This is a genomic window from Streptomyces incarnatus (assembly GCF_001027185.1).
GTDB classification, from domain to species: domain Bacteria; phylum Actinomycetota; class Actinomycetes; order Streptomycetales; family Streptomycetaceae; genus Streptomyces; species Streptomyces puniciscabiei.
Genome location: NZ_CP011497.1, coordinates 1,021,542 through 1,408,995, shown reverse-complemented (window position 1 = coordinate 1,408,995; position 387,454 = coordinate 1,021,542). Strand labels below are relative to the sequence as shown.

Sequence of the window (387,454 nt, the reverse complement as noted above, 5' to 3'; positions counted from 1 at the left end):
GACGGGACGCGCGGCCGTGTGCTGCGCGGTGGAGTTCGGTCCGGGCGTCAGCCCATGTCGAAGGTGGCCGGGTCGGGACCCAGGCGCCGGTCCTCGTTGAGCGCGCTGATCGCCGCGAGGTCCTCGTCGTCCAGGCTGAAGTCGAAGACCTCGATGTTCTCCCTGATCCGGGACGGCGTCACGGACTTCGGGATCACGATGGTGCCGAGCTGGACGTGCCAGCGCAGCACGACCTGGGCCGGGGTGCGGCCGTGCTTGCGCGCGATGGCGACGATCGCCGGCACCTCCAGCAGGCCCTTGCCCTGGCCGAGCGGCGACCAGGCCTCGGTCGCGATGCCCTGCTCGGCGTGGAACTCGCGGGCGGCGTGCTGCTGCAGGTGCGGGTGCAGCTCGATCTGGTTGACCGCGGGGATGACGGAGGTCTCGGAGAGCAGCCGGTCGAGGTGCTCGGGAAGGAAGTTGGACACGCCGATGGCGCGCACCCGGCCGTCGGCCAGCAGCTTCTCGAACGCCTTGTAGGTGTCGGTGTACGTGCCGCGGGCCGGCAGCGGCCAGTGGATCAGGTACAGGTCGAGGTGGTCGAGGCCCAGCTTCCGCAGCGACGCGTCGAAGGCGCGCAGCGTGGCGTCGTACCCCTGGTCGCTGTTCCAGAGCTTGGTGGTGACGAAGATGTCCTCGCGGGGCAGGCCGGAGGCGGCGATCGCCTTGCCGGTGCCCTCTTCGTTGCCGTAGATGGCCGCGGTGTCGATGCTGCGGTACCCGGCCTCCAGCGCCGTGGCGACGGCCCGCTCGGCCTCGTCGTCCGGCACCTGCCACACGCCGAAGCCCAGCTGGGGCATCTCGACGCCGTTGTTCAGGATGATCGGGGGGACCTTGCTGCTCACGAGCCTCTTGATCCTTCGTTGTCGACAGGGTGGTACTCCCATCGTCAACGATCACATGCCGCCCTGCATTCCTGACGGGGAGATCCGGCTCTACTGACCGGTCAGTCAGTGCCCGGAGTGGAGATTGGCCGGAAACGCATCCGACGTTTTCGGTCCGGACCATTGACCGGAGCTTCGCATCCCGCGACTCTGTATCGCGCCACCGGACGTGTTCCTGAACCCGGTGCATGCATGTGAACGGGTTCTGACCAGGCCCGTCCTTCTTCCGGCTCCCTTCTGAGACTCCCCACCCTCAGGAAAGCGAGTACGCACCCATGAGCGAGAGCCTTCCCCTGGCTGCCCCGACGCATCACTCCGGCCCCCAGACATCGGATGAAAAGGTCTGGAAAAGCCCTGGTTACCACCTCGTGGAGACAGCGCTGGAGGTGACCGCGTACGCGCTCACCGACCGCCGTCCGCCGCAGCAGCCCCCGGCCGCATGACCGCGGCACCACCGGAACCCGACGGCCGCACCGCCTGGCCGGCCGCGGAGTTCACCGGCCGGCTGCGCGCGGTCACCGCGACGCGCTACCACGACCGGCACCCCTTCAACCGGCGGATGCACCGCGGCGAACTGACCCCGGCCGAACTGCGCCGCTGGATCGCCGCCCGCTTCCACTACCAGCGGCACATCCCCGTCAAGGACGCGCTGATCCTCGCGAAGCTCGGCCGGCCCGAGGAGCGCCGCGCCTGGCTGCGCCGCATCCACGACCAGGACGGTACCGACGCCGACTCCCCGGAGGGCGGCGGCATCGAGCGCTGGCTGCGGCTCGGCGAGGCGGCCGGGCTGGCCCGCGAGGAGCTGTGGGACGCCTCCCGGGTGCCGCCCGGGGTGCGCTTCGCGGTGGAGGCGTACGTCACCTTCTGCCGGCGGCGCCCGGTGCTGGACGCCGTCGCGGCCTCCCTGACCGAGCTGTCCGCCCCGGACCTGATGCGGACCCGCATCGCCGCCTTCGAACGCCACTATCCATGGATCGACCCCGCGGGCCTCGCCTACTTCCGCACCCGTGTCACCCAGGGCGCCCGGGACGCCGAGCAGGCCCTCGCCCTGGTCCTCGCCCGGGCCCGCACCCGCGAGGAACAGCAACGCGCCCTGGCCGCACTGGAGTTCAAGTGCGAGGTGCTGTGGACCCTGCTGGACGCGGTGGACCGGAGCGGGACATGACGGCGACGCCGGCACCGCCTGCCCCGTCATGGCGTCCGGCGCTCGCCCGGGGCGTGGTGCTGCGGCACGACCCGGTCCGGGACGCCGACCTGTTGCTGCTGCCGGAGCGGGTGGTGGTGCTCGACGGCAGCGCGGGCGCGGTCCTGAGGCTGTGTGACGGCGTCCGGGACGTGGCAGCCGTCGTCGCCGCCCTGGCCGTGCGCCATCCCACCGCTCCCGTCGCCGCGGAAGTCCCGGAGTTTCTCCGCCGGTTACGGAAGGAGGGCTGGCTGCGATGACCACGCCTCCCGCACCTCCCGGTCCTCCCTGGGCCCTGCTCGCCGAGCTCACCCATGCCTGCCCCCTGCGCTGCGGCTACTGCTCCAACCCCGTCGAACTGGTCGGCCGGTCCGCCGAGTTGTCCACGGATGAGTGGTCGGAGGTCTTCCGGCAGGCGGGCGCGCTCGGCGTGGTCCACACCCATCTGTCCGGTGGCGAGCCGCTGCTGCGGCGTGACCTGCCCGACCTGGTGGCCGCCGCCGACGGCGCGGGCCTGTACACCCAGCTCGTCACCAGCGGGGTGGGCCTCGGCGAGCGGCGGCTGGCCGGACTGACCGGGGCCGGGCTGCGCAGTGTGCAGCTGTCGGTGCAGCACGCGGACCGTGCGGCCGCCGAGCGCATCGCGGGAGCACGGTCGTTCACCGCGAAGGAACGCGCCGCCCGGCTGGTCCGCGAGGCCGGACTGCCCCTCGGGCTGAACGCCGTCCTGCACCGCGGCAACCTGGACGACCTCGACGGTCTGATCCGGCTCGCGCTCGACTGGGGCGCCGACCGGATCGAGCTGGCGCACACCCAGTACCACGGCTGGGCGGCCGTCAACCGCGCCGCGCTGCTGCCCACACCCGCCCAGGTCGAACGCGCCCGTGCCCGGGTGGCACGCTGGCGTGAACGCCTCGGCGGCACACTGGAGTTGGTGTGGGTGGCCCCGGACCTCGTGGACGCCACCGCGAAACCCTGCATGGGCGGCTGGGGCGCCGTCTCGCTCACCGTCGCCCCGGACGGCACGGTGCTGCCCTGCCCCGCGGCCGGCACCCTGCCCGGTCTGGACCCGCCGAACGTGAGACACCGCGAACTGGACTGGATCTGGCGGGAGTCGAGGGCCTTCAATGCCTTCCGGGGCGAGTCCTGGATGCCCGAACCGTGCCGGGGCTGTGCCCTGCGCACGGTCGACCACGGCGGCTGCCGCTGCCAGGCGTACGCCCTGACCGGCGACGCCACCCGCACCGACCCGGCCTGCCGGCACGCCCCGGATCGCGGTCTGGTCGAGGCGGCGGTGCAAGGTGCCGCCGGTGCCGCTGGTCCGTCCGCGTATGTCCATCGAGGGGGAGGCCGTTGAGATGCCGGCGCCTTCGGGCCGCGCCGACCGGTGGTGCTCCTCGTACCGCCCGGCACGCCAGGGGGCGCCCCCTGGCCGAGGTGCCGCCGACTGCGCTCGTCCGTCAGCGTATGCCCATCAAGGGGGAGGCCGTCGACACGCCGGCGCCTGCGGGCCGCCCGTGCCGACCCCGCCCGCCGGCACACCCCCGGACCGCCCTCTCCTCGGCGCGGCGGTGCACAGGGCCGTCGGCGTCGCTCGTCCACCCGCGCACACCCACCGAGAAGGAGGACCATGAGACGCCGACGTCTGCGGGCCGCGCTGACCGCGGCGGCGCTCGCCACCGCCACCCCGGTCGCGCTGACCGCCGCCGTACCCCCGGCGAGCGCCGCCCCCGCACCCTCCGCCCCGGCACACCACCCCGCCGCCGCCCGCGACTGGTCGACGGCCGTCGTGGACTCCACCATGGCGCGCTACACACCGGCGACCATCGGCGGCTGGTCGTATCCCGTGGGCCTGTATCTCTACGGCCAGTACCTCGTCTACCGGCGCACCCACGATCCTCGCCTGCTCGCCTACATCAAGGCCTACGTCGACCGGTTCGTGCGCGGTGACGGCACGATCGGCCAGTCCTTCGACAGCCTCGACAGCATGCAGGCGGGCCGGCTGCTGGTGATCCTGCACCACGAGACCGGCCAGGACCGCTACCGCACGGCGGCACTGAAGATCCGCGACCGCCTGAACAGCTATCCGCGCACCTCCGACGGCGGCTTCTGGCACGCCGACACCGGCAGCCGGGCCCACCAGCTGTGGGCGGACGGCGCGTACATGGTGAACCCGTTCCTCGTCGAGTACGGCAGGGAGTTCGGCGACAGCGCGTACACGAACGACGAGGCCGCCAGGCAGCTGTCCGTCTACGGCGGTCATCTCCAGGTGGCGGACGGCCTGTTGCGGCATGCCTACGACGAGTCGAGGTCGGCGGGCTGGGCCGACCCGGCAACCGGGCTCGCCCCGGAGCACTGGTGCCGTGCCGTGGGCTGGTACGCCATGGCGCTGGTGAACGTCCTCGACGCGATCCCCGCCGACCAGGCCCGGCGCCCGCAACTGCTCGGCATCTTGCGGACGTTGGCCTCGGCGCTGGAGAGGTACCAGGACCCGGCGTCCGGGCGCTGGTTCCAGGTGATGGACAAAGGCTCCCGGCCGGACGACTGGACCGAGACCTCGTGCTCCAGCATGTTCGCCTACGCGCTCTCCCGAGGCGTCCAGCAAGGCTATCTGGACCCGCACTTCAACGCGGTCGCCCGGCGCGGCTACCAGGGCGTACTCGCTCGGCTGTCGGTCGGCGCGGACGGCCGTACGAACCTGGCCGACATCTCGGTCGGCACCAACGTCGGCGACTACGCGTACTACGTCGGCCGCACCCGGGCCACCAACGACTTCCACGGGCTCGGGGCCTTCCTGATCATGAACGAGCAACTGCGGGCTGGTTCAGTGTCATGAGTACGTCCAGAACGCTCGGCGCCTTCGAGACCGTCGAGGCCGACCGCGTGCACTCGCCCCCCGGCCGGCAGGAGCGGACCCACCACGGTCATCGGCAAGTCGATGTCCGGTGCCGGCACCTCCGGATCCCCGCAGGACACCCACCTGCTGCTCACCAACCTTCGCGGCCACCAACTCGCCCAGAGGAGCGGTCCTCGTGAAATCCGCCATCGCCGACCCGAGACGGGCGGCGGCGATCGTCCTGTGCGTCCTCGCCGTCGTCCTCGGCCTCACCCACCCCGCCGCCCTCGCGGCCCCGCACCCCGGCACGCCGCACCCGGCAACCGTGTACGACGTGCGCGCCTACGGCGCCAAGGGCGACGGCTCGGCCAACGACACCCCCGCCATCGACAGGGCCATCACCGCGGCGGGCGCGGCGGGCGGCGGCACCGTCCGCTTCCCGGCCGGCACCTACAAGTCCAGGAACACCATCCACATGAAGAGCCATGTGACGCTCCAGATCGACAAGGGCGCCACCCTCCAGGGCTCCTCCGCCGGCACCTACGACCCGCCCGAGTCCAACCCGAACGACAAGTACCAGGACTACGGGCACAGCCACTTCCACAACGCGATGATCTACGGCGACCGGCTGACCGACATCGGCTTCACCGGCGGCGGGGTCATCGACGGCGGCGGCAACCTGATCACCGGCAACCCGAGGTCCGGCCAGGCCGACAAGATCCTGTCGCTGACGCGCTGCGACGGACTCCGGCTCGGCGACGGTCTCACCCTGCGCCGCGGCGGCCACTTCGCCGCCCTGATCAACGGCTGCACCGACGTCGTCTCCGACCACCTGACCATCGACACCGCCAGCGACCGCGACGGCTGGAACGTCATCTCCACCACCGACGTGACGATCACCAACGCGCACATCGCGGCCAACGACGACGCCCTGGTGTTCAAGAGCGACTACGCCCTCGGCGCCAAGCTCCCCAACGGCCATGTGCGGGTGAGCGATTCGGTGCTGTCGGCACGCTGCTGCAACGCCCTGATGTTCGGCTCCGAGACCTGCGGCGACTTCAGCGACTACCAGTTCGAGAAGATCCGCATCGAGGGCGCCGGCAAGTCCGGGCTCGGCATGGTCTCCATGGACGGCGCGAGGATCTCCGACGTGCACTACCGCGACATCACCATGACGAACGTGCACTCGCCGATCATGGAGAAGACCGGCACGCGCAATCGCTGCGGAAACAGCCCCGGTGTCGGATCGATCAGCGACATCACGTACGACGACATCACGGCCACCGGCAACAGCCCGTCCTTCAGCCCGACCCTGTGGGGCGAGGACGGCCACCGCATCAGCAACGTCACCTTCCACCACGTCGACATCACGGTCCCGGGCGGCAACGGCACCATGTCCACCGCTGTGCCGGCCAACGACCCGAAGGACTACAACCCGAACAGCATCGGGACACGGCCGGCGTACGGCTGGTACCTGCACAATGCCGACGGCATACAGTTCACCGACAGCAGCGTGCGGTATGCCGCCGACGACGGACGGCCCGCCCTCATCGCCAACGCGGCGAGCGGCATCCGGCTGACCCGGTTCACCGCGCAGAAGGGCGGCACCTCACCCCACGACCTCGGCTTCCAGTCCGTCACCGGCTACTGCGTCAGCGACAGCCACGCCACCGACGGCGGCGCCCTGCGCGTGTCGGCGAGCGGCTCCAGCCGGAACTGCGCGGCCCAGGTGCGCCCCAGCGACATCGAGAACCCCCGCCAGGCCTTCCTCCGCGCCTCCGTCGGCGGCCTCTTCCTGCACTGGGGCCTGCGCACCGCCCCCGCCCACACCGACTGCGGCGCCTGGGAGAAGGACGTCACCAGCGGCGGCTGGACGCCGGACTACTGGGTGAACGCGGCGCGGAAGCTGCACGCGCAGTACATCGTGCTGGCCACCTTCCACAGCCGGCTCGGCTACGCCCGCCCCTGGCCGTCGAAGATCCCCGGCTCCTGCTCGACCAGGCGGGACTTCCTCGGCGAACTCATCACCGCCGCCAAGGCCAAGGGCATGAAGGTCATCCTCTACATGACCGACGACCCCCAGTGGCACGACGAGGGCGGCCACGAGTGGCTCGACTCGGCCGCCTACTCCGCCTACAAGGGCAAGAACACCGACCTGACCACCCGTGACGGCTTCGGACAGTTCTCGTACGACAACTTCTTCGAGGTCATGGACCGCTACCCGGACCTCGGCGGCTTCTGGATCGACAACGACAACGCGTACTGGGAGAGCCACAACCTCTACGCGCAGATCTATCAGAAGCGCCCGAACTACACGCTCAGCAACAACAACGAAGACACGCTGATCATGGACATGATCAGCAATGAGCAGAAGACGGGGATGACGCCCGCCTACGACTACCCGCAGGCGATCTACACCGCCCAACCCAGGCTGACCGAGGCCGACTTCAAGCTGCCGTCCACCGGCGCCTGGTGGTACGACGGCTCGAACCCGACCGTCGACAGGATGCTCACCCTCGGCCGGCTGATCACCAACGCCGGGTCCTCGGTGAAGGCGCTCATGGCGGAGACCGCCCAGGTCAACGGGAAGTTCCCCGCGAACCAGGCGGACTTCAACAACTTCGCGAACACCTACCTCGACCGGATCTGGGAGTCCCTGCACGGCACCGAGGGCGGCGGCTACATGTACGGAGGTCTCCAGCCCGGCTTCTGGAACGACGGCGCCCACGGCGTCACCACCATCGCCAAGGACGACCCGAACCGGCAGTACGTCCACGTCCTGACCCCGCCGAGGACCTCGACCCTGCGCCTCCGCGACAACGGCTACCGCATCGCCTCGGTCACCAACCTCCGCACCGGAGCGCCGGTTTCCTGGTCGCAGTCCGGCGGCACCCTCACCCTCACCGGCCTCGGCGACTGGGACCCGTACGACACCGTCTTCAAGGTGATCACCGCGGGCCGCCAGGGCATCGCGAGCGGCGTCGAGGTCACCGCGAGCGCGTCCGCGAGCGGCCACCCCGGCTCCGCCGCGGGCGACGGCGACTACCTCACCTACTGGGACAACGACAAGACGCTCCCGGTGAACCTCACCTTCGACCTCGCAGCGGCGAAGAAGATCCAGTACGTCGGGCTGAACCAGCGCGAGGACTCCGTGGCCTACGCCCGCTCCGCCACCGAGCAGTCCGCACGGATCAAGGACTACAAGGTCTACCTCAGCGACGACGGCAAGAACTGGGGCACCCCCGTCAAGACCGGCCGGCTCCCCAGCGCCCGCGGCATCCAGAGCATCGACCTGACCGCCGCCACGGCCCGCTACGTCCGCCTGGAGATCGACTCCACCTGGGCCGCCTCCACCGACACCACCCGCTACCGGCGGCTGCGGATCGACGAGGCCTGGATCGGCACCTCCAACGCCACCCCCGCCCCGAAGGGACGTCCATGACCCGGCTCAGAACCCTGACCACGGCGGCGGCCGGGCTGCTCGTCGTCGCCGCCGTGCCCCTCGCCGGCGCCGCCCACCCCGCGGCCGCCTCCGACAACGGCCAGTCGATCCGCCCCGCCATGGGGTGGAGCAGCTGGAGCTTCGTACGCCGGCAGCCGACCGAGGCGAAGATCGAGGCACAGGCCGACACGCTGGCGTCGAGCGGCCTGAAGCACCACGGATTCGTCCAGGTCAACCTCGACGACTTCTGGCAGAAATGCGATGCAAACGGTTTCACGGTCGACGCCCACGGCCGCTGGGCCGTGGACGCCGCCAAGTTCCCCCACGGCATCAAGGCCCTCGCCGACCACGTCCACGCCAAGGGCCTGAAGTTCGGCTTCTACGTCACCCCCGGCATCGCGAAGAACGCCGTCCTGAAGAACACCCCGATCGAGGGCACGCCGTACCACGCGAAGGACATCGCGGACACCTCGAAGACGGAGAAGAACTACAACTGCAGGAACATGTACGCCATCGACTACTCACGGCCCGGCGCCCAGGAGTTCGTCGACTCCTGGGCCCGGCAGTTCGCTTCGTGGGGCGTCGACTACCTGAAGATCGACGGCGTGGGCAGCCAGGACGTCCCCGACGTCCAGGCCTGGGACAAGGCCCTGCGGGCCACCGGCCGGCCCATCACCTTCGCCCTCTCCAACAACCTCCCCCTCGACCACGCCAGCACCTGGCGCTCACTCGCGAACAGCTGGCGCACCCAGGGCGACGTCGAGTGCTACTGCGGGCCCGGCCCCGACGGAAGCGGTTACCCGCTCACGAACTGGTCGCACGTCTCCACCCGCTTCGACTCGGCCGCCGCCTGGCAGCCGTACGCGGGGCCCGGCGGCTGGAACGACCTGGACTCCCTGGAGATCGGCAACGGTGACCAGGCGGGACTCACCGCCGACCAGCGCCGCTCCCAGTTCACGCTCTGGTCGATGGCGGCGGCACCGCTGCTGCTGGGTACCGACCTGACCCACCTCGATCCGGTCGACAGGGCGATGCTCACCAACGACCGGCTGATCGGCGTGGACCAGGACGGGGTCGCGGCGAAACGGATCGTGAAGAGCGGCGTCCAGCAGGTCTGGAGCAAGCACGAGAGCAACGGCGACTACGTGGTGGCCCTGTTCAACACCGGAACCTCCGGCAGCGCCACGGTCACCGTGAACTGGTCCCAGGTCGGCTTCACCGGCTCCGGTGACGTCACCGACCTGTGGTCCGGCTCCCACAAGGGCACGGTCACCGGCTCCTACACCGCGACCCTCCGCCCCGGCGAGACCCGGCTCGTCCGGGTCAGGCCCACCGCCTCCACCACGGCGCTCGTGGCGTCCCCCGGCATGGCCGTCGCCCCGTACGAGTACCTGGGCTGGGGCGATCCGCCGGATCCGGCCAAGGTGATGTCGGCGACCGGCGTCACGTGGTTCACCCTCGCCTTCGTCCTGTCCGACGGCACCTGCACCCCCAAGTGGGACGGCAGCCGACCGCTGACCGGCGGCAGCGACCAGTCGGCGGTCGACCGCATACGGTCCGCCGGCGGCGACGTGATCGTCTCCGTCGGCGGCTGGAGCGGCGCCAAGCTGGGGGAGAGGTGTGCCGGCGCGGCCCAGCTGGCGGCCGCGTACCAGAAGGTCGTCAGCGCGTACCGGCTGCGGGCGATCGACATCGACATCGAGAACACCGAGTGGTCGAACGCCACCGTGCGCCAGCGTGTCGTGGACGCCCTGAAGACCCTCAAGGCGAACAATCCCGGCCTGAAGACGGTCATCACCTTCGGCACCACCACGACCGGCCCCGACGCCACCGGCGTCGACATGATCAAGCGCGCGGCCAGGTCCGGCCTGGCGAACGACGTCTGGTGCGTCATGCCGTTCGACTTCGGCGGCGGCACCACCGACATGGGCGCCCTCACCACACAGGCCATGGAAGGCCTCAAGGCCCGGGTCAAGGCGGCCTACGGGTACGACGACGCCACCGCCTACGCCCACATCGGGCTGTCGTCGATGAACGGAAAGACCGACGACTCCGGTGAGCGCGTCCGCGTCGCCGACTTCAAGACCATGCTCGCCTACGCCCGGCAGCACCACATCGCGCGCCTCACCTTCTGGTCCGCCAACCGCGACCGCCCCTGCGGCTCCGGCACCGGCGGCGACTCCTGCAGCGGCGTGCCGCAGCAGCCGTACGACTACCTCAAGGTCTTCACCCAGTACACGGGCTGAGGGAAAACAAGGGAAAACACCCATGCGTCTCAAGAGAGTTCTGCCGTACGGCCTCGCCGCGGCCCTCGCACTGCCGCTCGCCGGGCTGAGCCAGGGCACCGCCGCCGCGGCCACCGACTACCAGGCCGAGGACGCCCTGATCTCCCAGGGCGCCGTCGCCACCAACCACACCGGCTACACGGGCACCGGCTTCGTCGACTACACCAACACCAAGGGCTCCTACGTGGAGTTCACGGTCGGCGCGGCCGCCGCCGGGCCCGCGTCGGTCACCCTGCGGTACGCCAACGGCACCACCGCCGACCGGCCGATGGACCTCTCCGTGAACGGCACGGTCGTCGCGCCCGCCGTCTCCTTCCCCGGCACGGCCGACTGGAACACCTGGGCGGCCAAGAGCGTCACCGTCACCCTCAAGGCCGGCAGCAACAAGATCCGGGCGACGGCCACCACGGCGAACGGCGGCCCCAACCTCGACCGCCTGAGCCTCGGCACGCCGGCCGACACCCAGGCCCCCACCCGCCCCGGGCAGCCTTCCTGCTCGGACATCGGCGAGGACCGCCTGACGCTGTCCTGGGGCGCGTCGACGGACGACGTGGGCGTCGCGGCGTACGACCTCTACGAACACGGCAACAAGACCGGTGAGGCACCGGGCAGCGCGACCTCGAAGACACTGACCGGGCTCGCCCCGAACACCACCTACGACCTCACGGTCATCGCCCGTGACGCGGCGGGCAACACCTCGCCCGCCAGTCCGGTCGTCGACTGCACCACCAGGCCCAGCTCCGACACCACACCGCCGACTGCGCCCGGCACCCTGCACACGGCCGATGTCACCTCGAACACGGTCGACCTCACCTGGGGCGCCTCGAGCGACGACCGCGCGGTCACCGCCTACGACGTGCGCAGCGACACCACCGTCTACAAGACCGTCACCGGCACCTCCACCACGCTCACCGGGCTCGCCTGCGACAGCCCGTACAGCCTGAGCGTCGTCGCCCGTGACGCCGCCGGCAATGTCTCCGCGCCCAGCAACACGGTCACCTTCACCACCAGCGCCTGCGCCACCGACGGCGGTGTCCCGTCCTCCATCGCCACCCTCTCCACCGGCTGGACCATCCCCTGGGGCACCTACTGGATGCCCGACGGCCAGTCCGCCCTGGTCACCGAGCGGGACGCCTTCCGGGTCTGGAAGCTGACCAAGAGCGGCACGAAGACGCAGGTGGGCACGGTGCCCAACGCCGTCACCACCAACGGCGAGGGCGGCCTGCTCGGCGTCGCCGTCGATCCCAAGTGGGAGAGCAACCACTACGTGTACTTCATGCACACCGCCGCCGAGGGCAACCGGGTCGTCCGCATGACCTACGACGGCACGACGCTCAGCGGCTACAAGGTCCTGCTGCAGGGCATCAAGAAGAACCGCTACCACAACGGCGGCCGCCTCGCCTTCGGCCCCGACGGCTACCTGTATGTCTCCACCGGCGAGGCCCAGCAGCCAGACCTCGCGCAGGACAAGAACTCCCTCAACGGCAAGATCCTGCGCATGACCACCGACGGCAAGCCGGCCCCCGGCAACCCCTTCGGCAACTACGTCTACTCCTTGGGCCACCGCAACCCGCAGGGCCTCGCCTTCGACCGCAACGGCAGGCTCTGGGAGGCGGAGTTCGGCAACAGCTCCAAGGACGAGCTCAACCTCATCAAGCCCGGCGCGAACTACGGCTGGCCCACCTGCGAGGGCAGCTGCAACGTCGCCGGCATGACCAACCCCAAGGCCACCTGGAACGTCTCCGAGGCCTCGCCGAGCGGCATCGCCGTCGTCCGCAACGTGATCTACATGGCGTCCCTGCGCGGCGAACGCCTGTGGCGCATCCCCATCAACGGCGACACCGACAGCGTCGGGACACCGAGCGCGTACTACGTCGGCACCTACGGCCGGCTGCGCACCGTGACCAAGGTGCCGGGCGCCGACCAGCTGTGGCTGTCCACGACCAACTGCGACAACAACGGAGGTGCCGCCGCCGGATCCGACAAGATCTTCAAGGTGACGATCAGCTGACGTCCCGTCGACGGGGGCTCAGGTCCGGTAGAGGGCCTCGACCTCGTTGCCGTACGCCTTCTCGATCGCCTTCCGCTTCAGCTTCAACGACGGTGTGAGCAGGCCGTGTTCCTCGGTGAACGGCTGCGCCAGGATGCGGAAGGTACGGATGGACTCGGCCTGGGAGACGAGGGTGTTGGCGGCGACCACCGCCCGCCGCACCTCCGTCTCCAGGTCCGGGTCGCGCACCAGCTCGGCCGGGGTCATCCGCGGCTTCCCGCGCATCTGCAGCCAGTGCTCGACGGCCTCCTGGTCGAGGGTGACCAGGGCGGCGATGTAGGGCCGGTCGTTGCCGACGACGATGCACTGGTTGACCAGCGGATGCTCACGGACCCGCTCCTCCAGCACCCCGGGGGACACGCTCTTGCCGCCGGAGGTCACCAGGATCTCCTTCTTGCGGCCGGTGATGGTCAGATAGCCGTCCTCGTCGAGCGAGCCGAGGTCGCCGGTGGCCAGCCAGCCGTCGTGCAGGGTCTCGTCGGTGGCCTTCGGGTTGTTCAGATAGCCCTGGAAAACGTTTCCGCCGTACAGCCAGATCTCCCCGTCGTCGGCGATGTGCACGGTCACGCCCGGGATGGCCTGGCCGACGGTGCCGTACCGGGTCCGCTCGGGCGGGTTGGCGGTCGCCGCGGCCGTCGACTCGGTCAGGCCGTAGCCCTCGTAGATCTGCACGCCGGCGCCCGCGAAGAACAGGCCCAGCCGACGGTCCATCGCCGACCCGCCGGACATCGCGTTGCGGATCCGGCCGCCCATCGCCGCGCGGACCTTGGAGTACACGAGCTTGTCGAAGAGCTGGTGCTGCATGCGCAGCCCCGCCGACGGGCCGGGCCCGGTGCCCCACGCCTTGGCCTCCACGGCCTCCGCGTACTTCACCGCGATGTCGACGGCCTTCTCGAACGGCCCGGATCTGCCCTCCTTCTCCGCCTTCCGGCGGGCCGCGTTGAACACCTTCTCGAAGATGTACGGCACCGCCAGGATGAAGGTGGGCTTGAACGCCTGCAGGTCGGGCAGCAGCGCGGCGGCGTTCAGCTGCGGCTGGTGCCCGAAGCGGACCCGCCCGCGGATCGCGGCCACCTCCACCATCCGCCCGAAGACATGCGCGAGCGGCAGGAACAGCAGGGTGGAGGCCTCGTCGTCCTTCTTGGTGTGGAACACCGGCTGCCAGCGCTCGATCATCGTGTCCGCCTCGTACATGAAGTTGGCGTGCGAGAGGACACAGCCCTTGGGGCGGCCGGTGGTGCCCGAGGTGTAGATGATCGTGGCGACCGAATCCGGGGTGACCGCCTGCCGGTGCCGGTGCACCAGCTCGTCGTCCAGGTGCGCCCCGGCGTCGTACAGCTCCTGCACACAGCCGGAGTCCAGCTGCCACAGCTGGCGCAGCTGCGGGAGGCGGTCGATGACGGTGGCGATGGTCATCGCGTGGTCCTCGTGCTCCACGATCGCCGCGGACACCTCGGCGTCGTACAGCATCCAGAAGCACTGCTCGGCCGAGGAGGTCGGGTAGACCGGCACCACCTGGGCGCCGATCGACCACAGTGCGAAGTCGAACAGGGTCCACTCGTAACGGGTGCGGGACATGATCGCGACGCGGTCGCCGAAGCGGATGCCGCGCGCGAGCAGGCCCTTGGCGAGGGCCAGGACCTCGTCGCGGAACTCGGCGGAGCTCACCTCGCGCCACTGCCCGGAGCCGTCCTTGCGGCCGAGGGCGACGTGTGTGGGGTCCGTCCGGGCATGCTCGAAGACCGCGTCGGCCAGACCGCCCACCGGCGGTGCCGATGTGAGCGGCGGGTTGGTGAACTCGCGCAATCCTCGCTCCCCGGTCCTCACTGCTTGGTCACGCCCGTGATACGCGGCACAGCGCCGTGAAAGCTACCCCACGCCGTCACCGGGCGGGAGGGGGTCGGAAACCGAGCAAAGCTCACGTTTCCCCCGGGTGGTGGCCGGAAAATGCCCGCACATGGGGAAGGGCCGGACACAATACTGACGGGTCAGTAAGTTTCGGTGCCGTAATCTCCACCGAATCTGTACGCGGCGATTACGGCGCATATCGTACAGACCCCCCATACCCGGCGCGACCCCGGCACGGACCCGGTCCTGCGGACGTACGGCGGCGAGGGCGGCCCCGGAGCATCTCCCGGACCGCCCTCGCCGCCGTACGCCGTGGACAGCCGCGCCCTGGTCGGCCGTCCGCCGTGGTCAGCCGTGCGCCGTGGTCAGTGGTGGGCCGTCGTCAGCCGTCCGCCGTGGTCGGCCGTCCGCCGTGGTCAGTGGTGCGCCGCCACCGCCTTCTCCGCCTCCGCCCCGGACGCCGTCCGCCGCGCGGGCCGGTCCGCCCGCACGAGCAGCAGCACCAGCGCGCCCGCGACCGTGCCCGCGAGCCCCGCCACCACCAGCGCGCCGTTCAGACCGGAGGCGAACGCGGCGCGCAGCGTGTGCTCCGGGAAGCCGCCGCGCAGCGCACCGGCCCCACCGCCGGCCAGCCCGTGGGCCGCGCCGCTCGGCAGCGTGCCGGTCATCCGGGAGGTGAGCACGGTGCCCATGACGGCCACGCCAAGTGCGTACCCGAGCTGCCGGACGGTGTTCACCGCGCCGCCCGCCATCCCGGCCCGCTCCGGCGGCACCGAGGCCAGCGCGGCTCCGGCGACCGTCGGCCCGACGAACCCGGTGCCGACGCCGACCAGCACGAACCCGGGCACCAGCACGGTCCAGGAGGCACCCGCGTCCAGGACGGCCTGGCACAGGTTCCCGGTGCCGATCAGCAGCAGGCCGCCGCCGATGGTGAGCCGCGCCGGCACCCCGTGCAGCAGCCGGCCCACCAGCACGGCGACGAGCATCGCCGCGACCGTCATCGGCAGCAGCGTGAGCCCGCCGCGCACCGGCGACATGCCCAGCAGCGTCTGCATCCAGATCGACAGGTACGGCGTCACCCCGAACGCCACTCCGTTGAACGCGAACGCCCCCAGCATCACCCCGACGAACGCCGGCCGCCGCAGCAGCGACAGGTCCAGCAGCGGATGCGCGGTGCGCCGCTCCACCACCACGAACACCGCCAGCGCCAGCGTCGCGCACCCGAACGCCACGAGCGCCGCCAGCGCCGTCCAGCCGTCCTCGCCGGCCCGCACCACCGCGTACGTCACACCGCCCCCGAAGCCGGCGAACGCGGCCATGCCCGCCCAGTCCACGCGCATCCCCCGAGGCCCCCGCGACTCCGGCACCGCCCGCAGGGTCAGCCACACCTCGACGACGCTGACGGGCAGGTTCACGAAGAAGATCCAGCGCCAGCCGGGACCCTCGGTGAGCAGGCCGCCCAGCACCGGACCGACCGCCGCCGCGCCGCCGCTCACCGCGCCCCACACGCCGAGCGCCGCCGACCGCTGCCTGCCCTGGTAGACCGAGCCCAGCAGCGGCAGCGTCGTCGCGAGCATCGCCGCCGCGCCGATTCCCTGCAGTGCCCGCGCGGCCACCAGCAGCGCCGGGCCCGGCGACAGCCCGCACAGCAGCGAGGCCACCGCGAACAGCACGACACCCGTCACATGCACCCTGCGGCGGCCGAGGATGTCGGCGGCGGCCCCCGCCCCGAGCAGCAGCGCGGCCAGCGCGAGCGCGTACCCGTCCACCACCCACTGCAGATCGCCCAGCGACGCGTGCAGCGAAGCGGCCATGTCCGGCAGCGCCACCACCACGATCGTCACGTCCAGCAGCAACATGAACGTGCCCAGGCACACGGCCGTGAGCGTCCCCCAGCTGCGCATGTCTCTTCCACTTCCCGTCAGTCCGTACGACAGCGTCCGATCGCTCCGTACGATGGCCCCGGCACGGCCGATCGGATGCGTGCGGCGAGCACGTCCGGTGGAATCCGACAGGAGAGCGCATGCTGGAGATGGAATCCGACACCTTCGACCGGCTCGACCTGCAGCTGCTGTCCGCACTGGAGGTGGACGCCCGGGCCTCCTTCAGCCGTATCGCGTCCGTGCTCGGTGTCTCCGACCAGACGATCGCGCGCCGCTACCGGCGCCTGTGCGCGCAAGGGGGCCTGCGGGTGGTCGCCATGCGGGACTCCTACCTGCTCGGCATGGACCAGTGGATGCTGCGGATCCGCTGCGCGCCGGACAGCGCCGCGGCCATCGCCGAGGCCCTCGCCCGGCGCCCCGACACCTACTGGATCGGGCTCGCCTCGGGCGGCACCGAGGTGCTGTGCCTGACCCGGCCGCGCACCCCGGGCGAGCACGAGGAACTGCTGCTGGGCAAGCTGCCGCGCACACCGAGCGTGGTCGAGATCCGCGCCCACCAGCTGCTGCACCGGTTCTACGGCGGTGCCGAGGGCTGGCTCCGCAAGCTCGCCGTCCTCACCGACGAGCAGATCGCCGCCCTGCGCCCCGCCGCCGACCCCACCCCCGGCCCGGCCCGCATCGAACCCGAGGACGAGCCCCTGCTCGCCGTCCTGGAGCGCGACGGCCGGGCCTCCTACCCCGAGCTCCAGCGTGCGACGGGCCGCTCGGAGTCCTCGGTCAAGCGCCGGCTGGCCGCGCTGCGCGCCTCCGGGGCGGTGTACATCGACGTCGAGTACCAGCCGGAGATCCTCGGCCATCCCGTCGTCGCCGCGCTGTGGATCACCGCCACCCCGGCCGCCCTGCACTCCGTCGGTGAGGCTCTGGCGGCGCACGCGGAGACCGCCTGGGTGTCGGCGACGGCCGGACCGTCCAACCTCGTCGTCACCGCGATCGCCCGCAGCACCGCCGGTCTCTACGCCTACCTCAGCGGCCCCCTCGGGCAGCTGGAGGGCGTGCAGCACGTGGAGACCACGCCGTTCCTGCGCCGGGTCAAGCAGCTGACGTACCCGGTGCCCCGCTGACGGCCCGCAACGCCCGGGTGGCGGTCGGCAACGCCTGGGTGGCGGTCCGCAACGCCTGGGTGGCGGTCCGCATCGTCCGGGTGGCGGTCCGCATCGTCCGGGTGACGGGGCGCATCGTCCGGGTGACGGGACGCATCGTCCGGGTGACGCCCCTCAGCCGCCCCGCCGGCGCAGCCGCTCCCCGCCCGCCAGGACGGCCGTGGCCAGCGCGTTCGCCGCCTCCTCCGCCGCGCCCCGGCGGCGGCCGTGGACGAGCACGAAGTCGACCTTGCCAAGGTCGGGCAGCCCGGCACGGTCCGGCAGGCGGAAGAGACCGGGCGGGATCAGACGGCGGGAGTGGGCCATCACCCCGAGCCCGGCGCGGGCCGCCGCGATCAGTCCGTTGAGGCTGCCGCTGGTGCACACGATCCGCCAGGCGCGGCCCTCGCCCTCCAGCGCCCGGAGCGCGCGGGCCCGGGTGATGCCGGGCGGCGGGTACACGATCAGCGGGACGGGCCGGTCCGCGTCCAGCCGCAGCCGCTCGGCGCCGATCCACACCAGATCGTCGCGCCAGACCAGTTCCCCCCGGGGGTCCTCCGGGCGCCGCTTGGCCAGCACCAGGTCCAGCTTCCCGGCGGCCAGCTGCTCGTGCAGGGTGCCGGACAGCTCCACGGTCAGCTCCAGATCGACCTCGGGATGGTCGTAGCGGAAGCCCTCCAGGATCTCCGGCAGCCGGGTGAGCACGAAGTCCTCGGACGCGCCGAACCGCAGCCGGCCGCGCACCCGGGTGCCGGTGAAGAACGCCGTGGCCTGCTCGTGGACCTGCAGGATCCGGCGGGCGAAGCCCAGCATCGCCTCGCCGTCCTCGGTCAGCTCCACCGCATGGGTGTCCCGGGTGAACAGCTGCCGCCCGGTCGCGTCCTCCAGCCGGCGCACGTGCTGGCTCACCGTGGACTGCCGCAGCCCCAGCCGGCGCGCCGCCTGGGTGAAGCTCAGCGTCTGGGACACGGCGAGGAAGGTGCGCAGCTGCGTGGGGTCGTACATGCGAGGCAGCGTAGCCGCCTATCGAGAATCGTGATGACAGTCAGAGTGGTATGCGGGATTCCCGATCGACGGGCTCCGGAGGACGATGGAGGGGGCGCCTACGGGCCCGGATCACGACAGCACCCACCGCAAGACCACACACGCTGCAAGACCACAGCCCCTGCAAGACGACACACACTGCAATCGGAGCACCGTGAAACGCCTGCGCTGGCCGAGTTGGATGCCGGTCGACCCGTACATCGTGCTGCTGATCGGCACGGTGGGCCTCGCGGCCCTGTTCCCGGCCCACGGCACCGCCGCCCACGTCGCCTCCGGCGCCTCCACGGCCGCGATCGCCTTCCTGTTCTTCCTCTACGGCGCCCGGCTCTCCACGCGGGAGGCGCTGGACGGGCTGCGCCACTGGCGGCTCCACGTCACCGTGCTGGTCTGCACGTTCGTGCTCTTCCCGGCGTTCGGGGTGGCGGCGCGCGCTCTGGTGCCGGTGCTGCTGACCCAGCCGCTCTACCAGGGGCTGCTGTTCCTGACGCTCGTGCCGTCCACGATCCAGTCGTCCATCGCGTTCACCTCCATCGCCCGCGGCAACGTACCCGCGGCGATCTGCGCGGGCTCCTTCTCCTCCCTCATCGGCATCGTCGTCACCCCGCTGCTGGCAGCCGGGCTGCTGGGCAACAGCGGCGGGGGGTTCTCCGCCGACTCACTGGTCAAGATCGTGCTCCAGCTGCTGGTGCCGTTCCTCGCCGGGCAGGTGCTGCGGCCGTGGATCGGCCGGTTCGTCGCCCGGCACAAGAAGGTCCTCGGGCTGGTCGACCGGGGTTCGATCCTGCTGGTCGTCTACACCGCCTTCAGCGAGGGCATGGTCCGGGGCATCTGGCACCAGGTCAGCCCGGCCAGGCTCGGCGGGCTGCTCGCCGTCGAGGCCGCCCTGCTCGCCGTGATGCTCGTGCTGACCTGGTACGGCGGCAAGGCGCTCGGCTTCGGCCGGGAGGACCGGATCGCCATCCAGTTCGCGGGCTCGAAGAAGTCCCTGGCCTCCGGGCTGCCCATGGCCGGTGTCCTGTTCGGCGCGCACGCCTCCCTGGCCGTGCTGCCGCTGATGCTCTTCCACCAGATGCAGCTGATGGTGTGCGCGGTCATCGCCAAGCGCCGGGCCCGGGACCCGGAGGAGGCCCCGGGCGCCGGCGGAGGGTCAGCCGCTCACGCGGTCCAGGGGCAGCCACAGGACCGTGTCCTTCGGTGACCTGAGCGCCTTGGGGGCGGCCAGCTCCTCGTCGGTCAGGGCCCGGTCCCAGACGTGCACCTCGTCGATGGCTCCGGTGAAGAAGGCACGGCTGTCCATGCGCTGACCGATGTGCACGCCGAAGGGGGAGTTGCGGCTGACCGAGCCCGGAATGCCGGCGACGGACGACTGCATACCGTCGACGAACAACGACAGCCGCCCGTCGCCCCGGCGCAGCACGAGGTGATGCCACCGGCCGTCGTTGTATGCGGTATCCGTGCGCACGTACGCGGTCTGCGGTACGGCCGCTCCGTCCCGTACCGTGATCAGCCCCTGTATACGGTGGTTCGCCGGCTCCCCGCGCACCCACACCTGCGGCTGGGTGGCGCCGGCCCCGCCCATCCACAGCAGCGGCTGCTCGCCGGTCGTGGCCGTGTACCGGAACCACAGGGACGCCGTGAAGTCCTTCGTCCCCAGCGGCAGCCCCGTGCGGAAGGGCAGGCGTACGGCGTCGTCGGTGCCGTCGAACTCCAGCGCGCCGCCGAAGACGCCGTCCGTCTCCCGCGCGCCGCCGAGCACCACGGCCGGTCGGGCGTGCGGGGCGAGGTCGGCGGTGACCGGGTCGGGGCCGCGGCGCGGGGCGAGCCAGTCCTCGGTGAAGCGGGCGAAGCGGATCTCGTCGCGCGCGTCCACCGCGCCGCCCTCGTAGACCAGGCCGACGGTGTCCGCGTCGGCGCGCACCAGGTCGGAGTAGCCGGACCAGTCCGTGGTGACGACCGTGCCGCGGTCCACGCTGTCCCAGGTGCGGCCGCCGTCGTAGGAGGAGCGGATCATCATGGTGCGCCGCCGGTCGGGGTCGCCGGGGCAGGCCAGCAGCATGCGGTCGCCGAGGCGCAGCAGCGCGCCCTGCACCTGCGGGGCGTACAGGTCGGGCAGGTCGTGGAAGGGCGCGGTGAAGCCGTCGCCGCCGTCGCGGCTGACGGCCTGGGTGCGGTGGCCGAGGTCGGTGCCGTCCTGCTCGCGGGCGCTGACCAGGATCGAGCCGTCGCCGCGCTCGGCGAGGGTCAGTTCGGAGGGCTTCTGCCGGAAGGTGCCGTCGTCGGCGATGGGCCAGGTGTCGGTGGCGCCGATCCGCCAGTGGCCGCCGTGGTCGTCGCTCACGATCAGCGCCGCGTGGTTGGCGGTGACCCGGCCGCCGTCCCAGGTCTCGGTGTTGACGCCGAAGACCAGCCGGCCCGCGTACCGGCCCCTGGTGAGCTGGATGCCGTGCACCGGCCCGGTGGCGTACCAGGAGTTCCAGTCGGCGGGCAGGATCTCCGGGCTCAGATCGCGGGGCACGGACCAGGTGCGGCCGTCGTCGTCGCTGTACTGCAGGTGCGGGGTGCGGTCGCATGGGATCGAGCAACTGGCGCTGTCGGTACGGCCGGTGTTGTACGTCTCCGCGAGCCAGACCCGGCCCGTTTCCCGGTCCACGACCGGCGCCGGGTTGCCGTGCGTGTCACCCGCGCCCTCGTTGACCACCTGCAGCGGTCCCCAGGTGCGGCCGCCGTCGGCGGAGCGCTTGAGCACGATGTCGATGTCGGCGGCGTCCCCGCAGTTGAGGACCCGGCCCTCGGCGAACGCGAGCAGCGTGCCGTCGACGGTCCGCACGATCGCCGGTATGCGGAAGCAGGCGTAGCCGGGGTCCTGGGAGGCCTTGAACAGTATCCGCTGCTCGAACTCGGGCGTGTCCGCGGGCGATCGGGCGTGGGCCGGGTGGGGGGTCGCGAGCGGCACCAGGAGCAGTGCCGCCGTGGTGAGGGCGGTGGCGAGTACGGCTCTGAGCCGGGCGCGTAGACCTGACGGCATGGTGGGACCTTGCCCTTCGTCGGCCGGGACGGACATCTGGACATCCGGACATCCCATGTCCAACGTGCGCACAGTCGACGGTAGTTGGGGCCGGGGCGCCCCACAAGAAGCGTGCGGCACACTCGGCGCGCGAAGGGGCTGGGGCGACGCCGGGATCATCCACGGACCGGCCCTACGGGCGCAGCACCACCTTGCCGAGGTTGGCCCGCCGCTCGATCACCTCGTGTGCCTTCGCCGCCTCCTCCAGGGCGAACTCGGCGTGCACGGCGGGCTTCAGGGTGCCCTCGGCGAACAGGCGCCACAGCTCCTGGCGCCACTGCTCGTACAGCTCCGGCCGGCCGCGGGCGATCAGCGCCATCTGGAAGCCGATCACCGACTTGGCGCCCACCAGCAGGTCGTACGCCTGGATGGTGCCGCCGCCGGAGCTGTAGGCGACGAGGCGGCCGTGCGGGGCCAGGGCGGCGAGAGCGGGGGTGAGCAGGTCACCGCCGACGGCATCCAGTACACAGTCGACGGCATCCCCCCAGTCGTCGTCGCCATACTGAATGCAGTCGTCCGCGCCGAGCGAGCGGACGAACTCCGCCTTCCCCTGGTCGGACACGGCCCCCACCACCCGCCGCGCACCCCGCGCCCGCGCCAGCTGCACGGCCAGGTGCCCGACCCCGCTCGCCGCCGCCGTCACGAGCACCGCCTCGCCCGGCACCGGGCGCGCCGCCTCCAGTGCCCCGAACGCCACCAGGCCGCTGCGCACCAGCGCGATCGCGTCCACGGCATCGGCGCCGTCCGGTATCGGGGAGGCCATGGCCTCCTGCAGCAGGGCGAAGTCGGCGTACCCGTGCCCGAAGCACAGGCCGGTCACCCGCTCGCCCGGCCGGAAACGGGTCACCCCTTCGCCCACCGCCACCACCTCGCCGGCGATCTCACCGCCGAGTGCGATCGGCTCGGCGGCCTCGGTGACCTTGCGGACCACGGGCAGGGTGACCCCGACCGCCGCGCAGCGCACCAGCAGCTCCCCGGGGCCGGGCTCGGGGACGGGCGTCTCCTCCAGGAACAGCGGGCCGCCGGTGGATTCATACCGGACGCGACGCATCGCACACACCTCCAGGGCCGGCGGGACACCGGCGCATCGGTCGTTGGGGACACCCACGAACTCGTTGGGAGTCCCAACGGTAGCGAAGATTCGTTGGGGGGTCCAACGGTTTCTCGGATAGGCTGCCGGCATGGCCGAAGCACCCCTGTCCGCGATCCGCTCCCTGCCCAGCTGGCTCCTCGGCCGGGCCGCCGCCCGGGGCCGTTCCCTGGTCGCCGACGCGCTCGCGGCCGAGGGCCAGAAGATGTGGCACCACGTCGTCCTCTCCGCCGTCCGCGACCTGCAGCCCGTCGCCCAGGCCGACCTCGGCCGCAGTGTGGGCCTGGATCCCAAGGACCTGGTCGGCGTGCTCAACGACCTTCAGTCCGCCGGACACGTCCTGCGCGCCCCCGACCCCAGGGACCGGCGCAAGAACGCCGTGTCCCTCACCGAGGACGGCGCCCGCCTCCTCGCGCGCTGCGAGAAGGCGGCCCGCAAGGCCAACGACGAACTGCTCGCCCCGCTGTCCGCCGCCGAACGCGATCAGTTCATGGGCCTGTTGATCCGGATTTCCGGCACGGACGGCTGACGGCGGCTAACGTTCCGTCATGACCGCAGCTCCCGTCCTCGACCCGCAGCGCACCGCACTGGTCCTCGTCGACCTGATGGAACGCATCGTCGCGCTGCCCCTGGAACCCCGCAAAGGCACCGAAGTGCTGGCCGCGGCCGAAGAGTTGGCCGGTGCCTTCCGCGCCGCCGGGGCGCCCGTCGTCCTCGTCCGGGTCGAACGCCCCTCGGTCGCCGAACAGCCGCCCGGCAGCGGACTCGTGCCCGGCCTGGCCCGGCCCGGCGACCTGGAGGTGGTCAAGCGCACCGTCGGCGCCTTCCAGGGCACCGGCCTGGACGAGCGGCTGCGCGAACGCGGCGTCACCACCCTGGTGTTCGGCGGCATCGCCACCAACCTCGGCGTCGAGTCCACCGCCCGCGCCGCCGCCGACCTCGGCTACGGCCTGGTCTTCGCCGAGGACGCCATGGCCGCCTTCACCGCCGCCGAGCACGAGGCGTCCGTCCGGCTGGACTTCCCGAGGCTGGGCACGGTGACGAGGTCGTCCGACGTGACCTTCGGCTGACAGCACCGTGCCCGGCCCGACCGGGCCCCCGGCCGACGGTGCGAGACCACCAAGGCAGGCTGTCCCTACGTGCCGACCGCGAAGAGAGCCGCAGGGGGCGCGCCGGTGTCGAGGGGCCCGAACGCGAGCAGGCGCGAAGCGTTGAGCACGCTCGGGCCCCTCGACCGGCTGAGGCGCCCCCGGAGGCGAACGAAGCCGAAAAAGGTGCGGCACCTCAGCCCTGGGCGGCCGCCTCGTGCAGGACGATGCGGTCCTCGCCCGCGTACACGTTCATCGAGCTGCCCCGCAGGAAACCCACCAGCGTCAGACCCGTCTCGGCGGCCAGGTCCACCGCCAGCGACGACGGCGCCGACACGGCCGCCAGCACCGGGATACCGGCCATCACGGCCTTCTGCGCCAGCTCGAACGAGGCCCGCCCGGAGACCAGGAGGATCGCCCGCGACAGCGGCAGGCCGCCGTTCCGCAGCGCCCGCCCGACCAGTTTGTCGACCGCGTTGTGCCGGCCCACGTCCTCCCGCACGTCCAGCAGCTCGCCGCCCTCGCTGAACAGCGCCGCCGCGTGCAGGCCCCCGGTCCGGTCGAACACCCGCTGGGCCGCCCGCAGCCGGTCGGGGAGACTCGCCAGCAGCTCGGGGGTGATCCGGACCGGGGGAGTGTCGGCGATCGGGAAGCGCGCGGTCGTGCGCACGGCATCCAGGCTGGCCTTGCCGCACAGGCCGCACGAGGAGGAGGTGTAGACGTTCCGCTCCAGAGTGAAGTCCGGCAGGGCGACCCCCGGCGCGGTCTTCACGTCGACCACGTTGTACGTGTTGGAGCCGTCCGCCGTCGCCCCCGCGCAGTAGACGATGTTCTGCAGATCGTCTGCGGTCGCCAGCACACCCTCGCTGACGAGGAACCCCGCCGCCAGCGCGAAGTCGTCGCCCGGGGTGCGCATGGTGATCGCGAGCGGCTTGCCGTTGAGGCGGATCTCCAGGGGTTCCTCGGCGACGAGTGTGTCCGGCCGGGTGGAGAGCGCCCCGTCCCGGATGCGGAGGACCTTGCGTCGTTCCGTGACTCGTCCCATGTCCTGATCAGCCCCGGTTCTGTACGTGCTGGTGGCCGAAACGGCCCTTGATGCAGAGATTGCCGTGGGTCACCGGGTCGTCGTGCGGCGAGGTGACCTTCACGATCTCATTGTCCTGCACATGGAGCGTGAGGGTGCAGCCCACTCCGCAGTACACGCACGCCGAGCCGGTGAGCGGGGCGTCGTGCTCGACGGCGATCCGCGCGCCGAAACCGCGCCCGGCGACCGAGATGGCGAAGGTGTTCTGCCACTGGTCACCGCAGGCGTCGACGCACTTGTAGCACAGGATGCACTTGCCGTAGTCCCGCACGTACAGCTCGTTGTCGACCCTCGGTTCCTCGGTCAGCCGGGCCACGTCGGGGCCGAAACGGTCCGGCTTCGCGTCGTACTCCCTGATCCACCCGGCCGCCTCCGGTGTGGTCGACAAGTCGACCCACGAGGCCAGCAGCTCCAGGACGATCTTCCGGCTGTGCCGGGCGCGCTCGGTGCCGGTACGGGCCTCCATCCCCGGCTCCGCCCTGCGCGAGCAGGCCGGCACCAGCGTCCGCGAGCCCTCCGGCACCAGGACCGGCTCGCCGTCGATGGTGAACTCCAGCATCCGGCGCGGGATCCCCAGCGGTGTCACGGTCATGCGTGCGCCCCCAGACGGTCGATGGCGGATTCCACGGCGTTCCACGCGGTCTGCCCCAGACCGCAGATCGAGGCGTCCCGCATCGCCCGGCCGACCTCCCGCAGCAGCACTCCGTTCGGTGTGAGGGATACCGCGGAGGTGCCGGGGAGAGGGTCCGACGCGAGCCGCTCGTCGGCTGAACGGCGTCCGGTGTCGCACGAATGCTGTCTCAGGAATGCTGTCGACGAAATATTGTCGACAGCATGGAATGACCCTCGGCAAGGGTTCGCGCGGCGACCGTTGAACGCGTCCCGGATACCGTTCACCGCATACGGTCGACCGCGGCCTTCTCAACTCCCGCTCCCCGCCCTAGCGTCCGCGGGCATGAGCAGCCCCCCTCTCGCACCCCCGGGCTGGAGCCGCTGGCTCGTCCCGCCCGCCGCCCTCTCCGTCCATCTCTCCATCGGACAGGCCTACGCGTGGAGTGTGTTCAAGCCGCCGCTCGAATCCGCGCTCCATCTCGACGGCACGCAGAGCGCGTTGCCGTTCCAGCTGTCGATCGTGATGCTCGGCCTGTCCGCCGCGTTCGGCGGCACCCTCGTCGAACGCAACGGGCCCCGCTGGGCCATGACCGTGGCCCTCGTCTGCTTCTCCTCCGGCTTCCTGATCTCCGCGCTCGGCGCGCAGACGAGGCAGTACTGGCTGATCGTCCTCGGCTACGGCGTCGTCGGCGGGATCGGCCTCGGCATCGGCTACATCTCGCCCGTCTCCACGCTGATCAAGTGGTTCCCGGACCGGCCCGGCATGGCCACCGGCATCGCCATCATGGGCTTCGGCGGCGGCGCGCTGATCGCCTCGCCCTGGTCCGCGCAGATGCTCTCCTCCTTCGGCACCGGCCATTCCGGGATCGCCCTCGCGTTCCTGGTGCACGGGCTGTCGTACGCCGTCTTCATGGCGCTCGGCGTGCTGCTCGTGCGCGTGCCGCGTGCGGACGCTCCCGGGGCGGGCGCGAGCGGGCCGCGTGCCGTCGACGGCGTGCAGGTGTCCGCCCGCAGCGCGGTGCGCACCCCGCAGTTCTGGCTGCTGTGGATCGTGCTGTGCACGAACGTGACCGCCGGCATCGGCATCCTGGAGAAGGCCGCGCCGATGATCACGGACTTCTTCGCGGACAGCTCCGCCCCGGTGTCGTCCTCGGCGGCCGCCGGTTTCGTCGCGCTGCTGTCGGCGGCCAACATGGCCGGCCGGATCGGCTGGTCGTCCGCCTCCGACCGCATCGGCCGCAAGAACGTCTACCGCTGCTACCTCGGCGTCGGCGCGCTGATGTACCTGCTCATCGCACTGTTCGGGGACTCGGCGAAGCCGCTGTTCGTGTTCTGCGCCCTGGTGATCCTCTCCTTCTACGGCGGCGGCTTCGCGACGCTCCCCGCCTATCTGAAGGACCTCTTCGGCACCTACCAGGTCGGCGCCATCCACGGCCGGCTGCTCACGGCCTGGTCCACCGCCGGCGTGCTGGGGCCGCTGATCGTCAACTGGATCGCGGACCGCCAGAAGGAGGCCGGGAAGCACGGCCCGGCGCTGTACGGGCTGTCGTTCGGCATCATGATCGGCCTGCTCGTCGTCGGCTTCGTCGCGGGCGAACTCGTCCGTCCCGTCCACGCCCGCCACCACATCCCCGCCCAGAGGGAGGCCGCCGATGCCCAGCGACAGCAGCCCGCCTAGCCGGCGCGGCCTGATCACCCTCGCCTGGCTGTGGGTGGGGGCGCCCCTCGCCTACGGGGTGTACGAACTCGTGCAGAAGGCGACACAGCTGTTCACCGGCTGACTGCTCGGGCGTCCGAGGGTCTGCGGGAAGCCGACAACTCGGACGCCCGATTCCTGTGGCTTCACCTGCCCTCGTACCCGTGGGTCACTGATCAGACTGGTGGATCCCGCTACCCACGGCCACGAGGGGACTCCCGCCATGAACGGCTCGCGCATCGCCGCCATCGGTCACTACCAGCCCGCCCGGGTGCTCACCAACGAGGACCTGGCCGGGCTGGTCGACACGAGCGACGAGTGGATCCGCAGCCGGGTGGGCATCCGCACCCGGCACATCGCCGGACCCGACGAGCCGGTGGACGAGCTGGCCGCGCACGCCGCCGCCAAGGCCCTCGCCGCCGCCGGCACGGCCCCCGGCGACATCGACCTGGTCCTGGTCGCCACCTCCACGGCGATCAACCGTTCCCCGAACACCGCCGCCCGGGTCGCGGCCCGGCTCGGCATCCCGCAGCCCGCCGCGATGGACGTCAACGTGGTGTGCGCGGGGTTCACCCACGCGCTGGCCACCGCGGACCACACCGTCCGGGCCGGTGCCGCCTCCCGTGCGCTGGTCATCGGCGCCGACAAGATGTCCGACGTCACCGACTGGAGCGACCGCACGACCTGTGTCCTGGTCGGCGACGGCGCCGGGGCCGCCGTCGTCGAGGCCTGCCCGCCGGGTCAGGAGCCGGGGATCGGGCCGGTGCTGTGGGGATCGGTGCCCGAGATGGGGCGCGCCGTGCGGATCGAGGGCACTCCGCCGCGGTTCGCGCAGGAGGGGCAGAGTGTCTACCGCTGGGCCACCACCCAGCTGCCGGCCGTCGCCCGCAGCGCCTGCGAACGGGCCGGCGTGGCCCCCGAGGAGCTCGCCGGGGTCGTGCTGCACCAGGCCAACCTGCGCATCATCGAACCGCTGGCCGAGAAGCTCGGCGCCGTCAACGCCGTGGTCGCCCGCGATGTCACCGAATCCGGCAACACCTCGGCCGCCAGCATCCCGCTCGCCTTCTCCAAGCTGATCGAGCAGGGGGAGCTCCGGGCCGGCGACCCCGTGCTGCTGTTCGGCTTCGGCGGCAACCTGTCGTACGCCGGGCAGGTCGTACGCTGCCCGTGAGGGTCGGGCGAACGGTGAAGTCGGCGTACACAGGCCTGGATTTTGTGCACTGTAGACTGTAGACAAAAGACAATCGATACTGGCGTCCAGCGCCCACGCGCCAGAATCGCCCAGGAGGGGGACCGTGATGTTGTCGACCGGACTGCCGCGCGGGGCCGTGCCCAAGCTGGACCGCCCCGGACCCCTGCGCGACCGCGTCTACGAAGCACTGCTGGAGCTCATCACCACCCGCGCGCTGCAGCCCGGCCAGCATCTGGTCGAGAGTGAGCTCGCCGGACACCTCGGCGTCTCCCGGCAGCCGGTGCGCGAGGCGCTGCAGCGGCTCAACACCGAGGGCTGGGTCGATCTGCGGCCCGCGCAGGGGGCGTTCGTGCACGAGCCGACCGAGGAGGAGGCCGACCAGCTCCTCACCGTCCGCACCCTGCTGGAGGCGGAGGCGGCCCGGCTGGCCGCCCTCGACGCCACCGCCGAGAAGGTCGGTGCGCTGGTGGAACTGTGTGCCGAGGGGGAGAGGGCCGTCGCCGCCGACGACGTGGACCGCGCCGTCGCTCTCAACGCCGCCTTCCACGCCAAGGTCATGGAACTGGCGGGCAACGCGGTCCTCGCCGAACTCGCCGCACAGGTGGACCGCCGGGTCCGCTGGTACTACACGCCGGTGGCCCGGCAGCGCGGGCGGCAGTCGTGGATCGAGCACCGGGAACTGATCGTCGCGATCGCCGATCGCGACGACGAGCGGGCTGCCCACCTGATGCGGATCCACACTGAGCACACCCGCCGCTCCTACCACGAGCGCAACGGGTCCTGATCACCCGGAAGACTCGTCCACCCCGGTGGCGGCCGGCCGGACCGCCGCGCCGGACCGGGCCTCCACTGCCAGCATGCCCACCAACACGGCGACCAGCAGCAGGAGTTCGCCGTAGACCGGCAGGTGGACCCCGACCACGGCGGTGGCCGGGGCGACGGCGGCGCCGGCCGCCCGGAAGCGGACCGGCCGCAGCCGCAGGGCCGCGCGGAAGGCCACGTCGCCCGCGAGAAACAGGGCCACCCCGCCCGCGAGCGCCAACGCCGGTCCAGGCTGCGGGTGTTCGGTCAGATGGCCGAGGGTTTTCTTGATGCCCGCGGCGAGGTAGGCGATGCCGAGCAGCATCGGCAGGAAGGCGTAGTAGTAGGCGTTCATCGCGAGCCGCCAGCGGGCCGGGGCGGGCGTCGCCCGGAACGCGGCCTCGGCCGCCTCCTCGTCCCGCACGAAGTACGTCCACCACAGCGCGACCGACAGGGCCAGCGCGAGGAACGCGCCGCAGAACAGGCCGGGGGTGAGCGGAAGATCACCGATCCCGACACCGATGGAGATCACGGACTCGCCGAAGGCGATGATCAGCAGCAGCCCGTGCCGCTCCACGAAGTGCGCCGGGTCCAGGGCGCCCAGCTGCACCCGCAGGGTCGCCGCGCTGCGTCCGTCCTTACGGCCGGGCCCGTGCTCGGCCACGAGCGGCGTCACGAACTGCAGGGCGATCGCCAGCAGCCAGAGCCCGTCCGCGGCAAGCCCGTGGACGAGCCCGGCGGCGGTCACCGACAGGGCCGCCAGCGCGTTGGTGACGCCGTACCAGATGGAGTCCCAGCCGTGGCTGCGGGTGTATAGGGCGGTGTGCACGACCACCACGAGCAGGAACCCGAGACCGAAGACCACGCCGGTGTCGTCGAAGACCCGGGGGATCGCGAGCGCGCACACCAGGAACGCGGCCATGCCGAGCATGAGCAGCAGCCGCCGGGACGGCCGGTCGGGCGGCACCTGGTTGGTGAGGTAGGCGTAGGCGCCGTACATCCAGAACAGGACAACGAGGATCAGTGCCACCCGGCCTGCCGTGGCGAACGACAGGTCGTGCGCGAGCAGCACGGTCAGCTGGGTGAGCGTGAAGACGAAGACCAGGTCGAAGAAGAGTTCCAGGGTGGTGACCCGGCGCCCCGTCTCCTCGGCCGCCGCCTCCAACTGCGTGCTCTGCATGCGGTGTTCCCCCTCCGGCGATCGCTGTGCAGATCGTAGAGGGGGAACATCCGGCAGACATGCCCAGGACGTCGGCCGCGCGCTCGCCGCCGGTCTCGCGCGGTCGGCCGCGTGCTCGCCGCCGGTCTCGCACGGTCGGCCGCGTGCTCGCCGCCGGTCTCAGGCGCCCGACTGCGTGCGCGCCGCCGCCACGGCCTTCTCGGCCCCGTCCCCGCCCGGCCGGCGCAGCAGCAGCGCGATCGCGGCCGCGACCATCGACACGCCGCCGGCCAGCGCGTAGGCGCCGTTGTAGCCCCAGGCGCCGACCACCATGGAGCCGAGCCGGCCTTCGGTACGCGTGCCCTGCCGGCCGGCACCCCAGCGCTGCACCGCTTACCCGCGTTTCGTGGTGCAGCGCTCCCTGTTCGACGCGTTCCTGGCCGCCTACCTCCCCGCGGTCCGCTCCGTCCGCGTCGGACACCCCCTCGCGGTGGCGGATCCGGCCGACCCGCTCCCCGAGCTGGACTACGGCCCACTGACCCGAGCTGGACTACGGCTCACTGATCAACGCGGCCAAGGCCAAGGAACTCACCGACCAGGTCGCCGAGGCGGTCGACCGGGGCGCCGTACCGCTGTACCGGGGCCGCCCGGACGACACCCGGTTCCTTCCGGGCCACGCCGTCCTCCCCACTGCACCACGCGGAACCCTTCGGGCCCGTCGACACGATCGTCCTGGTCGGCACCGAGGCCGAGCCGCTGGCCGCCATGAACGCGTCATCGGCGGCGCTGGTCGCCACCCTCGCCACGGATGACCGGGTCACCCACGACCGGCTCGCCCCGCAGATCCGCGCCTTCAAGACCGGCCACGGCGTCTCCCGCTCCCGGGGCGACCGCGACGAGCTCTTCGGCGGCTTCGGCGCCTCCTGGCGCGGCGCCTTCGTAGGCGGCGGCCTGCTCGTCCGCGCCGTGACCCGGGGCCCGGGGGAGGAACGGCTGCCCGGGAACTTCCCGGACTACCAGCTCATGCCGTAACCCTCACGTTCTGTACGCAACCTCATCCATTCCGTGCACGCCCCCGGCCCGGGCGGCCCGACCCGTCCCGAGCCGCGCCACGGGACGGATACGCAGGTGAAACGCACTCCGAAACCTTGGTATTGTTGTCCCTGTCGCCACGGGGAACACCCCCGGCAAGGCGGCAGACACCTAGTCCGGGTGGCGGAATGGCAGACGCGCTAGCTTGAGGTGCTAGTGCCCTTTATCGGGCGTGGGGGTTCAAGTCCCCCCTCGGACACAGAGAGACAGTGTTGCCCCACGGAGCCCGGTTTCCGGGCAGGGGCCTTGGTACCCGCTTCCGGCCCCCGGCCGGGGCGGGTTTTTGTCGACAGCGTCGAGCTCAGGCCGGGAAGCCGTAGCCGTAGCCTTGAGCGTCCAGCTGGTTGAGGAGACGGCCGAGCGCCTGCACCGTCTGCGAACGGTCACCTCCGCCGTCGTGCATCAAGATGATCGCGCCGGGTCGCAAGTCCTGGTTGATGTTGCGCAGGATGCCGTCCACACCCGGGCGCCGCCAGTCGTTGGCGTCGTCGCTCCAGCCGAGCGACTGCAGGTGGTTGGCGCCGGCTATCCCCCGGATCGTCGGGCTCCAGTCGCCGCCGGGTGCCCGGTAGTACATCAGCTTCACACCGTGTCCCGCGGCGTTTGTGATCTCGCGCTTGGCGTCGACGATCTCGTGGATGTTGTACTCGACCGACTTGCGGTCCTGCTGCTCGTCATGATGGACCGAGTGGTCGCACAGCCGGTCCCCGTCCGCGACGATCGCCTTGGTCAGGTACGGGTAGTGCTGGGCGAGCGGCCCGATCTCGCAGAAGGTGGCCTTGGCGTGGTGCTGAGCGAGGAGGGCGAGTACCTGCGGGGTCCATCGCGGGTCTGGGCCGTCGTCGAAGGTGAGCGCCACGGACCTGCCGCTGCCCTCCACCCCGTGGCCGACCAGCGCTTCGGAGCCCGCCGGGGCGCTCCGCAGTTGCCCGAAGGTGTTCGCCGAGCCGGATCGCGAAGCGGGCTTGGACGGCACCGCGGGCGAGCCTCCATTGCGGCCGGACTGCGTTGCTCCTGCCGCGCGGCCGGATGCCGACGCGGACGGGGAAGCGTGCGAGGGCGACGGCGTCTGGGACGACGAGTGCGGCCTGGAAGAGGAGAGCGTCGTCGAGGGAGTCACACTGCTGGGCGAGCTCCGGGGTGCGTGCCCGCCTGCGTGCTGCCCACACGCCGTGAGCACGGCTCCCGCGATCGCCGTCGCGAGGACGGTTGCCGTCGCCACTTTGCTTCTGGCCAACGCCACAGATCTACCTCCGTCGGCACCATTCGGTGCTCACATAGGTGCTGGTACTGGTCACGTCGAGGCAGGGCCGAGCGAAGTGCTCCGGTGGTCGGTCAGGCGGCGGGCCCCGACGCCCGGCCGCGGATCCCCGGCTCTCGACGGAGACGGCCATTACATCCGGTTTAGGCCTGTTGGTCCGACCACACTAAGGGAGGCCTTCGCCTTGCTTAACAATTCCAATCTGTGATGAATGTCGCATTAGTTATTTAAATAAAGGGATCCGGGTGGAAAAGGGCTTTCAGTGTCGAATCGGAGTGCGAGAAGTCAGGGCCTTGCAACGGGATGCGGCTGGGGGACGGCGTGGCGGTGTGCGGGAGCCGCGCGTGGTGGGGGGCGTGTGGAGCGTCGTCGTCGCTCCCCGTGGAGGGGAGCTGCGCCTCGGCCCGCGTGGGCCCCGTTGCGGTCAGGTGCGGGACGGTTCACGGATGCCAGCCACGCGCTGGGTCTCGCAGGGGCGAGGGGTGTCGCTCGGCACCATGGCCGCCGAGCCGTCCATGTCCCCGAGCGGCGTGACATATCAGTGAAGTTGCTGGTACGCGTCCGGTACAACCGGCGCGGCACCTGCGGCGTCATGAGTGTCACACGGCCAATGGGCCGCTTTGCGCAGCAGAAGGGCAGTCTCGATGTCATCCCCACTCATGCTCCGGCGAGTATTCCCGGCCACCGCGCTCACATGTGTCATGGCGCTCGCCACCGGCTGCAGCGCAGGCTCGTCCTCCTCCGTTGGCACCGCTGCAGTCACGGCTTCTGGGCCGTCGGCCACCACAGCGCCGGCCGCGACAGCGCCCATCACGACAGCACCGGCCGCGACAGCGTCGGCCACGACGGCGCCGGCCGCGGCCAGCACGGCTCGGTCCGGCAGTACGGTCACCAGCGCCCAGGCGCAGCCGGCCGGGACGACACACAAGCGCACCGCTGCCTGCGCCACCCGTGATCTGAACGCCAGACCAGGTGTCAGCCAAGGCACGGCCGGCAGCGTCTACCAGGTGATCGACTTCACCAACATCTCCCAGACCACCTGCACCCTGTACGGCTATCCGGGGGTGTCGCTCGCCGGCGGCAGCCCCGTGCGTCAGATCGGCCCGGCCGCCACACGGAACACCGCAGCCCCTCGCGCGCTGGTGACGCTGGCACCAGGGGCCACGGGCAATGCGCTGCTGCGGATCACCGACGCCGGTGACTACCCCACGACGCAGTGCCACCCGACGGGCGCGCAGTACCTGCAGGTTTACCCGCCGGGCCAGACGACTCCGATCTACGTCGCCTACGACTCGACGGCCTGCGCCGGGACGGTCGGCCTTCTGAGCATCGGCGCGGTCCAGCCGGGCTCGGGAAGTACGTCGTAGCACGCCGCGGTGTGGCGGCCGTGTCTGTACCGACCCCACCGGCGGCGGTCTCCAGCAGGGCTGCCTCCGCCTCGTGCCGGGTCGTGGCGATCTCGAATCCGAGGCGGGAGAGTTCGTCGAGGCCTGTCTGCGGCGGCAGTTCCGGCCGGCGCCGTGCAGGCCGCTGGGTTCGGAGAATCCGAGGCGGCGGGCGATGACGGCGACCGGCTCTTCGGTGTGGGTGAGCAGCCACTGGGCCTGGAGGACGACGCGTGCGCCGATGACCTGTTTGACGGGCTGTCCGATGGCGGCCAGGCACGCGCGGGTGAGGGTTTTGACCGTGCAGCCCAGACGGTGGGCGTAGTCCTCGGCGCGGCGGGTGGTGACGTACGAGCACTCCAGTTCGGCGTGGAAGCGGGCGTAGATCTCGCATCCCGCGTGCGGATCGCCGTCCGTCCCCGACCGCGGCAGCCGGTCAGGCGCAACAGTACCGTGACGAACAGGAGTTGGAGACCTCCTGCGACATGTGGCCGTCCGGAGCGGGTGAACTCGGCGCCCGGCCCGCTCAGGACGGCGGCGTCGTCGCGGCAGGGGTCCAGGCGCCGGCAGACCTGGCCGTACCACTCGCGCACCAGGCGGTCGACGCTCGCCAGGTGGGGCGGGAAGGCGGGGTGAACAGCAGATGGGTGCCGTTCATGGTGCCGAGGCGGCCGAAGCACCGGACCTGCACGGGTCGGCCCCTGGGCCGCCGCCGTGCCGCTGTCCGTTGTCGTTGACCGCCTCTCGCCCACCGGCGGGGCGGTTGACGCCCCTGCCCGCACCTACCTGCCGCTCCAGGGCCGCTGTGGGGGGCGTCGGCTGTCAGGGGCAGCTGCGTGCGTCGTGCGGCGCGCCGAGCGGAGTTCGGGCAGACATGGAGCAGCCATGAGCCCCGTTCCGCCAGATCAGGGCCTCGGCCGAGGACGGCGCGGCGCGCTCTTCAGGGTGGCTGACCCCACCGGCGCTCCAGACGGGACAGGACCGGGCCGCCGCCGACGCCAAGGACGCCGTCCCTGCCGCCCGAACACCGGACCGCAACGGTTCTCCCGGCCGACGCCCCCATAGGGCGCCGGCCGTCGGCATGCGTGGACACCCGCGGCCGCCGAAGCGGCGCCCGAGGCGGTGGCACCATGTGCCGACCCGGGAACGCTCTTTCGGCAGCCGCTCGTGCGGGACGAGGCACTGGGCGTCCACCGAGGGCCTGGTGACGGCTGAGCCGCTGCATAGCGGCGCTGGAGGGTGTGCGGGCGGCCGGCGGTCAGTCCAGGCTGCTCAGCAGCCTTCGGCCCTCCTCCCGGGCGGCGGCCACCGCCGGTTCCCCGAGCCCGCACAGGCGCAGGCACGACGACGCGATCGCCTCGGTGTCAGCCGCGTCCGGCTCACGGGAGCGCCGTATCTGGATGACGACCTCCACCAGCTGGATCAGCAGTTCACCGAGCCGCTCGGCGGGCAGGGCGCGCGCGACGTCCTCGGTCGCCGCCAGGGCGCCGAGCGTGCCGTAGCTCGACTGCAGACGGCCCCGCTCGGCCCGGAAGGCGTCGAACCGCTCGGCCCGCACCTCCGGCAGCAGATAGAGGGTGCCGATGTTGTACGGAGTGCGGGAGAGGGTGCGTACGTCCATGGCGGCCACGGCGTAGAGTGCGGCGGCCGCATCCGCTTGCTCGGGCACCAGGGCCCGGATCCGGTCCACCATCTGCAGACTGGGCCGCACGGACGTCGCCAGCAGCTCGGCGAGGATCTCCTCCTTGGTGGCGAAGTGGTAGTAGAGCGAGGCCTGCCGGATGCCGACCCGCTCGGCGATCATGCGGGTGCTGGTGCTGGTGATCCCATGGTCGACGAAGAGCGCCCCGGCGGCGTCGAGGATCTGTTCCCGGGCGGAGGTGCCGGGGTCGGACGGCGGCGTGTGCCGGGGCCTGCCTTGACGGGGACGCGTCGTCGTCATGGCCCCATCCTGCCACCAGGTGTCCGCCCCGCTGCCTCCGGTCACGCGGACGCCGTGTACGCCCGCCAGCCGCCGAAGCGGGTGATGTCGGGCGCGCCCTCGACGGCGTACGGCTCGACGAGGAAGCCGCAGACCTGTCGTCCGTCGGCCAGTTCGACGGTGCCGATGGTCATCGGCGCGGGCACGGCGGCGGTCAACGCCCCGAAGCCGGAAGCCGGCAGCCGCCAGATCTCGCCTTCGATGCCCACGCCCACGTCGCCGCCTGACGCCGTGGCGTGACCCGCCTGGGCGCAGGCGTCCCGCCCGCCCTCGGTGACCCGGAGCAGGCCGGGTTTGGGCGGCTCGGTGGCCAGGGCGTACAGCCGGTAGCCGCCCGCGGTGCGGGCCCGGCCGGTCAGGGAGCCGCCTGCCTGCACCAACTGGGCATTGAGGGGCTGACCGGTGAGGTGGGCGCCGACCACGAACAGGTCGAGCCCGGGGTTGGCGAACCGCTCGGCCAGCGCGGCCAGGGCGCGGTCGGAGAAGGCCGGTCCGGTGAACATCACGCCGAACGGCAGGCCGTCCACGAACCCGGCGGGAACGGCGAGCGAGGCGCAGTCCAGCAGGTTGGCGAAGTTGGTGAACCGTCCCAACCGGGCGTTGGCGCCGACCGGGTCGGCCGCCACCTCGTCGAAAGTGGGGTGCCAGGTGGTGGTCGGCGTCAGGAGAGCTGTACAGCCGTCGAGCGCCGCGCGTCCGGCGGCGCCGAGCGCGGCGAGCCTGGCGGCGTCGGCGGCCCAGTCGGCGGCGGTCTTCTCCCGGCCCGCCAGCACGATGGCGGCGACGGTCGGATCGAGGTCCGCCCCGATCAGGTCGCGGTGCTTCTCCAGATGCGCGCCCACGGCGGCGTACCGCTCGGCGACGAACGCGCCGCCGTACAGCAGGTCCGCGGCCTGAAGCAGCGGGGTGATGTCGGTTTCGACGATCTCCGCACCGGTGCTCGCCATGCGGGCGACGGCGGCGTCGAAGGCTGCGCGCCAGCCGTCGGCCATGCCGTTCAGATGCTCACCGGCCGGTACGGCGATCCGCGGGCGCGCGGGGGGCGGCGGAAGCTGGGTGCCGGTGCGGGAGAGCGGATCGGCCGCATCGGGGCCTTCGACGAACTCCGCGGCGGCGCGGGCGAGTTGCAGGTCGCGGGCGAAGACGGTGACGCAGTCGAGGGTGTAGCAGGCGGGGACCACTCCGGTCACGGGCACCAGGCCCTTGGTGGGCTTGACACCGACGATGCCGTTGAGGGCGGCGGGCACCCGCCCGGAGCCGGCCGTGTCGGTGCCGAGCGCGATGTCGGCGATGCCCAGCGCCACCGCGACGGCGGATCCGGAGGACGACCCGCCGGAGATGCGGGCCGCGTCCCAGGCGTTGCGCACCGCGCCGTAGGGGCTGCGGGTGCCGACCAGGCCGGTGGCGAACTGGTCCAGGTTGGTCTTGCCGAGCACCACCGCGCCGGCCGCGCGCAGCCGCGCCACCGCGGGCGCGTCGGACCGCGGTTCGTAGGCGTACGACGGGGCGCCCGCGGTGGTGGGGAGACCGGCCACGTCGATGTTGTCCTTGACAGCCACCACCAGGCCGGCCAGCGGCAGCGCCGGGTCGACACCGGCCGCCTCGGCGAGCACCTCTTCGCGTGGCCTGAGGCTGATCCAGATCTCTGGCCGGCCGACGCCCTCGATGCGCTCGTAGGCGGCCTGGACGCGGGCGGCCGGTGCCATGGCGTTCACGCCCGCACCGCCGCGAGGATCTGGCCGGGGGCGACCTGCTCACCGGGCTTGACGTAGATCTCCAGCAGTGTCCCGGCGGTGGGGGCGTTCACGGTGGACTCCATTTTCATCGCCTCCAGGGAGAGGATCGCATCGCCGCTCGCCACGGTGGCGCCCGGCTCGGCGGCGATCTGCCAGACGGTGGCGGTGTACGGCGCGGTGACCGGGACCGCCCCGTCCGGCAGGGTGACGGCAGCACTGGCGGTCACGGGTTCGGGATCGTCGTCGCGGTCGAATTCGCCGGCGGCTCGCCAGCGTTGCTTCTCGGCCTCGAAGGCGGTGCTCTGCCGCCGGCGGAACGCGGCGATCGAGTCGGCTTCCGCGGCCAGGAAGGCGTTGTACTCGGCGATCGAGAAGGTGCCCTCCTCGGTCGCGAAGTCACCGCGCCCGGCGTCGGTCTCGGCCCGCAGTTCGAGCAGTTCCTCCGCGGTGACGGGATACCACTCGATGCGGTCGAAGAAGCGCAGCGCCCACGGCGAGTCCTGGAACAGGCCGCCCTTGCGGAACCGGTTCCAGATCTGCACGGTGCGGCCGACGAACTGGTAGCCGCCGGGACCTTCCATGCCGTAGACGCACAGGTAGGCGCCGCCGATGCCGACGGAGTTCTCCGCGGTCCAGGTGCGGGCCGGGTTGTACTTGGTGGTCACCAGGCGGTGCCGTGGGTCGAGCGGGGTGGCGACGGGGGCGCCGAGATAGACGTCGCCGAGGCCGAGCACCAGGTAGGAGGCGTCGAAGACGGTGCGGTAGACATCGTCGGCGGTCCGAAGGCCGTTGACCCGGCGGATGAACTCGATGTTCCACGGGCACCACGGGGCGTCGTCGCGCACCCCGGCCATGTACCGCTCGATGGCGAGCCGGGTGGCCGGGTCGTCCCAGCTGAGCGGCAGCCGCACGGTGCGGGAGGGGACCACCAGTTCGTCGCTGGGCGGGACTTCGTCCTCCAGCTCGCGCAGCAGGGCGGTGAGGTCACGGGCCTTCAGCCGGCGGGCGTCGGTGTGGATCTGCAGGGAGCGGATGCCCGGGGTGACGTCGAGGACGCCGTCGGGCGCGTGCGCGGCGAGGGTCTCCTGCAGGGCGTGGACCCGCATCCTCAGGCCGAGGTCGAGGACCATGGGGCCGTACTCGACCAGGACGTTGTCGTCGCCGTCCCGGCGGTAGGTGACGGCGGGGCGGGCATCGGTGGCCTCCAGGCGGCCGAGTACCCCGTCGTCGCCGTCTCCGCCGGTGCCGATCAGCGCGGGGGAGGAACGGCGGGCGTCGAGGGCGGCCGCCTCGGCTTCCCTGACCGGTACGAAGCGGACGGTGTCGCCGGGGCGGAGCTGGCCGAGCTTCCACAGTTCGCCGCTGGCGACCACCGCGGGGCAGACGAACCCGCCGAGGGACGGCCCGTCGGGGCCCAGGATGATCGGCGTGTCGCCGGTGAAGTCGAGGGCACCCACCGCGTACGGCGTGTCGTGGATGTTGGAGGGGTGCAGGCCCGCCTCACCGCCGTCCTGGCGCGCCCACCGCGGCTTGGGCCCGATCAGGCGGACGCCGGTGCGGGCCGAGTTGTGGTGGACCTTGTAGTCCGTGGCGTAGAGGGTGTCGATGTCCTCGCGGGTGAAGAACTCGGGCGCCGCGTGCGGCCCTTCGGTGACACCGATCTGCCAGTGCGAGGTGATCGCCGGCCGGCGCTCGGGCGGGGTGGGGCCGCCGCCGGCGGTCGGCGAAGCTCCGGGCCGCAGTACGTCTCCGGCGCGCAGCGCCCGACCGCCGTGTCCGCCGAAGCCGCCGAGGGTGAACGTCGAGGCATTGCCCAGGTATTCGGGTACGTCGATGCCGCCCCGGACGGCCACATAGGTACGCAGGCCCGGCCCCTGGCAGGCGCCGAGCACCAGGGTGGCGCCGGCTGGGACCGTGACGGGCTCCCACAGGGCTGCCGCGCTGGCGTCGACCGTGACCGGGACGGGAGCGCCGGTGACGGCGACCACGGTGGCGGCCGAGAAGCGCAGGCTCAGCCCGCCCGCGGTGACCTCCAGGCCAGGGGTCTGGGCCGGGTTGCCGACGGCCAGGTTGGCCTCGGCGAAGGAGACGGCGTCGAAGGGGCCGCTCGGCGGCACGCCCACGTGCCAGTAGCCGAGCCGGCCCGGGAGGTCCTGGACGGTGGTCATCGCGCCCGGCACCAGGACGTCGATGCGCGGATCGGGGTCGGCCGTGGTGGCGAGCGTGCTGGTGCTGTGCACGGCCCCGCGCACCTCGCCCCGCGAGGTCAGCTCGCGCAGCAGGCCCAGGTTGGTGACGATGCCGTCGACCCGGCTCGCGGCCAGGGCCTGGCCGAGCACGTCGAACGCGGCCTCCCGGGTGGGGCCTTTCGCGATCACCTTGGCGAGCATGGGGTCGTAGTACGGCGAGACCTCCAGACCGGTTTCGGCAAAGCCGTCGACGCGCACGCCGGGCATGTCGTCGGCGCCCTGGCCGGGGAAGACCGCCCGGGTGATCAGGCCCGAGGACGGCAGCGAGTCCTTGCCGGGGTCCTCGGCGTAGACGCGGGCCTCCACGGCATGCCCGGCGGGCGTCCACTCCCGCTCGAACACCGCGTCCTCGACCCCGCCGTCACGGGCCAGGACGAGCATCAGTTCGACGAGGTCGACGTCGTACGCCTCCTCGGTCACCGGGTGTTCGACCTGGAGACGGGTGTTGACCTCCAGGAAGGCGGCCTCCTCGCGCACGGGGTCGTAGACGAACTCCACGGTCCCCGCGCCCCGGTAGCCGACCGAGGCCAGCAGCCGGCGCGAGCAGTCGTGCAGCAGTGCCCGCACATGAGGAGGCAGGGCCGGGGCCGGGGCCTCCTCGATCACCTTCTGGTTGCGGCGCTGCAACGAGCAGTCCCGGTCGCCGAAGACGGCGATCCGGCCGGTGCCGTCGCCGAAGACCTGCACCTCGACATGGCGGGCGGGGCGCACCAGGCGCTCCAGGAACACCCCTGCGGATCCGAAGTTGGACTCCGCGAGTGCCGCGACGCGCGCGAAGGCCCCGCGTACCTCACCGGCGGTGGCGCAGGCCTGCATGCCGATGCCGCCGCCACCGCCGGTGGCCTTGACCATCACGGGCAGCCCGATGGAGGAGGCCGCGGTGACGGCCTCCTCGGCGCTTGCGAGCAACTCCGTCCCGGCCAGCAGCGGCACTCCGGCGGCCTTGGCCAGGGCGCGCGCGGTGTGCTTCTCACCGAAGGCCGTGATCTGGTCGGCGGTCGGTCCCGCGAAACGCAGACCGGCCTCCTCCACGGCACGGGCGAAGACAGCGTTCTCGGAGAGGAAACCGTAGCCGGGGTGGATGATGCCCGCCCCATGGGCGAGCGCGGCCTCGATGATCACCTCCCCGCGCAGATACGACGCGCGGGCGGGCGCCGGACCGAGGCGGACCGCGTGATCGGCCTCGCGGACGTGCGGGGCGGCCCGGTCGGCGTCGGAGAAGACGGCGACGGTGCCCAGGCCCATCCTCCTGGCGGTGCGGATCACCCGGCGGGCTATCTCACCGCGGTTGGCGACGAGAACGGCGGTGGGGCGGATCACGCGCCCTCCTTCGTGGTGCGAGCGGCTTCCGCGGACCGTGTGTCGACGTCGACCGGTGCCGGATCCACGACGATCATCCGCAGCGGAGTGGGATTGAAGTCGTTGCACGGGTTGTTCATCTGCGGGCAGTTGGACACGATCACCAGCACGTCCGTCTCGGCGCGCACCGCGACCCGGCGGCCCGGCGCCGACATGCCGTCCACGATGCCCAGCGCGCCGTCCGCCTCGACGGGCACGTTCATGAACCAGTTGAGGTTGGAGACGATGTCCCGCACCCCGAGGCCACGCCGCCCGGCCTCGGCGAGGAAGTTCTCACGGCAGCCGTGCTGGAACATCACATGATGGCCGTAGCGAAGGGTGTTGGACTCCTTGCCGCACGCGCCGCCGATGGTGTCCTGGCGGTCCACCTCGTTGGCGACGACGGTCATCAACGGGCGGCCCTCGTTGCTGCGCAGCACGGTGCCGGTGCGCACATAGGCGTTGCCCTGCCAGGCCAGGGTGTCGGGGACGCTGTAGCGCTCCTCGGGGTCGTCGGCGTCGTAGAGCAGGCAGTCGGCCGACTGGTTGCCGCCGACGTCGACGATCGTCAGGACGTGGCCCGTCCGCACCACCGCCGACCAGGGCGCGTTGGGGGCCACCGTCTCGTCCAGGACGATCTCGCCCTCGACCAGGCTCGCACCCCAGTCCAGGGGGGAGCCCTCCGCGTGGACGGCGCTGACCGGGACGGTGGAGGCGACCGTGCCGCCGGCGGCGGTCGGGTGGTTGACGGGCGTGGTTCCGGTCCGTGTGGTCGCCATGTCACAACCCCCGGGCTTCGCAGTAGTCGACGGTGTTGAGGTACGCCCGGTGCAGTTCCGGAGTCGCCGTGAACCGCGGCTCGTCCCGGCCGGTCGGGGCACCGCGCCAGGCGTGCACCCGCAGTGGGCCGACCACATAGCCGGGGCGAGGATCCAGCGGATGGGCGACATCGGCGACCAGCACCAACAGGGGCATCTCCGCGACGAGTTCGACATGCGTGCCCGCCCCCGCGCTGCCCTGCCAGGCCAGGGTGCCGTCCGGCTCGACGCGCACGCCCTGGAAGAAGGAGAGACTGGGTGGCAGGTCGCGCCGGCTCAGACCGTGCTTGGCGGCCGCTTTGAGGAAGAGCCCGCGGCCGGACGGCGACGGCCCCTCGGGGCGGGCGTCACCGTACTTGCGCTCGTTCCAGGCGTCGGTGGTGGTGCCGCAGAAGGCGTCGTGCCGCCCGGAGGAGTCACCGCTGACCACGGCCAGGACCCGGCCGTCGCCGGACAGCAGCGGATGGTCCAGGCCCGGATACGCCTGCCACGGCACCTTCTGGGTGTCGGCGACGTTCAGCCGCTCCACCGGCTCCAGGGCGTTGAAGAGCAGCAGGTGGGCGCAGGCGTCACCGCTCGGGTCGTCGAAGCGCAGCCGCGTACCGCGGGCGAGGATCTTGTGCGTGTAGCCGCCGGGCGCCACCGTCTCCGCCCACACCAGGGCGGCCGCGTCCACACCCGGCGGGCAGTACGGGCTGTCCGACGCCGGAAGGTACGGCATCCACGCGCCGGCCTGCCCGCCCTGGGCGCGGGCGTCGTCGCGGGCGCTTCGGACGCTGTCGGTCAGGTGCAGATCACGGGCGCGGGCGGGAGCCTGCCCGGTCGGGTAGCGGCCGTGCTGCGGTACGGCCGTCGAGCTCTCGGTGGGGGTCATGGAGTGTCCCGTCGTCCCTTCGTCGGTACGTCATCGATGCGTTCCCTCGTGTCACACGGGCGCTCATCAGGCGGGCTCGGCGACGGCCGGCGCGTCCAGGGGCGGCTCGGTGTGCGTGTGCGGTACGTGCCTCAGCTCGATACGGCGGTGCAGCCGGCGGGGGAGGAAGTAACCGGCACCGGCGGCGAGGCTGAGCCCGATGAACAGCGGGGCGCTCCACCGCAGCCACCATGTGCCGCCGGTGAGGTCGTAGATCTCCGCACGGGGCCAGATCAGATTGACCGTCATACCGGCCTGGTAGAGCACGGCGAGCGCGTTGACCGCCACTCCCCACCGGCCCAGTGAGAACAGGGGCCGGCCGGTCTCGTCGACGCCCGCCGGCAGCCCGCCGCTGCCCCTTCGCCGGATCCGGGTGACCAGCAGGGGCACCGTCACGCCCAGATAGGCCAGGTACAGCAGGGCGATGCAGAGGCTGGACAGGGCGGTGAAGACCGCCGCCTGGCGGATGTTGACCACGAGCGCGATCGCGGCGCCGACGCCCACCACCACCGACGTGGTGATCGGCGTACCGGTGCGGGCCGAGACCTTGCCGAGGCGCCGGTGGAAGGGCAGGGCGCCTTCGCGCGCCATGGAGTACATCATCCGCGCCCCGGAGGTCTGCACGGCCAGGGTGCAGGCGAACACAGCGACCGCCACGCAGCACAGCAGCAGGCGGCCCAGAACCCCGCCGAGCCGGTCGGTGAGCACCCAGGACAGACCACCGGCCGCCAGTTTTCCGTCGGTCAGGCTGCGCGCCGCCATCAGCCCCGAAAGGATCAGCAACGCGCCGCCGACACCCGAGGTGATCAGGGCCCGCAGGATGGTCCGGGGAGTGGTCCGGCGCGGGCGGTGGGTCTCCTCCGCCAGCTCGCCCGCCGAGTCGAAGCCGACCATCACGTACGCCGCCATCAGTGAGGACGCGAGGAAGGCCCCGACGTAGCCGCCGTGACCGGCCCAGCCGGTGGGGTGGTCCACCACCTGCGGACTTCGCTCGGGCAGGAAGAACAGGATCAGCACCAGGGCGAGCACGCCGATGATCTCGACCGTGACGCCGAAGCTGGTGGCGGCGGCCATCTGGCGGATGCCCAGGATGTTCACCACCGTGGTGATGACCAGCAGGACGCATCCCAGCAGGACCGCGTTCTGCGCGCCGGTCGGTGAGCCCACCGACGGATCGGCGCCCGGACCGCCGACGATCTGGAACCCCGACCAGATGCCCGGCAGTACCGCCTGTGCCGCGATCGCGGCCGCCGCGACCGTGAGTATCTGCCCGATGATCATGATCCAGCCGACGAACCAGCCCGTCGTGGTGCCGGCCAGCCGGCTCGACCACTGGTAGATCGCCCCGGATATGGGCCAGCGTGCGGCCAGTTCGGCGAAACAGAGTGCGACGAGCAGTTGGCCCGCGAAGACCAGCGGCCAGGTCCAGAAGAACGCCGCGCCGCCGAGACCGAAGCCCAGCCCGAACAGCTGGAAGACGGTGGTGAGGATCGACACGAAGGAGAACCCCGCGGCGAACGACGCGAAGCTGCCTACGCCGCGGTGGAGTTCCTGCTGGTAGCCGAAGAGGTAGTGGCCGGTCGTGGCACCGTCGCCAGGGTCCTGCGCAAGGGGGAGTTCGGGCCGGCTCATCGCCGCACCTCCGATCGGTCGACAGATACCTGTCGCTTGATAGGTATTGCGATCGTCGGCCGGACCGGTCTCACACCCGAGTCCGTGAAGTTAACTTCGTGTATCCGCGAGGCCCGCTTCGGAGATGACTGCGTGCCAGCCCTTGGCGGTGCCCTCACAGCGGCTGCTTCCGCGCGCGAGACGCAGGATCAGACGCGACAGGGCGACGGGTGCACGAGCGATGACAGGTACTCGGGTCAGGCGGTGGTCGTCACGCGGGGAAGAAGACGCGAACGGGCAGCAGCAGCCCGGTGAGCGACAGGACGATGGGCACCACCTGGTGGACATGGTCCTTGCCCGGCGGCAGTCCTCCCGCCAAGTGGGCGGTCCAGAACGCCGGGTAGTACCACTGCGCATACCACGCCCACCGTTCCCCGCGGCGGAACGGTACGAGGGTGATCAGCACACCGAACAGGCCCATACCGGTCGCGGCCACACCGTCGGCCCGCATGAGCGGCCTGTCGCCGGCCCCCGGTGCGACCGCGGCGAAGACACCGAAGACGAGGATGCCGGCACCGACGATGAGCAGGCGGATCCACGCTGCTTTCAGGCGCGCGCTGTTGTGCTGCGCTGCATGAGCGGTTCGTACCCGCTTCCGGCGAAGGAGACGCAGAGCGTCTGCCGTGGCCGAGGGTGCCGGGTCCGCCTCGAGCCACGACGCCCTCGCATGGTTCACCTGCTCGTGCCGGTTGCGGCGCCGATTGCGGCCGCGGTGAACGCCAAGGCCTCCCCATCCGTAGGCCACTGCGGCGGTACGGCGTACAACAGCCGATCGCCAGTTCTTCGATCGCTGCTCGACAAAGGGGTTCCATGAAGCACCGCCGACCGCGCCACCGTCGCAGAGTGATCGCCAGAGCGGTCGGTACGGCCGGTACGCTGGCCATCGCCTTGGGCGCGGGGATGACGCCGGCGATGGCCGCCGGGAAGACGGCCAACAAGCCCTCCGCCACCGGGCTCTCGCCCGATCAGCCCGAGCGGGACGACGCGCCGTGGGCGCCCCAGCACGACGGGGTGCCGCAGCAGCACACGGCCGTCCGTCCGGAGGCCGTCACGCCCCGCGCGGCCACGTCCGCTCTCCAGCTCAGCCTGCCCGCGCCGACCGGACGCCATGGCGTGGGCACGTTCAGCCTGCACCTCGTCGACAAGGCCCGCACGGACCCCTACGTGCCCGGTAACAAGCCGCGTGAGCTGATGGTGTCGTTCTGGTACCCGGCCGCCTCCACCCGCGGCCACTACGAGGCACCGTGGATGCCGTCGGTCTCCGGCGCCCACTTCCTCGCCTCCCAGGGCCTGACGCCACAACAGGTGACGTTGCCGAAGACCGCGGGCCATGTCCTCGCCCCGGTCGACACCAAGCTCGGCAAGCTGCCCGTCCTGCTGTACTCCAGCGGGCTGCACTCGGACCGCGCGAGGGGCACCGTGCTCGCCGAGGACCTCGCCAGCCGCGGCTATCTCGTCGTCACCGTCGACCACACCCACGACGCCAACGAGGTGCAGTTCCCCGACGGACGGGTCGAGGTCAACACCATGCCGGCCGGCGCGCACTCCTCCGACACGCTCAACGTGCGCGCCGCCGACATCCACTTCGTCATCAACCAGCTCGCCACGATCGCCAAGGGCGGCAACCCGGACGTCGACCGCGCCAGGCTCCCCGCCGGGCTGTCGCACTCCGTGGACATGTCCCGCATCGGGATGTTCGGCGCTTCGCTGGGCGGCGCGGCGGTCGACACCGCCATGCAGCTCGACCACCGCATCGCCGCGGGCGTCAATCTGGACGGCCAGTTCTTCGGCCCGGCACCGAGCAAGAACCTGGACCGCCCCTTCATGCTGTTCAGCTCCGGCACCCACAACCGCAACAACGACGGGTCGTGGCGCACGCTGTGGTCCCATCTGAAGGGATACCGGGTCGACATCCAGCTCCACGGCGCGGCGCACGTGTCGTTCGTCGACGACGAGGCGTTGGCGCCGCAGGAGGCGAGCCTGCTCGGACTCACGCCGGCCCAGCTCCAGCAGGTGTACGGCACCATCGACCCCAACCGCGCGATCGAGATCCAGCGCGTCTACCTCGCCGCCTTCTTCGACCAGGAACTGCGCCACCGGCACAGCACCCTGCTCGACGGCCCCGACAGGACATACCCGGAGATCTCCTTCGTCCGCTGACCAGGGCCTCCGGCCGACGCGGCCTCGACCTCGGGTTCCCCAGCACCAGCTGACCGTCTCGCCGAGGCCGCACTGGGCACTTTCCGTGACGCCCGCCTGCGGGTCCGACAGCGCCGGTCAGTTCCGACGGCGCGCCGCCCCTTCGAGCCGTTCGACCAGTTCCGCAGCCATGACCTTGACCATTTCCAGCCCCGTACGCCCCCACGGGTGCGGGCCCTGATCGACTGCGCAGCTCGTGCCGACCACCCACACCGGTGCTGTCTATCAACGGTGCGCCCAGGTAGGAGTGCACGCCGATCGCGTCGACCACGGGGTAGCCGGCGAACCGCCCCGGCGTAGCAGCCACCGGTACGAAGTGCCAGCTGAGCGCGTGGACGAAGGTCGTCTTTCCCACGCCGAACCCGCCGGCGATGAGCACCTTGATTCCCACCGGCAGGACTTGGGCGGGCAGCGGATCACAGTCGTTTGAGGAGGGCAGCGCGTACCGCTTCCAGGAGGTCTCGATCAGGCGTGCGGAGTGGCCCGGGGAAGGCGGGGGCGCATCACCTGCGACCACCGCGCTTCCCTCGGCCGGATCGGACAGCAGCGCCTTGACCACGGCGGCGGGCACCTGCATCCGGGCCGCGACCTCGGCGGCGCTCAGCGGTCCGTCTGGGAGGACCGGCGTCATCGGTTGTCCCACCGGGTGCCGGGGCGGTGTGGCCAGGTGCGGGCGCACGCACTTCACCATCATCCCCATCTCGTAGCCCAGTACCGCTGCGTCCGCCTCGCGTCCGGCCAGCACCGTCAGCACCGCGCCGTGCCCGGCGGCCGAGACGAACAGCAGCGAGGTGCCGAGTTCCGTCACGGTCTGTCGCACGTCGCCGCCGTCATCGAAGTGGCCGGCCCGCGCTGCGCGCCAACGAGTGCAGCCCACTGGCAAGGGCGGCCGCAGGGCTGCCTCCGTCGTGCCGGGCCGCAGCGATCTCGAATCCGAGGCGGGAGAGTTCGTCCGGGCCGGTCTGCGGCGGCAGTTCCGGCTGACCCCGCACAGCCCGCTCCCCAGCACGCAACCGGCGGCACAGCGACCCCAGTTCGGCCCTGCCCTCCGCCGTGGTACGGGTCAGCTCGGCCGGCTCGGTACGGTTCCGGGCGGCCGCGCGGGACAACTCCGCCCAGTGAGCATCGAGTGCCGGCGGCGACCTGCTGCCGGACCGGGCAGGTGTTCGTGCCGAGCCTGGCCGCCTCCCACAGTCGCCTTCTGATCACCGGGTTCGTGCAGCCGGAGTTCGGAGGGCGCGTCCGTATCGGCGACGGGCTGATCACGTCCGGTTTGGTTCGGCTCCAGGGACGAGAATGGCGAACGTGTCGAGCACAAGGGAGCGCCGCGCCGAGCGGCAAGCGTGACTCCACAACCCGTGAGGTGATGGAAGTCGTGTGCATCCACGCGTCCCGCGCACCCCACAGTCGGGCGTCGTGCTACCGCCGAGTGCCGCACCCCGGGCAGAAGGCCGCGCCGTCCGGCACGACGGCGGAGCAGGAGGCGCATGCGGTGGACTGGGCCAGGTGATAGCCGCAGCCGGAACAGAACGCGGCGCCACGGGTCTCGGTGCGGCACTGCGGGCAAACCAGCTGCCGCGGCGTGGTGGGGTCGTACCCCTGCCCGGCCTGTTGACCCACGGCGTACGCCCGCTGCGAGGCCATGTCGTTCAGGCCGCGCTGCTGGGCCGCCATGGCCTCGGCCGCGGTGTCCGGGGCGCAGTTCAGGCACAGGCCCTGCGCCGCGTTCCAGCAGCGTCCGCAGACGTAGTGGGTGCATCGCGCACAGCGGTTGAAGTGCCCTTGCGCATTACCGATCGCCCGCTCGAAAGCCTTGTCGCGGGCGGGCCCCCAGCCGGCGCCCGCGAGTCCGTCGGCCGCGGAGGTGAGCCCGCCGCCGGCCCGGCCCAGCAGGCTCCAGGCCATGTCGACGCCCTTGCCCAGCCAGGTGGCGGCCCGCTCACCGGCGTACGGCTCGAAGGGCGAGCGCCAGGTGTCGTAGCAGCGGGAGCACGAGAACTCGAACTGGAAACCAGCCCCGGTACCGCTGCGCTCGCACAGGTCACGGTAGTTGTTGCTGAAGTAGATTTCGCTGCTCATGTGGTCCCCCCACAGTTCAGGCCATCGGCACACTGCCCTACGACGCTGGCGGAAGGCTACTGGTTCTCGCCATCAGCGAGGCATTCGGCCAACGGCAGGGCCGCCCGCCACAGCTCCTGCGGGTATCAACCGAGCGGGCGGGCGACGAACCCGGTGAAGCTGTGCTGCGAGATGAACAGGTCGATCCCGGCACCCACGAGCGGGAACTTCGTCAGACGGGCTCGGTGCGGACCACCACAGCGTAGGAGCCGAGGCCGAGGACGCGGTCTCCGGAGATGTCGCCGAGGGCTGTGTACAGCGTGCGGATCTGGCCGGTCGACCTGTCGAAGGCGATGTCCTTGACGGTGCCGTGGACGGTGCCGCTTTCGGTCAGGACGCGCTGGCCGAGGGCCTCGTGGTGAGCCGGGAAGGTGCTCTGCTCGGCATCAACGGCGGTGCGGGAGCGCACGATGACCGCGTCCGGTCCCACCCCTTCGATCGCGTTCCAGCCGATGGCCGCGGCGTGCTTCGGTGCTCCGGAGAGGCGCAGGCAGGCGACGCTCCTGGTGTGCGCGTCGATGGTCAGGCCTTCCACCCGCCCAAGTGGTTCGGCCTCTTCGGCGGTGATCACGGGAAGGCCCTGGGCCTGGGTGAACAGCATCATGCCTGGCCTCCTTCTCCGGCGGACGTGCCCGCGTACGTCTCTGCGGCATGCGCGTGGAAGGCCTCGACCTGGGCGCTGAAGCTGGGCAGGTCGGCGGCGACGAAGTGACGGGCGTGGGCGGGGACGACCAGGGCTCGCCCGGAGACGGCCAGTGTCTCTCCTCGCGGGATGTAGGCCTTCCGCTGCTCATGGTCCAGGTTCTCGTTGGCGGCGATCTCGAAGCCGATCACGCGTCCGCTGCGGCCGGCCTCGATCACGACGTCCAGGACCGTGCCGATCTCGGTCCCCTGGTCGGTGAGGACGGGCGCGCCGATGACCTGGCCGTGTCCGGCTTCGTCGGCTCCCGCAGCCATGTCCCGCTTCTCCAGGGCCGTCTCACTGAGGATCATCACAGCGGACGGTCCGATGGCGTGCACTTCGGAGAAGGGCAGGCTCTCCTTGAGGGGGCCGGCCAGCAGTCCGCGGCCGCTCAGGGTGAAGCCGGTGATCCGGCCCGCCCGTGCGTCGAAGACGGTGTCCCTGATCTGGGCGACGGCCTCGCCGCCCAGCGTCACGACCACCCGTTTGGTCAGTTCCGAGGCGAGCATGAGGGTGTTCACCGCGGACCCTCCCGGCCGGCCACATCGCCCGAACGCACCGCGATCACCGTGCCGCTACGGCGTCTGGCCTGAACCGCCAGCGCCGCTGCGGTCAGCACACCCGCCACCGCGATGAGGAAGACCACCCAACTCCACCACTCCATCGCCGACCTCCTCCGTCCACTTCGCCCGGCCGTCGTTCTGTCCGGCGGCCCTGGGCTATCCGCTTGCCCCCGGTAACGGGCTCGCACGCCTTCCGTGGGCGGAGTCGGCGGGCCGGGTCACCCCTGGGAGTGACTCTGGCGGGGCAGGCGCACGACAGTGACGAAGAACTCGTCGATCTGGCGTACGGCGGCGATGAACTGGTCGAGGTCGACGGGCTTGGTGACGTAGGCGTTGGCGTGCAGTTTGTAGCTGCGCAGGATGTCTTCCTCTGCGGAGGATGTCGTCAGGACGACCACCGGGATGTGCGAGAGGTCCTCGTCGGACTTGATGCGTTCGAGGACCTGACGGCCGTCGTACTTGGGCAGGTTGAGGTCGAGAAGGATCAGGTCGGGCCGGGGCGCCTCGCTGTGGGCGCCCCGCCGGTAGAGGAAGTCGAGGGCTTCCTCCCCGTCGCGGACGACGTGCAGGGTGTTGCCGATCTTGTTGTCCTCGAAGGCTTCCCTGGTCATGAGTTCGTCACCGGGGTCGTCCTCGACGAGCAGGACTTCGATCGGCTGCACGGGGGCGGTCATGCGCGGTTTCCTTCCAGGGCGGTGCCTACGGGCATGTCCTCGCTGTCCGGGCCGGCGCCCGAGTCGGAGGGCAGGGTGAAGCAGAAGCGGGTACCGCCGGTGTAGTCGGTGTCGATCCAGATGTGGCCGCCGTGGAACTCCACGATCTTCTTGCAGAGGGCCAGGCCGATCCCGGTGCCCGAATAGGCATCCCGCCCGTGCAACCGCTGGAAGATGACGAACACCTTCTCGGCGAACTCCTCCGGGATACCGATACCGTTGTCGCTCACGCACAGCAGCCATCCCGGCGTGTCCGGGTCCGCGTCGGGGGCCGGCTCGCAGGTGATGCGGACCTCGGGGGCCCGGTCGGGGTGCCGGAACTTGACCGCGTTGCCCAGCAGGTTCTGCCAGAGCATGACCAGCAGGGTGGGATCGCCCATGATCGCGGGCAGCTGTTCGGGTCGTTCGATCCGGGCGCCGGTTTCCTCCACCCCGGCGGCGAGGTTGTCCAGTGCCTTGTCCAGGCTGCGGCCGAGGGGCACCGGGAGGTGGGCGTCGTTGACGCGGCCGACGCGGGAGAAGGTCAGCAGGTCGTTGATGAGGATCTGCATGCGTTTGGCGCCGTCCACGGCGAACGCGATGTACTGCTTTCCGCGGTCGTCCAGCTGGTCCCCGAACCGCTTCTCCAGCAGCTGGCAGAAGGAGGCCACTTTACGCAGCGGCTCCTGCAGGTCGTGGGAGGCGACGTAGGCGAACTGCTCCAGCTCGGCGTTGGACCGGCGCAGTTCCACCGCCTGGTCGTCCAGGTCGGCGGCCTGGCGGGTGAGGACGTCCTGCTGGGCACGGGAGGCGTCCAGCTCGGCCACCAGGCGTTGCCGCATGGCCTCGATGTCACGCCCCATGGCCTGGATGTCGGCGGGTCCGCCGACGCTGATCCGGTGCCCGAATTCCCCCTCGGCGACGCGCCGTGAACCGGTGCGCAGGGTGTCGAGCGGGCGGGCGACGAGGGTGCGCACCAGTACGGCGAGCACGATGCCGGTGAGGAGGAACAGTGCGACCATCCCACCGAGCACCCAGTCCCGTACGGTCCGCACGTGCGCCAGCTCGCTCTGCCCTCGCTCCCGGGCCCGAGCCAGGTGATCGGTCTGCGCGGTGAACAGGGTGCGGATGTGGTCGAAGGCCTTCTTGCCGCGCTCGGTGGCGGCTTGGTCCACCGGGCGGGGCTTACCCGGCGTGACGCCGGCGACCAGAGGTTCCGCGTAGGTGCGGCGCCAGTCGGCCGCCGCGCGCTCGATGGCGTCCAGATCCTCCCGCAGACCGGCCCTGTTGCCGATCAGGGCGTGCAGCCGCCCGGCCGATTCGCGCTCGGCCCGCTTGCCGTCCGTGTACGGCGTGAGGAACTGCGGGTCAGCGGCGATGGCGTAGCCGCGGGCGCCGCTTTCCTGGTTCAGCAACGCGGCCTGGAGCTGGTAGGCCTCGGAGCGGGCCGGCTGTATCTGCTCGATCAGCTCGTCGGAGACGCGCGCGGTACGGGCCAGCAGCTCGGCCCCGACCACCGATCCGGTGATGACGAGTGCGATCATCACCGTGAGGGCCAGGTGGAACCAGCCCTGCACGGTGATCCGGCTACGGCGGTGCGCCTCCGGCGGTTGGGCGACTGCCGTCATGATCCGGGTCCCTCGGTCGAGTCTGGCTGTCGGTCCCACCGCAGGTGCAGCACGGCCACGTCGTCCGTCAGGCCGCCGTAGTCCTCGGCCAGTTCCTCCGCGCTGCGAATGAGCGAGTCGACGAACGCGTCCGGCGGCAGCGCGGCGGCCGAGCGGGCCAGCTCCAGCAGCCCGTCCTCGCCCAGCCGCTGACCGCCCGGGCCGGTCCGCCCCTCGAAGAGTCCGTCGGTGAACAGCACCATGCCCGTCCCGGCGGACAACCGGAGTTCCTGCACCGGCCATGCGGCAAGACCACCCGACACCAGGCCCAACGCCGGCCCGCCCGGCACCTCCACCCATTCCACGCCTCTGCCCTTACGGACCAGCATGCCGGGATGTCCCGCACGCGTCACACGCGCCGAGCGCCGATCCGGCAGCAACTCCATGCTGGTGAGGGTGGCGAAGATCTGCGGCCCGGTGCGTTCGGCGACCAGGATGTCCTGGAGCGTGCTCAGCCGGCGGGCGCCGGTGGAGCCACTGATCACCAGGGTCCGCCAGGCGATACGCAGGCCCACGCCGAGAGCGGCCTCGTCCGGGCCGTGCCCTGACACGTCACCGATCAGGACGTGCACGGTGCCGTCCGGGGTCTGCACCACGTCGTAGAAGTCGCCGCCCAGCAACGCCTGTTCCCTGCCCGGCAGATACCGGGCGACCACGTCCAGACCGTGCTCCTCGCTGACCAGTGGAGTAGGCAGCAGACCGCGTTCGAGGCGCGCGTTCTCCTCGGCCCGCAACTGCCCGGCCTGCAGCGCCGCCGCTGCCTGCTCGGCCTGCTTGCGCTGGATGGCGTACCGCACCGCTCGGCCGAACAGCTCCGGGTCGACCCGCCCCTTGATCAGGTAGTCCTGCGCACCTGCGGCGACCGCCGCCAGACCGGCGCTTTCCTCGGCCAGCCCGGTCAGCACCACCACCGCGACGTCCGCTTCCTGCCGTACGCGGGCCACACCCTCCAGCCCCTGGGAGTCGGGCAGGTGCAGGTCCAGCAGTACACAGTCCGGGGTCGCGGTGGCCAATGCCTCGCAGGCCTCGGTCAGGGAACGCACCCAGGACAGGCGCATCCCCGGAGTGCAGTCGGCGACCAGTTCCTCCACCAGCAGCGCGTCGGCCTCGTCGTCCTCGATCAGGAGGACCGAAGGCTCCTGCTGGGCCCAGACCGCTTTCACGGTGGAGGAGTCAGGAGCCATCCGCACGTCGAACAGCTCATGCTGTGTTGGGAGCATCCGTCCCGCTTCCCCCTCAATCGCCGCCTCGGGTGAGCTCATCGTTGCCGTACAGCAACGAACGAAGAGTACTGGCAGCCTGCTGCTGTGTCCCGCGCAGGACGTGTTGTGGATCAGCCAGATGATGTACAGCCCTCAACTCCGCGAGGAAAGACGCGCTTGCAGGACTGATACGACTCGAGAAGCAAGACGAGCGGGCCCGGTGAGCTGAGACCACGCAATCCTTCTGACGCGTATGCGTCGGGACCGAAACACGACCTGATTGAGCGGCACGTCGGGGGGTATCGGTGGTTCTACCGCGCCGCACCTGGGGAGGTTGTGGCGCGGTCCCTGGCCGGCCTCTGTCCCGTCGTTCCCCCCCCCGTGACGACGGGGCAGAGGCTTTCCGCCGCCGTACGTCAGAGCGGCGCGTCGGAGGTGGGCCGAGCCATCCATGCGTGGCTCGTCAGACGCCTGGGCGTTGCCCCAAGCCGCCGGCAAACGGCAAGCGCTGTCGGTCAGGGGTCGGCGCAACCCCGCACCATCGACCGCAGAAGGGGCCACATGACCGACGTGGCGGTGGCGGACACCGACAGCGGCACATGCCGCGCACCCGAGGCGGCCTCCGTGGGAGCCCGGTGGCGGACCTGGCTTCTGCAGGGCCTGAGCGAGCGGACGGCCCGGCACCCCGGCCCGCACCGTACGCCGCACCCCGAGCACGAGGGGCACCGGTGGTGGCGGGTGATGTGCCTGACCGGAGTCGACTACTTCTCCACGCTCGGCTATCAGCCCGGCATCGCCGCACTCGCGGCCGGCCTGCTGTCTCCTCTCGCCACCCTGGTCCTGGTCGCGCTGACCCTGTGCGGTGCACTGCCGGTCTACCGGCGGGTGGCGCGCGAGAGTCCGCACGGCGAGGGCTCGATCGCCATGCTGGAGCGGCTGCTGCCCTGGTGGCCAGGGAAGATCTTCGTCCTGGTGCTGCTCGCGTTCGCCGCCACCGACTTCATGATCACCATCACGCTGTCGGCCGCGGACGCCGCCGCGCACGTGGTGGAGAACCCGTTCGCCCCGCACTGGCTGCACAGCGCCAACCTCTCGATCACGCTGGTCCTCATCGGCGTACTCGCGGCCGTCTTCCTCAAGGGCTTCCGCGAGGCCATCGGTATCGCCGTGGCCCTGGTGGGCACCTACTTGGCCGTCAATGTCGTCGTGCTCGCCGTCGCCGCATGGCACCTCGTCGCTCATCCGGTACGGATCCGCGACTGGGCGGACGCCATGACGGCCGCGCACAGCTCCCCGTGGGCCATGGCGGGCGTGGCCCTGCTGGTCTTCCCGAAGCTCGCCCTGGGCATGTCCGGCTTCGAGACCGGAGTCGCGGTGATGCCGCAGGTCCAGGGTGATCCGTCGGACACGTATGAGAGGCCCGAGGGTCGTGTCCGTGAGACGCGCCGACTGCTCACCACGGCCGCCGTCACCATGAGCTGCCTGCTCCTGCTGTCCAGTCTGACGACGGCGATCCTCATCCCGCAGGACGCCTTCAAGAGCGGCGGACCGGCCAACGGCCGTGCCCTCGCCTATCTGGCCCACCAGTACCTCGGGGAGGCGGGCGGCACGGCGTACGACGTCTCGACCATCGCCATCCTGTGGTTCGCCGGCGCGTCCGCGCTCGCCGGCCTGCTGAACCTCGTTCCGCGCTACCTCCCGCGCTACGGCATGGCTCCCGAATGGACGCGGGCCGTACGCCCGCTGGTGCTCTTGTTCATGGGGGCGGCCGTCCTCATCACGCTCTGGTTCCATGCGAACGTCGACAAGCAGAGCGGGGCCTACGCCACCGGCATGCTGGTGCTGATGCTGTCGGCGTCCTTCGCCTCCACGGTCGCCGCGCACCGCCGGGGCCGCCGGTGGGCGACCATCGGCTTCGCCGTGATCACCGCCGTTTTCGGCTACACCCTGGTCGCCAACGTGGTCGAACGGCCCGACGGCATCAAGATCGCGGCGATCTTCATCGTGGCGATCCTGGTCACCTCCTTCGGTTCGCGTGTCCACCGGTCGTTCGAACTGCGCGTCACAGACGTCCGTCTGGACGCGGAGGCGATGCGTATCGTCGACCGGGCCGCCGCGGAAGGTCCACTGCAGCTGATCGCCCATGAGCCGCTGGAGCACCACGGACAGCCCTCGGGGTTCACCCCGCAGGTGCTCACCCGAGCCCCCATCAGTGGACCGCCTCTCTTCCTCGAAGTGTCTGTGCGGGATTCGTCGGACTTCACGGCGGATGTCACCGTTCACGGCACCGAGCGGGACGGAGCGGCCTGGCTATCAGTGCAGGGCCCGACGGTCCCCAACACCATCGCGGCCGTCCTGCTGGCGCTGCGGGACCGCACAGAAGACGTTCCGCATGCGTACTTCAGCTGGTCCGAGGGCGGGCCGGTGGGCCGTCTGCTCCGCTTCCTGGTCTTCGGCGACGGAGAGGTGGCGCCGGTCACCCGCGAGGTACTGCGCCGCGCCGAACCGGACCCGGAGCGACGGCCGCGCGTCCACGTGAGCTGAGTTCAACCGTCCTGGTGAGCGCGGAGGACGAGCATGGCACGGGCCTCGACCTCCACCTCACTGCCGGCCTTGATCAGCGGCCGGTACTCGGTGTACGGGATGGCGGTGTCCACCTCCACCGCCCACCACGGACCGAGCCCTTCGGGAACAGTGAAGGCGAGCGCCTGGCTGTGGGCGTTGAAGAGCAGGAGGAACGAGTCGTCCTCCACCCGCAGTCCGCGGAGGTCCGGTTCCGTGATGGCCTTGCCGTTGAGGTGGACCATGAGGGACCTGGCGAAGCCTGTCTCCCAGTCGGTGTCGGTCATCTCGCGCCCGGCAGGCGTGAACCAGGCGATGTCCTTCACCACGCTGCCGGATGCGTGCGTCGCACGTCCCCGGAAGAACCGTCGCCGGCGGAAGACGGGGTGGTCACGCCGCAGGGTGATCAGCTTGCGGGTGAAGTCGAGCAGTTCGCTTCCCTCGATGACGTTGGGCCAGTCGATCCAGGTCAGTTCGTTGTCCTGGCAGTAGGCGTTGTTGTTGCCGCGCTGGGTCCGGCCGAGTTCGTCGCCGTGCAGCAGCATGGGCACGCCCTGGGAGAGCAGCAGGGTGGCGAGGAGGTTGCGCTGCTGCCGGGCGCGCAGGGCCAGCACGCCGCGGTCGTGAGTGGGGCCCTCCGTACCGCAGTTCCAGGACCGGTTGTGACTCTCGCCGTCGCGGTTGTCCTCGCCGTTGGCCTGGTTGTGCTTGTCGTTGTACGAGACCAGGTCGCGCAGGGTGAAGCCGTCGTGCGCGGTGACGAAGTTGATGGAGGCGTAGGGCCGGCGGCCGTCGTTCTGGTACAGGTCGGAGGATCCGGTGAGGCGGGAGGCGAACTCACCCAGAGTGCCGCCCTCGCCGCGCCAGAAGTCGCGAACCGTGTCGCGGTACTTGCCGTTCCACTCGGTCCACAGCGGCGGGAAGTTGCCCACCTGGTAGCCGCCGTCGCCCACGTCCCAGGGCTCGGCGATGAGCTTCACCTGGGAGATGACCGGGTCCTGCTGGACGAGGTCGAAGAACGACGACAGCCGGTCCACCTCGTGGAACTGCCGGGCCAGGGTGGCGGCCAGGTCGAAGCGGAAGCCGTCGACGTGCATCTCGGTCACCCAGTACCGCAGCGAGTCCATGATCAGCTGCAGGGTGTGTGGGTGATTCATCCGCAGGCTGTTGCCGGTGCCGGTGGTGTCCCAGTAGAAGCGGGGGTCCTGATCGGACAGGCGGTAGTAGGCCGCGTTGTCCAGGCCGCGCAGCGACAGCACCGGCCCGAGATGGTTGCCCTCGGCGGTGTGGTTGTAGACGACGTCGAGGATGACCTCGATGCCCGCCTCGTGCAAGGCCTTGACCATCGACCGGAACTCCTGCACCTGCTCGCCCCGCTGCCCGGACGAGCAGTAGGCGTTGTGCGGCGCGAAGAAGCCGATGGTGTTGTACCCCCAGTAGTTCGACAGGCCCTTCTCCGTCAACACGTGGTCGTGGACGAACTGGTGGACCGGCATCAGCTCCACCGCGGTGACGCCCAGCGTGACGAAGTAGTCCACCATGGCCGGGTGCGCGAGCGCCGCGTACGTACCGCGTATCGCCTCCGGTATGGCCGGATGGGTCTTCGTCATCCCCTTCACGTGGGCCTCGTAGATGACCGTCTCGTGATACGGGGTCCGTGGCGGATGATCTCTGCCCCAGTCGAAGAAGGGGTTCACCACTACCGACTTCGGCGCGTACGGGGCGGAGTCCAGGCCGTTTCGTCGGCCGGGGGCATCGAAGTGGTACGGGAAGAGCGCCTCGTTCCACTCGACCTCGCCCTCGATCGCTTTGGCGTACGGATCGAGCAGCAGTTTGTTGTGGTTGCAGCGCGCGCCACGCTGAGGTCGGTACGGTCCGCGCACCCGGAATCCGTAGCGCCGGCCCGGGCCCACGTCGGGCAGATAGATGTGGTGGACGAAGCCATCCACCTCTTTCAGCGTGACACGCTCCTCGATGCCGTCCTCGTCGAAGAGACACAGCTCCACGCGCTCCGCCACTTCGGAGAACACGGCGAAGTTCGTCCCGGCGCCGTCGAAGGTCGCGCCCAACGGGGACATCTGACCAGGCCGCGAGCCCACCTCGGTGCTCTCCTGCCATATACGCATGATCACGCGCCTCCCCAGCAAGGACGGCGGGCAGCCCGCACCCGTCGTTCCCTTTTGCCCGCGTCACGGGCGAGCATGCGCGCGTGCCCGCCCCGCACAGCCGGGGGGATGAAGGAGTGTGAAGTCGCCGCATCTCGTCGGGCCCTACCCGCAGACAGGGCTGACCATGGCGTACGTCCAAGGGGCGCGCATGAGTAGCGGGGCTGGCTTTTCCACGCAAGAGTGGGACCTGCGGGCAGCAGCTGTTTCAGTGCGCTCGGGCTGCTGCCCGCAAACTCTCCGGGGCAGCCCGAGGACAAGAACCATCACAGGGTTGCGGAGCTGGGGCGTAGCGCCGGCCGACGCCGCGCCGGCCGTGCCGTGTGACGGGGCGTGCGCCGATCAGAGCGGCGAACGGCTACGAGGCACCCGTGCCAAGGGGCTCACAACCCCGTACAGCTGGTTGAACGTGTCCCGCAATACCGGGCGGTCCGACGGTGCGGCGGTCATCAGTGTCTGTTCCAGAAGTTGCCGACGGCGCTGACGTGTCGCTTCGAGCACACATGTTCCGGCGCCAGTGACGGAGAACTCGCCGGACGGGAGGCGCCGTACCAGCGTGCGCTGCTCCAGACAGTCGAGCAACCGGGTCGCCCACGAGGCGCTGACGCAGAGGTCTCGGGCAATCCTGTCGGGGGCGTTCGCCTCGCCGCCCAGGGCGAGCAGAACGCGCATCTGCTCCTCGGAAACCGTGGGGGCGACGTCCTCATGGGCCCGCTGCCACAGCTTGATCATCGCTTCGGCGACGTGTTCCGCCGCGGGAGTCGCTTCGGCACGTTCGGGTTCCACTGACATGGCTTCCCCTTTCCTCGATGCCGTCGCGTACGCGCTTACCCGCACGAAGTTCCCTCAGCCCCGCCTATATGTTCGAAAATGCTATGAGCTGGGGCGGAAGATGAATAATATGTAGAATTGGTCGGTCATCTGGGTGATGCAAACCTCGTTTGAGGACCTGTATTTCTCTCATTCCTCGCATTGGCTCCGAGGTGGTCTGCAAGGCCTCGCACGGCATCTTCCGCGGCGTCGTACAGGTCAAGAATCCTATCGACGCCGGTGAGCTTCAGTAGCTGTCGTAGCTGCCCCTGCACGCCGGCCAGCGCCAACCTTGCCCCGGCCTCATGGGCGCGCCGACGGGCCGCCGGAATCGATGAGGTTGAAGAACTCGGTTCGAAACATCTGCCCGGTCAGGCAGTCCATTTCGCCATCGAAGGAAGCGACCAGACAGCGGCCGACATGGGTCCTCGTGACCGAAGGAACACTGGACATTCAGACACCCTCCCCGCCATTCTCCACGGCACGCAGGCCGCGCCCGGGAAGATGCGCTTGCCCTAAATGCCCCTACCCAACCGCTACAGCGCCGATGAGGCTCCGCGGACTTGTGCGGCGCCGCCGGTGTGAGTTGCCAGGCGGCGGGAATTCGGAGGGCAGCGCACCACAGACGTCACCCGACGAGGAGGCCAAAACCATGCTGGCGATAGCTTCTGCGGCCCTGTTCTTCATCGCCTTTTTGATCAACGCAGCAGATATCTCGACCAACCACACCTTCACCTCGACCAACGTCATGCTCCTTGGCCTCACGGTGCTGGCGCTGCACCTCGCAGGTGTTGGAGGCGGCTGGACCGTCCGCAGCCGTAGACGCTGACGACCTCTCAGGGATTTCCGCCTGCCCGCACCTCCCCAAACGACTGCCGGAAGATCGGTGCGGGGGAGCCGGACCACTGCCGGGGAGCCAAGAAGCGGCGGGCACAGGAGGAGAGGACTCGGAAGCATCCCGCCACGACCCGTTGAACGGAGCGGGTCGTGGCTGCGGGCCGGCTTCGCCCAGGGACTCGGCGCGACACTGGCCTGGCTTCTGGTGCACACCGTTCTGCAGATCGGGCAGCTGCTGGTCGCCGTACCGGCCGCGGTCGCCATCGGCATCCTGCTGGACGAATACGTCTTTCCCCGCGCCGACGCGAAGTGACGGCACTGATCCGGGGCTTGCGGCGCGCACGCGGGCTGGCCGGAGGTGATCCAGAACTCGGAATGGTGCGCTGACCTGCGCATATGTCACCTGGGTGATGCCTTCGCTTCTGTCGTCATTGGCTGGGGCTCCTCAGACTCCTCTAGTCGATGCGCTGGTGTGGGGGTGCGACGGCGTAAACGTCGGGAGGTTGCTCTGAGGAGTGTTTGTGTTGACCAGGAGGAGGGTCCACAGTCGAGAGGGGGAGAAAGGAGGGCACCGTGATCGTCCTCGCGATCTTTCTTCTCACCGTCGGGATGATCTTGCTTATCCTCGGTGCGATTGTGATCGCACTCGGTGCTTCTCTGATTGCTGTCGGGTTGCTCTTGATCATCATGGGGATGGCGTTGATCGCAGCCGGTGCGTTCTTGCTGATTCGTAGAGCGTTGAGGCGGCGCTGACGCTACGGATGCGTCTTCATAAGCCACGGTTCGAGCGGCGAACGGGAGTCGCCCGGCACAGGTGGTGGCGACCTGTTGGTACTTCTGGCTGCACACCGTTCTGTTCCGGGCGCTGGAAGTGCTGCTTGATCGGGTAAGCGAACGAGGCTCCTAAGACGATCAGGACGAGGCCACACGTGCGGTACGCAACGTGCTGTCAGTTTTGGGCTCCCACCCTCGTCGGCGACGACCGAACCGAATTGGCAGCGCTGCTGCCGCCGCAGTGCGTCGCGTGGTTGAGCGAATCCGCGCCGGCCAGTGAGCCGTTGACTCCTTCTGGCTTCGTCGAGGCAGTGGCTGAGCGTGACATCGTTGACGAGCTTCAGGCCCGTCGTGCCGTGGCCGCGGTGCTCAGTGCGCTGGCCGACATGGCTGATGAAGCCTTGCTTCGCAGGATTCTGACGCAGCTCCCGCCGGGCCACGCTGCCCTCTTTGGTCGCATGGATCCGGCCTGAGCGGCAAATGGAACAGCCCTGAGCAGCCACGACACCCCTCTGCCAGGCGGGCGCACTCCATGCGCGCGTACCTGGACCGGCCGGGCTTTCAGGACACGGTCAAGAAACTCGGTGGGAACATCGTCCTTGGAATGCCGTTTGGCTTGCTCCTGCCCGTTCTGATTCCGCGTGCCCGAGGGATCGTCCGCGTCGCAGCCGTCACGGCCCTGGTGATGCTGTTCGCGGGTACCTCTTGGGTCCGCTGCCTGCACTACAACAGTAGTGCAGGCAGCAGGGGGTCAGAGCAGCCCGGTGTCGTATCCGCACACCCAGTTGAGTGCCGTGTGGATCCCTCGCAGGTAGTCGCTGCTGCCAGGCGAGCCGCTGGGGTGCTCCAATTGGACTGTCGCGGCGTCCAGTTCGGCCGTGAGCAGCGCCAGGTCCGGCGCGCAAGGAACCCCCCGGGCAGTGACTGGGGAACTCTCGGAACGTCCCAGTGCCCACTCGAATGCCGCCACTTCTCCCGCTTGAAACTGCGGTGAGCCCGCACCATGGCCGTCTGTCAGGTCACCGAGAAGGGTCTCGACGTCGACACGTAGGCGGACGCCCACGTGTGGGGCTTCGCTGTCGCCGTTGTCTTCGCAAGTCATCACGCTCCACGCGTACCAATCCGCTCGCGGCGGAGGTCCGCTCTTCGGGACCGTGGCATGGGGCATCAGGTGAGATCGGAAGTGGTTCATGTTAGTGAGACCCATGGACTGGTGTGCGACGACCGCCGGCGTGCTGTCGCAGCCTTCGCGCTTCGGAAGCTGCCTTCGCCTTGACCGAAGGATGTGCGACTCCCAGAACCGCCGACAGGGGCAGTGCGAGGCTGCGGGCGAGTTCCCTCAGTTCGTCGTCGGTGGGATGGATGGGGCCGTTGGCACCGTCTTCCGCGAACGCTTTGACCCGCGGGGTACGAATACCGGTCTGCTCGGCGATGGCCTGTGCCGTCAAATGGCGGCGGCGCATGGTCTGTTGGATCAGTCGTGCGAGGTTGTCCATCTTCTCTTTCCCTTCCGGTCGACCACGGGAAGGGCTGGCCCACGGAATCGTGCGCCGCGGCCCTGGGCCCCTGTGACATCCCTGGTTCTCTGGGGCGTCCCAGCGTGGCGTGTTCTTCATCTGTAGTTGCGCGCCTACCCTCGGCGACCGGCATGACGCCACGGTCACCCGGACGGCTGTTGTCGATGACTCACGCGACGAGGAGATGTGTCTGGAGCGCCGTAGCACCCGGTTCGTCCTGTCAAAGCACCTGAGGCCGACGAGCGACACATGAGAGGGACCGTCGGGTGGTAAACGCACTTTCATGGCTGGGGCGCCGGGCACGGCCATCCGTACCGCTCCGAGGGCGCTCCCGACGCGCGGACAGTGCGCGAATGAGGGAATGATGACCATGCTGGAGGAGACGTCGGAAACACGAGAAGCACCTTCGATTGTGCATGACGTCTCGATCGCGGCAGCGGTGGGGCGAGGCGCGCTGCCCCGCCGGCTCTGCACCGCGTTCACAGCGGGCATGGGCGCACAGCGGGCGGCTCTGTCGCTGCTGCCCAGCCTGGATCACTGGCAACTGCTGTGTGCCACCGACGAGTCGGCCCTGCTCGGCGAAGCCGTGCAGTTCACGCGCGCTGTTGGTCCGTCGATCAATGCGGCCCTGGAGATGCGGCCAGTCCTCGTATCCGGCCTGCAGAACAGCCATTCCAGTGCTGGCTCGCACCTGGCTGACGAGGTGCCTGATGTCGAGCAGGTGCTGGCGCTACCGCTGAACGAGCGCCGCACGCCGATCGGCGTCATGTCCCTCTACTACACGCGGCCGAAGCAGGTGACGGTTCCGCAGCTCGCCCAGGCGCAACGTGCCGCCGACGTCGCTTTGGACGCGCTGCTGCGCTGGCGACGCGTGCACGCGAGCTCAGGCTGCCGGCGGCCGGTGTGGAAGTCGGATACCCGTGCGGCACGTTGGCACCGCATCCACCGGGCCGCTGGGTGTGTCGCGGCACGCGAAGACTGTTCCACGGCAGAGGCGTTGGCCTGGCTGCAAGCGGTCAGTGCGCGTGATGGACTGTCCCTCCTCGAAGTAGCCGACGGTCTCCTGCAGCCCTCCGCCGACGAAGAACTCGGACTGCGCAGGCAGGGGAGTCGACCCACGGAGACGGAGCGTCGCGCGTAGCAAACCTTGGTGTCACCGGCCGCTGTCCATGGGCGCAGCGAGCGAGCTGCCGGGGATGTCGTCTGATGTCGGTCGGTACACGGTCAGGGCCTCGGCGAGCTTGTCGAGGAGGAGGGCCGGAGGAGCGTCGGCCACCTCGCCGTCGTAGGCCATGCAGGCCTCCTCGGGCAGGCCGGAGATCAGCAGGCGCTTCGGCGTTGCGGCTGCGTAGAACGGTGTCCTTGCCAGTCGGCCGACGCACGCTGCCGCCAGCAGACGGGTGCGGGCGAAGCGGCCGGCGTGGGCGACCCGCACGTCGAGCATGCCGTCGGCCAGGTCGTGGCGCCGGACCGGTGCGATGCCGACGCTGCGGTACAGGCCGTTTCCCGCGAAGAGCAGCCACAGCGACCGGCGGTGTCCGTTCACCTCGACCCGCATGGGAGCGGACTGGCGCAGGATCCGGGCGACCCCGAGGAGGGTGGCCGGTGGTCCGCCGATCCTCGGAGCCCATCGTTCGCGCAGCCGTACCAGTTCCGGGTAGACGCCCATGCTGAAGGTGTTGAGGAAGTAGGCCGGCTCGGTGCCGCCATCCGCTGTGCGCAGAGGTCTGATCCGGCCGACGTCGGTACGGACGGCACTGCCTTGCATCACCGCGGTGCACGCGTCGGCTACTGTGTCGACTCCCAGATCGGCGGCGAAGTGGTTGAACGTGCCGCCGGGGAGCACCATGAGGGGCACGTCGGCCGCGAGCGCGGCGGTCGCGGCTGCGTTGACGGTGCCGTCGCCGCCGCACACTCCCAGGGCGCCGCCCCGGTGTGCAGCCTCCCGGGCCGCCTTCGCCAGTACCTTGGGCAGGGGTCCGGCCTCCTCGTCGTAGAGTACGACCTCGGCCTGCGGCAGCATTGTTCTCAACTGCTTGATGGGGTCGGCAAGTTGAGGTTGGCTGCCGGAAGACGGGTTGACGACGACGACCAGCCCCTCTCCTTCGGGGAGTGCGGGCACGTCCGCTCGTGGCCGGGCCGGCGGCGGCATCTGCGAGCGGGACGGCACCAGGCCGCGCACCGCATAGGCGGCACCCACTCCGAGGGCCGCGCCGGCCAGGACATCGCCGGGATAGTGGACCCCCGTGTAGACGCGGGAGAAGGCTACCGATGCGGCCAGCGGAGCCAAGGCTGCGCCCCAGCGCGGTGACTCCAGGGCGACCCCCGACACGAACGCCGCGGCCGAGGCGGCATGCCCGGAGGGGAAGGAACTGGTGAAGGGCTGGCGGGGCAGGTGCCGGACGACCGGCACGGCGTCCCGTATCGGCCTGGCCCGGCCGACGGAGCGTTTGCCGATGGTGTTCACCGTGACCGAGGCCAGCGCCAGTGATGTCACCCCGCGGACAGCGGCCCGGCGGCCGCGCGCCCCTGCGAGGGCCCACATACCCAGGGCGACGCCGCCCCACAGCAGACCGTGGTTGGCGCTCCGGCTCAGCCTCGGCAGCACCGTTTCGGCTGCGGGCCACTCGCGCGCCGCCACGCTCTGGAACAGCGACTGGTCGGCGGCGCGTAGCAGGTTCCGGATGGGGTGCCGGGCTCGATCACTCATGGACCCCCTTTACCCCGCCGAACGCCTCGCACCCGTTCCGGCTGCTGTTCCCGTCACTCGGCCTCTGCCGACTACGCCGTCCGGCCTCCGGTCCAGTTGCCGCCCCCGGCGGCGCGCAGCCGGGTCGTCCCACGGATCCGGCGCACTGGCCCCCTGGCGTCTCCGATGTGGCCGGGTCGTGGCGTTGCAGGGCCGGGGGCACCGTCACCCGTGCTTGATTCAGGCCTGCTGAACCTTGCAGTCCACTCGTTCGACCGCCGCTCGGTGTACTCGGCGGACACCAGTGACCGGCCGCGCTCGGTGATGCGTGGCGCGACCGGCCTGTCGGTTGGGCTGGCTGAGGTCCTCGCTCGTGCAGACACGAGTCTGTCACTGTGGGGTCAAGTGCGATCGGAGTTTGGCCAGGATGCGCGCGAGGAGGCGAGAGACGTGCATCTGGGAGACACCGAGCTCGTCAGCGATCTCGCGCTGGGTCATCTCGCGGCCGAACCTTATGGCGAGGATCTTCCGATCGCGCTCGGGCAGTGCGGCGATCACCGGCTGCAGAGTGGTCAGCTCCTCGACCAGTTCCAAGTCGTGATCCTCGAAGCCGACATGGTCGGCAAGAGCGTCATCGCGGTCGGTTCCTTCGAAGGGGGCGTCCAGCGAGAGGGTGTTGTAGCTGTTGGCGGCTCCCAGCCCTTCAAGCACTTCTTCGGCGTCCAGATGCAGGTGCGTGGAAAGTTCGGCGACGGTTGGTGGCCGGCCGAGGCACTGCTCCAGGTCCGCGGTCGCCTTGTCCAGCGTCAGGCGCAGCTCCTTCAGCCTGCGCGGAACTCGTAGGGCCCAGGTGGTGTCGCGGAAGAACCGCTTGATCTCGCCGAAGATGGTCGGCAGCGCGAACGTGACGAATTCGACGCCGTGTGAGGGGTCGAACCGGTTGATCGCTTTGATCAGTCCGATCGTGCCCACCTGCAGCACGTCTTCGGCCGACTCGGTGCGTGAGTGGAACTGCCGGGCCGCGAAGTGCACGAGGGCCAGGTTGAGTTCGACCAGCGTGTTGCGGACGTAGGAGTACTCGGCGGTGCCCTCTTCCAGCGCGTCCAAGCGGGCGAACAGGGTCTTGGACAGGACCCGGGCATCGGCCGGTGCGATCGAGCTCAGGTCCGCGGAGGCCAGGTTGTCTGCCGCCGGTGACGGCAGGGCGGTGTCAGGGGCTGTGGCCGGCCCCGGCGTATGTCGGGCCAACGACAGGGCCGTGGAGTGATCGGTCAGCAGACTCGGCATGGCTGTCGCCCTTCATCCAGGTGCCCGTGATCATGTGCGGGGCACGACATGCACGGTCTGTTACCCAAAGCGCCAGAGTGGTACACCCACAGTTACGAAACTCTCTGCCGTAGAGCTCTTCGTGTTCTCCGGATGCACCGACCGTCTCCGGCTCCGCCGGAGCGGGGCCCGGATGGGAGGCGCGGTCGTGCGGAGGGAAGTCATTCGGAGCACTGGCGAGGCGGAGGAGCTGACGGGGGTCTTCGTCTACCGGGGTGAAGGAAGACACGTGGTGGTGGGACGAGATGCACCTCCTTTGCGGCTACCCGCCCGACTCGGTTGAACCGACGAGTGAGCTGCTCCGTGAGCACCAGCACGCCGCCGGCGTGGCCATGCGTATCCTGCGTCGGCAGTCCCAGCACACGAACAGGAGACTGCGGGACGTCGCCAACGCGCTTGTGGCTGCGGCCTCCACGCCGCCGGGCGAGCCGCAGCACGACCTGACGCACAGGATCGGCGTTGTCCTGTACCCCCATAGGGGTTGGCTGAGGCATGTCCCAAGTCGCGCTTCGTGCTGCGAGTACTGGATGAGTCGACCACTCCGGTTCGGAAGGCCAGCAAAGTCCGCATCTGCATGCGCTGGGCGGTGGCGTTTGAGTCGCTTTCCACTCATCGGGCGAACATCCATCAGCCTGTCGCGGGAAGCCGGAAAACGACGAGCAATCCGACGCTGCTGCAGGAGGAAAAGTGATCGTCCCCGGTAGGAGACAAGACACCAGCGCACCCCGGCGCCTGGTACTCCGCAACCGCCCAGACGCTGCCGCGAAGGCACGCCAGGTCTCCCGGTGGTTCGTGCGCCAACTCGCTCCACCGGTCGACGACCGATCCGCGCAGGACGTGGACCTCGTCGTCACGGAACTCGTGACGAACGCGGTGCGGCACGCCCGCGGTACGACCTGCGTGCTGAGTCTCGACGCCCGGCCGGACGCCGTCGAGGTGACCGTCCTCGACTCGGATCCCGAACCGCCTCGCCCTCGGGCACCGGACTTCAGCGGACGCCTGGGTGGATTCGGCTGGCTCATGATCCGTCGTCTGGCCAGAAAGGTCACCGTGGTGCTGGTTCCCAACGGCAAGGCCATCTGTGCCCTGGTCCCCAGATGACGCGCACCACATCCCCGCAGGGGAACGCGCGGCTTCGTCCCTGGTCAGCCCCGTTCGACTCCGTATCCACACACCCAGGTCAGCCCGGCGTGCAGCCCGCGCAGATAGTCGGTGTTTCCGGGCAGGTTCCCCGTGTCCTCCAACTGGACCGTGACCGCGTCCAGCTCGGCGGTCAGCAGCGCGAGGTCAGGTGGACCTGGTACACCCCGACCGGTGACCGGGGAACTGTCGGCCCTCCCCAGGGCCCACTCGTAGGCCACCGCTTCCCCAGCACGGAACTGGGGCGAGGGTGCACCCTGGCCATCCGTCAGGGCGCCGAGGGCGGACAAGACCTCTGAGCGCAGCCGCACGCCCACCGACTCGGCCTCGCCGCCGTCCTTGTCTTCCGTGGTGTTCATTTCCATCCGTTTCACTTCGTGCACGCATCAACTGGGGGTGCCAGGGTTCAGCGGACCCGCGGTGACCGTGGACGTCGGCGGCGGAACCGCGTCGCTCCATAGACGAGGTCCGCCACCAGGACGAGGACACCGATGACCAGAAGGTAGAACAGGCCATGCGCGGCGACTCCGATGATGCCCAGGACGATCGCCACGATGATCAGGAGCAGGAACAGGTTCATCCGTCCTCCCGTGCTTCGCGAGGTCAACGGCGCGCGAGGCGTCGTTCGCCACCGGCCCCCGGGGCGTAGTCCAGCCCGTAGTGCGCGAAGAGTGCGGGCTCCTCGCCGGCGGGCAGTACACCGTCGGTTTCGATCGAAGGTGCCTTCTTGACCAGACCCTTAGGGCTGGTGACTTTCAGATAGCCCGGGCCCACGGTGGCGCCGCCGAGCGGGACGAACACGAGACGGCGCCGGGTAGGCAGTCCCACGGTGACCGCGGCGAACACAGGGTCGTCGTTCGCCGTGTCCACGTACACCGACTCCAGCGTGCCGATCTTGTGACCGCCAGGATCCACCACATCGTGCCCGCGCCACTCCCGAATGTCATCGGCCTCGAACATCACCGGCCTCCTGCGTCTGAGCTCCCTTCCAATCGTGCGCTCGATCCACGGCGACGGCATAGCACATGCACCGGAAGAGTCGGGGCATCAGCAGCTTGGAGGCCACCCTCATGCGGGACGGGCGATCTCACCTGGTCCTGGACCCGTCGCTGAACCTGTCGGGGGTCGGCTTCTGTGACTCCTCCGGGTTGAACGCCCTGGTCCGGCTGTGGCACAGACCCGTGAAGCAGGCGGGAGTCTCACCCTGGCCGCCGTCCCCGCGCCCGTGCTCCGGGTCATCGAGATCACCGGCCTGAGCGAGCTGCTGTCCATCGTGCCCACCACGAGCCACGCCCTCGCCGAGCATGCCCTCATCCAAGAGCAGTGTCAGGTCGTACTCCCAGACGTCCGTGCCGAACACGACGCGCCTCATGGTGAGAACCATGGAGAGGCGCCCGCCTTGTCCTGAAGACTGAGGTGCGGAGCTGCGCGCAGCCCTGGCGGGGCTGTCCTCGGCATGGCGGCTCGTCGGAGCCTCGGGACGTGTTCCGCCCTGCCGGTGGCGCCCGCGGAGGCAGCCACCACAGACGGGCGCCACCGGCTGCGCATCGGGAGCGGCACCGGTGTCGCGAGCTACATCGCCGGCCACCTGTTGTCGGCCCCGGACAGGCGCACCGTCAGGTGAGGGAGAGCATGCCGCCGCGCAGGCGGGTCAGAAGCCGGGAGAGCAGGCGGGAGACGTGCATCTGGGAGATGCCGAGTCGCTTGCCGATCTCGGCCTGCGTCCGCTCCTCGACGAACCGCAGATGAAGGATCAAGCGCTCTCGCTCGCTGAGATCAGCGAGTAGGGGAGCGAGAGAGCGGAAGTCTTCCACGAGTTCCAGGGCCGGATCCTCGAGGCCGATGACTTCGGACAGCGCCGCCTCGTTGTCCTCGTCCGCGGAGCTGAGGGGAGCGTCGAGGGACGCCGACGTGTAGCCGTTCGCGGCGATCTGGGCCTCGACGACCTCCTCCTCGGTGAGGTTCATCAAGGCCGCGAGTTCGGAGACCTTGGGGGAGCGGCCCAGTCGGCTGGCGAGTTCCTCGGTGGCCTTGGAGAGCTCGGCGCGGGCTTCCTGAAGGCGTCGCGGCACGTGTACCGCCCAGGTGGTGTCGCGGAAGAACCGCTTGATCTCCCCGACGATGTACGGCACCGCGAAGCTGGTGAACTGGACCTCGCGCGAGATCTCGAAGCGGTCGATGGCCTTGATCAGGCCGATGGTGCCGACCTGGACGATGTCCTCCATCGACTGGCCGTTGGCGCTGCGGAAGCGGCCGGCCGCGTAGCGCACCAGCGACATGTTCATCTCGATGAGGGTGTTCCGAACGTACTGATACTCCTCCGTGCCCTCTTCGAGCACCGCGAGCTGGTCGAAGAACGCCTTGGACAGTTGCCTGGCATCCTCAGGTGCGACCTTCTGTGGTTCGCTGATCCGGGGCAGCTCCATGTCGGTTTCCGTGGTCGCACTGACGCCTGTCGCCGTCACAAGCCCTCCCTGGTCGTCCCCGGCCCGGCCCGGTCACCCGCCGGCCGCCTTGCTCGGCGCTTACCCCCGATAGCGGAGGGCACACCCGCAGTGACCCGGGACGGAAAAACGGCCACTAGGTGTGACCGTGAGACGCCCAGTCGGCCGGCACGTGGGGCTGCCGAACCCGCCGGGTTCCCACAGGGGAGTGTCGCGCTGCCGTGGCAGGACTGCCTCCGCCTGTGCTGAATCCTTGGGTTCCACCACGGACAGGAAGGTCCGCGTGATCTCGCGTGCGTGTTCCCCATGCCGTGTCCACCAGGGGCTATGAACTTTCGAGGCGTGGCCCACAGGCAAACGGAGGCGGTATCGGGGTATCCGAAGCCAGGTAGCGCCCGAGAGCGTCAGTTGTCATTTGACAATAATGCCCCTAGGGCAAGAAAGTAGCCGTGTCGTGCTGCACGGGGAAGGGTGTGGAATGTTCCGGTGGGCGGAGGCCGCTCCGTGCGCTGGCCACCGACGCCCCGCAGTGTCGGGGAGCCCGGTGGGGCGGCCGCGTCGTCAGGCGGTCCGGTCGTCCGGCTGCTGCGCGCTGTCGTGTATCTGCAGTGCCGCCGCGCGGCAGAACGCCTCGAGTCCTTCCAGCAGCGCCGTTCGCTTGCCGGCGGGCATGAGGGCCAGCACCGTCTGCAGTTCCTGCTCCCTGCGTGCGCGCAGGTCGTCCAGGAAGGCGCGGCCCCGATTGCTGAGGTGCAACCGTACTTCGCGCCGGTTGGCGGCGCTGACCACGCGCTCGACGAGCCCGGCTGCGACCAGGCGGTCGCACAGCCGGCTGGTGGACGGGGGCGTCGAGGCAAGTGCGTCACTGAGCGTGCGCAGGTTGATACCGTCCTGGTGCTCCAGCATGAGCAGCACCCGCATCTGTGACGCGGACGCCGGAGCGGTGGACGCCCGCCCCCACAGGACTTCCAGCAACTCTCCGGCCGTCGCGGTCACACGGGCGACCTCGACGGGTTCCGGGCGGGGGCGGAAAGCAGCCACTGTCACACTCTCGCAGGCACTGGGACGGCCGCCAGCCTACTAGGTGCCCACAGCGGCCAGAGATGGTTTGGACGGCCCGGACAGCTTGGCGCGGCTGAATCGTACGACCTCGTCACGTAGGCGAGGGCGGTTTAAGTGTCCGCTGAAAGATTGGTGTATTTACCATCGTGAACAGATTTGTGACCGCCGAGCGCGCCCTGCGTACGGCGGCACCCCACGAGTTGCTCGACGCCGTCCGTCGTGCGCTGATCGAGCAGTACGCCGCGGAGTCCGTGGAACTGTTCATGGCCGATTACGGCCTGACCGTGCTTCAGCCGGTGTCGGTGCTGCCGCACACCATGGAGCCGGTGTCCGTGCACAACAGCGTTGTGGGCCGGGCTTTCGGTGCTCAGGAGCCGGTCGTTGAGGCCGACGCAGGCCGTTGCGCGCGTGTGCATCTGCCGGTCAGCGTGCGCGGGGACCGGTTGGGCGTCCTGTCTGTGACTCTGCCGGACGACGGCCGGGTGCACGACCTGCTGGGCGAGCTCATGGACATCGCAGAGGTGCTCGGCCACGAGGTGATCGTGGCCGAGAGGGACACCGACATCTATCTGCAGGCGCGGCGCAAGGACCGGCTCACGCTGGCAGCCGAGATGCAGTGGCAGCTCCTGCCCGGACGTTCCTGCTCCCGCCCCGAGTACGAGTTGGGCGCGCAACTGGAGCCGGCGTACGCGATCTTCGGTGACAACTTCGACTGGTCCGCCACGGCCGACCACCTGATGCTGTACGTCACCAACGGCATGGGCGAGGGCATAGAGGCCTCCCTGCTGACGAACCTGGCCATCAACGCCCTGCGCAACGCCCGGCGTGCCGGGATCGCCATCGACGACCAAGCGGCCCTGGCCGACCAGGCGGTCTACGCCCACTACAGTGGCCGCTGCTATCTGTCGGTGCTGATGTTCGACTTCGACCTCGCAACAGGTCATGCCAAGGTCGTGGACGCCGGCTCCCCGCAGATGCTGCGGCTACGGGGTGGCGCGGTCGAACGGGTCACCTTCGAGGCGCAGCTCCCGCTGGGCATGTTCGAAGAGACCGACTATGTGGCCCAGGAGTTCCGGGTCGAGCCCGGAGACCGGCTCGTCTTCGTGAGCGATGGTGTGTACGCGGTCGCCGACCCCAAGGGCGAGGCGTACGGCGACGTCGCGCTGGCCCGGGCGATCCAGGCCACCCGGCTGCTCCCCGCCGCCGAGGTCCCGCGCGCCATCCTGCGCGAGCTGACCGGACACCGAGGCCGGCCCGTTCCCGATGACGACGCCCTCGTGGTCTGCCTCGACTGGCACGGCCGCTGATCAGATCGCGACCCGCCCCCTCGATATGTGTCGATCCCGTGTTGTTTGCGTCACGCGCCCGGCGCTAACGTTTGCCATGAGGCAATAATCGTCTCTTGGTAAGTGTGGCCGCCCGCGGCCGCTGAGCCTGTACAGAGGGGACGATGAGGTGTCGGAGCAAGAGGCGGTCGAATCGACGGCGCGCCAGCTGGGAGCCTTCCTGGAGCGCCGCCGCGAGCAGATCGCTCAGCGCTGGGCCGATGCCCCGCTCTTCCGCGCGGTCTTCACCGTCTCGCGTGACGAGGCCGTGGAGGCGTGCAAGGCCGTCGTGGACGCGCTGTCTGACGTGGCGTCGGCCGGGCGGCTCGAGGACATCGAGGCACCCGGCTTCGACAATGTGCGCGAGCAGTTGGGGCGTATGTCCGGCTCCCGGACCCGCTCCGGATCGAGCCCTGCCCGGATCGCGGACGAAGTCGCCGCCCTGCGTGCCCCGGTCGCCGAGCTGCTGCGGGCCGAATTCCCCGACTCCTCCGCCCCCGAGGCGGCGGAGGGTCTTCTGGCGCTGACCGCTCTGATGGGCACCCTGCGCCTGGTGGTGATGCGGACGGCGCTCAGTGCGGGTGAGGAGCTGATCGCGCGGCAGCGGCAGCAACTGCTCGAAGTGGCCACCCCGGTGATCAACCTGTGGGAGGGCATCGTCGCCGTACCGCTGATCGGCACCCTGGACAGCGCCCGCAGCCAGGTGGTGATGGAATCCTTGCTGGAGGGCATCGTCAACCAGCGCGCCCGTTACGCCATCCTCGACATCACCGGTGTTCCCACGGTCGACTCGCTCGTCGCCCAGCACCTGATGAAGACGGTCGCCGCCGCCCGACTGATGGGCGCCGAGTGCATCGTCTCCGGCATCCGCCCGGCCATCGCGCAGACCATCGTCCAGCTCGGCATCGATCTGGGCTCCGTCCTCACCCGCGCCTCGCTCGCCGACGCCCTTGCCTACGCCCTTGGTCAGCAGGGCATCGAAGTGTCCCCGAGGGCGAGCCTGACGTGACCGGTCGCATCCCGGACCGCGCCACCGCGGTACCGGTCCTGGCACTGGGGGAGACCCTGCTGGTCAGCCTCCAGGGGGAGCTGCACGACAGCCTTGCCGAGCAGCTTCAGCACGACATCGCCCACCGCATCGCCGAAAGCACGGCGAACGGTGTGGTCATCGACATCTCCGGGGTGGAGATCGTCGACTCGTTCCTGGGACGCGTACTCGCCGAGATCGCCGCCGGCGCCAGTCTGCTGGCGGCCCGCACCGTCCTGGCCGGCATGCGACCGGCCGTGGCGATCACGCTGGTCGAGCTGGGCCTCACCCTGCCCGGCCTGGCCACGGCCCTCGATGTCGCACGCGCACTGGAACTGCTCGCGCAGCCGTCTCCATCGAGCGCTTCGGACGAACGCGAGAGGGGCACGTGATGCCGGCATCCGACCCCGCCACGGGCACAGTCCTGCCGATCGGCTCGGACGCGGATCTCGCCTGGGTCCGGCAGCAGGTACGCCAGTCCGCCGCGGAACTCGGCTTCGGCCTGGTGCAGCAGACGAAACTGGTCACCGCGGCCAGCGAACTGGCTCGCAACACTCTGGTCCACGGCGGTGGTGGGCACGTGGAGATCAGTTCCCTGTCCCAGGGCGTGACCCGTGGTCTGCGGCTGTCCTTCGTCGACACCGGACCAGGAATCCGCGACGTCGAACTCGCCATGACCGACGGATACACCACGGGCGGCGGCCTGGGCCTCGGGCTGAGCGGGGCCAAACGCCTCGTCAACGAGTTCGAGATCGACACCGAACCAGGCCGGGGCACCACCGTCACCGTCATCGCCTGGGCGACCGGCGTGCCCACAGCTCGCCTGGGGTTGTCATGACTCGCGTCTGGGACATCCCGGTGCACGACTCCACCCGCGTACGGGACGTCCGGGTGGCGGCCGAGGCGGCCGGCCTCCTCGCCGGCCTCGACCCACATCGCACCGCGGTCGCCGCTCTGGTGGCCACCGAGCTGGCGACCAACCTGCTCAAACACGCAGGCGGCGGTCGCATGGTGATCGGCCTCGTCGACCGTCCGCGGGAGGAGACCCGCAGTGCGGCCGTGCAGCTCACCGCCCTCGACCACGGCCCCGGCATCCACGATGTCAACGCGGCCATGCGTGACGGCTACACCACCAGCGAGGCGTCGCTCGGTGCCGGCCTGAGCACCTGCCTGCGTATATCCAGCGCGTTCGACCTGCACAGCACCCACCGGGGCACCGTCGCGGTGGCGCGTATCGACCAGGAGCCCGGCACCACCCGGTCCGCGAAGGGGAGACAAGGTCCGACCGCGGGTGGGATCAACGTACCGCTCGGCCAGGCCGAGGACTCCGGAGATGCCTGGAGCTGCATCCGCTCACAGGCTCGCCTGACCGTGATGCTCGCCGACGGCCTCGGTCACGGAGCCAAGGCCGCGCACGCGTCCAGCGCGGCCGTCGACGAACTGCGCCGCGCCGCGCACCTGCAACCTGCGGAGATCCTGCGCCAGATGCACTCTGCCCTCCGGCCCACCCGCGGGGCGGCCGTGGCCGTGGCCCAGCTGGACACGGACAGTTCGGAGCTGACCTTCGCCGGAGTCGGCAACATCGGCGCCCGGCTGTACGCCTCAGGTTCATGGGAGCACCTTGTGTCCCACCCCGGCATCGTCGGCGCCCAGTTCCCGGCGACGGTACCCGTACAGCGCCGGTCCTGGCAGCAGGGCAGCCTGCTCGTCCTGCACAGCGACGGACTGCCCAGCCGGTGGGTGCCGCCCGACGATCCCGATCTCCTCACCCATGACCCGGCGGTGGTGGCCGCGACCATCCTGCGCGATGCCAACAGCCCTGCAAGCCCCGTACGCGACGACACCAGTGTGGCCGTTCTGACCTCCGAACCCGCGGACCGGCACCCATGATCCCCGTGGACGCTCGGAAGATCACCACCCCTACGGAAGCCGTACGCGCCCGGACCTTCGCGGCGCGCCTCACGGCCGTCTTGCGCGCTCCCGAGGTCGAGCGGGCCCGTTTCCTCACCGAACTCACGGCGCGGCTTCGCCAGTGCCTTGGCCAGGGTGGTGCAGAACTCACCCTCAGTGTGCGGCGGGTCGGCCCGGATGGCAGCGGGCAGGTCCAGGCCGTCGTACGGCCCACCCCGCCGACGCACGACCGGATGCCGCCATGGCGGCTCGCTCTCACCTGCCCCGGCCCCGTGACAGGGAACCTGCCTCCCTTGGCGGACGTGGACGACGACCCGGCCGAGGCCGTCCTCGCGGCGGACGAGGAGACCGCAGCGGTCCTGAGCCGGCTGGCTGAGACGGAGCGGCTGCTCCGTGTCCACCGTGAGGAGCTGCACCAGACCAACCAGGGCGTGCTGGCCCTGCACGCCGAACTGGACGCCGCCGCGCTCACCCAGCAGAAACTCCTCGAAGCCGAACGAGCCGCGCGCGGCGAGGCGGAGAAGGCGCGGCGCCTGCTGACCTTCCTCGCCGACGCCAGCGCGGCCGTGACCGCGTCCCTCGACCACGAGGACATCCTGCGCCGCCTACCCGAACTGCTCGTCCCCGAGTACGCGAGCCGGGTCGACGTATGGCTTTTCGACGACGAACGGGCAGACAGGAACGGCGCCCACCCAGGTGCCGCGGTCGCCGCCGCCCGCACCGACCGTCCCCAACACGCCGGAGCGGACCGAGACGGACTCGCCTGGATCGACGATCTCCCGCTCTCCAGGACGGAACCCACCGGGCCGGTACTGAGCATCCCGCTCACCGTGCGACGGACCCTGGGCGTGCTGACCCTCACCGCCCCCGGTGACCGCTTCGACGCGGACACCCGCGTCATGCTGCTCGAACTCGCCCGCCGCACCGCCATCGCCCTGGACCACGCGCTGCGCTACGAACAGCACCGGGACACCGCCGAGGCATTGCAACGCGCCCAGCTCACCGACCTGCCCGCCATCGACGGCCTGCACCTGGCCGCCCGCTACCTGCCCGCCACCCGCGGCCTCAACATCGGCGGCGACTGGTACGACGCCTTCTTCCAGCCCGACGGCAGCCTGCTGGCGGTCATAGGAGACGTCACCGGGCACGGTCTGCGCGCCGCCGTCATCATGGGACAGCTCCGCACCGCTCTGCGCGCGTACGCCACCGACAACGACAGCCCCGCCCAGATCCTCACCCGCCTGCACCGCATGCTCCGCCACCAGCAGCCGAACCTGTACGCGACCGCCATGATCGCCCGCTTCCGCCCAGGCGATCCCCAGGTCGTGTGGGCCGCGGCCGGGCACCCGCCGGCCGTGGTCCGCGCGCCCGACGGCAGTGCGCGCGTCCTGGACACCAAACCCGGCGTGATGCTGGGAGTGCCCCTGCCCTTCGAGTACGAGGACCACACGGCCGAACTGCCGGCCGGCTCGACGCTCGTGCTGTACACCGACGGCCTGGTGGAGCGACGCGCCCACGGAATCGACCCAGGAATCGAGCTGCTCAGCCGGACACTGGCCGCCCTGGACGATTCCGATCTGGAAGACCTGGACGCGTGCGCCGAGTCGCTGCTCAAACCGCTGGTGCACGACTCCGAACGCGACGACGACGTCTGCCTCTTGCTGTGCCGCACGACCCAGCCGGTGAGGCCGGACGCGGCTGGTGCCGAATCCCCGGAGCGGGTGACCGTGATCCCCAGCGATCGGGCCGTAACGCGCCTTCAGCGCGATAGCGTGGAGGTCACAAGGGGAGAGGGTGGACGCCGTGAATGCCTCTGAACCGTTCTCGTCCGCGGAGAGCCGACTGCGAGCGGTCCCGCCCCACGCGCTGGTCGCCACCGCCGGGTCTCTTCTGGCCGAGGGCTTCGGCGCTCAGGACGTCACCCTGCTGTTGGCCGACTACGGCCTGACAGTTCTGCAGCCCGTCACGCACCTGCCGCACACCGGCGACCCGGTCTCCGCGCACGACGGCCCGGCCGGCACCGCGTTCACCACTCAGACGCCGGTCGTCGAGGTCATCGCTGACACCACCATGGAACGGGTTTACCTGCCCATCACCGTCCGCGGTGACCGGCTCGGCGTCCTGTCCCTCCGCGTACCCGCTGCCTCCGCAGATCCCGCCACCGTGCTCAGACTCGGCGAGTTCGCCACAGCCCTGGGACACGAGGTCGCCACAGCAGGCCGGGACACCGACCTGTACCTGCAGGCCCGCCGCACCCGCCGTCTCACCCTCGCCGCCGAGATGCAGTGGCAGCTCCTCCCGGGGCGCGGCTGCGCCCGCCGGGAGTACGCCATCGGCGCCCACCTGGAGCCGGCCTACGCCGTCGGTGGCGACAACTTCGACTGGTCGACCAGCGCCGACCACCTCACCCTCACCGTCACCGACGGCATGGGCCAGGGCATCGACGCCTCCCTGCTCACCAACCTCGCCGTCAGCGCCATGCGCAACGCCCGCCGTGCCGGGATCGGGCTCGCCGACCAGGCCGCCCTGGCGGACCAGGCCGTCTACGCCCAGTACGGAGGCAAGGTGTATGCCTCGACGCTGCTGCTCCGCTTCGACCTGGACACCGGAACCGTGCGCGCGGTGGACGCCGGCTCCCCCCAGCTCTACCGCCTGCGCGCCACCGGTATCGATCTGATCGAACTGGAAGCGCAGCTCCCGCTGGGCATGTTCGAGGAGACCCCGTACGAGGAGCAGACCTTCCAGGTGGAGCCCGGGGACCGCCTGGTCGCCATCAGCACCGGTGTGCACGGCACCCGCTCGGCGACCGGAGACCTCTTCGGGGAACGGGCCCTGCGCCAGATCCTGAGCGCGACCCGCCAGACCCCGCCGCACGAGACGGCGCGCGCGGTCGTCGCCGGCCTGATCGAGCACTTCGGCAGCAAGGACCTCACCTCCGACGCAGTCGTCGTCTGCCTCGACTGGGCGGGCAGGCCCATCGACAGCGCACGGCTCACCCCCGAAGGCACCTGACGGACTCCTCTCACCGTGGCTCCGGAGGCTCTCACGAAGGAGGCAGCGGTCCTTTCTGAGCGGCGAAGAAGGCCTTCATCCCGCGACTCAGCGCCGACCGCTCCGCCGGATCCATGGCCGCCAACGCAACCGTCAGAGCCTGGGCCCGTCGCGCTGCCACATCGTCCAGCACACGGCGTCCCTGCGCGGTGAGACTCAGCCGGACCTCACGGCGCTTCTCCGGATGCAGCGCGCGCTCCAGCATCCCCGCAGCCTCCAGCCGGTCACAGAGACGGCTGGCCGTGGGAAGCCCTATGTCCAGCCGCTCGGCCAGCCCGGTGAGATTCAGCCCCGGCGCCGCCTGAAGAGTCAGAAGCGCCCGAAGCTGGTGCGGGGACAGGCGCAGGGCCGCCTCCTGCGCGGCCAGCGACCACAGGTTCGTGAGACTCTCCACGGCATCGGCGATCTCCGACGCGACGGCGTCCGGGCCATCGTCCGGTCCCTCCACACGGTCGCCGCCGGAGTCGTCGAGACGGGTCACGAACACATCGCTTTCAGTGAGATCCGCATGCTGCCGAGACAATCCTCATTCAATCGCTGTACCCGAAGACAAGGGGTGCAAGCAGCTCCTGGGACGACTGAACATCGCCTGGACGCTACCGGTCGCGGGGGCTGAGATCGGGCGCAATGCCCGTACCTGTGTCAAACGAGGCACGGCGAGGCGCACGTCGTCGGCGTGCCCGTTGGGCGGCAACGCCTGCAGAACGGCGTCGCACAGGGAGTCCAGGGAGGGCGCCGGCCGGGCGAGCGCCTCGCGCAGCGCTTTCATGCCCGGGTCGATGTCGCGGTCGCGGGCTTCGATCAGGCCGTCGGTGTACAGCGCGAGCAGTCTGCCTTCCGGCAGGGTGACGTCGGCGGTCACCGCGACCTACCCGGCCGCGCAGGCGGCCATGCTGCCCACCAGGACCTGGCCGCGGATGCCGCCCCCTGCGGCACCATGTACCGCGCGGGTGGCCGGCAGGCGTTGACCGTCCACACCCCCGGCGGACCCGTTGCCTCCATACGCGCCGCTCTCTGTCGGCCCGCGTCCTGGCCGGTTGCCGGCTCGTCCGCGGGGCGGGCGCGTCGGCTGCACGATGATCCGAGCCGAAGGCGGGACACACGCATGGAACGGTCGAGAATCCTGGTCCTGTCCCGGTCCCGCCGGGACGCCGTGGGCAACCTGCTCCGGGACGGTGACACCGTTGGTGGCGAAGGGGCTGGTCCGGTCTGGTGTGTAAGCGAGGACGGAATGGACGTTCTGGGTATCGACGCCTGCGGAAGGCAGGGGTGGGTCGGGATCCGGCTCACGGACGGCGCCTACGCGGGAAGCCTGGTGGGAGGGTCGCTCGACACGCTGGTCGAGCGTGCCGGCGACGTAGCGGCGATCGCCGTGGACATGCCGCTGGGCCTGGTGGAGAAGGGTTGGCGTGCCGCTGATCTCGCGGCCAGGGCTCTGCTGGGGATGCGACGGAGCAGCGTTTTCCTCATCGCGCCGAGGCCGGCATGGCAGGAGCCTGATTATGCGAGGGCCGCACAGCGATGCCAGGAGCTCGCCGGGAGCCGTTTGAGCCGGCAGGCGTGGGCACTGGCACCGAAGCTTCTCGAGGCCCGGGCGTGCTGGCTCGCCGACGAGCGCATCCATGAGGCGCACCCAGAGCTGTCTTTCCATGCTTTGGCCGGCGGGGTGCCACTGACATACGCCAAGAAGACCTGGCGCGGCCAGAACCTGCGCCGCGCCCTGCTGGCCGAGGCCGGAGTCGGGCTCCCGGACGAACTCGGAGAGGCCGACCGCACCCCGACGGACGACGTGCTGGACGCCACCGCCGCCGCTTGGTCGGCGCACCGCATTGCGCTCGGGATCGCAGAGCAGGTTCCCACGGTGCCCGAGTTGGATTCGGAGGGCCGCCGCATCGAGATTCGGTACTGACTTCGCATCAGTAACAGGGTCTTGTGAGGACGCGAGGCGACCATGAAGCCGGACACCTCGCCTGCCTGGTTCGCGGCGTGGCCTGAACTCAGCAGCAAAGCTTCCCTTGTGCCAGCAAGACGCGGAGCGCCCACGGTAGGAGCCGGGCGAGCGCCGCCGACAGCGCGCGATCCGGTCGGTCCGGCTTTGCTGCGGCGATCTGGCGGCGCAGCACCGCGACCTCGTGCCGCAGAGTGAGGATCTCCGCGTTCTGCGCCGCGGTAGATCGGCACAGCAGAGCCAGCCATGCGCAGACCCCGCGTGGCGAGCAGGTAGATCAGCCGAACGAGCACGAAGACTGATCTTGCGCCACCGCTGCCAGGGCTCATGTCTCGAGGCCAGAGGCGGTGAAGCAAATCCGGAGCCCTAGGGGTGTCATTCGTGCCGGTCACTGCGGCGGTCTCCCGGATCGCCCCCACGCACAGACCTGTGGTGTCCGCGGTGCCGCCCTGTCGGTCACCGCGGCGAGTGGTCCAGTTGTCCATGCCGATAATCTTGTGCTCGTTCGGGGGCGGAGCGAGGCCGGCCGGCGGTCTGCGGACCACGGGCACGCGGTGTACGCGTCCGGCGGGCGAGGGGGGATGTTGAGACCGATGGGTGATGACACCACGGGTGGGACGGGCGCCGGGTTGCGCACGGTGGGCCACGGCAGGTACATGCTGCGGCAGCTGTTGGGCCAGGGCGGGATGGCCACCGTCCACCTTGCACACGACTCCGTGCTGGAGCGCCCGGTGGCGGTCAAGACGCTCCACACCGGCCTGGGCGACGAGCCGTCCTTCCGCGAGCGGTTCCGCCGCGAGGCACAGGCGGTGGCGCGGCTGAGCCACACCAACATCGTGGCGGTGTTCGACAGCGGTGAAGACTTCGGTTCGGACACCGGCCCGGTGCCGTACATCGTCATGGAGTACGTCGAGGGCGTGTCGCTGTCCGCACTGCTCCGCGAGGAGATCGACAAGCACGGCGCGATGCCCTGGGACCGTGCGCTGAGGATCACCGCGGATGTGCTCTCGGCGCTGGCCGCCTCCCATGAACAGGGCCTGGTCCACAGGGACATCAAGCCGGGCAATGTGATGGTCACCCCACACGGGGTGGTGAAGGTGATGGACTTCGGCATCGCCCGCGCGCTGCAGTCCGGGGTGACGTCCGTGACGCAGACGGGCATGGTGGTGGGCACGCCCCAGTACCTTTCGCCGGAGCAGGCGCTGGGCAGGAGTATCGATGTCCGAACCGATCTTTACTCGGTGGGCTGCATGCTGTTCGAACTGCTCACCGGGCGGCCGCCGTTCGACGGGGACACGGCCTTCTCCATCGCCTATCAGCACATCCAGGAGCAGCCGCCCGCGCCGTCCAGCATGAACCAGGCGATCAGCCCGGCGGTGGACGCCCTGGTGGCCCGAGCGCTGAGCAAGGACCCGGCGCACCGCTTCCCCACCGCCGAGGCGATGCGGGATGAGGTGGAGCGGGTGCTGTCCGGCGTGCAGGGCGGCGTGAAGTCGCCGCACGGAGCGGTGCCGGGCCCCAGTGGTGTCACACCGGCGAAGCACCCGCGGCGCCGACGTGTCGCCTATGCCGCCGGTGCGGCCGTGGTCTTCGCGGCCGGTGGAACCGCCGCGGCCCAGCTCTTGCCGGGTCACACGGGGCCCGCCAAGGTTTCGCATGGCAAGCCGTCCGAGGAGAGAAGCAGCCGGGCATCCGGAGGCTTCACCGCGGCGTCTCCGTGGCGGCTCGTCGTCAGCGACCAGATCGGGGGCCGGGACAATGGCTGCACCGTTACGCTGACCAACACCGACACCGGTCAGCAGCAGGTTTTTGAGAACTACGGCACCAAGTCGTACCTGGCACACACCTCAGGACCGTTTCGCTGGGCGGCCAACCACCCGGGCTGCCAGGTGGTGCACCGATCCGGAGCGGGGACGGCGGTGCTGCCCGCCACCCGGGAGTACGGCACGGGCGACACCGAAGGCTTCAGGGTGCGGGGGCCGATATCCGTGAGGGTGTTGGACTTCAACGGTGCCGGCGACTGCAGGCTTGATCTACGCGACGCCGCAAACGGAGAGGCCGTCGACCTGGGTACGGTCGCCAAAGGCGGCGGCCCGCTGAAGCTCGACCCGAGCGGACACTCCCAGGTCTACCTCGCTGATCTGCAGTGCAGTGTGAGGGTCACCGCCGCTCGCCGGTGAGAGCTGACAGGAGGCTGACCGGAGGCGGCGCACGGCACAACCGACACACCGTCAGCGTCCTCGATCAGATGACCGGTCTTCGTGTCCATCAGGTGTCCCTTCTGAGAGGGCTGCCACCTTCGCGCAGATAGACGGTGCGCGGGTGGGTGAGGTCGGGATAGAGGGCGGTTTCTTCCTCTTTGAACTCGCAGCGGTAGTAGACGCGGCTGCGGATGGTGACGGGCCGCATCTTGCGCCCGCCCAGGCTGCACCGGACCTGGCCGCGTAGAGAGTAGTGGCGCACGCCCGGCTTGTCGGCGCGCTCCTGCTGCCCCTGTTGCGGGCGCGGTCGGCGGGCCGCACTTGTCCGTCTCCGGCTCGGTGGAGATCAGCTGTCGCAGCCCGGCCCACACGACGGGGAGGCGGAGGCGTCGGTCGGCGGGGTGGGCTGGGTGGTGGGGGTCGGGCTTGCGCCGCTGCCGGCCGGTGGGGTGCTCGGTGACGGGGACGGTGACGAGGACGGGATGCTCGGTGACGTGGACGGGGAGGTGCTGGTCGTGGGAGCGGCGGAGGGAGGCGTCTGGCCGAGGGCCGTCAACACCGCGTCGGTGACCATTCCGTCCGCGTTCGTGGTGAGGACGACGGGGTCGGCGGCGCCGAGCAGATGATCGCAGCCCAGGTTGGTGAACGTCTGGTTGGCTCGTGCCGCGAGGAAACCGAAGAGGTTGGGTGCCGTGGCAGGGTCTGGCGAGGGCGCCTTCTCGAAGAGTGACTTGTCCTTGAAGACCCGCCGGATGCCGGCCGGATCGCGGAAGAGGGTGGTGCAGAAGGCCGCTCCGTCACCGTCGGTGCCGGCACCGACCGCGGGCATGTCGACTCCGCTGCGGTACGCGTTGGTCTTCGCGACGCTGCCACGGCCGTCGACGAGCGTCATCGGGTCGTTCCGCGGGACCAGCGCGATCGGCGCTCTCTGGCGGGCCGCGGCGGACAGTTCGTCCAGCGCGAGGGCGGACGTGGCCCGGCCGTCGCCGGACTGGTCGGGCGCGGTGAAGGGCTTGCAGCCGAGGGCGGGGTCCATGAACTGGGTGAGCAACAGGTTGTCGCTGCCGTTGGCGAGGTCCTTGGGGGCGCGGGTGGTCGCCGACCCGGCCCTGCCGTTGTGCCGGTGGTGTCGGTCACCGCGGTTGGTCAGCCGGGCGGCCTTCCTGAGGGCGGCCCGGCTCGCGGCGTTGTTCTGGGCGATACGGCCGTGCGCGTCGGCGAGGTAGTGGGTCACCACGTTGTCGCTACCGTCCTGGTCCACGACGGAGAAGTCCCGCGTGGTCGGGCAGGGCAGGCCGTCCTTGGCTCTGCCGAGCGCCGGAATCCTGAGGTGCCCCTTGGCGATCTGGGCGTTGGCGGCCCGGAAGAAGGCCGGCGCGTTGCAGTACGCGAACTGCCCGAAGACCGATCCCGGCAGGCCGTTGACGCACTGGCCCCGGGCTGGACCGCCCCGACGGCCGCTTGCCCGCAAGGTCAGCTCGGCGCTGTTGAAACCGAACCAGATACCCACGGTCGAGCCGCGCGGCACCGAGGGCCGGGCGGTGGGCGCGGCCGGTCTCGTGCCCTTGTCGATCACCAACGGGTGGTAGACGGACAGCTTGCCGTTCGGGGTGACGATCGCCGCTTCCACGAACGCCGACTGGTCGGGGTTGGCCTCGTGACAGGGTCCCTGTGCCGGATCGGTCGCGACGAGTCTGTACGGCGTGGCCAGGCCGCGGGCGGTGAGCGGATTGTCCGGCACCAGCAGCGTGCAGTTCGGATCCGGCTTGCGGGCCGCTGCGTCGGGCTGTGCGGAGGCTGCCTGGTTCGTTCGCGGGCGGTGCTGGGCACGGACGTCCGCCGCGAACACCGACCCCGCGACGACGGCGAGAATCACGGGGCCGCCGATGAGCGCGAGTGACATCTTCGACAGCTTCCGGTGCCGGGCGTGCTCCCGCCGCGCGGTACGCGACGACTGTGTCAGGTCCTTGCGGGTCACTTCGGTGCTCCTCACTGTGCGTCCTTCCGTGGGGAGTGGCCCACGGTCGCGCGGGCGCACGACGGTCGTGACAGTGCGGACCCTTCTGGGCGTGGCAGAGGGACAGGCAACCGGATCGCCCCGCCCGAGGGATCCCCTCGCGGTACGTGCCGCGCTCACGGGCGGTTCAACGGCCGCGCCAGTCATTGCCGAACCTTGACGGAGCGGGAGGCGTGATCGATGGTGAGCGCACGCCGACGAGAGGCCGGGCGGATCGCCCCGGGGGCGGACCGCGAACGGGTCACCGGGGGGACTCGCGCAGGGTGCGGCCATCCGCGGCACGCACTCTCTTCCCGCGGTGGCTCAGCGCTCCGCTCCCGCGGTGGCTCAGCGCTCCGCTTGACTTCGAGTGCGCTCCAATCCATAGCGTTCCGGGTATGAGCACTGCACAGCACAAGATCGGATCCGGTTTCGGCGCCACCAGTACCGCCGAGGACGTCCTGCAGGGCATCGACCTGACCGGAAGGCTCGCCCTCGTCACCGGCGGTTACTCGGGGATCGGCCTGGAGACCACCCGGGCGCTCGCCGGGGCCGGGGCCCATGTGGTCGTGCCCGCCCGTCGCCCGGCCACGGCCGAGCAGGCGCTGAGCGCCGTCCCCGGAGTGGAACTGGACGAGTTGGACCTCGGCGACCTGGAGAGTGTGCGCGGCTTCTCCGAGCGGTTCCTCGCCTCCGGACGCGACATCGACATGGTGATCGACAGCGCCGGGATCATGGCGTGCCCGGAGACCCGGGTGGGTCCCGGCTGGGAGGCCCAGTTCGCCACAAACCACCTCGGTCACTTCGCCCTCGTCAACCGTTTGTGGCCGGCGATCGCACCGGGCGGCGCCCGGGTCGTCTCGGTCTCCTCCCGGGGCCACCACTTCTCCGGCATCCGCTGGGACGACATCCACTGGCGGCAGGGCTACGACAAGTGGGAGGCCTATGGCCAGGCCAAGACCGCCAACGTCCTGTTCGCCGTCGAGCTCGACAAGCTGGGCCGCGATGCCGGCGTCAGGGCCTTCGCCCTGCACCCCGGCGGCATCATCACCCCGCTCCAACGGCACCTGCCCAAGGAGGAGATGATCGAGCGCGGCTGGATCGACGAGGACGGCAACGTACTCAACCCCGAGGGATTCAAGACGCCGCCGCAGGGTGCGGCCACCCAGGTGTGGGCGGCGACCTCGCCGCAGCTGGACGGGCTCGGCGGCGTCTATCTGGAGGACTGCGACATCGCCGAGCCCGCGCGGGAGGGCGACGCCGAGCGCCTGGGAGTGAAGGACTGGGCGATCGACCCGGAGCAGGCGGCTCGGCTGTGGGAGCTCTCGGCGGAACTGACGGGCGTCAACGCGTTCGCCGCCTAGAACTCCGGGGACCCCGTGGCAGGTCCGGGGAGCATCGAGTTCTTGGCCTCGCCCGGTCGCCGTGCCGCGACCAACCAGGCTTACGGGCCGGATGAGCAGCATGCCGTCCTGGCCTCCTGGGCGCTGCCCCCGCGCGAGCGGCCGCCGCCGTTCGCCGCGCTGCCGTCGGCCTCCGGAAGTGCGCGCACAGGTTTCCGGCGACTGGGCGAGGGGCGTCACGGCTCGACCAGCAGGGTGATGAGGCGTCACACCTTGCGGCCGCCTTTGCCTGATCGCGGATAATTCTGGATGAGACGGATATGTCGTATAGCCGTAACAGTGCAGGCCGGGCCACCGGGCGGTCGGCCGGCTCATCCGGCCGATCAGCAGGGCGCCCTGGCGTCTTGAGCGGGGATCCACGGGAGGAAGCCCATGACCAGGACGAGAAGCACCGGGATGAAGGCGCGTGGCGGCCGCCTGGCCGTGGCCGGTGCGCTGGGGACGGCATCGTTGGCCCTGGCCGCGGTGCCCGCGTACGCCAAGGGCGACGTGGATGTCACGGCGCCGCGTACGGCGCATGGCGGCCAGACCTTCACGGTCACGGCGCACGGGGACGACGATGCCGTCCGCTACGTGCGGGTGTGCCTGCAGCAGCGGAGCGGCGGGCACGCGTGGCGCCAGGTGGCCTGCGGTGCCGCAGTCCCCAGCGGCACGGAGGCGCGGGCCGCCGCGCACGTGAAGGACGCGGGGCGCGGCCCGGTGGACTTCCGCGCGGCGATGTACGGCCTGACCGGCCCGCGTGATCACCACCCGGTGCGCCGGCGCACGTCCGCCCCGGTGACGGTGCAGGTCCGCTGAGCGGCCAGCGCGGCCGCGAACAGCGGACACCCCCACTGGACATCACAGCGCAGACACCGGTGCCGGCGAAGTCCGTCCCGGGACAACTGGTGTCGCTCGGAGCCGATGCCCTGGGCCCGATCCATCCGATGTCTTCGGTTGTGGTCCGTACCGTCTTGCCGCCGTGCAGGGCGGGTAAACGGGAAGCGGGCGCGTCGGTCACGGATGTGGAGGGACGGGCCCGTGAGTATGTCGGACAAGGCGGAAGAGGACCTCGAACCGGCCGGAGAAAGGACCAAGGAGGCGGGGTGAAGGGGGGCGTGGGCAGTGGGTAGCAGGAGCATCCGTGCCCTGCGCGAGACCGGCGGCCGGATCGGCCGGTGGTGGGCCGCGCTGCGCCGGACCCCTGTGGCGATCTGGAACGACGACGTAACGGACTGGGCCGCCGCTCTGACCTACTACGCGGTCCTGGCCCTGTTCCCCGTGCTGCTGGTGCTCCTCTCGGTGCTGGGGCTCACCGTGCCCACGGCGAAACCGGAAGTGATCGACCGGATCACCCGCGTGGCGCCCGTCGCGTCCCGCGACTTGCTGCGCAGCGCCCTGGAGCAGATGGCCGGCCAGTCCTCGGCAGCCTGGCTGCTGGTCTCCTTCGGCGCGGCCGGGGCCCTGTGGTCGGGCTCCAGCTATCTGAGTGTCTTTCGCCGCGCTCTGCACGCCATGTACCACGTCAGCTCGCACCGGCCGGTGTGGCGGACGGCCCCCCGCATCATCGTCACGGCCATCACGCTGATCGTCCTTCTCCTGACCACGACGCTCGCTCTGCTGCTGAGCGGCAGCCTGGTACGACGTCTGGGCCGAGCACTGGAGATGGGCAGCGTTCCCCGGGCCGCATGGGACACCTTGCGCTGGCCCGTTCTGGCCGTGGTGGCCATCGTCCTGGTCCTCGTGCTCTACCGTTCCGGTCCCGCACCGTCGCGTCCGCTGCGAAAGATGGCGCCGGGCGGGGGACTGGCGATCGTGCTCCTGCTGTCGACCTCCCTCGGATTCACCGTCTACGCCTCCCATGTGAGCACCTACCACCGCCTGTACGGCTCCCTGGCCGGGGTCGTGGTCTTCCTCATCTGGCTGTGGCTGTCCAACCTGGCACTCCTGGCAGGTGCACAGTTCAACGTCGAGCTCGCCCGGCAGGCCGTCGACGCTCCCGCGCGCGGACATCGACAACCCTGACGGCCGGTGACGGCGGGGGCCCGGATCTGCGCACGTTCCCCGGGGTGCCGTCGTCCAGGTGGCCGTTCGAGCGTCCGCCGGAAAAGCTGGACGTAGGGGAAGCGGCCGAGCGGACCGAGGTGATCGCCGATGGCGGACGAGAGTGTGGACTACCCGGGCCTTGTCGTCCCGGCCGGGCATGTCGAGCCGGTGCCGCGGCGCATCCGTGCGCAGGTCGGCGGCCGCTGCGTGTTCGACACCCGGCGCGCGCTGTACGTGTGGGAGTGGCCCGGCTATCCGCAGTACAGCATTCCGCTGCGGGATCTGGCCGAGGGCGTCCTGAGCGACGACGGCCGCACCGGCCGGCTGGGCCCCGGCCCCGCACGGCGGCACTCGCTGCGCGTCGGCTCCGAGGTCCGTGCGGGTGCGGCCTGGGTCTGGGACGAGGGAGCCCCGGAAGCGCTCATCGGCACCGCCCGATTCCGGTGGGACGCGATCGACGCGTGGTACGAAGAGGAAGAGCAGGTCTTCGTGCATCCGAGGAGCCCTTACACCCGGGTGGACGCGCTGCGCTCGTCCAGCAGCGTACGCGTCGAGGTGGACGGCACCGTCCTGGCGGACGCGCCGTCGTCGGTGAAGCTCTTCGAAACCGGCCTGCCGACTCGCTACTACCTGGAGCGGCCCTACGTCGACTGGAGCCTGCTGCGTTCCTCGGACACGGTGACGGCGTGCCCGTACAAGGGCAGGACCAGCGCGTACTGGTCGTTCGTGCGCGGGGCCCGCGTCCATGACGATCTCGCCTGGGCCTACGACTTCCCGACGGTGTCGTGCGCCGCCATCGCGGGGATGGTCGCCTTCTACAACGAGCACGTCGACCTGTACGTGGACGGCGTCCTGCTCCCACGGCCCACCGCCCTCTCGCGCGCTCAGTGGGACAAGCAGCAGCGGGCACGTTCCTGAGCCGCCTCGGCACGCCACGGCGTCGGGGGCGGTCCCGGGCGGACCGCCCCTCTCGGTGTGTCAGAGCCGGTAGAAGTCGGTGTAGTGGTTGGGCGAATACCAGACGGCGCCGGTGTCGGAGTCGACGACGATCCGGTAGGCGTCCCGATGGGCGCCGCAGGCGCGCGGGTAGACGTCGTACTCGTAGAAGGTGTCACCGGACGGCAGTTGCCCGTCGTTGTTGTAGAACTCGCCGCCCGCGTAGCTGCACTCGCCGTCCGGCCAGTCGTACCAGCCCCGAGCGGTCGGGTAGCCGAGGTCGGACCAGGTCGAGTTCGCCGAGGCCGCGTCGGAGCATCCGCCGATGCTGCAGGAGTTGTAGACCGCCGCATTCGCGGCGGGGCCGTTGACGGCGGACACACTGAGTACGGACGCGATGGCGGCGACCAGCACCGCGGACCGCTTGGCCCAGGTCAGCCGGGGACGTCGCAGAGTCAGCAAGGAACCCTCCAAGAGCAGGCAGGCATGGCCATGACACCCTGATCGGCTTGTGTGACCACCGGGTGTATCGCCGGTTGCGGGGGAGGGGCAATCGCCTTTGCCGCAGGTGGCGCCGCCTCGGCCGGCACCGTCGGCGATGCGGTGAGGGTCTTGGCCGCCGCACCCGGCCTCTCACCATGTCCAGCCGTGACCGCCGCTGTTGTGGGACATGGCCAGGACGGCGGTGGTCACGGTGAGGTACCGAGTCGCGCGGCCCGGGCTGAACAGGGCTGCCGTGGCCCAGGCGAGAGCTGTGTACCACGGCATGGACCATGGCGCCGAGAGGATCCAGGCGAAGGCCAGCGCGAACGGCAGGGCACCGACAGCCGGCGTCTGGGCAACGGCAGCGCGGCGGAGCAGCCAGGCCAGGGCGAGCATCACCACCGGCCACAGCACGCTGACCGTCGCAGCGGCCGCGCGAGGGCCCAGGACCGCGGTGCCGAACCGGTCGAACACCGCCCACAGCGAGGGGGTCGAGACCAGTCGGGAGGCCGCGGAGAGCGGGTCCAGCGCGTGGGCGCCGTAGGCTCCGTACAGTGCGACCAGGGTCAGCGCTGCCGCGCATGCCTGCCGGGCGGCCGGCCGCCAGGCGCCCGTACGCAGCAGCGGCCACGCCAGCCCGACACCGAACAGACAGGCACTGATCTTCACGCCGCAGGCGAGACCGACCAGCCCTCCCACGATCAGGTCATGGTGCCACCGGGTCGTCCTGCGGGCGACGTGCAGCGCGCAGACGGCCAGCCCCGCGACGAGGGTGTCCAGGTGCCCGCCCGCGACCAGCACGCCGATCAGCAGCGGGTTGACGGTCCACAGCAGACCCGCGCGGACCGGATCGTCGGCGGTGCGCAGCAACACGTACCCGGTACCCACGAAGACGGCGGCGTTCGCGAGCATCAACGCCCATATCGTCAGCCAGGGCCGCTCCTGCCCGATGAACGCCGCCGCGCCCTGCCACCACGTCGCCACCGGCCCGTACACGGAGGGCGTGCGCTGCCATGCCGCGCTCACCAGGTGGGCGTACGCGCCGCCGAGCCGGGCGGGAGTCGTCACGTACGGGTCACCGCCGAGCTCGGCGATACGGCCGTACGCGGCGTAGCTGGCCGTGTCGGAGGAGCCGACCGGGGTGAGGTTGGCGACGGCCAGCGCGGTCAGGGCGCCGAGCTTGTACAGGAGCCGGGCATCGGGTCTCCACCCCCGCTCATGGGCCTTGAGCATGCCCAGCGCGCCCCAGCAGGACAGCACGACGGCCGTGGTCGTGACCGTCTGGGAGACGGTGCCGGCCATCGCGGGCAGCCGGAGCCAGGTGACCGGTGCCCTCAGCGTGTTGTGGTTGGGCGCGCTCGCGCCGACCAGAGCGAACAGTGCGACACCGGCCCCGGCCATCCACACCGCTGGGCTCGGTGTCCGTCTGTCGACGACCGTCAGCTGGGGCGGGGGAGTTCTCCGTGTCGGCCTCACGAGACGCAAAGCCCACGTGTTGTGGTCGGTCGTCAAGGTCGCTCTCTCGGGTGGTACGTCAGCTCGCGGGGTTGCGTTTCTTCGGGCGGTCCACCTCCGCTGGACCGGTCCTCGCGCCACGTCACCGCCAGACTACCGATGGCCGCAGCGGCTGTTCCCTGGACGCGACCTGGGACGGCTGTATCCGCAGCCCGCCGTCCCCGATCCGGCCGATGGTCAAGACTCCACCATGTGACATCTGCGCCTGAGAGCAGGCGAGTTGTCCGACGTACTGGAGGAGGAAGCAGATGGCGGCTCCCGACGAAGGGCAATTCCGTGATACCGCAACGCATCGTGCTCGGCTCCGTCGCAGGGCTCGCGTCCGCGTTCCTGCTGGCGGCATGCGGCTCTTCGAACCACGACGCCTCGAGCGCGGACTCCGGCACCGCCATGCCCGCCGCCACGGCCGCGTCGGATCCCGCGATCTCCGCATCGGCCACCTCCGCGCCCGCGGACAGCGGCAGTTCCACCGGCGGGCACCTGGCCACGACCACGATGCTGGTGGCCAGGGCGGTGCAGGGGATGGGCAGTGTGGTCACCGACGACAAGGGGATGACGCTCTACCGCTACGACAGGGACCAGGCGAATCCCTCCAAGTGGACGTGTGCCGGTGCGTGTACGAAGACGTGGATGCCCGTCATGGTATCGGGGCCCGTACGGACCTCGGGGGTGGAGAAGAGCCTTCTCGGCACGGTCCACCGCAACGGCATGAAGCAGGTCACCCTCGGCGGCTGGCCGCTGTACCGGTACCTGGGCGACACCAAGGCCGGGCAGATGAACGGCCAGGGCAAGGGCATGCAGTGGTACGCCGTCACCCCGACCGGCCGCAAGTCCGCCATGACGGGCTGAGCGGCGGTCGTGGCGGGCCCGGTCGTCCACCCGTAATGGTGGTCCCCTGCCACCGTAGCGCTCCCGCCGCAACGAGCCGATCGCAGCGCGGCCGCCTGTGACCGGACCCTGGCCACGTGCCCGTACGAGCGGCCTCTTAGTATCAAGTCGCATTCTCCGACGGACGCCGATGCCCGCTTGGCGGTGCCTGCCGGCCAACGCCCCGCACGACACAACGACTCCACCGCACGGCGATGGAGCCGTGCATCGAGGAGGAACGTTCATGCACGCCCGGAGGATCGGCGCGGCCGCCGCGACAGCAGTAGCGCTTCTGGCCGCCCGCGACCTCATCCAGAAGAGGCACGCACTGCTCCGGAACTTCCCGGTGGTCGGGCACGCCCGGTACCTGTTGGAGACGATCGGGCCGGAGCTGCGGCAGTACATCGTGACGTCCAACGAGGAGGAGCGCCCGTTCAGCCGGGACCAGCGCACCTGGATCTACGCGTCGGCGAAGGAGGAGAACAACTACTTCGGATTCGGAACCGACGTCGACGTCGAGCACGTGCAGGGGCACGCCTACCTGAAGCAGCGCACGTTCGCCGGAGCGCTGCCCGACGCGCACGACCCGCAGGCCCCCCTGCCCTCGGCCAAAGTGCTGGGCGGGCCGCGCGGGCGCGCCAAGGCGTTCCGGCCGGCGAGCGTGGTGAACATCTCGGCGATGAGCTTCGGATCGCTCTCCGGCGCGGCCGTCACGGCGCTCAACAAGGGGGCGGCGCTGGCGGGCACGATGCACAACACGGGCGAGGGCGGCCTCTCGCCGTACCACCGCAACGGTGGTGACCTCGTCCTCCAGATCGGTACGGCGTACTTCGGCTGCCGCAACGAGGACGGCAGCTTCAACCTCGCCAAGCTCAAGGACGTGGTCGCCGGCGCCCCGGTCAAGGCGATAGAGATCAAGCTCTCCCAGGGCGCCAAGCCGGGGCTGGGCGGGATGCTGCCGGGCGCGAAGGTGACCGAGGAGATCGCCGGGATCCGTGGCATCCCGGTCGGCAAGGACTGCGCCTCCCCGTCGCGGCACAGCGCGTTCAGTGACGTCGACTCGATGCTCGACTTCGTGGAGTTGCTCGCCACCGAGACCGGTCTGCCCGTCGGGGTCAAGAGCGCGGTGGGAGACATGGGCTTCTGGCAGGAACTGGCCACGCTCATGGCGCGCGGTGACCGTGGTGTCGACTTCGTGACCGTCGACGGCGGCGAGGGCGGCACCGGGGCGGCGCCGCTGATCTTCACCGACTCGGTGTCGCTGCCGTTCCGGATGGGCTTCTCCCGGGTCTACGGCACCTTCGCCGAGCTGGGGCTGACGGACGACCTGACCTTCATCGGCTCCGGCAAGCTCGGCCTGCCCGAGAACGCCATGGTCGCCTTCGCCCTGGGCGCCGACATGATCAACGTGGCCCGTGAGGCGATGCTGTCCATCGGCTGCATCCAGGCGCAGAAGTGCCACACCGACAGGTGCCCCACCGGCATCGCAACCCAGAACCCGTGGCTGGCCCGTGGCATCGACCCGGCCTCGAAGGCCACCCGGGCCGCCGTCTACCTGCGGACCCTGCGCAAGGAGCTGATCAAGGTGTCGGCGGCCGTCGGCGTCGCGCACCCGGCACTCATCACACCCCACGACATCGAGATCATGAACGGCGACTACGAGGCCCGCACCCTGGCCGGCGTCTACGGCTACAAGGATGGCTGGGGCGAGCTCGGCCCGCACCTCGCCGATGAGATCACGGCACTGCTCACCACCGAGCCGGCCGCCGCTCACAAGCCGGCCGTCTGACGCGCCGGCAGCGACGAGCACCGCGCTCAAGGCTCCCTGGGCGCGGAGCACGCGCGTGACTCCGGCCGGTGTCGCCCTCACCCACTGCCCTCACCCACTTTCCCTTGCCCCCTGACCAGTCCGCGCCGAGGCGATCAACATGACTGAAGAAGTGAGATTCAAGAGCGTCGTCGGCCCTGAACTGGCCGGGGCGATCGACCTGCCGGACGGCGAGGTCCGAGGCTGGGGAGTCTTCGTCCACGGATTCACCCTCGGCAAGGACTCGCCGGCCGCGTCGCGGGTCAGCAAGCAGCTGGCGCGCGAGGGGATCGGGATGCTGCGCTACGACAACCTCGGCATCGGAGACTCCGACGGAGACTGGGGGGACGGTTCCTTCACCATCAAGGTCCAGGACACCGTCCGTGCGGCAGCTTTGATGGCGGAGCGGGGAACTCCGGTGGACCTGCTGGTGGGGCACTCGTGGGGAGGCGCAGCCGCCATCGCCGCGGCGTCCGAGGCGACCGGTGTCCGCGCGGTCGCCACGATCGGGGCGCCTGCCGACCCCAGCCACGTCGAGAGACAGTACGACGCGGTCATGGAACGCGTGCTCAGTGAAGGGTCGCACGAGTGGTTCGTCGGCGGCAGGACCCTCGTCCTCAAACGTGCCTTCGTCGACGACGTCCACCAAGCCCGCCTGCGCGACCGGATACGCGAGTTGCGCCTGCCGCTCCTCGTCATGCATTCGCCCACCGACAACACCGTCGACATCGCCAACGCCGGGGAGATCTTCCGCGAGGCACGACACCCGCGAAGCTTCGTCTCGCTCGAAGGAGCGGACCATCTCCTGACCGCACGAGGACAGGCGCAGCGAGCCGCCCACATCATCAGCGCCTGGGCCGACCAGTACATCCACAGGTCACGGCCCGGAGGCAAGGACAGCCGGTGAGAGGGCCGCGTCGCCCGCCGAGGTGATGACCGGGCGGCGGAGGACGGGGCCGGGGACCGGGCGGTAACGGGCGATGGGGCCAGGACCACGCGGTAACGGGCGATGGGGCCGGCGGCTGTCAGACGGCCTTGAGGCGTGCGAGAGTCTGCTCGAGTTCCGTGCGCAGGATGTCTCCGGCGGCTTCCGCGTCGCCGCGTACCACGGCCTCGACCAGTGCCGCGTGCGCGACTTCACCGTGGTGAGGGTCGGCGGTGCGCAGGCCGGCGAGTTTGAGAAGGTCGATCAGGCCCTCCCGCAGAGACGGCAGGAACTCGGTGAACAGGGCTGTCAGCACCGGGTTGTGCGCGGCGGCGACAACGGCGGCGTGCAGGTCGATGTCCGCGTCCACGAACTCGGCGTTGGTGCCGGTGGCGGCCTGGCGGCGCCGTTCCAGCGCGTCGTTGAGGGCGGTGACGTCGTCGGGCGTGCGGCGCCGCGCGGCGAGCTGTGCGGCCTCGACCTCCAGCATGGCGCGGACTTCGTAGACGTCGGTGATGGCGGACTGCCGCAGCCGGGTGGGCCAGTCCTCCTGCGGGGTGGTCGCGGTGACGAACACGCCGGCGCCCTGCCGGGCCTGCACCAGACCCGCGCCGGCGAGGGCGCGCAGGGCTTCGCGGACGGTGGAACGGCCGACGCCGAGCGTTCTGGCGAGGGCGGTTTCGCCCGGGAGCCTGGTACCCACGGCCCAGGTCCCGGAGGCGATCTCCTCGCGGAGGCGCTGGGTGGCCTGGTCGACCAGGGAGTTGGGGCGCAGTGCGTCCAGGGGCATGACGAGTCCGATCACTTATCAGGTTGTCTGAGGAGCTGACGTGTAGTTAGTGTATCTCCCGTGACACTGCGTGGCTTCCTCCTTCTCCTCGGCTGCCGCTGCGGGGCCTGACACGACCGGCACCCCGCAGCGGGGCTCCGGCGTGCGCCGGTCGGCCGAACCGAGGTGAAGGAAGCCCATCGTGACCGTTCCCGACAAGTCCGCGTTCCCCACGCTGCGCACTCCGGCCGGTGAGATCCCGGCAGGCGCCCCGGCGTGGAATCCGCAGCGGCCCAGCAGCATGCCGCACCACCGCTATCGGCCCGCCCACGACCGCGTCGAGGTCCCCCTGACGGACACGGAACGGCAGTGGCCGTCACGCCGGGCCGAGGCGGCGCCGCTGTGGGTGCCGGTCGACCTGCGGGACGGCAACCAGGCACTCCCCGAGCCGATGGACACCGCGCGCAAGCGCCGGATGTTCGACCTGCTGTGCGCGATGGGCTTCAAGGAGGTCGAGGTCGCCTATCCCTCGGCGAGCCGGACGGACTTCGATTTCGTGCGCCACCTGGCCACCAGCGGCGCCGTCGCGGAGGACGTGACCGTCTCGGTCTTCACTCCGGCCCGCCCCGAGCTGATCGACCGCACCATCGACTCCGTGGCCGGGCTGCGCCGGGTCCTGGTGCACATGTACACGCCCTGCGCTCCCACCTGGCGGAACGTGGTGCTGGGCCGCGACCGCGCCGAGCTCAAGAAGCTGATCCTGGACGCTGCGGGGCATCTGATGCGCCGCGCCGAGGAGAAACTGGCGGGAGCCGACGTCAGGTTCGAGTTCTCCCCGGAGGTCTTCAACCTCACCGAGCCGGACTTCGCTCTCGACGTGTGCAACAGCGTCATCGGCCTGTGGGGCGCCTCCCCGGACCGCCCCGTGGTGATCAACCTCCCGGCGACGGTGGAGATCTCCACCCCCAACGTCTACGCGGACCAGATCGAGTACATGGACCGGCATCTGGACCTCCGCGACTCGGTGATCCTCTCCGTCCACCCGCACAACGACCGGGGCACCGGCGTCGCCTGCGCGGAACTGGCTGTGCTGGCCGGCGCCCAGCGTGTGGAAGGCTGTCTGTTCGGCAACGGGGAACGCACCGGGAACGTGGACCTGGTCACGCTGATGCTGAACCTCTACACGCAGGGCGTCAACCCGATGATCGACCTCTCCGACATCGACGCCGTACGCCGGACCGTCGAAGAGTGCATCCGCGTCCCGGTCCACGTGCGCCACCCGTACGCAGGGGACCTGGTGCACACCGCCTTCTCCGGAACCCACCAGGACGCCATCTCCAAGGGACTCGTCCGTCACGCCCAGGACGCCGAAGACCTGGGCCTCCCCGCGTCCGAGGCGCCGTGGAACGTGCCGTACCTGCCGATCGACCCGGCGGACATCGGCCGCACCTACGAGGAAGTGATCCGCGTCAACTCCCAGTCCGGCAAGGGCGGCATCGCGCACCTCCTGCACACCGGCCACGGGCTCGACCTGCCCCCGGCCATGCGACCGGACGTCTACCGCACGGTGCAGCGGGTCACCGACGACACCGGCCGGGAACTGTCCGGCGAGGAACTGTGGAAGCTGTTCCACGCCGCCTACCTCGCACCCGCGGACGACGGGCCCTACCTGCTGGACAGCTGGACCACCCGGCGGAACGGGGCGGAGCACGTGTTCACCACGACGGTCGTCTCCGACGCCGGCCGGACTCCCGTGCGAGGTACCGGGAACGGTCCGCTCGCCGCGCTGACCGACGCCCTGGCGCAGGCCGGTGTCACGGTGGACATCCTCACCTGCAGCGAGCACGCCACCGCCACCGGGCCGGACGCCCCGGCGGCCGCCTACGCCCACTGCCGCACCGCGGGCCAGGACGTGTGGGGCGCGGGCTGGGACACCTCCATCCTGACCGCCTCCGTGCAGGCGGTCATGGCGGCCGTCAACCGCGCTCACGGTGCGGCCCGCGGCTGACACCGGCGTCGTGTGCGCGGACGACGCGGAGGCCGTCCGCGACGGCATCCGGTGCGCCGGCTGGCCATGACCTTCCCCGACCGGCAGGCATACCGTGACTACTGGCGGGATCATCCGGCCTTCTCCGGCTCGTGGTCGCCGTGGGTGGACGCCTACATCCAACGCGACCTCGTCGGCGCGGAACCGCGACTGCGCTCGTCCTGCGTCCGCGACGCTGTGCGCGTCGACGGCACACAGGTACTGTGCGATCCGGAGGTGCTGACCGCGGTACGTCACCTGAAGCTGCCCGCCCGGCTTCTGTGGGCCGACCGGGGCCTGATGGACGAGCCACAGGGACTGTACGACGAGCAGCGGCTGGCCGCCGCCGGCCTCGACCCCGCCCGGCCGGCGACGCACCGGGTGCCCGGCGTCAACCACTACACCGTGCTCGTCGGCGACGACGGCGCGCGCACCGTGGCCGGCCATCTGCTCGACGCGGCGGGCGTGCGCGGTGGCACGGCCGGCACGAGCGGACAGCGCCCGGCGGGGTAGACCACCGGCAAGCACGGGGGTTCCCGTGACGTAGTCGTTCCGGACGCAGGAGAGTGAGCTATGCGTGTTCCGATGACGGTCGCCGACTTTCTCGAGCGGGCCGAGTGGGGTTTCGCCTCCGACACCGGTGTGGTGGACGAGCCGGATCAGCCAGGACCGCCGGTACCGGAGGCGACGTACGGGCGGCTGGCCGAGCGGGTGCGCGCCTGGCAGGCGGGGCTGGATGCGCTGGGCGTGGGTGAGGGTGAGCGGGTGGCGGTGGTCAGCCACAACTCCGCACGGCTGCTGGAGCTGCTGTTCGCGGTGCCGATGAGCGGTCGGATCTGCGTGCCGGTCAACTTCCGCCTGGGGCCCGAGGAGGTCGAGTACGTGGTGCGGCAGAGCGGTTCGTCGGTGCTGCTCGTCGACCCGGAGCTGGACGAGGCGCTGTCCGGGGTCAAGGCGCGTCACCGGTTCGTGCTCGGGGAGCAGACGGAGACCGAGCTGATGCGGTTCGGCGTGGCCCCCCGCCCGTGGTCGGACCCGGACGAGGACGCCACCGCGACGATCAACTACACGTCGGGGACCACCGCCCGCCCGAAGGGGGTGCAGCTGACCCACCGCAACATCTGGGTGAACGGGATGACCTTCGGGCTGCACACCAGGGCGTGGGAGCGCGATGTGTACATGCACACGCTGCCGATGTTCCACTGCAACGGCTGGGGCATGCCCTACGTGATGGCCGGACTGGGCGTGAAGCAGGTGGTGTTGCGCAAGGTCGACGGCGCCGAGATCCTGCGCCGGGTCGACCGGCACGGCGTGACGCTCATGTGCGGTGCGCCGGCGGTGTGGAAGGCGGTGCTGGACGCGGCGGCTTCATGGGAGGGTGAGATCCCCGGCCGTGACCGGGTGCGGATCGTGTGCGCGGGGGCGCCGCCGCCGAGCACGCTGATCCAGCGGGTGGGGGAGGAACTGGGCTGGGAGTTCACGCAGATCTACGGCCTGACCGAGACGTCCCCGCTGCTCACGTTCAATCGGTCCAGGCCGGCGGACGCGGGACTGCCCGCTGAGGAGCGGGCGCGCAAGCTGTCCCGTGCCGGCCTGCCCGCGCTCGGGGTCAGGCTGAAGGTCTCCGGGACCGGCGAGGTCCTGGCCCGGTCGAACGTCGTGCTGGACGGCTACTGGGAGAAGCCGCAGGAGACCGCCGTGGCTCTGGAAGGCGGATGGTTCCACACCGGCGACGGAGGCACGATCGACGAGTCCGACGGTCACCTGACGATCTCCGACCGGAAGAAGGACGTGATCATCACAGGCGGCGAGAACGTGTCGTCCATCGAGGTGGAGGACGCCGTCTTCAGCCACCCGGCGGTCGCCGAGGTCGCCGTCATCGGGGTGCCGGACGAGAAGTGGGGCGAGACGGTCAAGGCCCTCGTGGTGCTCGCCGAGGGAGCCACGGCGACCGAGGCCGACATCATCGCCCACTGCAAGCAGCGCTTGGCGGGCTACAAGGCGCCGACGAGTGTCGAGTTCCGCGATGCCATCCCCCGTACGGCCACCGGCAAGATCCAGAAGTTCAAGCTCCGCCGGCCGTACTGGTCCGGCCTGGACCGGGAGGTCAACTGACCACCACCCTCGGCGGTTCGGCCGAGGACGGGTGCCGACCTCACTCGGATCGGTCCTGCGCCCGGGCATAGACTCGGGCCGCTGTGCCCTCGGGCGGGGCACGAAGCGGGGAGTTGGTGTCCATGGGCGGGGATTGGACGGGGGCGGGGCTGCCCCCGGTGGCAGCCGCGCGCATCGCGGAGGTGCGGGGCAGCGGGACGTGGTCCTCGGCGCTGTCCACCGGTGAGTTCGCCGCGCTGCGCGCCGTGGGGTTCGAGCCGGTGGGCCAGGTCATGGGCTCGGCCGTCTACCACGTGGCGCGCAGCGGCCGGTACTGGGGCTATCACGACTGTCTCTACGGGGGCGTGCGGTTCGCCTTCAGCGGCGCCCCGGCGCCCATAGCGCTCTCCGGACGCGGCGCGCCGTCCGCCGGGCTCGTCGAGGTGCTCGACCGGGCGCGTCGCTCGGCGCTCGACCGGATGACCGCCGAGTGCTCGGCTCTCGGCGGCGACGGCGTCGTCGCGGCGCAGTTGACCGTGGCGCCCTTCGTGGCGCAGCCCCACTGCCTGGAGTTCAAGGTGATCGGAACCGCGGTGCGCGCGGCCGGGACGGTACGGGCCCCACAGCCGTTCACCTGCCACCTCGACGGCCAGGGGTTCGCGAAGCTGGTCACCGCGGGATGGGTCCCGGTGGAACTGCTGTACGGGATGTCCGTAGGCGTACGCCACGACGACTACGGCACCCGGGCACAGACGCGCTCGTGGCGGAACACCGAGGTCGGCGGCTGGACCGAGCTCGTTCAGGCGGTGCGCTCCGACGCCCGTGCGCACCTGTCGGCGCAGACGGGGCGGCGGGGCGGCGACGGCGTGATCCTCTCCGGGGGCCGCCTGCGCGTCTGGGGCGAGTCGTGCATGCGCAGGAGCAACGACGACCAGACGGACCACGTGGCCGAGGCGACGCTGCTCGGTACCACCGTCGCCCGCTTCGCGGCACGAAAGGCGCCGCCCCGCACGCTCACCGTGATGCCGCTCGACCCGGAACGACGCCGGCGGACCATGCGCCGTACCGCCACCGATACGCGATGAGGGGAACCCGTTCATGAACGTCTTCAACCCCGCCGACGGCACTCCCCACGGCATGTCCGCCGCGCAGGGGGTGCCGGCCGACGCGATGCGGCGGCTGGCCGAGCTGCAGCCGGGCAGGCCCGGTTCGATCTTCACCAGCGACCTGTCGGTCAACGAGTTCCTGCTGGTGCGCGAGGCGGGGTTCCGGCCCATCGGCCTCGTCCTGGGCAGCTCGATCTACCACGTGGGCGTCCAGCTGGGCCGCTGGGGCAAGAACCAGGAGCTGACGACGCTCAGCCAGGCGATGTACCACGCCCGTGAGCTGGCGATGACCCGCATGGAGGCGGAGGCGGCCCAGCTGGGCGCGGACGGCATCGTCGGTGTGCGGCTGAGCGTCGAGGCGCGCGAATTCGGCAGCGACATCGCCGAGTTCATCGCGATCGGTACGGCCGTCAAGGCCGATCACCCGGCGCCGGGCGCGGGCGGCGGCAGCTGGCGCAACCTCAAGGGGCAGCCGTTCACCTCGGACCTCAACGGTCAGGACTTCTGGACGCTCATCCGCGCCGGCTACGCCCCCCTGGGCATGGTGATGGGCACCTGCGTCTACCACATAGCGCACCAGAAGATGGGGCAGATGTTCTCCAACATCGGCAAGAACGTGGAGATCGAGCAGTTCACGCAAGCGCTGTACGACGCCCGGGAGCTGGCGATGGCGCGGATGCAGCACGAGGCGGAGGAACTGCGCGCGGAGGGCGTCGTCGGCGTGCAGCTCAATGCGCACAACCACCGCTGGGGCGGTCACACCACGGAGTTCTTCGCGATCGGCACGGCCGTACGGCCGCTGCGCGAGGACCACGTCATCGAGCGCCCGACGATGGTGCTCAGCCTGGACGGCTGAACGCCCGGCCCAGCAGACCCGCAGGAACGGCACACCCACGAGAGGCCCCGCGATGACCTCGCCACACGACCCGGCCCCCTTCGAACCCGCCGGGGAACCGGACTCCATCGACCTGCTGACGGCCGCGCTGCGCAGGGACGCCGCCGACCTGAACGTCTACGCCCAGGTGCTCAGCGGGACACTCGCGGAGGCGCTGCCGCCGGGTGCCGTCGTCATCGAGCGCAGACGGAGCATGGCCGACCGGCTGTCCGGGCGCGACGGCCGCGTCGACCGGGTCGAGGTCCTCCTCGGAGAGCAGCGCCTGGTGCTCGACCTGAGGGGCGGGCAGCCCAAGGGCGAGGTGTGCGAGGAGGTCCGCGGCGTGGTGCTCTCGCGGCGCTCGGTGGCGCTCGACGAGTGGGTGCGGGAGCTCGCGGTCGCGGTCGCGGCCCGTGCACGGTCCGACGCACGGGCGCGGGTGGCACTGGAGCGGCTGGTGCTGGGGGAGTAGCTGGAGCGGCTGGTACCAGGAGGAACCGGCGCGGAACACCGGCACCCGCCTCCGGCCGCCGGAATGCCGCTTCGGCGCCGCGCGGACGTCGACGCCGCCGGGCTCGCTCGTCGACCGCGACGCCGGGATCGAGCGTGCCGTACGGAGCCTGCAGAGGCGATTACGGCGATTCGCGACCGACCGCCCGGAACCGTGATCTTCCAGGCCGCGGACAGTGCCCCATGAATCGGGTGTTTGCGGATGCGTCGGGGAGCGGCCCCTTGTACGTCCACCCCGGCCGGGTATGGTCTGAGACCGGCTCGGCCAGGCGGTCGTGCGCGTTGAACCCCGAGGTTGCGTCAGCCGGTGCGCGAACTCCGCCCATGCGGCTCGGACTTCCGGCTGTCTGCCCGCGGAGGTGGCATGGAGACAGGCTGCTCACCGGGCGAACCGGGAGCCTGCCGGCGGCCACCCGTGACCCTGCCCTTCCGAACTTCCGGCCACGGCACCAGCGCCTGAAGGAGACACAGAGGAACGTGGACGCTCACCTCAACCCGGACGGGCACCCCGGCCGGGACCGGAACACGGAGCCGGATCCCGGGGGAAGGGCCGCCGCGCCCCCGGGAGTGGACACGAGGCCGCCGCAAGCCGGGCAGGCCCGGCAGGACGGCGAAGGGGCGGCCGCAACCGGTACCGAAGTCGCCGGCCTGGTCCAGGGCGGCGACGCCGCTCCGATCCAGCACCAGCGGGTCCACGTACCGGATGCCCGCAGCGTCCGGCCCCCCTCCCGCCCCGGCCGCCCGGGCAGTGACGGCGAGCACCGGCTCCAGGAGCGCATGGGCACCACGGCCCGTGCCGCGAAGTTCTACGACGAGCAGGTGCTCGACCGGCTCAACCCGCGGATGCGGGAGTTCGCGGCGCGGCAGGAGATGTTCTTCCTCGCCACCTCGGACCGTCACGGGGAGTGTGACAACACCTTCCGGGCCGGTCCTCCCGGCTTCGTCCGGGTCTTCGACGACAGGACGCTGGCCTACCCCGAGTACCGCGGCAACGGCGTCCTCGCCAGCCTCGGCAACATCCAGGAGAACCCGCACGTCGGCATTCTCATGATCGACTTCCTCCAGGACCGGATCGGCCTCCACGTCAACGGCCGGGCCCGTGTCCTCTCCGACGAGGAGATGCGCCGGGAACGTCCGGACCTGCCGGTCGAGCCCGTGCCCGGCCGCCGGGCCCGGCTGTGGGTGGAGGTCACTGTGGAGGAGGCGTACATCCACTGCGCCAAGCACATCCCGCATCTGCGGAAGGTGCCGGCACGCGGGGACCGCGCGTGGGGCACGGACGACTCCAAGCGCAAGGGCGGTGATTTCTTCGGCGCGGCGGCCGAGGCGGCCGACCGCGCTCCGGACGAGCGCCCGCGCCGCGATGCCGACGACACCCCGGCGAGGGCATCGGCCCCGCCGCAGGCCGCCCGGCCGGCCGGAAGGGCCTGGTGACCGGAGTCGCCGTACGGATCAGGACCGGGACGCCGGAGAACGAATCCGCTCGGACACCGAGGCGCCCGGGTGGGCAGCGCAAGGGCTGCCCACCCGGGCCGCAGAGTGGCCCTGGGATCAGTCGCCCTCCTCGGCGAGGGCCGCCAGTTCACGATCCACGGCGCGCTGGTGTTCCGCCGCCTCCTCGCGGGCTCTGCGCGGGCTCCAGCGGCCGGCCATGACGAAGATGAACGGCAGGAACAGCACTTGCCCGGCGACACAGATCAGCCACCAGGTGCGCCACTGTCCGGGGCCCTGGGCCGAGGCGCTCTGCACCTGGGATCCGTAGCGCTGCAGCACCGCCAACTGCGGCTGGGCCTTGTGCACGGTCGCCAGACCGGCGGCCCCGACCTCGTGTGCCGCCTGGGCCGCCAGGGCCGGCGGGACCGCGTTCGGTGGGTACGCCTTGAGCTCGGCGAACAGCCGCGGATGCGCGTCGATGATGGCCAGCGCGGGCGCGGCCTGGACGCTCGCGGCCTTCACCTGGGCGCCGTGCTCGACCAGTGGCGTGGCCGACGTCACCACGACCGGGACGAACGCCGTGGAGATCGCCACCACCGCCCGGATGATCCATCCCCATACGGCCAGACCGGTCGCCGTGGCGGCCGGGTTGTGCTTCTCCACGGTCTCGGTGAAGCTCGCCATCCACGGTGCGTAGGTGACGCCGGTGAGCACACCGATGGCGACGAACAGTGCGGCGAAGGTGTAGTAACCGGTGCGCGGCTCCGTGGCGTGCAGGGCGAAGAGCGCGGTGACCGCGATCGAGCCGATGGCTCCGAGGAGCATGAACGGCTTGCGCACCTTCAGCCGGTCGGAGAGCAGCCCCGCCGCCACCAGTGCCAGCGCGTTGGCCGCCCAGTACCAGTTGGCCAGCCCGTTGGTGCGCTGCTCGCTGTAGCCGAAGGTGGCGGCGAAATAGACGACGAAGTTGCCCACAGCGCCGAAGTAGAGCAGGAGGAAGAGGCTGACAGCGGTGGCCGAGCCGACGACGTCCAGCCGCAGCATCTGCCGCCAGTGGCCCGTGGCCGCCGTCGTCGCACGGGTGCCCTTGGCCCGCGCTTCGACGAGAGCACGGTCGCGGAGGCTGACCATGATCTGGTCCCGCAGCCGGGGCGACAGCTCGCGCAGCCCCAGCAGCGCCAGCACGAAGACGGCAAGCCCGGCCCAGCCGGAGTAGCGCAGCTCGTCCTGCCAGCCGGCGAAGGACAGGGTGCTGCTGGTGACGACGGTGACCACCAGGCTCCCGATCACCGGGCCCATGGTCCAGTAGCCCATCGCGGTGGCTCGGCCGAGCTGGGGGGAGAAGTCCCGGATCAGGGCCGGCGTGGCCACCAGCACGATGCCTTCGATGAAGCTGAGGCAGGCGAAGAGCGCCAGGTAGGTGGCCTTGTCCGGGGCGTTGGGCAGGCCGACGAGGCTGAGCAGGGCGGCGATGAGGAGCCCGTAGACCACCATGTTGGCGCGGCCCCAGCGGTCGGCGAGGCCCGCCACGAGCGAGGCGAAGGCGCCGACCGCGTTGCCGATGACGCTGACCCACACGAAGTAGCTGTAGGTCATGTGGAAGTGCGTGATGATCGATGTGGCGACCGCGTACTGCACGTAGAGCGCGTAGTACAGGACCACGGTGGTCAGCACCACGATCGCCAGGTACGCCATCCGGCGTGAGGTGACGGGGTAGTGGTTCAACTCGCGGCGCCACAACAGGGCGGCGCCGTGGGGGGTTTCCGGCGTGCCGGCGCCGGTGTCCGTGCTGGTGCCGGTATCCGTGCTGGTGTCGGCGTCGGCGTCGGCGTCGGTGTCGGTGTCTGTGCTGGTGTCGGCGTCGGTATCGGTGTCGGTGTCCGTGCTGGTGTCGGTGTCGGTCGGTCTGAGATTCGTGTCGTCGGGCGAAGCGGGCACGGCAGTCATGCGGCGGCTCCTGGGTCGGGCCCATGGGCCCGGTGCGGTGGATGCGGACAGTGCACGCCTTGGGGTGCGGCGGCACGAGCACTGTTCGGCCAGTGGGCCGAACCCCGGGGTCTCAGTGTCCGGACGGGGACGATGTGCGCAGAGGCTAGTACCGACCAGTCGGTACGGCCTAGGGGTGTGCGCGGGGATACCGAAACGTGACCTCGCCTGTCGCCGGCCGGTCGCAGCCGGGTTCGGTGAGCGTGCGGAGGCGGTCTTGGACCACGTGGTGCAAGCTTCGAAGAACAGGCGGCACCGCGCCGGTGGGTCGCGGTGCGAGCCGCGATCAACGAGATCATGCTCCGCCCCACGGCCCAGGAACAGTGATCGTCGACCCACTGGGGACGCTCTATGACCGGCCTGACCGTTGTCCTGCTGCTCGTGGTCCTGGCCACCGCGGTGGCGACCGGTGCCCGGCGCTGGAGCCTGCCCGCTCCGTCACTCCTCGTGATCGCCGGTCTGGTCGTGGGTCTGATGCCCTGGGTTCCCGAGGTGCGTCTGCCGCCCCAAGTGATCAACGTGCTGGTGCTGCCTCCACTGCTCTACGCCTCGGCCGGGGAGATCTCCCTCCGCGACCTGCGCACCGTGTGGAGGCCGGTGAGCGGACTGGTCTTCGGTCTGGTCGTCGCCTCGGCCGTCGGCGTCGCGTACGTGGCCGCCGCGCTCACCCCGCTCACCGCCGCGACCGCGCTGATCCTCGGCTCCGTCCTGGCCAGCACCGACCCCGTGGCCGTCACCGCGCTGGGCCGGCGCCTGGCCCTCCCCCCGCGCGTGCAGGCCCTGGTGCAGGCGGAAAGCCTGTTCAACGACGCCACGTCGCTGGTCCTGTACAAGGTCGCCGTGGTCACCGCGGTCACCGGCAGCGCCATCAGCGTGTCCGGGACCGCCCTGCAGTTCCTGGTTCTCGCGGGCGGAGGAGTCCTGGTGGGCGCGGCGGTCGCCGCGGTGGTGACCTTGATCCGCAGACGGACCGACGACCCCATGCTGGAGACCGTCATCGCACTGGTCACTCCCTACGCCTCTTACGTCGTCGCGGAGGAGGCGCACACCTCCGGCGTGACCGCCGTCATCGTGTCCGGGGTCGTCCTCGGCAGCACCGGCCACAAGCTCAGCAATGCCTCCATCCGCCTCCAGGTCCACGCCGTCTACGACACCGTGGCCTTCCTGCTGGAGAGCGTCGTCTTCGCCCTGATCGGCCTCGAGCTTCCGTCGGTCGTCCGCCATCTCGCGCGCGACGAGCACGGCTGGCCGCTGTGGGTGCCGGTGATCGCCTTCACCCTGCTGGCGATCCGGCTGCTGTGGATCTTCCCGCTGTCCGCCCTGATCCATCACCGGCACGGGATGGGCGACAGCCCGCTCTCCTGGCGCGTGCCGGCCGTCCTGTCCTGGGCGGGCACCCGAGGTGTCATGCCACTGGCGGCCGCGCTCTCCATCCCCCTGGTCACCGACACCGGGGCGCCGCTGCCGCACCGGGCACTCATCCTCACGCTCACCACCGGGACCGTCGCGCTCACTCTCGTCTTCCAGGGTTTCACCCTGGCCCCTGTCGTCCGCCGCTCGGGCATCGCTCTGGAACCGGAGCACACCGCTCGTGAGGAGGCGCGGACCCGCCGGCACATCGCCCATGCCGCTCTCGAAGAGCTCAAGCAGATCGGCGACCCGGATGAGCTCGCCGAGCTGGGTGCCGCCGCGCAGGCCGCGCTGAAGCAGGCCCGTCGTCATCTGGAGGCGCGCATCCACCAGGTGGAAGACGCCCACTACAGTGATCCGGACGCCCGTCCCGCCGACGCCTATCGCGAGATCCGCCGGACACTCATCGCCATCGAGGCGGCTGAGCTCCAGCACCTCTACGAAGCGAACAAGATCAGCAACGCCACCCGGCGCCGGATCCAGCACGAACTCGACCTCGAAGAAGCCAGCCTCCGCCCCCGCGACTGACGGAAGTCCGGTTCAGCAGGTGGGAGCGCGGTGACCTTGTGCCGCGCGACCGTGTCGCCGGCCGTCGGTTCACCCCGTGGATGCGGCCGGTGGCTGGATGTAGTCCTCCAGGCGTGCCACGGCGAACCCCTGCTCCTGTATCCGCTTGAGCAGGCTGGCGAACATCTGCGTCATCGTGGTGCCCTTGAGCTCCGAGGGGCCGCGGAAGTGGGCCAGGATGATGTCGCCCGAGTGCAGCTTCCCGCCGGGAACCTGGTACTGGATGTTGCGGCTCTGCATGGACTCCCGCCACCAGACGATCGCCCGGGGGCCGCACTCCGCGACCGCGGTCCTGGTGCCGGTGTTGTACGCGCCGTAGGGCGGGCGGAACAGCAGCGGCGCGGTGCCGTACTCCTTGGTGAGGAGCTTCTGGTCGCCGCACACTTCTGCCTTCTGGCGGGCCGGCGGGAGAGTGCTCATCACGGGGTGGTGCAGGGTGTGGTTCTCGATGTGGTCGCCCAGCGCCTGCAACTGCCGGAAGTAGCCGTAGTCCGACTTGATGGCGTCGTTCATCAGGAACATCGTGATCGGAACCTTCAGGTCCCGCATCATCTCGATGAACCGGGGATCCTTCTCCTGCCCGTCGTCGACGGTGATGAACACGACCTTCTGGGAGGTCGGTATGTGGGTGAGGACCGGAACCGGTCCGGTGGCGGAGAGCTTGACCGGCTTGTCGGCCGGAGGCCGCGGGGCAGCGGGCAGCGGTGTCAGGCCCCACTTGTGCCAGGCCGTGGCGTCGGCGGCGCGCGGCGCGGTCGTGCCGCCCGTCGCGGCGGGCGGCGAGGCGAGAGCGGCTCGACGCGTCCCACTGCCGCCGCTCGCGCTGCAGCCACCTATGGCCAGGGCCGCCACCACGGCCCCCGTCACCGCCGCGCAGAGCGTGCCCCGTTTCATGCGCCGCTTCATCGCGCCGTCCCCCAAAGCTGAAGCATGTGGCTCTTGACCGCTGAAAAGATAACCTGACCATGCGTAAGAGATGGTCATTGACCAGGTGTGATTCCAGTACGTCGGGGGCCTGGTGTCACACCGTGGCAGCGGAAGGCCGGCTTACCGGGCCTGCCTCAGGGGCCGTAGGACTGCCTCGCCGGCGCGCATGAGTGCGGACAGCGGCTGTCCGGCCCAGCCGGTGAGGTCACGCGCGAAGGCGAGGTCCAGTTCGACGGTCACCTTGACGTAGCGGGTATCCAGCCGAGTGACTCGGGTGGGAGCGGAAGCGGGGGCGGCTGTGGTCTCCGGCCGACGTTGCAGTGCGGCCCGATAGGCGTCCTTGCGCTGGTTCATACCCTTTCCTGACGGTTGATGAGCTCCTCGGCGAGGTCCATGTACGCCGTGCCCTTCACCTCGATGGGGCTGCCGAAGGACTGGGAGTACAGGTCGAGCCGCGGGACATGCGTGAGCAACACGTCGAAGCCCCGCTCGGTGAGGGCTTCACGGGCGTCGGCGTCGGGGCCGGTACGCGTGGCCTCGGGACGGTTCGTGCGGTTCAGCAGGACCGCGGCGCGGGCCGGCTGGGAGCGCAGGGACTGCATGTCATCCATCTCGCGGTCGATGGGGGCCATGCGGTCCAGCTCGATCGGGGCCGGGGTCACCGGCACGATCCACTCGCTCGCGTACCGCATGACGCCCCGGGCGATGTGGGCGTGGTCCTCCAACTGGGGGGCGTCGAACACCACTGCCCCTCGGCCGTCGAGGAAGTCGTTCACCCGCCGGTGTACGTCGCCCACGGGAAGGGCCAGCACGGGGAACGGGAAGCCGCCGGCCAGTTCGCTCCAGCGCAGCGCGGAAGAGGCGGGGTCGCAGTCCACCAGCAACGGTGACAGGCCCGCCGCGTGCAGCGCGTGGGCCAGCCAGACGGCGCTGGTCGTCTTTCCCACGCCGGGTTTGAGGTTCACGAACGCGTAGCTGAGCGGCACAGGAGCCGACGCTAACGGCCGAGCGCCGGGGCCTGCCGTCGACGCGGGGCCAGTGTGCACGGTTCACCCTGCGGCACCGGTGAATCATTCCCGCGGGCTAACCGCGGTGTCGCTTCGGGTGGCTCGGCGCGGGTCCCATCGCGGTGAAGCGGTGAGGGCAGGGACGAGGCAAGGGCCGGCCCACGCCGCGGCAGTGCGCGACGCGGGCCGGCCCCTGCCCGCCGACAGCGCCTCCGTCAGAAGGCGCCGGTGCCGTTGGGTGTGCCGAGGCCGGTCGGTCCGTCGTATCCCGGACCCGCGGTGCACAGGTAAGTGCCGCCGCAGGAGCCGTTGCTGCCCGAGGTGACGTCGTTGAGCGCCGACCGGTGGCCGTACGGATACGAGCCGCCCACGACCTGGGCGGTGTTTCCGGCCAGTGCGTAGACGCTCGCGATGATCGGCGAGGAGACGCTGGTGCCGCCGACCTCGACCCATCCGTCGGCACCCTGCGCGAGGCCGAGTTGCAGCTCGGTGTCGCACAGCATTCCGCCGCCGCAGTTGTTGTACGTGTCGTAGACCGCCACCCCGGTGTTGGGGTCGGCGACCGCGGCCACGTCGGCGACGGTGCGCCCGGCGCATCGGGAGTCGTGCTGCCAGGACGGCTTGGCCTCGTACGCCGAGCAGCCGGAGCCCGCGCCGCTCCAGGCGGTCTCGGTCCAGCCGCGCGCGGTGGACGCCTTGCTCAGCGAGGTGCCGCCCACGGCGGTGACGTACGGGGAGGAGGCCGGCCAGGAGACGCCGTAACCGGAGTCACCCGAACTCGCTGTGATCGCGACGCCGGGGTGGTGGAAGTGCGAGTCGAAGGAGGTGATGGTGTTGTCCTCCGTCCCGCCCCAGCTGTTGGACACGGAGACGACGCCCGGTGTGGTGGCGGCCGTGTCCTCGGCCGCCATGAGATCCGGGACGTTCGCCGACTTCGCCTCGACCAGGAGGATGTGGCAGCCGGGGCAGGCGGCCGAGACCATGTCGAGGTCGAGGCTGATCTCCTCGGCCCATCCGTGGTCACCGGACGGCAGCGGCGACGCGTGGCCGCTCTGGTTCACCTTGTGGAAGCAGCCGTTGGCGGTGGTGCACGACGGCAGGCCGTAGGCCCTGCGGTAAGCGGCCAGGTCGGCCTCGGCGTTCGGGTCGTCCATGGCGTCGACGATGGCCACCGTCCGGCCGGATCCCGAGGTGCCGCCCAGTTTGTAGGCGGAGCGCAGATCGGACGGTACGTAGCCCGCTGTGGTCGGGGATCCGCTGGTGAACGGCGACATGCGGCCCGAGGGCGTGCGGTGGGCCTTCAAGGCACCGAAACAGCGGACCTGTCCCGCGTGCGAGGGGTGGGCGCAGCCGAAGCCCGTCGTACCCGCGGAGGTGGTAGCGCGCGGGGCGGACGAGAGAGCGGCGGCCTGTGCACCGGTGGCCAGGTCGGCGGTGAGGGCGGTGACGGCGAGTGTGAGCAGCGCGGTGACGGCGGCCGCCGTCCGCCGCATGCCGCCTCTCGGTTTGTGGCGGTGGATCACCAGGGATCCGGGGGGTATCTCGCTGTGGTGCATCAAGCCTCCGTGCGGTTTGAGGCGATTCGGAAGGGCCGCATGACGAAAAAACAGCCTTGACAAACTGCAGGTCAGATCAGCTGCGGGCCAGGTGGTTTCACCATGCGGCTGCCGTCTTCCGCTGGTCAAGGCCATGCCAATGCAGGTCTTGTGGGGCTGCCGGGGTGAGCGAGTGAACCGCCGGTGGGGCCCGTGTGTCCGCGTGCGCCTCGCCCTGGCCACGAGGGGCGGGCGGGCCCGCCGGACCGGTCGCGGAGCAGCGTGCCGGCGTCACGTGCGCGCCGGAGCCGCCCGGACGGGCGCCTCCCCGGCGCGGTGTCCGGCCGCCGCGGTTCCTCCCCTCCACCGCAGCCGCCCGTTTGCCGCAGAGGCACGTTTGAACACGATCGGGTGACTCTCGCCGATTCGAGACAACCTCACGGATCTTTCACCGGTCACACACGCGCAAGACACAGCGCAACCCCTGGGGGGATCATGAACCAGCAGCAGTACCCGCAGCCCCAGCAGCCCGGTTGGGGCGGCCCGCAGCAGCCGGGTTACGGCACCCCGCCGCAGCAGCCCCAGCCTCCGAAGAAGTCGAAGGCGGGAAGGATCGTCGGCTTCGGCTGTCTCGGCGTCGTAGCCCTGTTCGTCCTGGGCGGCATCATCAGTGCCGCCGGCGGCAGCGGAGACGACTCCGGCAAGTCCGGCAGCGCCGCCGGCTCCAAGCCGTCGGCCACCGCGTCCAAGGCCGGGAAGCCCGCCGCCGACAAGGCCGGTGACAAGCCGAAGACCAGCGCGAAGAAGGAGGACAGCGGCAAGAAGGTCGTCGTCTTCAAGGTGTGGGGCAAGGCGCCCAGCGGCGCGCTCGGTCCGCTGGACATCAGCTACGGCTCGGACACCGACAACCGCCAGGGACACTGGAAGAACGGCGGGTTCACCGCCACGCTGCCCCTCAACAACGACGCCATGTACTACCAGGTCAATGCCCAGCTGCAGGGCTCCGGCGACATCCACTGCTCGGTGACGGTGGACGGCAAGACGAAGCAGGGTCACGCGGCCGGCGGCTACAACATCTGCGACGCGCAGCTGAGCGCGGGCCTGTTCGGCGGCTGGGAAGGCTGACCGGCCCGGCCGGGGCCCCGCCCGCTCGGCGGGGCCTGAGCAACTCCAGCCATGAGGAGGACACCTCCCTCGCACCGCGGCACGCTGCAACTGGCCGCGGAAGAAGCCGAGACCGGCCAGTTCGGCGGCGCGCCCGGCCGGCTCCGGGGGTAACGGGCCGTGCCTCGGGCTTCGGCGCCCGGAGCCGTGAAGCGCCGGTGGAAACCCTGTGGAAGCGGTGTCGGTGGGGCCGCTTATGCTGCACCGGACGATCACGCGGAACCTGGGGAGGGCGCGGCATGTTCGGCAGACTGTTCGGCAGGGGTGGGGAGAGACCGGCGGCGGATCCGCACGCGCTGCCCGCCCCGCGCAGGCCGAAGAACGGGATGTACACGCTGCGCGCGCTCGGAGACGCGCGGGTGCTCGCACTGGTGGAGGCGGCCGGCGCGGGTGACTGGCCGTCGGTCAAGGCGGCGCTGGCCCCCTTCGATCTCGGCCGCGACCACCAGGTCCTCGGTGAACTGGCCGACCTGGACGGTGTGCAGGACTGGATCGGACGGGCCGTCGAGGAGGACAAGGAGCACCGGGCGACGGCCCTGCTGATATCGGGGGCGCGCCACATCCACTGGGGCTGGGAGGCGCGCACCCGCGCGCGTGCCGTGGACGTCACCCCGGAGCAGTGGCGGGTCTTCCACGAGCGGCTCGACATCGCCGAGGAGCAGCTGCTCGAGGCCGCCGAGTTGCGGCCGGAATGGGTCACGCCCTGGCGCCGGCTGCTCACCTCAGGCCGCGGCATGTCGCTGGGCCCCGCGGTCAACGAGACCCGGCGTGACGCCGCCCTGCGCCGCGACCCGCTGGACCTGGAGACCCACATCGAGTGGGTGTCGCAGTTGCAGCCCCGCTGGGGCGGCGAGCCCGGCGAGGCCCTGGCGTTCGCCCGAGAGGCGTTCACCAAGGCGCCCGAGGGTCATCGCCTCGGCTGCGTGATCGCCGTCGCGCACATCGAGGACTGGGTCGAGTCGGACAGCAAGAACTGCCTCATCAAGCCGGAGATCCAGGACGAGTTGCTGGAGGCGGCCGAGCACAGCATCCTCCACCCCGCCTATGTGCGTCGGCCGGGCTGGCAGGAGGACTTCAACATCTTCGCGATGGCCTTGTCCCTGGCCTCCGAGCGCCTCGTGCTGCCGCGCGTCTTCCGCGAACTCCGAGGCGCCTACACCGAGTGGCCCTGGAGGTACATGGCGAAGCCGGAAGAGATGTACGCCCGCGCCCGGCGCAACGCCTGAGCCCGCCATCCCGCCATTCCGTCACCCCGTCCGACGCTCGTCGCTCACCTCACCCCGGACTGCCCGATGACTCTGCCCGAAACCCCGTTGAGCCCGGCCGGCGCCGACCGCACCTTCCAGGTGGATCTGCGCGGCCTTGTCGACCTCCTGTCCCACCACCTCTACTCCAGCCCCCGCGTCTACCTGCGCGAACTCCTGCAGAACGCGGTGGACGCGCTGACCGCACGCCACGGCCACGAACCGGGCGCCCCCGCGGGCGCCTTCGGTATCCGCCTGTACGCCGACGGCTCGGTCGTACGGGTCGAGGACGACGGCGTCGGTCTCACCGAAGCCGATGTCCACACCTTCCTCGCCACGATCGGCCGCAGCAGCAAGCGGGCCGAGCGGATCGCCGAGCAACGCGCCGACTTCATCGGCCAGTTCGGCATCGGTCTGCTCTCCTGCTTCCTGGTGGCGGACGAGATCCATGTCCTGAGCCGTTCCGCGCGCACCCCCGACGCCCCCGTCGTGGAGTGGCGGGGACGCGGTGACGGCAGATACACCGTCCGCACCCTGCCCGCCTCCGCCCGCCCCCGGCCCGGCACCACCGTCACCCTGACCCCGCGCGCCGACGCGGGCGAGTGGACCCGGCCCGCCCAGGTGCACGCGCTGGCCCGCCACTTCGGCTCCCTGCTGCGCCACCCGGTGACCTTCGACGACGGCACAGGCGGCCCGGGCGGCGCAGGCGCGTCCGTCAACCCCGAGCCGGCACCCTGGGCGCGTACGTACCCCACACCGGGAGCACGCGCCCGCGCGCTGGCCGCGTACGGCGAGGACGTCTTCGGGTTCACGCCGCTGGACACCATCGAGCTGGATCTGCCGGCCGTGGGCCTCTAGGGCATCGCGTGCGTGCTGCCCGAGGCGGTGCCGGCCGGCCGCCGCCACGGCCACCGCGTGCACGTCAAGGGCATGCTGCTGTCCGAGCAGGCCGAGGAGATCCTGCCCGAGTGGGCGTTCTTCGTCCGCTGCGTCGTCGACGCCGAGAGCCTGCGCCCGACGGCGTCCCGCGAGTCCCTGTACGAGGACGACACCCTCGCCGCCGTACGCGACGCCCTCGCCGAACGGCTGCGCGCGTGGATCGCCCGGACCGCCGCCAGCGACCCGGACCTGCTCGGCCGCTTCCTCCACGCCCACCACCTGGCCGTGAAGTCGCTCGCGGTGCACGACGACGAGATCCTGCGGATGCTGCTGCCGTGGCTGCCGTTCGAGACCACCGACGGGCACGCCACGCTGGACGAGTTCGCGCGCACCCACCGCACCGTGCTCGTGACCGCCAGCGTGGAGGAGTTCCGGCAGGTCGCGGCGATCGCCTCGGCCGCCGGACTGGGCGTCGTCAACGGCGGCTACACCTACGACCGTGAACTGGTGCACCGGCTGCCCGAGATCAGGCCGGAGGTCAGCGTCGCCGACCTCGACCCGGCCACGCTCACCGCCCACCTCGACCCCGTCGACCGGGAGACGGAACTGGCCGCCGCGGCCTACCTCGCCCTGGCCCGCGACGCCCTCGCCGTCTTCGACTGCGATGTCGCGCTGCGCACCTTCCAGCCCGCCTCCGCCCCCGCCCTGCTCCTCGACAGCCGCGAGGCCCGGCACGAGCGCACCCGGTCCCGGCTCGCCCGCGAGCAGCAGGGCGGCCTGTGGGGCGACATCCTCGGCCACCTGCGCCAGGAGGCCCCGCGGGCCCAGCTGATCCTCAACCAGCTCAACCCGCTGGTCCGCACCGCCGTCGCCATCGACGAACCCGAACTGGCCCGCACCAGCGCCGAAGCCCTCTACGGGCAGGCCGCGATGCTGTCCCGGCGCCCGCTCAGGCCCGCCGAGTCGAGCCTCATCAACCGCTCCTTCCTCGACCTTCTCGCCCACGCCCTGCGCAAGGACAGCTAAGGACCGCCGACGATGCCGACCGCACCCCAGACCACCGACGAGCTGTACCAGGCGCTGCAGGAGAACGACCGGCGCCCCTACGGCCGTACCCGCACCGTCGCGGCCGAGGAACTGGCCGAGGCCGCCGAGCAGTTCGCGGAGCCCGTCCCGCTCGTCCACGCGCTGCTGGCACTCCAGAAGGCGTACAACTACGGCTCCGAACCGAGGAAGTCGCCCGTCGTCTTCGCCCGCCTGCTCACCCTCTTCGACGAGCAGCCCGACCTCTTCGACGAGCGCCTGCGCCACGCGCTGTTCTGGCGGTTCAAGTGGGTGGCCCACGCCCTGCGCCAGCTGCCCGAGATTCCGCTGGCCAGCCTGCGCCAGTGGCTGACGGAGATGCGCGACCGGTACGAGAAGGCCGGCCTCGGTCTCCAGCCCTACTACGGACAGGCCTACCAGCTCGCCGCCCACGTCGGCGAGGACACCGACCTCGCCTACGAGCTGTGGGCGGGACGGACCCGCACCCGGCTCAGCGACTGCGAGGCCTGCGAGATCTGCGAGCGCGCCCTGTACCACCTCACGGCGGGCGACGACGAGCGGGCGCTCGGCACCTGGGAGCCCGTCCTGGCCGGGAAGGAGTCCTGCCAGGAGGAGCCCGCCCGCTCCATCTCCTACGCGCTGCTTCCCCTGCTGCGCACCGGCCGCACCGACCAGGCCCGCGAGCTGCACCTCGTCGGCTACCGCGCCTGCCGCCGCAACCCCTCGATGTCCGGGGAGGTCGGCCGGCACCTGGAGTTCTGCGCGCTGACCGGCAACGAGGCACGCGGCCTGGAACTCCTCGCCGAGAACCGGAACCTGTTCGACGAGGTCGACTCGCCGCTGGACCAGCTCGGCTTCCTCACCGGCGTGGAGGTCCTCCTCCAGCGCGTCGAAACCCTCGGCCACGGCGCCCTGCCCGCCGCCGGATACGCGGGCCGCACCTGGACGGTGGCCGGTCTGCGCGCCGAGGTGCGGGGCCGTGCCGACGACCTCGCCGCCCGCTTCGACGCCCGCAACGGAACCACGGCCGCAACCGACCGGCGCAGGGCCCGCCTCGACCGTGCCCCCCTCCTGGACGGGCTGGAACTGACCCTGCGCACCCGCGGCCTCGACGAGGTGGCCCCGGCCGCCCCGGCCACCGCTCCCGCTCCCCGCGCCGCCACCGCCGTCCCCGAGTCGCTGCCCGAACTCATCCTCCGCGCACGGGAGTTGGACGAGCAGGGACATCCGGACGCGGCGGCCTGCTGGGCCCGGCTGCGTACGCTCGTCGCCGCCCCCGGCTATACCCACCCCGACGACCCGGCCGTGGGACCGCTCGTACGGCTGCGCGCGGACCTGCTCGTCGACGAGGCGAGGCAGGCGGGCGAGAAGGACGAGTCCGGCAGGGCCGCCGTCCTGCACGAGGAGGCCGCGAGCCTGTACGACGAGGCCGGAGCGCCGGGTCACGCGGTGCTCGCCCGCGCCTGCGCCCTGCTCCCCGCGGGCGGGACGCCGGCGGAGGGTGCCGACGGAGCCGAGGCGAAGGCCGACGCACTGACCGCCGCCCACGCGGCCCTCGTCCGTCTGCACGAGGACACGCCCGGCCTCACCCCGTACCTGGAGGCCCGTCTGCTGCGGCTGCGGGCGACGGCGCTCGGCCTGCGTCTGCAGACGTCGGGGAACGAGGAGCACGTCGCGCCGGTCTTCGCCGAGGTGGACCTGCTGCTCGACTTCGCCACCCGGCACGACATCGCCGGACAGGTCTCCGGCGCGCTCATGCTGCGGGCCAGTACCTACGCCCTCTCCGGTGATCTGCCCGCCGCGGTCACGGAGACCGACGCCCTCCTCGACCGGCTGAAGGCGCACGGCCCCGCCTGGCACCTGCCCCGCACGCTCGGGCTGCGCGGCCGGATCCAGTTCGGCCTGCGGGACGCGCGGGCCGCGCACGCGGACCTGACCGAGGGTCTGCGACTGGCCGCCGACTGGCCGGCCGACGCGGTCGACACCGCCCGCCTCCACGGTGACCTGGCCCAGGCCTGCATGCACCTGGGCCGCCCCGACGAGGCACTGCGGCACCTGACGCGCTCCGCGGAGCTGGACCTGCGCCACGGCAGCCGGACCGACGCGTTCTGCACCTACAGCAACGCGGCCCAGCTCAGCCTCGACCTGGGCCGCGTCGAGGACTGCATCGCGCTGCTCGACTCCCTCCTGGCCGAACCGGACGTCGCCGCCGGAGAGCTGGACGACCGGCTCGCCGCGCAGCTCCGGCTGACCCGCGCCCGCGCGCTGCACGCGGGCGAGGACCTCAAGGCCGCCACGGCGGAGTTCGCCGCCCTCGCCGCCGAGTCGGCCGGCTGGGACGACGACCCCGGGAGCCACGCCATGATCGCCGCGGAGACCGCCGTACTCCTCGCCGAGTCCGGCGAGTTCGGCCGGGCCCGCGAGGCGGCCGACCAGGCCCTCGCCGCCCACGCCAAGGCTCCCCGCTACGAGCAGCTCAGCGGTTGCCTGCGCGAACTCGCCCGCCTCCAGGCCCAGCGGCAGGGTCCCGAGGGCCTGGCCGACGCCCTCGGCTTCCTCGCCGACGCGGGCCGGATCGCCGACGAGGCCCGCGCCGCGGGGTACGAGGCCCGGGGCCGCTCCCTGGACAGTGCCCTGGCCTACGAACACGGACGGGTCAACGCCTACGGCCGTGAGTACGAGACCGCCCTGGCCGCCCTGGACGAGGCCCTCACCCTGCTCGGCGAACCGGGACCCGACGAGCACCAGGCCGGCGAGTGGGCCGAGTGCGTCCGTCTCGCGGGCGCCGTGGAGGGCATCTACCTGGAACGCCCCGCTCCCGCCCTCACCCGCCTCGACGCGGCCGTCTCCCGCCTCACCGCCCTGGGTCACACCGAGGAGACCGAGCCCCTGACCTCCCTCGCGGCCCGGCTGCGCGACGAGGGGTGACGGCACCGGTGCCCGGTCCGCCCACAGGGACGGCGGGCCGGGCACGGGGCAGCGGGGGAGTCAGCGCGTTGCCGCGACCGAGGCCGCCGTGAGCCGGTCCACGGCCCTCGCGACTGCCTGAGGACTGGAGATCATCGTCAGGTGCCGGGCACCCGGGATCAGCGTCGGCGGCGGTGCGCCGATGCGCCGGGCGGTCTCCTGCGGTGTCCGCCGGGTGAACACGTCGTCCTCGGCGCCGAACACCACCGACTTGGGCAGGCGCACCCCGGCGAGCCGGGCGACCCGGTCCGCCGGCAGCCCCGGCACCCCGGCGGCCAGCATGCTCCACAGCGCGCTCTCCGCACCCGGCACCCGGAGCGGCCGTCGCCACTGATCCAGACCGGCGGCGTCCAGGCGCGGACAGGCGGGCCCGCACTGTGCGTCGTAGATGCCGCGGATCACCGCGTCGATGCCGAGCCCGAGCCGCAGCAGGCTGGTCCGATACGGGTCAAACAGGACGTACTTGAGGGCCGGCGGCGGCCCGGCGCCCGTGTCGAGGGCGTCACCGTCGAGCAGCATCACGCCCCCGAGCCGGCCAGGGGCCCGCAGGGCGGCCTCGGTGACCACGGCGGCCCCGCTGGAGTGCCCTACCAGCAGCGGGTGCTCGCCCGGACCGCCGAGGTGCATGGCGTCCAGGAAACCCAGGAGCTGCCGGGTGAAATGGTCGACGGTGTACGGGCCGTGGCGCTCGCTGTATCCGTCGCCCGTCAGGTCGAGCGCGTACACCCGGTGGTCGCGGGCGAGCAGCGGGGCGAGGCGCGACCAGGTGTCCACGGATTCGAAGGCGCCGTGCACCAGGACGACCGGTGGGCCCGCCGTACCCCACGTCCGGTAGCGCGTGCGGACGTCGGCGGCCTGCACGTACTTCAGGCCCCGGGGCGGCGCGGCGCGCCCGGCCGTGGCGGCGTTGTAGACGAACGAGGCCGCCGTGACGACCACCAGCACGACGGCACAGCCCAGCGCGGCGCGCCGCAGCCACCGCCGCAGCCGGGAGCGGCGTGGCCGGCGCGCGGGCCCGGCGGGGCGCGACGAGGGAGGGGACGCCGGATGCACCCCCGTGTCCCCGTCACCGTTCCCGGGTTCGGCTCCGGCTCGGCGAAGATCAGCTGTCACAGCCCCCAGCATCGCCCATGGGACACCCTCGGTCATCCTGCGGGGGGGGGAGCCGTCGTGACTACTCCGCCGGGTGTAGGGGAGTGCCGCGCACGTCCGGTCGTTGACATGCTCGGCCGGCACACTGCAGGATCCGGGCTGCAGCAGCGGCCGAGTAGAACTTGCGTGCGGATGATCTGGCGTGGACGAAGAAGGCGGGAGACGGGTGAGGCCGTAGACCCGGTCCGGCGATCCCGGCGTGCGCTCCGTCGCGAGACCGAGCGGATCGTCTCCTCGATGCCGCTGCCGGAGCCGTTCGACCTGGACCAGCTGGTCCGGAACATGGAAGAGGCCCGGGGCCGGCGGATCGTCATGAAGCCCCTGCCGGACCGCATCGCCGGTGTCACCGGCATCTGCGGGCTGTACGTCCGGCACGACACCCGGCCGCTCGATCTGATCTTCCACGTCAGCAGCGGTTCGCCGTGGCACGAGAGGCAGATCAAGCTGCACGAGCTGGTCCACCTGTGGGCCGAGGACTCCACCGGAGTCGTCGGCACCGACGAGCTGCTGACCGGCTTCTCGGCCGAGCGTGCCGAGCAACTGGTGGCCGAGGGACGGGCCTCGGCCCGCCGGCGGTACGAGACCTGGGTCGAACAGCGGGCGGAGGACGCGGCCGCGCTCATCAACCGGATGGCGCGGACCCAGCACGCCATCGACGATCCGGCCACGCGTAGCCTCGCCCAGGACTTCACCTACGGCAGACCCAAGACCTGAAGGACCCGAACATGTCCGACCTCCTGGCCTACCTCATCGCGGGCCTGCTCCTCATACAAGCCGGCCTGAGAGCCAAGTCCGCGGTCAGGGGCCACAAACGGGACCGCTCGCTGTGGGGCGCCTTCGTGGCCTTCGCCGCCGCCTGGCTGAGCCGTACGACCGCCGGACGCGTCGCGCTGGACGGCCTCGGGCTGCCCGACCTGGCCTACTTGGTGAAGCACGTCCTGTCGATCATCGGCATCTGCGTCATCCTCCGCTACGTCACCGCGGTCTACCGCACGGCCGGCCCGGACGGCGAACGGTCCCGTGCCGTACGGCTGTCCGCCACCGTCCACCGCGTCGCCACCCGGGCCTCGGTGGCCACGGTCCTGGTGATGGCGGTCATCTTCTTCTTCCTCCTCGGCAAGCCCGACACCACCACCCCCTACTTCATCGAGCGGTATCGCGGGGAGGCGGCCCTCGCCGTCTACATGAGCCTGTTCTACCTGTACTCCGGCGTCGCGGCCGCGGTGTGCGCGGTCCAGTGGGGGAACGCCGTCAAGGACGCGCCGTTCCGCTCCCTGCGCAACGGCCTGCGGATGATGTCGGCCGCCATGGTGCTCACGACGGTCTACTCGGTGATCCGCACCGCCTTCCTCTTCGTCGTCACCTTCTCCCGGGTCTCGGACGGCACCGAGCAGACCCAGGAGACGGTGACCGACACCCTCCTGTACACGTGCTTCCTGCTCTGGGGCCTGGGCGCCATCGCTCCGGCGACACACGCCGCACGCGAGCGGTACCACGCCCTGCGCGGCCTCGTCGCCCTCCATCCGCTCTGGCGCCCCCTCGCCCTGCGCTTCCCGGACGCCGTCCGGTACCGCCCCAGCACGTCCTTCACCCGCGTCACGGCGAAGGCGGCCCGGCTCGACGCCGTACGCGATCTGCTCCTCAGCCCGGACCCGTCGCTGCCGGCCCGCCTGGACCGGTTCGCCATGGACATCCGCGACGTGGTCTTCCTGCTGAGACGCCACGCGCCCTACGACCTCGCCGAGCGGGCCCTCGCGCGCGCCGGGACCGACCTCAGGCCCGGGCACGCCACCGACGTGCAGGCCGAAGCGCTCTGGATCCGCGCCGCGCTGTCCATGGCCGGCGAGCCCGCGCGGGAGCCGGCCGGCGCGACCGCGCCGTACCCCTTCGATCCCGGCGCCACGCCGGGCGAGGAGGTCACCCACCTGCGGGACCTGGCCTCCGCCTACCGGCTCACCACCGCTGCCGACGCCGAGAACCTTCTCACCCGCCAGACCGCCGACCGCGGTTGACCGACCGACACCGAGAACTCCGAGGTTTTGCACATGACTTCCCCCAACCCCGCCCGCCCCACGATGTCCGCCGCGGCACTCCTGCGGGACGGCGAGGGCCGGTTCCTGATCGTCAAGCCCGGCTACAAGCCGGGCTGGAACCTTCCGGGCGGCGGCGTCGACGAGGGCGAGACACCGGCCCAGGCCGCGCGCCGCGAGCTGCTGGAGGAACTCGGCATCGACCAGGCCATCGGGCAGCTCCTGGTGAGCGCCTTCGTCCAGACGCCGGCCGGTGGCCACATGTACTTCGTCTTCGACGGCGGAGTCCTCGGCGAGGAGCAGCGGGCCGCCATCGTCCTGCAGGAGAGCGAGCTGACCGACTACCGGTTCAGCGCACCGGACGAGATCGGCCCGGACGAGATCCCGCCTGCCGTACGGCCGGTCTGGGAGGCGGCACTGGCCTGCCTCGCGCAGGGAAGCACCGCGTACCGGGAGTTCGCCCGCTAGTTCCTGCGACCGCATGACGAGCGTGTGTGTTCTGCCCGTGGCGAATCTGCGGCGGGCAGACAAACCGCGTCCGGGGGCCTGCCGAGGTCAAGAGTGGAGTCGACGGCATCCCCGCCTCGACAAGGAGACCAGATGACTCCACTCGGCACGCTCCCACCCCGCGCGGAGGAGGGCGACACCCCGCCCAGCCGCTTCGACGACCATCTCGCGGCCCAGCTGCTCGCCCAGCGGATCGTCCTCCTCGGCACCCAGGTCGACGACGTGTCGGCCAACCGGGTGTGCGCACAGCTGCTGTTGCTGTCCGCGGAGGACCCGCGCACCGACATCAGCCTGTACATCAACAGCCCCGGCGGGTCGGTCACCGCGGGTCTGGCCATCTACGACACCATGCGGCTCATCCCGAACGACGTCTCGACGCTGGCCATGGGGTTCGCCGCCAGCATGGGACAGTTCCTGCTCACCGTGGGCGCGCCGGGCAAGCGGTGCGCGCTGCCGAACGCGCGGATCATGATGCACCAGCCCTCGGCGGGCATCGGCGGCACCGCCGCGGACATCGAGATCCAGGCGGAGAACCTGGAGTTCACCAAGAAGGCCATCGAGCGGATCACCGCCGAGCACACCGGTCAGAGCGAGGAGACGATCGCGCGGGACGGCGACCGGGACCGCTGGTTCACGGCCGAGCAGGCCAGGGAGTACGGGATCGTGGACCGGGTGGTGGAGTCGCTCGCCGACATCCGCCCGGCCACCTCGCGCCGACGGATGGGGCTGTGACATGGGGTCGTACACGGTTCCCTACGTGATCGAGCGGACCGCGCAGGGTGAGCGGTCCTACGACGTCTTCAGCCGGCTGCTGAACGAGCGGATCATCTTCCTCGGCACCGAGATCGACGACGGGGTCGCCAATGTGGTCATCGCGCAACTCCTGCATCTGGAGTCGGCGAACCCCGAGCACGAGATCTCGATCTACCTCAACTCGCCCGGTGGGTCGTTCACTTCGCTGATGGCGATCTACGACACCATGACGTTCGTGCAGGCACCGATCTCCACGTTCTGCGTCGGTCAGGCGGCGTCGACGGCGGCGGTCCTGCTGGCCGGCGGAGACCCCGGGCGACGGTTCGTGCTCCAGCACGCGCGGGTGCTGCTCGGCCAGCCGGCCAGCGGCGGCCGGCAGGGGACGGTCTCCGACCTCAGCCTCGCGGCCAAGGAGATGGCCCGCATCCGCTCGCAGGTGGAGGAGGTCCTGTCCCGGCACACGCATCACGACGTGGCGACGCTGCGCGCGGACATGGACCGGGACAAGGTGCTCACCGCCGAGGAGGCCGTCGCCTACGGGCTCGCCGACGAGGTACTGAGCCGACGGCTCGCGTTCGTCTGACTCCGCCTTCGTCCGACTCGCCTTCCAACTCCGCCTTCGGCCGCGAGCCGAAGGCCGGCAGGCCGAAAGCCGGCGGGCCAAAGGCCGGCGGGCCGGCCGGTACGGCGGCGGTGCGCCCCGTCGTACCGGCCTCCGTACCGGTCTTCGTCTCGACCTTCGTAGCGGCCTCGTACCGGCCGTCGGTCCGGGTCAGGCCGCGAGGCAGAGGCCGTCGTACCGTGCCGTGGGCGACGTGCGGCTCCGGCCCACCCGGCTGCGGGCGTTCCGGGCCAGTTCGTGCTGGGCGCGCGTCAGCAGGTCGGCGAGGCCGAGTCCGAGGGCCTGGGCGGCGGCCGCGAGCACCTCGGAGGAGGCCTCCTTGCGTCCGCGCTCCAGCTCCGACAGGTACGGCATCGAGATCCGGGCCGCCTCCGCGACGTCCTTCAGCGTGCGCTCCTGGGCGAGCCGCTCGCGCCGCAGCACATCGCCGACGAGGTCGCGCCACAGGGGTTCCCTCGGTGCGGGAGTCCGTGGGGCTTCCGGCGGTCGCTGCGGGGAGCGGGCCGCCCCACCGGCACCGGGCGGCGCGGTCTGCGGGCGCAGGGGGACGACGCGGGCTTCGTTCGGCGCATGAGTGCTCACCCCTTCAGCCTAGGGATCCCGGGCGCCAGGGGAAGGGAGCGGCGTTCTGCCCTGGGTGAAGCCTAGGCGGGCACGTCGGAGTCGGGGCCGAGGATCTCGGCCATCGTGCTGCTGATGAAGTCGAGGAGTTCGGCGCGCGCGGCGGCGGGGATCTCGTGCTCGCCGCCGCGGGCCGCCTCCACCGTGAAACTGTTCCGGACGGCGCGCGTCGACACCACCAGTCGCTCGATCTGCGGGTCCGGGCTGTGGAAGAACACGGACGGCACATCGAGGGCCAGCGCCAGGGCGTCCAGGATCTCGTCCGAAAGACCGGCGTGCGTCCCCAGCCGCAGCGCTTCGACGAGGGGCTCGGTGAGTACGGGCCGGCCGGCCTTGCGGTTCCCCTCGTCGGCGATCTCGGCGTCCGACGGCAGCGTGCCCTGGAAGACCTCGTCCCGCAGGTGTGCGAGCTTGTGCGCCACCGAGGCCGCCGACAAGCCCGCGGGGGCCTGCACCGGCACGAGGTGACCGAAGCTGCGCTTCTGGGCCGCGAGCAGTTCCGGCACGGAGACGCCGTACGCCTGGGCGAGCGCCTCGTGAAACGCCTCGGGCAGCGGTCGCTTGCCACGCTCGGCAGCGCGGACCGACATCGGTGACCGGGTCTTCGTTACCGCCACGGTGTCGGCCTGCGTCATGCCCGCGTCGCATCGCAGGTCGGCGAGGTTGGGCGGCTCCCGGCGCGGAAACAGGTCGTCGAGGTCCGCATCGAGTGCCGCGGCGATGCCGGGAAGCCGCTCGGGCGGCGGAGTGGCCTGACCGGTCTCCCAGCGCGACACGGCGTTGGTCCCCACCCCCAGGGCCGCACCCAACTCGGACTGGGACTTGCGCAACAGCACACGGCGGTTGCGCAGTTCACGGCCGTCGAAGGTGCGCTCGGGCATGCGGGTACTCCATCAGATGGGCGGTCGAACCCACTCTAGCCACTTGATCAGATCAGCAGAAGAGGATAGTTTCACCTTCTGGTGATCGAGGTGTGGTCGTTGCCGCCGACGGGGGTGGTGGCAACGACCACACCCCACCACTCAGCCCAGCGGCACAGAAGGCGTCGAGCGGGCCACGTACGCCAGTCCGTCGTACTCACGCCCAAGTACGGTTCGAGTCATGGAGAACCGGTACGTCACGCGGGACACGCCGGCACCGAAGGACCGCATGAACTGCGGGCTCGAGCATCTCCCGAGTCCGCCACGTCCAGAAGCCGAGTCCGGCGAGGGCGCCGGCGGCATCACCGGTTCCGTGCAGCACATAGTCGTCGACCGCCTCGGCGGCCGAGGTGCCGGCCTCCATGGCCAGGGCGGTGAACCCCAACTCCTCGACGAGGAAGCGCAGTAACAGGTGTTTGAGCCGGAAGAACTCGGCTGTCCCGTGCGTCGCTTCCCCCATCCCCAGAACACGCACGTCGCCCAGAATCCCGCGCAGTGGCTCCAGATCCCCGTGACCCGGTTCCCGTGCCGCGGGGTGCAGGCCTTTCAGCGGTACGGCGTTGTCCTGCAGCCATCGTCGCACTTCTTCGGACATCATCATGTCCTTCCAGTGTCACCAGCAGGGCAACAGTCTCCGACTCGGCGTGCAACCGGCCCCGGACCAGGTCACGGGTTCTGCGCTCCACGCCCCGCCGTTGTCGGTGCCGGGCGCTACGGTCTGGCCCGTGGACGGAGTACGCGCGGCGCTCGATCATGTGCTGGCCCTCATCGCGGACGCTCCCTGGAGCGCGAGCCTGGCCCTGCGCGGCAGCATGGTCATGCCGGCCTGGGTGGGGGACGCGGCGCGCCAACCCGCCGATCTGGACTGGGTGGTGCTGGAGGACCCCGTCGGGGTCGACGCGCTGGACCCGTATCCGTACGTCGACCGGATCGACGTCGTACAGCAGTGGCCCGAGGCCGCCGACGGCGCGGCGGGGTACGAGATGTGGACGTACGAGGAGTTCGACACCGGCGGGCGGCGCCCGGTGCTCCCGCCCGAAGGGCTGCACTGGCTGCACGAGGAGGACGCGGCGGACACCGGACCCCCGTACGCCGACCTGCTCGAACGCGTGGCCCGGCACCCCGAGGCCGCCCCGGGTCTCTTCCTCGACGCGGAGAACGCGCGCGTTGACGGCACCTGGACCTACGCGGAGTACGACACGCCGGGCGTACGCCTGCTCATTCCCTGGCGCGCGGCCGGCCTGCCGCCCGGCGAGGCGCGCCTGGACTTCGCCCGCGACGAACGGCTGCCCGAACCCCCGGTGTGGACCCTGATACCGCGCGGCGACGGCGGCAGACCGGTCCCGGTGCGCACGGCGAGCCGGGAGCTGTCCCTGGCCTGGAAGCTGCTGTGGCTGCACACCGACAGCCGGGACGGAGGCCGCGCACAGGGCAAGGACCTGTACGACGCGGTCCTCCTCGCCGAGGCCGGGGCGGGGGGCGGGGCCGGGTCCGGGGCCGACGGCACGCTCCCGCTCCCGCCGCGCCTGCTGCGGAAGGTCTTCGAGCGCGCGCCGACCCCCGCACACCCCCACGCCGCCCTCGACCCGGCCGAGGTCCTCCGGTGGGACGTGGACTGGGCCGCGTTCCAGGAGCGGCACCCCGCCGTGCGGGGCACGGCACGGGACTGGCTCCGCCGCCTGGCCGGGGCGCTGGCACCGCTCACCGGGGAGCAGGCCCTGCTCGCGCCTCCGGCGGCAGGCCGCCGCGGCGGAAAATGACGTGCCCCGACCGCCTCCCTCTCGTACCGTCGTCCCGTACCGAGCACCGCCTTCGACCGTACGGCGGTGCCTGTCGTCCGACACAGAGGGGAGCCCGGCCGTGCGCGCACGCACCGCTGTCGTCGCTCCCCGTTCCCGGTACGAGGTGATCCTCGTGTCCCGGTCCGGCCGGTGCCCGCTGCGCGGCCGGCACCGGACGCCCGTGACGCCCCGCTGACCTCGGGCGCACGGGCAATCGCGCTGCCCTTTTCCCCGATTCGGGCCTCAACGTCAGGCCTGATCCCCAGAAAGGCCCTGGGCCGTGCGCACGAACAACGCCACCCTCGCCGCGATCCGCAACCTCGGCATCCTCGCCCACGTCGACGCCGGCAAGACCACCGTCACCGAGCGGATCCTGTATGCGACGGGCACCACCCACAAGCGGGGCGAGGTGCACGACGGCACCACCGTCACCGACTTCGACCCGCAGGAGCGCGACCGCGGCATCACCATCTTCGCCGCCGCCGTCAGCTGCGCCTGGGACGGGCACCGCATCAACCTCATCGACACCCCCGGCCACGTCGACTTCGCCGACGAGGTCGAGCGCTCCCTGCGCGTCCTGGACGGGGCGGTCGCCGTGTTCGACGCCGTCGCCGGGGTCGAGCCGCAGAGCGAGTCGGTGTGGCGGCAGGCGGACCGGCACGGCGTGCCGAGGATCGCCTTCGTCAACAAGATGGACCGGGCGGGCGCCGACCTCGGCCGGGCCGTCGAGTCCATCCGGCAGCGCCTGCATCCCGTGCCGCTCGTCGTCCAGCTCCCCATCGGCGCCGAGGACGGGTTCACGGGTGTCGTGGACCTCGTACGGATGCGCTCGCTGGTCTGGGCCGACGGCGCGGGTACGGCCGTGGAGGGGCCCGTGCCCGAGTCGCTGGGCGAGGAGGCGGTACGGCGCCGGAGGGCGCTGGAGGAGACCGTGGCGGAGCTGCATCCTGCCGCCCTGGAGGAGTTCTGCGAGCGCGGGACACTGTCCGCGGGCACCCTCGCCGCCACCCTGCGGGACCTGACCCGCACCGGGGACGGTGTGGTCGTCCTGTGCGGCTCCGCCTACCGCAACCGCGGCATCGAACCGTTGCTGGACGCGGTGGTCGCCTATCTGCCCTCGCCGCTGGACGTCCCGGCCGTGCGCGGCGCCCACGACGGGACCGAGGAGGAGCGCGCCGCCGACCCCGAAGTGCCGTTCGCGGGGCTGGTGTTCAAGGTGAACGCGAGCAGCACCGGACGGCTGGCCTACGTGCGCGTCTATGCGGGCACCGTCGAGAAGGGAGACACCGTGTGGAACCCGGGCACCGGGCGCACCGAGCGCGTGGCGCGCATCCTGCGGGTCATGGCGGACCGGCACGTACAGCTGGAGCGGGCGGTCGCCGGTGACATCGTCGCGCTCGCCGGTGTGAAGTCGGCGCGGGCCGGCTCCACGCTGTGCGACCCCGGCGCCCCGCTGCTGCTGGAACCGCCGGTGGCCGCCGACCCCGTGGTGTCCGTCGCGGTCGAGGCCCGGCGCGCCACGGACACCGGCCGGCTGGCCACGGCGCTGGCGCGGCTCGCCGAGGAGGACCCCTCCCTGGTGGTGCGCACCGACGCCGAGACCGGGCAGACCGTGCTGTCCGGCATGGGCGAACTCCACCTGGAGGTCGCGGTGGAGAAGATCCGCCGCGACGGGGGACCGGAGGTCACCGTGGGCCGGCCTCGGGTCGCCTACCGCGAGACGGTCGTCGAGGGAGTGACCGGGTTCGTGTTCCGGCACGTCAAACAGGACGGCGGGGCGGGGCAGTTCGCCCATGTCGTGCTCGACGTGGAACCGCTCGGCCCCGAAGTCGGCGTCACCGGCTTCGAGTTCCGCTCCGCCGTGACCGGTGGCGCGGTGCCGCAGGAGTACGTGCGCGCGGTCGAGGCCGGTTGCCGGGACGCGCTCGCCGAGGGCCCGCTGGCAGGGCACCCGGTGACCGGGCTGCGGGTCACGCTCACCGACGGCTCCACCCATGTGAAGGACTCCTCGGACACGGCCTTCCGTGCCGCCGGCCGGCTCGGGCTGCGCGAGGCCCTGCGCGCCTGCGCGACGGCCCTCCTGGAGCCGGTCGCCGAGGTCACGGTCACCGTGCCGGAGGACGCCGTCGGCTCGGTCCTCGGTGACCTGGCGGCCCGGCGCGGCCGGGTCGGCGGCTCCGGGACCCGTGGCGGCGCGGCCGTACTGACCGCGACCGTGCCGCTGGCCGAACTCTTCGGCTACGCGACCCGCTTGCGCAGCCGCACCCAGGGCCGCGGCACCTTCACGACCCGCCCCACCGGCTACGCCCCGGCGCCTCGACCGGTGCCGGTCCGGTAGCGGGGCGGGGCCCGCGCCACCGGCCGACTCGGCGGGTGGCGCGGGCCCCGTGCCCGCGCACCGCCGCCGAGTCGGCCGCGGTGGGGGAGCGGGGGCGTTCGACGGCGGCCGCCGCCCTTGCACCGGCCTGGCCTCCCTCTCGTCCGGCGATCTCCGGCGTTTCTCCGTGCTTTTCCGTCCCGTTCGGCCGCTCACTCCTGCTGGATCTCTTGACGAGCGTTTCATCGGGGGTTTAACTCACGTCGTAAATTAAGCCATGAGGGGCTTGGGGGCCGAACGGGTCGGCGCCGAAGGGATCGGCACGGGTGTCGGCTCCCACGAGCAGCCTCGGGCTTCTCGACTCCCGGAAAGGGACACCAGGAGCCATGCGCAGCATCCGAGCCGCGGCCACAGGCGCCGTCACCCTGTCTCTCGTCCTCGCGGCCACGGCCTGCGGAGGCGGCTCGTCCAGCGGCGGCGGGTCCGACGACTCGCCGAAGACGCTGACGTACTGGGCCTCCAACCAGGGCGCCAGCATCGCCGTCGACAAGCAGGTCCTCCAGCCCGAACTCGACAAGTTCCAGAAGCAGACCGGGATCAAAGTGAAGCTGGAGGTCGTGCCCTGGTCCGACCTGCTCAACCGGATCCTCACCGCGACCACCTCGGGTCAGGGCCCGGACGTGCTGAACATCGGCAACACCTGGAGCGCCTCCCTGCAGGCGACCGGCGCCCTGCTGCCGTGGGACACGGGGAAGTTCGCCGAGATCGGCGGCAAGGACCGGTTCGTCGACTCCGCGCTCGGCTCCACCGGAGCGGCGGGCAAGGACGCGGCCGCGGTCCCGCTGTACTCCATGGCCTACGCCCTCTACTACAACAAGAAGATCTTCGCCGACGCCGGGATATCCAAGCCCCCGGCCACCTGGGACGAGCTGGTCGCCGACGGCAGGAAGATCCAGGCCGAGGGCAAGTCCGCGCTCGGCGCCGAGGGCTCCAACCTCGCCGAGAACATCCACCACGTCTTCGTCTTCGCCAAGCAGCGCGGCGCCGACTTCTTCACCGCCGACGGCAAGCCCGACTTCACCAACCCGAAGGTGGTCGACGCGGTGAAGGCCTATGTCGACCTGATGGCCAAGGACAAGGTCATCCCGGCCGGCGACGCCGAGTACGCGCAGAACCAGTCCGTCAGCGACTTCGCCAAGGGCAAGCAGGCGATGCTGCTGTGGCAGTCCGCCGCGGCGAACCTCAAGTCCCAGGGGATGAGCGAGGACTCCTACGGCATCGCGCCCGTGCCGGTGGTCTCCGGCACCCCCGGCACCGGCACCCAGGTCGACTCGATGGTCGCCGGCATCAACCTCGCCGTCTTCAAGAACACCCACAACCTCGACGGCGCCACGAAGTTCGTGAAGTTCATGACCTCCGACGACGAGCAGAAGATCCTCAACAAGGCCTACAGCTCCATTCCGCCGGTGAAGTCCGCCCAGGCGGACGCCGCGTTCGGCGCCCCCGCCACCGTCGTACTGAAGAACACCCTCGCCACCAGCGCGGCCGCCCTGCCGCAGGTCCCGTCCGAGTCGCAGTTCGAGACGGCGGTCGGTACGGCCGTCAAGGACCTGTTCGCCGACACCGCCGCCGGGCGCGCCGTCACCACCGACACGGTCAAGGCCGCGCTGACCAAGGCCCAGCAGCAGATGCCGGCGGCGTGAGCGCGAAGATGACGACCACCGCCTTCAAGGAGCCGGTGACGCAGGCACCGTCCGGCGCGGCGGCGCGCGAATCCCGCCGCCGCGCCGGACGGCTGCGCCGCGCCTCGCTGCCGTACCTGCTGCTCCTGCCCGCGCTGCTGCTCGAACTCCTCGTCCACCTGGTGCCGATGGTCATCGGCATCGTGATGAGCTTCAAGGAACTCACCCAGTTCTACATCCGCGACTGGGCCGGTGCCCCCTGGTCCGGACTCGGCAACTACAGGATGTCGGTGAACTTCGACGCCCCCGTCGGCGAGGCCCTGCTGCACTCCTTCTTCGTCACCGTCGGCTTCACCCTGCTGTCGGTCGGCCTGTGCTGGCTGATCGGCACCGCCGCCGCGGTCTTCATGCAGGACACCTTCCGCGGCCGCGGCCTGCTGCGGGCCCTGTTCCTGGTGCCGTACGCGCTGCCGGTCTACGCGGCGGTGATCACCTGGGTGTTCATGTTCCAGCACGACAACGGCCTGGTGAACCACGTCCTGCACGACCAACTGCACCTCACCGGCAAGCCCTCCTTCTGGCTCATCGGCGACAACAGCTTCTACGCCCTGCTCACCGTGTCGGTGTGGCGGGGCTGGCCGTTCGCCTTCCTCATCGTGATGGCCGGCCTGCAGAACATCCCGCGGGAGCTGTACGAGGCCGCCGCGCTGGACGGCGCCGGGATGTGGCAGCAGGTCCGACGCATCACCCTGCCGTCCCTGCGCCCGGTCAACCAGGTGCTGGTCCTGGTCCTGTTCCTGTGGACGTTCAACGACTTCAACACGCCGTACGTGCTGTTCGGCAGGTCCGCCCCCGAGGCCGCCGACCTCATCTCCGTCCACATCTACCAGGCGTCCTTCGTCACCTGGAACTTCGGCACCGGCTCCGCCATGTCCGTCCTGCTCCTGCTCTTCCTGCTCGTCGTCACGGGCGGGTACCTGCTGTTCACCTCGTGCGGACGGAGGCCTTCCGCCGATGTCTAGCCAGCCCCTCGCCCGACCGACGCGCAACTCGCCCATGGCGCCGCCGCGTTCCTTCGTGTGGTGCCGTCGGATCTTCCTCACCCTGCTCACCGGCTTCGTGCTGGTCCCGGTGTACGTGATGGTCTCCAGCTCGCTGAAGCCGCTGGCGGACGTCACCGGCAGGTTCCGCTGGCTGCCGAGCGGCCTGACCATCCGCCCGTACATCGACATCTGGTCCACGGTCCCGCTCGCGAAGTACTTCATGAACTCGCTGATCGTGGCGGGCGCGGCGACGGTCTGCTCGGTCGTGATCGCCGTGTTCGCGGCCTACGCCGTCAGCCGCTACGACTTCCGCGGCAAGCGCGTCTTCACCGTCACCGTGCTCTCGACGCAGATGCTGCCCGGCATCCTCTTCCTGCTCCCCCTCTTCCTGATCTACGTCAACATCGGCAACGCCACCGGCATCGCCCTGTTCGGCTCCCGCGGCGGCCTAATCCTGACGTATCTGACCTTCTCCCTCCCCTTCTCGATCTGGATGCTGATCGGGTACTTCGACTCGGTGCCGCGCGACCTGGACGAGGCGGCGCTGGTGGACGGCTGCGGCCCGCTCGGCGCGCTGCTCAGGATCGTCGTACCGGCCGCGGTCCCCGGCATCGTCGCGGTCGCCGTCTACGCCTTCATGACCGCGTGGGGAGAGGTGCTCTTCGCGTCCGTCATGACCAACGACACCACCCGCACCCTCGCCGTCGGCCTCCAGGGCTACTCCACCCTCAACGACGTCTACTGGAACCAGATCATGGCCGCCTCGCTGGTCGTCAGCGTGCCCGTGGTGGCCGGCTTCCTCCTCCTGCAGCGCTATCTCGTCGCCGGTCTGACGGCGGGCGCCGTCAAGTGACCCGAGCGACCCACACCCCTGATCCCGAAGGGACTTCCGTGTCCGAACCCATCGACCTCGCCGCACTCCCGCACGACTTCCTGTGGGGCACGGCCACCGCGGCGTACCAGATCGAGGGGGCCGTCGCCGAGGACGGCCGCACACCCTCGATCTGGGACACCTTCTCGCACACCCCGGGGAAGATCGCGAACGGCGACACCGGCGACGTCGCCTGCGACCACTACCACCGCTGGCGCGAGGACATCGGCCTGATGCGGCAACTCGGCGTCAGCGCCTACCGGTTGTCGGTGGCCTGGCCCCGCGTGCTCCCCGGCGGAACGGGCCCGGTGAACCCCAAGGGCCTCGCGTTCTACGACGCGTTGGTGGACGCCCTGCTGGAGGCGGGCATCACCCCGACCGTCACCCTCTACCACTGGGACCTGCCGCAGGTGCTCCAGGACCGGGGCGGCTGGCCGGAGCGCGACACCGCCTTCGCGCTCGCCGAGTACGCCTCGGCCGTCGCCGCCCGCCTCGGCGACCGCGTCAAGCTCTGGGCGACCCTCAACGAGCCGAGCTGCTCGGCCTGGATCGGCCATCTGGAGGGCACGATGGCCCCCGGCTGGACGGACCTGACGGCGGCCGTACGCGCCTCTGCGCATCTGCTGCTCGGCCACGGCCTCGCCACCCAGGCGATCCGCGCCGCCGCCCCCGGTGCCCAGATCGGCATCGTCAACAACCTCTCCACCGTGCACGCGGCCACCGACCGCCCCGAGGACCTCGCGGCCGCCCGCCGCCACGACGGCCATGTCAACCGCTGGTGGCTCGACCCGGTCCACGGCCGCGGCTTCCCGGCCGACATGATCCAGACATACGGCGTCGAACTCCCCCTGCGAAACGGCGACTTGGCGACGATCGCCACCCCGCTGGACTGGCTGGGCCTCAACTACTACTTCCCGGCGTACGTCGCCGACGCCCCCGACGCCCCGGCGCCGTACGTCCGCGCGGTGCGCCGCGAGGGCGTCCCGCGCACCGGCATGGACTGGGAGATCGACGCCGGCGGCATCGAGACGCTGCTGCTCCGCCTCACCGAGGACTACGGCGCACGGAAGATCTACGTCACCGAGAACGGCTCGGCCTTCCCGGACGTGGTCCGCCCCGGCGGCAGCGTGGACGACCCCGAACGCCAGGCCTACCTGGAACGCCACCTGGCCGCCTGCGCCTCCGCCGCCCGCAAGGGCGCCCCGCTCGCCGGCTACTTCGCCTGGTCCCTGCTGGACAACTTCGAGTGGGCCTACGGCTACGACAAGCGCTTCGGCCTGGTCCACGTCGACTACCGCACCCAGGCACGCACGATCAAGGGCAGCGGACACCGCTACGCGGACATCATCCGCGTCCACCGGGGGCGGGCACGCCGGGCGGCGTGAGCGGGGGCCGGCGGGATCTCCCGGCGTCGGAAGAAACCCCGTCGGGTCATCGGATCAGGCTGCCGTCACACGATCAGGTGATGTACCCGCGGCTGGGCACGCGCGGGAGGAGCGGCTCGTTCGACGAGGTGACGGGGCCTCCAGGGCCTCGGAATCGAAGGAGACGCGCATGGGACTGTCCTTCCGCCGCAACCCGGACGGCACGACGACGGGCCGCAACGACGAAACGGGTTTCACCGTGACCCTCGCCGACGAGGAGGAGGTCCAGCGACGGCTGTACGAGGACGCGGGCTGGGAGTACGCGCCCCCACCGCCTCCCGTCCCTCCCGGGTATCACCGGTTCTTCCTGGTCCACGACGACTTCCCAGGGGTCGGTTTCGACGACGAACGGTACGCGAGTCTGCGGGCGCAGCCGCCCGCGGGCTGCGAACCGGCCGACTGGGATGGCTTCGCGCTGACCTGTGAGCGCTCGGGGGCCACCCTCCTGGACGCGGTCACGAGGACGGTCGCGGAGATCCGTCGGGAGCACGGCCTGGTGATGACCGGCATGGGCATCGAAAAACCCGAGGAGTGGCTCGGCGGCGACAAGAACGGTCACGGGGCGCAGACGGTGGGCCATCTGCTGCTCATGGCCGCTCACCGGGGCTCCCTGCTGGGGTACCGGCGCAAGGATCTGGTCCGTCTTCTCGATGCGACGGGCATGGAGTAGACGGGGCGGGGCGCGCGGTCGGCTCCGGCGCACCCTGCTCGGCAAGGCCGACGGGCCCCTTCACATGCCCGGCGGCTGAACGGGACACCGGAACACCACGTATCACCCGAGCGTGGGAGGATCCCTCACCATGAGCCCATCCCCGGCAGTGAGAGGCCTGCGTGCCGCGGTGTTCGCCGCGGTGTGTGTGCTGCTCGCCGCCGCCGGGCACGGGCTGGCCATGGGTGACATGCCGCCGCTGTGGGCCGACGCGGCCGGTTTCCTGGCCGTGTTCGCGGTCGGCTGGCTGCTCGGCGGCCGGGAGCGGTCGCTGTCCGGCATCGGTGCGGCCATGCTGCTGACCCAGGCCGGACTGCACCTCGGTTTCGACGCCGCCCACCCCGGCGGGGGGCGGGTGGCCATGCCCGGTCACGCCATGGCCGGGATGCACGCCCATGCGACGGCCTTGAGTCACGTGCAGTCGACCGCCCACCCCCAGCTCACAGCCCCCGCCACCGGCGCCCACCTCCTCGCCGCCCTGGCAGCCTCCTGGTGGCTGCGGCGGGGCGAGGCCGCGCTGTGGTCGTTGCTGCGCCGGGCCGCCTCGCTCGTGCCGGGCCTCGTCGCCTGGTGGCGGGGCACCCCGCTGCCCGTCCCCGCCGGTCACGCCCCGCGCGTCCCGGTCGCCCCCGCACCACCCCGCCTGGCCCTGCTGCGGCACGCCGTCAGCAGACGCGGACCTCCGGCTCCGATCCCGTACTCGCGCTGACCCCGAACGACACCTCACCGTACGGAGATCGACTCACTCATGTCCGTCATGACCGCAATGTCCGCATCGCGTATCACCCTGCGCCGCGCCGGAACCGTCACCGCCCTCACCGCCGCCACGGTCCTGCTCGCCGCCGGTGCCGCCTCCGCGCACGTCACCGTCCATCCCGAGAGTTACGCCAAGGGAGCCACCGACGGCGTGCTCACCTTCCGCGTCCCGAACGAGGAGGACAGCGCCTCCACCACCAAGGTGCAGGTCTTCCTGCCCACCGACCATCCCGTGCTCGGCGTGCTCGTGCACCCGCAGGACGGCTGGACCGCCAAGGTCACCACCACCAAGCTCAAGACGCCGGTCAAGACCGACGACGGCACCATCACCGAGGCCGCCTCCGTGATCACCTTCAGCGGCGGGAAGATCGGTGCCGGGCAGTACGAGGACTTCAACGTCGCCTTCGGGCAACTGCCGGACGACACCGGTCAGTTGGTCTTCAAGACGCTGCAGACCTACTCCGACGGCAAGGTCGTGCGCTGGATCGAGGAACCGGCCGGTGGCGACGAGCCGGAGAACCCGGCCCCGGTGCTGAAGCTGACGGCCGGTGACGCGAGTGGCGCCCCCGCGTCCGCCAAAACCGCCACTGCCACCGCCACCACCGGCGCCAAGGCCACCGACGCGAGCGACTCCACCGCCCGCGGGCTCGGCATCGCCGGGCTGGTCGCCGGCGTCCTCGGCCTCGCGGCCGCCGCATTCGCCGTCGTAAGGAGCCGGGGCGCGCGGTCGTAACCACCGGGTACATGAGGAAGGGCCCGGACCGGCATGCGGTCCGGGCCCCTCCCGATGCCAGGGGCCCTTGCTCAGCGCCCCACCAGCTCCAGCACCTTTCCCTCCTCGGCCACCGCCTCCACGCGGATACGGGAGGTGCGCCACAGCCACAGCACGTCGCGGCCGAAGGACCACAGCAGTGAGCCCAGCGCGACGGACACGATCGCGAGGTTCGCCAGGCGGGGGAGGAGCTCGGCGCCGGCCAGGAGCAGGGCGATGCCCTGGACCGCGGCGACGGTCTTGCGGGCGAAGGACGGGGGCAGCGGGGCGTTCAGCCAGGGGGCGACGCGGGCCGCGGCGACGAAGGCGTAGCGCATGCCGCCGATCAGCAGCACCCACGGGCCGAGCTGGGTGGACACGTACACGCTCAGCACCAGGATCAGGAACGCGTCGACCTCCATGTCGAAGCGCGCGCCGAGCGCCGTCGAGGTGCCGGTGCGGCGGGCCACCTTGCCGTCGACGCCGTCCAGGAGCAGGGCGACGGCGGTCAGGCCGACCAGCAGGGTCACCGGCGGCGCGCTCTCGAAGGAGTCCGCGACCAGGGCCGTCACCCCGCCCACCAGGGTCGCCCGGCCGAGCGTGACACGGTTCGCGGGGCCGAAGCTGCGCAGGCTGGCGCGGTGCAGGGCCCGGGACAGGACCGCCCAGGTGGCGAACGCGAACGCCAGGCCCGTCAGCCAGCCGGCCGGCCCCATGCCTATCGCCGTTCCGAGCAGGGCCAGCAGCAGGAGCTGTATGCCCGCTCCCACCGCCGTTTCCTGCTGGGGCCTGGCGTCATACGTGTTGTTCAGGGCCACCGCACACCCTCCGGCCGAGTGACAGAGTCGATCAACGCCGCGTACTGTGCGCGGCCTGTGCACTTCTCGGTACGTGAACAACTTCCCTACTGTTCAGGAGGATGCCGATGAACCGTTCGGCCCGCGCGTTCTGGCTGCGCTCACCCGGCCACGGCGAGCTGCGCGACCTCACCCTCGCGGAGCCCGGCGAGGACGAGGTCGTGGTGCGTGCGCTCTACTCCGGGGTGAGCCGTGGCACGGAGACGCTCGTGTTCCGTGGCGGGGTGCCGGAGAGCCAACACGCCGCGATGCGGGCGCCGTTCCAGGAGGGCGACTTCCCCGGCCCGGTGAAGTACGGCTACCTCAGCGTCGGCGAGGTGGAGGAGGGCCCGGCCGAGCTCATCGGGCGTACGGTCTTCTGCCTGTACCCGCATCAGAGCCGTTACTCCGTTCCGGTGAACGCCGTGACCGTGGTGCCCGAACACGTGCCCGCCGGGCGGGCCGTGCTCGCCGGGACCGTGGAGACCGCCGTGAACGCCCTGTGGGACGCGGCACCGCTGATCGGCGACCGGATCGCGGTGGTCGGCGGCGGCATGGTCGGCTGCTCGGTCGCCGCCCTGCTCGCCCGCTTCCCCGGAGTCCGGCTGCAGCTCGTCGACGCCGACCCGGCCCGCGCGAAGACCGCCGAGGCGCTCGGCGTGGACTTCGCCACGCCCGACAGGGCGCTCGGCGACTGCGACCTCGTCGTGCACGCCAGCGCCACCGAGGCCGGCCTGACCCGCGCCCTGCAACTCCTCGCCCCGGAGGGTACGGTGGTGGAACTGAGCTGGTACGGGGACCGGCGCGTCGCCCTGCCGCTCGGTGAGGCCTTCCACTCCCGCAGGCTCACCGTGCGCAGCAGCCAGGTCGGCACGGTCTCCCCGGCCGCCCGTGCCGGCCGGGACTACGCCGACCGGATGGCGCTCGCCCTCGACCTGCTCGCCGACCCCGCACTCGACGCGCTCATCACCGGGGAGAGCGCCTTCGAGCAACTCCCGGACGTCATGCCCAAGCTCGCCTCGGGCGAGATCCCCGCCCTGTGCCACCGGATCCGGTACGCCGAGACGGGCCTGACCTGAGAAAAGAGTGAGAGCGGGCTGAACGCGGGGAAGCGAAGAGCCGTACTACACGGCATCCCCCGACGGGTAAGGACAGGGGGACCAGACGCGTCGTACCTGGAGGGTCGTCCGTTGTTCAGCATCACCGTCCGCGATCACATCATGATCGCCCACAGCTTCCGCGGCGAGGTGTTCGGGCCCGCGCAGCGACTGCACGGCGCCACGTTCCTCGTGGACGCCACCTTCCGCCGCGAGCAGCTGGACGAGGACAACATCGTGGTCGACATCGGCCTGGCCACGCAGGAACTGCGCCTCATCACCGCCGAGCTGAACTACCGCAACCTGGACGACGAACCCGAGTTCGCGGGCGTCAACACGTCCACCGAGTTCCTCGCCAAGGTCATCGCCGACCGGCTCGCCGAACGCATCCACAAGGGCGCCCTCGGCGAGGGCGCCAAGGGCCTCGCCGGCCTCACCGTCACCCTCCACGAGTCGCACATCGCCTGGGCGAGTTACGAGCGTGGCCTGTGACCGGGGCGACCACGCAGCGGACCCGGCTGCCGTACGTCCCGGCACAGCCCGCCACCTCCGAGAAGCCCGGAATCATCCCCATGTCCCTTCGCACGGTGCACTTCGTCGTGCCGGGCGGCGTCGACGACCCGGCCGCGCCCAGCGGCGGCAACGCCTACGACCGCCGGGTCTGCCTGGACCTGCCCGGTTTCGGCTGGCAGGTCACCCGGCACGGCGCACCCGGCACCTGGCCCCGCCCCGACCGGGCCGCCCGCGACCACCTCGCCCGCACCCTGAGCGACCTGCCGGACGACGCGGTGGTGCTGCTGGACGGGATCGTCGCCTGCGGCGTCCCGGACGTCGTCGCCCCGCACGCCGACCGCCTGCGCCTGGCCGTCCTCGTCCACCTCCCGCTCGGCGACGAGACGGGCCTGGACCCGGCCGTCGCCGCCGACCTCGACGCCCGTGAACGCGCCGTGCTGCGCGCCGCGCCCGCCGTCATCGCCACCAGCGACTGGGCCGTACGGCGGCTCGTCTCCCACCACGGGCTCGCCCCCGACCGGGTGCACGTGGCAGCCCCCGGCGCCGACATCGCGCCCCTCGCGCCCGGCACCGACGGCGTCTCCCGGCTGCTGTGCGTGGCCGCCGTCACCCCGCGCAAGGGCCAGCACCGGCTCGTGGCGGCGCTCGCGGCCGTACGGGACCTGCCGTGGACCTGCGAGCTGGTCGGCGGACTCGGCCACGACCCCGCGTACGTGGCCCACTTGCGGGAGCTGATCGCCCGGTACGGCCTCGGCGACCGGCTGCACCTGACCGGCCCGCGCTCCGGCGCCGACCTCGACGCCACGTACGCGGCCGCCGACCTGATGGTCCTCACCTCCTACGCCGAGACCTACGGCATGGCGGTCACCGAGGCCCTGGCCCGCGGCATCCCGGTCCTCGCCACCGACGTGGGCGGACTGCCGGAGGCGGTCGGCCGCGCCCCCGACGGCGGGGTGCCCGGCATCCTCGTCCCGCCGGAGGACCCCGCCGCGCTCGCCGCCGAACTGCGCGGCTGGTTCGGCGAGCCCGACGTACGCCGCCGGCTCAAGGCCGCCGCGCGCGGCCGCCGCGCCGCGCTCGACGGCTGGGCCACCACCGCCCGCAGCCTGGCCGGAGTCCTCGCACGACTCCCCGAAGCCCCTGGGAGGGCGGCATGACCACGCCGGAGACCACGACGAACGGCATGGCGTCGATCCCGGCCCAGACCGGACGGAGGGCGATGGGTCCGCTGCGGAAGGCCGAGGGCGAGAGGGAGCCGGCACGCGAGGCCGGTGGCGAGAGGGCCGGTGTCCCGGGTGGCGAGGTGATTTCGCAGGCGTCCGGTACGGGGGCGAGCGGTGCCGACGATGACGGGCAGCGCGGCGTGGGCGCCTCGGTCGTCGCCGGGGCCGGGCCCGTCGGCCGTCCCGGTGAGCGGGCCACCGTGCGGCTGCGGCACGACGAACCCGAGGAGGCGCCCCGCTACGCGCCCGAATGGCTCACGTTGCGGGAAGGTGCCGACGCCACCGCCCGCGCGCAGGACCTGCTCGATCCCCTGCGGATCCGGCTGGCGAACCTGCCGGGCCACACCGGCGCGCTCGCCGTGCACGACCTGGGCTGCGGCACCGGCTCGATGGGCCGCTGGCTCGCGCCCCGCCTGGACGGCCCCCAGCACTGGGTCCTGCACGACCGCGACCCCTATCTGCTGCACTTCGCCGCCGTCGGCTCCCCGCGCTCCGCCGCCGACGGCAGCAGCGTCACCGTGGAGACCCGGCGCGGCGACGTCGCCCGGCTGACGCCGGACGCGCTGGCCGGGGCCTCGCTGGTCACCGCCTCCGCGCTGCTCGACGTGCTCACCCGCGAGGAGGTGGTCACCCTCGTCGACGCCTGCGCCGGGGCCGGCTGCCCCGCGCTGCTCACCCTGTCGGTCGCCGGGCGCGTCGAACTCAGCCCCGCCGACCCGCTGGACGCGGAGATCGCCGACGCGTTCAACGCCCATCAGCGGCGCGCCGGGCTGCTCGGCCCGGACGCGGTCACCGTGGCCTGCGAGGCGTTCGCCGCACGCGGAGCCGCCGTACGCGTGCATCCGAGCCCTTGGCGGCTCGGCCCCGCGGAGTCGGCGCTGACCGAGCAGTGGCTGCGCGGCTGGGTGGGCGCGGCCGTGGAACAGCGGCCCGCGCTGCGCGATCGCGCCGAGCGGTATCTGCGGGACCGGCTCGCCGCCTGCGCGGCCGGTGAGCTGCGGGCCGTCGTCCACCACAGCGACCTGCTGGCCCTGCCCCGGCCGACGGGCGGCGCGTCATGAACTCGCGCTCGGCAACGCCCCCCGGCACGGGGCACGCACGCGTGCACGACGGCGGGCCGGCCGACGCGTGCGGGTACGGCGTCGGCACGATGCACGCGCGCGTGGCCGTCGCGGGTAGCGCGCAGACCGCCCGCGGGGCCGGGACCGGGCTTCTGGAACGTCAGCCCCCGCTCCCTGAGCCGCCGCAGCCCTCCGCCCCCCGGCCACCCCGCTTCCGCGCGCTGCGTACGCACTTCGGGACCGTCGCCGGCGCGGTCATCCTCGGGGCGCTGTTGTGGCGGCTGGGTACGGGCGTGCTCGTCGACGGGCTGCGGCGGATCGACACGGCGACGGTGCTGGCGGCGCTCGGCATCGGCGTGCTGACCACCGTGCTCAGCGCCTGGCGCTGGCAGTTGGTGGCCCTGGGCCTCGGCATCCGGCTGCCGCTGCGCCCGGCCGTCGCCGACTACTACCGGGCGCTGTTCCTGAACGCGGCGCTGCCCGGCGGGATCCTGGGCGATGTGCACCGGGCGGTCCGGCACGGGCAGAGCACCGGTGACATGCGGCGCGGGGTGAAGGCCGTCGTCCTGGAACGCGTCGCCGGGCAGCTCGCGCTGGCCGTGCTCGCCGTGGCGGTGCTGCCGACGCTGCCGTCCCCGGTCCGCGCCGAGGCCCGCGACTTCGCCCCGCTGGTGGCCCTCGCGGGGGCCGGCGCGCTCGCCGTCGGCCTCGCCGTGCGCATGAACCGCACGACCTCCCGCCGGGCCGGGGGCCTGCGCGCCGCCCTCGGCGAGGCGCGCCAGGGCCTGTTCTCCCGCCGGGGCGGCCCGGGCATCGCGCTGTCCTCCGCCGTCGTCCTGGCCGGGCACGTGGCGATGTTCGTCGTGGCGGCCCGGGTCGCCGGCTCCGCCGCCTCCGTCGTGGAGCTGGTCCCGCTCGCGGTCCTCGCCCTGGTCGCCATGGGGCTGCCGCTGAACGTCGGCGGCTTCGGGCCCCGCGAGGGCGTCACCGCCTGGGCGTTCGGCGCCGCGGGACTCGGCGCGAGCACCGGGGTCGCCGTCGCCGTCGTGTACGGCGTGCTGAGCTTCGTGGCGAGCCTGCCCGGCGCCGTCGTCCTCATCGCGCGCTGGTACGCCACCCTGCGCACCACGACAGCTCCCCAGGGCACGGACCAGCAGGCCCCCGCCTCGACGGCCCCGGCCCCGGCTCCCGTGCCGGGCGACCCACGGCCCTCACAGCACCCAGGCTCCGCGTCAGCGGACGGGCCCGCGTCCGCGCACGGGCCCACGCGCGCGCATGCCCCCGCGTTCGCGGACGACCCCGCACACGGACAGGACGACACCGCGCCCGCGCCGGACGCCGCGCCCGCGCAGGCCCCAGCGCCCGGACGGGACCACGCGGCCGCCCCGGGCCCGGCGCCCGTCTCGGGCACGGCGCCCGTCTCGGGCACGGCGCCCACCCCCGGCTACCCCCGTCCCGTCGCCGACGTGAGCAGTGCGAAATACGGCTCGAAGGATTCCGCCAGGCTCGCCAGCAGTGCCTTCCCCTTTTCCGCCGACCCGAGGGAAGGACGGCCGATGACGCCCGATTCGGTATAGGCGGACATTCCCACGGTGAGCAGATGACGACGGTCGTCAGCGGTGAAATCGGCGGACTCGTAACCAGGGCGGACGAATTCGGGATGAGCGTGCAGCAGAATCGAGGTCTCGATTTCCCCGGCGTGCATGTCGGTCAGCAGCGAGGTACGCACCCCCGCCCGCTCCCGAGCCGCCTCCCAGTCCTCGGCGGCCGGGAACAGCGCCATCCGCTCACCGCGCGCGGAGGCCTCCTGGACGACGTTGCCCAGAACGTAGTTGCCGCCGTGCCCGTTGACCACGACGAGCGCGTCGACGCCCGAGCGGCGCAGCGACGCGGCGATGTCCGAGACCACCGCATGGAGGGTCACGGCGGAGATGCTGACGGTCCCCGGCCAGTCCGCGTGCTCGTGCGAGCAGGAGACCGTCACCGGAGGAAGGAGGCGCACCGGGTACGCGGCGGCGATCTCCCGCGCCACGGCACAGGCGACGAGCGTGTCGGTCGCCAGCGGAAGGAACGGACCGTGCTGTTCGAAACTGCCCACGGGAAGGACGGCCACCTGTGTTGAAACGCCCGCCCCCCGCGTCCGTACCTCTTCGGTGGTGTCCGCCGGCAGCACGCCGTGCGCCACGCCGTTTGTTCCCCCACCTGCCGCCGCACGCGCGCCCGAACCACTCATCTTTTCACGGCCTTTCGTCTCTGCTTAGGAATCAGATCATGACAGAAAACTCCGGCGTCAACATGGGCGTACTCGGCAAGAAGTCCCCGCGGCGTTCGGGCGCGGAACGCGTCGTGAATGCCCCGCTGCCCACCGTGTACGGGAAATTCCAGGCGATCGGCTACCTGGACCACGACCGCGGTGACGAGCAAGTGGCCCTGGTGTACGGCGAGATCGGCACCGAGAACGTGCTGACGCGGCTGCACTCCGAATGCCTGACCGGGGACGCGTTCGGCTCCCGGCACTGCGAGTGCGGCGACCAGCTGGCGTCCGCGCTGCGTGCCGTCGTCGCCGAAGGCAGCGGCATCGTCGTCTACTTGCGGGGCCACGAGGGCCGCGGCATCGGACTGCTCGCCAAGCTGCGCGCGATGGCGCTGCAGGCGGAGGGACTGGACACGGTGGAGGCGAACCTCGCGCTCGGCCTGCCCGTCGACGCCCGGGACTACGGCGTCGCGGCGGAGATCCTGCACGACCTCGGGGTGCGCTCGGTGCGCCTGATGTCCAACAACCCGCGCAAGCGGGAGGCGCTGGTGCGGCACGGCATCCAGGTCGCCGAGCAGGTGCCGCTGCTCATCGAGCCGTGCGAGAGCAACATCACGTATCTGCGGACCAAGCGGGAGCGGATGGACCACATCCTGCCCCACCTGGACGCCGTCGCCCACGGCTCCTGAAGCCGGCCGTACCGGCGTCCGCCGCCTCCCCCCACGGGCGGCGGGCGCCCTGCCGTCGCGGTCAGTCCGTCAGCGCCTCGTGCACCAGCCGCCGCAGCTCCGGGAAGATCTTCAGCGTCTTCGGGCGAACCTGCGTCATGAACTGGACCGTCAGCTCATGGGCCGGATCGATCCAGAACGCGGTCGTGGCCGCGCCGGTCCAGCCGTACGTGCCGAGGCTGGACGGGGCCAGGGTGCGGGACGGGTCGGTCACCACCGACACGTTGAAGCCGAAGCCGAGCCCGTCGTTGCCGGGCTCCTGGTGGGCGGGGGCGCCGAAGGCGCGCAACACCGCGTTCCCCGGCAGCTGGTTGCGGGTCATCATGCCGACGCCGTCCGCGGACAGCAGCCGTACGCCGTCCAGTTCGCCGCCCCGGCGCAGCATCTCCATGAACCGGTGGAAGTCGTACGCCGAGGAGACCAGGCCGCCGCTGCCGGACAGGAACCTCGGCCGGCCGTGCACCGGCAGCCCCGGCACCGGCTCGATCCCGCCCTCGTCCGTCTCCCCGTACAACTCGGCCAGCCTGCCCGCCTGTTCCGGCGCGATGTGGAACCCGGTGTCGGTCATGCCGAGCGGACGCAGGATCCGCTCGGCGAAGAACGCGTCCAGTGGCCGCCCGGACACCACCTCGACGACCCGGCCCAGCACGTTCGAGGCCACCGAGTAGTTCCACTGCGTGCCCGGGTCGAACTGCAGCGGCATCCGCGCGTACACCTCCACCGTCTCCGGCAGATCGGCGCCCGGCGGAACCGAGTACTCCAGACCGGATGCGCGGTAGAGCGCGTCGACGGGGTGCTGATGGTAGAAACCGAAGGTCAGGCCCGCGGTGTGGGTGAGCAGATGCCGGATCAGGATCGGGCCGGCGGCCGGGCGCGTCCGCAGGTCCGCGCCCGAACCGCCGTCGTACACCCGGGGGTCGGCGAACGCCGGCAGATGACGTGCGAGCGGGTCGTCCAGGGACAGCCCGCCCTCCTCGACCAGCAGCAGTACGGCGATCGCGGTGACCGGCTTGGTCATGGAGTAGATCCGCCACAGCGTGTCCGCCTCGACCGGCAGCCCGGCCGCGACATCCCGCAGGCCGTACGTGGTGAGGTGGGCGACCCGGCCGCCGCGTGACACGGCCACCAGAAAGCCGGGCAGCCGCCCCTCGTCGACGTACCGCGCGATCTGCCGGTCCAGGCGGTCCAGCGCCTTGACGTCCAGCCCCGCCTCGTCCGGGTCGACTTCCTGCCGCAGCCCTGCCATCGCTCTCCTCCGTCGGCTCGTACGCGATGCCCCCGGTCGCCCGCCGGAGGCACCCGGCACTCATGGTCGCCCAGGAACACCACCATGGACCCGTTCATCAGCGGGGTTTGTGAGCGACGCGACGCCACGGACCGTCGGGGGCACCTCGGGGGCGCCGTCGCTCCCGGCCGGCGTGCCGTCGCCGTCGGTCCTCGGCAGCGCGCGGGCCAGCGGCACGCCGAGTGCCGCGACGGCCGCCAGGGCGAGCAGGGCGGTCGCGGTCCCGGCGCCGATGAGCGCGGTCGCCGTGGCCACTCCCAGGGCCGGGCCGATGTTCAGCGCCGTCTGCTGCAGCCCGCCCGCCACTCCGGCCACCGCCACCTCGGCCCGTCGTACGACCACCTGGGTGGCCGCCACCATCACTGTCCCGAAACCCGCGCCCAGCAGGGCGAACGCGCAGCCGAGCGCGGGCGTGGAGCGGGCCCCGGACAGCACGAGGACACCGAGCGCCAGCAGCGCCGTCGCCCCCGTCGTCGTACCGCGGGTCCCGAAGCGGCGCAGCAGCACCGGGCACAGCGCGGCGGACGCCACCACCAGCACCGCGAGCGGCAGACTCCTCAGGGAACCGGCCAAGGGGTCCAGGCCCAGCCGGCGTTGCAGCAGGTAGGTGGCCACGAAGAGGGTGCCGGACAACGCGGCGGACACGACCACCAGCACACCGAGCGCCGCCCCGGCCGCGCGCGAGCCGATGACCGCGGGCGGCAGCAGCGGGCTCGCCGTACGCCGCTCGTGCCGCACGAGGACGGCGGCGGTGACCGCGGCGACGGCGAGTCCCGCCGCGGAGGCGGGGCGCGCGGTCAGCGAGTGCACCAGGCAGGCGAGGGTCACCGCCAGGAGTACGGCACCCGGCACGTCCAGCGGCGTCCGGGAGCCCGCGGGGGGCCGCTGCGGCCGCAGCACCGCCGGCAGGCCGAAGACGAGCGCGGGCAGGACGTTCACGAGGAACACGGCCCGCCAGCCCAGGCCGGTCACCAGTGCCCCGCCCACCAGCGGCCCCGCAGCCGCGGCCAGCCCGATCGCGGCGGTCCGCAGGGCCAGGGGCCGAGCGAGCCGGTCCGGCGGGTACGCGGCCCGCAGCATGCCCAGCGTCGCCGGCTGCAGCAGCGCCCCGAACACCCCCTGCACCGCCCGCAGCCCGATCACCCAGCCGACACCGGGCGCGCCGCAGATTCCCGCCGACGCTGCCCCGAACCCCAGCATGCCGAGCGCGAAGACCCGCTGCTGCCCGTACCGGTCACCGAGCCGCCCCGCGAACACCAGCAGACCGGCCACGGCGACGAGATACGCGGTGCTGGTCCACTGCACCTCGGCGAACGACGCCCCCAACTCCCTTTGCAGACGGGGCTGTGCGACGGTGAGGACCGTGCCGTCCAGCGCGACGGCCACCGCGCCCGCGACACTGCTCGCCAGCGCCCACCGCCGGTTCACCGGCCGCCCTCCGGCCCCAGGTGGGCCAGCAGCACCGCATCGAGCAGGGGCGCGAAGTCCTCGTCGCCGACGGCGAGTTGCAGACTGCGCCAGCGCCACAGCTGGGCGATCCCGTGCAGGTTGGCCCACAGGGCGCCCGTGACCCGCCGGGCGTCGGCCCCGGGCAGGAGCTCGCCGACGAGCCCGGCGAGCACGCGGAACAGGGGAAGGCTCGTCTCCCGCAACCCCAGGTGCCCGCTCTCCAGCAGGTCGTGACGGAACATCAGCTCGTACATGCCGGGGTTGTCGAGCGCGAACTCCAGATACGTCCGCGCCAGCGCCGCCGCCTGCGCACGCGGACCGGCCGGGCCGTGTGCGAGCGTCGCCCGCACCCGCTCGGCCAGGTCGGCGAAGCCCCGGCGGGCGATGGCCGACAGCAGCTCCAGGTGGGTGGGGAAGTAGCGGCGCGGCGCCCCGTGCGAGACGCCGGCCCGCCGGGCGATCTCCCGCAGGGTCAGCGCCTGCAGCCCCTCGGCCTCCAGCAGCTCCACGCCGGCGTCGACCAGACGCTCCCGCAACCCGATCTCGGACTCAGTCATAGACAGTGTCTACCAGGCGGGCGTAGACACTGTCTACGGGGGCGTGCGCAGGGAATGCGGGGCCCGGGCCGCCGAGTTGACGCTGTCATGAGTGAAGACTCCGCCCCCGCCCAGGACGCGCTGCTGGAACTGCTCTCGGAAGGCAACGCCGGCCTGCTGGTCACCCTCAAACGCGACGGCCGCCCCCAGCTGTCCAACGTCAACCACGCCTACTACCCCGACGAGCACGTCATCCGGATCTCCGTCACCGACGACCGCGCCAAGACCCGCAACCTGCGCCGCGACCCCCGCGCCTCCTACCACGTCACCAGCGCCGACCGCTGGGCGTTCACCGTCGCCGAGGGCGATGCCGAACTCTCCCCGGTCGCCCGTGACCCGCACGACGCCACCGTCGAGGAACTGATCCGCCTGTACCGGGACGTCCAGGGCGAGCATCCGGACTGGGACGACTACCGGGCGGCGATGGTCCGCGACCACCGCCTGGTGGTGCGGCTGCACGTCGACCGGGTGTACGGCATCCCGAAGCGCTGACCCGCGGCCGGTTCCCCGTTACGACGCCCCGGCGGTCCGCGTCTCGATCGCTCGCAGTACGGCGACCATGTCCTCGCCGCCGTACCCCTGGGTCACCGTCTCCTCGAACAGGGCGTGGCACACGTCGAGGAGCGGTGAGGCCAGGTGCGCCTTGCGGGCCGCCTCGGCGATGAGCCGGTTGTTCTTCAGCACGTCCAGCGCGGCCGCCTGCACCGAGAAGTCCCGGTCGAACAGCTTCGGCGCCTTCATCCGGGAGACCGCGCTGGCCATCGGTCCCGCGTCGAGGACGTCCAGGAACAGCCGCCGGTCCAGGCCCTGGCGCTCGGCGAAGTGGAAGGCCTCCGTCAGTCCGGTCACCAGGGTGATCAGGAAGAGGTTCACGGCCAGCTTCATCAGCAGCGCGCCGGGCGCCGGACCGCACACGAACGTCTCCCGGCACAACGGCGCGAGCAGCGGCCGTACGGTGTCCACGGCGTCCGGGTCCCCGGCGAGCATCGCCACCAGCCGGCCCTCCTCCGCCGGTACCCGCGATCCGGAGACGGGTGCCTCGACGTACCGTCCGCCGGCGGCACGTACGTCGGCCTCCAGGGCGTGGGAGTACTCGGGGGAGGTGGTGCCCATGTGGACGACGACGCGCCTGGCGACCCGTCCGGCCAGCGCGGGCGTGCCCCGGCCGAGGACGGCGTCCACGGCGGCCTCGTCGGCCAGCATCAGCAGCACCACGTCCGCCGCGGCGAACAGCTCGTCCACGTCCCCGGCGACCGTGGCGCCGGCCGCGCGCAGGGGTGCGGCGCGTTCCGGCGTCCGGTTCCAGACCACGAGGGGAGTACCGGCGGACACCAGGCGCTGTGCCATGGGGCGGCCCATCACTCCGAGACCGATGAAACCGACGTTCACGGGACCGCCCTTCGCTCAGGTCGCCGACTATGACCGCTGTCATAGTAGCGTCGGTTATGACGCCGGTCATAGGGTGGGGAGAGCGAGGACCGGGAGGGCGGCGATGAGCGAGACGAGGCACGGGCCGCGGGAGCGGATGGTCTTCAGCGCGGCCCAGCTCATCCGGCGCGACGGCGTCGCCGCGACCGGCATGCGGGAGGTCGCCGCGCACGCGGGAGCACCGCGCGGCTCGCTCCAGCACTACTTCCCGGGCGGGAAGGAACAGCTGGTCAACGAGGCGGTCGGCTGGGCCGGACGGTATGCCGGCAAGCGGATCGCCCGCTTTCTCGCGGGGCTGAAGGAGCCGACGCCGAGCGGCCTGTTCGCGGCGATGGTCGCGCAGTGGACCGACGAGTACGCGGCGCGCGGCTTCGCCGGGGGCTGTCCGGTCGCCGCGGCCACCATCGACTGCGCCTCGGCCGGCGGCTCGACCCGCGAGGCCGTGGCCGCCGCGTTCACCACCTGGCGGACCCCGCTGGCCGAGGCCCTGACCGGCATGGGTGTCCCCGCGGCACGGGCCGAATCCCTGGCCACCCTGATGATCAGCACCCTGGAGGGCGCGATCCTGATGGCCCGCGCCGAACAGGACGCCCGCCCCCTGACCACGGCGGTACGGGAACTCGGACCCCTGCTCGACGCGGCGGTGGGGCCGGGCGGGTGAGGGGGAGGGGCGGCCCTTCGCACGCGGCCGGTGGGGCGGCCGGCGACGGCCGGTGCGGGGGTGCCGCGGCGCCGCCGCGCGTGCGGGTGTGGGATGCGCCAGGCGGTGGAGGCGGTGCGCGCCGGGTGGTGGAGGCGTTGCGCGCGCCGGGCGGTGGAGGCGTTGCGTCAGGCGGTGGGGGCGGTGCACCAGATGGAGGCGGTGCGCCGGCGCTGGAGGCGGTACGGCCGGCGCAGGGGAGCGGCGATGCTGCCGGTGCCCGGCCCTGCGGTGATCGCGCCGGTGTGGCAGTGCGGCCGGTGCGGAGCACGGCGCCGCGGCCACCGGGATGCAGCGGCTCGCGGGCGGGGGGCGGTGCTTGTCCGGACCCGCCCGCTGCTCTACCCTCCGCGCGTGATCAACGGTGCACACGTGGTGCTCTACAGCCGGGACGCGGAGGCCGACCGGGCCTTCCTGCGGGACACGCTCGGGTGGACGCATGTCGACGCGGGCCACGGATGGCTGATCTTCCAGGCGCCGCCCGCCGAGGTGGCCTGTCACCCCACCGACGGCGAGCCCGCGCACGAGCTGATGCTGATGTGCGACGACCTCGACGCGACGCGGCGCGAACTCGCCGAGCGGGGCGTGGAGTTCACCCGGCCGGTGGAGGAGGCCCGCTGGGGCCGGGTGACCGCCCTGCGCCTGCCGGGCGGCGGCGAACTCGCCCTCTACGAGCCACGGCATCCGAAGCCGTAGGGGAACGGCGCGGACCGTGGGTGCGCGGGGCGGACGGGCCGGGCCGCGCAGGCACGTACGGCCCGCGCGGCCCGGTGAACCCGGCAGCGGCCCCGGGCCGCCAACCGTACGGCCCTAGACCGCCGTGACCCGTTCCGCTCGCTTCGCCCGGCTGTCCGGTCGTTCGCCGAGCAGTTCGGTCGGGACCTGGTGCGTCTCGCGGGCGGTGAGGGCCGCGAGGGCCGGGGGGAGGCACAGCGCGGCCGTGAACAGGGCGACCGACGGCCAGTCGTCACCGCCCGGACCGGCGATCTCGGCGGCGAAGGTGACCGCGAACCCGGCCACCGCGAAGCCGATCTGCGTGCCGACGGCCAGGCCCGACAGCCGCACCCGGGTCGCGAACATCTCGCCGTAGAAGGCGGGCCACACCCCGTTGGCGGCGCTGTAGACGAGACCGAAGGCGACGATTCCGAGGGTCAGGGTCAGCGGGCGGGAGCCCGTGGAGACCGCCCACAGATAGCCGGCCATCGCGGCCGCGCTGCCCACCGCGCCGGTCAGGAACACCGGCCGGCGCCCGATCCGGTCCGAGAGCTTCGCCCACAGCGGGATCGCGGCCAGCGCGAAGAGGTTGGCCAGGGCGCCCACCCACAGCATGAACGTACGGGACATGCCGACCGCGTCACTGGTGGCGTAGGCCAGCGCCCACACCGTGAAGATCGTGCTGACCGAGGCGATGAGCGCGCCCGCGATCACCCGGAGCACGTCCGCCCAGTGCTCGCGCACCAGCACCGCGAGCGGCAGCCGGACCACCCCCTCGGTCGCCGCCTGCTGCGCGAAGGCCGGGGTCTCGCGCAGCCGGCGCCGGATGACGTAACCGGTGACGGCGACCGCCACGCTCAGCCAGAACGGCACCCGCCAGCCCCAGGACAGCAACTGGTGCTCGGGGAGCCGGGACACCGGGATGAAGACGAGGGTGGCGATGAGCTGGCCGCCCTGGGTGCCGCTCAGCGTGAAGCTGGTGAAGAAGCCCCGCCGGTCCGCCGGCGCGTGTTCCAGGCTCATGGAACTCGCGCTCGCCTGCTCGCCGGCCGCCGATATGCCCTGCAGCACACGGCAGAGCACGAGCAGCACCGGGGCGAGCGAGCCGGCCTGGGCGCGGGTGGGCAGACAGCCGATCAGGAAGGTCGACAGGCCCATGAGGATCAGCGTGAACACCATGATCTTCTTGCGGCCGAGCCGGTCGCCGACGTGCCCGAGGACCAGGGCGCCGAGCGGGCGGGCGGCATAGGCGACGCCGAAGGTGGCGAGCGACAGCAGGGTCGCGGTCGCCGGGTCGGAGGAGTCGAAGAACACCTTCGGGAAGATCAGCGCGGCTGCGCTGCCGTAGACGAAGAAGTCGTAGTACTCGAGGGCGCTGCCGATCCAGGCGGCCGTCGCCGCCTTCCAGTGCTGGCCGGGAGGGGCGTCGGCGGCGGACGCGGGGGCGGGGACGGACACGGCGGTGCTCCTTCGGGGGACGCCCACCCTACGGAAGGGCGGCGTGAGCGACGAGGGGAGGGAGCGGGCGAGGGCCGGATCTCGGCCCCGCTAATTAACCCACTGGATAGTTAGTCGTGGTGGGTGGGATGTTCCGCCCGTGTTTCCCCGCTGTCAAGAGTCCGTGCGCCGGTCCGTGCGCGAGCGCGGGCCCGCCGGGGTCAGCCGGCCGCGCGCTCCGCGGTCAGGTAGGCGATCACCATGTCCCCGAGCATGGTCCGGTAGTGCTCCCGCCGGCCGGGGTCCACCAGGTCCCTGCCGAACAGGGCGCCGAAGGTGTGCCGGTTGGCCACCCGGAAGAAGCAGAACGCGCTGATCATCGCGTGCAGGTCGACCGCGTCGACGTCCGCCGTGAACAACCCCGACTCCTGCCCCGCGCCGAGGATCCGGCGGATCACCTCCAGGGCCGGGGAGCCGATCCTCCCGAGCTTCTCGGAGGCCGCGATGTGCTCGGCGCCGTGGATGTTCTCGATGCTGACCAGGCGGATGAAGTCCGGGTGCCGCTCATGGTGGTCGAAGGTCAGCTCGGCCAGGCGGCGGATCGCGGCGACGGGGTCCAGGTGCTCGACGTCCAGCTGCTGCTCGGCCTCGCGGATCACCCCGTACGCCCGCTCCAGCACGGCCGTGAACAGCTGCTCCTTGCCGCCGAAGTAGTAGTAGATCATCCGCTTGGTGGTGCGGGTGCGGGCCGCTATCTCGTCGACCCGGGCTCCGTCGTAGCCCGCCCGCGCGAACTCCTGCGTGGCCACGTCGAGGATCTCGGCCTTGGTGCGGGCCGCGTCGCGCACCCGTCCCCCGGGTCGTACGGGCTCTTCGACGCTGGTCATCGCTGTCCTTCGGGCCGGTGGGCGCCTGGGCGGCGCGCTTGCTGGGTGCGTGCCGGTGATTGTAGAAGCAGGGCCCCGGCGGCCGCCCGGGTCTTCCGCGCGGCACTGGCGGCTGATATAGCTAACGTACTGGTTCGTACATTAGCGCCGCCTCGGGAGGGCCACGTGGCCAAGGACTCGTATCTCGTCGGGCTGATCGGGGCCGGGATCGGCCCCTCGCTCAGCCCCGCCCTGCACCAGCGGGAGGCGGACCGGCAGGGCCTGCGCCACCTCTACCGGCTCCTCGACCTCGACGTCCTCGGCCGGGCGCCGGAGGCCGTCGGCGACCTGGTCCGCGCCGCCCGCGACCTCGGCTACGACGGCCTGAACATCACCCATCCCTGCAAGCAGCTGGTCATCGGCCACCTGGACGCGCTCGACCCGCGGGCCGAGGCGCTCGGCGCGGTCAACACCGTGGTCTTCGACGACGGCCGGGCGGTCGGCCACAACACCGACGTGACCGGATTCGCCGCCTCCTTCGCGCGCGGCCTGCCCGACGCCCCGCTGGAGCGGGTCGTCCAGCTCGGCGCGGGCGGCGCGGGGGCGGCTGTCGCCCATGCCGTGCTCACCCTGGGCGCCGGGCGGGTCACCGTCGTCGACGCGCTGCCCGCGCGGGCCGCCGGCCTCGCCGAGTCCCTGGTACGGCACTTCGGCCCCGGCCGGGCCGCGGCGGCGACCGTGGCCCGGCTTCCGGCGCTGCTCGGCGACGCCGACGGCCGTGGCGGCCTGGTGCATGCCACGCCCACCGGGATGGCCGCGCATCCCGGGCTGCCTCTCCCGGCCGGGCTGCTGCATCCCGGGCTGTGGGTCGCCGAGGTGGTCTACCGGCCGCTTCGGACGGAGCTGCTGCGGGTGGCTCACGCGCGGGGGTGCGCCGTTCTGCCCGGGGGCGGGATGGCCGTGTTCCAGGCCGCCGACGCGTTCCGGTTGTTCACGGGGAGAGAGCCGGACGCCCATCGGATGCTGGCCGACTTCGAGGAGCTGGTGGGCGCCGAGCGCTCGGGGAGTGCGGTCGGATGACGAGGAGTACAGGTATGCACACCTGCATAGCCACCGTCTCCCTGAGCGGCACCCTCACCGAGAAGCTCGCCGCCGCCGCGCGGGCCGGGTTCGGCGGGGTGGAGATCTTCGAGAACGATCTCCTGGCGTGCCCGCTCGCTCCCGAGGAGATCCGCGCGCGCTGTGCCGACCTCGGGCTGAGCATCGATCTGTACCAGCCGATGCGGGACATCGAGGGCGTGCCCGACGAGGTCTTCGCGGGCAATCTGCGGCGCGCCCGGCACAAGTTCCAGCTGATGAACCGGCTCGGCGCCGACACCGTCCTCGTGTGCTCCAGCGTGTCGCCCCACGCCGTGGACGACGACGCCCGAGCGGCCGGTCAGCTGGCCCAACTCGCGGAGCTCGCCGAGGAGTTCGGCATCCGCGTGGCGTACGAGGCGCTCGCCTGGGGGCGGCACGTGAACACCTACCGGCACGCGTGGCGGATCGTCGAGGCCGCCGGCCACCCGGCGCTCGGCGTCTGCCTGGACAGCTTCCACATCCTCTCCCGCGCCTCCGCACCCGAGGACCTCGAGGGAATCGCGGACATCCCCGGCGAGAAGATCTTCTTCCTGCAGCTCGCCGACGCCCCGCTGCTCGCGATGGACGTCCTGCGGTGGAGCCGTCACTACCGCTGCTTCCCCGGACAGGGCGGCTTCGACGTCACCGGGCTGGTGCGGCACGTCCTCGCCACCGGGTACCGCGGGCCGCTGTCCCTGGAGGTCTTCAACGACGTCTTCCGGCAGGCCGACGCCGGCCCCACCGCCGTGGACGCCCACCGCTCCCTGCTGCTCCTGAAGGAGGCCGCCGGCACCGCCGAGCTGCCGCCGCCCGTCGTGCCCACCGGAGTGGCCTTCGCCGAACTCCTCACCCCGGACGCCGAACCCGTCACCGCGCTGCTGACCGCGCTCGGCTTCACCCGCGCCGCCCGGCACCGCGGCAAGCCCGTCGACCTGTGGCAGCGCGGCGAGGCCCGGATCCTGGTCAACACCGCCGCCACCGCCCGCCGTGACGGCCCCCGGCTGGCCGCGATCGGCCTGGAGTCCCCGGACCCCGCCGCTGCCGCCCGCCGCGCCGAAGCCCTGCTCGCCCCCGCCCTGCCCCGCCGCCGCGCCCCCGGGGACGCCCCGCTCGACGCCGTCGCCGCCCCCGACGGCACGGAACTGTTCTTCTGCGCCACCGGCGATCCGGAACTCCCCGACTGGCGGGCCGACTTCACCGGCCTTCCGGTCACCCCGGCGCCCTCCGCGACCCGCAGCGAAGCCACCCGCAGCGAAGCCACCCGCATCGAAGCGACCCGCATCGAAGCGACCCGCATCGAAGCGACCCGCAGCGAGGGCACCCGGATCGAAGCCACCCGCATCGACCACCTCGCCGTCACCCAGCCCTGGCACCACTTCGACGAGGCCACTCTCTTCCACCGCAGCGTCCTCGGCCTCACCGCCCAGGCGAGCGTCGACCTCGCCGACCCCTACGGCCTGATGCGCAGCCGCGCCGTCAGCAACGCCGACGGCAGCGTCCGTATCGCCCTCGGCGTCGGCGCGGCCCCCGCCGACGACACCGCGCACGCGGCACACATCGCGCTGGCCACCGACGACGTGGTGGCCGCGGCCCGCGCCTTCCGCGCCGCGGGCGGCCGGCTGCTGCCGGTGCCGGCCAACTACCACGACGACCTCGCCGCCCGGTACGACCTCGCCGACGACGAGCTGGAGACGTACCGCGACCTCGGCATCCTCTACGACCGGGACGCGGGCGGCGCCTTCCGGCACTGCTACACCGAGACCGTCGGCCGGGTCTTCTTCGAACTCGTCCAGCGCGACCCCGGCTACCGGGGATACGGCGCCGCGAACGCCCCGGTCCGTCTCGCGGCCCAGCACGCCGGACGGCTCTTGCCCTGAACCCACCGGCGTCTTACCGGACCCACCGCACGAGTGAGAGGCCGGTGAGACCTCCATCGGGTTCAGCTGCGGTTCAGGCTCCGTACATGTCAGGCGGCGGATACTCCGCGAGATCCGGCCTGCACGCCGCGCCCGGATCACTGCGTTTCCGGGAGCCCGAAAGGCCGTTCATGCTGACCACCCCCACCCAGTCGGCCGTCCGGGGCGAGGGGCCGCCACCCGCCGCCCCGCCCCGCCCGCGTGCCCGCGCGTACGAGCGTCCGGCGCTGGCGGCGATAGCCGCGCTCGCCGCGCTGCTGTCCCTGTGGGGTCTCGGCCACAGCTCGTACCACGGGTTCTACGCCGCTGCGGTGCGCAGCATGACGGACAGCCCGACCGCCTTCTTCTACGGCTCCTTCGACCCGGGCAACACCCTCACCATCGACAAGCTGCCCGGCTTCCTGTGGCCGCAGGCCCTGTCGGCGCTGGTTTTCGGCTTCCACCCGTGGGCGCTGGTGCTGCCGCAGGCACTCGAGGGCGTGGCCTCGGTGCTTCTGCTCCATGTGCTGGTACGACGCTGGGCGGGCGTGCCCGCCGGGCTGCTGGCGCCCGCCTTCCTGGCCCTCACTCCGGTGACCGTCGGCCTCGGACGGTCCGTCACCGAGGACGCGCCGTTCGTCCTGTTGCTGCTCCTCGCCGCCGAGGCCGTCTGGCGGGCGACCGAGCGGGGCAGGCTCGTCCCCCTGCTGCTCGCCGGGTTCTGGGTGGGCGTGGCCTTCCAGTGCAAGATGCTGGAGGCCTGGGCGGTGCTCCCCGCCTTGGCCGCCGCCTACCTCGTCGGGGCTCCCCGGAGCCTCGGCCGCAGGCTGCGCGATCTCGCGCTCGCCGCCGCGGTGACCTTCGCGGTGTCGGTGTCGTGGATGGCGGTGGCCACCCTCACCCCGGGCTCCGCCCGGCCGTATCTCGACGGCACCACGGACAACTCGGCGTTCGGTCTGGTCGTCGGCTACAACTTCCTCACCCGCTTCCACACGGTCGGTGTCGACGCGGCCGGCACCGGCAGCGTCGCACCCAACGCCAGCCTGCGGGCAGCAGGTTCGGGTCCCGGCATGGGCGACAGCGTGTGGAAGATGTTCAGCCCGGGGCTCGCCACGCAGACCGGGTGGCTCTACCCGCTCGCCGCGCTGGGCCTGGTCGGCGGGGCGGTGGCCCTGTGGCGGCGGCGCGCCGCCCGTACGGACCGCGTGCTCGCGGGCCAGGTGCTGTGGGGGGTGTGGCTGGCGACGTTCTTCCTCGTCTTCAGCTTCGGCAGCGTGACGGGGCACACCTACTACATGGGCGTGGTCGCGGTGCCCCTCGCCGCGTTCGCCGGCACCGGTGTCGCGGCGGCCTGGCGGGCGGCCCTGAGCGGCGGCCGACAGGCCTGGGTACTGCCGGTGGCGCTCGCCGGGAATGCCGCCTGGTGTGTGGCGCTGACCCTGTGGTACCCGCGTTTCCTGCCCTGGTCGGCCCCGGCCGCCGCGATCCTCGCGGTGGCCGGCCTGGCCCTGACCGCGATCCGGCACCGCCCGCGCATGGTCACCGCCGGTCTGGCCGCGGGACTGGCCGCGGTCCTGCTGGTGCCCGCCGCGTGGTCGGCGTCGGCGCTGTCACCGCGCTACAACCAGCCCGGCTCGCTGGGCCGCGTCGGCCCCAGCAGCCATCGCCAGGGCAACCCGCTCGCCCGACTGGCCCCCGCCCAGCGGCACTTGCTCGCCTACCTCACCGCCCACCGCGGCAGCGCCGAGTATCTCGCGGCGATCCCCGGTTGGTGGTCCGCCGCGCCCTACGTCATCTCGGCGAACGCGCACGTCATGCCCATGGGCGGCTTCACCGGACGGGTCCCGTATCCCTCGTCCGCGCGCTTCCACGCCCTGCTCGACTCCGGCCGGCTGCGCTACGTCGTCCTGTCCCGGGGCGACGTCCTGGCCGGGCACCGGGACGGCACCCTCGTCGGCGGGCTCGTACGCTGGACGGCCACCCACTGCGCGCTGGTCCCGCCGGCCGCGTATCACTCCGGCGACCGGTCCCACCGGCTGTACGACTGCGGCCCGGCCCGCCAGGGGTGAACCAGGGCTGTAGGAGGGGCTGTCACGGCTGTCCGACCCGTCTGCGCCCAGGCGCCCTGACGGCCGCCCGCCCGGTCGGCGCGCTGCTGCACTGGACCGCCGCCCACTGCGCGCTCCTCCCGCCGGCCGCCTACGACCCCGCCGACCGGACCGGCTGATGTACCACTGCGGCCCGGCTGACCAGGGCTGAACCGGGGCTGCGGGAAGGCGCTGATGTACCACTGCGGCCCGGCTCACCAGGGGTGAACCGGGCCGCGGCGGACGGGCCGTCAGGCCCGTCTGTTCCACTCGGCGATCACGGGCCGTCCGTGCTCGGTCGAGAGCCGGCTGACCGTGCCGGTGGCCAGCTGGAACAGCCGGCCCTCGGCGGGCGGCAGGCCCAGCCGGCGGGCGGTGAGCACGCGCAGGACGTGCGCGTGGGCGACGAGGATCACGTCCCCCTCCGCCAGGGCCGGGGACACCCGGGCCAGCACGCGGTCGGCGCGGGCCCCGATCTCCTCCGGTGATTCGCCGGGATGCCCCTCGGGGCCGGGCGGCACGCCGTCGGTCCACAGGTCCCAGCCGGGGCGGGTGCGGTGGATGTCGGCGGTGGTGATGCCCTCGTAGCCGCCGTAGTCCCACTCGTGCAGGTCGGGCTCGGGCACGACCCCGACGAGGCCCGCCAGTTCGGCGGTGCGCAGCGCGCGGTCCAGCGGGCTGGCCAGCGCCAGGGCGTAGGTCCGGCCGGTGAGGAGCGGGGCGAGGGACTTGGCCTGTTCCTCGCCGTGCCCGGTCAGGGGCAGGTCGGTGAAGCTGGTGTGCTGTCCCGACCTGCTCCACTCCGTCTCACCGTGGCGGACCAGGAAGAGGTCGCCCACGGCGGCTCAGTCCTTCTTCTCGACCGCGTGGCCGCCGAACTGGTTGCGCAGCGCCGCGATCATCTTCATCTGCGGCGAGTCGTCCTGCCGGGAGGCGAACCGGGCGAAGAGGGAGGCGGTGATCGCCGGGAGCGGTACGGCGTTGTCGATCGCCGCCTCCACCGTCCAGCGGCCCTCGCCGGAGTCCTCCGCGTAGCCGCGCAGCTTCTGGAGGTGCTCGTCCTCGTCCAGGGCGTTGACCGCGAGGTCCAGCAGCCAGGAGCGGATGACGGTGCCCTCCTGCCAGGAGCGGAACACCTCGCGGACGTTCTCCACCGAGTGCACCTTCTCCAGCAGCTCCCAGCCCTCGGCGTAGGCCTGCATCATGGCGTACTCGATGCCGTTGTGGACCATCTTGGAGAAGTGCCCGGCACCGACCCGGCCCGCGTGGACATAGCCGTACGGGCCCTCCGGCTTGAGCGCGTCGAAGATCGGCTGGAGCCGGTCGACGTGCTCCTTGTCGCCGCCGACCATGAGCGCGTAACCGTTCTGCAGGCCCCACACACCGCCGGAGACACCGGCGTCGACGAAGCCGATGCCCTTGATGCCGAGGGCGGCGGCGTGCTTCTCGTCGTCCGTCCAGCGGGAGTTGCCGCCGTCGATCACCGTGTCGCCTGGCTCGAGCAGGTCGCCGAGCTCGTCGACGACGGTCTGCGTGGCGGTGCCGGCCGGGACCATCACCCACACATGGCGGGGCGCGTCCAGCTTCTCGACCAGTTCGGCGAGGGACTTGACGTCGGAGACCTCGGGGTTGCGGTCGTAGCCGATGACGGTGTGGCCGGCGCGGCGGATCCGCTCGCGCATGTTGCCGCCCATCTTGCCGAGACCGATGAGACCGAGCTGCATATCAGTTCACTTCCGATGCGTTCTTGAGGGTGCGGTAGGCGGCGACGAGGGCCGTGGTGGACGGGTCGAGACCGGGGACCTGAGCGCCCTCGGTCAGGGCGGGCTCGACGCGCTTGGCGAGGACCTTGCCCAGCTCCACGCCCCACTGGTCGAAGGAGTCGATGTTCCACACCGCGCCCTGCACGAACACCTTGTGCTCGTAGAGGGCGATCAGCTGGCCGAGCACGGACGGGGTCAGCGAGCCCGCGAGGATCGTGGTGGTGGGGTGGCCGCCGCGGAAGGTGCGGTGCGTGACCTGTTCCTGGGGCACACCCTCCGCGCGGACCTCCTCGGCGCTCTTGCCGAAAGCGAGGGCCTGGGTCTGGGCGAAGAAGTTGGCCATCAGCAGGTCGTGCTGCGCCTTGAGTTCCTCGCTCAGCTCGCCGACGGGCCGGGCGAAGCCGATGAAGTCGGCCGGGACGAGCTTGGTGCCCTGGTGGATCAACTGGTAGTAGGCGTGCTGCCCGTTGGTGCCCGGCGTGCCCCACACCACGGGCCCGGTCTGCCACTCCACCGGCCGGCCGTCCCGCTGCACCGACTTGCCGTTGGACTCCATGTCCAGCTGCTGGAGGTAGGCGGTGAACTTCGACAGGTAGTGGCTGTACGGCAGCACCGCGTGCGACTGGGCGTCGTGGAAGTTGCCGTACCAGATGCCCAGCAGGCCCAGCAGCAAAGGTGCGTTGGCCTCGGCGGGGGCGGTGCGGAAGTGGTCGTCGACCAGCCGGAAGCCGTCGAGCATCTCCCGGAACCGGTCCGGTCCGATCGCGATCATCAGCGACAGGCCGATCGCGGAGTCGTACGAGTAGCGGCCGCCGACCCAGTCCCAGAACTCGAACATGTTGTCCGGGTCGATGCCGAACCCGGTGACCTTCTCCGCGTTCGTGGACAGCGCCACGAAGTGCTTCGCGACCGCCTTCTCGTCGCCGTCGAAGGCCTTGAGCAGCCAGGAACGGGCCGAGGTCGCGTTGGTGATGGTCTCGATCGTGGTGAACGTCTTGGACGCGACGATGAACAGGGTCTCCGCCGGGTCCAGGTCACGGGTGGCCTCGTGCAGGTCGGCGCCGTCCACGTTCGACACGAACCGGAACGTCAGCTCCCGCGCGGTGTAGGGGCGCAGCACCTCGTACGCCATCGCCGGGCCGAGGTCGGAGCCGCCGATGCCGATGTTGACGACGTTCCTGATGCGCCTGCCGGTGTGGCCGGTCCACTCGCCCGAGCGGACCTTGGCGGCGAAGCCGGCCATCTTGTCGAGGACGGCGTGCACCTTCGGGACCACGTTCTCGCCGTCGACCTCGATCACCGCGTCCCGGGGGGCGCGCAGCGCGGTGTGCAGGACCGCACGGTTCTCCGTGACGTTGATCCTCTCGCCGCGGAACATGGCGTCACGCAGCGCGAACACGCCGGTGGCGGTGGCGAGTTCCTGCAGCAGGGCCAGGGTCTCGGCGGTGATCAGATGCTTGCTGTAGTCGATGTACAGGTCGCCGACCCGTACGACGTACCGCTCGGCGCGGCCGGGATCCGCCGCGAACAGCTCGCGCAGGTGCGGCTGCCCCTCGGCGCGGTGGTCGGCGAGAGCCGTCCACTCGGGCCGGTTGGTGAGCTTCACTGACTCGGACTGGGCCATCTCAGGCGTTCTCCTTGGCGGCCTCGCCCTTCAGGGCGATGGCGTACATCTCGTCGGCGTCGAGGCGGCGCAGCTCCTCGGCGATGAGTTCGGAGGTGGGGCGGACCTTCAGGGCCAGGGTGCGCGGCGGCTGGCCGGGCAGGGTCAGCGTGGCGAGGGGGCCCTCGGGGCGGTCGATGCGGATCTCGCCGTTCTGGGTGCCGAGCCGTACGGCGGTGACGACCGGTCCGGCGGTGACCACCCGGTCCACGGTCACCTTCAGGCGGGCCTCCAGCCAGCGGGCCAGCAGTTCGGCGCTGGGGTTGGCCGCCTCGGCCTCGACGGCGGCCGTCGTGATCGGCACCCGGGCCTGGTCCAGCGCGGCGGCCAGCATGGACCGCCACAGGGTGAGCCGGGTCCAGGCGAGGTCGGTGTCACCGGGGGCGTAGTTGCGGGCGCGGGTCTCCAGGACCTCCATCGGCCGCTCGAACGCGTACAGGTCGGTGATCCGCCGCTGCGCGAGCGCGCCGAGCGGGTCCTCGGACGGGGTGTCCGGCGCGTCCACCGGCCACCACACGACGACCGGCGCGTCCGGCAGCAGCAGCGGCAGCACGACCGAGTCGGCGTGGTCGGACACCTCGCCGTAGGTGCGCAGCACGACCGTCTCGCCGGTGCCGGCCTCGGAGCCGACCCGGACCTCGGCGTCGAGCCGGGAGTGGGTGCGGTCGCGCAGGGTGCGCACGTGCCGCTTGATGACGACCAGGGTCCGCATCGGGTGCTCGTGCGAGGCGTCCTCGGCGGCCTTGATCGAGTCGTAGGCGTTCTCCTCGTCCGTGACGATGACCATCGTCAGGACCATGCCCACGGCCGGGGTGCCGATGGCGCGGCGGCCCTGCACCAGCGCCTTGTTGATCTTGCTTGCCGTGGTGTCGGTCAGGTCGATCTTCATGGCCTGCGCCAGCTCCGTCCGTCTCGTGCGAGCATCTCGTCCGCTTCACTCGGTCCCCAGCTGCCCGACGCGTACTGCGCCGGCCTGCCGTGCGCCGCCCAGTACTCCTCGATCGGGTCGAGGATCTTCCAGGACTCTTCCACTTCCTGGTGACGGGGGAACAAATTCGCGTCGCCGAGCAGCACGTCCAGGATGAGCCGCTCGTACGCCTCCGGGCTGGACTCGGTGAAGGACTCGCCGTAGGCGAAGTCCATCGACACGTCCCGGATCTCCATCGAGGTGCCCGGCACCTTGGAGCCGAACCGCACGGTCATGCCCTCGTCCGGCTGGACGCGGATCACGATCGCGTTCTGCCCGAGTTCCTCGGTGGCGGTGGAGTCGAAGGGGGAGTGCGGGGCCCGCTTGAAGACCACCGCGATCTCGGTGACCCGGCGGCCCAGCCGCTTGCCGGTGCGCAGGTAGAAGGGGACGCCCGCCCAGCGGCGGTTGTCGATGCCCAGCTTGATCGCGGCGAAGGTGTCGGTCTTCGACTTCGGGTCGATGCCCTCCTCCTGGAGGTAGCCGACCACCTTCTCGCCGCCCTGCCAGCCGCCCGCGTACTGCGCCCGCACGGTGTGCCTGCCGAGGTCCTCCGGCAGCCGCACCGACTTCAGCACCTTCAGCTTCTCGGTGAGCAGCGCCTCCGCGTCGAACGCGATCGGCTCCTCCATGGCGGTCAGCGCCATCAGCTGCAGCAGGTGGTTCTGGATGACGTCACGGGCGGCGCCGATGCCGTCGTAGTAGCCCGCGCGGCCGCCGATGCCGATGTCCTCGGCCATGGTGATCTGCACGTGGTCGACGTACGACCGGTTCCAGATCGGCTCGTACATCTGGTTGGCGAAGCGCAGCGCCAGGATGTTCTGGACGGTCTCCTTGCCGAGGTAGTGGTCGATGCGGAACACCTGGTCCGGCTCGAACACCTCGTGCACGATCGCGTTCAGCTCGCGGGCGCTGCCCAGGTCGTGGCCGAACGGCTTCTCGATGACCGCGCGCCGCCAGGAGCCCTGGGGCGGGCTCGCCAGGCCGTGCTTCTTCAGCTGCTGCACGACCTTCGGGAAGAACTTCGGCGGCACCGAGAGGTAGAACGCGAAGTTGCCGCCGGTGCCGCGGGAGGCGTCCAGCTCCTCGACGGCGTCCTTCAGCTGCTTGAAGGCGGTGTCGTCGTCGAAGTCGCCGGGGATGAACCGCATGCCCTCGGCGAGCTGCTGCCACACCTCCTCGCGGAACGGGGTGCGGGCGTGCTCCTTCACCGCGTTGTGCACGACCTCCGCGAAGTCCTGGTTCTCCCAGTCCCGGCGGGCGAACCCGACGAGGGAGAAGCCCGGCGGCAGCAGACCGCGGTTGGCGAGGTCGTACACCGCCGGCATCAGCTTCTTGCGGGACAGGTCACCGGTCACCCCGAAGATGACCAGCCCCGACGGGCCCGCGATCCGGGGGAGCCGGCGGTCGCGGGTGTCCCGCAGCGGGTTCTCCCAGCCGGCGGCCGGGCCCACCGGGACCCGCACCGCCTCGGGGGCGGGCGCCTGAGGCGCGGGAGCCTGAGGCGCGGAGGCCTCGGCGGCGGGTGCGTTCTCGGTCATCGGGCGTCAGCTCCCTTGCTCTTCAGGGACGTCGCCACCGCGTCCAGCAGTTCCTGCCAGGCGGCCTCGAACTTGGCGACGCCCTCGTCCTCCAGCCGCTGGACGACCTCGGCGTAGGAGATGCCGAGCCGCTCCACGGCGGCCAGGTCGGCGCGGGCCCGGTCGTAGCCGCCGGTCACCGTGTCGCCGGTGATCTCGCCGTGGTCGGCGACGGCGTTCAGGGTGGCCTCCGGCATGGTGTTGACCGTGCCCGGGGCGACCAGCTCGTCCACGTAGAGGGTGTCCTTGTAGGCCGGGTCCTTCACCCCCGTGGAGGCCCACAGCGGGCGCTGCCTGTTCGCCCCGGCCCCGGCGAGCGACAGCCAGCGCTCGGAGCCGAACACCTCCTCGTACGCCTCGTAGGCGAGCCGGGCGTTGGCGAGGGCCGCGCGGCCCTTGAGCGCGAGGGCCTCGTCGGTGCCGAGGGCGGTCAGCCGCTTGTCGATCTCGGAGTCCACGCGGGAGACGAAGAAGGACGCGACCGAGTGGATCGTGGCGAGGTCGAGGCCCCGCTCGCGGGCCTTCTCCAGGCCGGCCAGGTAGGCGGCCATGACCTCGCGGTAGCGCTCCAGGGAGAAGATCAGGGTCACGTTGACGCTGATACCCAGGCCGATGACCTCGGTGATGGCCGGCAGGCCCGCCCTGGTCGCCGGGATCTTGATCATCACGTTGGGGCGGTTCACCAGCCAGGCCAGCTGCTTGGCCTCGGCGACGGTGGCCTCGGTGTCGTGGGCGAGACGGGGGTCGACCTCGATGGAGACGCGACCGTCCACACCCTGCGATGCGCTGTATACGGAATCCAGGATATCGGCGGCAGCCCGCACGTCGGCGGTCGTCATCATCCGCACCGCCTCGTCCACCGTCACCCCGCGTACGGCGAGGTCGCTCAGCTGCTCCTCGTAGCCCTCGCCGGAGCCGATGGCGGCCTGGAAGATCGAGGGGTTCGTGGTGACACCGACGGCGCTCCCGCTCGCCACGAGCTCGGCGAGGCTGCCCGAGGTGATCCGCTTGCGCGACAGGTCGTCGAGCCAGATCGACACGCCCTCGTCGGCGAGGCGCTTGAGGGCTCCCGGGGTCGCGATTGCTTCGGTCACAGTGATCATCTTTCTTTCGGGGAAGGTGTCGGGCGTGTCGGTGTCAGGCGCGGGCGGCGGCGAGGGACTCGCGGGCCGCCGCGGCGACGTTCTCGGGGGTGAAGCCGAACTCGGCGAACAGGGTCCTGGCATCGGCGGAGGCGCCGAAGTGCTCCAGGGAGACGATGCGTCCCGCGTCGCCCACGTACCGGTACCAGGTCAGGCCGATCCCGGCCTCCACGGCGACCCGGGCCTTCACGGACGGCGGCAGCACCCGCTCGCGGTACGCGCGCGGCTGCTCCTCGAACCACTCCACGGACGGCATCGACACCACCCGCGTGCCGATCCCCTCGGCCTCCAGCCGCTCCCGCGCGGCCACGGCCAGCTGCACCTCGGAGCCCGTCGCGATGATGATCACCTCCGGGACCTCGGTCGAGGACTCGCGCAGCACATAGCCGCCCTTGGCCGCGTCCTCGTTCGGCGCGTACACCGGCACGCCCTGGCGGGTGAGCGCGAGCCCGTGCGGGGCGGGGCTGGTGGCGTGCCTCTTCAGGATCTCGGCCCAGGCGATCGCGGTCTCGTTGGCGTCGGCCGGGCGGACGATGTTCAGGCCGGGGATCGCCCGCAGCGAGGCCAGGTGCTCGACGGGCTGGTGGGTGGGTCCGTCCTCGCCGAGGCCGATGGAGTCGTGCGTCCACACGTACGTCACCGGCAGCTGCATCAGCGCCGACATGCGCACCGCGTTGCGCATGTAGTCGGAGAACACCAGGAAGGTGCCGCCGTAGATGCGGGTGTTGCCGTGCAGGGCGATGCCGTTCATCTCCGCGGCCATGGAGAACTCGCGGATGCCGAAGTGGACGGTACGGCCGTAGGGGTCGGCCTCGGGCAGCGGGTTGCCCTCGGGCAGGAAGGAGCTGGTGCTGTCGATGGTGGTGTTGTTGGACCCGGCGAGGTCGGCGGAGCCGCCCCACAGCTCGGGGATCACGGGGCCGAGCGCCTGCAGCACCTTGCCGGAGGCGGCGCGGGTGGCGACCGGCTTGCCCTCCTCGAAGACGGGGATGCTCTGCTCCCAGCCCTCGGGCAGCTCGCCCTTGCTCACCCGGTCGAACAGCGCGGCGCGCTCCGGCTGGGCGGCACGCCACTCGGCGATCCGCTTGTCCCAGGCGGCGTGCGCCTCGGCGCCGCGGTCCAGGGCGCGCCGGGTGTGCTTCAGCACCTCGTCCCCGACCTGGAAGCTCTCCTCCGGGTCGAAGCCCAGGACGCGCTTGGTGGCGGCGATCTCCTCCGCACCGAGCGCGGAGCCGTGGGAGGCCTCGGTGTTCTGCGCGTTCGGGGCGGGCCAGGCGATGATCGTGCGCATCGCGATGATCGACGGCCGCTCGGTCTCGGCCCGCGCGGCCTGCAGCGCCGCGTACAGGGCGGGGACGTCGATGTCGCCGTCGGCGGTGGGCTCGATGCGCTGGGTGTGCCAGCCGTAGGCCTCGTACCGCTTCAGCACCTCCTCGGAGAAGGCGGTCGCGGTGTCGCCCTCGATGGAGATGTGGTTGTCGTCGTAGAGGAAGACCAGGTTGCCGAGCTTCTGGTGGCCGGCGAGCGAGGACGCCTCGGCGGAGACGCCCTCCTCCAGGTCGCCGTCGGAGACGATCGCCCAGACGGTGTGGTCGAAGGGGGAGGTGCCCGCGGGGGCCTCGGGGTCGAACAGACCGCGCTCGTAGCGGGCCGCCATCGCCATGCCGACCGCGTTGGCGACACCCTGGCCGAGCGGGCCGGTGGTGGTCTCGACGCCGGCGGTGTGGCCGTACTCCGGGTGGCCCGGGGTCTTGGAGCCATGGGTGCGGAACGCCTTCAGGTCGTCCAGCTCCAGCTCGTACCCGGCCAGGAACAGCTGCGTGTAGAGGGTCAGCGAGGTGTGGCCCGGGGAGAGAACGAAGCGGTCACGGCCGGTCCACTCGGGGTCGGCGGGATCGTGACGCATCACCTTCTGAAAGATCGTGTACGCGGCAGGCGCCAGGCTCATCGCCGTGCCCGGGTGGCCGTTGCCCACCTTCTGCACCGCATCGGCCGCCAGAAGACGGGCGGTGTCCACGGCACGCCGGTCGAGGTCGGTCCACTCGAAGCCGTCGGAAGTCTGCGTGGTCATCTTCAAGAAGTCCTCGTTCAGTGCGGGAAAACTGGCCTGACGCGTTCAAACTTAAAAGTCTGACTTTTTCGAGGAAAGGTCGGGGTGTGTCAGCCTGTGGTGAATCTGGGACAGTGATCGCGCGACAGGGACGGCACGAAAAGGACATGACAGGCAGAACGCCCCAAGGTGAGGGGTCACGTGCGGACGGTGACGGCATCAGGACCTTCCCCTTCCCGACCGAGCTGGCCGTCGGCGGCGTCGGCATGCAGATCGGCCCCATGGGGACCGACCACACCTGGCACGCCGACGCCCCCCTGCACCGCGTCCACCGCATCGACTTCCACGTCGTCATGCTGTTCACCGACGGCCCCGTACAGCACATGATCGACTTCACCGAGTACGAGGCCGGCGCCGGCGACCTGCTGTGGATCCGCCCCGGACAGGTCCACCGCTTCTCCCGCGAGGCCGTGTACCGCGGAACCGTCCTGACCATGCAGCCCGGCTTCCTGCCGCGCGCCACCGTCGAGGCCACCGGCCTGTACCGCTACGACCTGCCGCCCCTGCTGCACCCCGACCCGGACCGGCTCACCGCCCTCCAGGCCGCCCTCGACCAGCTGCGCCGCGAGTACGAGGACACCGCGACGCTCCCGCTGAGCCTGCACACGGCCGTCCTGCGCCACACCCTGACCGCGTGCCTGCTGCGCCTCGCGCACCTCGCGGCCAGCTCCGCCGAGGCGGGCCGGCCGCCGGCGGACAGCACCTTCACTCGCTTCCGGGACGCCGTCGAGCAGGGCTTCGCCACCAACCACAGCGTCAGCGCCTACGCCGACGCCCTCGGCTACTCCCGCCGCACCCTCGTGCGCGCCGTCCGCGCCGCCACCGGCGAGACCCCCAAGGGCTTCATCGACAAACGCGTCGTCCTGGAGGCCAAGCGCCTCCTCGCCCACACCGACCTGCCGATCGGCCGCGTCGGCGCGGCCGTGGGCTTCCCCGACGCGGCGAACTTCACCAAGTTCTTCCACCTGCACACCGGGCAGACTCCGGTGGCGTTCCGGGCGGAGCTGCGCTGACGCACGAGTCGTCCGAGAGCTGACCGCCCCGCAGATGACGAGACGGGGGCCGACCCGCGGGTACGGGCCAACCCCCTGTCGCCGACTGATCAGTGCCCGAAGTCGAACCAGTTGACGTTCACGAAGTCGGCCGGCTGGCCGCTGGTGAAGGTCAGGTACACGTCGTGGGTTCCGGTCACCGAGCCGATGTTGGCCGGAACCGTCCGCCAGGACTGCCAGCCCCCGGTGTTGCCGACCGCGAAGCTGCCGATGGGCGGGTTGGAGCGGCTGTCCAGGCGCACCTCCACCAGGCCGCTCACCCCGGACGCGGCACCGCTCGCCACCCGGGCGTAGAACTGGGTGGCCGCTGTGGAGCCGAAGTTCACGCCCTTGTACAGGGCCCAGTCGCCATTGGCGATCCAGCCGATGTCCTGGCCGCCGCCGGTGTCCGTGGTCGTCTCCGTGCTGATGCCGGACTGGCCGTCGTAGGACTCGGCCTGCACGGCGCTGTAGGCGTCGCGGTTGCCGGGCGGCGGGGGAGTGGTGCCGCCGCCGCTGCCGGAGGACTGCAGCACCTGCACGTAGTCGACGACCATCGGGTGGTTGGGATCCGTGGCGGCGGTCGGGCCGCCGCCGAAGGCCGCGGGGAAGCCGCCGCCCATCGCCACGTTCAGGATGACGAAGAAGCCGTGGTTCGTGGCGTTGGCCCAGGTGGTCGCGTCCACCTGGTTCGCCGTGACCGTCTGGTAGGTGACGCCGTCGACGGAGAACCGGATCGCCTCCGGGCTCACCGAGCGGTCCCACTCCATGGTGTAGGTGTGGAAGCCCGACTGGCAGGTGGTGTTCGGACACGCCGTCGAGTTGCCGAGGCCCGTCGTCTCGTTGCACGGGCCGCCCGGGTTGGTGCCGCAGTGCATGGTGGCCCAGGTCTTGTTCAGGCCCTGGACGTTCTCCATGATGTCCAGCTCGCCGACACTGGGCCAGTTCTGGTAGTTGCCGCGGTAGGGCGCGCCCAGCATCCAGAACGCGGGCCAGTAGCCGGCGGCCGCGTCCCCGGTCACATTGGGCATCTGGATCCGGGCCTCCACGCGCAGCTTGCCGCCGGCCGGGGGCTGGAAGTCCGTCCGGGTGGTCTCGATCCGGCCGGAGGTCCAGTTGCCGGAGGCGTCGCGGCGCGGGGTGATGAGCAGGTCGCCGTTGCCGTCGAGAGCCACGTTGTTCGTGCTGGACGTCATCGACTCGACCTCGCCGGTGCCCCAGTTCGCGGCACCGCCCGGGTACGAAGTGCCGGTGTCGTACTGCCAGTTGGCGGTGTTGACGCCGGAGCCCGCCGCGCCGTTGAAGTCGTCCAGGAAGACCTGGCTCCAGCCGGACGGGGGCGTGGGGGCGGTGGCGCCCGCGGGTGCGGTGGCGGCCGTGGCGATCGCCGCCGCCAGGCCTAGCGTGGCGACGGCTGCGACGAGGGCGCGCCGCAGGGGGCGGCGGGGTCTGGGTATGCCGGAGGAATCGCTCATGGGGGCCTCTCGGTACGGGGAGTGTGCGGGGCGTTGTGAGAGCGCTCCCACGCTGACGTGAGAGCGCTCTCAAGGTGCCGCCAATGTGCTCCCCGCCCCTGCGGTCGTCAAGAGATGAAACAAGGAAAGTCCTTGATCCGCAGGGGAGTTCAGGGGGTGAAGCCACCCGTACCCGCTCAGACCCGGCTCAGACCGCGCTGCCCGCCTTCCAGTCGGCATGTCGTCGCCGCGGACGAGGAGGTGGTGTTCGTTCAGTGCGAGTACGAGCTCGCCGGAGGTGACCGGTGCCGGAACAGGGAGGCGATCACCGTCCGCGACGGGCTCATCCGGGAGGTGCGGGTCTTCTTCGGCGGGAGGGTGTGAGCCGGCTCAAGGAGGTCTCCCGTGCTCGCCCTACTGCGGCCGCCAGCCCAGCGCCCGGGAGATTCCCCGGGCCGCCAGCCGTACCGCCGGGGCCAGCGCCGGGACCTGCGCACCCGCCCGGGGCACCACCACCGACACCGCCGCCACCACGTCACCGCCCGGCCCGCGCACCGGCGCCGCCACCGACAGGGCGTCCTCCGTCACCTGACGCTCACTCACCGCCACGCCGGAGCGGCGCACCTCGGCGAGCGTACGGCGCAGCCGCCCCGGATCGGTGATCGTGTACGGGGTGAAGGCGGCCAGCGGCCCGGCGCAGTACTCCTCCTGCAGGTCCGGGCCCGCGTGGGCGAGGAGGGCGAGGCCGACGCCGGTGGCGTGCAGCGGCCAGCGCGCGCCGACCCGGATGTGCACGCCCACCGCCGAACGGCCCGACAGCCACTCGATGTAGACGACCTCGGTGCCGTCCCGCACCGCCAGCTGCACGTTCTCGTGCGTCGCTTCGTACAGGTCCTCCAGGTACGGCAGCGCCAGCTGCCTCAGGCCCAGGCCGCGCGGCGCGAGCGCGGCCACCTCCCACAGCCGCAGCCCCACGTGGTACACCCCGGCCGCGTCCCGCTCCAGCGCGCCCCACGCGGTCAGGGCGCCCGCCAGCCGGTGCGCCGTGGTGAGACTGAGCCCGGCCCGGCGGCTGATGTCCGTCAGGGAGAGGGCGGGATGCTCCTGGTCGAACGCGCCGAGCACGGCCAGCAACCGATCGGCCGCGGACCGCTCACCCACGGACACCTCACCCCTGTCGCCCCTGTCACCCTTCGTCCCGGCGGATCGTAACCGACGCTCGCTCCGCGCTGCTCGACCGGGAATCCGGGGAACGGCATGCGGACGTTGGGTGTACTGCGGCAGGTCGCCGGTGCCCTGCAGGGCCCAGGCGCTGGGGAGGGGGGTGGGCCGGCCGTCGGCGGTGCGGGAACGGGAGAGGCCGACGTCCTCCTGGGCGCTGAGGACGTCACGGCAGTACGCGCCGTGGAAGTCGTCCCCGAAGACGGTGGCCGGCGAGGTGCGCAGACCGAAGCGTGGTCAATAGGCGAGCAGAAGTGAGCATAGAAGTGAGTGAACATGATGAGTAGTGTTCACAGTGTGCTCGCGGAACGACGACACCAACTCATCCTGCGGGCCCTGCGCTCCGCCGGCCCCGCGTCCGTCACCGACCTCTCCGGGCAGCTGGGTGTGAGCCCCGCGACGGTCAGGCGGGACCTGGTCAGGCTGGAGGAGGACGGTCTGCTCACGCGGGTGCACGGCGGTGCGGTCGTCGAGGAGGGCGACCAGCCCTTCGCCGAGGTCGCCGAGGTGCGCGTGGCCGAGAAGGACGCGAGAGCGGCGCGTGCGGCGGCGATGGTGACCGACGGCGCGGCGCCGGCGGTGTGCGCCCGGGCGGGCGGGTGAGGGACACGACGGTCGTGGAGGTGCCCGTGAAGCGGGCCATGATCAAGGGCGGCGACAAGGGAGTCCTGCCGGCCGACTCCGCCAAGTTCCCGGGTACGGGCATGGCGAGGGTCTGCGGCCCCGAGGATCTGGACGTGGTGGTGACGGACGCGCCGGTCGACCCGGTGACCCGCTCCTCGCTCCAGGAAGCGGGCGTCGAGGTGGTCCTGGCGGGAAGGGTTCAGGCGTGAAGCTGACGATTCTGGGCGGCGGCGGGTTCCGGGTGCCGCTGGTGTACGGGGCGTTGCTGGGCGACCGCGGCGAGGGGCGGGTCACCGAGGTCGTGCTGCACGACCTGGACGCCGGCCGGCTGTCCGCGGTGACCCGCGTCCTCGCCGAGCAGGCCGCCGGCGCCGAGGACGCTCCCCGGGTGACCGCCACGACCGGCCTCGACGAGGCGCTGCGCGGCGCCGACTTCGTCTTCTCGGCGATCCGCGTCGGCGGCCTGGAGGGCAGGGCGAACGACGAGCGCGTGGCCCTGGCCGAGGGCGTGCTCGGCCAGGAGACGGTCGGCGCGGGCGGCATCGCCTACGGCCTCAGGACCGTCCCCGTGGCCGTCGACATCGCGCGCCGCGTCGCCCGGCTCGCCCCGGACGCCTGGGTCATCAACTTCACCAACCCGGCCGGTCTCGTCACCGAGGCCATGTCCCGCCACCTCGGCGACCGCGTCATCGGCATCTGCGACTCACCGGTCGGCCTCGGCCGCCGTATCGCCCGGGTGCTCGGCGCCGACCCGAGGGAGGCCTGGATCGACTACGCCGGCCTCAACCACCTCGGCTGGGTCCGCGGCCTGCGCATCGCCGGCCGCGACGAACTCCCGCGCCTGCTCGCCGACCCCGGCCTGCTCGGCTCCTTCGAGGAGGGCAGGCTCTTCGGCGTCGACTGGCTCCAGTCGCTCGGGGCGATCCCGAACGAGTACCTGCACTACTACTACTTCAACCGCGAGGCCGTCCGCGCCTACCAGCAGGCCGAGAAGACCCGCGGTGCCTTCCTGCGCGACCAGCAGGCCCGCTTCTACGAGGAGGCCGTCCGCACCGACGTGTCGGCCCTCGCGGCCTGGGACCGCACCCGGGCCGAGCGCGAGGCGACGTACATGGCGGAGAACCGGGAGACGGCCGGCGCCGGCGAGCGCGAGGCCGACGACCTCTCCGGCGGCTACGAGAAGGTCGCCCTGGCCCTGATGCGGGCCATCGCCCGCGACGAGCGCACGACCCTCATCCTGAACGTCCGCAACCGGCGCACCCTGTCCGTCCTGGACACGGACGCCGTCATCGAGGTGCCCTGCCTGGTCGACGCGGGCGGCGCCCACCCGGTCGCCGTCGATCCGCTGCCCGGCCACGCCACCGGCCTGGTCTGCGCGGTGAAGGCCGTCGAGCGCGAGGTGCTGGCCGCCGCCGAGTCGGGCTCCCGTACGACCGCCGTGAAGGCCTTCGCGCTGCACCCGCTGGTCGACTCCGTGAACGTGGCCCGCCGGCTGGTCGAGGGGTACACCGAGGTCCATCCGGGCCTCGCGTACCTTAGGTGAACGCCCGCCGGAAAGCGCTTGCTGCCCTGCACGCCCACCGCTTGCCCACCTCGCACTGGAGACCCTGATGCACGACGAACGCCGCAGGATCGAGGAGCGCGCCGCGCGTCTCCACCACCAGCGCATCAAGCCCGCGACCTACGCGGCCACCACCCCCCTCGCGGTCGAGGCCTGGCAGGCGCCGGGCGAGCCGGTGCCCTTCGCTCAGGCCGCGGCCGCGCCGTACGAGCCCTTCGCGATGGACACCCCCTGGGGGCCGCCCTGGGGCACGACCTGGTTCCGGATGAGCGGACGGGTGCCCGCGGAGTGGGCCGGCAGGCGCGTCGAGGCGGTCATCGACCTCGGCTTCGTCGGCGACTGGCCCGGCAACCAGGCCGAGGCCCTGGTCCACCTCACCGACGGGACCCCGCTGAAGGCGGTCAACCCGCTCAACCAGTACGTGCCGATCGCCAACCCGGCGGAAGGGGGCGAGGCCGTGCGCTACCTGGTCGAGGCCGCCTCCAACCCGGACATCCTGGCGAACGGCTTCGCGGCGCCGACTCCGCTCGGCGACGTCCTGACCGCCGGCGACAGGCCGCTGTACACCTTCCGGCGCGCCGACCTCGCCGTCCTCGACGAGGAGGTCTGGCACCTCGACCTCGACCTCCAGGTGCTGCGCGAGCTGACGGCGGAACTCGGCGAGCACGAGCCGCGCCGGCACGAGATCCTGCACGCGCTGGACCGCGCCCTCGACCTGCTGGACCTGGACGACGTCCCCGGTTCGGCCCCTGCCGTACGCGAGGCCCTGAAGCCGGTGCTGGCCAAGCCCGCCCACGCCAGCGCGCACATCATCTCCGGCGTCGGCCACGCGCACATCGACTCGGCGTGGCTGTGGCCCATCCGCGAGACCAAGCGCAAGACGTCCCGGACGTTCTCGAACGTGACGTCCCTGGCCGACGAGTACGAGGAGTTCGTCTTCGCGTGCTCGCAGGCCCAGCAGTACGCATGGGTGCACGACACCTACCCGCGAGTGTGGGAGCGGATCAAGAAGTCCGTCGAGAAGGGCCAGTGGGCGCCCGTCGGCGGCATGTGGGTGGAGGCCGACGGCAACCTGCCCGGCGGCGAGGCCGTCGCCCGCCAGCTGATCCACGGCAAGCGGTTCTTCATCGAGCACTTCGGCATCGAGACCAAGGGCGTCTGGCTGCCCGACTCCTTCGGCTACAGCGCCGCCTACCCGCAGCTGGCCAAGCTCGCGGGCAACGACTGGTTCCTCACCCAGAAGATCTCCTGGAACCAGACCAACACCTTCCCCCACCACACCTTCTGGTGGGAGGGCATCGACGGCACGCGCATCTTCACGCACTTCCCGCCGGTCGACACCTACAACGCCCGCTTCAGCGGCGAGGAGATGTCCCGCGCGGTGCGCAACTACGCCGAGAAGGGCGGCGCCACCCGCTCCCTGGCCCCCTTCGGCTGGGGCGACGGCGGGGGCGGCCCCACCCGCGAGATCATGGAGCGGGCAAGGCGGCTGCGGGACCTGGAGGGTTCGCCCAAGGTCGTCATCGAGCACCCCGACGCGTTCTTCGCCAAGGCCCGCGCGGAGTACCCGGACGCCCCGGTGTGGGTCGGCGAGCTGTACCTGGAGCTGCACCGGGCCACGTACACCTCCCAGGCCCGCACCAAGCAGGGCAACCGCCGCTCCGAACACCGCCTGCGCGAGGCCGAGTTGTGGGCGACGACGGCCGCACTGCACGCACCGGGCTACGCCTACCCGTACGACAGGCTCGACCGGCTGTGGAAGACGGTGCTGCTGCACCAGTTCCACGACATCCTGCCGGGCTCCTCGATCGCCTGGGTGCACCGCGAGGCGGAGGCCGAGTACGCCCGGGTCGCGAGGGAGCTGGAGGAGCTGACGGCCGAGGCGGTGGCCGCGCTCGGCGACGGCGGCCCCCGCGTGTTCAACACCAGCCCGTTCGACCGCGCCGAGGTGATCCGCACGGCGGCGGGCGCACCGGCGTACGTGGAGGTCCCCGCGAGCGGCAGCGCGCCCCTGACGGGCGCCGAGCCCCCGCAGCCGGTGACGGTCGACGGGCGGGTCCTGGACAACGGACTGGTCCGCGTGGAGGTCGCCGAGGACGGCACCCTGTCCTCCGTGGCCGACCTGCGCGCCGGCCGCGAAGTCCTCGCCGGCCAGGGCAACCTGCTGCGCCTGCACACCGACCTCCCGAACTACTGGGACGCCTGGGACATCGACAAGCACTACAGGAACCGCTACACGGACCTGCTGGAGGCCTCGGAGATCGAGATCGCCGAGCAGGACCCGCTGCTCGGCTCGATCCGCGTCTCGCGGTCCTTCGGCAAGGGCTCGACGATCACCCAGACCATCACGCTCCGCGCCGGCAGCCCCCGCATCGACTTCGAGACCGACATCGACTGGCACGAGACCGAGAAGATCCTCAAGGCGGGCTTCCCGGTGGACATCCGGGCCCCGCAATCCTCCGCGGAGATCGCCTACGGGCACATCCAGCGCCCGACGCACACCAACACCAGCTGGGAGGCGGCCCGATTCGAGGTCTCCGGTCACCGCTGGGTGCACATCGCCGAGCCCGGCTACGGCGTCGCGGTCCTCAACGACTCCACCTACGGCCACGACGTCTCCCGCACGGTCCGCGAGGACGGGGGTACGACGACCACGGTCCGCCTCAGCCTGGTGCGCGCCCCGCGCATCCCGGACCCCGGGGCCGACCAGGGCCGCCACCGCTTCACCTACTCCCTGCTCCCCGGCGCGAGCATCGAGGACGCCGTCGCCGAGGGCTACGCCCTCAACCTCCCCCTGCGGGTGGCAGATTCGGCGGGCGAGCCCGAGCCGGTCGTCTCCGTGGACGGGGAGGGCGTGACCGTCGAGGCGGTCAAGCTGGCCGACGACGCCTCGGGTGACGTGGTGGTACGGCTGTACGAGTCGCGCGGCGGCCGGGCCCGGGGCGTGCTGCGGACCGGCTTCCCGCTCGCGGGCGCCTCGGTCACCGACCTGCTGGAGCGGCCGCTGCGGGAGGCCGGGGTGGCCGACGGCGGGGTGCCCGTCGAGCTGCGGCCCTTCCAGATCCTGACGCTCCGGCTGCGCAGGAGCTGACCCCGTCCCGCAGCCGCAGGCCGAGCGTCCGGAGGCGCTGGGGGAGTGGATCCGCGGGCACGCGGAGGCGGTGTACGGCACGGTCCGCGGCCTGCCCGCCGGGCGCCACTACGGTCCGAGCACCCTCTCCGCCGACCGCCGCACGCTCCACCTCACCCGCTTGGACGTCCCGCGCGCCGAGAGCGGCGTCCGTGGCCAGGCGACGGCGGTCCGCAGGGTCACGGTGCTCGGCGCCGGCGCCGGCACCGGCACCGAACCGGGCCACCGCGGGCCGGTTCTGATTCCCGGTTCGCCCGTGGGGGTGCCCGGACCGGGCACCCCCACGCGCTCGACCGTACGGATCAGCCGGTGAAGCCGGCCGTGATCGAGGTGAACTGCCAGTTGTTCTGGCTGATGCCGGAGCAGTTGCTCACCACGCCGCCGCCCGCGCACGGCCGGTCCCGGTTGACCGACCAGAAGGCGAGCCGCGCGATGTGGTGCGCGTTCGCCCAGTCGCGGATCTGGGTCCAGATCGCCGGGGTGGTCGTCTCCTGCTGGTCGGACAGCCCGTTCATGCCCGAGATGCCGATGTGGGCGTAGGCGGTCGCGTCGTCCCAGCCGAAGGTCGACTTCAGCTTGTTCTTCAGGCCCTCCGCGGCGTTCACGGTGTTGCCGTACATGTCCGAGCCGCCGCCGAAGTCGAACGGCATGATGGTGAACACGTCGATGTTCGCGCCGAGTGACTGCGCCTGCTCGATCAGCCGGTTGCCGTAGTACGTCGGCCCGGTGGTCGAGGTGCCGAAGGTGACGATGGTCTTCAGGCCGGGGTTGTTCGCCTTGACCGTCTTCAGCGCGGTGAGGATCTTCGCCTGCACGGCCTCGTTCTCGAATTCGTCCGTGTTCTCGATGTCCATGTCGACGGCCTTCAGGCCGTAGGCGTCGATCACCTTCTGGATGGCTCCGGCGAGCGCGGCCGCCGAGGAGCAGTTGGCGCCGAGCTTGCTGCCCTGCCAGCCGCCGAACGACGGCACGATGTCACCGCCGGCGGACCGGACGGCGTTGATCGCGCTCTGGTCGGCACCGCCGGTGAGCGGCCGGCTGCCGTCCCAGGCCGGGGTGCAGCCGCCGGAGTCCAGCACGAACGCCATGGTGAACCACTTGATGCCGGTCGCGCTCATCACCGTCGTCGGGCTCGGCGGATCGCCCCAGCCCTCGTACAGATACGGCGCGGCCTGCTTGAACCCGGTCCCGCCGCCGCTGCCCGCGTCCGTGGTCACGGAGACGGCGTTGGAGGCGCCCGAGACGTTCCCGGCCGCGTCGTGCGCCTTCACCGTGAAGGTGTACGACGTGCTGGGGGACAGCCCGCTGACCGTGGCGGACGTGCCGGAGACGGTCAGCACCTGGTTCGAGCCGCTGTAGATGTCGTAACCGGTCACGCCGACGTTGTCGGTGGCGGCGTTCCACGACAGCGACACGCTCGACGAGGTCCTGCCGGTCGAGGTCAGGCCCGTCGGGGCGGTCGGCGCCTGGGTGTCGCCGCCGCCCCCGCCGCCGCCCGGGCCGTCCAGGCCGATGTCGTCGGCCCAGTAGGTGCCCTGGGCGTACCAGCCGTGGACATAGATGGTGGCGCTGGTCTGCGAGGCACCGGTGGTGAAGGACACGCTCAGGCGGCTGTACGCCGACGGTGACGTCGTCCAGGTCGAGGCGCCGCCGTTCACGCCCAGGTACACGTAACTGCCGCGTACCCAGCCGCTGAGGGTGTACGTCGTGTTCGGCTGGACGGCGACGGTCTGGCTGCACTGCGCGTCGTCGCTGTCGGACACGGCGCCCTGCAGCGCCTTCGAGCCGCTGTGCACGGGGGAGGAGACGACCGAGCCGAGATTGCCGGTGCAGGTCCAGGGGGACAGGCCGCCGGACTCGAAGCCGGGGTTGGTGAGGATGTTGGCCGCCTGGGCGGTACCCGGAAGGGCGATGGCCCCGCCGACCGCCAGGGCGGCGGAACCGAGGAGAGCGAGAAGCCGACGTCTGTGACGTCCGAGTGGATTGCGCACGCGATCTCCCTGTGGGGATGGGGTGTTCGGGAGTGCACGGCTGTGCGGAGGTGCGCCCATGAATTTGGTATGGACCAATCCTGCTGTCAAGGGGGCCCGCGCCCGAAGGGGCGCGGGGCTGTAGTGGATATGCGGCTCCGCCGCGCGGGCGCGAACAACCACGAACAACCCACAGCCGGCGTACGACCTAAAGCGGCAGGACCTCCACCGCCGAAGCCGCCTGCGCAGGCAACGCCGGAAGGGCGATCTCCGCCCCCATCTCCGCCTCCCGCTGCCGGGGAAGCGCCGCGGGGAGAAGAGAGCGCGGGCCCGCGACCACCGTGTAGTCCTGCCCCAGGAACGGCGGCTCGATCACCCCGGGGTCCTCACCGAGAGCCAACTGCACGGCGGCCCAGGGCATGTTCACCCCGCACAGCGACACCTGGTGCAGCCCCCCGGAGGGCCTCGTGTTGACGTCCAGCAGTACCGGCCGGTCGCCGAGCATGCGGAACTGGATGTTGGACAGGTGGTGCAGCCCGAAGCCCTCCGCGATCAGCCGGGCCGGCTCCAGCCATCGCTCGTCCCGGGTGAAGCCCCTCCGGCGGCCGTTCTTGGTGCGGCCCACCGCGAGCCGCAGCCGGCTGTCCGGCCCGGTCAGGCAGTCGACCGACACCTCGGGCTGCTCCAGGCGCGGCATCACCAGCCAGTCCACCGGCTGCCCGGACCGCCGCAGCGCCTCGACGACCAGGTCGAGCTGGACGTACGGGCTCGGGAACCCCTCGAGGTGGCCGAGGGAGAACGGGGCGCGGGTGATCACCCGGAAGCCGACCCCGCCGGCCCCGGCGGCCGGCTTGAAGCACGCCTTGTGCCCGGCCGCCTCCAACTCCTCGACAGCGGCCAGGAGTTCGTCGGCCGTCCGCACCCGCCACCACGGCGGCACCGGGACGCCCACCGAGCGGACCGCCTCGTACGCGGTGGCCTTGTCCTCGAACACGGCCACCGCCTCGGGCGTCGGCGCCAGCAGCGCCGTACCCGCCGCCGCGAACTCCGCGCGGTGCCGCACGATCGCCGCCTGGTGCAGCCGGGGCACGAACACGTCGATGCCGCGCCGGGCGCACTGGTCGAGCGCGTACTCGACATAGGCGGCCGGGGACAGGCCCTCCGGTTCCAGGTCGGCGGTGTCGGCGGCGGCCAGGACGGGGGAGTCGGGGTCCCCGTGCGTGGCATGGATCTCCACCGCGCGATCGCTGGGATTCCTGCGCAGCTGATCCATGAAGAACACGTTCTCCGCGTACGTGCGGTTGAGCCAGACGCGTACGCGAGAGAGCATGCAGGCCGCCTTTCGTGGTTTTCGGGCAGGGCTCAGCGGCCCGTGCCCGGGCAGGAGGAAGGAAGGGACGCCAAACAATCCCTGAGAAAAGGGAGATGTGGGTGTTGGTGTCGGGGCGATCATACGGCTTTCAAAGGCCCGCGCGTGCAACGCGGATGTTACGGATTTCCGGGACTCGTCCAGTAGGCGCGCCGGGGTCCCTCCGATCGGCGCCGGTCCGCCGCGGCCTCCGCGACACGGCGACCGGGGAGCCTCTTGTCCGGGTGTCCGCGCATGTGTTCTCGTGGTTCCGGCGGAGGATGATCGAAAGGGGTGCAGGGTGGAGTCTGCGGCCGGGGCCGGGCAGCTGCTTGCCATCAGCGACCTGCACATCGGCTATCCCGAGAACCGCGCACTGGTCGAGGACATGAGGCCCACCAGTGACGAGGACTGGCTGATCGTCGCCGGTGACATCGCCGAGACGGTGGCCGACATCCGCTGGACCCTGGAGCAGCTCGCGGGCCGCTTCCGCAAGGTGCTGTGGGCCCCCGGCAACCACGAGCTGTGGACCCACCCGAAGGATCCGGTCACCCTGCGCGGCGTCGCCCGCTACGAGTACCTGGTCGAGCTGTGCCGCGAGCTGGGCGTCGTCACCCCCGAGGACCCCTACCCGGTGTGGCACGGCCCCGGCGGCCCGGTCGTCGTCGCCCCGCTGTTCCTGCTGTACGACTACTCCTTCCTGCCGCCCGGCTGCGCCACCAAGGCCGAGGGCCTGGCCTACGCGGAGGGCACCGGCGTGGTCTGCAACGACGAGTACCTGCTGCACCCCGACCCCTATCCGACCCGTGACGCCTGGTGCCGGGCGCGGGTCGCCGAGACCGAGCGCAGGCTTGCCGAACTGCCCGCGGACCTGCCCGTCGTACCGGTCAACCACTATCCGCTGCACCGGCATCCCACCGAGGTGCTGTGGTACCCCGAGTTCGCCATGTGGTGCGGCACCCTGCTGACCGCCGACTGGCACCGCCGGTTCCGCGTCGCGACCATGGTCTACGGCCATCTGCACATCCCGCGCACCACCTGGCACGACGGAGTCCGCTTCGAGGAGGTCTCCGTGGGCTATCCCCGCGAATGGCGCAAGCGGCCGGAGCCGCCGGGAAGACTGCGCCGCATCCTGCCGACGGAGGTCGAAACCGGTGATCGAGGAGCTGCTCCCGGAGTTGGTCGTGGCCGTGGAGGCACACGGTGACGACCCGTTGTGGGACGCACCGCTCTACCCCGGGGAGGAAGCGCTCGTCGCACGTTCCGTGGCCAAACGCCGCCGCGAGTTCACCGCCGCACGCGGCTGCGCCCGGCGTGCCATGGAGAAGCTCGGCGTGCCCGCGCAGCCCATCCTCCGCGCCGAGCGGGGCGCACCGCGCTGGCCGGACGGCCTGATCGGCAGCATGACCCACTGCGACGGCTACTGCGCCGCCGCCCTGGCCCGCGCCGCCGACCTGGCCTCCCTCGGCATCGACGCCGAACCGCACGGACGGCTCCCGGACGGGGTCGGCGCGTCCGTGTTCCTGCCCGCCGAGGCCGAGCGGCTCGACCGGCTCGCCGGGCAGCGCCCTGACGTCCACTGGGACCGGATCCTGTTCAGCGCCAAGGAGTCCGTCTACAAGGCGTGGTTCCCCCTGGTCCGCAGCTGGCTGGACTTCACCGAGGCCGACATCACCCTCGACCCGGGCCCCGGCGGGGAGCCGCACGGCACCCTGCGTGCCCAACTCCTGGTCCCCGGGCCCCGGGTCGGCGGCCGCCGGCTCCAGGTCTTCGACGGCCGGTGGGCCGTACGCGACGGGGTGGTCGCCACCGCCGTGGTCGTCCCGCATCCCTGAACCCCCGGCAGTGGCGCGGCGCGCCCGGCCCGCTCAGGCCGGCGGACACCAGTCGCGCAGCAGCCGGAAGAACTGCTCCTCGTTGCCCGCGAGGCCGGCGCGCGCCAGGGCCTGCTCCGCCTCGGCCAGCACGGCGGGCGGCACCAGGCCGGGCCGGCCGCCGTCCGGTGGCCCGTCGAAGGCGGCGCGCACAGTATGCAGCAGCCGCAGATAGGCCTGTACGGCGGTGCGCTCACGGTCGGTCAGTACGGCGGTGGTGGGCATCGGTCGGCTCTCCCCGAGTAGGCGTCACGGTCGCGCGCCCTGCGGCGCACCTCTCCAGCTTGCCGCCCACCACTGACAACGCCGTTCGGCCGCGTCCCGGTTCGCCCGCTCAGCCGAGGCCGAATCCTTTCGGTGAGGCCTGCAGGGGTGACGATCCGGGACGGCCGCCGACCAGCACACGGCAACCGGCCGCCCGGAACCACTGCACGGCTGAGGGGCCCTGCGCCGTACCGTCTCGGGTCAGCCTTACGCCGGTCAGCCTCACGGCTGGTTCAGCGCACGGCCGATCAGCCATGCGACCGGTTCGGTTTCACGGCCGGTTCAGCCCCGTGGCCGGATCAGCCCTGCGCCCGGTTCAGCCATGCGCCCGGTTCAGCCTCACGGCCGGATCAGCCCACGGCCGAATCAGCCCTGCGCCCGGATCAGCCCTGCGCCCGGATCAGCCCTGCAGCCCGGATCAGCCCTGCAGCCCGGATCAGCCCTGCAGCCCCGGATACCCCAGGGACGCCTCGATGCGCCCGGCCACGTCGTCGCGCTGCACCGGGCCGCGCAGGGCCGAACCGGCCAGCCAGGTACGGCACTTGGTGGCCAGCAGCAGACCGAAGGTCTCGGCGTCCCGCTCCTCGGTGAGGTCGAAGCGGGTCCGGGCCGCGACCCGCTGCACCGTGGCCTGGAGCGCCTCCTGGTCCGTGTCGTCGTGCAGCAGCCGCGTGGCGACCCCGACGCCGCCGACGTGGTGTCCGTGGTGGTCGGCCTGCATGTGCCACAGCTCGTGGCCGAGGATGACCAACTGGTGGTCGGGCGCGGTGCGTTCCTCCACGACGACGAGGTCGCGGTCGGTCAGGTCCAGCCACAGGCCGCTCGCCGTGCCCGGCGGGAAGGCGGCCGCACGGAAGTGCACCGGCCGGCCCCGGCGGCGGCTCATCGCCTCGCACAGCGCGCGGTACAGCTCCCGCGGCGGCGCCGGTGCGGGCAGCGCCAGCCCGCCCACCAGCTCGTTGCACAGCCGGCGCATGTCCCTGCCGATGCCCACAGTCCTCCCCCGGCTCACGACTCGGGCCGTTTGACGCTCTCCAGGAGCATGTCGAGCCACTCCGCGACCTTGTCCCGGTGCTGGTCGGTGGGCAACTGCGCGGCCCGCCAGGCTATTCCGCGCACCCCGTGGTCCTGCAGCAGCCGCTCCAGCGGATCCTCCTCGGCCCCGGCGGCGGCCCGCTCCCGGTCGGCGAGCTTGGTCAGCAGCTCCTGCTCGGTGCGCTGCAGCGCGCCCGCCAGCGCCTCGGGGTCCTCCGCGGTCAGGAAGCCGGCGTGCACCCGGAAGAAGCGCTGCAGCGCGTCGCAGTGCTCCATGGTCGGCCGCCGGTCGCCGTTGATGAGGGCGCCGGCCTGCTGCCGGGACATGCCCGCGCCGTCGGCGATCTCCTGCTGGGTGTACTTGCGGCCGTTGGGTTTCAGCCGAGTGCGCCGCAGCAGGTCCAGGCGCTGCAGAAAGCGTGCCTGGACGTCCGGTTCGCCGGCCGGCCGTCCCGCGAGCAGCGCCCTGACCACCGGCTCCGGGACCCCGCAGGCCACGGAGAGCCGTCCGACGTCGAAGACCTCGGCGTGCGGCACGCCGAGCCGGTCGGCGAGCGCGGTGACGCGGGCGACGACGGCCGGCAGCTGGGCGGTCGCCGTGGCGCCCGGATCCTCGTAGCCATCCGTCACCGACAGAACTCCTACGTCTCTCAAGGGCTTCAGATGCGGCGTGCTTCTCACGGGCGATCGCCGTGAACTTCCCGGAGAGTAGCGGGTGCCTCGAACTCACATCCAGGTGTCGCCACAACTGTGGCGAATTTCAGCCGTCAACGGCCGCAAAATGCCACGATAGTTGACACGGTCTTGTCGCGGGCCGCAGGATCGCAGGGCCGCGTGAAGGCCGCAGAGGCAAGAGGGGTGACCTCCCGATGGCACATCAGGCAGGAGGGCAGCGGCCGGCACCGCGGCCCGTCCCCGACACCCGCGCGACCCAGGCGTACCTGCAGGACTACGCGGCACTGCTGGAGTCCCTCGCCTGCCCGTCCCTGGTCGTCGACCACCGCTGGGACGTGGTCATGGCCAACGGCGCCTTCGAGACACTTTTCCGCGGGGTGCGCCGGCACGCCACGGCCATGCCCGGGGACAACTTCCTGCGGTTCGTCCTGTTCCACCCGGACGCGGCCGACGTCCTCGGCGAGCACGAACCGGACTGGTGCCTGCCGATGCTGGCCCACCTCAGGACCGCCCTGGAGACGTACGGCCACGACCAGGAACTCCAGGCCATCCGCCGGGACATCGCCCAGGACCCGCTCATGGAGGCCGCCTACCGGCAGGGCCTGCCGCACTGGATCCGTGCCGTCGGCGAGAGCGCGACCCGGCTGGACGGCGCCGTCCGCCTGCTGCTCCATCCCGACCCGCGGCGCGGCCCGACCGAGTGCCGCATCGTCGAGGAGACACCGGAGGCCCTGCGCGACCTCGGCTACCGGCGCCTCTCCCTGGTCCTGCGCGAGAACCGCCGGTCCACCACGCCGGTACGCCGTCCGCGCCGCTCGCGCAGCACGGCGAGTCACCTCACGATCGTCCCGTCCCCCGAGAGCTGACCCGGCACCGCCGGCGTTCAGGTCGCCGGCGGCGCCGGGTCGAAGGACGCCGGGGGAGCGTCCCGAAGGGGCGCGAGGAGCCGCGCGACGAGCCACGACGGCGCCCCACCCGCACATCCACAGGCGCTTCGAACTCCAGGGCGTCGTACGCAAGCCGCTTGCAATATTTGCGCTATCCTTGCGCGCATGACTCGACGACTTGCGGAAGTGGCGAAGAAGGTCGGCGTCAGCGAAGCGACCGTCAGCCGGGTGCTCAACGGCAAACCCGGCGTCTCCGAAGCCACCCGGCAGGCGGTGCTGACGGCCCTCGACGTCCTCGGTTACGAGCGCCCCACCCAGTTGCGCGGCGAACGCGCCCGGCTCGTCGGCCTGGTCCTGCCGGAGCTGCAGAACCCCATCTTCCCGGCGTTCGCCGAGGTCATCGGCGGTGCGCTCGCCCAGCTCGGACTCACCCCCGTGCTGTGCACGCAGACCAAGGGCGGTGTCTCGGAGGCGGACTACGTCGACCTGCTGCTGCAGCAGCAGGTCTCCGGCGTCGTCTTCGCCGGCGGCCTGTACGCCCAGGCGGACGCCCCGCACGACCACTACCGGCTGCTCGCCGACCGCAACGTCCCCGTCGTGCTGGTCAACGCGGCCATCGAGCACCTCGGTTTCCCCGGTGTGTCCTGCGACGACGCCGTCGCCGTGGAGCAGGCGTGGCGGCACCTGGCCTCGCTCGGCCACGAGCGCATCGGGCTGGTCCTCGGCCCCGGCGACCACGTGCCCTCGGCGCGCAAGCTGGCCGCCGCGCGGGCGATCGCCGGCGACCTGCCGGAGGAGTTCGTCGCGCGGGCGATCTTCTCCATCGAGGGCGGTCACGCCGCCGCGTCCCGGCTGATCGACCGGGGTGTCACCGGCATCATCTGCGCCAGCGACCCGCTCGCGCTGGGCGCGGTCAGGGCCGCGCGCCGCAAGGGGTACGACGTGCCGGGCCGGATCTCGGTCGTCGGCTACGACGACTCGGCCTTCATGAACTGCACCGAGCCCCCGCTCACCACCGTCCGCCAGCCCATCGAGGCCATGGGCCGCGCGGCCGTGGAGCTGCTGAACGCGCAGATCGGCGGCACCGCCGTACCCGCCGAGGAGCTGCTGTTCGAGCCGGAGCTGGTGGTGCGCGGCTCCACCGCGCAAGCCCCGCGCGCGTGAATGCCTGGCGGTGATCGAGTAGATCCAGCTGGCTGTCAAATAATTACAGAGTTTGCGCGACATCTTGCGGTCAGGTGTCGGCGGTGCTTGAGTGTGCGGCGCCCACCGCTCCTGCCATGAGTGCCATCAGGGGGTCCACCGATGACAAGCACCGGGTTCCGCCGTACCTTCGTCGCGATCGGCGTCTGTTCCTCGCTCGCCCTCGCCGCCACCGCCTGCGGCTCGGGCAGCGGCGACGGCTCGGCCGGCGGCAAGACCCGCATCACCGTCAACTGCGAGCCGCCCCGGAGCGCCAAGGTCGACCGGAGGTTCTTCGAGGACGACCTGGCCTCCTTCGAGAAGCGCAACCCGGACATCGACGTCGTCGCCCACGACGCCTTCCCCTGCCAGGACCCGAAGACCTTCGACGCCAAGCTCGCCGGCGGTCAGATGGAAGACGTCTTCTACACGTACTTCACCGACGCCAGGCACGTCGTGGACATCAACCAGGCGGCCGACCTCACGCCGTACCTGAAGGACCTGAAGTCCTACGACACCATCCAGAAGCAGCTGCGCGACATCTACACCGTGCACGGAAAGGTCTACGGCATACCGCGGACCGGATACAGCATGGGGCTGATCTACAACCGCTCGCTCTTCCGGAAGGCCGGCCTCGACCCCGACAAGCCCCCGACGACGTGGGACGAGGTCCGCGCCGACGCCAAGAAGATCGCCGCCCTCGGAGACGGCACCGTCGGCTACGCCGACTACAGCGCCCAGAACCAGGGCGGCTGGCACTTCACCGCCGAGCTGTACTCACAAGGCGGCGACGTCGTCGGCGCCGACAGCAAGAAGGCCACCATCGACACCCCCGAGGGCCACGCCGTCCTGCAGAACCTGCATGACATGCGGTGGACCGACGACTCCATGGGCAGCAAACAGCTGCTCGTCATCAACGACGTGCAGCAGATGATGGGTTCGGGCCGCCTCGGCATGTATCTCGCCGCCCCCGACAACATCCCCATCCTGGTCAAGGAGAAGGGCGCGAACTACGACGACATCGCCATCGGCCCGATGCCCGGCGGCAAGGCCACGCTCATCGGCGGCGACGGCTACATGTTCAACAAGCACGACACCCCCGCCCGGATCCGGGCCGGCCTGAAGTGGCTGGACCACATGTTCCTGACCCCGGGAACCGGTTTCCTCGGCGACTACGCCCGCGCGAAGAAGAACGACGCCCCCGTCGGACTGCCCGAGCCGCGCCTGTTCACCGGCGCCGCCGACGCCAAGGACCAGCAGGCCAAGAAGGCCAACGCCAACGTCCCGGTGGCGAACTACCAGGCCTTCCTCGACGGCAACCAGCAGCTGCAGATGAAGATCGAGCCGCCGGACGCGCAGCAGATCTACTCCGTCCTCGACTCCACCGTCTCCGCCGTCCTCACCCAGAAGGAGGCCGACATCGACCACCTCCTCAAGGACGCGTCCGGCAAGATCGACGGCATCCTGGCCCGGAGCTGACCGCCATGACGAAGACGGCCGAACGGCGGCCCGTGACGCCTGCCACCGTCCACCCGGTCCCGGCGCCGCCCCCGGTAGGGGGCCGGAGGCGGCGCCGCCTCGCCGACCAGGCCCGCGCCTACGCCTTCCTCCTCGGCGGCCTCGTCTGCTTCGCCCTGTTCTCCTGGTACCCGGCGATCCGCGCGGTCGTCATCGCCTTCCAGAAGTACACGCCCGGCTCGAAGCCGCAGTGGGCCGGCACCGCCAACTTCACCCGGGTCCTGCACGACCCCGAATTCGGCGCGGCCTGGCGCAACACCCTGTGTTTCACCCTGCTCGCCTTGCTGATCGGCTTCGCGATCCCCTTCCTCCTCGCTCTCGTCCTCAACGAACTGTGCCACGCCAAGGCGTTCTTCCGGGTGGTGGTCTATCTGCCGGTGATGATCCCGCCGGTGGTCAGCGCCCTGCTGTGGAAGTGGTTCTACGACCCCGGAGCCGGCCTCGCCAACGAGGCGCTGCGCTTCCTCCACCTGCCGACCTCGAACTGGTCCAACGGCACAGACACGGCACTCGTCTCCCTGGTGATCGTGGCGACGTGGGCCAACATGGGCGGCACCGTCCTCATCTACCTCGCCGCCCTGCAGTCCATCCCGGGCGAGCTGTACGAGGCCGCCGAACTGGACGGCGCGCACCTGCTCCAGCGCGTCCGGCACGTCACGGTCCCGCAGACCCGGTTCGTGATCCTGATGCTGATGCTGCTTCAGATCATCGCCACCATGCAGGTGTTCACCGAGCCGTTCGTCATCACCGGCGGCGGCCCGGAGAACGCCACGGTGACCGTGCTCTACCTGATCTACAAGTACGCCTTCCTCTACAACGACTTCGGCAGCGCCTGCGCCCTCAGCGTCATGCTCCTGGTGCTGCTCGGTGCCTTCTCCGCCGTCTACCTGCGGCTCACCCGCACCGAGGGGGACAGCGCATGAGCACCCGCACCCTGATCTCCCCCGCCACCCTCGCCCGCCCGCGCGGCAAGACCGTCTACTGGACCGTGTTCACGGCCGTCGTCGTCCTCTTCGCGCTCGCCTTCCTCTTCCCGGTCTACTGGATGGTGACCGGCGCGATGAAGTCCCCGGACGAGGTGGCCCGGACCCCGCCGACGATCGTCCCGGAACACTGGCGCCTCGGCGGCTACACCGACGCCTGGGACCTCATGCAGCTGCCACGGCACCTGTGGAACACCGTGGTCCAGGCGGCCGGCGCCTGGGCGTTCCAGCTGGTGTTCTGCACGGCCGCCGCCTACGCCCTGTCCAGGCTGAGGCCCGCCTTCGGCAAGGTGATCCTCGGCGGCATCCTGGCCACCCTCATGGTGCCGGCGCAGGCCCTGGTCGTACCGAAGTACCTGACGGTCGCCGACCTGCCGCTGATCCACACCAGCCTGCTCAACGACCCCCTGGCCATCTGGCTGCCGGCGGTCGCGAACGCTTTCAACCTCTATCTGCTCAAACGGTTCTTCGACCAGTTGCCGCGCGACGTCCTGGAGGCCGCGGAGATCGACGGCGCCGGAAAGCTGCGCATCCTGTGGTCGGTGGTGCTGCCCATGTCCCGGCCGGTGCTCGGCGTGGTGTCGATCTTCGCGCTGGTCGCCGTCTGGCAGGACTTCCTGTGGCCACTGATGGTCTTCTCCGACACCGACAAGCAGCCGATCAGCGTGGCCCTGGTCCAGCTGTCACAGAACCTCCAGCTCACCGTGCTCATCGCCGCGATGGTGATCGCCAGCATCCCGATGGTGGCGCTGTTCCTCGTCTTCCAGCGGCACATCATCGCCGGGATCAGCGCGGGCAGCACCAAGGGCTGACACCGCCGCCTCCTCCACCGACCGGCTACAGAAAGGTCAAGCTCCGTGGGACAGCCCACCCATGCCCCGAAGGACCGCGACTGGTGGCGCTCGGCCGTCATCTACCAGGTCTACGTCCGCAGCTTCGCGGACGGCGACGGCGACGGCACCGGCGACCTCGCGGGCGTCCGCGCCCGGCTGCCGTACCTCGCCGAACTCGGCGTGGACGCCCTGTGGTTCACCCCCTGGTACCTGTCACCGATGAAGGACGGCGGCTACGACGTCGCCGACTACCGGGCCATCGACCCGGCCTTCGGCACCCTCGCCGAGGCGGAGAAACTCATCGCCGAGGCAGCCGGGCTGGGCATCCGGACCATCGTCGACATCGTGCCCAACCATGTCTCCGACCGGCATCCGTGGTTCCGCGCGGCGCTCGCCGCCGGGCCCGGCAGCCCGGAGCGCGAGCTGTTCCACTTCCGGCCGGGGCGCGGCCCGCACGGCGAACTCCCGCCGAACGACTGGCCGTCGCAGTTCGTCGGCTCCACCGAACCGGTGTGGACGCGGCTGCCCGACGGCGACTGGTATCTGCACCTGTTCACGCCCGAGCAGCCGGACCTCAACTGGGCCCACCCGGCGGTGCGTCAGGAGCACGAGGACGTCCTGCGGTTCTGGTTCGAGCGCGGCGTCGCCGGCGTCCGCGTCGACTCCGCCGCCCTGCTCGCCAAGGACCCGGCCCTGCCCGACCTCGCCACCCACCCCGGCCCGCACCCGTTCGTCGACCGCGACGAACTGCACGACATCTACCGCTCCTGGCGGCGCGTGGCCGACGCGTACGACGGCGTCTTCGTCGGCGAGGTCTGGCTCCCCGACGCCGAACGCTTCGCCCGCTACCTGCGCCCCGACGAACTCCACACCGGTTTCAACTTCTCCTTCCTGTCCTGCCCCTGGGACCCCGCCCGGCTGCGGACGGCCATCGACACCACCCTCGCCGAACACGCCCCCGTCGGCGCCCCGGCCACCTGGGTGCTGTGCAACCACGACGTCACCCGCACGGTCACCCGCTACGGCCGCGCGGACACCGGGTTCGACTTCGCCGCCAAGGCCTTCGGCACCCCGACGGACCTCGCGCTCGGCACCCGCAGGGCGCGGGCGGCCGCCCTGCTGTCGCTGGCGTTGCCCGGGTCGGTGTACCTGTACCAGGGGGAGGAGCTGGGGCTGCCGGAGGCCGAGATCCCGGTCGACCGCATACAGGATCCGATGTACTTCCGCTCGAATGGTGTCGACCCCGGGCGGGACGGCTGCCGGGTGCCGTTGCCGTGGGTCGCCGGTATGCCGTATGCGGGATTCGGTTCACAGCAGGAGCCGTGGCTGCCCCAGCCGGTCGACTGGCCATCGTATGCGGTCGACCGTCAACAGCGGAACGCCGACTCCATGCTCTCCCTCTACCGCGAGGCCATCGCCGCCCGCCCGGTCTTCGGCGACGGCCCCCTGACCTGGCTGCCCGCTCCCGACGGCGTCCTCGCTTTCACCCGCGCCGAGGGCATGACCTGCGTGGTCAACCTCGCACCCGCCCCTGCCGAGCTTCCCGAACACTCCCACCTCCTGCTCGCCAGTGGGCCGTTGGACGACACGGGCCGACTGCCGCAGGACACGGCGGCCTGGCTGCGGAGCTGAGCCGCCGACGCACCGCGCCATCCCCGCACCCCACCCCGAAGGGATCAGCACATGCAGAGCGCCATGGACAGATATGTCAGGAGCATGCCAACACTTGCGGCCGCTGTGGCTCTCGCCGCCGGCACGCTCGTCGCCGTCGCGCCCGCAGCCCACGCGGCCGCCGGCGCCACCCTCCCCTTCACCTCGGTCGAAGCCGAGTCGGCGACCACCACCGGCACCAAGATCGGCCCCGACTACACCCAGGGCACCCTCGCCTCGGAGGCATCCGGACGGCAGGCCGTGCGCCTCACCTCCGGACAGCGCGTCGAGTTCACGGCTCCCCGGGCGGCCAACGCCGTGAACGTCTCCTACAGTGTCCCCGACGGCCAGTCCGGCACGCTCAACGTGTACGTCAACGGCGTCAAGCTCGCGAGGACCCTGACCGTCACCTCCAAGTACTCCTACATCGACACCGGCTGGATCCCCGGCGCCAGGACGCACCACTTCTTCGACAACGCCCGGCTGCTGCTGGGCCAGACCGTCCAGCCCGGCGACAAGGTCGCCGTCGAGGCGGCGAACGTCCAGGTCACCGTCGACGTCGCCGACTTCGAACAGGTCGCGGCGCCCGCCTCCCTGCCCGCCGGCTCGGTGTCGGTCGTCGCCAAGGGCGCCGACCCCAGCGGCAACGGCGACTCCACCCAGGCCTTCCGGGACGCCATCGCCGCCGCCCAGGGCGGCACGGTGTGGATCCCGCCCGGCGACTACCGGATCACCTCGTCCCTCAACGGCGTGCAGAACGTGACACTCCAGGGCGCCGGCAGCTGGTACTCGGTGGTGCACACCTCCCGGTTCATCGACCAGTCCAGCTCGCCCGGAAACGTCCACCTCAAGGACTTCGCGGTCATCGGGGAGGTCACCGAGCGCGTCGACTCCAGCCCGGACAACTTCGTCAACGGCTCCCTCGGCCCGGACTCGTCCGTCTCCGGCATGTGGATCCAGCACATGAAGTGCGGCATGTGGCTGATGGGCAACGACGACAACCTGGTGGTGGAGAACAACCGCATCCTCGACACCACCGCCGACGGCATCAACCTCAACGGCACCGCCAAGGGCGTCGTCGTCCGCGACAACTTCCTGCGCAACCAGGGTGACGACTCGCTCGCCATGTGGTCGCTGTACTCACCGGACACCGACTCCAGCTTCGAGAACAACACGGTCTCGCAGCCCAACCTCGCCAACGGCATCGCGATCTACGGCGGTACCGACATCTCCGTGAAGAACAACCTGATCTCCGACACCAACGCCCTCGGCAGCGGCATCGCGATCTCCAATCAGAAGTTCCTGGACCCCTTCTCCCCGCTGGCGGGCACCATCACCGTCGACGGCAACACCCTGGTCCGCACCGGCGCGATGAACCCCAACTGGAACCACCCCATGGGCGCGCTGCGGGTCGACTCCTACGACAGCGCGATCGACGCGACCGTGAACATCACCGACACCACCATCACCGACAGCCCGTACAGCGCCTTCGAGTTCGTCTCCGGCGGCGGCCACGGCTACCCGGTCCGGAACGTCAGCGTGACGGGCGCGACCGTGCGGAACACCGGCACGGTCGTCGTCCAGGCCGAGGCGCAGGGCGCGGCCACCTTCAAGAACGTCACCGCCACCCAGGTGGGAGCCGCCGGCGTCTACAACTGCCCCTACCCGGCGAACTCCGGCTCCTTCACGCTCACCGACGGCGGCGGCAACTCCGGCTGGTCCAGTACCTGGTCGGACTGCTCCACCTGGCCCCAGCCCGGCCAGGGCAACCCGGACCCCGACCCGAACCGCGACCTCGCCAAGGGCCGCCCGGCCACCGCCACCGGCTCCCAGGACGTCTACACGCCCGGCAAGGCGGTCGACGGCGACCCGAACTCCTACTGGGAGTCCACCAACAACGCCTTCCCGCAGTCCTGGACGGTCGACCTCGGTTCGTCCTACGCCGTACGCCGCCTGGTGCTGAAGCTGCCGCCGTCCTCGGCATGGGGCGCCCGCACCCAGACCATCACCGTGCTCGGCAGCACCGACGGCTCGAACTACTCGACCGTCGTGGGCTCCCAGGGCTACCGCTTCGACCCGGCCACCGGCAACACGGCCACCGTCGCCCTGCCGGGCACCACGAACCTGCGGTACCTCCGCCTCACCGTCAGCGCCAACACGGGCTGGCCCGCAGGGCAGTTCGGTGAGGTGGAGGCCTATCTGACGTCCTGACCCGAGGACCGCGTCACAGATCCAGCACCAGACGGGCGCCCCGGCACCGGGAGACGCAGATCATCATCGTGTCACCCGCCGACCGCTCCTCCTCGGCGAGGACCGAGTCCCGGTGGTCCGGGGCGCCCTCCAGCACATCGGTCTCGCAGGTGCCGCACGTCCCCTCCGTGCAGGAGTACAGCACCTCGACCCCGGCGGCGCGCACCGCGTCCAGCACGGACACCGCCGGCGGCACGGTGACGGTACGGCCGCTGCGGGCGAGCACGACCTCGAACTCCTCGTCCTCGCCGGCCTGTCGGTCCTTCGGCTGGAACCGCTCCACCCTCAGCACTCCGGCCGGGCAGCGCTCCTCCACGGCGTCCAGCAACGGCCCGGGGCCGCAGCAGTACACCAGAGTGCCGTCGGGCGGGTCGTCCAGCACCGGGCCCAGGTCGAGCAGGCCGGTCTCGTCCTGCGGGGCGAGGGTGACCCGGCCGCCGTAGCGTGCCAGCTCCCCGGTGAACGCCATCGAGGCCCGGGTGCGGCCGCCGTAGAGCAGACTCCAGTCGGCGCCCGCCCGTTCGGCGGCCGCGAGCATCGGCAGGATCGGGGTGATGCCGATGCCGCCCGCGACGAACCGGTAGCGGGGCGCGGGCTCCAGCCGGAAGTGGTTGCGCGGACCGCGCACCCGTACCTTCCCGCCCTCGCCCACCTGCTCGTGCACATGCGCCGAGCCACCCCGCCCGTCCTGTTCGCGCAGCACCGCGATCCGCCACGCGGTCCGCTCCGCCGGATCGCCGCACAGCGAGTACTGCCGCTCCAGCCCCGGCCCGAGCAGGAGATCCACGTGCGCGCCGGGCTCCCAGGCGGGCAGCTCACCCCCCAGCGGATCGCGCAGCGTCAGCGTCAGCACGCCCTCGGCAACCAACTCTTTTGCCATGACGACGAGTTCGCGTTCGGTCACCGTACGGCCTCTTCGCTGTCGTGTCCTTCGGGATGCGCCAGCATCCACTCCCACATCACCACCGGGTCCTCGGCGGTGTGCTCCGCACCGCAGTAGCAGGTGCCGTGCAGCACATCCGTGCCCGGCAGCCAGTCGATCCGGTAGACCTCGCCGGTGCCGGGGCTCACCGGACCCCCTCGACCGGCTTGTCGCCCTCCTCGACCAGCCGGGCCAGGATGCGGCGCGCGGCCAGCCCGCCGGTGTCGATGTTGATGCTCAGCTCCTGGTAGCCGGTACGTTCGGTGCCGAGGGTGCGCTGCAGCAGGTTGAGCGCGTCCACGTCCTGCATGACGACGGTGTGGTTGTTGCCCCGCAGGAACTCGGTGACCTCGGCGTCCTCGGTCGCCCAGTCCCGGGACACCGCCCAGAAGTCGTACACCCTGCCGTCGGTGGACGGGGTGATGGCGTAGGTGATCTCGGTGTGGAATCCGTGCGGGTCGCTGCCGTCCGGCTCGGGGACGACGCCCACCGGCGCGATCCGGCTGTGCAGCAGGTACAGGCAGGGCGTGTGGTACTCGATGTCCTGCCAGCGGGTGATCCGGCCCTCGATGCCGGTGGAACGGGCGTAGAAGGACGGGCACTCGGCGTCGTCCATGTGCCGGCTGACCCGGACCACACCCGCGCCCTCGTCCACCTCGGTGGTGATGGGCGTCTCGGCGACCTCGGGGGTGCCGATGTAACCGCCGTGCAGATACGTCTCGTGGGACAGGTCGAGGAGGTTGTCGACGAGCAGCCCGTAGTCGGCGTCGATCGGTTCCATGCCGCGTACGGTGGTCCAGCCGGGGGAGTCCAGGTGCCGGGCCCGGGGGATGGCCTGCGGGTCGGCGAGCGCCGGATCGCCGATCCACACCCAGATCAGCGAGTCCTGCTCCACCACCGGGTAGGAGGCGACGCGTGCGGTGCGCGGGATCCGTTTCTGGCCCGGCACGTACACGCAGGCGCCGGTGCGGTCGTAGGTGAAACCGTGGTAACCGCAGACGATCCGGTCGCCGTCCAGGCCGCTGGAGGAGAGCGGGTAGCGGCGGTGGACGCACCGGTCGTGCAGGGCGACCGGGGTGCCGTCCTCCTCGGCGCGGTAGAGGACGAGCGGCTCCCCGAGGATCGTCCGGCCGAGCAGCTCGCGCCCGACCTCCTCGCCGTAGGCGGCGACGTACCACTGGTTCCGCGCGAAAGCGGTCATGTGCGGCATGGCTGCGGCTCCCGTCTGTGGGTGGTGGCCACATCGTCGGGAGGCGCGGCACGGTGCACAATGCCAACTTCCGCCTGACGGAAGCCTGCGTGGAAACGGTGGAGGCACCGCAACGGACCGACGACTTTCACGCAGGCGCCACCAGACCCTTCCCTGACGTTTGCTGCTCTTGGAACACTCGCTGCGCGCAGATTCCGTCATGTCAGCGGCAGCACGTACGTCAGGACGAGAGGACCCTCAGACCCATGGCCGAAGTCAACCGGCGCCGCTTCCTCCAACTCGCGGGCGCCACCACGGCGTTCAGCGCGCTCTCCGGCAGCATCCAGCGCGCCGCCGCCCTGCCCGCGCACCACCGTACCGGGACGGTGAAGGACGTCGAGCACATCGTCGTCCTCATGCAGGAGAACCGATCCTTCGACCATTACTTCGGCACGCTCCGCGGGGTCCGCGGCTTCGGCGACCCCCGCTCCGTGACGCAGAACGGCCGCCCGGTCTGGAAGCAGTCCGACGGCACCAAGGACGTCCTGCCCTTCCACCCGGACGCCGACGACCTGGGTCTCGCCTTCATCCAGGACCTGCCGCACGGCTGGCAGGACACCCACGCCGCCTTCAACGGAGGCAAGTACGACAAATGGGTACCGGCCAAGGGCACCACGACCATGGCGCACCTGACCCGCGAGGACATACCGTTCCACTACGCCCTCGCGGACGCCTTCACCATCTGCGACGCCTACCACTGCTCGTTCATGGGCTCGACCGACCCCAACCGCTACTACATGTGGACGGGTTACGTCGGCAACGACGGCAAGGGCGGCGGTCCGGTCCTCGGCAACGACGAGAAGGGCTACGGCTGGACGACGTACCCCGAGCGCCTGGAGCAGGCCGGGGTCTCCTGGAAGATCTACCAGGACGTCGGCGACGGGCTGGACGCGAGCGGCGGCTGGGGCTGGATCCAGGACGCCTACCGCGGCAACTACGGCGACAACGCCCTGCTCTACTTCAACCAGTACCGGGACGCGAAGCCCGGCGACCCGCTGTACGACAAGGCCCGCACCGGCACCGACGCCCGCAAGGGCGAGGGCTTCTTCGACCAACTGAAGGCCGACGTCAAGGCCGGCAAGCTGCCGCAGGTCTCCTGGATCGTCGCCCCCGAGGCCTTCACCGAGCACCCCAACTGGCCCGCCAACTACGGCGCCTGGTACGTCTCCCAGGTCCTGGACGCCCTCACCTCCAACCCCGAGGTGTGGGGCAAGACCGCGCTGTTCCTCACCTACGACGAGAACGACGGCTTCTTCGACCACGTCATCCCGCCCTTCCCGCCGGCCTCCGGCGACCGGGGCAAGTCGACCGTGGACGCCTCCCTCGACCTGTACAAGGGGGACGCGAGCCATGCCGCCGGGCCGTACGGGCTGGGCCAGCGCGTGCCGATGCTGGTCGTCTCCCCGTGGAGCAAGGGCGGTTACGTCTGCTCCGAGACCTTCGACCACACCTCGATCATCCGGTTCATCGAGCGCCGATTCGGCGTGCACGAGCCGAACATCTCACCCTGGCGCCGCGCCGTCACCGGCGACCTGACCAGCGCCTTCGACTTCTCCCGCAAGGACACCAAGCCGGTCGCGCTGCCGTCCACGGCCGGTTACGAGCCGCCGGACCACAACCGGCACCCCGACTACGTGCCCAAGCCGCCCGCGCACCCCGCCCTGCCCAAGCAGGAGCGCGGCAGCCGGCCCACCCGCCCGCTGAAGTACGCGCCCGTGGTGGACGGTTCCGCGGATCCCGCGGCCGGCACTATCACGCTCACGTTCGCCTCGGGGGCGCACGCGGGCGCGGGCTTCCTCGTCACCTCGGGCAACCGCGCCGACGGCCCGTGGACCTACACCACCCAGGCCGGCAAGTCTCTCTCCGACACCTGGAACTCGGCCTACTCCGGCGGCGTGCACGACCTCGCCGTGCACGGTCCCAACGGCTTCGTGCGCGTCTTCAAGGGCAGGGGCGGGACGGCGGGACCGGAGGCGACCGCGCGGCACGTGGGCGACGACCTGGAACTCACCTTCACCAACAAGGGTTCCGGCACGGTGGGGCTGAAGGTCGTCAACGGCTACGGCGGCGGTCCGGTCACCGTGCCGGTACGGTCCGGCGCGACCGTCAGGCACACCGTCAACCTCACGGCGAGCAGGCGCTGGTACGACGTGACGGTCACCTGCGAGGCCGACCCCGCCTTCGTGCGCGGCTTCGCCGGCCACGTCGAGAACGGCCGCCCCGGCGTCAGCGACCCGGCAATCGCCGGGGAGTGAACGGGCGATGAACACCGCTCCGTGCGGACTGGTCAGGTACCGGTCATATCAGGGTAGTGTGCCCCGGTGACCACGCAATCGAACACTCCGGCAGGCTGGTACCCGGATCCGCACGGAGCGTCGCAGACGCTCCGCTACTGGGACGGCACGCAGTGGACCGAGCACACCAACCCGGCGCAGCAGCCCGCCGGTCAGGTTCCGCAGCAGCAGGCCGCCCCCCAACAGCAGGCCGCCGCCCAGCAGTACGGCGCCCCGCAGGCGCAGGCCGTCGACCCCAAGGTGCAGCGCCAGGTGCAGCAGCAGGCCGGCATCCAGGGCGGCGGCCCCGGCGGCGGCACCCTCTTCACCGAGCCCGTCCTGGTCGTGAACCAGAAGGCCAAGCTGATCGAGGTGACCAACGAGTACAAGGTCATGGATCAGAACGGCCGGGAGATCGGCTCGGTCACCGAGGTCGGGCAGGGAGCGCTGAAGAAGATCCTGCGCTTCGTCTCCAGCCTCGACCAGTTCATGACCCACAAGCTGGAGATCCGCGACGCCTACGGCCAGCCGCAGCTGGTGCTGACCCGGCCGGCGAAGTTCTTCAAGTCCCGGGTCGTCGTGACGCGCCCGGACGGCTCGCCGGTCGGTGAGATCGTCCAGCAGAACATGATCGGGAAGATCAACTTCGCGATGAACGCGGACGGCCGGCAGGTCGGCGCGATCAAGGCGGAGAACTGGCGGGCGTGGGACTTCGCCATCGTCGACCACGCGGACAACGAGGTCGCCCGGATCACCAAGACGTGGGAGGGCCTCGCCAAGACGCTCTTCACCACCGCGGACAACTACGTCCTGCAGATCCACTACCAGCTGCCCGAGCCGCTGCTGAGCCTCGTGGTGGCGACGGCCCTGACCGTCGACACCGCGCTCAAGCAGGACTCGCGGGGCTGGAACTGAACCGGACCCGACGGGGGAGAGCAGGACACGAAGAGCACGGCGACGGCGGCCGGTGCGCGGCGAGCGCGCGCACCGGCCGCCGACGTGTGCCGTCCCTCTGAGGAACCTCAAGTGCTTTGCCATCCGGCGGGCCAGGCGGCCACCATGATCCACATGGCAGTTTTCGCAGGACCGAACAAGAGGCACGACGTCGTACCCGTCATCCGGGACGCGGACCTGGTCGCCGTCGCCCTGCGCGCGGCGCTGGCCGAGGCAACGCCCGAGGAGCGCCCGGGCCTGGAGCGCGCCGCCGCACTCGTCGAGTCGACCGCCGCCGCCACCGAGGGCCAGGTGCGCGCCCGTTGGGTCCGCTCCCGGATGGCCGCCGTCGGCTTCGAGGGGGACATCGCCTCGGTCGCGGCGGTGAAGGCCCTGCGGCAGGCGGAGCCGAGGCTGAGCCTCCTGGCGGCGGTGCAGCTGCAGAAGGAAGCACTGACCCACCCGGAGTGATCCGGCCCGGCACCGCCCGCACCCGTGACTCGTTCCGCGGCGGGCCGGAGCGGGCCGGAGCAGGCGGGGGCAGGCCGGAGCAGGCGGGGGCGGGCCGGAGCAGGCGGGGGCGGGCCGGAGCAGGCGGGGGTCAGAGTGCCGTGAGGTGTTCCGGCTGTTCCGGCTGCCGTGGCACCAGGGCCGGTTCGGCGGTCGCCGTGCCCGGCTCCAGAGCCAGTACCGCGGCCACGGGGTGGTCGTCGTCCCCGGCCGCCGGTTCCGGCGCGACCCGGGTGAGCAGGACCACGCCCCACGAGGCCAGACCCGCCCCGGCGAGAGCCAGCAGGACCCCGGCGGGGCCGCCCTGGAGGCCCTGGCCGAGCAGCGTGAGACCGATCACCGCGGCGGCCACCGGGTTGGCGAGGGTGACCACGGCCAGCGGCGCGCCGAGGCCGCCGCGGTAGGCGGTCTGCGACAGCAGCAGCCCGCCGACGGCGAACGCGGCGACGAGCACCGCGACCACGATGACCTCGGTGCTCAGGGCCGGGCCCGTGCGGTCCGTGGCCGCCACGGTCACCGTCTGGGTCAGCGCCGAGGCGACGCCGGAGGCGAAGCCGGACGCCGTGGCGTGCCGCAGGCCCGGCCGGGCGCCGGGCCAGGAGAGCACGCCGATCGTGGCGGCGGTCGTACCGGCCACCGCCACCGCCTCGGTCAGTGACAGCACCCGCGCGGGCGCCGGCCCGGAGGCGGTGACGAGCAGTGCGGCGAGCCCGAGCAGGGTCAGCGCCGTACCGCGCCACTCCACCGCGCTGACCCGGCGCCCGGCCGCCCGCGCGCCGAGCGGTACGGCCGCGACCAGGGTGAGCGCGCCGAGCGGCTGGACGAGGGTGAGCGGGCCGTACTTGAGGGCGATGACGTGCAGCAGGGCGGCGCCCGCGTTCAGGCCGACCGCCGACCACCAGGCGCCGGTGCCGAGCAGCCGCAGCAGACCGGTGCCGGTGGTGCGCGAGGCGAGGCGTTCCTGGGCGACGGCGGCCAGCGCGTAGGCGACGGCCGAGACCAGGGAGAGGGCGACGGCGATCACGGCGGCGGCGCTCATCGGCCCGCTCCCGCCAGGACGGGCTCGCGCGGCGGCGCCGGCCGGCCGGCGCCGCGTCCGGCCGGGCCGGCCGTCCGGTGCGGCGGACGGATCACCGCGAGGGCGACGCCCAGCATGGCCGTCGCGACGATCGCGTCGAGCCAGTAGTGGTTCGCCGTGCCCACGATCACCAGCAGGGTGATCAGCGGGTGCAGCAGCCACAGCGGGCGCCACCGGGACCGGGTGGCCGCGATCAGGCCGATCGCCACCATCAGCGCCCAGCCGAAGTGCAGCGACGGCATCGCCGCGAACTGGTTGGAGAGGTGGTCGCTGGACGGCGGGCCGTACACGTCCGGGCCGTAGACCCGGGCGGTGTCCACCAGGCCGGTGCCCGTCAGCATCCGCGGCGGGGCCAGCGGGAAGGTGAACGGCAGCACGAGCGCGGCCGTGGTGAGGACCGCGAGGACCCGGCGGGCCCACAGGTAGTGCGCGGGCCGTCTGAGATACAGCCAGACCAGAAAGGCCAGCGTCGCCGGGAAGTGGACGGTGGCGTAGTAGGTGTTCGCGAGGCGGACGAGGGTGTCGCCGTGCAGCAGTGCGGACTGCACGGCGTTCTCGTGGGGGAGATGCACCGCCCGCTCCAGGTCCCAGACGCGGTGGGCGTTGTGCAGGGCGTTCGCGGTGTGCCCGGTGGCCAGCTGCCGGCCGAGCTTGTAGACGAGGAAGAGCCCCGCGACCAGCAGGAGCTCACGTATGAGCGCCGGGCGCGCGGTCGCGTCCGGCGGCTCCGCTGCTGCCTCTGCAGGCTCGGTTCGGGCGTTCATCCCCCGGCCCCCTCGCTGACGGTGGTGCGTGTGGTGGTGCGTACGAGCTCTGCCTCTCGCGGCGGAGCTCATCGATACGCCATCGTACCGATACGCCAGTGTACCGATACGGTCGAGTACCGGTACACTTGCGTATCGCTTGATGTACGACACACTGGGAGACAGGGTCGGGCGCGCCGCTATAGAGATGCTTGAGCGCGGCGCGTACCGCCGGCCCGGCGGAACACGAGAGGGGAAGCACCGCATGACGTCGCAGGCCGCGGACGGACCGGAGACGGTCGTCGCCTCGCGCCGCTCCAAGATCACGCCCGAGCGTGAGCGGGAGTTCTTCGACGCCGTGCTGGACCAGATCCGCGAATGCGGCTACGAGTCCGTCACCATGGAGGGCGTCGCCGCCAGCACCCGGTGCAGCAAGTCCACGCTCTACCGGCAGTGGAAGACCAAGCCGCAGTTCGTCGCGGCCGCGCTGCGGGCCAACCGCCGGGTGCGGTTCTCCGGCATCGACACCGGTTCGCTCGCCGAGGACCTGCGCCAGGCCGCGCGGGCCGCGGGGGACTGGTCGGGCAAGGACACCAAGCTGCTGCAGGCCCTGGGGCCCGCGGTCACCGCCGACCAGGAGCTGGCCCAGGCGCTGCGCGAGGCGCTCGTGTACCCGGAGATCGCCGCGCTGCAGGAGATCCTCGAGCGCGGCGTGGCCCGGGGCGAGGTCCCGGCCGACCACCCGGCGCTGGAGTACGTCCCCGCCATGATCTTCGGCGTGCTGCGCGTCCGGCCGGTGCTCTGCGGCCAGTACGCCGACGGCGACTATCTCAGCCGGTTCGTGGAGGCCACCGTGCTGCCCGCGCTCGGGCTGACCTGAGACCCAGGCCGCCGTTCACGGGATGACTGAACGGTGACCTGCCCGCGCCGCACCGTGGGGACGGGGGCGGCGCGCACCCCCCGGCCGGGTGGGGCTCCTCTTGAGCGGAGGGGTGCCCCACCCGGCCGCATCATGTCCCGGCGGCCGCGGATCCGATCATGTCCCGGCGGCCGCGGATCCGATCATGTTCCGGCGGCCGCGGACCTGTTCATGTTCCGGCGGCCGCGGCCCCGATCATGTCCCGGGGTCGTGGGTCAGACGTCCTGGCCGTTCCCGCTGCCGGACGACACCTTGATCCCCTTGAGGATCTCGTCGATCACCGCCGTGCTCTGCCCGACGTCGATGCCGAAGCGCACCACCACGATCTGCTTGGCGTCGTCGGGCGAGGGGAAGGCGACCGACTCGACATAGCCGTCGGCGCCCTTGCTGGTGACCGCCTTCCAGCGCACCATGTACCCCTTCTGCCCGGCCACCGTCACCGCGCCGGAGCCCAGAGCCTGGTGCGAGGTGATGCTGCCGTAGGTGGTGCCGCCGTAGGACTGCTTGGCGTTGGCCGCGATGTCCGCCTCGGCGACCTTCTGGGCCGTGTCGCCCTGGAGGCGCAACGCCTGGGCCGAAGCCGTGTAGGCGCCGCCCGAGGTGCAGGTCTGGGTGGGGTCTCCCGGGCACTTGTAGGAGTCGTCGGAGGTCACTTCTGCGCCGACGCTGATCGTCTGCCCGGTCCAGCCCTTCGGCACCGGCAGGCTGATGCCGTTGACCGGGTCCGGCACCGTGCCCCCGCCCTTGACCTTGGGTGCCGCGGACGGGTTCGGCGACGGCGAGGCCCCACCGGATCCGCCGGGACCGCCGAAACCGCCGCCCGAACCCCCGGAATCGCCCGAGCCCCCCGAGCCGCCCTGGCCGCCGAAACCACCGCCCGGACCGCCGTTCTGCCCGCCCGGGGCTCCCTGTCGCGACCCGGCCCGGTCGGCGCTGCCGCCGCCCGGGTCCTTGGTCAGGGCCCACACGCCGACCGCGATGCTCGCCAGGACCGCGGTCGCCGCCACGACCGCCACGCCCGTGCGCACCCGGCGCCGGGACGCGGCCGGCGGCGGGGCGAAGTAGCCCGGATACGCCGGATACCCGGGCTGAGCGCCGAAGGCCGGGGGAGCCGCGGGTGCCGCAGGCTGCGCCGGCTGCGGGCCGCCGGCCGGCGGCGGCTGCGTCGGGGGACCCCACGTGGCGGCCGTCCCGGCGGGGCGGGTCTGGCCCGTCCAGGCCGTGCCGTCCCACCAGCGTTCGGTGGGCGGACCGTCGTTCGTCTGCCCGGGGTCGGGGTACCACCCGGGGGGAGTCACCTGCGTCATGACCCCACCGTATGAGGCGACCGTGAAAGTGTGATGAGAGGATCCGCCGCGAATCGACCGGACCGGACATTTCGCAACCGGAATTTTTTCCTCACGCACACGTCCGCTTCCTTCATGCACACGTCCGCTTCCCTCACGCACATGTCGGCTTTCCTCCCGCACACGTCCGCCGGGGGTGACCGTGCCCCGGCGTGAGGGACCCCCGGGGCGGCGCACAGCGGATTCGTACCCCTCGACCCGATCGCCCACCGGCCTCTCCGCATCGCACCGCGCACACTCTCGGTCCGCGTGCGGGCGCACAGATCCCGAACCGGCTTTCCCCGGACGAAGGTTGACGCCCCGTCCGCTGCTGACCGGCTGTTCGGGCCCGGTGTGCGTCGCCTGTCCGCACCCGCTTTCACCCGCCGGGGCAACAGCTGCCCCGACCGGCCACCACACCTCCCGCCGGACGGCTACGCTCGTGGTCTGTACGTCATTCGGGCGACCTGGGGAGGTAACGGGATGACGGAGGGACGGCCGCCGGCGGCCGCCTCGGCTTCCCTGTGGGAGCGGGACGCGGAGATCGCCACCGTCGCACAGGCACTCGACCTCCTGTGCGCCGACCAGTCGTCCGCGGGCAGTCTGCTGGTCCTCCGCGGCGAGGCGGGACTCGGCAAGACCGCGCTGCTGGCCGAGACACGCCGCATCGCCGAGCGCCGGGGCTGCGCGGTGTGGTCCGCGCGCGGCGCGGAGACCCTGAGGTCCGTCCCGTTCAACGTGGTACGGCAGCTGCTCCAGCCCGCCCTGCTGTCCTTACTGCCCGAGGAGGCCCGCGAGTACCTCGGCGACTGGTACGACATCGCCGGACCCGCCCTCGGCATAGCGGATCCGCAGGAGGCCAGCGTCGACCCGCAGTACGTGTGCGACGGACTCGTCGCCGCGGTACGCCGGCTCGCCCGCCGCGAGTGGCCGCTGGTGCTGCTGATCGACGACGCGCACTGGGCGGACCAGGAGACCCTGCGCTGGCTCGCCGCGTTCGCCGAGCGCCTGGACGACCTCTCCGTCCTCGTCGTGGTCGCCCGCCGCCCCGGCGAGGTCAGCGGCGACAGCGCCCGCCACCTCGACGCGGTGGCCGCCGCGGGCCGCCCCGTCACCAGCCTCAGGGCCCTCACCCCGGAGGCCGCCGCCGGACTCACCCGCGCCACCCTCGGCCGGCACGCCGACGACGCGTTCTGCCGCGAGGTCTGGGCCGTCACCGCGGGCAACCCCTACGAGACCGTCGAACTCCTCGCCAAGGTGCAGGACAGCGAAGTGCAGCCGGTCGAGGCCCGGGCCGGCGAACTGCGCGCCCTCAACCGCGCCGCCCGCGGCGGCGGACTGGTCGACCGGCTCAAGGGGCTCGGCCTGGAGGCCACCCAGTTCGCCTGGGCCGCCGCCATCCTCGGCACCGGCATCACCGTCGACATGGTCGCCCGCCTCGCCACGATGGACGAGGCCGTCGCCCGCCACTGCGCCGACCTGCTCTGCACCGCCCGCATCCTCACCGAGCCCGAGCCCGTCGGGACACAGGGCGCCGGCGCCGAACGCGAGGAGGGCGAGCTGGAGTTCGTCCACCCGCTCATCGCCAGCGCCGTCTACCACTCCATCCCCTCCGGGGTGTGCACCGCCATGCACGGCGTCGCCGCCCAGATCATCACCGAGCTGGGACGCGGCGCCGCCCAGGCCGCCCGGCACCTGCTGAAGGTGCACCCGGACGGCGACGAGGAACTCGTGGAGCAGCTGCGCGAGGCCGCCCGCGAACACCTCGCCGTCGGTGCCCCGGACGCGGCCCGCACCTGCCTCGAACGCGCGCTGCGCGAGCCGCCGCTCCCCGAGGTGCACGCCCACGTCCTGTACGAACTGGGCTGCGCCACCCTGCTCACGGCCCCCGCCGTCACCATCGACCACCTCCAGTTCGCGCTCGGCATGCCCGGGCTCGACGGGGAGCGGCGGGTCGACGCGGTGGTCCGGCTCTCCCAGGCGCTGCTGCACAACGACCAGCTGGAGGAGGCCGTCCGCACGGTCGAGGCCGAGGCCGCCCGGCACGAACCCGGGCCCGTGAAGCTGCGGTTGCAGGCCGTGCAGTTCATGTGGGAGGGCATCCACGGCGAGACCGTCTCCCCGGCCCGCTCCCGGCGCCTCGCCGAACTCGCGGCCACCTGCACCGGCCGCGACAACGCCGAACGCGCCCTGCTCATCCTGCGCGGCTTCGACGCCATGACCCACGGCGAGAGCGCCGACGAGGTGCTCGAACTGTGCGACCGCGCCCTCGTCAACGGCCGCCTCGCCCCCGGCCTCGGCTGGACCGACCCCGAGTGGGGCATGGAGCTGCTGATGATGCTCGGCAGCTCCTACGCCTACGCCGACCGGCTCGACCGCGCCGAGAGCCTGTTCGCCGAGGCCCTGCGCGTCTACACCGGCGCCGGCTGGCGCGGCGGCCACCTCTCCCTCGCCAACGCCTTCCTCGGTCTGGCCTACCGCAGGCAGGGCCGGCTGCGCGACGCCGAGTCCACCCTGCGCGAGGCCCTGGTCCTCGCCGAACGCGTCGGCCGCCGCCTGCCGCTGTACTGGTCGGCGACCTGCGGACTGGTCGACACGCTGCTGGCCCGCGGCCGTACCGACGAGGCCTGGTCGATCGCCGAGCAGTACGGCTTCGCGCCGCCCTACCCCTCCACGATCGTGCTGCCGGACATCCGCTGCGTGCGCGGCCGGCTGCTGCTCGCCGTCGGCCGCACCGAGGAGGGCGTCCACGAACTGGAGGCCGCCGAGAAGACCGCCGCCTCGCGCGGCGGCCACAACCCGGTCCTGTCGCCCTGGTCCGTCGACCTCGCCAAGGCCCTCGCCGACCAGGACCCGGCCCGCGCCGCCCAGCTCGCCGCCGACGCCCGCCGGCAGGCCGAGCGCTTCGGCACGGACACCGCCATCGGCGAGGCCCTGCGCTGCGCCGCCGCCCTGGAGACCGGCGGGCGCGCGGTCCAGCTCGCCGCCCAGGCCGTCACCTACCTGGAGGCCTCACCCTGCCAGTACGAACACGCGGCGGCCCGCGTCGAGTACGGCATCGCCGCCCGCTCCGTCACGGAACTGAACCGGGGCCTGGACCTGGCCCGGGCGTGCGGCGCGGAGGGCCTGGTGGCCCAGGCGAGGGAGGTGCTGGAGACGGGGCGGGGGCTGCGGTAGCGCGGTCGGCGGCCTCACACCGTCAGCAACCGCTCCGTGACCGCCGCCGGGCGCCCCCGCACCCGAGGGCCGTACGTCCCCTCGTGCGCCCGGTCCCGCCGCGTGCCGTCGAAGTAGCAACTCCTCTGCGGCCAGGGCCCGTTCGCCCGGCGGCGCCGTCGGCGACCGTCGCTGCCGGCCCCGGCACGGCCCGCTGCCGGCAGGGTGGTGCCGGCGGAGCTACGGCCAGCGGGGTCACCTTTCGTCGCCGGCCTCCTCCGCGAGTACCCGCTGGGCGGTCGCGAACGCGGAGTTGGCGGCCGGCACCCCGCAGTAGACGGCGGTCTGCAGCAGTACCGCGCCGATCTCCTCGGGCGTCAGACCGTTGCGGCGCGCCGCCCGGACGTGCATCGTCAGCTCGTCGTAGTGGCCGTGGGCGACCAGCGCGGTCAGCGTGATCATGCTGCGCTCGCGCCGGGACAACGTCGGATCGGTCCAGATCTCGCCCCAGGCGTAGCGGGAGATGAAGTCCTGGAACCGGGCGGTGAACGGGGTCTGCCGGGCCTGCGCCCGGTCCACGTGGGCGTCGCCCAGCACCTCCCGGCGCACCGCCATCCCGCTGGCCGGCGGCCCGTCCAGCTGGGTGCGCAGCGCGGTCAGCACGGCCCGCGGGCACTGGGCGGGCGCCAGATGGGAGGCGCCGGGCAGCTCCACCAGCGTCGCGGCGGACACCGCGTCGGCGATCTCCCGCAGCTGCGCGGGCCGCGTCGCGGGATCCTGCTTGCCCGCCACCAGCAGCGTCGGTACGGCGATCTCGCCGAGCCGGTCGCGCAGGTCGAACGCGGCGAGCGCGTCGCAGCACGCGGCGTACGCCGCCGGATCGGCCTCCCGGTGGTCCCGCACCAGCCTCGGCACGGTGAAGCCGGGCGTGAACCAGCGCGCGTCGGCGCTCGCCACCAGCCACTCCATGCCCTCGCGGCGCACCCGGTCCGCCCGCTCCCGCCAGGCCGTGCCGTCGCCGAAGCGGGCGGCGGAGCACAGCACGGCGAGGGAGGTCAGCCGGTCGGGATGGTGCACGGCCAGGTGCAGCCCGACCGCGCCACCGAGGGAGACGCCCGCGTAGGCGAACCGGTCGATGCCGAGCGCGTCGGCGAGGGCCAGCACCAGCGCGGCCAGGTCGCCGACGGTCGCGCCCGGCCCGATCAGCTCCGGCGCCGACCCGCCGTGGCCGGGCAGGTCCCAGCGCACCACACGGTGGGCGGCCGACAGCTCGGGCGCGACCGCGTCCCACAGGGCGTACGAGGTGCCCAGCGAGGGTCCGAGCAGCAGGGGCGGCGCGGAAGCCGGGCCTTCTGCCAGGTGGTTGAGGAGTTTCTCGGTCAACGTCGCTCCAGGGCACGGTCGGTGAGCGTTCCGGCGAAGCCGGTGTAGTGGGCGGGTGCGCAGAGGTCGTCCAGGTCGACGTCCTTCAACTCCCCCTGTTCTGCGAGGAGTTCTCGTAGGGAGCGGTCCTCGGTGTGGGCGCGGCGGGCCAGCTCGGTCAGCAGCTCCCTGGCACGCGCCCGGCCGAGGACGGGGGAGAGGGCGGCCGACAGCCGTTCGGAGACGATCAGGCCCTGGGTGAGGCCCAGGTTCCGGCGCATCGCCTCGGGGTGCACGCGCAGCCCCTCGGCCAGTTCGGCCGCGTGGGCGGCCGCGCCGCCCACCAGCCGGAGCAGGTCACGCAGCGGCTCCCACTCGGCATGCCAGGCACCGGCCGGCCGCTCGTCCTCGGCGGTGAGGGAGCCGTACAGCGTGGCCGCGAGCTGCGGGGCACGCCGGGCGGCGGCCAGGAGGAGCGTGGCGCGCACCGGGTTCGCCTTGTGCGGCATGGCCGACGAGCCGCCGCCACCGCCCTCGCTCACCTCGCCGATCTCGGTGCGCGACAGCGTCAGCACGTCCACGGCGAGCTTGCCCAGCGCCCCCGCCGCGAAGGCCAGGCACCCGGCCAGGTCGGCGATCGGCGTGCGCAGCGTGTGCCAGGGCAACTCCGGTTCGGCCAGGCGGACTTCACGGGCGTACGCCGCGATCAGCGCGGTGGGGTCCGTGGCGCCGTACGCCTGGAAGGCCGCCAGGGTGCCGGCCGCGCCCCCGAGTTGGGCGGGCAGCGAGTCCCGTACCCCGATGAGGCGGTCGAGCGCGTCCAGGACCAGTGAGCGCCAGCCGGCCGCCTTCAGCCCGAACGTGGTCGGTACGGCGTGCTGGGTCAGCGTCCGTCCCGGCATCACCGTCTCCCGGTGCCCGGCGGCGAGCCCGGCCAGCGCCCGCTCGGTGCGCCCGAGGTCGGCGAGGACCAGTCCGATGGTGCGCGCGGCGACCAGCATCGTCGCCGTGTCCATGATGTCCTGGCTGGTGGCGCCCCGGTGGACGTAGGGGCCGTACTCCTCGCCGACCGCCCTCGTCAGGTCGGCCACCAGCGGGATGACCGGGTTGCCGCCGTCCCGGGCCCGCGCGGCCAGGTCCCGGATGCCGAACCGCTCGGGGACGGCCGCCTCGGTCACCGCCGTCGCCGCCCCGGCCGGGGCGAGTCCGAGCACGGCCTGCGCCCGGGTCAGCGCGGCCTCGGCGTCCAGCAGCGCCCGCAGATACGCGTGGTCACTGGTCTCGGACGCGGCGCCCGACAGCCCCCACCCGGGTGCGAGCAGGCCGGTGTCGGTGTACGGAGGGGTGGCAGATGTCACTGGTACTCCAGGAAGACCGTCTCGCCTTCGCCCTGAAGGCGGATGTCGAAACGGTAGGTGCCCGGGCCCTCCGCGGCGGCGATCAGCGTGTCGCGCCGGTCGCCCACCCGGGTGAGCAGCGGGTCGGCGGCGAGCGCGGCCTCGTCGTCCGGCAGGTAGCCGCGGGTGAACAGGTGGACGAGCAGGCCGCGCGCGAAGACGCAGACGCTCAGGTACGGCGCGTTCCGGCCGCGTGCGCCGGGCCGCAGCGTACGCGCGTACCAGTGGCCGTTCGCATCGGTCTGGATGCGTCCCCAGCCGGTGAACTCCACGCCGTTGCGGCCCAGGTACCCGCCGGTGGCCGGGTCCCGCCGGATGGAGCCGTCCACCTGCGGCACCGTGCCGTCGGGGCGCGGACCCCACAGCTCGACGAGCGCGTCCGGCAGCGGCTCGCCCGCACCGTCGAGGACGTACCCGTGCACGGTGATGGTGTCCGGGTGGCCGAGCGGGGCGATCTCCTCGCCGCCGCGGAAGGGCAGGGCGTAGCCGTAGAAGGGGCCGACCGTGTGGGACGGGGTGGGCAGCACCTGCTCCGGGCTGCTGGTGTCGGTCTTCGTCATGGCGGTCAGCGTCCTTCCTCGGTCCAGGTGGCGGCCGGGCCGTCCAGCACGATGTCCCAGCGGTAGCCGAGGGAGAACTCCGGCACCGACAGGCTGTGGTCGTAGGTGGCGACCAGCCGCTGCCGGGCCGCGTCGTCCGTCACCGACTGCAGGATCGGGTCGTACGGGAAGAGCGGGTCGTTCGGGAAGTACATCTGCGTCACCAGCCGCTGGGTGAACGCCGCGCCGAACACCGAGAAGTGGATGTGGGCGGGGCGCCAGGCGTTCACGTGGTTGCGCCACGGGTAGGGGCCGGGCTGGATGGTGGTGAAGTGGTAGCGGCCCTCGGCGTCGGTGAGGGTGCGGCCGAAGCCGGTGAAGTTCGGGTCGAGCGGGGCGTCGTGCTGCTCGCGCTGATGGGCGTAGCGGCCGGCCGAGTTGGCCTGCCAGATCTCGATCAGCTGGCCGCGCACCGGGCGCCCGTCGCGGTCCAGCAGCCGCCCGGAGACGGTGATCCGCTCACCGACCGGTTCCCCCCGGTGGTGCCGGGTGAGGTCGTTGTCGATCCCGGTGATGTCGCGCTCCCCGAAGGCGGGCGAGTGCAGCTCCACCAGCTCCGGGTCCTGGGCGGTGTCGATGGCGACCAGGGGCTGCTTCGGGTGCCGGAGCACGGAGGAGCGGTAGGGCGCGTAGTCACGGCGCGGATGGTGCTCGACGGGGGCGCCGTCGGCGACGCGCTTCTCGTACGCGGCGTGCTCGGCGGCGATCTCGAGGTCGATGTCGGCCTGGGTGAGAGTCATGGGACGTCCTAGGGGTCAGCGTTCGAGTACGAGGGCGAGGCCCTGGCCCACGCCGATGCAGAGGGTGGCCACGCCGGTGCCGGAGCCGCGACGGGCGAGCTGGTGGGCGACCGTGCCGGCCAGGCGGGCGCCGGAGGCGCCGAGGGGGTGGCCGAGCGCGATGGCGCCGCCCTGGGGGTTGAGGACCGCAGGGTCGAACCCGGGCCATTCGGCGAGGCAGCCGAGGACCTGGGCGGCGAACGCCTCGTTCAGCTCCAGGACCGACAGGTCGCCGAATGCCTTGCCCGCCTTGGCGAGGGCGCGGTTGACGGCCTCGACGGGGGCGAGTCCGAAGTAGTGCGGGTCGGTCGCGGACACGCCGGTCGCGGAGATCCGGGCGAGCGGTTCGCGGCCGGTGGCCCTCAGGCCCTCCTCGTCGGTGAGGAGGAGGGCGGCGGCGCCGTCGTTCAGCGGGGAGGCGTTGCCCGCCGTGACCGTGCCGTGCTCCGTGCGGAAGGACGGCTTGAGCCTGGCCATCGCGGCGAGGGAGGCGTCCGGCCGTACGCACTCGTCGGCGGCGAAGGACACCGGGTCGCCCTTGCGCTGCGGGACCGGCACGGGCGTCAACTCCGCCTCGAACAGGCCCTGTTCGTAAGCCGCGGCCGCCTTGCGGTGGGAGGCCAGGGCGAACTCGTCCTGCTGCTCGCGGGTGATCTTGTGCTTGTCGGCGATGAGTTCGGCGGACTCGCCGAGGGGGATGGTCCACTGCGGATCCATCTCCGGGTTGACCATGCGCCAGCCGAGTGTCGTGGAGTACAGCTCGGCGTGTCCGGCCGGGAAGGGCCGGTCGGACTTGGGCAGGACGTAGGGGGCGCGGGTCATGGACTCCACGCCGCCCGCGAGGGCGATGTGCGCGTCGCCGACGGCGATGGCGCGGGCCGCCTGGACGACCGCCTCCAGGCCGGAGGCGCACAGCCGGTTGACGGTCACGCCGGGCACGGAGGTGGGCAGTCCGGCGAGGAGTGCGGCCATGCGGGCGACGTTGCGGTTCTCCTCCCCGGCGCCGTTGGCGTTGCCGAAGTAGACGTCCTCGATCCGGGCCGGGTCGAGGGCCGGGGTCCGGGCGAGGAGGGCGCGGATCGCGTGGGCGGCGAGGTCGTCCGGGCGTACGGAGGCCAGGGCGCCGTTGTAGCGGCCGATGGGGGTGCGGACGGCGTCGACGAGGTACACCGTGTTGAGCCTGTTGACGGCGTTCACAGCGGATTCTCCGGGATGGCGAGTTCGGCGTCGGTCCGGGCGACGACGTCGTCAACGGTGACACCGGGCGCGGTCTCCACCAGGGCCAGGCCCCGCTCGGTGACGTCCAGCACCGCGAGGTCGGTGATGACTCGGTTCACACAGGCCTTGCCGGTGAGCGGCAGAGTGCACTCCTTGAGGATCTTCGGGGAGCCGTCCTTGGCGGTGTGGGTCATCACCACGATCACCTGACGGGCGCCGTGCACCAGGTCCATCGCGCCGCCGATCCCGGTGACCAGCTTGCCCGGCACCGCCCAGTTGGCCAGGTCGCCGCCGGCGGAGACCTGCATCGCACCGAGCACGGCCACGTCGATGTGCCCGCCGCGGATCATCGCGAAGGACAGCGCCGAGTCGAAGAAGGAGGCGCCCGGCAGGACCGTCACGGTCTCCTTGCCCGCGTTGATCAGATCCGGGTCGACCTGGTCCTCGGCCGGGTAGGGGCCCGTGCCCAGGATGCCGTTCTCCGACTCCAGGACCACCTCCACACCCGGGGGCAGGTGGTTCGGGATCAGCGTCGGCAGGCCGATGCCGAGGTTGACGTACTGGCCGTCGCGCAGCTCGCGTGCCGCGCGCGCGGCGATCTCCTCGCGTGTCCAGGCCATCAGCTGCTCACCGTCCCTCGTGCCGGAGGCGCGGAAATCGTGCGCCGTTCGATCCGCTTGTCCGCCGCCTGCTCCGGGGTCAGCGCCACCACCCGCTGCACGAACACACCCGGCAGGTGCACCGCGTCCGGGTCGATCTCGCCGGGCTCGACCAGCTCCTCCACCTCGGCGACCGTGACCCTCCCCGCCATGGCCGCGAGGGGGTTGAAGTTGCGGGAGGACCGGTTGAAGACCAGGTTTCCGTGCCGGTCGCCCTTCGCGGCCCTGACCAGCGCGAAGTCGGTGCGGATGGCGCGCTCCAGGACGTACTCCACGCCGTCGAACTCCCGCACCTCCTTCGGCGGCGAGGCCAGCGCGACGCCGCCCTCACGGTCGTAGCGCCACGGCAGCCCGCCCTCGGCCACCTGGGTGCCGACCCCGGCGGGGGTGTAGAAGGCGGGGATGCCGGCGCCGCCCGCGCGCAGCCGCTCGGCCAGCGTGCCCTGCGGGATCAGCTCCAGTTCCAGCTCGCCGCCCAGGTACTGGCGGGCGAACTCCTTGTTGCCGCCGATGTAGGAGCCGGTCACCCGGCTGATCCGCCCCGCGGCCAGCAGTACCGCGAGACCGGACTCCATCGCCCCGCAGTTGTTGGAGACGACCGAGAGGCCGCCGACTCCGCGCTCGTACAACGCCTGGATCAGCACGTTCGGCACACCGCTCAGCCCGAATCCGCCGACCGCGAGGGACGCGCCGTCCGGCACATCGGCCACCGCCTGAAGGGCCGTGGCGACCACCTTGTCCATCCGAGAAGCCTCATCTCTTCGCCATTAATCAGCGCACTGAGTATTTCAGCGAGGTGTTCCACACGCTGCCACCGCAGGCGATGTCCGTCAAGGCATGGACCATTCGCGCCCCCCCATGGGAGACGGCGGGGTCACTCGGCCGGTATCGTTCAGTGCACCAACGAAATGATCAGGGGAGCGCACATGGCCGCGGTGGACCTCACCACCCATCCCGGGCATCTGGCCCGGCGGCTGCAGCAGGCGCACTACCTGCTGTGGAACACGATGGTCTCCGAGGAGATCACCTCGCCGCAGTTCGCGGTCATGAACGCGCTCGTCGCCGAGCCGGGCCTGGACCAGCGGACCGTGGGGGAGCGGGTGGGCCTGGACCGCTCGACCATCGCCGAGGTCATCAGCCGGCTCGGCCGCCGGGGGCTGCTGACCAAGGTGCGCGATCCGGAGGACGGCCGGCGCTTCCTGCTCCGCCTCACCGACGAGGGCCGGCGCGCCCACCGCAAGCTGACCGTGCGCACCGCCCGGATGAACCAGGTCTTCCTGGCGCCGCTGTCCGCCGAGGAACAGACCGTGTTCTTCGACCTGATCCGCCGGGTCGCGGACGCGGCGGAGGGCCTGCGCAACCCGGCCGAACCGCCGGCCTCGCGGGGCTGACCGCGACGGGCGGGGCCGACCGGCACGGACAGGGCTGACCGGGACTGTACGAGGGCTCATGACGCCGCTGCGAACACCACCCACACCTGACCGTCGGCGAAGTTCATCCGGCCGCCGTCCGCCGCGGTGAACGTCGTACCGTCCGTCGCGGCCGGCCGTGACCAGGAGGCGTCGAAGGACCGGCCGTCGCGCAGCACCTGCGCCTTCCCCGAGCCGACCGTCTCGGTGTACGGCGTGTGGTTGCCGAGTACGTCGTGGTAGCGGGAGGTCCGGATCTGCACGTACTGCACCACGACCGTCGCCGGTGCCACCCGCGCGCCGTCCGTCGTCACCGTGGGCGTGCCGTCCATCGCGACCAGCCAGCGGTGCCGCCCGGCGGCCCAGGTGAAGGTGAAGCGGGCGGCCGGGTAGCGGATGGTGCGCGCGGCCGTAGGGGTGCCGCCGGACGGAGCCGGGCCGTAGCCGAAGCCGGTCGTCAGTGCGGCCTTGCCCGGAGCGGACGGCAGCAGCCTGGCGGGGTGCAGATAGAGGTTGTGCGGGGCGGCCTTGGCGGTGCCCCGGTAGTAGGCGGTGGGCGCCCGGTCGGGGGACTCCGCGCGCAGCGGCGACCGGTCGATCAGCGGCAGCAGCTTGTGCTGGGCGCCGGAGAAGGCGAGCGTCGGCCGGTGGAACTGGCGCAGCAGCTCCAGATCCGACTCACGGGCGCTGCGCACAGGCCCGACGGTCTGCGGGAGCCTGGTCGCGTACACCGCCATCAGCCGGCTCAGGCCGCCCTCGACCTGCTCGGCGTACACCACGTCCGCCGCGTCGAGACCGGTCTGCGGACGGGCGGCGGGCACGTTGTCGATCTTCACGGCGAGCGGTGAACCGGCCGCCGTGACCGAGGGCGCCGGGGCGGGCGGTGCCGTGGGCGCCGGGGTGTGCTGCGGTGCGCGGTCGTCGTCCCGGCGGTGGTGGGTGCAGCCGGCCGTGAGGGAGACGGCCAGCGAGACCGCCAGCCCGGTCGCCGTCAGCGTCCCGCGTCGCATGCACGCTCTGTGTCTCAGGCCCACCGTGCCACCCCGTTCGTTTGTCCGATTGTGCGCTCATAGGGTCATCGCTGGCCATACCCGAACGCTTACGGTCATGCGCGCTCCGTGGGCCGTTCGGGCTCCGGAGACGACCCTGACGGGGGGCCGGCCGCACCCCGGGCCTCGGCTCCGGAAAGCGGGTCCGGCACCGCGGCCGGCGAGGCCCGGCGCCAGGGTTCGGTGCTGGTCGGCACGGGTACCCGGGCGCCACCGCGAAACGCCCACGCGACCGAGGGAGGGCGCCCCCATGAAGGCAGTCACCTGGCAGGGCAGGCGGGACGTCCGGGTCGAGGACGTCCCCGACCCGCGGATAGAAGAGCCCACCGACGCCGTCATCCGCATCACGTCCACCGGACTGTGCGGCTCGGACCTGCACCTGTACGAGGTGCTCACCCCGTTCATGACACCGGGCGACATCCTCGGGCACGAGCCGATGGGCATCGTCGAGGAGGTCGGCCCCGGAGTGCCGGACCTCAAGGCCGGGGACCGGGTCGTGGTGCCGTTCCAGATCGCCTGCGGCAACTGCTGGATGTGCCTGACCGGACTGCCCACGCAGTGCGAGACCACCCAGGTCACCGGCGAGGGAATGGGCGCCGCCCTGTTCGGCTACACCCGCCTGTACGGCGCCGTGCCCGGCGCCCAGGCCGAGTACCTGCGGGTGCCGCAGGCGCAGTTCGGGCCGATGAAGGTGCCCGAGGGCCCGCCGGACGACCGCTTCGTCTACCTCTCCGACGTACTGCCCACCGCCTGGCAGGCCGTCGAGTACGCCGGCGTCCCGCCCGGTGGCACCCTCGCCGTCCTGGGCCTCGGTCCGATCGGCGACATGGCCTGCCGCATCGCCAAGGCGCGCGGCGCCGAGCGCGTGTTCGGCATCGACCTGGTGCCGGAACGGCTCGCGCGCGCCGACCGGGACGGCGTGGAGACCTACGACCTCAGGGCCTTCGACGACGAGAAGGCGCTGATCCACGCGATCCACGACGAGACCGGCGGCCGGGGCCCGGACGCCGTGATCGACGCCGTCGGCACCGAGGCCCACGGCAGCGCCGCCGCCAAGCTCGCACAGACGGCCACCGGGCTGCTGCCCCGCAAGATCAGCGCGCCCCTCGCGGAACGCTTCAGCATCGACCGGCTCGGGGCCCTGCACATGGCGATCCACCTGGTACGCCGTGGCGGCACCATCTCACTGAGCGGCGTCTACGGCGGCACCGCCGACCCGATGCCGATGCTCACCCTGTTCGACAAGCAGATCCAGCTGCGCATGGGCCAGGCCAACGTCCGCCGCTGGACCGACGAGATCATGCCCTACCTCACCGACGAGGACCCGCTCGGCGTCGACGACTTCGCCACCCACCGGCTGCCGCTCGACGAGGCACCGCACGCCTACGACATGTTCCAGCACAAGCAGGACGGCGCCATCAAGATCCTCATGCAGCCGTAGCAGGTCCCGGGTTCAGCCCCGGTCCCTCTCACCCAGGATCTCCGCCAGGTCGTAGCGCACCGGTTCCTCCAGCTGGGCGTAGGTGCAGCTCTCCGGTGTGCGGTCCGGGCGCCAGCGGCGGAAGCGGGCGGTGTGCCGGAAACGCTGCCCGTTCTCCATGTGGTCGTAGGCCACCTCGGCGACCCGTTCCGGCCGCAGCGGCACCCAGGACAGGTCCTTCTTGCCGGACCAGCGGCTCGGCGCGCCCGGCAGCCGGGCCGTCTCATGGGCGGCCTCCTCGGACCAGGCCGCCCACGGATGCCCGGCCACGTCGTCCATGCGCAGCGGCCGCAGCTCCTCGACCAGTTCGGCCCGCTTCTTCATGGGGAACGCGGCCGACACCCCCACGTGCTGCAGCTGCCCCCGGTCGTCGTACAGCCCCAGCAGCAGCGAGCCGACCACCGGCCCGCTCTTGTGGAACCGGTACCCGGCGACGACGACGTCCGCCGTCCGTTCGTGCTTGACCTTGAACATGACCCGCTCGTCCTGCCGGTAGCGCAGGTCGAGCGGCTTGGCGACGACTCCGTCGAGGCCGGCGCCCTCGAACTGCTCGAACCACCGCTGGGCCACCTCGATGTCGGTGGTCGCGGGCGCCACATGCACCGGCGGCGTGGCGTCGGCGAGCGCCCGTTCCAGCAGGGCCCTGCGGTCGGTCAGCGGGACGTCGAGCAGGGACTCGTCGTCCAGGGCGAGCAGATCGAAGGCGACGAGGGACGCCGGTGTCCGCTCGGCCAGCATCCGCACCCGGGAGTCGGCCGGGTGGATCCGCTCGGTCAGCGCGTCGAAGTCCAGACGGCCCTCCCGCGCGATCACGATCTCCCCGTCCAGCACGCACCGCTCGGGCACCCGCTCCTTCAGCGCCGCGACCAACTCGGGAAAATACCTGGTCAACGGCTTCCCGGTGCGGCTGCCCAGCTCGACGTCGGCACCGTCCCGGAACACGATGGAACGGAACCCGTCCCACTTCGCCTCGTAGTGCATCCCCGGCGGGATCTTCGCCACCGACTTGGCGAGCATGGGCTTCACGGGCGGCATGACGGGCAGATCCATGCCACCGATTCTGCTCGCATACCTTCCGTGCCGCCCGGTATGCGAGCCGTGCGGGGTGCGCCTACCGTGGCCGCATGGGTGCTGCGGTGGAACTGGAGGTGGACGGCCGGACCGTACGGCTGTCCAGCCCCGACAAGGTCTTCTTCCCGGAGCGGGGCTTCACCAAGCTGGACCTCGCGCGGTACTACATCGCCGTCGGCCCCGGCATCCTGCGCGCCCTGCGCAACCGCCCCACCACCCTGGAGCGGTACCCGGACGGCGTGGGCGGCGAGTGGTTCTTCCAGAAGCGGGCCCCCAAGGGCATGCCCGACTGGATCCCGACCGCCCACATCACCTTCCCCAGCGGCCGCAGCGCCGACGAGATGTGCCCCACCGAGCAGGCCGCCGTCGTCTGGGCCGCCCAGTACGGCACGCTCACCTTCCACCCCTGGCCGGTGCGCGCCACGGACGTCGACCGCCCCGACGAACTCCGCATCGACCTCGACCCGCAGCCCGGCACCGACTACGACGACGCGGTCCGCGCCGCCCACGAACTGCGCGCCGTCCTGGAGGAGTTCGGCGGACTGCGGGGCTGGCCGAAGACCTCCGGCGGCCGGGGCCTGCATGTCTTCGTCCCGATCGAACCGCGCTGGACCTTCACCCAGGTGCGCCGCGCCGCGATCGCCGTCGGCCGGGAGATGGAACGCCGGATGCCCGAGCACGTGACGATCAAGTGGTGGAAGGAGGAGCGGGGCCGCCGTATCTTCCTGGACTACAACCAGACGGCCCGCGACCGCACCATCGCCTCCGCCTACTCCGTCCGCCCCCGCCCGAACGCCACCGTCTCGGCCCCCCTGCGCTGGGAGGAGGTCGGCGTCGCCCACCCGGCCGACTTCGACCTCGCCACCATGCCGGCCCGCTTCGCCGAACTCGGCGACGTCCACGCCGACATGGACGACCACGCCTACTCGCTGGACGCCCTGCTGGAGCTGGCCCGCCGCGACGAGCACGACCACGGTCTGGGTGATCTGCCGTACCCGCCGGAGTACCCGAAGATGCCCGGCGAGCCCAAACGCGTCCAGCCGAGCCGGGCCCGGCGGGAGCAGACGTCCTGAGGACGGCGTGCCACCGGCCGGGCGCCCCCTCAGTACCGCGCTTCCGGCCCCGGCCGGCGAAGACCTGCCCGGGTCGACCGGAGCCGCGCCTGAGGGCGTCGCGCCCGGACCGCGGCGGCTCAACGACCATGGCCCCGCTTCTTCTGCGGGACCGACGGGGTGTCCACCGCGCGGTTATCCTGACCGGCAGCCGCCGATGAGGAGTCCCGAAGTGACCGAGGCAGTGTCGCGTCCCACGCTGGAGGCCGTGGCCGCGCGGGCCGGTGTGTCCCGGGCCACCGTGTCGCGGGTGGTCAACGGCGGCGACGGGGTGCGCGAACCCCTGGCCCGGCGGGTCCGGCAGGCCGTGGCGGAGCTGGGTTACGTCCCCAACCAGGCGGCGCGCAGCCTCGTCACCAAGCGGCACGACGCCGTCGCGGTCGTCATCGCCGAGCCCGAGGCCCGGGTCTTCGCCGACCCCTTCTTCGCGCTGCAGCTGCGCGGCATCAGCAAGGAACTGACCGCGCACGACAACCAGTTGGTGCTGCTGCTCATCGAGGGCCGTGACGACCACGCGCGGGTGGCCCGGTATCTCTCCGGAGGCCATGTCGACGGCGCGCTCGTCTTCTCCCTGCACCTGGACGACCCGCTGCCCGGCCTCATCCAGGACGCCGGCGTGCCCACCGTCTTCGGCGGACGGCCGGGCTGGGGCGACGACGGCCGCGCGGCTAAGGACCCGGGCGTGGTGTACGTCGACTGCGACAACCGGGGCGGGGCACGCGCGGCCGTACGGCATCTGGTGGGCCTCGGCCGCAGGCGCATCGCGCATCTCACCGGTGCCCTGGACCAGACGTCGGCGGTGGACCGGCTCGACGGCTACCGGGACGTCATGGCCGAGGTGCCGGGTGGGAACGATCCCCGGCTGGTGGTGGAGAGCGACTTCACCCCGGCCGGCGGTGAACGGGCCATGCGCGAACTCCTGGACCGCTGCCCGGACGTGGACGCCGTGTTCGCCGCCAACGACCTGACCGCGCTCGGCGCCCTGCGCGTGCTGCGCGCGAGCGGCCGGCGGGTGCCCGAGGACGTGGCCGTGATCGGCTTCGACGACATGCTGCCCGTCACCGAGGAGGCCGATCCGCCGCTGACGACGGTCCGTCAGGACATCGAGCAGATGGGCCGCCTGATGGCCCGCCTGCTGTTGCGGGGTCTGTCCCACGGCCGAGACCGGATGGACGGCCGTGTCCGGGCGGACGGCCGCGACGGGACGGATGTCCGTGACCGGCCGGACGGCCCTGGCCGGTCCGGAACCGCGGTGGACGGTCCGGGCGCCGGCGGAGTGGTCCTCCCGACCACGCTGATACGACGGGCGTCCGCCTAGCCGCCGCGCGAGGCCGCCCAGGCCCGGCCGGCCGACCGGATTCAGCCCTGCGGCGACTCGCTCCTGATCACCGCGAAGCGGGCGCCGTAGGGGTCGGTGAGTCTGGCCATGCGGCCGACGCCCTCCATGGTGGTCGCCGGCACGCGCACCTCACCGCCGAGCCGCCGCGCCTGCTCCACCACCGCGTCGGTGTCCTCGACCTCGAAGTACGGCAGCCAGTACGGGCTGCCCTGGGCCTCGGACGGGTCGTCGGCCAGGGGCACGATCCCGCCGAACATCGCGTCCTCCCCGCCGTCGGCCGGATTGACGCAGGTGTACGTCCCGCCCGGGAAGGGCACGGCGGAGGTCTCGAGGCCCAGCACCTTGTTGTAGAAGGCGGCGGCCGCCGCGATGTCCGGGGTGTACAGCTCGACCCAGCACAGCGAGCCCGGCTCGCTCGCCACGTCGACGCCCTTGGTCCGGCCCGGCTGCCAGATACCGAAGGGCACGCCCGCCTGGTCGGCGAGGACCGCCATGTGTCCCTCGCCCATGACGTCCATCGGCTGGAACAGCACTCTCCCGTGGGCCTGTTCGGCGGCCTTGGCGGTGGCCTGGGCGTCCGCGCTCTGGAAGTACACCGTCCAGGCCGGCGGGCCCTGCCCGGGGCCGGACTGCATGCCGCCCGTGACGGTCCGGCCGCCCAGCTGGAAGAAGCCGTAGCCTCCGGCGTCCGGCCCCGCCGACTGGAACCGCCAGCCGAAGAGACCGCCGTAGAAGGAGGCGGCGCCGTCGATGTCGGGGGTGCTGATGTCGATCCAGTTCGGGGCGCCGTCGACGAAACGGGTGGTGAGCATCTTCGCCCTCCTCGAAAGGGGTCCCGTCCTCTGCACTGCCGAGTCTGGCACCCCCCACCGACAATCGCCGCCGGAGCGCCACGACGCGCCGGACGTACCCCGCTCTCACCCCCCGGTGGCCGGGCACGTTCTCCGGGTTTCCGCCGCGCCCCGCGCGCCGCCGTGCGCCGGCGTGGTCCGGGAGAGCATCATCGGGGCGACCGGCGACCGGCGACCGGCCGGCGTTGACCCGGCGTTGATCGAACGTTTTTCGCCGCGCGGCACGATCCTGGTCATGCCCTTCGAAACGATCACCCCGGCCGACGACACCTGGCAGGCGCAGGCCCTGTGCGCGCAGACCGGGCCGGACTTCTTCTTCCCCGAGCCCGGCAGCTCGGTGCGCGAGGCGAAGCGCATCTGCGCCATGTGCGAGCTGCGCCCGGCCTGCCTCGACTACGCGCTGGCCAACGACGAGCGTTTCGGCGTCTGGGGCGGCCTGTCCGAGAAGGAGCGCCTCGCCCTGCGCCGCACGTCCCACTGACGTCGGGCGCCGGAGTGTGTCGGGGGCCGGAGTACGTTGCGCGCCGGAGTGCGTCAGGCTCCGGCCCGGGACGCCATCCGGGCCTTGCGGGCGGCCAGCCTCTCGTCGAACTTGGTGGCCTCCGCGTTCAGGCCCCCCATGAACAGGCCGAGTTCCTCCTGCGCCTGGCGTCCCTCGGGGCCGAGGCCGTCGATCTCCAAGACCTTCAGGAAGCGCAGCACGGGCTGCAGCACGTCGTCGTGGTGGATGCGCAGGTTGTAGACCTCGCCGATGGCCATCTGCGCGGCCGCCCGCTCGAAGCCGGGGATGCCGTGGCCGGGCATGCGGAAGTTGACCACGACGTCGCGGACCGCCTGCATGGTCAGATCGGGAGCCAGTTCGAAGGCGGCCTTCAGCAGGTTGCGGTAGAAGACCATGTGCAGGTTCTCGTCGGTCGCGATGCGGGCCAGCATGCGGTCGCAGACCGGGTCGCCGGACTGGTGGCCGGTGTTGCGGTGCGAGATCCGGGTGGCCAGTTCCTGGAAGGCGACGTAGGCGACCGAGTGCAGCATCGAGTGCCGGTTGTCGGACTCGAAGCCCTCGCTCATGTGGGCCATGCGGAACTGTTCCAGTTTGTCCGGGTCCACCGCGCGCGAGGTGAGCAGATAGTCGCGCATCACGATGCCGTGCCGGCCCTCCTCGGCCGTCCAGCGGTGCACCCAGGTGCCCCAGGCGCCGTCGCGGCCGAAGAGCGTGGCGATCTCGTGGTGGTAGCTCGGCAGGTTGTCCTCGGTGAGCAGGTTGACGACGAGGGCGATACGGCCGATGTCGGTCACCTTGGACTGGTCCTTGTCCCAGGCCTCCCCGTCCTCGAACTGGCCGGGGAAGTTACGGCCGTCGCTCCAGGGCACGTACTCGTGCGGCATCCAGTCCTTGGCGACCTTCAGATGCCGGTTCAGTTCCGTTTCGACCACTTCCTCCAGGGCGAACAGCAGCCGCGCGTCGGTCCATGCGGTCGGGCTGCCGAGGTGAGGGGAGGTGATCGTCACGGGAACTCCAGGGGGGACGCCGAACAACGGGGGAGAAACGGGGGACGGTCCGGCGAGCGGTGCCGGAACCTACGAGATCGTAGGCTACGAATCCGTAGGTTACGAAGCCGTAGGTTAAGGCTGTCGTAAAGATCGCTGATCAATACGGTCGGGCAACCCCGTCCGACGTGTTGCCGCGTGGCCCCGCCGGCCTCTCCCGGACCCGGCGACGGCCCCGGGAACTGCGGATCCCGGGGCCGTCGCAGTGAGGGGCCCGCCCGTCAGGCGTACAGCTCGCGCAGCCGCACCGAGAGGCACGTCACACAGCCCTCGAGCTTCTCGAACTCGCTGATGTCCACCGTGACCACCTCGTGGCCGAGATCGGTCAGCAGTTCCGCGGTCTTCGGCGCGCTGGCCGCCATCAGCAGCTTGTGCCCGCCGAGCAGCACCACGTGCGCGCCGGACTCCTCCGGCACCGACAGGAAGCCGGGGAACAGCGACGGCCGGTCGACCTTCGGTATGTGCCCGATCACCGTGCCGTCGGGCAGCGCGGTCACCGCGGACTTCAGGTGCAGCACCTTGCTCACGGGAACGGCCACCACGCGCGCGCCCAGCGGCTCGAAGGCGGCCCGCACCTGCTGCACACCGGCGGCGTTGGTGCGTCCGCCGCGGCCGACGTAGACCGTGTCGCCGACCTTCAGGACGTCACCGCCGTCCAGCGTGCCCGGCTCCCATATCCAGTTGACCGAGCAGCCGAGGCGGGCCACCGCCTCCTCCACGCCGACGGTCTCCGCACGGCGGGTCTCCGCGCCGGGCCGGGTGATCAGCGCCACGTTCCGGTACATGACGACGGTGTCCTCGACGAACACCGAGTCCGGGCAGTCGTCCTCCGGTTCGACCTCGATCGTGTCCCAGCCGTGCGTGCGCAGGGCCTCGACGTAGGCCTCCCACTGCTCGACGGCGAGCCCGACATCGACCTTCTCCCGCTCGATGTGCGTCACCAGGCCTTCGGCGAGGCGGGGGCTGGGGCGGCGGACGAGGGCCTTCTTGCTGGGCACGAGGGGCCTTTCGAATCGATGGTGCGGTTTTCCGGTGCCGGTGAGACGGCACCGGTCCGCCATCATGCAATCCGCCCCGGCCACGACAAAACCCCCGGTGTCAGGCTGTGGCCCTCCTGAGACGTCAGGTCCTACGCCGAGGCCTCGATGTCGTCCGGCGAGATCTCCTTCAGCACCCCCTCCTCCATGAGCAGCCAGCGGGTGATACCGATCGACTCGAGGAACGGCAGGTCGTGGCCGGCCACGAGGAGCGCGCCCTGGTACGACTCCAGGGCCGAGGTCAGCTGCCGCACGCTCGCCATGTCGAGGTTGTTGGTCGGCTCGTCGAGCAGCAGCAGCTGGGGTGCCGGCTCGGCGAGCATCAGCGCGGCCAGAGCCGCCCGGAACCGCTCGCCGCCCGACAGGGTGGCCGCCTTCTGGTCGGCCCGCGCACCCCGGAAGAGGAAGCGGGCGAGCCGCGCGCGGACGCGGTTGTCGGTGGCGCCCGGCGCGAACCGGGCCACGTTCTCGGCGACCGTCAGCGCGTCGTCCAGCACGTCCAGCCGCTGGGGCAGGAAGCGCATCGGGACATGCGCCCGCGCCTCGCCGGCCACCGGTGCCAGCTCCCCGGCGACGGTCCGCAGCAGCGTCGTCTTGCCGGCGCCGTTGCGGCCGACCAGCGCGATGCGCTCCGGGCCGCGCACATCGAGAATGCCCTCCACGCGCGCGTGGCAGGCCGTTTCCAGGTTCTCCAGGGTGAGCACCTGCCGGCCGGGCGGTACGGCCGTGTACGGCAGATCGACGCGGATCTCGTCGTCGTCCCGTACCGCATCCACCGCTTCGTCCAGACGCTCCCTGGCCTCGGCGAGCCGCTCCTCGTGCATGATGCGGTGCTTGCCGGCCGACTCCTGGGCGGCGCGTTTGCGAGCGCCCATGACGATCTTCGGCTCGCGCTTGGAGTCCCACATCTTCTGGCCGTACCGCTTGCGGCGGGCCAGCTTGACCTGGGCGTCGGCCAGTTCGCGCTGCTGCTTGCGCACGTCGGCCTCGGCGACGCGCACCATCCGCTCGGCCGCCTCCTGTTCGACGGCCAGCGCCTCCTCGTACGCCGAGAAGTTGCCGCCGTACCAGGTGACCTCCCCGGAGCGCAGGTCCGCGATCTGGTCGACCAGGTCGAGCAGCTCCCGGTCATGGCTGACCACGACCAGCACGCCCGGCCACGCCGAGACGGCCCTGTACAGCCGTCGGCGCGCATACAGGTCGAGGTTGTTGGTGGGCTCGTCCAGCAGCAGGATGTCCGGGCGGCGCAGCAGCAGCGCGGCCAGCCGCAGCAGCACCGACTCGCCACCGGAGACCTCGCCGACCGTGCGGTCGAGGCCGAGGTGGCCGAGACCGAGCTCGCCGAGCGTGACGAGGGCGCGTTCCTCGACGTCCCAGTCGTCGCCGAGCGTCTCGAAGTGCTCCTCGGCGGCGTCGCCGGCCTCGATGGCGTGCAGCGCGGACCGCCGTTCGGCGATGCCGAGGGCCTGGTCGACGCGGAGCGCGGTGTCGAGGGTGACGTTCTGCGGGAGGTAGCCGATCTCGCCGGTCACCCTGACGGTGCCGTCGGCCGGGGTGAGTTCGCCGGCCAGCAGCTTCAACAGGGTTGATTTTCCTGACCCGTTGACACCGACGAGGCCGGTGCGGCCGGGTCCGAAGGCGACGTCGAGGCCGTCGAAGACGGCGGTGCCGTCGGACCAGGCGAAGGACAGGGACGTACAGGTGAGGGAAGATGACATGAGGGCCTCGCGAGGGGTTCGTGCGGTCGGGGGACGCATGTCGAGGCACCGCGAGGCGGGAACCGAAGGGTCGTGGGGCACGAAGAGGCCATGAGAAAGGGCCTGTGCCCGAGGACGGCTCGGACGCCGAGGTCGTACGCCGCGCACACCTCAACCGGGTGCGACGCGATGCCTCAGGACCTCAGACGAGCAACGTCCTTCTCCAATCGACGGCAACAGGACCGATGTACACCCTAGGAGGGGGCCGGAGGGGCGTCAACGCAATTATTGGCGGCCCTCCTCCGCCGAAGAGGCGACCGCGCACTGGACGCCGTGGCCGCATCGCCGCCGACGCGGCCGGCGTGAAGGCCGAGGACGCCCGGCGCGAGGAGAGCGCCGGCCCGCTGCGGCCGGTCGCCGAGCAGGCGGAGCGGATCGCCGCAGCCCGCGCGGCAGCCGGGGAGGCGGGCGTGCGGCTGTTCGTCAGTGAGGGTGTTCCCCGGGGCGCCCTGAGCTGAAGACCCTGCTCCCGCGCCCGGCGAGCGGAACACCTGGCAGCCGCCCACTCGGCTGCACGCGCGCGTGGCCCTCGGGTTCACGCGCGCGGAGCGCTCAGCAGGCGTCCCGCATCAGTTCGGCCAGGTCGTGGTCCAGGTCGAGCTGGAGGTGTTCGAGGCCGACGGGGACGAGCGCGCTGGTCGCCTCCAGGAAGCGCCGGATCTCGCCCGAGCGCACGTGCACGATCGCGGTGCCCTCGGGGGCGTGGAACTCCAGCACGGTGCGGTCGTAGCCGTACGGCCGCACCCGGACGTCCCCGTGCCCCTCGGGCCGCTGCAGCCCGGCCGTGAGCAGTTCGCGGGAGAAGGTCCAGCGCACCTCGACCCCTTCGAGGGTGGCCGGGGCCGGGAAGGCCATGACGACGGCGAACGGATCGCGCCGGTCGTAGCGCAGCGTCGCGGGAATGCTCGGCATGCGCGGTGCGGCGGCGACGAGACGGGCCTCTACGGGCTGCTCGATGACGGTGGACAACGCCTTGCTCCCTCGTGACGGCTGGACTACGCCCGGATGTGCGGCACCCGGCACCGGAAGAGACGACGGATCCGGCCGATCCGTGCACAGGAAGCACGAGTGACCTCGGTCACCGCGTTCATGCACGGGGCGGGCTCGCTCCTTTCCCCCTGCGGCGGAGGGCAGTTGGCCTCTGGACGGCGCCGGGCCGGTGGGCTAGCTTCGCCCGCCATGAGGCGCTTGGGGAGCACGCGACGCAGAGGACGCACGAGCAGGCTGGTGGCGGCGGGGGTGGCGTGCGGGGCGGCGCTGGCCGCGCTGACCGTGCCCACCGCCGCGGCAGGGCCCCTGGGGCAGGGCGGCCCGCACTGGGCGCCGAAGGATCCCGGCACCCCGCAGGTGCGCTTCCGGGGCCTCGCGGCCGTCGACCGGCACACCGCCTGGCTGGCCGGCACCGGCGGCACGGTGCTGCGCACCACGGACGGCGGAGCGAGCTGGCGGAACGTCTCTCCGCCGGGCGCGGCCGGTCTGCAGTTCCGGGACGTCGAGGCGTTCGACGCGCGGCGCGCCGTGGTGCTGGCCATCGGCGAGGGCGAGGCGTCCCGCGTCTACCGCACCGAGGACGGCGGGGCGACCTGGACGGAGTCCTTCCGCAACACCGACCCGAAGGCGTTCTACGACTGCCTGGCCTTCTTCGACCGCCGGCACGGCCTCGCGATGAGCGACCCCGTGGACGGGCGGTTCCGCATCCTGTCCACGAGCGACGGCGGCCGCTCCTGGCGGGTGCTGCCCTCGGCGGGCATGCCGCCCGCCCTCGACGGCGAGGCCGGCTTCGCCGCGAGCGGCCAGTGCCTGGTGACCTCGGGCCCGAGGGACGTCTGGCTGGCCACCGGCGGCGGCGCCCACGCGCGCGTGCTGCACTCCGCCGACCGCGGACTGACCTGGACGGCCGCCGACACACCGGTGCCGGCCGGCGATCCCGCCAAGGGCGTCTTCGCCCTCGCCTTCCGCGACCGCACCCACGGCCTCGCCGTCGGTGGCGACTACCGCCCCGACCAGGCCTCGCCGCAGGCCGCCGCCGTCACCGCCGACGGCGGCCGCACCTGGACCGCGGCACCCACGCCCCCGCCCGCCTACCGCTCCGGGGCCGCCTGGCTGCCGCACAGCCGCACCGCCGCGCTCGCCGTCGGCCCCACGGGCACCGACCTCACCACCGACGCCGGCCGCACCTGGCGCACGATCGACACCGGCTCGTACGACACCGTGGACTGCACGCCCGACCTCAGCTGCTGGGCGGCCGGTGAGCAGGGGAGGGTCGCGCGGCTGGAACGCTGAGGTGAACGCCCGGAACCCGGGTACTCGTTCCCACGAAGAGCGAGAGAAAGGGAGCGATCATGCCCGCCGGTTCCAGCTCCAAGCGCGAGCGCCAGTACGAGCACATCAAGAAGAGCGCGCAGGACCGGGGCGAGAGCACCGGGCGCGCCAAGGAGATCGCCGCGCGGACGGTCAACAAGGAACGCGCCCGCTCCGGCGAGTCCAAGACCGCGAGCCGCAGCTCGACGCAGGACATGTCGTCCGGCAAGCGCGGCGGTCAGCGGTCGGGCAACCGGGCCGGTTCCCAGGGCCCGACCCGCGACCAGCTGTACAACGAGGCGAAGCAGCGCGGCATCGAGGGCCGTTCGCACATGAACAAGGACGAGCTGCAGCGCGCCCTGAACGCCAAGAAGGGCTGACCGCCAAGAAGGTGACGAGCGGCGTGGTCAGGCCAGTGTCTGCCGGTGGCGGGCCAGCTCCGGGGCCGTTTTCGTGGCGATGAACTCCGTGATGCGGTAGGTGCACACCCCGCCGACGGTGAAGGGGTCGCCCGCCACGATCTCCTCGATCCGGGCGCGGTCCCCGGCGACGGCGAGGATCACCCCGCCGTCCCGCGGGTTCTTGCGCCCGGAGGCCAGGAAGAAGCCCTTCTCGTACTGCTCCTCGAGCCATGCCACGTGATCCGGCAGCAGCGCGTCGACGGCGTCGAGGGGTGCGGTGTAGGTCAGCTCCAGTACGAACATGATCGCGACCCTACCCCCCGGCTCCGACAACGGCCCCGGGACCGTACAGTTCAGGTCACCATGACGACCGTAGGCGTACCCGCGGGCTGGCCCGCGACCGAGGAAGAGGCCCGCGCGGTCCAGGACGAACTGCGCGGGCGTGTGGTGCTCGACGAGCGCGGACCCGAGCCGGGCACCGGCCGGGTCACCGGGGTCGACGTCGCCTACGACGACCAGCTCGACCTCGTCGCCGCGGCGGCCGTCGTGCTGGACGCCGCCACCCTGGAGGTGGTGGCCGAGGCGACGGCCGTCGGCCGGGTCTCCTTCGCGTACGTGCCCGGCCTCCTCGCCTTCCGCGAGATACCCGCCGTCCGGGCCGCCCTGGACCGGCTGCCGTGCCCGCCCGGCGTGCTGGTCTGCGACGGCTACGGCCTGGCCCATCCGCGCTGCTTCGGCCTCGCGAGCCACCTCGGCGTACTCACCGGCCTGCCGGCCGTCGGCGTCGCCAAGAACCCGTTCACCTTCAGCTACGACGATCCGGAGCCGGCGCGGGGCGCCTGGGCCCCGCTGCTCGCGCGGGACGAGGAGGTCGGGCGCGCGCTGCGCACCCGGGACGGCGTCAAACCGGTCTTCGTCTCCGTCGGCCACCGGGTGAGCCTGGACAACGCCGTGGCCCACACGCTGGCCCTGACCCCGCGCTACCGGCTGCCGGAGACCACGCGCCGGGCGGACGCCCTGTGCCGCCGGGCACTGCGGGAGGCGGCACGGAGCGTCGCGGGCGGCGTTCAGGAGGCGACGACGCGCCAGGCGCCGACCTCCTGATACGCCGAGTCGTGGACGGCCGAGCCGTCTCCGGGTTCGAGGGCGTAGTGGCGGAGGTGGCCGCCCCAGTAGCGCAGGATGCGTCCCAGCTCACCGGCGCGTTCCTGCGCCGACGCGCCCTCGTCCACGGTTACTTCGAGCACGAACTTCATGCCTCTTGCGCCTCCTCCGGCTCCGCGCCCCGGGCCTCCATCGTGTCATTGAAGAACCTTGTGAGACTTTTGCGGCGATGGCCGCAGGCGGCCAGGGGCGTTGGGTGCGAAAGTCTCAAACGGAGGAGGATGCGCCCGGGGCTGTGGCCGCGACCCGGAAGGTGATCCCCGCGGCGCGCAGGCGCTCGGTCAGGGCGTCGCCCATCGCCTGCGCCGTGGTGACCTGCCCGGCCGTCGGCGGCAGGTCGTCGAAGGCCAGGCTGAGGGCCGCCTCGGCGAACATCTTCGCCGTCTCGTCGTAGCCGGGGTCGCCGCCCGAGACCTCCGTGAACACCCGCCGCCCGCCGCCCTCGCCGACGAAGCGCACCGCGAACCGGCTGCGTGCCCGCCGCTCCGCGCTCGGCCCGTCCCCCGGCTGCAGCCGGCCCGACAACCAGCGCCGTGCGGGCGGCAGTTGGGCGGCCGCCAGCACCGCGCCGACCGCGGCGACCCCGCCGAGGGCGACCGGCAGGCGCCGCACCGCCGCGTAGTGCCGGTAGCGGAAGTCGGGGCCGTACCGGTCGAGCGCCTTCGCCGAGCGGCGCACGATCTGCGGGTCGACGGTCGGCAGCGGCAGCGCCCAGGCACCGACCTCCTTGGCGAACCGGGGCGCGCCCGTCGGCGCCGCGACCCGGCGTCCCATCAGCCTCGGTTCGTGCCGGCCCCGGTCGCGCGCCGCGGCCAGCAGCTGCCGGCCGCGGGCGAACTGGTTGAGCGCCGAGGCCAGGGTGCCGCCGGAGAAGGCCGCGTCGGCGGTCACGTATCCGTCCACGGTCAGCGGTACGCCCTCCGGCAGCTGCCGGACCGTGAAGTACACGCCGAGGTCGTGGGGTACGGAGTCGAAGCCGCACGCGTGCACCAGGCGCGCGCCCGTCTCCCGCGCGCGTGCGTCGTGCCGGACGTACATCAGGTCCACGAACTCCGGCTCGCCGGTCAGGTCCAGGTAGTCGGTCCCGGCGTCCGCGCAGGCGGCGACCAGTTCCTCGCCGTAGAGCACGTACGGCCCGACGGTCGTGGCGACCACGCGCGCGTGCCCGGCGAGGGCGCGCAGGGTCGCGGGTTCGTTCACGTCGGCCCGCAGCACGCCGATGTCCGTGCCGCCGGGCAGCCTCTCGCGCAGCCGCTCCAGCCTGCCCTCGTCGCGGCCGGCCACCGCCCAGCGGAGATCCTTCGGCGCGTGCGCGGCGAGATACTCCGCCGTGAGGGTGCCGACGAAGCCGGTGGCTCCGAAGAGCACGAGGTCGTAGGGACGGTCCGTCCTGTTCAGCCTGCTCATGACACCCCTTCGTCCCGCAGCCCGCGCCGCTGTCGGTGGCTGAGGCTAGCGTGAGGGAAGCGAGCGACGGCGAGCAGCCCGGAGGCAGCGGTGGCCGCGGCCAGGAACAGCCTGACGAAACGGGAGGAAGCGCGCGAGTTCCTCGGTGTGGGTGCCGGCGGTCACCCGCCGGGCCCCGCCCTCGGACTCCGCGGCGAGGCCGTCGGTGCGGACCGAGCCGCAGCCGCCGCTCACTCTCCCGGGTGATGTGTGCGGTGCCGGGCACTTGGCTAAGCGCTTGCTCGTTGGGTCTTGTGTCCGGTGGAACACGTTCTTAGCATCACCGGTGTTACATCAGTTGTGTCACACACGCTTGGGGGCTGGACGCATGACGACGGCACAGACGCCGGCGACGCCGGGCAGCGGTCCGCTCTCCGGCGTGCGCGTGGTCGAACTGGCCGGCATCGGACCCGGCCCGTTCGCCGCCATGCTCCTCGCGGACCTGGGCGCGGACGTGGTCCGGGTCGACCGGCCCGGCGGCCCCGGCCTCGGCATCGACCCCGCGTACGACGTCACCAACCGCAACAAGCGCTCGGTCGTGGTCGACCTGAAGGCGCCGGACGGCCCCGCGCGCGTGCTGGATCTCGCCGAGCGGGCCGACATCCTCATCGAGGGCTACCGCCCGGGTGTCGCCGAGCGCCTCGGCGTCGGCCCCGAGGCCTGCCACGCCCGCAACCCCCGCCTGGTCTACGGCCGCATGACCGGCTGGGGGCAGGACGGCCCCCTTGCCGACCGCGCGGGCCACGACGTGGCCTACATCGCGCTGACCGGCACCCTCGGCATGACCGGCCGCCCGGACGAGCCCCCGGTCTTCCCCGCCAACCTGCTCGGCGACTACGCGGGCGGCTCCCTGTACCTGGTCGTCGGCGTGCTCGCCGCCCTGCACCACGCGCGCGTGACGGGCACCGGACAGGTCGTCGACGCCGCCATCGTGGACGGCACGGCCCACCTCTCGGCGATGATCCACGGCATGCTCGCGGCCGGCGGCTGGCAGGACCGGCGCGGCGCCAACCTCCTCGACGGCGGCTGCCCCTACTACGGCACCTACGAGACGGCCGACGGCAAGTACATGGCGGTCGGCGCCCTGGAGGGGCGGTTCTACGCGGAGTTCCTGCGTCTGCTCGGCCTGGACGACCTGGCACCGGCCCACAAGGACTGGAGCCGCTGGGGCGAGCTGCGCGAGCGCGTCGCCGCCCGCTTCAAGTCCCGCACCCGGGACGAGTGGACGGCCCTCTTCGAGGGAACCGACGCCTGTGTGGCCCCCGTGCTGTCCCTGCGCGAGGCCCCGCACCACCCGCACCTGGCCGCCCGCGGCACCTTCACCGACCACGCCGGCCTCACCCAGCCGGCCCCCGCCCCCCGCTTCTCCGCCACCCCCACGCGCGTCCGTACCGGCCCCGCCCTGCCGGGCGCCGACACCGAGGCGGTGGCGCGGGACTGGGGGATACCCGCACCCGTGAACGACGACCCGGTCACCGACGCCGGCTGACCCGGCCCGGCCCGCTCGGCCCACCCTCCCGAAAGGCACACCAGTGAGCACCGAAGCGTACGTGTACGACGCGATCCGCACCCCGCGCGGCCGCGGCAAGGCGAACGGCGCCCTGCACGGCACGAAGCCCATCGACCTGGTCGTCGGCCTCATCCACGAGATCCGCGACCGCTTCCCCGGCCTCGACCCGGCCGCCGTCGACGACATCGTGCTCGGTGTCGTCGGCCCGGTCGGCGACCAGGGGTCCGACATCGCCCGGATCGCCGCGATCGCCGCCGGACTGCCCGACACGGTCGCCGGCGTGCAGGAGAACCGCTTCTGTGCCTCGGGCCTGGAGGCCGTCAACCTGGCCGCCGCCAAGGTCCGCTCGGGCTGGGAGGACCTGGTCCTCGCGGGCGGTGTGGAGTCCATGTCCCGGGTGCCGATGGCCTCCGACGGCGGCGCCTGGTTCAACGACCCGATGACCAACCTCGCGGTCAACTTCGTCCCGCAGGGCATCGGCGCCGACCTGATCGCCACCGTCGAGGGCTTCTCCCGCCGGGACGTCGACGAGTACGCGGCCCTGTCCCAGGAGCGCGCCACCACCGCCTGGAAGGAGGGCCGCTTCGACCGCTCCGTGGTCCCCGTCAAGGACCGCAGCGGCCTGGTCGTCCTCGACCACGACGAGCACCTGCGCCCCGGCACCACCGCCGACTCCCTCGCGAAGCTCAAGCCGTCGTTCGCGGACATCGGCGAACTCGGCGGCTTCGACGCCGTCGCGCTGCAGAAGTACCACTGGGTCGAGAAGATCGACCACGTCCACCACGCGGGCAACTCCTCCGGCATCGTGGACGGCGCCTCGCTCGTCGCCATCGGCTCCAAGGAGGTCGGCGAGCGCTACGGCCTCACCCCCCGCGCGCGGATCGTCTCCGCCGCCGTCTCCGGCTCCGAGCCCACCATCATGCTCACCGGCCCCGCCCCCGCCACCCGCAAGGCCCTGGCGAAGGCCGGCCTCACCATCGACGACATCGACCTGGTCGAGATCAACGAGGCGTTCGCCGCGGTCGTGCTGCGCTTCGTCCGGGACATGGGCCTGTCCCTGGACAAGGTCAACGTCAACGGCGGCGCCATCGCCCTCGGCCACCCGCTCGGCGCGACCGGCGCGATGATCCTCGGCACCCTCGTGGACGAACTGGAACGCCAGGACAAGCGCTACGGCCTCGCCACCCTGTGCGTCGGCGGCGGCATGGGCATCGCCACCATCGTCGAGCGCATCTGAACTCCCCGCGGAATCACCGGACCTCAACGAAAGACGACTGTCATGACCGAGAGCACCACCATCCGCTGGGAGCAGGACGACACCGGTGTCGTCACCCTCGTCCTGGACGACCCCAACCAGTCCGCGAACACCATGAACCAGGCGTTCCGCGACTCCCTCGCCGCGATCACCGACCGCCTGGAGGCCGAGCGGGACTCCGTCCGCGGCATCATCTTCACCTCCGCCAAGAAGACCTTCTTCGCGGGCGGCGACCTGCGCGACCTGATCCGGGTCACCCCCGAGACCGCCCAGGACCTCTTCGACGGCGGCCTCGCCATCAAGCGCAACCTGCGCCGCATCGAGACCCTCGGCAAGCCCGTCGTCGCCGCCATCAACGGCGCCGCCCTCGGCGGCGGCTTCGAACTGGCCCTCGCCTGCCATCACCGGGTCGCCCTCGACACCTCCGGCACCAAGATCGGCTGCCCCGAGGTCACCCTCGGCCTGCTCCCCGGCGGAGGCGGCGTCGTGCGCACCGTACGGCTGCTGGGCATCGCCGACGCCCTGCTGAAGGTGCTCCTCCAGGGCCAGCAGTACAACGCACGCCGCGCCCAGGAGAACGGCCTCGTCCACGAGGTCGCCGCCACGCCCGAGGAACTGCTCGCCAAGGCCCGCGCCTTCATCGACGCCAACCCCGAGTCGCAGCAGCCCTGGGACAAGCCCGGCTACAAGATCCCCGGCGGTACGCCCGCCAACCCGAAGTTCGCCGCGAACCTGCCCGCCTTCCCGGCCACCCTGCGCAAGCAGACGAACGGCGCCCCCTACCCCGCTCCGCGCAACATCCTCGCCGCGGCCGTCGAGGGCTCCCAGGTCGACTTCGAGACCGCCCAGGTCATCGAGGCCCGCTACTTCGTGGAGCTGGCCGCCGGGCAGACCTCGAAGAACATGATCCAGGCGTTCTTCCTCGACCTCCAGGCCGTCAACTCCGGCGCCAACCGCCCGAAGGGCATCGAGCCCCGCAAGGTCCGCAAGGTCGCCGTCCTCGGCGCCGGCATGATGGGCGCGGGCATCGCGTACTCCTGCGCCCGGGCCGGCATCGACGTCGTCCTGAAGGACGTCTCCCTGGAGGCCGCGGCCAAGGGCAAGGGCTACTCGGAGAAGCTGTGCGCCCAGGCCGTCGCCAAGGGCCGTACCAGCCAGGAGAAGGCGGACGCGCTGCTCGCCCGGATCACGCCCACCGGCGACGCCGCCGACCTCGCGGGCTGTGACGCGGTGATCGAGGCCGTCTTCGAGGACACCGCGCTCAAGCACAAGGTGTTCCAGGAGATCGAGTCCGTCGTCGCGCCCGACGCGCTGCTGTGCTCCAACACCTCCACCCTGCCCATCACCACGCTCGCCGAGGGCGTGCAGCGCCAGGCCGACTTCATCGGGCTGCACTTCTTCTCCCCGGTGGACAAGATGCCGCTGGTGGAGATCATCAAGGGCGCGCGCACCGGGGACGAGGCCCTGGCCCGGGCCTTCGACCTGGTCCGGCAGATCAACAAGACGCCGATCGTCGTCAACGACTCGCGCGGCTTCTTCACCTCCCGCGTGATCGGCCACTTCATCAACGAGGGCGTCGCCATGGTCGGCGAGGGGCTGGAGCCCGCCTCCGTCGAGCAGGCCGCCGCCCAGGCCGGCTACCCGGCCAAGGTGCTCTCCCTCATGGACGAGCTGACCCTCACCCTCCCGCGCAAGATCCGGAACGAGACGAAGCGGGCCGTGGAGGAGGCGGGCGGCACCTGGACGGCGCATCCGGCCGAGGCCGTCATCGACCGCATGGTGGACGAGTTCGGCCGCCCCGGCCGCAGCGGCGGCGCCGGCTTCTACGACTACACCGAGGACGGCAGGCGGGCCGGGCTCTGGCCGGGCCTGCGCGAGCACTTCACCAGGGCCGGGCACCGGATCCCGTTCCGGGACATGCAGGAGCGGATGCTCTTCTCCGAGGCGCTCGACACCGTACGCCTCCTGGAGGAGGGCGTCCTGACCTCGGTGGCCGACGCCAACATCGGCTCGATCCTCGGCATCGGCTTTCCCGGCTGGACCGGCGGCGTCCTGCAGTACATCAACGGCTACGAGGGCGGCCTGCCAGGATTCGTGGCCCGCGCGCGGGAGCTCGCCGAGGCCTACGGCGAGCGCTTCGCCCCGCCCGCGCTGCTCGTCGAGAAGGCGGAGAAGGGGGAGCCGTTCAGCGACTCAGCCCGTTCCTGAGCGGGGCTCGGTCGGTTCCGACCCGGTGACCCACTCGCGCAGCTCTTCCCGCAGCGAGCGCTGGAACGTCGTCAGCAGCGCCTGCACCACCAGCGGGTGCATGTGCGCCGACAGGGACTTCACGTCCCGGGCGTCACGCTCCGCGACCTCGCCGCGCAAGAGCTGGGAGAGCTCGTGGGCCGCGGCGCGCGAGTGCTCGATCAGCACCTTGCGCGCCGCGAGGATCGCCTCCTGCGACAGCGGTACGTCGAGCAGCTGCACCCCGAGCCGCAGCAGCCCGCAGTCGACCCGGACGGTGTCGCCCGCCGCGTCGTCCGCCGCCATGACGACGTTCATCGCCGCCAGCCGCTCCACGTCCTCGTCGGTGAGCGGCCGTCCGGCCCGCCGCTGAAGCTCCTCCCGCGACACCGTGTCGACCGCGTCCGGTGCCCAGGACGCGACGACCGCGCGGTGGATGGCCAGGTCATGGGGGGAGAGGCCGGCGGGCAGCTGCCTGAGGTAGCGCTCGATCGCCGACAGGGTCATGCCCTGCTGCTGCAACTCCTCGATCAGCGCCAGCCGCGCCAGGTGGTCCGGACCGTAGTGCCCCACCCGGCGCGGGCCGATGACCGGCGGCGGCAGCAGACCCTTGCTGCCGTAGAAGCGGACGGTGCGCACCGTGACGCCCGCCCTGGCGGCCAGCTCGTCGATGGTGAGGGGCGTGTCCCCGGCATCGGTCGTCATGTGCAGCAGTATCGCTGTCTCACCGATGCTGTGAAACCCGAGGTGAACGGCGTGTGAACCCTGGGTTGATCATGTGAGAAGTAACGCTGTGTGACATGGGCCACCGCGTAGGAGCGCGTCCTTCTGGGAAGCTGCTGGCTTGGTCTGTGCCGCGACTCAACAGGGTGGTGCGGACCGAGCCCTGCACGTCCCCCGGGCCCACGAGGCCCGGGCGCACCAGGAAGTGAACCACCCGTGAGCAAGGACGCCGTGGAATCGGCACAGGTCGCCGCCCGCACCCATGCGGCCCAGGCGGACCGCACGCCCGCGGACGCGGGCGACGCCGGTTACAGCAAGGACCTCAAGGCCCGCCACGTCAACATGATCGCCATCGGTGGCGCCATCGGCACCGGTCTGCTCCTGGGCGCCGGCGGCCGTCTGCACAACGCGGGCCCGGCGCTCGCCCTGGCCTACCTGGTCTGCGGCGTCTTCGCCTTCTTCGTCGTCCGGGCCCTGGGCGAGCTGGTCCTGTACCGCCCCTCCTCCGGGTCCTTCGTGTCCTACGCCCGCGAGTTCCTCGGCGAGAAGGGCGCCTACGTCGCCGGCTGGATGTACTTCCTGAACTGGTCGACCACGGGCATCGCCGACATCACCGCGATCGCGCTGTACACGCACTACTGGTCCATGTTCACCAGCATCCCCCAGTGGGTGCTGGCCCTGATCGCCCTCGCGGTGGTCCTGGCCGTGAACCTGATCTCGGTGAAGATCTTCGGCGAGATGGAGTTCTGGTTCGCGATCATCAAGGTCGCCACCATCGTCGGCTTCATGCTGATCAGCATTTTCCTGCTCGCCACCCAGCACAAGGTCGGCGGCCACACCCCCGGCCTGAGCGTCATCAGCGACCACGGCGGGCTCTTCCCGCACGGCGCGATGCCGGTCGTCCTGGTCATGCAGGGCGTGATCTTCGCCTACGCCGCCCTGGAGCTGGTCGGTGTCGCCGCCGGCGAGACCGCCGAGCCGGAGAAGGTCGTCCCCCGCGCGGTGAACTCGATCATGTGGCGTGTGGGCCTGTTCTACGTCGGCTCGGTCGTCCTGCTCGCCCTGCTGCTGCCCGGCTCGGTGTACTCCGCCGACGAGAGCCCCTTCGTCACCGTCCTGTCGAAGATCGGCGTCCCCGCGGCCGGTGACGTGATGAACCTGGTGGTCCTCACCGCGGCGATGTCCTCGCTGAACTCCGGCCTGTACTCCACCGGCCGCATCCTGCGCTCCATGGCCATGGCGGGCTCCGCCCCGAAGTTCACCGCGCGCATGAACCGCAACCAGGTGCCCTACGGCGGCATCCTGCTGACCTGCGCCGTCTGCGTGCTCGGCGTCGGCCTGAACTACCTGGTGCCCAGCCAGGCCTTCGAGATCGTGCTGAACGTCGCCTCCCTCGGCATCATCAGCACCTGGGTGATCATCATGATCTGCCACATGGTCTTCGTCCGCCGCGCCCGGGCCGGCCTCGCGACCCGGCCGCACTTCCAGCTGAAGTTCAGCCCGGTCACCGAGATCGCCACGATCGTGTTCCTGCTGGTCTGCCTCGGCATGATGTGGAACGACCCCGACGTCGGCCGGAAGACCATCCTGCTGATCCCGGTGATCGCCGTCATGCTGGTCGCCGGCTGGTTCGGCGTGCGGCGCCGGGTGTCGAAGAACACCGACGACGAGCTCGCCGAGCTCACGAAGTAGCAGCTCAGCGCCACTGTCAGTGGCATCGCCTACGGTGGCGTCATGTCCGAGATCACATATCTCCGGGGTGACGCCACCGTGCCGTCGGTCAAGGGCAACAAGTGGATCGCCCATGTCTGCAACGACCTCGGCGGCTGGGGGAAGGGCTTCGTGCCGGCGCTCTCACGGCGCTGGCCCGAGCCGGAGACGGCGTACCGCGCCTGGCACCGAAACCGCGCGAACAACGACTTCGGGCTGGGCGCGGTCCAGCGCCTTGCGATGTACGGTCAGGTGCGCGCCCTGAAGGGGCGCGGGGAACTGCGCGACCTGCCACGTCAGGCCCGCAGGCTCCCACTGCCCGGAGGACCCGCGGCGAGACGTCCCCGGCCCACCCGGCGGAGCGCGCGGTGACGGTGTACGACCACGGAGAGGGCGGCCGATGAGCTCACACACCCCGGCGACGGACGTCCTGGTGCTGGGCGGAGCCGGCGTGGACACGATCATCCATGTCCCCGAGCTGCCCCTGCCCTACGCCGACAGCTACATGATCGACTCCGGGATCCGCACCCGGGCCGGGCAGACCGGCGACTTCGTCGCGCTGGGCCTCGCCGCACTCGGCCTGCGCACCCACCACCTCGACCTGCTCGGCGCCGACCCCGAGGGCGACCTCGTGCGGGCCCTGCACCGCGAGCACGGCATCGGACTGACCGCACTCCCGCAGCCCGCCGGCACCAAGCGGGCGGTCAACCTCGTCGGCCCCGACGGCCGCCGCCTGTCCCTGTACGACACCAGCCGCGCCCGCCCGGGCGACCGCTTCCCACCCGAGCTGCTGCGCATGCTGGCCGGGGCGAGCCGCCACGTCCACGTGACCATCACCCAGCCCTGCGCCGAGGCCCTGCCGGTGCTGACCGCGACGGGCGTGCCCCTGTCCACGGATCTGCACGACTGGGACGGGGAGAACCCGTACCACGAGCCCTTCGCCCACGCGGCGGACGTCGTCTTCCTGTCGGCATCCGCGCTGACCGACCCCGAGCGCACCATGCGGCGCATCGCCGAGCGGGGCAGGGCCGAGGTGGTCGTCGCCACCGCCGGAGCCGAGGGCGCGTATCTGCTGGCCGACGGCGAGCTGACCCGGGTGCCCGCGGCGTTGCCGCCCGCGCCGGTGGTGGACTCCAACGGCGCGGGCGACGCCTTCGCCGCCGCGTTCCTCTACGGCCGCCTCGCCGGCGAACCGCCCGAGACCTGCGCCCGCTACGGCGCCACGGCGGGCGCCCACGCCTGCACCGTCCCGGCCTCCCGAGCGGAGTCGATGGACCGGGACGAGCTGCTCGAGCGGGCGGCACGAGCGAGACCCTGAACCGGGCCGACGGCGAGACCAAGCCCCCGGACCGGGCTCGGTCAGCGTGCGTGCGTGTCGTGCGTGTCGTGCGTGTCGTGGATGTCGTTCGTCGCCTCGATCTTCTTCCACGACTTCGGCTGGGCCACGGCCCGGTCCGCCTTCGCCAGGGACGCCGCGCGTGCCGCGGGTGCGGCCGGCTTGGACGGCTGGAACAGCCAGGTGTCGAACAGCGAGGCCAGCGGCTTGCCGGACACCTGCTCGGCGTACCTCTGGAAGTCGGCCACCGAGGCGTTGCCGTACGCGTGCTCCTGCGGCCAGCCCTTCAGGATGCGGAAGAACGCGTCGTCACCGATCTCGTTGCGCAGCGCCTGGATGGCGAGCGCGCCACGGTCGTACACGGCGATGTCGAACTGGTCGTCCGGGCCCGGGTCGCCGGGCTTGACCGTCCAGAAGGCGTCGTCGGCCGGATGGGAGGTGTACACGTAGTCGGCGAGTTCCTGCGTGGTGCCCTCGCCCTCGTGCTCCGACCACAGCCACTGCGCGTACCGGGCGAAGCCCTCGTTGATCCAGATGTCCTTCCAGCCCTTCAGCGACACGTCGTCGCCGTACCACTGGTGGGCCAGCTCGTGCACGACCACCGAGGTGTTGGCGCCGTTCGCGAACTGCTTCGGGCTGTAGTAGACGCGGGTCTGGGTCTCCAGCGCGTACCCGGTGGTGGTGTTCGGGACATACCCGCCGGCCGTGCTGAACGGATACGGCCCGAAGTAGCCGCTCAGCCAGTCCACGATCTCCCCGGTGCGCTCCACGCTCGCCCGCGCGGCCCCGTCGTTGTCGCCGAGGTCCTTGCTGTAGGCGTTGACGACCGGCACCCCGCCGTCGGAGGTGCTCGTGGTGATGTCGAACTTTCCGATGGCGAGAGTGGCCAGATACGTCGCCTGCGGCTTGTTCTGCCGCCAGGTGTAGCGCGTCCAGCCCAGCTTCGAACCGGTCGACTGCAGCGTGCCGTTGGAGATGGCCTGGGTGCCGTCCGGCACGGCCACCGACACGTCGTAGGTGGCCTTGTCGCTCGGGTGGTCGTTGCTGGGGAACCACCACCAGGCGGCCTCGGGCTCGTCGGCCGCGACCGCGCCGTCGGGGGTGCGGTGCCAGGCGTTGAAGCCGTAGGCGCTCTTCGTCGACGGCACCCCGCTGTAGCGGACCACCACGGTGATCGGCGTGCCCTTCGGCAGCGGCGTCTTCGGCGTGATGACCAACTCGTGCTGCCCGGAGGTGGAGAACGCGGCCTTCGCGCCGTTGACCCGCACCTCGCTCACGTCCAGCAGGAAGTCCAGGTCGAAGCTGGACAGGTCCTGGGTGGTCCTCGCCAGGATCGTCGCCGTGCCCTGCAACTCGTCCGTCTTCGGCTGGTATTGCAGCCTCAGGTCGTAGTGGGAGACGTCGTAGCCGCCGTTGCCGTAGTACGGGTAGTAGGGGTCGCCGATGCCCGGCGCGCCGGGGGAGAAGCTCGCGGCCGATGCCGGGATCGCCAGCAGGAGGGAGGCCGCCGCGAGTGCGCCCGGCGCGGTGATTCTGCGGTGCACGTCAGCTCCAAGTCGTCGGGACTGCAAGTCCGTTCGGAAATCCGTCGATGAACGCTGTTCGGAGCCTATTCAGTCCCTGTGGCCCCTGACCTGTCCATGGCCCCCGCTGTCACACGATCGCCATTCGGCCGTCACGGGCCCACGGACCGCCCTGAATCGCTCTTCTGTACGGGAGTTCACCGGAGTACCGTCCGCGCATGCCGATTCGCACCCTCATCCGCACGCGCTTCACGATCTGGAGAGCGCTCGCGACCGCGGTCGTCGCCATCCTGACGGCCGCCTTCCTCACCCCGTCCGCCGCACAGGCCGCCACCGGCGAGAGCCGGCCCCCGCGCGAGAGCCGGCCCGTGTACTCCTACGCCCACGCCGTGCGCGAGTCCGTCTGGGTGGACACGGGGCTCGACGAGGACGGCGACGGCCGCACCGACCGTGTCGCCGCCGACATCGTCCGGCCCGCCGAACCCGCCCGCCAGGGCCGCAAGGTGCCCGTCATCATGGACGCCAGCCCCTACTACTCCTGCTGCGGACGCGGCAACGAGAGCCAGGTCAAGACGTACGACCCGCAGGGCCACGTCGTCCAGATGCCGCTCTTCTACGACAACTACTTCGTGCCCCGCGGCTACGCGTTCGTCGGCGTCGACCTCGCCGGCACCAATCGCTCCGACGGCTGCGTCGACGTCGGCGGCCGCTCCGACATCCGGTCCGCGAAGGCCGTCATCGACTGGCTGAACGGCCGCGCCAGGGCGTACACGACCCGGACCGGTACGAAGACCGTCACGGCCACCTGGACCAACGGCCGTACCGGAATGATCGGCAAGAGCTGGGACGCCACGATCGCCAACGGCGTCGCCGCCACCGGCGTCAAGGGCCTCAGGACCATCGTCCCGATCAGCGGCATCTCCTCCTGGTACGACTACTACTTCGCCCAGGGCGCCCCGCTCTACGACGGCGGCCCCGACCAGCTGGCCGGCTACGTCGAGAGCGACGCGGCGCACGCCCACTGCGCGGCCGTCCAGAAGAAACTCGCCGACGGCAGCCCGCGCAGCGGCGACTGGACCCCGCTGTGGACCGAGCGCGACTACGTCAAGGACGCGGCCAAGGTGCGCGCCAGCGTGTTCCTGGTGCACGGCATGCAGGACCTCAACGTCCGCACCAAGCACTTCGGCCAGTGGTGGGACGCGCTGGCCGAGCAGGGGGTGAAGCGCAAGATCTGGCTGTCCCAGACCGGGCACGTCGACCCCTTCGACTACCGGCGCGGCGCCTGGGCGGACACCCTGCACCGCTGGTTCGACCACGAACTCCTCGGCTACGACAACGGCATCGACCGCGAGCCGATGGCCGACATCGAACGCCACCCCGACCAGTGGGTCACCTCCCGCGTCTGGCCCCCGCAGACCACCCGCACCACCGTCCTGCACCCCGCCCCCGGCACCCGGGCCGGAGTCGGCACCCTCGCCCTGCACCCGGCCACCGGCACCGAGACCTTCACCGACGACCCGAAGCTCAGCGAGACCGACTGGGCGGCCCACCTCACCACGCCGACCCCGGAGAAGGCCGGCTTCCTCACCGCCCCGCTCACCCGCGACCTGCGCCTGTCCGGCTCGTCCACGGTGACGGTGACCGCGACACCGACCACCACCTCGGCCCACCTCTCCGCCGTCCTGGTCGACCTCGGCCCGGACACCATCCGCGACTACGCCGACAGCCACGAGGGCATCGCCACCCTCACCAACCGCACGTGCTGGGGCGAGAGCACGGCCGGAGACAGCGCGTGCTTCAAGGAGACCGCGGCCAAGACGGCCAAGGTCGACTACACCGTGTTCAGCCGCGGTTGGGCCGACCTCGGCCACTACGCCTCGCCCGGCAAGGGCGTCCCGCTCACCCCGGGCAAGGCGTACACGATGACCCTGCGTCTGGCGGCGACCGACCATGTCGTCCCCAAGGGACACCGGCTGGCGCTGATCATCGCGGGCACGGACAAGGACCTGATCGATCCGCCGTCCACGCAGCCGACTGTGACGGTCGGTCTGTCCGGTACGACGGCGAGCCTTCCGCTGGTCGGCGGCGCGCCGGAGTTCGCCCGGGCGACGGCCGGCAGCACGGCCGGGACACCCAGGCCGACGGTCCTGAACGGCGTCAGGGCACCGCGCGCGGCTGAGCACATCCCGTCGGACTGACCGAGGGTTCGCCGTGGGGGTGCGTGACCATCGCCGGCTGCGGGTCCGTCGTGGCTGGTCGCGCCCACGCGGCCGAGCCGCACATCGATACGGCCCCGCGCCCCTTACGGGGCGCTGCAGCGCCGGCGCCATCGAGACGCCGCCGCTGCGGGCAGTCGTGCCTCCCCCAGTGCCTTAAGGGCCTGGGGGGACCCCCAGGCGGCACGGGTGGGCGGTGGGGGTCCCCCCGCTCGAGCGAAGCCGAGAGTGGGGGAGGCACCCCGCCGGCGCGGGCAAGCACAAACCACCCGTGCCCAGCCGCCGCGCCGGGTGCCCCTTCAGGCGGCCGGGAACGCCAACCCGGCCGCCTCCCACGCACACCCCCACGCCACCGTCACCCCGGCCCCGCCATGGCCGTAGTTGTGCACCAGTACCCGGCCGCCGGGCAGCGGCTGCCGTTCCAGTCGTACCGCGTGCCGGGCCGGCCGCAGCCCCACCCGGTGGGCCAGCACCCGCGCCTGTGCGATCTCCGGCCGGATCGCCGCGCACCGGGCGACGATCGCCGCGGCGGTGGCCGGGTCCGGCTCCAGGGACCAGTCGTCCTCCTCCGCGGTACCGCCGAGCAGCAGACCACCCGGCTGCGGGATGACGTACGTGGAGGCGGCGGCGGAGTGGCCGACGGAGGTGAACCAGGTCGTGATCCCCGGGTTCGCCACGACCACCAGCTGCCCGCGCACCGGTCGCACGGCCGGGTCCGGTACCAGCGAGCGCGCGCCCAGGCCCGTGCAGTTGACCACGACCTGCGCGGGCACCGAGACCAGGTCGGTCACCTCGCGCGCCTCGATCACGCCGCCCGCCTTCGCGAGCCGCTCCCGCAGCCACGCCAGATGCACCGGCATGTCGATCACCGGCAGCCGTGCCGCGAGACCGTCGGCCACCGCTCGCAGCCCCGCCACCCCGCCCGCCCAGGTGCCCAGTTCGTCCAGCCGGGTCCCCCGGTGTACGCCGTCGACCAGGCGTACGCCCGTCTCGTCCGGCCGGTCCGCCAACTCCTCGTACACGGCGAGCGAGGCGAGCGCCCACGCACCCACCAGCGGCTCGGGTTCAATGCGGTACGGCCACCACAGACCGCCGGCGACGGCCGAGGTCGTACGCTCGGCGGGCTCCCGCGCCCACACCCGTACCCGGCGCCCGGACTCCGCCAGGACCACGGCCGTCGTCAGCCCGGCGATCCCGCTCCCGACCACGATCACTTCGTCACTCGGCTCGCTGTCCACGCCAGGACGATAGGCCCTGTCCGGACGACTGTGTCATGCCGCGCTCACATCCGTGCCGGTGTGGGGATACTCACAGCATGTCTGCCGTATACGCGACCTTCGACCTGGCACCGGCGATCCGCGCCGGCGGCGTGCTCGCCGACGGCGGCTACCAGGTCCACCGCGACTTCGTGGACTTCGTCGTGGACGGCCGTCCGCTGCTGTTCCGGCTGTCCGACCTGGACGCCGTCTCCCCGCTCGCCTCGGACGTCCCGCCCGCCATCTTCACCGCGCAGGTGCGCGCACTGCTCCTGGAGGCCGAACCACCGCTCCCGGACGGCCGGTTCGTCATCTACGGCTGCCCCGAGTGCGCGGACCTGGCCTGCGGGGCGGTCACCGCCGTCATCGAGCGCGACGGCGAGGACTACGTCTGGCGGGACTTCGCCTGGCAGACGGACGAGCGCGCCGACCTGGAGCTGAACGGCTACCACGGCATAGGGCCGTTCCGTTTCCGCGGCGCCGACTACCGCGCCGCACTCGGCGCCCTGATGGACGGCTCCACCGCGCCCCGCCGGCGCGTCCTGCTGATCGGCGCCCGGGTCGCGGTCCTGGCCAAGCTGGCGGCCGCGCTGCGCACCATCGGCATCGGCGCCGACATCACCCAGGACGCCCGGGCCGTCCCGGCCGAGGAACTGCGCGGCTACGGCGCGGTCGCCTTCGGTCGCACGGTCGGCGAGGAGGAACGAGCCGCCGTGGTGGAGGCCTTCGAGCGCGCCGGGGTCGACATCGCCCGCGTGGACGGCCTGGCCCCGATCGTGCCGCTGCTGGTCGCCCAGATCCAGCACGCCCTCGACCGCAGCCCGCTTCCGCAGCGGCGGCTCGTGGGACTGACCGCCGCCGGCAGCACGGCGGAGGTCGAGGTGACCTCGGCGTGCCGGGTACGGCTCACCGCCTACCGTCTCGACCGCCTCTACCGCACCCACGTCCGCGAGGTGTTCGACGGCATCCTGGAGCCCGGCCGGCACCGCGTCCCGCTGGACCCGAAGGCGGTCAAGGGGGAGGCGTACGTCGTCGCCCGCACGACGGGCGGCGTGCTCGCGGCACCGGTCACCGGTGGGCCGTGACCCGCTCCCGCGCCCAGACCCCCTGCTGAGCGGCCTGGGCTGAGGGGCGGGGACGGGCCGCCGGGCAGCGGGGCTGAGACGCGGTGCGGGGGCACCGGCGGAAACCGGCTGAGACGCGGTGCGCAGGCGCCGGTGGCAGGCTGGGCCGGGTCGCGGGCTGCGGGCCACGGACAACGCGGCTGAGACGCGGGCGCCGGGCCCATTAGGATCGGCGTCCTGATGACTGCCACCCTCGTCGCCAAGAACCTCGCCGCCGGGCACGGCGACCGTTCCCTCTTCTCCGGGCTGGACCTCGTCGTCGCGCCCGGCGATGTGATCGGTCTCGTCGGTGCCAACGGCGCGGGCAAGTCCACCCTGCTGAAGCTGCTCGCCGGACTCACCCCGCCCGAACAGGGCGAGCTCAGGCTCTCCCCGCCGGCCGCGACCGTCGGTCATCTCCCGCAGGAGCCGGAGCGCAGGCCGGGGGAGACCGTCCGGGAGTTCCTGGCCCGCCGTACGGGTGTCGCCGAGGCCCAGCGGGTCATGGACGAGGCCACCCAGGCACTCGTGGACGGGGCACCCGGCGCCGATGACGCCTACGCGACCGCCCTGGAGCGCTGGCTGGGCCTGGGCGGTGCCGATCTGGACGAGCGCGCGGAGGACGTCGCCGACTCGCTCGGTCTCGCCGTGGACCTGGACCAGCCGATGACCTCGCTGTCCGGCGGCCAGGCGGCCCGCGCCGGTCTCGCCTCGCTCCTGCTGTCCCGCTACGACGTCTTCCTGCTGGACGAGCCCACCAACGACCTCGACCTCGACGGCCTGGAGCGCCTGGAACGCTTCGTCGGCGGCCTGCGCGCCGGCACGGTCGTCGTCAGCCATGACCGCGAGTTCCTCACCCGCACGGTCACCAAGGTCCTCGAACTCGACCTGGCCCAGCGCCAGATCAACCTCTACGGCGGCGGGTACGAGGCCTACCTGGAGGAACGCGACGTGGCCCGCCGGCACGCGCGTGAGGACTACGAGGAGTACGCCGACAAGAAGGCCGCCCTCCAGGACCGCGCACAGATGCAGCGATCCTGGATGGACAAGGGCGTGAAGAACGCCCGCCGCAAGGCCGGCAACGACAACGACAAGATCGGCCGCAAGTTCCGCAGCGAGGCCAGCGAGAAGCAGGCCGCCAAAGCGCGGCAGACCCAGCGCATGATCGAGCGCCTGGAGGTGGTCGAGGAGCCGCGCAAGGAGTGGGAACTGCGCATGGAGATCGCCGCCGCCCCGCGTTCCGGTGCGGTCGTGGCGACCCTGCGGGACGCCGAGGTGCGGCGCGGCGGCTACACCTTCGGCCCGGTGTCCCTGCAGATCGACTGGGCGGACCGGGTCGCGGTCACCGGGGCCAACGGCGCCGGGAAGTCCACCCTGCTGGGCGCACTGCTCGGCCGTGTCCCGCTCGACTCGGGGCATGCCGCGCTCGGCTCGGGTGTGCTGGTCGGCGAGGTCGACCAGGCCCGGGGGCTCTTCCACGGCCCGGAAACCCTGCTCGACGCGTTCTGCGCGGCCGTCCCCGACACCGAGCCGGTCGAGGTCCGCACCCTGCTCGCCAAGTTCGGCCTGAAGTCCGAGCACGTCGTGCGCCCGGCCGCGACCCTCTCCCCGGGCGAACGCACCCGCGCCGCCCTGGCGTTGCTCCAGGGCCGGGGAGTGAACCTCCTCGTCCTGGACGAGCCGACGAACCACCTCGACCTGCCCGCCATCGAGCAACTGGAGCAGGCCCTCGACTCCTACGAGGGCACCCTGCTCCTGGTCACCCACGACCGCCGGATGCTGGACGCGGTCCGGGTGACCCGGCGGCTGGAGGTGGCGGACGGGAAGGTGACGGAGCGTTAGCTCCAGCGGGCGGCGGCCTCCTTCGCCGCCCGCTCGACCCGGCCCACGTGCTCGGGGTCGTGCGGTGCGACATTGAGCCCGTCCGGCCGCTGGCCCACCGCCCCGTCGATCAACTCCCGCACGACGTCGGCGTGTCCGGCGTGCCGTTGCGTCTCGGCGATCATGTGGGTCAGGATCCGGTGCAGGGTCGTCTCCTTCGGCGCGCCCGGTATCCGGCCGACCGCGTCGAGAGGGAGCGCCGCGATCGTCTCGTCGGAGTGGGCACAGGCCCGTCGGTACAGGCCGACGATGTCCTCGCGGGTCTCGTCGGCCCGCGCCCACAGGTCCGCGTCCGGCTCGGCGTCGCCGGTGATCCACAGGGGCGTACCGGCGAAGGGGCGGTCGAACGCCGTGCCGAAGTACAGCGCCTCCGCGCCGGCCAGGTGCTTGACCAGTCCCAGCAGGTTCGTGCCGGTGGGGGTCAGGGGGCGCCGGATGTCGTACTCCGGCAGGCCGTCCAGCTTCCACAGCAGTACGTCGCGGGCGTCCTGGAGATACACCCGGAGGTCGTCCTTGGGATCGGTCATGGGAGCAAGTCTGCCGGTCCGGTGACCAGCGGTCCGCTGAATTTTCCGCCGGGGGCCGGAGCCGCGTGGCTCCGGCCCCGTGAGGTCACCGTTTCTTCGGATCCAGCAGACCCGCCCGCCGCAGCGCGTCCGCCATCGCGCTGTTGGCCGGGGCCGNCNCCTGGCGGCCGCCCCGGTCGGCGCCGCGGCCCTCGCGCCGGCCCTGGCCGCCGCCCTGCCGCTGCTGGGGCGGCCGCGGGCCGCCACCGCGCTGCTGCCGGCCGCCGCCCTGGGACTGCGGTGCGGCCTCGTCGTCCAGGCGCAGGGTCAGCGCGATCCGCTTGCGCGGGATGTCCACGTCGAGGACCTTCACCTTGACGATGTCACCGGGCTTGGCGACCTCACGCGGGTCCTTGACGAACGTCCTGGACATCGCGGAGACATGGACGAGGCCGTCCTGGTGCACGCCGACGTCCACGAACGCGCCGAACGCGGCCACGTTCGTCACCACCCCCTCCAGGATCATCCCGGGGGACAGGTCGGAGATCTTCTCCACGCCCTCCTTGAACGTGGCCGTCCGGAACGCGGGACGCGGGTCGCGGCCCGGCTTCTCCAGCTCCTTCAGGATGTCCGTCACGGTCGGCAGACCGAACGTGTCGTCCACGAAGTCGGCGGGCCGCAGGGAGCGCAGCACCCCCGTGTTGCCGACGAGGGACGCCACCTCCTGGCCCGTCGTCTTCACCATGCGGCGGACCACCGGGTACGCCTCCGGGTGCACGCTGGAGGCGTCCAGCGGGTCGTCGCCGCGGATGCGCAGGAAGCCCGCGCACTGCTCGTACGCCTTCGGGCCGAGCCGCGCCACCTTCTTCAGCTCCGCACGGGACTTGAAGGGGCCGTTGGCGTCCCGGTGCGCCACGATGTTCTCGGCGAGACCGGAGGAGATGCCCGAGACGCGCGAGAGCAGCGGCACGGACGCGGTGTTGACGTCCACGCCGACGCCGTTCACACAGTCCTCGACCACCGCGTCCAGCGAGCGGGACAGCTTCACCTCGGACAGGTCGTGCTGGTACTGCCCCACGCCGATGGACTTGGGGTCGATCTTCACCAGCTCGGCCAGCGGGTCCTGCAGGCGGCGGGCGATGGAGACCGCGCCGCGCAGCGACACGTCCATGTCCGGCAGTTCCTGCGAGGCGTACTGGGAGGCCGAGTACACCGACGCGCCCGCCTCGGACACCATCACCTTGGTGAGCTTCAACTCCGGGTGCCTGGCGATCAGTTCGCCGGCGAGCTTGTCGGTCTCGCGGGAGGCCGTGCCGTTGCCGATCGCGACCAGCTCGACCGCGTGCTCCCTGGCGAGCCGCGCCAGCTTGGCGATCGCCTCGTCCCACTTGCTCGCGGGGACGTGCGGATAGATCACGTCCGTGGCGACGACCTTGCCGGTCGCGTCGACCACGGCGACCTTCACACCCGTACGGAAACCGGGGTCCAGGCCCAGTGTCGCGCGCGTGCCGGCCGGGGCGGCCAGCAGCAGGTCGCGCAGGTTCGCCGCGAACACGTTGACCGCCTCGTCCTCGGCGGCCGTGCGCAGCCTGAGGCGCAGGTCGATGCCGAGGTGGACGAGGATGCGGGTGCGCCAGGCCCAGCGGACCGTGTCCGTCAGCCACTTGTCGGCGGGGCGGCCCCGGTCGGCGATCCCGAACCGGTTCGCCACGATCCCCTCGTACGACGACGGGCCCTCCGTGGGCTCCTCCGGCTCCAGGACGAGGTCCAGGACCTCCTCCTTCTCGCCGCGCAGCATCGCCAGGATCCGGTGCGAGGGCAGCTCGGTGAACGGCTCGGCGAAGTCGAAGTAGTCGGCGAACTTCGCGCCCGTCTCCTCCTTGCCCTCCCGGACCTTCGCGGCCAGCCGGCCGCGCACCCACATCCGCTCGCGCAGCTCGCCGATCAGGTCGGCGTCCTCCGAGAACCGCTCGGTGAGGATCGCCCGCGCGCCCTCCAGCGCGGCCTGCGGATCGGCGACGCCCTTGTCGGCATCCACGAACGCGGCCGCGGCCGCCAGCGGCTCCACCGCCGGATCGCCCAGCAGGCCCTCCGCCAGCGGCTCCAGACCCGCCTCGCGCGCGATCTGCGCCTTGGTGCGCCGCTTGGGCTTGTAGGGGAGGTAGATGTCCTCCAGCCGGGCCTTGGTCTCGGCGCCCCGGATCCGCGCTTCCAGCTCCTCCGTCAGCTTGCCCTGCTCGCGCACCGAATCCAGGATCGCGGTCCGCCGCTCCTCCAGCTCCCGCAGATAGCGCAGCCGCTCCTCGATCGTGCGCAGCTGCGCGTCGTCGAGCATCTCGGTCGCTTCCTTGCGGTAGCGGGCGATGAAGGGCACCGTCGAACCGCCGTCGAGCAGTTCCACCGCGGCCTTCACCTGCCGCTCCCGTACGCCGAGCTCCTCGGCGATCCTGCCTTCGATGGATCCTGCTTCGATGGACCCGGGTGTCGTCACGATCCCGTACCGCCTTCTCCACTGAGGTTGCGCGGCAATTGTGGCAGGTGACACCGACAACCGGGGATCAGGGCGTCCCCCCGGCGGGCCGCCGGGCCGTTTCTCAGGCACGGCTCCCGCCCGTGCCGGCCGACGCCCCGCACCGAAGGTCCTTCGGCCGACGTGGCTCCGGGTCCCTCACCGGTCCGCCCCCATGCACCGCGATGGCGGAAAAGGTGGGAAACACGTCATTGCGGCCATGCGCGGCGCGGCGAAGAATCGAGGACATGCCGCAGCGAACGCTCCTCTTCGTCCTCTTCGACGGCGTCCAGAGCCTCGACGTCACCGGGCCGCTCGAGGTGTTCGCGGGCGCCGAGAAGCACACGCCGGGCGCGTACCGGGTCCGTACCGCCTCCCTGGACGGCGGCCCGGTGTGCACCTCCAGCGGCCTCACCCTCGTACCGGACCAGGCGCTCACCGCTGCCGCCGACCCGCACACCCTGCTGGTGCCCGGCGGCGAGGGGACGCGCCATGCCGACCCCGAACTGGTCGACTGGCTGCGCGAGCGCGGACCGCGCGTGCCGCGTCTGGTCTCGGTGTGCACCGGCGCCGTCCTGCTCGCCGCCGCCGGTCTCCTCGACGGCCGGCGGGCGACGACCCACTGGGCCTACTGCGACAAGCTCGCCCGCGACCACCCGGCGGTCGCCGTGGATCCGGAGCCCATCTACGTCCGGGACGGTCACGTCGCCACCTCGGCCGGGGTGACCTCCGGCATCGACCTGGCCCTCGCCCTGGTCGAGGAGGACCTGGACCGGGACGTCGCGCTCGCCGTCGCCCGGCACCTCGTGGTCTTCCTGCGCCGGCCCGGCAACCAGGCCCAGTTCAGCGCCCAGCTCGCCGCGCAGACCGCGCGGCGCGACCCGCTGCGCGAGGTCCAGCGCTGGATCACCGAGCACCCGGCGGGCGACCTGACGGTGGACGCGCTCGCCGCCCGCGCCCGGCTCTCACCGCGCCACTTCGCGCGCGCCTTCCGGGAGGAGACCGGCATGACCCCCGGCCGCTACGTCGACCGGGTCCGCCTGGAACACGCCCGCCGCCTGCTGGAGGACACCACCGACAACATCGAGGAGGTCGCCCGCGCCAGCGGCTACGGCACCCCCGAAGCCATGCGCCGCGCCTTCACCAGAACCCTCGGCACGGCCCCGGCCGAGTACCGCCGCCGCTTCCACCCGGCGACGGCCCGCTGAGCCGGCCACCGCCGACGGCCGTGACAGCCGACGGATCACCGGCCGCCGGTGCCCTGACCGTGGTTGCCGACGGATCGCCGGCCGCCGGTGCCTACTGACCGTGGTTGCTGGCGGATCCGGCGGCTGGTGACCTGACCGTGGTTGCCGGCTGATCCGGGCGCTGGTGACCTGGCGGTGAGTGCCGACTGACCCGGCCGCTGGTGCGGCTGATCGCCGTTGCCGGCTGATTCCCGGCCGCCGACGGTCGTGAGCGCTCACGCCCCCCGGCCGCCGGGCCGACTGCCGTGACCGTCCACCAACGCCCGGCCACCGACCGATCGCGCCCCATGTCCGACCAAGGTCCACTCCTGAAGCTCCGCCCCCGCGCTCGCCCACCCGCTTCGCCGCCACGGAGGCTCGCCTCGGCCCTCGCCCGCCAGGGCCCCCATCGACCCCGGATGGTCGGCCCCCGCACCCGCCCCCGGCGCCCGCCGCCGCCCCCACTGAACCCCGTCACCCCTCGTCACGGCCTCCGCCCCGCTGTCGCCCCTGGGACCCACCGGGCGGCGCCGCTTCGATCACCGAAGGGACACACCATGCAGATCGCCATCGTCGTCTACGACCGGTTCACCGCCCTCGACGCCGTCGGCCCGTACGAGATCCTCTCCCGGCTCCCCGGTGCCGAGACCGTGTTCGTCGCCGAGCGCACCGGTCCCGTCCGCACCGACACGGGGGCTCTCGCCGTCACCGCCGACCAGGCCCTCGACGAGGTGCGCGGCCCCGACCTGCTGGTCGTCCCGGGAGGGCCCGGCACCGTCGACCAGCTGAAGAACCCGGCGCTGCTGGACTGGCTGCGCGCGGCCGACGCGACGAGCACCTGGACGACCTCGGTCTGCTCCGGCTCGCTGCTGCTCGCCGCCGCGGGGCTGCTGCGCGACCGCCGCGCGACCAGCCACTGGGCCGCCCTGGACCTGCTGAAGGAGTTCGGCGCCGCACCCACCGGCGACCGGGTCGTCACCGACGGCAAGTACGTCACGGCGGCGGGGGTCTCCGCCGGCATCGACATGGCGCTCACCCTGACCGGCCGGATCGCGGGCGACGAACACGCCCAGGCCGTCCAGCTGCTGACCGAGTACGACCCCCAGCCGCCCTACGACGCCGGTTCCCCGCACAAGGCGCCCGCGCACCTCGTCGAGGAACTGCGCACCGGCGGACGGTTCAGTCTGACGTAGCCACGCTCCACGTGAAGCGCGGCTGCCGGCGCTCCAGGAACGCGGCGACCCCTTCCGCGGTGTCGGGGTTGCCGCGGGCCGCCCGCGCCCAGTGGGCGTCCCGGTCGGTACGGCCGCCCGCGAACTCCTTCGCGGCGGCCTGGGTGAGCTGCGAGCGGGAGACCAGGATCCGGGCCAACTCCGCGACCCGCTTGGACAGTTCGCCCTCCGGCAGCACCTCGTCCACCAGCCCGGCGGCGAGCGCCCGCCCGGTGTCGATCAACTCGGCCGTGAACAGCAGGTACTTGGCGGTGGCCGGCCCCACCAGCGAGAGCAGCCGGCGGGTCGAGGAGGCCGGATACACGATGCCGAGCCGCGCCGGAGTCACCCCGAACAGAGCGCCCTCCTCCGCCAGCCGCAGATCGCAGGCCGCGGCGAGCTGTGCCCCACCGCCCACGCAGTGACCGCGCACGGCGGCCACGGTCGGCTTGGGGAACGCGGCGAGCGCCTCCTCGGCGGCCACGGCGAGTCCCTGTGCCTCCTCGGGAGAGCCCCGGAGGGTGCTGATGTCGGCCCCCGCGCAAAAGGTCCCGCCCTCGCCGGTGAGCACCAGGGCCCGTACGCCGGGATCGCGCGCCAAGTCGTCCAGCAGCGGCGGCAGGGCCCGCCACATCGCGGCGGTCATGGCGTTGCGCTTGGCCGGGTTGCGGATGACGACGGTGGCGACAGCGCCTTCGGTGCGGTGCGACAGCTGGGGCTCCATGCGCGGATCGTATCGGGGGGTCCGAGCGGTACGGAGAGCGCGGGTCGGCAGAGGTGAGGCGTTAAGAAACTCGCGTAAAGGGGACAAAGGGGTGAGAGGGGCAGGGGGTGGCGGACGGCGTGGACCGAGGAGGTCGCGATGGCCAGGGCCGGCACACGCGGCGACAGCGCGACGAAACTCCACCGCGGCTTCAGCTGGCTCGCCGTGCTCGGGGTGCTCCTCGTGCTCGCCGGGATCGTCGGACTCGTCTACACCGCGGTCGCCACGCTCACCTCGATGCTGCTGTTCGGCTGGCTGCTGCTGATCGGCGGGATCGTCGGGCTGCTGCACGCCGTCCAGGCCCGCGGCACCGGCTTCTTCTGGCTCGGGGTCATCGTCGCCGCCCTCAACATCGCGGCCGGCATCGTCGTCATCCGCCTGCCGCACGCCACGGCCGCCGCGCTGACCATGTTCGCCGCGCTGCTGTTCCTCACTGCGGGCTTCTTCCGGCTGGTCGGCGGCTTGGTCGTGCGCGGACCGCAGCTGGGCTGGACGCTGCTGCTCGGCGCCTTCGACCTGCTGCTCGGCATCCTGGTCCTCGGCTCCTGGCCGAGCAGCAGTCAATACGTCATCGGTGCCTTCATCTCGCTCGCCCTGCTCTTCGACGGCCTCGGCCTCGTGGCCACCGGCTACGGCGGGCGCCGTATCGTCGGTCTCGTCTCCGAGCGGGAGCAGCCTGGACCCGCATGACCCGAGTAGTCCGTGATCCGGCGTCCGGGCGACAGGAACAGTCCCACACGTGACCGTGTCATACGCACTCGGTCAGAAAGCGCTCGATACCCGCTGACTTGTGTTCAGTCCCGTGGACCGGAGCGGCGCGTTACCAACACTCGACGTGTGGTGACAATCGAGCGCGAGGGTGGCGACCGGACGATGGACAACCACGGGCGCGGGGACGGCCCGCGCCCAGCGGGGGGCGCCGAGCGGCCGCCCGATCCACTGCCGTACGAAGGCGTCTGGCGGTTCACCGCCGCCGCGGTGGACGCCTCGGTCCCGCAGGCCCGGCACGCCGTACGGGACCTGCTGCTGCGCCAGGGCGTGCCGGTCTCCGACGAGCTGGTGCACGGCCTGCTGCTGATCGTCTCCGAGCTGGTCACCAACGCGGTCCGGCACGCGGCGCTGCTGTCGCCGATGCTGGCCGTGGAGGTCGCCGTCGGAGCCGAGTGGGTGCGGGTGTCCGTGGAGGACAACCACCCCTACCGCCCGACCGCCCTGGAGGCCGACCACGGCCAGACCGGCGGCCGGGGCCTGCTGCTGGTCCGTGAGGTGGCACGGGAGGCGGGCGGCACGGTCGACGTGGAGCACACCGCGAGCGGCGGCAAGGTGATCTGGGCCGCCCTGCCGCTCAAGTCCACGACGCTGCCGTAGCACGCCGGGCCCGCGCGCCCGTCCGACAGCCGGTCCGCGGGCCTGCCCCACGGCAGGCGCGCGCGTCTGCCTCAGAACCGTTCACCAGCCCGCGGACGGGCCCGTCAGCTCCCTGATCGCCGGACGGGCCGCGTCCAGGACGGTCATGAACCAGGCCGAGAAGGGGTCGCGCGCGTGCCGTTCGGCCAGCTCGGCCGCGGTCACGAAGGCGGTCTGGGCGATCTCCTCCGGGTCCGGCGCCGGCGGCGCCTGCACCAGGCCTACGAACAAGTGGTTGTACTCCTGCTCGACCAGGCCCGAGGCCGGATCCGGGTGGTTGTAGCGGACCGTGCCCGCCTCCGCCAGCAGCGAGGGCGACACGCCGAGCTCCTCGAAGGTGCGCCGGGCAGCGGCGGCGAACGGCGCCTCGCCCGGGTACGGGTGGCCGCAGCAGGTGTTGGACCACACACCGGGGGAGTGGTACTTGCCGAGCGCCCGCTGCTGGAGCAGCAGCCGGCCCTGTTCGTCGAAGAGGAACACGGAGAACGCGCGGTGCAGCTGCCCCGGCGGCTGATGGGCGGCCAGCTTCTCCGCCGTACCGATCGTCACACCCTTCTCGTCGACCAGTTCCAGCAAAATCGCCTCTGCGGTGCCGTTCGACGAGCTGTGCGTCGCGGTGGCAGGTGTGATCGGCATACCCATCCTTCGCCTCGGTCTTCGCACCCCAAGTCTGCCGTACGAATCCGGCACTCCCGGCACTTCCCCGCACGTCCGCGCGCGGCGCGGCACCGGAAGGCGGACCCGGTAGATCATCGTGCCCGGTCCGCGGATCAGGGAACCGTCCGCGACGGGTGTCGAACAGCTGTGCGCACCGTCAGTGGCACAGCCGGGCCTCGTGCGCCGCGTGCCCGCTCGGCTCCAGCTGGAAGGTGCAGTGCTCCACGTCGAAGTGGTCGCCGAGGCAGCCCTGCAGCTCGTGCAGCAGCTTCTCGTGGCCGACGGCGCTGAGCACGTCCGAGCTGACCACCACGTGCGCCGACAGCACCGGCATCCCGGAGGTGATCGTCCACGCGTGCAGGTCGTGTACGTCCTCCACGCCGTCCAGCGCCAGGATGTGCGCCCGCACCTCGGCCATGTCGACGCCCTTCGGCGCCGCCTCCAGCAGCACGTCCAGCGTCTCGCGCAGCAGCTTCAGCGTCCTCGGCACGATCATCACGCCGATGACCAGCGAGGCGACCGGGTCGGCGCCCTGCCAGCCGGTGGTCAGGATCACCAGCGCCGAGACCAGCACCGCGAACGAGCCCAGCGCGTCCGCGGCGACCTCCAGGAAGGCGCCGCGCACGTTCAGGCTCTCCTTCTGCCCGCGCATCAGCAGGGTCAGCGAGACCGAGTTCCCGACCAGGCCGACCAGACCGAACACGACCATCAGTCCGCCCCGGGTCTCCGCGGGCGTCACGAACCGCTGCACGGCCTCGTACAGGACGTATCCGCCGACGCCGAGCAGCAGCACACAGTTGGCCAGGGCGGCGAGGATCTCGGCGCGGGCGTAGCCGAAGGTGCGGTTGGTGCTCGGCGGGCGGTTCGCGAAGCGGATCGCGAGCAGCGCCATGCCGAGGCCCACCGCGTCGGTCGCCATGTGCGCCGCGTCCGTGATCAGCGCCAGCGAGTCCGCGAGCAGGCCGCCGGCGATCTCCACCACCATGATCGTCAGCGTGATGCCCAGCGCGATCCGCAGCCGGCCCCGGTACGCTGCCGCGGCCGTACCCGTGGGCGGCACATGGCTGTGCGCGTGCCCGTGGTCGTGCCCTGCCCCCATGCGATCCGCCCTTCCCTGTCCGTCCGGCAGAGCCCAGTGAACTACGGGTGGGGGGTATGGGGCAACGCGGCACTGAACACCGTTGTCATGTGCCCTGACCTGCGGAAACGTTCCGCAGGTCAGGGCGGGTGCGGTTGCTCACCCGTGATGCAGCTGCCAGCCCCGCCAGGCCGACTCCACCATCTCGCGCACCCCGCGCCCGGCCCGCCAGCCCAGCTGTTCGGCGGCCCGCTCGGCGGAGGCGACCGCGCGCGGCGCGTCGCCCGGCCGGCGCGCCTGGACCACCGGCTCCCTGCGGTCCCCGGTGACCTCCCCGATCACCGTGATCAGCTCGCGTACCGAGACGCCCTCGCCCCGCCCGATGTTCAGGGTCAGGTCGCCGGAGACGGAACCGTCGGCGAGCCGCCGCGCCGCCGCGAGGTGGGCCCCGGCGAGGTCGGCCACATGGATGTAGTCCCGGATACAGGTGCCGTCCGGCGTCGGATAGTCGTCCCCGAAGATCCGCGGGGCCTCGTCCCGGGTGAGCCGGTCGAAGACCATCGGCACGATGTTGAACACGCCCGTGTCCGCGAGTTCCGGCGCCGCCGCGCCCGCCACGTTGAAGTAGCGCAGGCACACCGTGGAGATTCCGTGCGCCTTTCCGGCCGCCCGCACCAGCCACTCACCGGCCAGCTTGGTCTCGCCGTACGGGTTCACCGGCGCGCACGGGGTGTCCTCGGTGATCAGGTCCGTGTCCGGGTTGCCGTACACCGCCGCGGAGGAGGAGAACACCAGGCGGTCGACCCCGGCCTCGGCCACCGCGTCCAGCAGGGTGGCCAGGCCGCCGACGTTCTCCCGGTAGTACCGGGTGGGCTGGGCCACCGACTCGGCCACCTGCTTGCGTGCCGCGAGGTGGACGACGCCCGTGACGCCGTACTCGGCCAGGACCCGCTTCAGCAGGTCCCCGTCCAGCGTCGAGCCCCGGACGAGCGGGACGTCCGCCGGGAGCCGCGCGGGCACCGCCGCCGACAGGTCGTCCAGCGCCACGACGCTCTCCCCGGCGCCGGCCATGGCCCGTGCCACGTGCGCCCCGATGTATCCGGCTCCGCCGGTGATCAGCCATGTCATGGTTGTCCAGCCTATGCGGACCCGTGCGGACCGCTCAGGTGTCCCGGTTGCCCGGATCTGCGTCCGGCGGTTTGTGGGGCGGGCCCCGGATCACCGATGATGATCGCGGCAAAGGCCCGGGCAGCCTCCGTGGGCCGGGCCGTGAACGGCCGGTGAACATGGGCTCCCGCCCATCCGATAGCCTCTGCCGACATGCCGCCCGGGTGCCGCTGGCAGGGCGCCCCACCACGTAAGAGATCCGGCGCCACCGCGCCGGCACCCAGGGAGTGAGTTCGGTTGTCGACCGCCATCGTCACCGGTCAGCCGGTCCCCGGATCGTCACTCGAGAACGATCTGCGGTCCCTCGGCTTCGACGTCCGGGTGGCAGCGGACTCCGCCGAGGCCGAGACCCTGCTCGCCGCCGCACCCGCCGGCGAGCGCGTGGCCCTGGTCGACGCCCGCTTCGTCGGCCACGCCCACGCGCTGCGCCTCGGCCTGACCGACCCGCGCTTCCCGCTCTCCGCGGTCCCCGGCGCCGTCACCGCCCAGCCGGCGGCCCGGCAGGCGCTGACCCGGGCCGTGGCCCGCGAGACCTCGGCCGGCGGCGGCACCGCCCTCGCGGTGGACAGCCTCGCCGACCGCATCGTCACCGCCCTCGACGCCGACGGCTGCGAGGTGCACCGGCCGGAGCTGGGCAGCCTGGTCGCCGCCGTGCCCGCCGACCCGCAGGCCCGCAACGAGGCGCGGCAGGCCGTCGCCGCCGTCGACGACGAGGCCGTACGCCTGAAGTCGGCGGTGAAGTCCCGCGACGGCTTCTTCACCACGTTCTTCATCAGCCCTTACTCGCGCTACCTCGCCCGCTGGTGCGCCCGCCGCGGCCTGACCCCGAACCAGGTCACCACGGCCTCGCTGCTCACCGCCCTGACAGCGGCGGCCTGCGCGGCGACCGGCACCCGCGCCGGCTTCGTCGCGGCCGGTGTGCTGCTGATCGCCTCCTTCGTGCTGGACTGCACCGACGGCCAGCTCGCCCGCTACGCCCTGAAGTACTCCACCCTCGGCGCCTGGCTCGACGCCACCTTCGACCGGGCCAAGGAGTACGCCTACTACGCGGGTCTCGCCCTCGGAGCGGCCCGGGGCGGCGACGACGTGTGGGCCCTCGCCCTCGGCGCGATGGTCCTGCAGACCTGCCGGCACGTGGTCGACTTCTCCTTCAACGAGGCCAACCACGACGCCACCGCCAACACCAGCCCCACCGCCGCCCTCTCCGACAAGCTGGACAGCGTCGGCTGGACGGTGTGGGTACGGCGGATGATCGTGCTGCCGATCGGCGAGCGCTGGGCGATGATCGCGCTCCTCACCGCGGCCACCACCCCGCGCATCACCTTCTACGCGCTGCTCATCGGCTGCGCCTTCGCGGCCGCCTACACCACGGCCGGACGCGTGCTGCGCTCGCTGACCCGCAGGGCCCGGCGCACCGACCGGGCCGCCGGGGCGCTCGCGGACCTCGCCGACAACGGCCCGGCCGCCTCCCTCGTGGCCCGCTCCACGCCCGCCCGCCTCGGCTCCCCGTTCCTGGTGGCGCTCGCCGGTACCGCCATCCTCGCCGTATCCCTCTTCTCCGGCGTGACCTGGGCCCCCGTCGCGGGTGCCGTCGTCTACGCCGTCACCTCCGGTCAGGCGCTGTACCGCCCCCTCAAGGGCGCCCTCGACTGGCTGGTCCCGCCCCTCTTCCGCGCCGCCGAGTACGGCACCGTCCTCGCGCTCGCGGGTAAGGCGGGGGTAAACGGGGCGCTTCCGGCGGCTTTCGGGCTGGTGGCCGCCGTCGCCTACCATCACTACGACACGGTGTACCGCATCCGCGGCAACGCCGGAGCGCCCCCGGCCTGGCTGGTGCGCTCCATCGGGGGGCACGACGGGCGGACACTGCTCGTCACCGTCCTGGCCGCGGTGCTCACCGCCGCGCAGTTCACGGTCGCGCTCACGGTCCTCGCCGTGGCCGTCGCCCTCGTGGTGCTCGTCGAGAGCATCCGCTTCTGGGTGTCCGCTGGGGCGCCCGCCGTACACGACGAAGGAGAACCCGCATGATCGGCCTCGTGCTGGCGGCCGGCGCCGGACGGCGTCTGCGCCCCTACACCGACACCCTGCCCAAGGCGCTGGTGCCGGTGGGGCCCGCGGGTATAGAGGGCGAGCCGACCGTGCTGGACCTCACCCTCGCGAACTTCGCCGAGGTCGGCCTGACCGAGGCCGCGATCATCGTCGGCTACCGCAAGGAGGCCGTGTACGAGCGCAAGGCGGCCCTGGAGCAGAAGTACGGCCTCAAGCTCACCCTCATCGACAACGACAAGGCCGAGGAGTGGAACAACGCCTACTCCCTGTGGTGCGGCCGTGACGCCCTCAAGGACGGTGTGATCCTCGCCAACGGCGACACCGTCCACCCGGTCTCCGTCGAGAAGACGCTGCTCGCGGCACGTGGCGAAGGTAAGAAGATCATCCTCGCGCTGGACACCGTGAAGTCCCTCGCGGACGAGGAGATGAAGGTCGTCGTCGACCCCGGGCAGGGCATGACGAAGATCACCAAGCTGATGGACCCGGCCGAGGCGACCGGCGAGTACATCGGCGTCACCCTGATCGAGGGCGACGCCGCCCCCGAGCTGGCCGACGCGCTGAAGACGGTCTGGGAGACCGACCCGCAGCAGTTCTACGAGCACGGGTACCAGGAGCTGGTCAACCGCGGCTTCCGGATCGACGTGGCGCCGATCGGCGACGTCCAGTGGGTCGAGATCGACAACCACGACGACCTCGCCAAGGGACGGGCGATCGCGTGCCAGTACTGACCCGGCTGATTCCCTCGCCGGTCGTGGTGGACATCCGCGCGGGTGCCCTGGACGACCTGGCCGGTGTCCTCGCCGACGAGCGCATCTCGCAGTCCGGCCGGCTCGCCGTCGCCGTCAGCGGCGGTTCGGGCGCCCGGCTGCGTGAGCGCGTCGCTCCCACGCTGCCCGGCGCCGACTGGTTCGAGGTCGGCGGCGGCACCATCGACGACGCGGTCCGGCTGGCGAGCGACATCAAGGCCGGCCACTACGACGCGGTCGTGGGTCTCGGCGGCGGCAAGATCATCGACTGTGCCAAGTTCGCGGCGGCCCGTGTCGGCCTGCCGCTGGTCGCCGTCGCCACCAACCTCGCGCACGACGGCCTGTGCTCGCCCGTCGCGACCCTGGACAACGACGCGGGCCGCGGCTCGTACGGCGTGCCGAACCCGATCGCGGTGGTCATCGATCTCAACGTGATCCGCGAGGCCCCGGTCCGGTTCGTGCGCTCCGGCATCGGTGACGCCATCTCCAACATCTCCGCGGTCGCGGACTGGGAGCTGGCCAACCGCGTCAACGGCGAGAAGATCGACGGCCTGGCCGCCGCCATGGCCCGGCAGGCCGGGGAGGCGGTGCTCCGGCACCCGGGCGGCATCGGTGACGACGGCTTCCTGCAGGTGCTGGCCGAGGCGCTGGTCCTCACCGGTATCGCCATGTCCGTGTCGGGCGACTCCCGTCCGTCCTCCGGCGCCTGCCACGAGATCAACCACGCCTTCGACCTGCTCTACCCGAAGCGCGCGGCCGCCCACGGCGAGCAGTGCGGCCTGGGCGCGGCCTTCGCGATGTACCTGCGCGGAGCGCACGAGGAGTCGGCGTACATGGCCGAGGTGCTGCGCCGCCACGGGCTTCCGGTGCTGCCGGAGGAGATCGGCTTCACCGTGGACGAGTTCGTGCGGGCGGTGGAGTTCGCCCCGGAGACCCGCCCCGGCCGCTACACGATCATCGAGCACCTCGACCTCAAGACGAACCAGATCAAGGACATCTACGCCGACTATGTCAAGGCCATCGGTAGCTGAACTCCGTCCGGTCGTGCACCCCGCGGGGGTGAAGGACCGGCGCAGCGGTGAGCACTGGATGGGGCGCCTCTACATGCGCGAGGTGTCCCTGCGGGTCGACCGCTATCTGGTGAACACCAGGGTCACGCCCAACCAGCTCACGTACCTGATGACCGTCTTCGGCGTGCTCGCGGCCCCGGCCCTTCTCGTGCCGGGGATCTGGGGCGCCGTGCTCGGCGTGGTGTGCGTCCAGATGTACCTGCTGCTGGACTGCGTCGACGGCGAGATCGCGCGCTGGAAGAAGCAGTACTCGCTGAACGGCGTCTACCTGGACCGGGTCGGCGCCTATCTCACCGACGCCGCGGTGCTCACCGGCTTCGGCCTGCGCGCGGCCGACCCGTGGGGCGGCGGCCGTATCGACTGGCTGTGGGCCTTCCTCGGCACGCTCGCCGCGCTCGGCGCCATCCTCATCAAGGCCGAGACCGACCTCGTCGGCGTCGCCCGTCACCAGGCCGGCAAGCCGCCGGTGCAGGAGTCGGCGTCCGAGATGCGCTCCTCCGGGATGGCGCTGGCCCGCAAGGCCGCCGCGATGCTGAAGTTCCACCGGCTGATCCTCGGCATCGAGGCGTCGCTGCTCATCCTGGTCCTGGCGATCGCCGACCAGGTGCGCGGCGACCTGTTCCTGTCCCGGCTGGGGGTCGCGGTGCTGGCCGGCATCGCCCTGCTGCAGACCCTGCTGCACCTGGTGTCCATCCTCGCCTCCAGCAGGCTGAAGTGAGTACGGGCATGCGGGTCGGCGCCGTCGTCATCACCATGGGCAACCGGCCCGAGGAGCTGCGGGCCCTGCTCGACTCGGTCGCGGCACAGGACGGGGACCGGGTCGAGGTGGTCGTCGTCGGCAACGGCTCACCGGTCCCGGACGTGCCCGACGGCGTACGGACCATCGAGCTGCCCGAGAACCTGGGCATCCCCGGCGGCCGCAACGTCGGCATCGAGGCCTTCGGGCCCAGCGGCCGCGATGTCGACATATTGCTCTTCCTCGACGACGACGGGCTGCTCGCCCGCCACGACACCGCCCAGCTGTGCCGCGAGGCCTTCGAGGCCGATCCGGAGCTCGGCATCATCAGCTTCCGCATCGCCGACCCGGAGACCGGCGAGACCCAGCGCCGCCACGTGCCCCGGCTGCGCGCCTCCGACCCGATGCGCTCCTCCCGGGTCACCACCTTCCTGGGCGGCGCCAACGCCGTCCGCACCCGGGTGTTCGCCGAGGTCGGCGGGCTGCCGGACGAGTTCTTCTACGCCCATGAGGAGACCGACCTGGCCTGGCGGGCCCTCGACGCCGGCTGGATGATCGACTACCGGTCGGACATGGTCCTGTACCACCCGACGACCGCGCCCTCGCGGCACGCGGTCTACCACCGCATGGTCGCCCGCAACCGCGTGTGGCTGGCCCGCCGCAACCTCCCCGTGCCGCTGGTCCCCGTCTACCTCGGGGTCTGGATGCTGCTCACGCTGCTGCGCCGCCCCTCCCGCCCGGCCCTCAAGGCCTGGTTCGGCGGGTTCAAGGAGGGCTGGACCACTCCGTGCGGTCCCCGCCGTCCGATGCGCTGGCGCACGGTGTGGCGGCTGACCCGGCTGGGCCGGCCCCCGGTGATCTGAGAAGCTAGCTCTTACCTGAAGAGAGCAAGCTTCTTACCAGAGAGTCCGGATTTCCACTCGTGAGTCACACAACCCATGACGGCGGTGTCGCGGTGAACGCGATACCGCCGATCGACGAGGGGCTGACACCGGCGCAGCTCGCCGCCAAGTACGGGCTCGCCGTGAGCGGCGCCCGTCCCTCGCTGCCCGGTTACGTCCGCCAGCTGTGGGGCCGGCGCCACTTCATCCTCGCCTTCTCCCAGGCGAAGCTGACGGCGCAGTACAGCCAGGCCAAGCTGGGCCAGCTGTGGCAGGTGGCGACGCCGCTGCTGAACGCGGGCGTGTACTACTTCATCTTCGGCGTGATCCTGCACGCGAGCCGCGGCCTGTCCCAGGACGTGTACATCCCGTTCCTGGTCACGGGCGTGTTCGTGTTCACCTTCACGCAGAGCTCGGTCATGTCGGGTGTCCGGGCGATCTCCGGCAACCTGGGCCTGGTGCGCGCCCTGCACTTCCCGCGCGCCTCGCTGCCCATCTCCTTCTCGCTGCAGCAGCTCCAGCAACTGCTGTTCTCGATGATCGTGATGTTCGTCGTGGCGATCGGCTTCGGCAGCTACCCGAGCCTCGGCTGGCTGCTGATCGTGCCGGTCCTGCTGCTGCAGTTCCTGTTCAACACCGGGCTCGCGCTGATCGTGGCCCGCATGGGCGCCAAGACGCCCGACCTCGCCCAGCTGATGCCGTTCGTCCTGCGCACCTGGATGTACACCTCCGGCGTCATGTTCTCCATCAACAAGATGATGGAGGGCCGCTCGGAGATCGCGGTCCGGCTGCTCCAGGTCAACCCGGCCGCGGTCTACATGGACCTGATGCGCTACGCGCTGATCGACGGCTACGGCGCCTCGAACCTGCCGCCGCACGTGTGGGCCATCGCGCTGTTCTGGGCCGTGGCCGTCTTCGCCGGCGGGTTCGTGTACTTCTGGAAGGCGGAGGAGAGGTACGGCCGTGGCTGAGCAGAACGACCGGGCCCGCGAGGACCGGTGCCCCACGGTCATCGCCGACGACCTGCACATCGTCTACCGCGTCAACGGCGCCAGGACCGGCAAGGGCAGCGCGACCGCCGCCCTCAGCCGGATCCTGAGGCGCGGCTCCGACGACGCGGCGCGCGGGGTGCGCAAGGTGCACGCCGTGCGCGGGGTGTCCTTCGTGGCCTACCGCGGCGAGGCCATCGGCCTGATCGGCTCCAACGGCTCCGGCAAGTCCACGCTGCTGCGCGCCATCGCCGGTCTGCTGCCCGCGGAGCGGGGCAAGGTCTACACCGACGGCCAGCCCTCGCTGCTCGGCGTCAACGCGGCCCTGATGAACGACCTGACCGGTGAGCGGAACGTGATCCTGGGCGGCCTCGCCATGGGTATGTCCCGGGAGCAGATCAAGGAGCGCTACCAGGAGATCGTCGACTTCTCCGGGATCAACGAGAAGGGCGACTTCATCACCCTGCCGATGCGCACGTACTCCTCGGGCATGGCCGCCCGGCTGCGGTTCTCCATCGCCGCCGCCAAGGACCACGACGTCCTCATGATCGACGAGGCGCTCGCCACCGGTGACCGCAAGTTCCAGATGCGCTCCGAGGAACGCATCCGGGAACTGCGCAAGGAGGCCGGGACGGTGTTCCTGGTCAGTCACAACAACAAGTCCATCCGGGACACCTGCGACCGCGTCCTGTGGCTGGAGCGCGGTGAACTGCGCATGGACGGACCGACCGAAGAGGTCTTGAAGGAGTACGAGAAGTTCACGGGCAAGTAGCCCGTTTCGGCCAGGGCCCCGCCGGAAGTCGTCCGGCGGGGCCCGGCGTCCGCAAAGGAACCGTCAACTCCGTTTGGAGTGGGGAATCTTGACGCCAATCGGTGTGTTGTTGTGATGTGCAGGACACCCCGACGAACCTTGCTGCGTTGTACAACGTAAGCTGTACCGGTGCCGGAAAGCGGCAAGTGGGGCGATAATGCGCGACACCCCGCGCCAGGGCGACCCCGCCGATCGTCGGGCGGCGTGTCCGAAATACTGTGTATTGGGTCGGCAGTGTAGAACGGGAGATGTGACGGCAATGGCTACGGAAACTCCCCAGCTCAACGCAGCATGTGCCGTCCCCGCGCCGGGCAGCGCCCGATGACGGCCACCGAGACGGCGCCGGATCCGGAACGCGCCACCCTCGACAAGGCCACCGGCGAGAACTTCCCCGTGGCCCCCTTCTTCCTGCCCAGGGCCTGGCGCGACGACCTCATGGCCGTGTACGGCTTCGCCCGCCTCGTCGACGACATCGGCGACGGAGACCTCGCCCCCGGCGGCGCCGACGCCCGCCTCCTCGGCGTGTCCGCCACCGAGGCCGAGGACCGGCTGGTCCTCCTCGACGCCTTCGAGACCGACCTGCGCCGCGTCTTCGACGGCACCCCGCGCCATCCGCTGCTGCGCCGGCTGCAGCCCACCGTCCGCCGTCGCTCCCTCACCCCCGAGCCCTTCCTCGGCCTGATCGCCGCCAACCGCCAGGACCAGCTCGTCGCCCGCTACGAGACCTACGACGACCTCCTCGCCTACTGCGAACTGTCCGCCAACCCCGTCGGCCGCCTCGTCCTCGCCGTCACCGGCACCTCCACCCCCGAGCGGATCCGGCTCTCCGACGCGATCTGCACCGCGCTGCAGATCGTGGAGCACCTCCAGGACGTCGCCGAGGACCTCGGCCGTGACCGGATCTACCTCCCGGCCACGGACATGAAGCGCTTTCACGTCCAGGAAACGGATCTTGGCGCGAAAACCGCGAGCGCATCGGTGCGCGCCCTGGTTGCATACGAGGCACAACGCGCCCGCGATCTGCTGAATGAAGGCGCCCCCCTGGTGGGTAGCGTCCACGGCAGGCTGAGGCTGCTGCTCGCGGGGTTCGTGGCGGGGGGAAGGGCGGCGATCCGGGCGATCGCCGCCGCCGAATACGACGTTCTTCCCGGCCCGCCCAAGCCCCGCAAGCTCCAGTTGCTGCGTGAGGCGGGCGCGATCCTGCGAGGAGAGGGGTGATCCGGACCGTGGATTCTCCGTCGCACGTGTCCGCACCGGTACTCGCCGCCTACAGCTACTGCGAGACCGTCACCGGGCAGCAGGCACGCAACTTCGCCTATGGCATCCGCTTGCTGCCCACGCCCAAGCGCCGCGCCATGTCGGCGCTGTACGCGTTCTCCCGGCGGGTGGACGACATCGGCGACGGCGACCTGGCCGACGGGGTCAAGCTGAAGCGGCTCGAGGACACCAGGGCGCTGCTCGCCCGGGTCCGCGAGGACCAGGTCGAGGAGGACGACACCGATCCGGTCGCCGTGGCCCTCGCCCATGCCGCGCGCGCCTTCCCGATCCCGCTCGGCGGCCTGGACGAGCTCATCGACGGCGTCCAGATGGACGTACGCGGCGAGACCTACGAGACCTGGGACGACCTGAAGGTCTACTGCCGGTGTGTCGCCGGTGCCATCGGCCGCCTCTCGCTCGGCGTGTTCGGCACCGAACCGGGCGCGCGCGGCGCCGAGCGCGCACCCGAGTACGCGGACACGCTCGGCCTCGCCCTGCAGCTCACCAACATCCTCAGAGACGTCCGCGAGGACGCGGCCGGCGGCCGTACCTATCTGCCCGCCGACGACCTCGCCAAGTTCGGCTGCTCGGCCGGGTTCGACGGGCCGACGCCACCGGAGGGTTCCGACTTCGCGGGCCTCGTGCACTTCGAAGTGCGACGGGCCCGCGCCCTTTTCGCCGAGGGCTACCGGCTGCTCCCCATGCTCGACCGGCGCAGCGGCGCCTGCGTGGCCGCCATGGCCGGCATCTACCGACGGCTGCTGGACCGCATCGAGCGCGACCCGGAGGCCGTGCTGCGCGGCCGGGTCTCGCTGCCCGGACGCGAGAAGGCCTACGTCGCCGTACGCGGCCTGTCCGGTCTGGACGCCCGGCACGTGACCCGCCACGTCTCCCCGCGTTCCGTCAGGAGGCGCCCCTGATGGACCTCACCGGACCGGGAGACATGCGGCAGGCAACCCTCGGCAGCGGCGTGGCGTCCCTGACTGCGACGGCGGAGCGTGCACCGTTCAACCTGCATGCTCGGCACGTAGGGAAGGACGCACGATGAGCGAAGGCCACCGCACCGCGCGGACGCACGGCAGCGCGGAACCGGAAGGCGCCGCGGGCCGCCGCGCCGTCGTGGTCGGCGGCGGGCTCGCCGGGATCACCGCGGCCCTCGCGCTCGCCGACGCCGGTGTCCGCGTCACCCTGCTCGAAGGCAGACCCAGGCTGGGCGGTCTCGCCTTCTCCTTCCAGCGCGGCGACCTGACCGTGGACAACGGCCAGCACGTGTACCTGCGCTGCTGCACCGCCTACCGCTGGTTCCTGGAGCGGATCCAGGGCGCGGCGCTGGCACCGCTGCAGGACCGCCTGGACGTGCCCGTCGTCGACCTCGCCAAGCCCGAGGGCAGGCGGCTCGGCCGGCTGCGGCGCGACCCGCTGCCCGTCCCCCTCCACCTGGGGCGCAGCCTGGCCACCTATCCGCACCTCTCGCTCGCCGAGCGCGCCGCGGTCGGGCGGGCCGCGCTCGCGCTGAAGGGGCTCGACCTCGCCGATCCGACGCTGGACACCCAGGACTTCGGCAGCTGGCTGGCCGCGCACGGCCAGTCGGCGCGCGCCGTCGAGGCCCTGTGGGACCTGGTCGGGGTCGCCACCCTCAACGCGGTCGCGGGCGACGCCTCGCTGGGGCTCGCCGCGATGGTGTTCAAGACCGGTCTGCTGTCCGACCCGGGCGCGGCCGACATCGGCTGGGCCCACGTCCCGCTGGGCGAACTGCACGACCGGCTGGCCCGCAAGGCGCTCGACTCCGCGGGCGTCCGTACCGAGGTCCGTACACGCGTCACCTCCGTCTCTACCAACGAGAACGGCACCTGGAGCGTTCAGGTTCCCGGGGAACGCCTGGAAACGGACGCCGTCGTCCTCGCCGTACCCCAGCGCGAGGCCCACGACCTGCTGCCGCCCGGCGCCCTCGACGCCCCCGGGCGGCTGCTCGCGATCGGCACCGCGCCGATCCTCAACGTCCATGTCGTCTACGACCGCACGGTGCTCGCGCGCCCCTTCTTCGCGGCCCTCGGCACCCCAGTGCAGTGGGTCTTCGACCGCACCGAGCCGTCCGGGCTGACCGAGGGTCAGTATCTGGCGCTGTCACAGTCGGCCGCGCAGGGGGAGATCGACCTGCCCGTGGCCGAGCTCCGCGAGCGCTATCTCCCCGAGCTGGAACGGCTGATCCCGGGTACCCGCGGCGCCGAGGTGTTGGACTTCTTCGTGACCCGGGAGCGCACGGCCACGTTCGCCCCCGCCCCCGGCGTCGGGCGGCTGCGGCCCGGCGCCCGCACCAAGGCCCCCGGCCTGTACCTGGCCGGAGCGTGGACCGCCACCGGGTGGCCCGCGACCATGGAGAGTGCGGTCCGCAGTGGAGTGAGCGCGGCGGACGCCGCCCTCAGCGCCCTGGGCCGGCCCCGCCCCCGCCACCTCTTCGAGTTCGAGGAGGCGGCGTGACGCCCGATCAGGAGCCCGCGGCAGGCCCCCGCACCCCCGGTACCGCAACAAGAGGAGAGACTGTGCCCACTGTGCCCCCGGCCTCGACGCCCGCCCCACGGGCCGCGGTGGACGTGACCGCGCTGCTGGAGCGCGGCCGCACCCTGGCCACTCCGGTCCTGCGTGCGGCCGTCGACCGGCTGGCGTCTCCCATGGACACCGTCGCCGCCTACCACTTCGGCTGGATCGACGCCGCCGGCAACCCGGCCGACGGCGACGGCGGCAAGGCCGTGCGCCCCGCGCTCGCCGTGCTCTCCGCCGAGGTCACCGGCGCCGCGCCGGAGGTGGGCATCCCCGGCGCCGTCGCCGTCGAACTCGTCCACAACTTCTCGCTGCTGCACGACGACCTGATGGACGGCGACGAGCAGCGCCGGCACCGCGACACCGTCTGGAAGGTGCACGGTCCCGCCCAGGCCATCCTGGTCGGTGACGCCCTGTTCGCCCTCGCCAACGAGATCCTGCTGGAGCTCGGCACCGTGGAGGCGGGCCGCGCCACCCGCCGGCTCACCACCGCCACCCGCGCCCTGATCGACGGCCAGGCGCAGGACATCTCCTACGAGCACCGCGACCGGGTCACCGTCGAGGAGTGCCTGGAGATGGAGGGCAACAAGACCGGCGCGCTGCTCGCCGCCTCCAGCTCCATCGGCGCGGTCCTCGGCGGCGCCGACGACGCCACCGCCGACGCGCTGGAACGGTACGGCTACCACCTCGGCCTCGCCTTCCAGGCCGTCGACGACCTCCTCGGCATCTGGGGCGACCCGGAGGCCACCGGCAAGCAGACCTGGAGCGACCTGCGCCAGCGCAAGAAGTCCCTGCCGGTCGTCGCCGCGCTCGCGGCCGGCGGCCCCGCCTCCGAGCAGCTCGGCGAGATCCTCGCCGCGGACGCCAAGAGCAGCGACTTCGAGAACTTCTCCGAGGAGGAGTTCGCGGCCCGCGCGGCCCTCATCGAGCAGGCCGGCGGCCGCGACTGGACGGCCGGGGAGGCGCGCCGTCAGCACACCATCGCCATCGAAGCCCTCGACGCCGTCGACATGCCCGGCCGGGTGCGCGAGGCCTTCACGGCGCTCGCCGACTTCGTCGTCGTACGAAAGAGATGATCACTATCGGCCGAACACGCCTCGCGTAGTCGCCGGCCGGTGTCCGAGGATCGACCCGAGGACACCGGCCGACGGCGGACCCACAGCAGCACGACTCGCACGACTGCACGAAGGGGAAGCCATGACAGCGACGACCGACGGAAGCACCGGGGCGACTGTGCCGTCCCGCGCTGCCGCGGCCAGCGAAACCACCGCCATCACCACACCCGAGGCGGCCGGGGTACGAGAAGCCGCCGCACGCGCCGCCCGGCGCGCCACCGACTTCCTGCTCGCGCGGCAGGACGCCCAGGGCTGGTGGAAGGGCGACCTGGAGACCAACGTCACCATGGACGCCGAGGACCTGCTGCTCCGCCAGTTCCTGGGGATCCGTGACGAGCGGACCACCCAGGCGGCCGCGAAGTTCATCCGCGGCGAGCAGCGCGAGGACGGCACCTGGGCCACCTTCTACGGCGGGCCCGGCGAACTGTCCACCACTGTAGAGGCCTACGTCGCCCTGCGCCTGGCCGGCGACGCGCCCGACGAGGCGCACATGGCGAAGGCCGCCGCCTGGATCCGCGAGCGCGGCGGCATCGCCGCCTCCCGGGTGTTCACCCGGATCTGGCTCGCCCTGTTCGGCTGGTGGAAGTGGGAGGACCTGCCGGAACTGCCCCCGGAGCTGATCTACTTCCCCACCTGGTTCCCGCTCAACATCTACGACTTCGGCTGCTGGGCCCGGCAGACGATCGTGCCGCTCACCATCGTCTCCGCCAAGCGCCCGGTGCGCCCGGCGCCGTTCCCGCTGGACGAGCTGCACACCGACCCCGCGAACCCCAACCCGCCGCAGCCGCTCGCCCCGGTGGCCAGCTGGGACGGGCTCTTCCAGCGGCTCGACAAGGTGGTACGCGGCTACCGCAGGGTCGCCGTGCGCAGACTCCGCAGGGCCGCCATGAACTCGGCGGCCCGCTGGATCATCGAGCGGCAGGAGAACGACGGCTGCTGGGGCGGCATCCAGCCCCCGGCCGTGTACTCGGTCATCGCCCTTCATCTGCTCGGCTACGACCTCCAGCATCCGGTGCTGCGCGAGGGCCTCGCCTCGCTGGACCGTTTCGCCGTCTGGCGCGAGGACGGCGCCCGGATGATCGAGGCCTGCCAGTCCCCGGTGTGGGACACCTGCCTCGCGACCATCGCGCTCGTCGACGCCGGACTGCCCGCCGACCATCCGCAACTGGTCAAGGCGGCCGACTGGATGCTGGGCGAGGAGATCGTCCGGCCCGGCGACTGGGCCGTACGGCGTCCCCAACTGCCGCCGGGCGGCTGGGCGTTCGAGTTCCACAACGACAACTACCCCGACATCGACGACACCGCCGAGGTCTCCCTCGCGCTGCGCCGGGTCCGGCACCACGACCCCGAGCGGGTGGACCGGGCGATCGGGCGCGCGGTGCGCTGGAACCTCGGCATGCAGTCGAAGAACGGCGCGTGGGGCGCCTTCGACGTCGACAACACCAGCCCGTTCCCGAACCGGCTGCCCTTCTGCGACTTCGGCGAGGTCATCGACCCGCCGTCGGCCGACGTCACCGCGCACGTCGTGGAGATGCTCGCCGCCGAGGGGCTCGCGCACGACCCGCGCACCCGGCGCGGCATCGACTGGCTGCTCGCCGAACAGGAGCCGGACGGCTCGTGGTTCGGGCGCTGGGGCGTCAACTACGTCTACGGCACCGGCTCGGTGGTGCCCGCGCTGACCGCGGCCGGGCTGCCCGGCTCGCACCCGGCGATCCGGCGGGCGGTGGCCTGGCTGGAGAGCGTGCAGAACGACGACGGCGGCTGGGGCGAGGACCTGCGCTCCTACAAGTACGTCAAGGAGTGGAGCGGCCGCGGCGCCTCCACGGCCTCCCAGACCGCCTGGGCGCTGATGGCGCTGCTCGCGGCGGGGGAGCAGGACGCCAAGGCCGTCGAGCGCGGCGTCCAGTGGCTGGCGGACACCCAGCGGGAGGACGGCACCTGGGACGAGCCGTACTTCACCGGCACCGGCTTCCCCTGGGACTTCTCCATCAACTACCACCTGTACCGGCAGGTCTTCCCGCTCACCGCGCTCGGCCGGTACCTGCACGGCGACCCCTTCGAACGCGGCCTCCTCGCCGGGAAACCGCTGCCCGAGGCGAAGGGGAGCTGACCTTGAGCACCCGGCCCGCCCCGCCCCCGCTGCTGATCGCCTGCGCGCTCGGCATCGAGCACCTCGCCCTGCGCACCGGGGACAGGAGCGGGGCGGACGGGCCGGTCAGCTTCCTCCGCACGGGCATGGGCCCCCGTGCGGCGGAACGCTCCCTCACCCGGCAGCTCGCGGTCCCGGCACTGGCCGACGCGGCCGTGCTGGCCACCGGCTTCTGCGCCGGGCTCGCCCCCGGCATGCACCCCGGCGACCTGGTGGTCGCCGGGGAGACCCGGGACCCGCGCGGCTCCGTCGCCTGCGTGGGCACCGAACTGCTCGTCAAGGAACTCGTGCGCATCCTGCCCGGACGCACGGTCCACACCGGCCCGCTCACCGGCTCCGACCATGTCGTCCGGGGCCACGAGCGGTCCGACCTGCTCGCGACCGGCGCGATCGCGGTCGACATGGAGTCGGCGGCCACGCTCCTCACGGCCGTCCGCGGCGGTGAGCGCCCGGTCGCGGCCGTACGGGTGGTCGTGGACGCTCCCGAACACGAACTCGTCCGGATCGGCACCGTACGCGGTGGAATATCGGCCTTCCGCGTTCTTCGTTCCGTCCTTCCCGCATTTTTCGAATGGCACCGTTCTTTGCTGCTCCCCCGGAGGTGAGCCAGATGGCCATGCCGTTGCGTCAGACCGTCAAGGTCGCTACATACCTGCTCGAACAGAAGCTCAGGAAGAGGGACAAGTTCGCCCTTCTCGTCGAGTTGGAGCCGCTGTTCGCGTGCAACCTCAAGTGCGAGGGCTGCGGCAAGATCCAGCATCCGGCGGGCGTCCTCAAGCAGCGCATGCCCGTCGCCCAGGCCGTGGGCGCGGTGCTGGAGTCCGGTGCGCCGATGGTGTCCATCGCCGGCGGTGAACCGTTGATGCACCCTCAGATCGACGAGATCGTACGGCAGTTGGTGGCCAGGAAGAAGTTCGTGTTCCTGTGCACGAACGCCCTTCTCATGCGCAAGAAGATGGACAAGTTCAAGCCCTCGCCGTACTTCGCCTGGGCCGTGCACATCGACGGGCTGCGCGAGCGGCACGACGCCTCGGTGGCCAAGGAGGGCACCTTCGACGAGGCGGTGGAGGCCATCAAGGAGGCCAAGCGGCGCGGCTTCCGGGTGACCACCAACTCCACCTTCTTCAACACCGACACCCCGCAGACCGTCATCGAGGTGCTGAACTACCTCAATGACGACCTGAAGGTGGACGAGATGATGCTCTCGCCCGCCTACGCCTACGAGAAGGCTCCCGACCAGGAGCACTTCCTCGGTGTGCAGCAGACCCGCGAGCTGTTCAGGAAGGCCTTCGCGGGCGGCAACCGCAGGAAGTGGCGGCTCAACCAGAGCCCGCTCTTCCTGGACTTCCTCGAGGGCAAGGTCGACTTCCCCTGCACGGCGTGGGCGATCCCGAGCTACTCCCTCTTCGGCTGGCAGCGCCCCTGCTACCTGATGAGCGACGGATACGTGTCCACGTACCGCGAACTCGTCGAGGAGACCGACTGGGACAAGTACGGCCGCGGCAAGGACCCGCGCTGCGCCAACTGCATGGCGCACTGCGGCTACGAGCCGACCGCCGTACTGGCCACGATGGGCTCCCTGAAGGAGTCCCTGCGCGCCGCGCGCGAGACGATGACGAGCGGGAAGCAGGGCTGACGCGATGACCGCCGTCCCCTTGGGCGTTCCCGGGGTACCGGCCCGGCCGGTCGCACCGCGGCGGCAGTCGCGGCAGATCCACGTCGGGCCGGTGGCGGTCGGGGGCGGAGCCCCGGTGTCGGTGCAGTCGATGACGACGACCCGTACGTCGGACATCGGCGCCACCCTGCAGCAGATCGCGGAACTCACCGCGTCCGGCTGCCAGATCGTGCGCGTCGCCTGCCCCACGCAGGACGACGCGGACGCCCTCGCCACCATCGCCCGCAAGTCGCAGATCCCGGTGATCGCGGACATCCACTTCCAGCCGAAGTACGTCTTCGCGGCCATCGAGGCCGGCTGCGCGGCGGTCCGGGTGAATCCCGGCAACATCAAGAAGTTCGACGACCAGGTGAAGGAGATCGCGCGCGCCGCCAAGGACCACGGCACGCCGATCCGGATCGGCGTCAACGCCGGCTCCCTCGACCGGCGGCTCCTGCAGAAGTACGGCAGGGCGACCCCGGAGGCGCTGGTGGAGAGCGCGCTGTGGGAGGCGTCGCTCTTCGAGGAGCACGACTTCCGGGACATCAAGATCTCCGTCAAGCACAACGACCCGGTCGTGATGATCGAGGCCTACCGGCAGCTCGCCGAGGCTTGCGACTACCCGCTGCACCTGGGGGTCACCGAGGCCGGCCCGGCGTTCCAGGGCACGATCAAGTCGGCCGTCGCCTTCGGCGCGCTGCTCAGCCGGGGCATCGGCGACACGATCCGGGTGTCGCTCAGCGCCCCGCCCGCCGAGGAGGTCAAGGTCGGCATCCAGATCCTCCAGTCGCTCGGCCTGCGGCAGCGGCGCCTGGAGATCGTCTCCTGTCCGTCCTGCGGCCGCGCGCAGGTGGACGTCTACAAGCTCGCGGAGGAGGTCACGGCGGGCCTGGACGGCATGGAAGTGCCGCTCAGGGTCGCGGTGATGGGGTGTGTGGTGAACGGTCCCGGCGAGGCCCGTGAGGCCGACCTCGGAGTTGCCTCGGGCAACGGGAAGGGGCAGATCTTCGTCAAGGGCGAGGTCATCAAGACCGTCCCCGAGTCGAAGATCGTGGAGACCCTCATCGAGGAGGCCATGAAGCTCGCCGAGCGGACGAGCCCCGCAGACGAATGAGTTGAGCACAGCACGGCACGGACCGAGAGGGGGCCCAGCGTGACCATTCTGGAGACCATCCGGACACCACGCGACCTGAAGGCGCTGTCCGAGGCGGAACTCGGCGAACTGTCCGACGAAATACGCGAGTTCCTGGTGCAAGCGGTATCGAGGACCGGCGGTCACCTCGGGCCCAACCTGGGCGTGGTGGAACTCACCATCGCGCTCCACCGGGTCTTCGAGTCACCGGCCGACCGCATCCTGTGGGACACCGGCCACCAGTCCTACGTCCACAAACTGCTGACGGGCCGGCAGGACTTCTCCAAGCTGCGCGGCAAGGGCGGCCTGTCCGGCTACCCCTCGCGCGAGGAGTCCGAGCACGACGTCATCGAGAACAGCCACGCCTCCACCGCGCTCGGCTGGGCCGACGGCCTCGCCAAGGCCAACCAGGTGCAGGGGGACAAGGGCCATGTGGTCGCCGTCATCGGTGACGGCGCCCTGACCGGCGGCATGGCCTGGGAGGCGTTGAACAACATCGCGGCCGCCAAGGACCGCCCGCTGATCATCGTCGTCAACGACAACGAACGCTCCTACGCCCCGACCATCGGCGGCCTCGCCAACCACCTGGCCACCCTGCGCACCACCGACAGCTACGAGAGGGTCCTCGCCTGGGGCAAGGACGTGCTGCTGCGCACCCCGGTCGTCGGCACCACGATCTACGAGTCCCTGCACGGCGCGAAGAAGGGCTTCAAGGACGCCTTCGCCCCGCAGGGCATGTTCGAGGACCTCGGCCTGAAGTACGTCGGCCCGATCGACGGCCACGACGTCAAGGCTGTCGAGTCGGCCCTGCGCCGGGCGAAACGCTTCCACGGCCCGGTCCTGGTCCACTGCCTCACCGTCAAGGGCCGCGGTTACGAGCCCGCCCTCAACCACGAGGAGGACCACTTCCACACGGTCGGCGTGATGGACCCGCTGACCTGCGAGCCGCTGGCGCCGTCGGGCGGCCCGTCCTGGACCTCGGTGTTCGGTGACGAGATCGTGCGGATCGGCGAGGAACGCGATGACGTCGTGGCGATCACGGCGGCCATGCTGCACCCGGTGGGCCTCGGCACGTTCGCCGAGCGCTTCCCGGACCGCGTGTGGGACGTGGGCATCGCCGAGCAGCACGCGGCCGTCTCCGCGGCCGGCCTCGCCACCGGCGGGCTGCACCCGGTCGTCGCCGTCTACGCCACCTTCCTCAACCGCGCCTTCGACCAGCTGCTCATGGACGTCGCCCTGCACCGCTGCGGGGTCACCTTCGTGCTGGACCGGGCCGGTGTCACCGGCGTGGACGGGGCCTCCCACAACGGCATGTGGGACATGTCGATCCTCCAGGTCGTCCCCGGCCTGAGGATCGCCGCCCCGCGCGACGCCGGCCAGCTGCGGGCCCAGCTGCGCGAGGCCGTCGCCGTGGACGACGCGCCCACCCTGGTCCGCTTCCCGAAGGAGTCCGTCGGACCGGACATCCCCGCGGTCGACCGGGTCGGCGGCATGGACGTCCTGCACCGTGCCGAACGCCCCGAGGTGCTGCTGGTCGCCGTCGGCGTGATGGCCCCGGTGTGCCTGCAGGCCGCCGACCTGCTCCAGGCGCGCGGCATCAACTGCACGGTGGTGGACCCCCGCTGGGTCAAGCCCGTCGACCCCTCGCTGCCCGGCCTCGCCGCCGAGCACCGGCTGGTGGCCGTGGTGGAGGACAACAGCCGCTCGGCGGGCGTCGGTTCGGCCGTGGCGCTCGCGCTCGGCGACGCCGACGTGGACGTGCCGGTACGGCGGTTCGGCATCCCGGAGCAGTTCCTCGCGCACGCCAAGCGCGGTGAGGTGCTGGCCGACATCGGTCTCACACCCGTCGAGATCGCCGGGCGGATCAGTGCGAGCCTGGCCGTCAGGGCCGCGGGCGGCACAGCCAAGGAGAGTGAATGAGCACGGAGTTCGACCTCGGCGCCCTGCTCGCCGAGCGCGGAGCCGAACGCTACGAGCTGCACACCAGGTACCTCAATCCGCAGCTCCCGCGCATGCTGCACACCATCGGCTTCGACAAGGTCTACGAGCGGGCCGAGGGCGCCCACTTCTACGACGCCGACGGCAACGACTACCTGGACATGCTCGCCGGGTTCGGGGTGATGGGCCTCGGCCGCCACCACCCGGTCGTCCGCAAGGCGCTGCACGACGTGCTCGACCTGGACCTCGCCGACCTCACCCGGTTCGACTGCCAGCCGCTGCCCGGTCTGCTCGCCGAACGGCTCCTCACCCACAGCCCGCACCTGGACCGGGTGTTCTTCGGCAACAGCGGCACGGAGGCCGTCGAGACGGCGCTGAAGTTCGCCCGGTACGCCACCGGCAAGCCCCGCGTCCTGTACTGCGAGCACGCCTTCCACGGCCTGACCACCGGCTCCCTGTCGGTCAACGGCGAGAGCGGCTTCCGGGACGGCTTCGCCCCGCTGCTGCCCGACACCGCCGTACCCCTCGGTGATCTCGACGCCCTGGCGCGGGAGTTGCTGAAGGGCGACGTGGCCGCGCTGATCGTGGAGCCGATCCAGGGCAAGGGGGTGCACGAGGCCCCGCCCGGCTATCTGCGCGCCGCCCAGGAACTGCTGCGCAAGCACAGGGCGCTGCTCATCGCCGACGAGGTGCAGACGGGTCTCGGCCGCACCGGTGACTTCTACGCCTACCAGCACGAGGACGGCGTCGAACCCGATCTGGTGTGCGTGGCCAAGGCGCTGTCCGGCGGATACGTCCCGGTCGGGGCCACCCTCGGCAAGGACTGGATCTTCAAGAAGGTCTACTCGTCCATGGACCGGGTCCTGGTCCACTCGGCGAGTTTCGGGTCCAACGCCCAGGCGATGGCGTGCGGCCTCGCCGTGCTGTCGGTCATGGAGAACGAGCAGATCGTCGCCGGCGTGCGCCGGACCGGCGAGCTGCTGAAGTCCCGGCTGGCCGCGCTGACCGGGAAGTACGAGCTGCTCGCCGACGTCCGCGGCCGGGGCCTGATGATCGGCATCGAGTTCGGCCGGCCCTCCTCGCTGAAGCTGCGCAGCCGCTGGGCCATGCTCCAGGCCGCCCGCAAGGGGCTGTTCGCCCAGATGGTGGTCGTACCGCTGCTGCAGCGGCACCGGATCCTCACCCAGGTCTCCGGCGACCACCTGGAGGTGATCAAGCTGATCCCGCCGCTGGTCCTCGACGAGGCGGACGTCGAGCGGTTCGTGGACGCGTTCACGGCCGTCATGGACGACGCGCACAGCGGCGGCGGCCTGATGTGGGACTTCGGCAAGACCCTCATCAAACAGGCGGTGGCCAATCGCTGACGCCACGGGGACCGGCGGGTGCGTGCGCGCCGTACGACAGCGGTTACGGCCCGGCCTCGAACCGGGGCGGCTCGACGTGCTTGACGCATCCGGTGTCCGGCGCGGCCGGAGTGTCGAAGAAGGAGCGGGTGATCGCCTGCGCGCACGGCGACGCGGCGAAGGTCACATGGGCGGTGTACGGGACCGTGACGACGGTGGCCCGGCTCAGCGTCCGGGCGACGTACGGCCCGTTGCCGGCGCCCGTCTGGGAGTCGAAGCCGCCGGACAGGGCCAGGACGAGGATGTCGCCGCGCGTGACGTCCCGGACCGAGCGCGGCGCCGCGGGGACGTTCCAGGCGGCGCAGTCCGGGCGGAGGAAGGGGAGTTGCGGGGCCTGGGCCAGCACCGAGGCGGGGAACGACGGGAACGCGGCCCGGCCGCCCCGGATCGCCTCGGCCCGGCTCTCGTACGGCACCCACTCGCCGCAGCAGACGCCGTACGCGAGCCCGTGGGACACCCGTCCGACGGCCTGGGGGCTGAGCCTGCCGCCCGCCCACTGCTCGGCGATCCGCTGCGGCCTGCCGTGCGCCAGCTCGTCGAGCGAGCGCGGCACCCCGGCCGCCACATGGGTGGCGGAGGTCAGCCAGTTCACCAGCGCCCCGCCGTCCAGGACGACCTTCACCGGCGCCGGGCGGCCGGGGACCGTGACGGTCGTGGTGACCGGACGGGCCTCCAGCTCACGGACGAGGCGGTCGAAGGTGGCCGGCAGGTGCGGATGGCGGCGCTCGCACGCGGGCTGCGCGGCGCAGGCCTTGAAAAGCCCGTCGAAGCCCTGCCGGGCGCTGCTCCAGGTCAGGGCCGAGCCCGCCCTCGAGGCTGACGGCACACTGCCCGGTGCCGTACCGGCCGCCGTGAGGAAGACCAGTCCGGCAGCGGCCGCCGCCGCACTGGTGATCTGGGCGGATCGCACCTTTGGACCATAACGGGACCGGTGAACGGGCGCATACGGAGCGTTCCCGAAGAGTTTGCCCGTGAGGCAAGGAAATTGCCTATCGGGCAAGACTGGGGCTGAATGGAGGCATGAACGCCTCAGATGCCGGGCCGGTGGCGGGCCCGGGCGACGAGCTGCCCGCGGTCGCACCGCAGTTGCGGGCACTGCGCCGGCGCGCCGGCCGCACCCTGGAGGCCGCGGCCCGCGCCGCCGGGCTCTCACCGGCCCATCTGTCCCGGCTGGAGACCGGACAGCGGCAGCCGTCGCTGCCGATGCTGCTGGCTCTCGCCCGTATCTACGGTACGACCGTCTCCGAACTGCTCGGCGAGACGGTCGCCGACCGGGACGCGGTCGTGCGGGCCGGGGACATGGAACCGACCCGGGCGGGCGGCTGGACGTACTTCCAGGCCGGCGCGCCGGGCCGCGGCATGCAGGCCCTGCGCGTGCGCGTGCCGTACGGCTCGCAGGGCGACATCGTGCGCGTCCACTCCGGCGAGGAGTGGCTCTACGTCCTCCGGGGCCGGCTGCGGCTGCGCCTCGGTGACACCGCGCACCTGCTCGCGCCGGGCGACAGCGCGCACTTCGACTCGCTCACCCCGCACCGCCTCGCCGCCGAGGACCACGACGGCGTCGAGCTGCTGTTCGTCCACACCCTGCTGCAGAGCCCCACGGCCACACTGTGCCTGGGGCCGCTGACCGGAGAGCTGCCATGAGCGACCTCGAGACGAAGTTCCCCCGCTCGCTGTGGATCCGTCTGATCATCTACATCGCCCTCGGCCATGTCCTGGCCGGCTTCCTCTACCTGCTGTTCGCGATCGGCGCGAAATGACCCGCCCGGCCCCGAGCACGCCCAGGCCCCGGCCGGCGTCGCCTCCGGTCAGTCCAGCAGACGCTCGCGCAGCACGGCACGGGACGCCGGGGTCAGGCCGAGGCCCCGCTCCAGGTAGGTGTCCACTCCGCCCCAGGTCTCCTCGATGGTCGCGAACGCCGCCCGGAGGTACTCGGCGCGGGCGTCGAAGAGCGGGCTGAGCAGCTCCATGACCTCCGGGGTGTACGCGGTGTCCGCGCTGCCGCTGCGGCGGACCTTGTAGCGCCGGTGCGTGGCGTTGGACTCCAGGTAGTCGGCGACGATCGCCTCCCGCTCCACACCGAGGGCGAGGAGCGTCACGGCTATGGAGATGCCCGCGCGGTCCTTGCCCGCCGCGCAGTGCATCAGGGCGGGCACGCTGTCCTCGGCGAGCGCGTGCAGCACCCGGGCGTGCTCGGCGGTGCGCTCGCGGACGATCGTCCGGTACGAGGCGATCATCCGGGCCGCGCCCTTGCCGTCGTCGAGGATCGCGCGCAGCTGGTCGAGGTCGCCGTCGCGGACCATCTTCCAGAACTCGGCGCCGTCCGCCGGGTCGCTCAGCGGCAGGTTCACGTTCCGCACGCCGGGCAGCTCGACGTCCGGGCCCTCCAGCTTCTGGTCGGCCGCGTTGCGGAAGTCGAAGATCGTGTGCAGGCCCAGGGAGGCGAGGAACGCCGCGTCCTCCTCGGTCGCGTGCGCCAGGTGCCCGCTGCGGAACAGCACGCCGTACCGCACCCGTCGTCCGTCGGTGGTCGGCAGCCCGCCCACGTCACGGAAATTGCGCACTCCGGCCAGCTCCGGCTCGGTCGACGGGACCTGCTGCGTCACGGGGGCTCCTCCCGGTCGGGCCCCGCCGTCGCGGCTCGCCGGCGGGCACTCCGTCGACCATACGACATCGGTTTCCTCGGGCAAGGAGTTGTCCACAGGCATTGTCACCAGGGCCCATGCGACCGATGATGTTTGCACTTGAGCGGATCTGTTGGCACCTGTGAGGTATTTCGTGGTGGACATCGCCGAAGACGGTCGTACCTGGCTCCTTGCGGGGCCCACCAGTGGCTACGCCCTGCATCTCACCGGCGCGGACGAGCTGCTCCACCTGCACTGGGGGCCGCGCATCGCCCTGCCGGACGCGGAGGCCCTGGCCAAGGACCCGCTGCCCGGCTACTGGCCCTTCGAGTCCCCGCTCGACGGCCGCGAGGAGTACCCGGTCGAGGGCGGCCCCCGCTTCGTGCGTCCCGCGCTGTCCGTGCGCACCGACGAGCGCCGCGGCACCGAGTGGCGTTTCGTGTCGTACGAGACCGAGGGCGAGGAGCTGCGGCTGCGCTTCGACGACGACGGCCTCGCCGTCACCCTGCACTACCGGATGCGCGATGACGTCGTCGAGCGCTGGGTCACCGTGGCGAACGGCACACACGCGCGCGTGGAGCTGCTGCGCGCCGACGCGGCCACCTGGACGCTGCCCGACCGCGACGGCTGGCGGCTGTCCCAGCTGCACGGCCGCTGGGCCGCCGAGTCCCTGCTCACCACCGCCCCGCTCACCTACGGCGAGAAGGTCATCGGCAGCCGCCGCGGCCACACCGGCCACCAGCACCTGCCCTGGGTGGCGCTCGACACCGACGCCACCGAGGAGCACGGTGAGGTCTACGGCTGCGCGCTCGGCTGGTCCGGCTCCTGGCGCATCGCGGTCGCCCAACTCCCGGACGCGCGCGTGCAGATCACCGGCGGCGCCGGCCACGACGACTCGGGGCTGCTGCGACTGGAGCCGGGGGAGTCGTACACCACTCCCGTCTTCGCCGGGCTGTGGAGCGACGGCGGTTTCGGCGGCGCGAGCCGCGCCTGGCACGCCTACCAGCGCGCGTACGTCATCCCGGACGCCGAGCGGGACCGGCCGGTGCTCTTCAACTCCTGGGAGGCGACGAACTTCGACATCTCCGAGGAGCAGCAGCTCGCGCTCGCCCGCCGGGCCGCCGGGATCGGCGTGGAGCTGTTCGTCGTGGACGACGGCTGGTTCGGCGCCCGCACCAGCGACCGCGCCGGCCTCGGCGACTGGACGCCCAACCCCGACCGCTTCCCGCACGGCCTGAATCCCCTCGCCGACCAGGTGCACGCCCTCGGGATGCAGTTCGGCATCTGGGTCGAGCCCGAGATGGTCAACCCGGACAGCGACCTGTACCGCGCCCACCCCGACTGGGCGCAGTACCAGACGGGCCGCAGGCGGACGGAACTGCGCAACCAGCTCGTCCTCAACCTCGCCCGCGAGGACGTCCAGGAGTACCTCTGGGAGCAGCTGGACACCCTGCTCTCCAGTGCGCCGATCGACTATGTGAAGTGGGACTTCAACCGCTGCTTCACCGACGCGGGCTGGCCCGGCGAGCCGTATCCGCAGCGCCTGTGGGTGGACCACGTCCGAGCCTTCTACGCCCTGCTGGACCGGCTGCGCGCGGCCCACCCGCAGGTCGCCTTCGAGTCCTGCTCGGGCGGCGGCGGCCGGATCGACCTCGGCGTCATGGGCCGCACCGACCAGGTGTGGACCTCCGACAACACCGACCCGCTCGACCGGCTCGCCATCCAGCACGGCTTCAGCCAGATCCACCCCGCCCGGGTCATGGCCGCCTGGGTCACCGACAGCCCGAACACCCAGCTCAACGGCCGGGTCAGCTCGCTGCGCTTCCGGTTCGTCAGCGCCATGGCGGGCGTGCTCGGTGTCGGCGGCGACCTCACCGAGTGGACCGACGAGGAGCTGGCCGAGGCCCGCCGGTGGGTCCGGCTCTACAAGGAGATCCGCCCGGTCGTCCAGCACGGCGAGCTGCACCGGCTGCGGCCCCCGGCCGGCGGGCTGAGCGCCGTGCAGTACGCCCTGGGGGAGGAGACGGTGGTCCTCGCCTGGCTCCAGGCGCAGAGCTACGGCGAGCCGGTGCCGGCGCTGCGGCTGCGCGGACTCGACCCGACGGCGTCGTACGAATGCCGCGAGAGGGGTGAAGTACACCGAGGAGCCGTCCTGCTGCACCACGGGCTGCGCACCGGGCTCAAGGGCGACCTGGACGCGACGGTTCTCCGGCTGCACCGCATCTGAGATTCCTGCCCGAATCGGCGCCTGCCTCGCCGGTGGCCCACACCGCCCTGCCCCGCGGCGCCCCAGGCGGCCCCGGCACGGCGTCCCGGCGGGCTGAGCCACACACTCAACCCGTCGCGGACCAGCCGTATTCCTGGATTGGCAAATTATTTAAGGGTGTCACATCTCACCGTTCGTCAACCCCTCCTTACGGTCGCGTAGGTCACATCCGAAGGTGAATCATGGTCCGACGTGGCAGACGATTCGAAGAGTGACAACACATCAGTGATCGGGTCGTACGTGGCGGTGGGGGACAGCTTCACCGAGGGCGTCGGCGACCCGGGGCCCGACGGGGCGTTCGTCGGCTGGGCCGACCGGTTCGCGGTACTGCTCGCCGACCGGCGGCCCGAGGGCGACTTCAAGTACACCAATCTCGCGGTCCGCGGGAAGCTGCTCGACCAGATCGTGCAGGACCAGCTCCCCAAGGCCGTCGAACTCGCCCCGGACCTGGTCTCCTTCTGCGCCGGCGGCAACGACATCATCCGGCCCGGCACCGACCCGGACGAGGTGGCCGAGCGCTTCGAACGGGCCGTGGCCCGGCTGGCCGAGGCAGCCGGCACGGTCATGGTGACCACCGGCTTCGACACCCGTGGCGTCCCCGTGCTCAAGCATCTGCGCGGCAAGATCGCCACGTACAACGGGCACGTCCGCGCCATCGCGGACCGGTACGGCTGCCCCGTGCTCGACCTGTGGTCCCTGAAGTCCGTGCAGGACCGCAGGGCCTGGGACAGCGACCGGCTGCACCTCTCGCCCGAGGGGCACACGCGCGTGGCGCTGCGCGCAGGTCAGGCCCTCGGCCTGGAGGTCCCGGCCGACCCGGAGCAGCCGTGGCCGCCGCAGCCGCCCCGCGGCACCCTGGAGATCCGCCGTGACGACGTCCACTGGGCGCGCGAGTACCTGGTCCCCTGGATCGGCCGCCGACTGCGCGGCGAGTCGTCCGGCGACCATGTGACGGCGAAGGGCACCCTGTCGCCCGACGACATCAAGATGCGCATCGCCTCGGTGGCCTGACCCGCACCGCCGTGTCCCGCACCGGGTGGTCCGCGGTGCGGGGCACGATGGTGCGCGGCTCGTGTCCTCCGGCGTACCGGGGCCGGACGTGTGCGGAAGCGTGCTGTGCGCGGACGATTTGGAAGCGCCCGTGAATACGCCGCCGCCGTCGGCGCGTCGTGCCCGACAGTACGGCCTAGCGTTCGGCCAGCGCCTCCCGGTCCAGGCCCAGCTCCCGGGCGAGCGCGTCGTCGACCCACTCCTGGGCGCGCGCCCGCGGTACCGATCCCGGGTACGACGTCAGCTGGACGGCGAGCCCGTCCAGCAGCGCGGTCAGCCGCAGCGCGGCACCGGCCGGGTCGGCGCAGGAGAACTCGCCCGCCGCCACGCCCTCGGCGACGACCTCGGTGATCGCCGCCTTCCACTGTCTGTCCAGGTCCCGGGTGACCTCGCGCAGAGCCGGTTCGCGCAGGGCCACCGCCCAGCCCTCGATCCACAGCCGCCAGCCCTTGGCCTGCCCGGTCGGCGCGTACCAGCGCACCGCGGCCCGCAGCCGGCGCAGCGCGGTCGTGCGCCGGCCCAGCAGCTTGCGCAGATGCGCGAGATCGTCCTCGGCCGCGTAGGTGAACGCGGCGGCGACCAGCTTCTCCTTCGTCGAGAAGTGGTACAGCACCAGCGCGTTGCTCACTCCGAGCGCCGCCGCCACGTCGGCGATCCGGACCGCCGCCACGCCCCGCGCCTCGATCTGCCCGATGGCGGCCCGCAGCAGCTCCTCCCGCCGCTCGGCCACGCTCAACCGCACTCTCGCCACGCGGTCACCCTAGTCCGTTGTCATGCCCGCCGCCGAAGGGGCCCGCTTCCTCCAGGCCGTTCGAGCCGGCTCCGCGGTTGCCGCCCCATCGCACCGCAGGCAGTCCGTGCCGGTGGGAGTCCGTCCGGGGAGGGCCCGCCAGGGCCCCTCACCGGTACCACCCGAAGCGGTCCGCGATCACCGGCAGCCGGTCGGCGACCAGGGCATGGGCGGCCGCGCGCGGCGTCGTACCGGCGGCGTCCGCGCGTGCGAGCACCAGGTCGATCAGGGCGCGCATCCGGCGCCGTATGTACGCGAAGGCCGCGTCGGCGTCGGCGCCGATGTCGCCGAACAGGGTCCACCACCACCAGGCGTTCGTACCGGAGTTGACCACCACGTCCGGCAGCACCGTGACCCCGCGCGCGGCCAGCAGCTCCTCCGCCTCCGGCAGCACGGGCATGTTGGCGGCCTCCACGATCCAGCGGGCGCGGATCCGGGCCTGGTCGGCGGTGTCGATCGCGTACGACACGGCCGCCGGCACGAGCACCTCGGCATCGGCGGACAGCCAGGCGTCGCCGGGCAGTTCGCGGTCGCCGGGGCGCAGCACCCGGCGGTCGACGGTGCCGTGAGCGTCCCGCGCGGCCAGCAGGGCCTCGACGTCCAGACCTGCGGGATGGGCGATCGTGCCCTTGATGTCGGCGACGGCCACGACCCGCAGTCCCGCGCGCGCGAGGAACCGCGCGGTGGCCCCGCCCATCGTGCCGAAGCCCTGCACCGCCACGCGCGTGCCCCGGTACGGCACGGCCGCCCGGTCCAGCGCCGCGAGCACCGACTCGGCGACCCCGCAGCCGCCGGCCAGCTCGTCCAGGCCGATGCCGTCCACCTCGACCGCGAAGGCGTCCGCGAGCCGTCTCCGGGCCGCCGCCGCGTCGTCCAGCAGCGGGTACACCGCCTGGACGGAGGAGACCAGTCCCGCCTCGGCCGCCGCGCGGTCGACCAGGTCCTGGGTGAGGCCGAGGTCCTCGCCGGTGGCCCAGAAACCCTCGATGTAGGGCCGCATGGCGCGCAGATAGCGCACCAGCAGCCCGTACGCCCCCGGGTCCCGGGGATCGCAGTCGATGCCGCCCTTGGCCCCGCCGAGGGGGACGTAGCGGGCCTCGGGGTCGTAGTGCAGGGCCTCCTTCATCGTCATGCCGCGAGCGAGGCCCGCCACCTCCTCGAGCGTGCAGCCCGGGCGCATCCGCAGCCCGCCGCTGGCCACGCCGCGCACCAGCCGGTCCACCACCAGGAACCCCTGGCGGCCGGTGACATGGTCGGTCCAGACGAGCGACATCAGGGGAGCGGGGGCGGTCATGAGGTCTCCTCGGGGACTGGGGTCGGGCTGGAGTCGGGCCGGCGAGGGCCTCGGCCACGATGTCCGCCGGTACGGCCGGATCGCACGCGCGCGTGGCCGTTATCTTCGCTCCGGCGAGGGAACGGGCGAGGCCGACGGCATCGAGCTGCTCGGGGCGGAGCGGGACAGCTCGGTGGGAAGGCCGGACACGAGGTCGGACATGGTGCCGCCGGGGCGGCTGCGGGCGGCTGCGGGCGGTGGCCGGACCGAAGGGCGCCGGCAGGGCTCCCCCCGAATGCTTTACTGAATCGCCAGTCAGTATCCGGAGCCGGTGGGTGTCCTGTCAACGTGCTGAACCGCGGTTCAGTAGTGCTGCCCGGGAGCGCGGGGGGCGCCACGCCGGGGCCGGGCTGTCGGAGGGGCCGACCATAATGGGGAGCCTCACCCACTCCACCGGGAGGTACCGTGACCGGACCGCGTTCCTCGAGCTCCGGCCTGCGCGCGCTGCGGCCCGCGGCCTTCGGCGCGGAACCGGGCGGTGAGCGCCTGGCACGCATCCGCCGCTCCCCCCACTTCAAGGACGGCGTCTTCCAGAACCCGGGCGGTGCCGCGCGCACCCGGCCCTCCGGCTCCACGCTGGACCTCGCGAAGGTGTTCCTGGACAAGGACACCCGGCCCCTGCGCGCACCGAAGGGCACCGTCCCGGTGCACCCCACCACCTTCGCCGACCTGGCCAAGCCGCCCGCCACGGGACTGCGGCTGACCTGGATGGGCCACTCCAGCGTCCTCGCGGAGATCGACGGCCACCGAGTCCTGTTCGACCCCGTCTGGGGCGAGCGCTGCTCCCCGTTCCCCTTCGCCGGTCCCCGGCGGCTGCACCCCGTGCCGCTGCCGCTGGCCGCGCTCGGCGAGGTCGACGTGGTCGTCATCTCGCACGACCACTACGACCACCTGGACCTGCCCACCATCAAGGCGCTGGCCGGCACGGACACCCTGTTCGCCGTGCCGCTCGGCGTCGGCGCCCACCTCGAGCACTGGGGCGTCTCCCCGGACCGGCTGCGCGAGCTGGACTGGCAGGAGTCGACCCGGGTCGGCGGCCTCACCCTCACCGCGACACCCGCCCGCCACTTCTGCGGCCGCGCCCTGCGCAACACCCAGCACACCCTCTGGGCGTCCTGGGCCGTCGCCGGTGAGGAGCACCGGATCTACCACAGCGGTGACACCGGCTATTTCGACGGCTTCACGGACATCGGAGCGGACCACGGCCCGTTCGACGCCACCATGATCCAGATCGGCGCGTACAGCGAGTTCTGGCCCGACATCCACATGACCCCCGAGGAGGGCCTGCGCGCCCACCTCGACCTGCAGGGCGGAGCGCCGCACGGCGCGCTGCTGCCGATCCACTGGGGCACCTTCAACCTCGCCCCGCACCCCTGGGCCGAGCCCGGCGAGTGGACGAAGGAGGCGGCCGAGGAGGCCGGGCAGGCGGTGGCCCTGCCCCGCCCGGGCGAGCCCTTCGAACCGGCGGGCAAGCTCCCGGCGGAGGCGTGGTGGCGCGGCGTGGCGGGGGAGGTGCGGCGCACCTGGCGCTCGGTGGGCGCGTTCGTGGCGGAGCCGCCGAAGAGGGCCTGAGGCCGCGCGGCAGCCAGGGCCAGGACTTCAGTCACGGCCAAGTCTTCAGCCAGAGCCAAGGCTTTACTCTCCGTCACATCACGTGAGGAATGGCGGAGTCGGGCGGGGCGGTTTCCCGGCGGCGGGCGTGGGCTGCCGGTCGCGCAAAGGGCGCCGGACGGGCGGTGGACCGACGGAAGCGGTCCACCGCCCCGCTTTTTCCCTGACCGCTTTTGACCAGGTCGGTTCGTTCTTTTTCGCCGAGTCGCGGGGTGCGTGACCGGGTTATCGGTCTGTCGTACGAGGCTTCATACCAGAGCGGGACGCTCCTCGGGTGACTTTGTCAACTGCCCACCGCACATGATGCTCAGGCAACTACTGTGAGTGTCCGTCGCGTCGCGAGGCCGGATCCGCCGGTCCCGCGGGCCGACACCGCGATGACGCATGCCCGCCTCGCGCGCCGCGTGAGGAACGGGCCCGACGGACCAGTACGAGGACGCAGATGTCTGACCTGCGAGCACCGGCCAACCGTGCCGACCGCCGAGAGGGCGGCCGGCACGGGCGACCGGTCGCCCGGCCCGCTCCCGCACTGCCCGAAACGCACATACGGCCCCAGCTCATGCGGCTCGCCGTGCTGCCGCCGCTCGCGGTCGCACTGAGCGCCTCGGCCGCGGTCCTCTTCAGCATCCGCTCCACCGGCGCCCGCACCGGCCCCACGCTGTGGGCCGTACTCGCCGGAGCGGTCGCGGTGACCGTCGCCGGCATCCTCATCGCCGCCGTGGCCGCCGACCGGGCCGCCCGCTCGGTCTCCGACCGCGTCGACGCGCTGCGCCGCACCGCCGCACGCGGCGAGGCCGACCTGCACGCCCTGGTCGACGCGCTGCGCCAGGGGGAGGCCCCGCCGCAGCGCGCACCGCGCCGCCGGCCACCCGAGGACGCCGACGACTTCGAACGGCTCGCCGCCGACCTGGCCCGCGCGCACGACGGCGCCGTCACCGCCGTCGTGCGCGCCGCCCAGCTCTCCAGCCAGACGGGCAGCGAGCAGAAGCTGGAGGTCTTCGTCAACCTCGCGCGCCGGCTCCAGTCCCTCGTGCACCGGGAGATCTCGATCCTGGACGAGCTGGAGAACGAGATCGAGGACCCCGAGCTGCTCAAGGGCCTGTTCCACGTGGACCACCTGGCCACCCGCATCCGGCGGCACGCCGAGAACCTCGCCGTGCTCGGCGGCGCCGTCTCCCGGCGCCAGTGGAGCAACCCGGTCAGCATGACCGAGGTGCTGCGCTCCGCCATCGCGGAGGTCGAGCAGTACTCCCGGGTGAAGCTGGTGCCGCCGATCGACGGCGAGCTGCGCGGCCACGCCGTCGCCGACGTCATCCATCTGCTCGCCGAACTCATCGAGAACGCCTCGGTGTTCTCCGCTCCGCACACCCAGGTGCTGCTCCGCGCGGGCCTCGTCACCTCCGGGCTCGCCGTGGAGGTCGAGGACCGCGGGCTCGGCATGCCCGTCACCGAACAGAACCGCATGAACGCCCTGCTCGCCGACCCCGATCAGGTCAACGTCGCCAGCCTGCTGGCCGACGGCCGCATCGGCCTCTACGTCGTCTCCCAGCTCGCCCGGCGGCACGGCATCCACGTGCGGCTGCAGACCAACATCTACGGCGGCGTGCAGGCCGTACTCGTCGTCCCCCAGGCCTTGCTGGGTACGGCGCCCGGGCCGGCCGGCGCGGTCGCCGGGGCGGGCGCGCACCGGCCGCAGGATCCGGCGGACACCGGTGCGTCGCCGCGGGTGCGGCCGCAGGGACAGGCGACGGCGCCGTCGCCCGCGCAGCCGCTGGGGGGCCGGACCGGGTCCGGCGACTCCGCGCACACCGGGATCGGACCGGCCGGCCGCTCCGCGGCCGCTCAGGGGACCGGGTCAACCGCCCCGGGGATCGGGTCGATTGCCCCGCGGAGCGGGTCAACCGCCCCGGGGAGCGGAACCGCGTCCCCATCCGGCGGCGGGACCGCCTACGCGACCCGGACCGCGCCGGAAGCCGGCACCCGGCCCGGGGCCGAGGCACTGCCCGCGCCGGGCACCCCGGTCCCGCAGGGATCCGGGACCGGGGCCGGAAGCGCCTCCGGCGGCGAGGCCGGATCCGGTACCGGGCCGAGTCTGGTGACCGGGCGTCGGCGGCACGCCCAGCGCGGCGGGCTGCGCGGCGCCGAGAGCGCGGACGTGCGGGCCGGTGCGGAGACCGGGGGAGTGCGGGCCGGTGCGGAGAGCGGGGGTGTGCGGGCCGGTGCGGAGAACGGGAATGGGTGGCCCGGCGTCGGAAGCGGGAGCGGGTGGCCGGGCGCGGAGAGCGGCGACGGCGGGCGGAGCGAAGGCGGCCTCGCGCCGTTGCCCGTGCGCGGCGCCCGGCAGGACCGGCCCAACCCCGCCGAGGCCCGGCCCGGCATCAGCGCCGGGGACCGGGCGGCGGTCGAGGCACACGCGGGCACCCTGCCCACGCCGCGCTCCGGCACCGTCCGCGGCACCATGAGCAAGCCCCAACTGCCCCGTCGCCGCGCCCAGCAGCACATCGTCCCGCAGTTGCGCGGCGGCCCAGCGCCCCGCCAGGACGGCGACAGCGTCGCGGGCCACGACCCCGGGCTGATGGCCGCCTTCCAGCGCGGAATCGGACTCGCCGAGGCGCAGCAGCGCATGGAGAGCCAGGAGCCCGCCCGCCTGGACCCCGGGCACATGGACTCCGGGCACATGGTCCCCGGCAACCTGGACTCCTCGCTCATGGGCTCAGCCCACACAGGGCCCGCCCACATGGAGCCCACGCACATGGAGCCCACGCACATGGACAGGGCCCACCTGGAGTCCGCACACAGGGACACCGCCCCTGCCGATTCCCTGACGAGCCATCACCTCCGGCCCGCCCTACCGGCGTTCACCGAACCACCGCGTGTACCGACCGACCACCTGGGCTCCGACCACATGGGCTCGGCCCACCCGAGCACCGACCACCTGGGCTCAGCCCACCCCAGCACCGACCACATGGGTCCCGACCACAGAGACCCCACTCCCATACCCCCGCGGCGCACCCACGCGCCCGCATCCGAAGGTGCGCACGGCGTCGGCCGGCCCGACGGGAGCGCCCCGGCCGGCTGACGCCCGCACCCTGTCCACCCCCCACCCCCGACCAGGCACCCCCCAACTGCCCGCGCTCCCGCAGACCTTCGTACCCCAAGGAGTCGATCCACCATGGCGAGCGATGCGCCGACCGCCCACGCGTCCGACCTCGACTGGCTGCTGAGCGGCCTCGTGCAGCGCGTACCGCACACCTCCAGCGCGGTGCTGCTGTCCTGCGACGGGCTGGTCAAATCCGTGCACGGGCTCGACATCGACAGCGCCGACCACATGGCGGCCCTGGCCTCCGGCCTGTACTCGCTCGGCCGCAGCGCGGGCGTCCGGTTCGGCGACGGCGGCGATGTCCGCCAGGTCGTCGTCGAGCTCGACTCGACCCTGCTGTTCGTCACCACCGCCGGCTCCGGCACCTGCCTCGCCGTGCTCGCGGGCCGCGAGGCCGACGCCGCCGTGCTCGGCTACGAGATGGCGATGCTCGTCAAGAGCGTCCGCCCCTACCTGGTGACCGCGCCCCGGCAGCACGCCGTCGAACCCACGGCGACGAGGCCTTGAGCGTGGCCGCAGCCGGCGACGGGCCCTGGCTGGACGACGCGGCCGGACGGCTGGTGCGCCCGTTCACGGTCAGCAACGGACGCACCGAGCCCAGCATCGCCCTGGACCTGATGTCGCAGGTGATGGCCACCGGCGTCACCCCGCTCGGCTACCTCGGCCCGGAGCACGCCCAGGCGCTCGACCTGTGCCGGGCCCCCGTGTCGGTCGCCGAGGTCGCCGCGCACCTGAAACTGCCCGCGGTGGTCACCAAGGTGCTGCTCTCGGACCTCGTCGACTGCGGGGTCCTGACCACCAAACCCCCCGTCTTCCACCACACACCCACTGACCGGTCTCTGCTGGAGGCAGTGCTCGATGGACTACGACGACAGCTCTGACCCGTTCCCCACCGCGCTGAAGATCCTGGTGGCGGGCGGGTTCGGGGTCGGCAAGACGACCTTCGTGGGCGCGGTCAGCGAGATCGCGCCGCTCAGCACGGAGGAGCTGCTCACCACGGTCAGCGTCGGCACGGACAGTCTCGACGGCGTCGAGAACAAGATGGAGACGACGGTCGCCATGGACTTCGGCCGGATCACCCTCGATCCGGACCATGTGCTGTACCTGTTCGGCACCCCGGGACAGGAGCGGTTCTGGTTCATGTGGGACGAGCTGTCCGAGGGCGCGCTCGGCGCCGTCATCCTCGCCGACACCCGCCGGCTGCAGGACTGCTTCGCCGCCGTGGACTTCTTCGAGGAACGCGGGCTCGGCTTCATCGTCGCCATCAACGAGTTCGACGGGGGCTACCGTTACGACCCCGAGGAGGTGCGCGCCGCCATCGACCTGGACCCCGAGGTCCCCGTCGTCCGCTGCGACGCCCGGATCTCCAGCTCCGGCGTGCAGACCCTGCTCACCCTCGTACGCCACCTCCTCGCCCACGCCCCGGCGCCCGCGCCGAGCCATGGCGCCCACATGTGATCCCGCCCCACCGCCTACGGAGTTCCTATATGAGGTACGCCCACAGCGCCGAAGCCCGGCCCGCAGCCCGGCCAGGAGTACGGCCGGGAGTCCGGCCATGACCTACGAGCCGCCCCGGCCGGTCCGCGGTCTGCTGCTCACTCCCGAGGACAAGGAGGCCCCCGCCCGCGTCCACCGGCTGCGCCTGCTCGGCCTGGTGGGCCGTCCCGACCCGGCGCTGGACGCCTTCGCGGACCATCTCGCCCGGTTCACCGGCGCGCCGTACGCCATGGTCAACTTCATCGGCGAGGACCACCAGTTCTTCGCGGGCCTGTGCGCCCCCGCCGCCCCGCCGTTCCTGAGGGAGGACGGCAGCCGGCCGGAGTTCGGCCGGGTCCTGCCGCGCGAGCACGGGTTCTGCCCCCATGTGGTGGTCCGCCGCAAGGCGCTGGTGCTCGAGGACGTCCGCGACTATCCGCGGTTCGCCGGCAACCCCGTCGTGGACGAGTACGGCATCCACTCCTATCTCGGCGCCCCGCTCATCGACAGCTCCGGCATGGCGCTCGGCACCGTGTGCGCGGCCGACACCGAGCCGCGGGCCTGGGGCCGGTCGGGCCTGGAGACCATCAAGGCGCTGGCCGCCGATCTCGTCGTACGCCTCGAACGGAGCGCCGAGGACGGACTGCCCCTGTGACGGGCCGGGCAGGCCCGCGCAGGCCGGCACCTGGGGCGTGAAGGAAAGCTGAGGCGGCGGTTAAGAAAAGCTCGATGGACCCCGGCCCCCGCGTACGGCAGATTGCAGGGTGATTCCACCCCTCTGACCCGGCGCGGGCTTCTTACGGCTGCCCGCCGGCCGGGACCTCACCACAGGAGCCGCACGCGTGAAGGCGCTGGTCAAGGAGAAGGCGGAGCCGGGGCTCTGGCTGACGGACGTCCCGGAGCCCGAGATCGGCCCGGCCGACGTACTGATCAAGGTCATCCGGACCGGTATCTGCGGCACCGACCTGCACATCCGGGCCTGGGACGGCTGGGCGCAGCAGGCGATCCGCACCCCGCTCGTGCTCGGGCACGAGTTCGTCGGGCAGGTCGTCGAGACCGGCCGGGACGTGACCGAGATCCGCATCGGCGACCGGGTCAGCGGCGAGGGCCACCTGGTGTGCGGCAAGTGCCGCAACTGCCTGGCCGGCCGCCGCCATCTGTGCCGGGCCACCGTCGGTCTCGGCGTCGGCCGGGACGGCGCCTTCGCCGAGTACGTCGCCCTGCCCGCGTCCAACGTCTGGGTCCACCGCGTCCCCGTCGACCTCGACGTGGCCGCGATCTTCGACCCGTTCGGCAACGCCGTGCACACCGCGCTCTCCTTCCCGCTGGTCGGCGAGGACGTGCTGATCACCGGCGCCGGGCCGATCGGCCTGATGGCCGCCGCCGTGGCCCGGCACGCGGGTGCCCGCAACGTCGTCGTCACCGACGTCAGCGAGGAGCGCCTGGAGCTGGCCCGCAAGATCGGTGTGAGCCTCGCCCTGAACGTCGCCGAGACCACGATCGCCGACGGGCAGCGGGAACTGGGGCTGCGTGAGGGCTTCGACATCGGCCTGGAGATGTCCGGCCGTCCCGAGGCCATGCGCGACATGATCGCCAACATGACGCACGGCGGCCGGATCGCCATGCTCGGCCTGCCGGCGCAGGAGTTCCCGGTCGACTGGGCCCGGATCGTCACCTCGATGATCACCATCAAGGGCATCTACGGCCGCGAGATGTACGAGACCTGGTATGCGATGTCGGTGCTGCTGGAGGGCGGCCTGGACCTCGCCCCCGTGATCACCGGCCGCTACGGCTACCGCGACTTCGAGGCGGCCTTCGCCGACGCCGCGAGCGGCAAGGGCGGCAAGGTCATCCTCGACTGGACTGTTTGATTTCTGGCTCGGTTCGCCTCCGGGGCGCCTTCAGCCGGTGTCGAGAGCCCGACCGTGCTCAACCCTTCGGGCCTGCGTGCTCTCGGGCTCTCGCCTCCGGCGCGCCCCTTCGGCTCACTCGCCCCCTGCACTTGATGGAGCACCTCATGTTCAACTCTGTCCGCGACGACCTGCGCGCCACCCTCGACGAGATCCGCGCCGCCGGACTGCACAAGCCCGAGCGGGTCATCGGCACCCCGCAGTCCGCGACCGTCAACGTCACCGCCGGCGGGCGCCCCGGCCAGGTCCTCAACTTCTGCGCCAACAACTACCTCGGCCTCGCCGACCACCCCGAGGTGGTCGCCGCCGCCCACCAGGCCCTGGACCGCTGGGGCTACGGCATGGCCTCCGTGCGCTTCATCTGCGGCACCCAGGAGGTCCACAAGGAGCTGGAGGCCCGGCTCTCGGCGTTCCTCGGCCAGGAGGACACGATCCTGTACTCCTCCTGCTTCGACGCCAACGGCGGTGTCTTCGAGACCCTGCTCGGCGAGGAGGACGCGGTGATCTCCGACGCCCTCAACCACGCCTCCATCATCGACGGCATCCGCCTGTCCAAGGCCCGCCGCCACCGCTACGCCAACCGCGACCTCGCCGACCTGGAGGCGAAGCTGAAGGAGGCGTCCGACGCGCGGCGCCGGCTGATCGTCACCGACGGCGTCTTCTCGATGGACGGCTATGTGGCGCCCCTGCGCGAGATCTGTGACCTCGCCGACCGCTACGACGCGATGGTCATGGTCGACGACTCGCACGCCGTCGGCTTCGTCGGCCCCACCGGCCGCGGCACGCCCGAGCTGCACGGCGTCATGGACCGCGTCGACATCATCACCGGCACCCTCGGCAAGGCCCTCGGCGGTGCCTCCGGCGGCTATGTCGCCGCCCGCGCCGAGATCGTCGCCCTGCTGCGCCAGCGCTCACGCCCGTACCTGTTCTCCAACACGCTGGCCCCGGTGATCGCCGCCGCCTCCCTGAAGGTCCTCGACCTGCTGGAGTCCGCCGACGACCTGAGGGTCCGGCTGAACGAGAACACCGCGCTGTTCCGCCGCCGCATGACCGAGGAGGGCTTCGACATCCTCCCCGGCGACCACGCCATCGCGCCCGTGATGATCGGCGACGCGGCGAAGGCGGGCCGCATGGCCGAGCTGCTGCTGGAGCGGGGCGTGTACGTGATCGGCTTCTCCTACCCGGTCGTCCCGCAGGGCCAGGCCCGTATCCGCGTCCAGCTGTCCGCCGCGCACTCCACGGACGACGTCAACCGCGCGGTCGACGCCTTCGTCGCCGCCCGGGCCGAGCTGGCGGCCTGACCAGCGCATACGGCCTGGGATAATTGACGGCATGATCGAGGCACGGCGGCTCCACATCCTCCGTGCGGTGGCCGACCACCGCACGGTCACCGCGGCGGCCGCCGCGCTGTACCTCACGCCGTCGGCGGTGTCCCAGCAGCTCACGGCCCTGGAGCAGGAGACCGGCCACCGCCTGGTCGAGCGCAGCGCCAAGGGCGTACGGCTCACCCCGGCCGGCGAGATCCTGCTCAGCCACACCAACGCGGTCCTCGCTCAGCTGGAGCGGGCCGAGGCCGAGCTGGCGGCCTACGGCTCGGGCGCGGCGGGCACGGTCACCGTGGCCGCCTTCGCCACCGGCATCGCCCAGGTGGTGGCCCCGGCGGTGGCCCGGCTCGCGGACACCGCGCCCGGCATCCGCATCCGCGTCCAGGACGCCGAGGGCGACGCCAGCCTGCCCATGGTGCTGGACCGGCAGGTCGACGCGGCGGTGGCCGTGGAGTACCGGGGCGCGCCGTCCGCCGACGACCCCCGGCTCACCCATGTCCCGCTCTACGCCGAGCCGTTCGACGCGGTCGTACCCGTCGGCCACCGCCTGGCGGACGCCCCCGAGGTGCCCCTGGCCGAGCTGGCCAAGGACCCCTGGATCGGCCCGTACCCGGGCAATCCCTGCCACGACGTAGTCGTCCTCGCCTGCGAGAGCGCCGGCTTCCAGCCCCGCCTGGAACACTCCTCCGACGACTTCCGCGCCGTCGTCGCCCTCGCCTCGGCCGGCGCGGGCGTGGCCCTCGTACCGCGCTCCGCGCTGAACGGCATGGACCTCACCGGCGTCGTCGTACGCCCCGTCGACGGCGTGGCCCCCACGCGCCGCGTCTTCGCCGCCGTACGGCGCGGCGCCGAGGGCCACCCGCTGATCCGCCCGGTGCTGGACGCCCTCCGGGAGGCGGCCCGGGCGTAGGGAGCCGGCCGTCGCGCCGCTGCTACGACTCCACCCGGCGCACCCTCGCCGACCGCCGCCGGGGCGCCGCGATCTGGATGTCGTCTCATATTCGGGATAGCATCCCTGATATGAGACACGCTGAGGCAGGATCGGTCCCTGAGCCCGTCGACGCCCGGCTCGGCGCCCGCCTCAGCGAGCTGCGCGCCCAGCACGGCTGGTCGCTCGGGGAGCTGGCCGAGCGCAGCGGGGTGAGCCGGTCCACCCTGTCGCGCGCCGAGCGCGCGGAGATCAGCCCCACCGCCTCCCTACTGAACCGGCTCTGCCATGTCTACGGCCGCACCATGTCCCAGCTGCTCAGCGAGGTCGAGGCGGCACCCGCGCCGCTGGTCCGGGCGGCCGACCAGCGGATCTGGCAGGACCGCGGCTCCGGATTCGTCCGGCGGTCCGTGTCCCCGCCGCACGCCGGGCTGCGCGGCGAACTGGTCGAGGGCCGGCTCGCACCGGGGGCGGACATCGCCTACGACCGCCCGCCCGTGACCGGCCTGGAACAGCACCTGTGGGTGCTCGACGGCGCCCTGGAGGTGACCGACGGGGAGCAGCTCCACCACCTGGACCCCGGGGACTGCCTGCGGATGCGCGTCTTCGGGCCGACCCGGTTCCGCTGTGCCGGACCCGTCGAGGCACGGTATGTGCTGGCGGTGGTGCGGCCGTGAGGGTGGAGCGCTGGAACGCCGCGCACGTACGGCGTCGGGCAGGGGAGTTGGCGGATCTGCTGACCGACACCGTGGCCGGTGGTGCCTCGGTCGGCTTCCTCGCGGCGCTCACGCACGCAGAGGCCGCCGAATGGTGGCGGGAGCGGGCCGAGGTGACGGCGGCGGGCCGGCTCGCCGTCTGGGCGGCACTCGACGGCACCGGCCGCCCGGCCGGAACCGTGAGCCTGGCCTACCCCGACAAGCCGAACAGCCGTCACCGCGCGGAGCTGGTGAAGCTGATGGTGCACCGCTCCGCGCGCGGGCGGGGACTCGGCCGCCGCCTCCTCACCACCGCCGAGCAAGCCGCCGCTGCCGCGGGCATCACCCTGCTCCACCTCGACACCGAGACCGGCAGCGCCGCCGAGCAGCTCTACCGGTCGGCCGGCTGGACCCAGGCCGGTGTCATCCCGGACTACGCGGAGAGTCCCGCAGGCGAGCTGCGCCCGACGACCCTGTATTACAAGCGGCTGGAGCCGCCGGCCGGGTGACTGTCAGTGGCAGGGGCTACGGTGCGTTGCATGCCGGATGCCGAAGACGTACGCCGTATCGCCCTCTCCCTGCCGGAGACCACGGAGAAGACCGCCTGGAGCATGCCCACGTTCCGGGTGGCCGGGAAGATGTTCGCGACCCTGCCCGAGGACGAGACGTCCATCGCCGTGCGCTGCCCCAAGGAGGAGCGCGACGAACTGGTGCTGGCCGAGCCGGGGAAGTTCTGGATCGCCGACCACGAGGCCCAGTTCGCGTGGGTCAGAGCGAGACTCGCCGCGCTGGAGGACGACGACGAGCTGGGGGACATCCTCGCCGACTCCTGGCGGCAGGCCGCACCGCCCCGACTCCTCGACGCCCACCCCGAGTTGGGGCTGCCGCCCGGAGCGTGAAAGTGCCCGGTGCGCGCGAGCCGGGCGTGGCATGATCCCGCGCGGCGCAGACGGGCACGGCACCGCTGGGGGCGGCGGGGAGGGAGCATCCGCGATGACGGGAACGGACGCACGGCGCGACACCACCACCCGGGCGACGGACCGGGCCGGGGCCGGCCGGCGGGCCGTCTGGTCACGGGACTTCGCCCTGTTCTTCGTGGCCCGGGCCGTCGCCCGCCTCGGCGACACCATGCTGCCCGTGGCCCTCGCCGCCGGCCTGCTCCAGCACGGATACGGCGCGGGCGCGGTCGGCCTCGCGATGGCTTCGACGGCGGCGGCGTTCGCCGGTCTCGTCGTCTTCGGCGGGGTCGTCGCCGACCGGTTCAGCACCCGCAGGCTGATGATCGGCGCCGACCTCGTCCGGCTCGTCACCCAGTCCCTCGCCGCGGGCCTGTTCTTCGCCGGGCATGTGGTGCTGTGGCAGATCTGCGCGATCGGTTTCGTGGGCGGCGCCGCGGGCGCGGTCTTCCAGCCGGGCGTGGCCAGTACGGTGCCCCGGCTGGCCGCCGACGTCCAGGGCGCCAACGGCGCGATCCGCATCGCCGAGTCCGCCGCCCAGCTCGCCGGTCCGGCCGTCGCCGGTGTGCTGGTCGGCCTCGCCTCGCCCGGCGCGGTGTTCGCCGCGCACGCCGCCACCTACGCGACGAGCGCCCTGTGTCTGCTGCTGCTCCGGCTGCCCCCGCTGCCCGAGGGCACCCGTGCCGCCACCGGCCGGGGGATGCGTGCCTTCCGGGCCGATCTGGTCCAGGGCTGGCGGGAGTTCAGATCCCGGACCTGGCTGTGGGCCGTGATCGCCGTGTGGTGCCTGTACATGATCGCGGTCTGGGGCCCGACCGTCCCGCTCGTCGCCACCGAGGTCGTCCAGCGGCACGGCCCGCGCGCCTACGGCCTGGTCAACTCCGCCCTCGGCGCGGGCACGGTGGCCGGCGGCCTGCTCGCGCTCCGGCTGCGGCCGCGCCGTATGCTCCGCGCCGGAGCGCTGTCCCTGTTCGCCTTCTTCGGTTTCCCCGCGGCCGTCGGCGCCGGGCTCGGTGTGCCGGCGATGGCGACGGGAGCGGCCGTGGCCGGCGCCGGGATGTCGTTCTGGGGCGTGATGTGGGCGACCAGCGTGCAGACACAGGTCCCGCCGGACGTCCTCAACCGCATCCACGCCTACGACGTCGCAGGCTCCCTCGCCCTGATGCCGGTCGGCCAGGCCCTCGCGGGTCCGGCGGCCGGTGCGCTCGGTGCCGGCCACGTCCTGCTGGTCTCCGCGGCGACCAGCCTGGCGGTGGCGCTGGCGCTGCTGGCGGTACCGGCGATACGGGACCTGGTCCGGGCGGACGCGGTCCCGAAGTGAGCGCCGGGTGCGTGCAGGTGCCCTGCGTTGGTGCCGGCCCAGGGGCCGGGTCGCTTGCCCGCGCTTGCGGGGTGCCGCCTGCGCCCACCCGTGCCGCCCCAGCGGCACGACTGCCCGCAGGCTACGACGGCGATGAGCGCCCCAAAGGGGCGCGGGGAACTGCGCGACCAGCCCCCATGCACCCGCAGTCGCGCGCGGCGCTCAACTGGCCCGACGGGTGGGCGCCACGAACCCGCCGATCCGCTCCCTCAAGCTCACCGCGTCCAGCCCGTGCGCGGCCACGTGCTCCTCGATCGTCCCGTAGCGGCGCAGCTCGCGGCGGCCGACGCCGAGACCGAGGACCCGGTGCGGCACGTCCGAGAGGGCCTCGCTCACCGCGGCCGTCGACGTGCCCGCGAGATACGGCTCGACGAGCACGACATCGGTGCCCGCCGCCTCCGTGGCCCGGCGCAGCCCGGCCGCGTCGAAGGGCCGTACGGTCGTCGCGTACAGGACGGTCACGTCCAGGCCCTCCGTGGCGGCGAGGACCTGGTCCAGCACCGGGCCCACGGCGAGCACCACACCCCGGCGGCCCTCGCGGACCGTGACGACGTGCTCGCCGTCGATCAGCCGTCCCTGCCGGTTGGCCTGCACGGACAGCCGTACGTACACCTTGTCGTCGCCGGCGGAGACCGCGTGGTGCAGCAGTGTCTCGGCCTCGTCCGGGTGTCCGGGCACATGCACGGTCCAGCCGTCCAGCGTGTCGAGGAGCGCCACATCGCCCGGGGCCATGTGGGTGTAGCCGCCGGCCGGCCAGTCGAAGGAGGCGGCCGCGCTCACCAGCACCGCCCCGGTGTCCTGGTGCCCGAGATCCAGTTTGACCTGCTCGAACGGCCGCTCCACGAGGAAGCTGGCGAAGGTGTGCACCACGGGCCGCAGCCCGGTGAGCGCCAGCCCCGCCGCCGCCCCGACCAGCAGCTGCTCGCGGATGCCGACGTTGACGACCCGGTCGGGATGCCGGGCCATGGCCTCGCGGAAGCCGTCCTTGCCGATCTCGGCGAGGACCACCGCGACGCGCGGATCCTCGTCCAGCAGCCGGGAGACGACGGGGGCGAAACGGTCACGCATGGTGTCCATCGGGGTGTGCCTTTCCAGGAGGCGGGATCAGGGAGACGGGACTCAGGCGTTCTTCGGCTCGACGCGGGCCACGAGCACGTGCGGCCGCCCGGGATGCGGCGCGGTGAACGCGGCGTGCAGCGCCTCGTGGTCGCGCCCGTCGACGGTCACCGCCGACCAGCCGGCCGCCTCGAACCGGGCGGCGATCCCGCCGGGCCGGGCGTGACTGGCGGAGGAGTTGTCGACCACGACGGTGTGCAGCCGCTCCAGGCCGGCGGGCCCGGCGAAGGCGATCGCCTCGTGGTTGCTGCCCTCGTCCAGCTCGGCGTCGCCGATCAGCACCCAGACCGCCGGATCGTGCAGTCCCTGCGCCCGCAGCCCCAGCGCGCTGCCCACCGCGATCGGCAGCCCGTGCCCCAGCGAGCCGCTGCCGATCTCGGCGCCCGGCACCAGGACCCGGTCCGGGTGGTGCCCGAGCGGGGAGTCGTACGACCCGAACCCGGGCAGCCAGTCCACCGGCACGAACCCCTTCGCGGCCAGGACCGCGTAGTACGCCATCGGCCCGTGCCCCTTGCTCAGCAGGAACCGGTCCCGGGCCGGGTCGTCCCGCCGCTCCGGCGTCACCCGGAGCACCCGGTCGTAGAGCACCCACAGCACGTCGAGGGTGGAGGTGGCCGCCGGTCCGTGCTTCTCGTCGCCGGTCATCAGGCTCATCAGGCCGGGCAGGTCGTTGTAGCCGTAGGTGCGGCTCTCGTCCGCTGTGATCGTCATGCCGACGATCGTGCAACCTCAACCAAGCTTGAGGTCAACCGGAAAACCGGTGCGCGATCACCGAGCGGAGTGCGGTATTGTTTCCCTGCGCGTTTCGACCGGGGAAACCCCAGGTCAAACGGCACCGGGACGTGGCGCAGCTTGGTAGCGCACTTGACTGGGGGTCAAGGGGTCGCAGGTTCAAATCCTGTCGTCCCGACCAGCTTTTCAGCCGGTCGGAGGCCGTTTCCTCAGGGATGAGGAGACGGCCTTTTGCCATGTCCGCCGGTCCTCGGCCGCCCTCTCGTGCCCCTCTTGCCCTCCCTCCGCCTTCTCCGCATCCTTCTCGTCCTCCTTGTCGTCCTCCTTCTCCGCGATGGGGAGTACCGGACGGTGGTCACCGGCCGCGATCCTGGCCGCCATCCCGGCGAGCTGCCCGCAGGCCCGTGCGATCTCCCGCTGGGTCTGGTTCCGCTCGCTGACGACCGCCGCGAGCAGTAGCGCGGTCAGCGCGGCGGAACCGTTGAAGGCCTGCAGGGTGATCATCCTGGTGAGCAGGTCGTGCCCGGCGAACGGACCCGATCGCTCGGCACCGGCGATGATCGCGAAGGTCGACACGGCCAGCGCGCAGGGCGCGGCCCCGGCCAGTTGGAACCGGAAGGCCGCCCAGGTCAGCAGCGGGAAACCGAGGAACAGCAGGGGCGCGTGACCGGCCACGAGGAATCCGACGCCGGCCGTGGCCGCCGCGAGCAGCAGAGCCTCCGCGTACCGGGACGGCCGCGCGTGCCGCGGCCGGCACGCCGAGCGCAGCGCGAGCAGAACCGGCGTGACCACCAGGACGCCCATCGCGTCGCCGGTCCACCAGACCGACCAGGTCGGCCAGAAGTCGCCGGGGCGCAGCGCCCCGGCGAGGGCCAGGGTCCCGCTGCCCATCGTCGCGCTGACCAGCATCCCCGTGAACCCGCCGAGGAAGACCAGGGCGAGGGCGTCCCGCAGCCGGTCCAGTTCCGTGCGGAAGCCGGCACGGCGGAGCAACAGGTAGGAGCAGGCCGGCGCGAGGGTGTTCCCCGCCGCGATGGCGAGCACGGCCGGGAGCGACGGCCCCAGCGAGATGTTGACCAGGAACGCGCCGAGCGCGATGCCCGGCCAGACCCGTGGGCCGCGCAGGAGCAGGCTCGCCACCGCGATACCGCTCGGCGGCCACAGCGGGGTGACCTGGCCGCGCACCAGCTGCTGGAGCAGACCCAGCCTGGCCGAGCCGTAGTACAGAGCGGCGATGGCACAGATCTCCAGGGCGGCCGTACCACTGCGCCGGAGCCCTTGACGCCGCGCGACAGCCATCGGGCGACCTCCGCTTCGCCATCGCCCCGAACCGAGATGCGAACCCGAGACGCGAACCGAGATACGAACCCGGGACGCGGACCGAGATGCGCACCCGAGACGCGGACCGAGATGCGAACCCGGCACCCCAACCCGGCACCCGAACCCGGCATCCGAATACAACATCCGAACCACCCCATCATCCGCCGGATCTCCCGGATCCTCCACGGCAGGCAGGCAGGCAGGCAGGCAGGCAGGCAGGCAGGCAGGCTGGCAGGCAGGCAGGCTGGCAGGCAGGCCGGCCCGGACGCGGCCACGACCGCGGGGACCCGGAGGTCAGGCGGGCGGGGTGCGCACGGCGAGGATGGCCATGTCGTCGTGACCGTCGCTGGGGTGGTGATCGGCGAGTGCCTGGACGAAATCCGGCAGGGGGAGGGCGGCATGGACCGCGGCGAGACCGGCGAGTTCGCGCAGGCTCGCGTCCACGGCGTGCTCGGGGTGCTCGATCAGCCCGTCGGTGAAGAAGACGACGGTGGCCTCCGGGGGCAGGAAGCGGGAGTGGTCCGGGCGGGGCTGCCCGGTGTCGACACCGAGCGGCAGCCCGGGCTCGCCGAGCAGATAGGCCACGTGGTGCTCACGGGTGAGCAGCAGCGGCGGCACGTGACCCGCGGTGCTCCAGCGGAGTCGCCAGCCCGGCTCCTCCGGTTCGATGCGGGCCAGGGTGGTGGTCGTGACGCGGTGGTTCGTGACCGACTCCAGGATCCGGTCGAGCCGGGCGAGGACCGCGCCGGGCGGATTGTTCTGGTCGAACACGAGCGCGCGCAGCATGTTGCGGGTGGCGGCCATGGCTGCCGCGGCCTGCAGATCGTGGCCGGCCACGTCCCCGATGACGACCGCCACGACCCCGTCGGGCAGCGGGATGGCGTCGTACCAGTCCCCGCCGAGCTGACTGGGCTCGGCGGCGGGCTGGTAGACGGCGGCGGCGGTGAACGGCCGCAGGTCGGGCAGCGTGGGCAGCAGCAGCCGCTGGAACTGCTCGGCTCCGACGCGGATCCGTTCGAACAGGCGGACGTTCTCGATCGCGATGCCGGCGGCGCCGGCCAGGGCGACGACGATGTTCTCGTCGTGTGCGTCGAAGGGCTGTCCGTCGTTCCGCTCGGAGAGGTAGAGGTCGCCGTAGATCTCGCCGCGCACGCTGATGGCGACGCCGAGCAGGCTGTGCATCTGCGGGTGGCCGGACGGGAATCCGGCGGAGGAGGGATGGGCCGGGATGTCGTCGATCCGCAGCGGCTCGGGGTAGCGGATCAGGTGGCCGAGGACGCCCAGACCGCGGGGCAGTCCGACCTCGGCCAGAGCCTCGCGTTCCCGCTCGGTCAGACCGTCCGCGATGAACTGCTCCAGGCGTTCTCCGGACTCGTCGAGCACGCCCAGGGCTCCGTAGCGGGCGCCGACCAGGTCCATGGCGGTCGTCACGATACGGTGCAGCACCGCGGGCAGTTCCACCTCACGGCTGATGGCCAGCACCGCGTCCAGCAGGCCCTGCAGCCGGTCCATGGAGGACAGCAGGGCGCGCAGCTGCTCGTCGATCCGGCTCAGCTCGGACCGCAGACGTTCGTGCAGGTCGGGGGCGTGCGGATGCCACAGCTGTCTGCCCTGCCTCGCCCCCGCCATCACCGGCGCCCAGTGGTCCGACGGCCGGTCCCGGTCGTCGCCGGGGCTGCGGGCCGGTCACAGCGGACCACCCCGGAGGCCCCTTGACTCGAGCGCTGCATCGCGGCCTCCTTCCACGACCCCGATCACCCTCGGGGCCGACGGCCATCGCTGCGTCGTCTCTGATTGTGGACCATCTGGCCCGATGTGTCGCACAGCGGACATGTACGGCGGAAAGTCCCGTCGGACTCCGTACGGTTCCGCAGCTCCGTCGCCGGTATGTGCGGGGACGGAGCTGCGGAAGGTCAGCGCAGGGTCGGCGGCTGGGCGAGCCCCCTCCGCCGGGGTCACAGCGTCGGCTCGGTGTCCCGTCGGGAGAGCGCCAGGTAGGCCACGAAGCCGACGATCGCCACCGTCCAGGCCAGCGTAACCGGACCCAGGCCCCAGCCCAGGCCGTCCGCCTTGCTCACGGCCATCCAGTCGGCGAAGGAGGCGCCGAGCGGGCGGGTGATGACGTACGCCGTCCAGAACGCGGTCACCGCGCCCAGCAGGCCGGCGCGGTGGGCGACGGCCGGGACGCAGATCGCCACGGCGAACAGGATGCCCGAGCCCAGGTAGCCGAGGCCGATCGTCGCGGTGAGGTCACCCGCGGCGGTGCCCAGGGCGAAGGTGGCGAGGACGGCCGCCCAGTAGAAGAACTCGCGGCGCCGGGTGCGGATGGAGTGGATGGACAGGGTGCGCTCGGTCGTGTACCAGAGGGCGAAGACGGCGGCCAGGGCGATCATGAACAGCGGGGTGGACAGGGTGTACGGGACGCCGAGACCGACGTGGAGCACGTCCGCGGCCATCGTGCCGAACACGCTGACCATCACGATCGCCGTCCAGTAGATCCAGGCCACGTACCGGCGGACCGCGAACTGCAGCACGAGCGAGGCGGCGAACGCCAGTCCGCCGAGGCCGACCGCCGGGATCGGGCCCAGCAGATGGGCGAGGAAGTCGGACGCGGTCTCGCCCATGCCGGTGGTGAGGACCTTGATGATCCAGAAGTAGACGGTGACCTCCGGCACCTTGTTCGCGCTCTCACGTATGCGCGCGCGTGCGCGACCGCGGGGCCGGTCCTCCAGGACGTGCTCTGTGCTCATGGCCCGCACCTTCGCACGCCCAACTGATCTTCCCCCAGCCCTCTTTGCCATTGTTTTGGGGCTTCTGGTGCAGCTGTTGCCACGGGCCGCCGCGGACCTGAACGCAACCTGAACGCAACGGGGAAACCCCTGGTCGACGGCCTGACCGGCCTGATAGACAGGCAGGTCAGGCGGCCGCCGTCGTCAGAAGGCCAGACCCACGTGCGCGAGCGCCTGCTTCAGCAGCACCCCGTGCCCGCCCGGCATCTCGCTCTGCACCGCCGGGGAGGCGGCCTCCTGCGGGCTGAACCAGACCAGGTCCAGCGCGTCCTGCCGGGGGCGGCAGTCGCCGGTGACCGGGACGATGTAGGCGAGGGACACCGCGTGCTGGCGCGGGTCGTGGTACGGCGTGATGCCCGCCGTCGGGAAGTACTCCGCCACCGTGAACGGCTGCAGGGAGGCGGGCACACGGGGGAGCGCCACCGGGCCGAGGTCCTTCTCCAGGTGGCGCAGCAGGGCGTCGCGGACCCGCTCGTGGTGCAGGACGCGGCCGGAGACCAGGGTCCGGCTGACCGTCCCGTCCGGGCCGATCCGCAGCAGCAGTCCGATGCTGGTCACTTCGCCGCTGTCGTCCACGCGCACGGGCACGGCCTCGACGTACAGGATCGGCATCCGGGCCCTGGCCATTTCCAGCTCGTCCGTGGTCAGCCAGCCGGGCGTCGTCTCGGTCATGTCAGACATTGCTTGATCATACTTTCCGGGTGGGGCCCCCGCTGGGATCGCGGGCCGGGTCGGATACGGGCGGTCCGAAGAGTCCGTGGAGTCCCTGGAGTCCGTGGGGTCCGTAGAGGCGCAGGGCGTTGTCGCGGCCGGTCCAGGCGGCGATCCGCAGGGCGTCGGGCAGGCTCAGCTCGTCGGCGTCGACACGAGCCTGCAGCAGACCGGCGAGCCCCTGGCGGAAGCACAGGGCGCCGAGGTGATGGAATTCGGCCAGGCCGTAGGCGTCGGAGCTGTACAGCAGTTTGCGGAACGGGGTGATCTCCAGCGCCTCCTCCAGCACCGCCCGGCAGCGGGCCGGGCCCGTGTGGTGCAGGGCGAGGCCCACGTCCAGGTACACCCGCTCGAACACCGCGGCCAGATAGGCGGCCTGGCGGTGGTACGGCCAGCAGTGCAGCAGCAGTACCGGGACCGCGCCGGAGACCAGCCGCAGCCAGTCGGTCAGCAGGGCCGGGTCGGCGTGGTGCAGGCGCAGGTCGGCGTCGCCGAAGCCGGTGTGCAGCTGCAGCGGCAGGCCGAGGTCGACGGCGGTCCACAGCAGGTGCCGCACCAGCACCGGGTCGGTGAGCCGGGTCCCGCCCCCCTCCGGCGCCGCCGCCGCGAGCCAGCGCCGGGCGGCCCCGGTCACCTCGGCGTGCGCCGGGCGCGCCGGGTCCAGGGCGAAGCCGGTGCGGTAGGCGGCCACCGACTTCACCGCCACCACGCCCGGCCGCCGTACCGCCTCCTCGGCGGCGGCACGGAAGCGGGCCGCGTACTCGTCCGGCTCGACGCCCCGCGCGGCCACCGTCTCCGCCACCTGCTCCAGGCGTACGACCTCGAAGGCGGCGGCACCGGAGGCCGCCGCCAGCTCGGCGGGGGAGGTGAGCGGGTGCGGGGCGTAGCCGGTGTCCACCAGGAACGCCCCGGCCCCAGCGGCCCGCAGGAAGCGGCGGTTGACCTCCTGCGGGCCCAGCTCCGCGCGGCGGGTCGCGTAGTCGGCCGGCGGTGCGTGCCGGGGCAGGTCCAGCAGGGGCGCGCAGTGCCGGCGTACGGCGACGCCGGCCGGGGTGTCGAAGGGCGAGACGCCGGGCCAGGCCTCGCCCTCGGTCAGCAGCGAGGCCAGCTCCTCGGGCGTGAGGCCGGACGTCACCGCGCCGTGGCAGTGATGGTCCACCAACTCCAGCCCGGCGAGGGCCTCGTGGACCGCTCCCGGCGTGGCCATGGTCAGTACACCCAGCGGTAGGCCGCCGCCACCCGCGCGTCGTCCAGGCCCTCGACGGCCGCCGCCTCGCCGAGCCGTACGGCGGTCACCGCGTCCGCGAGCACCGGGCCAAGCGCCGCCCGCAGCACCTCGTCCGCCTGGAACTCCCGGGCGGCCTGGGGCAGCGACTCGGGCAGCCGCCGTACGCCGAGCGCCGCCGCCTCGTCCGGGCCGTACCGGGCCGGATCGCCGGTGATCTCGTCCGGGAGGGCGAGGGAGGCGTCGATCCCGTCCAGGCCGGCGGCGATGACACAGCCGAGGGCGAGGTAGGGGTTGGCGGCCAGGTCGACCGGTTTCACCTCCAGGTTGGCCTCCTGCTCCCGGCGACCCGCCGAGCCGGTGATCACCCGCAGCGCGGCCTCCCGGGTCTCCCGGCCCCAGGCGGTGAACACTCCCGCCCACTGGGAGGGTTTGAGCCGCAGATAGCTGGCGGGGCTCGGCGCCGTGACGGCCGTCAGTGCGGGCAGCCGGGCCAGGATCCCGGCCGCGAAGGACTCCGCCTCCGGCGTCATGCCGTGGCGGCGCTCCCCGCCCGCGTGCAGGTTCACGCCCTCGCGCCAGCAGGACAGGTGCAGATGGCCGCCGTTGCCGACGCCCTCGGCGGACACCGCGGGCGAGAACGACACCCTGAGGCCGTGCCGCTGCGCGACCGCCCGGATCGTCTGCCGGACCAGCACGCTGCGGTCGGCCGCGGCCACCGGGTCCAGCGCGCCCGCCGAGACCTCGAACTGCCCGGCCGCGTACTCGGGATGGAGCTGGTCGACGGGCACGTCCTGCGCGGCGAGCGCGGCCAGCAGATCGGCGGTGTAGTCGCTCAGCTCGACCTGCCGGATCGCGCCGTACGCCGGGCCGGACACCGCCGGCACGAACTCCCCGGCCGGTGCCGAACCGAGCCCGACCGCCCACTCCACCTCGATCGCCGCCTTGAAGGCGAGGCCGTGCCGCTCCTCGGCGCCCGCGACGATCCGGCGCAGAAAGGTCCGGGCACAGCCGGGGTGCCGGGCGCCCTCCTGGGTGATCCGGTCCACCGGCGCCCACGCCCAGCCCGGCTGCCCGGCCAGTTCCACCAGCCGGTCCAGGTCCGGATAGAGCCTGAGGTCGCCGTCCGGGGAGCCGAGGACGTCGGTGGTGACGATCGAGTCGTCCGCCAGGAAGGTGTCGAACACCGGGGACATGCCGACACCCCAGGACACGGCCGCCGCCAGCCGCGCCGTCGGGATGGTCTTCACCCGGCAGACACCCGCGGTGTCCACATAGGCCAGCACGATCCCGCGCACGCCCCGCGCGGCGAGGTCGGCGGTGAGTCCCGCGACCCGGCGCAGATCCTCCGGACGCCCGCCGGGCACGGGGTCGGCAAGGGTGGTCATACGTCCTCCTCGGCCATACGTCCTCCTCGGTGAAGCCCGCCGCCACGGCCCGCACCTCCTGCGCGGCACCGGTCCGTGCTTTCGTCCTGCTCGGCGTCGGCCGCCGCCCGGACCGGCGTCAGGGTTTCACGGCCACGGCGCCGAACTGCGGCACCGCGGCGGCGGGCTCCGCACCGGTGCGCCACTGCGAGCAGGGCACCAGGCCCGGCTCGACCAGCTCCAGGCCGTCGAGGAACCCGGCGATCTCCGCGCGGCTGCGGGCGGTGATCGGCGGGGTGGCGTTGGCGTTCCAGAACTCCATCGCGGCCCGGTTGCCCTCACCGCCCACGTCGGCGTCGTGGGTCGGGTGGGTGAGTACGAGGTGGCTGCCCGGGGGCAGCGCCGCCAGCAGCCGCCGCACGATGTCCCGGGCCTCGCCGGTGTCCAGCACGAAGTTCAGGATGCCCAGCATCATCAGGGCGACCGGCCGGGTCAGGTCCAGGGTCTCGGCGGCGCGCTGCACGATGGCGTCCGGGTCGTGCACATCGGCGTCGATGTAGTCGGTGACGCCCTCGGGAGAGCTCGTGAGCAGCGAGCGGGCGTGCACCAGCACGATCGGGTCGTTGTCGACGTACACGATCCGGGACTCGGGCGCGATCCGCTGCGCGATCTCGTGGGTGTTCTCCACGGTCGGCAGGCCGGTGCCGACGTCCAGGAACTGCCGTATCCCGCGCTCGGCGGCCAGGAACCGCACCGCCCGGGCCAGGAACGCCCGGTCCGCGCGGGCCACCGCCCGGATCACCGGGAACATCCCGGCGACGTGCTCACCGACCCGCTGGTCGACCTCGTAGTTGTCCTTGCCGCCGATCCAGTAGTTCCACACCCGGGCGTTGTGCGCCACGGAGGTGTCCAGCTTCTCCGGTCCGGCCGTCGGGGTGTGCCCCTCGGTCACGTCGCCGCCCTTCTGACGCTCGCGGTCCTCCGCCGTCATTGTGCCGCCCGGTGATCGCGCTGTCCCGGGAAACGCACAGCGCGGGCGGTTCGGGGCGGCTCCGGAACGTTTCATTCCGTGAATGCCGTTTTCGGAATGTTTCGGTCCACGGGGAACCGGCTCCGGGACGTACCGGTCCATGAGGAACACTGGACCGGTACGCCGTCCCCGACCGGAAGCAGGACATGCCCGTCACGCCCACGCCCCTCCTCGACACCGCCGGACCGTCCGCGGGCCCCGCCGACATCCGGCTGATCGTCACCGACATGGACGGCACGCTGCTGGACGACGCCAAGCGGATCCCCGCCGGACTGTGGCCGATGCTCGCCGAACTACGCCGCCGCGGTGTGCTGTTCAGCCCGGCGAGCGGCCGCCAGTACGCCACGCTGGCCCGGCAGTTCGCCGAGGTCGCCGAGGGCATGGTGTTCATCGCGGAGAACGGCACGTACGTGGTCCGCGACGGCGTGGAGCTGAGCTCCGACCCGCTGGAGAAGTCCGTCGCCGCGGGGGTCGCCCGGACGGTACGGCGGCTGGTCGCGGACGGGGCCGACGTGGGCGCCGTCGTCTGCGGCAAGCGGTCCGCGTACGTCGAGCGCACCGACGAGGCGTTCCTGGCCGAGGTCCGCCACTACTACGTCGAGCACCGGGTGGTCGAGGACGTCACCGCCGTCGACGACGACGTGATCAAGGTCGCGCTGTTCGACTTCGGTTCCGCCGAGCACACCACCGCGCCGGCGCTGCGGGACCTCGCCGCCACCCACAAGGTCGTCGTCTCCGGCGAGCACTGGGTGGACGTCATGAACCGCACCGCCGACAAGGGCACCGCACTGCGCGGCCTGCAGCGGGCGCTCGGCATCACGCCCGCGCAGACCATGGTCTTCGGCGACTACCTCAACGACCTGGAGATGCTGGCCGCCGCCGACTGGTCCTTCGCCATGGCCAACGCCCACCCGGAGGTCCTCCGCCGGGCCCGCCACCTCGCCCCGTCCAACAACGACAACGGCGTGCTGCGGACGATCTCCCGCGTGCTCGGCCTGTGACCGGCTGCCCGGCGCCGGGCGCACGCCCGGCCGTACGGCCGCGTCAGGGCTTGCGGCCCACCGCGCCGTACAGCGAGACCGGTCCGGCGCCGGCCGGGGGCTGTCCGGTGCGCCAGCCGTCGACCGGGACGACGCCCGGCTCCAGCAGGTCCAGTCCCTCGAAGAAGGCGGCCACCTCGTCCCGGGACCGTGCGACCAGGGTCACCCCGCCGGCGGCGTACGCGGCGATGCCCTTGTGCACGTTCTCCGGCTCGAAGTCGGCCGTCATCATCGACAGCACCAGGCAGCTGCCCGGTGCGAGCGCGTCGACCAGTGTCGCCACCACCTCGTGGGCGCCGTCCTCGTCGGCGACGAAGTGCAGCAGCGCGATCAGGGAGAGGGCCACCGGACGCCCGAAGTCCAGGGTGTGAGCGGCCTGTTCGAGGATGGTCCGCGGATCGCGGGCGTCGGCCTGCACGTACTCCGTCACGCCCTGCGGAGTGCCGCGCAGCAGGGCGCCCGCGTGGGCCAGCACGATCGGGTCGTTGTCGACGTAGACGACCCGCGCGTCGGGCGCCACCGACTGCGCGATCCGGTGCAGGTTCGGCTCGGTGGGTATGCCGGTGCCGATGTCCAGGAACTGGCGGATGCCGTCCTCGGCGAGTGCGCGCGTGGCCCGGTGCATGAAGGCCCGGTTGGCGCGGGCCGCGCGCAGTGCGCCGCCGTCGTCCACCGCCGCGATCCGCCGGCCGAGTTGCTCGTCGACGGGGTAGTTGTCCTTGCCGCCGAGGAACCAGTCGTACACCCTGGCCGGATGCGGCCGTGTGGTGTCGATGTGCTGTGCGGCCGGCTCGGTCCCCGTCACCCGCTGCTCCTTCACTCCCGCCGGGATGCGAGCAGCAGTCTGACACGATCATGCCGCGCGGCGCAGACAGTCTTCGGCCACCTCCTTGTCGAGTGCGGCCCGCACCAACGCCGCGGCCAGCACGGCCGGTTCGGTGTTCCCGGCGAGCTCGGTGAGCTGGTCCGGGTCCTTCGGCAGGCCGAGCCGCTCCGCTCCGGAGAGCGCCTTGTCGTCGAGGTAGGGCGCGATCTCGCGCCAGACCCGCTGGGCCTCGCGCAGGAAGATGTCGGCGCCCGCCGGACCGATGCCCGGCTCCTCCTGGAGCAGCCGCCTGAGTTCCCCGGTGTCGCCGTGCGCCTCCTCGTGCAGCCGGCGCAGGTCGCCCGACCAGCGGTCCAGCAACAGCTCGGCGCCGTCGCCGAGTTGAGTGGCGGTGCGCTCGTCGTAGCGCCGGTAGCCGCCGCGGCCGAGCGCGTCCACCCGCTGCTGCCAGTCGGCGTCGGCCATGCGGCGCGGGCTGTCGAGGTGGTCCTCGTGCAGGGCCTGCGCCGTGGCCACCGCGACCGACGCGCGGATCCGGGCGCTGAGCAGCAGGGCCAGGACGAGCAGCCGGTACAGCGGCTGCGGGGTGTCCTTCAGCCTGATGCCCGCCTCCTCGGCGTACGTCCGCCCCTGCGTGGACAGCAGTGCGCGCAGGACTCTCTCGTCGCGGTTCATCGCTACGGCTTGAGCGGATCGTGGCCCAGCGTCATCAGCTGGTGCCGGCGGCGGGTGTCCTCCGGCGCCGTCTCCGGTTCCGGCTCGTCCGCCATGTCCACCAGGTCTCCGACCGTGTCGACGACCTGGTGCATCACGCGGATGTCGTCGTCGGTGAGGTCGGTGCGGCGCTTCTGGAGGATGGCGAGGACATGCTGTCCGGTCTCCGTGCCCGCCTGTTCGGGCAGCGGCTCGGTCTCCTCCTCGGCGTCCCGCACCCGCAGCCAGGCCGCGAGCTCGGCGGAGGTCATGTTCACCACGCGGTGGAAGTCCCCCCACAGCGCTTCGAGTTCGAGGGAGTCGGCCATGGGTCTCCCCTTCCGTACGGGGGTGTCGGGCTAGCTGGAGGCGGTCTCGCGCGGGTGGTTCTCGGCCTGGAACATCCAGCGCTGCTTCTCCAGGTCGGCGGTGACGGAGATCAGGAGGTCCTGGGTGACCGGGTCGGGCTCGGCCGTGGCCGCGATCCGCTCGCGAAGCCGTCCGACGACCGCTTCGAGCGCCGACGCCATCAGCTCCACGACCTCGGTGTCGCGCAGCCAGCCGTCCTTGGTGCCGGGCAGCGCGAAGGTCGCGGCGACGGTCTCGGGCCGGCCGTCCGGGGACACGCCCAGGGCGGCGGCGCGCTCGGCGACCGTGTCGGAGTGGGCGCGGGCCGTCGCCACCACCTCGTCGAGCTGGAGGTGGATCGACCGGAACCGCGGGCCCACGACGTTCCAGTGCGCCTGCTTGCCGATCAGCGACAGGCCGAGCAGGTCCACCAGGGTCTCCTGCAGGGCGGTCCCGGTGACGCCGAGCGCCTCCTCGGGCAGCGTGCTCCTCATCACCGTCATGGCGTGTCCGTCCCCTTTCATCGGATGCGTACGGTCCTGTCCGAAGGGGCGGGTGCCCCGTGCCCAGGGGCGCAAAACAGGGCTGATCAGCGGGGCAGTGACCGGTCCAGGAAGCGGATCAGCTCGGCGAAGACCTCCTTCCTGTCCGTCTCGTGGAACACCTCGTGCCGGGCCCCGGCGAAGATCCGCTCGGTCAGCCGGGAGCCCGCCAGCCGCTCCACTCCGGTCCGGCTGCCGGACAGCGGCACCAGCCGGTCGTCGTCCCCGTGCAGCCACAGCAGGGGCAGCGGGCCGATGTCACCACCCTGCTCGACGGCCCGCAGGGTGCGCACGAACGCCTCCAGCGTCGGCCGCTTCATCGGCCCGTGCCACACCAGCGGATCGGCCGCGTAGGCGGCGCCGACAGACGGGTCCCGGGAGAGCGCGGCGGGGCTCACCGGGGTGTCCGGGATCTCCGGCAGGGCCAGCAGCCGCCCGGGCAGCTCCCAGGCGCCGATCACCGGGCCGGAGAGGATCAGCGCGCTCAGCTCGGCGCCGTACCGCTGGGCGTAGCGGGCCGCGATCAGTCCGCCCATCGAGTGGCCGACCAGGACGAGCGGCGCGCCGGGGTGCGCGGCGCGGGCGAGGTCCGCCACCGCGTGCACGTCCGTGACCACGTCCTCGAAGTCCTCGATCCGCACCCGCTCCCCGCCCGACCTGCCGTGGCCGACGTGATCGGGCCCGTACACGGCCGCCCCGTGCCCGGTCAGTACGGCGGCCAGCTCCTCGTACCGGCCCGCGTGCTCGCCGTATCCGTGCACCACCAGGGCCAGGTACCTCGGCGCGGGGTGCGGCCACTCGCGCACGGCGACCGGGCCGTGGGTGCCGTCGAGGGTGTGCTCGCGGACGTGGCGCATGTCTCCTCCGGGTGACGCGGGGGCCGGTACGGGGGATCTTCCCAGGGGGCCGCACGGAGGTCTATAGTCCAAAACTAGCAGTGCTAATTAAGTGTCCCCGTGTGGTCCGCCGGTCGACAGTGGCGTCGACCGGTCGTAGGTCAGGAGTCGAAAGCCGTGCGTCCCGTCCACTTCGCGGCCGCCCGCCGCACCCCCATCGGCAAGCTGCGTGGAGCCCTCTCCTGCGTCCGCCCCGACGACCTGGCGGCCACCGTGATCCGCCACCTGGTGGCCGACGTGCCCGCCCTCGACCCGGCCCGGATCGACGACGTCTACTGGGGCGCGGCCAACCAGGCCGGCGAGGACAACCGCAACGTGGCCCGCATGGCCGCCCTGCTCGCCGGACTGCCCGAGTCCGTGCCCGGCGCCACCGTCAACCGGCTGTGCGCCTCCGGCCTGGAGGCGGTCACCACCGCCGCCCGCACCATCGCCGCGGGCGAGGCCGACATCGTGATCGCGGGCGGCTCCGAATCCATGAGCCGCGCCCCCTTCGTGCTGCCCCGCCCCGACGAGGCCTTGCCGCAGCGCATCGAGACCCACGACACCCGGCTCGGCTGGCGCCTGGTCAACCCGGCGATGAAGGACCTGCACGGCCTGCTGTCCATGGGCGAGACCGCCGAGGAGGTCGCCGAGCGGTACGGCGTCTCCCGCGAGCGGCAGGACGCCTTCGCCCTGCGCAGCCACCAACTCGCCGCCGCCGCCCGCAAGAACGGCCACTTCGACGACGAACTCCTGCCCGTGCAGCGCCCGGACGGCATCGTGGTCGAGCAGGACGAGTGCGTCCGCGAGGACACCTCGCTGGAGAAGCTCGGCCGGCTGAAGCCCGTCTTCCGGCCGGGCGGCACGGTCACCGCCGGCAACGCCTCGCCGATGAACGACGGCGCGGCCGGGCTGCTCCTGGTCAGCGAGGAGGCCCTGAACGAACTGGGCCTGGAGTCCCTGGGCCGCTATGTCGCGGGCGCCTCCGCCGGGGTCCATCCCGACGTGATGGGCATCGGCCCGGTCCCCGCCACCCGCAAGGCGCTGGCCCGGGCCGGCTGGGACATCGCCGGCCTGCAGGAGGCCGAGTTCAACGAGGCGTTCGCCGCCCAGGCCCTCGCCTGCGTCGACCAGCTGGGCATCGACCCCGACCTGGTCAACCCCACCGGCGGCGCGATCGCCCTCGGCCATCCCCTCGGCTGCTCCGGCGCCCGCATCCTGACCACGCTCCTGCACCGGATGCGGCGCACCGGCGCCGAGCGGGGCCTGGCGACCATGTGCGTGGGCGTGGGGCAGGGCAGCGCGGTGCTGGTCGAGCGGCACTAGCGCCCCCACGGGCGACGTCCGCCCCGTCGCGAACGTCGCCCGCCGGGGCACCGGCGCTCTTCCCACGGGGGATCTGGTCAGTCGAGCCGCAGCAAGGAAACGGAGCAGCACTCCATGGCAACCCTGTCCGTCGCCGCCATACTCGCCGAGAACGCCCGGCGCCGTCCCGACAAGACCGCGCTCGTCGAGGGCGAGCTGCGGCTCACCTTCGCCGAGGTGTGGCGAAGGGCGCTCGCCCGGGCGGGCGCCCTCGCGCGGCTCGGCGTACGACCGGGCGACCGGGTGGCGTTGATGGCCCCCAACACCGCCGAGTTCCCGGTCGCCTACTACGCGATCGCCGCGGCGGGCGGAGTCGTCGTCCCCGTGCATCTGCTGCTGTCGGCCGGCGAGGTCGAGCACGTGCTCACGGACAGCGCGGCGACCCTGCTGCTCGTCCACCCGGCCCAGGCGGCGACCGGCCGGGCCGCCGCCGAGGCCACCGGCGTCCGGGTGGCCGTGCTCGGCGAGGAGTTCGACCGGCTCGCCGCCGACGCCGAGCCGCTGCCGTCGTACGTCACCCGGGCCGCCGACGACCCGGCGGTGATCTTCTACACGAGCGGTACGACCGGCGTCCCGAAGGGAGCCGTGCTCAGCCACTTCAACCTCGTGATGAACGCGACCGTGAACGCCTTCGACGCCAACGACGTCCGTGCCGACGACACCGCCCTCGGCGCGCTGCCGCTGTTCCACGCCTTCGGCCAGACGGTCTCGCTCAACTCGACCTGGCGGGCGGGCGCCACGCTCGTGCTGCTGCCCCGCTTCGACGCGGCCCGCGCCATCGAGCTGATGGTCAAGGAGGGTGTGAACACCTTCCACGGGGTGCCGACCATGTTCGTCGCCCTCGCGGCCGCCGCCCGGGACGCCGGCGCGCTGCCCGCCCTGCGCGTGTGCGTCTCCGGCGGGGCCTCGCTCCCGGTCGCCGTACTGGAGCGGTTCGAGGAGGCGTTCGGGGCGAAGATCTACGAGGGGTACGGGCTGTCGGAGACCTCGCCGACGGCCACCGTCAACCAGCCGGTCTTCGGCACGAAGGCGGGCACCATCGGCCACCCGCTGTGGGGAGTCGACGTGGAGATCGCCCGCGCCGAGGTGGAGGGCCGCATCGAGCTGCTGCCGCCCGGGCAGCTCGGCGAGGTCGTCATCCGCGGCCACAACGTCTTCTCCGGCTACCTCGGCCGGCCCGAGGCCACTGCCGAGGCCCTGGTCGACGGCTGGTTCCGCACCGGTGACCTCGGCACCAAGGACGAGGACGGCTTCCTCATGATCGTCGACCGCAAGAAGGACGTCATCATCCGCGGCGGCTACAACGTGTACCCCAGGGAGGTCGAGGAGGTGCTGATGCGGCACCCCGGCATCGCCCAGGTCGCGGTCATCGGCCTGCCGGACGAGCTGCACGGCGAGGAGGTGTGCGCCGTCGTCGTACCGGCCCCGGGCGCCGGCCCCGACGCCGCCGGGATCACCGAGTGGTCGAAGGAGCACCTCGGCCGGCACAAGTACCCACGGCGCGTGGAGTTCACGGACGCCATGCCGCTCGGGCCCAGCATGAAGGTGCTCAAGCGGGAACTGCGGGCGCAGTACGCGGGGCGGTGACGGAACGGGCCCAGCGGGCCGCGAAGGTCATCCCAGGGGCCACCTGACGAGACGGTCCTTACGCCGGGGGCTTGTCCGGACATAGCATCGGTCCCCGCATGAACACGATGACGCTCTGGCACATATCCGGCTGGGGGTTCGCGGCGCTCGCCTTCGCGGCCCTCCTCGTCGGCTTCTCCAAGACCGCGGTGAGCGGGGCCAACACGGTCAGCCTCGCGATCTTCGCCGCGGTCCTGCCCGCCCGCGCCTCCACCGGCATCCTGCTGCCCGTCCTGATCGCCGGCGACGTGCTCGCCGTCCTCACCTACCGGCGGCACGCCCACTGGCCCACCCTGTGGCGGCTGTTCCCGGCCGTCGCGGCCGGGGTGGTGGCCGGCACCCTGTTCCTGGTGTGGGCCGACGACGGGATCGTACGGACCTCGATCGGCGCGATCCTGCTGCTGATGGCGGGGGTGACGGTGTGGCGGCGGCGCCGGGAGAACGGCGGGACCGGGGACGCGCCGGACACGGTGACCACCAGGGCGGGCCGCGCCAAAGCCCGTTCGTACGGCGTGCTCGGCGGGTTCACCACGATGGTCGCCAACGCGGGCGGCCCGGTGATGTCGATGTACCTGCTGTCGGCGGGGTTCCGGAAGCTGGGCTTCCTCGGCACCTCCGCCTTCTTCTTCCTGATCGTGAACGTGTCCAAGGTGCCGTTCAGCGCGGGCCTCGGACTGATCGACGGGCGCTCGCTGCTCCTCGACGCCGCGCTCGCGGTGTTCGTCGTGCCCGGCGCGTTGTTCGGCAAGTGGGCTGTGAACAGGATCAACCAGCGACTCTTCGAACAACTCGTGATCGCGGCGACCGTCGTGGGCGGAGTGCAACTCCTACTGCGCTAGCCCCAGCAGGGCCGGGAGGTCCGCGAAGGAGTCCAGGACATGGTCGGGGGTGCCGCTCGCCCGCTCCAGGGTCTGAGGCAGGAACTTGCCCGTACGGACCAACACCCCGGTGATGCCGAGCCGTTGCGCCGCGAGCACGTCGTACTCGACATCGTCCCCGATCATCAGCGCCTGGTCCGCGCCCACCCCGAGGCGTCCGAGGGCCGCCTCGAAGAACGCCTGCGACGGCTTGCCGGTGACCTCCGCCTCGACCCCGGCGGCCGCCTCCAGGCCCGCCAGGAACGCCCCCGCGTCCAGCTGGAGTCCCTCGTCCGTCCGCCAGTACAGGTTCCGGTGCATGGCGACCAGCCGCGCGCCCCGCTGGAGCCGCCCGAAGGCGCGGTTGAGCGCCTCGTAACCGAACTCCGGCCCGGCGCCGCCCAGCAGGACGACGTCCGGGACCTCCTCGTCCGCGTCGCCGACCAGGGTGACCTGCTCCAGATCCGCACCGATGTCCCCGCTGTTCAGCAGCGCGACGCGGGCCCCGGCCAGATGGCCGGCGGTGGCCGCGGGCGCCGTCAGGATCTCCTCGGCGCCCACCGGGAACCCCGCGTCCGCGAGCGATCCCGCGATGGAAGCCCCGGACCGGGAGGTGGTGTTGGTCACCAGGACCACCCCCAGCCCCGCCTCCCGGACGGCCCGCAGCGCCTCGACCGCTCCCGGCAGCGGCTTCCAGGAGACGGTGAGGACACCGTCGATGTCGATCAGCACGGCACGCACGGACTGCGCGGACGGCACGGACTGCACGGACGGCACGGATTGCATGGCTCGACGGTAGCGACCCGCACGGCGGACCGTCCCGTACGACCTCGTACGCTCACCCCTATGCCCGCGCACGTCCTGATCCTCGGCGGCACCACCGAGGCCCGCCGCCTCGCCGCCGGCCTCGCCGCCCGGACGGGCGTCCGGGTGACCACCTCCCTGGCCGGCCGGGTCGCGCGGCCCGGAGCGGTCGCGGGCGAGGTACGGATCGGCGGCTTCGGCGGCGCGGAGGGACTGGCCGCCTGGCTGCGCGCGCACCATGTGGACGCCCTGGTCGACGCCACCCACCCCTTCGCCGAGGCGATCACGGCCAACGCGGCCCGCGCGGCGGCGGCCTCCGGAGTCCCCGCGGTGGTCCTGCGCCGCCCCGGCTGGCGGCCGGGCCCCGGCGACCGCTGGTACGACGTCCCGTCCCTGGCCGGTGCCGCGGCGGCACTGCCCGGTCTCGGCCGCCGGGTCTTCCTGAGCACCGGGCGCCTGGGGCTCGCCGTGTTCGCCCACCTGACGGATCTGCACTTCGTCGTACGCTCCGTCGAACCGCCCGGGCCGCCCATGCCGCCGGACACCGAACTGGTCCTGGCGCGCGGCCCGTTCACCGTCGCCAACGAGACGGAACTCCTGCGCACCCGGCGGATCGAGGTACTGGTGACCAAGGACAGCGGCGGGGAGGCCACCGCCGCGAAGCTGACGGCGGCGCGGGAACTCGGCCTGCCCGTGGTGGTCGTACGGCGCCCCCCGCTCCCGCGGGGCGTGACGGTGGTCGCCGACCTGGCGGGCGTACTGGAGTGGCTCGGTCTCAGCCCGGCGTGAGGACGGACGCCCGGATCCGGTCGATGGTGCGCAGCACCTCGTCCCGGTTCCTGGCGGACGTGATCCAGGCCGGCAGCCGGGCGAGCAGGGTCCTCTTCTGCCCGGTGTCGTACCAGGGGGCGCGCTCGCGCAGACCGGCGGCGGTCCAGCGGCGGATCAGGTCGAGGTGCCGCAGGTCGTAGGCCCACAACCAGCCGTGCCGGGTCTCGCGCTGCAGCCACAGACGGGCACCGAAGCAGGGGTCCTCGGCGGGCCCCCTCGACCCCGCCCACAGGCCGACCCACCGGCCCGCCCAGGTCCGGGACAGACCGCAGTACCGGCAGACCAGATGCCGGGGCGCGAACAGCGGCCGTGCTTCGGGGTGCGGCTGCCCCTGGACGCGGGCGACGCGGTCGCAGCGCGGGCAGTGGACCAGGATCGAGTCCAGGAAGTCGTACTCCGTGCTGCGCGGATCGCGGAAACGGGCGGGAGAGCCGGACATGGCCCGAGTATGACCGGCGCCGGGCCTCCGCCTCACCCGGTTTTCGACGGTGGCACGGCCACCGGTGCCCAGGGTTTCCGCGTGGCGCGGCTACCGGTCCCCGGGGTTTCCGCGTGGCGCGGCTACCGTTCCCCGGGATTTCTGCGCAGCAGGTACGTGTCCATGATCCAGCCCTTGCGCTCGCGCGCCTCGGCCCGCACCCGCTCGATGCGCGGACCGGCCTCGGCGATCGGGCCGGACACCAGGAGCTCGTCCGGAGTGCCGAGATACGCGCCCCAGTAGATGTCGATGTCCTCCCCGGCGTACTTCCGGAAGGCCTGGTGGGCGTCCAGCATCACGACCACGTCGTCCACGCCCTCGGGGAACCCCTCGGCCAGCCGCCGCCCCGTGGTGATCTGCACCGGCCGGGCCACCCGGTTCAGGCCCGTACGGTGCCGGGCGACCAGGGTGGAGACACTGCTGATGCCGGGTATCACGTCGTACTCGAACACGACCGCGCCGCGCTCCAGCACCTCCTGGAGGATCCCGAGCGTGCTGTCGTACAACGCCGGATCACCCCACACCAGGAAGGCGCCGGTGCCGTCCTCGCCCAGCTCCTCGGCGATCAGGCGCTCGTAGATCCCGGCGCGGGCGCTGCGCCAGTCCTCCACCGCCGGCGAGTACGCCGACCCGCCCGCCTTCCGGTCCCGCTCCGGGTCCCGGGCCTCCACCACCCGGTACGACCCCTCGGGCAGATGCGCGTCCAGCATGTCCCGGCGGAGCTGGGTGAGATCGCTCTTCACCTCGCCCTTGTCGAGCAGGAAGAACACGTCCGTGCTCCGCAGCGCCCTGACCGCCTGCAGGGTGAGCTGGTCGGGGTCGCCCGCGCCGATACCGATGACATGAATCTTTCGCACGCCCCGAGTCTGCCGCATGCCACTGACAGCGGGTGCACCGCGTCCGCACGCACGGCGACAGCGGCCCTCAGGAACGGAGCCGGGGCGCCTCGTCCGCCGCGTCCACGGGCCCCTCGCCGCCCTCCACCCGCGCCGCCAGCTCCCGCGCCCACCGGGTGAGCCCGGCGAGATCGATCCCGTACGGCCGGTCCTCGCCCTGCCCGGTCTCCCACTCCGCGAGCGCCCCCGCGCCCCGCCGCAGCAGCCGGGCCCCGCCCACGGCGTTCCCGCGCGCCGCGTGCGTGAGGCCCACCGCCAGCTGGGCGAGCCCCCGCCACAGCGTCCGCTCCTCCTCGGGCCCCGACTTCCAGGCGTCCTCGAACACCTCGTGCGCATGGAAGGGCTTCCCCGCGTCCAGCAGCGCCTGCGCCTCCTCGACCGTCTCCCGCGGCCGCCGCACCACACCCTCGGGCTGCCGGGGGACGCCCTGAGTGCCGTAGGGCAGCGGCCGGCCGAGCCCGTCCCGGGGCCGCGCGCTGCGTGCCCGCCCCTCCGGGTCCCGGTCCCTGGCATCCGATGCGCCCGCGTTCGTCATACGACCGATTGTCCCCGGCGCACCCCGGGCCCTCTTCGGCCCACCCCCGAAGGTGGGGTAAAGTGCTGTTCGCGCGATCACGCGGGTCACCGCGAGTGAGCGCATCGGGACGTGGCGCAGCTTGGTAGCGCACTTGACTGGGGGTCAAGGGGTCGCAGGTTCAAATCCTGTCGTCCCGACTTGCTGAAGCAGCAGGTCAGAGGCCGTGTCGGAGCATGCCGACACGGCCTTTTGATCGTTTCTGGGGACCGGTCGGGGGCCAGGGTCAAGGCCGCTCCTCGAGGGTTGGTCCGCGGTCGAGGGCTATGCCTGGAAGGTCACGTCGGCCCGGTCGCTGCCGCGCCACAGATACTCCGTCAGTTCCTCGCCGGCCGCCCGTTCCGCCGCCGGGGTCATCGGCCGGGGCCAGGAGACCGCGGTGTAGAGCGCGCGATGGTGCAGGTCCACGGTGGCCCGGAACAGATCGCCGTATGCGGCCGCGGCGGCGAGCAGCGAGAACCGGTGCAGCAGCCACACGAGAACCAGCGCGATCGGCGGCAGCCAGGGCACCCACCAGGCCCACACCAGCGCGAGCGCGGCCCAGATGACATACGTGACCGACCGGTGCAGCGCCGCATGGGCGGCCTGCAGGTCGGCTCTCGGCTGCTCCGGGAGAAGGGCCCAGAGGTGCGGCCAGCACTTGACCGCGTCGAGGCCGTACTTGTCCCTGGCCTCGCTCTCGGCGGCCCGCAGATACATGCCCAGCCGGGTGGGCATGTGCAGCGCCGCGCGGGGCGGACAGCGTCGCAGTTCGAGGTCCACGCGCCGGTACTCCCACTCCTGGTCCGCGTCCGCGGTCCCGTTCGCGACGAGGGGCGCCAGTGCGTCGAAGCGGTCCTGCAGCGGACGCAGACGCCTGGTCTGCCGGTCGGTGAGGTACCGGCGCACCGGGCGGAGGAACGGCCACCAGTAGCCCTGCAGACCACGCAGTACGGGTTGAGCGATCCAGTCCACGAGCTGGGCCGAGACGGCGATGACGAGCAGTCCCGCCACAAGCGCGAGCACCTGCAGGACGACGGGCTGCGCCTGGAGCGACCTGGCACGGCCGGCGACACCGGTGGTGCCGTGGGCGTGGGCGTACGCGGCGGCCCCCAACGCCCAGAAGAGCAGCGCGGGAAGTGCGACGGCGAGCCACCTCTCACCGAGCTTGGTCCCGATGCTCTCCCAGAATTTTCCCAGCACGCGGTGCGCTCCCGTCAGACCTTGACGAGGATGACGCCGTGCGTGGCGCAGCGGGGAACGTCCTGTCCCACGTGCCGCCGCCACCAGACGACGTCCCCGCCGACCGGACAGACGAACTTGGGGCCCGGCCGCACCGTTTCCCCGTCTCCCGCCGGTCCCGGTGACGTGGTGCCACGAGTCCCCGGAGCGAGGAAGTCCGGTGGGACACCGAACTCCAGGAACTGCGAGAGCCACACCTCGGTGACCGGGTTGCCCTCGAGAACGCCTCGGACACGATCCGCAGTGTCCGGCTCGGTGCTCCGCGCCAGCAGCCGGGCGAGTTCGTCGTCGATGCGGGCGGCCGACTCCGGCGCGAAGGGGAGGAGTTCGGCAAGACAGGGGCGGATCGCACGAGCGGCGTCCAGAATCCCTGCCGGGATCGGATCGTCCGGCGGCGGCGAGGCGTCATCGAGCGGCACCACCTCAGGGTGCCACACGCGCCTTGCGTGCAAGGGGAGTTGACGAGGATGCCTACCACCGTTGCTTGGGGGCGGAGTTGTCCGCTTCGAATACCCCACGGGCATCGCCCTTGCTACGGTCGTTGGACCACGTGCCGGTCACACGCAGGCGCGGACGGGGCCCATGCCCCGGGGGGACGAGTGCGCACGGTGGAGTGTGATGGAGCCTGAGAGCGTCTTGGTCGCGGCAGCGACGCTGCTGACCGAACTGGGGGAGGCAACCGGGCTTCGCAAGGATCTCACCGCGATCCTCGCGGACCGGGACGGAGCCGACCCCGAATCACTCGCCGACGACGTGGTGAGCGCGGTGCTGGCCCATCCCGAGGCCGTCATGCGCTTCGAGGAACTGCTGGAGCCGGCGGAGGCCCGCCGCGCTGCCCGCCGCGCCGAGGTGCTCGCCGCGGCCGGACCGGCCGCCCCGGCACCGGCACTCGAAGGTGCGGCCGACCCCTCGGTGTGTTGCGGGTATCCCCGTATCGAGGCTCCCGGCGAGGTCGTCGCGGGCTGGGAGTTCAGCATCGTCGTCGGGCTGTCGCCGGAGATCATCGGCTCCGTGGTGGGCAGCGCCGTGCGCAGCGACGGCCTGCCCTGGCCGCTCACCGTCACCGTGCAGACACTGGCCGAGGGGTTCACCCTGGTGGAGGGGGACTGGACCGTGGACCTGCGGGTCACGGAGACGGAGCGCTATCCGTGTCACGTGCTGAGGGTCCGCGCCGATTCCAGGGGGCGCCGGGTCTGGTCCGGGACGCTGCACGTGGTCTACAGCGTCGCCGGGGAGGTGGTGGGGCTCGGCGTGCGGTCCATCGCTGTCGTCAGCGACCCCACCGCCCTCGGTGCGTGCCCGGAGTCGGTGTGCGGCGCACCCCGGGCGCTGCTCCTGCCCCGGGGAGACGAGCCGGCCGATCTCACCGTCACCATCCTCCCGTCCGAGCGTCCCGGCCGCTTCCACTTCCAGTACCAGTCGCCCCATGTCCGGGTGCCCGGGCTCCCCGACGAGTGCTACGTGGGGGAGGACGCTCCCCAGTACGCCATCTCGCTGATCAACAGGATGGCGAGCCGCAAGGGACGGCCCGACCTCATGGCCTTCATGACGGGTCTGGGCAAGGAGATCACCGATGTGATGCCGACCCGTCTGTGGAAGGTGCTCGAACAGGTGGCCGAGGCCGTATGGCCTCGGGTGCCGACGGTGTTGCTCCAGTCGTCCGAGGCGTACATCCCGTGGGAGCTGGCCGTCGTACCGGACACGTTCTCCGGTGACCGGCCGGCGTTCCTTGGCTGCCAGGTGACGCTCGGCCGCTGGGTGCTCGCCGATCGGCGGATCACGGTGCCACCGCCGATGGTGGTGCGGGCCGCGTCCATGACGGTGATCTCCGGTGTCTACCAGAACGACGACTGGCAGCGGCTGCGCGAAGCCGAGTTGGAGGCCGCGACGCTGCGGGCCAGTTACGGCGCCACCAGCATCGAGGCGAGCCTCACCGAGGTCATCAGCTACTTCCGTGACGGACCGATCGCCGGGATCGTCCACTTCGCGGGACACGGCCAGCACACGGAGGGCGGCTGGGACAACGGGCTGGTGATGACCGACGGGATGACGCTCGACCCGACCACCGTCAAGGCGTACGACTTCCCCGGCGAGACCTTCGTCTTCCTCAACGCCTGCAAGGCGAGTGCCGTCCAAGGGGTGTTCGGCGGCTACGCCGGGCTCGTGCAGGCCTTCCTCTACGTCGGGGCAAGCGCGGTCGTCTCACCCCTGTGGTCCCTGGACGACCGGGACGCGCGGTGTCTCGCCCTGGCCTTCTACCATCGCGTGCTGAAGGGCGAGAAACCCGCGGAGGTGATGCGCTCGTTGCGTGCCGCGGCGAGGGACGACGCGGACCTTGCGTCCAGTGCGTTGGCGTACCAGTTTTTCGGACATCCGCACATGCAGGTGGAGCGGGTCGGCCAGTTCTGCGCCACGGGGGGTGATGCGGCGTGACGTCGAAGAGGCATGGCTCGTGGCAGGGTCGTGGCGGGCCCGGCGAGCCCGGTGGGGCCTCGTCGGGTGCCAGGGATCCGGAGCAGCTCGTGGAGGAGCTGCGCTCCCGGCCGCACGACAGCGCCGAGGAGACGCTTCAACTGGTGCTGGAGATCACGGCGATCTGCGCCGAGAGGCTCCGCGCAGCCGAGTCCCCGTCCGGTGTCGAGGAGGCGCTGCGCATCCTCGATCGTACGGCGGAGACGTTTCCCGACGAGCCACTGCACCACTACTTCGCCTTCGGCTCCGGTGTCGCGCTCCTGGAGGCCTTCAAGATCCGGAGGGACCCCTCGTACCTGGCGCGCGCGCTCGCCGGTCTGCGCCGCGCGGAACACGACATCGCCTCGGAGTTCGGTGCCGCGCTCGCCCGCTACACCCTTGCCAACGCCCTGCTGACCGCGTTCGAGGCAGGTGCGGTGGGGGCGGCCGCGGTGGACGAGGCCATCGGGCTGCTGTCCTCGGCCTTGCAGGAGGGCGGTCCTCGCTACCCGCGCCGAAGCGACCTGGTGCGTCTGCTGGCCGTGGCACAGTCGATCCGCTACCGCGCACAGCGCGGCGAACGCGCGGCCGCGCAGGAGTTCCGTTCGGCGCTGTCCCGGCTGACCCGGCAGCGAGCCCAGGAGACCAAGGCTTCGGCCCAGTGGCGGGACCTGGCCAACACCCAGGGCTGGATGCTGCTGGTCGGCTTCAACGTCGAGGGCCGGCAAGACGACCTGGAGGAAGCGGTCCAGGTCCTGCGCGAGGCGGCGGACTCCCACGTCACCGAGCGCGCCCATGTCTTCCTGGTCGAGGACGTCGTTCCGGACACGCGACGCAACCTTGCCGAGGCGCTGTACAACCGTGCACTGCGAAACCACCGCTCGCAGGACCTGGATTCCGCCGTTCGGCTTCTCCAGACGGGGCTCATCGACTGCCGCCCGGCCCAGCGGCCGTACATGCTGCAGTTCCTTGCCGATGCAAGCATCGTCCTGTACGACGCACGGGGTGACCGCAGTGACCTCGACCGGGCCGTCTCGGCGGGCGAGCTGGCACTGGGCGTGCTGCCGCTGACCAGCGGTTCCCATACGGCCATGCTCGGCTGGGCCGCCGGTCTGCGCTCGGCCCTCCATGTGCGGACCGGCGAGCGGGCCCACATCGACCGCTCGGTGGGGCTGTGGCGGGAGGCCGCTCTTGCCGCCGAGGCACAGCACGCGGGCGGGACCGAGCAGTTGCAGGCACTGGGCGACTGTCTCGTACTGCGACTCCTGCAGTACCCGCCGGCCGGCCCCCGGCCGGCGTGGGAACACACAGCCGGTGACCTGCCCACCGCGCTGGCCGCGTTCGACAAGGCCGCGCGCCTCGCTCCGGCGGAGTCCGAGGAACGTCATCAGGCTCTGCGCCATGCCATCCTGGCCCTGATCCACTACGGGACGTCCAGGGGGGACGCCGCCGCCCTGGAGCAGGCCCGCGACCTGGGCGAGGACTTCCTCCACGCGAGCAACCGATCGGGAGACCGCGAGCAGTTCGGGCTGCTCTGCGCCAAGGCCCGCTCGGCCCTGGCCGAGTTGGACGGAGCCCCCGAGACGGGGAAGCGGGCGCTCCTGCGGTATCTGACCGCCGTGGAACAGGACGGGGTGACCCAGGGAGCGGCGCTCGGCTCCGACAGCGCCATCGTCGGCGATCTGGCCTTGGAGTCGAACGACTGGGCGCGGGCGGTCGCGGCCTACCTCCAGGTGCGGCTGAGTCCTGCGCAGCCGGGAGCCGAGTCCCGTCCGGGACACACCACGCTCTGGGCTCATGCCAAGCGGCGTGCCGGTACGGGAATGGCATACGCCTATGTACGCCAGGGGCGGCTGGCCGAGGCGTTTCTCGCGCTGGAGGAGGTCTGCTCCAGCCTGGAGTCACTCGGTTCGACACTGCCGTGGGGCACCGAGGCACGGTTGGTGCCACCGGCTCCGCTGAAGGAAGTCCAGCGGCGGCTGGACGATCAGCAGATCGTGCACCTCTTCACCACGGTCGAGGGGGGCGCCGCCCTGATCACGGACAGGGACGGGGTTCGCTCCGTGCTCCTGTCCGACTTCGACGCCCAGCGCGTGAACGGCCTGTCACGGCGTTTCCAGGCGGCGGTCAACGAGGGCCGTTCCTCGGCGCGTTGGGCAGGCGTGCTGGAGGACACCTGCGCCGAACTGTGGAGCCGTTGCCTGAGCCCGGTGGTGCAGGCGGTGGACCCGGAGCGGCCCGTCATCCTCGTCCCGACCGGACATCTCCGGCTGCTGCCCCTGCACGCGGCCTACCGGCAGGAGGCCGACGTCCCTGCCAAACGCCGCTATCTCCTGGACGAGTGGCTGCTCAGTTACGCGCCCAGCGCTTCCTGCGTCGCAGCTCCCCGCTCGCGGCGCTCCTCACGCGTGGGCATGCGGATCTACGGGTGCGCGTACGAAGCCGAGGCGGCCACTTCGCGGTGGCTCGGCCACAACGACCTGTGGGACGGCATTCTCGACCGGGCCTCGATCGCGGAGGTACTCAACAGCGACAGCTGCGTTGTGCACTTCACCGGACATGGCAGCACCAACCCGCTTTCCCCCTTGGACAGCTGGATCAATCTGGACGAAGGGCGCCTCACGGTGCGCGGCATGCTTGCGCAGGGCATCCGATCGCCCCTCATCATCCTGTCGAGTTGCGACAGCGGCGGCCTTTGCACCACCGCCCTGTCGGATCCCGTCCCGTTGCCCTACTCCCTGGTGATCTCGGGAGCCAAAGGATGTGTGGCCGCACTGTGGCAACCGGGAGACCTCGCCGTCCGCCTGCTCACCACCCTCTTCTATGAGGAATGGGAATCCCGGTCCCCTGCGGAAGCCCTCCGTCTGGCCCAACTCCGCCTGCGCGACATGACGAACGAGGAACTCGTCACGCACATGCCGGAACTGGCCGGCACCGCCCCGCAGTCAGCCCGGTCACGAGCGCGGTGGTCCCGCATGCGGCCTTTCGCCGGCATCGGCCACTGGGGGGCGTTTCTCTATGCCGGAAGTTGAACCGCCGGAAGGACGCCCCCGGGCGTCACTGACGCCGTGGTCCCGGGATCGCTTCTCCTGGCGAAGGAGCGCAGCAGCATGAGGAGCCTTGTGGCATGCCGGTGCGCCGGGCCGCGGCCGCCGGGGCCGCCGTGCTGAAGGCGTCCCTCCCGCACCCCGGCGACGGGCACGCGCCGACGCCTTCGCGGTCTGCCCCGGCTGCAGGAGTCGCTAACGCGTCCGGCGCTGGGTCCAATTGCACGCTGCCCAGGCCGAGTTCCATGGCCGCCATGAACTCCGCAGGGCCCGCCCGGGGGCGCGGGTCGATCGGCTCGTCGCCTTCGCCGACCACCTTGCGGAACCGCTCACCGAAGCGGAAATCCGGTGAACGTCACCGCGGTTCGCGTACGACGGCGACCTCGCCCGGCGCGACCGTGACCGTGCCTGCCGTCTCCTTGCCGGTCAGTAGTTCCGACGAGCCCGGCGCCACGGGGAGTTCGGCGCCCTGGCCGGAGTGGTCGATGACGAACAGGTAGTCCGCCTGCGGGCCGCGTCGCCGGACCACCTCCACGCCGGGCGGGGCCGTGCGCACCGGCTCCACGCCCGCCTCGGCGCGGACGCGGTCCAGCAGGGCGGCCAGGGTGGCCGGGTCCGGCAGGGTGGCCAGGTACCAGGCGGCGCCGGAGCCGTGCGGGCGGCGGGTCACCGCGGGGACGCCGGACAGGGGGCCGTCGGCGTACGAGGCGACCGCCTCGGCACCCTCCAGGCGCAGTCGCTCCGACCACAGCGTGCCCGCCGCCCCGTCCGGCACCGCGCCGGAGAGCGCGACCCGCCCGCCGGGCAGCAGCGGGAACGGTTCGTCCGAGCGCACGCCGAGCACCTCGCGGAACGCGCCCGGGTAACCACCCAGCCGCACATGGCAGTTGTCGTCCACGGTCCCGCTGTGGAACCCCACGGCGAGCGTGCCGCCGCGCTCGGCGAACGCCGACAGGTTCGCCGCGCCCTCGTCGTCGACGAGGTACAGGCTCGGGGCCAGCACCAGGCGGTAGGCGGACAGGTCCGCCCGGGGCCGTACGAAGTCCACGGCCACACCCGACCGCCACAGCGGCTCGTACCAGGCCCGGACCAGGTCCGCGTAGCGCAGCTCGCCGCTGGGCTGCGAGGGGAGTTCCAGGGCCCAGCGGGCGTCCCAGTCCCAGACGACCGCCACGTCGGCGGGGGACCCGGCGCCCCGGATCTCCGCCAGCGCCCGCAGGTCCGCGCCCAGTCGCACCACGTCGCGCCAGATCCGGCTGTCGGTGCCCGCGTGCGGCACCATCGCCGAGTGCCACTGCTCGGCACCCGCCCTCGACTGCCGCCACTGGAAGTACGCGATGCCGTCCGCGCCGCGTGCCACGTGCGCGAGCGCGTTGCGGCGCAACTCACCAGGCTTCTTCGCACGGTTGACGGGCTGCCAGTTCACCGCGCCGGTGGAGTGCTCCATCAGCAGCCACGGTCCGCCCGCGAGGGAGCGGGTCAGGTCCCCGCTGAGCGCGATGTCGATCTCCGACTCCGGGTCGGTGGACATCAGGTAGTGGTCGTTGGAGACGATGTCCAGCTGGGGCGCCCAGCGCCAGTAGTCGAGCGCGTCGAAGTTGGACATCACCATGAAGTTGGTGGTGGCCGGGATCGAGGGGGCGGCGGCGCGCAGCACGTCCCGTTCCGCCGTGCACAGCGCCAGCAGCTCGTCGGAGCAGAACCGGCGCCAGTCCAGCCGATGGGTGGGGTTGGGTACGGCGCCGGTGGCGCGCGGCGGCAGGATCTCCTCCCAGTCGCCGTACCACTGGCTCCAGAACCGCGTGCCCCAGGCGTGGTTGAGGGCAGCCAGGTCGTCGCCGTAGCGGGCCCGCAGCCAGCGGCGGAACGCGGCCGCGCTGGTGTCGCAGTAGCAGGCGGCGTTGTGGCAGCCGTACTCGTTGTGCACGTGCCACATGCGCACCGAGGGGTGGTCCGCGTACCGCTCGGCGAGCGCGCCCGCGATGCGCAGCGCGGCCTCGCGGTAGGCGGGGGAGGACGGGCAGAAGGTCTGCCGGCTGCCGTAGGACAGGGTGCGGCCGTCGCGGTCGACCGGCAGCGCCTCCGGGTGGGCGCGGAAGAACCACGCCGGAGGCGCCGCCGTGGGCGTGGCCAGGTCGGCGGCTATGCCGTTCGCGTGCAGCAGATCGAGGACCTTGTCCAGGTGCGCGAAGTCGTACACGCCCTCGGACGGCTCCAGCAGCGCCCAGGAGAAGATGCCGACGCTGACCAGGTTCACCCCGGCCTCGCGCATCAGGCGCATGTCCTCGGCCCACACCTCCTCGGGCCACTGCTCGGGGTTGTAGTCGCCGCCGTAGGCGAGGCCGGGGAGGGCCAGGGTGGGTTTCACAGTGCTCTCTTCGTTCTCTTCCACGAAACGCGGCTCAGCCCTTGTTGGAGCCCAGGGTCAGGCCGCTGACGAACTGGCGCTGCAGCGCGAAGTAGACGATCAGGGTCGGGATCGCGGTCAGCAGGGAGCCGGCGGCGACCAGATTGGGGTCGGTGAAGTACTGGCCGGAGAGGTTGTTCAGCGCCGAGGTGATCGGCATGTTCTGGCCGGTGGAGATCAGCACCAGCGCCCAGAAGAAGTCGTTGTAGATCCAGATGGACAGCAACGTCGCCAGGGCCGCCATCGCCGGCTTGCACAGCGGCAGGGTGATCTGCCAGTACAGCCGCCACACCGAGGCGCCGTCGACCAGTGCGGCCTCGGTCAGCTCGTGCGGCAGCGAGCGCATGTAGTTGCTCAGCACGAACGCGCAGAACCCGGACTGGAACGCCACATGGATGAGGACCAGGCCGAGCGCGGAGTCGTACAGCTTGCCGCTGGCCGTGATCCCCGGCAGGTTCGTCAGCAGGTACAGCCGGTACAGCGGGGTGATGATGACCTGCTGCGGGAGCAGGTTGCCGGCCGTGAAGACCAGCAGGAGGGCGAGGTTCAGGCGGAAGTCGAACCGGGCGACGTAGAACGCCACGCAGGAGGACAGGAACAGCGTCAGCAGCACCGCCGGGATCGCGATGATCAGCGTGTTGCCGAAGTAGTGCAGCATGTCCGACTGTTTGAAGGCGTTCGTGAAGTTCTCGAACGTCAGCTTGCTCGGCCAGGAGACGTATCCCTTGCTGCTGGTCTCGCTGTACGGCCGCAGGGCCGAGAAGATCGCCCACAGCAGCGGCGCCAGCCACGCCAGCGCCGTCCCCGCGAGGAAGACGTGCAGCAGGACACGGGCCGGGCGGATCGGGGCGCGCCGCCTCAGCGGCGCCGCGACGGTGGTGCTGCTCATGCGCGCCGCTCCTTCCGGAAGGTGGCGATCAGATAGGGGATGATCACCGCGAGGGAGATCACCAGCAGGACGACGGCGATGGCGGAGCCGTAACCGATGCGGCTGGACTCGCCGATGATGTTGTTGGTGACCAGGATCGACAGCAACTCGGTGCCCTGGGCGCCCTTGTTGAAGACGAAGACCAGGTCGAAGGCGCGCAGCGCCTCGATGATGGTGACGACCAGCACGACCGTGTTGGTCGGGCGCAGGGTCGGGAAGATGACGCTCTTGAACGTCTGCCACTCGTTGGCGCCGTCCAGGGCGGAGGCCTCCCTGAGCGAGGGGTCCACGCTCTTCAGGCCCGCCAGGTACAGGATCATCATGTAGCCGGTGTGCCGCCAGGACGCGGCGATGAGCACCGCCCACAGGTTGAGGTGCGGGTCGCCGATCCAGTCGATGTAGTGGCCCGGCTTGTTGGCCCCGATGATGCTGTTGATCAGGCCGGTGTCCGGGTTGTAGACCAGCTGCCAGACGAATCCGATGCAGGCCATCGAGATGACGACGGGCAGGAAGAAGGCGGTCTGGTAGACCCGGCTGAAGCGGATCTTCTTGTCCAGCTGGACGGCGAGGAAGAGCCCGAGCGGGGTCGGGATCAGGATGAGCACGACGAACCAGATGATGTTGTGCTCGACGGCCGGCCAGAACTGCGGGTTGTCGTTGAAGAGTTGCTTGAAGTTGTCCAGGCCCACCCACTTGATCGAGTCGAACCCGATGCCGTCCCAGGTGGTGAAGGCGAGGAAGATCGAGGCGATGGCCGTGACCCACACCAGGAGCACGTGCAGGATCGTCGGTACGCCCGCCATCAGGGCGAGCGTGAACCGGTCACGGCGGGTCAGCAGGCGCCCGTGGCCCTGCGCGGCCCGCTTCTTCACAGGCGAGGCGCCCGGAGACGGCACCACGGCCGCCTCCGGGGTCTTCGTGGTCGTATCGGTCGTCATCGGGCCGCTCACTGGGACGCGAAGATCGTCTTCTTCTGGCGCTCGATGGACGACAGCAGGCTGTCCACGCCCTTGGGGTTCTGCAGGAACTTCTGCAGGCCCGGCTGCATCACCGTGGAGGTGAAGTCGGGGCGGGAGTCGCGGTCCATGAACTGCGTGAGGCTCTTGGCGCCGCTGATCATCGCGTACGCCTTCTTCTGCAGCGCCGTGTACGAGGAGGTGTCGGCCTTGCTGGAGGCGGCCACCACGCTGTTGTCGGCCTTGAGGTAGGTCGCCTCGGCCTCGGGGGTGCCGAGGAACTCCATGAGCTTGACGACGCCGTCGTGGTTCTTCGGGGACTTGCTCACCATGAAGCCGTCGGTCGGCGCCTCGACCGTGTCCTGGCCGTACGCGGAGTTGAGGACCGGGAAGGCGAAGAAGTCGAGGTCGTCCAGGTCGGCCTTGTTGGTGAACTGCTGGCCCACGAACGAGCCCAGGAGGTACATGCCGGCCTTCTTGGACACCAGGCTCTGCGCGGCGTCCTGCCAGGTGCGGCCCATGAAGCCGTCCTGGTGGTAGGGGAGGATCTCCGCCCAGTGGTCGAAGACGGCCTTCACCTTCGGGTCGGTCCACGACTCCTTGCCCGCCATCAGGGACTTGTGGAAGTCGTAGCCGTTCAGGCGGAAGTTGATCTGGTCGAAGGTGCCCATCGCCGGCCAGGCGTCCTTGTCGCCGAAGGCGATCGGGATCAGGCCGTCCTTCTTCATCTGCTTGCACAGCGCGACGAGTTCGTCCCAGGTGGTGGGGACCTTGTAGCCGTGCTGCTGGAAGACGCTCTTGCGGTAGAACAGGGCCCAGGGGTACGTGTACAGGGGCACGAAGTAGTACTTGCCGTCCTCGCCCTTGCTGAGCTGCTTCATCGCGTCGGGGAAGTTGTCCCCGATCTTCGCCCAAACGTCGTCGATCGGCGAGGCCAGGTTCTTCGCCGCGAAGAACTGCATGCGGTACCCGGCGAACCAGGTGAACACGTCGTCCGGCGTGCCCTGGAGGTAGGAGTTGATCTGCTCCTGGAAGGTGTTGTGGTCCTTCGTGTTGACGTCGACCTTGATCCCGGACTGCTTGGTGAAGGCGGCGTAGATCTCGGCGAATGCTTTCTTCGGCACGGCGTCCGAGGCGTTGGAGCCGAGGGTGACGGTCTTCGGGTCCGAGGCGGAACCGCTGCCTCCGCAGGCGGACAGCAGGGGTATGCCGGCGCCGGCGAGCAGGGCGGCGCTGCCCGCACCGCGCAGGACGGAACGACGGCTGGGTCCCGGGACGGAGAGACCGGAGGGGGAGAGGCGCATGGCGGCTCCTGAGGAATGCAGGGCTCGGTCAAGGGGATGAGTCGATCACCGAAAGGTCTTCGAAACCGATCAGAAACCAACTCGACCGAACATCGTGGGCGTAATAACAGCCCCATGTCCGCTCATGAGTCAATAGGTCGGCCCTCTCTGCGCTGTCTCTTGCCCGAAACGTAATCGTCACGGTCACCTGCGTGTTCACCCCGGGCGCAGAGCCGACGGCCCCCGCGGCACGGGCGGCCGCGGGGGCTGTGTGAACACGGGTGGTTCCGCTTCGGGTGCTGACCAGCGGTTCGGGTCCCGGGACGGCGGTTTCAGGCGCGGACCAGCAACTGGAAGTCGAAGGTGTACCGCGAGGCCCGGTACACATGGCTGCCGTACTCCACCGGCCGGCCCGTGACGTCGTACGCGGTGCGCCGCATGGTGAGCAGGGCCGCCCCCGCCTTCTCGTCCAGCAGACGGCCTTCCTCGGCCGTCGCGCTGCGGGCGCCGATGGACTGGCGGGCGCTGTGCAGCACGATCCCGGCGGACCGCATCATGCGGTACAGACCCGTGGACTCCAGCTGTGCCGTGGGGAGTTCGAGGAGTGCGGCCGGCAGGTAGTTGCACAGGAAGGCCACCGGCCGGTCGTGGGTGCCGCGCAGCCGCTCCAGTACGACGACCTCGGCGCCCTCCGCGATCCCGAGGGCGGCGGCCACCTCCGCGCTCGCCGGGACCCGCTCGTTGCGCAGGACCCGGGTGGTGGGCTCCTGGCCGGCCGACTCCAGGTCGTCGTAGAGGCTGCTGAGCTCCAGCGGCCGTCTGACCCTGCTGTGCACGACCTGCGTGCCCACCCCGCGACGGCGCACCAGCAGGCCCTTGTCGACCAGCGACTGGATCGCCTGGCGCACGGTGGGCCGGGACAGTCCGAGGCGTACGGAGAGGTCGACCTCGTTGCCCAGCAGGTTGCCCGGGGCCAGCGTGCCGTGTTCGATGGCTGCTTCGAGCTGCTGGGCGAGCTGGTAGTACAGCGGCACCGGGCTCGTGCGGTCCAGGGCGAAGCCGAGGGAGTCGATCGCGCGATCACCCGGTGCCGTTCGCTGCGGGGTGCGGTGTACTGGGCTCATGCCTCTCAGGTGTAGGTCCCGGAAGCCGGCAGTGTCAATGGTTTGTACTTACATTCGAACCTGCTTCTGAAATGATGTCTTAACAAAGTATTGACAGCGGGCTCCCCAGGGGTTTGGATCCCGTCCCAACGCAACAGCGTCCCTTCCCCCCGTCGCACGCACAGTGAGGTGCAGGAAAGATGGACCGCTCTTCTCCCTCCCGCTCCCGCAGACTGGCCCCGGTGGTGGCGGCCGCCGCCGCGGCGGCCCTGACCCTCGCCGGCTGCGCCAGCAGCCACGGCGGCAAGAAGGCCGAGGAGGCGGCGCAGAACGCCTCGGCGGGCAAGGCCGACACCCCGCGCATGACCGTCGCCCTGGTCACGCACCAGGCGCCCGGTGACACCTTCTGGGACACCGTCCGCAAGGGTGCCGAGGCCGCCGCCGCCAAGGACAACGTCAAGCTCGTCTACTCTGCCGACCCCAACGCCGGCAACCAGGCCAACCTGGTGCAGAACGCGATCGACCAGAAGGTCGACGGCATCGCGGTCACCCTGGCCAAGCCGGACGCGATGAAGGGCGTCGTCGGCAAGGCGGAGCAGTCCGGCATACCCGTGGTCGGCCTGAACTCGGGACTGAGCGACTGGAAGAAGCTCGGCATGCTGGAGTTCTTCGGGCAGGACGAGAGCGTGGCGGGCGAGGCGTTCGGCGACAAGCTGAACACCACCGGCGCCAAGAAGGTCGTCTGTGTGATCCAGGAGCAGGGCAACGTGGGCCTCACCCAGCGCTGCGACGGCGTGCAGAAGACGTTCAAGGGCACCACTGAGACGCTGTATGTGAACGGCACCGACATGCCGTCCGTGAAGTCGACCATCACGGCCAAGCTGAAGCAGGACTCCTCCATCGACACCGTCGTCACCCTCGGCGCCCCGTTCGCGCTCACCGCGGTGCAGTCGGTGTCCGACGCGGGCAGCAAGGCCGAGGTGGCCACCTTCGACCTGAACAAAGACCTGGTGAAGGCCGTCCAGAACGGCTCGATCGAGTTCGCCGTCGACCAGCAGCCCTACCTGCAGGGCTACCTGGCGGTCGACGCGCTGTGGCTCTACAAGAACAACGGCAACTACAGCGGCGGCGGGGTCCAGCCGGTGCTGACCGGCCCGGCCTTCGTCGACAAGTCCAACGTCGACAAGGTCGCCGAGTTCGCCGCGAAGGGGACCCGGTGATGAGCATGGCCCAGCAGGCCGAGCCGGCGGTGACCACCCCGCCAGGCCCCAGGCAGAGCGACGGCCGCACCGCACGCCGCCCCCTGGCGCTGCGGCTGCTGGCCCGCCCCGAGGTGGGCGTCTTCCTCGGCGCCGCCGCCGTACTGGTCTTCTTCCTCGCCGTCGCTCCCTCGGTCCGCCAGGGCAGCTCGATGGCCACGATCCTCTACCAGTCCTCGACCATCGGCATCATGGCCCTGCCGGTCGCCCTGCTGATGATCGGCGGCGAGTTCGACCTGTCCGCCGGCGTCGCGGTGATCTCCTCGGCACTGACCGCGAGCATGCTCAGCTACCAGCTGACCATGAACGTGTGGACCGGCGTGATCGTCGCCCTGGTCGTGTCGCTGGCGATCGGGTTCTTCAACGGCTGGATGGTGGTCAGGACCGGGCTGCCCAGCTTCCTGATCACCCTGGGCACCTTCCTGATCCTGCAGGGCGTGAACCTGGCCGTGACCAAGTGGGTCACCGGCAACGTCGCCACCGACGACATCAGCGACATGGACGGCTTCGGCCAGGCCAGGAAGGTCTTCGCCTCCTCCTTCGACGTGGCCGGGGTCCAGGTGAAGATCACGGTGGTGTGGTGGCTGGTCTTCGCCGCGCTGGCCACCTGGGTGCTGCTGCGCACCAAGTACGGCAACTGGGTCTTCGCCGTCGGCGGCAACAAGGACAGCGCCCGCGCCGTCGGTGTCCCGGTCACCTTCACCAAGATCTCGCTGTTCATGCTGGTCGGCTTCGGCGCCTGGTTCATCGGCATGCACAACCTGTTCTCCTTCAACACCGTGCAGTCCGGCGAGGGCGTCGGCCAGGAGCTGATCTACATCGCCGCGGCCGTCATCGGCGGCTGCCTGCTCACCGGCGGCGCCGGCTCGGCGATCGGCCCGGTCTTCGGGGCGTTCATGTTCGGCATGGTCAACCAGGGCATCGTCTACGCCGGCTGGAACCCCGACTGGTTCAAGGCCTTCCTGGGCGTGATGCTGCTCGGCGCCGTCCTGATCAATCTGTGGGTCCAGCGCACGGCGACCCGGAGGTAACCGATGACCGACAACACATCCGGAACCCACGGCGCGATCGTCCAGGACGCCGCGCCCCAGCAGGACGGGCTGCTGGTCGAGCTGCGCGGGGCGGGCAAGTCCTACGGCAACATCCGCGCGCTGCACGGCGTCGACCTGAAGGTGCACGCGGGCCAGGTCACCTGTGTGCTGGGCGACAACGGCGCCGGCAAGTCCACCCTCATCAAGATCATCTCGGGTCTGCACCAGCACACCGAGGGCGAGTTCCTCGTGGACAACGCCCCGGTGCGCTTCTCCAGCCCCCGCGAGGCCCTCGACAAGGGCATCGCGGCGGTCTACCAGGACCTCGCCACCGTCCCGCTGATGCCGGTGTGGCGGAACTTCTTCCTCGGCTCGGAGATGACCCGCGGCCCCTGGCCGGTCCGCCGCCTGGACATCGCGGCGATGAAGAGGACCGCCGACGAGGAACTGCGCAACATGGGCATCGTCCTGGACGACCTGGAACAACCCATCGGCACCCTCTCCGGCGGTCAGCGGCAGTGCGTGGCCATCGCCCGCGCCGTCTACTTCGGCGCCCGCGTCCTCATCCTGGACGAGCCCACCGCCGCCCTGGGCGTGAAGCAGTCCGGTGTGGTGCTGAAGTACATCGCCGCCGCCCGCGACCGCGGCCTCGGCGTCATCTTCATCACCCACAACCCTCACCACGCCTACATGGTCGGCGACCACTTCAGCGTCCTGCGCCTGGGCACCCTGGAGCTGTCCGCCTCCCGCGCCGAGGTCAGCCTGGAGGAGCTGACCAACCACATGGCCGGCGGCGCCGAACTCGCCGCCCTCAAACACGAACTGGCCCAGGTACGCGGCGTCGACACCGACGAACTTCCCGAGGAGGAGGACCTCACCGCGCCCGTCGCGTCCTCGCCGGAAGGAACCACCTGACCATGGCCACCCCCACCCCGCTGGACCGGATCCGGGTCGGCTCGGCCCCCGACTCCTGGGGCGTCTGGTTCCCCGACGACCCGCGGCAGGTGCCCTGGGCACGCTTCCTGGACGAAGTGTCCGAGGCCGGCTACGAGTGGATCGAACTCGGCCCCTACGGCTACCTCCCCACCGACCCCGCGCGCCTGAAGGACGAGGTGGCCCGGCGGAACCTGCGGGTGTCGGCGGGCACGGTCTTCACCGGCATGCACCGCGGCCCGTCCGTCTGGGCGGAGACCTGGGCGCACGTCAGCCAGGTCGCCGCGCTCACCCGGGCGATGGGCGCGCGGCACCTGGTGGTCATCCCGTCCTTCTGGCGGGACGACAGGACCGCAGGGATCCTGGAGCCGCCGGAGCTGACCGCCGAGCAGTGGGCGCACCTGACCAAGGGCATGGAGCGGCTCGGCCACGAGGTCAGGGAGACGTACGGCCTGGACATCGTGGTCCACCCGCACGCCGACACCCACATCGACACCGAGGACCACGTCGAACGCTTCCTGGACTCGACCGACTCCGAGCTGGTCAACCTCTGCCTGGACACCGGGCACTATGCCTACTGCGGCGGGGACAGCGTCAAGCTCATCGAGACCTACGGCGAGCGCATCGGCTATCTGCACCTCAAGCAGGTCGACCCGGACGTGCTCGCCGGGGTGCTCGCGGGCGGGGTGCCGTTCGGGCCGGCGGTGCAGCGCGGGGTGATGTGCGAACCGCCGTCCGGCGTCCCCGAGCTGGGGCCCGTCCTCCAGGCCGCGCAGGGGCTGGGCGTGGAGCTGTTCGCCATCGTCGAGCAGGACATGTATCCGTGCGAGCCGGACAAGCCCCTGCCGATCGCCGTGCGCACGCGGCGGTTCCTGCGGTCCTGCGGGGCCTGAGCGGCCGCGGGCGTTCCTACGTGCCCCCAACGGATTCGGCCGGGAAACGGCCGGGAACCAGTTGGGGGCACGCGGGCGTTGTGAGGATGACGGGGGACGCCCGCGCAGACGGGAGGACGCGATGACACACCGCACGGACGTGCCGAAGACACCCGAGGACACCGCCGAGGCGGCACGCCGCACCCGCTTCGGCACGCTGCCGGAGCGGATACGGCCGCAGGACACGGTGGAGACCAGGCCGGCGACCCCACCGGACCCGGCGCGGGACACCTACAACCCCGACGAGTGGCTGATCCGGTACTGCGGCTGAGTACCCAAAGGCGCGGCGCCGGGCAGATGTCCGGCGCCGCGCACTCCCGGTTCATCCCCGGCGGTTCACGCCCGCCGGACCTCCGCGATCGTCACCGGCCGGTGCTCCCGGAGCGACAGGGTGCAGGCCTCGGCGATCCAGCCCGCCTCCAGGGCGTCCTCCACGGTGCAGGGGGAGGGGCGGGTGCCGGCCACGACCTCGGTGAACACGGTGAGTTCGGCGCGGTAGGCGTCGCTGAAGCGGTCCATGAAGAAGTCGTGCGGGGTGCCCGACGGGAAGGTCACCCCGGGTTCGACCGAGCGCAGCGGGAGCTTGTCGTCCAGGCCGACGGCGAGGGAGTCGGCGAAGCCGTGGAGCTCCATGCGGACGTCGTAACCCCGGGCGTTGTGGCGGGAGTTGGAGACCACCGCGATGGTGCCGTCGTCCAGGGTGAGGATCGCGCCGGTGGTGTCGGCGTCGCCGGCCGCCCTGATGTAGTCGGCGCCCCGGTTGCCGCCGACCGCGTACACCTCGGTGACCTCGCGGCCCGTCACCCAGCGGATGATGTCGAAGTCGTGCACGGAACAGTCGCGGAAGATGCCCCCGGAGGCGGCGACGTACGCGGCCGGCGGCGGCGCCGGGTCCAGGGTCGTGGAGCGGACCGTGTGCAGTTTGCCCAGCTCGCCCGCCCGCACGGCGGCCCGCGCGGCGGCGAAGCCCGCGTCGAAGCGGCGGTTGTAGCCGATCTGGATCGGCACGTCGCTGCCGCGCACGGCCTTCAGCACCTCGACGCCCTCGTTCATGGTCTTCGCGACGGGCTTCTCGCAGAAGACCGGGACCCCGGCCTCGACGCCGGCCAGGATCAGGGCGGGGTGGGCGTCGGTCGCGGCCGCGACCACGATGCCGTCCACGCCGGCGGCCAGCAGTGCCTCCGGCGAGTCCACGACCTCGGCCCCGAACCGCTCGGCGGCGGCCTTGGCCGCGTCCGCGAACGGGTCGGTGACGACGAGTGACTCGACGGCGTCCAGTCCGGAGAGGGTCTCGGCGTGGAAGGCGCCGATGCGGCCGAGGCCGAGGATTCCGATGCGCATGAGAGTGAGGCTCCTTGCGGGTTTCATGTGGGGTCGAGCGGAAGGGAGGGAAGTGTCAGTCGAGGCCGCCGAGGACGTTCTGGTCCCAGTCGATCACCGACCCCGTGACGACCCCCGACCGGTCGGACAGCAGGAAGACCACGAAGTCGGCGATCTCGTCCGGTTGGCCGAGCTTGCCCATCGGCAGCCGCGCCGCGGCCTGCTCGCGCCAGTCGTCGCCGGCGCCGTGGAAGGCGCGCTGGGTGGCGTCCTCGCCCTCCGTCGCGGTCCAGCCGATGTTCAGGCCGTTGATCCGGATCCGGTCCCAGCGGTGGGCGTGCGCCGCGTTGCGGGTCAGGCCGGCAAGGCCTGCCTTGGCGGCGACGTACGGTGCCAGGAACGGCTGACCGCCGTGCGCGGACGAGGTGATGATGTTGACGATCGTGCCGGGCGCCTTGCGGGCCACCATGTCGGCGACCGCCGCCTGCATCGCGAAGAACGGCCCCTTGAGGTTGATCGCGATGTGCGCGTCGAACAGCTCCGGGGTCGTGTCCAGCAGCGTGCCCCGCGAGGTGAGCCCCGCCGAGTTCACCAGGCAGTCGATGCGGCCGTGGGCGTCCACCGCCTCGGCGACCGCCGCCTTCGCCTGCTCGGCGTCCGCCAGATCGGCGCGCACGAACATCGCCTCGCCGCCCGCCGACGCCAGCTCGGTGGCCAGCGCCTCACCCGGCTCCGTACGGCGCCCGGTGACCGCCACGACGGCGCCCTCCCGGGCGGCGGCCCGCGCGATCGCCGCACCGACCCCCTGACTGCCGCCGTTGACCAGCACGATCTTCTCCCGCAGAAGCCCGTCGGGAAGTCCCATGGCCTGCCCCGCCCTTCCTCAGCTCTCTCGCCGTTCCGCACCGGCGCGCAGCTCCGCACGGAGCCGCTCCGGGGTCCACCTCTCGCGCACCGCGCGCCGTACCAGGTCCGCCTGCGCCGGCGGGGCCAGACCGTCGACCGGCGGATCGCTGTCCAGGTTGGTCGGGAAGGGATAGCCCTCCGCGCTCGCCGCGATCACGTTCTCCAGCCACGCCTCGCCGGCGCCCTCGGCCGCCCGCCGCAGCAGCACCGGGAACACCGCGTTCGCCACCGCCTCACGGTCCACCGTCTCCATCGCGCGTCCGAAGGCGGAGGACACCTGGAGCAGATTGGCCGTGCGCCGTACGTCCGCCGTGCGGTTGGTGCCGGCGGCGTGGAAGAGCGCCGGATTGAAGAAGGCCGCGTCGCCCTTGGCGAGCGGGAGCTGTACCCGGTGCGCCTCGAAGTACGCCTGGAACTCGGGCAGCCGCCAGGCCAGATAGCCCGGCTCGTACAGCTGCGAGTACGGCAGACAGAGCGTCGGGCCCGATTCCACCGGCATGTCGCAGTGGGCGACCGCGCCCTGGAGGGTGAGCACCGGGGAGAGCCGGTGCACATGGGCCGGGTAGGCGGCCGCGGCCGCGTCGCTCAGGAAGCCGAGGTGGTAGTCCCGGTGCGCGGTCTGCCCCGCGCCGCCGGGGTTGACCACGTTGACCTGCGAGGTCACCTGGTATCCGGGATCCAGCCAGGCCGCGCAGACCAGGGCCAGGACGTCGTTCGCGTAGTAGTCGGCGAACGCCTCCGGGTCGTAGAGGGCCGTCTTCTCCAGCGCGTTCCACACCCGGTCGTTGGCGCCCGGCTTGGCGAAGTGGTCGCCGGCGCCGGCCCCGGAGGCCCGCTGCTCGGCGATCAGCGCCTCGAACACGGCCGTGACCCGGTCGACGACGTCCGGGTCGGGGAACGCCCCACGAACGACCACGATCCCGGGGCCGTCGGACAGGGCGCGGACCAGTTCCGCCGCCAACGCCCGCCGGTCACCGGCCTGCCGAAGCCGCTCACCCTCGTACACCAGGACGTTCTCCGCCACCGAGGCGGCGTGCGGGTGGTCCGCGAGGCGGGTCGTCCGCTCGGTCAGGGCGCGGAAGGCGGCCAGATCGCAGTCCTGCTCGGACAGCCAGGCACGGCCGGGTACGGCGGCGACGGACATCGGTGTCCCTCTTTCGGTCACAGGAGCGGCGCGGCCCTGTCATTCTTGTCAGGACAAACCCCTCGAACAACCAGCAGCCAGCCATCAAAAACCCCTCAAGGAGCAGGCCCATGGGGCACCCGTTCCCGATCCGGGAGATCGCACGTCAGGCGGGTCTGAGCGAGGCCACGGTGGACCGTGTGCTCAACGGCAGGGGAGGGGTGCGCGAGAGCACCGCGCGGGAGGTGCACCGGGCCATCGCCGACCTCGACCGGCAGCGCACCCAGGTCCGGCTGGTCGGCCGGACGTTCATGGTCGACATCGTGGTGCAGGCGCCGGAGCGGTTCAGCACCGCCGTACGCGCCGCCCTGGAGGCCGAACTGCCGTCCCTGCACCCGGCCGTGGTCCGCTCGCGCTTCCACTTCCGGGAGACCGGCCCGGCCGACGAGCAGGTCAGGACGCTGGACCGGATCGCCCGGCGCGGCTCGCAGGGCGTGATCCTCAAGGCGCCGGACGTCCCCGAGGTCACCGCCGCCGTGGGCCGGCTCACCGCGGCCGGCATCCCGGTCGTCACCCTGGTCACCGACCTGCCCGCCAGCGGCCGGATCGGCTACGTCGGCAGCGACAACCGGGCCGCCGGTGCCACCGCCGCCTATCTGACGGGCCAGTGGCTCGGCGACCGGCCCGGCCATGTCCTGACCAGCCTGAGCAGCGGATTCTTCCGCAACGAGGAGGAGCGCGAGATGGGGTTCCGGAGCGTGATGCGGGCCCGGCATCCGGAGCGCACCCTGGTGGAGATCGCCGAGGGGCAGGGCCTGGACGCCACCCAGTACGACCTGGTCCGCGCCGCCCTGGAACGGGACCCGGAGATCCGGGCCGTCTACTCCATCGGCGGCGGCAACGACGCCACCCTGCGCGCCTTCGCCGACCTCGGCCGCGCGTGCGCGGTGTTCATCGCCCACGACCTCGACCACGACAACACCCGGCTGCTGCGCGAGCACCGGCTCTCCGCCGTGCTCCACCACGATCTGCGGCACGATCTTCGGGAGGCCTGCCACGCGGTGATGCGCTTCCACGGCGCCCTGCCCCCCGCCGGACCGCTGCTGCCCTCGGCGATCCAGGTCGTGACGCCGTACAACATGCCGGCCCAGACGGCCGAGTGAGGAGGACGCGGCCGTGACACGCACCGAGGAGGTGGAGATCGAAGGCACACCGCTGGTCGCGACCCTCGTACCGGGCAACGGGATCGGTCTGCTGGCCCTGCACGGCAGCAACGAGGGCGGCACCGCCGAACTGGCCCGGACCGTCGCGCACCGCTGCGGCGCCACCAGCCTCGTCTTCACCCAGCCGGGGGCACGGCGGCCCGTGCACATCCCGTCCCCGCGCATGGCGGTCGACCATTGCGCACTCCTGCGGGAGTTCCTGGAGCGGGTCGCCCTCACGGTCTCGCTGCACGGCCACCTGCGCCCCGAGGCACCGCACACCGTCTTCCTGGGCGGCGGCAACCGGGACGCGGCCCACGTCCTCGCCGAGGCGCTCGCCGCCGGGATCCCGCAGTTCCCGGCCGTTACCGACCTGAGGGCCATCCCGGCGGCCCTGCGCGGCGTGCACCCCAGGAACCCGGTCAACCTGACCCGCCGCGGCGGAGTCCAGGTGGAACTGCCGCTCCTGGCCCGCACGAGCGGGGCAGCGAACACCCCGCCGGCGGCGGTGGCCGATGCGCTGACCGCCGGAGTCAAGGGGCTGAGCTCAGTCTGACCCGGTCCTCACAGGTTGATCGCGTATGCCTTGCGCAGCGTCTCGTGCACGGTCCACGTCGTACGGTCGCCGGCGCGCAGCACCGCCATGTCGCCCGGGCCCACGCGCAGCGTCGGCCCGTCCTCGACCTCGATCGTCGCGCGGCCGCTGATCACGACGAACAGTTCGTCCGCCTCCGTGTCGGTGACCACGCCAGGCGTGATCTGCCAGATGCCACGGATCTGCCGGCCGTCCGGGGACTCCCAGACCACCTTCCCGGTGACCTCCGGATGGCCGGAGACGATCTGTTCCGGCTCGAGGGGCTCGGGTTCGAGGTCGGCCTCGGGGATGTGGAGCGCGAAGCTGTGCGTCATGCGGGCGAGCCTAGCCAGCCCCGGGGAGCACCGGAGCCGACAGTGTGTGGGGCGTCGGGGCTGGTGGGAGGACACTTCGTCGGTCCGCGCGGACTGGCGGCCGGGCGCGGCACGGGTGATCGTGGGGACCATGGCGGAGTCCACCGCGGCCGGACCGGCACCGCCCCGGCGGCACAGCACACGCGAGGCCGTCCTGTTCGGCGGCGTGTACGGCGCCGTCCTCGCCAGCTCGATGGTGGCGGCGCTCAGCCAGTACGGCCGTACGACCGCCGCCGGCCGCCGCTACGACGCCGTCTGGCTCCTGGTGACCGCCCTGGCCTCCGCCCTCGCGCACGGCTACGCCCACTACATCGCCGAACGCGCCCCGCACAGCCGCTGGGAGGTGCTGCGCACGCTGCGGGACGAGTGGCCGCTGGTCACGGCCGTGCTGCCGACGGTCTTCCTGCTCGCGGGCGCGGGCTGGGGCTGGTGGCCGCCGAACGGCGTCGAGTACCCGGCGTTCGCCCTCAACATCGGGATCCTCTTCACCCTCGGCCTGATCACCGCCCGCTGGTCGTCCCGGAGTTGGCCGACGGCGGTCCTCATGGGGATGGGCGACGCGTTGCTCGGCGTGATCGTGGTGGTGGCGAACGCGCTCATCAAGTAGGTGAGCCCGGCCGAGGGCGTGTTCAGCGGCCGGTGCGCACGCCGTCCAGCGCGATGGCGAGGACCCGGTCGCGCTGGGCGTCGTCGTCGAACGCCGTGGCCGTGATGCCGGCGACCATCCGCAGCAGGTCGGCGAAGTCCATGTCCGGCCGGGCCACACCCGCCCGCTGGGCGCGCTCCAGGAGCGGGCCGCCGGCGGCGTACATCGAGTCGCGGCAGGTCTGGAAGATCTCGGACTCGTCGTTCAGCGCCTCGCGCACCGCGCGCTTGGTGACCATGTAGCCGGCGAACCGGTCCAGCCAGGCCGTCAGCGCCTCCCACGGCTCAAGCTCCGCGACCTCGACGGCGGCCCGGCACAGGGCGTCGACCTCGTCGGCGTAGACGCTCTCGAAGAGGTCCCGGCGGGTGGGGAAGTTCCGGTACAGCGTGCCGATGCCGACGCCGGCGCGGCGGGCGATGTCCTCCAGGGAGGCGTCCGAGCCGTGCTCCGCGAACGCCTCCCGGGCGGCGGCGAGCAGCGCGTCGAAGTTGCGCGCGGCGTCCTTGCGGTGCGGCCGGCGGGCCGCCACGATCTCGCCGACGGGGAACGGCGTGGCCGTCACTGGTGCCTCCCGGAGGGAATGGATGAACCGGAGGTATGCATCCGCTTCGGTTGAACCGGAGGCATGCCTCCGCTAGAGTGGAGGGGCACCTCCACTTTAGCAGCGCTCCCTCTTGGAGAGGCTCTCCCATGCCCCGCAAGTCCACTCGCCTCACCTTCGCGGTCCTCGCGACCGGTGCGGGCGTGTTCTCCATGCTCCAGTCGCTGATCGCGCCGGCCCTGCCGACCGTCCAGCACGCCCTGCACGCCTCCCAGTCGACCGCGACCTGGGTGATGACCGCGTATCTGCTGTCCGCCTCGGTCTTCACCCCGATCCTCGGCCGGGTCGGCGACCTCGCGGGCAAGAAGCGCACCCTCGTTGGCGTCCTGCTCGCCGTCCTCGCCGGCTGTCTCGTCGCCGCGCTCGCCCCGGACATCGGTGTCCTCATCGTCGCCCGGGTCGTCCAGGGCGTCGGCGGCGCCCTGTTCCCGCTGTCCTTCGGCATCATCCGCGACGAGTTCGCGCCCGCCGAGGTGAGCGGCAGCATCAGCAACCTCTCCGCGGTCATCGCCGCGGGCGGCGGAATCGGCATGGTGGCCGCCGGACCGATCGTCTCCGCGCTCGACTACCGCTGGCTCTTCTGGATCCCCGTGGCGATCGTCGCCGCGACGGTCCTGATCGCCGTCGCGTACGTCCCCGAGTCGCCCACGCGGGCCCAGGGGAAGGTCAGTTGGTACGGCGCCACGCTGCTGTCCGCGTGGCTGGTGGCCCTGCTGCTGCCGCTGAGCCAGGCCGGGCGGTGGGGCTGGGGCTCGGCGAAGGTGCTCGGCCTGTTCGCCGCCGCCGTCGTGCTGTTCGCCCTGTGGCTCACGGCCGAGGCCCGCTCCCGCACCCCGCTCATCGACCTGCGCGTGATGCGGCTGCCCGCGGTGCGGACCACCAACGCCGCCGCCCTGCTCTTCGGCGCGGGCATGTACGCGATCTGGTCCTTCCTGCCGGGCTTCGTCCAGACCCCGTCCGCGGCCGGTTACGGCTTCGGCGCGAGCGTCACCGCCTCCGGCCTGCTCATGCTGCCGATGCTGCTGGCGATGTTCCTCTCCGGCGTCCTCTCGGGCCGCCTGGAACCCCGCGTCGGCGCCAAGGCGCTCCTCACCACGGGCGCCGCACTGGGCGCGCTGGCCTGCGGATTCCTCACCCTCTGGCATGACGCCCAGTGGCAGATCGCGGTCGTGGCCGGACTGTTCGGCCTGGGCATCGGGCTGGCCTTCGCCGCCATGGCCAACCTCGTCGTCGGCAGCGTCCCGCCCGAGCAGACCGGCGCCGCGACCGGCATGAACGCCAACATCCGCACCATCGGCGGCTCCATCGGCGCCGCGCTCACCAGCGTCCTGGTCACCGGCCGCCTGCAGCCCTCCGGCCTGCCCTACGCCTCCGGCTACACCCACGGCTGGGCCCTGCTCGCCCTCCTCTGCCTGGCCGCGGCCGGCGCCGCCCTCCTCGTCCCGGCCCGCCGCCAGGACCGTACGACGGCCCCCACCACCTCGGGGGCGACCCGGGCACCCGCTCAGGTGCGGTAGGGTTGACCTGCGTGATCACACGGGACACCCCGGGTGGGACCGCAACGGGACGTGGCGCAGCTTGGTAGCGCACTTGACTGGGGGTCAAGGGGTCGCAGGTTCAAATCCTGTCGTCCCGACGTGCGGAAACGCGGATCGGTGGCCGTGTCGGAGTCAATCCGGCACGGCCACCGCTCATTTCCGGTGTGACGCAGGCTCAGCCGGCCGCCCCCGCCGGGGTCGTCGTGGTGGTGAAGCCCTCCTTCTTGTTGGCCGCGAGGGCGAAGTCGTTGGTGAACGTCGTACCGAGGTTCACCTTCGAGGTCGCGTGGCCCACCAGCTCCTCCGTGGCCCGGACGTTCTTGGGACCGCCGGCGGGCATGATGCCGTCCGGGAGGAACTGCCCCTTGTCCTGGGTCAGGGCCGAGACGTAGTCGGCCTTGGTGACCAGCTGGTTCTGCACGAACGACTGCGGCAGCTTGTCGGCGATGTCCGCCGCGCTGTGCTTGTCGATCCAGTGCATGGTGGCCACGAGCGCGTCGACGACCTTCTGCACCGCGTCCTTGTGCGAGTTCACCCAGTCGGTACGGGCGATGACACCCGCGGCCGGCCAGGCGCCGCCGGTCGCGGCCTTGGCACCCTCGGTGGTGGCCACGTCGACCGCCGAGTAGCCGACGCCCTTCTTCTCGATCGCGGCGACCGTCGGCTGCGTCGTCATGACACAGGCCACCTTGCCGTTCTGCAGCGCGGCGATGGCGGTGGAGCCCGCGCCGACCCCGATCCGGTGGAAGTCGCTGGTCTTGATGCCCTTCTTGGCGGCCAGGAACTGGGTGAGCGTGTCGGTGCCCGAGCCCAGGTCGGTCACGCCCAGCGTCTTGCCCTTGAAGTCCGCCGCCGAGTGCACCCCGCTCTTGGTGGCGCACATCTCCCGCTCGCCCGGCGCGCCGGACAGCTGGACGACGTCCTCCACGGCCTTGCCCTTCACCTGGAAGTCGATCGTGTGGTTGTACCAGGCGCCCGCCATGTCCACCTGCCCCGAGGCCATGGCGTCCTCGGCGCCGGTGCCACCGTCCTGCTCGGTGCTCAGCACGACGTTGACGCCGTACTTCTTGTAGAAGCCGAGGTTCTGGGCGAGCTGGTACGGCAGGTAGATCTGCTTGTCGATGCCGCCGACCATGATCCTGACGGTCGGGGTGCCGCCGGAGCCGCCCGAGCCGGAGCCGGAGGAGCTGCTGGAACACGCGGTGGCCGCGCCGAGGGCGAGGACGGTGACGAGGGACGCGGTGAGGATTCTCTTGGACATGGCGGCTCTTTCGTTCTGGGGCGGAGAGAGGAGGGGAGAGGGGAAGGGGGAGGATCAGAGGCTGTTGGCCTCGGTGGGGGCCGGCGGGCGCCAGGACAGCAGCCGGTGCTCGAGCTTGCCGATCAGCCACTCCGCGCCGAGCACGATCACCGCGATGACGAGCATCGTGGCGAACACACCGTTGGGGTCGAAGTTGTTCTGCGCGGTCTTGATGACGAGGCCGAGGCCGCTCTGCGCGCCGAGCACCTCGCCGACGAGCGCGCCGACGATGGCGAAGCCGAACGCGCTGTGCAGGCTGGCGATGATCCAGGTGAGCGCGGACGGCACGATGACGTGCCGGATGATCTGCAGCTGTGAGGCGCCCAGCACCCGGGCGTTGGCGAGGATGTTGCGGTCCACCTCGCGGACGCCCTGGAAGGCGTTGAAGAAGACGATGAAGAACACCAGCACGGCGGCGAGCAGGATCTTCGGGGTGACGCCGATGCCGAAGGCGACGATGAAGATCGAGCCGAGCACGATGCGCGGGATGGCGTTGACCATCTTGATGTAGGGACCGAGGACGTCGGACAGATAGCGGCTCTGGCCCAGCGCGACGCCGAAGACGACTCCGGTGCCGGCGCCGAGGGCGAAGCCGATGAGCGCCTCCTGGATGGTGGTCCAGATGTTCGCGTAGAAGGAGCCGAACTCGGTGCCGTTCTGGAAGAGGTCGATCAGCCGCTGCCAGATCCCGGACGGCTGCCCGAAGAAGAACGGGTCGACGATCCCCCAGGTGGTGAACGCCTGCCAGCCGCCGATCACGAAGGCCGCGAGGCCGATGCGGCCCGCCCACACCAGGGCGACCCGTCGTCGTGCGGCCCGCTTGGCGGCGGCCGAGGCCGAGGCGTGCCCGCCGTCGGCGACCGGGACGGCGGAAGCGGTGGACGTCGTGCTCATGCCTTTCCTCCTGCGGTGCGTGCGTAGGCGCGCTCCACCTCTTCGCGCAGCGTGTCCCAGATCTGGTGCTGGAGCTCGATGAAGCGGGGCTGGTAGCGGATCTCCTGGACCGAGCCGCGCGGCCGGGGCAGGTCGATGTCGAAGACGGCCTTGACCGACCCCGGGCTGGACGTCATGACGACGACCCGGTCGGCGAGCGCCACGGCCTCGTCCAGGTCGTGCGTGATGAAGATGACGGAGGGCCGGATCTGCTCCCACAGGTCCAGCAGCTCGGTGGACATGATCGCCTTGGTCTGTACGTCCAGGGCGCCGAACGGCTCGTCCATGATCAGGATCTTGGGTTCGTTGATCAGCGCCGCGGCCATCGCCACGCGCTTGCGCATGCCGCCGGAGAGCTGGTGCGGGTAGCGGTCCTCGAAGCCGGAGAGGCCGACGCGGCGCAGCCAGTCCCGCGCCGAGGCCTGCGCCTGCTGCTTGGGCACGCCGCGGAAGACCGGGCCCATCAGCACATTGCCGAGGACCGTCTTCCAGGGCAGCAGCGCGTCCGCCTGGAACATGAAGCTGACGCCGTCGGTGATGCCGTCCACCTCGCGGCCGCCGACCTTGACCGAGCCCTCGCTGGGCCGGTCGAGCCCGGACACCATGCCGAGCGTGGTCGACTTGCCGCAGCCGGTGGGGCCGACCACCGCACAGAACTGACCCGGCTCCACGGTGAACGACACGCCTTGCAGCGCCGTGAACACCTCACCGGCAGGGGTCAGGAATCGCTTGGTGAGCCCGGAGATCTCGATGCGCGCGTCCTCGCGCTCTGCTGCACCGGCGATCGGGCTCCTCGCGACATCGTTTCGCGAAGCCATGTGAGGCCGTCTCCTTCCACACCTCGTGGGGTCGAGGAAGGCAGACGCTAGAGGCCACCCGGTGTTACGTCGCTGTTTCCCAGGTATCTCGCGAAACCCGCGTTAACCGGGGTTCTGCTCATTCTGCTCAGTGATACGGGGCTGGGCAGGATTTCGGCCATCAGGCACAATCACGCCACCACGGGTCCGGCGTCGGGCCGGCCCGGCACCACGCGGGACAGAGGCGAAGAGGCACCTGTGACACCCATCCGTATGCGGATCGGGCGCGGCGGGAGGGGGAGACTCTCCGCGCGGATCCTCGTCAGCCAGCTCGTCATCCTGGCGCTCACCGGCGCCATCGGATTCGTCCTGTTCGCCTTCGCGCAGCGCTCCGCGCTCGACCGCACCTACGAGGAGCGGGCCGTGGGCATCGCGCAGACCGCGGCCGCGGACCCGCAGATCCGGCGCGCCATGGAGTACGGCGACGGCGGTGACGTGGTGCAGACCGCCGCCGAGCGGATCCGGATCGCGTCGGGCGCGTCATACGTGGTGGTGATCGACCTGCACGGGGTCCGCCACTCGCACCCCATGGCGCGGCTGGTCGGCTCGCCGGTGGCCGAGCCGCTCGTGGTGCTGGACGGCCGGACGCACGTCGGTACCGACCAGGGCGCGACCGGACGGTCCGCCAACGGCAAGGCCCCGCTGAAAGGGCCGACGGGCAGGCTGGTCGGCGAGGTGTCGGTGGGCATCCCCGAACGGCATGTGCTCAGCGAGCTGTGGCGCGAGCTGCCCACCTTCGGCCTGTACGCCGCGATCGCCACCGCGCTCGGTTCCGCGGCCGCGTATCTGCTGGCCAGACGGCTGAAGCGGACCACGTTCGGGCTGGAACTGGAGGAGATCGCCGGCCTGCTGCAGGACCGCGAGGCGATGCTGCACGGCATCCGTGAGGGCGTGGTCGCCTTCGACCCCGACGACCGGATCACCGTCGTGAACGACGAGGCCCGCCGGCTGCTCGGGCTCGGCACCGCGCTCGGCCGGACCGTCGAGGAGGTGCTGCCCGACGGCCGGCTGCGCCGCGCCCTGGACGGCACCCTGACCGGCACCGACGTCAGCGTCCTGACCGACGAGCACTGCCTCGTCGTCAACCGTATGCCGGTCACCCTGCACGGCCGTGAACTCGGCGCCGTGGTCACCGTACGGGACCGCACCGAAATGGTCGGGCTGCTGCGCGAACTGGACTCCGTGCGGGGCCTGACCGACGCGCTGCGGGCCCAGCAGCACGAGTTCACCAACCGCATGCACACCCTGGCCGGCCTGCTCGACATCGGGGAGTACGACGACGCCTACGAGTTCGCCGTCGGCGCGGCCGGCACCGGTCAGGCCCTCACCGAATCGGTGCGCAGGCGGATCGGGAACTCGCTCATGGTCGGACTGCTCGTGGCCAAGACCACGGTCGCCGGCGAACGCGGGGTACGGATCGTGCTGACCGACGACTCGGCCCTCGGCCAGGACCCGCCGCACCTGCACCGGCTGCTGACCATCGTGGGCAACCTGCTGGACAACGCGGTCGACGCGGCCGGCGAGGGACCGCGCCCGGCGGACGGCCGCGAGGTACGGCTCACCCTGACCGAGAGCCCTCACGAGGTGCGGGTCCGGGTCGCGGACACCGGTCCGGGGATCCCGCCGGACGCGGCCGAGTCGATCTTCGAGGACGGCTTCTCGACCCGGCCGGAACGGGGCACCGCCCGGCGCGGCCTCGGCCTGGCCCTGGTGCACCGGCTGGTGCAGCGGCACGGCGGCACCATCACGGTCAGCGAGGGCCCCGGCGCCGTCTTCACGGTCGTACTGCCCCTGCCGGACAAGGCCCTCGCGCCGCAGGGAGCACTGTTCACCAAGGCGTTGCCGGTGGGAGGCGAGCGCTGATGATCCGGACCCTGGTCGTGGACGACGACTTCCGGGTGAGCCACATCCACAGCGAGTACGTGAGCCGCGTCCCGGGCTTCCACGTGGTCGGCGAGGCGGCGAGCGTCGCCGAGGCGCTGGAGGCGGTCCGGGCCCTGCGCCCCGACCTGCTGCTGCTCGACATCTTCCTGCCCGACGGCAGCGGGCTCGACGTGCTGCGCCGGCTCACCGGGGACGAGGGCGGCGCCCGTCCCGACGCGCTGATGATCACGGCGGACCGGGACATCGAGTCGGTGCGCACCGCCATGAAGCTCGGCGCCCTGGGCTATCTGGTCAAGCCGTTCGGCTCCCCCGACCTGTGCGAACGGCTCACCGCCTACCGCGAGCTCCAGCAGCGCGTGGAGGTGCTCGGCCCGGCCGCCGAGACCGACCAGGCCGACGTGGACGCCCTGTTCAGCGCCGCCCGGCCGCCCGCCGTGCCGCGCGTACCGGCCAAGGGCCACTCGGCGCCCACCCTGACCCTGGTCCACCAGGCGCTGCGCACCGCGCGCGGCCCGGTGTCGGCGGCCGAGGCGGCCGAGCTCACCGGCGTCTCCCGCGCCACCGCCCAGCGCTATCTGTCCTACCTCGTCAAGGAGGGCATGGTCCGCCTGGAGCTGCGATACGGCGCGGCCGGGCGCCCGGAGCACCTCTATCGCATCGTCACCTGAACCGGCGGACCCCCCTTCACCAGGTCTCGGGCACGGCCCCGGCCGTATCCGCCGGCTTGCGCCGCCGCCGCGCCGCCATCACCGCGTAGACCAGGACCCCGGCGAACAGGAACAGCACGCCCTGGTACACCGCCGCGTAGCCGGCGCCCGCCATCAGCCACAGGGAGAAAGCGGCCGCGATCGCGGTGATCACCGAGTCCCGCACCAGCCGCGGACGGTCCACGGACCGTCCGGAGACCAGGTGGAAGAGCTGCGCGGCGGTCGCCAGCAGGTACGGCACGGTCGCGGTGAACGTGGTGACGAGGACCAGGACGTCGAAGACCTTCGCCGAGCCGGACAGGTAGTTGTAGGCGGTCAGGAGAGAAGAGAGGACCACCGTGACGCCGACACCGACCGTCGGCACGCCCCGGCGGCGGCGTGCGAACGCGGCCGGGAACAGGCCGTCCCGGGCCGCGGCGTACGGGGTCTGCGCGCTCAGCAGCGTCCAGCCGTTGAGGCAGCCGGTCATCGACACCAGCGCGGCCAGCGCCACCGCCGTACCGCCCCAGCTGCCGCCGAACATCGTGTTCACGGCGTCGGAGAAGGGGGCCGCGGAGGCCACCAGACGGTGGTGCTCTACGGTGCCGAAGACGGACAGCGTGCCCAGGAGGTAGACCAGGGCGGCGCCCGCGGTGCCGATCACGGTGGCGCGCCCCACGTTGCGGCGGGCGTTCCTGACCTCGCCGGCGCTCACCGCGGCGGACTCCACCCCGAGGTAGGAGAAGAGCAGCAGGGCGGCGGAGGCGGAGACGGCACCGATGGCGCCGTGGCCGCTCGCGTTGAACGGCCCGAGCCGGGACGGGTCGAAGAAGAACAGGCCGCCGACCGCGACGAGCAGCAGCGGCACGAACTTCAGCACGGTCGACACCAGCTGGACCGCGCCGACGTACCGGGTGCCGGCGAAGTTGGCGAGGGCGGGCAGCCACTGCAGGACCAGGGCGGCCAGACACGCGGTCCACTTGTGGTGGCCCACCGGGATCAGCACGTCCAGGTAGCCGACGGCGGCGACGGCGAGCGCCGCGTTCGACACCCAGGTGGTGATCCAGTACGCCCAGGCGGCGAGGAACCCGGCGAAGTCGCCGAAGGCCTCGCGGGCGTAGACGTAGGGGCCGCCGGTGCGGGGGTCGCGTGCGGCGAGCCGGCCGAAGACCAGCGCGAGCGCGATGGCGCCCACGGTCAGCACCCCGAAGGCGATCAGGCTGACCCAGCCGTACGGGGCGATGGAGGCGGGGAGCAGGAAGATGCCGCCGCCGATGATGTTGCCCATGACCAGCGCGGTCGCGACCGGCAGGCCGAACCGGCGGGTATGCCTGCCGGTGCCGGGAAGGTCTCCGACGGCAGCCGTGAGCTCCTCGGAGGGGGCCGGAGCCGACTGCGGGGCGGTTCCGGTGACGTGCATGGGTGGTGCGCCTCTCATCGAACAGACGTCCCAGGATCGCCGGGACCCCGCCATGGTCCGGGATGCCCTTGCCTGCCGCAAAATCGCCGTTTCTTGTGCCGTCCGGCCCGGCCGACGGTGGAAAAAACGCTCCTGCACGGCGCCCGTACCGCGAAATATTCGGCGACCACCGCGCGGAGCGGCACGGCCGTCCTAGTCCTCGCCGTCGGCCCAGAGGCTGCGGACATGGCCCAGATGACGGGTCATGATCGCGTGCACGGCCTTCTCGTCCCGTTCCAGCAGGGCGTCGAGGAGTTCCAGGTGCTCCTCGGCCGAGGCGAGCAGCCGGCCGGCCTCCACCAGGGCCGTCAGGCCGTAGAGACGGGAGCGTTTGCGCAGGTCGGCGACCACCTCGACCAGGTGGGCGTTGCCCGAGAGGGCGAGCAGGCCGAGGTGGAAGCGGGTGTCGGCCTCGACGTAGGCGATCAGGTCGCCCGCCACCGCCGCCGTGACGATCTCGCGGGCCGCCGGGCGCAGCGCCTCCAGCGAGACGCGGTCGGCGGTGCGGGCCAGTTCGACGACGGTCGGGATCTCGACGAGGGCGCGGATGTGCGTGTACTCGTCCAGCTGCCGGTCGGAGACGACGGTGACCCGGAAGCCCTTGTTCGGCACGGTGTCGACCAGGCCCTCCTTGGCCAGGTCCAGCATCGCCTCCCGCACCGGCGTCGCGGAGACGCCGAAGCGGGCGGCGAGCGAGGGCGCGGAGTAGACCTCGCCCGGCCGCAGCTCGCCGGCGATCAGCGCGGCGCGCAGCGCGTCGGCGACGCGCTCGCGGTAGCTGCTGCGCCGGCCACCCAGCCGGGGGAGCGCGGGCATCCGCGCGCCTCGCTCGTCTTGTGCCATGTCACGCGTCACCGGATGAGTCTAGAGGATGGTCCGGACGGCCTAGAGGACGAAGCCCTCCGGGAAGGGGTCGGTGGGGTCCAGGAGGTACTGCGCGGTGCCGGTGATCCAGGCACGGCCGGTGAAGCTGGGCAGCACCGCCGGGCGGCCCCCGACCTCCGTCGTGCCGAGCAGCCGCCCGGTGAACCGGGTGCCGATGAAGGACTCGTTCACGAACTCGGTGTGCAGCGGCAGTTCGCCGCGCGCGTGCAGCTGCGCCATGCGTGCGCTCGTGCCCGTGCCGCACGGGGAGCGGTCGAACCAGCCGGGGTGGATGACCATCGCATGGCGGGAGTGGCGGGCGGTGGCGCCGGGCGCGTAGAGGTGGACGTGGTGGCAGCCGCGGATGGAGGGATCCTCCGGATGCACCGGTTCCGCCTCGGAGTTGATCGCGTCCATGAGCGTCAGACCGGCCGCGAGGATGTCGTCCTTGCGGGCGCGGTCGAAGGGCAGCCCGAACGCGTCGAGCGGGAGGATCGCGTAGAAGTTGCCGCCGTAGGCGAGGTCGTAGGTGACCGTGCGGCCGTCGGGCAGGGTGATCTTGCGGTCCAGTGCGACGGCGAACGACGGCACGTTCCTCAGGGTCACGTTCCGCGCCGCGCCGTTCTCCACCGCCACCTCGGCGACCACCGGCCCGGCCGGGGTGTCGAGCCGGATGGTGGTCACCGGCTCCACCACCTCCACCATGCCGGTCTCGACCAGCACGGTCGCGACCCCGATGGTGCCGTGCCCGCACATCGGCAGATAGCCGGAGACCTCGATGTAGATGACGCCCCAGTCGCAGTCGGGGCGGGCCGGCGGCTGCAGGATCGCGCCGCTCATCGCGGAGTGGCCGCGCGGTTCGTTCATCAGCAACCGCTTGATGTGGTCGAGGTGTTCACGGAAGTACAGCCGCCGCTCGTTCATGGTCGCACCCGGTACGGTGCCGATCCCGCCGGTGACGACGCGGGTCGGCATGCCCTCGGTGTGCGAGTCGACGGCGTGCAGGACGAGCTTGCTGCGCACGCTCTTCGCTCCCTTCTCAGACGAGCCCTGCGGCTGCGGCCTTCTCGGTGGCCGCCCGGACCGCCGCCTCCTGCTCGGGGAGCAGCGGGACGCGCGGCGGGCGCACCGGGCCGCCGTACCGGCCGACGACGTCCATGGACAGTTTGATCGCCTGTACGAACTCGACCCGGGAGTCCCAGCGCAGCAGCGGATGGAGCTGCCGGTACAGGGGGAGCGCGGTGGTGAGGTCCCCGGCCACCGCGGCGCGGTACAGCTCCACCGAGGCCCGGGGGAGCGCGTTCGGGTAGCCGGCCACCCAGCCCTTGGCGCCCGCCACGGCCAGCTCCAGCAGGACGTCGTCGGCGCCGGTCAACAGATCCAGTTCCGGGGCGAGTTCGGCGATGCGGTAGGCGCGGCGGACGTCACCGGAGAACTCCTTGACGCCGTGGATGTGGCCCTCGCCGTGCAGCCGGGCGAGGAGTTCGGGGACCAGGTCGACCTTGGTGTCGATCGGGTTGTTGTACGCCACCACCGGCAGGCCCGCGCGGGCGACCTCGGCGTAGTGGGCGAGGACGGAACGCTCGTCGGCGCGGTAGGCGTTGGGCGGCAGCAGCATCACCGACGCACAGCCGGCCTCGCCCGCCCGCTCGGCCCAGCGCCGGGCCTCGGCCGAGCCGTACGCGGCGACGCCCGGCATCACCCGCGCGCCGCCGACCGCCGCCACGGCCGTCTCCACCACCCGGGTCCGCTCCTCGGGGGTGAGCACCTGGTACTCGCCGAGCGAGCCGTTCGGTACGACGCCGTCGCAGCCGTGTCCGACCAGCCAGGCGCAGTGCTCGGCGTAGCGGTCGTAGTCGATCGAGAGGTCGTCGCGCAGCGGGAGGGCGGTGGCGACGAGGACGCCGCGCCAGGGGCGGTTCGGTGACTGGGTCATGCGGGGATCCCCTACTCCGATGAGGTGTGACATATTACTGTCCGCCGTGACCTGGGGACCAGGTCACCGCGCGGCTGGTTCAGTCCTCCGGCAGCCCGGCCAGGACGCCGAGCGGCACCGGTCGCGCGAAGGGGCGGCGGCCCGGTGTGAACGGGCATCCGGTCAGACCGGCCACCGCGGGCCCGCACACGCGGCCCTGGCACCAGCCCATCCCGGCCCGGGTGAGCAGCTTCGCGGTGCGCAGATCACCCGCGCCGAGCGTGCCCGCGGCCGTACGCACCTGGCCGGCGGTGACCTCCTCGCACCGGCACACCACCGTGTCGTCCGTGATCCGGTCCGCCCAGCCCGGGGGCGGCGCGTACACCGTCTCCAGGGCCGCGAAGAACGCCCGCTGCCGGGTCCTGGCCCGGGCGGCCGCCGCCCAGGCGCGCGGGTCGGGGGCGGTGCCGCGCAGGCGGGCGGCGATCGAGCGGCCGGCGATGTGTCCCTCGGCGAGCGCCAGGGCCGCCCCGCCGATCCCGGTGGTCTCCCCGGCGGCCCAGACCCCGGGCACGTCGGTGCGCTGCTCGTCGTCGACCCGTACGTCCGTGCCGGTCAGGGTGCAGCCGAGCGTCTCGGCGAGGTCGGTGTGCGGCAGCATGCCGTGTCCGACGGCGAGGGCGTCGCAGGGGATGCGGCGCGCGCTGCCGGGCCTGGCCCGCCCGTCCCGCTCCAGCGCCGCGACCGTGACCGCCTCCAGGTGGTCGGTGCCGTGCGCCTCCAGCACGGTGTGCCGGGCCAGCGTCCGCACCCGGTGCCGCAGCAACCGGCCCGCGTACCAGGCGCCTTCGGCGAGCTTGCCGGGCTCCGCCGCCGCGAGGGCCGGGGTGCGGCGCAGTACGGCCACCGGGCCGGCGGACTCGACCAGCGCGGCCACGCGCGCACCGGCCGCGGCGAGCCCCGTGGCCACCGGCAGCAGCAGGGGTCCGGTGCCGGCGACCACGACCGTACGGCCGGGCAGCACCAGCCCGCCCTTGAGCATGGCCTGCGCGCCGCCCGCCGTGACCACACCGGGCAGCGTCCAGCCGGGGAAGGGCAGCACGCGCTCGTACCCGCCGGTGGCGAGCAGCACGGCGTCGGCGCGGACGGTAACCCCCTCCTCCTGCGCGGGGCCGCGCAGGGCGTGCAGCCGGAACGCACCCGACTCCCGCTCCACACACCAGACATGATGATCCGTCAGATGGCTGATGCGACCGGCCGTGAGGTGCCGGCCGATGCCGTCCCGCAGCCGCTCCCAGGCGCGCCACTGGTGGTGCAGGGCCTCGGGGCGGCGGGCGCCGAGGGCCGGGGCGGGCTGCCGGTAGAACTGGCCGCCCGCCTGCCCGGCCGCGTCGACGAGGGTGACCCGTACCCCCCGGGCGGCCGCCGCCAGCGCCCCGGCGAGCCCCGCCGGGCCCGCCCCGACGACGGCGAGATGCGCGCGCTCAGTCATCGTCCCCTCCGGTCCCCTCCTGGGTGCGGATCACATCGCCCGGCCGCACCGGCACCAGGCAAGCCCGTTGGTTCGCCTGGCCGTTGACGGTCACCAGGCAGTCGAAGCACACCCCGATCCCGCAGAACACCCCGCGCGGCCGGCCGGCCCCGCGGGTGCTGCGCCAGGAGGTCACGCCCGCCGCCCACAGCGCCGCCGCGACCGTCTGCCCGGGCAGGGCCGCGAGGGGCCGCCCGTCGAAGGTGACGGTGAAGTCCTCGCCCGGGCGGGCCCGGGCCAGCTCCAGGGGATTCACGGCGTGTCGCCTCCGTCGGTGTCGTGTCCCTCGAACCGTTCCGGCCGGAACGGCGTGAGATCCAGTTCCGGTGTCTTCCCGGTGAGGGCCTGGGCGATCAACTGCCCGGTACCGGTGGCCATTCCGATGCCGGCGCCCTCGTGCCCGCAGGCGTGGAACAGCCCCGGCGCGCGGGGGTCGGGGCCGATCGCCGGGAGGTGGTCGGGCAGATACGGCCGGAAGCCCGCGTACGTCCGCAGCGCGCGCACCCGCTCCAGGAACGGGAACAGCCCGATCGCCCCGGCCGCGAGCGCCCGAACGGCGGGGAGTGACAGCGAGCGGTCGAAGCCGACCCGCTCCCGGCTCGCGCCGATCAGCACAGGACCGGCGGCCGTGCCCTCCACCACCGGCGAGGTGCGCAAGGCGGCCGAGTCGCTCGCGACGTCGGCCACGTAGTCCGCGGCGTACACCTTGTGCCGGACCATCCGCGGCAGCGGCTCGGTGACGAGGACGAAGCCGCGCCGGGGGAGCACCGGCAGCCGGACGCCGGCGAGCGCCGCGAGGCCACCGCCCCAGGTGCCGGCCGCGTTCACCACCGCCGGTGCGTGCAGATCGCCCCGGTCGGTACGGACGCCGGTCACCGTGCCGCCGGCCGAGCGCAGCACCCCGGTCACGGTCCAGCCCGTGTGCAGGCGGGCACCGGAGGCGCGGAGCAGGTGGGCGGCGGCGAGGGCGGGCATGACCTGGGCGTCCTGGGGATAGTGCACCCCGCCCGCCAGGCCTGGAGTCAAATACGGTTCCAAGCAAGGAAGTTGGGTGGCCGCAACCGGGTCGGCCACGACTCCCGCGGCCCGCTGTCCGTCCGCGAACGCGTGCAGCGCGGCGAGGGTCTCGGGGGTGGAGGCGACCACCAGGCCGCCCTTGGGTTCGTACTCGACCGCCGCCCCCAGCTCGTCGCCCAGCCGGCCCCACAACCGGGCGGACAGCAGGGCGAGGCCGAGCTCGGGGCCCGGTTCCTTGTCGGAGACGAGCAGGTTGCCCTCGCCCGCGCCGGTGGTGCCGCCGGCCACCGGACCCCGGTCCACCACCCGCACGTCGAGGCCGGACCGCGCGGCGTACAGCGCACAGGCCGCACCCACCATGCCGGCTCCGACGACCACGACATCGCAGGTCAGTCGCTTCGCCACGGCAGTACTATGTCACATGTCGCCAATTCCGAGGAGAGCCCGGACAGCTTCGTCCCGATACTCCCGTCCCCATCACCATTTCCCATGCCCGTCCCAGGCGTGGACGCCCCCTTGACGTCCCCCGGTGCCGGATCGACACTCCAGGGTGGGAATCCTAGTGAACAGGTAGGGAATGATGACGCGCCTCGACACCGGCAGCGGCCCCGCGGGCCGTACGCCGCTGTGCGCACCCCTGCTCACCTCCCGCCGCCACATCGATCTGCTGCGCGTCTGCAGCGCGATCAGCCCCCAGCGCTGAGCCGGAGCCCCGCGCCCGCCGGCGCGCACGTCCGTACGTCCATCACCCGGGGAGACGCATGTCCATCACTCCGCTCGCCGCCGTCCCGTCCGTCCACCGCGCCGCGCCCGTCTTCCGGGGCCGGATCGGCCAGGACGCGCGCAGCGGCCACTACGCCGTGCCGCACCGCTACCGGCTCCATCTCTCGACCGCCTGCCCGGACGGTCTCCGCCTCGCCGTCGGGCACAGCCTCCTCGGCCTGGACGGCAGTTGTCCGGTCACGGTCCTGCCCGCCGTACCGGACTGTCCCGGCGGCGGCCACTCGGCGCTGCGGCCGCTGTACGAGGCGAGCGCCCACCACTACACCGGCCCGGCCCTCGCGCCCGTGCTCAGCGACGACTGGTCCGGACGGATCGTCAGCACCCAGGCCCGCGACATCCTGCGCGACCTCGACCGCTTCTTCCCGCGCGAGGACCGCCCCGCCCTGTACCCGTGCGGTCAGGAGTCCGTGATCGAGGCCGTCGAGCGGATGTGCGCCGAAGGGATCGAGGAGGCCGCGCAGCGCGCCGGACGGGCCGGCGCCGACCCGGCCGAGCGGGCCGCCGCCCTGGACGTGCTCCTGGACACCCTGGGTCGGCTGGAGAGCCGGCTGGCCGCGGAGGCGTACCTGGTCGACGACCGGATCACCGCCGCCGACATCGAACTGTGGGTCACGCTGGTGCAGTTGGACACCGTCCATCGCTGCCACCTGGACGCCGCCGCCGTCCACCGCATCGCCGGCCACCGCGCCCTGTGGGCCTACGCCCGCCGCCTGGCCGCCCACCTCGCCTTCGGCCGCCATCTCGACCTCGACGGCATCTCCCGCCGCCACCACGGCCGTTGCCAGGGCCTCGAGGCCGCCGGCGCCGCCGTCCAGATCCTGGACTGGGCGGGCCACGTCGCGGGCGCCGAGGACGCTTCCCGCAGGTGAGAAGCGGTCGGACGGCGTCCACTGGGCGGACAGCCGTTGACATTTGAACGGACGACTGCCTTACTTACGGCTCAGAACGGTCATGAGCGTCAGCACCAAGCCCTGGCTGGCTGACCGGCAACCCTCGCATCGCGGTGGGGTGCCCCAGGTGACGACCGGACCGGAATGACGTTTTCGGTAAGCGCGAGGGCCCCGTGGGGCCGGAACAGTGACAGGTGACGCCATGTACGCAGCTCCCAGGACGGCCGCGAGCCGCCCCCAGGGCTGCGTACCGTCGTACGCCAGGGTCCTCGTCGCCGACCGCGCCGTCGATCTGCTGCGCGTCAACAGTGCACTGTGTACCGCGCCGGGCTCAGCCCGCTGTCAGGGCTGACGTCTCCTTCCAGCCCTGGCTTCTCCAGCCTCCGCTTGCCCAGCCTCCGCTTCTCCAGCCCTGGCTGCTCCAGCCAGTCGCTGCTCCAGCCCCGCGTTCCTGACGCCCACCGCCCCGCCGGTGTGCCATCACCCGCCCAGCCCCCGGTTCCCGCGCGCTGTCGTGCGCCGCCCCGTGCCGCAGTGCCGTGGCGGTACCCGCGGCCGAGCGTCGTCAGCCGGGGTGTCCGACTCCGCCGGAGCCCGCCATGAGTGAAGTCCCAGGCGCCGCCGTCTCCCTCGCCGAGGCGCCACCCGCCGACACCCCGTCAAAGCCGCTGAGCGCACAGCGGGTTCAGCCGCTGCGCCGGCCCGGCCGGTGGATCGCCACCGCCGTCGTCCTGGTGCTCGTCGCACAGATCGTGCACGGACTGGCCACGAACCCGTTCTACCAGTGGGACCGCTTCCGCTACTGGTTCCTGCGCCCCACGGTCCTCGACGGGCTCCTCGTCACCCTCGAAGTCGCCGCGCTCAGCGCGGCCTTCGGCCTCCTCGGCGGCATCCTGCTCGCTCTCGGCCGGCAGTCCGGCAGCCCGGTGCTGCGCGCCGTGAGCTGGACGTACACCTGGCTGTTCCGCTCGGTGCCGCTCATCGTCGTCCTGATCTTCCTGTACAACTTCTCGGCCCTGTACAAGACGGTGAGCCTCGGCGTCCCCTTCGGCCCCGCCTTCGTCACCTTCGACGAGTCCAGGCTGGCCACCGACATGACGGTCGCCGTGGTCGGGCTCAGCCTCAACGAGGCGGCGTACGCGGCGGAGGTCGTACGCGGCGGCCTCCTCTCCGTCGACCAGGGCCAGCACGAGGCGGCGGCCGCGCTCGGCCTGCCCAGGGGCTACCAGTTCGCCAGGATCGTGTTCCCGCAGGCCCTCAGGTCGATCACGCCGAACTACGTCAACCAGCTCATCGGCCTGATCAAGAGCACCTCGCTGGTGTTCTACGTCTCGCTGCTCGACCTCTTCGGCTCCGTGCAGACCATGGGCAGCACCTACCCCGGCGACATCGTGCCCCTGCTGCTCGTCGCCACCGCCTGGTACCTGATCCTCACCAGCGTGGTGTCCGTCGTCCAGTTCTACGTCGAGCGGCACTTCGCCCGGGGCGCCACCCGCACCCTGCCGCCGACCCCGCTGCAGAAGGCCCGCGCCGGCCTCGGGGAGTTCCGGGCCCGGCTGCGCAGGGAGGCCGCCGTATGACCGCCACCGACACCGTGCAGACCACCCCGGCCGCGCTGGAGGTCCACGACGTCCACAAGTGGTACGGCACCCATCGGGTGCTCGACGGCATCGACCTGAGCGTGCGCCCCGGCGAGGTCACCGTCGTCATCGGCCCCTCCGGCTCCGGCAAGTCCACCCTGCTGCGGGTCGTCAACCACCTGGAGAAACCCGAGATCGGCCACGTCAGCGTCGGCGGCGAGCCGATCGGCGTCCGACGCGGCAGCGGCGGCCGGCTGAAGGAGCTCAGCGAGCGCGCCATCCTGGCCCAGCGCAGCCGGATCGGCTTCGTCTTCCAGAACTTCAACCTCTTCCCGCACCTGACCGTCCTCGACAACGTCGCCGCCGCGCCCGTCGCCACCGGGAGGCTGGCCAAGCCCGAAGCGCTGGACCTGGCCCGGGAACTGCTCACCCGGGTCGGCCTCGGCGACCGTACCGGCGCCTATCCCCGCCAGCTCTCCGGCGGACAGCAGCAGCGGGTCGCCATCGCCCGCGCCCTCGCGCTGCGCCCCGGCATCATCCTCTTCGACGAGCCGACCTCCGCGCTCGACCCCGAGACGGTCGGTGAGGTGCTCGCTGTCATCAAGGACCTCGCCACCAGCGGCACCACCCTGGTCATCGTCACCCACGAGATCGGCTTCGCCCGCGAGGTCGCCGACCGGATCGTCTTCATCGACGGCGGCCGGATCGTCGAACAGGGCCCGCCCGAGGAGGTCCTGGACCGGCCCCGGCACGAGCGGACCCGGGACTTCCTCGCCAAGGTCCTCTGACTCCCTTTTCCTCTTCTTCCTCCGAGTTTTTCCTCTGAGCTTTTCCCTCCGAGTTTTTCCACCCGGCATTTCCCCCGAGCAGTACCGAACGACAAAGGACAGCCATGCACAGCCACCTCTCCCGACGCAGCCTGATACGCGGCATCACCGCGGCGACCGCCGTCGCCTCCCTCGCCGGCGGGCTCGCCGCCTGCGGTGGCGACAGCGACGCCGCGACCACGACCGACAGCGCCGGTACGGTGACCGTGGGCAGGGTGTCCAACGGCGCGGCCCGGCAGACCACGCTGAAGGTGGCCGAGGTCAAGTCCCTCAGCGCGGAACTGCCCGCTGCCGTCCGCAAGAGCGGCACCCTGAAGATCGTGGTGGGTGCGCTGCCCGACGGTTTCCCGCCGCTCGCCTACATCGGCGGTGACCAGAAGACGCTCACCGGCGTGGAGCCCGACTTCGGCCGCCTGGTGGCGGCCGTCCTCGGGCTCAGGCCCCAGGTGTCCAACGCCACCTGGGAGAACATGTTCGTCGGTATCGACAGCGGCAAGGCCGACGTCGGCTTCGCCAACATCACCGACACCGAGGAACGCAAGAAGAAGTACGACTTCGCCTCCTACCGCAAGGACAACGTCGGCTTCGAGGTGCTGAAGAAGAGCACCTGGAACTTCGACGGCCGCTACGAGAACCTCGCGGGCAGGACGGTCGCCGTCGACAACGGCACCAACCAGGAGAAGATCCTCCTGGAGTGGCAGACGAAGCTGAAGAAGGAGGGCAAGAACCTCACCGTCAAGCACTACGCCAGCAAGAACGCCACCTACCTGGCGCTGACCGGCGGCAAGATCGACGCCTACTTCGCGGCGAACCCCGGGGTCGCCTACCACGTCACGCAGACCGCCAAGTCGCCGAACCCGACCCGCAGCGCGGGCACGTTCTCCGGCGCCGGTGCGAGTCTCCAGGGTCTGATCGCCGCCACCACCAAGAAGGACAGCGGCCTCGCCAGGCCCATCGCCGACGCCGTCAACTACCTGATCAAGAACGGTCAGTACGCCGAGTGGCTCAAGGCCTACAACCTCTCCGACGAGGCCGTCGCCAAGTCCGAGGTCAACCCGCCGGGGCTGCCGCTGAGCAACTCCTGACCCACCCGGTTCCGGCCGAACCGAGCCCCGACCGGGGGTCCGACGGCCGACGGGTCGAAGGCAGCGGAGAGGGCGTGCAGCCGGTCGACACCGCGCTGCGCGCCGAACCCGCCCCCGGAGGCGGTACGGCCCGGGCCCGCCGACGCCCCCGAGATCCTGGACCCCGTCGCCCGGACACGCCACGGCAACGCGTGAGCAGGTCTTCGGCGCGGAGGCGGGCGGGTCCGCGGTGCTGAGGCGAGCGGGCAGGTCCGCGGTGGGGAGGCAGGCGGGGAAGTCCCGGGCGGGGAAACCGACATGGGGGTCCTCGGAGCGGGAACAACCGCGGCCGGCCGCGCGTTGTGAGTCGTGACGAGATCCGCGAGGCGGTCGCTCACCCGGCCCGCCCCGCCCGACGGACGGAGGTGACGGCCGTGACACGTGTACTCCCGCACGCCCCGCACCCGTACCGCTCCCTCCGGCTCACCACCCGGCCGCACATAGACCTCCAGCGCGTCTCCGCCGCGCTCTGTCGCCACTGACCTCCCTCCCGGCCGCAAGGCCCGGGTCTGCTTCCTGCCGCGCTCGCCCCTCGCCGACGCCTGCCGCCCCGCGAGCCGGTGTTCTCGTTACGGCCATCAAGGAAGGCACCGCCGTGTCCTCAACTCCCGCCTCTCCCCTGCACCTTGCTGTCGCCCTGGACGGCACCGGCTGGCATCCCGCGTCCTGGCGCGAGCCGGTCGCCCGCCCCCGGGACCTGTTCACCGCCGGCTACTGGGCCGACCTGGTCGCCGAGGCCGAACGGGGCCTGATCGACTTCGTCACCGTCGAGGACGGCCTCGGCCCGCAGTCCTCGCACTTCCTCGACCCCGACGACCGCACCGACCAGGTGCGCGGCCGGCTCGACGCGGTGCTCATCGCCTCCCGCGTAGCCCCGCTCACCCGGCACATAGGCCTGGTCCCGACCGTGGTGGCCACGCACACCGAGCCGTTCCACATCTCCAAGGCGATCGCCACCCTCGACTACGTCAGCACCGGCCGCGCGGGCCTGCGGGTGCAGATCAGCGCCCGGCCGAACGAGGCGGCCCACTTCGGCCGCCGTACCATCGGCCGGATCGAGGCCTACGACAGCCCGGCGGCCCAGGACATCGTCACCGACCTGTTCGACGAGGCCGCCGACCACGTGGAAGTGGTGCGCCGGCTCTGGGACAGCTGGGAGGACGACGCCGAGATCAGGGACGCGGCGACGGGCCGCTTCATCGACCGGGACAAGCTGCACTACATCGACTTCGAGGGCCGCCACTTCAGCGTCAAGGGCCCCTCGATCACGCCCCGCCCGCCCCAGGGGCAGCCGCTGGTCACCGCCCTCGCCCACCAGACCGTGCCCTACCGGCTCGTCGCCCGCCAGGCCGACGTCGGCTATGTCACCCCGCACGACGCGGAGCAGGCCCGCGCGATCGTCGCCGAGATCCGCGCCGAGCAGCGGGCGGCGGGCCGCGCCGGGGACACCCTGCACGTCTTCGGTGACCTCGTCGTCCTCCTCGACGGCAGCCGGGCCGAGGCCCGGGCCCGGCGTGAGCGGCTGGACGCGCTCGCGGGCGAGCCGTACACCAGCGACGCCCGGATCTTCACCGGCACGGCTACCGAACTCGCCGACCTGCTGGAGGAGTTGGCGGCCGGCGGGCTGACCGGGTTCCGGCTGCGGCCGGCCGTCGCCGGGCACGACCTGCCCCGCATCAGCCGCGACCTGGTGCCCGAACTGCAACGCCGGGGCCGCTTCCGGGACGCCTACGAGGCCGACACCCTGCGCGGCCTGCTCGGCCTCGCCCGCCCCGCCAACCGCTACGCCGCAGCCATCGCCTGAGCAGGCGGAGAGGACGACCGCACCCATGAGCAAGCCGCTGAAGCAGATCCACCTGGCCGCCCACTTCCCCGGCGTCAACAACACCACCGTGTGGAGCGACCCGGCCGCGGGCAGCCACATCGAGTTCAGCTCCTTCGCGCACTTCGCGCGGACCGCCGAACGCGCCAAGTTCGACTTCCTGTTCCTCGCCGAGGGCCTCAGGCTGCGCGAACAGGGCGGCGAGATCTACGACCTGGACGTCGTCGGCCGCCCCGACACCTTCACCGTGCTGGCCGCGCTCGCCGCCGTCACCGACCGGCTCGGCCTGACCGGCACCATCAACTCCACCTTCAACGAGCCGTACGAGGTGGCCCGCCAGTTCGCGAGCCTCGACCACCTCTCCGGCGGCCGCTCCGCGTGGAACGTGGTCACCTCCTGGGACGCCTTCACCGGCGAGAACTTCCGCCGCGGCGGCTTCCTGCCCCAGGAGGAGCGCTACTCCCGCGCCAAGGAGTTCCTCACCACCGCGCACGAGCTCCTCGACTCCTGGCGCGGCGACGAGATCCTCGCCGACCAGGCGACCGGCACCTTCCTCCGGGACGCCAAGGCCGGCGCCTTCGTGCACCAGGGGCAGCACTTCGACATCCACGGCCGGTTCAACGTCCCGCGCTCCCCGCAGGGCCGCCCGGTGATCTTCCAGGCCGGCGACTCCGACGAGGGCCGCGAGTTCGCCGCCGCCGACGCGGACGCCATCTTCAGCCGCTACTCCACGCTGAAGGAGGGCCAGGCCTTCTACACGGACGTCAAGTCCCGCCTGGCCACGTACGGCCGCCGCCCCGAGGACCTGCTCATCCTGCCCGCCGCCACCTTCGTCCTCGGCGACACCGACCAGGAGGCCGCCGAACTCGCCCGCGAGGTGCGCCGGCAGCAGGTCAGCGGCGCCACCGCCATCAAGCACCTGGAGTTCGTCTGGAACCGCGACCTGTCGGCGTACGACCCGGAGGGCCCGCTGCCCGACGTCGACCCGGTGGTGAGCGAGGAGCACATCTCCCGGGGCCGCGCCCAGGTGCGGATGTACCGGGACCCGATCGCCATCGCCCGGGAGTGGCGGCAGCTCGCGGAGGCCAACAAGTGGTCCATCCGCGACCTGGTCATCAACACCGGCAACCGGCAGACCTTCGTCGGCTCCCCGGCCACCGTCGCGCAGACCATCAACGACTTCGTGCAGGCGGACGCCTCCGACGGGTTCATCCTGGTCCCGCACATCACCCCCGGCGGCCTCGACCCCTTCGCCGACAAGGTCGTCCCCCTGCTCCAGGAACAGGGCGTCTTCCGCGCCGACTACGAGGGCACCACCCTGCGCGACCACCTCGGCCTCGCCCACCCCGACGCCCGCACCAGCGCGGCACGGGAGCGGGCCGCGTCGTGAAGTTCCTCGCGATCACCCTGATCGTGCACCGGCCGGACCCGGTCACCGGTGTCCGGAAGCCGACGCAGGACCGGTTCCGCGAGGTCCTGGACAACGCGGTACTGGCCGAGGAACTGGGCTTCGACGGGTTCGGCGTGGGGGAGCGGCACGAACGGCCGTTCCTCTCCTCCTCGCCGACCGTGGTGCTCAGCCATGTCGCCGCGCTCACCCGGCGGATCCGGCTCTTCACCGCCGTCACCACGCTCAGCCTGCTGGACCCGGTCCGGGCGTACGAGGACTACGCGACGCTGGACCACCTCTGCGCCGGCCGCCTGGACCTGATCATCGGCAAGGGCAACGGCACCGCCCAGCGGGAGCTGTTCCAGGTCACCCCCGAGGACCAGTGGGACCGCAACGCCGAGGGCTACGAGGTGTTCCGGCGGCTGTGGCGGCAGGACAGGGTCACCGCCGACACCCGCTTCCGGCCGCCGCTGAAGGACGCCGAGGTGTGGCCGCGGCCGTACCAGCGCCCCGTCCGGGTCTGGCACGGCAGCGCCACCAGCAAGGAGTCCGTCGACCTGGCCGCCCGCTACGGCGACCCGCTGTTCTCGGCGAACGTCACCAACCCGGTCGAGCCCTACGCCGAGCTGATCCGCCACTACCGGGAGCGCTGGGAGCACTACGGCCACGATCCGGCCCGCATCGCGGTCGGCGCGGGCTCCGCCGGGCTGTACGTGGCCCCCACCTCGCAGCAGGCGCTGAAGGTCTACCGGCCGGTCTTCGAGAGCAATCTGGCGTTCCAGAAGCGGACGGGCCTGCCCGTGGTCTTCGAGACGCTGGAGGACTTCGTCGAGCGCAGTTCGGCCCTGATCGGCAGCCCGCAGCAGGTCATCGACAAGGTGCACCGCTACCACGAGCAGCTCGGGCACACCGTCCAGCATGTGCAGGCGGACGCCGGCGGCCTGACCGACACCGAGCACCGGGACTCCCTGGAGCTCTTCCAGTCGGCGGTCGCCCCGGCGCTGCGCAGGGAGATACCTGACCCGCCGTTCCCCTGGGCACCGGTCCTGCCCCCGACCCAGGAGTGATGGCCATGTCCTCCCGCACCCCCCTCGGCGTCCTCGACCTGGTGCCCATCGCGTCGGGTTCGAGCGCGCCGGAAGCGCTGCGCAACTCCATCGATCTCGCCCGGCGCGCCGAGGAGTTCGGCTACACCCGGTACTGGTTCGCCGAGCACCATCTCAACCCGGGCGTGGCCGGGACGTCCCCGGCGGTCCTGCTCGCCCTGACCGCCGGGGCGACCTCCACGATCCGGCTCGGCTCGGGGGCCGTCCAGCTCGGCCACCGCACCGCGCTGTCCACGGTCGAGGAGTTCGGCCTGATCGACGCGCTGTACCCGGGCCGCCTGGACCTGGGCCTGGGCCGCTCCGGCGGCGGCCCGCCCGGAGAACGGCCGGTACCGCCCGCGACGGTGACCCCGGTGGTCGACGGCCGGGCACCGAACGGCCTGCTGATCCCGCCCCGCTTCTCGTTCGCGCACCTGCTGGGCTCGCCCCGCGTCGCCCTGCAGCGCAAGCTGCTCCTGCTGCCGAAGGCGGAGTCGCAGGAGTACGGCGAGCAGATCGACGACATCCTCGCCCTGCTCGCCGGCACCTACCGCTCCCCGGACGGCGTCGAGGCGCACGCCGTGCCGGGCGAGGGGGCCGGGGTGGAGGTGTGGATCCTGGGCAGCAGCGGCGGGGCGAGCGCCGAGGCGGCGGGCGCCCGGGGGCTGCGGTTCGCCGCGAACTACCACGTCAGCCCCGCCACCGTCCTGGAGGCGGTGGACGGCTACCGGGCGTACTTCCAGCCGTCCGACGTCCTCGGCAAGCCGTACGTCAGCGTCTCCGCCGACGTGGTGGTCGCCGAGGACGACGAGCGCGCCCGGGAGCTCGCCGCCGGGTACGGCCCGTGGGTGCGCAGCATCCGCACCGCCGAGGGCGCCATCCCCTACCCGACGTCCGAGGAGGCCCGGGCGCACGCCTGGACCGACGAGGACCGGGCGCTGGTCCAGGACCGCCTCGACACCCAGTTCGTCGGCTCCCCGGGCCGGGTCGCCGACCACCTCGAACAGCTCCAGGAGGCCACCGGCGCCGACGAACTGCTCATCACCACCATCACCCACGACCACGCGGACCGCGTCCGCTCCTACGAGCTGCTGGCCGAGGAGTGGCAGCGCAGATGACCACAGTGCTCACCCACGCGCCCTGTGCGGTCGCGGTCGTCACCTCCCCCGTGGGTGACGACCGCGACCGTTCCCCCGGCGCCGGACTCGTGGTCGGTGTCGCAGAGGCGGACGCGGACGAGACCGCGGCGGCCCCCGGCGAGTGCTCGGCGGGCCCGAGGCGGAGCGGCGCCGACCGGTCCAGCGTGCCAGCCGGCCGGTGCCGGGCGCCTGAGTCGGGGCTTACTCAAGTCGCCCTGTATCAAACCTGAGTACGCCCGCTCTGCATGATGTGAGGACTTACGAGCAGGACGCGAGGACGCTGGAGCTGCCCTGGCCGTTCACCGGCCGGGACGACGAACTGGAGCTGGTGCGCGGGGCGTCGGCCGGCGGCCGGCCCGGGATCGTGGTGACCGGACCGGCAGGCCACGGCAAGACCCGGCTGATCACCGAGGCGGTCCGGGGCACGGAGCACGCCCTGGTCACCGGCACGCCCGAGGCCCGGGATCTGCCCTTCGCCGCCTTCGCCCACCTGCTGCCCGACACCGTCCCGCCGCACCGCGCGGTGCGGATCCTGTCCGGCGTACGGCTCCTCGTCGTGGACGACGCCCATCTGCTGGACGAGGCCTCCGCCGCCCTCGTCCACCAGCTCGCCGTGCACGGCCGCACCCGGCTCGTCGTGGCCGCGGTGGACGGTGTGCCCGCGCCCGGCGCGGTGTCCCGGCTGTGGGCCGGTGAACTGCTGCCCCGGCTGGCCCTCGAACCGCTGCCCCGCGAGGACGTCGCCCGCCTGCTCGCCACCGCCGGGCTGGAACCGCTCACCGTCCGCCGCCTGCACCGGATGTGCCAGGGCGATCTGCGGCTGCTGCGCGACGTGGTCGCCGCGCTGGGCGGGGCCGGGAGCCTGACGCCCATGCCCGGCACGGACGAGCGGGCCTGGCGGGGGGCACTGCCGGTCACCGCGGCCGTACGTGAGCGGCTCGGGGTCGTACTCGATCGCTCCGACCCCCGCGAACGGGACGTCCTCGAGCGCCTCGCGTTCGCCGAGCCGCTGGCCCACCCGCTGGACGGCCTCGATCTGGACGTCCTGGAGCGACTGGAGACCGACGGGCTGGTCCGCGTCGACGAACAGGGTGCGGTCGCTCTCGCACATCCGCTGCACGGGCCGGTCCTGCGGGCCACGGCCGGACGGCTGCGGGCACGCCGGCTGGCGGGCGCGCCCACCTCGCACGCATCCGCTCTGCAGGCCGAGGAGCACCTGCTGGTACGGCGGATCGAGCGGCTGGACGTGAGCGAGGTGGCGACCCCGGTGGGCGAGTGGCTGGTGGCGCGGGGCGCCGTGCTCCCGGCCGGCTACGCCGCCGTCCGGGCCCGGTTCGCGCGGCTGCGGGGGGAGGTCCGCGACGCCGCCGCCTGGGCGCGGGAAGGGCTGCGCGGGGCGCCGGGACATCAGGACTGCCGTGCGGAACTCCGGGCGGCAGACGGTGAGTTCGGGCAGAGCGGGGACGATGACGTGTACGCCCGGTACGACGCCGTACGCCTCGGTGACCCGGAGCGCGTCGCCGGACGGCTGCCGGCGGGCAGTGTGTTCGCGCTGCATGCCGAGGCGCTGGCGGCACGGGACGGTGCCGGACTCGACCGGGCCGCCGCGGCCCTGGAACAGCGCGGCTTCCTGCTGTTCGCGGCCGAGGCGTACGCGCAGGCCGTGCGGGCGCACCGCGATCCGCGGGCCGCGCGGGTGTCCCGCACCCGGGCGGTGGCGCTCACGCGGCGCTGCCAGGGTGCACGTACCCCCGCCCTGGCCGGCCTGGTGCTGGGCGAACTGACCGCCCGGCAGCGGCAGATCGTGAGCCTCGCGGCGGAGGGGCTCAGCAACCGGGAGATCGCCGAGCGGCTGACCCTGTCCGTGCGGACGGTCGGGAATCACCTGTACAGCGCGTACAGCAGGCTCGGCACCGGGGATCGAGGAGCGCTTCCGTGGTTGTGCGAGTCCGCGTAGGACCCTACGCCGCCCCGAACGCCGCGAAGGCCCACCCCGTCGCCTGGTGCACCGCGTCGCCCGGCAGGGCGGCGCGGGCGTCCCGGAGGGCCTCCGCCAGCGACAGGCCCGCGTCCAGGCCTTTGTGGAGGGCGAGCATCAGGGGGACCACCGCCGCGTCGTTGACCGGTGCGCTGCTCGCCACCACCCCGGCCGTGCCCAGCGGGAGCAACGCGGTGACCAGGCCGAGGAGTTCGTCGGCGCCGACGGAGGCCAGGCGCGCGGTGTCGCAGCTGGAGAGGATGATCCGGTACGGGCTGCGGGCGAGCCGTTCGAAGTCGTGGACGATCAGCGGGCCGTCGGCCATGCGGAGCGCCGAGAAGAGGGGGCTGTCGGCGCGGAACGTGCCGTGGGCCGCGAGGTGCGCGAGGGCTGCCCCGTCGAGGTGGTCCAGGACCCGCGGGACCGCGGCGTCGTCCCCCTCCAGCACCGTTGCCGTGCCGTACCGGCCGGCCAGCTCCGGCACCTCCGCGCCGCCGGTGGCGAGACCCGGTCCGCGCACCAGCACCTGCCGGCCACCGGGCGGCGGCGCGGTCTCGCGGGCGCGCAGCCAGCTGCCCGCCGACGGGGACACGCTGAGCACCCGGTCCCGCAGCGCAGGCAGCAGCGCCCACGGCACCCGGTGCAGCGCCCCCGGGGGCACGATCACCACCGGGCCGGAGCCCAGGTGTGCCGCCGCGCCGCCCAGCAGCAGCTCCTGCAGGCGCAGGCCGGCGGCCTCGACCAGCGGCAGCCGGGCGTCGGCGCCGGGGTGGGCGAGGCGCCGCAGCCCGGCCTGGACGTGCTCGGCCTCGGCCACCGCCGCGGCCAGCGGGCCGCCGGTGAACCGCCGTACCCGGCCCTGCCCGCACAGCAGCACGTGCACCCGGCCGTCGACCACGGCGAGTTCGGCCAGGCGTGCCTCGCCGAGCCGGTCCAGCAGCCGGGCGGTGTCGAAGCGGTCGCCGCCGTGCGGCGCGGAGCCGCGGATGTGGCGGGTGCGGGAGCGGATCTCCCGTTCCAGGCGCCGCTGTTCGCGCTCCAGCGCGGGCACCGGACGGCCCTCCATCCGGGCCTCCTCGGCGCGGGCCGCGATCTCCCGGTAGGCGGTCAGACCGCTCAGCAGCGCCGGGTCGGCGGGCGGCCGGGTGGGCGGCGCGGACAGTACCGTCGCCCGCCAGCGCTCGCTCCACGCCAGCAGCCGGCGCGGTGAGCCGTGTTCGAGGCTCACCTCCTGGGCGAGTGCGGCCAGTTCGGCGCCCTGCGCGGTGACGTGCGCCCGCAGCTCGGAGGCGCCCAGCGTCATCCGGTGGTCGTCCAGCACGTCCAGGCCGCGCCGGCAGGCCTCCAGCGCGCCCCGCCGGGACCCGGCAGCGCGCGCCCGCAGTGCCTGCGCCGCCCAGCCCGTCACCCGGGCCGGCGGCGGGCCGCCGTACCGGCTGCGCGCGGCCACCGCCAGATGCCGTTCGGCGTCGGCCCGCCGGCCCAGCGCGAGCGCGATTCGGCCCGCGAGCAGGGACGCCTCCGGTGCGGCGGGGGAGCCGAAGGAGGCCAGCTGCCCGGCGACCGCCGCCGCGTCCGCGACCAGCCGCCCCGAGCGGCGTCCGGCCGCCACCCGCGCCTCGGTCAGCACCAGCCGGGCGTGGGTCTCCCACCACATCCGGCGCTGCGCCGCGAACAGCCGTACGGCGGCGTCGGCGCGGGCCACGGCGGTGTGCGCGTCCCCGGCCGAGCGGGCGGCCCGCGCGGCGGCCAGCAGCAGCTCGGCCTTGCGGGTGGACTGGCCGCCGATCCGGTCCAGCAGCGCGATCGTCGCGTCCGCCTCGGCCAGCGCCTCCGGGGCGAGCCCGGCCGCCATCAGCACCTCGCAGCGCCGGATGGACAGCATGTAGGTGGGCGTGCCGAGTTTCGCGTACCGCTCCTCGGCCTCGTCCAGCAGCCGCAGGGCCGCCGGGACGTCCCCGGACCGGAACGCGGCCAGGCCCCTGCTCTCCACCGCGTCGGCCTTGTCGTGCTCCTGGCCGGTGGTGTCCCACAGCCGCTCGGCCGCCGTGAAGTCCGCGACCGCCCGGTCCACCGCGCCGAGCGCCAGATGCACGGTGGCCCGCAGGGTCAGCGCCCGCGCGGTCCAGATGTCGTCGCCCACCTGCCGCAGCACGGGCAGCGCCCGCCGTACGTCCTCCAGCGCCTCCCGGTGACGGCCCAGCACCCACCACACGTACGCCCGCCGGTACAGCACCCGGGCCCGGGTGTGGCCGCTGCCCCGGGCGACCCCGCGCTCGAAGGAGGTGAGCCCCTGCCGAGTGCGCCCCGCGTGCACCAGTGCGACCCCCAGCGTGGCGAGCACATCCGCCTCGCGGTCGGCCGACTCGGCGCGCGCGGCCAGGGCCCGGGCCCGGCGCAGATGCCTGAGCGCGATCCGCAGATCGCCGAAGTCCCGCTGCCAGATGCCGAGTACCTGGTGGGCGACGCTGGCGTGCAGCGGCGGCGGGGAGGCCCCCAGCACCTGTTCGGCGCGTGCCCGGGCCCCGCCCGGGTCGGCGAACACCAGGGGCAGCAGTTCGAGGACCGACTCGCTTCCCGCCGTCACCTCTCGCATGGTAGTGGCGACCTGTATCAGACGGTGGCCCCCCGGCTCTCACTGTCGAACACCGCCTGAAGGGGGAGGACAGGTCATGGCACCACAGCGGTTCCACGAGCAGTTCGAGCACATCCAGCGCTCCATGCCCGGCGTGTCCCTGGCCATGGGGCCGGACGAGGACGCCCACTTCCTCTACGAGAAGGGTGTCGTCCTGGCCCGGGACGGCGAGGAGGCCCAGGTCGTCGAGCGCGCCGTACGCGCCCACTTCACCGCGACCGAGGGCCTGGTGCCCGACCACGTCCGGCGGGACGGCCCGGAGACCGGCCGCACCGGCGTCACCCGCATCCGGGTCGGCGACCCGGCGTCCGGCGACGACACCGTGCCGCACGCGCTGCGCGCCCTGCGGGAGGCCGAGGACCGCCAGGGGCGCCGGCTGGTGGGCCGCAACCACGTGGTGCACATCGCGGTCAACGCCTGCCCCGGCGACGAGCCGGTGCCGGTCGCCCGCACCCAGCCGGCCAACCCGGCCGCCGCGTACGGCGGTTACGACGCGGACAGCGCCGTCGGCGTCCTCGTCATCGACACCGGCCTGGTGCACGACCACCGCTCCTACCCGCTGCTCGCCCACACCACCGGCGACCTCCAGACGGCCGAGACCGACGCCGACGGCGTGCTGCGCCAGTACGTCGGCCACGGCACCTTCATCGCCGGGATCCTCGCGGCCGTCGCGCCCAGCACCGACGTGACCGTCCGCGGCACCCTGAACGACGCCGGGGCGATCCTGGAGTCCGAGTTCGGCGCCCGGCTCTTCGAGGCGGTCGACGAGAGCGGCTGGCCCGACATCATCAGCCTCTCCGCCGGGACCACGACCGGCAGCGGCGACGGGCTGATCGGTCTGGACGCCTTCATGCGCGAACTGCGCGCGCGGCGCACCCTGCTGGTGGCCGCCGCCGGCAACAACGCCAGTGACACGCCGTTCTGGCCCGCCGCCTACGCCGGTCTGCCCGAGTACGCGGACAGCGTGCTGTCGGTCGGCGCGCTGCGCGCGGACGGCGACGGCGCGGCCTGCTTCAGCAACCACGGGCCCTGGGTGCGGATCCACGCCCCCGGCGAGCGCCTCACCAGCGCCCTCACCGGCTTCGGCACCCCCGTGCCGTACGTCTACCAGCACTCCACCTACGAGGCCTGCCGGTTCGGTTTCGACTATCCCTGCACCTGCCGGTTCCCGCGCCACACCGGCCTGCTGAGCGAGGGCCGGGAGCGCACCGGCGCCAAGCCGGACCAGGTGATGTTCGACGGCCTGGCGCAGTGGAGCGGCACCTCCTTCGCCACCCCGGTCGCCGCGGGCCTCGTCGCCGCCCGGATGACGGCGCACGGGGAGCGCGACCCGCGCACCGCCCTCGCCCGGCTGCTCGCGGCCACCACCGACACCGCGGTGGTGCGCGGGGCGCACGTCCCGGCGCTGCGGCCGGCCACCTGGCGCCCGGTACCGGTCGTGGCCACGGCCGTGCCCGCATGAGGTCCGGAACGCTCCGCTCCACGGCGTACGATGACGTGCCGTACACGAGGGGTGGAATCGTGGACCGAACAGAGGTCGGCGCGCTCGTCCGGTCCGCCGTCGACGGGGACGCCGCGGCCTGGAAGGCGCTGGTGGAAGGGATGAGTCCGCTGGTGTGGTCGGTCGTGCGCGCGCACCGGCTCTCCGAGGCCGACGGGCACGAGGTCTACCAGACCGTGTGGTTCCGCTTCGCCCAGCACCTGGGCCGGATCCGCGAACCCGACAAGGCGGGTTCCTGGCTGGCCAGTACGGCCCGCCACGAGTGCCTGAAGGTGATCAGGAGCCTGACCCGGCTCACCCTGACGGACGACCCGCGGGTGCTGGACCGGGCCAGCGACGACCGGACCCCGGAGGAGTCGCTGATCGACTCGGAGGACGAGGCGGACCGGGCCGAGCGGGTACGCCGCCTGTGGCAGGAGCTGGACGGCATGGGGGAGCGCTGCCGGCAGCTGCTGCGCGTGCTGGTGGCCTCCCCGCCACCCAGCTACGGTGAGATCTCGGCCGCGCTCGGTATCGCGGTCGGCAGCATCGGACCGCTGCGCCAGCGCTGTCTGCGCCGGCTGCGGGCCCGGATGGACGCACGGGGTGCGGCGTGAACGACGACCACCAGTTCCCGGAGACGGGACGGGAGTTCCCCGGACGGGACGGGGACGGTCTCCCGGAACCGGACGCGGCGGACCAGGAGTTGGCGGACTCCCTGCTGGAGGAGGAGCTGCGCGGCGCGGCCGGCGTGCTCGACCCGGTCCCGGAGGCCCTGCGCCAACTCGCCCTGGACGCCTACGCGTTGCACGACCTGGACGCGAGGATCGCCGAGCTGACCTTCGACTCGCTCGTGGACGCGCTGCCGGTCAGGGGCGTGCCGGACGCCCCCCGGATGCTGACGTTCAGCGCGGGCGAGGTCACCGTCGACGTCGAGGTCACCGAGGACGGGCTGATCGGCCAGGTGCTGCCGCCGCAGACCGCGCGCATCGAGGTGCTCGGCGGCCCGCGGACCGCCCGCGCGGTCACGGTCGACACCCTCGGCCGCTTCACCAGCGACACACCCCCGGCCGGCCCGTTCGCCCTCAGGCTGCGGACCGGCGCGGAGGTGATCGTCACGGAGTGGCTGCGGGCCTGAACCCGGTCAGGACCTCAAGGCCCGCACCCCGCTCGAGACGTCATGCGGTCCAGGTCACGGGGAGCGTCCGCGGCCCGCGGATCATCGTCCGGTGCCGCCACCGCACCTCCTCGGCCGGCACCGCGAGCCGCAGTCCCGGCAGCCGGTCCAGCAAGGTGTCCACCAGCAGTTCGGTCTGCAGTCGGGCGAGCAGCGTGCCGGTGCAGAAGTGCGGGCCGTTGCCGAACGCCACGTGCGGGTTCGGGTCGCGGTCGGGGTCGATGCGGTCCGGGTCGGGGAAGACGGCCGGGTCGCGGTTGGCGGCGAGGTAGGAGACGTAGACCGGCTCGCCCGCCGCGATCCGGTGCCCGGCGATCTCCACGTCCTCCAGCGCGATCCGGGCGAGCCCGACCGAGCTGCGGTGCGGGATCCACCTCAGCAGTTCGTCCAGCACGGGGCCGCGGGCCTCGGGGCGCGCCCGCATCCGCTCCATCAGCTCCGGCCGGGTCAGCAGCAGGTACAGCATCTGCCCGCAGTTGTGCGTGACGGCCTCGCCGCCGATCTGCAGCGGGCCGGCCAGCCCGACGGCCTCCTCCTCGCTGATCTCCCCGCGCGCCACGGCCCCGCCGAGCATCGAGTAGACGTCCTCCCCCGGAGTGTTGGCCCGGGCCCGGATGACCGTCCTGATCCACCCGTACAGGCCCTCCTTGGCCCGGCCGGCCGCCTCGGCCCCGTTGGTGGAGATGATCTCCCGGGTCCAGGCGTGCACCTGCTCCCGGTCGGCGGCGGGCACGCCCATCACCTCGCTGACGACGGTGAGCGGGAACGGCTCCAGCACCCGCTCGATCAGATCGGCCGGCGGCCCGTCCCGTACGACACCGTCCACCAGCTCGTCCAGGATCTCCTGCGCGCGGGGCCGCAGCCGCTTCATGGCGCTCACGGTGAAGGCGCCGGCGACCGGCTTGCGCAGCCGGTTGTGGTCGGGCTGGTCGGCCCAGGCGAGCGAGCCCGGGCGGGGCGCGAAGTTCGGGGCCATCCGGGTGACCTGACGGCGGGTCACCTCGGCGCGGCTGAACCGCGGGTCGTTTGTGATCAGTTTCACGTCGTCGTGGCGGGTCGCCAGCCACGCCCAGCCCTCGCCGAACGGCAGCCGGATCCGGGTCAGCGGACCCTCGCGCATCAGGCCGGCGAGGACCGGGTCGAAGTCGGTTCCGTCCAGGTCGGATGTGGGCCAGTCCCGTACGGGCGGCGGGGCCTGGCCGGTGAGCGTGGTCTCCTCGGTCATGCCGTCCAGCCTGGTACGGGTGCCTCCTGCTGTCCTGTGGTGGTGCTCCGAGTGGTGGGGCCCGGCGCCTATTGGGGTGGGGCTGTGTGTCGTCGGGCGTGTGCAGCCCGGTTCTGGTTGCTCGCGCCCACGCGGCGGAGCGCATGTCAAACACAGCCCCGCGCACCTTCGGGGGCGCTGCACTCAGGCCGCTTCAACCAGTGCGGCCAGCGCTGTGGCGAGGTGGTCCAGGCCCGGTCCTGCCGCACCGCCCGGCTCCGCCATGTACGTGTCCCGTCGTATTTCCACCATGAGGGCGCTGACCCGGGCGTCGGTGCCGTAGAACTCCAGCGGTACGTACGTCCCCCCGAACGGGCTGTCCAGTCCCGTCTCCCCGCAGACGGCGAACGCCCTGCGCGCCGCCTCGGTCAGCCCGACCGGGGTGTGGAAGGCATCCGTGCCCAGGCACACCGGTGGACGCGGTCCGGTGCCGTGCAGTTCGTAGGGCAGCGGCTCGGCCGGATAGGAGTGCACGTCGATCACCACGGCGCGCCCGGTCGCGGCCAGCCGCTGCGCCACCGCCTCGGTCATGGCCCGCGCGTACGGCCGGAAGTACCGCGCCAGCAGCGGCTCCGGATCGGTGTCCGCGGACCGCAGCTCGCCCCGGTGCGTGGTCCGCGTGTACACGGCACCCATGCCGACGGCCGCCATCTCCTCCCGCTCGTCCGGGAACCGCTCGGGATCCACGACCAGCCGGGAGAGCCGGTTCACGAACCGCCAGGGTGTGACGGTGGCCAGAGCGGCGGCCCGCTCGGCGAGCTCGGCCGTGTGCGCGTCCGTGATGTGGTCCAACTCCCGCTCCAGCGCGGCGTCGTCCAGCACGATCCCGCGGCGCACGTCCTCGGGGATCACCCGCGCGGAATGCGGCACGTGCAGCAGCACGGGGGAGGCGGGGTCGCCGGGGAGGAGTTCGAAAGGGGGCACGGGTGGCTCCGGGGCGTTGTCAGCGGTCTGGTGCAGGATCACGGTCACACATCGACGCCGGGCGGCCCACGAGTGGTGAGCTGGGGGCCGGCAACTCCCCGCCCGGGACACCTACTTGCCCCGCGCCCGGCACACGGCTCCGCCCCGACCGGATTGCCGGCCGGGGCGGAGGTTCACTCACGTGAGCGGCTCGGGAGCCGCAGGCGCTAGCTCAGGGACGCCAGTGCCTCGTTCCAGGTGGCCGACGGGCGCATGACGGCGTCCGCCTTGGCCTTGTCGACCTGGTAGTAGCCGCCGATGTCGGCCGGCTTGCCCTGGACGGCGATCAGCTCGTCCACGATCTTCTGCTCGTTCGCGGCGAGGGTCTCGGCGAACGGCGCGAAGGCCTTGGCCAGGTCGGCGTCGTCGGTCTGCCGGGCCAGCTCCTGCGCCCAGTACAGGGACAGGTAGAAGTGGCTGCCGCGGTTGTCGATGCCGCCGACGCGACGGGTCGGGGACTTGTCCTCGTTGAGGAAGGTCGCCGTGGCGCGGTCGAGGGTGTCGGCGAGGACCTTGGCGCGGGTGTTGCCGGTGGCCGCCGCGTACTGCTCGAAGGAGGGCACCAGCGCGAAGAACTCACCGAGGGAGTCCCAGCGCAGGTAGTTCTCCTTGACCAGCTGCTGGACGTGCTTCGGCGCGGAGCCGCCGGCGCCCGTCTCGAACAGGCCGCCGCCCGCCATCAGCGGGACGACCGACAGCATCTTGGCGCTGGTGCCCAGCTCCAGGATCGGGAAGAGGTCGGTCAGGTAGTCACGCAGCACGTTGCCGGTCACCGAGATGGTGTTCTCGCCGCGGCGGATGCGCTCCACCGACAGCTTGGTGGCCTCGACCGGGGACAGGATCCTGATGTCCAGGCCCTCGGTGTCGTGCTCCGGCAGGTGCTGCCGGACCTTGGCGATGAGGTTGGCGTCGTGGGCGCGGTTCTCGTCCAGCCAGAACACGGCCGGGTCGCCGGTGGCGCGGGCGCGGGTGACGGCCAGCTTGACCCAGTCGCGGATCGGGGCGTCCTTGGTCTGGCAGGCGCGGAAGATGTCGCCCTGCGCGACCGGCTGCTCGATCAGCGCGGTGCCGTTCTGGTCGACCAGGCGGACCGTGCCGGCGGCCGGGACCTCGAAGGTCTTGTCGTGGGAGCCGTACTCCTCGGCCTTCTGCGCCATCAGGCCGACGTTCGGGACCGAGCCCATGGTGGACGGGTCGTAGGCGCCGTTGGCCCGGCAGTCGTCGATGACGGCCTGGTAGACACCGGCGTAGGAGGAGTCCGGGAGGACGGCGAGGGTGTCGTGCTCCTGGCCGTCCGGGCCCCACATGTGGCCGGAGGTGCGGATCATCGCGGGCATGGAGGCGTCCACGATGACGTCGGAGGGCACATGCAGGTTGGTGATGCCCTTGTCGGAGTCGACCATCGCGAGGGCCGGGCCCTCGGCGATCTCGGCGTCGAAGGAGGCCTTGATCTCGGCGCCCTCGGGCAGGTTCTCCAGGCCCTTGAGGATGCCGCCGAGGCCGTCGTTCGGGGTGAGGCCGGCCGCCTTGAGGGTCTCGCCGTACTTCGCGAACGTCTTCGGGAAGAAGGCGCGCACCACGTGACCGAAGATGATCGGGTCGGAGACCTTCATCATCGTGGCCTTGAGGTGCACGGAGAACAGGACGCCCTCCTGCTTGGCGCGGGCGACCTGTGCGGCGAGGAACTGCTCCAGCTCGGCCACGTGCATGACGGAGGCGTCGACGACCTCGTCCTTGCGGACCGGTACGGACTCGCGCAGCACCGTGGTGGTGCCGTCCTCGGCGACCAGCTCGATCCGCAGCGCGCCGTCCTCGGCGATGACGACCGACTTCTCGGTGGAGCGGAAGTCGTTCTCGCCCATGGTCGCCACATTCGTCTTGGACTCGGGGGTCCAGGCGCCCATGCGGTGCGGGTGGGTCTTGGCGTAGTTCTTCACCGAGGCCGGGGCGCGGCGGTCGGAGTTGCCCTCACGCAGGACCGGGTTGACGGCGGAGCCCTTGACCTTGTCGTAGCGGGCGCGGATCTCGCGCTCCTCGTCGGTCTTCGGGTCGTCCGGGTAGTCCGGCAGCGCGTAGCCCTTGCCCTGCAGCTCGGCCACGGCGGCGCGCAGCTGCGGGATGGACGCCGAGATGTTCGGCAGCTTGACGATGTTGGCCTCGGGAGTCTTGGCCAGGTCACCCAGCTCGGCCAGCGCGTCCGGGATGCGCTGGTCCTCGTTCAGGTACTCCGGGAAGTGGGCGATGATGCGCCCGGCCAGCGAGATGTCCCGGGTCGTCACGGGCACACCGGCCTGCGAGGCGTACGCCTGGATCACCGGCAGGAACGAATGCGTCGCCAGGGCCGGGGCCTCGTCTGTGTAGGTGTAGATGATGGTCGAGTCAGTCACCGGGTGCTCCGCTCCACGTCTGCAACATTGCTCGACATCAAGATATCTCGTGATCGGGGTCCGCTCGACAGGGGTCCCGGCCGGAAAACGTCCCGCCCCGGTGCAACCGGAAGCCGCTCTTGATGGTCATGACAAGCGATCACCCGCCGACCACGGGTGGTCGCCCACTGACCCGGCGGCCGGACCGACCACCCGGCCGCCCGAGCGAAGGCGGACCATGAGATATCGCAGCAGAGTGACGGCCCCGGCGGCCGCCCTCATCGGTACGGCCACGGCGCTGGCCGCCGGCTCCCCGGCCCGCGCGGCCGGCGCCGCGGCGCCCACGGCCGGCACCGCGGCGCGCACGGGGGAGCCCGGCCCGGAGACCCTCGGCGACCCGGTCTTCCCGGCCCTCGGCAACGCCGGCTACGGCGTGTCGTCGTACCACCTCGACCTCGCCTACGACCCCACGACCAAGCTGGTGCAGGCCACCGCCGTGCTGCGGATCCGCACCACCGAAGCGCTGACCCGGCTCTCGCTGGACGCGCTCGGCCTGGACATAGCCTCCGTGTCCGTCTGCGGCCGGGCGGCCGGCTGGGAACAGGCGGACGAGAAGCTGCGCATCACACCGGCCGAGCCGCTCGCGGAGAACGCGGCCGCGACCGTCCGCGTCACCTACTCCGCCGACCCGCACCGCACCCTGGCGCACACGGCCTGGGTGCCCACTCCGGACGGCTTCGCGATCTGCCCGCAGCCGAACTCCGCGCACACCGTCTTCCCGTGCAACGACCACCCGTCCGACAAGGCGGCCTTCAGCTTCCGGCTCACCGTCCCGGCCGGCCTGCGGGCCGTCGCGAACGGCGTGCTCACCGGCACCGAGACACTCGACGACGGCCGTACGGCCTTCTCCTACCGCTCGCTCTCGCCGATGGCCACGGAACTCGTCCAGATCACCGTCGGCGACTATGTGATCAAGGAACGGCAGGGCCCGCACGGTCTGCCCCTGCGCGACGTGGTCCCCGCGGCCCGCGCCGCCGCCCTGGAACCGGCCCTCGCGCTCACCCCCGGCCTCGTGACCTGGCTGGAGGACCGCCTCGGCGCCTTCCCGTTCGAGACGTACGGCCTGCTGCCGTGCAACTCCGACGACCCGAAGGCCTTCGACTTCACCGGCCTGGAGACCCAGACCCTCACCCTCTACAAGCCGAACTTCCTGCTCCAGGAGGAGAAGAAGATCGGCTCGCACATGATGCACGAGCTGGTCCACTCCTGGTTCGGCAATCTCGTCAGCCCCGCCACCTGGGCCGACCTGTGGCTGAACGAGGGACACGCCGACTTCTACGGGCTGCTCTACCGCTACGAGCGCGGCTGGACCGACTCCCTAGGGCTCACCACGATGGAGGCCCGGATGAAGGACACCTACGCCCGTGGCGACCAGTGGCGCCACGACTCGGGACCGGTGGCCGCGCCCAGCGCCGGCAACCTCTTCGACAGCCAGCGCTACCTGGGCGGCGTTCTCGTCCTGTACGCCTTCCGCCAGCTGGTCGGCGAGGACGTCTTCCACGCCGTCGAGCGCGCCTTCCTGGACCGGTTCCGCGGCTCCTCGGCGTCGACGGCCGACTACATCGCCGTCGCCTCGGAGGTCTCCGGCCAGGACCAGTCCGGCTTCCTGCGCGACTGGCTGTACGGCACGAAGACCCCGCGCATGCCGGGCCACCCCGACTGGACGGTGACCCCGGTCAGCTCGTCGCTCATGGCCCCGCACTCCAGGCGCGGCGGGCACTGGCACGAGAACTCCGCGACGCTCTGAGACGCTCTGATCAGCGCCGGCGGGCGGGGCCGGCCCCGGCCCCGGGACCGGCCCCGCCCGTCATCTCCCGCTCGATCCACCGGCAGATCACGTCCACCACGTACACATGCTCGGCACGGGTCAGCTCCCGCCCCCGGGGAATCCCGTGCCAGCGCTCCAGACAGCCCCGGCAGCAGGTGGCCGTAGCGTGCTGGGCGACGAAGACCGGGTGACCGCGGTACGGCGTCTGCTTGCCGTCCTTGTACGGCTCGGCGGGCGCGAGGCGCTTGGCGATCAGGTCATAGGCATGCCACCGGATCGTCGCCGGCCCCTTCAGTTCGGCGGTCGCCCGGTCCCGGCCGCCCAGGTGGAACCGGGCCCGGAACGGCTGCCGGGCGAGGACGTCGAGGCGCTGGTCCAGGGCGCGGGTGCCGGGCGGACGCGGGTCGGGCGAGGTGGTCATGCTGTGCCGAGCGTACGCCGTGCGCACGCGGCTCAGCCCAGGAGCCGGCGCTTCTGGTCGGCGAACTCCTCCTCCGTCAGGACTCCCTGGGCCTTCAGGTCCGCCAGCTGCTTGAGCTGGTCGATCTTCTGGGTCATGTCGTCGGGCGCCGCGGGCGGCGGTGCGGCGGGAGGGGGCGGCGGTGGCTGCTGCGGCTGCGCGTACTCCGGCTGTGCGTACTGCTGCTCGTACTGTTGCTGCCGTTCGTAGTCCTGCTGGGCCCAGCGGCCGGCCTGGCGCCGTGAGACGTGGTTGGACACGGCGGTGGCGGTACCGGCGACGACGGCCGTGCGGGCGATACCGCGAAGCAGTCCGGGCATGTTCGGTCATCTCCCATGGTCGATGCGGCAAAGCGGGGGACACCCCGATGGCTGCTCTCAGGCGGCCGCGGAACCGCCCGGCGGCACCGTCTCCTCCGTGGCGTCCAGGGCCGCCAGCAGAGCCTGCACCGGAATACGGCCGCTCGCGACGAGCTGGGCCCCGCTGCGCCTGAGCGCGCCGGCCAGGGGAGCGGCCCACAGGTTCTCGTAGATCAGCACCGCGGCCGAGTTGCCCGCCTCCAGCGCGTTGGCCGCCTCCTCGAGGTCACTCTGGTCGAGCACGCGGGCCGAGGCCCCCTCGAAGACGGTCAGGTCGGTCTCGCCGCCGACGTCCCGCAACTCCAGTGCGACGACCGAGCCGTCGGTCTCCTTCCGTACGAAGGCGAGGTCGATGATCCGGACGATCCCGCGGTCGACGAGGTCGACCAGCAGCGGGAACGCCTCTCCCGTCATACGGTTGCCGGGGAACTCGATGACCAGGTAGTCGACCGGCCCCATCTCTTCGATGCCGTCCATGACTTCTCCTTGTGAAGCGCAGGGGGAGCCGGTACCGCTCGCCCGCCCGTCGCCCCCCGGCAGCGGCCCGCGGCCGACGCCCGCCGCCGCGCCCCGTCGCCATTCCAGTCCACCACGGGGCGCGAGGGCCCGCACATTCGAGGGCCCGCGCATCCGACTCCGGAGTGCCGCGGAGCGCCCGGCCCGCCACGCTGGTCCCAGCCGGAAAGGCCGGAAAGGAGCGATGTGATGCCGACCGTCGGGGCGCCGTCAGCGGGCGGGGGCCGGTCGCCGTGCCCGCAGAGCTGTCCGCCGGGACCCTGATGGCGGCCGCGGAGCGTGCCCGGAAGCTGACCGCCCGGGCGAAGTCGCTGCACCGGCGGGCGGAGAGCCGGTTCCCCGTGGTCACCCATCTCGCGGACCGGATGGTGTCGGTGAACATCTTCGATTCCGGTACCCGCGTCGCGGCGCAGTGCTTCCTGACCGCGGTGCCCCTGCTGTTCGTCATCGCGGCCTACGCCCCGGAGCGGGTGCGCCATCAGCTGATCGCATCCGTGACAGCGGTCTTCGGGCTGACCGGCGCCTCACGTGCCCAGGTGGAGCAGGCGCTCCAGCCCACCTCCGGCGACCTGAAGCAGACCACCGGCGTGGTGGGCGTCCTGATGGTGCTGCTGTCGGCCACCGCGGTCAGCCGGGCGATGCAACGCCTGTGCAAGCGAGCCTGGGAGATCCCGCGCACCGGAACCAGGATCGCCCCCTGGCGGTGGCTGGCCTGGCTGGGCCTGTGGGTCGGCGTCCTGGTGCTCCAGGGCCCGCTGCGCGACGGCTTCGGCGCCGGCGTCTGGCTGGGCATTCCCCTCACCTGGGCCAGCCAGGTGGGTCTGTGGTGGTGGACCCAGCATCTGCTGCTCGGCGGCCTGGTCGGCTGGAAACCCCTGCTGCCGGCCGCTCTGATCACGGCGACCGTGCTCACCGCGCTGGCGGTGACCGCGCGTCTGTACATGCCGAGGGCCCTCGGCCACGCCCTCGCCGACTACGGGCCCGTGGGGTCCGTGTTCGTGCTGCTGTCCTGGCTGATCGTGGTGTGCGTCGCCGCGGCGGTCGCCGTCAGCGCCGGAGCCGTACTGGCCCAGGAGCCCTTCCTGGCGGACCGCCTCGGCAGCCCGCCTCCGCTGCGCGACCGTACGGCGCGGGGCGCGTGAGCCCCTCGTCCGTGGGGAGGTGCGCCGTCGCCCGTCCGGTCCACCCACCGCGCGGAACGGCCGCGGGGCTGACGCAATGGGGGTGTTCCTTCCCGCCATCACGCCGGAGGCCCCGTGCCCGAGCCGCCCGCCCCCCAGCCACCGGAGCCGCACGGACCGGGGGAGCCGCACGGGACGGGGCAGGCGCGGGTGCCGGGGGACGCGCGGGGCCGGGACGGGGCTGCGCACCGGCCGGATCCGGAGGAGCAGCCGGGCCGGGCGGACGGCGCGGTGGATCCGCCGGACCGGGATCCGCATCGGCCCGACCTGGTTCCACCCCGGCCGGAGCGCGCGGGCGCGGCCGGCGGGGGAGGGACGCGGCCGCCCGGGGGCCGTGCGGGGGGCTCCGGCGCGGGGCGCGTCGCGCGTGCCGTGGCCTCGGCCGTGCTGATCGTGCTGACCTGCGTCCTCGTGCCGGTCGCGCTGCTCGCCACCTGGGTGCACGACATCGCGCTCGACACCGACCGCTATGTGTCCACGATCGCGCCGCTGGCCACCGAGCCGGCCGTCCAGGACGCGGCGGTCCACCGGATCACCGAGGCGGTGGGAGCGCACGTCGACGGCAAGAAGGTCGCCGGGGACATCGCCTCCTGGCTGCAGTCCCAGGGCCTGCCGCCGCTCGCCGCCGACGCGATCAGCCGGCTCGGACCGCAGATCGACTCCGCCGTGGACTCGGCCGTCACGAAGGTCGCCACCCGTGTCGTCCACAGCGGCGTCTTCGCGACGGTGTGGCGGGACGCCAACCGCGCCGCCCACAACGCCGTGGTGCACGCCCTGACCGGCAAGGGGCGCGGAGCCGTCGGGGTGAGCGACGGCACCGTCACCCTGGACGTCGGCAAGGCCGTCGACCGGGTGAAGGACGAGCTCGTCGCCGCCGGCCTGAAACCAGCTGCCAAGATCCCGCAGGTGAACAAGCAACTGGTGCTGTTCCACTCCGACCAGCTCGCCAAGCTCCGCAAGGGCGCCCGCCTCCTCGACGTCGTCGGGAACTGGTTCCCGGTGCTCGTCGTCCTGCTCGGTGCCGCCGGCGTGTTCCTGGCCCACCACCGGCGCCGGGCCCTGGCGCGCACCGCGCTCGGCGCCGCGTTCGCCTGCCTGGTCGTGGCCATCGGCCTGGTCGTGGTGCGCGGCTACTACCTCGACCACCTGCCGCCCCAGGTGCAGTCGAAGGCCGCGGCGGCGGCCGTCTTCGACACCCTGCTGCGCTTTCTGCGGGTCAGCCTGCGTACGGCCATCGTGCTGGGCGTGGTCATCGCCCTGGGCGCGTATCTCGTCGGACCGGGACGGCTGCCCGTGGCCGTCCGCGGCTACTCCGACCACACGGCGGACTCCGCGGCGCGCTGGGCGGCCGGCCACCACATCGGCGTCGGCCGTGTGGGCGCGTACGCGCTGGCCTACCGCCGGGCCGTCACGCTCCTCGCGCTGCTGATCATCGCGCTCGTCTTCGCGCTCTGGAACCACCCGACGGTGCTCACCGTCCTGCTGCTGGTCCTCGTCCTGCTCGGCGTCCTGGCCGTACTCACCCTGCTGGCCGCCGCGGGCCGCGTCCAACTCGAGACGGCCCGCGCCAAACCGGGCCGGGCGCAGGACGGTCGCTGACGGGGGGCCGGGCTGGGTGGGGGGCGGGTGCTGACGGCGGATCGGGCCGGGCGGGGCCGGGCGCTATGGCGGACCGGGGGGTGCGGGATCGGTGCTGGTGGCGGACTGGGCTGGGTGAGGGGCGGGTGCTGGTGGCGGATCGGGCTGGGTGCGAGACGGGCGCTGATGGGGGGCCGGTCTGGGTGCTGGTGGCGGACCGGGCTGGGTGCGGGACGGGCGCTGACGG

At 72.0% G+C, this 387,454-nt stretch carries 341 protein-coding genes, 4 tRNA genes, 12 pseudogenes and 1 riboswitch; of the genes and pseudogenes, 194 read left to right on the top strand and 163 right to left on the bottom strand.

Annotation, left to right across the window (positions count from 1 at the left end):
- Positions 1–47: 47 nt before the first annotated feature.
- Positions 48–884: an aldo/keto reductase gene (locus ABB07_RS06220; protein WP_279617380.1), complete on the bottom strand. Its 837-nt coding sequence runs from the start codon at positions 882–884 to the stop codon at positions 48–50.
- 314 nt (positions 885–1,198) lie between these two features.
- Between ABB07_RS06220 and pqqA the strand changes: the two genes are divergently transcribed.
- The 8 genes from pqqA (at position 1,199) to ABB07_RS06180 (ending at position 12,680) form a co-directional block, all read left to right on the top strand.
- The gene (gene pqqA, locus ABB07_RS06215; protein ID WP_208897757.1) at positions 1,199–1,366 is read left to right on the top strand and encodes a pyrroloquinoline quinone precursor peptide PqqA; all 168 of its coding nucleotides are present in this window, start codon (positions 1,199–1,201) and stop codon (positions 1,364–1,366) included.
- A complete protein-coding gene (gene pqqC, locus ABB07_RS06210; RefSeq protein ID WP_208897756.1) occupies positions 1,363–2,088 on the top strand; it encodes a pyrroloquinoline-quinone synthase PqqC in 726 nt (241 codons plus the stop codon). Before pqqA ends, pqqC begins: the two co-directional genes overlap by 4 nt.
- On the top strand, positions 2,085–2,366 hold the full coding sequence (gene pqqD / locus ABB07_RS06205; RefSeq protein WP_208897755.1) for a pyrroloquinoline quinone biosynthesis peptide chaperone PqqD: 282 nt from the start codon (positions 2,085–2,087) through the stop codon (positions 2,364–2,366). The genes pqqC and pqqD overlap by 4 nt, the downstream gene beginning before the upstream one ends.
- Positions 2,363–3,463, top strand: coding sequence for a pyrroloquinoline quinone biosynthesis protein PqqE (gene pqqE / locus ABB07_RS06200; RefSeq protein WP_208897754.1), 1,101 nt, complete (start codon positions 2,363–2,365; stop codon positions 3,461–3,463). Before pqqD ends, pqqE begins: the two co-directional genes overlap by 4 nt.
- A 273-nt stretch (positions 3,464–3,736) precedes the next feature.
- On the top strand, positions 3,737–4,942 hold the full coding sequence (locus tag ABB07_RS06195; RefSeq protein ID WP_208897753.1) for a glycoside hydrolase family 88/105 protein: 1,206 nt from the start codon (positions 3,737–3,739) through the stop codon (positions 4,940–4,942).
- Between the two features lie 196 nt (positions 4,943–5,138).
- Entirely contained in the window at positions 5,139–8,384 is a 3,246-nt protein-coding gene (locus ABB07_RS06190; RefSeq protein WP_279617379.1) for a glycosyl hydrolase family 28 protein, read from the top strand.
- Positions 8,381–10,630, top strand: a complete 2,250-nt coding sequence (locus ABB07_RS06185) for an alpha-galactosidase (protein ID WP_208897752.1) — start codon at positions 8,381–8,383, stop codon at positions 10,628–10,630. The genes ABB07_RS06190 and ABB07_RS06185 overlap by 4 nt, the downstream gene beginning before the upstream one ends.
- A gap of 22 nt (positions 10,631–10,652) precedes the next feature.
- Positions 10,653–12,680, top strand: coding sequence for a PQQ-dependent sugar dehydrogenase (locus ABB07_RS06180; protein ID WP_208897751.1), 2,028 nt, complete (start codon positions 10,653–10,655; stop codon positions 12,678–12,680).
- 18 nt (positions 12,681–12,698) lie between these two features.
- On the opposite strand, the gene ABB07_RS06175 is transcribed toward ABB07_RS06180, so the two are convergent.
- Together ABB07_RS06175 and ABB07_RS06170 are read right to left on the bottom strand one after the other, a co-directional pair.
- Positions 12,699–14,525 (bottom strand): AMP-dependent synthetase/ligase, encoded by a 1,827-nt coding sequence (locus ABB07_RS06175; protein WP_208897750.1) that lies wholly within the window; start codon positions 14,523–14,525, stop codon positions 12,699–12,701.
- Positions 14,526–14,983: 458 nt separating this feature from the next.
- Positions 14,984–16,471, bottom strand: coding sequence for an MFS transporter (locus tag ABB07_RS06170; protein WP_208897749.1), 1,488 nt, complete (start codon positions 16,469–16,471; stop codon positions 14,984–14,986).
- 122 nt (positions 16,472–16,593) lie between these two features.
- Here ABB07_RS06170 and ABB07_RS06165 point away from each other — a divergent pair, with 122 nt between their 5' ends.
- Positions 16,594–17,571 carry an Lrp/AsnC family transcriptional regulator gene (locus tag ABB07_RS06165; RefSeq protein WP_425264803.1) on the top strand — a complete coding sequence of 326 codons (978 nt, stop codon included), beginning with the start codon at positions 16,594–16,596 and terminating at the stop codon, positions 17,569–17,571.
- 153 nt (positions 17,572–17,724) lie between these two features.
- On the opposite strand, the gene ABB07_RS06160 is transcribed toward ABB07_RS06165, so the two are convergent.
- On the bottom strand, positions 17,725–18,594 hold the full coding sequence (locus ABB07_RS06160) for a LysR substrate-binding domain-containing protein (RefSeq protein WP_208897747.1): 870 nt from the start codon (positions 18,592–18,594) through the stop codon (positions 17,725–17,727).
- A gap of 193 nt (positions 18,595–18,787) precedes the next feature.
- Between ABB07_RS06160 and ABB07_RS06155 the strand changes: the two genes are divergently transcribed.
- A complete protein-coding gene (locus tag ABB07_RS06155) occupies positions 18,788–19,831 on the top strand; it encodes a bile acid:sodium symporter family protein (RefSeq protein ID WP_425264686.1) in 1,044 nt (347 codons plus the stop codon).
- Here ABB07_RS06155 and ABB07_RS06150 read toward each other — a convergent pair.
- Both ABB07_RS06150 and ABB07_RS06145 read right to left on the bottom strand, forming a co-directional pair.
- Positions 19,781–21,658, bottom strand: coding sequence for a sialidase family protein (locus ABB07_RS06150; protein WP_208897746.1), 1,878 nt, complete (start codon positions 21,656–21,658; stop codon positions 19,781–19,783). The genes ABB07_RS06155 and ABB07_RS06150 overlap by 51 nt on opposite strands.
- A 172-nt stretch (positions 21,659–21,830) precedes the next feature.
- On the bottom strand, positions 21,831–22,748 hold the full coding sequence (locus tag ABB07_RS06145) for a quinone oxidoreductase family protein (protein WP_208897745.1): 918 nt from the start codon (positions 22,746–22,748) through the stop codon (positions 21,831–21,833).
- 130 nt (positions 22,749–22,878) lie between these two features.
- Here ABB07_RS06145 and ABB07_RS06140 point away from each other — a divergent pair, with 130 nt between their 5' ends.
- Complete coding sequence (locus ABB07_RS06140) at positions 22,879–23,316, top strand: MarR family winged helix-turn-helix transcriptional regulator (protein WP_208897744.1); 438 nt, start codon at positions 22,879–22,881, stop codon at positions 23,314–23,316.
- Between the two features lie 19 nt (positions 23,317–23,335).
- On the top strand, positions 23,336–23,857 hold the full coding sequence (locus ABB07_RS06135; protein ID WP_208897743.1) for an isochorismatase family protein: 522 nt from the start codon (positions 23,336–23,338) through the stop codon (positions 23,855–23,857).
- Between the two features lie 214 nt (positions 23,858–24,071).
- On the opposite strand, the gene fdhD is transcribed toward ABB07_RS06135, so the two are convergent.
- From fdhD to ABB07_RS06120, 3 genes and pseudogenes are all read right to left on the bottom strand, one after another.
- On the bottom strand, positions 24,072–24,920 hold the full coding sequence (fdhD, locus tag ABB07_RS06130) for a formate dehydrogenase accessory sulfurtransferase FdhD (protein WP_208897742.1): 849 nt from the start codon (positions 24,918–24,920) through the stop codon (positions 24,072–24,074).
- A gap of 7 nt (positions 24,921–24,927) precedes the next feature.
- Positions 24,928–25,551 (bottom strand): Fe-S-binding domain-containing protein, encoded by a 624-nt coding sequence (locus tag ABB07_RS06125; protein ID WP_208897741.1) that lies wholly within the window; start codon positions 25,549–25,551, stop codon positions 24,928–24,930.
- Positions 25,548–25,658 (bottom strand): annotated as a pseudogene (locus ABB07_RS06120) (NADH-ubiquinone oxidoreductase-F iron-sulfur binding region domain-containing protein); the annotation flags it as partial. The pseudogene ABB07_RS06120 and the gene ABB07_RS06125, both read right to left, overlap by 4 nt.
- A gap of 256 nt (positions 25,659–25,914) precedes the next feature.
- Here ABB07_RS06120 and ABB07_RS06115 point away from each other — a divergent pair.
- The 4 genes from ABB07_RS06115 to ABB07_RS06105 all read left to right on the top strand — a co-directional run bounded on the left by ABB07_RS06115 (position 25,915) and on the right by ABB07_RS06105 (position 29,243).
- Positions 25,915–27,249 (top strand): OFA family MFS transporter, encoded by a 1,335-nt coding sequence (locus ABB07_RS06115; RefSeq protein WP_208897740.1) that lies wholly within the window; start codon positions 25,915–25,917, stop codon positions 27,247–27,249.
- Entirely contained in the window at positions 27,224–27,352 is a 129-nt protein-coding gene (locus tag ABB07_RS41495) for an MFS transporter small subunit (protein WP_267888677.1), read from the top strand. The genes ABB07_RS06115 and ABB07_RS41495 overlap by 26 nt, the downstream gene beginning before the upstream one ends.
- Positions 27,353–27,490: 138 nt before the next feature.
- Positions 27,491–28,438 carry a beta-ketoacyl-ACP synthase III gene (locus tag ABB07_RS06110; RefSeq protein ID WP_208897739.1) on the top strand — a complete coding sequence of 316 codons (948 nt, stop codon included), beginning with the start codon at positions 27,491–27,493 and terminating at the stop codon, positions 28,436–28,438.
- Between the two features lie 127 nt (positions 28,439–28,565).
- Complete coding sequence (locus ABB07_RS06105; RefSeq protein ID WP_208903309.1) at positions 28,566–29,243, top strand: GntR family transcriptional regulator; 678 nt, start codon at positions 28,566–28,568, stop codon at positions 29,241–29,243.
- Here ABB07_RS06105 and ABB07_RS06100 read toward each other — a convergent pair whose 3' ends face one another.
- Complete coding sequence (locus tag ABB07_RS06100) at positions 29,244–30,440, bottom strand: low temperature requirement protein A (protein WP_208897738.1); 1,197 nt, start codon at positions 30,438–30,440, stop codon at positions 29,244–29,246.
- A gap of 159 nt (positions 30,441–30,599) precedes the next feature.
- Positions 30,600–30,767 (bottom strand): annotated as a pseudogene (locus ABB07_RS06095) (MFS transporter); the annotation flags it as partial.
- Between the two features lie 31 nt (positions 30,768–30,798).
- Here ABB07_RS06095 and ABB07_RS06090 point away from each other — a divergent pair.
- Together ABB07_RS06090 and ABB07_RS06085 are read left to right on the top strand one after the other, a co-directional pair.
- Positions 30,799–31,451, top strand: a pseudogene (locus ABB07_RS06090) (aldehyde dehydrogenase family protein); the annotation flags it as partial.
- A gap of 174 nt (positions 31,452–31,625) precedes the next feature.
- A tRNA-Leu gene (locus ABB07_RS06085) sits at positions 31,626–31,710 on the top strand.
- Positions 31,711–31,812: 102 nt separating this feature from the next.
- On the opposite strand, the gene ABB07_RS06080 is transcribed toward ABB07_RS06085, so the two are convergent.
- Entirely contained in the window at positions 31,813–32,487 is a 675-nt protein-coding gene (locus ABB07_RS06080) for a polysaccharide deacetylase family protein (RefSeq protein WP_244189237.1), read from the bottom strand.
- An 823-nt stretch (positions 32,488–33,310) separates the two neighbouring features.
- The gene (locus tag ABB07_RS40590; protein ID WP_244189837.1) at positions 33,311–33,760 is read right to left on the bottom strand and encodes a hypothetical protein; all 450 of its coding nucleotides are present in this window, start codon (positions 33,758–33,760) and stop codon (positions 33,311–33,313) included.
- On the opposite strand from ABB07_RS40590, the gene ABB07_RS40585 reads away from it, so the two are divergent.
- Positions 33,729–34,139, top strand: a complete 411-nt coding sequence (locus tag ABB07_RS40585) for a DUF4232 domain-containing protein (RefSeq protein ID WP_244189734.1) — start codon at positions 33,729–33,731, stop codon at positions 34,137–34,139. The two genes, ABB07_RS40590 and ABB07_RS40585, sit on opposite strands and share 32 nt — an antisense overlap.
- A gap of 213 nt (positions 34,140–34,352) precedes the next feature.
- On the opposite strand, the pseudogene ABB07_RS06070 reads toward ABB07_RS40585, so the two are convergent.
- The 8 genes and pseudogenes from ABB07_RS06070 to ABB07_RS40580 all read right to left on the bottom strand — a co-directional run.
- A pseudogene (locus tag ABB07_RS06070) lies at positions 34,353–34,742 on the bottom strand (hypothetical protein); the annotation flags it as partial.
- Positions 34,743–35,415: 673 nt separating this feature from the next.
- Entirely contained in the window at positions 35,416–36,099 is a 684-nt protein-coding gene (locus tag ABB07_RS06065) for a TetR/AcrR family transcriptional regulator (RefSeq protein WP_208897735.1), read from the bottom strand.
- Between the two features lie 41 nt (positions 36,100–36,140).
- On the bottom strand, positions 36,141–37,844 hold the full coding sequence (locus ABB07_RS06060; RefSeq protein WP_208903308.1) for an allophanate hydrolase: 1,704 nt from the start codon (positions 37,842–37,844) through the stop codon (positions 36,141–36,143).
- Between the two features lie 5 nt (positions 37,845–37,849).
- The gene (uca, locus tag ABB07_RS06055) at positions 37,850–41,443 is read right to left on the bottom strand and encodes an urea carboxylase (protein ID WP_208897734.1); all 3,594 of its coding nucleotides are present in this window, start codon (positions 41,441–41,443) and stop codon (positions 37,850–37,852) included.
- The gene (locus tag ABB07_RS06050; RefSeq protein ID WP_208897733.1) at positions 41,440–42,240 is read right to left on the bottom strand and encodes an urea amidolyase associated protein UAAP2; all 801 of its coding nucleotides are present in this window, start codon (positions 42,238–42,240) and stop codon (positions 41,440–41,442) included. The genes uca and ABB07_RS06050 overlap by 4 nt, the downstream gene beginning before the upstream one ends.
- Before the next feature lies 1 nt (position 42,241).
- Entirely contained in the window at positions 42,242–43,153 is a 912-nt protein-coding gene (locus tag ABB07_RS06045; protein WP_244189236.1) for an urea amidolyase associated protein UAAP1, read from the bottom strand.
- A gap of 66 nt (positions 43,154–43,219) precedes the next feature.
- The gene (locus ABB07_RS06040) at positions 43,220–44,824 is read right to left on the bottom strand and encodes an amino acid permease (protein WP_208897732.1); all 1,605 of its coding nucleotides are present in this window, start codon (positions 44,822–44,824) and stop codon (positions 43,220–43,222) included.
- Positions 44,825–45,074: 250 nt separating this feature from the next.
- Entirely contained in the window at positions 45,075–45,314 is a 240-nt protein-coding gene (locus ABB07_RS40580; protein WP_244189235.1) for a hypothetical protein, read from the bottom strand.
- A gap of 392 nt (positions 45,315–45,706) precedes the next feature.
- Between ABB07_RS40580 and ABB07_RS06030 the strand changes: the two genes are divergently transcribed.
- The gene (locus tag ABB07_RS06030; RefSeq protein ID WP_244189234.1) at positions 45,707–47,023 is read left to right on the top strand and encodes an alpha/beta hydrolase family protein; all 1,317 of its coding nucleotides are present in this window, start codon (positions 45,707–45,709) and stop codon (positions 47,021–47,023) included.
- 117 nt (positions 47,024–47,140) lie between these two features.
- Here the strand turns inward: ABB07_RS06030 and ABB07_RS40575 are convergent.
- From ABB07_RS40575 to ABB07_RS05995, 9 genes and pseudogenes are all read right to left on the bottom strand, one after another.
- Positions 47,141–47,351, bottom strand: a pseudogene (locus tag ABB07_RS40575) (GAF domain-containing protein); the annotation flags it as partial.
- 342 nt (positions 47,352–47,693) lie between these two features.
- Positions 47,694–47,955 (bottom strand): annotated as a pseudogene (locus ABB07_RS40570) (roadblock/LC7 domain-containing protein); the annotation flags it as partial.
- A 526-nt stretch (positions 47,956–48,481) separates the two neighbouring features.
- Positions 48,482–49,141, bottom strand: coding sequence for a zinc ribbon domain-containing protein (locus tag ABB07_RS06025; protein WP_208897731.1), 660 nt, complete (start codon positions 49,139–49,141; stop codon positions 48,482–48,484).
- Between the two features lie 211 nt (positions 49,142–49,352).
- A complete protein-coding gene (locus tag ABB07_RS06020; RefSeq protein WP_208897730.1) occupies positions 49,353–49,784 on the bottom strand; it encodes a PRC-barrel domain-containing protein in 432 nt (143 codons plus the stop codon).
- The gene (locus ABB07_RS06015; protein WP_208897729.1) at positions 49,781–50,383 is read right to left on the bottom strand and encodes a PRC-barrel domain-containing protein; all 603 of its coding nucleotides are present in this window, start codon (positions 50,381–50,383) and stop codon (positions 49,781–49,783) included. Before ABB07_RS06015 ends, ABB07_RS06020 begins: the two co-directional genes overlap by 4 nt.
- On the bottom strand, positions 50,380–50,526 hold the full coding sequence (locus tag ABB07_RS06010) for a hypothetical protein (RefSeq protein ID WP_208897728.1): 147 nt from the start codon (positions 50,524–50,526) through the stop codon (positions 50,380–50,382). The genes ABB07_RS06015 and ABB07_RS06010 overlap by 4 nt, the downstream gene beginning before the upstream one ends.
- 117 nt (positions 50,527–50,643) lie before the next feature.
- The gene (locus ABB07_RS06005) at positions 50,644–51,099 is read right to left on the bottom strand and encodes a response regulator (protein WP_208897727.1); all 456 of its coding nucleotides are present in this window, start codon (positions 51,097–51,099) and stop codon (positions 50,644–50,646) included.
- Positions 51,096–52,745 carry a sensor histidine kinase gene (locus ABB07_RS06000; RefSeq protein WP_208897726.1) on the bottom strand — a complete coding sequence of 550 codons (1,650 nt, stop codon included), beginning with the start codon at positions 52,743–52,745 and terminating at the stop codon, positions 51,096–51,098. Before ABB07_RS06000 ends, ABB07_RS06005 begins: the two co-directional genes overlap by 4 nt.
- Positions 52,742–53,968 (bottom strand): PP2C family protein-serine/threonine phosphatase, encoded by a 1,227-nt coding sequence (locus ABB07_RS05995; protein WP_244189732.1) that lies wholly within the window; start codon positions 53,966–53,968, stop codon positions 52,742–52,744. The genes ABB07_RS06000 and ABB07_RS05995 overlap by 4 nt, the downstream gene beginning before the upstream one ends.
- A 579-nt stretch (positions 53,969–54,547) precedes the next feature.
- On the opposite strand from ABB07_RS05995, the gene ABB07_RS05990 reads away from it, so the two are divergent.
- Complete coding sequence (locus ABB07_RS05990) at positions 54,548–56,530, top strand: APC family permease (protein ID WP_244189233.1); 1,983 nt, start codon at positions 54,548–54,550, stop codon at positions 56,528–56,530.
- A 2-nt stretch (positions 56,531–56,532) separates the two neighbouring features.
- On the opposite strand, the gene glgX is transcribed toward ABB07_RS05990, so the two are convergent.
- The 3 genes from glgX to ABB07_RS41965 all read right to left on the bottom strand — a co-directional run bounded on the left by glgX (position 56,533) and on the right by ABB07_RS41965 (position 59,855).
- Positions 56,533–58,674 (bottom strand): glycogen debranching protein GlgX, encoded by a 2,142-nt coding sequence (gene glgX, locus ABB07_RS05985; RefSeq protein ID WP_208897724.1) that lies wholly within the window; start codon positions 58,672–58,674, stop codon positions 56,533–56,535.
- A 381-nt stretch (positions 58,675–59,055) separates the two neighbouring features.
- Positions 59,056–59,505, bottom strand: coding sequence for a helix-turn-helix domain-containing protein (locus ABB07_RS05980; protein WP_208897723.1), 450 nt, complete (start codon positions 59,503–59,505; stop codon positions 59,056–59,058).
- 125 nt (positions 59,506–59,630) lie between these two features.
- Entirely contained in the window at positions 59,631–59,855 is a 225-nt protein-coding gene (locus tag ABB07_RS41965; RefSeq protein WP_425264802.1) for an STAS domain-containing protein, read from the bottom strand.
- 320 nt (positions 59,856–60,175) lie between these two features.
- Here ABB07_RS41965 and ABB07_RS05975 point away from each other — a divergent pair, with 320 nt between their 5' ends.
- The 3 genes from ABB07_RS05975 (at position 60,176) to ABB07_RS40565 (ending at position 61,607) form a co-directional block, all read left to right on the top strand.
- A complete protein-coding gene (locus ABB07_RS05975) occupies positions 60,176–60,352 on the top strand; it encodes a hypothetical protein (protein ID WP_208897722.1) in 177 nt (58 codons plus the stop codon).
- A gap of 581 nt (positions 60,353–60,933) precedes the next feature.
- The gene (locus tag ABB07_RS05970) at positions 60,934–61,113 is read left to right on the top strand and encodes a hypothetical protein (protein WP_208897721.1); all 180 of its coding nucleotides are present in this window, start codon (positions 60,934–60,936) and stop codon (positions 61,111–61,113) included.
- 239 nt (positions 61,114–61,352) lie between these two features.
- Positions 61,353–61,607 (top strand): DUF2267 domain-containing protein, encoded by a 255-nt coding sequence (locus ABB07_RS40565; RefSeq protein WP_244189232.1) that lies wholly within the window; start codon positions 61,353–61,355, stop codon positions 61,605–61,607.
- A gap of 720 nt (positions 61,608–62,327) precedes the next feature.
- Here the strand turns inward: ABB07_RS40565 and ABB07_RS05960 are convergent.
- A complete protein-coding gene (locus tag ABB07_RS05960) occupies positions 62,328–62,630 on the bottom strand; it encodes an XRE family transcriptional regulator (RefSeq protein WP_208897720.1) in 303 nt (100 codons plus the stop codon).
- 391 nt (positions 62,631–63,021) lie between these two features.
- Between ABB07_RS05960 and ABB07_RS05955 the strand changes: the two genes are divergently transcribed.
- The gene (locus ABB07_RS05955) at positions 63,022–63,792 is read left to right on the top strand and encodes a GAF domain-containing protein (RefSeq protein WP_208897719.1); all 771 of its coding nucleotides are present in this window, start codon (positions 63,022–63,024) and stop codon (positions 63,790–63,792) included.
- A gap of 12 nt (positions 63,793–63,804) precedes the next feature.
- On the opposite strand, the gene ABB07_RS05950 is transcribed toward ABB07_RS05955, so the two are convergent.
- Together ABB07_RS05950 and ABB07_RS05945 are read right to left on the bottom strand one after the other, a co-directional pair.
- Positions 63,805–65,361: a bifunctional phosphatase PAP2/diacylglycerol kinase family protein gene (locus tag ABB07_RS05950; RefSeq protein WP_208897718.1), complete on the bottom strand. Its 1,557-nt coding sequence runs from the start codon at positions 65,359–65,361 to the stop codon at positions 63,805–63,807.
- 369 nt (positions 65,362–65,730) lie between these two features.
- Entirely contained in the window at positions 65,731–66,627 is an 897-nt protein-coding gene (locus ABB07_RS05945; RefSeq protein ID WP_208897717.1) for an RNA polymerase sigma factor SigF, read from the bottom strand.
- 726 nt (positions 66,628–67,353) lie between these two features.
- Here ABB07_RS05945 and ABB07_RS05940 point away from each other — a divergent pair.
- Complete coding sequence (locus ABB07_RS05940; RefSeq protein ID WP_244189231.1) at positions 67,354–67,767, top strand: ATP-binding protein; 414 nt, start codon at positions 67,354–67,356, stop codon at positions 67,765–67,767.
- Positions 67,768–67,811: 44 nt separating this feature from the next.
- Here the strand turns inward: ABB07_RS05940 and ABB07_RS05935 are convergent, their stop codons facing one another.
- The 6 genes from ABB07_RS05935 to ABB07_RS05910 form a co-directional block, all read right to left on the bottom strand.
- Complete coding sequence (locus ABB07_RS05935) at positions 67,812–68,165, bottom strand: hypothetical protein (protein WP_208897716.1); 354 nt, start codon at positions 68,163–68,165, stop codon at positions 67,812–67,814.
- Between the two features lie 47 nt (positions 68,166–68,212).
- The gene (locus ABB07_RS05930; protein ID WP_208897715.1) at positions 68,213–68,386 is read right to left on the bottom strand and encodes a hypothetical protein; all 174 of its coding nucleotides are present in this window, start codon (positions 68,384–68,386) and stop codon (positions 68,213–68,215) included.
- Between the two features lie 23 nt (positions 68,387–68,409).
- Positions 68,410–68,766: a PRC-barrel domain-containing protein gene (locus ABB07_RS05925; protein ID WP_208897714.1), complete on the bottom strand. Its 357-nt coding sequence runs from the start codon at positions 68,764–68,766 to the stop codon at positions 68,410–68,412.
- 127 nt (positions 68,767–68,893) lie between these two features.
- Complete coding sequence (locus tag ABB07_RS05920; RefSeq protein ID WP_208897713.1) at positions 68,894–69,178, bottom strand: hypothetical protein; 285 nt, start codon at positions 69,176–69,178, stop codon at positions 68,894–68,896.
- Between the two features lie 244 nt (positions 69,179–69,422).
- On the bottom strand, positions 69,423–70,232 hold the full coding sequence (locus tag ABB07_RS05915) for a SigB/SigF/SigG family RNA polymerase sigma factor (protein ID WP_208903302.1): 810 nt from the start codon (positions 70,230–70,232) through the stop codon (positions 69,423–69,425).
- 579 nt (positions 70,233–70,811) lie between these two features.
- Entirely contained in the window at positions 70,812–71,297 is a 486-nt protein-coding gene (locus ABB07_RS05910) for a MarR family winged helix-turn-helix transcriptional regulator (RefSeq protein ID WP_208897712.1), read from the bottom strand.
- A 161-nt stretch (positions 71,298–71,458) separates the two neighbouring features.
- Between ABB07_RS05910 and ABB07_RS05905 the strand changes: the two genes are divergently transcribed.
- From ABB07_RS05905 to ABB07_RS05875, 7 genes are all read left to right on the top strand, one after another.
- The gene (locus ABB07_RS05905) at positions 71,459–72,619 is read left to right on the top strand and encodes a PP2C family protein-serine/threonine phosphatase (RefSeq protein WP_208897711.1); all 1,161 of its coding nucleotides are present in this window, start codon (positions 71,459–71,461) and stop codon (positions 72,617–72,619) included.
- 148 nt (positions 72,620–72,767) lie between these two features.
- Positions 72,768–73,646, top strand: coding sequence for an STAS domain-containing protein (locus tag ABB07_RS05900; protein ID WP_208897710.1), 879 nt, complete (start codon positions 72,768–72,770; stop codon positions 73,644–73,646).
- Complete coding sequence (locus ABB07_RS05895) at positions 73,643–74,056, top strand: STAS domain-containing protein (protein ID WP_208897709.1); 414 nt, start codon at positions 73,643–73,645, stop codon at positions 74,054–74,056. The genes ABB07_RS05900 and ABB07_RS05895 overlap by 4 nt, the downstream gene beginning before the upstream one ends.
- On the top strand, positions 74,056–74,502 hold the full coding sequence (locus tag ABB07_RS05890) for an ATP-binding protein (RefSeq protein WP_208897708.1): 447 nt from the start codon (positions 74,056–74,058) through the stop codon (positions 74,500–74,502). The genes ABB07_RS05895 and ABB07_RS05890 overlap by 1 nt, the downstream gene beginning before the upstream one ends.
- The gene (locus ABB07_RS05885; protein WP_208897707.1) at positions 74,499–75,554 is read left to right on the top strand and encodes a SpoIIE family protein phosphatase; all 1,056 of its coding nucleotides are present in this window, start codon (positions 74,499–74,501) and stop codon (positions 75,552–75,554) included. Before ABB07_RS05890 ends, ABB07_RS05885 begins: the two co-directional genes overlap by 4 nt.
- Complete coding sequence (locus ABB07_RS05880) at positions 75,551–77,392, top strand: PP2C family protein-serine/threonine phosphatase (RefSeq protein ID WP_208897706.1); 1,842 nt, start codon at positions 75,551–75,553, stop codon at positions 77,390–77,392. The genes ABB07_RS05885 and ABB07_RS05880 overlap by 4 nt, the downstream gene beginning before the upstream one ends.
- Complete coding sequence (locus ABB07_RS05875) at positions 77,370–78,587, top strand: PP2C family protein-serine/threonine phosphatase (RefSeq protein ID WP_208897705.1); 1,218 nt, start codon at positions 77,370–77,372, stop codon at positions 78,585–78,587. The genes ABB07_RS05880 and ABB07_RS05875 overlap by 23 nt, the downstream gene beginning before the upstream one ends.
- Positions 78,588–78,618: 31 nt before the next feature.
- Here the strand turns inward: ABB07_RS05875 and ABB07_RS05870 are convergent, their stop codons facing one another.
- Positions 78,619–79,107 (bottom strand): MarR family winged helix-turn-helix transcriptional regulator, encoded by a 489-nt coding sequence (locus ABB07_RS05870; protein WP_208897704.1) that lies wholly within the window; start codon positions 79,105–79,107, stop codon positions 78,619–78,621.
- 45 nt (positions 79,108–79,152) lie between these two features.
- The gene (locus ABB07_RS05865; protein ID WP_208897703.1) at positions 79,153–79,488 is read right to left on the bottom strand and encodes a SpoIIE family protein phosphatase; all 336 of its coding nucleotides are present in this window, start codon (positions 79,486–79,488) and stop codon (positions 79,153–79,155) included.
- 243 nt (positions 79,489–79,731) lie between these two features.
- On the opposite strand from ABB07_RS05865, the gene ABB07_RS05860 reads away from it, so the two are divergent.
- Together ABB07_RS05860 and ABB07_RS05855 are read left to right on the top strand one after the other, a co-directional pair.
- A complete protein-coding gene (locus ABB07_RS05860; RefSeq protein WP_244189229.1) occupies positions 79,732–80,535 on the top strand; it encodes a DUF429 domain-containing protein in 804 nt (267 codons plus the stop codon).
- Positions 80,536–81,167: 632 nt separating this feature from the next.
- Positions 81,168–82,754 carry a protein kinase domain-containing protein gene (locus tag ABB07_RS05855; RefSeq protein ID WP_208897702.1) on the top strand — a complete coding sequence of 529 codons (1,587 nt, stop codon included), beginning with the start codon at positions 81,168–81,170 and terminating at the stop codon, positions 82,752–82,754.
- Positions 82,755–82,842: 88 nt separating this feature from the next.
- Here ABB07_RS05855 and ABB07_RS05850 read toward each other — a convergent pair whose 3' ends face one another.
- Both ABB07_RS05850 and ABB07_RS05845 read right to left on the bottom strand, forming a co-directional pair.
- Complete coding sequence (locus ABB07_RS05850; RefSeq protein ID WP_208897701.1) at positions 82,843–83,037, bottom strand: hypothetical protein; 195 nt, start codon at positions 83,035–83,037, stop codon at positions 82,843–82,845.
- An 84-nt stretch (positions 83,038–83,121) separates the two neighbouring features.
- Positions 83,122–84,753: a hypothetical protein gene (locus ABB07_RS05845; RefSeq protein ID WP_208897700.1), complete on the bottom strand. Its 1,632-nt coding sequence runs from the start codon at positions 84,751–84,753 to the stop codon at positions 83,122–83,124.
- A gap of 416 nt (positions 84,754–85,169) precedes the next feature.
- Here ABB07_RS05845 and ABB07_RS05840 point away from each other — a divergent pair, with 416 nt between their 5' ends.
- From ABB07_RS05840 to ABB07_RS05825, 4 genes are all read left to right on the top strand, one after another.
- Entirely contained in the window at positions 85,170–86,135 is a 966-nt protein-coding gene (locus ABB07_RS05840) for an SDR family NAD(P)-dependent oxidoreductase (protein WP_208897699.1), read from the top strand.
- 411 nt (positions 86,136–86,546) lie between these two features.
- Entirely contained in the window at positions 86,547–86,972 is a 426-nt protein-coding gene (locus tag ABB07_RS05835; RefSeq protein ID WP_208897698.1) for a hypothetical protein, read from the top strand.
- 306 nt (positions 86,973–87,278) lie between these two features.
- Positions 87,279–88,178, top strand: a complete 900-nt coding sequence (locus tag ABB07_RS05830; RefSeq protein ID WP_244189228.1) for a YihY/virulence factor BrkB family protein — start codon at positions 87,279–87,281, stop codon at positions 88,176–88,178.
- A gap of 129 nt (positions 88,179–88,307) precedes the next feature.
- On the top strand, positions 88,308–89,117 hold the full coding sequence (locus ABB07_RS05825) for a DUF427 domain-containing protein (RefSeq protein WP_208897697.1): 810 nt from the start codon (positions 88,308–88,310) through the stop codon (positions 89,115–89,117).
- 60 nt (positions 89,118–89,177) lie between these two features.
- Here ABB07_RS05825 and ABB07_RS05820 read toward each other — a convergent pair whose 3' ends face one another.
- Positions 89,178–89,597: a ribonuclease domain-containing protein gene (locus tag ABB07_RS05820; protein ID WP_208897696.1), complete on the bottom strand. Its 420-nt coding sequence runs from the start codon at positions 89,595–89,597 to the stop codon at positions 89,178–89,180.
- A 171-nt stretch (positions 89,598–89,768) separates the two neighbouring features.
- Entirely contained in the window at positions 89,769–91,019 is a 1,251-nt protein-coding gene (locus ABB07_RS05815) for an MptA/MptB family glycosyltransferase (protein WP_208897695.1), read from the bottom strand.
- A gap of 390 nt (positions 91,020–91,409) precedes the next feature.
- Here ABB07_RS05815 and ABB07_RS05810 point away from each other — a divergent pair, with 390 nt between their 5' ends.
- The 3 genes from ABB07_RS05810 (at position 91,410) to ABB07_RS05800 (ending at position 94,714) form a co-directional block, all read left to right on the top strand.
- The gene (locus tag ABB07_RS05810) at positions 91,410–91,982 is read left to right on the top strand and encodes a hypothetical protein (RefSeq protein ID WP_208897694.1); all 573 of its coding nucleotides are present in this window, start codon (positions 91,410–91,412) and stop codon (positions 91,980–91,982) included.
- A 262-nt stretch (positions 91,983–92,244) separates the two neighbouring features.
- A complete protein-coding gene (locus tag ABB07_RS05805; protein ID WP_208897693.1) occupies positions 92,245–93,789 on the top strand; it encodes an FMN-binding glutamate synthase family protein in 1,545 nt (514 codons plus the stop codon).
- Positions 93,790–93,928: 139 nt separating this feature from the next.
- A complete protein-coding gene (locus ABB07_RS05800; protein WP_208897692.1) occupies positions 93,929–94,714 on the top strand; it encodes an alpha/beta hydrolase family protein in 786 nt (261 codons plus the stop codon).
- Positions 94,715–94,832: 118 nt separating this feature from the next.
- Here the strand turns inward: ABB07_RS05800 and ABB07_RS05795 are convergent, their stop codons facing one another.
- Positions 94,833–95,522, bottom strand: coding sequence for a FadR/GntR family transcriptional regulator (locus ABB07_RS05795; protein WP_208903299.1), 690 nt, complete (start codon positions 95,520–95,522; stop codon positions 94,833–94,835).
- Positions 95,523–95,802: 280 nt separating this feature from the next.
- On the opposite strand from ABB07_RS05795, the gene ABB07_RS05790 reads away from it, so the two are divergent.
- The 7 genes and pseudogenes from ABB07_RS05790 to ABB07_RS41960 all read left to right on the top strand — a co-directional run bounded on the left by ABB07_RS05790 (position 95,803) and on the right by ABB07_RS41960 (position 103,545).
- Positions 95,803–97,509, top strand: coding sequence for a 2-isopropylmalate synthase (locus ABB07_RS05790; protein ID WP_208903298.1), 1,707 nt, complete (start codon positions 95,803–95,805; stop codon positions 97,507–97,509).
- A 57-nt stretch (positions 97,510–97,566) separates the two neighbouring features.
- Positions 97,567–98,040 (top strand): annotated as a pseudogene (locus tag ABB07_RS05785) (alpha/beta hydrolase); the annotation flags it as partial.
- Between the two features lie 60 nt (positions 98,041–98,100).
- Positions 98,101–99,642, top strand: a complete 1,542-nt coding sequence (locus ABB07_RS05780) for an AMP-binding protein (protein ID WP_208897691.1) — start codon at positions 98,101–98,103, stop codon at positions 99,640–99,642.
- Positions 99,643–99,764: 122 nt separating this feature from the next.
- Positions 99,765–100,706, top strand: coding sequence for a heavy metal-binding domain-containing protein (locus tag ABB07_RS05775; protein WP_208897690.1), 942 nt, complete (start codon positions 99,765–99,767; stop codon positions 100,704–100,706).
- 13 nt (positions 100,707–100,719) lie between these two features.
- Positions 100,720–101,583, top strand: coding sequence for a heavy metal-binding domain-containing protein (locus ABB07_RS05770; RefSeq protein ID WP_244189227.1), 864 nt, complete (start codon positions 100,720–100,722; stop codon positions 101,581–101,583).
- Positions 101,584–101,635: 52 nt separating this feature from the next.
- A complete protein-coding gene (locus tag ABB07_RS05765; protein WP_208897689.1) occupies positions 101,636–102,073 on the top strand; it encodes a hypothetical protein in 438 nt (145 codons plus the stop codon).
- A 515-nt stretch (positions 102,074–102,588) separates the two neighbouring features.
- Positions 102,589–103,545: a pyridoxamine 5'-phosphate oxidase family protein gene (locus tag ABB07_RS41960; RefSeq protein WP_425264685.1), complete on the top strand. Its 957-nt coding sequence runs from the start codon at positions 102,589–102,591 to the stop codon at positions 103,543–103,545.
- 117 nt (positions 103,546–103,662) lie between these two features.
- Here the strand turns inward: ABB07_RS41960 and ABB07_RS05755 are convergent, their stop codons facing one another.
- Positions 103,663–105,492, bottom strand: coding sequence for an MFS transporter (locus tag ABB07_RS05755; protein WP_208897688.1), 1,830 nt, complete (start codon positions 105,490–105,492; stop codon positions 103,663–103,665).
- Between the two features lie 390 nt (positions 105,493–105,882).
- Here ABB07_RS05755 and ABB07_RS05750 point away from each other — a divergent pair, with 390 nt between their 5' ends.
- Complete coding sequence (locus ABB07_RS05750) at positions 105,883–107,469, top strand: Na+/H+ antiporter (RefSeq protein WP_208897687.1); 1,587 nt, start codon at positions 105,883–105,885, stop codon at positions 107,467–107,469.
- Between the two features lie 69 nt (positions 107,470–107,538).
- Here ABB07_RS05750 and ABB07_RS05745 read toward each other — a convergent pair whose 3' ends face one another.
- The 4 genes from ABB07_RS05745 to ABB07_RS05730 all read right to left on the bottom strand — a co-directional run bounded on the left by ABB07_RS05745 (position 107,539) and on the right by ABB07_RS05730 (position 110,935).
- Positions 107,539–108,402 carry a polysaccharide deacetylase family protein gene (locus ABB07_RS05745; RefSeq protein ID WP_208897686.1) on the bottom strand — a complete coding sequence of 288 codons (864 nt, stop codon included), beginning with the start codon at positions 108,400–108,402 and terminating at the stop codon, positions 107,539–107,541.
- A gap of 153 nt (positions 108,403–108,555) precedes the next feature.
- On the bottom strand, positions 108,556–108,789 hold the full coding sequence (locus tag ABB07_RS05740) for a hypothetical protein (protein WP_208897685.1): 234 nt from the start codon (positions 108,787–108,789) through the stop codon (positions 108,556–108,558).
- Positions 108,786–109,421, bottom strand: a complete 636-nt coding sequence (locus tag ABB07_RS41490; RefSeq protein WP_279617378.1) for a nucleotide-binding protein — start codon at positions 109,419–109,421, stop codon at positions 108,786–108,788. Before ABB07_RS41490 ends, ABB07_RS05740 begins: the two co-directional genes overlap by 4 nt.
- Before the next feature lie 236 nt (positions 109,422–109,657).
- Positions 109,658–110,935 (bottom strand): S53 family peptidase, encoded by a 1,278-nt coding sequence (locus tag ABB07_RS05730; protein ID WP_208903295.1) that lies wholly within the window; start codon positions 110,933–110,935, stop codon positions 109,658–109,660.
- Positions 110,936–111,472: 537 nt separating this feature from the next.
- On the opposite strand from ABB07_RS05730, the gene ABB07_RS40550 reads away from it, so the two are divergent.
- The 4 genes and pseudogenes from ABB07_RS40550 (at position 111,473) to ABB07_RS05710 (ending at position 118,236) form a co-directional block, all read left to right on the top strand.
- The gene (locus ABB07_RS40550) at positions 111,473–112,102 is read left to right on the top strand and encodes a hypothetical protein (protein WP_244189226.1); all 630 of its coding nucleotides are present in this window, start codon (positions 111,473–111,475) and stop codon (positions 112,100–112,102) included.
- 278 nt (positions 112,103–112,380) lie between these two features.
- A complete protein-coding gene (locus ABB07_RS05720) occupies positions 112,381–113,367 on the top strand; it encodes a hypothetical protein (protein WP_208897683.1) in 987 nt (328 codons plus the stop codon).
- 66 nt (positions 113,368–113,433) lie between these two features.
- Positions 113,434–115,290 (top strand): annotated as a pseudogene (locus tag ABB07_RS05715) (HSP90 family protein).
- Positions 115,291–115,302: 12 nt separating this feature from the next.
- Positions 115,303–118,236, top strand: a complete 2,934-nt coding sequence (locus tag ABB07_RS05710; protein ID WP_208897682.1) for a hypothetical protein — start codon at positions 115,303–115,305, stop codon at positions 118,234–118,236.
- 60 nt (positions 118,237–118,296) lie between these two features.
- Here the strand turns inward: ABB07_RS05710 and ABB07_RS05705 are convergent, their stop codons facing one another.
- Complete coding sequence (locus ABB07_RS05705; protein WP_208897681.1) at positions 118,297–119,388, bottom strand: alpha/beta fold hydrolase; 1,092 nt, start codon at positions 119,386–119,388, stop codon at positions 118,297–118,299.
- Positions 119,389–119,664: 276 nt separating this feature from the next.
- Here ABB07_RS05705 and ABB07_RS05700 point away from each other — a divergent pair, with 276 nt between their 5' ends.
- From ABB07_RS05700 to ABB07_RS05680, 5 genes are all read left to right on the top strand, one after another.
- On the top strand, positions 119,665–120,141 hold the full coding sequence (locus tag ABB07_RS05700; protein WP_208897680.1) for a hypothetical protein: 477 nt from the start codon (positions 119,665–119,667) through the stop codon (positions 120,139–120,141).
- An 11-nt stretch (positions 120,142–120,152) separates the two neighbouring features.
- A complete protein-coding gene (locus ABB07_RS05695) occupies positions 120,153–121,439 on the top strand; it encodes an MAB_1171c family putative transporter (protein ID WP_208897679.1) in 1,287 nt (428 codons plus the stop codon).
- Between the two features lie 33 nt (positions 121,440–121,472).
- Positions 121,473–121,925: an NUDIX domain-containing protein gene (locus tag ABB07_RS05690; protein WP_208897678.1), complete on the top strand. Its 453-nt coding sequence runs from the start codon at positions 121,473–121,475 to the stop codon at positions 121,923–121,925.
- 132 nt (positions 121,926–122,057) lie between these two features.
- Entirely contained in the window at positions 122,058–122,696 is a 639-nt protein-coding gene (locus ABB07_RS05685) for an ATP-dependent Clp protease proteolytic subunit (RefSeq protein WP_208897677.1), read from the top strand.
- A gap of 1 nt (position 122,697) precedes the next feature.
- Entirely contained in the window at positions 122,698–123,300 is a 603-nt protein-coding gene (locus ABB07_RS05680; RefSeq protein ID WP_208897676.1) for a ClpP family protease, read from the top strand.
- Positions 123,301–123,489: 189 nt separating this feature from the next.
- Here the strand turns inward: ABB07_RS05680 and ABB07_RS05675 are convergent, their stop codons facing one another.
- The 3 genes from ABB07_RS05675 to ABB07_RS05665 form a co-directional block, all read right to left on the bottom strand.
- Positions 123,490–123,921, bottom strand: coding sequence for a helix-turn-helix domain-containing protein (locus tag ABB07_RS05675; protein ID WP_208897675.1), 432 nt, complete (start codon positions 123,919–123,921; stop codon positions 123,490–123,492).
- A 62-nt stretch (positions 123,922–123,983) separates the two neighbouring features.
- Positions 123,984–124,841, bottom strand: coding sequence for a helix-turn-helix domain-containing protein (locus ABB07_RS05670; RefSeq protein WP_208897674.1), 858 nt, complete (start codon positions 124,839–124,841; stop codon positions 123,984–123,986).
- Between the two features lie 196 nt (positions 124,842–125,037).
- Positions 125,038–125,481: an erythromycin esterase family protein gene (locus ABB07_RS05665; protein ID WP_244189225.1), complete on the bottom strand. Its 444-nt coding sequence runs from the start codon at positions 125,479–125,481 to the stop codon at positions 125,038–125,040.
- A 124-nt stretch (positions 125,482–125,605) separates the two neighbouring features.
- On the opposite strand from ABB07_RS05665, the gene ABB07_RS05660 reads away from it, so the two are divergent.
- The 9 genes from ABB07_RS05660 to ABB07_RS05620 all read left to right on the top strand — a co-directional run bounded on the left by ABB07_RS05660 (position 125,606) and on the right by ABB07_RS05620 (position 136,196).
- Positions 125,606–126,640, top strand: a complete 1,035-nt coding sequence (locus tag ABB07_RS05660; protein ID WP_244189224.1) for a nucleotidyl transferase AbiEii/AbiGii toxin family protein — start codon at positions 125,606–125,608, stop codon at positions 126,638–126,640.
- A gap of 301 nt (positions 126,641–126,941) precedes the next feature.
- Positions 126,942–128,999, top strand: a complete 2,058-nt coding sequence (gene fusA / locus ABB07_RS05655; RefSeq protein ID WP_208897673.1) for an elongation factor G — start codon at positions 126,942–126,944, stop codon at positions 128,997–128,999.
- 365 nt (positions 129,000–129,364) lie between these two features.
- Complete coding sequence (locus ABB07_RS05650) at positions 129,365–130,681, top strand: ABC transporter substrate-binding protein (protein ID WP_208897672.1); 1,317 nt, start codon at positions 129,365–129,367, stop codon at positions 130,679–130,681.
- An 8-nt stretch (positions 130,682–130,689) separates the two neighbouring features.
- Positions 130,690–131,682: a carbohydrate ABC transporter permease gene (locus ABB07_RS05645; RefSeq protein ID WP_208903291.1), complete on the top strand. Its 993-nt coding sequence runs from the start codon at positions 130,690–130,692 to the stop codon at positions 131,680–131,682.
- A 34-nt stretch (positions 131,683–131,716) separates the two neighbouring features.
- Positions 131,717–132,556, top strand: a complete 840-nt coding sequence (locus ABB07_RS05640) for a carbohydrate ABC transporter permease (protein ID WP_208903290.1) — start codon at positions 131,717–131,719, stop codon at positions 132,554–132,556.
- Between the two features lie 38 nt (positions 132,557–132,594).
- Positions 132,595–133,959, top strand: coding sequence for a GH1 family beta-glucosidase (locus ABB07_RS05635; RefSeq protein WP_208897671.1), 1,365 nt, complete (start codon positions 132,595–132,597; stop codon positions 133,957–133,959).
- A 169-nt stretch (positions 133,960–134,128) separates the two neighbouring features.
- Positions 134,129–134,668, top strand: a complete 540-nt coding sequence (locus ABB07_RS05630) for a hypothetical protein (protein ID WP_208897670.1) — start codon at positions 134,129–134,131, stop codon at positions 134,666–134,668.
- Between the two features lie 130 nt (positions 134,669–134,798).
- Positions 134,799–135,416, top strand: a complete 618-nt coding sequence (locus ABB07_RS05625; protein WP_208897669.1) for a hypothetical protein — start codon at positions 134,799–134,801, stop codon at positions 135,414–135,416.
- Between the two features lie 57 nt (positions 135,417–135,473).
- Positions 135,474–136,196: a YcnI family copper-binding membrane protein gene (locus tag ABB07_RS05620; protein WP_208897668.1), complete on the top strand. Its 723-nt coding sequence runs from the start codon at positions 135,474–135,476 to the stop codon at positions 136,194–136,196.
- A 71-nt stretch (positions 136,197–136,267) separates the two neighbouring features.
- On the opposite strand, the gene ABB07_RS05615 is transcribed toward ABB07_RS05620, so the two are convergent.
- The gene (locus ABB07_RS05615; protein WP_208897667.1) at positions 136,268–137,032 is read right to left on the bottom strand and encodes a CDP-alcohol phosphatidyltransferase family protein; all 765 of its coding nucleotides are present in this window, start codon (positions 137,030–137,032) and stop codon (positions 136,268–136,270) included.
- Between the two features lie 107 nt (positions 137,033–137,139).
- Between ABB07_RS05615 and ABB07_RS05610 the strand changes: the two genes are divergently transcribed.
- The 5 genes and pseudogenes from ABB07_RS05610 to ABB07_RS41720 form a co-directional block, all read left to right on the top strand.
- A complete protein-coding gene (locus ABB07_RS05610; RefSeq protein ID WP_208897666.1) occupies positions 137,140–138,129 on the top strand; it encodes a zinc-dependent alcohol dehydrogenase in 990 nt (329 codons plus the stop codon).
- 111 nt (positions 138,130–138,240) lie between these two features.
- Positions 138,241–138,639, top strand: a complete 399-nt coding sequence (locus ABB07_RS05605) for a 6-pyruvoyl trahydropterin synthase family protein (protein ID WP_023545418.1) — start codon at positions 138,241–138,243, stop codon at positions 138,637–138,639.
- Positions 138,636–139,817 (top strand): glycosyltransferase family 4 protein, encoded by a 1,182-nt coding sequence (locus ABB07_RS05600; RefSeq protein ID WP_208897665.1) that lies wholly within the window; start codon positions 138,636–138,638, stop codon positions 139,815–139,817. The genes ABB07_RS05605 and ABB07_RS05600 overlap by 4 nt, the downstream gene beginning before the upstream one ends.
- Positions 139,814–140,944: a class I SAM-dependent methyltransferase gene (locus tag ABB07_RS05595; RefSeq protein ID WP_244189223.1), complete on the top strand. Its 1,131-nt coding sequence runs from the start codon at positions 139,814–139,816 to the stop codon at positions 140,942–140,944. The genes ABB07_RS05600 and ABB07_RS05595 overlap by 4 nt, the downstream gene beginning before the upstream one ends.
- Positions 140,941–142,017 (top strand): annotated as a pseudogene (locus ABB07_RS41720) (lysylphosphatidylglycerol synthase transmembrane domain-containing protein); the annotation flags it as partial. The gene ABB07_RS05595 and the pseudogene ABB07_RS41720, both read left to right, overlap by 4 nt.
- Before the next feature lie 371 nt (positions 142,018–142,388).
- On the opposite strand, the gene ABB07_RS05585 reads toward ABB07_RS41720, so the two are convergent.
- Entirely contained in the window at positions 142,389–143,177 is a 789-nt protein-coding gene (locus tag ABB07_RS05585) for a creatininase family protein (protein WP_208897664.1), read from the bottom strand.
- 38 nt (positions 143,178–143,215) lie between these two features.
- On the opposite strand from ABB07_RS05585, the gene ribA reads away from it, so the two are divergent.
- On the top strand, positions 143,216–143,887 hold the full coding sequence (gene ribA / locus ABB07_RS05580; protein ID WP_208897663.1) for a GTP cyclohydrolase II: 672 nt from the start codon (positions 143,216–143,218) through the stop codon (positions 143,885–143,887).
- A gap of 61 nt (positions 143,888–143,948) precedes the next feature.
- Here ribA and ABB07_RS05575 read toward each other — a convergent pair whose 3' ends face one another.
- Genes ABB07_RS05575 through ABB07_RS05565 form a run of 3 tightly spaced genes read right to left on the bottom strand, consistent with a single transcriptional unit; the run spans position 143,949 to position 147,217 of the window.
- Positions 143,949–145,172 (bottom strand): serine hydrolase domain-containing protein, encoded by a 1,224-nt coding sequence (locus tag ABB07_RS05575; protein WP_208897662.1) that lies wholly within the window; start codon positions 145,170–145,172, stop codon positions 143,949–143,951.
- A gap of 60 nt (positions 145,173–145,232) precedes the next feature.
- Positions 145,233–146,639: an MFS transporter gene (locus ABB07_RS05570; protein ID WP_208897661.1), complete on the bottom strand. Its 1,407-nt coding sequence runs from the start codon at positions 146,637–146,639 to the stop codon at positions 145,233–145,235.
- Entirely contained in the window at positions 146,636–147,217 is a 582-nt protein-coding gene (locus tag ABB07_RS05565) for a TetR/AcrR family transcriptional regulator (protein ID WP_208897660.1), read from the bottom strand. The genes ABB07_RS05570 and ABB07_RS05565 overlap by 4 nt, the downstream gene beginning before the upstream one ends.
- Before the next feature lie 87 nt (positions 147,218–147,304).
- Here ABB07_RS05565 and ABB07_RS05560 point away from each other — a divergent pair, with 87 nt between their 5' ends.
- Complete coding sequence (locus ABB07_RS05560) at positions 147,305–147,748, top strand: PPOX class F420-dependent oxidoreductase (RefSeq protein WP_208897659.1); 444 nt, start codon at positions 147,305–147,307, stop codon at positions 147,746–147,748.
- An 18-nt stretch (positions 147,749–147,766) separates the two neighbouring features.
- Here ABB07_RS05560 and ABB07_RS05555 read toward each other — a convergent pair whose 3' ends face one another.
- Positions 147,767–148,645: an NAD(P)-dependent oxidoreductase gene (locus tag ABB07_RS05555; RefSeq protein ID WP_208897658.1), complete on the bottom strand. Its 879-nt coding sequence runs from the start codon at positions 148,643–148,645 to the stop codon at positions 147,767–147,769.
- 103 nt (positions 148,646–148,748) lie between these two features.
- On the opposite strand from ABB07_RS05555, the gene ABB07_RS05550 reads away from it, so the two are divergent.
- The gene (locus ABB07_RS05550) at positions 148,749–149,345 is read left to right on the top strand and encodes a TetR/AcrR family transcriptional regulator (RefSeq protein WP_208897657.1); all 597 of its coding nucleotides are present in this window, start codon (positions 148,749–148,751) and stop codon (positions 149,343–149,345) included.
- A 393-nt stretch (positions 149,346–149,738) separates the two neighbouring features.
- A complete protein-coding gene (locus tag ABB07_RS05545) occupies positions 149,739–150,080 on the top strand; it encodes a VOC family protein (protein WP_208897656.1) in 342 nt (113 codons plus the stop codon).
- Between the two features lie 114 nt (positions 150,081–150,194).
- Here the strand turns inward: ABB07_RS05545 and ABB07_RS05540 are convergent, their stop codons facing one another.
- Both ABB07_RS05540 and ABB07_RS05535 read right to left on the bottom strand, forming a co-directional pair.
- Positions 150,195–151,556 carry an MFS transporter gene (locus tag ABB07_RS05540; RefSeq protein ID WP_208897655.1) on the bottom strand — a complete coding sequence of 454 codons (1,362 nt, stop codon included), beginning with the start codon at positions 151,554–151,556 and terminating at the stop codon, positions 150,195–150,197.
- 200 nt (positions 151,557–151,756) lie between these two features.
- Positions 151,757–152,422 (bottom strand): TetR/AcrR family transcriptional regulator, encoded by a 666-nt coding sequence (locus tag ABB07_RS05535; RefSeq protein ID WP_208897654.1) that lies wholly within the window; start codon positions 152,420–152,422, stop codon positions 151,757–151,759.
- 165 nt (positions 152,423–152,587) lie between these two features.
- Between ABB07_RS05535 and ABB07_RS05530 the strand changes: the two genes are divergently transcribed.
- From ABB07_RS05530 to ABB07_RS05520, 3 genes are all read left to right on the top strand, one after another.
- Positions 152,588–153,481: a shikimate dehydrogenase gene (locus ABB07_RS05530; RefSeq protein ID WP_208897653.1), complete on the top strand. Its 894-nt coding sequence runs from the start codon at positions 152,588–152,590 to the stop codon at positions 153,479–153,481.
- Positions 153,482–153,495: 14 nt separating this feature from the next.
- Complete coding sequence (locus tag ABB07_RS05525) at positions 153,496–155,397, top strand: sugar phosphate isomerase/epimerase and 4-hydroxyphenylpyruvate domain-containing protein (RefSeq protein WP_208897652.1); 1,902 nt, start codon at positions 153,496–153,498, stop codon at positions 155,395–155,397.
- A gap of 170 nt (positions 155,398–155,567) precedes the next feature.
- Positions 155,568–157,484 carry a glycosyltransferase family 39 protein gene (locus tag ABB07_RS05520; RefSeq protein ID WP_208897651.1) on the top strand — a complete coding sequence of 639 codons (1,917 nt, stop codon included), beginning with the start codon at positions 155,568–155,570 and terminating at the stop codon, positions 157,482–157,484.
- A gap of 269 nt (positions 157,485–157,753) precedes the next feature.
- Here ABB07_RS05520 and ABB07_RS05515 read toward each other — a convergent pair whose 3' ends face one another.
- Genes ABB07_RS05515 through tkt form a run of 7 tightly spaced genes read right to left on the bottom strand, consistent with a single transcriptional unit; the run spans position 157,754 to position 166,688 of the window.
- Positions 157,754–158,341: a histidine phosphatase family protein gene (locus ABB07_RS05515; protein ID WP_208897650.1), complete on the bottom strand. Its 588-nt coding sequence runs from the start codon at positions 158,339–158,341 to the stop codon at positions 157,754–157,756.
- Between the two features lie 6 nt (positions 158,342–158,347).
- A complete protein-coding gene (gene gnd / locus ABB07_RS05510; RefSeq protein ID WP_208897649.1) occupies positions 158,348–159,226 on the bottom strand; it encodes a phosphogluconate dehydrogenase (NAD(+)-dependent, decarboxylating) in 879 nt (292 codons plus the stop codon).
- A gap of 1 nt (position 159,227) precedes the next feature.
- Complete coding sequence (pgi, locus tag ABB07_RS05505) at positions 159,228–160,889, bottom strand: glucose-6-phosphate isomerase (protein ID WP_208897648.1); 1,662 nt, start codon at positions 160,887–160,889, stop codon at positions 159,228–159,230.
- 1 nt (position 160,890) lies between these two features.
- On the bottom strand, positions 160,891–161,817 hold the full coding sequence (opcA, locus tag ABB07_RS05500; protein WP_208897647.1) for a glucose-6-phosphate dehydrogenase assembly protein OpcA: 927 nt from the start codon (positions 161,815–161,817) through the stop codon (positions 160,891–160,893).
- A complete protein-coding gene (gene zwf, locus ABB07_RS05495; RefSeq protein ID WP_208897646.1) occupies positions 161,814–163,436 on the bottom strand; it encodes a glucose-6-phosphate dehydrogenase in 1,623 nt (540 codons plus the stop codon). Before zwf ends, opcA begins: the two co-directional genes overlap by 4 nt.
- Positions 163,433–164,578, bottom strand: a complete 1,146-nt coding sequence (gene tal, locus ABB07_RS05490) for a transaldolase (protein WP_208897645.1) — start codon at positions 164,576–164,578, stop codon at positions 163,433–163,435. The genes zwf and tal overlap by 4 nt, the downstream gene beginning before the upstream one ends.
- A 34-nt stretch (positions 164,579–164,612) precedes the next feature.
- Positions 164,613–166,688: a transketolase gene (gene tkt / locus ABB07_RS05485; protein ID WP_208897644.1), complete on the bottom strand. Its 2,076-nt coding sequence runs from the start codon at positions 166,686–166,688 to the stop codon at positions 164,613–164,615.
- A 146-nt stretch (positions 166,689–166,834) separates the two neighbouring features.
- On the opposite strand from tkt, the gene ABB07_RS05480 reads away from it, so the two are divergent.
- Positions 166,835–167,740: a helix-turn-helix domain-containing protein gene (locus ABB07_RS05480; RefSeq protein ID WP_208897643.1), complete on the top strand. Its 906-nt coding sequence runs from the start codon at positions 166,835–166,837 to the stop codon at positions 167,738–167,740.
- 89 nt (positions 167,741–167,829) lie between these two features.
- Here the strand turns inward: ABB07_RS05480 and ABB07_RS05475 are convergent, their stop codons facing one another.
- Both ABB07_RS05475 and ABB07_RS05470 read right to left on the bottom strand, forming a co-directional pair.
- A complete protein-coding gene (locus ABB07_RS05475; protein WP_208897642.1) occupies positions 167,830–169,233 on the bottom strand; it encodes a glycoside hydrolase family 16 protein in 1,404 nt (467 codons plus the stop codon).
- 393 nt (positions 169,234–169,626) lie between these two features.
- Positions 169,627–170,373 carry an IclR family transcriptional regulator gene (locus ABB07_RS05470; RefSeq protein WP_208897641.1) on the bottom strand — a complete coding sequence of 249 codons (747 nt, stop codon included), beginning with the start codon at positions 170,371–170,373 and terminating at the stop codon, positions 169,627–169,629.
- A gap of 357 nt (positions 170,374–170,730) precedes the next feature.
- On the opposite strand from ABB07_RS05470, the pseudogene ABB07_RS41485 reads away from it, so the two are divergent.
- From ABB07_RS41485 to ABB07_RS05450, 4 genes and pseudogenes are all read left to right on the top strand, one after another.
- Positions 170,731–171,266: pseudogene (locus ABB07_RS41485) on the top strand (DeoR/GlpR family DNA-binding transcription regulator).
- Positions 171,263–172,600, top strand: coding sequence for a 6-phospho-beta-glucosidase (locus tag ABB07_RS05460; RefSeq protein ID WP_208897640.1), 1,338 nt, complete (start codon positions 171,263–171,265; stop codon positions 172,598–172,600). The pseudogene ABB07_RS41485 and the gene ABB07_RS05460 overlap by 4 nt, the downstream one beginning before the upstream one ends.
- Positions 172,601–172,667: 67 nt before the next feature.
- The gene (locus ABB07_RS05455; RefSeq protein WP_208897639.1) at positions 172,668–175,709 is read left to right on the top strand and encodes an alpha-mannosidase; all 3,042 of its coding nucleotides are present in this window, start codon (positions 172,668–172,670) and stop codon (positions 175,707–175,709) included.
- Positions 175,710–175,713: 4 nt separating this feature from the next.
- Positions 175,714–175,977, top strand: a pseudogene (locus ABB07_RS05450) (alpha-L-fucosidase); the annotation flags it as partial.
- Between the two features lie 73 nt (positions 175,978–176,050).
- On the opposite strand, the gene ABB07_RS05445 reads toward ABB07_RS05450, so the two are convergent.
- Together ABB07_RS05445 and ABB07_RS05440 are read right to left on the bottom strand one after the other, a co-directional pair.
- Positions 176,051–177,739 (bottom strand): carbohydrate binding domain-containing protein, encoded by a 1,689-nt coding sequence (locus tag ABB07_RS05445; RefSeq protein ID WP_208897638.1) that lies wholly within the window; start codon positions 177,737–177,739, stop codon positions 176,051–176,053.
- Positions 177,740–177,926: 187 nt separating this feature from the next.
- Complete coding sequence (locus tag ABB07_RS05440; RefSeq protein ID WP_208897637.1) at positions 177,927–179,048, bottom strand: ATP-grasp domain-containing protein; 1,122 nt, start codon at positions 179,046–179,048, stop codon at positions 177,927–177,929.
- A gap of 319 nt (positions 179,049–179,367) precedes the next feature.
- Here ABB07_RS05440 and ABB07_RS05435 point away from each other — a divergent pair, with 319 nt between their 5' ends.
- A complete protein-coding gene (locus tag ABB07_RS05435) occupies positions 179,368–180,273 on the top strand; it encodes a metallophosphoesterase family protein (protein WP_208897636.1) in 906 nt (301 codons plus the stop codon).
- Positions 180,221–180,901 carry a 4'-phosphopantetheinyl transferase family protein gene (locus ABB07_RS05430; protein WP_208897635.1) on the top strand — a complete coding sequence of 227 codons (681 nt, stop codon included), beginning with the start codon at positions 180,221–180,223 and terminating at the stop codon, positions 180,899–180,901. Before ABB07_RS05435 ends, ABB07_RS05430 begins: the two co-directional genes overlap by 53 nt.
- Before the next feature lie 33 nt (positions 180,902–180,934).
- Here ABB07_RS05430 and ABB07_RS05425 read toward each other — a convergent pair whose 3' ends face one another.
- From ABB07_RS05425 to ABB07_RS05415, 3 genes are all read right to left on the bottom strand, one after another.
- Complete coding sequence (locus tag ABB07_RS05425; protein ID WP_208897634.1) at positions 180,935–181,165, bottom strand: hypothetical protein; 231 nt, start codon at positions 181,163–181,165, stop codon at positions 180,935–180,937.
- A 475-nt stretch (positions 181,166–181,640) separates the two neighbouring features.
- Positions 181,641–182,180: a toxin-antitoxin system, toxin component gene (locus ABB07_RS05420; RefSeq protein WP_208903288.1), complete on the bottom strand. Its 540-nt coding sequence runs from the start codon at positions 182,178–182,180 to the stop codon at positions 181,641–181,643.
- A gap of 32 nt (positions 182,181–182,212) precedes the next feature.
- A complete protein-coding gene (locus ABB07_RS05415; protein ID WP_208897633.1) occupies positions 182,213–182,869 on the bottom strand; it encodes a helix-turn-helix domain-containing protein in 657 nt (218 codons plus the stop codon).
- 239 nt (positions 182,870–183,108) lie between these two features.
- Between ABB07_RS05415 and ABB07_RS05410 the strand changes: the two genes are divergently transcribed.
- The 7 genes from ABB07_RS05410 (at position 183,109) to ABB07_RS05380 (ending at position 192,178) form a co-directional block, all read left to right on the top strand.
- Positions 183,109–183,780, top strand: coding sequence for an MmyB family transcriptional regulator (locus tag ABB07_RS05410; protein ID WP_208897632.1), 672 nt, complete (start codon positions 183,109–183,111; stop codon positions 183,778–183,780).
- Between the two features lie 186 nt (positions 183,781–183,966).
- Positions 183,967–184,965, top strand: a complete 999-nt coding sequence (locus tag ABB07_RS05405; protein ID WP_208897631.1) for a LacI family DNA-binding transcriptional regulator — start codon at positions 183,967–183,969, stop codon at positions 184,963–184,965.
- A 141-nt stretch (positions 184,966–185,106) separates the two neighbouring features.
- Entirely contained in the window at positions 185,107–186,462 is a 1,356-nt protein-coding gene (locus tag ABB07_RS05400) for an ABC transporter substrate-binding protein (protein ID WP_208897630.1), read from the top strand.
- Positions 186,463–186,467: 5 nt separating this feature from the next.
- Positions 186,468–187,424: a carbohydrate ABC transporter permease gene (locus tag ABB07_RS05395; RefSeq protein WP_208897629.1), complete on the top strand. Its 957-nt coding sequence runs from the start codon at positions 186,468–186,470 to the stop codon at positions 187,422–187,424.
- The gene (locus tag ABB07_RS05390) at positions 187,421–188,296 is read left to right on the top strand and encodes a carbohydrate ABC transporter permease (protein WP_208897628.1); all 876 of its coding nucleotides are present in this window, start codon (positions 187,421–187,423) and stop codon (positions 188,294–188,296) included. Before ABB07_RS05395 ends, ABB07_RS05390 begins: the two co-directional genes overlap by 4 nt.
- Positions 188,297–188,341: 45 nt before the next feature.
- Positions 188,342–189,949, top strand: coding sequence for a glycoside hydrolase family 13 protein (locus ABB07_RS05385; RefSeq protein WP_208897627.1), 1,608 nt, complete (start codon positions 188,342–188,344; stop codon positions 189,947–189,949).
- A 51-nt stretch (positions 189,950–190,000) separates the two neighbouring features.
- The gene (locus tag ABB07_RS05380) at positions 190,001–192,178 is read left to right on the top strand and encodes a discoidin domain-containing protein (protein WP_208897626.1); all 2,178 of its coding nucleotides are present in this window, start codon (positions 190,001–190,003) and stop codon (positions 192,176–192,178) included.
- Positions 192,179–192,191: 13 nt separating this feature from the next.
- Here ABB07_RS05380 and ABB07_RS05375 read toward each other — a convergent pair whose 3' ends face one another.
- The 3 genes from ABB07_RS05375 to ABB07_RS05365 are packed head-to-tail and all read right to left on the bottom strand — an operon-like array spanning position 192,192 to position 194,349.
- Positions 192,192–193,097: a PDR/VanB family oxidoreductase gene (locus tag ABB07_RS05375; RefSeq protein ID WP_208903287.1), complete on the bottom strand. Its 906-nt coding sequence runs from the start codon at positions 193,095–193,097 to the stop codon at positions 192,192–192,194.
- A 20-nt stretch (positions 193,098–193,117) separates the two neighbouring features.
- Complete coding sequence (locus tag ABB07_RS05370; protein ID WP_208897625.1) at positions 193,118–193,288, bottom strand: hypothetical protein; 171 nt, start codon at positions 193,286–193,288, stop codon at positions 193,118–193,120.
- Positions 193,285–194,349, bottom strand: a complete 1,065-nt coding sequence (locus ABB07_RS05365; RefSeq protein ID WP_208897624.1) for an aromatic ring-hydroxylating oxygenase subunit alpha — start codon at positions 194,347–194,349, stop codon at positions 193,285–193,287. Before ABB07_RS05365 ends, ABB07_RS05370 begins: the two co-directional genes overlap by 4 nt.
- Before the next feature lie 245 nt (positions 194,350–194,594).
- Here ABB07_RS05365 and ABB07_RS05360 point away from each other — a divergent pair, with 245 nt between their 5' ends.
- From ABB07_RS05360 to ABB07_RS05350, 3 genes are all read left to right on the top strand, one after another.
- Complete coding sequence (locus ABB07_RS05360; protein WP_208897623.1) at positions 194,595–196,643, top strand: phosphocholine-specific phospholipase C; 2,049 nt, start codon at positions 194,595–194,597, stop codon at positions 196,641–196,643.
- Positions 196,644–196,709: 66 nt separating this feature from the next.
- Positions 196,710–197,576, top strand: a complete 867-nt coding sequence (locus tag ABB07_RS05355) for an LURP-one-related family protein (RefSeq protein WP_208897622.1) — start codon at positions 196,710–196,712, stop codon at positions 197,574–197,576.
- A gap of 153 nt (positions 197,577–197,729) precedes the next feature.
- Positions 197,730–198,065, top strand: a complete 336-nt coding sequence (locus ABB07_RS05350; RefSeq protein WP_208897621.1) for a hypothetical protein — start codon at positions 197,730–197,732, stop codon at positions 198,063–198,065.
- A gap of 130 nt (positions 198,066–198,195) precedes the next feature.
- Here the strand turns inward: ABB07_RS05350 and ABB07_RS05345 are convergent, their stop codons facing one another.
- Entirely contained in the window at positions 198,196–199,143 is a 948-nt protein-coding gene (locus ABB07_RS05345) for a DMT family protein (protein WP_208897620.1), read from the bottom strand.
- The gene (locus tag ABB07_RS05340; RefSeq protein ID WP_208897619.1) at positions 199,140–199,946 is read right to left on the bottom strand and encodes a phosphatase PAP2 family protein; all 807 of its coding nucleotides are present in this window, start codon (positions 199,944–199,946) and stop codon (positions 199,140–199,142) included. Before ABB07_RS05340 ends, ABB07_RS05345 begins: the two co-directional genes overlap by 4 nt.
- Positions 199,947–200,190: 244 nt before the next feature.
- Here ABB07_RS05340 and ABB07_RS05335 point away from each other — a divergent pair, with 244 nt between their 5' ends.
- Positions 200,191–200,805 (top strand): TetR/AcrR family transcriptional regulator, encoded by a 615-nt coding sequence (locus tag ABB07_RS05335; protein WP_208897618.1) that lies wholly within the window; start codon positions 200,191–200,193, stop codon positions 200,803–200,805.
- Between the two features lie 254 nt (positions 200,806–201,059).
- Here the strand turns inward: ABB07_RS05335 and ABB07_RS05330 are convergent, their stop codons facing one another.
- A complete protein-coding gene (locus ABB07_RS05330; RefSeq protein WP_208897617.1) occupies positions 201,060–202,151 on the bottom strand; it encodes a DUF2510 domain-containing protein in 1,092 nt (363 codons plus the stop codon).
- Positions 202,152–202,652: 501 nt separating this feature from the next.
- On the opposite strand from ABB07_RS05330, the gene ABB07_RS05325 reads away from it, so the two are divergent.
- The gene (locus tag ABB07_RS05325; RefSeq protein WP_208897616.1) at positions 202,653–205,346 is read left to right on the top strand and encodes an ATP-binding protein; all 2,694 of its coding nucleotides are present in this window, start codon (positions 202,653–202,655) and stop codon (positions 205,344–205,346) included.
- 234 nt (positions 205,347–205,580) lie between these two features.
- On the opposite strand, the gene pcaDC is transcribed toward ABB07_RS05325, so the two are convergent.
- From pcaDC to ABB07_RS05290, 7 genes are read right to left on the bottom strand one after another with little or no spacing between them, the layout of a single operon-like run.
- On the bottom strand, positions 205,581–206,708 hold the full coding sequence (gene pcaDC, locus ABB07_RS05320; RefSeq protein ID WP_208897615.1) for a bifunctional 3-oxoadipate enol-lactonase/4-carboxymuconolactone decarboxylase PcaDC: 1,128 nt from the start codon (positions 206,706–206,708) through the stop codon (positions 205,581–205,583).
- The gene (gene pcaB / locus ABB07_RS05315; protein ID WP_208897614.1) at positions 206,705–208,045 is read right to left on the bottom strand and encodes a 3-carboxy-cis,cis-muconate cycloisomerase; all 1,341 of its coding nucleotides are present in this window, start codon (positions 208,043–208,045) and stop codon (positions 206,705–206,707) included. The genes pcaDC and pcaB overlap by 4 nt, the downstream gene beginning before the upstream one ends.
- The gene (gene pcaG / locus ABB07_RS05310; RefSeq protein ID WP_208897613.1) at positions 208,042–208,644 is read right to left on the bottom strand and encodes a protocatechuate 3,4-dioxygenase subunit alpha; all 603 of its coding nucleotides are present in this window, start codon (positions 208,642–208,644) and stop codon (positions 208,042–208,044) included. The genes pcaB and pcaG overlap by 4 nt, the downstream gene beginning before the upstream one ends.
- A gap of 5 nt (positions 208,645–208,649) precedes the next feature.
- Complete coding sequence (gene pcaH, locus ABB07_RS05305) at positions 208,650–209,423, bottom strand: protocatechuate 3,4-dioxygenase subunit beta (RefSeq protein ID WP_208897612.1); 774 nt, start codon at positions 209,421–209,423, stop codon at positions 208,650–208,652.
- Positions 209,424–209,438: 15 nt separating this feature from the next.
- On the bottom strand, positions 209,439–210,659 hold the full coding sequence (locus tag ABB07_RS05300; RefSeq protein WP_208897611.1) for a thiolase family protein: 1,221 nt from the start codon (positions 210,657–210,659) through the stop codon (positions 209,439–209,441).
- Entirely contained in the window at positions 210,656–211,300 is a 645-nt protein-coding gene (locus ABB07_RS05295) for a CoA transferase subunit B (RefSeq protein WP_208897610.1), read from the bottom strand. The genes ABB07_RS05300 and ABB07_RS05295 overlap by 4 nt, the downstream gene beginning before the upstream one ends.
- A complete protein-coding gene (locus tag ABB07_RS05290) occupies positions 211,300–212,082 on the bottom strand; it encodes a CoA transferase subunit A (protein WP_208897609.1) in 783 nt (260 codons plus the stop codon). Before ABB07_RS05290 ends, ABB07_RS05295 begins: the two co-directional genes overlap by 1 nt.
- 183 nt (positions 212,083–212,265) lie before the next feature.
- On the opposite strand from ABB07_RS05290, the gene ABB07_RS05285 reads away from it, so the two are divergent.
- Entirely contained in the window at positions 212,266–212,730 is a 465-nt protein-coding gene (locus ABB07_RS05285) for a MarR family winged helix-turn-helix transcriptional regulator (RefSeq protein ID WP_208897608.1), read from the top strand.
- A gap of 56 nt (positions 212,731–212,786) precedes the next feature.
- Here the strand turns inward: ABB07_RS05285 and ABB07_RS05280 are convergent, their stop codons facing one another.
- On the bottom strand, positions 212,787–213,758 hold the full coding sequence (locus ABB07_RS05280; protein WP_208897607.1) for a DUF3048 domain-containing protein: 972 nt from the start codon (positions 213,756–213,758) through the stop codon (positions 212,787–212,789).
- Between the two features lie 289 nt (positions 213,759–214,047).
- On the opposite strand from ABB07_RS05280, the gene ABB07_RS05275 reads away from it, so the two are divergent.
- Entirely contained in the window at positions 214,048–215,238 is a 1,191-nt protein-coding gene (locus ABB07_RS05275; protein ID WP_208897606.1) for a zinc-dependent alcohol dehydrogenase, read from the top strand.
- A 12-nt stretch (positions 215,239–215,250) separates the two neighbouring features.
- Here the strand turns inward: ABB07_RS05275 and ABB07_RS05270 are convergent, their stop codons facing one another.
- Complete coding sequence (locus ABB07_RS05270) at positions 215,251–216,327, bottom strand: ATP-dependent DNA ligase (RefSeq protein ID WP_208897605.1); 1,077 nt, start codon at positions 216,325–216,327, stop codon at positions 215,251–215,253.
- Between the two features lie 74 nt (positions 216,328–216,401).
- Between ABB07_RS05270 and ligD the strand changes: the two genes are divergently transcribed.
- Positions 216,402–217,421: a non-homologous end-joining DNA ligase gene (gene ligD / locus ABB07_RS05265; RefSeq protein ID WP_208897604.1), complete on the top strand. Its 1,020-nt coding sequence runs from the start codon at positions 216,402–216,404 to the stop codon at positions 217,419–217,421.
- A 211-nt stretch (positions 217,422–217,632) separates the two neighbouring features.
- Positions 217,633–218,778 carry a LacI family DNA-binding transcriptional regulator gene (locus ABB07_RS05260; protein WP_208897603.1) on the top strand — a complete coding sequence of 382 codons (1,146 nt, stop codon included), beginning with the start codon at positions 217,633–217,635 and terminating at the stop codon, positions 218,776–218,778.
- A 41-nt stretch (positions 218,779–218,819) separates the two neighbouring features.
- On the opposite strand, the gene ABB07_RS05255 is transcribed toward ABB07_RS05260, so the two are convergent.
- Complete coding sequence (locus tag ABB07_RS05255; RefSeq protein WP_208897602.1) at positions 218,820–219,611, bottom strand: VOC family protein; 792 nt, start codon at positions 219,609–219,611, stop codon at positions 218,820–218,822.
- Positions 219,612–219,885: 274 nt separating this feature from the next.
- On the opposite strand from ABB07_RS05255, the gene ABB07_RS05250 reads away from it, so the two are divergent.
- On the top strand, positions 219,886–220,131 hold the full coding sequence (locus ABB07_RS05250; RefSeq protein ID WP_055709873.1) for a WhiB family transcriptional regulator: 246 nt from the start codon (positions 219,886–219,888) through the stop codon (positions 220,129–220,131).
- A gap of 53 nt (positions 220,132–220,184) precedes the next feature.
- Here ABB07_RS05250 and ABB07_RS05245 read toward each other — a convergent pair whose 3' ends face one another.
- The 3 genes from ABB07_RS05245 to ABB07_RS05235 form a co-directional block, all read right to left on the bottom strand.
- Positions 220,185–221,159: an acyl-ACP desaturase gene (locus ABB07_RS05245; protein ID WP_208897601.1), complete on the bottom strand. Its 975-nt coding sequence runs from the start codon at positions 221,157–221,159 to the stop codon at positions 220,185–220,187.
- 260 nt (positions 221,160–221,419) lie between these two features.
- A complete protein-coding gene (gene ddaH / locus ABB07_RS05240) occupies positions 221,420–222,196 on the bottom strand; it encodes a dimethylargininase (protein WP_208897600.1) in 777 nt (258 codons plus the stop codon).
- Between the two features lie 131 nt (positions 222,197–222,327).
- Positions 222,328–223,953 (bottom strand): ABC-F family ATP-binding cassette domain-containing protein, encoded by a 1,626-nt coding sequence (locus ABB07_RS05235; RefSeq protein WP_208897599.1) that lies wholly within the window; start codon positions 223,951–223,953, stop codon positions 222,328–222,330.
- A gap of 341 nt (positions 223,954–224,294) precedes the next feature.
- Between ABB07_RS05235 and ABB07_RS41480 the strand changes: the two genes are divergently transcribed.
- On the top strand, positions 224,295–224,450 hold the full coding sequence (locus tag ABB07_RS41480) for a hypothetical protein (RefSeq protein ID WP_279617377.1): 156 nt from the start codon (positions 224,295–224,297) through the stop codon (positions 224,448–224,450).
- Between the two features lie 94 nt (positions 224,451–224,544).
- Here the strand turns inward: ABB07_RS41480 and ssgD are convergent, their stop codons facing one another.
- On the bottom strand, positions 224,545–224,961 hold the full coding sequence (gene ssgD, locus ABB07_RS05225) for a spore wall synthesis regulator SsgD (RefSeq protein ID WP_208897598.1): 417 nt from the start codon (positions 224,959–224,961) through the stop codon (positions 224,545–224,547).
- A gap of 210 nt (positions 224,962–225,171) precedes the next feature.
- On the opposite strand from ssgD, the gene ABB07_RS05220 reads away from it, so the two are divergent.
- Both ABB07_RS05220 and ABB07_RS05215 read left to right on the top strand, forming a co-directional pair.
- Entirely contained in the window at positions 225,172–226,275 is a 1,104-nt protein-coding gene (locus ABB07_RS05220) for a WD40/YVTN/BNR-like repeat-containing protein (protein ID WP_208897597.1), read from the top strand.
- A gap of 59 nt (positions 226,276–226,334) precedes the next feature.
- The gene (locus ABB07_RS05215) at positions 226,335–226,673 is read left to right on the top strand and encodes a plasmid stabilization protein (RefSeq protein ID WP_208897596.1); all 339 of its coding nucleotides are present in this window, start codon (positions 226,335–226,337) and stop codon (positions 226,671–226,673) included.
- A gap of 27 nt (positions 226,674–226,700) precedes the next feature.
- Here the strand turns inward: ABB07_RS05215 and ABB07_RS05210 are convergent, their stop codons facing one another.
- Positions 226,701–226,997, bottom strand: coding sequence for a YciI family protein (locus ABB07_RS05210; protein WP_208897595.1), 297 nt, complete (start codon positions 226,995–226,997; stop codon positions 226,701–226,703).
- Positions 226,998–227,057: 60 nt separating this feature from the next.
- Between ABB07_RS05210 and ABB07_RS05205 the strand changes: the two genes are divergently transcribed.
- Positions 227,058–227,798 carry an endonuclease V gene (locus ABB07_RS05205; protein WP_208897594.1) on the top strand — a complete coding sequence of 247 codons (741 nt, stop codon included), beginning with the start codon at positions 227,058–227,060 and terminating at the stop codon, positions 227,796–227,798.
- Here ABB07_RS05205 and ABB07_RS05200 read toward each other — a convergent pair.
- Together ABB07_RS05200 and ABB07_RS05195 are read right to left on the bottom strand one after the other, a co-directional pair.
- Complete coding sequence (locus tag ABB07_RS05200; RefSeq protein WP_208897593.1) at positions 227,762–227,950, bottom strand: hypothetical protein; 189 nt, start codon at positions 227,948–227,950, stop codon at positions 227,762–227,764. The genes ABB07_RS05205 and ABB07_RS05200 overlap by 37 nt on opposite strands.
- Before the next feature lie 115 nt (positions 227,951–228,065).
- The gene (locus ABB07_RS05195) at positions 228,066–229,265 is read right to left on the bottom strand and encodes a saccharopine dehydrogenase family protein (RefSeq protein ID WP_208897592.1); all 1,200 of its coding nucleotides are present in this window, start codon (positions 229,263–229,265) and stop codon (positions 228,066–228,068) included.
- A 367-nt stretch (positions 229,266–229,632) separates the two neighbouring features.
- Between ABB07_RS05195 and ABB07_RS05190 the strand changes: the two genes are divergently transcribed.
- Genes ABB07_RS05190 through ABB07_RS05180 form a run of 3 tightly spaced genes read left to right on the top strand, consistent with a single transcriptional unit; the run spans position 229,633 to position 234,277 of the window.
- Positions 229,633–230,793 (top strand): CaiB/BaiF CoA transferase family protein, encoded by a 1,161-nt coding sequence (locus ABB07_RS05190; RefSeq protein WP_208897591.1) that lies wholly within the window; start codon positions 229,633–229,635, stop codon positions 230,791–230,793.
- Between the two features lie 43 nt (positions 230,794–230,836).
- Positions 230,837–232,051 (top strand): acetyl-CoA C-acetyltransferase, encoded by a 1,215-nt coding sequence (locus ABB07_RS05185; RefSeq protein WP_208897590.1) that lies wholly within the window; start codon positions 230,837–230,839, stop codon positions 232,049–232,051.
- A gap of 42 nt (positions 232,052–232,093) precedes the next feature.
- Entirely contained in the window at positions 232,094–234,277 is a 2,184-nt protein-coding gene (locus ABB07_RS05180) for a 3-hydroxyacyl-CoA dehydrogenase NAD-binding domain-containing protein (protein WP_208897589.1), read from the top strand.
- On the opposite strand, the gene ABB07_RS05175 is transcribed toward ABB07_RS05180, so the two are convergent.
- Positions 234,263–235,000 carry a MerR family transcriptional regulator gene (locus ABB07_RS05175; RefSeq protein ID WP_208897588.1) on the bottom strand — a complete coding sequence of 246 codons (738 nt, stop codon included), beginning with the start codon at positions 234,998–235,000 and terminating at the stop codon, positions 234,263–234,265. The genes ABB07_RS05180 and ABB07_RS05175 overlap by 15 nt on opposite strands.
- A gap of 234 nt (positions 235,001–235,234) precedes the next feature.
- Between ABB07_RS05175 and ABB07_RS05170 the strand changes: the two genes are divergently transcribed.
- The 3 genes and pseudogenes from ABB07_RS05170 to ABB07_RS05160 all read left to right on the top strand — a co-directional run bounded on the left by ABB07_RS05170 (position 235,235) and on the right by ABB07_RS05160 (position 238,046).
- Positions 235,235–236,710 carry an amino acid permease gene (locus ABB07_RS05170; protein WP_208897587.1) on the top strand — a complete coding sequence of 492 codons (1,476 nt, stop codon included), beginning with the start codon at positions 235,235–235,237 and terminating at the stop codon, positions 236,708–236,710.
- A 42-nt stretch (positions 236,711–236,752) separates the two neighbouring features.
- Positions 236,753–236,959, top strand: a pseudogene (locus tag ABB07_RS05165) (macro domain-containing protein); the annotation flags it as partial.
- A 169-nt stretch (positions 236,960–237,128) separates the two neighbouring features.
- A complete protein-coding gene (locus ABB07_RS05160) occupies positions 237,129–238,046 on the top strand; it encodes a PfkB family carbohydrate kinase (protein ID WP_208897586.1) in 918 nt (305 codons plus the stop codon).
- Positions 238,047–238,087: 41 nt separating this feature from the next.
- On the opposite strand, the gene ABB07_RS05155 is transcribed toward ABB07_RS05160, so the two are convergent.
- Entirely contained in the window at positions 238,088–239,608 is a 1,521-nt protein-coding gene (locus tag ABB07_RS05155) for a M1 family metallopeptidase (protein WP_208897585.1), read from the bottom strand.
- Between the two features lie 197 nt (positions 239,609–239,805).
- Here ABB07_RS05155 and ABB07_RS05150 point away from each other — a divergent pair, with 197 nt between their 5' ends.
- On the top strand, positions 239,806–241,785 hold the full coding sequence (locus ABB07_RS05150) for a Xaa-Pro dipeptidyl-peptidase (RefSeq protein WP_208897584.1): 1,980 nt from the start codon (positions 239,806–239,808) through the stop codon (positions 241,783–241,785).
- Between the two features lie 317 nt (positions 241,786–242,102).
- Here ABB07_RS05150 and ABB07_RS05145 read toward each other — a convergent pair whose 3' ends face one another.
- Positions 242,103–243,017, bottom strand: a complete 915-nt coding sequence (locus ABB07_RS05145) for an NAD(P)/FAD-dependent oxidoreductase (RefSeq protein ID WP_208903286.1) — start codon at positions 243,015–243,017, stop codon at positions 242,103–242,105.
- 101 nt (positions 243,018–243,118) lie between these two features.
- Between ABB07_RS05145 and ABB07_RS05140 the strand changes: the two genes are divergently transcribed.
- Both ABB07_RS05140 and ABB07_RS05135 read left to right on the top strand, forming a co-directional pair.
- On the top strand, positions 243,119–244,144 hold the full coding sequence (locus ABB07_RS05140; protein WP_208897583.1) for an oxidoreductase: 1,026 nt from the start codon (positions 243,119–243,121) through the stop codon (positions 244,142–244,144).
- Between the two features lie 219 nt (positions 244,145–244,363).
- Entirely contained in the window at positions 244,364–246,004 is a 1,641-nt protein-coding gene (locus ABB07_RS05135) for an ABC-F family ATP-binding cassette domain-containing protein (RefSeq protein ID WP_208897582.1), read from the top strand.
- Here ABB07_RS05135 and ABB07_RS05130 read toward each other — a convergent pair.
- Positions 246,001–246,570, bottom strand: coding sequence for a DinB family protein (locus ABB07_RS05130; protein WP_055709418.1), 570 nt, complete (start codon positions 246,568–246,570; stop codon positions 246,001–246,003). The genes ABB07_RS05135 and ABB07_RS05130 overlap by 4 nt on opposite strands.
- Before the next feature lie 157 nt (positions 246,571–246,727).
- Positions 246,728–249,040: Tex family protein (locus ABB07_RS05125; protein WP_244189220.1), on the bottom strand; the 2,313-nt coding region annotated here is incomplete at its 3' end.
- Positions 249,041–249,306: 266 nt separating this feature from the next.
- Here ABB07_RS05125 and ABB07_RS05120 point away from each other — a divergent pair.
- Both ABB07_RS05120 and ABB07_RS05115 read left to right on the top strand, forming a co-directional pair.
- On the top strand, positions 249,307–250,266 hold the full coding sequence (locus ABB07_RS05120) for a GlxA family transcriptional regulator (RefSeq protein WP_208897581.1): 960 nt from the start codon (positions 249,307–249,309) through the stop codon (positions 250,264–250,266).
- Between the two features lie 575 nt (positions 250,267–250,841).
- Positions 250,842–251,477: a DJ-1/PfpI family protein gene (locus ABB07_RS05115; protein ID WP_208897580.1), complete on the top strand. Its 636-nt coding sequence runs from the start codon at positions 250,842–250,844 to the stop codon at positions 251,475–251,477.
- Here ABB07_RS05115 and ABB07_RS05110 read toward each other — a convergent pair.
- Complete coding sequence (locus ABB07_RS05110) at positions 251,464–252,219, bottom strand: enoyl-CoA hydratase/isomerase family protein (RefSeq protein ID WP_208897579.1); 756 nt, start codon at positions 252,217–252,219, stop codon at positions 251,464–251,466. The two genes, ABB07_RS05115 and ABB07_RS05110, sit on opposite strands and share 14 nt — an antisense overlap.
- A 138-nt stretch (positions 252,220–252,357) precedes the next feature.
- Here ABB07_RS05110 and ABB07_RS05105 point away from each other — a divergent pair, with 138 nt between their 5' ends.
- Both ABB07_RS05105 and ABB07_RS05100 read left to right on the top strand, forming a co-directional pair.
- Complete coding sequence (locus ABB07_RS05105) at positions 252,358–252,948, top strand: HdeD family acid-resistance protein (protein WP_208897578.1); 591 nt, start codon at positions 252,358–252,360, stop codon at positions 252,946–252,948.
- A 183-nt stretch (positions 252,949–253,131) separates the two neighbouring features.
- Complete coding sequence (locus ABB07_RS05100; protein ID WP_208903284.1) at positions 253,132–253,626, top strand: ATP-binding protein; 495 nt, start codon at positions 253,132–253,134, stop codon at positions 253,624–253,626.
- A gap of 81 nt (positions 253,627–253,707) precedes the next feature.
- Here the strand turns inward: ABB07_RS05100 and idi are convergent, their stop codons facing one another.
- The 3 genes from idi to galE all read right to left on the bottom strand — a co-directional run bounded on the left by idi (position 253,708) and on the right by galE (position 256,528).
- Positions 253,708–254,301, bottom strand: a complete 594-nt coding sequence (gene idi / locus ABB07_RS05095; RefSeq protein WP_208897577.1) for an isopentenyl-diphosphate Delta-isomerase — start codon at positions 254,299–254,301, stop codon at positions 253,708–253,710.
- A 178-nt stretch (positions 254,302–254,479) separates the two neighbouring features.
- On the bottom strand, positions 254,480–255,421 hold the full coding sequence (locus ABB07_RS05090; protein WP_208897576.1) for a cation diffusion facilitator family transporter: 942 nt from the start codon (positions 255,419–255,421) through the stop codon (positions 254,480–254,482).
- Positions 255,422–255,559: 138 nt separating this feature from the next.
- The gene (gene galE / locus ABB07_RS05085; protein WP_208897575.1) at positions 255,560–256,528 is read right to left on the bottom strand and encodes a UDP-glucose 4-epimerase GalE; all 969 of its coding nucleotides are present in this window, start codon (positions 256,526–256,528) and stop codon (positions 255,560–255,562) included.
- A 276-nt stretch (positions 256,529–256,804) separates the two neighbouring features.
- Between galE and ABB07_RS05080 the strand changes: the two genes are divergently transcribed.
- The 18 genes from ABB07_RS05080 to ABB07_RS05000 all read left to right on the top strand — a co-directional run bounded on the left by ABB07_RS05080 (position 256,805) and on the right by ABB07_RS05000 (position 276,993).
- Positions 256,805–258,592, top strand: a complete 1,788-nt coding sequence (locus tag ABB07_RS05080; RefSeq protein ID WP_208897574.1) for a DUF5941 domain-containing protein — start codon at positions 256,805–256,807, stop codon at positions 258,590–258,592.
- Positions 258,589–259,341 carry a phosphocholine cytidylyltransferase family protein gene (locus ABB07_RS05075; RefSeq protein ID WP_208897573.1) on the top strand — a complete coding sequence of 251 codons (753 nt, stop codon included), beginning with the start codon at positions 258,589–258,591 and terminating at the stop codon, positions 259,339–259,341. Before ABB07_RS05080 ends, ABB07_RS05075 begins: the two co-directional genes overlap by 4 nt.
- Positions 259,329–260,390 (top strand): iron-containing alcohol dehydrogenase family protein, encoded by a 1,062-nt coding sequence (locus ABB07_RS05070; RefSeq protein ID WP_208897572.1) that lies wholly within the window; start codon positions 259,329–259,331, stop codon positions 260,388–260,390. Before ABB07_RS05075 ends, ABB07_RS05070 begins: the two co-directional genes overlap by 13 nt.
- Positions 260,368–261,147 (top strand): CDP-alcohol phosphatidyltransferase family protein, encoded by a 780-nt coding sequence (locus ABB07_RS05065; RefSeq protein WP_208897571.1) that lies wholly within the window; start codon positions 260,368–260,370, stop codon positions 261,145–261,147. Before ABB07_RS05070 ends, ABB07_RS05065 begins: the two co-directional genes overlap by 23 nt.
- An 8-nt stretch (positions 261,148–261,155) precedes the next feature.
- Complete coding sequence (locus tag ABB07_RS05060; protein ID WP_425264683.1) at positions 261,156–262,028, top strand: glycosyltransferase family 2 protein; 873 nt, start codon at positions 261,156–261,158, stop codon at positions 262,026–262,028.
- A 59-nt stretch (positions 262,029–262,087) separates the two neighbouring features.
- Positions 262,088–263,017 carry an ABC transporter permease gene (locus ABB07_RS05055; protein WP_208897569.1) on the top strand — a complete coding sequence of 310 codons (930 nt, stop codon included), beginning with the start codon at positions 262,088–262,090 and terminating at the stop codon, positions 263,015–263,017.
- The gene (locus ABB07_RS05050) at positions 263,010–263,807 is read left to right on the top strand and encodes an ABC transporter ATP-binding protein (RefSeq protein WP_208897568.1); all 798 of its coding nucleotides are present in this window, start codon (positions 263,010–263,012) and stop codon (positions 263,805–263,807) included. The genes ABB07_RS05055 and ABB07_RS05050 overlap by 8 nt, the downstream gene beginning before the upstream one ends.
- Before the next feature lie 360 nt (positions 263,808–264,167).
- Entirely contained in the window at positions 264,168–265,064 is an 897-nt protein-coding gene (gene hpnC / locus ABB07_RS05045) for a squalene synthase HpnC (RefSeq protein WP_208897567.1), read from the top strand.
- On the top strand, positions 265,061–266,023 hold the full coding sequence (hpnD, locus tag ABB07_RS05040; protein WP_208897566.1) for a presqualene diphosphate synthase HpnD: 963 nt from the start codon (positions 265,061–265,063) through the stop codon (positions 266,021–266,023). Before hpnC ends, hpnD begins: the two co-directional genes overlap by 4 nt.
- The gene (locus tag ABB07_RS41955) at positions 266,023–266,151 is read left to right on the top strand and encodes a DUF6380 family protein (protein WP_425264682.1); all 129 of its coding nucleotides are present in this window, start codon (positions 266,023–266,025) and stop codon (positions 266,149–266,151) included. The genes hpnD and ABB07_RS41955 overlap by 1 nt, the downstream gene beginning before the upstream one ends.
- Positions 266,148–267,581 (top strand): hydroxysqualene dehydroxylase HpnE, encoded by a 1,434-nt coding sequence (hpnE, locus tag ABB07_RS05035; RefSeq protein ID WP_208897565.1) that lies wholly within the window; start codon positions 266,148–266,150, stop codon positions 267,579–267,581. Before ABB07_RS41955 ends, hpnE begins: the two co-directional genes overlap by 4 nt.
- Complete coding sequence (locus ABB07_RS05030; protein WP_208897564.1) at positions 267,578–268,717, top strand: polyprenyl synthetase family protein; 1,140 nt, start codon at positions 267,578–267,580, stop codon at positions 268,715–268,717. The genes hpnE and ABB07_RS05030 overlap by 4 nt, the downstream gene beginning before the upstream one ends.
- Positions 268,718–268,838: 121 nt before the next feature.
- Entirely contained in the window at positions 268,839–270,866 is a 2,028-nt protein-coding gene (gene shc, locus ABB07_RS05025; protein WP_208897563.1) for a squalene--hopene cyclase, read from the top strand.
- 2 nt (positions 270,867–270,868) lie between these two features.
- The gene (locus ABB07_RS05020) at positions 270,869–271,510 is read left to right on the top strand and encodes a phosphorylase family protein (protein ID WP_208897562.1); all 642 of its coding nucleotides are present in this window, start codon (positions 270,869–270,871) and stop codon (positions 271,508–271,510) included.
- A 5-nt stretch (positions 271,511–271,515) separates the two neighbouring features.
- Complete coding sequence (gene hpnH / locus ABB07_RS05015; RefSeq protein ID WP_208897561.1) at positions 271,516–272,541, top strand: adenosyl-hopene transferase HpnH; 1,026 nt, start codon at positions 271,516–271,518, stop codon at positions 272,539–272,541.
- Between the two features lie 4 nt (positions 272,542–272,545).
- Positions 272,546–273,673 (top strand): flavodoxin-dependent (E)-4-hydroxy-3-methylbut-2-enyl-diphosphate synthase, encoded by a 1,128-nt coding sequence (ispG, locus tag ABB07_RS05010; protein WP_208897560.1) that lies wholly within the window; start codon positions 272,546–272,548, stop codon positions 273,671–273,673.
- A 39-nt stretch (positions 273,674–273,712) separates the two neighbouring features.
- Positions 273,713–275,611: a 1-deoxy-D-xylulose-5-phosphate synthase gene (gene dxs / locus ABB07_RS05005; RefSeq protein ID WP_208897559.1), complete on the top strand. Its 1,899-nt coding sequence runs from the start codon at positions 273,713–273,715 to the stop codon at positions 275,609–275,611.
- Positions 275,608–276,993: an aspartate aminotransferase family protein gene (locus ABB07_RS05000; RefSeq protein ID WP_208897558.1), complete on the top strand. Its 1,386-nt coding sequence runs from the start codon at positions 275,608–275,610 to the stop codon at positions 276,991–276,993. Before dxs ends, ABB07_RS05000 begins: the two co-directional genes overlap by 4 nt.
- A 43-nt stretch (positions 276,994–277,036) precedes the next feature.
- Here the strand turns inward: ABB07_RS05000 and ABB07_RS04995 are convergent, their stop codons facing one another.
- Positions 277,037–277,942, bottom strand: coding sequence for an alpha/beta hydrolase (locus ABB07_RS04995; RefSeq protein WP_244189219.1), 906 nt, complete (start codon positions 277,940–277,942; stop codon positions 277,037–277,039).
- Positions 277,943–278,052: 110 nt separating this feature from the next.
- On the opposite strand from ABB07_RS04995, the gene ABB07_RS04990 reads away from it, so the two are divergent.
- Complete coding sequence (locus ABB07_RS04990; RefSeq protein ID WP_208897557.1) at positions 278,053–278,676, top strand: helix-turn-helix domain-containing protein; 624 nt, start codon at positions 278,053–278,055, stop codon at positions 278,674–278,676.
- On the top strand, positions 278,673–278,792 hold the full coding sequence (locus ABB07_RS04985) for a DUF6126 family protein (protein WP_208897556.1): 120 nt from the start codon (positions 278,673–278,675) through the stop codon (positions 278,790–278,792). Before ABB07_RS04990 ends, ABB07_RS04985 begins: the two co-directional genes overlap by 4 nt.
- A 48-nt stretch (positions 278,793–278,840) precedes the next feature.
- On the opposite strand, the gene ABB07_RS04980 is transcribed toward ABB07_RS04985, so the two are convergent.
- On the bottom strand, positions 278,841–279,638 hold the full coding sequence (locus ABB07_RS04980; protein WP_208897555.1) for a tyrosine-protein phosphatase: 798 nt from the start codon (positions 279,636–279,638) through the stop codon (positions 278,841–278,843).
- A 172-nt stretch (positions 279,639–279,810) separates the two neighbouring features.
- On the opposite strand from ABB07_RS04980, the gene ABB07_RS04975 reads away from it, so the two are divergent.
- Complete coding sequence (locus ABB07_RS04975) at positions 279,811–281,883, top strand: alpha-galactosidase (RefSeq protein WP_208903283.1); 2,073 nt, start codon at positions 279,811–279,813, stop codon at positions 281,881–281,883.
- 264 nt (positions 281,884–282,147) lie between these two features.
- Entirely contained in the window at positions 282,148–282,933 is a 786-nt protein-coding gene (locus tag ABB07_RS04970) for an SGNH/GDSL hydrolase family protein (protein ID WP_208903282.1), read from the top strand.
- 175 nt (positions 282,934–283,108) lie between these two features.
- Here ABB07_RS04970 and ABB07_RS04965 read toward each other — a convergent pair whose 3' ends face one another.
- Both ABB07_RS04965 and ABB07_RS04960 read right to left on the bottom strand, forming a co-directional pair.
- Positions 283,109–283,723: a TetR/AcrR family transcriptional regulator gene (locus ABB07_RS04965; RefSeq protein WP_208897554.1), complete on the bottom strand. Its 615-nt coding sequence runs from the start codon at positions 283,721–283,723 to the stop codon at positions 283,109–283,111.
- 148 nt (positions 283,724–283,871) lie between these two features.
- Positions 283,872–285,056, bottom strand: coding sequence for a glutamate dehydrogenase (locus ABB07_RS04960; protein WP_208897553.1), 1,185 nt, complete (start codon positions 285,054–285,056; stop codon positions 283,872–283,874).
- 444 nt (positions 285,057–285,500) lie between these two features.
- Between ABB07_RS04960 and ABB07_RS04955 the strand changes: the two genes are divergently transcribed.
- From ABB07_RS04955 to ABB07_RS04895, 13 genes are all read left to right on the top strand, one after another.
- Positions 285,501–286,667 (top strand): MBL fold metallo-hydrolase, encoded by a 1,167-nt coding sequence (locus ABB07_RS04955; protein WP_208897552.1) that lies wholly within the window; start codon positions 285,501–285,503, stop codon positions 286,665–286,667.
- 481 nt (positions 286,668–287,148) lie between these two features.
- Complete coding sequence (locus ABB07_RS40535) at positions 287,149–289,785, top strand: ATP-binding protein (protein WP_244189218.1); 2,637 nt, start codon at positions 287,149–287,151, stop codon at positions 289,783–289,785.
- 93 nt (positions 289,786–289,878) lie between these two features.
- Entirely contained in the window at positions 289,879–290,313 is a 435-nt protein-coding gene (locus ABB07_RS04945) for a roadblock/LC7 domain-containing protein (protein ID WP_142219196.1), read from the top strand.
- A 2-nt stretch (positions 290,314–290,315) separates the two neighbouring features.
- Positions 290,316–290,687 (top strand): DUF742 domain-containing protein, encoded by a 372-nt coding sequence (locus ABB07_RS04940; RefSeq protein WP_208897551.1) that lies wholly within the window; start codon positions 290,316–290,318, stop codon positions 290,685–290,687.
- Complete coding sequence (locus tag ABB07_RS04935) at positions 290,665–291,264, top strand: GTP-binding protein (RefSeq protein WP_208897550.1); 600 nt, start codon at positions 290,665–290,667, stop codon at positions 291,262–291,264. Before ABB07_RS04940 ends, ABB07_RS04935 begins: the two co-directional genes overlap by 23 nt.
- Before the next feature lie 97 nt (positions 291,265–291,361).
- A complete protein-coding gene (locus ABB07_RS04930) occupies positions 291,362–291,937 on the top strand; it encodes a GAF domain-containing protein (RefSeq protein WP_208897549.1) in 576 nt (191 codons plus the stop codon).
- 187 nt (positions 291,938–292,124) lie between these two features.
- On the top strand, positions 292,125–293,153 hold the full coding sequence (gene tdh, locus ABB07_RS04925) for an L-threonine 3-dehydrogenase (protein ID WP_208897548.1): 1,029 nt from the start codon (positions 292,125–292,127) through the stop codon (positions 293,151–293,153).
- A gap of 146 nt (positions 293,154–293,299) precedes the next feature.
- Positions 293,300–294,493, top strand: a complete 1,194-nt coding sequence (locus ABB07_RS04920; RefSeq protein ID WP_208897547.1) for a glycine C-acetyltransferase — start codon at positions 293,300–293,302, stop codon at positions 294,491–294,493.
- 31 nt (positions 294,494–294,524) lie between these two features.
- Positions 294,525–295,427, top strand: coding sequence for a LysR family transcriptional regulator (locus ABB07_RS04915; RefSeq protein WP_208897546.1), 903 nt, complete (start codon positions 294,525–294,527; stop codon positions 295,425–295,427).
- 110 nt (positions 295,428–295,537) lie between these two features.
- Complete coding sequence (locus ABB07_RS04910; protein WP_208897545.1) at positions 295,538–296,122, top strand: helix-turn-helix domain-containing protein; 585 nt, start codon at positions 295,538–295,540, stop codon at positions 296,120–296,122.
- A 2-nt stretch (positions 296,123–296,124) separates the two neighbouring features.
- The gene (locus ABB07_RS04905) at positions 296,125–296,649 is read left to right on the top strand and encodes a GNAT family N-acetyltransferase (protein ID WP_208903281.1); all 525 of its coding nucleotides are present in this window, start codon (positions 296,125–296,127) and stop codon (positions 296,647–296,649) included.
- Positions 296,650–296,679: 30 nt separating this feature from the next.
- Positions 296,680–297,039 carry an MmcQ/YjbR family DNA-binding protein gene (locus tag ABB07_RS04900; protein WP_208897544.1) on the top strand — a complete coding sequence of 120 codons (360 nt, stop codon included), beginning with the start codon at positions 296,680–296,682 and terminating at the stop codon, positions 297,037–297,039.
- A gap of 94 nt (positions 297,040–297,133) precedes the next feature.
- A complete protein-coding gene (locus tag ABB07_RS04895; protein WP_208897543.1) occupies positions 297,134–298,417 on the top strand; it encodes an MFS transporter in 1,284 nt (427 codons plus the stop codon).
- Between the two features lie 201 nt (positions 298,418–298,618).
- Here the strand turns inward: ABB07_RS04895 and ABB07_RS04890 are convergent, their stop codons facing one another.
- Positions 298,619–299,533 carry a transketolase family protein gene (locus ABB07_RS04890; RefSeq protein ID WP_208897542.1) on the bottom strand — a complete coding sequence of 305 codons (915 nt, stop codon included), beginning with the start codon at positions 299,531–299,533 and terminating at the stop codon, positions 298,619–298,621.
- Between the two features lie 42 nt (positions 299,534–299,575).
- Positions 299,576–300,283, bottom strand: a complete 708-nt coding sequence (locus ABB07_RS04885; protein WP_208897541.1) for a thiamine pyrophosphate-dependent enzyme — start codon at positions 300,281–300,283, stop codon at positions 299,576–299,578.
- A gap of 125 nt (positions 300,284–300,408) precedes the next feature.
- Here ABB07_RS04885 and ABB07_RS04880 point away from each other — a divergent pair.
- Positions 300,409–300,485: transfer RNA gene (locus ABB07_RS04880), tRNA-Pro, on the top strand.
- 5 nt (positions 300,486–300,490) lie between these two features.
- Here ABB07_RS04880 and ABB07_RS04875 read toward each other — a convergent pair.
- From ABB07_RS04875 to ABB07_RS04845, 7 genes are all read right to left on the bottom strand, one after another.
- A complete protein-coding gene (locus tag ABB07_RS04875; RefSeq protein WP_208897540.1) occupies positions 300,491–301,603 on the bottom strand; it encodes an MASE1 domain-containing protein in 1,113 nt (370 codons plus the stop codon).
- Positions 301,604–301,918: 315 nt separating this feature from the next.
- On the bottom strand, positions 301,919–303,253 hold the full coding sequence (locus ABB07_RS04870) for a PP2C family protein-serine/threonine phosphatase (RefSeq protein ID WP_208897539.1): 1,335 nt from the start codon (positions 303,251–303,253) through the stop codon (positions 301,919–301,921).
- Positions 303,254–303,579: 326 nt separating this feature from the next.
- On the bottom strand, positions 303,580–304,374 hold the full coding sequence (locus ABB07_RS04865; RefSeq protein ID WP_208897538.1) for a COG4705 family protein: 795 nt from the start codon (positions 304,372–304,374) through the stop codon (positions 303,580–303,582).
- A 183-nt stretch (positions 304,375–304,557) separates the two neighbouring features.
- A complete protein-coding gene (locus ABB07_RS04860; RefSeq protein ID WP_208887170.1) occupies positions 304,558–305,085 on the bottom strand; it encodes an NUDIX hydrolase family protein in 528 nt (175 codons plus the stop codon).
- Between the two features lie 16 nt (positions 305,086–305,101).
- Positions 305,102–306,331 (bottom strand): amidohydrolase family protein, encoded by a 1,230-nt coding sequence (locus ABB07_RS04855; RefSeq protein WP_208897537.1) that lies wholly within the window; start codon positions 306,329–306,331, stop codon positions 305,102–305,104.
- A 2-nt stretch (positions 306,332–306,333) separates the two neighbouring features.
- The gene (locus ABB07_RS04850) at positions 306,334–307,737 is read right to left on the bottom strand and encodes a type I glutamate--ammonia ligase (protein WP_208897536.1); all 1,404 of its coding nucleotides are present in this window, start codon (positions 307,735–307,737) and stop codon (positions 306,334–306,336) included.
- A gap of 118 nt (positions 307,738–307,855) precedes the next feature.
- A complete protein-coding gene (locus ABB07_RS04845) occupies positions 307,856–308,707 on the bottom strand; it encodes an SAM-dependent methyltransferase (protein ID WP_425264681.1) in 852 nt (283 codons plus the stop codon).
- 185 nt (positions 308,708–308,892) lie between these two features.
- Between ABB07_RS04845 and ABB07_RS04840 the strand changes: the two genes are divergently transcribed.
- Entirely contained in the window at positions 308,893–309,747 is an 855-nt protein-coding gene (locus tag ABB07_RS04840) for a Cof-type HAD-IIB family hydrolase (RefSeq protein WP_208897535.1), read from the top strand.
- A gap of 43 nt (positions 309,748–309,790) precedes the next feature.
- On the opposite strand, the gene ABB07_RS04835 is transcribed toward ABB07_RS04840, so the two are convergent.
- The 5 genes from ABB07_RS04835 to ABB07_RS04815 form a co-directional block, all read right to left on the bottom strand.
- Positions 309,791–310,591 carry an SAM-dependent methyltransferase gene (locus ABB07_RS04835; RefSeq protein WP_208897534.1) on the bottom strand — a complete coding sequence of 267 codons (801 nt, stop codon included), beginning with the start codon at positions 310,589–310,591 and terminating at the stop codon, positions 309,791–309,793.
- Between the two features lie 48 nt (positions 310,592–310,639).
- Positions 310,640–311,287, bottom strand: coding sequence for an HhH-GDP family DNA glycosylase (locus ABB07_RS04830; protein ID WP_208897533.1), 648 nt, complete (start codon positions 311,285–311,287; stop codon positions 310,640–310,642).
- Between the two features lie 2 nt (positions 311,288–311,289).
- Positions 311,290–311,634, bottom strand: coding sequence for a DUF3140 domain-containing protein (locus tag ABB07_RS04825; protein ID WP_208897532.1), 345 nt, complete (start codon positions 311,632–311,634; stop codon positions 311,290–311,292).
- 30 nt (positions 311,635–311,664) lie between these two features.
- Positions 311,665–312,156 (bottom strand): Dps family protein, encoded by a 492-nt coding sequence (locus ABB07_RS04820; RefSeq protein WP_208897531.1) that lies wholly within the window; start codon positions 312,154–312,156, stop codon positions 311,665–311,667.
- A gap of 86 nt (positions 312,157–312,242) precedes the next feature.
- A complete protein-coding gene (locus ABB07_RS04815; RefSeq protein ID WP_208897530.1) occupies positions 312,243–313,052 on the bottom strand; it encodes an alpha/beta hydrolase in 810 nt (269 codons plus the stop codon).
- 156 nt (positions 313,053–313,208) lie between these two features.
- Here ABB07_RS04815 and ABB07_RS04810 point away from each other — a divergent pair, with 156 nt between their 5' ends.
- From ABB07_RS04810 to ABB07_RS04800, 3 genes are all read left to right on the top strand, one after another.
- Entirely contained in the window at positions 313,209–314,396 is a 1,188-nt protein-coding gene (locus ABB07_RS04810; RefSeq protein WP_208897529.1) for a thiolase family protein, read from the top strand.
- 114 nt (positions 314,397–314,510) lie between these two features.
- Entirely contained in the window at positions 314,511–316,022 is a 1,512-nt protein-coding gene (locus ABB07_RS04805; protein ID WP_208897528.1) for a long-chain-fatty-acid--CoA ligase, read from the top strand.
- A gap of 98 nt (positions 316,023–316,120) precedes the next feature.
- Positions 316,121–316,900, top strand: coding sequence for a sulfite exporter TauE/SafE family protein (locus tag ABB07_RS04800; protein ID WP_208897527.1), 780 nt, complete (start codon positions 316,121–316,123; stop codon positions 316,898–316,900).
- Here the strand turns inward: ABB07_RS04800 and ABB07_RS04795 are convergent.
- The gene (locus tag ABB07_RS04795) at positions 316,889–317,704 is read right to left on the bottom strand and encodes an HAD-IIA family hydrolase (RefSeq protein ID WP_208897526.1); all 816 of its coding nucleotides are present in this window, start codon (positions 317,702–317,704) and stop codon (positions 316,889–316,891) included. The genes ABB07_RS04800 and ABB07_RS04795 overlap by 12 nt on opposite strands.
- A 60-nt stretch (positions 317,705–317,764) precedes the next feature.
- On the opposite strand from ABB07_RS04795, the gene ABB07_RS04790 reads away from it, so the two are divergent.
- Positions 317,765–318,511, top strand: coding sequence for a cobalt-precorrin-6A reductase (locus ABB07_RS04790; protein WP_208897525.1), 747 nt, complete (start codon positions 317,765–317,767; stop codon positions 318,509–318,511).
- Here ABB07_RS04790 and ABB07_RS04785 read toward each other — a convergent pair.
- From ABB07_RS04785 to ABB07_RS04775, 3 genes are all read right to left on the bottom strand, one after another.
- Positions 318,498–318,992 carry a hypothetical protein gene (locus ABB07_RS04785; protein ID WP_208897524.1) on the bottom strand — a complete coding sequence of 165 codons (495 nt, stop codon included), beginning with the start codon at positions 318,990–318,992 and terminating at the stop codon, positions 318,498–318,500. The two genes, ABB07_RS04790 and ABB07_RS04785, sit on opposite strands and share 14 nt — an antisense overlap.
- 122 nt (positions 318,993–319,114) lie before the next feature.
- Positions 319,115–319,888 carry a precorrin-6A synthase (deacetylating) gene (cobF, locus tag ABB07_RS04780; protein WP_208897523.1) on the bottom strand — a complete coding sequence of 258 codons (774 nt, stop codon included), beginning with the start codon at positions 319,886–319,888 and terminating at the stop codon, positions 319,115–319,117.
- Positions 319,889–319,955: 67 nt separating this feature from the next.
- On the bottom strand, positions 319,956–320,462 hold the full coding sequence (locus ABB07_RS04775) for a DUF309 domain-containing protein (protein ID WP_208897522.1): 507 nt from the start codon (positions 320,460–320,462) through the stop codon (positions 319,956–319,958).
- A 105-nt stretch (positions 320,463–320,567) separates the two neighbouring features.
- On the opposite strand from ABB07_RS04775, the gene ABB07_RS04770 reads away from it, so the two are divergent.
- A tRNA-Pro gene (locus ABB07_RS04770) sits at positions 320,568–320,641 on the top strand.
- Positions 320,642–320,765: 124 nt separating this feature from the next.
- Here ABB07_RS04770 and ABB07_RS04765 read toward each other — a convergent pair.
- Positions 320,766–321,683: a hypothetical protein gene (locus ABB07_RS04765; RefSeq protein WP_208897521.1), complete on the bottom strand. Its 918-nt coding sequence runs from the start codon at positions 321,681–321,683 to the stop codon at positions 320,766–320,768.
- A gap of 14 nt (positions 321,684–321,697) precedes the next feature.
- Entirely contained in the window at positions 321,698–322,141 is a 444-nt protein-coding gene (locus ABB07_RS04760; protein ID WP_208897520.1) for a hypothetical protein, read from the bottom strand.
- Positions 322,142–322,340: 199 nt separating this feature from the next.
- Between ABB07_RS04760 and ABB07_RS04755 the strand changes: the two genes are divergently transcribed.
- Together ABB07_RS04755 and ABB07_RS04750 are read left to right on the top strand one after the other, a co-directional pair.
- On the top strand, positions 322,341–324,155 hold the full coding sequence (locus tag ABB07_RS04755; RefSeq protein WP_208897519.1) for a CHAT domain-containing protein: 1,815 nt from the start codon (positions 322,341–322,343) through the stop codon (positions 324,153–324,155).
- On the top strand, positions 324,152–327,205 hold the full coding sequence (locus tag ABB07_RS04750; protein WP_208897518.1) for a CHAT domain-containing protein: 3,054 nt from the start codon (positions 324,152–324,154) through the stop codon (positions 327,203–327,205). Before ABB07_RS04755 ends, ABB07_RS04750 begins: the two co-directional genes overlap by 4 nt.
- Positions 327,206–327,575: 370 nt before the next feature.
- On the opposite strand, the gene ABB07_RS04745 is transcribed toward ABB07_RS04750, so the two are convergent.
- From ABB07_RS04745 to ABB07_RS04725, 5 genes are all read right to left on the bottom strand, one after another.
- Positions 327,576–329,588: a beta-galactosidase gene (locus tag ABB07_RS04745; RefSeq protein WP_208897517.1), complete on the bottom strand. Its 2,013-nt coding sequence runs from the start codon at positions 329,586–329,588 to the stop codon at positions 327,576–327,578.
- 34 nt (positions 329,589–329,622) lie between these two features.
- Entirely contained in the window at positions 329,623–330,516 is an 894-nt protein-coding gene (locus tag ABB07_RS04740) for a carbohydrate ABC transporter permease (protein ID WP_208897516.1), read from the bottom strand.
- On the bottom strand, positions 330,513–331,493 hold the full coding sequence (locus tag ABB07_RS04735) for a carbohydrate ABC transporter permease (protein WP_208897515.1): 981 nt from the start codon (positions 331,491–331,493) through the stop codon (positions 330,513–330,515). The genes ABB07_RS04740 and ABB07_RS04735 overlap by 4 nt, the downstream gene beginning before the upstream one ends.
- Positions 331,494–331,501: 8 nt before the next feature.
- Positions 331,502–332,815 (bottom strand): ABC transporter substrate-binding protein, encoded by a 1,314-nt coding sequence (locus tag ABB07_RS04730; RefSeq protein ID WP_208897514.1) that lies wholly within the window; start codon positions 332,813–332,815, stop codon positions 331,502–331,504.
- 311 nt (positions 332,816–333,126) lie between these two features.
- Positions 333,127–333,918, bottom strand: coding sequence for a GntR family transcriptional regulator (locus tag ABB07_RS04725; protein ID WP_208897513.1), 792 nt, complete (start codon positions 333,916–333,918; stop codon positions 333,127–333,129).
- 179 nt (positions 333,919–334,097) lie between these two features.
- Here ABB07_RS04725 and ABB07_RS04720 point away from each other — a divergent pair, with 179 nt between their 5' ends.
- From ABB07_RS04720 to ABB07_RS04700, 5 genes are all read left to right on the top strand, one after another.
- Positions 334,098–335,117, top strand: coding sequence for a sugar ABC transporter substrate-binding protein (locus tag ABB07_RS04720; RefSeq protein ID WP_208897512.1), 1,020 nt, complete (start codon positions 334,098–334,100; stop codon positions 335,115–335,117).
- Positions 335,117–336,187, top strand: coding sequence for an ABC transporter permease (locus ABB07_RS04715; RefSeq protein WP_208897511.1), 1,071 nt, complete (start codon positions 335,117–335,119; stop codon positions 336,185–336,187). The genes ABB07_RS04720 and ABB07_RS04715 overlap by 1 nt, the downstream gene beginning before the upstream one ends.
- 3 nt (positions 336,188–336,190) lie before the next feature.
- The gene (locus ABB07_RS04710) at positions 336,191–337,102 is read left to right on the top strand and encodes an ATP-binding cassette domain-containing protein (RefSeq protein WP_208897510.1); all 912 of its coding nucleotides are present in this window, start codon (positions 336,191–336,193) and stop codon (positions 337,100–337,102) included.
- A 2-nt stretch (positions 337,103–337,104) separates the two neighbouring features.
- On the top strand, positions 337,105–338,013 hold the full coding sequence (locus tag ABB07_RS04705; RefSeq protein WP_208897509.1) for a sugar phosphate isomerase/epimerase family protein: 909 nt from the start codon (positions 337,105–337,107) through the stop codon (positions 338,011–338,013).
- A 121-nt stretch (positions 338,014–338,134) separates the two neighbouring features.
- Positions 338,135–338,323 carry a hypothetical protein gene (locus tag ABB07_RS04700; RefSeq protein ID WP_208897508.1) on the top strand — a complete coding sequence of 63 codons (189 nt, stop codon included), beginning with the start codon at positions 338,135–338,137 and terminating at the stop codon, positions 338,321–338,323.
- Between the two features lie 65 nt (positions 338,324–338,388).
- Here ABB07_RS04700 and ABB07_RS04695 read toward each other — a convergent pair whose 3' ends face one another.
- From ABB07_RS04695 to ABB07_RS04685, 3 genes are read right to left on the bottom strand one after another with little or no spacing between them, the layout of a single operon-like run.
- Complete coding sequence (locus ABB07_RS04695) at positions 338,389–339,393, bottom strand: Gfo/Idh/MocA family protein (protein WP_208897507.1); 1,005 nt, start codon at positions 339,391–339,393, stop codon at positions 338,389–338,391.
- A gap of 55 nt (positions 339,394–339,448) precedes the next feature.
- Positions 339,449–340,237, bottom strand: a complete 789-nt coding sequence (locus tag ABB07_RS04690) for an SDR family oxidoreductase (RefSeq protein WP_208897506.1) — start codon at positions 340,235–340,237, stop codon at positions 339,449–339,451.
- Positions 340,238–340,255: 18 nt separating this feature from the next.
- Positions 340,256–341,422 carry a phytanoyl-CoA dioxygenase family protein gene (locus ABB07_RS04685; RefSeq protein WP_208897505.1) on the bottom strand — a complete coding sequence of 389 codons (1,167 nt, stop codon included), beginning with the start codon at positions 341,420–341,422 and terminating at the stop codon, positions 340,256–340,258.
- Between the two features lie 110 nt (positions 341,423–341,532).
- On the opposite strand from ABB07_RS04685, the gene ABB07_RS04680 reads away from it, so the two are divergent.
- Both ABB07_RS04680 and ABB07_RS04675 read left to right on the top strand, forming a co-directional pair.
- Entirely contained in the window at positions 341,533–342,564 is a 1,032-nt protein-coding gene (locus ABB07_RS04680) for a LacI family DNA-binding transcriptional regulator (RefSeq protein WP_208897504.1), read from the top strand.
- A 13-nt stretch (positions 342,565–342,577) separates the two neighbouring features.
- Complete coding sequence (locus tag ABB07_RS04675) at positions 342,578–343,159, top strand: poly-gamma-glutamate hydrolase family protein (protein ID WP_208897503.1); 582 nt, start codon at positions 342,578–342,580, stop codon at positions 343,157–343,159.
- Positions 343,160–343,167: 8 nt separating this feature from the next.
- On the opposite strand, the gene ABB07_RS04670 is transcribed toward ABB07_RS04675, so the two are convergent.
- Positions 343,168–343,512 carry a cupin domain-containing protein gene (locus tag ABB07_RS04670; RefSeq protein ID WP_208897502.1) on the bottom strand — a complete coding sequence of 115 codons (345 nt, stop codon included), beginning with the start codon at positions 343,510–343,512 and terminating at the stop codon, positions 343,168–343,170.
- 130 nt (positions 343,513–343,642) lie between these two features.
- Between ABB07_RS04670 and ABB07_RS04665 the strand changes: the two genes are divergently transcribed.
- Positions 343,643–344,158, top strand: coding sequence for a hypothetical protein (locus tag ABB07_RS04665; RefSeq protein WP_208897501.1), 516 nt, complete (start codon positions 343,643–343,645; stop codon positions 344,156–344,158).
- A gap of 22 nt (positions 344,159–344,180) precedes the next feature.
- Here ABB07_RS04665 and ABB07_RS04660 read toward each other — a convergent pair whose 3' ends face one another.
- Positions 344,181–344,759: a TetR/AcrR family transcriptional regulator gene (locus tag ABB07_RS04660; RefSeq protein ID WP_208897500.1), complete on the bottom strand. Its 579-nt coding sequence runs from the start codon at positions 344,757–344,759 to the stop codon at positions 344,181–344,183.
- Positions 344,760–344,887: 128 nt separating this feature from the next.
- Between ABB07_RS04660 and ABB07_RS04655 the strand changes: the two genes are divergently transcribed.
- Both ABB07_RS04655 and ABB07_RS04650 read left to right on the top strand, forming a co-directional pair.
- Entirely contained in the window at positions 344,888–346,315 is a 1,428-nt protein-coding gene (locus ABB07_RS04655; protein ID WP_208897499.1) for an MFS transporter, read from the top strand.
- A gap of 45 nt (positions 346,316–346,360) precedes the next feature.
- Positions 346,361–346,434 (top strand) — tRNA-Pro (locus ABB07_RS04650).
- Between the two features lie 77 nt (positions 346,435–346,511).
- Here ABB07_RS04650 and ABB07_RS04645 read toward each other — a convergent pair.
- From ABB07_RS04645 to ABB07_RS04635, 3 genes are read right to left on the bottom strand one after another with little or no spacing between them, the layout of a single operon-like run.
- Positions 346,512–347,597, bottom strand: coding sequence for an ABC transporter substrate-binding protein (locus tag ABB07_RS04645; protein ID WP_208897498.1), 1,086 nt, complete (start codon positions 347,595–347,597; stop codon positions 346,512–346,514).
- Between the two features lie 54 nt (positions 347,598–347,651).
- The gene (locus ABB07_RS04640) at positions 347,652–348,530 is read right to left on the bottom strand and encodes an ABC transporter permease (RefSeq protein ID WP_208897497.1); all 879 of its coding nucleotides are present in this window, start codon (positions 348,528–348,530) and stop codon (positions 347,652–347,654) included.
- The gene (locus ABB07_RS04635; protein WP_208897496.1) at positions 348,527–349,387 is read right to left on the bottom strand and encodes an ABC transporter ATP-binding protein; all 861 of its coding nucleotides are present in this window, start codon (positions 349,385–349,387) and stop codon (positions 348,527–348,529) included. Before ABB07_RS04635 ends, ABB07_RS04640 begins: the two co-directional genes overlap by 4 nt.
- Positions 349,388–349,624: 237 nt before the next feature.
- Between ABB07_RS04635 and ABB07_RS04630 the strand changes: the two genes are divergently transcribed.
- Complete coding sequence (locus ABB07_RS04630; RefSeq protein ID WP_279617376.1) at positions 349,625–351,289, top strand: ATP-binding protein; 1,665 nt, start codon at positions 349,625–349,627, stop codon at positions 351,287–351,289.
- Positions 351,289–351,978: a response regulator gene (locus tag ABB07_RS04625; protein WP_208897495.1), complete on the top strand. Its 690-nt coding sequence runs from the start codon at positions 351,289–351,291 to the stop codon at positions 351,976–351,978. The genes ABB07_RS04630 and ABB07_RS04625 overlap by 1 nt, the downstream gene beginning before the upstream one ends.
- Positions 351,979–351,994: 16 nt before the next feature.
- On the opposite strand, the gene ABB07_RS04620 is transcribed toward ABB07_RS04625, so the two are convergent.
- The 7 genes from ABB07_RS04620 to ABB07_RS04590 form a co-directional block, all read right to left on the bottom strand.
- The gene (locus ABB07_RS04620; RefSeq protein WP_208897494.1) at positions 351,995–353,416 is read right to left on the bottom strand and encodes an amino acid permease; all 1,422 of its coding nucleotides are present in this window, start codon (positions 353,414–353,416) and stop codon (positions 351,995–351,997) included.
- Positions 353,417–353,608: 192 nt separating this feature from the next.
- Positions 353,609–354,298 carry a GntR family transcriptional regulator gene (locus tag ABB07_RS04615; protein ID WP_208903278.1) on the bottom strand — a complete coding sequence of 230 codons (690 nt, stop codon included), beginning with the start codon at positions 354,296–354,298 and terminating at the stop codon, positions 353,609–353,611.
- 42 nt (positions 354,299–354,340) lie between these two features.
- Positions 354,341–355,342 carry a proline racemase family protein gene (locus tag ABB07_RS04610; protein ID WP_208897493.1) on the bottom strand — a complete coding sequence of 334 codons (1,002 nt, stop codon included), beginning with the start codon at positions 355,340–355,342 and terminating at the stop codon, positions 354,341–354,343.
- A gap of 16 nt (positions 355,343–355,358) precedes the next feature.
- On the bottom strand, positions 355,359–356,255 hold the full coding sequence (locus ABB07_RS04605) for a dihydrodipicolinate synthase family protein (RefSeq protein ID WP_208897492.1): 897 nt from the start codon (positions 356,253–356,255) through the stop codon (positions 355,359–355,361).
- 79 nt (positions 356,256–356,334) lie between these two features.
- Entirely contained in the window at positions 356,335–357,726 is a 1,392-nt protein-coding gene (locus ABB07_RS04600; protein ID WP_208897491.1) for an NAD(P)/FAD-dependent oxidoreductase, read from the bottom strand.
- Complete coding sequence (locus tag ABB07_RS04595) at positions 357,719–358,021, bottom strand: (2Fe-2S)-binding protein (protein WP_208897490.1); 303 nt, start codon at positions 358,019–358,021, stop codon at positions 357,719–357,721. Before ABB07_RS04595 ends, ABB07_RS04600 begins: the two co-directional genes overlap by 8 nt.
- Positions 358,018–359,187, bottom strand: a complete 1,170-nt coding sequence (locus tag ABB07_RS04590) for an NAD(P)/FAD-dependent oxidoreductase (RefSeq protein ID WP_208897489.1) — start codon at positions 359,185–359,187, stop codon at positions 358,018–358,020. The genes ABB07_RS04595 and ABB07_RS04590 overlap by 4 nt, the downstream gene beginning before the upstream one ends.
- A 172-nt stretch (positions 359,188–359,359) precedes the next feature.
- Between ABB07_RS04590 and ABB07_RS41475 the strand changes: the two genes are divergently transcribed.
- From ABB07_RS41475 to ABB07_RS04540, 11 genes are all read left to right on the top strand, one after another.
- Complete coding sequence (locus ABB07_RS41475; protein ID WP_279617375.1) at positions 359,360–359,485, top strand: putative leader peptide; 126 nt, start codon at positions 359,360–359,362, stop codon at positions 359,483–359,485.
- Between the two features lie 58 nt (positions 359,486–359,543).
- Positions 359,544–360,434, top strand: coding sequence for a glutathione S-transferase C-terminal domain-containing protein (locus ABB07_RS04585; RefSeq protein ID WP_208897488.1), 891 nt, complete (start codon positions 359,544–359,546; stop codon positions 360,432–360,434).
- Positions 360,435–360,512: 78 nt separating this feature from the next.
- Positions 360,513–360,624: riboswitch (SAM riboswitch) on the top strand.
- Between the two features lie 430 nt (positions 360,625–361,054).
- Entirely contained in the window at positions 361,055–362,035 is a 981-nt protein-coding gene (locus tag ABB07_RS04580; RefSeq protein ID WP_208897487.1) for an amino acid ABC transporter permease, read from the top strand.
- Positions 362,032–362,823: an amino acid ABC transporter ATP-binding protein gene (locus ABB07_RS04575; protein WP_208897486.1), complete on the top strand. Its 792-nt coding sequence runs from the start codon at positions 362,032–362,034 to the stop codon at positions 362,821–362,823. The genes ABB07_RS04580 and ABB07_RS04575 overlap by 4 nt, the downstream gene beginning before the upstream one ends.
- A gap of 104 nt (positions 362,824–362,927) precedes the next feature.
- Positions 362,928–363,947 carry a transporter substrate-binding domain-containing protein gene (locus ABB07_RS04570; RefSeq protein WP_208897485.1) on the top strand — a complete coding sequence of 340 codons (1,020 nt, stop codon included), beginning with the start codon at positions 362,928–362,930 and terminating at the stop codon, positions 363,945–363,947.
- A gap of 413 nt (positions 363,948–364,360) precedes the next feature.
- The gene (locus tag ABB07_RS41715; protein ID WP_341845871.1) at positions 364,361–364,468 is read left to right on the top strand and encodes a putative leader peptide; all 108 of its coding nucleotides are present in this window, start codon (positions 364,361–364,363) and stop codon (positions 364,466–364,468) included.
- Between the two features lie 113 nt (positions 364,469–364,581).
- Positions 364,582–365,790, top strand: a complete 1,209-nt coding sequence (locus ABB07_RS04560) for an LLM class flavin-dependent oxidoreductase (protein ID WP_208897483.1) — start codon at positions 364,582–364,584, stop codon at positions 365,788–365,790.
- A gap of 25 nt (positions 365,791–365,815) precedes the next feature.
- Positions 365,816–367,198 (top strand): NtaA/DmoA family FMN-dependent monooxygenase, encoded by a 1,383-nt coding sequence (locus ABB07_RS04555; RefSeq protein ID WP_208897482.1) that lies wholly within the window; start codon positions 365,816–365,818, stop codon positions 367,196–367,198.
- Complete coding sequence (locus tag ABB07_RS04550) at positions 367,195–368,265, top strand: LLM class flavin-dependent oxidoreductase (RefSeq protein WP_208897481.1); 1,071 nt, start codon at positions 367,195–367,197, stop codon at positions 368,263–368,265. Before ABB07_RS04555 ends, ABB07_RS04550 begins: the two co-directional genes overlap by 4 nt.
- Before the next feature lie 5 nt (positions 368,266–368,270).
- Positions 368,271–369,401, top strand: a complete 1,131-nt coding sequence (locus tag ABB07_RS04545; protein WP_208897480.1) for an LLM class flavin-dependent oxidoreductase — start codon at positions 368,271–368,273, stop codon at positions 369,399–369,401.
- 271 nt (positions 369,402–369,672) lie between these two features.
- Positions 369,673–371,379 carry a LuxR family transcriptional regulator AbsR2 gene (locus ABB07_RS04540; RefSeq protein WP_208897479.1) on the top strand — a complete coding sequence of 569 codons (1,707 nt, stop codon included), beginning with the start codon at positions 369,673–369,675 and terminating at the stop codon, positions 371,377–371,379.
- Positions 371,380–371,383: 4 nt separating this feature from the next.
- Here ABB07_RS04540 and ABB07_RS04535 read toward each other — a convergent pair whose 3' ends face one another.
- Positions 371,384–373,987 carry a CHAT domain-containing protein gene (locus tag ABB07_RS04535; RefSeq protein ID WP_208897478.1) on the bottom strand — a complete coding sequence of 868 codons (2,604 nt, stop codon included), beginning with the start codon at positions 373,985–373,987 and terminating at the stop codon, positions 371,384–371,386.
- Between the two features lie 85 nt (positions 373,988–374,072).
- Between ABB07_RS04535 and ABB07_RS04530 the strand changes: the two genes are divergently transcribed.
- Genes ABB07_RS04530 through ABB07_RS04520 form a run of 3 tightly spaced genes read left to right on the top strand, consistent with a single transcriptional unit; the run spans position 374,073 to position 376,653 of the window.
- Positions 374,073–375,497: a S8/S53 family peptidase gene (locus tag ABB07_RS04530; RefSeq protein WP_208897477.1), complete on the top strand. Its 1,425-nt coding sequence runs from the start codon at positions 374,073–374,075 to the stop codon at positions 375,495–375,497.
- Complete coding sequence (locus tag ABB07_RS04525) at positions 375,494–376,132, top strand: RNA polymerase sigma factor (RefSeq protein WP_208897476.1); 639 nt, start codon at positions 375,494–375,496, stop codon at positions 376,130–376,132. The genes ABB07_RS04530 and ABB07_RS04525 overlap by 4 nt, the downstream gene beginning before the upstream one ends.
- Complete coding sequence (locus tag ABB07_RS04520; RefSeq protein WP_425264680.1) at positions 376,129–376,653, top strand: hypothetical protein; 525 nt, start codon at positions 376,129–376,131, stop codon at positions 376,651–376,653. The genes ABB07_RS04525 and ABB07_RS04520 overlap by 4 nt, the downstream gene beginning before the upstream one ends.
- Positions 376,654–376,693: 40 nt before the next feature.
- Here ABB07_RS04520 and ABB07_RS04515 read toward each other — a convergent pair whose 3' ends face one another.
- From ABB07_RS04515 to ABB07_RS04505, 3 genes are all read right to left on the bottom strand, one after another.
- Positions 376,694–377,917 (bottom strand): cytochrome P450, encoded by a 1,224-nt coding sequence (locus ABB07_RS04515; RefSeq protein ID WP_208897475.1) that lies wholly within the window; start codon positions 377,915–377,917, stop codon positions 376,694–376,696.
- A gap of 183 nt (positions 377,918–378,100) precedes the next feature.
- Positions 378,101–378,880 carry an N-formylglutamate amidohydrolase gene (locus ABB07_RS04510; RefSeq protein WP_208897474.1) on the bottom strand — a complete coding sequence of 260 codons (780 nt, stop codon included), beginning with the start codon at positions 378,878–378,880 and terminating at the stop codon, positions 378,101–378,103.
- Positions 378,881–379,086: 206 nt separating this feature from the next.
- On the bottom strand, positions 379,087–381,306 hold the full coding sequence (locus ABB07_RS04505) for an NADP-dependent isocitrate dehydrogenase (protein ID WP_208897473.1): 2,220 nt from the start codon (positions 381,304–381,306) through the stop codon (positions 379,087–379,089).
- Positions 381,307–381,523: 217 nt separating this feature from the next.
- On the opposite strand from ABB07_RS04505, the gene ABB07_RS04500 reads away from it, so the two are divergent.
- Entirely contained in the window at positions 381,524–383,092 is a 1,569-nt protein-coding gene (locus ABB07_RS04500; RefSeq protein ID WP_208897472.1) for a M1 family metallopeptidase, read from the top strand.
- A gap of 10 nt (positions 383,093–383,102) precedes the next feature.
- Here the strand turns inward: ABB07_RS04500 and ABB07_RS04495 are convergent, their stop codons facing one another.
- The 3 genes from ABB07_RS04495 to ABB07_RS04485 are packed head-to-tail and all read right to left on the bottom strand — an operon-like array spanning position 383,103 to position 384,409.
- Complete coding sequence (locus tag ABB07_RS04495) at positions 383,103–383,534, bottom strand: DUF4186 domain-containing protein (RefSeq protein WP_208897471.1); 432 nt, start codon at positions 383,532–383,534, stop codon at positions 383,103–383,105.
- A gap of 32 nt (positions 383,535–383,566) precedes the next feature.
- A complete protein-coding gene (locus tag ABB07_RS04490) occupies positions 383,567–383,893 on the bottom strand; it encodes an SHOCT domain-containing protein (RefSeq protein ID WP_208897470.1) in 327 nt (108 codons plus the stop codon).
- A 57-nt stretch (positions 383,894–383,950) separates the two neighbouring features.
- Entirely contained in the window at positions 383,951–384,409 is a 459-nt protein-coding gene (locus tag ABB07_RS04485) for a DUF6325 family protein (protein WP_425264679.1), read from the bottom strand.
- 272 nt (positions 384,410–384,681) lie between these two features.
- Between ABB07_RS04485 and ABB07_RS04480 the strand changes: the two genes are divergently transcribed.
- Together ABB07_RS04480 and ABB07_RS04475 are read left to right on the top strand one after the other, a co-directional pair.
- Complete coding sequence (locus ABB07_RS04480; protein WP_244189217.1) at positions 384,682–385,590, top strand: YihY/virulence factor BrkB family protein; 909 nt, start codon at positions 384,682–384,684, stop codon at positions 385,588–385,590.
- Positions 385,591–385,704: 114 nt separating this feature from the next.
- The gene (locus ABB07_RS04475; protein ID WP_279617374.1) at positions 385,705–387,228 is read left to right on the top strand and encodes a hypothetical protein; all 1,524 of its coding nucleotides are present in this window, start codon (positions 385,705–385,707) and stop codon (positions 387,226–387,228) included.
- Positions 387,229–387,454: the final 226 nt, after the last annotated feature.

What these genes read in the sequence shown, in the direction of transcription:
- ABB07_RS04685 (WP_208897505.1), bottom strand. Translation starts at nt 341,422, where the DNA reads ATGTCCGTCGCCGCCGTACCCGGCCGTGCCTGGCTGTCCGAGCAGGAC.
- ABB07_RS05750 (WP_208897687.1), top strand. Translation starts at nt 105,883, where the DNA reads ATGACCGGCCTGACCGTTGTCCTGCTGCTCGTGGTCCTGGCCACCGCG.
- ABB07_RS05690 (WP_208897678.1), top strand. Translation starts at nt 121,473, where the DNA reads ATGACTTCCCCCAACCCCGCCCGCCCCACGATGTCCGCCGCGGCACTC.
- ABB07_RS05710 (WP_208897682.1), top strand. Translation starts at nt 115,303, where the DNA reads ATGCCGACCGCACCCCAGACCACCGACGAGCTGTACCAGGCGCTGCAG.
- ABB07_RS06065 (WP_208897735.1), bottom strand. Translation starts at nt 36,099, where the DNA reads ATGACGACGACGCGTCCCCGTCAAGGCAGGCCCCGGCACACGCCGCCG.
- ABB07_RS05770 (WP_244189227.1), top strand. Translation starts at nt 100,720, where the DNA reads ATGAACGTCTTCAACCCCGCCGACGGCACTCCCCACGGCATGTCCGCC.
- ABB07_RS05130 (WP_055709418.1), bottom strand. Translation starts at nt 246,570, where the DNA reads ATGACCGATCCCAAGGACGACCTCCGGGTGTATCTCCAGGACGCCCGC.
- ABB07_RS06145 (WP_208897745.1), bottom strand. Translation starts at nt 22,748, where the DNA reads ATGCGTCGCGTCCGGTATGAATCCACCGGCGGCCCGCTGTTCCTGGAG.
- ABB07_RS05730 (WP_208903295.1), bottom strand. Translation starts at nt 110,935, where the DNA reads ATGCGGCGGACGGCGGCCGCCGTCACCGCGCTGCTCACACTCGCCGTC.
- ABB07_RS04680 (WP_208897504.1), top strand. Translation starts at nt 341,533, where the DNA reads ATGGGGCACCCGTTCCCGATCCGGGAGATCGCACGTCAGGCGGGTCTG.
- ABB07_RS05420 (WP_208903288.1), bottom strand. Translation starts at nt 182,180, where the DNA reads ATGCGCCGGCTGTGCAACGAGCTGGTGGGCGGGCTGGCGCTGCCCGCA.
- ABB07_RS05620 (WP_208897668.1), top strand. Translation starts at nt 135,474, where the DNA reads ATGTCCGCATCGCGTATCACCCTGCGCCGCGCCGGAACCGTCACCGCC.
- ABB07_RS05740 (WP_208897685.1), bottom strand. Translation starts at nt 108,789, where the DNA reads ATGAACCAGCGCAAGGACGCCTATCGGGCCGCACTGCAACGTCGGCCG.
- ABB07_RS05135 (WP_208897582.1), top strand. Translation starts at nt 244,364, where the DNA reads ATGACTGCCACCCTCGTCGCCAAGAACCTCGCCGCCGGGCACGGCGAC.
- ABB07_RS04580 (WP_208897487.1), top strand. Translation starts at nt 361,055, where the DNA reads ATGAGTGAAGTCCCAGGCGCCGCCGTCTCCCTCGCCGAGGCGCCACCC.
- ABB07_RS05425 (WP_208897634.1), bottom strand. Translation starts at nt 181,165, where the DNA reads ATGCCCACCACCGCCGTACTGACCGACCGTGAGCGCACCGCCGTACAG.
- ABB07_RS04990 (WP_208897557.1), top strand. Translation starts at nt 278,053, where the DNA reads ATGAACGCCTCAGATGCCGGGCCGGTGGCGGGCCCGGGCGACGAGCTG.
- ABB07_RS05325 (WP_208897616.1), top strand. Translation starts at nt 202,653, where the DNA reads ATGACGGAGGGACGGCCGCCGGCGGCCGCCTCGGCTTCCCTGTGGGAG.
- idi (WP_208897577.1), bottom strand. Translation starts at nt 254,301, where the DNA reads ATGCCGATCACACCTGCCACCGCGACGCACAGCTCGTCGAACGGCACC.
- ABB07_RS04655 (WP_208897499.1), top strand. Translation starts at nt 344,888, where the DNA reads ATGCCCCGCAAGTCCACTCGCCTCACCTTCGCGGTCCTCGCGACCGGT.
- ABB07_RS04870 (WP_208897539.1), bottom strand. Translation starts at nt 303,253, where the DNA reads ATGGCGGGGGCGAGGCAGGGCAGACAGCTGTGGCATCCGCACGCCCCC.
- ABB07_RS05935 (WP_208897716.1), bottom strand. Translation starts at nt 68,165, where the DNA reads ATGAACACCACGGAAGACAAGGACGGCGGCGAGGCCGAGTCGGTGGGC.
- ABB07_RS04525 (WP_208897476.1), top strand. Translation starts at nt 375,494, where the DNA reads ATGAGGTCCGGAACGCTCCGCTCCACGGCGTACGATGACGTGCCGTAC.
- ABB07_RS04985 (WP_208897556.1), top strand. Translation starts at nt 278,673, where the DNA reads ATGAGCGACCTCGAGACGAAGTTCCCCCGCTCGCTGTGGATCCGTCTG.
- ABB07_RS04735 (WP_208897515.1), bottom strand. Translation starts at nt 331,493, where the DNA reads ATGACGACCGATACGACCACGAAGACCCCGGAGGCGGCCGTGGTGCCG.
- ABB07_RS05340 (WP_208897619.1), bottom strand. Translation starts at nt 199,946, where the DNA reads ATGAACGCCCGAACCGAGCCTGCAGAGGCAGCAGCGGAGCCGCCGGAC.
- ABB07_RS04670 (WP_208897502.1), bottom strand. Translation starts at nt 343,512, where the DNA reads ATGACGCACAGCTTCGCGCTCCACATCCCCGAGGCCGACCTCGAACCC.
- ribA (WP_208897663.1), top strand. Translation starts at nt 143,216, where the DNA reads ATGACAGAAAACTCCGGCGTCAACATGGGCGTACTCGGCAAGAAGTCC.
- ABB07_RS05685 (WP_208897677.1), top strand. Translation starts at nt 122,058, where the DNA reads ATGACTCCACTCGGCACGCTCCCACCCCGCGCGGAGGAGGGCGACACC.
- ABB07_RS05680 (WP_208897676.1), top strand. Translation starts at nt 122,698, where the DNA reads ATGGGGTCGTACACGGTTCCCTACGTGATCGAGCGGACCGCGCAGGGT.
- ABB07_RS04825 (WP_208897532.1), bottom strand. Translation starts at nt 311,634, where the DNA reads ATGGCCGACTCCCTCGAACTCGAAGCGCTGTGGGGGGACTTCCACCGC.
- ABB07_RS05990 (WP_244189233.1), top strand. Translation starts at nt 54,548, where the DNA reads ATGACCGACGTGGCGGTGGCGGACACCGACAGCGGCACATGCCGCGCA.
- ABB07_RS05880 (WP_208897706.1), top strand. Translation starts at nt 75,551, where the DNA reads ATGATCCCCGTGGACGCTCGGAAGATCACCACCCCTACGGAAGCCGTA.
- ABB07_RS04910 (WP_208897545.1), top strand. Translation starts at nt 295,538, where the DNA reads ATGAGACACGCTGAGGCAGGATCGGTCCCTGAGCCCGTCGACGCCCGG.
- ABB07_RS06125 (WP_208897741.1), bottom strand. Translation starts at nt 25,551, where the DNA reads ATGACCGTGACACCGCTGGGGATCCCGCGCCGGATGCTGGAGTTCACC.
- ABB07_RS40580 (WP_244189235.1), bottom strand. Translation starts at nt 45,314, where the DNA reads ATGCGGGCCGACGGTGTGGCCGCGACCGGTATGGGCCTGTTCGGTGTG.
- ABB07_RS06050 (WP_208897733.1), bottom strand. Translation starts at nt 42,240, where the DNA reads ATGGCGACCACACGGACCGGAACCACGCCCGTCAACCACCCGACCGCC.
- ABB07_RS05610 (WP_208897666.1), top strand. Translation starts at nt 137,140, where the DNA reads ATGAACCGTTCGGCCCGCGCGTTCTGGCTGCGCTCACCCGGCCACGGC.
- ABB07_RS05835 (WP_208897698.1), top strand. Translation starts at nt 86,547, where the DNA reads ATGACCAGGACGAGAAGCACCGGGATGAAGGCGCGTGGCGGCCGCCTG.
- ABB07_RS41495 (WP_267888677.1), top strand. Translation starts at nt 27,224, where the DNA reads ATGCCCAGCGACAGCAGCCCGCCTAGCCGGCGCGGCCTGATCACCCTC.
- ABB07_RS04715 (WP_208897511.1), top strand. Translation starts at nt 335,117, where the DNA reads ATGAGCATGGCCCAGCAGGCCGAGCCGGCGGTGACCACCCCGCCAGGC.
- ABB07_RS04805 (WP_208897528.1), top strand. Translation starts at nt 314,511, where the DNA reads ATGGCAACCCTGTCCGTCGCCGCCATACTCGCCGAGAACGCCCGGCGC.
- ABB07_RS05670 (WP_208897674.1), bottom strand. Translation starts at nt 124,841, where the DNA reads ATGCCCGAGCGCACCTTCGACGGCCGTGAACTGCGCAACCGCCGTGTG.
- pqqE (WP_208897754.1), top strand. Translation starts at nt 2,363, where the DNA reads ATGACCACGCCTCCCGCACCTCCCGGTCCTCCCTGGGCCCTGCTCGCC.
- opcA (WP_208897647.1), bottom strand. Translation starts at nt 161,817, where the DNA reads ATGAAGATCGACCTGACCGACACCACGGCAAGCAAGATCAACAAGGCG.
- ABB07_RS05140 (WP_208897583.1), top strand. Translation starts at nt 243,119, where the DNA reads ATGTCTGCCGTATACGCGACCTTCGACCTGGCACCGGCGATCCGCGCC.
- ABB07_RS05960 (WP_208897720.1), bottom strand. Translation starts at nt 62,630, where the DNA reads ATGGACAACCTCGCACGACTGATCCAACAGACCATGCGCCGCCGCCAT.
- ABB07_RS05060 (WP_425264683.1), top strand. Translation starts at nt 261,156, where the DNA reads ATGCGGGTCGGCGCCGTCGTCATCACCATGGGCAACCGGCCCGAGGAG.
- ABB07_RS06100 (WP_208897738.1), bottom strand. Translation starts at nt 30,440, where the DNA reads ATGCAGAGCACGCAGTTGGAGGCGGCGGCCGAGGAGACGGGGCGCCGG.
- ABB07_RS06180 (WP_208897751.1), top strand. Translation starts at nt 10,653, where the DNA reads ATGCGTCTCAAGAGAGTTCTGCCGTACGGCCTCGCCGCGGCCCTCGCA.
- ABB07_RS05290 (WP_208897609.1), bottom strand. Translation starts at nt 212,082, where the DNA reads ATGGACAAGGTGGTCGCCACGGCCCTTCAGGCGGTGGCCGATGTGCCG.
- ABB07_RS05115 (WP_208897580.1), top strand. Translation starts at nt 250,842, where the DNA reads ATGCAGATCGCCATCGTCGTCTACGACCGGTTCACCGCCCTCGACGCC.
- ABB07_RS04795 (WP_208897526.1), bottom strand. Translation starts at nt 317,704, where the DNA reads ATGCAATCCGTGCCGTCCGTGCAGTCCGTGCCGTCCGCGCAGTCCGTG.
- ABB07_RS05575 (WP_208897662.1), bottom strand. Translation starts at nt 145,172, where the DNA reads ATGGCAGGGCTGCGGCAGGAAGTCGACCCGGACGAGGCGGGGCTGGAC.
- ABB07_RS04895 (WP_208897543.1), top strand. Translation starts at nt 297,134, where the DNA reads ATGACGGGAACGGACGCACGGCGCGACACCACCACCCGGGCGACGGAC.
- ABB07_RS05995 (WP_244189732.1), bottom strand. Translation starts at nt 53,968, where the DNA reads ATGGCTCCTGACTCCTCCACCGTGAAAGCGGTCTGGGCCCAGCAGGAG.
- gnd (WP_208897649.1), bottom strand. Translation starts at nt 159,226, where the DNA reads ATGCAGCTCGGTCTCATCGGTCTCGGCAAGATGGGCGGCAACATGCGC.
- ABB07_RS05565 (WP_208897660.1), bottom strand. Translation starts at nt 147,217, where the DNA reads ATGACTGAGTCCGAGATCGGGTTGCGGGAGCGTCTGGTCGACGCCGGC.
- ABB07_RS05945 (WP_208897717.1), bottom strand. Translation starts at nt 66,627, where the DNA reads ATGCCGAGTCTGCTGACCGATCACTCCACGGCCCTGTCGTTGGCCCGA.
- ABB07_RS05350 (WP_208897621.1), top strand. Translation starts at nt 197,730, where the DNA reads ATGGCAGTTTTCGCAGGACCGAACAAGAGGCACGACGTCGTACCCGTC.
- ABB07_RS04845 (WP_425264681.1), bottom strand. Translation starts at nt 308,707, where the DNA reads ATGACGGCGGAGGACCGCGAGCGTCAGAAGGGCGGCGACGTGACCGAG.
- ABB07_RS05205 (WP_208897594.1), top strand. Translation starts at nt 227,058, where the DNA reads ATGACGACCGTAGGCGTACCCGCGGGCTGGCCCGCGACCGAGGAAGAG.
- ABB07_RS05335 (WP_208897618.1), top strand. Translation starts at nt 200,191, where the DNA reads ATGACGTCGCAGGCCGCGGACGGACCGGAGACGGTCGTCGCCTCGCGC.
- ABB07_RS05695 (WP_208897679.1), top strand. Translation starts at nt 120,153, where the DNA reads ATGTCCGACCTCCTGGCCTACCTCATCGCGGGCCTGCTCCTCATACAA.
- tkt (WP_208897644.1), bottom strand. Translation starts at nt 166,688, where the DNA reads ATGACCACGCAGACTTCCGACGGCTTCGAGTGGACCGACCTCGACCGG.
- ABB07_RS05755 (WP_208897688.1), bottom strand. Translation starts at nt 105,492, where the DNA reads ATGACTGCCGTGCCCGCTTCGCCCGACGACACGAATCTCAGACCGACC.
- ABB07_RS06160 (WP_208897747.1), bottom strand. Translation starts at nt 18,594, where the DNA reads ATGTACGACCCCACGCAGCTGCGCACCTTCCTCGCCGTGTCCCAGACG.
- ABB07_RS40550 (WP_244189226.1), top strand. Translation starts at nt 111,473, where the DNA reads ATGAACCAGCAGCAGTACCCGCAGCCCCAGCAGCCCGGTTGGGGCGGC.
- ispG (WP_208897560.1), top strand. Translation starts at nt 272,546, where the DNA reads ATGACCGCCGTCCCCTTGGGCGTTCCCGGGGTACCGGCCCGGCCGGTC.
- ABB07_RS04935 (WP_208897550.1), top strand. Translation starts at nt 290,665, where the DNA reads ATGGACTACGACGACAGCTCTGACCCGTTCCCCACCGCGCTGAAGATC.
- ABB07_RS06185 (WP_208897752.1), top strand. Translation starts at nt 8,381, where the DNA reads ATGACCCGGCTCAGAACCCTGACCACGGCGGCGGCCGGGCTGCTCGTC.
- ABB07_RS05180 (WP_208897589.1), top strand. Translation starts at nt 232,094, where the DNA reads ATGACCGAGAGCACCACCATCCGCTGGGAGCAGGACGACACCGGTGTC.
- ABB07_RS05195 (WP_208897592.1), bottom strand. Translation starts at nt 229,265, where the DNA reads ATGAGCAGGCTGAACAGGACGGACCGTCCCTACGACCTCGTGCTCTTC.
- ABB07_RS06045 (WP_244189236.1), bottom strand. Translation starts at nt 43,153, where the DNA reads ATGACCCCCACCGAGAGCTCGACGGCCGTACCGCAGCACGGCCGCTAC.
- ABB07_RS05375 (WP_208903287.1), bottom strand. Translation starts at nt 193,097, where the DNA reads ATGGCAAAAGAGTTGGTTGCCGAGGGCGTGCTGACGCTGACGCTGCGC.
- ABB07_RS04485 (WP_425264679.1), bottom strand. Translation starts at nt 384,409, where the DNA reads ATGGACGGCATCGAAGAGATGGGGCCGGTCGACTACCTGGTCATCGAG.
- tal (WP_208897645.1), bottom strand. Translation starts at nt 164,578, where the DNA reads ATGATCACTGTGACCGAAGCAATCGCGACCCCGGGAGCCCTCAAGCGC.
- ABB07_RS04625 (WP_208897495.1), top strand. Translation starts at nt 351,289, where the DNA reads ATGATCCGGACCCTGGTCGTGGACGACGACTTCCGGGTGAGCCACATC.
- ABB07_RS05190 (WP_208897591.1), top strand. Translation starts at nt 229,633, where the DNA reads ATGACGACGGCACAGACGCCGGCGACGCCGGGCAGCGGTCCGCTCTCC.
- ABB07_RS04840 (WP_208897535.1), top strand. Translation starts at nt 308,893, where the DNA reads ATGCCCGTCACGCCCACGCCCCTCCTCGACACCGCCGGACCGTCCGCG.
- ABB07_RS05400 (WP_208897630.1), top strand. Translation starts at nt 185,107, where the DNA reads ATGACAAGCACCGGGTTCCGCCGTACCTTCGTCGCGATCGGCGTCTGT.
- ABB07_RS04545 (WP_208897480.1), top strand. Translation starts at nt 368,271, where the DNA reads ATGTCCTCCCGCACCCCCCTCGGCGTCCTCGACCTGGTGCCCATCGCG.
- ABB07_RS05280 (WP_208897607.1), bottom strand. Translation starts at nt 213,758, where the DNA reads ATGCGACGCGGGACGCTGACGGCGACCGGGCTGGCGGTCTCGCTGGCC.
- ABB07_RS06020 (WP_208897730.1), bottom strand. Translation starts at nt 49,784, where the DNA reads ATGATGCTGTTCACCCAGGCCCAGGGCCTTCCCGTGATCACCGCCGAA.
- ABB07_RS06110 (WP_208897739.1), top strand. Translation starts at nt 27,491, where the DNA reads ATGAACGGCTCGCGCATCGCCGCCATCGGTCACTACCAGCCCGCCCGG.
- shc (WP_208897563.1), top strand. Translation starts at nt 268,839, where the DNA reads ATGACAGCGACGACCGACGGAAGCACCGGGGCGACTGTGCCGTCCCGC.
- ABB07_RS40535 (WP_244189218.1), top strand. Translation starts at nt 287,149, where the DNA reads ATGTCTGACCTGCGAGCACCGGCCAACCGTGCCGACCGCCGAGAGGGC.
- ABB07_RS05360 (WP_208897623.1), top strand. Translation starts at nt 194,595, where the DNA reads ATGGCCGAAGTCAACCGGCGCCGCTTCCTCCAACTCGCGGGCGCCACC.
- ABB07_RS04555 (WP_208897482.1), top strand. Translation starts at nt 365,816, where the DNA reads ATGAGCAAGCCGCTGAAGCAGATCCACCTGGCCGCCCACTTCCCCGGC.
- ABB07_RS04775 (WP_208897522.1), bottom strand. Translation starts at nt 320,462, where the DNA reads ATGACGAACGCGGGCGCATCGGATGCCAGGGACCGGGACCCGGAGGGG.
- ABB07_RS05215 (WP_208897596.1), top strand. Translation starts at nt 226,335, where the DNA reads ATGCCCGCCGGTTCCAGCTCCAAGCGCGAGCGCCAGTACGAGCACATC.
- ABB07_RS04815 (WP_208897530.1), bottom strand. Translation starts at nt 313,052, where the DNA reads ATGCGCCACGTCCGCGAGCACACCCTCGACGGCACCCACGGCCCGGTC.
- ABB07_RS04575 (WP_208897486.1), top strand. Translation starts at nt 362,032, where the DNA reads ATGACCGCCACCGACACCGTGCAGACCACCCCGGCCGCGCTGGAGGTC.
- ABB07_RS05440 (WP_208897637.1), bottom strand. Translation starts at nt 179,048, where the DNA reads ATGCTCTCTCGCGTACGCGTCTGGCTCAACCGCACGTACGCGGAGAAC.
- ABB07_RS05585 (WP_208897664.1), bottom strand. Translation starts at nt 143,177, where the DNA reads ATGAGTGGTTCGGGCGCGCGTGCGGCGGCAGGTGGGGGAACAAACGGC.
- ABB07_RS04725 (WP_208897513.1), bottom strand. Translation starts at nt 333,918, where the DNA reads ATGAGCCCAGTACACCGCACCCCGCAGCGAACGGCACCGGGTGATCGC.
- ABB07_RS05475 (WP_208897642.1), bottom strand. Translation starts at nt 169,233, where the DNA reads ATGAGCGATTCCTCCGGCATACCCAGACCCCGCCGCCCCCTGCGGCGC.
- galE (WP_208897575.1), bottom strand. Translation starts at nt 256,528, where the DNA reads ATGACATGGCTGATCACCGGCGGAGCCGGATACATCGGGGCGCACGTG.
- ABB07_RS41955 (WP_425264682.1), top strand. Translation starts at nt 266,023, where the DNA reads ATGGACCTCACCGGACCGGGAGACATGCGGCAGGCAACCCTCGGCAGC.
- ABB07_RS04500 (WP_208897472.1), top strand. Translation starts at nt 381,524, where the DNA reads ATGAGATATCGCAGCAGAGTGACGGCCCCGGCGGCCGCCCTCATCGGT.
- ABB07_RS05980 (WP_208897723.1), bottom strand. Translation starts at nt 59,505, where the DNA reads ATGTCAGTGGAACCCGAACGTGCCGAAGCGACTCCCGCGGCGGAACAC.
- ABB07_RS04820 (WP_208897531.1), bottom strand. Translation starts at nt 312,156, where the DNA reads ATGACGGTGATGAGGAGCACGCTGCCCGAGGAGGCGCTCGGCGTCACC.
- ABB07_RS05160 (WP_208897586.1), top strand. Translation starts at nt 237,129, where the DNA reads ATGAGCTCACACACCCCGGCGACGGACGTCCTGGTGCTGGGCGGAGCC.
- ABB07_RS05950 (WP_208897718.1), bottom strand. Translation starts at nt 65,361, where the DNA reads ATGAGTGATCGAGCCCGGCACCCCATCCGGAACCTGCTACGCGCCGCC.
- ABB07_RS06025 (WP_208897731.1), bottom strand. Translation starts at nt 49,141, where the DNA reads ATGAGCAGCGAAATCTACTTCAGCAACAACTACCGTGACCTGTGCGAG.
- ABB07_RS06135 (WP_208897743.1), top strand. Translation starts at nt 23,336, where the DNA reads ATGACCGCAGCTCCCGTCCTCGACCCGCAGCGCACCGCACTGGTCCTC.
- ABB07_RS05065 (WP_208897571.1), top strand. Translation starts at nt 260,368, where the DNA reads ATGTCAAGGCCATCGGTAGCTGAACTCCGTCCGGTCGTGCACCCCGCG.
- ABB07_RS05745 (WP_208897686.1), bottom strand. Translation starts at nt 108,402, where the DNA reads ATGAAACGGGGCACGCTCTGCGCGGCGGTGACGGGGGCCGTGGTGGCG.
- hpnE (WP_208897565.1), top strand. Translation starts at nt 266,148, where the DNA reads ATGAGCGAAGGCCACCGCACCGCGCGGACGCACGGCAGCGCGGAACCG.
- ABB07_RS05650 (WP_208897672.1), top strand. Translation starts at nt 129,365, where the DNA reads ATGCGCAGCATCCGAGCCGCGGCCACAGGCGCCGTCACCCTGTCTCTC.
- ABB07_RS05525 (WP_208897652.1), top strand. Translation starts at nt 153,496, where the DNA reads ATGCACACCTGCATAGCCACCGTCTCCCTGAGCGGCACCCTCACCGAG.
- ABB07_RS05365 (WP_208897624.1), bottom strand. Translation starts at nt 194,349, where the DNA reads ATGCCGCACATGACCGCTTTCGCGCGGAACCAGTGGTACGTCGCCGCC.
- ABB07_RS04855 (WP_208897537.1), bottom strand. Translation starts at nt 306,331, where the DNA reads ATGGCCACGCCGGGAGCGGTCCACGAGGCCCTCGCCGGGCTGGAGTTG.
- ABB07_RS05815 (WP_208897695.1), bottom strand. Translation starts at nt 91,019, where the DNA reads ATGGCCGGGGCCGGTGTCGCACTGTTCGCTCTGGTCGGCGCGAGCGCG.
- ABB07_RS04495 (WP_208897471.1), bottom strand. Translation starts at nt 383,534, where the DNA reads ATGACCACCTCGCCCGACCCGCGTCCGCCCGGCACCCGCGCCCTGGAC.
- ABB07_RS05270 (WP_208897605.1), bottom strand. Translation starts at nt 216,327, where the DNA reads ATGGATCTGCCCGTCATGCCGCCCGTGAAGCCCATGCTCGCCAAGTCG.
- ABB07_RS05120 (WP_208897581.1), top strand. Translation starts at nt 249,307, where the DNA reads ATGCCGCAGCGAACGCTCCTCTTCGTCCTCTTCGACGGCGTCCAGAGC.
- ABB07_RS05455 (WP_208897639.1), top strand. Translation starts at nt 172,668, where the DNA reads ATGCACGACGAACGCCGCAGGATCGAGGAGCGCGCCGCGCGTCTCCAC.
- ABB07_RS04645 (WP_208897498.1), bottom strand. Translation starts at nt 347,597, where the DNA reads ATGTCCAAGAGAATCCTCACCGCGTCCCTCGTCACCGTCCTCGCCCTC.
- ABB07_RS05795 (WP_208903299.1), bottom strand. Translation starts at nt 95,522, where the DNA reads ATGCCCCTGGACGCACTGCGCCCCAACTCCCTGGTCGACCAGGCCACC.
- ABB07_RS05410 (WP_208897632.1), top strand. Translation starts at nt 183,109, where the DNA reads ATGGCACATCAGGCAGGAGGGCAGCGGCCGGCACCGCGGCCCGTCCCC.
- ABB07_RS05700 (WP_208897680.1), top strand. Translation starts at nt 119,665, where the DNA reads ATGCCGCTGCCGGAGCCGTTCGACCTGGACCAGCTGGTCCGGAACATG.
- ABB07_RS05175 (WP_208897588.1), bottom strand. Translation starts at nt 235,000, where the DNA reads ATGACGACCGATGCCGGGGACACGCCCCTCACCATCGACGAGCTGGCC.
- ABB07_RS06170 (WP_208897749.1), bottom strand. Translation starts at nt 16,471, where the DNA reads ATGCGCAGCTGGGGGACGCTCACGGCCGTGTGCCTGGGCACGTTCATG.
- ABB07_RS05885 (WP_208897707.1), top strand. Translation starts at nt 74,499, where the DNA reads ATGACTCGCGTCTGGGACATCCCGGTGCACGACTCCACCCGCGTACGG.
- ABB07_RS04885 (WP_208897541.1), bottom strand. Translation starts at nt 300,283, where the DNA reads ATGACGATCACAGCGGACGAGAGCCGCACCTACGGCTACAACGACCTG.
- ABB07_RS06105 (WP_208903309.1), top strand. Translation starts at nt 28,566, where the DNA reads ATGTTGTCGACCGGACTGCCGCGCGGGGCCGTGCCCAAGCTGGACCGC.
- ABB07_RS04635 (WP_208897496.1), bottom strand. Translation starts at nt 349,387, where the DNA reads ATGGCTTCGCGAAACGATGTCGCGAGGAGCCCGATCGCCGGTGCAGCA.
- ABB07_RS05925 (WP_208897714.1), bottom strand. Translation starts at nt 68,766, where the DNA reads ATGTTCGAGGCCGATGACATTCGGGAGTGGCGCGGGCACGATGTGGTG.
- ABB07_RS05535 (WP_208897654.1), bottom strand. Translation starts at nt 152,422, where the DNA reads ATGACCAGCGTCGAAGAGCCCGTACGACCCGGGGGACGGGTGCGCGAC.
- ABB07_RS04830 (WP_208897533.1), bottom strand. Translation starts at nt 311,287, where the DNA reads ATGAACCGCGACGAGAGAGTCCTGCGCGCACTGCTGTCCACGCAGGGG.
- ABB07_RS05640 (WP_208903290.1), top strand. Translation starts at nt 131,717, where the DNA reads ATGGCGCCGCCGCGTTCCTTCGTGTGGTGCCGTCGGATCTTCCTCACC.
- ABB07_RS04695 (WP_208897507.1), bottom strand. Translation starts at nt 339,393, where the DNA reads ATGCGCATCGGAATCCTCGGCCTCGGCCGCATCGGCGCCTTCCACGCC.
- ABB07_RS06115 (WP_208897740.1), top strand. Translation starts at nt 25,915, where the DNA reads ATGAGCAGCCCCCCTCTCGCACCCCCGGGCTGGAGCCGCTGGCTCGTC.
- ABB07_RS04850 (WP_208897536.1), bottom strand. Translation starts at nt 307,737, where the DNA reads ATGACCACCCTTGCCGACCCCGTGCCCGGCGGGCGTCCGGAGGATCTG.
- ABB07_RS05765 (WP_208897689.1), top strand. Translation starts at nt 101,636, where the DNA reads ATGACCTCGCCACACGACCCGGCCCCCTTCGAACCCGCCGGGGAACCG.
- ABB07_RS05720 (WP_208897683.1), top strand. Translation starts at nt 112,381, where the DNA reads ATGTTCGGCAGACTGTTCGGCAGGGGTGGGGAGAGACCGGCGGCGGAT.
- ABB07_RS05250 (WP_055709873.1), top strand. Translation starts at nt 219,886, where the DNA reads ATGCCCTTCGAAACGATCACCCCGGCCGACGACACCTGGCAGGCGCAG.
- ABB07_RS05220 (WP_208897597.1), top strand. Translation starts at nt 225,172, where the DNA reads ATGAGGCGCTTGGGGAGCACGCGACGCAGAGGACGCACGAGCAGGCTG.
- ABB07_RS05955 (WP_208897719.1), top strand. Translation starts at nt 63,022, where the DNA reads ATGCTGGAGGAGACGTCGGAAACACGAGAAGCACCTTCGATTGTGCAT.
- ABB07_RS05975 (WP_208897722.1), top strand. Translation starts at nt 60,176, where the DNA reads ATGCTGGCGATAGCTTCTGCGGCCCTGTTCTTCATCGCCTTTTTGATC.
- ABB07_RS05665 (WP_244189225.1), bottom strand. Translation starts at nt 125,481, where the DNA reads ATGATGATGTCCGAAGAAGTGCGACGATGGCTGCAGGACAACGCCGTA.
- ABB07_RS05840 (WP_208897699.1), top strand. Translation starts at nt 85,170, where the DNA reads ATGAGCACTGCACAGCACAAGATCGGATCCGGTTTCGGCGCCACCAGT.
- ABB07_RS05395 (WP_208897629.1), top strand. Translation starts at nt 186,468, where the DNA reads ATGACGAAGACGGCCGAACGGCGGCCCGTGACGCCTGCCACCGTCCAC.
- ABB07_RS04875 (WP_208897540.1), bottom strand. Translation starts at nt 301,603, where the DNA reads ATGGCTGTCGCGCGGCGTCAAGGGCTCCGGCGCAGTGGTACGGCCGCC.
- ABB07_RS04515 (WP_208897475.1), bottom strand. Translation starts at nt 377,917, where the DNA reads ATGACCGAGGAGACCACGCTCACCGGCCAGGCCCCGCCGCCCGTACGG.
- ABB07_RS04705 (WP_208897509.1), top strand. Translation starts at nt 337,105, where the DNA reads ATGGCCACCCCCACCCCGCTGGACCGGATCCGGGTCGGCTCGGCCCCC.
- ABB07_RS04930 (WP_208897549.1), top strand. Translation starts at nt 291,362, where the DNA reads ATGACCTACGAGCCGCCCCGGCCGGTCCGCGGTCTGCTGCTCACTCCC.
- ABB07_RS05295 (WP_208897610.1), bottom strand. Translation starts at nt 211,300, where the DNA reads ATGGCCTGGACACGCGAGGAGATCGCCGCGCGCGCGGCACGCGAGCTG.
- ABB07_RS04710 (WP_208897510.1), top strand. Translation starts at nt 336,191, where the DNA reads ATGACCGACAACACATCCGGAACCCACGGCGCGATCGTCCAGGACGCC.
- ABB07_RS04740 (WP_208897516.1), bottom strand. Translation starts at nt 330,516, where the DNA reads ATGAGCAGCACCACCGTCGCGGCGCCGCTGAGGCGGCGCGCCCCGATC.
- ABB07_RS04615 (WP_208903278.1), bottom strand. Translation starts at nt 354,298, where the DNA reads ATGGCACAAGACGAGCGAGGCGCGCGGATGCCCGCGCTCCCCCGGCTG.
- ABB07_RS41475 (WP_279617375.1), top strand. Translation starts at nt 359,360, where the DNA reads ATGATGACGCGCCTCGACACCGGCAGCGGCCCCGCGGGCCGTACGCCG.
- ABB07_RS05200 (WP_208897593.1), bottom strand. Translation starts at nt 227,950, where the DNA reads ATGAAGTTCGTGCTCGAAGTAACCGTGGACGAGGGCGCGTCGGCGCAG.
- ABB07_RS04785 (WP_208897524.1), bottom strand. Translation starts at nt 318,992, where the DNA reads ATGTCCGGCTCTCCCGCCCGTTTCCGCGATCCGCGCAGCACGGAGTAC.
- ABB07_RS04800 (WP_208897527.1), top strand. Translation starts at nt 316,121, where the DNA reads ATGAACACGATGACGCTCTGGCACATATCCGGCTGGGGGTTCGCGGCG.
- ABB07_RS05805 (WP_208897693.1), top strand. Translation starts at nt 92,245, where the DNA reads ATGCACGCCCGGAGGATCGGCGCGGCCGCCGCGACAGCAGTAGCGCTT.
- ABB07_RS05520 (WP_208897651.1), top strand. Translation starts at nt 155,568, where the DNA reads ATGCTGACCACCCCCACCCAGTCGGCCGTCCGGGGCGAGGGGCCGCCA.
- ABB07_RS04755 (WP_208897519.1), top strand. Translation starts at nt 322,341, where the DNA reads ATGGAGCCTGAGAGCGTCTTGGTCGCGGCAGCGACGCTGCTGACCGAA.
- ABB07_RS05915 (WP_208903302.1), bottom strand. Translation starts at nt 70,232, where the DNA reads ATGGAGCTGCCCCGGATCAGCGAACCACAGAAGGTCGCACCTGAGGAT.
- ABB07_RS04960 (WP_208897553.1), bottom strand. Translation starts at nt 285,056, where the DNA reads ATGACCGCCCCCGCTCCCCTGATGTCGCTCGTCTGGACCGACCATGTC.
- ABB07_RS05595 (WP_244189223.1), top strand. Translation starts at nt 139,814, where the DNA reads ATGACCACGCCGGAGACCACGACGAACGGCATGGCGTCGATCCCGGCC.
- zwf (WP_208897646.1), bottom strand. Translation starts at nt 163,436, where the DNA reads ATGACCGAGAACGCACCCGCCGCCGAGGCCTCCGCGCCTCAGGCTCCC.
- ABB07_RS05105 (WP_208897578.1), top strand. Translation starts at nt 252,358, where the DNA reads ATGGCCAGGGCCGGCACACGCGGCGACAGCGCGACGAAACTCCACCGC.
- glgX (WP_208897724.1), bottom strand. Translation starts at nt 58,674, where the DNA reads ATGCGTATATGGCAGGAGAGCACCGAGGTGGGCTCGCGGCCTGGTCAG.
- ABB07_RS04605 (WP_208897492.1), bottom strand. Translation starts at nt 356,255, where the DNA reads ATGACCCAGTCACCGAACCGCCCCTGGCGCGGCGTCCTCGTCGCCACC.
- pcaH (WP_208897612.1), bottom strand. Translation starts at nt 209,423, where the DNA reads ATGACTCTCACCCAGGCCGACATCGACCTCGAGATCGCCGCCGAGCAC.
- ABB07_RS05890 (WP_208897708.1), top strand. Translation starts at nt 74,056, where the DNA reads ATGCCGGCATCCGACCCCGCCACGGGCACAGTCCTGCCGATCGGCTCG.
- ABB07_RS05480 (WP_208897643.1), top strand. Translation starts at nt 166,835, where the DNA reads ATGACAGGCAGAACGCCCCAAGGTGAGGGGTCACGTGCGGACGGTGAC.
- ABB07_RS05780 (WP_208897691.1), top strand. Translation starts at nt 98,101, where the DNA reads ATGCGTGTTCCGATGACGGTCGCCGACTTTCTCGAGCGGGCCGAGTGG.
- ABB07_RS05075 (WP_208897573.1), top strand. Translation starts at nt 258,589, where the DNA reads ATGATCGGCCTCGTGCTGGCGGCCGGCGCCGGACGGCGTCTGCGCCCC.
- ABB07_RS05000 (WP_208897558.1), top strand. Translation starts at nt 275,608, where the DNA reads ATGAGCACGGAGTTCGACCTCGGCGCCCTGCTCGCCGAGCGCGGAGCC.
- ABB07_RS04920 (WP_208897547.1), top strand. Translation starts at nt 293,300, where the DNA reads ATGTTCAACTCTGTCCGCGACGACCTGCGCGCCACCCTCGACGAGATC.
- hpnC (WP_208897567.1), top strand. Translation starts at nt 264,168, where the DNA reads ATGACGGCCACCGAGACGGCGCCGGATCCGGAACGCGCCACCCTCGAC.
- ABB07_RS05775 (WP_208897690.1), top strand. Translation starts at nt 99,765, where the DNA reads ATGGGCGGGGATTGGACGGGGGCGGGGCTGCCCCCGGTGGCAGCCGCG.
- ABB07_RS04900 (WP_208897544.1), top strand. Translation starts at nt 296,680, where the DNA reads ATGCCGGATGCCGAAGACGTACGCCGTATCGCCCTCTCCCTGCCGGAG.
- ABB07_RS05860 (WP_244189229.1), top strand. Translation starts at nt 79,732, where the DNA reads ATGGAACGGTCGAGAATCCTGGTCCTGTCCCGGTCCCGCCGGGACGCC.
- ABB07_RS04530 (WP_208897477.1), top strand. Translation starts at nt 374,073, where the DNA reads ATGGCACCACAGCGGTTCCACGAGCAGTTCGAGCACATCCAGCGCTCC.
- ABB07_RS04945 (WP_142219196.1), top strand. Translation starts at nt 289,879, where the DNA reads ATGGCGAGCGATGCGCCGACCGCCCACGCGTCCGACCTCGACTGGCTG.
- ABB07_RS06040 (WP_208897732.1), bottom strand. Translation starts at nt 44,824, where the DNA reads ATGAGCCGGCCCGAACTCCCCCTTGCGCAGGACCCTGGCGACGGTGCC.
- ABB07_RS04720 (WP_208897512.1), top strand. Translation starts at nt 334,098, where the DNA reads ATGGACCGCTCTTCTCCCTCCCGCTCCCGCAGACTGGCCCCGGTGGTG.
- hpnH (WP_208897561.1), top strand. Translation starts at nt 271,516, where the DNA reads ATGGCCATGCCGTTGCGTCAGACCGTCAAGGTCGCTACATACCTGCTC.
- ABB07_RS04890 (WP_208897542.1), bottom strand. Translation starts at nt 299,533, where the DNA reads ATGGACACCATGCGTGACCGTTTCGCCCCCGTCGTCTCCCGGCTGCTG.
- pcaG (WP_208897613.1), bottom strand. Translation starts at nt 208,644, where the DNA reads ATGACGAAGACCGACACCAGCAGCCCGGAGCAGGTGCTGCCCACCCCG.
- pqqA (WP_208897757.1), top strand. Translation starts at nt 1,199, where the DNA reads ATGAGCGAGAGCCTTCCCCTGGCTGCCCCGACGCATCACTCCGGCCCC.
- ABB07_RS05855 (WP_208897702.1), top strand. Translation starts at nt 81,168, where the DNA reads ATGGGTGATGACACCACGGGTGGGACGGGCGCCGGGTTGCGCACGGTG.
- ABB07_RS05285 (WP_208897608.1), top strand. Translation starts at nt 212,266, where the DNA reads ATGGCCGCGGTGGACCTCACCACCCATCCCGGGCATCTGGCCCGGCGG.
- ABB07_RS04690 (WP_208897506.1), bottom strand. Translation starts at nt 340,237, where the DNA reads ATGGGACTTCCCGACGGGCTTCTGCGGGAGAAGATCGTGCTGGTCAAC.
- ABB07_RS05630 (WP_208897670.1), top strand. Translation starts at nt 134,129, where the DNA reads ATGGGACTGTCCTTCCGCCGCAACCCGGACGGCACGACGACGGGCCGC.
- ABB07_RS05790 (WP_208903298.1), top strand. Translation starts at nt 95,803, where the DNA reads ATGCCGCACCACCGCTATCGGCCCGCCCACGACCGCGTCGAGGTCCCC.
- ABB07_RS05800 (WP_208897692.1), top strand. Translation starts at nt 93,929, where the DNA reads ATGACTGAAGAAGTGAGATTCAAGAGCGTCGTCGGCCCTGAACTGGCC.
- ABB07_RS04490 (WP_208897470.1), bottom strand. Translation starts at nt 383,893, where the DNA reads ATGCCCGGACTGCTTCGCGGTATCGCCCGCACGGCCGTCGTCGCCGGT.
- ABB07_RS05825 (WP_208897697.1), top strand. Translation starts at nt 88,308, where the DNA reads ATGGCGGACGAGAGTGTGGACTACCCGGGCCTTGTCGTCCCGGCCGGG.
- ABB07_RS04600 (WP_208897491.1), bottom strand. Translation starts at nt 357,726, where the DNA reads ATGACTGAGCGCGCGCATCTCGCCGTCGTCGGGGCGGGCCCGGCGGGG.
- ABB07_RS05100 (WP_208903284.1), top strand. Translation starts at nt 253,132, where the DNA reads ATGGACAACCACGGGCGCGGGGACGGCCCGCGCCCAGCGGGGGGCGCC.
- ABB07_RS05560 (WP_208897659.1), top strand. Translation starts at nt 147,305, where the DNA reads ATGAGTGAAGACTCCGCCCCCGCCCAGGACGCGCTGCTGGAACTGCTC.
- ABB07_RS05330 (WP_208897617.1), bottom strand. Translation starts at nt 202,151, where the DNA reads ATGACGCAGGTGACTCCCCCCGGGTGGTACCCCGACCCCGGGCAGACG.
- ABB07_RS04860 (WP_208887170.1), bottom strand. Translation starts at nt 305,085, where the DNA reads ATGACCGAGACGACGCCCGGCTGGCTGACCACGGACGAGCTGGAAATG.
- pqqC (WP_208897756.1), top strand. Translation starts at nt 1,363, where the DNA reads ATGACCGCGGCACCACCGGAACCCGACGGCCGCACCGCCTGGCCGGCC.
- ligD (WP_208897604.1), top strand. Translation starts at nt 216,402, where the DNA reads ATGGGTGCTGCGGTGGAACTGGAGGTGGACGGCCGGACCGTACGGCTG.
- ABB07_RS04665 (WP_208897501.1), top strand. Translation starts at nt 343,643, where the DNA reads ATGGCGGAGTCCACCGCGGCCGGACCGGCACCGCCCCGGCGGCACAGC.
- ABB07_RS06140 (WP_208897744.1), top strand. Translation starts at nt 22,879, where the DNA reads ATGGCCGAAGCACCCCTGTCCGCGATCCGCTCCCTGCCCAGCTGGCTC.
- ABB07_RS05930 (WP_208897715.1), bottom strand. Translation starts at nt 68,386, where the DNA reads ATGAACCTGTTCCTGCTCCTGATCATCGTGGCGATCGTCCTGGGCATC.
- ABB07_RS05110 (WP_208897579.1), bottom strand. Translation starts at nt 252,219, where the DNA reads ATGGAGCCCCAGCTGTCGCACCGCACCGAAGGCGCTGTCGCCACCGTC.
- ABB07_RS05090 (WP_208897576.1), bottom strand. Translation starts at nt 255,421, where the DNA reads ATGGGGGCAGGGCACGACCACGGGCACGCGCACAGCCATGTGCCGCCC.
- ABB07_RS05345 (WP_208897620.1), bottom strand. Translation starts at nt 199,143, where the DNA reads ATGAGCGCCGCCGCCGTGATCGCCGTCGCCCTCTCCCTGGTCTCGGCC.
- ABB07_RS04865 (WP_208897538.1), bottom strand. Translation starts at nt 304,374, where the DNA reads ATGAGCACAGAGCACGTCCTGGAGGACCGGCCCCGCGGTCGCGCACGC.
- ABB07_RS05405 (WP_208897631.1), top strand. Translation starts at nt 183,967, where the DNA reads ATGACTCGACGACTTGCGGAAGTGGCGAAGAAGGTCGGCGTCAGCGAA.
- ABB07_RS05550 (WP_208897657.1), top strand. Translation starts at nt 148,749, where the DNA reads ATGAGCGAGACGAGGCACGGGCCGCGGGAGCGGATGGTCTTCAGCGCG.
- ABB07_RS05150 (WP_208897584.1), top strand. Translation starts at nt 239,806, where the DNA reads ATGCCGATTCGCACCCTCATCCGCACGCGCTTCACGATCTGGAGAGCG.
- ABB07_RS05235 (WP_208897599.1), bottom strand. Translation starts at nt 223,953, where the DNA reads ATGTCATCTTCCCTCACCTGTACGTCCCTGTCCTTCGCCTGGTCCGAC.
- ABB07_RS05380 (WP_208897626.1), top strand. Translation starts at nt 190,001, where the DNA reads ATGCAGAGCGCCATGGACAGATATGTCAGGAGCATGCCAACACTTGCG.
- ABB07_RS06000 (WP_208897726.1), bottom strand. Translation starts at nt 52,745, where the DNA reads ATGACGGCAGTCGCCCAACCGCCGGAGGCGCACCGCCGTAGCCGGATC.
- ABB07_RS04700 (WP_208897508.1), top strand. Translation starts at nt 338,135, where the DNA reads ATGACACACCGCACGGACGTGCCGAAGACACCCGAGGACACCGCCGAG.
- ABB07_RS05210 (WP_208897595.1), bottom strand. Translation starts at nt 226,997, where the DNA reads ATGTTCGTACTGGAGCTGACCTACACCGCACCCCTCGACGCCGTCGAC.
- ABB07_RS04620 (WP_208897494.1), bottom strand. Translation starts at nt 353,416, where the DNA reads ATGCACGTCACCGGAACCGCCCCGCAGTCGGCTCCGGCCCCCTCCGAG.
- ABB07_RS05645 (WP_208903291.1), top strand. Translation starts at nt 130,690, where the DNA reads ATGACGACCACCGCCTTCAAGGAGCCGGTGACGCAGGCACCGTCCGGC.
- ABB07_RS05275 (WP_208897606.1), top strand. Translation starts at nt 214,048, where the DNA reads ATGAAGGCAGTCACCTGGCAGGGCAGGCGGGACGTCCGGGTCGAGGAC.
- ABB07_RS06060 (WP_208903308.1), bottom strand. Translation starts at nt 37,844, where the DNA reads ATGGCACCGGCCGCCCGCGTCCAGGCCGCCTACGAGCGCATCGAGGGC.
- ABB07_RS06005 (WP_208897727.1), bottom strand. Translation starts at nt 51,099, where the DNA reads ATGACCGCCCCCGTGCAGCCGATCGAAGTCCTGCTCGTCGAGGACGAC.
- ABB07_RS06195 (WP_208897753.1), top strand. Translation starts at nt 3,737, where the DNA reads ATGAGACGCCGACGTCTGCGGGCCGCGCTGACCGCGGCGGCGCTCGCC.
- pgi (WP_208897648.1), bottom strand. Translation starts at nt 160,889, where the DNA reads ATGGCCCAGTCCGAGTCAGTGAAGCTCACCAACCGGCCCGAGTGGACG.
- ABB07_RS04585 (WP_208897488.1), top strand. Translation starts at nt 359,544, where the DNA reads ATGTCCATCACTCCGCTCGCCGCCGTCCCGTCCGTCCACCGCGCCGCG.
- ABB07_RS06010 (WP_208897728.1), bottom strand. Translation starts at nt 50,526, where the DNA reads ATGGAGTGGTGGAGTTGGGTGGTCTTCCTCATCGCGGTGGCGGGTGTG.
- ABB07_RS05390 (WP_208897628.1), top strand. Translation starts at nt 187,421, where the DNA reads ATGAGCACCCGCACCCTGATCTCCCCCGCCACCCTCGCCCGCCCGCGC.
- pqqD (WP_208897755.1), top strand. Translation starts at nt 2,085, where the DNA reads ATGACGGCGACGCCGGCACCGCCTGCCCCGTCATGGCGTCCGGCGCTC.
- ABB07_RS05920 (WP_208897713.1), bottom strand. Translation starts at nt 69,178, where the DNA reads ATGAGGCGCGTCGTGTTCGGCACGGACGTCTGGGAGTACGACCTGACA.
- ABB07_RS04790 (WP_208897525.1), top strand. Translation starts at nt 317,765, where the DNA reads ATGCCCGCGCACGTCCTGATCCTCGGCGGCACCACCGAGGCCCGCCGC.
- fdhD (WP_208897742.1), bottom strand. Translation starts at nt 24,920, where the DNA reads ATGGGACGAGTCACGGAACGACGCAAGGTCCTCCGCATCCGGGACGGG.
- ABB07_RS05625 (WP_208897669.1), top strand. Translation starts at nt 134,799, where the DNA reads ATGAGCCCATCCCCGGCAGTGAGAGGCCTGCGTGCCGCGGTGTTCGCC.
- ABB07_RS04730 (WP_208897514.1), bottom strand. Translation starts at nt 332,815, where the DNA reads ATGCGCCTCTCCCCCTCCGGTCTCTCCGTCCCGGGACCCAGCCGTCGT.
- ABB07_RS04915 (WP_208897546.1), top strand. Translation starts at nt 294,525, where the DNA reads ATGATCGAGGCACGGCGGCTCCACATCCTCCGTGCGGTGGCCGACCAC.
- ABB07_RS05255 (WP_208897602.1), bottom strand. Translation starts at nt 219,611, where the DNA reads ATGCTCACCACCCGTTTCGTCGACGGCGCCCCGAACTGGATCGACATC.
- ABB07_RS04640 (WP_208897497.1), bottom strand. Translation starts at nt 348,530, where the DNA reads ATGAGCACGACGTCCACCGCTTCCGCCGTCCCGGTCGCCGACGGCGGG.
- ABB07_RS06150 (WP_208897746.1), bottom strand. Translation starts at nt 21,658, where the DNA reads ATGCCGTCAGGTCTACGCGCCCGGCTCAGAGCCGTACTCGCCACCGCC.
- ABB07_RS04570 (WP_208897485.1), top strand. Translation starts at nt 362,928, where the DNA reads ATGCACAGCCACCTCTCCCGACGCAGCCTGATACGCGGCATCACCGCG.